Annotated in this window: 394 protein-coding genes, 2 pseudogenes and 1 CRISPR repeat array (1 of these 397 cut by a window edge); of the genes and pseudogenes, 175 read left to right on the forward strand and 221 right to left on the reverse strand. The window is 65.7% G+C overall.

The genetic code is table 11. The features are described 5' to 3' along the window. Positions 1-126: 126 nt before the first annotated feature. The 4 genes from AC3WUM_RS04665 to AC3WUM_RS04680 form a co-directional block, all read right to left on the reverse strand. On the reverse strand, positions 127-1,683 hold the full coding sequence (locus AC3WUM_RS04665) for a glycerol-3-phosphate dehydrogenase/oxidase (protein ID WP_492409030.1): 1,557 nt from the start codon (positions 1,681-1,683) through the stop codon (positions 127-129). A gap of 147 nt (positions 1,684-1,830) precedes the next feature. Next, complete coding sequence (locus AC3WUM_RS04670; protein ID WP_492409031.1) at positions 1,831-3,150, reverse strand: Npt1/Npt2 family nucleotide transporter; 1,320 nt, start codon at positions 3,148-3,150, stop codon at positions 1,831-1,833. Next, a complete protein-coding gene (locus AC3WUM_RS04675; protein ID WP_492409032.1) occupies positions 3,147-4,712 on the reverse strand; it encodes a serine hydrolase in 1,566 nt (521 codons plus the stop codon). Before AC3WUM_RS04675 ends, AC3WUM_RS04670 begins: the two co-directional genes overlap by 4 nt. After that, entirely contained in the window at positions 4,712-7,645 is a 2,934-nt protein-coding gene (locus AC3WUM_RS04680; protein WP_492409033.1) for a PEP/pyruvate-binding domain-containing protein, read from the reverse strand. The genes AC3WUM_RS04675 and AC3WUM_RS04680 overlap by 1 nt, the downstream gene beginning before the upstream one ends. A 295-nt stretch (positions 7,646-7,940) precedes the next feature. On the opposite strand from AC3WUM_RS04680, the gene AC3WUM_RS04685 reads away from it, so the two are divergent. From AC3WUM_RS04685 to AC3WUM_RS04705, 5 genes are all read left to right on the forward strand, one after another. Then, entirely contained in the window at positions 7,941-8,543 is a 603-nt protein-coding gene (locus tag AC3WUM_RS04685) for a TIGR00645 family protein (RefSeq protein ID WP_492409034.1), read from the forward strand. Positions 8,544-8,682: 139 nt separating this feature from the next. Next, a complete protein-coding gene (locus AC3WUM_RS04690) occupies positions 8,683-8,814 on the forward strand; it encodes a hypothetical protein (protein WP_492409035.1) in 132 nt (43 codons plus the stop codon). Positions 8,815-8,850: 36 nt separating this feature from the next. Further along, entirely contained in the window at positions 8,851-9,075 is a 225-nt protein-coding gene (locus AC3WUM_RS04695; RefSeq protein ID WP_492409036.1) for a DUF4169 family protein, read from the forward strand. A 95-nt stretch (positions 9,076-9,170) separates the two neighbouring features. Then, on the forward strand, positions 9,171-9,677 hold the full coding sequence (locus tag AC3WUM_RS04700) for a YIP1 family protein (protein WP_492409037.1): 507 nt from the start codon (positions 9,171-9,173) through the stop codon (positions 9,675-9,677). A gap of 327 nt (positions 9,678-10,004) precedes the next feature. Then, positions 10,005-11,960, forward strand: a complete 1,956-nt coding sequence (locus tag AC3WUM_RS04705) for a CocE/NonD family hydrolase (RefSeq protein ID WP_492409038.1) — start codon at positions 10,005-10,007, stop codon at positions 11,958-11,960. A gap of 201 nt (positions 11,961-12,161) precedes the next feature. On the opposite strand, the gene AC3WUM_RS04710 is transcribed toward AC3WUM_RS04705, so the two are convergent. Next, positions 12,162-13,583 carry a histidine kinase gene (locus AC3WUM_RS04710; RefSeq protein WP_492409039.1) on the reverse strand — a complete coding sequence of 474 codons (1,422 nt, stop codon included), beginning with the start codon at positions 13,581-13,583 and terminating at the stop codon, positions 12,162-12,164. Continuing rightward, positions 13,576-14,205, reverse strand: coding sequence for a response regulator transcription factor (locus AC3WUM_RS04715; RefSeq protein WP_492409040.1), 630 nt, complete (start codon positions 14,203-14,205; stop codon positions 13,576-13,578). The genes AC3WUM_RS04710 and AC3WUM_RS04715 overlap by 8 nt, the downstream gene beginning before the upstream one ends. 246 nt (positions 14,206-14,451) lie before the next feature. On the opposite strand from AC3WUM_RS04715, the gene AC3WUM_RS04720 reads away from it, so the two are divergent. Both AC3WUM_RS04720 and AC3WUM_RS04725 read left to right on the forward strand, forming a co-directional pair. Then, positions 14,452-16,287 carry a methanol/ethanol family PQQ-dependent dehydrogenase gene (locus tag AC3WUM_RS04720; protein WP_492409041.1) on the forward strand — a complete coding sequence of 612 codons (1,836 nt, stop codon included), beginning with the start codon at positions 14,452-14,454 and terminating at the stop codon, positions 16,285-16,287. 99 nt (positions 16,288-16,386) lie between these two features. After that, the gene (locus tag AC3WUM_RS04725) at positions 16,387-17,040 is read left to right on the forward strand and encodes a pentapeptide repeat-containing protein (protein ID WP_492409042.1); all 654 of its coding nucleotides are present in this window, start codon (positions 16,387-16,389) and stop codon (positions 17,038-17,040) included. A 176-nt stretch (positions 17,041-17,216) separates the two neighbouring features. Here the strand turns inward: AC3WUM_RS04725 and AC3WUM_RS04730 are convergent, their stop codons facing one another. Then, complete coding sequence (locus AC3WUM_RS04730) at positions 17,217-19,862, reverse strand: neutral/alkaline non-lysosomal ceramidase N-terminal domain-containing protein (protein ID WP_492409043.1); 2,646 nt, start codon at positions 19,860-19,862, stop codon at positions 17,217-17,219. 235 nt (positions 19,863-20,097) lie between these two features. Here AC3WUM_RS04730 and AC3WUM_RS04735 point away from each other — a divergent pair, with 235 nt between their 5' ends. The 8 genes from AC3WUM_RS04735 to AC3WUM_RS04770 all read left to right on the forward strand — a co-directional run bounded on the left by AC3WUM_RS04735 (position 20,098) and on the right by AC3WUM_RS04770 (position 29,340). Continuing rightward, positions 20,098-20,625, forward strand: a complete 528-nt coding sequence (locus AC3WUM_RS04735) for a TetR/AcrR family transcriptional regulator (protein WP_492409044.1) — start codon at positions 20,098-20,100, stop codon at positions 20,623-20,625. After that, positions 20,622-21,875 carry an alanine racemase gene (locus tag AC3WUM_RS04740; protein WP_492409045.1) on the forward strand — a complete coding sequence of 418 codons (1,254 nt, stop codon included), beginning with the start codon at positions 20,622-20,624 and terminating at the stop codon, positions 21,873-21,875. Before AC3WUM_RS04735 ends, AC3WUM_RS04740 begins: the two co-directional genes overlap by 4 nt. A gap of 11 nt (positions 21,876-21,886) precedes the next feature. Then, positions 21,887-23,203, forward strand: coding sequence for a D-arabinono-1,4-lactone oxidase (locus tag AC3WUM_RS04745; RefSeq protein ID WP_492409046.1), 1,317 nt, complete (start codon positions 21,887-21,889; stop codon positions 23,201-23,203). A 9-nt stretch (positions 23,204-23,212) separates the two neighbouring features. Continuing rightward, positions 23,213-24,895: a neutral/alkaline non-lysosomal ceramidase N-terminal domain-containing protein gene (locus AC3WUM_RS04750; protein WP_492409047.1), complete on the forward strand. Its 1,683-nt coding sequence runs from the start codon at positions 23,213-23,215 to the stop codon at positions 24,893-24,895. Further along, the gene (locus tag AC3WUM_RS04755; RefSeq protein WP_492409048.1) at positions 24,892-27,381 is read left to right on the forward strand and encodes a TonB-dependent receptor; all 2,490 of its coding nucleotides are present in this window, start codon (positions 24,892-24,894) and stop codon (positions 27,379-27,381) included. The genes AC3WUM_RS04750 and AC3WUM_RS04755 overlap by 4 nt, the downstream gene beginning before the upstream one ends. A gap of 19 nt (positions 27,382-27,400) precedes the next feature. Then, the gene (locus tag AC3WUM_RS04760) at positions 27,401-28,210 is read left to right on the forward strand and encodes a phytanoyl-CoA dioxygenase family protein (RefSeq protein ID WP_492409049.1); all 810 of its coding nucleotides are present in this window, start codon (positions 27,401-27,403) and stop codon (positions 28,208-28,210) included. Between the two features lie 42 nt (positions 28,211-28,252). Further along, entirely contained in the window at positions 28,253-29,041 is a 789-nt protein-coding gene (locus AC3WUM_RS04765; RefSeq protein ID WP_492409050.1) for an SDR family NAD(P)-dependent oxidoreductase, read from the forward strand. 83 nt (positions 29,042-29,124) lie between these two features. Then, positions 29,125-29,340, forward strand: coding sequence for a hypothetical protein (locus tag AC3WUM_RS04770; RefSeq protein WP_492409051.1), 216 nt, complete (start codon positions 29,125-29,127; stop codon positions 29,338-29,340). 38 nt (positions 29,341-29,378) lie between these two features. Here AC3WUM_RS04770 and AC3WUM_RS04775 read toward each other — a convergent pair whose 3' ends face one another. From AC3WUM_RS04775 to AC3WUM_RS04785, 3 genes are all read right to left on the reverse strand, one after another. Then, on the reverse strand, positions 29,379-30,512 hold the full coding sequence (locus AC3WUM_RS04775) for an AI-2E family transporter (protein ID WP_492409052.1): 1,134 nt from the start codon (positions 30,510-30,512) through the stop codon (positions 29,379-29,381). Positions 30,513-30,520: 8 nt separating this feature from the next. Beyond that, entirely contained in the window at positions 30,521-30,796 is a 276-nt protein-coding gene (locus AC3WUM_RS04780) for a polyhydroxyalkanoic acid system family protein (protein WP_492409053.1), read from the reverse strand. 93 nt (positions 30,797-30,889) lie between these two features. Next, on the reverse strand, positions 30,890-31,882 hold the full coding sequence (locus AC3WUM_RS04785; RefSeq protein ID WP_492409054.1) for an NAD(P)H-quinone oxidoreductase: 993 nt from the start codon (positions 31,880-31,882) through the stop codon (positions 30,890-30,892). A gap of 366 nt (positions 31,883-32,248) precedes the next feature. On the opposite strand from AC3WUM_RS04785, the gene AC3WUM_RS04790 reads away from it, so the two are divergent. Then, positions 32,249-33,448: an MFS transporter gene (locus tag AC3WUM_RS04790; protein WP_492409055.1), complete on the forward strand. Its 1,200-nt coding sequence runs from the start codon at positions 32,249-32,251 to the stop codon at positions 33,446-33,448. A 137-nt stretch (positions 33,449-33,585) separates the two neighbouring features. On the opposite strand, the pseudogene AC3WUM_RS04795 reads toward AC3WUM_RS04790, so the two are convergent. The 3 genes and pseudogenes from AC3WUM_RS04795 to AC3WUM_RS04805 all read right to left on the reverse strand — a co-directional run. Next, positions 33,586-33,694: pseudogene (locus tag AC3WUM_RS04795) on the reverse strand (glycine zipper 2TM domain-containing protein); the annotation flags it as partial. Between the two features lie 227 nt (positions 33,695-33,921). Further along, complete coding sequence (locus tag AC3WUM_RS04800; RefSeq protein ID WP_492409056.1) at positions 33,922-34,755, reverse strand: DUF3014 domain-containing protein; 834 nt, start codon at positions 34,753-34,755, stop codon at positions 33,922-33,924. A 162-nt stretch (positions 34,756-34,917) separates the two neighbouring features. Continuing rightward, complete coding sequence (locus AC3WUM_RS04805; RefSeq protein ID WP_492409057.1) at positions 34,918-35,184, reverse strand: EF-hand domain-containing protein; 267 nt, start codon at positions 35,182-35,184, stop codon at positions 34,918-34,920. Positions 35,185-35,412: 228 nt separating this feature from the next. Here AC3WUM_RS04805 and AC3WUM_RS04810 point away from each other — a divergent pair, with 228 nt between their 5' ends. Next, positions 35,413-37,026 (forward strand): ABC-F family ATP-binding cassette domain-containing protein, encoded by a 1,614-nt coding sequence (locus tag AC3WUM_RS04810; protein WP_492409058.1) that lies wholly within the window; start codon positions 35,413-35,415, stop codon positions 37,024-37,026. Between the two features lie 115 nt (positions 37,027-37,141). Then, positions 37,142-37,429, forward strand: a complete 288-nt coding sequence (locus AC3WUM_RS04815) for a hypothetical protein (protein WP_492409059.1) — start codon at positions 37,142-37,144, stop codon at positions 37,427-37,429. Positions 37,430-37,494: 65 nt separating this feature from the next. On the opposite strand, the gene AC3WUM_RS04820 is transcribed toward AC3WUM_RS04815, so the two are convergent. Next, positions 37,495-37,938, reverse strand: coding sequence for a PA2169 family four-helix-bundle protein (locus AC3WUM_RS04820; RefSeq protein WP_492409060.1), 444 nt, complete (start codon positions 37,936-37,938; stop codon positions 37,495-37,497). 112 nt (positions 37,939-38,050) lie between these two features. Beyond that, positions 38,051-39,496: a dihydrolipoyl dehydrogenase gene (locus tag AC3WUM_RS04825; RefSeq protein ID WP_492409061.1), complete on the reverse strand. Its 1,446-nt coding sequence runs from the start codon at positions 39,494-39,496 to the stop codon at positions 38,051-38,053. A gap of 121 nt (positions 39,497-39,617) precedes the next feature. Between AC3WUM_RS04825 and AC3WUM_RS04830 the strand changes: the two genes are divergently transcribed. Further along, positions 39,618-39,806, forward strand: a complete 189-nt coding sequence (locus AC3WUM_RS04830; protein WP_492409062.1) for a hypothetical protein — start codon at positions 39,618-39,620, stop codon at positions 39,804-39,806. Positions 39,807-39,834: 28 nt separating this feature from the next. Further along, the gene (alkB, locus tag AC3WUM_RS04835) at positions 39,835-40,485 is read left to right on the forward strand and encodes a DNA oxidative demethylase AlkB (protein WP_492409063.1); all 651 of its coding nucleotides are present in this window, start codon (positions 39,835-39,837) and stop codon (positions 40,483-40,485) included. On the opposite strand, the gene AC3WUM_RS04840 is transcribed toward alkB, so the two are convergent. Then, positions 40,482-40,832, reverse strand: a complete 351-nt coding sequence (locus tag AC3WUM_RS04840) for a DUF1304 domain-containing protein (protein ID WP_492409064.1) — start codon at positions 40,830-40,832, stop codon at positions 40,482-40,484. The genes alkB and AC3WUM_RS04840 overlap by 4 nt on opposite strands. A gap of 131 nt (positions 40,833-40,963) precedes the next feature. On the opposite strand from AC3WUM_RS04840, the gene modA reads away from it, so the two are divergent. Genes modA through AC3WUM_RS04855 form a run of 3 tightly spaced genes read left to right on the forward strand, consistent with a single transcriptional unit; the run spans position 40,964 to position 43,097 of the window. After that, positions 40,964-41,734, forward strand: coding sequence for a molybdate ABC transporter substrate-binding protein (gene modA / locus AC3WUM_RS04845; protein WP_492409065.1), 771 nt, complete (start codon positions 40,964-40,966; stop codon positions 41,732-41,734). A 3-nt stretch (positions 41,735-41,737) separates the two neighbouring features. Then, on the forward strand, positions 41,738-42,445 hold the full coding sequence (gene modB, locus AC3WUM_RS04850; protein ID WP_492409066.1) for a molybdate ABC transporter permease subunit: 708 nt from the start codon (positions 41,738-41,740) through the stop codon (positions 42,443-42,445). Then, positions 42,438-43,097 carry an ATP-binding cassette domain-containing protein gene (locus tag AC3WUM_RS04855; RefSeq protein WP_492409067.1) on the forward strand — a complete coding sequence of 220 codons (660 nt, stop codon included), beginning with the start codon at positions 42,438-42,440 and terminating at the stop codon, positions 43,095-43,097. The genes modB and AC3WUM_RS04855 overlap by 8 nt, the downstream gene beginning before the upstream one ends. A gap of 38 nt (positions 43,098-43,135) precedes the next feature. Here the strand turns inward: AC3WUM_RS04855 and AC3WUM_RS04860 are convergent, their stop codons facing one another. Next, positions 43,136-43,948 (reverse strand): TOBE domain-containing protein, encoded by an 813-nt coding sequence (locus AC3WUM_RS04860; protein ID WP_492409068.1) that lies wholly within the window; start codon positions 43,946-43,948, stop codon positions 43,136-43,138. Between the two features lie 225 nt (positions 43,949-44,173). On the opposite strand from AC3WUM_RS04860, the gene AC3WUM_RS04865 reads away from it, so the two are divergent. Then, positions 44,174-44,521, forward strand: coding sequence for a hypothetical protein (locus AC3WUM_RS04865; RefSeq protein WP_492409069.1), 348 nt, complete (start codon positions 44,174-44,176; stop codon positions 44,519-44,521). Positions 44,522-44,533: 12 nt separating this feature from the next. On the opposite strand, the gene AC3WUM_RS04870 is transcribed toward AC3WUM_RS04865, so the two are convergent. After that, the gene (locus AC3WUM_RS04870; RefSeq protein ID WP_492409070.1) at positions 44,534-46,918 is read right to left on the reverse strand and encodes a TonB-dependent receptor; all 2,385 of its coding nucleotides are present in this window, start codon (positions 46,916-46,918) and stop codon (positions 44,534-44,536) included. A gap of 121 nt (positions 46,919-47,039) precedes the next feature. Here AC3WUM_RS04870 and AC3WUM_RS04875 point away from each other — a divergent pair, with 121 nt between their 5' ends. Further along, positions 47,040-47,843, forward strand: coding sequence for a DODA-type extradiol aromatic ring-opening family dioxygenase (locus tag AC3WUM_RS04875; RefSeq protein ID WP_492409071.1), 804 nt, complete (start codon positions 47,040-47,042; stop codon positions 47,841-47,843). Here the strand turns inward: AC3WUM_RS04875 and AC3WUM_RS04880 are convergent. The 3 genes from AC3WUM_RS04880 to AC3WUM_RS04890 are packed head-to-tail and all read right to left on the reverse strand — an operon-like array spanning position 47,840 to position 52,403. Continuing rightward, complete coding sequence (locus tag AC3WUM_RS04880) at positions 47,840-50,419, reverse strand: M16 family metallopeptidase (RefSeq protein WP_492409072.1); 2,580 nt, start codon at positions 50,417-50,419, stop codon at positions 47,840-47,842. The two genes, AC3WUM_RS04875 and AC3WUM_RS04880, sit on opposite strands and share 4 nt — an antisense overlap. After that, positions 50,419-51,060, reverse strand: coding sequence for a response regulator (locus tag AC3WUM_RS04885; protein ID WP_492409073.1), 642 nt, complete (start codon positions 51,058-51,060; stop codon positions 50,419-50,421). Before AC3WUM_RS04885 ends, AC3WUM_RS04880 begins: the two co-directional genes overlap by 1 nt. Then, positions 51,057-52,403 (reverse strand): ATP-binding protein, encoded by a 1,347-nt coding sequence (locus tag AC3WUM_RS04890; RefSeq protein WP_492409074.1) that lies wholly within the window; start codon positions 52,401-52,403, stop codon positions 51,057-51,059. The genes AC3WUM_RS04885 and AC3WUM_RS04890 overlap by 4 nt, the downstream gene beginning before the upstream one ends. A gap of 245 nt (positions 52,404-52,648) precedes the next feature. Between AC3WUM_RS04890 and pqqA the strand changes: the two genes are divergently transcribed. The 5 genes from pqqA to pqqE all read left to right on the forward strand — a co-directional run bounded on the left by pqqA (position 52,649) and on the right by pqqE (position 55,934). Next, positions 52,649-52,729 carry a pyrroloquinoline quinone precursor peptide PqqA gene (gene pqqA, locus AC3WUM_RS04895; protein WP_492409552.1) on the forward strand — a complete coding sequence of 27 codons (81 nt, stop codon included), beginning with the start codon at positions 52,649-52,651 and terminating at the stop codon, positions 52,727-52,729. Positions 52,730-52,853: 124 nt separating this feature from the next. Continuing rightward, positions 52,854-53,783: a pyrroloquinoline quinone biosynthesis protein PqqB gene (gene pqqB, locus AC3WUM_RS04900; RefSeq protein ID WP_492409075.1), complete on the forward strand. Its 930-nt coding sequence runs from the start codon at positions 52,854-52,856 to the stop codon at positions 53,781-53,783. After that, entirely contained in the window at positions 53,780-54,487 is a 708-nt protein-coding gene (gene pqqC, locus AC3WUM_RS04905; RefSeq protein WP_492409076.1) for a pyrroloquinoline-quinone synthase PqqC, read from the forward strand. The genes pqqB and pqqC overlap by 4 nt, the downstream gene beginning before the upstream one ends. A 2-nt stretch (positions 54,488-54,489) precedes the next feature. Then, positions 54,490-54,777 (forward strand): pyrroloquinoline quinone biosynthesis peptide chaperone PqqD, encoded by a 288-nt coding sequence (pqqD, locus tag AC3WUM_RS04910; RefSeq protein WP_492409077.1) that lies wholly within the window; start codon positions 54,490-54,492, stop codon positions 54,775-54,777. Further along, entirely contained in the window at positions 54,774-55,934 is a 1,161-nt protein-coding gene (gene pqqE / locus AC3WUM_RS04915; RefSeq protein ID WP_492409078.1) for a pyrroloquinoline quinone biosynthesis protein PqqE, read from the forward strand. The genes pqqD and pqqE overlap by 4 nt, the downstream gene beginning before the upstream one ends. 7 nt (positions 55,935-55,941) lie before the next feature. Here pqqE and AC3WUM_RS04920 read toward each other — a convergent pair whose 3' ends face one another. The 3 genes from AC3WUM_RS04920 to AC3WUM_RS04930 all read right to left on the reverse strand — a co-directional run bounded on the left by AC3WUM_RS04920 (position 55,942) and on the right by AC3WUM_RS04930 (position 58,482). After that, the gene (locus AC3WUM_RS04920) at positions 55,942-56,745 is read right to left on the reverse strand and encodes an enoyl-CoA hydratase/isomerase family protein (protein ID WP_492409079.1); all 804 of its coding nucleotides are present in this window, start codon (positions 56,743-56,745) and stop codon (positions 55,942-55,944) included. Positions 56,746-56,821: 76 nt separating this feature from the next. After that, positions 56,822-57,568: an SDR family NAD(P)-dependent oxidoreductase gene (locus tag AC3WUM_RS04925; protein WP_492409080.1), complete on the reverse strand. Its 747-nt coding sequence runs from the start codon at positions 57,566-57,568 to the stop codon at positions 56,822-56,824. A gap of 200 nt (positions 57,569-57,768) precedes the next feature. Then, complete coding sequence (locus AC3WUM_RS04930) at positions 57,769-58,482, reverse strand: TetR/AcrR family transcriptional regulator (protein ID WP_492409081.1); 714 nt, start codon at positions 58,480-58,482, stop codon at positions 57,769-57,771. 293 nt (positions 58,483-58,775) lie between these two features. Here AC3WUM_RS04930 and acuI point away from each other — a divergent pair, with 293 nt between their 5' ends. Beyond that, positions 58,776-59,759, forward strand: coding sequence for an acrylyl-CoA reductase (NADPH) (gene acuI / locus AC3WUM_RS04935; protein WP_492409082.1), 984 nt, complete (start codon positions 58,776-58,778; stop codon positions 59,757-59,759). Positions 59,760-59,852: 93 nt separating this feature from the next. On the opposite strand, the gene AC3WUM_RS04940 is transcribed toward acuI, so the two are convergent. From AC3WUM_RS04940 to AC3WUM_RS04985, 10 genes are all read right to left on the reverse strand, one after another. Next, entirely contained in the window at positions 59,853-60,524 is a 672-nt protein-coding gene (locus tag AC3WUM_RS04940) for an START domain-containing protein (RefSeq protein WP_492409083.1), read from the reverse strand. Positions 60,525-60,534: 10 nt separating this feature from the next. Continuing rightward, positions 60,535-60,912: a hypothetical protein gene (locus AC3WUM_RS04945; RefSeq protein ID WP_492409084.1), complete on the reverse strand. Its 378-nt coding sequence runs from the start codon at positions 60,910-60,912 to the stop codon at positions 60,535-60,537. A gap of 145 nt (positions 60,913-61,057) precedes the next feature. Further along, complete coding sequence (locus AC3WUM_RS04950) at positions 61,058-61,849, reverse strand: SDR family NAD(P)-dependent oxidoreductase (RefSeq protein WP_492409085.1); 792 nt, start codon at positions 61,847-61,849, stop codon at positions 61,058-61,060. Positions 61,850-62,049: 200 nt separating this feature from the next. Next, positions 62,050-63,768, reverse strand: coding sequence for a class I adenylate-forming enzyme family protein (locus AC3WUM_RS04955; RefSeq protein ID WP_492409086.1), 1,719 nt, complete (start codon positions 63,766-63,768; stop codon positions 62,050-62,052). Positions 63,769-63,778: 10 nt separating this feature from the next. Next, a complete protein-coding gene (locus AC3WUM_RS04960) occupies positions 63,779-64,972 on the reverse strand; it encodes an FAS1-like dehydratase domain-containing protein (RefSeq protein ID WP_492409087.1) in 1,194 nt (397 codons plus the stop codon). Positions 64,973-65,086: 114 nt separating this feature from the next. Next, on the reverse strand, positions 65,087-65,398 hold the full coding sequence (locus AC3WUM_RS04965; protein ID WP_492409088.1) for a Rieske (2Fe-2S) protein: 312 nt from the start codon (positions 65,396-65,398) through the stop codon (positions 65,087-65,089). 58 nt (positions 65,399-65,456) lie between these two features. Further along, positions 65,457-66,869, reverse strand: a complete 1,413-nt coding sequence (locus AC3WUM_RS04970) for an aromatic ring-hydroxylating oxygenase subunit alpha (RefSeq protein WP_492409089.1) — start codon at positions 66,867-66,869, stop codon at positions 65,457-65,459. 29 nt (positions 66,870-66,898) lie between these two features. Continuing rightward, a complete protein-coding gene (locus AC3WUM_RS04975) occupies positions 66,899-68,191 on the reverse strand; it encodes an amidohydrolase family protein (RefSeq protein ID WP_492409090.1) in 1,293 nt (430 codons plus the stop codon). 153 nt (positions 68,192-68,344) lie between these two features. Beyond that, entirely contained in the window at positions 68,345-70,534 is a 2,190-nt protein-coding gene (locus tag AC3WUM_RS04980) for an oxidoreductase (RefSeq protein ID WP_492409091.1), read from the reverse strand. Between the two features lie 32 nt (positions 70,535-70,566). Continuing rightward, entirely contained in the window at positions 70,567-71,583 is a 1,017-nt protein-coding gene (locus tag AC3WUM_RS04985; RefSeq protein WP_492409092.1) for an alpha/beta hydrolase, read from the reverse strand. Positions 71,584-71,855: 272 nt separating this feature from the next. Between AC3WUM_RS04985 and AC3WUM_RS04990 the strand changes: the two genes are divergently transcribed. Then, the gene (locus AC3WUM_RS04990) at positions 71,856-72,332 is read left to right on the forward strand and encodes a VOC family protein (protein ID WP_492409093.1); all 477 of its coding nucleotides are present in this window, start codon (positions 71,856-71,858) and stop codon (positions 72,330-72,332) included. Between the two features lie 24 nt (positions 72,333-72,356). Further along, positions 72,357-75,836, forward strand: coding sequence for an indolepyruvate ferredoxin oxidoreductase family protein (locus tag AC3WUM_RS04995; RefSeq protein ID WP_492409094.1), 3,480 nt, complete (start codon positions 72,357-72,359; stop codon positions 75,834-75,836). Positions 75,837-75,917: 81 nt separating this feature from the next. On the opposite strand, the gene AC3WUM_RS05000 is transcribed toward AC3WUM_RS04995, so the two are convergent. The 14 genes from AC3WUM_RS05000 to AC3WUM_RS05065 form a co-directional block, all read right to left on the reverse strand. Further along, positions 75,918-76,421, reverse strand: a complete 504-nt coding sequence (locus AC3WUM_RS05000; RefSeq protein WP_492409095.1) for a nuclear transport factor 2 family protein — start codon at positions 76,419-76,421, stop codon at positions 75,918-75,920. A gap of 94 nt (positions 76,422-76,515) precedes the next feature. Further along, positions 76,516-78,249 (reverse strand): FAD-dependent oxidoreductase, encoded by a 1,734-nt coding sequence (locus AC3WUM_RS05005; protein WP_492409096.1) that lies wholly within the window; start codon positions 78,247-78,249, stop codon positions 76,516-76,518. A gap of 66 nt (positions 78,250-78,315) precedes the next feature. Then, entirely contained in the window at positions 78,316-78,642 is a 327-nt protein-coding gene (locus tag AC3WUM_RS05010) for a 2Fe-2S iron-sulfur cluster-binding protein (RefSeq protein WP_492409097.1), read from the reverse strand. A gap of 91 nt (positions 78,643-78,733) precedes the next feature. Beyond that, positions 78,734-81,223 (reverse strand): TonB-dependent receptor, encoded by a 2,490-nt coding sequence (locus AC3WUM_RS05015; RefSeq protein ID WP_492409098.1) that lies wholly within the window; start codon positions 81,221-81,223, stop codon positions 78,734-78,736. Between the two features lie 165 nt (positions 81,224-81,388). Further along, positions 81,389-82,231 carry an SDR family NAD(P)-dependent oxidoreductase gene (locus AC3WUM_RS05020; RefSeq protein ID WP_492409099.1) on the reverse strand — a complete coding sequence of 281 codons (843 nt, stop codon included), beginning with the start codon at positions 82,229-82,231 and terminating at the stop codon, positions 81,389-81,391. Positions 82,232-82,378: 147 nt separating this feature from the next. Further along, the gene (locus AC3WUM_RS05025) at positions 82,379-83,713 is read right to left on the reverse strand and encodes a cytochrome P450 (RefSeq protein ID WP_492409100.1); all 1,335 of its coding nucleotides are present in this window, start codon (positions 83,711-83,713) and stop codon (positions 82,379-82,381) included. A gap of 26 nt (positions 83,714-83,739) precedes the next feature. Then, entirely contained in the window at positions 83,740-84,744 is a 1,005-nt protein-coding gene (locus tag AC3WUM_RS05030) for a helix-turn-helix domain-containing protein (protein ID WP_492409101.1), read from the reverse strand. Between the two features lie 181 nt (positions 84,745-84,925). After that, positions 84,926-86,131, reverse strand: a complete 1,206-nt coding sequence (locus AC3WUM_RS05035; protein WP_492409102.1) for a CaiB/BaiF CoA transferase family protein — start codon at positions 86,129-86,131, stop codon at positions 84,926-84,928. Beyond that, entirely contained in the window at positions 86,128-87,312 is a 1,185-nt protein-coding gene (locus AC3WUM_RS05040; RefSeq protein WP_492409103.1) for a CaiB/BaiF CoA transferase family protein, read from the reverse strand. The genes AC3WUM_RS05035 and AC3WUM_RS05040 overlap by 4 nt, the downstream gene beginning before the upstream one ends. 12 nt (positions 87,313-87,324) lie before the next feature. After that, positions 87,325-89,400 carry a hydantoinase/oxoprolinase family protein gene (locus tag AC3WUM_RS05045; RefSeq protein WP_492409104.1) on the reverse strand — a complete coding sequence of 692 codons (2,076 nt, stop codon included), beginning with the start codon at positions 89,398-89,400 and terminating at the stop codon, positions 87,325-87,327. 34 nt (positions 89,401-89,434) lie between these two features. Further along, positions 89,435-91,255 (reverse strand): hydantoinase B/oxoprolinase family protein, encoded by a 1,821-nt coding sequence (locus AC3WUM_RS05050; RefSeq protein ID WP_492409105.1) that lies wholly within the window; start codon positions 91,253-91,255, stop codon positions 89,435-89,437. Positions 91,256-91,379: 124 nt separating this feature from the next. Then, positions 91,380-92,705 (reverse strand): hypothetical protein, encoded by a 1,326-nt coding sequence (locus AC3WUM_RS05055; RefSeq protein ID WP_492409106.1) that lies wholly within the window; start codon positions 92,703-92,705, stop codon positions 91,380-91,382. A gap of 10 nt (positions 92,706-92,715) precedes the next feature. Further along, positions 92,716-93,744, reverse strand: coding sequence for an aldo/keto reductase (locus tag AC3WUM_RS05060; protein WP_492409107.1), 1,029 nt, complete (start codon positions 93,742-93,744; stop codon positions 92,716-92,718). 10 nt (positions 93,745-93,754) lie between these two features. Further along, positions 93,755-94,723 carry an enoyl-CoA hydratase/isomerase family protein gene (locus AC3WUM_RS05065; protein WP_492409108.1) on the reverse strand — a complete coding sequence of 323 codons (969 nt, stop codon included), beginning with the start codon at positions 94,721-94,723 and terminating at the stop codon, positions 93,755-93,757. 204 nt (positions 94,724-94,927) lie between these two features. Here AC3WUM_RS05065 and AC3WUM_RS05070 point away from each other — a divergent pair, with 204 nt between their 5' ends. Continuing rightward, entirely contained in the window at positions 94,928-95,989 is a 1,062-nt protein-coding gene (locus AC3WUM_RS05070; RefSeq protein WP_492409109.1) for an AraC family transcriptional regulator, read from the forward strand. A gap of 27 nt (positions 95,990-96,016) precedes the next feature. On the opposite strand, the gene AC3WUM_RS05075 is transcribed toward AC3WUM_RS05070, so the two are convergent. Beyond that, positions 96,017-97,447 carry an NAD-dependent succinate-semialdehyde dehydrogenase gene (locus tag AC3WUM_RS05075; RefSeq protein WP_492409110.1) on the reverse strand — a complete coding sequence of 477 codons (1,431 nt, stop codon included), beginning with the start codon at positions 97,445-97,447 and terminating at the stop codon, positions 96,017-96,019. A gap of 340 nt (positions 97,448-97,787) precedes the next feature. Here AC3WUM_RS05075 and AC3WUM_RS05080 point away from each other — a divergent pair, with 340 nt between their 5' ends. Next, the gene (locus AC3WUM_RS05080; RefSeq protein WP_492409111.1) at positions 97,788-98,975 is read left to right on the forward strand and encodes a lipid-transfer protein; all 1,188 of its coding nucleotides are present in this window, start codon (positions 97,788-97,790) and stop codon (positions 98,973-98,975) included. 82 nt (positions 98,976-99,057) lie between these two features. Here AC3WUM_RS05080 and AC3WUM_RS05085 read toward each other — a convergent pair whose 3' ends face one another. The 6 genes from AC3WUM_RS05085 to AC3WUM_RS05110 form a co-directional block, all read right to left on the reverse strand. Next, positions 99,058-100,503 (reverse strand): aromatic ring-hydroxylating oxygenase subunit alpha, encoded by a 1,446-nt coding sequence (locus AC3WUM_RS05085; RefSeq protein WP_492409112.1) that lies wholly within the window; start codon positions 100,501-100,503, stop codon positions 99,058-99,060. 197 nt (positions 100,504-100,700) lie between these two features. Beyond that, a complete protein-coding gene (locus AC3WUM_RS05090) occupies positions 100,701-101,681 on the reverse strand; it encodes an NAD(P)H-dependent flavin oxidoreductase (protein WP_492409113.1) in 981 nt (326 codons plus the stop codon). Continuing rightward, complete coding sequence (locus tag AC3WUM_RS05095) at positions 101,678-102,439, reverse strand: SDR family NAD(P)-dependent oxidoreductase (RefSeq protein ID WP_492409114.1); 762 nt, start codon at positions 102,437-102,439, stop codon at positions 101,678-101,680. The genes AC3WUM_RS05090 and AC3WUM_RS05095 overlap by 4 nt, the downstream gene beginning before the upstream one ends. A gap of 90 nt (positions 102,440-102,529) precedes the next feature. Continuing rightward, the gene (locus AC3WUM_RS05100; protein ID WP_492409115.1) at positions 102,530-103,657 is read right to left on the reverse strand and encodes an acyl-CoA dehydrogenase family protein; all 1,128 of its coding nucleotides are present in this window, start codon (positions 103,655-103,657) and stop codon (positions 102,530-102,532) included. Further along, the gene (locus AC3WUM_RS05105; protein ID WP_492409116.1) at positions 103,654-104,442 is read right to left on the reverse strand and encodes an SDR family NAD(P)-dependent oxidoreductase; all 789 of its coding nucleotides are present in this window, start codon (positions 104,440-104,442) and stop codon (positions 103,654-103,656) included. The genes AC3WUM_RS05100 and AC3WUM_RS05105 overlap by 4 nt, the downstream gene beginning before the upstream one ends. Before the next feature lies 1 nt (position 104,443). After that, positions 104,444-105,394, reverse strand: coding sequence for an acyl-CoA dehydrogenase family protein (locus tag AC3WUM_RS05110; protein ID WP_492409117.1), 951 nt, complete (start codon positions 105,392-105,394; stop codon positions 104,444-104,446). 261 nt (positions 105,395-105,655) lie between these two features. Here AC3WUM_RS05110 and AC3WUM_RS05115 point away from each other — a divergent pair, with 261 nt between their 5' ends. The 3 genes from AC3WUM_RS05115 to AC3WUM_RS05125 all read left to right on the forward strand — a co-directional run bounded on the left by AC3WUM_RS05115 (position 105,656) and on the right by AC3WUM_RS05125 (position 109,249). Beyond that, positions 105,656-106,885 carry a CaiB/BaiF CoA transferase family protein gene (locus AC3WUM_RS05115; RefSeq protein ID WP_492409118.1) on the forward strand — a complete coding sequence of 410 codons (1,230 nt, stop codon included), beginning with the start codon at positions 105,656-105,658 and terminating at the stop codon, positions 106,883-106,885. A gap of 69 nt (positions 106,886-106,954) precedes the next feature. Continuing rightward, the gene (locus AC3WUM_RS05120; RefSeq protein WP_492409119.1) at positions 106,955-108,094 is read left to right on the forward strand and encodes an acyl-CoA dehydrogenase family protein; all 1,140 of its coding nucleotides are present in this window, start codon (positions 106,955-106,957) and stop codon (positions 108,092-108,094) included. 321 nt (positions 108,095-108,415) lie between these two features. Beyond that, positions 108,416-109,249, forward strand: coding sequence for an IclR family transcriptional regulator (locus tag AC3WUM_RS05125; RefSeq protein WP_492409120.1), 834 nt, complete (start codon positions 108,416-108,418; stop codon positions 109,247-109,249). Between the two features lie 29 nt (positions 109,250-109,278). Here the strand turns inward: AC3WUM_RS05125 and AC3WUM_RS05130 are convergent, their stop codons facing one another. Beyond that, positions 109,279-110,466, reverse strand: coding sequence for a CaiB/BaiF CoA transferase family protein (locus tag AC3WUM_RS05130; RefSeq protein ID WP_492409121.1), 1,188 nt, complete (start codon positions 110,464-110,466; stop codon positions 109,279-109,281). A 185-nt stretch (positions 110,467-110,651) separates the two neighbouring features. Between AC3WUM_RS05130 and AC3WUM_RS05135 the strand changes: the two genes are divergently transcribed. The 5 genes from AC3WUM_RS05135 to AC3WUM_RS05155 all read left to right on the forward strand — a co-directional run bounded on the left by AC3WUM_RS05135 (position 110,652) and on the right by AC3WUM_RS05155 (position 115,626). Beyond that, positions 110,652-111,818, forward strand: a complete 1,167-nt coding sequence (locus tag AC3WUM_RS05135) for an acyl-CoA dehydrogenase family protein (RefSeq protein WP_492409122.1) — start codon at positions 110,652-110,654, stop codon at positions 111,816-111,818. Positions 111,819-111,903: 85 nt separating this feature from the next. Continuing rightward, positions 111,904-112,797 (forward strand): HpcH/HpaI aldolase/citrate lyase family protein, encoded by an 894-nt coding sequence (locus AC3WUM_RS05140; protein WP_492409123.1) that lies wholly within the window; start codon positions 111,904-111,906, stop codon positions 112,795-112,797. Further along, positions 112,794-114,065 carry an acetyl-CoA hydrolase/transferase family protein gene (locus tag AC3WUM_RS05145; protein WP_492409124.1) on the forward strand — a complete coding sequence of 424 codons (1,272 nt, stop codon included), beginning with the start codon at positions 112,794-112,796 and terminating at the stop codon, positions 114,063-114,065. Before AC3WUM_RS05140 ends, AC3WUM_RS05145 begins: the two co-directional genes overlap by 4 nt. Positions 114,066-114,068: 3 nt before the next feature. Continuing rightward, on the forward strand, positions 114,069-114,848 hold the full coding sequence (locus AC3WUM_RS05150) for an enoyl-CoA hydratase-related protein (RefSeq protein WP_492409125.1): 780 nt from the start codon (positions 114,069-114,071) through the stop codon (positions 114,846-114,848). A gap of 7 nt (positions 114,849-114,855) precedes the next feature. Continuing rightward, positions 114,856-115,626 (forward strand): enoyl-CoA hydratase/isomerase family protein, encoded by a 771-nt coding sequence (locus AC3WUM_RS05155; protein ID WP_492409126.1) that lies wholly within the window; start codon positions 114,856-114,858, stop codon positions 115,624-115,626. A gap of 39 nt (positions 115,627-115,665) precedes the next feature. Here AC3WUM_RS05155 and AC3WUM_RS05160 read toward each other — a convergent pair whose 3' ends face one another. The 9 genes from AC3WUM_RS05160 to AC3WUM_RS05200 all read right to left on the reverse strand — a co-directional run bounded on the left by AC3WUM_RS05160 (position 115,666) and on the right by AC3WUM_RS05200 (position 126,139). After that, entirely contained in the window at positions 115,666-115,833 is a 168-nt protein-coding gene (locus AC3WUM_RS05160) for a hypothetical protein (RefSeq protein ID WP_492409127.1), read from the reverse strand. A gap of 44 nt (positions 115,834-115,877) precedes the next feature. Continuing rightward, positions 115,878-118,643, reverse strand: a complete 2,766-nt coding sequence (locus tag AC3WUM_RS05165; protein WP_492409128.1) for a xanthine dehydrogenase family protein molybdopterin-binding subunit — start codon at positions 118,641-118,643, stop codon at positions 115,878-115,880. Next, positions 118,640-119,128 carry a (2Fe-2S)-binding protein gene (locus AC3WUM_RS05170; protein WP_492409129.1) on the reverse strand — a complete coding sequence of 163 codons (489 nt, stop codon included), beginning with the start codon at positions 119,126-119,128 and terminating at the stop codon, positions 118,640-118,642. Before AC3WUM_RS05170 ends, AC3WUM_RS05165 begins: the two co-directional genes overlap by 4 nt. 112 nt (positions 119,129-119,240) lie before the next feature. Continuing rightward, positions 119,241-120,110: an FAD binding domain-containing protein gene (locus tag AC3WUM_RS05175; protein ID WP_492409130.1), complete on the reverse strand. Its 870-nt coding sequence runs from the start codon at positions 120,108-120,110 to the stop codon at positions 119,241-119,243. Continuing rightward, positions 120,107-120,865 (reverse strand): SRPBCC family protein, encoded by a 759-nt coding sequence (locus AC3WUM_RS05180; RefSeq protein WP_492409131.1) that lies wholly within the window; start codon positions 120,863-120,865, stop codon positions 120,107-120,109. Before AC3WUM_RS05180 ends, AC3WUM_RS05175 begins: the two co-directional genes overlap by 4 nt. A gap of 138 nt (positions 120,866-121,003) precedes the next feature. After that, the gene (locus AC3WUM_RS05185) at positions 121,004-121,918 is read right to left on the reverse strand and encodes an SDR family NAD(P)-dependent oxidoreductase (protein ID WP_492409132.1); all 915 of its coding nucleotides are present in this window, start codon (positions 121,916-121,918) and stop codon (positions 121,004-121,006) included. A gap of 98 nt (positions 121,919-122,016) precedes the next feature. Further along, on the reverse strand, positions 122,017-123,222 hold the full coding sequence (locus AC3WUM_RS05190) for a CaiB/BaiF CoA transferase family protein (RefSeq protein WP_492409133.1): 1,206 nt from the start codon (positions 123,220-123,222) through the stop codon (positions 122,017-122,019). 172 nt (positions 123,223-123,394) lie between these two features. After that, positions 123,395-124,531 carry an FAS1-like dehydratase domain-containing protein gene (locus AC3WUM_RS05195; RefSeq protein ID WP_492409134.1) on the reverse strand — a complete coding sequence of 379 codons (1,137 nt, stop codon included), beginning with the start codon at positions 124,529-124,531 and terminating at the stop codon, positions 123,395-123,397. Between the two features lie 36 nt (positions 124,532-124,567). Further along, positions 124,568-126,139 (reverse strand): acetate--CoA ligase, encoded by a 1,572-nt coding sequence (locus AC3WUM_RS05200; RefSeq protein ID WP_492409135.1) that lies wholly within the window; start codon positions 126,137-126,139, stop codon positions 124,568-124,570. Between the two features lie 140 nt (positions 126,140-126,279). On the opposite strand from AC3WUM_RS05200, the gene AC3WUM_RS05205 reads away from it, so the two are divergent. Further along, positions 126,280-127,116 (forward strand): IclR family transcriptional regulator, encoded by an 837-nt coding sequence (locus tag AC3WUM_RS05205; RefSeq protein ID WP_492409136.1) that lies wholly within the window; start codon positions 126,280-126,282, stop codon positions 127,114-127,116. Between the two features lie 21 nt (positions 127,117-127,137). Here AC3WUM_RS05205 and AC3WUM_RS05210 read toward each other — a convergent pair whose 3' ends face one another. Beyond that, positions 127,138-127,572 carry a PaaI family thioesterase gene (locus AC3WUM_RS05210; RefSeq protein WP_492409137.1) on the reverse strand — a complete coding sequence of 145 codons (435 nt, stop codon included), beginning with the start codon at positions 127,570-127,572 and terminating at the stop codon, positions 127,138-127,140. Positions 127,573-127,703: 131 nt separating this feature from the next. Here AC3WUM_RS05210 and AC3WUM_RS05215 point away from each other — a divergent pair, with 131 nt between their 5' ends. Continuing rightward, entirely contained in the window at positions 127,704-128,192 is a 489-nt protein-coding gene (locus AC3WUM_RS05215; protein WP_492409138.1) for a nuclear transport factor 2 family protein, read from the forward strand. A 20-nt stretch (positions 128,193-128,212) separates the two neighbouring features. Here AC3WUM_RS05215 and AC3WUM_RS05220 read toward each other — a convergent pair whose 3' ends face one another. The 11 genes from AC3WUM_RS05220 to AC3WUM_RS05270 form a co-directional block, all read right to left on the reverse strand. Then, positions 128,213-129,463, reverse strand: coding sequence for an MFS transporter (locus tag AC3WUM_RS05220; protein ID WP_492409139.1), 1,251 nt, complete (start codon positions 129,461-129,463; stop codon positions 128,213-128,215). Positions 129,464-129,587: 124 nt separating this feature from the next. Beyond that, positions 129,588-131,006, reverse strand: coding sequence for an aldehyde dehydrogenase family protein (locus AC3WUM_RS05225; protein ID WP_492409140.1), 1,419 nt, complete (start codon positions 131,004-131,006; stop codon positions 129,588-129,590). Between the two features lie 69 nt (positions 131,007-131,075). Beyond that, positions 131,076-132,848 carry a thiamine pyrophosphate-binding protein gene (locus tag AC3WUM_RS05230; RefSeq protein ID WP_492409141.1) on the reverse strand — a complete coding sequence of 591 codons (1,773 nt, stop codon included), beginning with the start codon at positions 132,846-132,848 and terminating at the stop codon, positions 131,076-131,078. A gap of 70 nt (positions 132,849-132,918) precedes the next feature. Continuing rightward, the gene (locus tag AC3WUM_RS05235; RefSeq protein WP_492409142.1) at positions 132,919-134,352 is read right to left on the reverse strand and encodes an aromatic ring-hydroxylating oxygenase subunit alpha; all 1,434 of its coding nucleotides are present in this window, start codon (positions 134,350-134,352) and stop codon (positions 132,919-132,921) included. Between the two features lie 105 nt (positions 134,353-134,457). After that, on the reverse strand, positions 134,458-136,278 hold the full coding sequence (locus AC3WUM_RS05240; protein WP_492409143.1) for a flavin-containing monooxygenase: 1,821 nt from the start codon (positions 136,276-136,278) through the stop codon (positions 134,458-134,460). A gap of 130 nt (positions 136,279-136,408) precedes the next feature. Then, positions 136,409-138,742: a TonB-dependent receptor gene (locus tag AC3WUM_RS05245; RefSeq protein ID WP_492409144.1), complete on the reverse strand. Its 2,334-nt coding sequence runs from the start codon at positions 138,740-138,742 to the stop codon at positions 136,409-136,411. A 153-nt stretch (positions 138,743-138,895) separates the two neighbouring features. Continuing rightward, complete coding sequence (locus AC3WUM_RS05250; RefSeq protein WP_492409145.1) at positions 138,896-140,152, reverse strand: MFS transporter; 1,257 nt, start codon at positions 140,150-140,152, stop codon at positions 138,896-138,898. Positions 140,153-140,216: 64 nt separating this feature from the next. Next, positions 140,217-141,035: a TauD/TfdA dioxygenase family protein gene (locus tag AC3WUM_RS05255; RefSeq protein WP_492409146.1), complete on the reverse strand. Its 819-nt coding sequence runs from the start codon at positions 141,033-141,035 to the stop codon at positions 140,217-140,219. Positions 141,036-141,113: 78 nt separating this feature from the next. Continuing rightward, positions 141,114-142,481 (reverse strand): aromatic ring-hydroxylating oxygenase subunit alpha, encoded by a 1,368-nt coding sequence (locus tag AC3WUM_RS05260; protein ID WP_492409147.1) that lies wholly within the window; start codon positions 142,479-142,481, stop codon positions 141,114-141,116. Between the two features lie 209 nt (positions 142,482-142,690). After that, positions 142,691-142,840 carry a hypothetical protein gene (locus tag AC3WUM_RS05265; protein ID WP_492409148.1) on the reverse strand — a complete coding sequence of 50 codons (150 nt, stop codon included), beginning with the start codon at positions 142,838-142,840 and terminating at the stop codon, positions 142,691-142,693. After that, entirely contained in the window at positions 142,830-144,425 is a 1,596-nt protein-coding gene (locus AC3WUM_RS05270; RefSeq protein WP_492409149.1) for an SMP-30/gluconolactonase/LRE family protein, read from the reverse strand. The genes AC3WUM_RS05265 and AC3WUM_RS05270 overlap by 11 nt, the downstream gene beginning before the upstream one ends. Positions 144,426-144,639: 214 nt before the next feature. Between AC3WUM_RS05270 and AC3WUM_RS05275 the strand changes: the two genes are divergently transcribed. The 7 genes from AC3WUM_RS05275 to AC3WUM_RS05305 all read left to right on the forward strand — a co-directional run bounded on the left by AC3WUM_RS05275 (position 144,640) and on the right by AC3WUM_RS05305 (position 151,358). Next, positions 144,640-145,443, forward strand: coding sequence for an SDR family NAD(P)-dependent oxidoreductase (locus AC3WUM_RS05275; protein ID WP_492409150.1), 804 nt, complete (start codon positions 144,640-144,642; stop codon positions 145,441-145,443). Positions 145,444-145,453: 10 nt separating this feature from the next. Then, positions 145,454-145,690 (forward strand): nuclear transport factor 2 family protein, encoded by a 237-nt coding sequence (locus AC3WUM_RS05280; RefSeq protein WP_492409151.1) that lies wholly within the window; start codon positions 145,454-145,456, stop codon positions 145,688-145,690. An 8-nt stretch (positions 145,691-145,698) separates the two neighbouring features. Further along, the gene (locus AC3WUM_RS05285) at positions 145,699-146,823 is read left to right on the forward strand and encodes an LLM class flavin-dependent oxidoreductase (RefSeq protein ID WP_492409152.1); all 1,125 of its coding nucleotides are present in this window, start codon (positions 145,699-145,701) and stop codon (positions 146,821-146,823) included. Further along, positions 146,820-147,980, forward strand: coding sequence for a sulfotransferase family protein (locus tag AC3WUM_RS05290; RefSeq protein WP_492409153.1), 1,161 nt, complete (start codon positions 146,820-146,822; stop codon positions 147,978-147,980). Before AC3WUM_RS05285 ends, AC3WUM_RS05290 begins: the two co-directional genes overlap by 4 nt. Position 147,981: 1 nt before the next feature. Beyond that, positions 147,982-148,827 (forward strand): sugar phosphate isomerase/epimerase family protein, encoded by an 846-nt coding sequence (locus AC3WUM_RS05295; protein ID WP_492409154.1) that lies wholly within the window; start codon positions 147,982-147,984, stop codon positions 148,825-148,827. A gap of 18 nt (positions 148,828-148,845) precedes the next feature. Continuing rightward, entirely contained in the window at positions 148,846-150,078 is a 1,233-nt protein-coding gene (locus AC3WUM_RS05300; protein WP_492409155.1) for a DUF1214 domain-containing protein, read from the forward strand. A gap of 317 nt (positions 150,079-150,395) precedes the next feature. Next, the gene (locus AC3WUM_RS05305) at positions 150,396-151,358 is read left to right on the forward strand and encodes a flavin reductase (protein ID WP_492409156.1); all 963 of its coding nucleotides are present in this window, start codon (positions 150,396-150,398) and stop codon (positions 151,356-151,358) included. 21 nt (positions 151,359-151,379) lie between these two features. Here AC3WUM_RS05305 and AC3WUM_RS05310 read toward each other — a convergent pair whose 3' ends face one another. Genes AC3WUM_RS05310 through AC3WUM_RS05325 form a run of 4 tightly spaced genes read right to left on the reverse strand, consistent with a single transcriptional unit; the run spans position 151,380 to position 154,506 of the window. Then, entirely contained in the window at positions 151,380-151,670 is a 291-nt protein-coding gene (locus AC3WUM_RS05310) for a DUF1330 domain-containing protein (protein WP_492409157.1), read from the reverse strand. Positions 151,671-151,697: 27 nt separating this feature from the next. Beyond that, positions 151,698-152,396: an SDR family NAD(P)-dependent oxidoreductase gene (locus tag AC3WUM_RS05315; protein ID WP_492409158.1), complete on the reverse strand. Its 699-nt coding sequence runs from the start codon at positions 152,394-152,396 to the stop codon at positions 151,698-151,700. 59 nt (positions 152,397-152,455) lie between these two features. Then, the gene (locus tag AC3WUM_RS05320; RefSeq protein WP_492409159.1) at positions 152,456-153,370 is read right to left on the reverse strand and encodes an acyl-CoA dehydrogenase family protein; all 915 of its coding nucleotides are present in this window, start codon (positions 153,368-153,370) and stop codon (positions 152,456-152,458) included. Further along, a complete protein-coding gene (locus AC3WUM_RS05325; protein ID WP_492409160.1) occupies positions 153,370-154,506 on the reverse strand; it encodes an acyl-CoA dehydrogenase family protein in 1,137 nt (378 codons plus the stop codon). The genes AC3WUM_RS05320 and AC3WUM_RS05325 overlap by 1 nt, the downstream gene beginning before the upstream one ends. Positions 154,507-154,889: 383 nt before the next feature. Between AC3WUM_RS05325 and AC3WUM_RS05330 the strand changes: the two genes are divergently transcribed. Then, entirely contained in the window at positions 154,890-155,711 is an 822-nt protein-coding gene (locus AC3WUM_RS05330) for an enoyl-CoA hydratase/isomerase family protein (RefSeq protein ID WP_492409161.1), read from the forward strand. Here AC3WUM_RS05330 and AC3WUM_RS05335 read toward each other — a convergent pair. Next, complete coding sequence (locus tag AC3WUM_RS05335; RefSeq protein ID WP_492409162.1) at positions 155,708-156,613, reverse strand: LysR family transcriptional regulator; 906 nt, start codon at positions 156,611-156,613, stop codon at positions 155,708-155,710. The genes AC3WUM_RS05330 and AC3WUM_RS05335 overlap by 4 nt on opposite strands. Positions 156,614-156,753: 140 nt before the next feature. Here AC3WUM_RS05335 and AC3WUM_RS05340 point away from each other — a divergent pair, with 140 nt between their 5' ends. Continuing rightward, positions 156,754-158,271, forward strand: a complete 1,518-nt coding sequence (locus tag AC3WUM_RS05340; protein ID WP_492409163.1) for a CoA-acylating methylmalonate-semialdehyde dehydrogenase — start codon at positions 156,754-156,756, stop codon at positions 158,269-158,271. A 74-nt stretch (positions 158,272-158,345) separates the two neighbouring features. Here the strand turns inward: AC3WUM_RS05340 and AC3WUM_RS05345 are convergent, their stop codons facing one another. The 5 genes from AC3WUM_RS05345 to AC3WUM_RS05365 form a co-directional block, all read right to left on the reverse strand. Next, positions 158,346-158,576 (reverse strand): biotin/lipoyl-containing protein, encoded by a 231-nt coding sequence (locus AC3WUM_RS05345; RefSeq protein ID WP_492409164.1) that lies wholly within the window; start codon positions 158,574-158,576, stop codon positions 158,346-158,348. Between the two features lie 28 nt (positions 158,577-158,604). Further along, a complete protein-coding gene (locus tag AC3WUM_RS05350; protein ID WP_492409165.1) occupies positions 158,605-160,644 on the reverse strand; it encodes an alpha-ketoacid dehydrogenase subunit alpha/beta in 2,040 nt (679 codons plus the stop codon). Positions 160,645-160,778: 134 nt separating this feature from the next. After that, entirely contained in the window at positions 160,779-161,537 is a 759-nt protein-coding gene (locus tag AC3WUM_RS05355) for a 2-oxo acid dehydrogenase subunit E2 (RefSeq protein WP_492409166.1), read from the reverse strand. Positions 161,538-161,552: 15 nt separating this feature from the next. Continuing rightward, complete coding sequence (locus tag AC3WUM_RS05360) at positions 161,553-161,900, reverse strand: hypothetical protein (protein WP_492409167.1); 348 nt, start codon at positions 161,898-161,900, stop codon at positions 161,553-161,555. 70 nt (positions 161,901-161,970) lie between these two features. After that, complete coding sequence (locus tag AC3WUM_RS05365) at positions 161,971-162,615, reverse strand: carboxymuconolactone decarboxylase family protein (RefSeq protein ID WP_492409168.1); 645 nt, start codon at positions 162,613-162,615, stop codon at positions 161,971-161,973. Between the two features lie 426 nt (positions 162,616-163,041). On the opposite strand from AC3WUM_RS05365, the gene AC3WUM_RS05370 reads away from it, so the two are divergent. Both AC3WUM_RS05370 and AC3WUM_RS05375 read left to right on the forward strand, forming a co-directional pair. Beyond that, positions 163,042-164,577, forward strand: a complete 1,536-nt coding sequence (locus AC3WUM_RS05370; protein WP_492409169.1) for a class I adenylate-forming enzyme family protein — start codon at positions 163,042-163,044, stop codon at positions 164,575-164,577. 63 nt (positions 164,578-164,640) lie between these two features. Further along, complete coding sequence (locus AC3WUM_RS05375) at positions 164,641-165,918, forward strand: MFS transporter (RefSeq protein WP_492409170.1); 1,278 nt, start codon at positions 164,641-164,643, stop codon at positions 165,916-165,918. Between the two features lie 12 nt (positions 165,919-165,930). Here AC3WUM_RS05375 and AC3WUM_RS05380 read toward each other — a convergent pair whose 3' ends face one another. Beyond that, positions 165,931-167,013 carry an NAD(P)H-dependent amine dehydrogenase family protein gene (locus tag AC3WUM_RS05380; RefSeq protein ID WP_492409171.1) on the reverse strand — a complete coding sequence of 361 codons (1,083 nt, stop codon included), beginning with the start codon at positions 167,011-167,013 and terminating at the stop codon, positions 165,931-165,933. Between the two features lie 228 nt (positions 167,014-167,241). Here AC3WUM_RS05380 and AC3WUM_RS05385 point away from each other — a divergent pair, with 228 nt between their 5' ends. From AC3WUM_RS05385 to AC3WUM_RS05425, 9 genes are all read left to right on the forward strand, one after another. Next, positions 167,242-168,912: an MFS transporter gene (locus AC3WUM_RS05385; RefSeq protein WP_492409172.1), complete on the forward strand. Its 1,671-nt coding sequence runs from the start codon at positions 167,242-167,244 to the stop codon at positions 168,910-168,912. Between the two features lie 51 nt (positions 168,913-168,963). Then, positions 168,964-170,217 carry an acetyl-CoA C-acetyltransferase gene (locus AC3WUM_RS05390; RefSeq protein ID WP_492409173.1) on the forward strand — a complete coding sequence of 418 codons (1,254 nt, stop codon included), beginning with the start codon at positions 168,964-168,966 and terminating at the stop codon, positions 170,215-170,217. 54 nt (positions 170,218-170,271) lie between these two features. Next, positions 170,272-170,772: a MarR family winged helix-turn-helix transcriptional regulator gene (locus AC3WUM_RS05395; RefSeq protein ID WP_492409174.1), complete on the forward strand. Its 501-nt coding sequence runs from the start codon at positions 170,272-170,274 to the stop codon at positions 170,770-170,772. 88 nt (positions 170,773-170,860) lie between these two features. Further along, a complete protein-coding gene (locus AC3WUM_RS05400; protein ID WP_492409175.1) occupies positions 170,861-171,148 on the forward strand; it encodes a hypothetical protein in 288 nt (95 codons plus the stop codon). A gap of 72 nt (positions 171,149-171,220) precedes the next feature. Continuing rightward, complete coding sequence (locus tag AC3WUM_RS05405) at positions 171,221-172,327, forward strand: Gfo/Idh/MocA family protein (protein ID WP_492409176.1); 1,107 nt, start codon at positions 171,221-171,223, stop codon at positions 172,325-172,327. Further along, positions 172,314-173,132 carry a tyrosine-protein phosphatase gene (locus AC3WUM_RS05410; protein ID WP_492409177.1) on the forward strand — a complete coding sequence of 273 codons (819 nt, stop codon included), beginning with the start codon at positions 172,314-172,316 and terminating at the stop codon, positions 173,130-173,132. Before AC3WUM_RS05405 ends, AC3WUM_RS05410 begins: the two co-directional genes overlap by 14 nt. Positions 173,133-173,340: 208 nt before the next feature. Beyond that, positions 173,341-174,564: a CaiB/BaiF CoA transferase family protein gene (locus tag AC3WUM_RS05415; protein ID WP_492409178.1), complete on the forward strand. Its 1,224-nt coding sequence runs from the start codon at positions 173,341-173,343 to the stop codon at positions 174,562-174,564. Between the two features lie 25 nt (positions 174,565-174,589). Further along, on the forward strand, positions 174,590-174,880 hold the full coding sequence (locus tag AC3WUM_RS05420) for a hypothetical protein (RefSeq protein WP_492409179.1): 291 nt from the start codon (positions 174,590-174,592) through the stop codon (positions 174,878-174,880). 14 nt (positions 174,881-174,894) lie between these two features. Then, positions 174,895-176,391, forward strand: coding sequence for a class I adenylate-forming enzyme family protein (locus AC3WUM_RS05425; protein WP_492409180.1), 1,497 nt, complete (start codon positions 174,895-174,897; stop codon positions 176,389-176,391). A gap of 106 nt (positions 176,392-176,497) precedes the next feature. Here the strand turns inward: AC3WUM_RS05425 and AC3WUM_RS05430 are convergent, their stop codons facing one another. After that, the gene (locus AC3WUM_RS05430) at positions 176,498-177,529 is read right to left on the reverse strand and encodes an aldo/keto reductase (protein ID WP_492409181.1); all 1,032 of its coding nucleotides are present in this window, start codon (positions 177,527-177,529) and stop codon (positions 176,498-176,500) included. A gap of 138 nt (positions 177,530-177,667) precedes the next feature. Between AC3WUM_RS05430 and AC3WUM_RS05435 the strand changes: the two genes are divergently transcribed. Both AC3WUM_RS05435 and AC3WUM_RS05440 read left to right on the forward strand, forming a co-directional pair. Further along, complete coding sequence (locus AC3WUM_RS05435; protein WP_492409182.1) at positions 177,668-178,228, forward strand: FAD-binding protein; 561 nt, start codon at positions 177,668-177,670, stop codon at positions 178,226-178,228. Then, positions 178,225-179,355 carry an FAD-binding protein gene (locus AC3WUM_RS05440; RefSeq protein ID WP_492409183.1) on the forward strand — a complete coding sequence of 377 codons (1,131 nt, stop codon included), beginning with the start codon at positions 178,225-178,227 and terminating at the stop codon, positions 179,353-179,355. Before AC3WUM_RS05435 ends, AC3WUM_RS05440 begins: the two co-directional genes overlap by 4 nt. Here the strand turns inward: AC3WUM_RS05440 and AC3WUM_RS05445 are convergent. Then, on the reverse strand, positions 179,352-180,113 hold the full coding sequence (locus tag AC3WUM_RS05445; protein ID WP_492409184.1) for an SDR family NAD(P)-dependent oxidoreductase: 762 nt from the start codon (positions 180,111-180,113) through the stop codon (positions 179,352-179,354). The genes AC3WUM_RS05440 and AC3WUM_RS05445 overlap by 4 nt on opposite strands. 201 nt (positions 180,114-180,314) lie before the next feature. Here AC3WUM_RS05445 and AC3WUM_RS05450 point away from each other — a divergent pair, with 201 nt between their 5' ends. Further along, positions 180,315-180,971: a TetR/AcrR family transcriptional regulator gene (locus AC3WUM_RS05450; RefSeq protein WP_492409185.1), complete on the forward strand. Its 657-nt coding sequence runs from the start codon at positions 180,315-180,317 to the stop codon at positions 180,969-180,971. Positions 180,972-181,089: 118 nt separating this feature from the next. Here AC3WUM_RS05450 and AC3WUM_RS05455 read toward each other — a convergent pair whose 3' ends face one another. Both AC3WUM_RS05455 and AC3WUM_RS05460 read right to left on the reverse strand, forming a co-directional pair. Then, positions 181,090-181,413: a 2Fe-2S iron-sulfur cluster-binding protein gene (locus tag AC3WUM_RS05455; protein WP_492409553.1), complete on the reverse strand. Its 324-nt coding sequence runs from the start codon at positions 181,411-181,413 to the stop codon at positions 181,090-181,092. A gap of 195 nt (positions 181,414-181,608) precedes the next feature. Continuing rightward, positions 181,609-182,478 (reverse strand): helix-turn-helix domain-containing protein, encoded by an 870-nt coding sequence (locus AC3WUM_RS05460; protein ID WP_492409186.1) that lies wholly within the window; start codon positions 182,476-182,478, stop codon positions 181,609-181,611. Positions 182,479-182,706: 228 nt separating this feature from the next. Between AC3WUM_RS05460 and AC3WUM_RS05465 the strand changes: the two genes are divergently transcribed. Further along, the gene (locus AC3WUM_RS05465; RefSeq protein ID WP_492409187.1) at positions 182,707-183,138 is read left to right on the forward strand and encodes an acyl-CoA thioesterase; all 432 of its coding nucleotides are present in this window, start codon (positions 182,707-182,709) and stop codon (positions 183,136-183,138) included. A gap of 2 nt (positions 183,139-183,140) precedes the next feature. On the opposite strand, the gene AC3WUM_RS05470 is transcribed toward AC3WUM_RS05465, so the two are convergent. Beyond that, the gene (locus AC3WUM_RS05470; protein WP_492409188.1) at positions 183,141-183,605 is read right to left on the reverse strand and encodes a VOC family protein; all 465 of its coding nucleotides are present in this window, start codon (positions 183,603-183,605) and stop codon (positions 183,141-183,143) included. Then, positions 183,605-184,759: a sulfotransferase family protein gene (locus tag AC3WUM_RS05475; RefSeq protein WP_492409189.1), complete on the reverse strand. Its 1,155-nt coding sequence runs from the start codon at positions 184,757-184,759 to the stop codon at positions 183,605-183,607. Before AC3WUM_RS05475 ends, AC3WUM_RS05470 begins: the two co-directional genes overlap by 1 nt. Before the next feature lie 203 nt (positions 184,760-184,962). Here AC3WUM_RS05475 and AC3WUM_RS05480 point away from each other — a divergent pair, with 203 nt between their 5' ends. The 7 genes from AC3WUM_RS05480 (at position 184,963) to AC3WUM_RS05510 (ending at position 192,351) form a co-directional block, all read left to right on the forward strand. Then, positions 184,963-185,607, forward strand: a complete 645-nt coding sequence (locus AC3WUM_RS05480) for a TetR/AcrR family transcriptional regulator (RefSeq protein ID WP_492409190.1) — start codon at positions 184,963-184,965, stop codon at positions 185,605-185,607. A 138-nt stretch (positions 185,608-185,745) separates the two neighbouring features. Beyond that, positions 185,746-185,904 carry a hypothetical protein gene (locus AC3WUM_RS05485; RefSeq protein WP_492409191.1) on the forward strand — a complete coding sequence of 53 codons (159 nt, stop codon included), beginning with the start codon at positions 185,746-185,748 and terminating at the stop codon, positions 185,902-185,904. Positions 185,905-185,909: 5 nt separating this feature from the next. Beyond that, positions 185,910-186,260 carry a hypothetical protein gene (locus AC3WUM_RS05490; RefSeq protein WP_492409554.1) on the forward strand — a complete coding sequence of 117 codons (351 nt, stop codon included), beginning with the start codon at positions 185,910-185,912 and terminating at the stop codon, positions 186,258-186,260. A 161-nt stretch (positions 186,261-186,421) separates the two neighbouring features. Next, a complete protein-coding gene (locus tag AC3WUM_RS05495; RefSeq protein WP_492409192.1) occupies positions 186,422-189,025 on the forward strand; it encodes a TonB-dependent receptor in 2,604 nt (867 codons plus the stop codon). A 224-nt stretch (positions 189,026-189,249) separates the two neighbouring features. Then, complete coding sequence (locus AC3WUM_RS05500; protein WP_492409193.1) at positions 189,250-190,032, forward strand: SDR family NAD(P)-dependent oxidoreductase; 783 nt, start codon at positions 189,250-189,252, stop codon at positions 190,030-190,032. Positions 190,033-190,081: 49 nt separating this feature from the next. After that, entirely contained in the window at positions 190,082-191,098 is a 1,017-nt protein-coding gene (locus AC3WUM_RS05505) for a zinc-dependent alcohol dehydrogenase (protein WP_492409194.1), read from the forward strand. Continuing rightward, positions 191,095-192,351, forward strand: a complete 1,257-nt coding sequence (locus tag AC3WUM_RS05510) for an MBL fold metallo-hydrolase (RefSeq protein WP_492409195.1) — start codon at positions 191,095-191,097, stop codon at positions 192,349-192,351. The genes AC3WUM_RS05505 and AC3WUM_RS05510 overlap by 4 nt, the downstream gene beginning before the upstream one ends. Positions 192,352-192,414: 63 nt before the next feature. Here AC3WUM_RS05510 and AC3WUM_RS05515 read toward each other — a convergent pair whose 3' ends face one another. The 8 genes from AC3WUM_RS05515 to AC3WUM_RS05550 form a co-directional block, all read right to left on the reverse strand. Continuing rightward, positions 192,415-193,683: an amidohydrolase family protein gene (locus tag AC3WUM_RS05515; protein ID WP_492409196.1), complete on the reverse strand. Its 1,269-nt coding sequence runs from the start codon at positions 193,681-193,683 to the stop codon at positions 192,415-192,417. A 103-nt stretch (positions 193,684-193,786) separates the two neighbouring features. Then, on the reverse strand, positions 193,787-195,106 hold the full coding sequence (locus AC3WUM_RS05520) for an amidohydrolase family protein (protein ID WP_492409197.1): 1,320 nt from the start codon (positions 195,104-195,106) through the stop codon (positions 193,787-193,789). 45 nt (positions 195,107-195,151) lie between these two features. Then, positions 195,152-195,880 carry a DUF2889 domain-containing protein gene (locus AC3WUM_RS05525; protein ID WP_492409198.1) on the reverse strand — a complete coding sequence of 243 codons (729 nt, stop codon included), beginning with the start codon at positions 195,878-195,880 and terminating at the stop codon, positions 195,152-195,154. 4 nt (positions 195,881-195,884) lie between these two features. Continuing rightward, the gene (locus AC3WUM_RS05530; RefSeq protein WP_492409199.1) at positions 195,885-197,045 is read right to left on the reverse strand and encodes a thiolase family protein; all 1,161 of its coding nucleotides are present in this window, start codon (positions 197,043-197,045) and stop codon (positions 195,885-195,887) included. Beyond that, positions 197,042-197,473, reverse strand: coding sequence for a Zn-ribbon domain-containing OB-fold protein (locus tag AC3WUM_RS05535; protein ID WP_492409200.1), 432 nt, complete (start codon positions 197,471-197,473; stop codon positions 197,042-197,044). The genes AC3WUM_RS05530 and AC3WUM_RS05535 overlap by 4 nt, the downstream gene beginning before the upstream one ends. After that, complete coding sequence (locus tag AC3WUM_RS05540; RefSeq protein WP_492409201.1) at positions 197,474-198,721, reverse strand: cytochrome P450; 1,248 nt, start codon at positions 198,719-198,721, stop codon at positions 197,474-197,476. 77 nt (positions 198,722-198,798) lie between these two features. Beyond that, positions 198,799-199,611 carry a coniferyl-alcohol dehydrogenase gene (locus AC3WUM_RS05545; protein ID WP_492409202.1) on the reverse strand — a complete coding sequence of 271 codons (813 nt, stop codon included), beginning with the start codon at positions 199,609-199,611 and terminating at the stop codon, positions 198,799-198,801. A 136-nt stretch (positions 199,612-199,747) separates the two neighbouring features. Next, entirely contained in the window at positions 199,748-199,939 is a 192-nt protein-coding gene (locus tag AC3WUM_RS05550) for a ferredoxin (RefSeq protein ID WP_492409203.1), read from the reverse strand. A gap of 430 nt (positions 199,940-200,369) precedes the next feature. On the opposite strand from AC3WUM_RS05550, the gene AC3WUM_RS05555 reads away from it, so the two are divergent. The 13 genes from AC3WUM_RS05555 to cofE all read left to right on the forward strand — a co-directional run bounded on the left by AC3WUM_RS05555 (position 200,370) and on the right by cofE (position 214,245). Then, positions 200,370-201,140: an SDR family NAD(P)-dependent oxidoreductase gene (locus tag AC3WUM_RS05555; RefSeq protein ID WP_492409204.1), complete on the forward strand. Its 771-nt coding sequence runs from the start codon at positions 200,370-200,372 to the stop codon at positions 201,138-201,140. A gap of 34 nt (positions 201,141-201,174) precedes the next feature. Beyond that, entirely contained in the window at positions 201,175-201,630 is a 456-nt protein-coding gene (locus AC3WUM_RS05560; protein WP_492409205.1) for a nuclear transport factor 2 family protein, read from the forward strand. Positions 201,631-201,667: 37 nt separating this feature from the next. Further along, the gene (locus tag AC3WUM_RS05565; protein ID WP_492409206.1) at positions 201,668-202,444 is read left to right on the forward strand and encodes a hypothetical protein; all 777 of its coding nucleotides are present in this window, start codon (positions 201,668-201,670) and stop codon (positions 202,442-202,444) included. Positions 202,445-202,472: 28 nt separating this feature from the next. Then, the gene (locus tag AC3WUM_RS05570) at positions 202,473-203,210 is read left to right on the forward strand and encodes an SDR family oxidoreductase (RefSeq protein WP_492409207.1); all 738 of its coding nucleotides are present in this window, start codon (positions 202,473-202,475) and stop codon (positions 203,208-203,210) included. 15 nt (positions 203,211-203,225) lie between these two features. Next, positions 203,226-204,872 carry an FAD-dependent oxidoreductase gene (locus AC3WUM_RS05575; protein ID WP_492409208.1) on the forward strand — a complete coding sequence of 549 codons (1,647 nt, stop codon included), beginning with the start codon at positions 203,226-203,228 and terminating at the stop codon, positions 204,870-204,872. 60 nt (positions 204,873-204,932) lie between these two features. Continuing rightward, positions 204,933-206,402, forward strand: coding sequence for an aldehyde dehydrogenase family protein (locus AC3WUM_RS05580; protein ID WP_492409209.1), 1,470 nt, complete (start codon positions 204,933-204,935; stop codon positions 206,400-206,402). Positions 206,403-206,459: 57 nt separating this feature from the next. Then, positions 206,460-207,317, forward strand: a complete 858-nt coding sequence (locus tag AC3WUM_RS05585; RefSeq protein ID WP_492409210.1) for an SDR family NAD(P)-dependent oxidoreductase — start codon at positions 206,460-206,462, stop codon at positions 207,315-207,317. Between the two features lie 31 nt (positions 207,318-207,348). Beyond that, the gene (locus AC3WUM_RS05590) at positions 207,349-208,266 is read left to right on the forward strand and encodes an LLM class F420-dependent oxidoreductase (protein ID WP_492409211.1); all 918 of its coding nucleotides are present in this window, start codon (positions 207,349-207,351) and stop codon (positions 208,264-208,266) included. Continuing rightward, positions 208,263-208,454, forward strand: coding sequence for a hypothetical protein (locus AC3WUM_RS05595; RefSeq protein ID WP_492409212.1), 192 nt, complete (start codon positions 208,263-208,265; stop codon positions 208,452-208,454). Before AC3WUM_RS05590 ends, AC3WUM_RS05595 begins: the two co-directional genes overlap by 4 nt. Then, positions 208,451-209,164, forward strand: coding sequence for a 2-phospho-L-lactate guanylyltransferase (gene cofC / locus AC3WUM_RS05600; protein WP_492409213.1), 714 nt, complete (start codon positions 208,451-208,453; stop codon positions 209,162-209,164). Before AC3WUM_RS05595 ends, cofC begins: the two co-directional genes overlap by 4 nt. A gap of 148 nt (positions 209,165-209,312) precedes the next feature. Further along, a complete protein-coding gene (locus AC3WUM_RS05605) occupies positions 209,313-211,025 on the forward strand; it encodes a class I adenylate-forming enzyme family protein (RefSeq protein WP_492409214.1) in 1,713 nt (570 codons plus the stop codon). Between the two features lie 17 nt (positions 211,026-211,042). Beyond that, positions 211,043-213,460 carry a 5-amino-6-(D-ribitylamino)uracil--L-tyrosine 4-hydroxyphenyl transferase CofH gene (cofH, locus tag AC3WUM_RS05610; protein WP_492409215.1) on the forward strand — a complete coding sequence of 806 codons (2,418 nt, stop codon included), beginning with the start codon at positions 211,043-211,045 and terminating at the stop codon, positions 213,458-213,460. A gap of 8 nt (positions 213,461-213,468) precedes the next feature. Next, complete coding sequence (gene cofE, locus AC3WUM_RS05615; RefSeq protein WP_492409216.1) at positions 213,469-214,245, forward strand: coenzyme F420-0:L-glutamate ligase; 777 nt, start codon at positions 213,469-213,471, stop codon at positions 214,243-214,245. 83 nt (positions 214,246-214,328) lie between these two features. Here the strand turns inward: cofE and AC3WUM_RS05620 are convergent, their stop codons facing one another. Then, on the reverse strand, positions 214,329-216,881 hold the full coding sequence (locus tag AC3WUM_RS05620) for a TonB-dependent receptor (RefSeq protein WP_492409217.1): 2,553 nt from the start codon (positions 216,879-216,881) through the stop codon (positions 214,329-214,331). Positions 216,882-217,618: 737 nt separating this feature from the next. On the opposite strand from AC3WUM_RS05620, the gene AC3WUM_RS05625 reads away from it, so the two are divergent. After that, positions 217,619-218,398 carry an SDR family NAD(P)-dependent oxidoreductase gene (locus tag AC3WUM_RS05625; protein ID WP_492409218.1) on the forward strand — a complete coding sequence of 260 codons (780 nt, stop codon included), beginning with the start codon at positions 217,619-217,621 and terminating at the stop codon, positions 218,396-218,398. An 11-nt stretch (positions 218,399-218,409) separates the two neighbouring features. Continuing rightward, on the forward strand, positions 218,410-218,826 hold the full coding sequence (locus AC3WUM_RS05630) for a PaaI family thioesterase (protein WP_492409219.1): 417 nt from the start codon (positions 218,410-218,412) through the stop codon (positions 218,824-218,826). Between the two features lie 114 nt (positions 218,827-218,940). Here the strand turns inward: AC3WUM_RS05630 and AC3WUM_RS05635 are convergent, their stop codons facing one another. Further along, entirely contained in the window at positions 218,941-220,302 is a 1,362-nt protein-coding gene (locus AC3WUM_RS05635) for a spinster family MFS transporter (RefSeq protein WP_492409220.1), read from the reverse strand. 108 nt (positions 220,303-220,410) lie between these two features. On the opposite strand from AC3WUM_RS05635, the gene cofD reads away from it, so the two are divergent. After that, complete coding sequence (gene cofD, locus AC3WUM_RS05640) at positions 220,411-221,388, forward strand: 2-phospho-L-lactate transferase (RefSeq protein WP_492409221.1); 978 nt, start codon at positions 220,411-220,413, stop codon at positions 221,386-221,388. A 2-nt stretch (positions 221,389-221,390) separates the two neighbouring features. On the opposite strand, the gene AC3WUM_RS05645 is transcribed toward cofD, so the two are convergent. The 8 genes from AC3WUM_RS05645 to AC3WUM_RS05680 all read right to left on the reverse strand — a co-directional run bounded on the left by AC3WUM_RS05645 (position 221,391) and on the right by AC3WUM_RS05680 (position 227,018). After that, on the reverse strand, positions 221,391-221,744 hold the full coding sequence (locus AC3WUM_RS05645) for a Spx/MgsR family RNA polymerase-binding regulatory protein (protein ID WP_492409222.1): 354 nt from the start codon (positions 221,742-221,744) through the stop codon (positions 221,391-221,393). 68 nt (positions 221,745-221,812) lie between these two features. Further along, on the reverse strand, positions 221,813-222,529 hold the full coding sequence (gene arsH / locus AC3WUM_RS05650; RefSeq protein WP_492409223.1) for an arsenical resistance protein ArsH: 717 nt from the start codon (positions 222,527-222,529) through the stop codon (positions 221,813-221,815). Further along, positions 222,526-222,924 (reverse strand): arsenate reductase ArsC, encoded by a 399-nt coding sequence (locus AC3WUM_RS05655; protein WP_492409224.1) that lies wholly within the window; start codon positions 222,922-222,924, stop codon positions 222,526-222,528. Before AC3WUM_RS05655 ends, arsH begins: the two co-directional genes overlap by 4 nt. After that, positions 222,921-223,634: an MIP/aquaporin family protein gene (locus AC3WUM_RS05660; RefSeq protein WP_492409225.1), complete on the reverse strand. Its 714-nt coding sequence runs from the start codon at positions 223,632-223,634 to the stop codon at positions 222,921-222,923. The genes AC3WUM_RS05655 and AC3WUM_RS05660 overlap by 4 nt, the downstream gene beginning before the upstream one ends. Next, on the reverse strand, positions 223,631-223,960 hold the full coding sequence (locus AC3WUM_RS05665; protein ID WP_492409226.1) for an ArsR/SmtB family transcription factor: 330 nt from the start codon (positions 223,958-223,960) through the stop codon (positions 223,631-223,633). The genes AC3WUM_RS05660 and AC3WUM_RS05665 overlap by 4 nt, the downstream gene beginning before the upstream one ends. 166 nt (positions 223,961-224,126) lie before the next feature. Next, a complete protein-coding gene (gene tldD, locus AC3WUM_RS05670; RefSeq protein WP_492409227.1) occupies positions 224,127-225,569 on the reverse strand; it encodes a metalloprotease TldD in 1,443 nt (480 codons plus the stop codon). 196 nt (positions 225,570-225,765) lie between these two features. Continuing rightward, positions 225,766-226,170 carry a hypothetical protein gene (locus AC3WUM_RS05675; RefSeq protein WP_492409228.1) on the reverse strand — a complete coding sequence of 135 codons (405 nt, stop codon included), beginning with the start codon at positions 226,168-226,170 and terminating at the stop codon, positions 225,766-225,768. 23 nt (positions 226,171-226,193) lie between these two features. After that, positions 226,194-227,018 (reverse strand): carbon-nitrogen hydrolase family protein, encoded by an 825-nt coding sequence (locus AC3WUM_RS05680; protein ID WP_492409229.1) that lies wholly within the window; start codon positions 227,016-227,018, stop codon positions 226,194-226,196. Between the two features lie 90 nt (positions 227,019-227,108). On the opposite strand from AC3WUM_RS05680, the gene AC3WUM_RS05685 reads away from it, so the two are divergent. After that, on the forward strand, positions 227,109-229,217 hold the full coding sequence (locus tag AC3WUM_RS05685; RefSeq protein WP_492409230.1) for a site-specific recombinase: 2,109 nt from the start codon (positions 227,109-227,111) through the stop codon (positions 229,215-229,217). A 3-nt stretch (positions 229,218-229,220) separates the two neighbouring features. Here AC3WUM_RS05685 and AC3WUM_RS05690 read toward each other — a convergent pair whose 3' ends face one another. The 4 genes from AC3WUM_RS05690 to AC3WUM_RS05705 all read right to left on the reverse strand — a co-directional run bounded on the left by AC3WUM_RS05690 (position 229,221) and on the right by AC3WUM_RS05705 (position 236,018). Continuing rightward, the gene (locus AC3WUM_RS05690) at positions 229,221-229,826 is read right to left on the reverse strand and encodes a phosphatase PAP2 family protein (RefSeq protein WP_492409231.1); all 606 of its coding nucleotides are present in this window, start codon (positions 229,824-229,826) and stop codon (positions 229,221-229,223) included. Between the two features lie 82 nt (positions 229,827-229,908). Continuing rightward, positions 229,909-233,790: a YhdP family protein gene (locus AC3WUM_RS05695; protein ID WP_492409232.1), complete on the reverse strand. Its 3,882-nt coding sequence runs from the start codon at positions 233,788-233,790 to the stop codon at positions 229,909-229,911. Between the two features lie 132 nt (positions 233,791-233,922). Then, positions 233,923-235,389 (reverse strand): ribonuclease G, encoded by a 1,467-nt coding sequence (gene rng, locus AC3WUM_RS05700; protein WP_492409233.1) that lies wholly within the window; start codon positions 235,387-235,389, stop codon positions 233,923-233,925. After that, positions 235,386-236,018, reverse strand: a complete 633-nt coding sequence (locus tag AC3WUM_RS05705) for a Maf family protein (RefSeq protein WP_492409234.1) — start codon at positions 236,016-236,018, stop codon at positions 235,386-235,388. The genes rng and AC3WUM_RS05705 overlap by 4 nt, the downstream gene beginning before the upstream one ends. A gap of 183 nt (positions 236,019-236,201) precedes the next feature. Between AC3WUM_RS05705 and AC3WUM_RS05710 the strand changes: the two genes are divergently transcribed. The 3 genes from AC3WUM_RS05710 to AC3WUM_RS05720 all read left to right on the forward strand — a co-directional run bounded on the left by AC3WUM_RS05710 (position 236,202) and on the right by AC3WUM_RS05720 (position 238,604). Further along, the gene (locus tag AC3WUM_RS05710) at positions 236,202-236,513 is read left to right on the forward strand and encodes a rhodanese-like domain-containing protein (RefSeq protein WP_492409235.1); all 312 of its coding nucleotides are present in this window, start codon (positions 236,202-236,204) and stop codon (positions 236,511-236,513) included. Positions 236,514-236,571: 58 nt separating this feature from the next. Continuing rightward, the gene (locus AC3WUM_RS05715; protein ID WP_492409236.1) at positions 236,572-238,011 is read left to right on the forward strand and encodes a TolC family outer membrane protein; all 1,440 of its coding nucleotides are present in this window, start codon (positions 236,572-236,574) and stop codon (positions 238,009-238,011) included. A 95-nt stretch (positions 238,012-238,106) separates the two neighbouring features. Then, complete coding sequence (locus AC3WUM_RS05720; protein WP_492409237.1) at positions 238,107-238,604, forward strand: DNA-deoxyinosine glycosylase; 498 nt, start codon at positions 238,107-238,109, stop codon at positions 238,602-238,604. A 9-nt stretch (positions 238,605-238,613) separates the two neighbouring features. Here the strand turns inward: AC3WUM_RS05720 and AC3WUM_RS05725 are convergent, their stop codons facing one another. From AC3WUM_RS05725 to AC3WUM_RS05745, 5 genes are all read right to left on the reverse strand, one after another. Beyond that, a complete protein-coding gene (locus tag AC3WUM_RS05725; protein WP_492409238.1) occupies positions 238,614-240,233 on the reverse strand; it encodes an alkaline phosphatase D family protein in 1,620 nt (539 codons plus the stop codon). A 163-nt stretch (positions 240,234-240,396) separates the two neighbouring features. Beyond that, entirely contained in the window at positions 240,397-242,178 is a 1,782-nt protein-coding gene (locus AC3WUM_RS05730) for an acyl-CoA dehydrogenase C-terminal domain-containing protein (RefSeq protein ID WP_492409239.1), read from the reverse strand. Positions 242,179-242,364: 186 nt separating this feature from the next. Next, positions 242,365-243,591: an MFS transporter gene (locus tag AC3WUM_RS05735; protein ID WP_492409240.1), complete on the reverse strand. Its 1,227-nt coding sequence runs from the start codon at positions 243,589-243,591 to the stop codon at positions 242,365-242,367. Between the two features lie 110 nt (positions 243,592-243,701). Next, complete coding sequence (locus tag AC3WUM_RS05740) at positions 243,702-244,508, reverse strand: aminotransferase class IV (protein WP_492409241.1); 807 nt, start codon at positions 244,506-244,508, stop codon at positions 243,702-243,704. Positions 244,509-244,511: 3 nt separating this feature from the next. Next, positions 244,512-246,365 (reverse strand): ATP-binding cassette domain-containing protein, encoded by a 1,854-nt coding sequence (locus AC3WUM_RS05745; protein WP_492409242.1) that lies wholly within the window; start codon positions 246,363-246,365, stop codon positions 244,512-244,514. A 139-nt stretch (positions 246,366-246,504) separates the two neighbouring features. Between AC3WUM_RS05745 and AC3WUM_RS05750 the strand changes: the two genes are divergently transcribed. From AC3WUM_RS05750 to AC3WUM_RS05760, 3 genes are all read left to right on the forward strand, one after another. Then, positions 246,505-247,260 (forward strand): DUF4197 domain-containing protein, encoded by a 756-nt coding sequence (locus AC3WUM_RS05750; protein WP_492409243.1) that lies wholly within the window; start codon positions 246,505-246,507, stop codon positions 247,258-247,260. A 107-nt stretch (positions 247,261-247,367) separates the two neighbouring features. Further along, positions 247,368-248,279, forward strand: a complete 912-nt coding sequence (locus AC3WUM_RS05755; RefSeq protein WP_492409244.1) for a sterol desaturase family protein — start codon at positions 247,368-247,370, stop codon at positions 248,277-248,279. Positions 248,280-248,399: 120 nt separating this feature from the next. Then, positions 248,400-249,443 carry an AraC family transcriptional regulator gene (locus AC3WUM_RS05760; RefSeq protein ID WP_492409245.1) on the forward strand — a complete coding sequence of 348 codons (1,044 nt, stop codon included), beginning with the start codon at positions 248,400-248,402 and terminating at the stop codon, positions 249,441-249,443. A gap of 22 nt (positions 249,444-249,465) precedes the next feature. Here the strand turns inward: AC3WUM_RS05760 and AC3WUM_RS05765 are convergent, their stop codons facing one another. Then, the gene (locus tag AC3WUM_RS05765; protein ID WP_492409246.1) at positions 249,466-250,308 is read right to left on the reverse strand and encodes an SDR family NAD(P)-dependent oxidoreductase; all 843 of its coding nucleotides are present in this window, start codon (positions 250,306-250,308) and stop codon (positions 249,466-249,468) included. An 87-nt stretch (positions 250,309-250,395) separates the two neighbouring features. Between AC3WUM_RS05765 and AC3WUM_RS05770 the strand changes: the two genes are divergently transcribed. Continuing rightward, entirely contained in the window at positions 250,396-251,049 is a 654-nt protein-coding gene (locus tag AC3WUM_RS05770; RefSeq protein ID WP_492409247.1) for a TetR/AcrR family transcriptional regulator, read from the forward strand. 3 nt (positions 251,050-251,052) lie between these two features. Here the strand turns inward: AC3WUM_RS05770 and AC3WUM_RS05775 are convergent, their stop codons facing one another. Then, complete coding sequence (locus tag AC3WUM_RS05775) at positions 251,053-251,898, reverse strand: MerR family transcriptional regulator (protein WP_492409248.1); 846 nt, start codon at positions 251,896-251,898, stop codon at positions 251,053-251,055. 92 nt (positions 251,899-251,990) lie between these two features. Between AC3WUM_RS05775 and AC3WUM_RS05780 the strand changes: the two genes are divergently transcribed. Continuing rightward, entirely contained in the window at positions 251,991-252,824 is an 834-nt protein-coding gene (locus AC3WUM_RS05780; RefSeq protein WP_492409249.1) for a metal-dependent hydrolase, read from the forward strand. 75 nt (positions 252,825-252,899) lie between these two features. Here the strand turns inward: AC3WUM_RS05780 and AC3WUM_RS05785 are convergent, their stop codons facing one another. The 5 genes from AC3WUM_RS05785 to AC3WUM_RS05805 all read right to left on the reverse strand — a co-directional run bounded on the left by AC3WUM_RS05785 (position 252,900) and on the right by AC3WUM_RS05805 (position 258,304). Next, positions 252,900-254,108, reverse strand: a complete 1,209-nt coding sequence (locus AC3WUM_RS05785) for an acyl-CoA dehydrogenase family protein (RefSeq protein ID WP_492409250.1) — start codon at positions 254,106-254,108, stop codon at positions 252,900-252,902. Between the two features lie 25 nt (positions 254,109-254,133). Beyond that, positions 254,134-255,462: an acyl-CoA dehydrogenase family protein gene (locus tag AC3WUM_RS05790; protein WP_492409251.1), complete on the reverse strand. Its 1,329-nt coding sequence runs from the start codon at positions 255,460-255,462 to the stop codon at positions 254,134-254,136. 47 nt (positions 255,463-255,509) lie between these two features. Continuing rightward, positions 255,510-256,025 (reverse strand): SRPBCC family protein, encoded by a 516-nt coding sequence (locus tag AC3WUM_RS05795; RefSeq protein WP_492409252.1) that lies wholly within the window; start codon positions 256,023-256,025, stop codon positions 255,510-255,512. A gap of 113 nt (positions 256,026-256,138) precedes the next feature. Next, entirely contained in the window at positions 256,139-257,953 is a 1,815-nt protein-coding gene (locus tag AC3WUM_RS05800; protein ID WP_492409253.1) for a long-chain-acyl-CoA synthetase, read from the reverse strand. A 15-nt stretch (positions 257,954-257,968) separates the two neighbouring features. Beyond that, the gene (locus AC3WUM_RS05805; RefSeq protein ID WP_492409254.1) at positions 257,969-258,304 is read right to left on the reverse strand and encodes a hypothetical protein; all 336 of its coding nucleotides are present in this window, start codon (positions 258,302-258,304) and stop codon (positions 257,969-257,971) included. 159 nt (positions 258,305-258,463) lie between these two features. On the opposite strand from AC3WUM_RS05805, the gene AC3WUM_RS05810 reads away from it, so the two are divergent. Then, positions 258,464-258,883 (forward strand): flagellar brake protein, encoded by a 420-nt coding sequence (locus AC3WUM_RS05810; protein ID WP_492409255.1) that lies wholly within the window; start codon positions 258,464-258,466, stop codon positions 258,881-258,883. A 16-nt stretch (positions 258,884-258,899) separates the two neighbouring features. Here the strand turns inward: AC3WUM_RS05810 and AC3WUM_RS05815 are convergent, their stop codons facing one another. Both AC3WUM_RS05815 and AC3WUM_RS05820 read right to left on the reverse strand, forming a co-directional pair. Continuing rightward, entirely contained in the window at positions 258,900-259,958 is a 1,059-nt protein-coding gene (locus AC3WUM_RS05815; protein ID WP_492409256.1) for a hydrolase, read from the reverse strand. A gap of 104 nt (positions 259,959-260,062) precedes the next feature. Next, positions 260,063-260,503, reverse strand: a complete 441-nt coding sequence (locus tag AC3WUM_RS05820; protein WP_492409257.1) for a phasin family protein — start codon at positions 260,501-260,503, stop codon at positions 260,063-260,065. A 213-nt stretch (positions 260,504-260,716) separates the two neighbouring features. On the opposite strand from AC3WUM_RS05820, the gene AC3WUM_RS05825 reads away from it, so the two are divergent. Together AC3WUM_RS05825 and AC3WUM_RS05830 are read left to right on the forward strand one after the other, a co-directional pair. Beyond that, positions 260,717-262,024, forward strand: a complete 1,308-nt coding sequence (locus tag AC3WUM_RS05825) for a YihY/virulence factor BrkB family protein (RefSeq protein WP_492409258.1) — start codon at positions 260,717-260,719, stop codon at positions 262,022-262,024. Between the two features lie 173 nt (positions 262,025-262,197). Next, on the forward strand, positions 262,198-263,895 hold the full coding sequence (locus tag AC3WUM_RS05830; RefSeq protein WP_492409259.1) for an AMP-binding protein: 1,698 nt from the start codon (positions 262,198-262,200) through the stop codon (positions 263,893-263,895). Positions 263,896-263,972: 77 nt separating this feature from the next. Here AC3WUM_RS05830 and minE read toward each other — a convergent pair whose 3' ends face one another. The 3 genes from minE to minC are packed head-to-tail and all read right to left on the reverse strand — an operon-like array spanning position 263,973 to position 265,827. Then, entirely contained in the window at positions 263,973-264,236 is a 264-nt protein-coding gene (minE, locus tag AC3WUM_RS05835; RefSeq protein ID WP_492409260.1) for a cell division topological specificity factor MinE, read from the reverse strand. 6 nt (positions 264,237-264,242) lie between these two features. Next, positions 264,243-265,052, reverse strand: coding sequence for a septum site-determining protein MinD (minD, locus tag AC3WUM_RS05840; protein ID WP_492409261.1), 810 nt, complete (start codon positions 265,050-265,052; stop codon positions 264,243-264,245). Between the two features lie 46 nt (positions 265,053-265,098). After that, positions 265,099-265,827, reverse strand: a complete 729-nt coding sequence (minC, locus tag AC3WUM_RS05845) for a septum site-determining protein MinC (RefSeq protein ID WP_492409262.1) — start codon at positions 265,825-265,827, stop codon at positions 265,099-265,101. Between the two features lie 205 nt (positions 265,828-266,032). Here minC and AC3WUM_RS05850 point away from each other — a divergent pair, with 205 nt between their 5' ends. From AC3WUM_RS05850 to AC3WUM_RS05860, 3 genes are all read left to right on the forward strand, one after another. Next, positions 266,033-267,583, forward strand: a complete 1,551-nt coding sequence (locus tag AC3WUM_RS05850; RefSeq protein WP_492409263.1) for a circularly permuted type 2 ATP-grasp protein — start codon at positions 266,033-266,035, stop codon at positions 267,581-267,583. After that, a complete protein-coding gene (locus AC3WUM_RS05855; RefSeq protein ID WP_007184141.1) occupies positions 267,583-268,521 on the forward strand; it encodes an alpha-E domain-containing protein in 939 nt (312 codons plus the stop codon). Before AC3WUM_RS05850 ends, AC3WUM_RS05855 begins: the two co-directional genes overlap by 1 nt. A gap of 167 nt (positions 268,522-268,688) precedes the next feature. Beyond that, positions 268,689-269,255, forward strand: coding sequence for an HNH endonuclease (locus AC3WUM_RS05860; RefSeq protein WP_492409264.1), 567 nt, complete (start codon positions 268,689-268,691; stop codon positions 269,253-269,255). 344 nt (positions 269,256-269,599) lie between these two features. Here AC3WUM_RS05860 and thmT read toward each other — a convergent pair whose 3' ends face one another. From thmT to AC3WUM_RS05930, 14 genes are read right to left on the reverse strand one after another with little or no spacing between them, the layout of a single operon-like run. Then, complete coding sequence (gene thmT / locus AC3WUM_RS05865; protein ID WP_492409265.1) at positions 269,600-269,791, reverse strand: 2-hydroxymuconate tautomerase; 192 nt, start codon at positions 269,789-269,791, stop codon at positions 269,600-269,602. A gap of 52 nt (positions 269,792-269,843) precedes the next feature. Further along, entirely contained in the window at positions 269,844-271,145 is a 1,302-nt protein-coding gene (locus tag AC3WUM_RS05870; protein WP_492409555.1) for a DUF1329 domain-containing protein, read from the reverse strand. A gap of 23 nt (positions 271,146-271,168) precedes the next feature. Further along, a complete protein-coding gene (locus AC3WUM_RS05875) occupies positions 271,169-273,163 on the reverse strand; it encodes a DUF1302 family protein (RefSeq protein ID WP_492409266.1) in 1,995 nt (664 codons plus the stop codon). A gap of 46 nt (positions 273,164-273,209) precedes the next feature. Then, complete coding sequence (locus AC3WUM_RS05880) at positions 273,210-275,615, reverse strand: efflux RND transporter permease subunit (RefSeq protein ID WP_492409556.1); 2,406 nt, start codon at positions 275,613-275,615, stop codon at positions 273,210-273,212. 14 nt (positions 275,616-275,629) lie between these two features. After that, entirely contained in the window at positions 275,630-276,616 is a 987-nt protein-coding gene (locus AC3WUM_RS05885) for a WD40/YVTN/BNR-like repeat-containing protein (protein WP_492409267.1), read from the reverse strand. A gap of 47 nt (positions 276,617-276,663) precedes the next feature. After that, positions 276,664-277,725 (reverse strand): 4-hydroxy-2-oxovalerate aldolase, encoded by a 1,062-nt coding sequence (gene dmpG / locus AC3WUM_RS05890; RefSeq protein ID WP_492409268.1) that lies wholly within the window; start codon positions 277,723-277,725, stop codon positions 276,664-276,666. Positions 277,726-277,741: 16 nt separating this feature from the next. Then, positions 277,742-278,689, reverse strand: a complete 948-nt coding sequence (locus AC3WUM_RS05895; protein WP_492409269.1) for an acetaldehyde dehydrogenase (acetylating) — start codon at positions 278,687-278,689, stop codon at positions 277,742-277,744. 50 nt (positions 278,690-278,739) lie between these two features. Next, positions 278,740-279,528, reverse strand: coding sequence for a 2-oxo-3-hexenedioate decarboxylase (gene dmpH, locus AC3WUM_RS05900; RefSeq protein WP_492409270.1), 789 nt, complete (start codon positions 279,526-279,528; stop codon positions 278,740-278,742). Positions 279,529-279,538: 10 nt separating this feature from the next. Next, the gene (gene dmpE, locus AC3WUM_RS05905) at positions 279,539-280,321 is read right to left on the reverse strand and encodes a 2-oxopent-4-enoate hydratase (RefSeq protein ID WP_492409271.1); all 783 of its coding nucleotides are present in this window, start codon (positions 280,319-280,321) and stop codon (positions 279,539-279,541) included. 3 nt (positions 280,322-280,324) lie between these two features. Further along, positions 280,325-281,158 (reverse strand): alpha/beta fold hydrolase, encoded by an 834-nt coding sequence (locus tag AC3WUM_RS05910; protein WP_492409272.1) that lies wholly within the window; start codon positions 281,156-281,158, stop codon positions 280,325-280,327. A 2-nt stretch (positions 281,159-281,160) separates the two neighbouring features. After that, complete coding sequence (locus tag AC3WUM_RS05915) at positions 281,161-282,669, reverse strand: 2-hydroxymuconic semialdehyde dehydrogenase (RefSeq protein ID WP_492409273.1); 1,509 nt, start codon at positions 282,667-282,669, stop codon at positions 281,161-281,163. 10 nt (positions 282,670-282,679) lie between these two features. After that, positions 282,680-283,111: a GlcG/HbpS family heme-binding protein gene (locus AC3WUM_RS05920; protein ID WP_492409274.1), complete on the reverse strand. Its 432-nt coding sequence runs from the start codon at positions 283,109-283,111 to the stop codon at positions 282,680-282,682. Next, entirely contained in the window at positions 283,111-284,043 is a 933-nt protein-coding gene (locus AC3WUM_RS05925; protein WP_492409275.1) for a catechol 2,3-dioxygenase, read from the reverse strand. The genes AC3WUM_RS05920 and AC3WUM_RS05925 overlap by 1 nt, the downstream gene beginning before the upstream one ends. A gap of 4 nt (positions 284,044-284,047) precedes the next feature. Continuing rightward, complete coding sequence (locus AC3WUM_RS05930) at positions 284,048-284,446, reverse strand: 2Fe-2S iron-sulfur cluster-binding protein (protein ID WP_492409276.1); 399 nt, start codon at positions 284,444-284,446, stop codon at positions 284,048-284,050. A gap of 145 nt (positions 284,447-284,591) precedes the next feature. On the opposite strand from AC3WUM_RS05930, the gene AC3WUM_RS05935 reads away from it, so the two are divergent. Next, entirely contained in the window at positions 284,592-285,359 is a 768-nt protein-coding gene (locus AC3WUM_RS05935) for a GntR family transcriptional regulator (RefSeq protein ID WP_492409277.1), read from the forward strand. Positions 285,360-285,393: 34 nt separating this feature from the next. Here AC3WUM_RS05935 and AC3WUM_RS05940 read toward each other — a convergent pair whose 3' ends face one another. The 6 genes from AC3WUM_RS05940 to AC3WUM_RS05965 are packed head-to-tail and all read right to left on the reverse strand — an operon-like array spanning position 285,394 to position 289,983. Continuing rightward, positions 285,394-286,452, reverse strand: coding sequence for an NADH:ubiquinone reductase (Na(+)-transporting) subunit F (locus AC3WUM_RS05940; RefSeq protein ID WP_492409278.1), 1,059 nt, complete (start codon positions 286,450-286,452; stop codon positions 285,394-285,396). A gap of 5 nt (positions 286,453-286,457) precedes the next feature. Beyond that, positions 286,458-286,820 (reverse strand): phenol hydroxylase subunit P4, encoded by a 363-nt coding sequence (locus AC3WUM_RS05945; protein ID WP_492409279.1) that lies wholly within the window; start codon positions 286,818-286,820, stop codon positions 286,458-286,460. A gap of 26 nt (positions 286,821-286,846) precedes the next feature. Further along, positions 286,847-288,406 carry an aromatic/alkene/methane monooxygenase hydroxylase/oxygenase subunit alpha gene (locus tag AC3WUM_RS05950; RefSeq protein ID WP_492409280.1) on the reverse strand — a complete coding sequence of 520 codons (1,560 nt, stop codon included), beginning with the start codon at positions 288,404-288,406 and terminating at the stop codon, positions 286,847-286,849. A 19-nt stretch (positions 288,407-288,425) separates the two neighbouring features. Next, positions 288,426-288,695, reverse strand: a complete 270-nt coding sequence (locus tag AC3WUM_RS05955; protein WP_492409281.1) for an MmoB/DmpM family protein — start codon at positions 288,693-288,695, stop codon at positions 288,426-288,428. Next, the gene (locus tag AC3WUM_RS05960) at positions 288,692-289,693 is read right to left on the reverse strand and encodes an aromatic/alkene monooxygenase hydroxylase subunit beta (protein WP_492409282.1); all 1,002 of its coding nucleotides are present in this window, start codon (positions 289,691-289,693) and stop codon (positions 288,692-288,694) included. Before AC3WUM_RS05960 ends, AC3WUM_RS05955 begins: the two co-directional genes overlap by 4 nt. Positions 289,694-289,716: 23 nt before the next feature. Then, a complete protein-coding gene (locus AC3WUM_RS05965; protein WP_492409283.1) occupies positions 289,717-289,983 on the reverse strand; it encodes a phenol hydroxylase subunit in 267 nt (88 codons plus the stop codon). Positions 289,984-290,519: 536 nt separating this feature from the next. On the opposite strand from AC3WUM_RS05965, the gene AC3WUM_RS05970 reads away from it, so the two are divergent. Then, positions 290,520-292,364 (forward strand): sigma 54-interacting transcriptional regulator, encoded by a 1,845-nt coding sequence (locus AC3WUM_RS05970; protein ID WP_492409284.1) that lies wholly within the window; start codon positions 290,520-290,522, stop codon positions 292,362-292,364. 124 nt (positions 292,365-292,488) lie between these two features. On the opposite strand, the gene AC3WUM_RS05975 is transcribed toward AC3WUM_RS05970, so the two are convergent. Continuing rightward, entirely contained in the window at positions 292,489-293,325 is an 837-nt protein-coding gene (locus tag AC3WUM_RS05975; RefSeq protein ID WP_492409285.1) for an SDR family NAD(P)-dependent oxidoreductase, read from the reverse strand. An 87-nt stretch (positions 293,326-293,412) separates the two neighbouring features. Between AC3WUM_RS05975 and AC3WUM_RS05980 the strand changes: the two genes are divergently transcribed. After that, the gene (locus AC3WUM_RS05980) at positions 293,413-294,009 is read left to right on the forward strand and encodes a TetR family transcriptional regulator (RefSeq protein WP_492409286.1); all 597 of its coding nucleotides are present in this window, start codon (positions 293,413-293,415) and stop codon (positions 294,007-294,009) included. Positions 294,010-294,273: 264 nt separating this feature from the next. On the opposite strand, the pseudogene AC3WUM_RS05985 reads toward AC3WUM_RS05980, so the two are convergent. From AC3WUM_RS05985 to AC3WUM_RS05995, 3 genes and pseudogenes are all read right to left on the reverse strand, one after another. Beyond that, positions 294,274-294,552 (reverse strand): annotated as a pseudogene (locus tag AC3WUM_RS05985) (DUF3363 domain-containing protein); the annotation flags it as partial. Between the two features lie 436 nt (positions 294,553-294,988). After that, positions 294,989-297,745, reverse strand: coding sequence for a winged helix-turn-helix domain-containing protein (locus AC3WUM_RS05990; RefSeq protein WP_492409287.1), 2,757 nt, complete (start codon positions 297,743-297,745; stop codon positions 294,989-294,991). A gap of 181 nt (positions 297,746-297,926) precedes the next feature. Then, a complete protein-coding gene (locus tag AC3WUM_RS05995) occupies positions 297,927-300,005 on the reverse strand; it encodes a sigma-54-dependent Fis family transcriptional regulator (protein WP_492409288.1) in 2,079 nt (692 codons plus the stop codon). 724 nt (positions 300,006-300,729) lie between these two features. On the opposite strand from AC3WUM_RS05995, the gene AC3WUM_RS06000 reads away from it, so the two are divergent. From AC3WUM_RS06000 to AC3WUM_RS06015, 4 genes are all read left to right on the forward strand, one after another. Further along, positions 300,730-303,171, forward strand: coding sequence for an efflux RND transporter permease subunit (locus AC3WUM_RS06000; RefSeq protein WP_492409289.1), 2,442 nt, complete (start codon positions 300,730-300,732; stop codon positions 303,169-303,171). Between the two features lie 95 nt (positions 303,172-303,266). Then, entirely contained in the window at positions 303,267-304,649 is a 1,383-nt protein-coding gene (locus AC3WUM_RS06005) for a DUF1329 domain-containing protein (RefSeq protein WP_492409290.1), read from the forward strand. A 159-nt stretch (positions 304,650-304,808) separates the two neighbouring features. After that, complete coding sequence (locus AC3WUM_RS06010) at positions 304,809-305,786, forward strand: WD40/YVTN/BNR-like repeat-containing protein (protein ID WP_492409291.1); 978 nt, start codon at positions 304,809-304,811, stop codon at positions 305,784-305,786. Positions 305,787-305,844: 58 nt separating this feature from the next. Further along, positions 305,845-307,893: a DUF1302 family protein gene (locus tag AC3WUM_RS06015; protein WP_492409292.1), complete on the forward strand. Its 2,049-nt coding sequence runs from the start codon at positions 305,845-305,847 to the stop codon at positions 307,891-307,893. Between the two features lie 333 nt (positions 307,894-308,226). Here the strand turns inward: AC3WUM_RS06015 and AC3WUM_RS06020 are convergent, their stop codons facing one another. The 10 genes from AC3WUM_RS06020 to AC3WUM_RS06065 all read right to left on the reverse strand — a co-directional run bounded on the left by AC3WUM_RS06020 (position 308,227) and on the right by AC3WUM_RS06065 (position 319,618). Beyond that, positions 308,227-308,490, reverse strand: coding sequence for a hypothetical protein (locus AC3WUM_RS06020; protein WP_492409293.1), 264 nt, complete (start codon positions 308,488-308,490; stop codon positions 308,227-308,229). A 140-nt stretch (positions 308,491-308,630) separates the two neighbouring features. Beyond that, positions 308,631-309,680: an NAD(P)-dependent alcohol dehydrogenase gene (locus tag AC3WUM_RS06025; RefSeq protein WP_492409557.1), complete on the reverse strand. Its 1,050-nt coding sequence runs from the start codon at positions 309,678-309,680 to the stop codon at positions 308,631-308,633. Between the two features lie 32 nt (positions 309,681-309,712). Beyond that, positions 309,713-310,882, reverse strand: a complete 1,170-nt coding sequence (locus AC3WUM_RS06030; RefSeq protein WP_492409294.1) for a serine hydrolase domain-containing protein — start codon at positions 310,880-310,882, stop codon at positions 309,713-309,715. A gap of 77 nt (positions 310,883-310,959) precedes the next feature. Continuing rightward, positions 310,960-312,585: a 3-(methylthio)propionyl-CoA ligase gene (locus AC3WUM_RS06035; protein ID WP_492409295.1), complete on the reverse strand. Its 1,626-nt coding sequence runs from the start codon at positions 312,583-312,585 to the stop codon at positions 310,960-310,962. Positions 312,586-312,855: 270 nt separating this feature from the next. Beyond that, positions 312,856-314,478, reverse strand: a complete 1,623-nt coding sequence (locus AC3WUM_RS06040; RefSeq protein ID WP_492409296.1) for a flavin-containing monooxygenase — start codon at positions 314,476-314,478, stop codon at positions 312,856-312,858. A gap of 296 nt (positions 314,479-314,774) precedes the next feature. Continuing rightward, positions 314,775-315,905 (reverse strand): zinc-dependent alcohol dehydrogenase family protein, encoded by a 1,131-nt coding sequence (locus tag AC3WUM_RS06045; protein ID WP_492409297.1) that lies wholly within the window; start codon positions 315,903-315,905, stop codon positions 314,775-314,777. Between the two features lie 8 nt (positions 315,906-315,913). Beyond that, complete coding sequence (locus tag AC3WUM_RS06050; protein WP_492409298.1) at positions 315,914-316,333, reverse strand: acyl-CoA thioesterase; 420 nt, start codon at positions 316,331-316,333, stop codon at positions 315,914-315,916. Between the two features lie 3 nt (positions 316,334-316,336). Next, positions 316,337-317,248, reverse strand: a complete 912-nt coding sequence (locus AC3WUM_RS06055; protein ID WP_492409299.1) for an alpha/beta fold hydrolase — start codon at positions 317,246-317,248, stop codon at positions 316,337-316,339. Then, positions 317,245-318,744, reverse strand: coding sequence for a flavin-containing monooxygenase (locus AC3WUM_RS06060; RefSeq protein ID WP_492409300.1), 1,500 nt, complete (start codon positions 318,742-318,744; stop codon positions 317,245-317,247). The genes AC3WUM_RS06055 and AC3WUM_RS06060 overlap by 4 nt, the downstream gene beginning before the upstream one ends. Next, positions 318,734-319,618 carry an SDR family NAD(P)-dependent oxidoreductase gene (locus AC3WUM_RS06065; RefSeq protein ID WP_492409301.1) on the reverse strand — a complete coding sequence of 295 codons (885 nt, stop codon included), beginning with the start codon at positions 319,616-319,618 and terminating at the stop codon, positions 318,734-318,736. Before AC3WUM_RS06065 ends, AC3WUM_RS06060 begins: the two co-directional genes overlap by 11 nt. A 68-nt stretch (positions 319,619-319,686) precedes the next feature. On the opposite strand from AC3WUM_RS06065, the gene AC3WUM_RS06070 reads away from it, so the two are divergent. Continuing rightward, positions 319,687-320,367: a TetR/AcrR family transcriptional regulator gene (locus AC3WUM_RS06070; RefSeq protein ID WP_492409302.1), complete on the forward strand. Its 681-nt coding sequence runs from the start codon at positions 319,687-319,689 to the stop codon at positions 320,365-320,367. Positions 320,368-320,617: 250 nt separating this feature from the next. Here the strand turns inward: AC3WUM_RS06070 and AC3WUM_RS06075 are convergent, their stop codons facing one another. Beyond that, entirely contained in the window at positions 320,618-321,745 is a 1,128-nt protein-coding gene (locus AC3WUM_RS06075) for an NAD(P)H-dependent flavin oxidoreductase (protein WP_492409303.1), read from the reverse strand. A 361-nt stretch (positions 321,746-322,106) separates the two neighbouring features. Here AC3WUM_RS06075 and AC3WUM_RS06080 point away from each other — a divergent pair, with 361 nt between their 5' ends. Then, positions 322,107-324,056 (forward strand): CocE/NonD family hydrolase, encoded by a 1,950-nt coding sequence (locus AC3WUM_RS06080; protein WP_492409304.1) that lies wholly within the window; start codon positions 322,107-322,109, stop codon positions 324,054-324,056. A 112-nt stretch (positions 324,057-324,168) separates the two neighbouring features. Here AC3WUM_RS06080 and AC3WUM_RS06085 read toward each other — a convergent pair whose 3' ends face one another. Both AC3WUM_RS06085 and AC3WUM_RS06090 read right to left on the reverse strand, forming a co-directional pair. Beyond that, positions 324,169-324,630, reverse strand: coding sequence for a CoA-binding protein (locus AC3WUM_RS06085; protein WP_492409305.1), 462 nt, complete (start codon positions 324,628-324,630; stop codon positions 324,169-324,171). Positions 324,631-324,695: 65 nt separating this feature from the next. Beyond that, complete coding sequence (locus AC3WUM_RS06090; protein WP_492409306.1) at positions 324,696-324,980, reverse strand: hypothetical protein; 285 nt, start codon at positions 324,978-324,980, stop codon at positions 324,696-324,698. Positions 324,981-325,249: 269 nt separating this feature from the next. Here AC3WUM_RS06090 and AC3WUM_RS06095 point away from each other — a divergent pair, with 269 nt between their 5' ends. The 3 genes from AC3WUM_RS06095 to AC3WUM_RS06105 all read left to right on the forward strand — a co-directional run bounded on the left by AC3WUM_RS06095 (position 325,250) and on the right by AC3WUM_RS06105 (position 329,822). After that, positions 325,250-326,158 (forward strand): alpha/beta fold hydrolase, encoded by a 909-nt coding sequence (locus AC3WUM_RS06095; RefSeq protein ID WP_492409307.1) that lies wholly within the window; start codon positions 325,250-325,252, stop codon positions 326,156-326,158. Positions 326,159-326,325: 167 nt separating this feature from the next. After that, positions 326,326-327,708, forward strand: a complete 1,383-nt coding sequence (rimO, locus tag AC3WUM_RS06100; RefSeq protein WP_492409308.1) for a 30S ribosomal protein S12 methylthiotransferase RimO — start codon at positions 326,326-326,328, stop codon at positions 327,706-327,708. A 206-nt stretch (positions 327,709-327,914) separates the two neighbouring features. After that, entirely contained in the window at positions 327,915-329,822 is a 1,908-nt protein-coding gene (locus tag AC3WUM_RS06105) for a GGDEF domain-containing protein (RefSeq protein WP_492409309.1), read from the forward strand. A gap of 7 nt (positions 329,823-329,829) precedes the next feature. Here the strand turns inward: AC3WUM_RS06105 and AC3WUM_RS06110 are convergent, their stop codons facing one another. Both AC3WUM_RS06110 and AC3WUM_RS06115 read right to left on the reverse strand, forming a co-directional pair. Beyond that, positions 329,830-330,732, reverse strand: coding sequence for an AEC family transporter (locus AC3WUM_RS06110; RefSeq protein WP_492409310.1), 903 nt, complete (start codon positions 330,730-330,732; stop codon positions 329,830-329,832). A 37-nt stretch (positions 330,733-330,769) separates the two neighbouring features. Then, a complete protein-coding gene (locus AC3WUM_RS06115; protein ID WP_492409311.1) occupies positions 330,770-332,314 on the reverse strand; it encodes an FAD-binding oxidoreductase in 1,545 nt (514 codons plus the stop codon). A gap of 204 nt (positions 332,315-332,518) precedes the next feature. On the opposite strand from AC3WUM_RS06115, the gene galE reads away from it, so the two are divergent. The 5 genes from galE (at position 332,519) to opgC (ending at position 337,653) form a co-directional block, all read left to right on the forward strand. Then, positions 332,519-333,499, forward strand: a complete 981-nt coding sequence (galE, locus tag AC3WUM_RS06120; RefSeq protein ID WP_492409312.1) for a UDP-glucose 4-epimerase GalE — start codon at positions 332,519-332,521, stop codon at positions 333,497-333,499. Positions 333,500-333,588: 89 nt separating this feature from the next. Beyond that, positions 333,589-335,160 (forward strand): ATP-binding protein, encoded by a 1,572-nt coding sequence (locus AC3WUM_RS06125; protein WP_492409313.1) that lies wholly within the window; start codon positions 333,589-333,591, stop codon positions 335,158-335,160. A gap of 2 nt (positions 335,161-335,162) precedes the next feature. After that, positions 335,163-335,819, forward strand: a complete 657-nt coding sequence (locus AC3WUM_RS06130) for a response regulator transcription factor (protein ID WP_492409314.1) — start codon at positions 335,163-335,165, stop codon at positions 335,817-335,819. A gap of 150 nt (positions 335,820-335,969) precedes the next feature. Beyond that, positions 335,970-336,515: a hypothetical protein gene (locus AC3WUM_RS06135; RefSeq protein WP_492409315.1), complete on the forward strand. Its 546-nt coding sequence runs from the start codon at positions 335,970-335,972 to the stop codon at positions 336,513-336,515. A 13-nt stretch (positions 336,516-336,528) separates the two neighbouring features. After that, the gene (gene opgC / locus AC3WUM_RS06140) at positions 336,529-337,653 is read left to right on the forward strand and encodes an OpgC domain-containing protein (protein ID WP_492409316.1); all 1,125 of its coding nucleotides are present in this window, start codon (positions 336,529-336,531) and stop codon (positions 337,651-337,653) included. A gap of 21 nt (positions 337,654-337,674) precedes the next feature. On the opposite strand, the gene AC3WUM_RS06145 is transcribed toward opgC, so the two are convergent. Continuing rightward, entirely contained in the window at positions 337,675-340,758 is a 3,084-nt protein-coding gene (locus AC3WUM_RS06145) for a Calx-beta domain-containing protein (RefSeq protein WP_492409317.1), read from the reverse strand. A gap of 88 nt (positions 340,759-340,846) precedes the next feature. Then, positions 340,847-343,558 (reverse strand): serine/threonine-protein kinase, encoded by a 2,712-nt coding sequence (locus AC3WUM_RS06150; protein ID WP_492409318.1) that lies wholly within the window; start codon positions 343,556-343,558, stop codon positions 340,847-340,849. Between the two features lie 71 nt (positions 343,559-343,629). Between AC3WUM_RS06150 and AC3WUM_RS06155 the strand changes: the two genes are divergently transcribed. Further along, on the forward strand, positions 343,630-344,163 hold the full coding sequence (locus AC3WUM_RS06155; protein WP_492409319.1) for an ECF-type sigma factor: 534 nt from the start codon (positions 343,630-343,632) through the stop codon (positions 344,161-344,163). 19 nt (positions 344,164-344,182) lie between these two features. Here the strand turns inward: AC3WUM_RS06155 and AC3WUM_RS06160 are convergent, their stop codons facing one another. The 7 genes from AC3WUM_RS06160 to AC3WUM_RS06190 are packed head-to-tail and all read right to left on the reverse strand — an operon-like array spanning position 344,183 to position 352,285. Next, the gene (locus AC3WUM_RS06160; protein ID WP_492409320.1) at positions 344,183-345,241 is read right to left on the reverse strand and encodes a diguanylate cyclase domain-containing protein; all 1,059 of its coding nucleotides are present in this window, start codon (positions 345,239-345,241) and stop codon (positions 344,183-344,185) included. 8 nt (positions 345,242-345,249) lie between these two features. Next, on the reverse strand, positions 345,250-345,846 hold the full coding sequence (locus AC3WUM_RS06165; RefSeq protein ID WP_492409321.1) for a chemotaxis protein CheB: 597 nt from the start codon (positions 345,844-345,846) through the stop codon (positions 345,250-345,252). Further along, positions 345,843-346,679: a CheR family methyltransferase gene (locus tag AC3WUM_RS06170; protein ID WP_492409322.1), complete on the reverse strand. Its 837-nt coding sequence runs from the start codon at positions 346,677-346,679 to the stop codon at positions 345,843-345,845. Before AC3WUM_RS06170 ends, AC3WUM_RS06165 begins: the two co-directional genes overlap by 4 nt. A gap of 14 nt (positions 346,680-346,693) precedes the next feature. Beyond that, complete coding sequence (locus AC3WUM_RS06175; protein WP_492409323.1) at positions 346,694-350,368, reverse strand: response regulator; 3,675 nt, start codon at positions 350,366-350,368, stop codon at positions 346,694-346,696. Then, on the reverse strand, positions 350,361-350,819 hold the full coding sequence (locus AC3WUM_RS06180) for a tellurite resistance TerB family protein (protein WP_492409324.1): 459 nt from the start codon (positions 350,817-350,819) through the stop codon (positions 350,361-350,363). Before AC3WUM_RS06180 ends, AC3WUM_RS06175 begins: the two co-directional genes overlap by 8 nt. A 23-nt stretch (positions 350,820-350,842) precedes the next feature. Next, positions 350,843-351,553 (reverse strand): hypothetical protein, encoded by a 711-nt coding sequence (locus tag AC3WUM_RS06185; protein ID WP_492409325.1) that lies wholly within the window; start codon positions 351,551-351,553, stop codon positions 350,843-350,845. 57 nt (positions 351,554-351,610) lie between these two features. Next, positions 351,611-352,285 (reverse strand): alpha/beta hydrolase, encoded by a 675-nt coding sequence (locus AC3WUM_RS06190; RefSeq protein ID WP_492409326.1) that lies wholly within the window; start codon positions 352,283-352,285, stop codon positions 351,611-351,613. Between the two features lie 84 nt (positions 352,286-352,369). On the opposite strand from AC3WUM_RS06190, the gene AC3WUM_RS06195 reads away from it, so the two are divergent. The 7 genes from AC3WUM_RS06195 to rlmH are packed head-to-tail and all read left to right on the forward strand — an operon-like array spanning position 352,370 to position 358,868. Continuing rightward, positions 352,370-354,130 carry a hypothetical protein gene (locus AC3WUM_RS06195; RefSeq protein WP_492409327.1) on the forward strand — a complete coding sequence of 587 codons (1,761 nt, stop codon included), beginning with the start codon at positions 352,370-352,372 and terminating at the stop codon, positions 354,128-354,130. A gap of 7 nt (positions 354,131-354,137) precedes the next feature. Next, positions 354,138-354,950 carry a TatD family hydrolase gene (locus AC3WUM_RS06200; protein WP_492409328.1) on the forward strand — a complete coding sequence of 271 codons (813 nt, stop codon included), beginning with the start codon at positions 354,138-354,140 and terminating at the stop codon, positions 354,948-354,950. Between the two features lie 43 nt (positions 354,951-354,993). Next, on the forward strand, positions 354,994-356,037 hold the full coding sequence (gene holA, locus AC3WUM_RS06205; protein ID WP_492409329.1) for a DNA polymerase III subunit delta: 1,044 nt from the start codon (positions 354,994-354,996) through the stop codon (positions 356,035-356,037). Beyond that, positions 356,034-357,326, forward strand: a complete 1,293-nt coding sequence (locus tag AC3WUM_RS06210; protein ID WP_492409330.1) for a glutamate-5-semialdehyde dehydrogenase — start codon at positions 356,034-356,036, stop codon at positions 357,324-357,326. Before holA ends, AC3WUM_RS06210 begins: the two co-directional genes overlap by 4 nt. Before the next feature lie 53 nt (positions 357,327-357,379). Next, positions 357,380-358,054: a nicotinate-nucleotide adenylyltransferase gene (gene nadD, locus AC3WUM_RS06215; protein ID WP_492409331.1), complete on the forward strand. Its 675-nt coding sequence runs from the start codon at positions 357,380-357,382 to the stop codon at positions 358,052-358,054. Then, the gene (gene rsfS / locus AC3WUM_RS06220) at positions 358,032-358,382 is read left to right on the forward strand and encodes a ribosome silencing factor (protein WP_492409332.1); all 351 of its coding nucleotides are present in this window, start codon (positions 358,032-358,034) and stop codon (positions 358,380-358,382) included. The genes nadD and rsfS overlap by 23 nt, the downstream gene beginning before the upstream one ends. A gap of 15 nt (positions 358,383-358,397) precedes the next feature. Then, on the forward strand, positions 358,398-358,868 hold the full coding sequence (gene rlmH, locus AC3WUM_RS06225; protein WP_492409333.1) for a 23S rRNA (pseudouridine(1915)-N(3))-methyltransferase RlmH: 471 nt from the start codon (positions 358,398-358,400) through the stop codon (positions 358,866-358,868). A 9-nt stretch (positions 358,869-358,877) separates the two neighbouring features. Here the strand turns inward: rlmH and AC3WUM_RS06230 are convergent, their stop codons facing one another. Further along, complete coding sequence (locus AC3WUM_RS06230) at positions 358,878-359,867, reverse strand: helix-turn-helix transcriptional regulator (RefSeq protein WP_492409334.1); 990 nt, start codon at positions 359,865-359,867, stop codon at positions 358,878-358,880. A 137-nt stretch (positions 359,868-360,004) separates the two neighbouring features. Between AC3WUM_RS06230 and AC3WUM_RS06235 the strand changes: the two genes are divergently transcribed. The 3 genes from AC3WUM_RS06235 to AC3WUM_RS06245 all read left to right on the forward strand — a co-directional run bounded on the left by AC3WUM_RS06235 (position 360,005) and on the right by AC3WUM_RS06245 (position 361,911). Beyond that, complete coding sequence (locus AC3WUM_RS06235; RefSeq protein ID WP_492409335.1) at positions 360,005-360,625, forward strand: DUF1134 domain-containing protein; 621 nt, start codon at positions 360,005-360,007, stop codon at positions 360,623-360,625. 142 nt (positions 360,626-360,767) lie between these two features. After that, positions 360,768-361,484 carry a Bax inhibitor-1/YccA family protein gene (locus AC3WUM_RS06240; protein ID WP_492409336.1) on the forward strand — a complete coding sequence of 239 codons (717 nt, stop codon included), beginning with the start codon at positions 360,768-360,770 and terminating at the stop codon, positions 361,482-361,484. Positions 361,485-361,563: 79 nt separating this feature from the next. Further along, positions 361,564-361,911 (forward strand): DMT family protein, encoded by a 348-nt coding sequence (locus tag AC3WUM_RS06245; protein WP_492409337.1) that lies wholly within the window; start codon positions 361,564-361,566, stop codon positions 361,909-361,911. 6 nt (positions 361,912-361,917) lie between these two features. On the opposite strand, the gene AC3WUM_RS06250 is transcribed toward AC3WUM_RS06245, so the two are convergent. Then, positions 361,918-362,796 (reverse strand): methylated-DNA--[protein]-cysteine S-methyltransferase, encoded by an 879-nt coding sequence (locus AC3WUM_RS06250; RefSeq protein WP_492409338.1) that lies wholly within the window; start codon positions 362,794-362,796, stop codon positions 361,918-361,920. 134 nt (positions 362,797-362,930) lie between these two features. Between AC3WUM_RS06250 and AC3WUM_RS06255 the strand changes: the two genes are divergently transcribed. Together AC3WUM_RS06255 and AC3WUM_RS06260 are read left to right on the forward strand one after the other, a co-directional pair. Then, positions 362,931-363,872, forward strand: a complete 942-nt coding sequence (locus tag AC3WUM_RS06255) for a patatin-like phospholipase family protein (RefSeq protein ID WP_492409339.1) — start codon at positions 362,931-362,933, stop codon at positions 363,870-363,872. A gap of 14 nt (positions 363,873-363,886) precedes the next feature. Continuing rightward, on the forward strand, positions 363,887-365,161 hold the full coding sequence (locus tag AC3WUM_RS06260) for a phospholipase D-like domain-containing protein (protein WP_492409340.1): 1,275 nt from the start codon (positions 363,887-363,889) through the stop codon (positions 365,159-365,161). Between the two features lie 9 nt (positions 365,162-365,170). On the opposite strand, the gene AC3WUM_RS06265 is transcribed toward AC3WUM_RS06260, so the two are convergent. Next, positions 365,171-365,437 carry a hypothetical protein gene (locus AC3WUM_RS06265; protein ID WP_492409341.1) on the reverse strand — a complete coding sequence of 89 codons (267 nt, stop codon included), beginning with the start codon at positions 365,435-365,437 and terminating at the stop codon, positions 365,171-365,173. A 263-nt stretch (positions 365,438-365,700) separates the two neighbouring features. Here AC3WUM_RS06265 and AC3WUM_RS06270 point away from each other — a divergent pair, with 263 nt between their 5' ends. Beyond that, a complete protein-coding gene (locus AC3WUM_RS06270; protein ID WP_492409342.1) occupies positions 365,701-367,380 on the forward strand; it encodes a choice-of-anchor I family protein in 1,680 nt (559 codons plus the stop codon). Positions 367,381-367,462: 82 nt separating this feature from the next. On the opposite strand, the gene AC3WUM_RS06275 is transcribed toward AC3WUM_RS06270, so the two are convergent. Together AC3WUM_RS06275 and AC3WUM_RS06280 are read right to left on the reverse strand one after the other, a co-directional pair. After that, positions 367,463-368,092: a hypothetical protein gene (locus AC3WUM_RS06275; protein WP_492409343.1), complete on the reverse strand. Its 630-nt coding sequence runs from the start codon at positions 368,090-368,092 to the stop codon at positions 367,463-367,465. A gap of 112 nt (positions 368,093-368,204) precedes the next feature. Further along, a complete protein-coding gene (locus AC3WUM_RS06280; protein WP_492409344.1) occupies positions 368,205-368,900 on the reverse strand; it encodes a P-loop NTPase family protein in 696 nt (231 codons plus the stop codon). 182 nt (positions 368,901-369,082) lie between these two features. On the opposite strand from AC3WUM_RS06280, the gene phbB reads away from it, so the two are divergent. Together phbB and AC3WUM_RS06290 are read left to right on the forward strand one after the other, a co-directional pair. Next, positions 369,083-369,838, forward strand: a complete 756-nt coding sequence (gene phbB / locus AC3WUM_RS06285; protein WP_492409345.1) for an acetoacetyl-CoA reductase — start codon at positions 369,083-369,085, stop codon at positions 369,836-369,838. Between the two features lie 86 nt (positions 369,839-369,924). Then, positions 369,925-370,674 carry a 2OG-Fe dioxygenase family protein gene (locus AC3WUM_RS06290; protein ID WP_492409346.1) on the forward strand — a complete coding sequence of 250 codons (750 nt, stop codon included), beginning with the start codon at positions 369,925-369,927 and terminating at the stop codon, positions 370,672-370,674. Between the two features lie 8 nt (positions 370,675-370,682). On the opposite strand, the gene AC3WUM_RS06295 is transcribed toward AC3WUM_RS06290, so the two are convergent. Next, positions 370,683-373,508 (reverse strand): hybrid sensor histidine kinase/response regulator, encoded by a 2,826-nt coding sequence (locus AC3WUM_RS06295; protein WP_492409347.1) that lies wholly within the window; start codon positions 373,506-373,508, stop codon positions 370,683-370,685. A gap of 63 nt (positions 373,509-373,571) precedes the next feature. On the opposite strand from AC3WUM_RS06295, the gene AC3WUM_RS06300 reads away from it, so the two are divergent. From AC3WUM_RS06300 to AC3WUM_RS06310, 3 genes are all read left to right on the forward strand, one after another. After that, entirely contained in the window at positions 373,572-376,022 is a 2,451-nt protein-coding gene (locus tag AC3WUM_RS06300) for a ligase-associated DNA damage response DEXH box helicase (protein ID WP_492409348.1), read from the forward strand. Further along, positions 376,019-376,666 (forward strand): ligase-associated DNA damage response endonuclease PdeM, encoded by a 648-nt coding sequence (pdeM, locus tag AC3WUM_RS06305; RefSeq protein WP_492409349.1) that lies wholly within the window; start codon positions 376,019-376,021, stop codon positions 376,664-376,666. The genes AC3WUM_RS06300 and pdeM overlap by 4 nt, the downstream gene beginning before the upstream one ends. Before the next feature lie 151 nt (positions 376,667-376,817). Continuing rightward, positions 376,818-377,930 carry a hypothetical protein gene (locus AC3WUM_RS06310; RefSeq protein ID WP_492409350.1) on the forward strand — a complete coding sequence of 371 codons (1,113 nt, stop codon included), beginning with the start codon at positions 376,818-376,820 and terminating at the stop codon, positions 377,928-377,930. Positions 377,931-377,949: 19 nt separating this feature from the next. Here AC3WUM_RS06310 and AC3WUM_RS06315 read toward each other — a convergent pair whose 3' ends face one another. Together AC3WUM_RS06315 and AC3WUM_RS06320 are read right to left on the reverse strand one after the other, a co-directional pair. Beyond that, entirely contained in the window at positions 377,950-378,336 is a 387-nt protein-coding gene (locus AC3WUM_RS06315; RefSeq protein WP_492409351.1) for a DUF488 domain-containing protein, read from the reverse strand. Positions 378,337-378,347: 11 nt separating this feature from the next. After that, positions 378,348-379,265 carry a LysR family transcriptional regulator gene (locus tag AC3WUM_RS06320; RefSeq protein WP_492409352.1) on the reverse strand — a complete coding sequence of 306 codons (918 nt, stop codon included), beginning with the start codon at positions 379,263-379,265 and terminating at the stop codon, positions 378,348-378,350. 112 nt (positions 379,266-379,377) lie between these two features. Here AC3WUM_RS06320 and AC3WUM_RS06325 point away from each other — a divergent pair, with 112 nt between their 5' ends. Then, positions 379,378-380,109, forward strand: a complete 732-nt coding sequence (locus AC3WUM_RS06325; protein WP_492409353.1) for an SDR family oxidoreductase — start codon at positions 379,378-379,380, stop codon at positions 380,107-380,109. 96 nt (positions 380,110-380,205) lie between these two features. On the opposite strand, the gene AC3WUM_RS06330 is transcribed toward AC3WUM_RS06325, so the two are convergent. The 6 genes from AC3WUM_RS06330 to AC3WUM_RS06355 form a co-directional block, all read right to left on the reverse strand. Beyond that, a complete protein-coding gene (locus AC3WUM_RS06330; protein WP_492409354.1) occupies positions 380,206-380,742 on the reverse strand; it encodes a GNAT family N-acetyltransferase in 537 nt (178 codons plus the stop codon). Between the two features lies 1 nt (position 380,743). Beyond that, positions 380,744-381,343, reverse strand: a complete 600-nt coding sequence (locus tag AC3WUM_RS06335) for a helix-turn-helix domain-containing protein (RefSeq protein ID WP_492409558.1) — start codon at positions 381,341-381,343, stop codon at positions 380,744-380,746. Between the two features lie 61 nt (positions 381,344-381,404). Next, a complete protein-coding gene (locus AC3WUM_RS06340; RefSeq protein WP_492409355.1) occupies positions 381,405-382,712 on the reverse strand; it encodes a dihydrolipoamide acetyltransferase family protein in 1,308 nt (435 codons plus the stop codon). Continuing rightward, the gene (locus tag AC3WUM_RS06345) at positions 382,712-383,725 is read right to left on the reverse strand and encodes an alpha-ketoacid dehydrogenase subunit beta (RefSeq protein WP_492409356.1); all 1,014 of its coding nucleotides are present in this window, start codon (positions 383,723-383,725) and stop codon (positions 382,712-382,714) included. The genes AC3WUM_RS06340 and AC3WUM_RS06345 overlap by 1 nt, the downstream gene beginning before the upstream one ends. Before the next feature lie 3 nt (positions 383,726-383,728). After that, entirely contained in the window at positions 383,729-384,967 is a 1,239-nt protein-coding gene (locus AC3WUM_RS06350; RefSeq protein WP_492409357.1) for a thiamine pyrophosphate-dependent enzyme, read from the reverse strand. A 105-nt stretch (positions 384,968-385,072) separates the two neighbouring features. Beyond that, positions 385,073-385,774 (reverse strand): FadR/GntR family transcriptional regulator, encoded by a 702-nt coding sequence (locus tag AC3WUM_RS06355; protein WP_492409358.1) that lies wholly within the window; start codon positions 385,772-385,774, stop codon positions 385,073-385,075. Positions 385,775-385,921: 147 nt separating this feature from the next. Between AC3WUM_RS06355 and AC3WUM_RS06360 the strand changes: the two genes are divergently transcribed. The 4 genes from AC3WUM_RS06360 (at position 385,922) to AC3WUM_RS06375 (ending at position 391,053) form a co-directional block, all read left to right on the forward strand. After that, the gene (locus tag AC3WUM_RS06360) at positions 385,922-386,725 is read left to right on the forward strand and encodes a (Fe-S)-binding protein (RefSeq protein ID WP_492409359.1); all 804 of its coding nucleotides are present in this window, start codon (positions 385,922-385,924) and stop codon (positions 386,723-386,725) included. Then, positions 386,722-387,441 carry a LutC/YkgG family protein gene (locus AC3WUM_RS06365; RefSeq protein WP_492409360.1) on the forward strand — a complete coding sequence of 240 codons (720 nt, stop codon included), beginning with the start codon at positions 386,722-386,724 and terminating at the stop codon, positions 387,439-387,441. Before AC3WUM_RS06360 ends, AC3WUM_RS06365 begins: the two co-directional genes overlap by 4 nt. Then, positions 387,438-388,958: a LutB/LldF family L-lactate oxidation iron-sulfur protein gene (locus AC3WUM_RS06370; RefSeq protein ID WP_492409361.1), complete on the forward strand. Its 1,521-nt coding sequence runs from the start codon at positions 387,438-387,440 to the stop codon at positions 388,956-388,958. Before AC3WUM_RS06365 ends, AC3WUM_RS06370 begins: the two co-directional genes overlap by 4 nt. 133 nt (positions 388,959-389,091) lie before the next feature. Continuing rightward, positions 389,092-391,053 (forward strand): sigma-54-dependent Fis family transcriptional regulator, encoded by a 1,962-nt coding sequence (locus tag AC3WUM_RS06375; protein ID WP_492409362.1) that lies wholly within the window; start codon positions 389,092-389,094, stop codon positions 391,051-391,053. Between the two features lie 4 nt (positions 391,054-391,057). Here AC3WUM_RS06375 and AC3WUM_RS06380 read toward each other — a convergent pair whose 3' ends face one another. The 11 genes from AC3WUM_RS06380 to aldA form a co-directional block, all read right to left on the reverse strand. Further along, positions 391,058-391,486, reverse strand: coding sequence for a type II toxin-antitoxin system VapC family toxin (locus AC3WUM_RS06380; protein ID WP_492409363.1), 429 nt, complete (start codon positions 391,484-391,486; stop codon positions 391,058-391,060). Between the two features lie 7 nt (positions 391,487-391,493). Continuing rightward, positions 391,494-391,733: an AbrB/MazE/SpoVT family DNA-binding domain-containing protein gene (locus AC3WUM_RS06385; RefSeq protein WP_492409364.1), complete on the reverse strand. Its 240-nt coding sequence runs from the start codon at positions 391,731-391,733 to the stop codon at positions 391,494-391,496. Between the two features lie 83 nt (positions 391,734-391,816). Further along, entirely contained in the window at positions 391,817-392,797 is a 981-nt protein-coding gene (locus tag AC3WUM_RS06390) for an LLM class flavin-dependent oxidoreductase (RefSeq protein ID WP_492409365.1), read from the reverse strand. A gap of 345 nt (positions 392,798-393,142) precedes the next feature. After that, a CRISPR array of direct repeats spans positions 393,143-399,236; the repeat unit is 28 nt; unit sequence TTTCTCAGCTGCCTGCTCGGCAGTGAAC. A 129-nt stretch (positions 399,237-399,365) separates the two neighbouring features. Further along, on the reverse strand, positions 399,366-399,932 hold the full coding sequence (cas6f, locus tag AC3WUM_RS06395) for a type I-F CRISPR-associated endoribonuclease Cas6/Csy4 (protein WP_492409366.1): 567 nt from the start codon (positions 399,930-399,932) through the stop codon (positions 399,366-399,368). A 4-nt stretch (positions 399,933-399,936) separates the two neighbouring features. Continuing rightward, positions 399,937-400,977, reverse strand: a complete 1,041-nt coding sequence (gene csy3, locus AC3WUM_RS06400; RefSeq protein ID WP_492409367.1) for a type I-F CRISPR-associated protein Csy3 — start codon at positions 400,975-400,977, stop codon at positions 399,937-399,939. 41 nt (positions 400,978-401,018) lie between these two features. Continuing rightward, entirely contained in the window at positions 401,019-402,014 is a 996-nt protein-coding gene (gene csy2, locus AC3WUM_RS06405) for a type I-F CRISPR-associated protein Csy2 (protein WP_492409559.1), read from the reverse strand. Next, the gene (gene csy1, locus AC3WUM_RS06410; protein WP_492409368.1) at positions 402,007-403,383 is read right to left on the reverse strand and encodes a type I-F CRISPR-associated protein Csy1; all 1,377 of its coding nucleotides are present in this window, start codon (positions 403,381-403,383) and stop codon (positions 402,007-402,009) included. Before csy1 ends, csy2 begins: the two co-directional genes overlap by 8 nt. A gap of 421 nt (positions 403,384-403,804) precedes the next feature. Then, a complete protein-coding gene (gene cas3f / locus AC3WUM_RS06415; protein ID WP_492409369.1) occupies positions 403,805-407,215 on the reverse strand; it encodes a type I-F CRISPR-associated helicase Cas3f in 3,411 nt (1,136 codons plus the stop codon). Further along, positions 407,212-408,186: a type I-F CRISPR-associated endonuclease Cas1f gene (gene cas1f, locus AC3WUM_RS06420; protein ID WP_492409370.1), complete on the reverse strand. Its 975-nt coding sequence runs from the start codon at positions 408,184-408,186 to the stop codon at positions 407,212-407,214. Before cas1f ends, cas3f begins: the two co-directional genes overlap by 4 nt. Before the next feature lie 164 nt (positions 408,187-408,350). After that, positions 408,351-410,558, reverse strand: coding sequence for a PQQ-dependent dehydrogenase, methanol/ethanol family (locus AC3WUM_RS06425; RefSeq protein ID WP_492409371.1), 2,208 nt, complete (start codon positions 410,556-410,558; stop codon positions 408,351-408,353). Positions 410,559-410,798: 240 nt separating this feature from the next. Further along, on the reverse strand, positions 410,799-412,247 hold the full coding sequence (gene aldA / locus AC3WUM_RS06430) for an aldehyde dehydrogenase (protein WP_492409372.1): 1,449 nt from the start codon (positions 412,245-412,247) through the stop codon (positions 410,799-410,801). A 296-nt stretch (positions 412,248-412,543) separates the two neighbouring features. Here aldA and AC3WUM_RS06435 point away from each other — a divergent pair, with 296 nt between their 5' ends. Continuing rightward, positions 412,544-413,089, forward strand: coding sequence for a hypothetical protein (locus AC3WUM_RS06435; protein WP_492409373.1), 546 nt, complete (start codon positions 412,544-412,546; stop codon positions 413,087-413,089). An 80-nt stretch (positions 413,090-413,169) separates the two neighbouring features. Then, a complete protein-coding gene (gene ligD, locus AC3WUM_RS06440) occupies positions 413,170-415,812 on the forward strand; it encodes a DNA ligase D (RefSeq protein WP_492409374.1) in 2,643 nt (880 codons plus the stop codon). Between the two features lie 21 nt (positions 415,813-415,833). On the opposite strand, the gene AC3WUM_RS06445 is transcribed toward ligD, so the two are convergent. After that, positions 415,834-416,724 (reverse strand): bestrophin family protein, encoded by an 891-nt coding sequence (locus AC3WUM_RS06445; RefSeq protein WP_492409375.1) that lies wholly within the window; start codon positions 416,722-416,724, stop codon positions 415,834-415,836. A 155-nt stretch (positions 416,725-416,879) separates the two neighbouring features. On the opposite strand from AC3WUM_RS06445, the gene AC3WUM_RS06450 reads away from it, so the two are divergent. The 5 genes from AC3WUM_RS06450 (at position 416,880) to AC3WUM_RS06470 (ending at position 420,112) form a co-directional block, all read left to right on the forward strand. Beyond that, positions 416,880-417,461, forward strand: a complete 582-nt coding sequence (locus AC3WUM_RS06450; RefSeq protein ID WP_492409376.1) for an LOG family protein — start codon at positions 416,880-416,882, stop codon at positions 417,459-417,461. Positions 417,462-417,565: 104 nt separating this feature from the next. Then, positions 417,566-418,585, forward strand: coding sequence for a D-alanyl-D-alanine endopeptidase (pbpG, locus tag AC3WUM_RS06455; protein ID WP_492409377.1), 1,020 nt, complete (start codon positions 417,566-417,568; stop codon positions 418,583-418,585). A 53-nt stretch (positions 418,586-418,638) separates the two neighbouring features. Beyond that, positions 418,639-419,088 carry a hypothetical protein gene (locus AC3WUM_RS06460; protein ID WP_492409560.1) on the forward strand — a complete coding sequence of 150 codons (450 nt, stop codon included), beginning with the start codon at positions 418,639-418,641 and terminating at the stop codon, positions 419,086-419,088. Positions 419,089-419,208: 120 nt separating this feature from the next. Next, positions 419,209-419,850 (forward strand): hypothetical protein, encoded by a 642-nt coding sequence (locus AC3WUM_RS06465; RefSeq protein ID WP_492409378.1) that lies wholly within the window; start codon positions 419,209-419,211, stop codon positions 419,848-419,850. 31 nt (positions 419,851-419,881) lie between these two features. Then, positions 419,882-420,112, forward strand: coding sequence for a hypothetical protein (locus AC3WUM_RS06470; RefSeq protein ID WP_492409379.1), 231 nt, complete (start codon positions 419,882-419,884; stop codon positions 420,110-420,112). A gap of 18 nt (positions 420,113-420,130) precedes the next feature. Here the strand turns inward: AC3WUM_RS06470 and AC3WUM_RS06475 are convergent, their stop codons facing one another. Next, positions 420,131-420,874: a 2OG-Fe(II) oxygenase gene (locus tag AC3WUM_RS06475; RefSeq protein WP_492409380.1), complete on the reverse strand. Its 744-nt coding sequence runs from the start codon at positions 420,872-420,874 to the stop codon at positions 420,131-420,133. Positions 420,875-421,071: 197 nt separating this feature from the next. On the opposite strand from AC3WUM_RS06475, the gene AC3WUM_RS06480 reads away from it, so the two are divergent. Beyond that, positions 421,072-421,479 carry a GFA family protein gene (locus tag AC3WUM_RS06480; protein ID WP_492409381.1) on the forward strand — a complete coding sequence of 136 codons (408 nt, stop codon included), beginning with the start codon at positions 421,072-421,074 and terminating at the stop codon, positions 421,477-421,479. 13 nt (positions 421,480-421,492) lie between these two features. On the opposite strand, the gene AC3WUM_RS06485 is transcribed toward AC3WUM_RS06480, so the two are convergent. Beyond that, on the reverse strand, positions 421,493-421,702 hold the full coding sequence (locus AC3WUM_RS06485) for a YbdD/YjiX family protein (RefSeq protein WP_492409382.1): 210 nt from the start codon (positions 421,700-421,702) through the stop codon (positions 421,493-421,495). Beyond that, the gene (locus tag AC3WUM_RS06490; protein ID WP_492409383.1) at positions 421,699-423,756 is read right to left on the reverse strand and encodes a carbon starvation CstA family protein; all 2,058 of its coding nucleotides are present in this window, start codon (positions 423,754-423,756) and stop codon (positions 421,699-421,701) included. The genes AC3WUM_RS06485 and AC3WUM_RS06490 overlap by 4 nt, the downstream gene beginning before the upstream one ends. A 91-nt stretch (positions 423,757-423,847) precedes the next feature. Here AC3WUM_RS06490 and AC3WUM_RS06495 point away from each other — a divergent pair, with 91 nt between their 5' ends. From AC3WUM_RS06495 to AC3WUM_RS06510, 4 genes are read left to right on the forward strand one after another with little or no spacing between them, the layout of a single operon-like run. Further along, the gene (locus tag AC3WUM_RS06495; protein ID WP_492409384.1) at positions 423,848-424,219 is read left to right on the forward strand and encodes a hypothetical protein; all 372 of its coding nucleotides are present in this window, start codon (positions 423,848-423,850) and stop codon (positions 424,217-424,219) included. Positions 424,220-424,276: 57 nt separating this feature from the next. Then, positions 424,277-425,566, forward strand: coding sequence for a TolC family protein (locus AC3WUM_RS06500; RefSeq protein WP_492409385.1), 1,290 nt, complete (start codon positions 424,277-424,279; stop codon positions 425,564-425,566). After that, the gene (locus AC3WUM_RS06505; RefSeq protein WP_492409386.1) at positions 425,563-426,870 is read left to right on the forward strand and encodes an efflux RND transporter periplasmic adaptor subunit; all 1,308 of its coding nucleotides are present in this window, start codon (positions 425,563-425,565) and stop codon (positions 426,868-426,870) included. Before AC3WUM_RS06500 ends, AC3WUM_RS06505 begins: the two co-directional genes overlap by 4 nt. Before the next feature lie 4 nt (positions 426,871-426,874). Beyond that, on the forward strand, positions 426,875-430,057 hold the full coding sequence (locus AC3WUM_RS06510) for an efflux RND transporter permease subunit (protein ID WP_492409387.1): 3,183 nt from the start codon (positions 426,875-426,877) through the stop codon (positions 430,055-430,057). Here the strand turns inward: AC3WUM_RS06510 and AC3WUM_RS06515 are convergent. From AC3WUM_RS06515 to AC3WUM_RS06535, 5 genes are all read right to left on the reverse strand, one after another. Then, positions 430,032-430,352: a DMT family transporter gene (locus AC3WUM_RS06515; protein WP_492409388.1), complete on the reverse strand. Its 321-nt coding sequence runs from the start codon at positions 430,350-430,352 to the stop codon at positions 430,032-430,034. The genes AC3WUM_RS06510 and AC3WUM_RS06515 overlap by 26 nt on opposite strands. A gap of 161 nt (positions 430,353-430,513) precedes the next feature. Then, the gene (locus AC3WUM_RS06520; RefSeq protein ID WP_492409389.1) at positions 430,514-431,581 is read right to left on the reverse strand and encodes an NAD(P)-dependent alcohol dehydrogenase; all 1,068 of its coding nucleotides are present in this window, start codon (positions 431,579-431,581) and stop codon (positions 430,514-430,516) included. Positions 431,582-431,630: 49 nt separating this feature from the next. Next, positions 431,631-432,317 (reverse strand): type 1 glutamine amidotransferase, encoded by a 687-nt coding sequence (locus tag AC3WUM_RS06525; RefSeq protein ID WP_492409390.1) that lies wholly within the window; start codon positions 432,315-432,317, stop codon positions 431,631-431,633. A 31-nt stretch (positions 432,318-432,348) separates the two neighbouring features. Further along, positions 432,349-433,497, reverse strand: a complete 1,149-nt coding sequence (locus AC3WUM_RS06530) for a metallophosphoesterase (RefSeq protein WP_492409391.1) — start codon at positions 433,495-433,497, stop codon at positions 432,349-432,351. Between the two features lie 31 nt (positions 433,498-433,528). Then, a complete protein-coding gene (locus tag AC3WUM_RS06535; protein ID WP_492409392.1) occupies positions 433,529-435,112 on the reverse strand; it encodes a cryptochrome/photolyase family protein in 1,584 nt (527 codons plus the stop codon). Positions 435,113-435,196: 84 nt separating this feature from the next. Here AC3WUM_RS06535 and AC3WUM_RS06540 point away from each other — a divergent pair, with 84 nt between their 5' ends. From AC3WUM_RS06540 to AC3WUM_RS06550, 3 genes are all read left to right on the forward strand, one after another. Further along, positions 435,197-435,721: a GNAT family N-acetyltransferase gene (locus AC3WUM_RS06540; protein ID WP_492409393.1), complete on the forward strand. Its 525-nt coding sequence runs from the start codon at positions 435,197-435,199 to the stop codon at positions 435,719-435,721. Positions 435,722-435,852: 131 nt separating this feature from the next. Beyond that, the gene (locus AC3WUM_RS06545) at positions 435,853-436,242 is read left to right on the forward strand and encodes a hypothetical protein (RefSeq protein WP_492409394.1); all 390 of its coding nucleotides are present in this window, start codon (positions 435,853-435,855) and stop codon (positions 436,240-436,242) included. Next, positions 436,131-436,754: an aspartyl/asparaginyl beta-hydroxylase domain-containing protein gene (locus AC3WUM_RS06550; RefSeq protein ID WP_492409561.1), complete on the forward strand. Its 624-nt coding sequence runs from the start codon at positions 436,131-436,133 to the stop codon at positions 436,752-436,754. Before AC3WUM_RS06545 ends, AC3WUM_RS06550 begins: the two co-directional genes overlap by 112 nt. Positions 436,755-436,763: 9 nt before the next feature. On the opposite strand, the gene AC3WUM_RS06555 is transcribed toward AC3WUM_RS06550, so the two are convergent. Continuing rightward, on the reverse strand, positions 436,764-437,429 hold the full coding sequence (locus AC3WUM_RS06555; protein ID WP_492409395.1) for a ribonuclease T2 family protein: 666 nt from the start codon (positions 437,427-437,429) through the stop codon (positions 436,764-436,766). 182 nt (positions 437,430-437,611) lie between these two features. Here AC3WUM_RS06555 and AC3WUM_RS06560 point away from each other — a divergent pair, with 182 nt between their 5' ends. From AC3WUM_RS06560 to AC3WUM_RS06585, 6 genes are all read left to right on the forward strand, one after another. Next, positions 437,612-438,793, forward strand: a complete 1,182-nt coding sequence (locus tag AC3WUM_RS06560) for an acetyl-CoA C-acyltransferase family protein (protein WP_492409396.1) — start codon at positions 437,612-437,614, stop codon at positions 438,791-438,793. A gap of 109 nt (positions 438,794-438,902) precedes the next feature. Beyond that, complete coding sequence (locus tag AC3WUM_RS06565; protein WP_492409397.1) at positions 438,903-439,571, forward strand: histidine phosphatase family protein; 669 nt, start codon at positions 438,903-438,905, stop codon at positions 439,569-439,571. Between the two features lie 133 nt (positions 439,572-439,704). Next, on the forward strand, positions 439,705-440,115 hold the full coding sequence (locus AC3WUM_RS06570) for a YciI family protein (RefSeq protein WP_492409398.1): 411 nt from the start codon (positions 439,705-439,707) through the stop codon (positions 440,113-440,115). Between the two features lie 37 nt (positions 440,116-440,152). Further along, complete coding sequence (locus AC3WUM_RS06575; protein ID WP_492409399.1) at positions 440,153-440,683, forward strand: SRPBCC family protein; 531 nt, start codon at positions 440,153-440,155, stop codon at positions 440,681-440,683. Between the two features lie 18 nt (positions 440,684-440,701). Continuing rightward, positions 440,702-441,967, forward strand: coding sequence for an RNA polymerase sigma factor (locus tag AC3WUM_RS06580; RefSeq protein WP_492409400.1), 1,266 nt, complete (start codon positions 440,702-440,704; stop codon positions 441,965-441,967). A 31-nt stretch (positions 441,968-441,998) separates the two neighbouring features. Continuing rightward, positions 441,999-442,505: a VOC family protein gene (locus AC3WUM_RS06585; protein WP_492409401.1), complete on the forward strand. Its 507-nt coding sequence runs from the start codon at positions 441,999-442,001 to the stop codon at positions 442,503-442,505. A 4-nt stretch (positions 442,506-442,509) separates the two neighbouring features. On the opposite strand, the gene AC3WUM_RS06590 is transcribed toward AC3WUM_RS06585, so the two are convergent. From AC3WUM_RS06590 to AC3WUM_RS06600, 3 genes are all read right to left on the reverse strand, one after another. Next, positions 442,510-443,601: a Fic family protein gene (locus tag AC3WUM_RS06590; RefSeq protein ID WP_492409402.1), complete on the reverse strand. Its 1,092-nt coding sequence runs from the start codon at positions 443,599-443,601 to the stop codon at positions 442,510-442,512. 113 nt (positions 443,602-443,714) lie between these two features. After that, positions 443,715-445,316, reverse strand: coding sequence for a GMC family oxidoreductase (locus AC3WUM_RS06595; RefSeq protein ID WP_492409403.1), 1,602 nt, complete (start codon positions 445,314-445,316; stop codon positions 443,715-443,717). Between the two features lie 8 nt (positions 445,317-445,324). Beyond that, positions 445,325-445,894 (reverse strand): twin-arginine translocation pathway signal protein, encoded by a 570-nt coding sequence (locus AC3WUM_RS06600; RefSeq protein ID WP_492409404.1) that lies wholly within the window; start codon positions 445,892-445,894, stop codon positions 445,325-445,327. 306 nt (positions 445,895-446,200) lie between these two features. Here AC3WUM_RS06600 and AC3WUM_RS06605 point away from each other — a divergent pair, with 306 nt between their 5' ends. Further along, positions 446,201-448,612 carry a TonB-dependent receptor gene (locus tag AC3WUM_RS06605; protein WP_492409405.1) on the forward strand — a complete coding sequence of 804 codons (2,412 nt, stop codon included), beginning with the start codon at positions 446,201-446,203 and terminating at the stop codon, positions 448,610-448,612. Between the two features lie 188 nt (positions 448,613-448,800). Beyond that, a complete protein-coding gene (locus AC3WUM_RS06610) occupies positions 448,801-449,760 on the forward strand; it encodes a beta-propeller fold lactonase family protein (RefSeq protein WP_492409406.1) in 960 nt (319 codons plus the stop codon). Positions 449,761-449,833: 73 nt separating this feature from the next. Here AC3WUM_RS06610 and AC3WUM_RS06615 read toward each other — a convergent pair whose 3' ends face one another. Both AC3WUM_RS06615 and AC3WUM_RS06620 read right to left on the reverse strand, forming a co-directional pair. Further along, complete coding sequence (locus AC3WUM_RS06615; protein ID WP_492409407.1) at positions 449,834-450,124, reverse strand: PqqD family peptide modification chaperone; 291 nt, start codon at positions 450,122-450,124, stop codon at positions 449,834-449,836. Positions 450,125-450,240: 116 nt separating this feature from the next. Further along, positions 450,241-452,343 carry a sigma-54-dependent Fis family transcriptional regulator gene (locus tag AC3WUM_RS06620; protein WP_492409408.1) on the reverse strand — a complete coding sequence of 701 codons (2,103 nt, stop codon included), beginning with the start codon at positions 452,341-452,343 and terminating at the stop codon, positions 450,241-450,243. 502 nt (positions 452,344-452,845) lie between these two features. Here AC3WUM_RS06620 and AC3WUM_RS06625 point away from each other — a divergent pair. The 4 genes from AC3WUM_RS06625 to AC3WUM_RS06640 all read left to right on the forward strand — a co-directional run. After that, positions 452,846-453,466 carry a response regulator gene (locus AC3WUM_RS06625; protein WP_492409409.1) on the forward strand — a complete coding sequence of 207 codons (621 nt, stop codon included), beginning with the start codon at positions 452,846-452,848 and terminating at the stop codon, positions 453,464-453,466. Beyond that, positions 453,459-454,835 (forward strand): sensor histidine kinase, encoded by a 1,377-nt coding sequence (locus AC3WUM_RS06630; protein ID WP_492409410.1) that lies wholly within the window; start codon positions 453,459-453,461, stop codon positions 454,833-454,835. The genes AC3WUM_RS06625 and AC3WUM_RS06630 overlap by 8 nt, the downstream gene beginning before the upstream one ends. Before the next feature lie 500 nt (positions 454,836-455,335). Then, complete coding sequence (locus tag AC3WUM_RS06635) at positions 455,336-456,577, forward strand: porin (RefSeq protein ID WP_492409411.1); 1,242 nt, start codon at positions 455,336-455,338, stop codon at positions 456,575-456,577. Positions 456,578-456,909: 332 nt separating this feature from the next. Next, on the forward strand, positions 456,910-457,309 hold the beginning of the coding sequence (locus AC3WUM_RS06640) for a methanol/ethanol family PQQ-dependent dehydrogenase (protein WP_492409412.1). The gene runs 1,400 nt beyond the window's last position; 400 of the gene's 1,800 nt are visible here — the first part of the coding sequence; it begins with the start codon at positions 456,910-456,912; its stop codon lies off the right edge, out of view.

The following is a 457,309-nucleotide window of genomic DNA, read 5'->3' on the forward strand; positions in this document are numbered from 1 at the left end:
GGAGAGGGAAAGCCTGGAAAGAGCGTGTACTCGCCCGGGCTTTCCCTCTCTCCCCTCGCTGCGCGAGGGACTCTCTCCCACAAGCGGGAGAGAGGACAAACAACATGTGCAACGCAGCGACCAATGCTACGGCAGGTTCTGCCCGATCAGCGCTTCGATGCGCTGCAACGCAACATCATCGAGCGTCGCGAGCAGCGTGAGCGGCATGCGGCGGCGCAGCACGTCGTCGAGAGAAAGCGCCATTTCCTCACGCACCGCCAGCACGATTTCCGCTTCGATGAAGGCGAGGTCATCGACGATGCGACGCGCCCATTGCGGGTTTTCTTCGAGCAACGCGATCAGGCGCTCGATGCGTGTTCCATGCCGGTTGGCGATCTGCTCGACACCGTCCCGCGCGATGCCCGCCTGCACGAGCTGCGCGCAGGCCTGCGCTATCCATTGCTCGTAATGCTCGGCCGATGGTGCCCCGGGCAGCGGGCGCTCATGCGTCTTCGACGGCGCTCGCTCGTGCTTGAGCGCGCGCATGACGGTGGAGACGATGTCGACCGCATCGCAGCGCGCGGTCGTGTACTTGCCGCCGATCGGCAGGATCACGCGCGGCTCGGGCTGCAGGATCGTGAATTCGCGCGTGACCGCCGACAGCGAATCCTCGTCTTCGGCCTGCAAGGTGCGCACGCCGGCGAAGCGGCCGACGATGTCGGATTCGGTCCAGTCGAGTTTGGGCAAGGCATCGCGCGCCGCATCGAGCAGGTAACGCACTTCCGCATCGGTGACGACGGCTTGCGAAGGATCGCCCACCTCGGATTCGGTGGTGCCGAGCAAGGTGCGGCCGTACCACGGAATCACGAAGTAGACGCGACCATCCTGCGGCGCCGTGAACAGGAACGCGTCGCTGGAACCCTTGATCGACGACGGAATCGCCGGCATCACCAGGTGCACGCCCTTGACGAGTTTCACGCGTGGCGCCTTGCGCCCGACGATCGCGTTCGACCACGGGCCGGCCGCGACGACGACGGCCTGCGCGGCGAGCACGAAGCGCTCGTTGCTGAGCTGATCGACGAGATTGGCTCCGCTGAATCCGTTCTCGTCGTGACGCAGCGTCTGCACCGCCATGCGATTGGCGACGACCACGCCGGCCGCCTGCGCGGCCGCGACCACGGCGAGCGTCATGCGCGCATCGTCTTCCTGGCAATCGCCATACGACAAGCCGCCCTTGAGCCCTGCGCTGCGCAGGTAGGGATGACGTTCGAGCAGCTTGGATGCGGAGAACGACTTGTGTCGCTCTACGGGCTGATCGAAGCCCGAGAGCACGTCGTAGAGCACGAGCCCGGCGCGCATCTGCAGCTTGCCGACGCGCGCGCCTTTCCAGATCGGCACCATGAAGCGCAGCGGGCGCACGAGATGCGGCGCGATGTCGGTGAGCACGCGGCGTTCGGCGAGCGCGTGGCGCACGAGCGAGAACTCGAAGTGCTCGAGATAGCGCAGCCCGCCATGAATGAGCTTGCTCGAGGCGCTCGACGTGCCGCTGCCCCAGTCGTTCTTCTCGACGAGTGCGACCTTGAGGCCGCGCAGCGCGGCGTCGTAGGCGGTCCAGGCGCCGTAGATGCCGCCGCCGATGACGAGCAGATCGAAGCTGCCGCGCAGCGCGACGGTGTTGCGGATCAGCGGATATGCGTCGGCCATGGGCGATGGTAGCGGATTGCTGCGTCAAAACCCCTCTCCTGGCGGGAGAGGAGAAGGGGTGAGGGACTTTCAGGGATAACCAGCCTCGTGATCTCCGAGAATCCCTCATCCGCCCTTCGGGCACCTGCTCCCGGAGGGAGAAGGATCTCAAGCATGCGGCATGGCGTCGCCAATCGGTCTCGCCTTGGGCGGGGCACGGCGTGTGCTGCGCAGCGCCCAGACCGCGAGCGCCCAGGCCACGCAGATGCCCAGCACGACGCCGCCGAGCAGGTAGTTGCCGAAGCGATCCGGCAGCGCCGAGATGCCGATGATGGCGACGTTGCCGATGATCTTGAAGGTTCGATAGCCGACCATGTCGATCCAGGCCTTGACCTTGAAGATGCGCGCCGCATCGGCGCCGACGTAGAGCAGTTCGCGCGAGGCCCGATTGATCGAATACGACAGCCCGCGATCGGTCAGCTTCATCGCCATCGCCATGCGCAGATCGATATGCACCAGATACGCGAGCGAGGCCATGCCGAGCAGCACCGGCTGCACCATGAGGCCGCCGATCACGCCGAGATAGCGGTGGATCAGCGGCGTCAGCAGCAGATTGATGCCGAGCGCGAGCGCGCTGAGCAGGCTCAGGAACTCCGACAGGAACACGGTGCGCGCGTTCTGATCGGTGTAGGTCTGCTCGACGTGATGCATGAACTGGTATTCGACGATCGGCTCGCAGACCTGCGAGAACAGCAGCAGCAAGGTGATCAGCAGGATGAAGCGGTTCGACAGGATCGAATCCCAGACCAGGCCGAAATCCACCGGCTGCGCCTGCGCCTCGTGGCGCGCCGCGGCGACCGCGGGCTTTTCGCGATAGAGCCCGGCGCGCGCGAGCCGGCTCGTCAGCAGCATCATGAGCAGCACGAGCGCGGCGGCGACCGCGATCAAATCGGGGGTATCGAGCAGGCCGGTATCGACGAGCGCGCTCGCGGTGAGTCCGCCGACCATGCCGCCGACCAGGCCACCGCTCGCGATGAGCCCGTACCAGCGCTTGCCTTCCTTGCTGTCGTAGACGCTGTTGGTGAGGCTCCAGAACTGCTCGACGAGCACCACGCTGAAGATGTCGACGAGGATGTAGAAGCCGATCGCGGTCGGCGGCCCGGCGTGATGGAACAGTGCGCGGAAGATCAGCAACGCGCTCGCGGTCGCCACGCAGCTGCCGAGCACCGTGCGCATGCGCCCGTAGCGCTTGAGCAGGCCCTGATAGCTCGGCACCAGCACGAGCAGCAGCAGGCCGCTCGCGGTCCACACGTAAGGCAGCGCATCGGAGCTGCTGTGCTCGAGAAACAGCGAACGGCTCGCCGGCTTGACGAGGTAGTACGCGAGCAGGATCAGGAAGAAGTTGACGAACAGCAGCACCGACCGCAGCGCGGTGCTGCCCTGCCACTGGCGGCGCGGAGGCGTCGCGTTGTTCGAAGGATCGTTCATTGCGGATCGTTATGGTCGCCGCCGGCTTCCGGATCGTCGACCGGAACCTGCGGAAAAGCGTTCTCGGGCGTGGCCGGAGCCTGCACCTCGACCGGATGGCGCGACTCGATCAGCCGCTGGATCTTGAGCGCGAGCGTCTGATGCGCCACCGCTGAATTCACGCCGAGCACGTTGGAATGAATGGCGACGAGATAGCGCAGGCGCGGCGTGCCGGCGGGCGATTCGACCATCGCCACCGATGCGAGCCGGTTGGTCTTGTCGCCCTTGTACTTGCCGCAGCTGCCCTTGACCTTGCACTGGTAGAACGAGCCGGACTTGAAGTACACAGCCGAGTCGTTGAGCACCGGATGCGAGGCGTAGCGGATGCGCCGCTGCGTCATGTACAGCAGGCGCTTGATCTCGCGGCTGCTGAAGGCGTCGATCAGCGTGCCGGCTTCGAGCCGGTACAGGTAGCGAACGAGCTGCTCGGTGGTGGCGAAGCTGCTCGTGCCGACGACCTTCTGCTTGCCTCCACGCGTGAACAGGCTGCCCTGGCGGAACTGGCCCGGATCGAGCCCGTTGCGCAACACCGCGTCATCCATCGTCTGCAGATACAGGTCGCCGAGCTGCTTGCCGTTCTGCGACTTGAAGAAGGCCTCGGTGTCTTCCTTCGACGCCGGATAAGCCTTGCCGAAGTGCTTCAGTGCGATGAGTTCCTTCTGCACCATGCCGGCGGCCGAATTGCTGCTCGCCGACAGCATCCAGTCGAGGTATTCCCACAGGCTCGCCTCGTCGCCCGCGCGAATCTGCCGGCTCCTGCGGACCTTGGTCGCCGGATCCCAGAACGTCACGGTGTGATGGTCGTACTGGCTGTAGCCGTCGGCGACCACGCGCGTATCGCGCAGCACGCGCTCGCGCGCCGCGATGTCGTCCGGCCCGTCGCCTGGATACAGGTCGGCGAGCGTCTGGAACAGCGCGAGCACCACGAGCACCTTGCCGACGCTGCCGACGTTGGCCTTGTTGTCGTCGTCGTAGCCCGCGTACTTGGCGGCGCCCGGGTCCGACAGATCGAGCAGCGCGACGCTGTAGCTGCCGTAGCCCGAGGACTTGAGCATCTTTGAAAGCTGTGCGCTGAAGTCGGCGTCGAGGTCGGGCAGCAGCTTGCCGTCGTTGGTCTTCCAGCCCGGTTGGACCTGCTCCATGCGCAGGTACTGGCCCGGCTGCATCTTGCGGCCCGGCACCGTGCCGGCCTCGACGCCGGCGATGTAGTCGAGACGGCGGATGCCGGTGTAGGCGTAGCCGTCGACGGGGTAGGCGTGTGCGGGGATGGTTGCGGCGATCAGCAGTGCAGCGACGAAAGCGAGCGCGCCTTGCTTATCCCCTCTCCCACTTGTGGGAGAGGGTGGCGCGCAGCGCCGGGAGAGGGGAAGCCCGGAAAGTGCGCGCCATGAATCAAGCGAACCCTCTCTCCCCGCTTCGCGGGACTCTCTCCCACAAGTGGGAGAGAGGAACAGCAGCAGCGAAAGCTCGGCTCGCCACCGCCGCAACTGTGCAACCACCCCCGCCACGATCCGCAGCATCATCAGCTACCCGCCTCCGGCTTTTCATCGAGTGGGACCCGCTTGCCGTCCCGCTCACGCAAGCCCTGGTCCATCTTCGCGAGATATCCCTGACTCGCAGCCGCACGGTTCTGCAGGAACGGGCGTATCTGCTGCAGCATGAGCTTGCCCGCGACGAAGCCGAATTCGACGTCGGCCGGTGTGGTCTTGCCCTGATCGTCGTGCAGCTCCGGATAGGCGCGCGGCACTTCGCGCGCGAATTCGGCGAGCAGCTCGATCTCCTTGTCCGTCAGCACGCGCTCGGGTGCCGGCGCGCGCAGCAGGCTCACGCCGCCGCTCGCGAGCAGCTGGCGCTCGCGACGTGCGGTCGCCGACGACAGCAGCTGCGCCTCGGCCTTGTCGCGATCGACGCGCAGGGTTTCGGAAGCCTCGCCGTCGACACCACCGCCGACGCCGAGGCTCGTCGTCACCGTCAGCGTTTCGAGGCTGCCGGTATCGACGTCGGCGGTGATCATCACGCCGGATTTCTCGTTCGGCACCGAGCGGTGCAGCAGCACCGAGACGTAGATGTGCTCGGGCTGGTCCATCAGGTCCTGGCGCCAGCCGTAGGCGCGCTCGGTGTACGGCGAGGCCCAGACCTTGCGCAGCGCGGCCACGGTTTCGTCGAAGCCGACGACGTTCGGCACCGTGAGATTGAGGCCCGCTCCGGTAAACCCCGGCAAGTCTTCGATGTTGGTGTCACTGCGCACGAACACGCCATAGGTGCCGTCCATGCCGAAGCGCTCGATCATCGCGCCGTGCAGCCGGTCGAGCAGCGGCTGCGGCAACTGTTCCTTGGCGAACCAGTTGCGCGTGAACGTGAGGAAGGCGTCGACGCGCTGCTCGTGGTGAGCCGGATCGAGACGGCGCAGCACCGCCATCTCGGCGTACTGGTCGCGCATCCAGTCGTACATCGGCTTGCCGCCGGCCTTCACGGGCTGCTTGAGCAGCTCGCGGAAAATACCGAAGGTCACCGCCAGCCCCGGCGCGACATGGCCCTTGAAGCGATGCGACAGCTCGCCGACGTGCGCGGCCTTGGGCCCGACGATGCGCCCGGAATCGCTCGCGCGCAGCTCGTCGGTGGAAACGAAATCCTGGCGCAGCAGGTCGAGCTTGGCGAGGTCGGGCACGATCGTGACCGCGGGCTGGCCGTCGTTCGCATCGCCGAGCAGCTTCTCCCACTTGGGTCCGTCCGCATCGATCTGCACCACGCCGCCGACGCTCGCGGCGACCACGATGCGCTCGCCGTCGTGCTTGCGGATCGTCGGCATCAGCTCGCTCGACACCACCACGTTCGGAATGCCGAGATTGCGCGCGAGCAGCTGCACGTGCGAGACCGGGTTGCCTTCCGCTTCGGTGAGAATGCCCGCGGCGGCCGGCAGGTCCGAGGTGGTTTCGGGGACCAGGTAGATTGCGGGCTCACCGTGGGTCGGCGCGTCGACCGACACGCGCAGCAGCCCGCGCGCGATGCCCGGATTGAGCCGGCGCAAGCCGCCGCCCACCGAGGCGCCGAACGCGGTCTGCGAAGTGCCCGCGAGCCGGTCCGCGTCTTCGCGCAGCGTCTGCAGCAGCGACGAATAGAACAGCAGCGGGCTCGAGCGCAGGCGATCGGCGACGAAGCCTTCGGCCTCGGGCGCGATCGGCGCGAGCTTGTCGACGCCGTTGCCGAATTCGTAATGCAGCCGCTGCGTGCTCCACGAGGACGCGCGCTCGAGATACTCGAGCGCCTGGCGATAGGTCTGCAGATCGACCTTGCCCTCGAGCTCGGACAAGGACTCGCCGAGCGAATCCCATTCGCGCTGGTTGAGCAGGCCGATGCCGTAGAGCGCCTTGGCCGAGATGCGCAGCTGATGGAGCCGCGCCTCGCGCGTGAGCGTGGGAATCTGCGCGGTGGCTTTCGAGGCCGTGACCATGAAGCGGTTCTCGGCCTCCAGGCTCACGTCGATCGCGGCCAAGCGGCCGCTCGCCGGAATCAGCTGCAGCGCGCGATCCTTGAGCCAGACCAGCGTGTTGGCCGCGCCGGCGAGCTGGGCGTCGAGCGTCGCATCGGGCTGCTCGGTGACGAGCTGCGCTTCGATGAGCTTCTGCAGCTCATCGCGCGCGGCCTCGTCCTTGAGGTAGCGGCCGAGCTGCTTGAGCTCGATCGACAAGGGCTTGGGCTGGTACGCCGCATCGATGGCCGCGGCGAGCGCTTCGTATTCGGCCGCCAGTTCGGGCCTGGCGCTCGTGCTGCTCGCATAGGCGCGCACGCGCGCCGCATCCCCCGACTCGGGCGTGTTGTGGATGCGCGAGCGCAGCGAGTGGAACTTGGCGTCCTTCTCGTCGAGCGAGGTGGCCATGCCGCGTACGCGCGTGAGGCTCGGCGTGTCGGGCCCGTGCGCAAACGCGCGCGCGGCTTCGCGCAGCGGAATGTAGGCGGTATCGCCGCGCGCGAGCGCCTGCAGCAGTTCGCGCGCGGATTCCTTTTCGTTGTGGTCCTGGATCGCGCCGCGATACGACAGCGCGCGGCGGAACACCCAGCCATCGTCGCTCGCGATCAGGAAGCGCTCGATGACGAGCACCTGCAGCAGATCGGGCTGCGCGCTGGCGCCGACGACGTCGGCGGGCTGCACCATCACGAGCAGGTTGGCGATCGGATAGCCGGCCGCGCGGATGGACTTGGTCCGCGCGCTCCATTCGCCGTGCTGATAGCCGCCGCCGTAGGGCTCGCAGGCGTAGGCCTTGGGTTCGAGGACCTTGCCGTCCTTGCAAAAATAGCGGATGCGATCGAAAGGCCCGCGCGGCTCGCGCTTCATCTGCTCGACCCAGCCGCGCAGCGTCGCGACGGAAGGCTGGCTGCCGGTCTCGGCCGCGCCTGGCGGCGAATCCGCCGCGAGCGCGATATTCGCGAGCGATGCCAGCAGCGCCGTGATCAGCATCGTCCGTAATGGCCCCGCAGCACTGCCTAGCTGCAACCGCATCCCAGCCCCCTGCGAGTCGAATCGGATCCGGGTCGGATCGTACTGTCTGGGCATCATGATCGTCATGCCCTGCGTCGCGCCGCCCTGTGCGATGCCTGCGTTACCGGACAGCAAGCATCGGTAAGGACTATGCCCGCGGGCTATGAACTCGTCCTGAAAAGCCGGCCGTAGGGCGGATCGTCCCAGGCCACGCGAGCGTCGCCCGCGGCGGCTAAAATCAGCGGCCTTTCTTCCGTCCCGCGCCCGCTCACCGATGCGTAACCCGTCCGACGCCCCAGTCTCCCGATTGACCCCCCTGCCCGCGCTGATCTTCTCGTCGCGCTGGCTGCAGCTGCCGCTGTACCTGGGCCTGATCGTCGCCCAGGCGGTCTACGTGGTGCTGTTCGTGAAGGAGCTCTGGCACCTCATGCATGGAGCCTTCTCGTTCAAGGAACAGGACGTGATGCTGATCGTGCTCGGGCTCATCGACGTGGTGATGATCTCGAACCTGCTGGTCATGGTCATCGTCGGCGGCTACGAGACCTTCGTCTCGCGCCTGCGGCTCGAAGGCCATCCGGACCAGCCCGAATGGCTCAGCCACGTCAACGCCTCGGTGCTCAAGGTCAAGTTGGCGATGGCGATCATCGGCATCTCCTCGATCCATCTGCTCAAGACCTTCATCGAAGCCGGCAGCATGGGCGCCCTGCCGTCCTGCGCGAGCGTCGCGGCCGACATCGCCTGCAGCCGCGTCAGCGAGGCCGGCATCATGTGGCAGACGCTGATCCACCTGGCCTTCATCGCCTCGGCCATCGGCATCGCCTACACCGACAGGCTCATGAACACGCTCGCGGCGCAGCATCCGCGCGACGGGCACTGAGGCCGCCATCGCGACCGCATCCTCGCAACCGCCGGATTCCCTGCCGGCCGCGCTGGTCGAAACGCTGCGCGCGTTTCTCGACGAGGAGGCCGGGCGCGAAGCGCTGGAGCAGGCGCGCGCGATTCTGCGGACGCAGGCGGTGGACATCGCCACTCTGCTCGATTGGGTGCAGCGCTATCCGGCGAGCCCGGCGCTGCGCGCGCAGGCCATCGCGAGCCTGCGCTCGGCGCTCGGCCTGCCGCTGATTCCGGGGCCGCCCTGCCGCAGCTGAGGCGCCTTTTGCGAGCGACACGGAGCACAATGCGCCATGGCCGACATCATCAATTTCAACAAGGCGCGCAAGCGCAAGGCACGCGAGCAGGCCCAGGCGCAGGCCGCCGAGAATCGCGTGCGCTTCGGTCGCACCAAGGAGCAGAAGCAGCTCGAGGCCACGCAGATGGAGGAAGCCAGGCGCAAGCTCGATGGCTTGCGCCGCGAGCCTGGCGCTGACGGCGAGCGTGCGGACGACGGCGGAACGATAGACCCGGATTAGACAGGCTTAGGTTCAGCTAAGGCCGCCAGAATCGTCGAGGATCGCCGTTCGGCCCTTGTCCGAACCCTATGCACGCACCGACCAAGGAGGAATTCATGGCGAGCTTCACCGATCGCATGCTGGGCGCGGCCCGGCTCAACGTGGCGACTTTCGAAGAAGTGGAGGCCGATCGTTCGGCCACCTTCCAGGCCCTGACCGTTGTGGTGATCGCCTCGATCGCGCTCGGCATCGGCGGCATGGGCTACAACGGTGTCGCCGGCATCGCCACCGGCATCGTCGGCGCGGTGCTCGGCTGGGCGATCTGGGCCGCCCTGATCTGGCTCATCGGCACCAAGATGCTCGCCGAGCCGCAGACCAGTTCGGACTGGGGCGAAGTGGCCCGCACCACCGGCTTCGCGCAGGCCCCGGGCGTGCTGCGCGTGTTCGGCTTCATCCCGGTGGTCGGCTGGATCATCATGCTGGCCGTCAACATCTGGATGCTCGTGGCGATGGTCATCGCGGTGCGCCAGGCGCTCGACTACAAGGACACCTGGCGGGCGGTGGTGGTGGTGCTGATCGGCTGGCTGGTCAATCTGCTGATCCTGTATCTGCTCGCGCCTTAGCGCTGCAAGCTGTGAAGGAGCCCTTCGAGTTCTCGCGAATTCGAAGGGCTTTTTGTTTGTCCCCTCTCCCACTTGTGGGAGAGGGTGGCTCGAAGAGCCGGGAGAGGGGAAGCCTGAAAAATACGCTCACGCTCCCGAGCGAACCCTCTCTCCCCTGCTTCGCAGGGACTCTCTCCCGCAAGCGGGAGAGAGGAACGTCAACCGCTTTGCTCAGCTCGCTGCTTGAGCCACACCCGCAAAAACAACTCAAGCCGACCTGATCCGGGCCTCAGCACGAAAAACACGCGCCATACTGCGTGACATAACGATGACAAGAGGAGAACGCAGATGCGCAAGCCAGCCTCTGCCGTATTGCTGAGCCTGATGGTCGGAGCCTTCGTCGCGATCGCGGGGTGCTCGTCCAACAGCCCCGATGACCACACCGATGGCGGCGGCGGAGACGGCGGCACGCTGACGCCGAGTTGCGACACGCCGATGCCGCCCGCGGCCACCCAGCACAGCCTCGTCATCGCCTCGCCTTCGGACCCCGATCCGACCGCGAATCCCGCCGCGACCACCGAGATTTTCTACACCGTGATGACGCCCGCGCGCTGCGCCGGCGATGCGTTTCCGGTGGTGCTGCAAAGCCACGGCTATGGAGGCGCGCGCGAAACCACGCTCGCGGCCGACGGCACGCTGCACCCGGAATCACCGCACTTCCCGTCGATGGACCAGCTCACGCAGGCGCTGCCGTATCACGGCTACGTGGTGATCAGCTTCGACGAACGCGGGCACGGCGAATCGACCAACGCCAATGCGCGCATCATCGATCCGGCCGCCGAGACGCAGGACGCGCGCGCGCTGCTCGACTGGGCCTACGACCACGCCGACGAATTCGGCATCCTGCGCCAGAGCGGCACCGGCATCGAGCGCGACATCAAGGTCGGCACGCTCGGCTACAGCTATGGCGGGGCTTTCCAGATGCCGCTCGCGGCGATCGATCCGCGCATCGATGCGATCGTGCCGAACGGCACCTGGCATGGCCTGCTCTACAGCCTGCTGCCGGGCGATTCGCTCAAGCTCGGCTTCGGCGGCCTGCTCTGCGTGCTCGCGCTCACCGGCGGCGTCGCCAACACGCCGATCGTCGCCACGCTCTGCAACACGATTGGCCCGCAAGGTCTGGGCGCCTACAACGTGCGCTCGCGCGCCGATCTGGTCGCCGCGGTCTCGCGCCCGACGTCGAGGCCGCGCACGGTCAGCGAAGCAGAGCTGATTCCGTTCTTCGACACGCACGGCATGAACTACTTCCGCCGCCAGCAGAAAGCCGGCCAGGGCTGGGGTTTCGGCGAACGTGAAGCCAGGCTGCGCAAGGTGCCCGCGCTGTTCGTGCAGGGCAATCGCGACGTGCTGTTCAACCTCACCGAGGCGTACTGGAACCACCGCTACTTCTCCGAAGCCGGCGGTGACGTGCGCCTGATCTCGACCGAAGGCGGACACATGAATCCGCTCGCGAACCAGATCGAAGGCAGCGCCAATTGCGGCAGCGTGGTCGGCGTGGCCGCGGTGCTCGGCTGGTTCGATCATCACCTCAAGCACATCGATTCGGCCGCCTACGATGCGCTGCCGAAAATCTGCCTGTCGATCGCCGACACGAATGGCGCGCCGGCCGCCGATGCGGGCCTCGCGCTCGAACGCTTCCCGGTCGGCGCGCTGAGCGGCAGCGGTTCGGTTCCGGCGACGCTCGCGACGGCGAGCGCCGCAGTTTCAGCCGGCGCGATCTCACCGACCTTCGTCCCCGTCACCACGATCACCGGCAACGACAAGGTTCTCGCAGGCGCGCCGACGATCGCGAAGATCAAGGTCGTGCGCGGATCGCCCGCGCTGCCGAACCAGAGCACCAACGCCTTCGTCGGCGTCGGCATCAAGCGCGGCTCGCAAACCATCCTTGTCGACGATCAGCTCACGCCGTTCGTCGAAGGCGAGCACACGAACAATCGCAACATCGAGGAAGACGATCGCATCCTGCTGCCCGCGATCGGCGAGCGCCTGCAGGACGGCGACCAGGTGGGCCTGCTGCTGTATCCGCAGCACATCCAGTACGCCGCGATCGTCAGCGCCGAAGGTCTGTCGGGCCTCACGGGCATCATCAACTACATCGCCGGCACACCGATTCCGCCGGTGACGTCCGCGCTGGAGCCGGTGCTCGGATTGCTGTACGTGAATCCGTACAGCGTCGAACTCAGCGATGTGCAGCTGCCGATCCTGGTGCCGGGGGAATATTCGGGGAGTCGGTTGTTGCAGTAGCAGTAGAGCAGCCACGCGCTCGATGCCGGTCCCCTCTCCCGCTTGCGGGAGAGGGTGGTCCGAAGGACCGGGAGAGGGGAAGCTTGGAAAGGGTGCTCAGATTTCAGGCGAACCCTCTCTCCCCTCGCTGACGCGAGGGACTCTCTCCCGCAAGCGGGAGAGAGGAACGGCAATGCGCTTCGGCTCGCGATGTCCTGCGCCTCACCCCAAGCGCGAAACCTGCAGCACACTCTCCGGCAACCACAGCTCCAGCTGCGTGCCGCCGCCCGGCGGAGACTGCAGATCGAGCACCGCGCCGAGCGCTTCGGCGCGTTCGCGGATGCCGCGTAGACCCTGACCTTTGCGATGCCGGCGCGTTTCGCGCAGGCCCGAGCCATCGTCGATGATGCGCAGGCACACCGGCTCTCCGCGTGCAGTGCCGAACTCCATTCGAATGTGCCGCGCGCCCGAGTGCCGCACCGCATTGGTCAGCGCCTCCTGCGCGACGCGATAGACGTAAACCTGCGTGAGCGCATCGTCGGGCGCGGCGTTCGGATCGACCCGCGATTCGAAGCGAATGTGCGGACAATGCCGCTCCCAGTCGCCGATCAGGCTTTGCAAGGCATAGCCAAGCCCGAATTCGGATAGCCCCGCGGGGCGCAGCTGCACGAGCAGGGCGCGCAGGCGGTCGTAGCAGCCGGCCACGCTGTCGCGGATCAGCAGCAGCGTCCGCTGCGATTCCACCTGCGATCGCGCGTCTTGGTCGAGACTCTGCTGCAACAGGCTCACGTTGGCGTCGATGATCGCGAGGCCCTGGCCGAGTTCGTCGTGCAGTTCGCGCGCGATCGCGCCGCGCTCGCTCTCCTGCAGTTCCAGATTGCGCCGCAGCAGCCTGTGCTTGTCCTCGCGCGCCTGGCGCAGGCGCGTGCCGAGATCGACCAGCCCGTCGATGATGCCGACGAGTTCGGGCGTCGCGGCGCGTGGAAACCGAGGCTGCAGCTCGCCGCGGCTCATGCGCGCGATGGCCTGCCGGATCGCATCGACCGGGCGCAGGAAGAACCACACGGTGACGACGACGATGGCGTTGATCAGAAAGCCGATCAGCGCGATCGAGGTCAGCAGCGGCCTCGCTTCGCTCCAGGCTTCGAGCACTTCGTCGGACGCGTCGGCGCGGATCACCGCGTCGAGCACGCGACCATCGCTCGCGATGAATTCGCGTCGCAGTTCGAGGGCCGGCGGCGCCACCGTGCGCGAGAACCAGCGCGGCACTTCGGCCGGCATCGGCGCCGGGCACGTCGCCGGCATCGGCGCGTTCTGCCGCTGCACGCACAGATGGCGGCTGCCGTCGAGCACGTCGAGCAAGGCGTTCCAGCCGGCTTCGTCGCCACGGCCCGACGCGCTCGCGATGTTCTGGTCGACGAGCCTGCCCGCGAGCCGCATCACCGCGTCGATCTCGCCCTGCACCGATCGCGCGGAATTGCGCAACACCACGGCGACCGAAAGCCCGAGCACGATCACCAGCAGGCTCGCGATCGAGACCGACAGCCTGCGCTTGAGATCGAAGCGCGAGCGCCGCCGCGGCCGGGTGCCCGCGACCGCGTCGGCGATCGCATCGGCCTGCGCGTGCGGAAGCAGCTCAGGCATGGACGATCCCCATCGCGATCGCGAGCCTGGCCATGTCGGCGCTCGATTGCAGGCCGAGCTTGCTGCGGATCTGGCTGCAATGATTCGAGACCGTCTTGCCGCTGATGCTCAGGCTCGTTCCGATCGCGTGCACCGGCTTGCCTTCGGCGATCAGCCGGAAGATTTCGAACTCGCGATGCGACAGCTGCTCGAGGCTCGCGAGCGACTGCCGGTCGAGCGCGGCCGAAGCCTTGCGCGAGCCGGTCGACACGTAGCGCTCGCCGCGGGCCACCGCGGCGACGGCCTCGATCAGCACGTCGGGCGCGCAGCGCTTGCCAATGTAGCCGGTCGCGCCGGCGGCCAGCGAGCGTTCGACGAAGATCGCCTCTTCGTGAACGCTGAAGGCCAGCGCACGCAAACGCGGCTCGCGCCGACGCAAACGACGCAGCAGCTCGATGCCGCTCACGCCGGGCAAGGACAGATCGGTGATGACGACGTCGGGCTGGTGCTCGAGATAGCGCCGATACGCCTGCGCCGCGTTGGATGCTTCGGCGACGACCGCGTAATCGGCCGCGCATTCGAGCAGGCGCCGATAGCCCTCGCGGACCACGGCGTGATCGTCGATCAGCAGTATTCGAGTCATGCCACTCCACCGGTCGCATCGAGTACGCCGCGAGTGTCCCGCAATTGACACAGCCCTGGACCGGGAACATTTCCCGATTTTCCTCGCCTGCTTTTCAGCAGGAACTCCTCCCATATCGCCGCGGTTTCGCCGATGGAAATCTTGGCGCCGGACACGACGGCTCGAGCGCAGGGCGCGGCCGATGGGGACTGTCCGCGTCGCTACGGCGCATCGAAAACCAACACGACACGATAGAAGGAGATTCGAATGAGGAGAGGCGGAATTTCAACCGCGCTCGCGGTGGCGGCGCTCGCGTTCGCGACCAGCGCCGCGGCGGCCGACGTGACCTGGGACGACATCGTCAACGACGACAAGACGCCCGGCGACGTGCTCATGTACGGCATGGGCGTGAAGGCGCAGCGCTACAGCCCGCTCAAGCAGATCAACACCGACACGGTCGAGACGCTGGTTCCGGCCTGGTCGTTCTCGTTCGGAGACGAAAAGCAGCGCGGCCAGGAATCGCAGGCCATCGTGCACGACGGCGTGATCTACGTGACGGCTTCGTACTCGCGCCTGTTCGCGCTCGATGCCAAGACCGGCAAGCGCCTGTGGGTGTACCAGCATCGCCTGCCCGACGATATCCGCCCGTGCTGCGACGTGATCAACCGCGGCGCCGCGATCTTCGGCGACAAGGTGTTCTTCGGTACGCTCGATTCGGCGATCGTCGCGCTCAACAAGAAGACCGGCAAGGTCGTCTGGCAGAAGAAGTTCGGCAATCACAAGGTCGGCTACACGATGACCGGCGCGCCGACCATCATCAAGGACCAGAAGACCGGCAAGATGCTGCTGATCCACGGCACCTCGGGCGATGAATTCGGCGTCGTCGGCCAGCTGTTCGCACGCGATCCGGACAGCGGCGAAGAGATCTGGATGCGTCCCCTCGTCGAAGGCCATCGCGGCCGTCTCAACGGCAAGGACAGCAGCTACACGGGCGATCCGAAGGCGCCGTCGTGGCCCAACGACAAGAACGGCGTCAACGGCAAGACCGAAGCCTGGAATCACGGCGGCGGCGCGCCATGGCAGTCGGCCTCGTTCGACGTGGCGACCAACACCATCATCATCGGCGCGGGCAATCCGGCTCCGTGGAACGGCTGGGCGCGCACGCCGGGCGATTCGCTGTTCACTTCGGGCCAGGCCTACATCGACCCGACCACCGGCGAGCTCAAGGGCTTCTACCAGCACACGCCGAACGACACCTGGGATTTCTCGGGCAACAACGAGCTCGTGCTGTTCGACTGGAAGAGCCCGCAGGGCAAGACCGTGAAGGCCGCCGCGCATGCGGACCGCAACGGCTTCTTCTACGTCACCGACGTCGACAAGCTCGCCAAGTCCGGCGGCTCGCCGAACCGCCCGACCTCGCTGCTGGCGGCGTTTCCGTTCGTCGACAAGATCAGCTGGGCCAAGGGCATCGACGTCAAGACCGGCCGGCCGATCGAAGTCGAAGGCCAGCGTCCGCCCAAGCCCAAGGACGGCGAAGAGAAAGGCGCCGCGGTGGAAGTATCGCCGCCCTTCCTCGGCGGCAAGAACTGGAACCCGATGGCCTACAGCCCCGACACCGGCCTGTTCTACATCCCGGCCAATCACTGGAAGGAGGACTACTGGTCCGAGCATCCGCAGTACAACGCGGGCGCGGCCTACCTGGGCATGGGCTTCCGCATCCGCAAGCTGTTCGACGATCACGTCGGCGTGCTGCGCGCGATGAACCCCACCGACGGCCGCATCGTCTGGGAGCACAAGGAAGAGCTGCCGCTGTGGGCCGGCGTCGTCACCACCGCGGGCGGCCTGGTCTTCACCGGAACCAGCGAAGGCTTTCTGAAGGCCTTCGACGCCAAGACCGGCAAGGAGCTGTGGAAATTCCAGACCGGCTCGGGCGTGGTGTCGGTGCCGATCACCTGGGAAATGGACGGCGAGCAGTACATCGGCATCGCCTCGGGTTACGGCGGCGCGGTTCCGCTCTGGGGCGGCGACATGGCCGACCTGACCATGCGCGTGACGCAGGGCGGCTCGTACTGGGTGTTCAAGCTGCCCAAGCGCCAGAGCTGATGCGCTAACAACGAAAAACAAGCGTGTTCAAGCCGGTTTCGCGAGTGCGCCAACACTCGCGGCCCGGCTTGTCTTTTATTCCGCGCGAGGAGAATCCAGATGAACATTCGAACGATGACGACTGCGATGCTGTCGCTCGGCCTGCTCGCGAGCGCCACCGTGCAGGCCGATGGCGTCACCATCAGCGGCGACGAACCGCTGCAAAAGAAACCCACGGTCTGGAACGGCTGCGAGCTCAAGCCCAGGACGCAATGCCGTGGCGCCGATCTGCGCCACGCGCCGCTGCACGACATCGACCTGAGCGGCGCCGATTTCCGCGAAGCGAAGATGGCGCGCGTCGATCTGCGTCACGCCAACCTGCAAGGCGCCGATCTGAGCGGAGCCGATCTCGATGGCGCCGATCTGCGCATGGCCTTCGCGCAGGGCGCGAGGTTCACGCGCGCGACGATGCGCGGAGCGCAGCTCGCATTCGCGCGCGTCACCACGGCCGATTTCACGAGCGCCGATCTCACCGCGGCGACGCTGGAGATGGCCTTGCTCAACAAGTCCAACCTGCAAAGCGCGATCCTGCGCAATGCCAACCTGCAGGAAACCAAGTTCGGCAACGCCAACCTGAGCCAGGCCGACCTCGAAGGCGCGCTGCTCAAGTACACGGTGTTTCACGACACGCTGACCACCGAATGCCGCGGCTGCCCACCGGCGATGCCCTCGCTCACACCGGGCGGGGTTTCGCCGTTGAATGTGGAGGAGTGAAACGAAGCAGAGCCTGACCTCTCTTTGCAGTCCCCTCTCCCGCGTGCGGGAGAGAGGGTGGCGCGTCAGCGCCGGGTGAGGGGCTTTGCTTTTCTCTGCAACACAAAAAGCCCCTCTCTCCCCTCGCTGACGCGAGGGACTCTCTCCCGCACGCGGGAGAGAGGAAAAAAACGACATCACTGCGCGCAGCGCGCCATCTCGCCACTGAGCTCGAACGTCGAGCTCACGCCGCTGTACGGCACCGGCGCCGCATCGGCCGAAGCCCGCGACACGCCCTCGTGGCGGATGCGGTAGACACCCGCCGGTGCGTTGCGCGGAATCGTCCAGACCGCACGGTTCTCCGATCTCGCCACGTAGTGGCCGAGCGTCGACACCAGGTTGGTGCTGCCGTCCCAGATGAACATGAGCTCGGGATCCTTGTCGGTCGCCACCGTGACCCAGCCCTCGCCCTGCCGGCGCTCGACGAACAGATACGAGGACATGCGCTTGAGGTCGTTGCCCGGATAGCCACCGACGAAGCTCACTTCCACGGTCTGGCCGCGCGCATAGCTCGGCTGCGCATCGTCGACCACGGCGCCGAATTCGGCGGCCGCATCGGTGGTGATTGGTGAGGGCGGGCCGAGCGCGAGCGCCTGCGGCGTGACGCCGGCCGGTGCGGGCGCGTTGGTCGCCATCGCCAGCGCGAGCTTGCGCGCCTGCTGCTGCGCGGCGGCGAGCTGCCAGGGACCATAGTTGGTCGAAGCACCTTCGTAGAGCTGCGCCGAATATTCTTCACGCGTGGTCATGTAGTCGAGATAGGCGTTCGACAGGCCCGAGATCACCACGGTGTCGACACCCACGGGCGCGAGTGCATCGAGCACGGTTTCGCGCAGCCGGCGGCCGGCCATGGTGGTGACTTCCCACGGCACGCCGAGGATCGCGAGATTGCCGATGCGGAACAGCTGGATCGGCGCCGGGCCCGCGCCGAATTCGGTGACCACCACCTTCTCGCGCTGGCATTCGTACTGCGGCATCAGCAGCTGCGCGGTACATAGCACCGGCGCCACCACGCTGTAGAGCGCGACGCCGTTGACGGGCACGTTGATCTTGTTGCCTTCGACCACGGCGGTGATCGCGCCGCTGCCGTTGAACAGGCCGTTGTAGTGATTGCGCAGCTCGTTGGTCACGTCCACGGGCGCATCGGCGACGCAGGCGAAGCCGGCGGCGCCGAACGCGGGTCCGTTGGCCCCGCCGACGAGCTTGCCGAGTCCCACCGCGCCCGTGCAGGTGTTGCGCTGCTCGGGATACAGCTCGGCCGGCAGGTCGGCGAACGTGGATCGCTCGGTGACCGTCGGGTCGTCGATCGTCACCGCCGTCATGTCGACGTAGAACAGCCGGTAGTCCACCGGGCCCTTGAGCGCATCGCCCTGCCCGTACTGGCGCAAGGACTGCGCGAGCTGCTTGGTGCCGAAGATCGCGGAGGCCTTCGGCAGACCGCGCTCGTAATACGGCGTGTCGAAATCGTAGGGATCGTCGGTGCCGAGGCGATAACGGTACGGCACGCCTTCGCCGGGCGCGTCGCTGCCGTTCAGATCCTTGTCGAAGATGAAGAGGTCGGGCACCGAATTGCCTTCGTCGGTCTGCGCGAACGCGGCGACGAAGTTGTCGGCCGCATCGCCAGCCGCCGCATCGGGCAGGTAGCGCGTGCGCATGAGCTTTTCGAAGCCCAGCGAGGCCTCGCCCTTGTTGTCGGCCGAGATCATCAGCCCGTGATTGCCCATGACGGTCGGATGCACGCCGAACCAGTTCAGCACGCCGGCCGCGCTGCCGTCGTCGCGCACGAAAGTGAGTTGCAGGAAGCGCTTGTCGACCTCGATCTCGTGGCCGGCCTTGTTGACGTAGCGCGCGCGCTCGCTCGGCGAGTTCTGCCGGTAGGCCGGCGGATCGCGGCTGCGGTTGGCGTCGAGCAGCTCGCCGATCGACAGCTTGATCGACGCGGTCTGCGGATGCGCCTCGAGATTGCGGTGCGCGCGCACGATCGCGCGTGTGATGCCGTCGACGATCGCCTCGAAATTGTCGGCGTCGAACGGACTCACGCTCAGCGCGAGCGACTGCGCGTAGCTGTAGACGTCGATGAAGACCTGCGGCACGCCGGCCGGCAGCGCCGGAAGCACGGTCGGATCGCCATAGCCGCCGCCCGCCGCATGCGTGTGCGTGGCCGAGAGCATCACGTTGTCGCCCGTGTACTTGCCGCCGAGACTCGTATCCGCGGCGAGACGCTTGAGCACTTCCTGGCGCACGAGCGCGGTCGAGAAGGTGTGATCGTCGGAGACGTAGACCACGCGCTTGCCGTTGCACGGCGATTCGATCACGAAGGCACGCGCGTACAGCCGCGTGTGGATGCCGATCTGCGGCTGCGGCGGCAGCACCATGCCGGCGAGGTCGGCGTGCCCGGTCGGCTGCCCGCCGATCGGTCCGGTGGTGTCGTAGAGCCCGCTGCCGAAACGGAAGCGCTGGCTGTCGCGGCACGGACCTTCGGGCGCCGGGCCGACGTTCTCGCGCGGCGTCTCGAGCGGCCCCGGCGCGTCGGGCACGTGGCTGCGCGTGTAGGTGGTGCCGTTGACGGTCAACTCCGGCGTGGTGCCGAGCGCGAGCGCCGGGCTTTCGAGCACGCAGCTCGCCTCGGGCGGCAGCGCGGCCTGCGGCGACGACGGCGCGCCATCCGGTGAATTGCTGCCGCCGCAGCCAGCCAGCAGCAGTGCCAGACATCCAGCCCGCATCCCCAGCGATGACCGATGCGGCTTTGCGTGCGACTGCAGCCCGGCGTTCGTGACCCGTTCCATTCCCTTTTCCCCCTGCCCAGGACGAATATCGATAGACCTTTTGCCTGCAGGCCACAAGGGTAAATCCCCCTCAGCTTGACCCTGTCCGAAGGCGGTTTTACTGTCCCGACCAGTCGGTACATAAATTAGCGCATCAAGCATCAATCCAGGCATGCCGGTCACGCGAAGCTCCAGAGCAGCAGCATCCAGAAGCGACGGCGCGGCCACGCGCGGCCGGCCGAGCGCGCGCGAGCTCATGCTCGACGCCGCCGCCGCGGTGGTGCTCGAACAGGGCGCTGGCAAGCTCACGCTCGATGCGGTGGCCGTGCGCGCCGGCGCGAGCAAGGGCGGCGTGCTGTACCACTTCCCGAGCAAGGAAGCCTTGCTCGAAGCCCTGCTAGAACGCGTGACCTCGCACAACCGCGCGGCCTACGAAAGCACGCTCGCGAGGACGCCGGCCGGACCCGGACGCGAGCTCAAGGCCTACGTGACCAATTCGGTGCGCGAGCCCGACGAGGACGATCACGTCAGCGGCGCGCTGCTCGCGGTGCTCAACAGCAGCCCGGCGATGATCGAAAGCGTGGCCGACTACTTCGCCGCCCGCTTCGCCGCGATCTCGCACGACGTGCCGTTCGAACGCGCCGCGCTCGTGCACCTGGCGACCGAAGGCCTCTGGCTCATGGAGCTGTTCCAGGTGTCGCCACTCGACGCCAGGCAGCGCAGGCGCGTGGTCAAGCTGCTCAAGCAGCTCGCCGAAGGCGACAGCAGGGGGCTGCGCGAATGACGCGCGCCGACGCCTTCATGCTGCCCAGGCCGCAAACCGAGCCGACGCTGCGCGACAGCGAGGCCTACTACCGCCGGCTGCTGCGCGTGGTCGAGGGCGAGCGCCTGCCGCTCGCGCTCGTCGATCTCGATCGGCTCGACACCAATGCGCAGGCGCTGCAGCTGCGCTCGGGCCGGCTGCCGATCCGGCTCGGCACCAAGTCGATCCGCTGCGTCGAGATCCTGCGCCACGTGCAGGTGCTGTCGGCGCAGTTCCGCGGCCTGTTCTGCTACAGCGCGCGCGAAGCCGCCTGGCTCCACAGGCAGGGCTTCGACGATCTGCTGGTCGGCTATCCGACGCTCGAAGCCGACGATTTCGCCGCCGCCGCCGAAGCCGTGCGCCATGGCGCCACGCTGACCCTGATGATCGACGAGGCCGGCCAGGCGCTCGCGCTCGCGCAGGCCGCGCGCGGCTTCGGCGTGCGCTTTCGCGTTGCGCTCGACCTCGACATGTCGAGCGAGCTGCCGGGCCTCTGGTTCGGCGTGCGCCGCTCGCCGCTGCGCGATGCGCAGGCCGCGCTCGCGGTGGCCGCCTGCATTCGCGAACAGGCCGGCGCCCTGCAACTCGTCGGCGCGATGGGCTACGAAGCCCAGCTCGCGGGCCTGCAGGATCGCGCGCCGGGTTCGCCGCTGCGCAACCAGCTGCTGCGCGCGCTCAAGCGCCATTCGCGGCGCGAACTCAGCCAGCGTCGGCAGCACATCGTCCAGGCGCTGCGCGAGGCCGGACACGACATCGGCTTCGTCAACGGTGGCGGCACCGGCAGCCTCGAAGCCACCGCGGCCGATGCCTGCATCACCGAGGCCACCGCGGGTTCCGGGCTGTATTCGCCGACGCTGTTCGATCACTTCGGCCACTTCCATCACCTGCCCGCGGCCTTCTTCGCGCTGCCCGTCGTGCGCCGTCCGGCGCCGGGCCTGGCGACCTGCGCGGGCGGCGGCTACGTCGCCTCGGGGCCGGCCGGCGCCGATCGGCTGCCGAGCCCGTTCCTGCCGGTCGGCATGCGCCTGCTCGGCGACGAGGGCGCCGGCGAAGTCCAGACACCCGTGAAGTTGCCACGCGGCTTCACGCCGGGGCTCGGCGCCCCGCTGTTTTTCAGACACGCCAAGGCCGGTGAAATGATGGAGCGCTTCGACCGGCTGCTGCTGTTCCGCGCGGACCGGGTGGTGGCGATCACGCCGACCTATCGCGGCCAGGGGCAGAACTTCTTCTAGAGACGGTCGCGATGAACCACTCCACTCCGATTGCGGATTCCAAACCCTGGAGCAACTGGTCGGGCTCGGTGCGCTTCACACCGCGCAGCACGGCGGCGCCCACGAGCGTGCCGGCGCTGCAGGAGATCGTGCGCGAGGTCGGCGCGCGCGGCGGCAAGCTGCGCGTCGCCGGCAGCGGCCATTCGTTCGCCCCGCTCGTGAAGACCAGCGACACGCTGGTGACGCTCGATCACCTGAGCGGCATCGAGGCCATCGACGGTCATCGCGCGCGCATCCAGGCTGGCACGCAGCTGTCCTGGCTCGGCAAGGAGCTCGCCCGGCGCGGCTTCGGCATGACCAATCTCGGCGACATCAACAAGCAGACGCTCGCCGGCGCGGTCTCGACCGGCACGCACGGCACGGGCCTGAAGCTCGGCTCGATCTCGACGCAGCTGCGCGGCCTGAGCATGGTGCTCGCGAGCGGCGAGCAGGTGCATTGCTCGGCGACGCAGAACGCCGAGCTGTTCGACGCGGCGCGCGTGTCGCTCGGCGCGCTCGGCATCATCACCGCGATGGACATCGAGCTCGAGCCCGCGTACCGGCTCAAGCTCATCAAGCGCAACATGCCGCTCGGCGATTGCCTCGACCAGTCGCTCGACCTCGCCAAGCTGTATCGGCATTTCGAGTTCTTCTGGATGCCGCATACGCAGCTCACGCAAGTGAAGCTGATGGACTGGACCGACCAGCCCGAGTCGTCGAACGGCCTGACCACGGCCTCCGAACTCGTGCTCGAGAACGGCTTGTTCGGGCTGCTCTCGCGACTCGTGCGCCTGAGGCCGAGCTGGGCGCCGCGCATCAGCAGGCTCATCGCGAGCATCAGCTCGAGCAACCAGAGCACGATGGTGGCCGATTGCCATCGCGCGTTCGCGACCGCGCGTCTCGTGCGCTTCCAGGAAATGGAATACGAGCTGCCGGTCGAGCGCGGACCCGACGCGATGCGCGAACTCGCCGAGTACGTCAACAGCAAGCCCGTGCTCGTGCATTTCCCGATCGAGTATCGCCACGTGCGCGGCGACGACATCTGGCTGTCGCCGTTCTACGGACGGGATTCGGTGTCGATCTCGGTGCACCAGTACGTCGGCATGGAGCACGAGCGCTATTTCGCCGCGGCCGAGGCGATCTTCCTGAATCACGGCGGCCGTCCGCACTGGGGCAAGATCCATTCGCTCGGCGCGCGCGACCTCGCCGCGCTGTATCCGCGCTGGCACGACTTCCAGCGCCTGCGCCGCGAGCTCGATCCGAAGGGCTTGTTCCTGAACCCGCTGCTGCAACGCTTCTTCGTTTCCTGACGATCCGCCATGCAAGGACCGCACATCGGAGCCGGGAAACAGGAGATCAGCGTGCCGACGGGCGACTACGGCCTGCTCGGCTACGGGCAGCCGAACCACAAGGCGCTCGAACGCTCGACGGCGCTCTACAGCCGCGTGTTCTGCTTCGCTGGTGCCAACGGCGAAGCCGAGCCGCTGTTCTTCGCGCAGTCCGAGATCTGCATGATCTTTCCGGAGCTGCGGCGCGCCGTGGTCGAACGGCTGCAGGCCAGGCTCGGCCGCGAGCGGATCAGGAGCGAGCGCTACATGCTGTGCTCGCAGCACACGCATTGCGGCCCCGGCGGCTATTCGCACTATCCGTTCTACAACTTCGCGGTGCCGGGCTTCCGGCCACAGATTTTCGAAGCCATCGTCGACAGTCTGGTGCTGGCGAGCCTGCAGGCCTGGTCGCAGCGCGAAGCCGCGCAGCTGCGCTTCTCGTGCCAGGCCTTCGCCGACGACGTCGATGTCGCCTTCAACCGCTCGCTGTCGGCCTACAACCGCAATCCGAGTGTCGCGAAGTTCGGCGATCACGAAACGCACAAGGCCATCGACCGGCGCATGTGGCTGCTCGAAGCGTGCAGCGATGACGGCCGCTGCATCGGCCAGATCAACTGGTTCGGCGTGCATCCGACCAGCATCAGCAGCCGCCTGTCGGTGCTGTCGTCCGACAACAAGGGCTATGCGGCCGCTTCGCTCGAAGCCCGACTCGGGCCCGGCAGCGTCGCGATCTTCGCCCAGCATTTCGCGGGCGACGTGTCACCGAACGCGCAGGGCGACACCAAGCCCGACTGGCTGCGCGGACCGACGCGCGACGAGATCGCCAACGCGCGCTACAACGGCGAACTGCAGAGCGAGCAGGCCTGGAAAATCATCCAGGAGCTCGACGCGACGCATGCGCTCGGTGTCCACACGCTCGATGCCGTGCTCGTCAATCGCGATCTGTCCAATGTCGAGATCGATGCCGATTTCGCCGACGGAAGAACCGGCGAACGCACGAGCGCGCCGTGTCACGGGCTGGCGTTCTATCGCGGCTCGCCGGTCGACGGTCCGGGCATTCGCGAGCCGGTGGTGTCGCTCGTCCGCCTGCTCGCCTCGCGCGCGCGCAAGCGCCTGCAGCGTGAGCGTCCCGAGCTGCTGCGCGCGCAGCGGCCCAAGCTCATCGTCAGCGAATCGGGAGACGGCGTGCTGGTCGGCATGAAGAGCCGGCAGTTCCTGCCCTCCTTCCTCGATCGCTCGCTCGCCGAAATGCAGCGCCAGGATCGCGCCGGTGCGCTCGACGAGCTGCCCTGGGTTCCGACCGTGCTGCCGCTGCAGATGCTGCGCATCGGCGAGCTCGCGATCATCGGTTTTCCCGGCGAAATCACCACCGTCGCCGGTCAGCAGTTGCAGCAACTCTGTCTTCAAGCACTTGCGTCCTGCGGCGTACGCCACGTGGTGATCTCCAGTTACGCGAATTCCTATTCCGGCTACTGCACGACCTGGCACGAATACCAGGCGCAGTCGTATGAGGGAGGCCACACCATGTTCGGCAGTCGCACGCACGACGCGTTCCGCACCGAGTACCGCCGCTTGCTGCGCGAATGCGTCAAGCCCGCGGCGGAGCGCCGTTTCGATTCGCTGCCCGAGAAAGTCTTCTCGGCCGAAACGCTCGCAAAACGGAGCGTGCGATGAGCCCGCTGAAATCCGCCGGCCTGCTCGCCCTGCTGGCGGGCTTCGCGAGCAGCGCGCCCGCGCAGGAAACCGCAGCGCCCGACAGCGACGCGGCCGAGCTCGACACCATCGCGGTCGGCGGCGGCGTCGACAGTGAAAGCGAGCCGGCTTCGCAGCAGGCCGACAGCGGCGCGGTCACCGAACTCGCCGAGGTCATCGTCACCGCGCGTCGTCGCGAGGAAGGCGCGCTGCAGGTACCGGTGTCGATGGCCGTGGTCAGCGGAGACGACCTGGCCGAAGCCGGTCTGTTTCGTCCGCAGGACATCCAGCAGCGCACGCCCGGCATGACCGTGAGCGTGGCGAGCCCTCGCCTCACGCAATACACGATCCGCGGCCTCGGCTCGACCTCGCAGAACGACGGCATGGAAAGCAGCGTCGGCCTGTTCCTCGACGGCGTCTATCTGGGCCGGCAGGGACTGTCGATGTTCGATCTCGTCGATCTCGATCGCGTCGAAGTGCTGCGCGGACCGCAAGGAACCCTGTTCGGCAAGAACACCACGGCCGGCGCGCTCAACATCGCCACCAAGCTGCCGTCGCAGACCTACGAGGCTTCGCTCGAAGGCAGCCTCGGCGACCAGGACTTTCGCCAGGCGCGTGGCAGCGTCACCGGCCCGCTCGTCGACGGCCTGCTCGCGGGCCGCCTGACCGGCTACGTGACGCAGAAGGAAGGCCAGTACACCAACCGCTACGACGGCAGCGATCTCAACGAGCAGAACCGCTACGGTGTTCGCGGGCAGCTGCTGTGGACGCCGATCGACAGCCTGTCGGCGCGGCTCATCGCCGAGTACGGCAAGCAGGACGAAACCTGCTGCGTCTATCCGCTGATCGTCTATCGCGATGCGGTACGCGCGCGCGACGAGTTCATGGAATACGAGCGCGCTTCGCTGAACCCGTATGACCGCCAGGCCGACGCGGATACGCGCACGCACAGCGAAGTCGAGCAGAAGGCCGTCTCGGTCGAGCTCAACTGGGATTACGCCGAAGCGCAGCGGCTCACGAGCATCACCGCGTACCGCCATTGGACGGCAAAGCCCACCAGCGACGACGCCACCTCGCTGCAGCTCGTGCCCGAAACCGGCATCGCCAACGACCACCGGCAGTTCAGCCAGGAACTGCGCGTCAACATCGACGACGAGCGCTACAACGCGACCGCCGGACTGTTCTACCTGTACCAGGATCTCAGCGGAGACGAGCGCAACATCTTCGGCGACGATCTGGTCGGCTGGACCTTCGGCGGCATCATCCGGCAGGCCTTGCCGTTCGCGACGCAGTCGAACTTCGGGCCCCTGCTCTACGCGCTGATTCCGCCGGCCACGCTCGACGGCATGCGCGTCGACACCGACACCTACCAGAAGAGCCACAGCGCGGCGGCGTTCGGCTCGGTGGATTGGCACTTGAGCGAGCGGTTCGACCTGACCACCGGCCTGCGCTACACGCACGAGTGGAAAGACGCCGGCGTGACCCGCATGCGTTCGGGCGGCTGCCCGAACTGCACGGTGCTGTCGCTGACCAACCCGATCGCCGACCTCGCCAGCCTGCTCGGGCTCGACCTCAGCGGAGCCAGCCTCGATGGCCTGCTCGACGGCGTCGCGGGCGGCGACTACGAGCGCTACACCAAGCGCGACGAGGGCAATTTCTCGGGTCAGGTCGCGCTGAGCTACAAGCCCAGCAGCGACACGAATGCCTACGCCTCGGTCGCGCTCGGCTACAAGGGCGGCGGCATCAACCTCGGCGCGACCGGCGAATCGGTGCCGCCGACGTTCAAGCCCGAGCGAGCGCTGTCGTACGAGATCGGGCTCAAGAATCGCTGGCTCGCCAACCGCCTGCGCACGGCGCTGGCGGTCTACCAGACCGATGTCGACGACTACCAGGCGCTGACCTTCGACGACGAGCAGACACTGATCCCGAACCCGCGGCAGATCAACCTGCTCAACGTCGGCAAGGTGCGGCTGCGCGGCGCCGAGGCCGAAGCGCAGGGCATCGCGGCGCCCGGCCTGCTGCTGCGCGTCTCGGCCGCCTACAACGACGCGGTCACGCGCGATTTCCCGAATGCGCCCGATGTCGAAACGCGGCAGAACACGCGCGACCTGTCCGGCGAAACGCTCTACAACGCGCCGCGCTGGACCGTCAGCACGGGCGCCGAATACAGCCTGCGCCTGCGCAAGGCCTTCGAACTCTACAGCGGGCTCGACTACTACTACCGCAGCGGCGCCTGGGCCACGGTCGAGCACGGCGAAGGCAGCTACATCGACGCCTACGACATCGTCAACGCGCGCCTGGGCCTGCGCGATTCGCAGCGTCGCTGGGACGTCTCCGCGTTCGTGCGCAACGTCTTCGACGAGCGCTACCTCGCCGCCATCTATGCGCTCTACGGCGTCGGCGATTACGGCGGAACCGCGGGCGACGAGCGCAGCTACGGCGTGACCGTTCGTTTCAATTTCGATTAGTGCGCACAGGGACTTCAACATGGCCAAGGACTACCAGCGCTTCGAACTCGGATCGAAGCTCACCGACGAGCAGCGCGAGCACTTCGAGCGCCACGGCTTCCTGCACTTCGCCAACTTCATCGACGAGCGCCAGGTGGCGACGCTGATCGAAGCCTCGAAAGCCGTCGAGCGCCAATGGGTGACCGAGTCGCGCGAGAAGGTCAACGGCGTGCCGATCCGCTACGGCCGCGATCTCGACGGCAGCAAGATCGTGCAGCGCTTCGCGTTCGCCAACCTCTACGATCAGCGGCTCGCGAATTTCCTCGACGATCCGCGTTTCAAGCTGCTGTTCGAGCTGATCGGCCGCGACGACGTGCGCATCGGCACGCACGAGAAGGACGGCATGGTGCTCAACCATTACGTGCACGGGCCGGACAGCGAATTCAGCCGCCTGGGCTGGCACACCGACGGCCTGCGCGACATCTTCCTCGGCACGCGGCTGCAGCCGCTGCTCAACGTCGGCGTGCACCTGAGCACGCTCGGCACCGAGCACGGCGGCTTGCGCCTGCTGCCCGGCACGCATCGGCAATCGATCTGGCAGATGCTGTTCCGTAAGCGCTACTTCATCGATCACCGCGAAGACCCGCGCGAAGTGGCGATCGTGCCGCGTGCCGGCGATCTGACCGTGCACGACGGCCGGCTCTGGCATCGCGTGGCGCAATCGACGCAGACCGGTGAAGCGAGCCGCCGGCGCGTGATCTACATCCCGGTGGTGTCCGGGCCTTATGCGCCCAAGCACGAAGCGAGCCCGACGCCGCTGTATCAACGGCTGGCCAAGCTGTCGAAGTGAATCGCAAGCAGGATTTTTGAAGACCAAGGGAGATTGTTGCCAATGACGGCCTACGCACTCGTCACCGGCGCCACCAGCGGCATCGGACTGGCGCTCGCCGAAACCCTGGCCGCTCGCGGCCGCTCGCTGATCCTCGTCGGCCGCAGGGCCGATGCGCTCGCGGCGGTCGGCAAGCAACTGCGCTCCGCAAACCACGTCGAAGTGCTCGAGCGCGTCTGCGATCTGGCCGATGAGGCGCAGGTCGCGCAGCTGCTCGACGCGCTCGAAGCCGAGGCGATCGAGATCGACCTGCTCGTCAACAACGCCGGCTTCACCACCAGCGGCAGCTTCGTCGACAACAGCTGGCAATCCGAGCGCGATCTGCTGCAGGTCAACGTGCTCGCGCTCGTCGCGCTGTGCCATCGCATCGGCAAGCGCATGGCGGCGGCCGGACGCGGGCAGATTCTCAATGTGTCGTCGGTCTCCGGCTTCATGCCGGGCCCGTGGATGAGCAATTACGCGGCGAGCAAATCGTACGTGCTGATCTTCTCGGAGTCCTTGCGCGAGGAACTCGCGCCGCTCGGCGTCAGCGTGTCGGTGCTGTGCCCGGGCACCACGCGCAGCCCGTTCTTCGACAAGGCCGGCATCCAGATCGAGAAGGCCGCGCCCGATGCGCTGATCATGTCGGCGAGCGACGTCGCCCGCATCACCGTCGACGCGCTCGCGCGCAAGCCCGCGATCATCATTCCGCGCTTCCACAACAAGCTGCTCGCGATCAGCCCGCGCCTCGGGCCGCGCTGGCTGCTGCGCAAGGTCGTCGGCGCGCTGTATCGCAGCGTCGCGACCAGGTAAGGCTGGTCGCCGATGCAAACCGATTCGGCGCCCGCGACGCGGCTGCGTTAGGCTTGCGCCTTCGCTGCCGCCTCCGATCGTTCATGTCACGACTGCTTGTGCTGTGCTGCCTCGCGCTGACCGCCTGCGCGGGTGATCGCTGGGTCTATTCCGCCGCCGGGGTTTCCGACGAGACCATGCGCTCCGACCTGATGGCCTGCAAGGAAGAATCGCTGATCACGCGCCTGGAAGAAGACCAGAAGACGCTCGTGCAGCGCTGCATGATGGATCACGGCTACACGATGAAGGCAAAGCCCTGAGCGGCATCTCACCGGCCTTGCCCGGGACCTGATACGACTCAGGTTTCCGCCACCTCCGCGGGTAGCGGATTCCGCTCCATGCGCGGCAGATAGAAGCGCTTGTAGGCCAGCAGCAGCAAGGCGAACAGCGGCGGTGCCATCAGCACGCCGAGCAGTCCACCCCAGCTGCCGAGCATGAGCATGAAGACGAGCAGCGGCACCGCGGGCAGCGAGGCGCGGCCGCTCATGACCAGTGGCAGGATCAGGTGCCCTTCGAGCTGCTGCGTGGCGACGAACACGCCGAGCACCCACGGCAGGCGTGAAGGATCGGACGCCAGGGTCACGAGGCCCGAAAAGGTCACGACGATGGCGATGCCCACATACGGAATGATGCCGAGCAGGCCCGTGAGCAGGCCGAACAGCAGCCAGTAATCGGCGCCCACGATCCACAGGCCGAGCGCCGTCAGCACGCCGATGATCGCCATGTCGGTCAGCTGCGCGTGAAACCAGTTGCGCAAGGTGCGTGCGCTTTCCTGCAGAAAGCTCGCGGTGGTCTCGCGATGCCGGGCCGGAAACGCCTTCAGCATCGCGCGGTAATACGTCTCCGATTCGACCGCGGTGTACAGGCCGATCACGAATGCGAAGACCAGGCCGCCGAGCAGGCCGAAACTCGACCAGGCGCCCTGGAACAGCTTCCCGCCGACCGTGCGTGCAGTGTCGGCGACGTTGAACGACTCGACGCGATCGCCGATCCACGGATAGCGCGAGGTGATGCCGTTGGCGATCGCCTGCAGGCGATCGACGAGCTGCGGCATGCGCTCGGACAGCGAGGTGATCTGCGCGTCGGCAATGTAGAAGACGCCGTAGCCGACACCGCCGATCACGAGCACGGTGACGAGCAGCACCACCGCGGCGCCGGCCGCCTTCGGCAGATGGAAGCGGCGCTGGAAACCGCGCAGCGGAGCCGCCAGCAGCACGCCGATGCCAAGGCCGATCAGCGCGCTCATGACGATGAGCTTGAGCATCAGCAGCGCCGCGACCAGCGCGACGACGGCGATGACGACGACGATGCTGTGGTTGGCCACCGCGATCGCCGATGCGGTGGACGAATCGCGCCTGCGGTCGATCGGGGATGATTCGCCCGACGAGGCTGGCGAATCCGGCTCCGCGACCGATCCGGTGGAGGCGCTCATCGATCGGCTCAGGCGAGCTGCTTGTCGAGCGTGGCCTGGATTTCCTTCTCGATACGGCCCTTGAGCGGCTTGAGCAGCAGGCCGAGCTTGGCCGAGAGCTGCAGATCCTTGGGTGTGATGGCGAGCTGGCCGTTGACGCCGCTGCGTTCGAACTTGAGCGTGTCGCCTTCCCAGCGGTGCTTGAAGTCGAATTCCTCGCTGAGCTGGGTGACGAGTTTCTCGGCGATCTTGCGCGCCTCGGCGACGGATTTTCCGTGCGCGCGGGTGACTTCGATATCGGCCATGGCGGCTCCCTTATCTCTTTGGATCAAGACTGAATTTGGCGCCCAAAGTGGAGCGCCGGCACTGAATCGGTGGTGAACTCCCAAGCCTGCGAATCAGGCGCCGAGCTCGAGCATGATCTTGCCGACATGCGAGCCCGCCTCGAGCTCCGCATGCGCCCGGGCGACGTCCTGGAACGCGAACACGCGCTCGATCACCGGCGCGACGCGGCCGGCGTCGAGCAGCGGCCAGACCTGCTCGCGCAGTTCGGCCGCGATCTCGCCTTTCTCGGCGACGCTGCGCGGACGCAGCATCGAGCCCGTGAGCCGCGCGCGGCGCTTCATGATCTCGCGAAGGTCGACGCCGTCGACCTTGGCGCCCTGCATCGTCGCGATCATCACGATGCGCCCGTCGAGCGCGAGGCAGCGCAGGTTCTTCGGCAGATACGCGCCTCCGACCATGTCGAGAATCACATCCACGCCGCGCTTGCCGGTGAGTTCGCGAATCTCGGCTTCGAAATCCTGCTCGCGATAGTTGATCGCCGCGTCGGCCCCGAGCTTCACGCAGGCTTCGCACTTGGCCGCGCTGCCCGCGGTGACGAAAACGGTGGAGCCGAGCGCCTTGGCGATCTGGATCGCGGCGGTGCCGATGCCGCTGCTGCCGCCGTGCACGAGCAGCGTCTCGCCGGGCGCGAGCGCGCCCATGCGGAACACGTTGGCCCACACGGTGAAGAAAGTCTCGGGAAGTGCGGCGGCGCGAATCGCGTCGTAGCCCTTGGGCCACGGCAGGCAGTGCGATTCGTGCGCGAGCGCATATTCGGCATAACCGCCGCCATGCACGAGCGCGCAGACGCGATCACCGGCTTTCCACTGCGTCACGCCCTCGCCGACCGCCGCGATCTCGCCGGCCACTTCGAGCCCGAGGATCGGGCTCGCATCGGCCGGCGGCGGATAGAAGCCCTGGCGCTGTGCCAGATCGGGGCGGTTGACGCCGGCCGCGAGCACGCGGATCAGCACCTGCCGCGGCCCGGCCTGCGGGGCCTGCATGTCGCCGAGGCTCAGCACCTCCGGGCCGCCGGCGCCGCTCATCTGTACGTAACGCATCTGCATGGGAATCTCCAGAACTGTCTGCGGCTCGAATCACCGAGCGAAACCTAGCGGCTGTGGGACACTAGGGCCTGTTAACGCTAATCCGCTCGTCGCGTTGCCATCAGATTTTCGATCAGGCAAGGCGCGACGAGGAAGTTTGGTGGTTCCAAACGATCGAGGAGCAACGCTGCATGATCGAAAATCTGACGGCAACCCGAAGGGACGGGGCCGCTTTGGCGCATCGCGGCGTCAGTCGTCGCTCCTGTACGTCCAGTACAGCGCGCTCCTCCTTCCTTGCGCTGCGCCAAAGCGACCTCCGTCGCGGCGAGCGGATTAGCGTTAACAGGCCCTAGCGCGCTGAACTCATCCACTTCGCGCCAGAACCTCATGCCCGACCGCCGCCGCCTTGCGGTGATCCTCGCCGGTGCCGCAGCCTTCTTCAGCCTCTACGCGCCGCAATCGCTGATGCCGCTGCTGCACGACTGGCTCGGCGACAGCGCGGCGCTCGCGGGCACCATCGTCTCCGCGGGCACGCTCGGCGTCGCCTTCGCCGCGCCATTCGCGGGCCTGCTGGCCGACCGCATCGGCCGCCGGCGCGTGATCGTACTCGCCGCGTTCGCGGTCTGCCTGCCGTCGCTCGGCGCGGCGCTCGCACGGACGCCCGAGCAGCTGATCGCCGCGCGCTTCGTGCAAGGGCTTTTCCTGCCGGGCATCTTCGCGATCACGGTCGCCTACATCGGCTCGGAATGGCCATCCGCCGAAGCCCGGCAGGTCACCGGGCTCTACGTCGCCGGCACCATCGGCGGCGGTTTCTGCGGTCGCATGCTGTCGGGGCTGGTGTCGGAATTCGCCGGCTTTCACTGGGGTTTCGCCGCGCTCGCGCTGATGCAGCTGGTGCTCGCGATCGCGATCCGCGCCTGGCTGCCTACCGAAACCCATCATTCGCGGCCGAGCGCCCGACCGCTCGTGACGATGCGGCGCCTGCTCGCGCATGCCGATCTGCGCGGCGCCTACGCGGTGGGCTTCACGCTGCTGTTCGCGCTGATCGCGGGCTTCACCTACATCACGCTGAGGCTCGCGCGAGCGCCGTTCTCGCTCGGGCCGGCGGCGATGTCGTCGATCTTCGCGGTCTACCTGTTCGGCATCCTCGCCACTTCGTACAGCGGCAAGCTGCTCAATCGCTACGGCCATGCGCGCGTGCTCGCACTGTCCTGGCTCGCGGTGATCGCGAGCCTGCTGCTGAGCCTGCTGCCATCGTTGCCGGCCGTGGTGCTGTCGCTCGGGCTGTTCTCGGCCGGCCTGTTCAGCGCCCAGGCCGCCGCGACGAGCTTCGTCGCCGAAGCCTCGGGCGAGGCGCGCGCGACCTCGGTCGGCCTGTACGTGACCTGCTACTACCTCGGCGGCAGCGCCGGCGGCGTGCTGCCCGCCGCGATCTGGGCGCACGCCGGCTGGAACGGAGTGGCGGCGATGATCGCGGCGGTCGGCGCGATCTCGGTCGCGCTGGGTTTTCGCAGCTTTCGATTCGCGAGCAAGCCGCCCAGGGATGCTCCGGCTCCGTTGCCCGAGGCCGGCGGCGAGGCGCCGTAGCCCCTCCATCGCAGCCAGCACGAAAAAGCCCGCCGGATGGCGGGCTTTTTCGATGCATCGATCCTTCAGCGATCAACCAACGGGCCGACACACCTGGCGGACGGCGACATTGTCTTCGGTTTTGTTGTCGTTGTACTTCTTGCCGGCGTAAGCGCCGCCGACCGCACCCGCCGCGGTGGCGATGTCCTGGCCGCGACCGCCACCGAACTGGTGACCGACCACGCCGCCGACCACCGCGCCGGCGAGCGGCGCCGCGACCGGGTGACCATCCTTGGTCTTGACCTGTTCATCGTGGCATTCGACACGCTGTCCCTGGTCGTTGACATAGGTGTCGGCCATCGCTGGAGCCGTGAAGCCGGCCGCGAGCACCGCGGCGAAAGCAAGTTTTGTAGAGACGTCCATGTCGTACTACCTCCTTGTCGTCAGACGACTCCAAGCTAGCCCTTGGCGATGAATTGGCTGTGAACTCAGGCTTAGCGCGGCGGCAGCTGCGAAATCAGCCCGCGCAGCTCACGCAATTTGGCTTCGACGACGGCCCGATGCTGCGGTCCCAGACGCAGCATCGCCTTCTGCCCGGACGACAGGGCCTGCAATTGCGGATCGGCGAATTCGTAGAAGAAGCGTGGGCGCACGAGTTCGATCGGCCCGTCGACGCTCGGCGTCGCGAGCAAGTGATCGAGCACGTAGGCGAAGCGCTGATTGAACGAACGCTGCGAATAGCCGAGCTGGTCGTAAGCCTGCTGGAACAGCCGGTAATGCTGACGATAGAACGCGGCGACGCGATTCATGTCGGCCATCTGCAGCGCCTGCACGAGCACGCCATAGCGCGCCGTGTTCGACTCGCTCAGATAAAGCCGATCGTCACGCTGCTCGACGATGAAGTCGCCGCCGACCTTGCGGATCGAGCGCATCTTCGCGGTCAGGTTCGGATTCGGCAGGTTATCGATCATCACCACGAAGCGCATGATCAGCGCCTGCGGCAGCAGGTATTGCTCGACCGCATCGAGGCCGAACAGATCGATCAGCGACTGGCGCACGGGCTCGTCGCTGTCCTGCAGGCTCGGCAGCGGAGCGGACGCGACCACGGCGTCCTGGTCGGGAGTGGCCGGCGCGTCTTCCGCCACCGCGGGCGGCGGCGGAGCCAGCGTGCGGCCGGGTTCGAGGATGCTTTCGGGCTGGTGCTCGACGACCGGCGGGACGGGCTCGGTCTTCGCGACCAGACCGAGCTGCTCGCGGAACAGCCAGAGCGCTCCGGCCACCACGATGGCGACCACCAGTAGCGCGCCGATCAAATCCCTTGCTTTCATTCCGTCGTTTCCTTGCATTGCACGTCTGCGGGCTCAGGCCCGACTTTCGTGAAGAGCGCCTGGAATATCAAGGCAGTGCCGCCGCGTAAGGGCTGGCCGCCAAAACGCAAAACCCCCGGACGCCGGTGCGGCGCCGGGGGCTGGATGCGACCGGAGCGGCGCTCAGTTGAAGTAGTACTCGTCCTTGCAGAGCTTGCCGTCGCCGTTCTTGTCGCGGGTCTGCAGGCGCTTGAACAGCTGCGAGCCGGGCTTGAGTTCGCTGGCGTCGAGGCAGCCGTCGCCGTTCTTGTCTTCGTAGTCGGAGTTGTTCACGGCGAGCGGGCTGTCGGCGCTCGAGGTGCCGGTGTAGGTGCCCTTGTTGTAGCCGTCGGCGAGCGCGGCGGACGAGACGAGCGAGAGGGCGATGGCGGCGAGAAAAGTCTTGGACACGGTAACGCTCCCAAAATTATGTTGAGAATTAAGTGGATAGCGCCCCCATGACGCACCCGGCGAAGAACCGCCCGGTAGCCGCCGCTCGGCTTCGTTGCCGCTCGGCAAGCCTCGATCAAGCAAAAACCGGGCTAGAAACTGGCAGATGAACCATGCCTCACAAAAAAACTTTGCGGCTGCATCGGTAAGGCTGATGAGGCGGACAGCGGCGGACCCGTACAATGGCGGATGATTTCCGCCTCTCGCCTCACCCTCCGCCGCGGTCCCCGTGCCCTGCTCGAAGACGCCAACTTCTCGATCCACGGGGGCTGGCACGTGGGCCTCATCGGCCGTAACGGCACCGGCAAGTCGACTTTGTTCGCGGCCGTATTGGGGCAGCTCGCACCGGACAAGGGCGAGATGTCGTCGCTCAAGCACCTCGACGTGGCCACCGCCGCCCAGGAAACGCCGGCCCTGCCCGACCTGGCGATCGATTTCGCGCTCGACGGCGATGTCGAGCTGCGCGATCTCGAACGCCGGCTCGAAAAGGCCGAGGCCGCCGAGGACATCGACACCATCTGCGCGATCCACGAGCGCCTCGCGATCATCGGCGGCTATTCGGCCCGCGCCCGCGCCGCCTCGCTGCTGCATGGGCTGAGCTTTTCGCAGGAGGCCCAGCAGCGGCCGGTGTCGAGCTTCTCGGGCGGCTGGCGCATGCGCCTGAACCTCGCGCGCGCGCTCATGCGCCGCTCCGACGTGCTGCTGCTCGACGAGCCGACCAACCACCTCGATCTCGACGCGGTGATCTGGCTGCAGGGCTGGCTCAAGCAGTATCCGGGCACGCTGATGGTGATCAGCCACGATCGCGAGTTTCTCGACGACGTGACCACGCACACGCTGCATCTCGAGAACCAGAAGGCGACGCTCTACACCGGCAATTACAGCCAGTTCGAGCGCCAGCGCGCCGAACGCATGACCCTGCAGGCCGGCGCCTACGCCAAGCAGCAGAAGCAGGTCGCGCACCTGCAGAAGTTCATCAACCGCTTCCGCGCATCGGCCGCCAAGGCCACGCAGGCGCAGAGCCGCATCAAGGCGCTCGAACGCATGGAAATGGTCGCCGCCGTGCATGCCGATTCCGAATTCAGCTTCGAATTCCCCGAGCCCGATCGGCTGCCCTCGCCATTGGTGCGCTTCGACGACGTCACCGCCGGCTACGGCGAGACCGTGATCCTCGACAAGCTGCGCGTGCTCGTCGCGCCCGGCGAGCGCATCGGCCTGCTCGGCCAGAACGGCGCCGGCAAATCGACGCTCGTGCAGACCATCGCGGGAACCATTCCGGCGCTCGGCGGCGATCTCATGCGCGATCCGCATCTGCGCGTCGGCTACTTCGCCCAGCACACCACCGAGGAGCTCGATCCGGACGCCTCGCCGATCGTGCTGTTCCGGCGCATCGATGCGCGCGCCACCGAACAGAGCCTGCGCACCTTTCTCGGCGGCTTCAACTTCAAGGGCGATCGCGTCTACGAGCCGGTGGGGCCGTTCTCGGGCGGCGAAAAAGCGCGGCTCGCGCTCGCGATGGTGGTGTATCAGAGCCCGAACCTGCTGCTGCTCGACGAGCCGACCAACCATCTCGACCTCGACATGCGCCACGCGCTCGAGCACGCGATGATGACGTTCGCCGGTGCGGTACTGGTGGTCTCGCACGATCGCCACCTGCTCACGAGTACCTGCGAAAAATTCTGGCTCATCGCCGATGGCCGCTGCGTGGATTTCGACGGCGATCTCGACGATTACGCCAAGTGGCTCAACACCCGCGACCTCAACGGCGGAGCCAAGAAGCCCGGCAAGCGCGCAGCGGTGTAGGCGGACGCTTGCGCGCGGGCCTCAGCCAGCCTGAGCTCAGCAAGCATCGCTCAGCCTGTCATGCCACGAGTCACAACCGGCGCCGCGCCGGCGCTGCAGACGACAGGAGACCGCAATGAGTTCTACGCCAAAAGCCACGATCACCTTTCACCTGCCCCAGCATCGCGAAACCGCGCTCAGGATCGAAAACAACCAGCGCGTCGCGGCGCAAGCCTATGACGACAACATCAGCCCCTATCTTCGCTTTCTCGAAGACCAGGCCAGCCAGAGCGGCTATCGGCTGACGTCGGATACGCAGGAAGGAAGCTCGGTGTATTCGATCGAGGCCGCGAACCACGATCTGAAGACCGCGGCGCACGATTGGCTCGACACCCAGCCGGACATCTGGAACTGGATTCCCTGAGCGGTCGGCCGGACACAAAAAACCGGGCGGCCCGCTGGAGCCGCCCGGCCATTACACACGAAACGCTAAGCAGCCGCGCGATACTGGTTGCGCAGATCGCGAATGCGATCGTGATTGCTCAGCACACCCTGATACTGGCGTTCGACCACGGAGCGAACCTGCGGCGGCAGATCGGCCTTGAGCGCCTTGCCGTAGGCAGCCTTGGCGTAGTCCTCACCGCGCTCGACCTCCTCGAGCACCGCGACATTGCTGTCGGTCACCGCCGCCTTGACCTTGACCCAGCCACGATGCGCCGCGCCTGCGACGCTGCCCGATTGCTCGGGCTTGCCGCCGAGCGAAGTCACCAGTGACTGCAGCTCGTTGGCGCTTTGCTGGCAGGCCGCCGCGCGTTCGTTGAAGAGCAGCTTGAGCTTGGCTTCGGTGGCCTTCTCGGCCGCTTCCTTGAAGCCCTTGAGTCCGTCTTCCGAGGTTTCGATCAGGTTGTTCAAAGTCTTGATGGTGTCGTCCATGACATCCTCCTTTCAAGTGAATGAAACTACAGCGCGACGTCCGTGCCGCGGATGTTTGAACCACGACGTCGCCAATGGTTCATACGAAAAAATGTGCGTCGATGAGCCCTCGCTAGATCGCAGGTCCGTATTCCATGGACCCCACTTCGTACGCGGGCGCCAGGCGCAGTCGGGCGCAGAGATCGCGCAGGGCCGAACGCAAGGTCTCCTCGAGCGTCGGGTGGTAGAACGGCAATTCGAGCAGCTCGTGCACCTGCGCGTTGCCCTGCACGGCCCAGGCGACGAGATGCGCCAGGTGCTCGACCGCCGGGCCGATCATCTCGGCGCCCACGAGACGATTCGTGGAAGGATCGGCATAGAGCCGGATGCACCCGCGATTGCGGTTCATCACGCGCGCACGCCCCTGGTCCGAAAAGTCCGCCTTGCCGACCAGACGCGGCTTCATCGAGGTATCGCCGACGATCGCGATCTGCGGATCGGTGAACGTGATCGCCAGTGGAGCGCTGCGCGTCGAAACGCGAACGTCGGGAAACCGCGCCGCGTTGTGGCCGGCGATGGTTCCCGCATCGACCGCCTCATGCAGCAGCGGACGCCAGGCGCTCGCATCGCCCGCGATGAAAACCCGGCTGCTGCCGCAGCGCAGCGTTTCGGCATCGAATTCGGGAACGCCATGCGCATCGAGCTCGACGCCTGCGTGCTGCAGGCGCAGCGCGTCGAGATTCGGCGGCCGTCCCGCCGCGACGAGCACGTGGCTGAAATCCGCAGTGCCCTCCGCACCTTCGCCCGACTTGGCCTGCCATTTGATGCGCACGCAATCGGCGATTCCGGGCGTCGGCTCGGCTTCGATGTCGACGCCGAGCCGCAGATCGAGTTCTTCGGCGAACAAGCTGCGGGCATGCCGATTGATGCCCTCGTCCTGCAGGCCGCCGATGTCGGTGTCGTGATCGAAAATCGTCGTGCGCACGCCAAGCCGATGCAAGGCCTGGCCGAGTTCGATGCCGACCGGGCCCGCACCGATCACCGCGACCGACGCGGGCAAGGTTTCGAGTTCGAAGATCGTTTCGTTGGTCAGCACGCGTGCGGCCACCGATTCGAAGGCCTTCGGCACGCTCGCACGCGAGCCGGTGGCGATGACGATGGTCTTGGCCTGCACGCGCGTGCGTTCACCGGCTTCGTTCTCGACTTCGAGCGTTGCCGGGTCGACGAAGTGCGCCAGACCCGAGAGCCGGCTCTCGGACGGAATGGCTTCGTAGGACTTGAGCACCGAGCGCACGAAGCGATCGCGCTCGTGCTGCACGCGCGCCATCACCGAGCGGCCGTCGATGCGGATCGGCGCCGTCTCGATACCGAAGATGCTCGCGGTCGCGGCCTGATGGGCGACTTCGGCGGCGGCGATCAGCAGCTTCGAAGGCATGCAGCCGACTTGCGCGCAGGTGGTTCCCGATGAGCCCGATTCGATCAGCAGGACTTTCGCGCCGGCGCGATGGGCGGCCCCGCTGGCCGCGAGTCCCGCTGTACCGGCGCCGATCACGGCGACATCGCAGCTCAACTCTTTCATTCGCCCTCCTGGTTTTTCGCCCAGCGAAGTCGAAAGCCGGCGTTATAGTGGGAACCTGCTCGATGTTGGCCAAACGAGCCGAACGCTTTCAGCTCGCTGTTCAACCCTGTTGGAGCCGATCATGGATGACCCAAGCTTGACCGCCGATGAGCTGGCATGGCTGCGCAATTACGCGCAGGACAAGCAGGATTCGCAGGCCCCGCTGCCGATACTCGCGCGGCTCGAAAAGCTCGGCCTGCTGATGGCGGGCTGGAATCACATGCACGTGGTGACGCAGCGCGGACTCGAACTGCTCAAGCGCCTCGAATGAAAGACGCGAGCGGACGCGGGACACCGGCATGAGCGATCTGTTCGACTCGATCGAGACCGAACGCCGTACCGAAGCGCTCGCCGACGGCGCCGTGATCCTTCGCGGCTTCGCGCTCGATGTCGCGAGCGAGCTGCTCGCGCAGATAGACGCGATCAGCGCGCAATCTCCGTTTCGCCACCTGATCGTCCCGGGTGGCAAGCGCATGTCGGTGGCGATGACCAATTGCGGCCGGCTCGGCTGGGTCAGCGATACGCGCGGCTATCGCTACGAGGCGATCGACCCGATCACGCAGCAGCCCTGGCCCGCATTGCCGCGTGCGTTCGCCGCGCTCGCGCAGCGGGCCGCGAACGCGGCGGGCTATCACGACGAACTCGGCACCGACGCCTGCCTGGTCAACCGCTACGAACCCGGAAGCCGGCTCACGCTGCATCAGGATCGCGACGAACGCGACGTGCAGGCGCCGATCATCTCGGTCTCGCTCGGCGTGCCGGCGATCTTCGTGTTCGGCCGCAACACGCGCAGCGGCCCGACCAGGCGCTCACGCCTCGTGCACGGCGACGTGGTGGTCTGGGGCGGCGTGTCGCGGCTCGCGTATCACGGCGTGCAACCGCTCGCCGAGGCGCAGCATCCGGCGACCGGATCGCTGCGCTACAACCTCACGTTTCGCAAAGTCTTCTAGCTGAAGACGACGAGCGCCAGCGCAAGCACCGCCGGCAGCGACTGCACGTACAGAATGCGCCGGTTCACCGTGACCGCACCGAAGACGCCCGCAACGATCACGCAGCCCAGGAAGAACAGCTTGAACGCGGCGAGGCCATCGACCACGCCCCAGAGCAGGCCGGCGGCGAGAAAACCGTTGTAGAGCCCCTGGTTCGCCGCGAGCGCCTTCGAGGCGAGCGCGAATTCGGCGGACAGGCCGAACACGCGCCGGCCCGTCGGCTTGGTCCATAAGAACATCTCGAGCACCAGGAAATACAGGTGCAGCAGGGCCACCAGCACGATGGCGACGTCGGCGATCAGCTTCATGCACTCTCCCCTTTTGCGTCGATCATAAGGCCGCAGGGCGGGTCCGCGCGTGAGCCCCGATCGCCTCGCTTCGATTGACACTGTCCGCGTTATATACAAATCTCCATAACGTCCTCGCTCTCCGGCAAACCATGCGCCTACTCCCGCGGCCGTTCGTCCTGGCCTTGCTGCTGTGCTCGTCGCTGTCCGCACGCGCCGAGGAGGCCGTGCGCGTGTTCGCGGCCGCGAGCCTCACGAGCGCGCTGACCGACATCGCCGCGCAGTGGAAACAGGGCGGACACGCGGCGCCGACGCTCGCGTTCGCGGCTTCGTCCGCGCTCGCCAAGCAGATCGAGGCCGGAGCTCCGGCCGACGTGTTCGCCTCGGCCGACCGCAAGTGGATGGACTACCTGCAGCAGCGTGGTCGCATCGAAGCCTCCACGCGCGCCGACCTGCTCGGCAACACGCTCGTGCTGATCGCGCCGAAGGGCCGGCGCTTCCACGCCGAGATGCGCAAGGGCTACGACTTCGCCAGGGCCTTCGACGGCCGGCTCTGCACGGGCGAGCCCGGCGTGGTGCCCGTGGGCGTCTACGCCCGGCAGAGCCTCGAAGCGCTGGGCTGGTGGGAGGCGATCGAGCCGCGCATCGTCGGCACCGACGACGTGCGCACCGCGCTGAATTTCGTCGAGCGCGGCGAATGCGCGGCCGGCATCGTCTACGCGACCGACGCGGCGATCAGCGGCGAGGTCGAGACCATCGCCACGTTCCCCGAAGACACGCACGAGGCGATCGTGTATCCGATCGCACTGGTCAGGAACGCGCGTCCGCAGGCACGCGAATTCCTGCGCCATCTGCAAACCTCGAACGAGGCCGCGGCGGTGTTCGAGCGCTACGGCTTCGCGCTGCTCGCACGCAGGCCGTAACAGATGGCGCTGACACCCGAGGAATGGCAGGCGGTCTGGCTGTCGGCCAAAGTTGCGGCCTTCGCGACCCTGCTGTGCCTGCCGCTCGGCATCGCGTTGTCCTGGCTCATGGCGCGGCGCGAGTTCTTCGGCAAGGCGCTGATCGAAACGCTGATCCAGCTGCCGATGGTGCTGCCGCCCGTGGTGCCGGGCTACCTGCTGCTGATGCTGCTCGGCACGCGCGGGCCGCTCGGCGGCTGGCTGCAGCAGCAGTTCGGTCTGGTCTTCGCGTTCGACTGGAAAGGCGCGGTGCTCGCGTCGGCCGTGATCGCGTTTCCGCTCATGGTGCAGCCCGTGCGGCTCGCGTTCCGCATGATCGACACGCGGCTCGAGGCCGCCGCGACCACGCTCGGGGCGACGCCGCTGCGCAGCTTCTTCACGATCACGCTGCCGCTCGCGCTGCCCGGCATCGTCATCGGCGCGATGCTGTGCTTCTCTCGCAGCCTCGGCGAGTTCGGCGCGACGATGGCCTTCGTCGGCAATATTCCAGGCCAGACGCGCACCCTGCCGCTGGCGATCTATTCGTACTCGCACCTGCCGGATGGTGAAGCCGCGGCGACGCGGCTCGTGCTGCTGTCGATCGCGCTCGCGGTCTGCGCGCTGCTCGCGAGCCACTGGATCGGCCGGCGCGCCGAACGCCTGATCGGCGATGCGAGAACGCCGCATGCTTGAGCTCGACCTGCGCTACCGGCGCGGCGAGTTCCTGCTCGACGCGACTGCGCGCCTGGAGACTGGCGTGACCGGTATCGTCGGGCCGTCTGGCACCGGCAAGAGCACGCTGCTGGCCCTGCTCGCAGGCCTGCTCAGGCCGCAGGCCGGCGTGCTGCGCTTCGGCGACGAAACCCTCGTCGACGTCGCGGCCGGGCAATTCGTGCCGCCGTGGAAGCGCCACTTCGGGCTCGTGTTCCAGGACGGCCAGCTGTTTCCGCATCTGTCGGTGCGTGACAACCTGCTCTACGGCTGGCGCCGGCTCGAACCCGAGGAGCGCCGGCTGGGCTTCGATGCGGTGGTCGACCTGCTGGAGCTGCGGCCGCTCGTCGCGCGTCGTCCGGCACAGCTCTCGGGCGGTGAACGCCAGCGCGTCGCACTCGGGCGCGCGCTGCTGTATTCGCCGCGCCTGCTGCTGCTCGACGAACCACTGTCCTCGCTCGATGACCGGCTCAAGCAGCAGATCCTGCCGTTTCTGCGGCGCATCAAGCAGGAAACGCGCATTCCGATGCTCTACGTCACGCACGCGACCGCCGAGGTCGATTACCTGGCCGATCGCGTGCTGAGCATGCAGAGCGGGCGATTGCCCGGCGCCGAGAGCCCGGCGCCGCGCTGAATCCCCGTCCGCGCGAGGTCGCGGAGCGGCCGCGCGGATCAGCCCGAAACGCCGAGAATCACGCTCGAAGCCTTGAAGATCGCCGAGGCCTTCACGCCCACGGCGAGCTTAAGTTCCGTGGCCGCCTCGTTGGTGATGATCGCGGCCATCACATTGCCGCCCTTGAGTTCGAGCACGACCTCGGTGTTGACCGCGCCGGGCGTGAGCCGGCTCACGGTGCCGAGCAGGCGGTTGCGCGCCGACAGCCTGTATGGCGCGCCATCGTCCTCGATCGCGATCATCACCCACGACGCCTTGATCAGCGCGATCGCCTCGACTCCGGGCGCCAGGCCAAGCGTCTCCGTGCTTTCGTGCGTGACGACGGCGATCAGGCGTTCGCCGCCCGCGATCTGCAGCTCCACCTCATCGTTGACCGCGCCGCGCTGCACGCGCAGCACCTTGCCCGAGAAGTGATTGCGCGCGCTCGTGAGCATGTTGAATTTTCCGATCAGTGAAAGATCGCGCTCCGCATTGCGGATGCGCGCGTTGACGGCCGCGAGGAAGCGCGCGTTCTCCTGCTCCACCGCGCGAAAGGTCTCGACGAGCTGGCGTCCGCGCTCGGTGAGCTTGGTGCCGCCGCCACCCTTGCCGCCGACCGAGCGCTCGACGAGCGGGGCATCGGCGAGGTTGTTCATCGCTTCGACCGCATCCCAGGCCGCCTTGTAGCTGAGCTTGATCGCCTTGGCCGCCGACGAAATCGACTGCGTGGTCTCGATGGCGGCGAGCAGCTCGACCCAACGCTTGCCGGCGAGATGACCCGAGCGGGTTTCGAGCGTCAGCGCGGAGCTGACCTGCAGGGTGGAACGCGGCATGGGCCCTCTCGTTTCGGCGTCGATGGAAGCATCGGCAAGCGTCGCATGGTAGCGCGCGTCCGCGGTCACCGGAGGCGGACGCCGATCGCCCCGCAGACTGTCCGCGGACACTCGCCGGCGCCGGTCATTACGAAACAATCAATTACATAACAACGACTTGCGAAAAATATTCAAGCTGGCATGCGCGTCGCTATAGAACAGACGTCCACCACAAGGAGTCGTGCCATGCAGAACCTCAACACCATCCGCAACACCGTCCGCTTCGTCGCCGGCCTCGCCCTGAGCGGCGGCCTCGCCATCGCAAGCATGAGCAGCACGGCCGCCGATGCGAGCGCGATGCCGCTCGCGAGCACCGCCGTCGGCCTGCAGATCGCCGCTCAGGCCGATGCGGCCCTGCGCCAGCAGGACATCGAACTGCGCAGCGAACTGCAGCAACAGCTGCAGCAGCAGCTGTTCACCGCCCGCGCCGACGCCGCCCTGCAGCAGCAGGACCTCGAGCTGCGCAGCGAGCTGGAACTGCAGCTGCAATCGCTGCTGCCCTCGCTCGAACTGCAAGTCGCCTCGGCGCAGTAAGCCTCATGCGGACTAACGGAACCCGTAGCGCAGCGTCGCCGAGACGCTGCGCAGCGGATTCTGCTGGGCCACATAGGTGCTCGCGAACACGCTGTGATCGAACACCAGATCGAGCGTGCGCTTGTCGGTCAGATTGGTGCCGTTGACGACGAACTGCCAGCGCTCGTCGGCGCTCGTGAAAGCCAGTCGCGCCCCGAGCAGCGTGTAGGCCTTCTGGAAGCTGTGCGTATCCAGATCGACCGCCGAATACTGATCTCCGCGATGGCTCAGGTCGATGCCGAACAGGCCGCTCGCATTCCACGGCAGCCCGAAGTGCAATTGCGGTGAGAGGGTCGCGGTCACGCGCGGTGCATTCGCCAGCGTGCGTCCACTCAGGTCCTGCGTCTCCGCATCCCCGTTTTCCGAAGCAGCCGGCGCGTTGTCGTACTTCACGTATTCGGCCTTGCTGAAAGCCGCCGCGGCCGCGAGGCTGAACCAGCCGCTCTGCGGCCTCCAAAGCGTTTCGATCTCCACGCCCTGCAAACGCGCCTTCGCCGCATTGGCGGTCTTGTAGGCCACGCCGTCGAAGTCCACCGTCTGCAGATCATCGATGTCGGTGCGATAGACCGTGGTGTTGAACGTGAAGCGCCGGTCGAACCAGCGCGACTTGAGCCCGGCTTCGTAGCTCGTCGCGCGCTCGGGCTCGAATTCCAGATTGCTGTCGTCGCTCGCGGTGGCATTGAAACCGCCGCCCTTGAAGCCGTGCGTGTAGGTCGCGAAGCCCATCGCCTCGGGCGTGAACTCGTACTGCAGTCCAAGCTTGGGCGACACATCGGTCTCGCGGCGCTTGCGCGTATCGGTGAACGGCTCGGCCCCGATCACCAGGCCGACGATGCCCAGACCGACGCGCTGCACATCGAAGTCGGCCTTCTTGTATTCGAGGCCGAAACGCGCGCCGACGATCGCAGAAAGCCGTTCGGTCAGCGACCAGGTCATCTGCCCGAACAGCGCGTAGCTCTCGGTGTCCTGCGCGAAGCCGCGCAGCAGCGCGTCGTTGAGCGGAACACCGGGCAGGTTCGGCAACAGATCGATGAGCTCGCCGACAGGCCCGAGGTCCGGGCCGCCGAGCGCTTCGACGCCGGCCGCACTGAGCGCGAAGTCGATCAGATCGTCGCCCGCGACCGCATCGAGATGGCTCGTCATCTTCGAGCGGAACGCGTAGAGACCGAGCGTCCATTCCACATTGCCGCCGAGCCCGAACAGGCTGTCCGCAGTTCCGGACGGCCGCAGCTCGAGCGAATCCTGCGCGTAGTCGACGAGAAAATCGGTGTGGATGATGTCGGCCGCGCTGACGTCGGAATCGATCAGCGTGGTCAGGTCGAAACCGGCATGGCCGACGATGGCCGTCAACTTCACGTCGTGCAGCGCGCCCCAGTCGCCGGCCTCGTATTCGGCGAGCCCGCGCACGAGATTCGAGGTGCGATTGACGAAGCCGGGCTGATCGAAAGCCGTGCGCGCGTTCAGCGGGTCGTCCTCGGTCTGCGCGTCGTAGCCCTGCGCGTAGCGCAGCGAGGCCGCGCTCGCGTCGTAGAGCTGCCACGGCGCGTAGCTCGCATACGTATCCGAATACTGGCCGCCGAGCGCCAGATGCCAGCGCTCGTTCTGCCAGCTGCTCTTGAGTCGAACCGCGGACTGTTCCTGCGAGTTCTCGTGACGCTGCAGCGTGCTGTTCCAGACATCGCCGCGCTTGTCCCAGTAGACACCGGCGAGGCGCGCAGCGGCGTCGTCGCCGAGCGGAGCATTGAGATAGCCCTCGGCCCGCCGCTGTCGCGGATCGCCACCCGTCAGCGCGAGGCCGGCGCCGAATTCACTGTCCGGCTCATGGCTGCGGAAGTTGATCACGCCGGCGATGGTGTTCTTGCCGAACAGCGTGCCTTGCGGACCGCGCAGTACTTCGACGCGTTCGATGTCGAACAGGCCATCCGGCACGAACTCGGGACGGCCGAGCGCGAGATCGTCGAGCACCAGGCCGACGGCCGGCTCGAAGCCGACATTGTCGGTCTCGGTGTTGTAGCCGCGAATGCCGATCACGGGCGCCTGCGCATCGATGTCGATCTCGACGTTCGGCACGAAGTTCTCGAGCGCGCCTGCATCGAAGTTGCCCGACTGCGCGAAGGCTTCGCCATCGACCACGCCGACCGACACCGGCACTTTCTGCAGGCTTTGCGCGCGCTTCTGCGCGGTGACGATGATTTCGGCGACCTCGGCAGGCTCGCTCGCCTCCGGGGCGAGGCTCGCGTCTTCCCCGACGCGCGGATCGACCGCGATGGTGTCGAGTCCGGACTCGGCCCCTTGCTGCGCGAGTGCGGGCAGCGTCCCCGCCAGACACAGCGCAGCCAGCGTCGATGCGATCTTCATGGCCCCCCAACTCCCCTTGCATGTGCCGTCCCGAAACCAAGAGTCGGGCCACGGCGCGCCGATTGGTCGGCATCTACTAGCGACGGTGTAGGCTAGCGTCTCTCCGCCGCGAGGAAACGTCATGACCGAAGCCAGCCGCCGCCTGCCGACGCTGTTCATCGCCCACGGTGGCGGCCCCTGCTTCTTCATGGACTGGAATCCGCCCGACACCTGGCGTTCGCTCGAAGCCTGGCTGCGCGGGCTGTCCGCCGAAGTGGGCCAGAAGCCGCGCGCGCTGCTCGTGGTCTCCGCGCATTGGGAGGCCGAGCGCTACAGCGTCACCGCGCATCCGCAGCCGCCGCTGATCTACGACTACTACGGCTTTCCGCCGCACACCTACGAGCTGCAGTATCCGGCACCTGGCGAGCCTGCGCTCGCGAGCGAAGTGGTGCGGCGATTGAGCGTCGCCGGCCTGCCCGCGGAACTCGACGGCGAGCGCGGCTTCGACCACGGCGTGTTCGTACCGCTGAAGCTCATCTATCCGCAGGCGGACATCCCGGTCGTGCAACTGTCGCTGCGCACGGGCCTGAATCCGGCCGAGCACCTCGCGGTCGGCGCGGCGCTCGCCCCGCTGCGCGACGAGGGCGTGCTGATCATCGGCAGCGGCTACAGCTACCACAACATGCGCGGCTACGGCGGCGCCGGACAGCGGCCGTCGATCGAGTTCGACCACTGGCTCAACGAGGCGCTCACCGCCGACCCGGAGACGCGCAAGGAGCGGCTGCGCGATTGGGAGCGCGCGCCGTCCGCACGCGCTGCGCATCCGCGCGAGGAGCATTTGCTGCCCTTGATGATCGCCGCCGGCGCGGCGGGCCAGGACATCGGCACGCGCTTGTTCGGCGAGCTCGTCTTTGGCGTCGCGACGTCGGGATTTCGCTTCGGCTAGCGCGCGTAGAGTGTTTCGGCATCGGCGGCAATCGGAGTCGCGGCGATGCCGGCTGCCGACAGGCACTCGCGCAGGAGCGCCGCGTCGCCGGCGAACACGCTGATGGCGCGGTCCGGATCGAGCAGCGTGTCGGCGATTGTGCGTAGCTGCCCGGCCGTCACCGTGGACAGGTCCGGCGCTCGCTGCGGATCGAGCCCCAGGCGCAGGCGGCTTGCGATTTCACTCGCCGCGTCGTCGATGCGCTCGCTACGGCCTACCGTGCGCAAAGCCTCGCCGCGTTGCAGGTTCGCAAGCGCCTGCGCATCGACGGGCTCGCGACCGAAGGCAGCGACCGCATGCAGGATTTCATCGCGCGCATCGCAGCTGCGCTCGGCCGGAATCCAGACCTGGATTTCGTAGCGGCGAGCGGCTGCGATGTCGCCGAGACGACTGCGCACACCGTAAGTCCAGCCGAGCTCCTCGCGCAGGCGCAGGTTCAGGCGCGAGGAGAAACTTCCGGCCAGCAGCAGATCGAGGACGCGCAGCGCGGGCTCGGTTTCCTGGGCAGGTTCCGGCAAAGCCCAGGCGACGGTCAGCAGCGTCTGCTGCGCACCCGGAATATCGAGCAGATGCACTGACGGGTTCGTCGCTCTCGGCGCAGCGGCTCCGATCGCTGGCTGCGTCTTCTGCGAGCCCCCATTCCAGCGCTTGAGCACTTCGATCACATCGCCTGCTTCGAGGTCGCCGACGAGCACGCATTGCGCATCGCGCAGGCACCAGGCGCTCTGCTTGAAGGCGATCGCCTGATCCAGGCTCAAGGCTGAGACGCTCGTGCACAAACCGCTCGCGATGCGCGCCGATGCGTGAGCGGCATCGAACAGCAGGGCCGGCAGCACGCGCTGCGTCGCCGCTTCGGCCGACGTCGCAGCCAGTTCGATCGCCGCGAGCTGGCGCGACTGCGCGGCGGCGAATGCCTCGGTGTCGAGGCCGATGTTCAAAAACGACTCGACGAGCACGAGCGCTTCGCGCCACTGCGCCAACGCGGACGACCAGCTCAGGCGCAGCGCATCGCTCTGCACTTCGACGTGGATGTCGCAGCCGATCGCTTCGGCCCGCTGCCGCAAGCTCGCGCCGTCAAGCCGGGCTTGCAGCGAGGCCTCGGCGCAGAGCTGCGCGAGCCCCATCTGTCCCGCTGGCTCGGCGCTGGCACCGGCGCTCAGCAGCAGGCGGCCCGAAACGAGTTCGGCGCCGCTTCGGGCTTGCAGCGTGAGCTTCAGGCCGGTATCGAGCGTTTGCGAGTCTGTGTGGGTGGACGATGGCTCAGGCACTTGCGCGCCGATCCGTGCAGGTCCGGTGCCGCTCTCGCAGGCTGGCTCGGTTGCAGGGCTGGCCCGATGCGGACTCGCGAAAGCTTCGTCCATTGCGAACCAGCGCCGCATGACGGCAGCAGGATCGATCGCACCGAGCTGCTCGCGCGAAACGAATGCGGCCGCCGAATCGCGCTGCGCAAGCTCGCCTTCGATCATCAGCGCCGCGACGCCGCTGCGCGCGTCGAGACCCTGCATGCGCTGGCGCCAGCGCAATCGGCGCGACCGCTCGGCCTCCGGAGCGCCGAAGCCGCTGTCGATCAGGCGATTCCACAGCATGCCGAACGAAGAAAACGATCGCTCCAGGCCCGATTGATCCGGCGCATTCCATTCGAGCTCCAAGCGAGTCGCGAGGCGATGGAATGCGAGCCCGACGCGTGGCGGGCTCGTGCCCGTCGGGCACCCGGCGCGCAGCCGGCTTTCGAGCGCGATCTGGAACAGGCGCAGGCCTTCGCGATCGATCATCGAGGGCATCGCGGGCAGCTGCCAGACCAGGCGTTTCTGCGGGTGCGGTGACGCGTCATCGAAACAGAACGAGCGCGCCGCGGGTGCCGAAACCGCGGCCTGAACCAGCGGCTGACCGGAACGCAGGCCACCGAAAGCCCGCTCGCAGCGGCGCATCGCCTCGTCGAGCGTCAGATCACCCGCGAGCGCGAGCACGGCATTCGCCGGGTGATAGTGAAGCCGGCCAAATTCACGCGCCTGATCGAGCTGCAGTGCCTGCAAGTCGGCTTCGCGACCGATGACGCCATGCCGGTACGGATGTCCGGCTGGATAGCACTCGGCGTCGATGCGCTCGACGAAGCAGCCACGCGAACGCTCGCGATACTGGCGCAACTCGTTGAGCACGACCTGGCGCTGCTTCTCGAGGGTCGCTTCGCTAAGTGTGAGCCGCCCCATGCGATCGGCTTCGGCGAACAGGGCGAAGTCGAGTGCATCGCGATGCACGGTTTCGAAGTAATGCGTGCTGTCGAGCGTGGTGCGTCCGTTGAGCTCGTGCGCTCCGGCCGCGAACAGATGGCTCAGGTAAGGGCCCGGCAGATTCGCACTGCCGCCGTACATGAGATGTTCGGACAGATGCGCGAGCCCGTGCTGCCCATCGGCTTCGTCGGCCGCGCCGACACGATAGGCCATGTGCACGGCCACGAGCGGCAGACGATGATCCTCGTTGAGCAGCACGCGCAGCCCGTTTTCGAGGCCGAAGGCATGCAGCTGTCCGAAACCCGCCATCACACGTCCAGCAATCCGTTGCGCACCGCGATGAGCGTGAGCTCGGCCTGATTGCCGACGCCGAGCTTCTGCTTGATGTTGTACAGGTGCGTGCCGACCGTGTTCGGCGACAGGTGCAGGGTCTCGGCGATCTGCGCGACCGACTGGCCCTGGGCGAGCTGCAGGAACACCGCGAACTCCCGCTCGGACAGGCTCTCGACCGGATTCGCCGCTCCGTGCAGCTCCTGCACCGCGAGCTTGCGCGCGAGCTCCACGCCGAGATAGATGCGGCCCGCACCGACCGAGCGCACCGCGTCGATGAGCTCCTCGGGCGCGCTGCGCTTGGAGACGTAGCCCATCGCGCCGGCCTTGAGCGCACGGCGCGGATGCGCGCTGTCCTCGTGCGCGGACAGCACGAGCACGCGCGCTTCGCGGTCGCGCGTGGTGAGCCTGCGCAGCGCTTCGATGCCGCCCATGCCGGGCATCGACAGATCCATCACCACCACGTCGGGCTGGATCTCGGTGTAGAGCTGATACGCGGCCTCGCCGTCCTCGGCTTCGCAGACCACCTCGACGTCCTGCGTTCCGCCGAGCAGCATGCGAAAGCCCATGCGCACCATCGCATGGTCGTCGACGAGCATGACGCGAATCTTCCTGCTCATACGCTCACCTTGAGCGGCAGACGCGCCGATACGCGGGTTCCGCGCGGATCGCGGCGCTCTATCGACAGCTCGCCGCCGAGCGTCTGCACGCGCTCGCGCATGCCGCGCAAGCCGAAGCCGCCGCTGTTGCGCCAGTCCTCGGGCAGGCCGATGCCGTCGTCGTGAACGCGCACGATCAGGGTGTCGCTTTCGGTCGTCATGTGAATGTCGATCCGGCTCGCGTGCGCATGGCGCAAGGCATTGCTGCAGGCCTCCTGGAACAGGCGAAACGCGGCGAGCGTCACGCGCTCGTCGAGTTCGTCGGGCAAGTCTTCGACACGGCCTTCGATGCGCAGGCCCTCGTGCTGCAGGCGCCAGTCGTCGATCTGGTTCTGCACCGCGTCGGCCAGGCCGAGGTTGTCGAGCGCGAGCGGGCGCAGGCGCGGAATCATCTCGTGCACGACGCCGTGCAGATGCCCGGCCGCGTCGGCGATCGTGCGCGCGACGCGACGCGTGTCCTCGTCGAGCGCATCGCGACGCGAAAGCGACAGCGCGAGGCTGTGGATGGCGGTGACGCTCTGGCTGGTTTCGTCGTGAAGCTCGCGCGCGATCTGCCGGCGCTCGTCCTCCATGCGCAACTCGACCAGATTGGCGAGCTCGCGGCTGCGGCGCAGGTTCACGGTGGCTTCGGCGGCCTCGCGACGCGCATCGATGTTGTCCTCGATCGCCTGCGCCATGCGGTTGAAGGCCTGGCCGATGGTGTCGGACTCCTTGCTCGGCAGCTTCGGCAAGCGCGTGTGATACGCCCCGCGCTCCATGCTTTCGAGGCCGACGACGATCTGGCGCAGCGGCCGCGTCGCGAGCCCCACGAGCCAGAGCACCAGCGGCTGCACGAGCAGCAGGGCGCCGAGGCCGATCCACAGCAGGCGCTTGGTGTCGTCCCAGCCGTCGAGCACCGCGCGCGAAGCGTTCGAATGCAGCGACAGCGCTCCGTCCGGCAGCATGAAGCCTTCTTCCATCGGCGCGGGCGAGACCAGCCGCGCATACCAGTCCGGAGCGCTGCGGCCGGCCTTGTAGGTCGAGGGTGGCGAGGCATAGACGATGTTGCCGTTGGCGTCGCTCAGCGTGATCTCGGTGGAGCGCACGCGGCCGAGACGCTGCAGCGTGGCCTGCAGCATTTCATTGCTCGGCACGTCGTCGGGCGAGATGAAGGCGCTCAGCAGGCGCGTGGCCACACTGTTGCTGGCCCGGATCTCTTCGAGCACGCTCTTGCGCGTCGTCAGGATCTGCGTGGCGATCACCAGGGCGATGAACACGAGCATGAGCCCGGCGATCATCAGGTTGATGCGCAGGCGCAGGCTCAAGCGGCCGCTCCGGCTGCCGGGTTCGGGGGCCGTGCCGGCCTCGGTGCATGGATAGCGCTCATGGCTGCGCATGCTACTGCCGTCGCGGCCTCACGGGCAGTGCCGGCACAGTGCCGACCTCGCACTACAGAAAATCGTGAGCGCCAACTCAGGGGCATCGCGAGGCGTCCGGCTCACCGGCTCGCCGAAACTGTGGCTGCGGTCCAGTGCCGGACCGTCATGCGAAATCTATGGAGACCATCACTATGAAGCTCAAATGGGAAACCCCGACGGCCCGTGATCTGCGGTTCGGCTTTGAAATCACGATGTACATCGCCAACCGCTGAATCAGCTGTTGCGCTCGGCAGGGCGCACGAGGGCGCCTCGTGCCCCCTGCCTTCGCTCACAACGCTGATTTGCGTCCAGAAAGAAAACAGGGCCCCAAGGCCCGTAACCAGGAGGAAGCGCAGCATGCGCATCCACGTGCTCGGCTCGGCGGCGGGCGGCGGCTTTCCGCAGTGGAACTGCAATTGCCCAAACTGCGATGGCGTTCGCCGCGGCAGCATCAAGGCCCGCCCCCGCACGCAGTCTTCGATCGCCATTACGGGCGACGCCCCGGGCAACGACACCCGCTGGCTGCTCTGCAACGCCTCGCCCGACATTCTGACGCAGCTGCAGCGTTTCCCCGAACTGCAGCCCGCGCGCGCCCTGCGCGACACCGCGATCGCCGCCCTGCTGCTGATCGACGCGCAGATCGATCACACCACCGGCCTGTACATGCTGCGTGAGCATCGCGAGCGTTGGCCGCTCTGGTGCACGGCGCCGGTTCACGAAGACCTCACGCGCGGCAATCCATTGCTGAACCTGCTCGGCCATTACTGCGGCATCGACTGGAACCGCATTCCGCTCGATGGCCAGCCGTTCGCGATTCCTGCGCTCGACACGCTGCGCTTCACCGCACTGCCGCTGATCAGCAACGCACCGCCGTATTCGCCGCACCGCGACCGGCCCGTCGCGGGCGACAACATCGGCCTGCTGGTCGAAGACGTCGGCAACGGCAGGCGGCTGTTCTACGCGCCGGGACTCGGCGAAATGGAAGCACGCGTCTGGGACGCGATGAACAGCGCCGACGCGGTGCTCGTCGACGGCACCTGCTGGACCGACACCGAACTCGTCGACCTCGGCGCGAGCAAGAAAACCGCGCGCAGCATGGGCCATCTGCCGCAGCAGGGCGAAGGCGGCATGCTGAGCTGGCTCGCGCAGCTGCCCAGCAATACACGGCGCATTCTGATCCATATCAACAACACCAATCCGATCCTCGACGAAGACGGCCCGCAATACGCCGAGCTGCGTGCGGCCGGCGTCGAAGTCGCCTACGACGGCATGGAGATTCGCCTGTGAACGCTCCGCTCGGCATTTCACTTGATTCGGCCGCAGCCTTCGAAGCCCGTCTGCGCGAGCAGGGCACGGCGTATCACATCCATCATCCATTCAACCGCATGCTCAACGAAGGACGCGCGACGCCCGAGCAGATTCGCGGCTGGGTGGCGAACCGCTACTACTATCAGATCTCGATTCCGCTCAAGGACGCGGCGATTCTGTCGAATTGCCCGGACCGCGAGCTGCGCCGGCAGTGGATACAGCGCATCCTCGACCACGACGGCCATGGCAACGACGACGGCGGCATCGAGGCCTGGGCACGCCTGGCGCTCGCCGTGGGCCTATCGCGCGAAGAACTCGAAGACCTGCGCCACGTCTTGCCGACGGTGCGCTTCGCGGTCGATGCCTACGTGAACTTCGCGCGCCGGGCGCCGTGGCAGGAGGCGATGTGCTCATCGCTGACCGAGCTGTTCGCGCCGAAGATTCACAAAGAGCGGCTCGCGAACTGGCCGCAGCATTATCCGTGGATCGAGAGCGAGGGCCTATACTACTTCCAGAAGCGCTTGTCCGAAGCGCGTCGCGATGTCGACCAGGCGCTGCGCGTGACGCTCGATTACTTCAAGGGTCCCGAAGCGGAGCAGAAGGCGCTAGCCATTCTGAAGTTCAAGCTCGACATTCTGTGGACCATGAACGACGCCATGGCCCTCGCCTACGGAGTGCGCTGAACATGGGCGCGGGCCTGGCTGCTGGAATGCTCGAGAAGACGCCGCGCATCGCGCGCGGCTTTCGCCTGCAATGGGAGGAAGCGCAGCAGGCTTTCGTGCTGCTGTATCCCGAAGGCATGGTGCAGCTCAACGCGAGTGCCGGACAGATTCTGAGCCGCTGCGACGGTGAGCGCAGCGTCGGTGCAGTGGTCGGCGAACTCGAACGCGATTTCGAAACCGAAGGGCTCGCAGACGACGTGCTCGCCTTCCTCGATCTGGCCGCGCAGCAGCGCTGGGTGGAGTGGACGTGAGCACAGTCGCGGAAACCCATGCGGCGACGCTCGTCGAGCGCCGGCCCGACGTCGGCGCGCCGTTCTGGCTGCTCGCGGAACTCACGTACCGCTGCCCGCTGCATTGCGCGTTCTGCTACAACCCGGTCGATTTCGCGCGCCACGAAGACGAGCTGTCGACCGACGACTGGCTGCGCGTGCTTCGCGAAGGCCGCGCGCTCGGCGCCGTGCAGTGCGGTTTCTCGGGTGGCGAGCCGCTGCAGCGCAAGGATCTCGAAATCCTCGTCGCCGAAGCGCGCCGGCTCGGCTATTACACGAACCTGATCACCTCGGGCATCGGGCTCGACGAGCGGCGCATCGTCGCGCTCAAGCAGGCCGGACTCGATCACATCCAGCTGTCGTTCCAGGATTCGACGCGCGAGGTCAACGACTTCCTGTCGTCGACGCGCACCTTCGATCTCAAGCGCAAAGCCGCCGAGCTGATCAAGTCACAGGGCTATCCGATGGTCATGAACTGCGTGATCCATCGGCTCAACATCGATCACGTCGAGCGCATCATCGAGCTCGCGGTCGAACTCGATGCGGATTATCTCGAGCTCGCCAACGTGCAGTACTACGCCTGGGCGCAGCTCAACCGCGAGCAGCTCATGCCGACGCGCGAGCAACTGCAAAGCGCCGAGGCGATCACGAATCAATGGCGCGACAGGCTCGGCAAGCGCATGAAGCTGCTGTTCGTGGTGCCGGACTACTACGAGACGCGGCCCAAGAAGTGCATGAACGGCTGGGGCAACGTGTTCCTGACCGTGACGCCCGACGGCACCGCAGTGCCGTGCCACACCGCGCGCATGCTGCCGGGCCTCGCGTTTCCGAACGTGCGCGACATGAGCCTGTCGGACGTCTGGTATCGCTCGGAGGGCTTCAACCGCTATCGCGGCGACGGCTGGATGCAGGAACCCTGCCGCAGCTGCCCCGAGAAAGAGAAGGACCACGGCGGCTGCCGCTGCCAGGCCTTCATGCTCGCGCAGGATCCGGCCGCGGCCGATCCGGTCTGCGACAAGTCAGCGCATCATCATCTGATCCAGCAGGCGATCGAAACGGCGGCCAGGCCGCGTGTGATCGAGAAGCCGCTGGTGTTCCGCGGCCCCAAGGAATCACGCGCGCTCGACAGGGCGTTCTGAAGAGCCCTCAGCTCTTGCCTTTGCTGCCGATGCCCTGCACGTAGCGCTCGATCCCGGCGAGATATTCCGGGTTGAGCATCAGCGCGCTGTTGGCCATGCGCTCGACGTTGCGAGCCTGCGCGAGACCGACGTCGTGCGCGAGCTCGATCGCGATCTTCGCGGCGCCCATTTGCTCGGCGTGCTGCTGCGCGAGGTGGCGGCAGAAGGCCATCACATCATCGCCGAAGGTTTCGTCCGGATAGACCTCGTGGACGAGCCCCATGATCAGCGCCTTGTCCGCGTTGACGGGCAGGTTCGCCATGATCAGGTAGCGCGACCAGTGCGTGCCGATGATGCGCGCGAGCCGGCTCACACCGTTCGAGGCCGGCAGCACGCCGAACTTGCCTTCCGGAAACGCATAGCCGGCGCTCCTGGACGCCAGCCGGAAATCGCAGGACAGCGACATTTCGAGGCCGCCGCCGACGCACATGCCGTGATGCGCGACGACGATGGGCTTTTCGATGTGCTCCATCTCGTCGTAGATGCGGTGCATGCCGTGCAGCTGCAGGCGATGCTTTTCGCGAATCGCCGTCGCCGTGCGCGCCGGGGCCTGATCGGCGCCGCGCATGTCGGCTCCCGAGCAGAAATAGCGGCCGGTGGAGCGGATCAGCATCACCTTGAGCTCGGGCGTGTCACGGAACCGGCGCAGCGCGGTTTCGAACAGGCCCATCATCTGGCCGGTGATCGCATTGAGCTTTTCGGGACGATTGAGCGTGACGATCAGGATCGCCCCTTCCTCGGTGGTCAGCAGGTGCGGCGCTTCTTCGGACATGGTTCTTCTCCGTCGGCGTTGCAGTCTCGAATACGCTGCGCGCTCGTTCGTTCGATTCTATTTCAGCGTGCAGCGCTCAGTTCGAGTAGCGGCCACCGTTGACGCTGAGCGTGTGCCCGGTGATGTAGCCGGCATCTTCGGAGGCCAGAAACGCGATCGCCGCCGCCATGTCTTCAGGCTGGCCGGCGCGCTTCATCGGCGAGGCCGCCGCCACCTGGTCGACCACCTTGCCGATATCGCTGCCGCGCAGCATCGGCGTATCGACGAAGCCCGGCGGCACGTTGTTGACGGTGATGCCGGTGGCGGCCAACTCCTGGGCCAGCGCCTTGGTGAACGCGATCACGCCGCCCTTCGACGCCGCGTAGCAGCTCATGCGCGCCGAACCGGTCTGTGCGCTCGACGAGGACACGTTGACGACGCGGCCCCACTTGGCTTCGATCATGTCCGGCAGCACGGCCTGCGTGCAGACCAGCATGCTCTTGAGATTGACAGTCATGACCTTGTCCCAGGTCTCTTCGTCCATTTCCATGAAATTCCGGAACAGCGTCATGCCCGCGTTGTTGACGAGAATGCCGACCGGCCCGAACCGGGCGTGGATTTCCTTCACGGCGGCGTCGACCTGATCGCGCCTGGAGACGTCGACCCGGCTCGCGATCGCCTGCTGCCCGGCCTGGTTGATCTCGGCCGCGGCGGCCTGGGCTCCGGCTTCATTGAGATCCCAGATCGCCACGCGCGCACCCTCGCGCGCCAGACGCTTGGCGGTCGCCAGGCCGATGCCCGATGCGGCGCCCGTGACGATGGCGACTTTTCCGTTGAAAGACATTTGCGTTCTCCTCGTTTCGTTGTTTGCAGGCTGCCGTGCGCCCAGGCTCGGGAAGGCGCCGGCCGTTGACCCAGGCGGCAAAGCTAAGACAGCGGGCGCCTTTTATCAACAGTAGTGTTGATAAGAGCGCCGACGAGGCCGCAGGCAGACACAACGAAAAAAGCCCGCCGGATGGCGGGCTTTTTCCTGCTCGTTTCGCATTACGGCTTGGCGGCTCGAGTCTTGGTCGTCGCGGCTTTCTTGGCAGCCTTGGCCGGCTTCTTCGTCAGCGTGGCGGCGAGCTCCGGGTAGTGATCCGGGCGCATGTTGCCGTAGAGGCTCAGACGCAGCACTTCCGACGAGTAGCGCTTGGCCATGAGATCGCGCTCCTTGGCCGTGCGCGTGTGCGCACGCGCCCAGACTGGCCACAGGAAGGTGCCGACGAGCATCAGCACGGTGTGCACGTCGACGTCGATGCCGGCCTGGGCCGAGTCGGATTTGGCGAACTTCTGGAAGCGCTGGCGGTAGTGCTTCCAGAACGGGTCGCTGGCCGGGTGCGGCGAGCTCAGCAGCTGGAACAGCCAGGCGCGGCCGAGTTCGGGATTGCGCATCGCGAAATCGACCATGTGATCGATGACGCCCTGCGGGTCGATGTGCTCGACCGAAGTGCCGATGGCGGCATTGCCGAACACCGCCTCGACGAGCTGTTCGCTGACCCAGCCGGTGGTGGCTTCGAGCAGCTGCTCGCGGGTCTGGAAATGCTGGTAGGCAGTGCCGCGGTTGACCTTGGCGAGCTGCGCGACTTGCGAAACGCTGAGCCCTTCCGGACCGTCTTTCGCGAGCAGCGCCCCGGCCGCCTCGAGAATGGCCGCACGCGTTCCATCCGGATCGCGGCGCCGACGCGGCTTGGTGCCCTCTGCCTTTTCCCTCTTCAAGTCCGTCCCCAGCCCGAGAATAACTGGCAAATGCTAGCCGATATTCACAAAACTAACATCCGCCATCGGTGCGACCGCCGGATTGCGGCGGTCGAGGGGCCGGCTGTTCAGGGCCACACGCCGGCCGGTATGCTCGGGCACTGGCGAGGTCGCCGCCACGCGATCGCGGCCGGGGAAAAGCCCGGCTGGAGACGAAGGCCAAAACCAACACAGCTGTTTATTATAGAATCCACGGCTCACGACAGCCCGTTCGCTGGCCACCCATCCCCAACCTCGGTGTCTACAGGAAACGTATGTTCAAAGCTCTGCTGATCAACAAGAACGAGACCGCGCAGTCCGTCTCCATCACCGACATCGACGAATCGCAGCTGCCCGAAGCCGCGGTGACCGTGAAGGTCGAATACTCGACGATCAACTACAAGGACGGCCTCGCGATCACCGGCAAGTCGCCCGTGGTCCGCAAGTTCCCGATGGTGCCGGGCATCGACTTCGCCGGCGTGGTCGAGTCGAGCACGAGCGATCAGTGGAAGGCCGGCGACCGCGTCGTGCTCAACGGTTGGGGCGTCGGCGAAGGCCATTGGGGCGGTCTGGCGCAGAAGGCCCGCGTGAAGGCCGAGTGGCTCATCGCGCTGCCGTCCGCATTCACCGCGAAGCAGGCCATGGCCATCGGCACCGCCGGCTACACGGCCGCGCTCTGCGTCAACGCGCTCGAAAAGGCCGGCGTGAAGCCCGAGGCGGGCGAAATCCTCGTCACCGGCGCGACCGGCGGCGTCGGCAGCGTGGCGATCGCCCTGCTCGCCAAGGCCGGCTACAAGGTCGTCGCCTCGTCGGGCAAGGCCAGCGAGGCCGACTATCTCAAGTCGCTCGGCGCTGCCGACATCATCGATCGCAACACGCTGTCGGCTCCCGGCAAGCCGCTGCAGAAGGAGCGCTGGGCCGGTGTCGTCGACGCCGTCGGTAGCCACACGCTCGCCAACGCGGCCGCGCAGACCCGCTACGGCGGTGTCGTCACCGCCTGCGGCCTCGCCCAGGGCATGGACTTCCCGGCCTCGGTCGCCCCGTTCATCCTGCGCGGCGTCTCGCTGCTCGGCATCGACTCGGTGATGGCGCCGATCGCGCTTCGCCAGACCGCCTGGCAGCGCCTGGCTCGCGATCTCGACGGCAAGGCGCTCGAATCGATCAGCACACTCGTCGGCCTCAGTGGCGCCGTGCAGGCGGGCGAGGACATCGTCTCGGGCAAGATTCGCGGCCGTGTCGTGGTCGATGTGAACGGCTGAGTTTCGAGACACCGCGGCGCCGGCAACGGCGCCGCACGAAAAAAGGCGGGCTCGCGATCGCGGCCCGCCTTTTTCGTTTCCGCGGACCGGCCGCTACTGGGCCGCGGCCGGCTCCTTGATGAAGGCCGACCTGGCGCTCGCGTACTGCGGCTTCTGCGCGAGCGCCTTGAGCTTGCCGAGCGTCTTGAACGGCGTGCTGATCGACATCGAGTTGATCAGCGAGGCCGGAATCGGCCCGTTGGGATCGGAGAGCAGCTGCATCTGGGCGTTCACGCCGCCCTTGGCATCGGGCACCAGGGTCCAGACCTGCTTGGACTTGACGATGCGCACCACGCCGTTCCTGGGCGGCGGCGAGGCCTTGTCGACCGCGGTGTCGGTGATCGTCACGACGAGGCTGGACGGGTCCTGCGAGATGCTGCGCTGATTGACGATGTCGCGATTGCTGACCGGCCAGGGCATCTTGGTCAGCGCATAGATCTGATATCGCGCGTCGCTTTCGCGGTTCTGCACCGTGGCCTCTGCGACGTACTCATTGAGTTCGCCCTGGGCCGCGATGTCGTTGATCACCGCGACGACGCTCGAAAGCTTCGCCGGGACGTAGGTCACCCCGCGAATCTCGTGAATGCTCCAGCCTTCGACCGCCCGCGTGTAGACCTGGATGCCGTCCTTGTCCTTTTCGAGCTTCCAGTCCGCTTGCGCCGCCGGTGCCAGCGAAGGCAGCACGGCGAACAGCAGCGAAGGCATCAACCAGCGAAGTTTGCGCATACCGACATCCTTATCGAATAAGTAGAGACCGGGAAATGAACGAGCCCATGAATCCGGCCTTGGCCTTGCCGGTCATCGTGTTGCCTTCGACCGCTCCGGAGAATTCGACTTTCAGTTCCATCGGCCTGGTGATCTGGTCGATCCACCAAATCTTGCCGCCCGCGTACTTGGCATCGAGGAGCGGAGAACTCATGCCCTGCCCGCTCTGCACGCCGCTCAGGGTACCGTTGGCGAGGCTGAGTTCCAGCGTCGTCGCCATCGGCCCGGTCGGGCCTTTGATCGTCACGGTCCAGGTGCCGTCGATCGTGGCCTCGGCGGGCGGCGCAGGCCTGGCGCTCTTCCTGCCGTACGGATCGTAATAGACAGCACTGCTGGCCGGCATCGTCACAGGAGAAGTTTCGAGAATTTTAATGTCACAGTTGTGACATCAAATGAGGTGGCAGGTCAAGAAGAACGGGCCGCGTCGAGCGCGGCTAAAGAACACCGGGCCGGCAGCGCCAGCTCAATCGGGAACGAATGCAGCCGCGGCCGGATCAAGCCGGCAGCCGCTTGGCGACGAGCGCTTCGTAGCTCAGGAACTTGGTCGTCGACCAGCCGCCGTCGAGCGCGAGCGTCTGGCCGTTGATGTAGCTGCCTTCGCTGGACGCGAGGAAATGCACCGCGTTGGCGACGTCTTCGACGGTGCCGTCACGATCGAACGGCGTCATTTCGTGATTGGTGCGCTGGAAACCCTCGGTGTCCCAGAAATCGCGCGTCATGTCGGTCTTGATCACGCCAGGGGCGACGACGTTCGCACGAATGCCGCTCGCCCCGTACTGCACGGCGAGCGCCTGCGTCATGCCGATCAATCCGGCCTTCACCGCGCAGTAGATGCCGCCGTTGAGCCCGCCGACGACGCCGTAGACCGAACCGACCATGATGATCGAAGAACCGGCCTTCATCACGCCGAGCGCCTCACGTGCGAAGCGGAACGGGGCCTTCAGGCTCACGTCGATGACCTCGTTCATCATCGCGTCGTCGGTCTCGCGATGCGGAGCCCAGCGGCCCGAGCCCGCGTTATTGACGAGGCAATCGAGCCGGCCGAATTCGTTCACCGCGAGCGCGACCGCACGCGCGGGCGCATCGGCGGCAGTGACGTCGGTGGCGAGCACGCGCACCTGGCCTCCGGCCGCGGACAGGCGCTGCTCGAGTTCCGCGAGCTTGTCGGGCCTGCGTGCGACCGCCACCACGCTGAAGCCGCCTTTGACCAAGCGCTGCGCGATCGCCTCGCCGATACCGGCGCTCGCGCCGGTGACGATCGCAACGGGTTTCTGTGCTGCCTTCATTTCTTGATCTCGCCGCCTAAAGGAATGCGCGATCTTATGTCCGTGAACCCATGCAGGATGTCGTGGAAGCGCTGCATTGCGGCAGCAGGCATCAGCGTTGTCCGACTTGGACCACTCACACGAAACAGGGCCTTCGAGCCCGGCGAAGCCGCCTGGACGCGCGCCGGTCGCATCGCTAGCGCAGCCCGGGATTTGGAGCTTCAGGCAGCGGCGATCAAGCGCTTCTGCGCGAGTTCGCGCAGCTCCTTGGACTTGACCTTGCCGTTGCCCGTCACCGCGACTTCGTCATCGGCGAAGAACAGCACGGCCTTGGGCACCTTGAAGCTCGCGAGCCTGTCCTTGGCGAACGCGGTGATGGCGGCCGCGTCGAGCGTGACGCCGTCCTGCGCGACCACGCAGGACACCACCATCTCGCTGAGCGTCGCATGCGGAACGCCGACGGTCTGCACGCGGCGTACGCCCGGATACAGCGCGAGCACCGCGTCGATCTCGAGCGGCGACACGTTCGCACCGCCGGTCTTGATGATCTCGGTGAGCCGCCCTTCCCAGTACAGGCGGCCGATGTCGTCGACGTAGCCGCCGTCGCCGGTGCGGTAGTAGCCGTCTTCGTCGAAGGCTTCCTCGACGCCCTTGCCGATGTAGCCGAGCATCAGCGTCGGCCCCTTGAGGCAGATCTCGCCGCGGCTGCCGCGTGGAACCACGGCTCCCGTATCGGGATCGATGATCTTCAGAACATTGCCGGGCAGCGGAACGCCCGCGCTGCCCGCATATTGTTCGAGCGGGGTATCGGCCGAATAAGAGGTCGCGGCCGTCATCGTCTCGGTGGTACCGAAGGTCATCGGCAGGTGCCAGTCGGCGAGCCTGACGGTCGGATGCGTCTGCATGAGCTCCGCGTTCGTCACGTAGCGCAGGCTCGAAAGATCCGCATGCGCCCACTTCGGCGACTCCTGCAGGCGCGCCCATTGATGCGGACGTCCCGACAGGAAACTCACACGCTCGCTTTCAATCAGCTCGAGCGTCTTGTCGGGCTCGAAGTACGGCTGCAGCACCACCGCGCCGCCGGTCGACAAGGCCACGCCGACGATCATCGTGACGTTGGCCGACCAGAAGAAGCCATTGCCGGTCCAGCTGCGCACCGCGCCTTTGACCGACATCACGCGCGGCCAGCGCCACCATTGAATCGCGAACGAGCGCTGCGCATGCAGGATGCCTTTCGGCAGGCTCGTGGTGCCCGACGAGAAGAACAGGCCGCCGGCGTCGGATGGCGCGACGGTCGCGGCACGCGCCTCGACGATCGCATCGGCGATGCCGGCGCCGCCATCGAGGAAGTTGCTCCACGACTCGATCGCGGCCGCCTGAAATTCATCGGCGGACGCCGGCCCGGTGACCGAAGGCAGGCGCACGAGCCGGCGCAGGAACGGGAACTTCGGCGAGCCGAGCTGCCCGGCGCTCGCCGGGACGATCCGCGGTTCGAGTTCGGCGAGCATCGCGCCGAAATCCTTCTTGAGCACGCGGCCATCGAACAGCAGCACCGAGACGCCCGAGATCGCGAGCAGTTGCTCAAGCTCGGCCGGCGTCGAGAAGGTGCTCAGGCCCACCGAAACACCGCCCGCCATCGCGATACCGAACAGCGCCGACAGATATTCGGGCCGGTTCGTCATCAGGATGCCGACGCGGCTGTCCTTGCCGATACCGCTGGCCATGAGCGCCTTGGCGACTTCGACCGACTGGCTCCAGAGCGTCGCGTAGGACCAGCGTTCGATGCCGTTCGGGCCATGCATGACGAGCGCCTCGGCATCGCCGTGGCGCGAGCAGACTTCGCGCAGATAGCCCGGCATCGACAGCGGCCCCATGCCGGGTTCTTCGCCGAGGGCGATGCCGCGAACGATCGACAGCGCGGAATACGGCGCGTGGCTCATGCGATCGTGCTCAGACCGGAAGCTGCACTTCGGCCGTGCCCTTGAGGATCGTCTCGCCGGTTTGCGTCGTCATCTTCACCTGCACGACGACCACCGGGCAGCCATAGGGCGAGCGCTCGATCTTGTCGACGACTTCGCCTTCGATGAAGGTCACGTCGCCTTCGAACGCCGGGCTGCGGAACTGCGTCTGCGAGTGCCAGACGAAGCCGTCGTGTCCGGCCCAGTAAGCGATGTAATCGACCTGCCAGGCGTTCATCGACGCGCCGTAGCCGTACATGCCGCCCATGCCGATGTTCGACGCCTTTTCGAGATTCACGTGACCGCTCGAAGGGCCGTAGTAGAGGCCATCGCCCTGGCGCGGATCGATCTTGCGCGCGTCGTGATCGTAGGTCATGTCCTTGGCGAAGCCGGCGTCTTCCTTGGCCGGATCGTAGACGCCTTCGGGCACGTTCCAGCGCCAGGTTCCCCAGATGTTCTGGCGGAACGCGCGATACTCGGTCACGAAGGTCGCGATCGAATGCGGGCCGATCACACGGCGCGGCAGCTTGGTGCCGACCTTCACTTCGGAAAACAGCGGCGACTTGCCTTCGCGATTCGACAGGATCCAGTCGTAGCGGATCTTGTGGATCTCGGCGAGCTCCTGCTTGTCCCAGCGCTTGGGCGTGGCCTTCTCTGCGCCGTAGACCTTGCGCTTGTTGGCCTCTTCGACCAGATAGCGTATCGCGGTCGCACGCTCGCGCGCGACGAGCACGCCGTTCTGGTTGCGGTGCTCGGTATCGCCGCGCGTGAACACGGTCGGGCCCGCGAAGCTGGTGTCCTTGACGTCGTAGCCGTCGAAGCGGCGCTTCTGGAACAACTTGTCGCCCGGACGCACCGGAGCGCCGAAGAACCACCATTCCTCGCCACCGAAGATCAGGTGCGAACCCGGAATCTTGCCGAGGCAGGCCGGATGGCAGCCGTGGCCGTAATCCATCGCCACCGCGAACGACTGCGGCGCGATCAGGCCGCCGAACTTCGATTGCTGCGCGAAGTCATGATCCCAGTGGATCGGATTCGGATAATCCATCGCCATCACCCAGCGACGGATATCGGTTTCGTTACACGGATCCCAGAGTTCCGCGAAGATCACCGGCTTGCCGACCCAGCGGTCGACATCGCTCATGTCCAGTTTCACTTCGCTTGACTGTGCCGGCGTAGCGGACATCCGCGATTCTCCAAGGCTTTCGAACAGGAATGACCGATCCTATCTTGCGGCCTCGAACCGCATCCCGCCATCTAGTGCCGCCGCTTCGACATTTGGCGCACGCGCGACGCAGGCTCAGAGCGCGACTTCGATCCAGTCGTCGACCACGCGCAGCTCGAAAGTGACGATCGGCTGCGTCGCCGGCAGGCACAGCGCCTTGCCGGTGGCCAGATCGAAGCGCGCGCCATGCGTCGGACAGGCGATCCAGCCGTTGCCGATGCGCCCGCGCTCGAGCGGCTTGTCGTTGTGCGAACACTGGTTGGCGATCGCGTAGAGCTTGCCGGCCGCATTGCAGAGCAACAGCGCCTTGCCTTCGACGACGACGGGCTTCTTGCTGTTCGGCGGCAGCTCCGCAGCCGGCAGTACACGCGTGAAAGTGCGGGTCACTCGCGTCTCTTGATTGGAAGGGTGCGGACAGTCGACCGTGAGATGGGTCATGACTGCTTCATGCCGATTTCTTCATGTACTTATCGACCGCCTTCTGGAAGTGGCGGATGCGGATTTCCTGGTAATTGCCGAGCGTGAGCCCGCTCTTGGCACTCGCCTCCAGGCCTTCCTGCTGCAGGCCGACATTGTCGGTGTCCTGATCGAGAATCTTGCCGAAGCCCGGGTCCATGCCCTCGGCTTCGCAGAAGGACTGGTGATCGGCCAGGTGGATCGGCTCGGCCGGCATCGGGCGCACGCCGCCGGGCGGCACCTGGCGCATGAAGAACACTTCGTAGAGGCACTTGCGGTGATCCTTCGGATCGGGCCGGAAGCGGTAGACCAGCGGCAGCGAAATGCCGGGCCACAGGAACACGTTCGGGAACACCGTGTACGAGAAGGCGTCGAGCAGTTCGGAATCCGAAACCTTGCTCAGATCCAGGCCCGTGGCCTTCTCGAACATGCCGCGGAACATCACCGCCATCGCGGCGCGCGCGGTGCTGCCGTCGGGCAGCTTGGGCTTGGCCGCGCCGCCCATCGAACTCGCGTCGCCGATGGTGAACTGATCGAAGATGTCCTGCTCGCTGTACTGGCCGGTCAGATGCGGGCTCAGTACGCCGAGCAGCGAGATGAAGCGATTCACGTGCTCGCCGTAGATGTCGTACTGCGAGTTCGCGTCGGCGTTCGAGATCGCCACCTGCGGATGCGTCTCGATGACGTGGTAGGCCTCGAGAAACGCGTCGATCGCAAGCTTCCAGTTGCACGGCAGGCGCTTGGTCACGTGCAGGTAGATGTAGCGGTCTTCGAGCTTCCAGGCGTCGAAATGCGATTTCGCCTCGGCGCCGATGTAATCCGCGAACGACGGCGCATTCGGGTCCATGTTGATGAACACGAAGCCCCACATGCGCTCGACGCGCACCTGCGGCAGCGCGAACTTCTTCGGATCGACGTGCGGAAAATCCCATTCGCAGACGGTCTTCTGGTGCGAGCCGTCGAGGTTCCAGGTCCAGCCGTGGAAGCTGCACTTGAACTCGTCCGTGCTGCCCTCGGTTCCCGATGCACGCAGCTTGGTTCCGCGATGCAGGCAGGCGTTGTAGTAGCCGCGAATCTCGTTCTCGGTGACGCGCGTGATGATGAAGGAGTACGGGCCGATGTCGTAGACGTGGTAGTCGCCGACGTTCGGAATGTGCTCTTCGCGGCAGGCGAACTGCCAGGTCCTGGTCCACAGATCCTCGAACTCGCGCCTGGCGTATTCGGGATCGATGTAGCGGTCCTTGGAGATGTCCTCGTCGCCGAGGAACTGGTACGACTCCGAGCGCACCCAGCCGGGCGCCGGCACCTTGTCGGCCGCGATGATGTCCTGCGTGCTCGGTGCGCCCGGGCAGCGCGCCGCGCCCTTGGGCAGGTCTTTGAGCTTGATGACGGTTTCGTTCATGCGTGTTCTCGCAATCTTTGAATGCAGCTTCAGGCGGCGGCGCGCTGTTGCGCGGAACCGCGTTCGGCATCGAGCAGGTTCTTGTAGAGCGCGCCGTCCTTCATGATCAGCTCGATGCGGTTCGCATCGAGCAGCACCGACAAATCGGCCAGCGGATCGCCGTCGACGAGCAGCAGATCGGCCAGGTGGCCTTCCTTGATTTCGCCCAGGCGTTCGCCGACGGCCGAGCCCATCGCGAGCCCGCCGTTGCGCGTCGCGCAGGCCAGCGCTTCGGCCGGCGTGTAGCCGTAGTAGTCGACGAAGAACCGGATGTCGCGCGCGTTGGTTCCGTTCTTGCTCCAGGCGAAGCCGTAGTCACCGCCGATCAGGTGGCGAACGCCGCGCTTGCGCAGTGCGGTATGCGTCTTCACCGAAGCTTCGAGCAGCGCGTCGATGCCCATGTAGCCGCCGATCTCGGCCGTCAGGCCATTCGGCGCCGCCTCGTTGTTGACGATGCTGTGGAACAGGCTCACGGTCGGCGCGACGAACACGCGATCCTTGTACTGCTCGAACAGGTCTAGCGTTTCCTCGTCGGAATATTCGCAGTGATAGAGCATGTCGACGCCGGCCTTGAGGCAGGCCTTGGTGCCGCCGATCGAGCGCGTGTGCGCGTTGACCTTGCGACCGTAGGCGTGCGCGGTATCAACCGCCATCTTGATCTCTTCGAAGGACATCGGCGTCGTGTGCGCCGGCGTGTTCGGATAGAACGGATCGCCCGAGACATCGAGCTTGATGTTGTCGCAGCCTTCGCGGCAGGACAGGCGCACGGCTTTGCGCATCTCTTCGGGGCCGTCGACGATGATCGACGGGCCCCTGCGCGGGTTGTGTTCCCTGCTTTCGTCGCCCATCGCGCCGGTGACCGAAATCTCGAGCGAGCCCGCACGAATGCGCGGCCCGGGCAGCAGGCCGGCGTTGACGGCGTCGCGCACCGCCACGCCGAGGCGCAGCTTGGCTTCGGAAGCGCCCCATGCGCTTGTGAAACCGTGATCGAGCAGCACCTTGGCGACGCGCGCGGTGAGCAGCGTGTGCGCCTCGGGCGACGGCGTGATGAGGTCTTCGGTCGAGGTCACCGATTCGAACGACAGATGCGCGTGGCCTTCGGTCATGCCGGGCATCAGGAAGCGCCCGTTGGCTTCGATGACCTGGCAGCCCGCGGTGGCCAGCTGGCCGCGTCCACGCTGCACGGCGCGAATGCGATTGCCTTCGATCAGCACGTCACCTTCGAAAGGCGCCGCGCCCGAGGCGTCCCACACGCGTGCGCCAGCGATCAGAACTCTGTTCATGGTTTTCTCCTCGGCCGATTCCGCTGTCGCGGACATAGGTTCGAGGATTATGCAGGCGGGTCCGAAGGGCTCGGATGACCCTGTCGGCAGACCAAATTGCCTGCTGGTGCCAGTGCTCTACAGAACTTGACTGTGCACGTTTAAAGCAGTCTTTCAGCGCCCCGACGTGACGCGCGAAACCAGGTCGATGAAGCCGAGCAGGCGGCCCAGCGCGCTCGGCGAAATGTTCTTGCCGGTGTTGAGCAGCGACACCGAGATATCGCGCTGCGGATCGGCCCAGCAGAGGATGTTCATGAAGCCGATGTGGCCGAAGGCGCGCGGCGAGGCGCGGCCGTAGAGGCCGATGTCCTTTTCGCCGAGCATGAAGCCGGCCGAGAAGCGCAGCGGAATGAACAGCGTGCCGTCGAACTGGCGATCGCCGATCGGCTTGGTCGCTTCGACGATGGTCTGGCGCTTGAGGATGCGCCGGCCTTCGAACTCGCCACCGCGCAACAGCATCTCGAAGAATCGCCCGGCGTCGTCCGCGCTCGCGTACAGATTGGCCGACGGAATCAGCGAATCGTAGAAGATCGGCGTATTGGAGATGGCCGTGACCTGTTCGAACGGCAGGCCGAGGATGCCCTTGGCGAGCTTCGAGATCGGCCAGCGCGGAAACGGACCCGTCAGCAGGTTTTCGGCGAGCTGATCGCGCTGCTCGGCCGGAAAGCCGTAGTGCAGATAGCGACAGCCCAGCGGCTCGGCGAACCAGCGCTTGAGTGCGGTTTCGAGCGGCAGCCCCGATACGCGCTGCACGAGTTCGCCGAGGATGAAACCACCGGTGATCGCGTGATACGCCTGCTTCTCGAAGCCGATGCCGATCGGCTTGGCGGCGCACAGCATCTCGATGATGCGCGGCCAGTCCTTGAGCAGTTCCGGGTCGGGATGCTTCATCGGAATCGACGGAATGCCGCCGCGATGCGCGAGCAGCTGGCGCACGGTGGCGTTCTCCTTGCCGTGGCAGCCGAACTCCGGAATGTATTTGGCGACGCGATCGTCGAGCCCCACCGATCCGTCTTCGGCGAGCTTGTGCACGAGCATCGCCGAGATCGCCTTCGACGCCGAGAACAGGCAGATCGGCGAATCCGGCTGCACGAGCCGCGTCTTCGCCGCATCGAGATGGCCGATGGCACGATGCAGCACGCGCTTGCCGCGATGGCGCAGCACCAGCGTGATCGCCGGATGCATGCCGGTGTCGTAGAGCTTCTCGACGGCCGACCAGATCGCCTCGACTTCGTTCGAACCCAGGTGTCCGTGATCCTCGTCACCGATGGTGACCGGCCGGTCGCCCGATCGCGGGAACTTGAGCGGAGACTTGAGCGTGCGCTTGGTGGCGGTGCGTCTGCTCATGCGCGTGCGACGGGCGGACGACGACGCACTAGGCTCGGCGAGAAAGTGCACGCCGGTCAGCGACTCGGCGAGTTGCCACAGACGGGCAGCGCCCTGTTCGTCGACGGCGGCTGCGGCCAGGCGCGCAGGCTGCGGTTCCCCACGAATTTCGAGCCAGCCATCGGGGCCGATGTAGGCGCCGCCTTCGACCTCCGGCGAGGTCGCGGCATGCACGGTCGCGGTGGCGGCCTGCTCGGCGGAGTTCAGCACGCGACGCTCCAGCGGCGCGACCAGCGCACGGAAGCGTGGATTGCCGACCAGCGGCAGGCTGTTGCCGATGTTGGTGCCCGACATGCCCGGGTGCGCGCCGACGCTGAGCGCGTCGATGCCCGAGCGCCGGAAGCGGCGATCCAGCTCGGCCATGAATAGCGCGTTGGCGAGCTTGCTCTGGCCGTAGGCGCGCCAGGCGGAATAGCGTCGATGCTCGAAATTGGGGTCGCCGAAGTCGATGCGCCCGATGCGATGCGCGAGGCTGCAGACATGCACCACGCGGCTGCCCGAGGTCGCGCGCAACAGCTCGATGAGCGCGCCGGTCAGCGCGAAATGGCCTAGAAAGTTCACTCCGAACTGAGACTCGAAACCCTGCGCCGTGCGCGTCAACGGCGTCAGCGCGATGCCGGCGTTGTTGCAGAGGATGTCGAGCCGCGGATACCGCGCGATGAACAGCGCGGCGGCCGATTTCACCGACTCGAGATCGGCGAGGTCGATCGGCAGGACTTCGAACGCTGCCTGCGGAGCCGCCTGCTGCAACTGCTCGATCGCCGTCTGCGCACGCGACGCCGAGCGGCAGCCGATCACCACCCGCGCACCGGCGAGCCCGAGCTGCAAGGCCGTCCAGTAGCCGATGCCGCTGTTGCCGCCCGTGACGAGCGCGATCTTGCCGGCGAGCGTCGCCTGCACGTGTTGCTTTACGGCCATATGGCTCCCCTACCCGAGGCCTCGTGTCATTTTTATTGGTCTGCGCGCAGGTGCGCCTGGGCGAACGCCGCGATCTCTTCGCGAGCCTGGCGCACTTCCGGAAAGTAATGTTCGAACAACGGAAACGCGTGCGGCAGGATCGGCCACACATGGCAGGTGGTCTGCACCCCGGCCTCGCGGCAGCGCCGCGCGAGCATGAGGGTTTCGTCCATCAGCACCTCGTTGTCGCTGGCCAGGAAGAACAGCGGCGGCAGATCGTGGCACTCCATGTACAGCGGCGAGAGTTCCGGATCGGCCGCGTCCCAGTCGCCCGCATAGAGCTCGTCGACACGCTGCAAGGCGGCGACCGGCAGCAAGGGATCTTGCTTGAGCAGGCGATGGCGTGACGGAGGCGAATGCACGCGGCCCATTTCGGTGACCGGCGACACCAGCACCGCGCAGTTCGGCATTCCGAGGCCGCGCTTGCGGATGCGCTGCAGCAGGCCTAGCGCCAGGTTGCCGCCGGCCGAGTCGCCGCCGATGACGATCTGTGAAGGCGAATAGCCGCGCTCGAGCAAGGCCGCATAGGCGAATTCGCAATCGTCGAGCCCGGCCGGAAAACGATTGAACGGCGCGAGCCGGTAATCGGGAACGAAACCGTCGGCGTCGAGCTGCCTGCACAGCCGCGCCACCATCACCAGATGCATGGCCGGAGCCGCGGGCAGCATGAACGCACCGCCGTGGATCCACAGCACCACCGGACGGCGACTGCGGCCAGGCGGACTCGACAGCGAGCCGACGACGTGCCCGGGCACGCGGCCGACCACCTGGTAATCGAGCGGCAGGCCGGCGGTATCGGGGCATTTCATGCCCGCGACCTGCAACTGCGTGCGCGCGATGCGCGTGTAGTCGTAGCGGATCATGCGCGACAGCAGCGGCTTCATGACCAGCCGCATGAGCCGCAGGATCACGCGCGTCCTCAGGCTGATCTCGACCTGGCGATAGACCACGTCGGCCCCGGCGTCCAGCGCGGGCGTGAGATCGGGCGTCTCGATCAGGCGGGCTTTCATGCCGCCATCCATAGCCACGGACGCGCGAAATATCCACTGAACGACGGAGGTGTTGATTTGGGGCTGGGCACGGGCATGGCGCAGCGTAAGTCACATTTGGCGCCTCGAAAAGACATCAAAGCACACCGGCCCGGCAGATGACCCGCCACGCAGGCCAGCTTGCCTGTCGGGGCCAGTGCGCCTGGGAGCGAGTTCGCGCTCGCTAGACTCGCCATCGACCCGCTTGAAACCATCACGAAAACCCTGCGCCGAGCGCTACCGGGGAGCACGCAATGATCAAAGGCATCCACCACGTCGCCATCCATGTCCGGGACATGGACCGCATGATCCGCTTCTACAACGAGGCTTTCGGCTTCGAAGTGGTCGGCGAGCCGTTCGCCTGGGCGCAGGACGCCTTCATCGACAGGATCGTCGACGTACAGGGCTCGGCCGCCAAGGGCGCGATGCTGCGCGCAGGCAGCTGCTACATCGAGATGTTCCAGTACGCCGCGCCGGCGCCCGACGTGACCAAGCCGCTGAATCCCTACGACAAGGGCTATACGCACTTCTGCGTCGACGCCACCGACATCGAATACGAATACGAGCGGCTCAAGCAGCTCGGCATGACGTTCAGCCAGCCGGGCCCGATCGACGTCGGCCACGTGAAGTCGATCTACGGCCGTGATCCCGAAGGCAACCTGATCGAAGTGCAGCAGACCGCGGCGCATTGCGATTTCCGCATGGACAAGCTGCCGAAGACTCCGGCCTGACGCAGGCTGACAAGCAAAGAAGCGATGAACACGAAGTCCGCGACCACCCTCGACGACAAGTACCTTCAATCCGGCGGCCGCGTCTTCATCTCGTCGAACCAGGCGCTCGTGCGCCTGCCGCTCGACCAGGCCCGCCGCGACCGTTCCGCCGGGCTCAGGACCGCGGGCTACATCTCGGGGTACCGCGGCTCCCCGCTCGGCGTGTTCGACTCCGCGCTGTGGGGCGCGCAGAAGCTCATCGACGAGCACGACGTGCGCTTCGTGCCGGGACTCAATGAAGAGCTCGCGGTGTCGGCCATTCGCGGCACCCAGCAGCTCAAGTGGTACGGCAAGTCCGGCTACGACGGCGTGTTCGGGCTCTGGTACGGCAAGGGCATCGGCGTCGACCGCGCCTGCGAATCGCTCAAGCTCGGCAACCTCGAAGGCACCTCGGCACACGGCGGCTTTCTCGCGATCGCGGGCGACGATCATGGCGGCAAATCGTCCGACAGCGCACATCAGTCCGAGCACACGCTGATCGCGGCGATGCTGCCGGTGCTGTATCCGGCCACGATCGCCGAGATCATCGAATTCGGCCTGTTCGGCTGGCAGATGTCGCGCTACAGCGGCTGCTACGTCGCGCTCAAGTGCATCACCGACACGCTCGACCTGTCGGGCGAAATCGAGCTGCCCGATCCGTATCGCCTTTACGCGCAGCCGAGCGACATCGTGTTGCCGCCGCACGGCCTGAACCTGCGGCCGAACCAGCCGCCGCTCGTCGAGGAGAACGAACTCGTCAACCATCGCCTGCCCGCCGCGACCGCGTTCGCGCGCGCCAACGGCATCGATCGCGTGATCTTCGACGGAGCGCGCCGCAACCTCGCGATCGTCACCGCCGGCAAGGCCTATCTCGACGTGCGCCAGGCGCTGTCCGATCTCGGGCTCGACGAGGCGCGCTGCGAACAGCTCGGCATCCGGCTCTACAAACCCGGCCTGATCTGGCCGATGGACCCGGTGCGCCTGCGCGAATTCGCGCAGGGCAGCACCACGCTGCTCGTGATCGAGGAAAAGCGTCCGGTGATGGAAGACCAGATCGCGCGCTTTCTATACGGCGTCGCGGCCGACCGGAGGCCCTCGCTCGCCGGCAAGCAGGATCTGCACGGCGCAGCCCTGCTGCCGGCGAGCGGCGAACTCACGGTGCCACAGGTGCGCCGCGCGATCGTCACGCTGCTCGAGCAGATCGGCATCCGCGACGAGACCACGCTGTCGCGCCTGGAGTCTTATCGCGCGCTCGAAACGCAGGCGCTCACGTTCGGCAGCGGAAGCCTGCGTCCCGCGTATTTCTGCTCGGGCTGCCCGCACAACACGAGCACCAGGATTCCGGACGGCTCGCTCGCCCTCGGCGGCATCGGTTGCCACGGCCTCGTTGCCGTGGTGATGGATCGCAATACCATGCAGTTCGTGCCTATGGGACACGAAGGCTCGCCGTGGGTCGGCGTCAATCGCTTCCTCGACGACACCCAGCACGTGTTCCAGAACATGGGCGACGGCACCTACTCGCATTCGGGCGTGCTCGCGATCCGTGCGGCCGTCGCGGCCAAGGCCAACATCACCTACAAAGTCCTCTACAACGACGCCGTCGCGATGACGGGCGGCCAGCCGGTCGAACAGCAGATCACGCCGATCGACATGGTCAAGCAGCTGCTGTCCGAAGGTGCGCGCCCGGTCAAGCTGCTCAGCGACGATCCGTCGCAGTACGAAGGCCTGACGCTGCCACCGAATAGCAGCCTGCATCATCGCGACGAGCTCGATGCGATCCAGCGCGAGCTGCGGGAGCTCCAGGGCGTTTCGGCGATCGTCTACGAGCAGACCTGCGCGACCGAGAAGCGCCGGCGGCGCAAGCGCGGCTACATGGCCGAGCCCGACGAGCGCGTCTTCATCAACCCGGACGTCTGCGAAGGCTGCGGCGACTGCTCGGTGCAATCGAACTGCATCAGCGTGCTGCCGCTCGAAACCGAATTCGGCCGCAAGCGCAAGATCGATCAGTCGACCTGCAACAAGGACTACAGCTGCGTGAAGGGCTTCTGCCCTTCGTTCGTGACGGTCACGGGCGCGAAGATCGCGGTGCGCGCCTCGGGCAATCGCGAGCGCCTGCAGCAGCTCATCGATGCGCTGCCGCAACCGGTCGTCGCGGCGCTCGACGAGCGCGGCTGCAACATTCTCGTCGGCGGCATCGGCGGCACCGGCGTGCTCACGATCGGCGCCCTGCTCGGCATGGCCGCGCACCTCGACGGGCTCGGCTGCAGCGTGCTCGACATGACCGGCATGGCGCAGAAGGGCGGCGCGGTGACGAGCCATATCCGCATCGGTCCCGATCCGAAAGGCATCTACAGCTCGCGGCTTTCCGAAGGCATGACCGACCTGCTGATCGCCTGCGACATGATCGTCGGCTCCGGCGCGCCCGTGCTCAAGACGCTGCGCCCAGGCCACACACGCGCGATCCTCAATACCGACATCGCGCCGACCGGCGATTTCCAGAGCAACAAGAATCTCGATCTCGGCGAATCGCGCATGCGCGCCGCGGTCGTCGCCGCGCTCGGCGGCGCGCCGTTGTTCGAACTGCCCGGCAGCCGCCTGGCGACCGAACTCACGGGCGACAGCATCGGCACCAACGTGCTGATGCTCGGCTACGCCGCGCAGCGCGGCCTGCTGCCGGTGTCGATCGCAGCCATCGAACAGGCGATCCGGCTCAACGGCAGCTTCGTCGACGGCAATCTGCGTACCTTCGCGCTCGGCCGCGTCGCCGCGCACGATCCGCAAGGCCTGCAGCGCGAGATCGGCCTCAAGGCCGAGCCGGTGCCGCTCAAGAGCGTCGACGACGTGCTCGCGAGCCGCACGCGCCTGCTCAACGCGTATCAGGACGAGCGTTATGCGCAGCGCTATCGCGACTTCGTTCTCGATCTGCGCCAGCGCCTGAGTGCATTGAACGGCAGCGAGGCCTTCGTTCGCGAAGTCGCGCTCACGCTAGCTCGCCTGATGGCCTACAAGGACGAATACGAAGTCGCGCGGCTCTACACGCAGAGCGAGTTCATGCAGCGCATGCGCGCGCAGTTCTCAGGCGATTTCAAGATGGAGTTCAACCTCGCGCCGCCGATGCTGCCGGGACGCGATGGCTCGGGCCGTCCGAAGAAGCGTCGCTTCGGGCCGTGGATGATGCGGGCCTTCCAGCTGCTCGTGAAGTTCAAGCGGCTGCGCGGAACACCGTTCGATCCGTTCGGCTATTTCCCCGAGCGCCGCATGGAGCGCAGGCTGATCGAGGAGTACCGCGAGCTCATCGACGGCATCGCCGACCGCATCGACGAGGCGAAGCTACCGGCCGCGATCGAGATCGCCAAGGCCGCGAGCGAAATCGCGGGCTACGGCCCGGTGAAGGACGCGGCGGTCGAGCGCTACGCAGCGCGTCTGCCCGAGCTGCTCGCGGCTTTCGACCAGGCCACCGTGCGTCCGCGCGCTCGCGCTGCGTAATACGGCTGGCGCGCAGCGCGCGAGCTGGCACCTTCTTCGATCCTTGAGATACGCGACGGCGGATTGCGCCTGTGGGCTCGCCTAGGGTCCGATGACGCGATACGAAGGATCGCCACGATCGCGGCGAGCGAGGTCGTGCTCTTGCAGCGGCATGACCTCGCGCACTTCATCGAAATCCCGAATCGCCAGGCGATGATCGAGTCCCCAGCGCCCGTCGCGCCTTGACCAGCGATCGACGTAGCGTCCCCAGACCGCCATCTGCACCAGCTTGTCGCCGCGGCGCATGCGCAAACAAGCCATGACGTAGGCCTCGCTGCCGGCGCGATCGCCATCGAGGTCGATCAGCAGGTTCGTGACCTGGTGCGCGTGATGCAGCAGCTGGCGGTGCTGGGCGCAGATGTGGTCGATCACGCCGCGCCCGTCACCGCGATAGACGTCGGCGCCGTAGTCGGCGACGCCGTCCTCGTGCCAGATCGAATGCCCAAGCGGAACGTCGAGCCGATCGACCGAGCGGCAGTAGCGATAGATCAGCTCGCTGATCTGCTGGCGATCGACCAGCGTCTGCAAGCGTTCGAGCTCAGCCATGAAGTCTCCGTATCCGCCCATCCGTTGCGACTGCGGGCGAGCATGACACGGCGGCGCGCCCGGCTGCTCCGGATTCAACCGGCGAAACGTCGGCCTAGGCCGCCGCCGCGACGGACTGCCGCTGGCCGATCGTCGCGGCGATGTGGTTGGCCGCGACGAAACCGAAGGTCAAGGCCGGCCCGATCGTTCCGCCTGCGCCCGGATAGCAGTTGCCGAACGGACTGCCGGCGTTGTTGCCGGCCGCGTAGAGCCTGCCGATCGGCTGGCCCGAGGCATCGAGCACGCGCGCCATCGCGTCGGCCTTGAGTCCGCCCTTGGTGCCGAGATCCCCGAGATTGATCGGCACCGCGTAGTACGGCGCCTGGTCGATAGGCCCGAGGCAGGGATTCGGCTTGACGTTCCAGTCGCCGAACATCTGGTCGTAGGCGTTGCCGCCGCGACCGAATTCGGGATCGACACCGGTCTTGGCGTAGGCATTCATGTTCGCGACGGTCGCGGCGAGCGCATCGGCCGGAATCTGGATCTTCGCCGCGAGCGCGGCGATGCTGCCGGCGCGGAAGATGTAGTGATCCCACCAGTCCGGCGGAATCTTCTTGTCGGGCGTCAGCAGGTTCGGCATCACGCCGCCGGCCGAGAATTTCTCGCGGAAGGTCGCATCGAAGATCAGCCAGCACGGTGTGTTCGCGCCGGTGGCGAGTTGGTCGGCGACCATCGCCTTGCCGAAGTCGTCGTAGCCGCAAGCCTCATCGACGAAGCGATGGCCGTTGCGATTGACCGCGACGCTGTGCGGACGACCGACATCGAACGCCGCCTGGTGAATCTCCTCGAAGTTCGAGGCGCCCGGCATCGGCGTGTGCATGGTCGGAATCCACCAGCAGGCTTCGGTGTGCTCGGTCGCTGCGCCTATCTTCATGCCGGCGATCAGCGCCTCGCCGCGATTCGCATCTTCGGGCGAGCTGCTGTGTCGCGTGAGGCCCGGCACCGGGAAGAAGCGATCGCGCAGCTCCTGGTTCCACTCGAAGCCGCCCGCGCAGAGCACCACGCCATGACGCGCGTGAATTTCATAGCGGCGGCCGTAATGGCTCACGATGACGCCCGTGACTTCGCGACCCGAGACGATCAGCTCGTCGAGCTTGGTGTCGAGCCGGATTTCGACCTTGCGATCGAGCACTTTCTTGTAGAGCCAGCCCATCAGCGCGGCGCCCATCGTGAAGCGGCGGTCGCGTGCGCCGAGCTTGCGCGTGCTGCGATCGGTCCAGTAGCGCAGGAACATCTTGATGAAGGTCATCACCCAGCCCTTCGCGCGCGTCGATAGCGAGAAGAACTCCATGACGTCCATCGAGTAGCGACCGAACACCTTGAAGCGGTTGTACTGCTCGCGCATGAGCGGGAAGTGCTCGCCGAGTTCGCGGCCGTCGAAGGTGTCGCAGATCAGCGAGCGGTCGGCGCGCGCCTGCGGCGCATGCGGATAGTAGTCCGGCCAGGCGGCGACGCCGATCGGGATGCCGAGCGATTTCATGAAGCGCGCCATCTCGGGCGCATTGTCGAGATAGGCGGCCAGCCGGTCGCGCTGCACCGGTCCGGGCATCACGGCCTCGAGATACTGCATCGTCTTCTGGCGATCGTCGTCGTTCGGGGCGAGCTGGTGATCCGGCACCCAGAGCACGCCGCCCGAGGTCGCCGAGGTGCCGCCGAACTTGTGCGCCTTCTCGACGATGAGCACCGACAGGCCGAGCGAAGCGGCACGCAGGGCCGCCATCGCACCGGCGGCTCCGGAGCCGATCACGACCACGTCGTAGGTCTCGGCCTTCTGATTGGGGTTGCTCATCGTCGTTCTCCTCCACGAAAACGCGGCGATGTTCGAGCGCCGCCGGCAAAAGACTTCAGCGCTGCATCAATCGCTCGGTGCGACCGTCACCCGCAAACCGTCGAGCTCACTGCGCATGATCACCTGGCAGCACAGGCGGCTGTCCTCGCGTGCCACGCTCGATCCCATGTCGAGCGTGCTCGCTTCGACTTCGTCGGGCGCACCGACCTTGTCCCGCCACTGCGCATCGACGTAGACGTGGCAGGTGGCGCACGAGCAGCTGCCACCGCAATCGCCGAGGATGCCGTCGACGCCGGCATTGCGGCCGGCCTCCATGAGCGTTTCGCCCGGGCTGACCTCCACCACTTTTTCGACACCATCGATCTGTACGAACGTGACCTTCAATGCCGCCATGACCCTCATCTCCTGCTCATCGAGCCGCTACGCCCGCGACATGCGGGCGCAGCCCTGACACCCAGCCCCGAACCCAACCGATACCCGCCGATCAGAACTCATACGAAAGCTCAGCGCCGTACATGCGCGGCGTGCCGATCGCGACCGAGTTCACGCCCAGCGAGCCGGTCAGCGCGAAACCACCGGTGTAGTACTCCTTCTCGGTCAGATTGCGCACGAACGCCGCAAGCGAAAACCTGGAACCGTGAATCTGCGTCCAGTCATAGCGCAGGTTGATCACGCTGTAACCCGGGATTCGAGTGTCGGGCGTGATCGAATCGTTGCTGTTCGAAAAATACATGTGGCTCTGACTGTAGATGTCGGCACGCAGGTCCATGACGCCCCACTGCGCGGGCGTGGGAAGCAGCAGGCTCGCGTAGGCCGAGCCGGACAGACGCGGCGCGTCGGCATACGGGCCAAACACATACAGGGTGCCGAACACGTCGGCCTCGTCCTTGCCGTTGACGAAACGCGCCTTCGTGAGCGAGCCCGACACGCCGGTCTCGAGCCAGCGCACGGGCTTGATCATCGCATCGATTTCCAGGCCGCTGACACGGGCCTCGGGCACGTTGACGGTGTAGGCGATCGACTGCGCCGGGCCGGGTGGATCGGGAAACACCGCGCGCTGCACGTCCTTGATCCACTGGTTGTAGACCGCGAGGTTGACGCGCAGCGGACGACCGAAAAGCTCGCCCGCGAACTTGGTGCCGGCTTCGACGTCATAGGTCTTCTCGGGCTCGAACAGATTGGTGTTCTCGATGACGGCATCGCCATTGGCCGGATCGATCGCCGCCGGAGCGGTGCCGTTGAAACCGCCCGCGCGCCAGCTGCGGCGGGTCTGCAAGTAGAGCAGCAGCTGGTCGGTGGCCTGATACGACAGGCCTAGCGTCCAGCTCGGATCGCTGAAGCTCTTCTTCTGGCTTCTCGGCTGCGCCGGATCACGATAGTTGTCACCCAATGCGAGCTGCTTGATCTCAACGGTTTCCCAGGTGTAGCGGAAGCCCGCCGTGAAGCTCAGCCCGGTCAATCCCATTTCGCTGAAATCGTAGGTGCCCTGCGCGAACAGCGCAGGCGTCTCGTCGGTGATCTGGAAGTGGCTGGTCGCATTGGCCGGCAGGAACAGGCCGGGCTGGTAGAGGTTGAAGTAGACCTGCGGGAACAGCGTCTTCGAATCCTCGTACTGGTAGTACGCACCGACGATATAGGCCAGCGCCTTGTCGAGCGTCTTGCCCTGGAGCTGCAACTCGTTGGAGTAGGTCTTGTTCTCGACGTGGTTGCCGCGCTTGTTGTAGGTGGGGTTGCCGTTGGCGTCCAGCGTGATCACGCCGTTGGCATCGGTGGCGAAGGTGGCCGAGTAGAACACCGGATCGGGCGCGCCGACCGAGCTGCCCAGATCGCGCGTGTCGGAGGCCGAGAAGCCGGCGATGTTCTTCAGCAGCAGATCGTCGCCGAGATCGAAGGTCGTGGTGTTGGCGGCGAAGTAATCGTCTTCGTCGTGATAGACCGGGGCCACTTCGTTGGCCTTGAAGAAGCCGATGTTGGGCGAGACGTTGTCGAGATAGTCGGCGATGCCGCCCGGGTTGGCCTGCGGATTGTGCGCCAGATAGTTTTCCCAGATGCCGCTGCCCGCCCAGGTCGCCGGATTGAACAGCGCGTCGGCGGCGCAGTTGAGTGCGAAGCCGTTGTTGGTCTGGCCGCAGCGATTGACCGTGCGCAGCCGCGTCGCGGTGCTGTTGCCGCCCGCGTGATCGACTTCGAGAACGGTGAGATTCTCCAGCGCCTCGGCGGGCTTCCACAGCGCGCTCAGGCGGCCGTTCTTGCGATCGACCTCGCCGAGATCGCGACCGTCGTAAAGGTTCTTTTGCCAACCGTCCTGCTGCGTGATGTTGCCGGCCAGGCGCAGGAGCAGCGTGTCGTCGAGCAGCGGCAGGTTGATCGCGCCCTGCCCTTCGATCAGGCCGAAATTGCCGCCGCGCAGCTTGGCGTAGCCGCCGAATTCGTCTTTCGGCCTGGCCGCCGTGTAGAGCACCGCACCGCCGGTGGTGTTGCGGCCGAACAGCGTGCCCTGCGGGCCCTTGAGCACCTGCACCGATTCGAGATCGAAGAAGGTGGAGGCTCCACCGCTGTTGAGCTGAACCTCGTTGAAGTACGGCACCACGGCGCTGCGCGATCCGGTGAAGGCGTCGATGGTCTGGCCGCGGATCGAAAAGGTCAGCGAATTGGAGCCCTGGGTCTGGCGCACCGTCAGGCCCGGCACCGAAAGCTGCAGATCGGCCTGCGAAGTGATGCCTTGCTGCTCCAGCGCGCGCGCATCGAGCACGGTGATCGCGGTCGGAACTTTTTCGAGGCTTTCTTCGCGGCGACGCGCGGTGACGACGATGGTTTCGATGTCGCCGGCACTCGAAGCGGCGTTGTCGGCTGTCGCCGATTCTGCCACCGGCGTGCCCGTCTCCTGAGCCTGCAAGGGGCCACTGACCAGACCCAGACTGCCGATCGCGATCACTGTTGCCAACCTGCTGCCACCGAACTGCTTGCTGCCCATGTCATCTCCCCCCGGCTTGCTGCGATCACGATTGCCGCAGCGTTTGTATGAATGCGCCGACTATTCTTCTCCAACACCGCAAGGGTCGGATGACCCAGAGTGCAGTTCCGATTGCCTGCGAAATCCGCCGAAGGAGGCCGGATCGATTGAATGCGACCGATTCGCTCAATCGCCCGCGAGCGCCCTGGCCCGCGCGGCCTGAATCTCGTTCAAGTGATTCACCGGATCGCCCGCGGTGATGCCGCCGTCGACCGGCATGACGATGCCGGTGAGCTGCGCGGCCCGGTCGCTCGCGAGAAACAGCGCGACCTGGGCGACGTCCTCCGGACGGCCGGTGCGCTTGAGCGGCTGGTTGATGTCGAAGGCGGCACCGACGGCGGCCTTCACGCGTTCGGCGACGTCGGGCGGAGTGCCCGGCGGAACGAACGAAGTCAACGGCGTGCGAATGTGGCCCGGCGCCAGGCAGTTCACGCGAATGTCGTATTCGGCGAAATCGATCGCGAGCGATTTGCTCAGCATGATCACGGCGGCCTTGCTCGCGCGATAACTCATGAGCGCCTGGCCCGGCAGCACACCGGCGATCGAGGCGTTGTTGAGGATCACGCCGCCGCCATGCTGCGACATCACTTTCGCAGCCGCCTGGCAGCCGACCATCACGCCGAACAGGTTGACGCCGATGACGCGCGAGAAGTCCTTGAGGTCGTCGTCGAGGAAGCGCGGATACTGCGCGCCCGAGATGCCGGCGTTGTTGAACATGATCTGCAGTCCGCCGAAATGCGAGACCGCGAAATCGACGAGCGAGCGCACCTCGTTCTCGCTCGACACATCGGTGCGCCTGAATACCGCGGAAGGCCCGAGCTGGGCCGCGAAAGCTTCGCCGGCCTGCGCATCGACGTCGGCGATGACGACCTTCGCGCCTTCGGCGACGAACAGCTCGACGCTGGCGCGGCCGATGCCGCCCGTTCCGCCCGTGACGATCGCGACTTTGCCTGCTAGTTCGTTGGCCACTGGATTTTCCTCGTGATGAGTTCAGCCCCTCTGCCGCCCGGAGAGAGGTTGGGGTGAGGGATTCTCCGCGATCGCGAAACTCGCTTGAATCTGCAGGCCCTCATCCGGCGCTCCGCGCCACCTTCTCCCGGAGGGAGAAGGAAATGATCAGCGCCGCTTCAAGGTCAGCGGCAGCTTCTCGATCGAGCGCGTGGCGACGGTCGGCAGATACGTGATCTGCTCGGCCGGGACCGCGAGCCGGATGTCGGTGAACCGGCGCACGATCTCGCGCGCCGCCACCTTGATCTCCATGCGGGCGAGCGACGCGCCGACGCAGCGATGCACGCCGACGCCGAAGGCCACGTGCTTGCCGACGTTGGCGCGATTGACGTCGAAATCGCGCGGACAGGCGAACTGCGTTTCGTCGTCGTTGCCCGAGGCGTACATGACCAGCAGATGGGCGCCCGCGGGCAGCTTGCGGCCACCGAGCTCGACTTCCCTGGTCGTCATCTTGGCCAGGCCACGCACCGGCGGCTCGACGCGCAGCAGCTCCTCGACGAAGCGGTTGAGCAGGCGATCGTCGTCGACGGCGCTCTCCAGGGTCTTTGCGACTTCCGGACGCGTCGCAAGCACGAACAGCAGGTTGCCGATCGCGGTCGCGGTGGTGTCGTTGCCCGCGATGACGAGCGCACGGATCAGCGACACCGCTTCGGCGAACGTGAGCTTGCTGCCGTCCTCGAGCGTGGCGTGGACGAGGTCGGAGATCATGTCCTCGCGCGGCTGCGCTTCGCGCGCCTTCATCTCACCGATGATGAAGTTCTGCAACTCGCAGATCTGTGCGGCGTTCTCGTGCATCTGCTCACGGTTCTGCATCTTCGAGATCTGCGCCGTCACTGCGCCCGACCAGGCCTGGATCTTGCCCGCGTTGAACTGGCTGATGCCGAGCTGCTCGCAGATCACGTGGATCGTCAGCGGCACCGCGAAGTCGCGCACGCCATCGACCACTGCGCCGTTCGCGGCCCTGGCCGCGAACTGCTCGACCAGATCGACGATGATCCTGGTGATGCCGGGCTCCAGCGCGGCGACGCGATGCGCGGTGAAGGCCTTGTCGAGCAGGCGGCGCACGCGCGTATGTGCGGGCGGATCATCCTTGATCGCATCGGGAAAGAAGCCGCCGCCGTCGCGCTCGAGGATCTGCTTGAACTCCTCGAAATGCCCGCTCGCGTACATCTTCTCGTAGCCATGCTTGTCCGAATACGTCAGCGGATCGCGCAGCACGGTGACGATGTCGTCGTAGCGCGTGACCAGCCACATGCCGAGCTTCTCGTCGAAGTGCACCGGATCTTCGCTGCGCATCGCCTTGTAATAGGCGTTGGGTTGCGCTCCGATCTTGCGATCGGAGAGCGTTGCGCTCGCAAGCAAAGCCGCCGCGCTCTGGCCACTGTAAGGACAGGCGCCGCCAGCGGCGGCCTTGTCGGCAGTTTTTGCAGCTTCGCTCAGCATTTTTCGACTCCGTATTGGTTCGGCTTTTATTGCACGGCTGTGTCGGCCAAAGCCGACACCGGCGATGCACCGGCTCCGCTGCCACGATATTCGCGCGGACTCATCTTGTAGACGCGCTTGAACATGCGCGAAAAATGCGCCGGGCTCTTGAAGCCGACCTTGTAGGCGATCTCGCTGATCGCCACTTCGCTCGCGTTCGAGGCCGCGAGCCATTGACCCGCGATTTCGAGCCGGCGATCCCAGACCAGCGTCGAGAACGGCTTGCCGTGCAGCTTGAGCAGGAACGACAGATAGCGCGGCGAGATGCCGCAGCCCTTGGCGACCGTCGAAATGCTCAGCTTCGGATCGGACAGGTGCATCTCGATGTAGCGCAGCACGTCCTGCAGGCGCTTGTCCGCGATGCTCTGGCGCGCCGGGTTGCAGGCGTCGCGGGCCTTGATCGCGTCGCTGATGACGAGCAGGGCGCTGTCGACGAGCAGCTGGGTAATGTGCTCGGGCAGCTCGTCGCTGTCGTCGAAGATGTCGCCGAGGATGCGCTCGGCGATCGCGAGTTCACGCAGGCTCGCCGGCATCGTGAAGCCGGTCTTGATCTCCTGCGGAATCACGCGGCGCATCAGATGCGTCGGCACGATCACGTGCAACACCTCGTGCATCGCATCGTCGTCGGGCTGGCATTCGATCACGAACGGCGTCAGCGATTTGGTGATCGCGAAGTCGCCGGCCTTGGCAACGCTGTACCCGCTTTGATGAGAAACGCAGAGCTTGCCGCGCTTGACGAACCAGAGCACCGCGACATCGGTGCCGTCTTCGCGGATATGCGTCCAGGTGCGACGGAAGCTCAGCTTGGTCTTGGAGCGCAGCCGGATGATCGAGCAAGAGCCGACGGCCTTGCGATCGGCGCGCACATCGATCGAGGCACCCGACTCGATCGTGTACTCGCCCAGGTAGTACTCCTGGTTGCGCGAGCCGCGGAAGGACTTCTGGCAGTCCATGTAGTTTCTTTTGTCGAACACAAAGAGCGTTTCGGTCATCTCGATCTCCTGCCAATCGCGAAGTCCCTATGACGGCCCCAGCGGTACTTCTTCGAGTCCGCTTGCGGCACAGCACCTCCAGCTGCGTTTTCAGTCTATGCCTCGCCAGACAAGTGATCCCGGCAGTTTGCGCGATCGTATCGACATTTCGCGTAGGCAGTCTGACACCAAAAGTAGATGCTCAGCGCGTGACGCCCGTGTCAGCCAGCCGCTGCTGTTCAACCGGTGAAATGCCGAGCAAGTCGCCGAGCACGTAGGCGTTGTGCTCTCCGAGGCGCGGGGCGCTCGCGCCGATCTCGGCCGCCCGCGTCATCTGCCACGAGGTGCCGACGATGGGCCGACTGCGACCCGCGCCGTCGCTCACTTCCGGGTAGAAGCCACGCGTCCACAGCTGTGCGTCTGACACCAAATCGACCGAGCTGAGACTTTTCGCTGCGGGCACACCGAGCTGCTGCAACTTGACCGTGAGCGCTGCTGCATCTTGCCCGCGCGTGTAGCCGGCGATGAGTTCGTCGAGCGCGGTTTCGTTGCGCTTGCGCGCCGCGAGCGTGGCGAAATCCGCATGCTGCGCGAGTTCTGGCCTGCCGATCACCTCGCTCAGCGCGCGCCAGCCGTCGTCGGACGGCACCGCGATGCTGATCCACTCGCCGTCCGCGCAGGGATACGCGCCGTGCGGCGCCATTTCGTCGTGGCGATTGCCCTCACAGCCCGACACGCGCCCGTTGAGCGCGTAGTCCATGAAGCTGTCACCGATCATGCTGCTCATGGTTTCGACCGCCGAGACGTCGATGAACTGCCCGCCGCCGCAGCGACGCCGATGCAGCAGCGCGGCCATCGCGGCGACCGCGGCCGTGGTGCCGTAGGTCGAATCCGCGTAGCGCACGTTCATGCCGACCGGCGGCTCGCCTTCGTAGCCGACACGGCCGCTGACGCCACCGAGCGCCGCGAAGCACGGCGCATAGCCGGTCTGGTAGCTCAGCGGCCCTTCGCTGCCGTACATGCCCATCGACACGTAGACCAGGTCGGGGTTCGCGACTTTTGCGGCGTCGTAGCCGAGCCCGAGCCGCTTGACCGCGCCAGGGCGCAGGTTCTCGACGAGCAGGTCCGAGCGCTTGAGCAGATCGAGGATCAGCTTCACGCCCTCGGGCTTCTTCATGTCAATCTGCACCGAGAGTTTCTGCGGATTCACCGCCATGAAGCCCGGCGCGTTGTCGATGTCCTTGACGCCGAAAGAGCGCGTCACGTCGAGCGATTCTAGGCTTTCGACACGAATGACTTCGGCCCCCAGGAACGCGAGCAGCTTGCCCGTGTACGGACCGGCCCAGACCTTGGTCAGTTCGACCACGCGCACACCCTGCAAGGGGCCGCCTCGCTGCTGCGTGCTCATGCTTGCGCCCCTTTGAGCTGCGTGGCGTTGTGCTGTCCGAGCAGCGGCGCCGGCGAGCTGATCGCAACCGGCGTCGCGCTGAGCTTGTAAGGCACGCCCGGATGCGTGAGCCGGCCGAGCCGCGGATGCTCCACGCTCGAGAAGAACCCGCGATGTTGGAATTGCGCGGATTCGAGCAGATCGGCCGGCGCGTTGACCTCGGCCATCGTCAAGCCGAGCTTCTGCGCCTGGGCGACGGCTTCGGATTTCGATTGCGTGCGCAGCCAGGCGCCGATGTGCTTGCGACACTCGGCGACGCGCTCGGGCGTGCAGGCGAGTTCGAGCCAGCGCTCGGGGAAGTCGCGCATCCAGGCCGGATCGCCGAGCAGCTGGCGCAGCGCTTCCCAATGCGCTGGCGCCGACATCCAGATGTAGGCGTAGCCGTCCCGGCATTCGAAGATGCCGGCCGGGCCGAACAGGTCGAAGGCCGAACGCTCGGTGCTCGGGTCCATGTCGCCCGCGATCATCTGCCCGAGCACGTAGTCGACGCGCGAGGCCATCACCTGCTGCTTCGAAATGTCGATGAAGCGCCCGAGCCCGGAGCTTTCGCGCTCGTAGAGCGCAGCGAGCACGCAGAGCGCGGCGTCGAGCGCGGATTCGTAGCTCGGCAGAAAGCGGCCCGGGCCCTTGAGCGGTGGCTTCGAAGGATCGGCGCCCGTCGGCGTGTGATAGGCCCAGCCGCTCGCATGCAGGACGGTGAGGTCTTCGGCATGCGTCCGCTCTTCGAGCGGATCGAGACCGAACGGTGTGATCGTGCAGGCGACGAGGCGTGGATGCCTCCGCTCGAGCGTCGCCGCATCGAGCCCGAGCTGCGCGAGCCAGCCGCTCGCGTGATCGTCGATCAGGGCGTCGACGCGTCCGAGCAGCAACTGCAAGGTCTGCAGGCCCTGTTCGCTGTCGAGATCGAGCGTGACCGATTGCTTGCCGGTGTTCAGATACGCGAACAGGCCGCTGCTTTCACCGCGATTGAGGTCATCCGCATCGAGCTCCTGCGCGAACGGCCCGAGCCGGCGCGTCGGGCTTCCGTCCGGCCGCTCGATCTTGATGAGCTCGGCGCCGAAATCGGCGAGCAGCTTGCCGCAGTATTCGCCGGCGACGCCTTCGGCGAGTTCGAGGATCTTGTAGCCGTTCAATGCGGACATGTCGCGCCGCCTTCAGCTCAGCCGCGTGAGTTCGTAATCGCCCGCATCGTCGACCTGCGCCTTCCAGCCCGGGTAGACGACGATGGTCGTGAAGGTTTCTTCGATGATGCCCGGGCCGATCACTTCATGGCCCGGCTTGAGCTCGATGCCGCGATAGATGCGGGTCTGCTGGAAGCCCTGGCCGAGATTCGCGCGCCGCGTCTTGGCGACCGGAGCCGCCGACTTCGCCGCCGTGAAGCCCTTGCCGACGACGGGCGACGGCGTCTCGACCGAGGTTTCGAGCCGCACGCCGGTGACTTCGGGCATCTCGTCCTCGCGCACGTGGTGGTATTCCTCCATGTGCCGCTTGTTGAACTGCGCGATCGCGCGCTGGCCGATGTCTGCGTCGATGAACGACAGATCGCCGATGCCCTGGGCGACGTGGATGTCGAAGCTAAGCGAGAAGTTTTGGCCCGGGTAGCGCATGTTCATCTGGTACTTCGCGCTCACGTCCTTGGGTGCGAAGTGCGCGTCGGCGAAGTAGCGCGCAGCGCGCGCGCCGAGATCGCTCCAGAGCGATTTGAGCTTGTCGATGTCGAGCGAGCCGGCCGCCGAGACATACGAGCGTTCCTCGTCGATGCTCGGATTCGCGACCAGCGTGCCGAGCGCCGAGAACGTCGGCGAGGCCTTCGGCACGAGCACGCGATCGATGCCGAGATCGCCGGCCTGGATCGCGGCGAACGCAGGGCCATTACCGCCATAGGCGAGCATGACCATGTCCTGCGGATCGATGCCCTTGCCCGCGGTGATGCGGCGCACGCCCTGCGACATGTTGGCGTTGACGACGCGCCAGCAGTCGAACGCGGCCTGTTCGGCGTCATAGCCCATCTGCTCGCCGATCGCGGCGAACGCGGCTTCGACGCCGTCTTTGCTGAGCGAGAAGCTGCCGCCCGCGAATTCCGAATCGGCCGACAGGATGCCGAGCATCAGCAAGGCATCGGTGATCGTCGGCTTCGTTCCGCCGCGTCCGTAGCAGATCGGCCCCGGCACCGAGCCGGCCGACGCCGGGCCGACCTGGATCTCGCGATTCTTCACGTGACAGATCGAGCCGCCGCCCGCGCCTAGCGTTTCGACCTGCACCATCGGCACGCCGATCAGATAGCGGTGATGCATGTTCCAGCCCGCGATCGCGGGTGCCGAACCGCCCTGCACGACCGAAATGTCGTAGGACGTTCCGCCCATGTCGACGCAGAGGATGTTCGAATAGCCCTTGGCGACACCGACGTGCGCCGAACCGATCACGCCGCCGGCCGGGCCCGAGGCGAGCACGCGAATCGGTGCGCCTTCGATGTACTGCTTGGTCATCACGCCACCGCTGGCCTGCATGACCATGAGCTGCTTTCGATAGCCGCCGTCGCGCACGCGCGTGACTAGTTTCTCCAGATAGTGATTCACGCGCGGGGCGACGTAGGCGTTCACCACCGTCGTGCTCGTGCGATCGTATTCGGGCGCGCGCGGCAGTACCTCGTGCGAGAGCGACACTTCGACGTTCGGCAGTTCCTCGCGCACGATCTCGGCGACGCGCTTCTCGTGCGCCGGATTGACGAACGAGAACAGGAACGAGATCGCGACCGACTCGACCTGCTGCTTGCCGAGCCGCCGGCAGGCTTCACGCACCGCGTTCTCGTCGAGCGCCTTGTGCACCGAACCGTCGTGCAGCACGCGCTCGGGCACCGTGAGCCGGCGGCGACGCGGCGTGATCTGTTCGGGCGGTTCGAGCCGCACGTCCCAGATGTTTTCCTTGTAGCCGCGGCGATACTCCATTTCGTCGCGAAAGCCTTCGGTGGTGATGAGGCCGGTCAGCGCGCCGTTCATTTCGATCAGCGTGTTGTCGGCCACCGTGGTGCCGTGCACGATCGCGTCGCACTGGCCGAGGAAATCGGCGAGCGGCAGCTGCTCCATGTCGGCGAGCCTGGCGAGCCCGCTCATGACGCCGACTGAACGATCCTCGGGCGTGCTCAGGTTCTTGTAGAGCTTCACCTCGCGGCCCTTCAGCAAGGCGAAGTCCGTGAAGGTGCCGCCGATGTCGATGCCGACGCGATAGCCCATGTTCTCTCCCGAATTTTTTATGTGACGAGCCCGCTCAAGCCGCAGCGGCGACCGAGGCGCGGCTCAATTGTTCGCGTAGCGCCTGGGTCGCTCCGAGGTCGACCGCCAGATCGTAGTTTTCGACCGTGCCGGTGAAGACCACGCCGTACTTGTCGCGCGCGCGCGACAGGCTCACGAGTTCGTCGAGCACGTCGTTCTTCACGGCCTCCGGATCGCGCTGCAGGGCCGGGCCGAAACCGCCGCCACCACCATGCTGGTAGGCGATCACCGCGCCGACCGGCAGCTGGGCGCGCGCAGTCAGTTCGATCTTGTATTCGTTCTCGGTGCCGACTTCGAAGCGGTTCGAGTACGCGCCCGCATCGTCGCCGCCGCAGAGGCCGCGCAAGGGATGCTCGGACGAGACCATCCAGGCCATCGCGAAGGTCGGCTCGAGCACTTTCTTGATGTTGAGACTGCCCGGCAGACCGCGCCATTGGCCAGCGCCCTCGGCGTCGATCGTCATCTCGCGGCTGATGTTGAGGATGCCGAAGCGGCTCTCGGCGTCTTCGGCTTCCGATAGCAACAGGTTGCCGAGGCCGACGCACGAAGAACCCCAGCCGTCGATGCCCTGCACGGCCGAAGAATCCATCGAGCGCGCGTCGACGCCCTGGTCCATCCACATGCCCTTGGCGTTGAAGCCGATCACCGCGTTCGGCATGCCGATCTTGTAGACCTGCGGAGCCGAACGCTCGGGCGCGACTTGCGACAGCGCGATGCAGACCGCCTCGGTGATTTCGCAGGCCGGATGGAACGACCCGAGCGCGGCCGGCTTGTTCGGCGGCGGATGCGCGATCGTACCTTCGGGAATGATCATCTCGACGCCGTTGAACATGCCCTCGTTCTTGACGATGCCCGGGTCAACCGAGGCGGCGATCTGCGTCATGATGTAGCTGCGCGTATTGCCGAAGGTGTTCCAGACGCCGACGAGGTTCTGCCGATCGTCGGTGCCGGTCAGATCGACCGTGAGCTGATCGCCCTCGATGATGCAGTCGACGTGCACCTTGATGTCCTTGGTGCCGAGCGTGTCGTGATCGATCAGCACGTCGGCCGAGTAGGTGCCGTCGGGCCACTTGGCGACTTCCTCGCGCAGGCGGCGTTCGGTGTGCTCGATGTTGTAGTTGATCGCGGCCTTGACGCGATCCGAGCCCCACTTGCGGATGACGTTCTGCAGCAGCCCGACTGCGAGCTGCACACCGCTGATCATCGCCGCGAGATCACCTGAGAATGTGGCGAAACGGTTGTTGCGCTCGAGCAGCTTGATGATGTCGCGGCGCTTCTCGCCTCGGTGCACGAGCTTCACGCACGGAATCGCGAGGCCTTCGGTGAAGATGTCGGTGGCCTCGAGCGTGAAGCCGCCCGGATCCTTGCCTCCGGTGTCGCCCTGATGCGCCTGCAGTGCCTGGATCAGGATCAGCTCGCCGTTGTCGTCGAACACTGGCGCGTAGACGTTGTAGTCCGGCAGATGGCCGCCGCCGTAATCGGGGTCGTTGCCGACGAAGACGTCGCCCGGACCCCAGTTGAATTCGTCGAACATCTCGATGCCGTAGCGCACCGTGAGCTGCGACACGAAAGTCAGGTGCGGCGTGCCGATCGAGCAGGCCGCGAGCCGGCCGTGCGCGTCGATGATCGCCGCGTTGCGCTCGTTCGACGAGTTGATGATCGGCGACGAGGCCGCGCGACCGAGATGCGTCGCCGCTTCGAAGCAGACGGTTTCCATCGCCCCGCGAATGATGCTCGCGGTGACCGGGTCGACCGCGGTGGCAGTCGGCAGCGACGGGCGGCGAGCGGCGAGCCGCTTGTTCAGTTCGAATGACATTGCAGCTTCCTCGGAACGGAAGTTTGGAGATTCAGCCGAATGTTCAAGCCCGCTCGCGGCCAGCGTCTCTACAGAAGCTGCAATTTCTTCGATAGGTAGCGGAAACCCCGGCCGACGTTTCGGATCAGTGCGCGGCGAGGAAGCGATCGAGCACGCCACCGATGTCGCGGCCCTGCCAGAGGTACAGGACGTTCGTGAGCATCTGCAACTGGCTGCGGGCGGCCTCGTTGTCGCGCAAGCGCGGATCGCGGCGATCGGTGATCGCCTGCAGTTCGGGAACGAGCGAGCGCAGGTACGCCGGCGCGTCGAGCAGCCAGGTCAGGCCCATCAGCGCCACGTAGAGCAGCAATTGATCTTCGAGCCTCCGGCGGTCGAGCCGCGCACCGCCGCTGCGATGCAATTCGTCGACGAACAGGTCCAGCAGGACGTCGAATTGCCGGTCCCACAGCGCCGTGTCGGCCGCGCTCAGGCAGCCCCAGAGCGCCATCGCCACGTTCATGCGGCTCGCGCAGCCCCAGTCCATCAGGCCGCAGGCGAGTTCGCCGTTCGGCTCGCGCCAGAACCAAGCGTTGTCGACGTTCGCATTCCAGTGGCACAGCGCGATCGCATCCGCTTGGGCTTGCAGATGCGCGCGTATCGCGGCCTCGTGGCGTGGAAACCGGACCGCATCGCGCAGCAGCCGTGCGATGAAGTCGGCCGAGCGGATCGCCGGCGGCAGCAGCACCGCGTGGAGCTCGGCGAATTCCGCATAGCGACTCACGCGGTTCTGCAACTGGCGCTCGCTGTAGAACGCGCGCTCGCCAACCGCGAGCCGGCCTGTATCGAAGCCGAAGCTCGCGACGAGTTCGGCCGGCAGGCGTTGCGCCTGATCGGCGCCCGCGAGCCGCGCGAGCGACTTGATCAGCGCCTCGTAATGCGCGAACGCCTCGGGCATTTCGTCGTCGAGGCATTTGGCGTAGTGCGGCTCGATCCCATCGCGACCGAAGCCGATGCGCTGCGTGATCAGCAGGCCCGTCCCCGATGCGGCCTGGTAGTCGGCGTAATGGCAGGCCGGCACCGCGATCGGAAAGCCCGGCGCCCGCGACAGCGCCGCGAAGCGCACTTCGAGCTCCATCTGCGTGCGGCCTTGGTCGCGAATCGGATCGTCGAAGTCGCGCGAGAATTTGGCGAACAGCTCGCAGTGCAAGCCGGGCGCCGCGCGGGCGTACTCGACCGCGAGCAGCAGCTTGCGGCCGGTGCTTCCACGGGGGCATTCCGCGCATTCGGTGATGCGCACGACCGCGTTGTCGCTCGCCAGGGCGCCGCAGGCGCGAAACGCGCGCGTGAGCCAGTCGGCGCCGCCTTCCCGCAAGGCCTGCGCATCGGCCGGCAGGGCGAGGCCGAGTGCATCGCCGATGACCCAGGGCTGGCGATCCGTCGACTGTGCCGCTCGGCTTTCCGATCGCGCCAAGGCTGTTTCCTTAAGTCTTCAGCGCCCGCGCGGTGAGCCGATCCGGCGCCATCCAGTTCGAGCTCGGATACAGCGGCGTGATCGCGGTCGCCGCATCGAGTTCGGCGAGGTCGGTCTCGCTGAGTGTGAGCGCCAGCGCGCCGAGATTGTCGTCGAGCTGATGCAGCTTGGTCGCGCCGAGCAGAACCGAGTCGACACCGGGCCTCGCGAGTGTCCAGGCGATCGCCACCTGCGCGACGCTCACCGAATGCGCCTGCGCGATGCGGCGCATGCGTTCGATCAGCGCGAAGCCCTGCTCGCGATCGATGCGCAGCATGTCGAAGTTCGAAAAGCGGTTGCCGGGCTTGTCGAGGTCGGCGCGCGTATAGGCGCCGCTCAGGAAGCCGAAGGCCAGCGGGCTGTAGACGGTCATGCCGAGACCGTAACGCTGCATCATCGGCAACACATCGCGTTCGACGTCGCGGCCGAGCAGCGAGTAGTACATCTGCCCGTGCGTGAACGGCGCGTAGCCGCTGGCTTTCTGGATCTCCATCGCGGCGGCGGCCTTCCAGGCCGACCAGTTCGAAAACCCGAGGTAGCGCACCTTGCCCGAGCGCACCACGCTGTCGAGCGCGGCGAGCGTTTCTTCGAGCGGCGTGTACGGGTCTTCGCGATGCAGCACGTAGAGATCGATCCAGTCCGTATCGAGCCGCTTCAGGCTCTGGTCGACCGACCACAGAATGTGACGCTTCGACAGGCCCGTGCGCAGCGGCGAGCGGTCGCCCCCGCGATTGCCGACCTTGGTGGTGATGACGACCTTGTCGCGATGCGGCTTGAGCGCTGCGCCGAGCGAGCGCTCCGATTCGCCATCGGCGTAGACATCGGCCGTGTCGAACAGATTGATGCCGGCTTCGAGCGCCCGTTCGACCATCGTGCGCGCGAGATGCGTGTCGACCTTGTAGACCGACTGGATCGACTGGTTGCCCTGCGTGAACGTCAGCGCGCCGAAGCCGAGGCGCGAGACGACCAGGCCCGTGTTGCCGAGCAGCGCGTACTTCATCGAAACGCGCTCAGGACTTGGATTTGCGGCCGGAACGGCTCAGGCGGAAATCCGGCGGATACTGGCCGTCGTTGTCCTTGACCGCATTGTTGAGGCCTTTTTCGAACGTCGCCTTGTCGAGCGTGAGTTCCTCGGCATCGTTCTTCACGAGCGGCAGCATCGATTCGAGCCAGCCCGTCATCATGCTGCCCATGTACTCGCCCTGCTGTTGCTTCATGATCTCGAAGAACTGCTTCTGCATGTAGACCACATCGGTCGGCCGCGTGCGCGCGCAGGAGGTCGCGTATTTCTCGGTCTCGGCTTCGAGCTGATCGCGCGGCACCACGCTGTTGAGGAAATTGCAGTCGGCCATTTCCCTGGCCGTGAACGGCCGGCCCGTGAACACCATTTCCTGGAACTTGCGCATGCCCATGGTCTGCGCCCACTGCCACATGCGCGGCCCCCAGCCGACGTAGCGGAACGAGGGGTGCCCGAACAGCGCGTCGTCGGAGGAGATCACGAGATCGGCATCGGCGGCCTGGTAGAAGTGCCAGCCGTAGCAATAGCCCTTCACTTCCAGAATGCTGATCTTCTTGAAATCCTGCAGGCTGCGGCAGCCGTAGTTGGAATTCGCATAGAGCTGCGTCAGCTGGGCCAGGTAGCGATAGCTGCCCTTGGGCGGATACTTGATGTCCTCGTCGTCCTTGATGCGGAATTCGTGCAGCAGCGAGTAGTCGCCGTCGTCGGCCAGCATCGCCTCCTGCTCGGGCAGGTCAGCGCCGCCGCCCAGATGATTGCCGACACCGCGGATCACGAGCACCTTGACGTCGTCATCGACGTTGGCCCGGTGGATCAGGTCGGCGTAGCGCAGCCGGGCCGCGATGGTCGGCGCGTTGAGCGCGTCCGGGCGATTCAGCGTGATCGTCGCGATCCGCGTTTTCGGATCCTTGCTGTACAGGATGATCTCTTCGGGCGAAGGGCGATTGGACTCGTCTGCCACGGCTTTCTCCTCGATGCCTTTTTTCAGGGTTCGGTCCAGGCCTTGCCAGAATGCTGGCCGCGTTCCGTGGCGGCTGTTTCCGACCGAAGGTCCAAAGTACGGGCGGAACCGACGGGCTGTCCTGACAATTCACGTTCCCGTATCTACAATCAACGCAAAGCCGGCCCGCTACGGACGGGCCGCGCAGGCGGTGAGGAGATACGGATGAGTGATTACTTTTACGCGCTGGAGGGCCCGCTGGACTCGATGCCGGCGCCGCGCCAGATGCGCACGGCCAACCTGCTGGGCTTGCCCGACATCGTCCGCGCGCATGGCGGCGATCCGCGCAGCATCCTCGAGAATCACGGCATCGACCCGCGCGCGATGCGCGATCCGGATTTCTACATCGACTGCAAATCGCTGGTCGATGTCTTCGAGTACTGCAGCACCTCGTTCAACGATCCGCTGTTCGGCCTGCACCTGGCCCAGCTTCAGGAACCCGACGTCTACGGCGCCGTCGCCGCGCTGTGCCGGGCCGCGGCGACCGTGCGCGAAGGCGTGCAGAGCTTCATCAAGTACATCCCGGTCGTGCATTCGCCCGCGACCACGATCGAGCTGCTCGAGTCCAACGGCATCGCCGAGCTGCGCTGGAGCGTGCGCAACGATCTCGGCGCCAACGTGCAGGCGCACTACCAGGCGACCATGCTCAACGTGAAGCTGCTGCGCCTGCTCGGCGGCCGCAATTTCAGCCTCAACTACGTCAATCTGGCGCTCGAAACGCGCTCCAAGGACGTCGCCGAGATCGAGAGCCGGCTCGGCTGCCGCTTCCACGGCAACGCGGGCACGCATGCGATCGCATTCCCGTCCGTCGTGCTCGACCAGCCCGTGGCGAGCGCCAACCGGCTGTTGTATCGCCTGCTCGGTGGTTATATGGAGCGCGTGAAGGAATCGTCGCGCACGACCATCGTCGAGCGCGTCGAGGACTACGTGCGCGGCGCCCTGCCATCGGGCCAGTGCTCGATCGAGCGTTGCGCGAAAAAACTCGGCACCTCGGTGCGCACGCTGCAGGCCAACCTCTCCGAGTACGAGCTCAAGTTCTCGGACATCCTCGAACGCCAGCGCATCGAACTCGCCCGGCTTTACCTGGAACGCGAGGAAGCGACGCTCGACGAGGTCGCCGCGCTGCTCGGCTACTCCGAGCAATCGAGCTTCGGCCGCGCCTTCAAGCGCTGGACCGGCACCACGCCGCAGCAGTTCCGCAAGACGGTGCCGCCCGCCACGCATTGAGCCGCGCGGCGGTGCACTGCGTAGGCGTCAGACGCTCATGCAGACGTACTTGATCTCGAGATAGTCGTCGATGCCGTAGCGCGAGCCTTCGCGGCCGAGGCCCGAGAGCTTCACGCCGCCGAACGGCGCGAGTTCGGTCGAGATCAGGCCCGTGTTGACGCCGACGATGCCGGCCTCGATGCGCTCGGCCACGCGCCAGACGCGGCCCAGATCGCGCGCGTAGAAATACGAGGCCAGGCCGAACGGCGTGTCGTTGGCGAGCGCGATGACTTCGTCCTCGGTCTCGAAGCGGAACACCGGCGCGACCGGGCCGAAGGTCTCCTCGCGGCTGATCATCATCGACGGCTTCACGCCGGCGAGCACGGTCGGCTCGAAGAAGCGGCCACCGAGCGAGTGCGCCTTGCCTCCGGTGACCACGCGAGCGCCACCCGACAGCGCATCGTCGATGTGCTCGCGCACCTTGGCGACGGCCTTTTCATCGATCAGCGGGCCGATCTCGGAGCCCGCCTCGGTGCCCGGTGCGACCTTGAGCCTGGCGGTCGCGGCGGCGAGCTTTTCGACGAAGGCGTCGTAGATGCCGGCCTGCGCGTAGATGCGGTTGGCGCAGACGCAGGTCTGGCCGGCATTGCGGAATTTCGAGGCGATGGCACCGACGACCGCGGCATCGAGATCGGCATCGTCGAAGACGATGAAAGGCGCATTACCGCCGAGTTCGAGGCTGAGCTTCTTGATCGACGGCGCCGACTGCGCATAGAGCTTGGCACCGACGTCGGTGGAACCCGTGAACGAGAGCTTGCGCACCGTTTCGCTGCTCGTGAGCACGTCGCCGATCTCGGCCGCGCTGCCGGTCACCACGTTGAACAGTCCGTCGGGCAAGCCCGCGTCCAGCGCGAGCGCGCCGAGCGCGAGCGCGGTGAACGGCGTCTGCGATGCGGGCTTGAGCACCACGCCGCAGCCAGCCGCGAGCGCCGGGCCGATCTTGCGCGTGATCATCGCGGCCGGGAAATTCCACGGCGTGATCGCGGCGACGACGCCGATCGGCTGCTTGAGCACGACGATGCGCTTGTCGGCCGCGTGGCTCGGCAGCACGTCGCCGTAGATACGCTTGGCTTCCTCGGCGAACCATTCGATGAAGCCGGCCGCGTAGGCGATCTCGGCCTTGGCCTCGGCGAGCGGCTTGCCCTGCTCGCGCGTGAGCAGCGCGGCGAGCGCTTCCTGGTTCGCCATGATCAGGTCGAAGTAGCGGCGCAGGATGCTCGCTCGCTCCTTGGCCGGGCGCTTGGCCCAGGGGCCCATCGCCTTTTCGGCCGCCGCGATGGCCTGCGCGGTCTGCTCGCCCGTGCAGCGCGGCACCCGGCCGATGCGCTCGCCGGTCGCCGGATCGTCGACATCGATCCAGCGATCCGCCGTCACCCATTGCCCTGCGATCAGGCTCGCTTCGCGCATCAACTGCGTCATGCTGCGTCTCCTTAAAGCTGTTTGGTTTCCGCATCTTGGCGATGTCCGCCAGCAAACGGACCCCGATGGGGCGGCAGGGTTCATTACGCCAGCCAGGGTGGCGACCTACTCAAGAGAGTGGGCCCCGAATCTTGCGCTCGTGGCATAACACTCGTGCACGACCCTTGAATGGGCGATCCGCGCTTCAATATCAATCAACAATACCGTTCAATTATCCATTGAATGCCTTGAGTCTGCATTTCATCGATGGCAGGCTGCCGAGCCAGCGGCCGCCAGAGCCGCCCGTTGTCGAGCTTCGTTCCTCCTTCACTACGCAGAAGAAAATCCCATGAGTCAGGCCATGAGTCGGAAAGTCTTCGTTACCGGGGTCGGCATGATCCCGTTCGTCAAGCCGGGTTCCAACGAGCCCTATCCCGCGATGGCCGCTGCCGCCACGCATGCGGCGCTCGCCGATGCGGGCATCGCCTACGAGAAGATCCAGCAGGCCTACGTCGGCTACGTCTACGGCGATTCCACCGCCGGCCAGCGCGCGCTCTACGAAGTCGGCATGACCGGCATTCCGGTCGTCAACGTCAACAACAATTGCTCGACCGGTTCGACCGCGCTGTTCCTCGCGCGCCAGGCGATCGCCTCGGGCGCTGCGGAATGCGTGCTCGCGCTCGGCTTCGAGCAGATGACGCCCGGCGCGCTCAAGACCGCCTTCGGCGATCGTCCGAGCCCGTTCGAGCGCTTCGACGCCGCGGCCGACGAGCTCGTCGGCAACAGCGAGGTACCGCTCGCGCTGCGCTTCTTCGGCGGCGCCGGCCTGGCGCACATGCAGCAATATGGCACCAAGCTGGAAACCTTCGCGAAGATTCGCGCCAAGGCCAGCCAGCACGCGGTCAACAATCCGATGGCGCTGTTCCGCAAGCCCGTCACGACCGAAGAAGTGATGGCCTCGCCGGTGATGTGGGAAGGCGTGATGACGCGCCTGATGGCCTGCCCGCCGACCTGCGGCGCCGCCGCGGCCGTGCTGTGCAGCGAGGAGTTCGCCAAGCGCAACGGCCTGAAGGCCGATGTCTGGATCGTCGCGCAGGCGATGACGACCGACACCACCAAGACCTTCGGCGCTCGCGACATGCGTGAAGTCGTCGGCTTCGGCATGGCGCAGGATGCGGCGCGCCAGGTCTACGAAGCGGCCGGTATCGGCGCCCAGGATGTGAATGTCGTCGAGCTGCACGATTGCTTCGCGCACAACGAACTGATTTCGTACGAAGCGCTGGGCCTGTGCCCGGTCGGCGGCGCCGAGAAGTTCGTCGACGATGGCGACAACACCTATGGCGGTCGTTACGTGACGAATCCGTCCGGCGGCCTGCTGTCGAAGGGCCATCCGCTCGGCGCGACCGGCCTCGCCCAGTGCACCGAACTCGTCAGCCAGCTGCGCGGCACGGCCGGCGCACGCCAGGTCGAAGGGGCGCGCGTCGCGCTACAGCACAATCTCGGTCTCGGCGGCGCCTGCGTGGTGACGATGTATCGCAACGATCGCTGATCGGCGCGGACTGCATCAACGAAAAAGCCGGCTGCGGATTCACTCCGCAGCCGGCTTTTTCATTTTCATGCCCGAAGCGTCTTCAGACCTCGTCGAGCAGGTAGCGATCGAGCTCCTGGTGCATGTTCAGGATGATCTTTTCCTGCTCGACGGCGAGCCAGGTCTGGCGAATGCCCTTGGAGTGCAGGCCTTTCTGCATGCGCGGGATGTTGCCGAGATCCTGGCGCGGGATCAGGTAGACCTGCTCGGGGTCTTCGAGATCGGTGACCAGGCGCATGATCGCGCGTGGCACCTTCTCGGCGGCCGGATAGGTCTTGGTCGACAGGATCTCGAAGATGCACTTGTCGGGATCGTTGCCGTCCGGGCGCACGCGGTAAATCATCGCATTGCCGGCCTGCGGCAGAATCATCAGGTTCGGGAACACGAAAATCTCGCCGCCCCACATGCCGATGTTCTCGGGCGTGGGCTTGGGCATCGGCCGCTGCTGCATCGCGGCGCGCGTGTAGAGCGCCTTGACGTACTCGGCGCCGAGGCTCGAATCCTCGGGAATCGGCTTGCCCTTGAGCGAGCGCACCACGGCGACGTCTTCGGGCAGCACCTGCGCGTCCATGCCTTCGGCGAGCAGGTTCAGGCGCGCGGCCATCGCCTCGATCATGTCGTCGGTCGAGACGGCCGCACCGAGATTGGCGGCGGCGCGCACGTTGCCCTTCATCGGCGTCTTCTTGCCGAAGAAACGGCCGTGCCCGCGCGCATAGGTCTCGTAGGCGACGTTCCAGTGATTGAAATCGGGCTTGGCGTCGGGCGTCGGCTTGTAGATGAAATCGGCCGAGTGCGGCTCCAGCTGCGGATGCGTGGCCGGAACGTGGTAGCCCTCGAAGAACGCTTCCTGCGCGACCTTCCAGTTCGACTTCACCGGGATCGCCTTCCACCAGTAGTTGCGCATCTCGCTGATCGCGAGGTTGTCGAGCATCTCGCGCACCGGCGCGATGAAGTCGTCGAATGGCTGCGGATCCTTGGCGAGGTTGATGAAGATGAAGCCCGCGAAGACCACGTGATGGACTTCGCGCAAGGCGACGTCCTTGTTCTGCAGCTGGCCGCCACGGAACTCCTGGCGTTCGAGCACGAACTCGTTGTTGCCGTGCAAGTCCCAGCGCCAGCCGTGGAACGGGCAGATGACGTGCTTGTTCTCGAAGCAGCCCTGGGGTGTTTCGGCGAGCGAAGTGCCGCGATGCGGACAAACGTTGTGATACGCCTTGACGGTGTCGCCATCGGCGCGGACGATCAGCACCGACTGATCGCCGATCGTGTAGATCGTGTAGTCGCCCACTTCCGGAATCTCGTCGAAGCGCGCGGCGGCCTGCCAGACCTTGCTCCAGAGCTTTTCGTATTCGAGCTTGGTGAAATCCGGATCGATGTAGCGGCCGACGCTGATGCCGTGCGGCTTCGTGTGCCAGCTCGGTGGCCACGACGACGAACTTCCGCCGGTCGATGCGTTCTTGAGGGCCGCTCTCTGCGCCAGCTCGGACATGCTCTTCCTCCAGTGATGCCCGCGGCGAGCGCGATCTTGCGCGCCGGCGGGCCGGGCGGACCGCGCCATCTGGCCGCCTCTACTATTCAACAGCAGTGACTACTATCGATACCTGCCGCAATCTACGCCTGCGGCGCTGCGATTTTCAAGCGCATCGACGGCCGTCCGGTCACCTGCCGGCCGCCGATGCTCGAAGCTCAGTTGCCGATGAAACCGGCCAGCCGGCCGCGAATGATCGCTTCGGCATCGCCGATGATGCGATCGATCAGCTGCTTGCAGGTCGGCACGTCGTGAATCAGGCCCTGGACCTGGCCGGCCCAGATCAAACCGGCGTCGACGTTGCCGGTCTCCAGCGCGACGCGGCCCTTGGCGCCCGGCACGAGTTCGCGCACGTCCTCGAACACCGCACCAGGCTTCGACAGCCGTGCGACCACTTCGTCCGACACGCTGTTCGCCGCGACGCGCGCGGTGTTCTTGAGGCTGCGGAAGATCAGGCGGGTGCCGCGCTCGTCGTTGTTGACGATGAGCTGCTTGACGTTGTCGTGGATCGGCGCCTCGACGGTCGCGCAGAAGCGCGTGCCCATGTTGATGCCCTCGGCCCCGAGCGCGAGCGCCGCGGCGAGACCACGGCCGTCACCGAAACCGCCCGAGGCGATCATCGGAATCTTGACCTTGTCGGCCGCGGCCGGAATCAGGATCAGGCCCGGAATGTCGTCTTCGCCCGGATGCCCGGCGCATTCGAAACCGTCGATCGAGATCGCATCGACACCCATGCGCTCTGCCGACAGCGCATGGCGCACGGCCGTGCACTTGTGCACGACCTTGATGCCGTGCGACTTGAAGTCGTCGACGTGTTCCTGCGGCTTGTGGCCCGCGGTTTCGACGATCTTGATGCCGCTGTCGATGATGGCCTTGCGATACTCCGCATACGGCGGCGGGTTCACCGACGGCAGGATCGTCAGGTTCACGCCGAAAGGCTTGTCCGTCATCTTGCGGCAGCGGTCGATCTCGGCGCGCAGCGCATCGGGCGAAGGCTGCGTCAGCGCAGTCAGGATGCCGAGGCCGCCCGCATTGGACACCGCGGCCGCGAGCTCGGCGCGACCGACCCACATCATGCCGCCCTGGACGATCGGGTGCTCGATGCCGAGCAGTTCGGTGAAGCGCGTCTTGATCGTCATTTGGCGGCCATCCGGATCGCGCCGTCGAGGCGAATGGTCTCGCCGTTGAACATCGGGTTGACGATGATGCTCTCGACGAGCAGCGCATATTCGCTCGGCTTGCCAAGACGGCTCGGGAACGGCACCTGCTTGCCGAGCGAGTCCTGCGCTTCCTGCGGCAGCGATTCCATCAGCGGCGTCAGGAACAGGCCCGGCGCGATGGTGTTGATGCGAATGCCGTAGCGCGCGAGTTCGCGTGCGATCGGCAAGGTCATGCCGACGACGCCGGCCTTCGACGCCGCGTAGGCCGGCTGGCCGATCTGGCCTTCGTAGGCCGCCACGGAGGCGGTGTTGATGATCACGCCGCGCTCTTCGCCGATCGGATCGGCCGTGTGCAGGCGCGCCGCGAACTTCGACAGCACGTTGAAGCTGCCGAACAGGTTGATGGCGACGATCTTGCTGAACTCGGCGAGCGGCAGCGCCTTGCCGTCGCGCCCGATGACCTTACCCGGAGGCCCGATACCCGCGCAGTTGACGAGGATGCGCGCCTTGCCATTGACACCTTCGGACTCTTCGAGCCCGGCTTCGACGGCCGCTTCGTCGGTGACGTTGACGGCGACGAAGTGGCCGCCGATTTCGGCCGCCTTCTTCTTGCCGAGGTCGGCGTTCAGGTCAAAGATCGTGACCTTGGCTCCGGCTTTGGCGAGGCGCTCCGCGGTCGCGCCGCCAAGGCCCGATGCGCCACCGGTGACGATCGCCGTGGCTCCTTTGATCTCCATTCCCAATCCTTTTCGGGCTCGTCCCGATAGCAATTTTTCAGCGTTTTGAGTCGATGTCTTGCGTCGCGACGAGGCGCGCGCCCGCCTAGCCTACAGCGCGCGGGCGATCACCATGCGCTGGATGTCCGAGGTGCCTTCGTAGATCTGGCAGACGCGCACGTCGCGATAGATCTTGGCGATGCCGAACTCCTCGAGATAGCCATAACCGCCGAGCGTCTGGATCGCGCCCGAGACCACCGCTTCCGCGGTCTCCGAAGCGATGAGCTTGGCCATCGACGCTTCCTTGAGGCTAGGCAGGCCGGCGTCCTTGGTCGCGGCCGCGTGCAGCACGAGCTGGCGCGCCGCCTCGAGGCGCGCGGCCAGATCGGCCAGGCGGAAACCCACGGCCTGATGCTCGATGATGGCCTTGCCGAAGCTCTTGCGCTCCTTGGCGTAGTTCACCGCGAGATCGAGCGCCGCCTGCGCCATGCCGATGCACTGCGAGGCGATGCCGATGCGGCCGACTTCAAGGTTCGCGAGCGCGATGCCGTAGCCGGCGCCTTCCTTTCCGAGGCGCAGCTCGTCGGGCACGAAGACCTCGTCGAAGCGGATCGCGCAGGTGTCGGAGGCATTCTGGCCGAGCTTGTGCTCGACCTTGTCGACGCGATAACCCGGCGAATCGGTCGGCACGATGAAGCCGGTCATGCCGCGCTTGCCGGCCGCCGGATCGGTGACCGCGTAGACGATCGCGATGCCGCCGATCTTGGCGTTCGAGATGAACTGCTTGCTGCCGCTCAGGCGATAACCGCCGTCGACTTTCACCGCGCGCGTGCGCAGCGCCGCCGCATCGGAGCCCGCATCGGTTTCGGTCAGCGCGAACGCGCCGATCATGCGGCCCGCGATCAGATCCGGCAGATAGCGCTCACGCTGGGCCGGCGAGCCGTCCTTGAGCAGGCTCGCGACGATCAGGCTGTTCTGGATGCTCACGATCGTCGACAGCGCACCGTCGGCCGCCGCGATCTCCATGAGTGCGAGCGCGTACGAAACGTAGTCCGCACCGGCGCCACCGAATGCTTCGGGCGCCGTCATGCCCATCACGCCGAGGCCGGCGAGATCTTCGAACAGTTCCTTCGGATAGCCGCGCGCTTCCTCGAACGCGGCGCTGTGCGGCCTGATGCGTTCCTGCGCGAATTCGCGGACGGCCTCGCGGATGGCTTGCTGGGTTTCGTTGAGGATCATGCGGAAGGCTCGCCGGGCGCCGACCAGGTCGACGTCAGTGCGTATTCGGAAAGATATTTGGTCGAGCTCCAGCCACCGTCGACGACGATGGTCTGGCCGTTGATGAAGCTGCCGCCCGGCGAGCACAGGAATACGATCGTGCTCGCGATGTCCTCGACTTCGCCGAGCCGCGTGTTGGGCGTCATTTCGACATTGATGCGCTTGAACAGCGGATCTTCGAGACGCCCCTGCACCATCGGCGTCACCGTCACGCCCGGTGCGACGTTGTTGCTGCGAATGCCGAGCGCACCGTACTGGCAGGCGATGTGCGAAGTCAGCGCATTGAGCCCGCCCTTGGCGGCCGAATACGCACCGCCGCGACGACCGCCGATGACCGCGAACGTCGAGGTCACGTTGATGATCGCCGATCCCGGCTTCATGTGCGGAATCGTTTCGCGCGCCAGGCGAAACGGAGCGCGCAGCATCAGGTTCAGAAAGCCGTCGAGCATCGCATCGTCGGTTTCGTGCAGCGGCTTGGGGCTGCCCGCACCGGCGTTGTTGATCAGAAAGTCGATGCGTCCCCACTTCGACAGCGCGGCGTCGACGATGCGTTTTGGCGCGTCGTCGAGCATGACGTCGACCGCGAGCGTGGCGATGCGCTCGCGCACTTCGACGGCTTTTTCGAGTTCGGCAAGCTTGCCCGAATCGCGGCCGACGCCGAGCACATGGATGCCCGCACCCGCGAGCTTGACCGCGGTGCCGAAGCCGATGCCGCTGCTCGCACCCGTAATGATCGCGACCTGCATCTCACCACCCTGCCTTGGTTTCGGCGATGCGCTCGTTCGTCGCTTCGAGACCACCTGCGACGGCGACGTACACCTGCGCCCGCTTCAGAAGAAGATGCGGATCGGCTTCGTCGGAGAAGCCGATGCCGCCGTGTATCTGGATGTTCTTGCCAGCGTTGTCGATCGCGGCGGTGCCGGCGACGAACAGCGCGCTCTCCACCTGCAGCGCCGCATCGTCGCGCGCCTCGTCGAGCGCGACCGCGGCGAAGCTGACCTGATCGCGCGCGCAACGCGCGGCGATCGCCATGTTCGCGCAATGGTGCTTGACCGCCTGGAAGCTGCCGATCGGCCGGCCGAACTGCTCGCGCAGGCCGGCGTAGTCGACGCCCATCTGCAGCGCCGCTTCGGCGATGCCCGCGAGCATCGCCGCATCGAGCAGGCGCAGACGCAACAGGGCTTTCTGATCGAAGCGGGCGAGCGGCTCGCCCACCTGACCGAGGCTCGCGAGATCGGCGAGCCAGAGCCGGCTTTCGAGCGCCTGAAGCTGCGAATCGTCGAAGGCATGCAACGAGGCTTCGTCGGCCGAACGCAGCAACAACAGATCGGCCCCCGGGCTTCGCACGACCACGATGCGTCCGCCGCTGCGATACGCGACCGCGACGCGACGGCCTGCGAGATCGCCGGCGCCGCCATGCACGGCGCCGAGCGTCGCAAGCACCGACGGCGAGGCGAGCCGGCGGCCGAGGCCGATGGCGATGAGCGCCTCTTCGGCGGCGCCCAGGCCGCTGCCTCCGGCTTCTTCGCCGACACAGATGCCGAACACGCCGGCCTGCTCGAGATGCGACCAGGTTTCGGCGCTTTCGTCGCTGGCCGCGTGCAGCCGTGAAATCGGAAGCAGCTCGGCGATGGTGTCGTCCATCGCGGCGGCCAATGCCAGCTGATCGGCATTGGGATGGTAGCGGGTGTCCTCCACAGCTCTCCTGCCTCGCCCAGTCGTTATCGGGTCAGCACGGTCGTCATTATCGCGCCGGGGCTGGTCGACAGACCCGTTCGGTGACGCCATGCGTCGTGCTTGTGTCGGTATAGTGTATCGCGCCTTTGGCGCCCCTCACAGATTATCAACACAGTTGTTGATCAACTGGGCGATCGGCCCATATCCTTGTCATCTTCGCGGCCCGCGCTTTTGCGGAATTGGCGATGCCGATGCGCCGCCGCCTCCGACAGAAAACAGACAATGACCGACTCCCAAGCATTGCAAGGCGTCCGGGTGCTGGACCTGACCCGCGTGTTGGCCGGCCCGTTCTGCGGGCAGATCCTGGGCGACCTCGGCGCCGAGGTCATCAAGATCGAACGCCCGGGCGTCGGTGACGACGGACGCATCTATGGTTTCTCCCAGTTGAAGGATCGCGACGGAAAACCGACCCGGGAATCGGCGTTCTACCTGACCGCCAACCGCAACAAGAAGTCGGTCACGGTCAACATCTCCAAACCCGAGGGCCAGGCCCTGATCCGCCGCCTGGCGGCCGAATGCGACGTACTGATCGAGAACTACAAGGTCGGCAACCTCAAGCGCTACGGCCTCGATTACGACAGCCTCAAGCAAGTGAACCCGGGGCTGGTGTACTGCTCGATCACCGGCTACGGCCAGACCGGCCCGATGGCCGAGCGCCCGGGCTATGACGGCCTGTTCCAGACCACCGGCGGCCTGATGGCCGTCACCGGCCACCCGGACGGCTCGCCGGGCGCCGGCCCGCTCAAGGCCGGCCCGAGCCTCGTCGACGTGTTCACGGGCCACAACGCCGCCATCGCCGTGCTCGGCGCACTGAACCAGCGCAACAAGACCGGCAAAGGCCAGTACATCGACGTCGCGCTGCTGGACTGTTCGATCGCGATGGTCTCGCACATCATGCAGGACTACCTCGTCTCGGGCGTCGCGCCACCGCGCCTGGGCAACGGCGGCAACGGCGGCGGTCCGGCCGACCTGATCAACTGCGCGGACGGCATCATCTACATCTCGGCCGGCACCGACGAACACTGGCGCCTGCTCTGCGAACTCATGCAGCGTCCGGACCTGTTCGCCGATCCGCGCTTCGATACCAACCCCAAGCGCGGACGCAACCGCAACGAGCTCGTCGCGATCATCATCGAGTGGAGCAAGCACTGGACGACGGCCGATCTGCTCGCGGCGCTCGACCGAATCGGCGTCCCGGCCGCGCGCTACAACACGCTCCCGGAGGTCTGGGAAGACGAGCAGGTGCAGCATCGCAAGCTCAAGGTGACGATTCCGCACCCGGTGTCGGGCGAAGTCTCGCTGATCGCGAGCCCGCTGGCCTACATGTCGGATTCACCGATGCGCTACACCGCGCCGCCGACCATCGGCCAGCACACGGACGAAGTGCTGCGCGAGGTGCTCAAGCTGCCGAGCGAGGACATCGCCCGCCTGCACGAGGCCGGTATCGTCTGAGCGTCGCGACATCGTCCGGCTCGCGCGCGACGCATCCCAAGAAAACAACAGACACACGACTGGAACGCCATGACCGGCTCGACACCCCAATCGATCAGTGATTTCAGGCACGAGGCCCGCAGCTGGCTCGAGGCCAACGTACCGAAACACCCCTGCCCCGAAGACGGCCAGCCGCAGCGCGAGTACATCCTCGCCTGGCAGAAGCGGCAGGCGCAGGGCGGCTGGGCCGGCATCGCCTGGCCCAAGGAGCACGGCGGACGCGGGCTGTCGGTGCTCGAACAGATCGTCTGGTTCGAGGAGTACGCGCGCGCCGGCGCTCCGCCGACCTTGAACCCGAGCTTCGTGATGCTCAACCACGCGGGCCCCACGCTGATCGCCTGCGGCACCGACGAGCAGAAGGCCTATCACCTGCCGAAGATCCTCAACGGCGACGTGCTCTGGTGCCAGGGTTTCTCCGAGCCCGGCGCGGGCTCCGATCTCGGCAGCCTCAAGTGCCGCGGCGAAGTCGATGGCGACGAGCTCGTCATCAACGGCACCAAGATCTGGTCGAGCTTCGCCGACATCGCCGAATGGCAGGAACTGCTGATCCGCACCGATCCAAACGCCTCGACGTCGAAGGCGCTGACCTGGCTGATCTGCCCGATGGACGCGCCGGGCATCACCGTGCGCCCGATCCGCACGATGGCCGGCCCGCACAAGTACTGCGAAGTGTTCTACGACAACGTGCGCGTTCCGCTCGCGAACATCGTCGGCGGGCTCAACAACGGCTGGGCGACGGCCAACGCGACGCTGTCGTTCGAACGCGGAACCGCCGCGCTCGCGCTGCTGATCGGCCTCGTGCTCAAGGTCGAGAAGCTGCTCGAGGATTGCCCGCGGAGCCGCCCCGAACTGCGCCTGCGCATCGCCCGCCTGCGCGCCGAAGGCGCTTCGATCCGCGCCGCCAATTACCGGCTCGCGCTCGACTCCGAAAACTCGGTTCCCGATGCGAGCGGCTCGATGATCCGGCTGTCGTTCGCCGAGTTCAGCCAGCGCGTCGCCAGTGCGGCGATCGACCTCTACGGGCTCGCCGCGCCCGAGGTCATCGGCATGCACGGCTGGGGGCACGATTACCTCGATGCCTTCTCCGAAACCATCGCCGGCGGCACTGCCGAGATCCAGCGCAACATCATCGGCGAGCGCGTGCTCGGCCTGCCGAGAGGCCCGCGCTGATCCTGCGCATCGCCTCACCTGGCCCGCCGCTGCGGCGGATGTGCCGTGAGCGGCGAACTCACGGTCGGCCATCTCCAGGGCTTGCGCACTCCGGCGCCATGCTCCGCCGATCACGCTCGCCGCAGTCGCGGCGCGCAGCCGCGCGAGCCAGCTCGGCCGCATGCGCAGGGCGAGCGGCATCGAGGTGCCGGTCGGGCATTGCATGATGCTGTTGCCGCCGGGCTTGCTGCCTGGGAAATTCAGGCAATATGCGGAGGTTTTCGCATAGGACGTGATGCCGGCATTCCGCTGAGCGCAGCACCTAACGACAGAACAGACAGCATGACCCAGAACGCGGTGACCTCAAGCGCTTCGGCCGATCCGGCGATGCTAGCGGACGATCGACGAATCAATTCACCGCAGTCGGTCACGCGCGTCATCCAGATCCTCGAAGTGCTTTGCGCAAGCACCAAGCCGGTCAGCCTTGCACAGCTCAGCCGCGATCTGAACGCGCCCAAAAGCAGTATCGCGGCGCTCGTTCGTGGACTCGTGGATGCCGATTTCGTGGTGCCTTACGACGGCAGCTATCGCCTGGGTCCGGCCGCCTTCGGGCTCGGCGGGGCGCTGCTGCAGGCGCGCCGGCGCCTGCAATCGCAGACGCTCGTACGCGAGGGCATGCGCCGGGTCGCCGAGCAATCGGGCGAAACCGTGCTGTTCGCCGTGCGCGACAAGACCAGCGATACGATCACGTACATCGATTCGATCGAGAGCCGCAAGGTCGTGCGCTTCGCGGTGACGATGGGCGATCGCGCGGCGATGTATTGCACGGCCGGTGGCCGCGCGCTGCTGTCGGCCGCGAGCGACAGCGAAGTCCGCCAGTACCTGCGACGCCTCAAGCCCGAACCGCTGACGCCGCAGACCGTGATCGACAAGCGCGAGCTGGCCGGGATCATCGCCACCGCTCGCCAGAGCGGATTCGCGCAAACCCTCGATCAGGCCGGCGACGGATCGGCCGGCATCGCCGCCGTGATCCAGGATTCCTCGGGCGCCGCGATCGGCGCGCTCGTGCTTGCGGCACCGAGCTGGCGCATGCAGCAGCGCAGCGAAGCGCTCATCGAACTCGTGGTGCAGGAAGCCGTGGCCATTTCGGCGGCGCTCGGGTACCGCAAGCCCTAGCGCTCGCAGCCGGCGATGCCGGCAAAAGCTCAGCGCACGATCACCGACGAGGCCGAGGCTGCCGCAGGAAGATCGAGGCCGTCGAGGATCTCGCGCGTGTGTTCGCCGAGCATTGGGGCCGGTCCGGCGACCTTGCCGGGCGTCTGCGAAAACCAGCTCGGCACGCCTGGAAAGCGCACGTTTCCGTGCGATGTTTCCACGGTTTCGAAGAAGCCGACCGCGTTGAGGTGCTCGTTCTCGAACAGCTCGTCGGTGCTGCGCAGCGGCGCCGCCGGAATGCCGAGCCCGACGAGCAGGTCCAGCCATTCCTGCGTGCTGCGCTCGATGAAGGTTTCGCCGAGCAGGCCGTAGACGCGATCGATCTGCCGAGCGCGCTGGGCGAGCGTCGCGAGCTCGGGCCCGGCCCAGCTCGGCTTTACCGCGTCGACGAACAGGGACCAGTGCTTGTCGTTGTAGACGAGCGCGGAAATGTAGCCGTCCTTGGTCTTGTACGGCCGGCGATTCGGCGCGACCGCGCGCGGATAGTGCGCCTTGGACAGCGGCGGATCGAACATCGCGCCGTTGGCGTGCTCGACGAGCATGAACGAGGCCATGGTCTCAAACATGCCGACTTCCACTTCCTGGCCCTCGCCCGTGCGCTGGCGATGGAACAGGGCCATCGTCGTTGAGTACAGCACGGTCAGGCCGGCGATCTTGTCGGCCATGATGGTGCCGACGAAATCGGCCTTGCCGGTCATGAGCTGCTGCACGTACGGAATTCCGCATTCGGCCTGAATGGTGTCGTCGTAGGCCGGCCGGTCGCGATCGGGCCCGCGACGGCCGTAGCCGTAGCAATTCGTGTAGATGATGGCCGGGTTGATCTCGCGCACTGCGGCGTAGCTGAAACCGAGCTTGGCGATGGCCTTGGCGCGCATCGAGTGGATGAAGACGTCGGCGCTCGCGATCAGCGCGCGCAGGGCCTGCTTGCCTTCGTCCGAACGCAGGTCGAGCACCACACTGCGCTTGCCGCGGTTGACGTTGACGAACACGCCGGCCATGCCGTGCGCCGGGCCCACCGAGATGTAGCGCGTGTTGTCGCCTTCGGGCGGCTCGATCTTGATCACGTCGGCGCCCATGTCGGCCATGATCTGGGTGCTGTAAGGCCCCATGACCATGCTCGTCAGATCCACCACCCGGATCCCCGCGAGTGGACCCGATGCTTGGGGGCGGCTCGTCATTCTGGCTTCTCCGACGCTGCGTTCCGAGGGGCGGCTCCCGTGCGGGAGGCTCGTACACATTTACGTCCACTGGTTTAATATCGGCACATTCTCGCCCGCGCCAAATTTAAGGCCAAGGCGGCGCGCTTCACAATACAGACGTGTTGATTGAAGCCCTATCGAACCCCGCAAACGGACCCTCGGCGATGGACTTTTCCCTGACTGACGACCAGCAGAACATCCGCGATGCCGTGCTCAAGCACTGCTCCCAGTTCTCGGCGGAATACTGGCTGGAGCGCGACCGCGAAGGCGTGTTCCCGCAGGACTTCTTCGATTCGATGGCCGAGGCCGGCTGGATCGGCATCGCCATGCCGAGCGAATTCGGCGGCTCCGGCCTCGGCATCACTGAGGCCGCGGTGATGATGCAGGCGGTCGCCGAATCGGGCGCCGGCATGACCGGCGCGTCGAGCATTCACCTGCCGGTGTTCGGCATGCAGCCGGTGGTGCTGTTCGGCACCACCGCGCAGAAGCAGGCCTTCGTGCCCGACGTGGTGTCCGGCAAGGACCGCGTCTGCTTCGCGGTGACCGAGCCCAACGCCGGTCTCAACACCACCGAGATCAAGACGCGCGCCGACAAGGTTCCCGGCGGCTACAAGGTCAACGGCGAGAAGATCTGGATCTCGACCGCGCAGGTCGCCAACAAGATGCTGCTGCTCGCGCGCACCACGCCGCTCGACCAGGTCAAGCGCAAGACCGACGGCCTCACGCTGTTCTACACCGACCTCGACCGCAGCAAGATCGAAGTGCGGCTGATCCACAAGATGGGTCGCCATGCGGTCGATTCGAACATGCTGTTCATCGAAGACCTGTTCATTCCGGACGAGCATCGCATCGGCGAGGAAGGCCAGGGCTTCAAGATCATCCTGCACGGCCTGAATCCGGAGCGCGTGCTGCTCGGGGCCGAATCGGTCGGCATCGGCCGCGCGGCGATCGATCGCGCGGCGCGTTATGCGCGCGAGCGCATCGTCTTCGGCCGGCCGATCGGCCAGAACCAGGGCATCGCCCACCCGCTCGCCAAGTGCTGGGCGCAGCTCGAGGCGGCGAACCTGATGGTCATGAAGGCCGCGACCAAGTTCGACCAGCACGTCGACTGCGGCGTCGAGGCCAATGCGGGCAAGTACCTCGCGGCCGAATTCGCGTTCGAAGCCTGCCACACCGCCATGCTCACGCTCGGCGGCATGGGCTACGCACAGGAGTACCACGTCGAGCGCCTGCTGCGCGAAGTGCTGATCCCGCGCACCGCGCCGGTCAGCCCGCACATGATCCTGAATTTCCTCGCCGAAAAAGTGTTGGAACTACCCAAATCGTACTGAGAAATCCTGGCATCAATGCGTCTTGCCGATTCGCGGCGATGCTGATCTCATTTGTGCGCGGCTAAAAAAATAGGACCAGAAACGCATGGCGGCAGAACCCAAAACCTTCAGCGCCCGATCCTGGCTGTTCGCCCCGGGCGACAGCGAAAAGAAGATGGAGAAGGCCACGGCCGGCACGGCCGACGCCGTCATCTTCGATCTCGAGGACGCCGTCACCGCCGAAGAAAAACCCAAGGCGCGCAAGCTCGTTTCCGCGTTTCTCGATGCCCAGCCGGCCGAAGCGCGATCGCGTCTGTGGGTGCGCATCAATCCGCTCGATGGCCCTTATGCGCTGACCGATCTCGCGGCCGTCATGCCGAGCAAGCCAGGCGGCATCATCCTGCCGAAGTCGCGCAGCGCAGACGACGTGGTGGTGCTCGATCACTACCTGTCCGCACTCGAAGTCGCGTACGGCATCGAGCCGGGTTCGACGCCGGTGTTCGCGCTCGTCACCGAGACCGCAGAAGGCGTCTTCAACACGGGCACCTACAAGGGCGCGCCGCGACTCGTCGCGATGTCCTGGGGCGCCGAAGATCTCGCCGACTCGCTCGGCGCGAGCGAAAACAAGAACGCCGACGGCAGCTACGGCTACACCTACGATCTCGCGCGCAGCCTCTGCCTGCTCGGCGCGGCCGCGGCCGGCGTCGCCGCGATCGAAACCATCCACGGTGATTTCCGCGATCTCGACGGCCTGCGCAAGCGCGCCGTGCAGATGCGCCGCGCGGGCTGGCGCGGCATGTTCGCGATTCATCCGGCCCAGGTCGACGTCATCAACGAGGCCTTCTCGCCGTCCGAGGAAGAGCTCGTCGCCGCGCGCGAGATCGTCGATCTGTTCGCCGCCCATCCAGGGCTCGGCACCATCGGCTACAAGGGCGCGATGCTCGATCGCCCGCATCTGGCGCGCGCCCAGCAGTTGCTCAAGCTCGCAGGCCGCAAGTGAGCGTGCAGATCGACGCCGCGGGGCTCGACCTCGGCAGGTTCCTCAAGCGCGGTGATCGCATCGTCTGGGGCCAGGCCTGCGGTGAGCCGCAGGCGCTCATCGAAGCGCTGATCGCGCAGGCCAGCGGCATCGGCGAGCTGTCCGCGTTCGCGGCGACGAGCTTCTCGAAGCTGCTGACGCCCGAGGCCGCGAGCCAGTTTTCGCTGTCGAGCATGGGCGCGATCGGAACCCTGCGCACGCTCACGGCGGCGCACAAGCTCGGCGTGGTGCCCTGTCACGTGAGCCAGATCGGCCCGATGATCGAGCAAGGCATCATCGGCTGCGACGTCGCCTTCGTGCAGGTGAGCCCGGCCGACGAGAACGGCGAGCACAGCTTCGGCCTGATCGCCGACTACGTGCAGTCCGCGGTCAAGAAAGCCCGCGTCGTCATCGCCGAAGTCAACGACCAGGTGCCGTACACGCATGGCGAACGGCTGCCGGCCTCGCGCATCGACTGCGCCGTGCAGGTTTCGCGCATGCCAGTCGAAGTCGCCGCGGCCAAGATCGGCGAGACCGACGAGGCCATCGCCAAATTCGCGGCCGCCTACATCGAAGACGGTTCGGTGTTGCAGACCGGCGTCGGCGCGGTGCCCGACGCGATCCTGCGCCTGCTGCGTGATCGCAAGGATCTCGGCGTGCATTCGGGCATGCTCGGCGACGGGCTCGTCGAGCTCGTCGAGGCCGGCGTCATCACCAATGCACGCAAGGCCATCGACACCGGCGTTTCGATCAACGGCGCGCTGATCGGCACGCGCAGGCTGTATCAGTGGGCGAATCGCAACAAGAGCATGCGCATGTGCGCGACGAGCTATACGCACGACGCGGCCGTGCTCGCCCAGCTCGATCGCCTCGTCACGATCAATTCGGCACTCGAAGTCGATCTGACCGGCCAGGTCAACGCCGAGCAGAGCGGCAGCGCCTATCTCGGCGGAACCGGCGGGCAGGTCGACTTCGTGCGCGCGGGTTCGCGCAGCAAAGGCGGGCGCTCGATCATCGCGCTGTCAGCGACCGCCAAGGGCGGCAGCATCAGCAAGATCGTGCCGACGCTGTCGGGCCCGGTGACGACCGCGCGCAGCGACGTCGACGTCATCGTCACCGAATTCGGCGCCGCCGAACTCAAGGGACAGACGCTGGCCGAGCGCACGCGCCGGCTCATCGCGATCGCGCATCCAAACTTCCGCGAGGAACTCGATCGCGCCGCACACGAAATTCAGAAGAGAGGTTTCTAAGAAATGAGCCAGGCCCAGAACGAGGCAGTGCTGTTCGATGCGCGCGAAGACGGCATCGCCATCATCACGATCAACCGTCCGGATACGCGCAACGCGCTGAGCCGCGAGGTTCGCGAAGGCCTGTTCACGGCCTGGGAGCGTTTCGAGCGCGACGACGCGCTGCGCGTGGCGATCCTGACCGGCTCGGGCGAGAAAGCCTTCTGCGCCGGCGGCGATCTCAAGGAGATGGTCGAGCGCGGGCTGCGCGTGCCTCCGCGCGACATGTTCCCGATGCCCTACGACAACATCGAGCTGTCGAAGCCGACCATCGCGGCCGTCAACGGCGTCGCATTCGCGGGCGGCTGGATGATCGCGCAGGCCTGCGATCTCTGCGTCGCGAGCACGGCCGCCCGCTTCGCGATCACCGAGGTCAAGGTCGGCCGCGGCTCGCCGTGGGCCGCGCCGCTGATCCACATGATTCCGCAGCGCATCATGATGGAGATCATCCTGACCGGTAAGCCGATCACCGCGCAGCGCGCCTACGAGATCGGCCTCGTCAATCGCCTCGCCGAACCGGCTGCGCTGCTAGCTGCGGCGATCGAGCTTGCCCAGGAAATTCTCGAAGGCGCTCCGCTGTCGGTGAAGGCCGGCCGCGAAACCGTGATGCTCGCCACCGAAATGGGCCGCGGCGCGGCGCTGCAGGCCGCACGCGCCGCGCACGAATACACCTACTGCAGCAGCGATGCGCAGGAAGGTCCGCGCGCTTTCGCCGAGAAGCGCAAGCCGCAGTGGCAAGGCCGCTGATCGACCGATGAGCGAGCACGTCGACCTGCAGCGGCGCGGCCACCTCGCGCTGCTGACGTTCCAGAATCCGCCGCTGAACTTCGCGACCGTGGGCCTGCTGCGGCTGATCGCCGATGCGCTCGAGCGCAGCGATGCCGATGACGCGGTGCGCGCCGTCGTGCTCGCCTCCGAAGGCAAGTCGTTCTGCGCGGGCGCGGACCTCGTGTCGCCCAACGGCTTCGGTGCGGCAGGTTCCGATCCGCTGCGCGAGTTCTACGACCAGGCCTTGCGCATCTTCGCGGGCCGCAAGCCGATCGTCGCGGCCGTGCAAGGCGCTGCGATCGGCGCGGGGCTCGGGCTCGCGGTCGCGGCCGATTTTCGCGTGGCCTCGCCCGAGGCGCGTTTTTCGGCCAATTTCGTCAAGCTCGGCTTTCATCCGGGCTTCGCGCTCACGCACACCCTGCCGCGCGTGATCGGGCAGCAGCGAGCCGCACAGATGTTCCTGAGCGGCGCACGCTACAAGACCGAGGAAGTCGCAGGCTGGGGACTCGTCGATCGCGTGGCGAGCGCCGAATCGCTGCGCGAGGCGACACTGCAGTTCGCGGAAGAAATCGCAGAGAACGCTCCGCTGTCGCTACTGAGCACGCGCGCGACACTGCGCGGCGATCTGCTCGAAAAAGTCCGCGCCACGCTCGTGCATGAGCACGTCGTTCAGATCGAGCTGCAGAAAACCGCGGATTTCGCCGAAGGCGTCCGCGCGATGACAGAGCGCCGTCCCGGCAATTTCAAAGGGCACTGAGCCGAAGCGCAGTGCCCGCGATGCAAAAACCGCTGTGACCTAAGCGGTTCCGGTGCGATTTCGCCGGGCCTGGAACAGGCCGAGCCAGACGCCCGCTTCGAGCACGGCGCCGAGGCAGACCACGGCGATCGCGCCGCTGCCGAATCCGACGACGTAAAGGGCCAGCGCCAGCAGCAGAACCGGAATCGCGATCAGCCAGTGCTTCATGGGAACCTCGCAAAGCCTGTCGCCATGCGGCGACAGGCCCGATGCTACCCGGTCTCCCGCTCGCCGACGAGCTTGGCGGTGCCGAAGATGCCCATCTTGCACTTGCCGGTCAGCTTGTCGCCGTCGACGGTCGCCTCGTACTTGAGCGTGATCGACATCGGCTTGGTGACCTTGAGATCCCACTTGAGGTGATTGCCGTTGGCGGTGCCCGTGAAGAACACCTCGTCCATCGCGTTCATCTTGAACGAGCCCGACAGCTTGTCGCCGTCGGTGGCGAACTTGCCCGTGAAAGCCTGCGGGCCCATCGGCGTCGACAGCACGAGCTTCCAGTCACCGTCGACCTTGGCGGTCGTATTGGTTTCGATGATTTCCTGCGGTGCCGACGGCGTGACGACGTTGTGCACGGGCGCGGGCTTCGGCTCGGCGACAACTTCCGGGGCCGGTGTGGATTCCGTCGCCGGCGCTGCGGGCTGCGCGATCTCCGGCCGCCCCTCGATGTGCGCGAGCAGGCGCGGCGGCGTCAGCGGGAATTCGAGCTTGAGTTCGCCGAACGGAATCAGCGCATCGGCGATCGCGTTGACGAGCGTCGGCGGGCCGACGATGCAGCCGCCCTCGCCGACGCCGCGGAATCCGCCTTCGGCCTTCGACGGCGCCGAAGCGCCGTGGTGATACTCGAACTCCGGCACGTCGAAGATCGTCGGCAGCATGTAGTCCTTGTACGTCACCGACGTCGGGTTGCCGCGCGGGTCGTAGTGGACTTCTTCCATCAGCACGCTGCCGATCGCCTGCGCGAGTCCGCCGGCGATCTGCCCTTCGACGACGGCCGGGTTGATCATCACGCCGCAGTCTTCACTCGTGACCCAGCGCCTGATCTTGACGAAGCCGGTCTCGGCGTCGACTTCGACGATGCAGCAGTGCGCCGCGCTCGTCATCGTGATCGGCGGCGGACGATAGCGATACTGGACCTCCAGCCCGGCGTTGCCTTCGGGCATGCGATCCGGCTCGGTGTAGGCCATGTCGGAAATCACGCTCAAGGCGACGGTCTGCTGCTTGTCGCCGCTCAGGATGTGGACGTTGCCGTCGCGCAGGAACACGTCTTCGGGCTTGACCTCGAACAGATGCGCCGCCGCCTGCTTGACCTTGTCGGCGAGCAGGTCGGCCGCGCGGATGCAGGCGCCGCCGCCCGCGACGGCCTGGCGGCTGCCGTAGGCGCCCGATCCATAGCCGCCGCGCGAGCTGTCGTCCTCGTAGACGGTGACGTCGCTGAACGCCACCCCGAGGCGCTCGGCGATCACCTGCGCCATCGTCGTCTGCGTGCCGTGGCCCTGCGAGTGCGTCGACACCACGGCCGTGACCTTGCCGTTGGGCTCGATGCGGAGGTGCGCCGACTCGCTCATGAGCACCGAAATGCCGGTGCTGCCCGCGGTCGGCTCGATGTAGGTTGCGAAGCCGATGCCCAGATAGCGCCCCTGCTTGCGCGCCTCGGCCTGCTCGGCGCGAAACGCCGCCACGTCGACGTGCTTGAGCAGTTCTTCGAGACATTCGGCCGGGCTGATGTCCTCGAGCTGCAGGCCCATCGGCGTCGTGCAGGGCTGGTCTTTCTTGGTGATCAGCGTGCGGCGGCGCAGCTCGATCGCATCGAGACCGATCTGGCGCGCGGCGCGATCGATCAGCACTTCGCGCGCGAGAGATTCGAGCGCCCACGGTCCGCGATAAGGGCCGAGCCCGATCGTGTTGGTGAACCAGCCACGAGAATAGAAGCCGAAGCTCGGCACTTTGTGCGCGGCCCACAGGAACATCATCACCGCGATGTTGCTGTCCGCGCCCTGCGGCCAGGCGCCGTTGTTGATCCCGTAGTCGGCGTGCGAGGCGAGCATGTTGCCGTCGGCGTCGAAGGCCACGCGCAGCTTGATCTCCTGCTCGCGCGCCTGATTCGCGGCGGTGAGGTTCTCGAGCCGGTCTTCGATCCACTTGAGCGGGCGCTTGAGCAGGCGCGCGGCGAGCACGACCGCGACTTCCTCGCGCCAGGGCTGGCCCTTGAGGCCGAAGGATCCGCCGACGTCCTTCGAAATCACGCGGATCGCGGTCTGCGGCAGGTCGAGCGCATGCGCGAACCAGCGTGCGCACAGCTGCGGGCCCTGGCAGGACAGATACACCGTCATCTCGCCCGAACCCTGCGGAGCCGCGACCACGCCACGCGTTTCCATCGGCGACTGCGAGATGCGCTGGTGCTGCAGCTCGATGCTGACCAAGTGCGGAGCGCCCACGAGCTGGGCTTCGAGATCCTCGTCTAGATCTTCCGAGCCCGTGGCGGCCGCGACGTTGGAGTCCGTTTCCGGATGCACGAGCTGCTCGCCCTTGGCATCGGCCAGCGTGACGATCGGATCCTGCTCCTCGTATTCGACGACGATGAGGCCGGCGGCGTCTTCGGCGATGTAGCGGTTCTGCGCGACGACCAGCGCGATCGGATCGCCGACGTGCGTCACGCGGTCGGTCGCGAGCACCGGCACCGGCACCGTCGGCAGCGCCAGGAAGAAGCTCAGCATGTCGACCTTGAAATGCGCCAGGTCGTCCGCCGTCAGGATCGCGTAGACGCCCGGAAGCTCGCGGGCCACCGACAGATCGATAGCCTTGATGCGGCCACGCGCGATCGGGCTGCGATGGAACGCCACCTGCAGCATGCCCGGCACGCCGACATCGTCGGTGTAGACGCCGCGACCGGTCAGCAGGCGCGCGTCTTCGGTGCGCGCCATGCGCTTGCCGATGTAGCCCCCGGTCTTCACATCGGGCTGGGCGAGCGGCGCGTTCATGCCGCGCCTTCCGTCTGCGTGAGACCGGCGAGCTTGCGCGCCGCGCGGCGGATGCCCTGGTAACCCGTGCAGCGGCAGATGTGCCCGGACAGGGAGTTCATGAGCTTGTCGGCATCGATCTGCTGCGCATCGGCGGTCAGCGAAGCGAGCGTCATGACGATGCCCGGCGTGCAGAAGCCGCATTGCAGGCCGTGCTCGTCGCGCAGCGCCTGCTGCACCGGATGCAACCTTTCTTCATCGGGCGCGAGACCTTCGACCGTCGTCACCGCGCAGCCGTCGGTCTGCACCGCGAGCATCAGGCAGGAGCGCACGGCCGCGCCGTCGACGATCACCGTGCAGGCGCCGCAGACGCCGTGCTCGCACCCGACATGCACGCCGGTGCAACCGGCATCGCCGCGCAGGAAATCGCAGAGCGTCAGCCGGCTTTCGACCTTGGCTTCGTGCTTGCGCCCGTTGATGCTGAGTTGGATGGAATGCTCGCTCATGGCGTCGTGAGTCGCGTGGAAGGGCCACACGCGAAGCGTGGGAATCCCAGCGTCGCGAATCGACGCCGGCGGGAGCCGATGCGGCGCTCCCGATCGAGAAGCGGCAGGGCGCTCACGCCGCGGCCCTCAGGTCGAAGGTCTCGCTCAAGGCGCGTGCGAACACGCGACGGCCCACCGTGCGCCGGTATTCTGCGGTCGCGTGCTGATCGTCGAATGGCGAGGTGTCGGCGATCGCCAGATCGGCGAGTGCCTTGGCGTCGAGACGGTCGATCGACTGGCCGACCAGCGCGGATTCGACCTGTTTGGCCTTCATCGGCGTCGGGCCCATGCCGAACCAGGCGATGCTCGCGCGCGTGATGCGCCCTTCCTGCACCGCGAGCGCGCCGGTCAATCCGACGAGCGCGAAATCGCCCGGACGCTGCGTGATTTCGCGAAACAGGCTCACGGTGCCGGCCGGCCATTCGGGCACCTGCACCGAGGTCAGCAGTTCGTCGGGTTCGAGCGCCGTCGCATACGGACCGAGATAGAGATCGGCCGCATCGATGCGCCGCGTGCCGCGCGTGGAGCGCACTTCCACCGTCGCACCGAGCGCGACGGCCGTCGCCGGCAGTTCGGCGGCAGGCTCGCCGAGCGCGATCGAGCCGCCGATAGTGCCGCGATTGCGCGTCTGGTGATGGCCGACGTGTTTGAGCGCGGTGACGAGCAAGGGCTGCACGCGATTGAGCGTGGCATCGGCGATGCCGTCGTTCTGGCGCGTGATCGGCCCGATGCGCGTCACGCCATCGGCCGTCGTGATGCCCGTGAGCGCCTTGATGCGATTGATGTCGACGAGGATGAACGGCTGGCTCATGCGCAGCGCGAGCAGCGGCATCAGTGTCTGCCCGCCCGCGAGCACCTGCGCACCGCCGCCGGCATCGGCGAGCAGCTGGCAGGCTTCGTCGATCGTGCTCGGCACGTAGTAATCGAACGAAGCGGGCTTCACCGCTCCCGCTCCCGATCACTGCCCGCGAGCAGGCGCGCAAGCAGCGCCGCGTCGAGCGTCACGACCGGCGCGGCCGCGGCGCGTCCGAACGAGAAGCCGGCGATGCCGACGAGCAACAGCAGCAGGCCGATCGCGATGCCCATCCAGTCCGAATGCGCATCGGCCTGCAGGCCGTGGCCGAACAGGTAGCCGCCGAGCGCGGCGACGATGACGACGAGCAGCCAGAGCACCGGCGAGCCGCGCGCAGGCGCGGCAGCCGGCGCGTAGACCGGCGCAGCACCGACAGCCGACGCTGCGGCTGCGGGCTTGGCTGGCGCACCGGTGATCACGTTCGCGAATTGCGAGAAGAAACGCGCCGCGAGCTGCTTGGACGTGGCGTCCATGATCGGACCGCCGAGCTGCGCGAGGCGCCCGCCGACCTGCGCATCCGCATCCCAGCTCAGCAAGGTGCCGCCCGCATCGTCGGCGAGCCTGACCTTGACGATGCTCTTGACGAAGCCGACCGTGCCGGCCTGGCCTTCCATGATCAGTGTGTACGACTCCGGCGCGTTGATGTCCGCGAGTTCGACGGCGCCGTTGAATCGCGCGCCGATCGGGCCGATCTTGATCTCGACGGTGGCGACGAGCCGCGTATCCGATTCCTTGGTCAGCGACTGGCACCCCGGAATGCAACGACGCAGAACCTCGGGGTCGTTGAGCGCCTTCCAGACATCACCGCGCTTGGCCGCGATGCGCTGTTCACCGGACATCTTCATCCGTCTCTCCTCGATTGGGGGCCAGCTTTGCGCTGGCTCTCCTGTATTTGACGTCAACACTGTGACATCAAATACAGGGATCGATCAAGAGAATAGACAGTCGTGTTGATAAGCGCGCGCCCACGCCCCGCACGGCCGCTATCCCTTGCGCGCCATCTCGAAGCTGCGGCGGATGTGGTCGGGCTGTCCGGTCGGCACCGGCGGCAATATCCACTGCTCGCCGCGAGTGTCGCGGATCGTCTCGATGTGCTGCTGCACCTGCTCCACGGTCCACGACGGCAGGTACTTGCCGGGCGTCTCGGCCAGATACAGGCGAGACAGGCGGCCCGCCATCGCGCTCATGATCTCGCCGCTCACCGAGCAGCTCTCGTGCGACAGCCAGGCCACCAGCGGGGCGACGAGTTCCGGGCCCATCGGCGGATAGACCGAGGTATCGAGCCCTTCGGCCATGCGCGTCACCGCGCCCGGCGCGATGATGTTGCACTTGACGTTGTGCTCGGCCCCTTCTAGGCCTGCGACGTTGCAGAGGCCGATCATGCCGGTCTTCGAAGTCGCGTAATTGACGACCTGCTTGTTGCCGTAGAGCCCGCTGACCGACGAGGTCAGCACGATGCGGCCGTAGCCCTGGTCGCACATGAGCGGAAACGCCTCGCGCACGACGTGAAACGCGCCGCGCAGATGGACGTCGAGCACCGCGTTGAAATCCTCGTAGCTCATGTCGCGCAGCGGCGCGCGACGCACGTTGCCCGCGTTGTGGATGAGGATGTCGATGCGACCGAAATGATCGAGCGCGGACTGGATGATGGCCTTGCCGCCTGGCTCGGTCGCGACCGAATCGCTGTTCGCGATCGCCTGCCCGCCCGCGGCCCTGATCTCGTCGACGACTTCCTGCGCCGGCCCGATGTCGGCGCCCTCGCCCTTGAGGCTGCCACCCACGTCGTTGACGACGACCTTCGCGCCCTTGGCGGCCAGCAGCAGCGCGTAAGCGCGTCCCAGGCCGCGGCCGGCGCCGGTGATGACCGCGACGCGATCGTCGAATCTGAGTTCGGACATGGGTTCTCCTCGTCTCGTTATGTCGTGAGCCCTCGGTGCGATCGATATCGTGATCGGCTCGCTACCGAACAGTGGTGTTGATGATCGTTCAACCCGTCTCAGGCCACAACCTTTGCGGCGCGCAGCTGCTCGATGCGCTCGGCATCGAAACCGAGCACGCCGGCGAGGATTTCGTCCGTGTGCTGGCCCAGCACCGGCGGCGCGCTCGGCGCTGCCTGCTGGTCCTGTGGAAACTTGATCGGCCGATTGACGATCGGAATCCGGCCGAGCCTGCGGTGCTCGACCTCGACCACCATTTCGCGCGCGACCGACTGCGGCTGCGCGAGCGCTTCGGTGACACCGAGCACCGGCGCATGTGGAACCTCGAACTGCTCGAACAGCACGACGAGTTCGTCGACCGAATGCAGCTGCGTGATCTCCGAGATCATCGCGTTGACGAGTTCGCGCTGGTCGCGGCGCTTCTCGAGGCTGTCGAAGCGCGCGTCCTCGGCCCATTCGGGACGTCCGAGCGCCCGGCTGATGCGCCCCCAGAATCCATTGGTCAGGCAGGCGACGATGATCGCGCCGTCGCGCGCCGGAAAGCGGCCGTAGGGCACGAGGTTCGGATGCTCGCAGCCCTGCGGCTCCGGATCGCGTCCGTTGAAGTAGGCGAGCTGCGCGAGATAGCCGAGCATGCCGAGCATGCCGTCGAGCAGGCTCACGTCGATGAGCCGCCCGCGCCCGGTCTGGCTGCGTTCGTGCAGCGCCGCGAGGATGCCGATCGGGCCGTTGATGCCGCCGACCAGATCGCCGAGCGGAATGCCGAGCTTGGTCGGCATTCCGCGCTCGCCATTGACGCTCAAGGCGCCCGACAAGGCCTGCATGACGATGTCGAACGACGGCCGGTCGCGCAGCGGGCCGGTCATGCCGAAGCCCGAGATCGCGCAATAGATCAGGCGCGGGTTGATCGCGGCCAGCGTCTCGTAGCCGAGGCCGAGCCGGTCCATCACGCCGGGCCGATAGTTCTCGATCAGCACGTCGCAATGGCTCGCGAGCTGCTTGGCGAGTTCGACGCCTTGCTCGGTCTTGAGATCGACGACGATGCTTTTCTTGCCGCGGTTGATGCTCAGGAAATAATGGCTCTCGCCATCGCGGAACGGCGGAAACGTGCGCGTCTCGTCGCCGGTTCCGGGTGGCTCGATCTTGATCACTTCGGCGCCGAGGTCGGCGAGCGCGAGCGCGGCCGAAGGCCCGGCGAGCACGCGCGTGAAATCGAGTACGCGAATGCCTCGCAGCGGACCGGCCCAGTGGTTCTGCTCTTGCATGAGGTCTGCTCTCAATGGCAAAAATCCCGACAGCGCCGGCTTGTGCAAGCCGCGCGGCCGGGATGAGTTTTACCGCGATTCGACGTCTTTCGGCGCCGAACTTATAGCCAAGGCCGCGAGGCGAACGAAGGCCGAGAGAGATCGAGCGCCCTCGCGACACCAGCCTCTTCTATCAACCGCGGCTCGGCAGCTCGACGATCGCCACGCCGCTGGCGGACAGCTCGCCACGGTGCGTGAGCGCCTTCTGGCTGATCTCGACGTAGTGCTTGCCGTTGTCGACGAACTTACGCGTCACCTGCCCTTCGATCACGATCACGTCGCCATCCGGATTGTGGCGGCGGATCTGGCTCTTGGCCTTGAACAGGTGCGAATCGTCGCCCGCCCAGTTGGTGATCTGGTGTGTGAGCCAGGAGCAACGCTCGGGGCCGTAGTCGTAGGCGCCCGGGGCGCCGACTTCGAGCGCGAAGGCTTCGTCCCAATGCACGCGCTCGGGGCAATCCGGCACGTTGAAGCGATTCTTGATGCCCGCGCTCGGATGCTTCTGCTGCAACTTCCAGGCGAGCTTGTTGGCGCGAATGTAGAGGCCGCCCCAACCCTGCGCGTAACCGATGAAGCCGGTGACCGTCATCGGGCCCTTGAGCATCTTCGGCAGATCTTCGCCTTCCTTCACGTCTTCCCAGTAACGGGTCCTGGAGCCACGGATTTCCTCGTTCTCGTAGAGCTTGTAGAACTCCTGGAGCTGCTCGTCCGTGAACGGCACCACCTTGCCCTTGGTCTCGGTGTACTTGGTGCCGCGCTCGCGCGCTTCGTCGCGATCGGTGCGGAACACCCAGCTGTCGGCCTCGGCGACTTTTTCGCCGGCGCGGAAGAAATCGACGTGATAGATCTGCTGGAACGCGCGGCCGGCGAACTTGGTCTGGTGCTCGACCAGATCCTTGAGGTAGGCCTGCGTCGTGATCACGTCACCGCGCAGGATCGGCTTGTACCAGGTCCAGTCGGCGCCGGCCCACATCGCGTGCACGCCGGGCAGGCCGCCGCAGTAACCGGAGATGATGCGGCTCATCGAGAACAGGAAGCTCGGCAGCGCCACGATGGTGCCGTACTTGGTCTTGGCGGCGTAGGCCGGATCGTTCCAGAGCGGGTTGTCATCGCCGATGCCGTGCGCGTAGTGACGAATGCCGTCGCGCGTGGCCTCGTAGTTCCAGGGCTCGACCGTATCGACGATCGGCACACCGATGCGTTCACGCAGAGAGGCCAGGCCCTCTTCGGTGATCTTGGGGAACTTGTTGGTGGAACCGTCAGCAGCCATGAGTGTGTCTCCTTTGAATTCGATTGATCATTGATTTCAGCCGGCGCTCGCGGCGGCCTGGGCGGCGGCGGCTTCCCGGTCGCGCAGCACCTTGCGGTGAACCTTGCCCGCAGGCGTCTTCGGCAACTCGCTCACGAACACCACGTGGCGAGGAAACTCGTGCTGGCTCAGGCGCTCGCGCGTGAACGTCTTGAGCTCGTCGGCGAACGCGTCGCTGCCCGCGCGATCGCTGACGATGAAGCCTTTGGCGACCTGGCCGCGCGTGGCGTCGGGCACCCCGATGATCGCGGCCTCCTTGACGTCGGGATGCTTGAGCAGCGTGGCCTCGATCTCGACCGCGCTCATGGTCCAGCCGGCCGAAATGATCACGTCGTCGGCGCGGCCGCAGTGGTACAGGTAGCCCTCGTCGTCGAGCCGCGCGAGATCCTTGGTGGTCTCCCAATGATCCTTCTTCCAGAGCATGAGCTCGCCGACGACGCCGGGCTTGGACGGCGTGCCGTCCGCGTTCTGCACTTCGAGCCTGAGGCCCGGCACCGGCTTGCCGAGCGAGCCCGGCTTGACCGCGAAATCGCTCGCGCCCGGATAGTTCACGAGCACCACGCCGATCTCGGTCGTGCCATACATGCTGCAGGCCGGAACCTTGAAATACTGGTCGATGAACTCGAGCGTGGCGGGGTCGATCGGCTCGCCCGTGAACGACAGCTTCTTGAAGAAGAACTGGAATTCCGACGCCTTGCCGGTGTTCTTCATCATGCGGTAGTGCGTCGCCGCAGCCGACATGTTGGTGATCCTGTAGTCCTGCAGCGCCTTCATGAGGCGCACCGCATCGAAGCGGCCCGAAAAGGTGCCGGTGGTCACGCCGAGCGCAAGCGGGGCGAGCGTGCCGTGCCAGAGCCCGTGGCCCCAGGCCGGCGAGGACGGGCAGAAGAATTCGTCGCCCGGACGAATGCCGGTGCCGTATAGCGCCGCGAACATCAGCGTGACGATGGCCTTGTGCGTGTGCTTCACCGCGGCCGGCAGTTCGCGCGTGGTGCCCGAGGTGTACTGGAACACCGCGAGATCGTCGCCCTTGGTTTTCGACGTGTAGCTGGCCGGAAAGCTTTCGAGCGTCTTGAGGAAGGCCGCATCGGCGACGATCACCTTCACACCGTCGATCTGCCTGGCGATCTCGGCCTTCTCGGCATTGGTGATCAGCAACTTCGGCTTGCAGTCGTCGACACGCAGGCGCAGGCCATCGAGACCGAACAGCGTGAACAGCGGCACGCTGATCGCACCCGTCAGCGTGGCCCCGAACAGGCTCACGTAGAACGGCAGCGAAGGCTCGAGCATGAAGGCGATGCGATCGCCCGGCGCGATGCCGTTGGCTTCGAGCCAGTGCGCGAAGCGGCTGGCGCCCGCGGCGATCGTATCGAAGCTCAGAATCTCGTCGGCACCGCTGGAATGCGCGATGCGCACGGCCGCGCGGCCATCGCCCTTGGCGTGGCGAAGAATGCATTCGTCCGCGATGTTGAACCGCTCGCGCGTGCCGCTGAACAGCTCCCACAGCGCCTTCGAACTGGCGTGCTGCTGGGCATCGGCGTAGTCGGTGTAATCGGTGAGCTTGGCCATCGGTCGCCGGAGGTCGTCTTGGTCTTGCCGCCGCTGGGCGCGGGGCTTTTCGGAGCGCGGCGAGTTTGCAACAACACTGTCGACTATTGCAAATATAGAACGGTTTTCTATATTTTGAATATCCACGCCGAGCCAGACTCATGAACCAGCCCTCCAGCCGACCCCAGAACCGCACAGCGGATCGCACTCCGGAACATGAACTCACCGCCGCCCTGCAGGAGAGCAAGGCGCCCGCGATCGCGCGAGCGGCGGCCGTGCTGCGCCTGCTCGGCAAGAGCGACGCACCGTTGGGCCTGCAGGCGATCGCGCGCGAACTCGGGCTCGTCCCGAGCACCTGCCTCTACGTGCTGCGGGCGCTCGTCGCCGAGGAGTTCGTCGCCTTCGATGCGCAGACCAAGCGCTATTCGCTCGAAGCCGGCGTGCTGACGCTTGCCCGGCACTGGCTCAGGCGCAATCGCTTCAACGATCTCGCGCAGCCGGCGATGGACCGCATCAGCCGCGACTTCGACGCCACCGTGCTCGGCGTCCATATCGTCGGGCTCGATCACATCGTCGTCGTCGCGGTTTCGCAGTCGGGCAACAACTTCCAGCTCAGCGCGCAGATCGGCAGCCGCTTTCCCGCGCTGATCAGCGCCACCGGCCGCTGCATCGCCGCGTTCGGCGAGCACTCCGAAAGCGATCTGCGCTCACGCTTCAAGACGCTGCGCTGGGACGAGCCGCCGAGCTACGAAGACTGGCAAGCGCAGGTCGAGCAGACCCGCAAGCAAGGCTTCGCGATCGACGAGGGCCATTACATTTCGGGCGTCACCGTGCTCGCGGCACCGGTCTGGAAAACCCGCGGCAAGCTGAGCCACGCGCTCGTCACGATCGGCATCGGCAGCGCCATGAAGCGCAACGGCCTGCCAGCCCTGCAGGAGGCGCTGCTGGCGTCGGCCCGACAGCTGTCGAATCAGCTCAGCGGCGAATTCGCGCCCTAGGAAGTCAGTGACTTGCCGGCACTAGGCGGGCTCGTTCCTGCCCTCGCGCCTGGCCAGCAGCTTCATGATCAGCGATGCGTCCGCAACCGCCTTGCCATCGATGCTGAGCTGGGCATCGATGAACAGCATCGTGCCGGTGCGATGCCGCAAGGTCGCCGTGCCTTCGATCAGATCGCCGATGCGCGCCGCCGCCAGAAAGCGAGTGTCCATCTGCACGGTCAGCACCGCTTTTTCGCCGGTGATCCAGATCGCGATCATCGTCGCGGTCTGATCGAGCATCGCCATCAGGGTGCCGCCGTGGATGATGCCGATCGGGTTGCCGTGCATTTCGGTCGTCTGCAGGCCATAACGCCAGCTCTCGCCTTCGCGCTTCGCGAGCAGGGGGCCGATATGCCCCATCAGGCCCGGCAGTTTCTTGAGTTCGCGCCAGTCGCTTGGCGCTTGGGGTTCGGTCATGGTCTGGGGCTGATCGATGCGGGCAATGCGATATTCAATGCACAGCACTGTACAGTAGATGGCCGGTCGGCCGCGCCGCGGTGGAACCGAGCCGGCGTTGCGACGATACAAGACAAGATCGAAGGAGAATCATGCAAAAGTTCACGCCCGAAACCGCCGCCATCGCCTTGCAGGTGCAGCAGCTCGTGTCGGAATTCGCACACGAAATCGACACCAACAACGGGCTCGACATCGCCGACTTCTATACCGCGGACGGCGTGTTCTTCGTCGGCGACACCGAATACAAGGGCCGCGCCGCGATCACCAAGTTCTACGCCGATCGCCTCGCGCGCATTCCGTCCCAGCACAAGGACGGTATCCGCGTCGGCTGCCACACCTTTCTGAACCTGCGCAGCGAGATCAAGGACGCGGAAAACGCATCGGTGTTCTTCACCAACGTGAGCTATGCCGGAGAAGGCCATCCGCCCGTGCGGGCGACCATCACGCCGGCGATGATCACGCGCTGCCGCATGGACTTTCGTCTCGAAGGCGACGGCAGGTGGCGCATCACTGCGTTCACGGGAACACCGCTGTTCGTCGGCGACGATCCGTTCACGCGCGCGCAGTTGCTCAAGAACTAGTCGCGGAGCCGCTGAGGCGGCTAGGCACCGTCGCCGTGCCCGGGCACGCCGTAGCGGCCGCGGCCGAGCGTCAGTAGCGCGAGGCTGCTCACGGCCATGAACAGCATCGTCAGCACGAGAAACTCCGCGTAGCTGCCGAAGCGATCGAAGGCCGCACCCGCCGCGAACGGGCCGAACGCACTGCCGAGCGCGAGCGCGCCGGTGATCGCGCCGAACAGCACGCCGAAATGCCTGAGCCCGAAGTGGCGTGACATCAGATAGGCGATCACGTCGACCTCGGCGCCGAGCGTGAGTCCGAATGCGGCCGCCGCAGCCGACTGGCTCAGGGAATTGGCTCCATCGAAGAACAGCAGCGCACAGGCCACGATCGGCAGCAGGAACACCACGGCGCCGACGCGATGCGCAGGCAATCTGTCGAGCAGAAAACCGGTGCCGAGCCGGCCGATCAGCGAGAACAGGCCGACCAGCGAAGCGATGCCTGCGGCGGCCAGCGGGTCGGCACCGCGATCCTTCAGGATCGGCACGAAGTGCACGACGATGCCGAGCGCCGTGAACGTGAACAGGCCGCTCGCGACGAGCAGCTTGTAGAACGCCGGCGAACACAGCCCTTCGCGCACGCTCGCACCAGGCAGGATGTTGGCCGCCGCCTTGGTGGTGCCGCGCCGGGCCGCCGGGCCGTCCTGCGCGCCGCGGAAGAACAGCAGCATCACCGGCAGCACCACCGCCGCCCAGATGCCGCCCATCGCCGCGAACGCGGTGCGCCAGCCGTAAGCGCCGATCAGCCAGGTCGACAGCACCGGAAATACCGCGGCGCTCAGCGAGGCGCCCGACAAGGTGATCGCGAACGCCAGGCCTCGTGATTTCTCGAAGCGGCTGCCGACGGCGCTCGTCCAGACCGTCGCCTGCAGCCAGAGGTTCGCGAACGCGACGAAGCCCCACAGCGCGAGCCAGTTCGCAGTGCTGCCGGTGGTGGTGCCGAGCAGCGCGAACGCGCTCGTCATGAGCACCACGCCGATCAAGCCGACGATGCGCGGGCCGAGGCGATCGACGAGCATGCCGATCGGCACGCTCAGCAAGGCGCCGACCAGACCGGCGATGGTGATGCCGACCGAAATCTGCGCCCGCGTCCAGCCGAATTCCTGCTGCAACGGAGCGACGAATGCGCCGATGCCATAGGTGTGCAGCACCGCGGTCGAATAGCCGACCGCGGCTGCCACCGGCAGCGTGCCGTGGCTGCGCCACTCTTTCACCGCGCTTTCGCGATCCGCCATGCTGTTTTTCCTCTCCCCGCAACGCGCGCCGATTTCGGGCCCGGCTTAATCAACTCGAAGGCAGAAGGACTCGGCGCCCGAGGACGCGCGTCCGCTCGCAAGCAAGGCCTGCGCCGCGAGGCGCTCAGGCGTAGCCGAGCAGCGCTTGGATTTCCACGTACTCGTGGAAACCGAATTCGCCCCATTCACGGCCGTTGCCGCTTTTCTTCATGCCGCCGAACGGCGCCTGGAAATCGAAGCCGCCGTTGATCGACACCCAGCCCGTGCGCAGGCGCTTGGCGACCTTGTTGCACAGCTCGCGATCGGCGCCGTTGACGTAGCCGGCCAGACCGAAGTCGGAGTCGTTGGCGATGGCGACGGCGTCGTCGATGTCGTCGTAGCCGATGATCACGAGCACCGGCCCGAAGATCTCCTCGCGCGCGATCTTCGACTGGTTGCTGACCTTGGCGAACACCGTCGGCTTGCAGAAGTAGCCCTTGCTGATGCCGTCCGGACGCCCGGGCCCGCCTGCGATGAGCTCGGCGCCTTCTTCGATGCCGATGTTGATGTAGCGCTGCACTTCGTTGAACTGGGTTTTCGACACCATCGGCCCCATCGCGAAGTTGCCGAGCGGATCGCCGACGGTGACTTCGTTCGCGGCCTTGCGCGCCGCCTCGATGGCCTCGGCCATGCGGCTCGATGGCACCAGCAGGCGCGAACCCGCGCTGCAGGTCTGGCCCGAGTTGATCATCATGCCGCTCGTCGCGCCGGCGACGTTCTTCGCGAGATCGGCATCGTCGAGCACGATGAAAGCGCTCTTGCCGCCGAGTTCCTGGCAGACGCGCTTGACCGTCGGTGCCGCGGCCTTGGCAATCTCGACGCCGACCGCTTCGGAGCCCGTGATCGAGACGAGATCGACTTCGGGATGCGCCGACAGCGCTGCGCCGACCACCGCGCCACTGCCCTGCAGCATGTTGAACACACCGGCCGGCACACCGGCCTTGTCGAGCACTTCGGCGAAGATCTGCGCCGAGTACGGCGCGAGCTGCGGCGGCTTGAGCACCATCGTGCAGCCGGTCGCGAGCGCCGGCAGCACCTTGACCGCGACCTGGTTCATCGGCCAGTTCCACGGCGTGATCATCGCGCAGACACCGATCGGCACGCGGTGGATCAGGGTGTTGCCGCGCAGCTCCTCGAACTTGAAGGTCTTGAGCGATTCGATCGCCGCGGCGATGTGACCGCCACCGAGTCCGACGTGGAGACCGTTGCCGAGCGCCTTCGGTGCGCCCATTTCCTCGGTGATCGCCTCGCCGATTTCGTTCTGGCGCTTCGCATATTCGGCCTGGATCGCGAGCAGGATTTCGAGCCGCTGTTCACGCGTGGTCTGCGACCAGCTCGTGAAGGCCTTGCGCGCCGCCTGCACGGCTTTTTCGACATCGGGCAGCGAGGCCATCGAAATGCGGCCCGACACTTCTTCGGTTGCCGGGTTGATGACGTTCGCGGTCTTGGGCTCGACCGGATCGACCCACTTTCCATCGATGTAGAACTTCAGGTAGTCGCGCATCGGTTTCTCCTAAAACCACCACCGCAGTTTCTTTTATCCCCTCTCCCGCAGGCGGGAGAGGGATACAACTTACTGCGTGCCTTCCGCGTACCAGGTGCGGAAGCGCGCGTAGTTGGGCGTATCCAGATTCTGCAGGCCGCCGTGGTTGACGACCGGGTCGATCGGCACATGGATGACGGTCGGCTTGCCGCTGGCGAAGGCGGCTTCCACGGCCTTGCCGATATCTTCGCCCTTGTCGACGTAGACGCCTTCGCAGCCGAGGCCCTTGGCGATCTGGTCGAAGCGCACGTCCTTGCTCCAGTGCACGCCCGGCTCCGTCGTATTGCCGTGGCCGAAGGTGCGCTTGTAGACGCCCACTTCGAGTCCCCAGGAGTTGTCGACGCCGACGACGACGACGAGCGGCAGCTTGAAGCGGTGCGCCACTTCGAGATCGCTGGTGTGGTACAGGAACGACGAGTCGCTGGTCGTCAGCAGCACCGGACGCTTGCCGCCGTCGGCGATCGAGGCGCCGATCGCGTAGCCGAGGCCCGTGCCGAGGCAGCCGAAATTCTGGTTCCAGACCACGTCGTGCGGCTTGGCCTGCAGATAGGTCCACGTGAAGATCACCGTGCAGCCGCCATCGCGCGCGTGGATCGCGTTCTTCGGCATCGCCTTGGTGGCTTCGATGACCCACTGACCGGTGTGCACGCGGCCGCTCTCGGTCTTGAAGTCCTGTCTGGCCAGCGCGGCGAGACGCTCGGCGTCTTCCTTGATCCAGCGCTGCAGATCCGGATGCGCCTTGCGCGGGCTGCCCTTGAGCGCGGCGGACAGCTGCGGCACGACGGTGCGCAGGTCACCGACCAGCGGCACGTCGATAGCACGGTTCTGGCCGATCGCTTCGGGATCGAGCTCGACGTAGATCCACTTGCGGTCGGTATTGCCCTTGGCCCAGAGATGGCCGCGACCGTAGTGCACGGGCTCGCCGATTTCGGTGCCGATGGCGACGACCACATCGGACTTGGCGACGATCTCGTCGCCGACGTCGGAAAACAGATACGGGAAGGTGCGGTCCTCGACGCCTTCGATGAAGGCCGTGCCGCCCGAGGTCTGCAGGATCGGGCAGCCCATGAGTTCGGCCAGTTCACGCACCTTCTGGCCGGCACGCGTGCACTGCACCGCATGGCCGACCAGCAGCACCGGGCACTCGGCGTTCCTGATCAGCTCGGCGGCCCTGGCCACCGCGTTGCCGTCCGCGCCCGGCTGGACCAGGCGGTAGCTCGACGGCGGCAGTGCCGGCTGCACGTCGAGCTCCTGCTGGATGATGTGAGAGGGATATTCGATGTAGACCGGACCCGGCGTGCCGGACAGGCTGACGCGCAGCGCGTGGCGAATGATTTCGTCGGTCTGCTCGGCGTACTCGATGCTCGCGCTCCACTTCACCGAGTTCTCGAACAGCGGCTCCTGCTGGATGAACTGGATGCGGCCGCGACGCACGCGCTGCTCGGTGATGCGCGCACGCTGGCCGCCGATGTAGATGACCGGCGTGTTCTCGACCAGCGAGGTCATCATCGAGCCGGAGGTCAGGGCGATGCCCGGGCCCAGCGTGGCGATGCACAGCGCCGGCTTGCCGGTCATGCGCGCGTAGCCTTCGGCCATGAAGCCGGCCGACAGCTCGTGGTGCGGAGTCACCACCGTCCAGCCGCGCTTCTCGGCCTCGACGAACAGATGGACGAAGTTCGGATCCGGAATACCGAAGACGGCGTTGACGCCCTCGGCTTCGAGCAGTTCCAGGATGCGCTGATACACCTTCACCTTGCCGCGCTCGCTGGTCGCAACGGCGGCGGTTTTCTCTTCTCCGTACATTCTCTTTACCTTGTCTGATTCGATTGATCTGATGGATGTATTCAGCGACTGCGAGCCTGCGCTGCTGCGCTTAACCGGCCTCTGGTGGATTGCCACTCGCGAGCAGGTGCAGCGTTCCGGTGCCCATGATGTCGGCCAGGTTGCGATGAAAGTTGGTGACCTTTCGTTCCTGGTGCGGATTCGGCAAGGTGCCGCGGAAGCCGCGCGAATGCATGCCGCGCTGCACCGCCGCCATATTCGAGAAATCCTGCGAGAGCACCAGGCCCCACTTCTCCTTGGTCGCCTCGGCATAGACCCACTCGGTCTTCGGCTCCTCACCGATCGGAAAGCGCTCGATCGCGTAGGACTCGAAGATGCACTTGTTCGGATCGTCACCATAGGGACGCGCGCGATAGCACAGCGCGAACGTGATGCCCTGCAGGATCGACATGTTCGGGAACACGCTCCAGGCCAGGCCGGCCTTGCCCTGCTGCTCGGGCGTGATGTTCGGCCAGATGACGCCGCGGGCCGCATCGTCCGCGCGTGCACGCGCCAGCCAGTGCTTGATGACCTCCGGGCCGGGTGTGCCTTCGGGCAGTTCGTCGACCAGGCGCTTGGCCGCGTTGACGAGCGTCAGCGTGGTGCTCGCGTTGTTGACCGTGTCGTAGATTTCCTTCTGCAGCTCGTAGGTCGAGACGCGCGGATCCTTGCCGGCCTTGCCGGTACGCGTGACCGAGCTGGCTTCCTTTTCCTGGTTGCCGCTCTGGCGCACGTCGAAGCCCGACACGCCATGCCGACCGTAGGCCGCGCTGTAGGCGTAGTAGTCGCCGTTGGCGAGCATCTGCGAATGCGTGCCGGCCACGTGATAGGGCTCCATGAACGCTTCGATCGCGGTCTTCCAGTTGCAATCGAAGATCACCCACTGGCGCCACTTGTAGCGCATCTTCTCCATCTCGAACGGATCGAGAATGTCGGCGGCTTCGTCGAGATATTCACGCAAGGGGATCGCGTTCGGATCCATGTTGATGAAGATCCAGCCGCCCCAGGTGTCGACGCGCACGTCGGCGAGCCTGGTGCGCTCGTCGGTCAGCGCGCCCTTCCAATCGGGCTCGTCGTGCTTGTAGGTGCAGACGCCATCTAGGCCATAGCGCCAGGCATGGAAGCCACAGGTGAAACCCTTGCGATTGCCGCAGACGCCATTGGTCTCCGGCGGCGTATCGATGAGCTGGCGTGCCCGATGCGAGCAGACGTTGTAATAGGCCTTGAGCGTGTCCTTGCTCGTGCGCACGATGATGATGGACTCGCGGCCGATGTTGTAGGTGACGAAGTCGCCGACGTTCGGCACTTCTTCGAGCCGGGCCGCGTGCTGCCATACCTTCGGCCACAGCTTGTCGCGCTCGGCGCGCGCGTAGTCCTCGGAAATGTAGGCCTCGACCGGAAAGGTCAGCGGCTCGCTCAAATCTTCGATGTCGAGATTGCGCTTCTCCACATCGAGCTTGGTCTGATAGTTCACGTCGTCCTCCATCCATTCGATGCCGATGCATGCCGGCTATCGTTCCGCTCCTCATTCAGCAGGAGCGGTCGCACGGACCATGATACTCGGAGCATCGCCATGCGACAGCTCTGTTGATTACTGATCGATGTCCAGGCCTTCGAGGCTCCCCTGGTCTCTCCACTGCTGCAGCAGCCGCTCGAACGCCGTGAAGCCGGCGAGATAGAACTCGCCGAGGTAGAAGCGGAACTTTCCGGACTCGTTGTTCAGATAGCTCGGCGGGCATTCGCTCTGCAGGTACTTGGAGAATTCGGTCGACGGGGCCATCGTCTGCACCCAGTCCGCCTGCGCCTGGGCGGTCGGCTCGAGCGCCTTGATGCCGCGCTTCAGGGCCTCGCTGATGATGTAGGCGATGTGATAACCCTGGCGGTTGAACTGCTCCACCGTCGTCGCGTACAGGCCGCCCTGGATGTAGCCGGTAAAGAACTGGTTCGGGAAGCCGCGTGACACCACGCCGTGCAGCGTCTTGTAGCCTTCGGCCCATTCCTCGTAGAGCGACAAGCCGTTGCGACCGGTGATCTCGTCGATGCCCCAGCGCACGTCGAGATCGCTGGTGACTTCGAAACCGCTCGCGCAGATCAGCAGATCGATCGGATATTCCTCGCCCTTATGCACGAAGCCGGTCGCCGTCAGTGCCTCGACGCCCTTGGTGTCCGACACATCGACCAGATGAACATTCGGCTGGTTGAACGCCGGGTAATAGGTGTCGCTCGACAGCGGCCGCTTGCAGTGGAACCGGAACCAGGGCTTGAGCAACTCGGCCGTGGCCTTGTCCTCGACGATTTCGTCGATGCGGCGCCGGAAGCGCTCCATGACGTGGTAGTCCTCGATCTCGCGCATGCCCATGAGGGCTTCGGGCGTGACCTCGGGCCAGCCCTGAGCCGCGAGCTTGGCCGCCACGTTGCGGTTGATCTCGGTCCAGAAGTCACAGACCAGATCCGGCTCGCCGGGACGGAAGCCTTCCATCGCACCGTGGTGGAAGTTCTCCTGGCGCTGCTTCTGCCAGCCGCTCTGCAGCGTCTTGACCCATTCCGGGTCGGTCGGCGGGTTCGGACGCGCATCGACGCTCGGCGGCGTGCGCTGCAACACATAGAGTTCCTTGGCGTACTTGGCCAGGTGCGGAACGATCTGGATCGCCGTCGCGCCGGTGCCGACCACCGCGACGCGCTTGTCCTTGAGCTTGTCGAGGACCGGGTTTTCCCAGCTGCCGCCGGTATAGCCGTAATCCCAGCGCGCGGAATGGAAGACGTTACCGCCGAAGCTCTGCAGGCCCGGGATGCCCGGCAGCTTGGGCCGGTTGAGCGGACCGCCGGCCATGATCACGAAGCGCGCGCGAATCTCGTCGCCACGATCGGTCGCCACATGCCAGCGCTTGATCGACTCGTCCCAGCGCAAGGCGCGAACCTGGGTGTGGAACAGCGCGCGCTCGTACAGATCGAACTGCTTGGCGATGCGGACGCAGTGCGCCTGAATCTCGGTGCCGTCGGAAAAGCGCTTGCTCGGAATGAAGCCGGTTTCCTCCAGCAGCGGCAGGTAGCAGTAAGACTCGTTGTCGCACTGCACGCCCGGATAGCGGTTCCAGTACCAGACGCCGCCGAAGTCGCCCCCATGCTCGATGTTGCGCACATTGGTGACGCCCGCCTTCCTGAGCTGGACCGCCGCCAGGATGCCCGTGAATCCACCACCGAGAACGGCGACGTCGATCTCTTCCGACAAAGGTTCGCGCGGCGTCACCGGCGTATGGGGATCGCCCATCTGCTCGGCCAGGGCTCCGCTTTTGGGGCGGAAGTACTGCTTCTGGCCCTGGGTATTCAGGCGCTTCTCGCGCTCGACGCGGTACTTCTCCCGCAGAGCGGGGATGTCGATGTCATCCGGGGTGTGCGTCGGGCGACACTCCATGGGTTTCTCCTCCTGCTTCCATTTTTTAATCAACGATGCTGTTCATTATGTCTTCATTATACGCCGCCGTCACGAGCCGACCTGGCTTTGGTACGAAGCAACCCGCAAACCGCCGTCCGCGGCCGGGCGTTCAGAACGCGTAGTTGAGTTCCAGCCCGAGTTCGCGCGGCCGCGCGTAGGCCGCAGTGAAGCCCTGGCCGCTCGCGAAGGCGTGCGAGATGTAGGTTTCGTTGCTCAGGTTGCGGCCGTAGACCCCGAGCCGCAGTCCGCTGCCGGCGAACAGAAATCCCGCGCGCGCATTGAGCGTGGAGTACGCCGGCTGCTCGATCACGTGGTAGATGTCCTGGTAGGCCTTGGTCGTGTAGCTGAAATTGGCGCTCGCATCGACGGTGCCGGCGGCGACCGCGTGTGAGTACAGCACCGAGGCATTGCCCATGAATTCGGCCGCCCGCGGCAGCCGGTAACCCGTCGCGTCGAACTGGATGCGTTCGACGGTAAAGGCCCCCGATTCGGTCTGCCCGGGCCGGTAGGCGAGCGCGTCGCCGAAATCGCGGTACTCGGCCTGCGGCACCCAGGTCAGTGCGGTGCGCAGGGTCCAGTCACGATGCAGCCGATAGCTCGAGTCGAAGTCCAGGCCGTAGAGGCGCACCGGGCCGGTGTTCTGCAGGAATACCTGCGAGCCCGTGAATCCCTGCTCCTGCTTGTTCTTATAGTCGTAGTAGAACACCGACAGATTCGCCGTGAGGCGCGAGGCGGCGTACTTGAGGCCGATTTCGTAGGCGTCGTTCTCCTCCGGGTCGATCTTGTCGTACGGCGGAACGCTGCCCGGATTGTCGACGCCCGACAGACCGCTCTTCTCGCCGACCGAATAGGTGGCATACGCATTGAGCGCGGCGCTCAGCGCGTACTTGAGCGAGATGCGCGGCACCAGGCTCCTGAATGTCTCCTTGCGATGCACCGGCGTCGGCACGATGGTTTCGTCGTCGTGCGGCTCGTAGGTGTAGCGCGCGCCGAGCACGGCGGCCAGGCGCTCGGTGGCCTGCACCTTGGCCTCGCCGTAGGCCGCATAGGACTCGACGCCGAAGCGCACCGACCGTGGGCTCACGCCGTTTTCGAACACGGTGCGCTGCACGTCGGTATCGGTGCCCTGGCGCTGCTTGAAGAAGAACAGGCCACCCGTGAAGTTGACGATGCCGATCTGCTGCGAGACGTAGTTGAGCTCCTGCGAGAACGTCTCGGTGTACATGCGGTACGCATAGTCGACGCAGGCCACCGCGGCGAGGCAGGCCTCGCTGCCCTTGGAGTGGTTCAGTGTCGTCAGGTTGTTCGCTTCGCTGTCGGTCCAGGCCGTGATCGACGACAGGCTGCCGTAGCCGCCGAGGTCGACGTCGACATGCGCGGTGTAGCCATGGCTGCGCACATCGGCGCGGTCGAAGTCGTAGCCGTTGCCGCTGTCGTAGGCGGTGTGGAACGGCCTGCTCGGCACGATCGAGCCCGGATAAGTCGCCGCGATCACCTGCCCATCGATCGGCGTCATCGCCTGCAGGCCGGTGTCGTCATGCTTCAGATAGAACGCACCGAGCACCACTTGCACGGTATCGGCAGGCAGCCACAGCAGCTTGCCGCGCGCGTTGGCGCGCCGAATCTCGCCGTACTGCTCGCCGCTGGCTTCGTCGGTCAGAAAACCTTCGGTCCAGTCGTAGCCGCCCGAGACGCTGGCCGCGAGCTTCTGATCGACGATCGGCGCCGTGAAGTATCCGCGCGCCACGTGATGCGGCGATGCGCGGCTCTCGCCATCGCCGGTGTAGAAACCGGTTTCGAGCGTCAGGTCGCCACGGCGCTCGAAACTCGGATTCCTGGTGAAAATGCGCAGCGCACCGCCGACCGAGTTGCGGCCGAACAGCGTGCCCTGCGGGCCCTTGAGCACCTCGATGCGCTCGACGTCCGGCAGGTTGGCGCCGAGCAGCTGCGCCTGGCTGTAATAGACACCGTCGACGTATAGCGCATTGGGGTTCTCGCTGCCGTTGGTGCTGACCAGCGTCGACAGTCCGCGAATCGAGGTCTGCGTCGCGTTGCCGGCACCGCCCCAGCTGAGCCCTGAAACCACGTTCTGCAGATCGAAGATGTTGCTGACGCCGGCCTGCTCGAGCTGTCGCGCCGACACCGCCGATATCGTCAACGGCACTTCGCGCAACCGCTCCTCGCGACGCTGGGCCGTCACCACGATCTCGGCGAGTTCACCCTCGCCGTCGCTCGCGGAAACCGACGCGGCAGCCGCATCGCCCGTGGATTCGGTGTCGGGCGCCAGATCAGCCGCGGCGTCCGGCTGCGCCTGCTCCGGCGTTGAAACGGGCTGCGATTCGACCGAGGTTTCCGCCGGCGGCGGCGAAGCTTGTTGCGCGTGGACACACAGCGCAAACGCGGTCAGGCCCAAGCCGCTCCAGGCGGCAGCCAAGTTCTTCATGATCATCTCCTCCATCGTTATCGTGCGCGCATGCGGATGCGGTGCACGTGCACTTCCATCGCACAAGCCGCAGCGTCGGGCGTCAGCGGCTTCGAGTTGTCGGCTGCCGTCGGCGCCCGGGATCAACCCGTGACGACGTCGGCGCCGGCATTTCTAATGAGGTAGCGGTGCGGGCTCCGCGCTGGCCGCGATCGCCGGCGGCCGTCCGAGGCTCGCGAGCGCGATCGCACTGACGGCCATCAGGACGATGGTCATCTGCAGGAACGGCGCATAACTTCCGTAGTGATCGAACACCGTGCCGGCTGCGAGCGGACCGAAGGCCGTGCCGCTCGCGAGCGCCATCTGCAGCACGCCGTACAAGGCGCCGAAGTTGCGCAGGCCGAAATGCTTGGCGACCAGGTAGGCGATGACGTCGACCTCCGAACCCACGGTCAGGCCGATCGCCGCCGCGGCGATGCCCTGGCTCAGCGGATTGGCGCCGTCGTACAGCAGCAGCACGCAGGCCACGATCGGCACCAGGAAGGCACCCGCACCGACCAGATGACCGGGCAGGCGATCGAGCAGCACGCCGGTGCTGAGCCGGCCGATGATCGAGAAGATGCCGATCAGCGAGGCGATGCCGGCCGCCTTGAGCGGCATCGCGCCGGCGTCGGTCAGCACCGGCACGAAGTGCACGAGGATGCCGATCAGCGTGAACGAGAACAGCGCGCTGGCGATCAGCAGCTTGTACAGCGCGAACATGCGCAGGCCTTGAGCGAAACTCACGCCGGTGCGCTCGGCCGGTGCGGCGGCGGCGACCTTGGCCGTGGCGCGCTGATCGCGGGCACCGCGGAAGAACAGGAACAGCAGCGGAAGCACGAGCGCCGCCCATAGGCCCGCCATCGCCGCGAACGCCAGGCGCCAGCCGTAGGCGCGAATCAACCAGCTCGCGAGCACCGGGAACACCGTGGCCGCGACCGAAGCACCCGACAGCGTGATCGCGAACGCGAGCCCGCGCGAGGCCTCGAAGCGACTCGCCACCGCGCTGGTCCAGACCGTGGCTTGCACCCAGAACGTGCCGACCGCGACGACGCCCCAGAGCATCAGCCAGTTCATCGGCCCGCCGTTGGCCAGGCCCAGCAGCGCGAAAGTCGTGCACATCACGAGCACGCCGATCAGGCCCAGGATGCGAGGCCCGATGCGGTCGACGAGCATGCCCACCGGAATGCAGAAGATTCCGCTGATGATCGACGACACCGTGATGCCCGCCGCGATCTGCGCGCGCGACCAGCCGAATTCCTGCTGCAGCGGCGCGATGAACGGGCCGATCGAATACACGTGCAACACGGACGTCGCGTAGCCCAATGCCGCGACGATCGGCAGGAACCAGAAGCTTCGCCATTCCGCTGCGCCGCTCTTGAGCGTGCTCATGCTGTCTCCATGTGGTGCGATGCGCGGAGGCCGGTCCGTAGCGACCGCCGCGCGAGAATGCGAGCTAGGCGAAAGCCTCTTCGCCTTCGAGCTTCGTGCGATGCAGCATGCGGCCCGACTTCGGATCGTAAGGCGTCGCACGGTGCATGGTGCCGGTGTTGTCCCAGATCACCAGATCGCCGACCGACCATTGGTGGCGATAGACGAACTGCGGCTGCGTGGCCCAATGGCGCAGCTGCACGAGCAACTCGGCGCTCCGCTTGAAATCCATGTCGACGACGTGGCGCGCGGTGGCGCCGATGACGAGCGACTTGCGGCCCGAGCGGTGCTTCCAGACCAGCGGAAGCTCGCGATCGCCGATGCGCATCATGCCGCGCAGCACGTCGATGTGCGGTTCCGGATCGTAGTAGAACAAGGTGTTCCAGGCCGAGTGCATCACGCGCAGCTTCTCGTAGGCCTGCTTGTCCTCGTCCGACAGATCGTCGTAGGCCGCGTAGGTGTTGCAGAACTCGGTGTCGCCGCCGCCCGAGGACGGCAGCTGCTTCATCGACAGCAGCGAGGCCAGGATCGGCACTTCGTTCATGGTGCCGTCGATGTGCCAGTACAGCGAGCCCTTCAGGTAGTCCGCGAGCTTGTTCTCCTTGGTATCGAGCGTGACCTTGTAGATGATCTCGCCCGCCAGTTCGGGAGCGAAGTTGCCGAGCGTCTTGGTGAAGGCGACTTGTTCCTGATCGTCGAAATCGATCTTCGGGAACACGAGCACGCCGCGCTGCTCGAGCAGCTCGCGAATCCTGCCGGCGTACTCTCCGCTCAGCAGCGTGGCCTTGTCGGCCCGGATCTCGGTGCCGATGCGCGGAGTCAGTTCCGCGGTGGTGAATGTCATGAAGCTCTCTCCATTGAACGATGCCGCGCAACCGCCCTGACAACCGGCGATCGCTGCGCCTCGATTTGTATTGATTCGCTAACCGAGCTTTCGCGGCGCGCCGGTTCCCATGTATTTCGCGAGATTGCGATGCAGGCTCACGATCGCCCGCTCGCGATACGGATTGGGCTTGGTGCCCTTGAATCCGAGCGACTTCATGCCCTGCTGGACCGCCGCCATGTTCGAGAAATCCTGCGGCAGCACGGTGCGCCAGCGCGGATCGCCGACCGGCGTGTATTCCCACTCGGTCTGCGGCTCCTCGCCTTTCGGGAACAGCTCGTAGACCGCGACCTCGAAGATGCACTTGTTCGGGTCGTAGCCGTAGGGCTTGAAGTTGTAGCAAAGCGCATTGTTGACGGCATGGCCGATCTGGAAGCTCGGGAAGATCTGCCAGGCGGTTCCGCTCTTGCCGACATGCGCCGGATCGACCTTGGGCCAGAACACGCCGCGCGCCTCATCGGCCTCGCGTGCGGACTTGAGCCAGTGCTGCAAGACCTCACCCGGCGGCGTGCCCTCGGGCAGCTCATCGGCCAGGCGGCGCGCCGCCTCCACGAGCGTCATCGTGGTGTTGGTGTTGACCTGCTCCCAGGTGAAGTTCTGCATCTGCGCGGTCGAGATGCGCGCGTCTCCATGCCCCAGGCGCAGCTTGGCCTGCTGGTTGCCGTCGACATTCTTGGGCGCGTCGTAGCCGATGTTGCTGTGCTTGCCCTGCGCTTTCGACCAGCCGTTGAACTGGCCGAACTGCATGAACTCCGGATGCGTGACGTCGACGTGATAGATCTCGTTGAACGCTTCGGCCGAAACCTTCCAGTTGCAGTCGAAGATCACCCAGCGGCGCCAGCGCACGCGCATGTTCTCGAGTTCGAACGGATCGAGCATGCTCGCGGCCGGCTCGAGGTAATCGCGCAGCGGCTCGCAGTTCGGGTCCATGTTGATCCAGACCCAGCCACCCCAGGTGTCGACTTTCACTTCGGTCAGGCGCGTATTGTCGTCCGTCAGCGCGCCTTGCCAATCTTCCTTGTCGCGAATGCGTGTGCAATCACCGTCGAGATCGAAGGTCCAGCCATGAAACGGGCACACGAAGGACTTCTTGCGGCCGCAGGCCTGCTTGGCACCCTGCTGCACGTCGACAAGTCTGCGACCGCGATGCGGACAGACGTTGTGATACGCCTTGATCTTGTCGGTCGCCGTGCGCACGACCACGATCGAGTCGTCGAGAATCTCGTAACTCAGAAAACTGCCGACTTCCGGAATCTCTTCCTGGCGCCCGACCTGCAGCCAGACCTTGCGCCAGAGCCGATCGCGCTCGGCGCGCACATAATCTTCCGAAATGTAAGCCTCGACCCCGATGGTGACGGGCTCCGAAAGATCCTCGATGTCCTTTGCTAGATCGACAGCTCTGTTCATGGCGTTCTTCGCGATTTCGACGGCAATCGCTTTGGCTCCTCGTTCCGTGCCGATATTGGTTCCCTGGACCGAAATAAGTCAAACCGCAAAACGGCTCCAATCAACAGCACTGCCGACTTGCAGCGGGCGGCCTCAACGCTAACTATTGAACATCCTTGTTGATTTTTCACGATGCCGGCCATCGAGACCGCGCTCGACCGACGCAGCGGTCAGTCCGGCGCTGCGGCCACCCCGCGCGGAATGCGGTTTTCCGGCCCGATCGGCGAGTCGACCTCTTTGACCCCGCAGCCCGGGTTGCCGTTGCTCGGGAACAGGCGCCGCTCATCCTCGAGCCTGGCCTGCAGGAATTCAGCCCTCACGCAGGGCAAGCACGCTGCCGTCGGCATCGCCGGAAACGTAGAGCGTGCCGTCGGCTCCAGAGGTGATGCCCGCGAACGGCCCCATCGGCCCGGACATGTTGCCGATCGGCCCGAGGAACTTGGGCTTGACGCCTGCCGGCGCCCCGACCGGAAGATCGGAGGCGATGACGCGCCGCGTCTTGCCGGCCAGCCCGACTTCGACGAGCTGCTTGCTTCCCGCGTCGACGACGTAGAGCGTGTCGCCGAGCACCAGCAGGCCCTGCGGCTTGACGAGCCCGTCGAGCACCGTTTCCGCACGCCCGGACACGAGCTTGACCACGCGCCCGCCGGCCGCTTCGGAGACATACACGCTGTCGTCCGCCGCCACGGCGACGCCGCAAGGCTCGCGCAGGCCGCTCGCGAGCGCTTCGACCTTGCCACCCGTCGCCGAATGCACACGCCCTTCGCCGAGCTCGGCGAAGACCACGGCGCCGCGCGGAGCGACCGCGACACCGTAGAGCTGATTGAAGCCGTGGGCGAGGAATTCGCTCTTCTGCTGCGCGGGCCAGTAGCGCGCCACGTCGCCATTGGCCGTGGTGACGACGAACTCGCCGGCCGCGGCGGCGGCCACGCCGCGCGAATAGCCCGGATATCCGGGCGAGAACAGCATGCCGGCCAGCTCGCGCTCTCCGCCGTGGCGCAGCGTGTACGAAAACGGGCCATCCGCAATGAACAGCAGGCCTGCCGGATCCATCGCCAGGCCCAGCGGCCAGCTGAGTCCGTCGGGCACCAGATCGCGGGTCTTGCCACCGTCCAGGATTTCGACGACGTAGCCTGAAATGTTCGAGACGAACATGCGCTCGCCGACGAACGTGACGTTGTCGAGACCCGGCGTGAGCTGGGCGAGCAGCTCGCGCTCGCCCGAACGCGGATCGATGCGCAGCACCTGGCCGCTGGCGACCTGCGTCGACACGATGCGGCCCTTGGAATCGAACTTGACCGAATCCGGCACGCCGAGGTCGGCCGCCACTTTCTCGGGCGCTCCGCCGGCCAGATCGACGCGCCAGATCTCGTTGGTTTCCATGACCGGAAAGTAGAGCTTGCCGTCGGGCCCCACCGAGAACGCGTTCGGCATCGGCACGTTGTCGAGAATCAGGCGCGCGGCGCCGCTGTCGCGATCGAGTTCCACGATGCGCCCGCCATGCCGGCATTCGCCCGCGATCAGCCGGCCCTGATGGAAGGTGATCGGGTTGGCCACCGGCATGTCGCCGTTGATGACGCGCGTGCTGCCATTCGGGGCGCGCATGCTGACGCGGCCCTCGGTGATCTCGGTCGCGTAGAGGTTGCCCGCGTCGTCGAACACGAGGTCATCCGGCGCGACGATGTCGCCACCCATCGGGCTGATGGTCTCGATCTCGCCGCTGCCGACGTCGATCGCGCTGATCTGGCTGCCCGAGACCTGCGCCACGTAGATGCGCCCATCCGGGCCGGTCCGCAGGCCGTTGGCGCCGAACAGGCGGCTCGGCCGGGTCAGCCGTTGCAAGCTCCAGCCCTCGGCCAGGCCCGGCAGGTTTGCAGCCGTGTAACGCCCGCTTTTCAGCGACATTCCGAATCTCCTCGATGCGGCCCATTCCACCTGCGGATGGGCCTGTCATGGAACGCGATCGGCTTGACCTGGGGTCGAGCCGACACGATTATCAACATGGTTGACTACTAGCGCCCGAGATTCAACTTGAGGCGTGCGTCGCGGCTTCCGAACCGCCGGACAGCAGCGTCATGAATATAAAAACCGGCGCAGCTCGCGAACGGAGGAGACAGTCATGATCGGCAGCGATCCATTCGATCTGGGCGGCCAGATCGCGTTCGTCACCGGCGCCGGACAAGGCGCGGGCCGCGCCATCGCCACGACGCTCGCACGCCACAACGCGGGCGGAATCGCGGTCAACGATTTCGTCGCCGAGCGCGCAGCCGCGGTGGCGGCCGAGATCGAGGCGCTCGGTGTTCGCGCGGTGGCGGTTCAGGCCGACGTCGGCGACTACGCTTCGGTGCAGTCTGCCGTGAGCACGGCCGAACGGGCGCTCGGCCCGATCACGCTGCTCGTCAACAACGCCGGCAACGCAGGCCCCAACGCGACGATGGGCTTCGCCCCCGCGTTCTGGGAGGCGCCGCCGCAGGAATGGGACCGCTACTTCCGCACCAACCTGCACGGCGTGATGAACTGCTGCCACGTCGCCCTGCCCGGCATGGTCCGGCAGGGCAAGGGCCGCATCGTCACGGTCGTCTCGGACGCCGGTCGCGTCGGTGAAGCGCGGTTGACGGCCTACGCCGCGGCCAAGGCCGGCGCCGCGGGCTTCGTTCGCTCGATCGCTCGCGAAACCGGACGCTACGGCATCACCTCGAACGCCATCTCGCTGTCGACGCTGGCGCCGCCGCTCGACGAAGACGCGATGAGCCGCTTCCTGGCCAGCGATCACGCCAAGACCCAGCTCGCCCGCTACACCATCCGCCGCTACGGCAAGCCGGACGATGTCGCCTACATGGCGCTGTTCCTGTGTTCGGAAGCGGCATCGTGGATCACCGGGCAGACCTATCCCGTCAACGGCGGTTATTCGTTCGCCCAATGAGGAGCGCTTCATGAGTACCGACGCATTGGCCACGCTGGTGGCCAAGGACGAAATTCGCGAGCTCGCGCTGCTGCACTCGCGCGGCGTCGATCGCAAGGATGCCGCCTTGCTGCGCGACCTCTACATCGACGATGCGACCGACACGCATGGCGACAGCTTCGACGGCCCGGCGCAGGATTACGCGGCGTTTCCCGAGCGCGCGTTTCCATTGAAAAGCCGGCTGTTCGCCAACGGCGCTCGAGCCTGAGCCAGATCATGAAAGTACAACCCGCCGCTTTTTTCCGGACGACCCTGCCGCTCGACCTGTCGCGCCTTACCGAGCTCGACAGCGGGCGCTATCACTCGATCTGGCTGCCCGATCACATGGTCAGCTTCTGGCCCGACGCGATCTGGACGCCCGAGTTCACCGACCTTGCAACGGCATCGCCGTCTCCGCATCGGCATCTCGACGGCATGGCCGTCGCAGCCGCCGCGGCCGTGCTGACGAACGAGGTGCCGATCGCGACGAGCGTGGTCGACACCGTGCGCCGCCATCCGTCCCTGCTCGCGCAGAGCGCGCTGACGATCGACCACCTCGCCAAGGGCCGCTTCATCCTCGGCCTCGGCAGCGGCGAAACCGAGAACACCGTTCCCTACGGTTTCGATTTCTCGAAGCCGGTCGGCCGTTTCGAGGAGTCGCTGCAGGTCATCCGCCTGCTCTGGGAAAGCGAAGGCCCGGTCGACTTCGAGGGCCAGTTCTACCAGCTGCATCACGCGCGACTCGACACCGAGCCCTACCAAGGCAAGTTTCCGCGCATCTGGATCGGCGCGAGTGGCCCGCGCATGCTCGACATCGCCGGACGCTACGCCGATGGCTGGTGGCCTGCCGGCGCCTGGACGCCCGAAGACTACGCCGCCAAGCTGCAGGCGCTGCGCCTGTCCGCCGAGAAAGCGGGACGCGACCCGCTCGCGATCGTGCCGGCCTACATCCAGATCTGCCTGCTCGGAGACGACAACGAGCTCGACAAGATTCTGCAGGCGCCGCTCGTGCGCTCACTGATCATGCAGTTCCCGGCCGATGCCCTGAAGCAGCGCGGATTCGTGCATCCGCTCGGCGAGAACTGGCGCGGCTATCAGGACATCACGCCCGGCGCGCTGCCGCGCGAGCGCATCGTCGACATGCTCGGCAAGACAAGGCCCGAAATGCTGCTCGCGATGGTGCCGCACGGCTCGCCGAAGAAGGTCGCGCAGACGGTCAAAGGCTTCGTCGACGCGGGGCTGCGCGTGCCCAAGATACTCGACTACGGCGGCATGGCCGGCCTCGCCTACGCCGCGAGTTCAGCGCAGAAAGTCCGCGAGGCCGAAGACGAATTGCTGCGCCTTTGTGGAGACATCGCATGAGCGGGATTCTCGATGCCGACCAGCTGCTCGCCGCGGCCGAAGCTGAAACCGGGCTGCATGATTACGGCGACGACAGCAGCTTCAAGATGCGCTTCGGCAAGGCCGTCGATCACCTCAACAGCATCGGCATGGACGAGGACGGACAGCGCCGTGGTGCGCAGGTCTGTCATTGGCTGCTCGTCACGCGCCTGCAGTTGTTCGAAGACCGCAAGCGCTATCCGATCGCGCAGGAGAAAATCGTCAAGCCGCTGTTCGCCACCGGCCAGCCGCGCTCGGGCACCACGCTGCTGCATGCGCTGATGTCGGTCGATCCGAACGCGCGCGCGCTGCGTTTCTGGGAAGTGATGTATCCGTCGCCGCCACCCGGCATCAGCGCAGCCGACGATCCCCGCCGCGCGCGAGCCGATGCGGACTGGCGCGAGATCAACCAGAAGATTCCGAAGTGGCTCCTGAGTCATCCGTACAACGACATGCTCGGCGACGGCCTGCCTGAAGACGAGCGCACCTGGGGCCTCGATTTTCGCGTGATGACGCCGACGGCCTGGTGGCGCGTGCCGATGGGCATGAAGATCGGCGGGCTGCCGCTCGACGCGCAGGCGCAGTACGCGATCCACAAGAAGATGCTGCAGCAGTTCCAGTATGGAAGACAGCAAAAATACTGGGTGCTCAAGGGCTTTCACTATGCGAGGCTGGACGCGCTGTTCGCCACGTATCCCGATGCGAGCATGATCTGGACGCATCGCGACCCGGTGCAGGTCATCGCCTCGCGCATCATGATGGCGGCCGAACTCGTCGAAGGCCTGGTCGGCCATGTCGATCTCAAGCAGCAGGCCGCGATCCAGCTCGCCGACGCGCGCGCCGGCATGAAGGCGATGATGGAAGCGCCGATGCTCGACGACCCGCGCATCTTCCACGTGCGCTACACCGACTTCACGGCCGATCCGGTCGGCACCGTCCGGCGCTTCTACGAGCGCAGCGAGGTGGCGTGGACGGACGAAGCCGAGGCGGCGATGCGCCACTATCTCGCGAACAACCGCGGCGACCGCTACGGCAAGTTCACCTATTCCACCGATCTGATCGGCGTCGACATCGACGAACTGCACAAGGAGTTCGCTCCGTTTCGCGAGCGCTTCGGCATCGAGATCGAGAAACGCTGAAATGAGCGCGCCTGGATCTTCGACACCTCGTCTGCACGAGCGCATCTCGCCCGGCGAGACCTCGTTCTACGGCGCGAGCCTGGATGAGCTCGCCGCGTACTGGCGCCGGCTCGCGCCGCAGCGCGTGAGTTTCGTGAGCTGGACGCTGCTCGGCGCGGACCCGGCCGCGCTGCGATCGCTGATCGATGAAGGCGGCTATCGCGTCGAAACCATCACGCACGTGTTTCTGGCCGACCGCCATCTGACCGAGGATGAAAACGACTGGGTCCAGGCAAGAAGCGAACTGAGTCGCCTGATCGACGTGGCGAAGCACATCGGCGCGCGCTCGATCTACCTGCTCACGGGCGGCCATGGAAACCTGAGCTGGGAACAGGCCGCAGCCGCGTTCTGCTCGGCGATCGCGCCTTGCGCCGCGCAAGCGCGCGCGGCCGGCGTTTCACTGCTGATCGAGCCCGCCTCGCCGCTGCATGCCGACCTGAGCATCACGCACAGCCTGCGCGACACCGTCGAACTCGCCGAGATGGCCGATATCGGCGTCTGCATCGACTGGTTCGCCTGCTGGACCGAAGCGGGCCTTCAGCGAACGATCGAACGCGCAGTCCCGCGCTGCGGCATCGTGCAGGTCAGCGACTACGTCTACGGCGACCGCTCGCTGCCTTCGCGCGCGGTGCCGGGCGATGGCGTCATTCCGCTGCGGCGCCTGCTCGACTGGACGCTGTCCGCCGGCTACGACGGCGCCTTCGATCTCGAGCTGATCGGCCCGCGCATCGAACAGGAGGGCCGGCTGCAGGCAGTCTCGCGCGCAGCCGACAGGCTCGGCGAGATGCTGTACTCGCTCGGCGCTTGAGGATCGATCGGAACGAGCATGAGCTTCGGCGACCATACTGACGACCCTGCGCTGCGCGCGGCCTGGCAGCAATTCTGCGCGCGCCTGCAGCAGGCCGGCGAGCGCGCCTTCAAGGACCACAATCCGGCTTCCGCTTTACAACGTGCGGATGCGTTTCGCTTTCTGACGCAGAATCTCGGGCAGGCTTTCGACCTCGCGCTCGAAACCAGGGACACCCAATATCCGGCGTTGCACGCCTTCTGCCATCCGACGCGCAAGCTCGGCGGAGACGCGGCCGATTTCGTTTATCTGCAGGCCTGGATCGATGGGCACTCGACTTACCGGATCAGCGGCAACAAGGGCACCGCGCGATTCCTCAATTTCACCGTGCAAGGACCGCGTTTCGAAACGCAGCCCGGCACGGGCTGGCCGAGCCTGCACGAGCCTTTCGGCGACATTCCCGAAGCCAACCTCTTCGGTCATCAATTGCAGGCCGATGCGGACGGCAATTTCGAGCTCTTCATCGGCGGCGAGTCGCGAGCTTCCAACTGGCTGCCGACCACCGCAGGCTCACGCAAGCTGTTCCTGCGCCAGGGCTTCGATCGCTGGGACGAGCGGCCCGCACAGCTGCGCATCGAGCGCCTCGGCATGCGGGAGCCCAAGCCCTTGCCGACGCCGCAGACGATGATCGAGGCGATGGATTGGGCCGGCCGTTTCGTCGACGGACTCATGCGCGATTGGCCCGACCATCCGTATCAGTACAGCGGTGGCGTGGTCGACCCGCTGTGCGTGAACCGGTTTCCAGGCACGGCGGGCGGCGATGCGGCCGATGCCAAGCGCGGCCGCGCGATCGCGCACCTGTGCTGGGAGCTCGCGCCCGACGAGGCGCTGATCGTCGAGTTCGATGCGCACGAGGGCTTCTGGATGGTCACCAACTCGGGCGCGTTCTTCAATAGCATGGATTTTCTGTATCGCCCGGTCAGCTACACGCCGAGCCGGACCGCGGTCGATCGCGACGGCAAGATCAGGCTGATCCTGAGTCACGATGACTGCGGTTATCACAACTGGCTCGACACCCAAGGTTTCGAGCGCGGCAACCTGACCTATCGCTGCCTGCTTAGCCAGGCTCCGACTGCCTTCGAGACGAAACTCGTCAAGCGCTACGCGCTCGATCAGGCGCTGCCGGGCGATTGCGCAAGGGTCTCGCCGCAGCAACGCGCGGCGCAACTGCACGAGCGCTTCGACGCCGTGCGCCGACGCTACGGCCCTTAGCGCTCGATCACGACCTTGCCGAAGGCTTCGCCGCTCTAGAGCCGGCGACAAGCATCCTGTTCGAAAGCGTAGCGGCTATCGATGACCGGCTTGAGCTTATTATGACGAGCGCAAACCGATCGACGTCAGCGCCGCGGCGCAGGACAAGGCCGCTGCGGACCGCCTGTGGCAAGAAGGCCTCGCACTCGCCCGCAAGGCCGGGCTGACGCTCGAAAGCTGAGAAGAAGCACACGAGAATCCGTTTCTCGCACGAACCTACCGTTGATCAACACAAGCGGGCCAAGCCGAAATCGGGCTTGGACGCAGCGGAGCCAGCCATGGGCAGCATCGACGCAAAATCCTTTCGCCAGGCGCTCGGCAGTTTCACGACGGGCGTCACCATCGTCACCACGGTCGACAAGGACGGCAACAAGGTCGGCGTCACCGCGAACAGCTTCAACTCGGTGTCGCTCGACCCGCCGATGGTGCTGTGGAGCATCGCCCGCACCTCGAGCAACATCGCCACCTTCACGGCCGCGAGCCACTTTGCGGTCCACATTCTGGCGAGCGACCAGGACGCGCTGGCAAGCCATTTCTCCAAGCGCGGCGTCGATCGCTTCGCAGGCCTGAACCCGGGCCAGGGACCGGGCGGCGTGCCGCTGCTCGATGGCTGCGCGGCGCGCTTCCAATGCCGCATGGCATTCCAGTACGAAGGGGGCGACCACCTGATTCTGGTCGGCGAGGTGCTCGAGTTCGATCACTACGATCGCGAGCCGCTGGTGTTCAAGGGCGGCCGCTACGCATTCGCCCTGCCGAAGGCGAGCGATCCGCTACCCGCCGTCGACGCTGCGGCGTCACCGGGTGCGTTCACACCGGACTTTCTGATCTATCAGCTCGGCCGTGCCTACCATCAGCTGTTCGCTCGCCTGCGCACCGAACTCGATCGTCACGAGCTCGGAGTCGCGGACTACTTCGCGCTGAGCATGCTCGGCGTGCGCGATGGACGCACGGTCTCCGAGCTCGATCGGCTCGTTTCCTATTCGGGGAATCACGTCGACATCGATTGCGCGCGACGCCTGGCGGATCTGGGGCTCGTCGACATCGATGGCCAGTCCGATGCACGGCTGAAGCTGACGAGCAAAGGCCAGCATGTGGTCGTCGAATTGCTCGCCGCCGCCCAGGCGGCCAACGACGACGCCGAGAACGGATTCGACCCGAGCGAATCGCGCCTGCTGCGGCAGTTCCTGAACCGCGTGATCAGGTCCACCGATCCGGGCCTGCCCTCGCCCTGGTCGAGCTGAGCGCTTCACTGCAGGCGCGCGTTAGAGGCCTTCGATGATCACCGCGCGGTAGTCGGCGCCATTGCGCCGGTGCACGGCCATGGCCTGATAAGCCGGTGACTCGTACCAGGCTCTGGCATCGGCGACGGTCGGAAACTGCAGCAGCACGACGCCATCGGGCGCTTCGCCTTCAAGCGCCTCCATGGCACCGTAGGCGATCAGCGGCGTCAGATTCGGATCCCGCGGAATCTCACGGCTCTTCTGGCGGTAGAGCGCCATTTCGTTCGCGTCGCGAACCGCGCCTTCGCGCAGAAACAGGATGTAGGCCGCCATTGCGTGCTGCTCGTGGAGTGGCCGCGATCAGGTACCGACTGGCAGCGCGGCCCCGTTGATCGCGCGCGCTGCGTCGCTAGCAAGAAAGCGGATCACGTCGGCGAGTGCGGCCGGCGCGACCCAGCCGGAAGTATCGGCATCCGGCATCGCGGCGCGGTTCTCGGGCGTGTCGATGATCGTCGGCAACACGCAATTGACGTTGATGCCTTGCTTGCCGAGTTCGGCCGCCATCGATTCGGTCAGGCGGATCACGCCCGACTTGGTCGCCGCATAAGCGCCCATCAGCGCGCCGCCGCGCAGCGCGCCGTTGGCGCCGACGTTGACGATGCGTCCGCTGCCGGACGACAGCATCGCCGGCACCACCGCGCGGCTCATGTTGAGCAGGGTCCGCAGGTTCAGGTCGAACATCAGCTGCCAGGTTTCGTCACTGCTTTCGTGCACGGCCTCGCCCATGCGAAAACCGCCCGCGATGTTGGCGAGCACGTCGATGCGACCGAAGCGCGAGAGCGCGGCCTTGACGAGCTCGGCGGCTGGCGCGGCGGAGCGCAGGTCGGCCGCGGCGAGCAGCTGCGTCTCGCTGTCGTCGCCGTGCGCCTGCTGCAGGCGCTTGCGATCGAGATCGACGAGCACCAGCGCCGCGCCCTGCTGCGCGAACGCCTGCGCCACCGCCCGACCCAGATTGCCGGCCGCGCCGGTCACGAGCACCACTTTGCCTTTGAAGCTCATATGCGACTCCCGACTGTTCGCATCCGTCCAGTGAAACGAACGCGCGATGATTGAGCGGCTCAGGCCGACGCGCCGAAACCGTACTGCGCCACCGCCTGCGCCTGTCCGCCGCGGCCACCGAGCTCGGACAGCAGTGCCTTGATCCGATAGGTCCACAAATGCAGCGGATGCTCCAGCGTCATGCCCATCGCGCCGAGCATCTGGTGCATTTCGTAGCAAACGCGCGTGCCCGCTTCCTGCGCCTGATACGCCGCGAGCGCCGCATCGGCCTGCGTGCCCGTCGCGGCGGCCTTGAGCGCGAGCCAACGCAAACCTCCGGCCAGCACGGCGCATTCAGCCATGCGATGGCGCAGCGCCTGGAAAGTGCCGATCGGGCGGCCGAATTGCTTGCGGACCGAAATGTGCTCGACGGTCGAATCGATCGCGGCCTGGATCAGGCCCGCCGCTTCGGCCGCCAGCGCGACGCGCAGCCAGCGACGAATTCCGCTCGCCTCTTCATCGGACAGTTTCTGCACCGCGATCTCGCGCTTGAGGCGCCCCATCGGATACGCGAACAGCGAATCGACGATTTCGACGTCGTCCGGCTTGGGCCGTGAGAGGCCGATGCTGTCGCCATCGATGACGATCAGGGTCTTGGCAGTGGCGACGAAGCGGCCCGGCCGGCCGTTTTCGACGACCGCGATCGGACGCGGCCATTCGTCGCCCGGCAGATGCGGACGCACGATCATCGACAGCGCGAGTTCCGCGGCGTACGGCGAGCGCGCCAGTCGCTCCACCGCGATCGCGGCCGAGAGTGCGCCGAGTTCCGGAATCTGCGCGATATCCCAATAACCACCCTCTTCGATCTCGCGTTCGAGCGCCTCGCCGGTCAGCACGAAGCCATGCGCATCGATCGGCTTGTCCTTGAAGCTCTGGGCCAGGCGATCGACGGCGTCGGCGAGCGCGGACTGGTCGGAAGTCAGTTGGAAGTCCATCAGCGGGGCTCCCGCGGCAGTTTGAGGAAATCGGTGGCGATGATGTTGAGCTGGATCTCGGCCGCACCCGAGGCGATGCCCGCGACGATGCCGCGCTGGTGATGCGCCTGCAGCGGCGGGTCGCCGCCGGCCAGCGCTTCGGGCACGTGCTCGACGACGAACTCGGAAACCAGGCGCTCGGCCATCACCGTCGCATAGCGCGCGGCATTCGCTTCGGCGCCGGTCGGCAGATTGTGCGCACGCTGATCGATGATGCTGTAGTTGTAGAGCCGCGCCGCTTCGCAAGCCGCATGCGCACGCGCGGCCTGCTCGATGGCGCCGACTCCGAAGCGCCCCTCGCGCCTGAGCTGCGCGACCGCACGTGCGAGCGACGTCGAAGCCAGCGCGAAGCGCGGAATGCCGACCCGCTCGAGGGCGAGCGAGGCGCGCGAAATCTCCCAGGCCTGGCCTTCGGCTCCGAGCATCGCGCTCTCGGGCACTTCGACGTTGTCGAAGAAGACTTCGTGGATGTCGCCTTCGCCGATCACGCTCGGAATCTCGCGCACGGTGATGCCCGGCGTGTCCATCGGCACGAGGAAGATCGAAATGCCGCTCTTGCCCGGCGACGTGCGCGCGAGCAAAAAGCAGGTGTCGGCGTAACCGGCGTACGAGGTCCAGATTTTTTGCCCGTTGATGCGGTAGACCGAACCGTGCTTGTCCGCACGCGTGCGCAGGGAAGCGAGATCGGAACCCGCCTCGGGCTCGGAAAAGCCCTGGCACCAGATGGTTTCGCCGCGGGCCATCGGCACGATGTAGCGCTGCTGCTGTTCTTCGGAACCGAAGCGCATGAGCGTCGGCCCGATCCAATTGACGTTCATGTATTGGCCGCCGCGCGGCTCGCCGGCCATCCACATTTCTTCGGCGAGGATGAAGGCCGTCCAGGCGTCGGCGTCGCGCCCGCCCCAGCGGGCCGGCCAGTGCGGAACCAGCAGGCCGGCCTCGGCGAGCTTGCGGCAGAACTTGTCCGCGAATTCGCTTTGAACCTCCGAGGCCGGGCCATGCGCAATCGCCTCCCAGTTGGCCGGCAGATGCTCGGCCAGGAAGCGCCGCACGGTCGCGCGGAATTCGAGTTGCTCCGGGGTCCAGTCAAAGTCCATCAGGGTCGTCCGACAGTTTTCGGGGGTTATCGCTCTACTCGACAGAGATGTTCATTATCGCTCTTTCGGAGAAAGAACGATCGGCGAACACTGCGAGCTTCTCTCCTGCGCGCCTGGGCTCCGCCCGCGTTATAGTTCGTGGCGTTCGGATTCGATGGGAAATGCGGCATGAACCGCACCGAACATCCGGCCGTGAGCCCGGCACCGGAGCGACTATCGGACCCTGGAGGCGACCGTGTCAACGATGTTGTTCAAGACATCCGGGCTCGTGATTTGCCAGCCCAGGCGGCCCGGCATGACGCTCCAGGCAAGAGCGAGAGCCTGCGGAGCATGGTGGCAATCCGCGGCCTCGCAGCGGCGAACAACCCAACCAGCATCGACCCATGAATTCATCCGACCCGACCGTTCTTCCCGAATACCGCACGCTGGCCTTGAGCCGCCAGGGCCGCAGGCTGACGATCACGCTGAACCGCCCCGAGCTGCTCAACGCCTGCAACTACGACATGCACGAGGAGCTCGCCGACGTCTTCGTGTTCGCGCTCGACGACTCGCACTCGGACCTCGTCGTGCTGACCGGCGCCGGGCGCGCCTTCTCGGCCGGCGGCGATTTGCAGCACATCACGCGCAGTGCCGAAAACCCCGAGCTGTTCGATCAGGAAGCGCGCTGCGCCAAGCGCGTCGTCTTCGGCATGCTCGATCTCGACAAGCCGCTGATCTGCCAGCTCAACGGACATGCGGTCGGCCTCGGCGCGACGATCGCCCTGCTCTGCGACGTGATCTTCGCGAACGAGAACGCCAAGATCGGCGATCCGCACGTGAACATCGGACTCGTCGCCGGTGATGGTGGCGCCGCGATCTGGGCGCAGCGCATCGGCCTAGGCCGGGCCAAGGAATATCTGCTGACCGGCGATCTGCTGACTGCGAAGAAGGCGCAGGAGATCGGCCTCGTGAATCACGCCCTGCCCGCCGACGAGCTCGCTCCCGCCGTCGATGCGTTCTGCGAACGCCTGCTCAAGGGCCACATCAAGGCCGTGCGCTGGACCAAGGTGCTGACGAATCTCGAGCTCAAGCGCATTGCGCATGCGGTCATGGACGCCGGCGTCGCCTACGAATCGCTCAGCGTGCGCACGCCCGAGCATCGCGAGGCGGTCAAGGCGCTCGTCGAGAAGCAGGCCGCGGCTACGGCCAGTCGCAAGCCCGGCTAGTTCGGCACAGCGGCCGCCGACTTGGGGGCGTCGGCCCAGAGTTCCTCGGCGAGCTCGAATGCCGCGACGACCGCGGGCTCCTGGCTGCGACGCTTGAGACAGACGAGCGTGAGCTCGGTGCTCAGCGAAACCGGCGACAGCGCGATACGTCCGGCCCGGCTCTCCGATCGCGCGATCGATTCCCGCACGAGCGAAAGCCCGACGCCGGCCCGCACGAGGTCGAGCATCGAAGGCTCGACGTCGACCTGCGCCGCGATCTTCGGCGTCGCGCGAGCGGCTTCGAAGCGCTTGCCGAGCAGCCGGTTGTGTACCGATTCCGGCGGCGTCCAGATCCAGGGCAGCTGCACGAGCTCGGGCCAGCCGGCACGCGCAACCTGCGATTTCCAGGCACGCGGAGCCGATACGCGATAGTCGAAACTCGTCAGCACCACGGCATGCAGGCGCTTGTCTTCCGGCACGCCGAGATAAAACCCGACGTCGAGTTCGCCTGACTGCACCTGCGAAAGTACCCAGCCTGAAATGCCGTGCGAAACATCGGTGTGCAAAGCCGGATGCCGCTCGAGCATGAGCCCGAGCAGGGCGCCGAGGCGCAGGAAATCGGGGTCCAGGATCGTGCCGATCCGGAGCTTGCCGGCAACGCGCTTGGACAGGCGCTCGACTGCGGATTGAAACTCGGCCGAAGCCGCGAGCACGGCCTGCGCGTACGGCAGCAAGGCGTGTCCGGCCGGCAGCAGTTCCATGCCGCGCGGCGTGCGGCGAAACAGCGGAGTGCCGATCGATTCCTGCAGGGACTTGAGCTGCAGGCTCAGGGCCGACTGCGTCAGATGCACGACCTCGGCCGCTCGCGTGATGCCGCCGTGGCGAGCCACCATGTCGAAGATGCGCAGTTGCTTGAGGTCCATGCGTGACGGCGAATGTTCGAGCGAGCGATGGAAGGAGCCGATATTGAGGTTTCTTATATCGAAGCCAGTTTAACTCATTGGCTTATATCGGCTGCTTTGCAGCTTAATATCGTGTTCCCCACAGCGAAGCAGGATCGGACATGAGCTCCTCCGCCTCAAGCGTCACCATTCTCGGCCATTACATCGGCGGCGCCGTTCGCAAGCCCTCCGGCGATGTGAACACCAGTGATGTCTTCAATCCGGCCACCGGCGCCGTCACCGGCAAGGTCACGCTCGCCACGCAGGCCGATGTCGACGCCGCCGTCGCCGCCGCCAAGGCCGCGTTCCCGGCCTGGTCGGCCACCGCGCCGCTACGCCGCGCACGCATCCTCATGAAGTTCCGCGAGCTGCTCGAAGCGCATCGCGACGAACTCGCCAGAATCATCACGAGCGAACACGGCAAGGTGTTCTCGGATGCCTCGGGCGAAGTCACGCGCGGCATCGAGGTGGTCGAGTTCGCGATGAACGCGCCGCATCTGCTCACGGGCTCGCACAGCGACAACATCGGCGGCGGCATCGACAACTGGAACCTGCGCCAGCCGCTCGGCGTGGTCGCCGGCATCACGCCGTTCAACTTCCCGGTGATGGTGCCGATGTGGATGTTCCCGGTCGCTCTGGCTTGCGGCAACACCTTCGTGCTCAAGCCTTCCGAGCGTGATCCGTCGGCTTCGCTGCTCGTCGCCGACCTGCTCAAGCAGGCCGGCCTGCCCGATGGCGTGTTCAACGTGCTGCAGGGCGACAAGCTCGCGGTCGATGGCCTGCTCGCTCACCCCGATGTGCAGGCGCTGTCGTTCGTCGGCTCCACGCCGATCGCCGAATACATCTATGCCGAAGGCACCAAGCGCGGCAAGCGCGTACAGGCGCTCGGTGGCGCCAAGAACCACATGGTCGTCATGCCCGACGCCGATCTCGATCAGGCCGTCGATGCGTTGATCGGCGCGGCTTATGGCTCCGCCGGCGAGCGCTGCATGGCGATTTCGGTCGCCGTCGCGGTCGGCGACATCGCCGACAAGCTCGTCGCCAAGGTCGCCGAGAAGGCCAAGCAGCTCGTGATCTGCAACGGCATGGAATCGCGCGCCGAAATGGGCCCGCTGGTGACCGCCGTGCACAAGGCCAAGGTCGAGGGCTACATCGAGAAGGGCGTCAAGGAAGGCGCCAAGCTCGTCGTCGACGGTCGTGGCCTCAAGGTGCCGGGACACGAGAACGGCTTCTTCACGGGCGGCACGCTGTTCGACAAGGTCACGCCCGAAATGACGATCTACAAGGAAGAAATCTTCGGCCCGGTGCTCAGCGTCGTGCGCGTGCCGGATTTCGCGACCGCGCTCGAACTGATCAACGCGCACGAGTTCGGCAACGGCGTCGCCTGCTTCACGCGCGATGGCGCGACGGCTCGCGAGTTCTCGCGTCGCGTGCAGGTCGGCATGGTCGGCATCAACGTGCCGATTCCGGTGCCGATGGCCTGGCATTCGTTCGGTGGCTGGAAGCGTTCGCTGTTCGGTGACACGCATGCCTACGGCGAGGAAGGCGTGCGCTTCTACACGCGCTACAAGAGCATCATGCAGCGCTGGCCCGACAGCGCTTCGAAGGGGCCGGAGTTCGTGATGCCGACGGCGCAGTAAGCCGCGCCAGCATTTTCGTCGCGCAATGAAAAGGCCCGCGAAAGCGGGCCTTTTCATTTGCTCCGGCGGCCGGATCAGACGATCTGGCCGATCTCGGTTCCCACGTCGAGCGTGTCACCGGCCGGCAGCTTCTGCACCAGCTTTCCCGACGCCGGAGCTGAAATTTCCTGCACCGACTTGCCGGTTTCGAGCGAGTAGATCGGATCGCCTTCCTTGACCTCGGCTCCGTCCGCGACCAGCCATTCGGTCAAGGTGCCCTCGGTCATGGACATTTCGAGTTTGGGAATGGTGAGTGAAGTCGGCATTGAGGGCACTCCGGCGTATTGGGATAGATCAGTTCTTGAAGGACAGGATTTCACGCACGCGCGCGGCGATCGCGGGCGCGCTCGGAATCTGGTTCATCTCGATGTCGCGCGAATAACCGATCGGCGCGAACGCGGCGCCCAGACGGCCCACCGGGGCCTTCAGGGTCGAGAAGCGCTCTTCGGAAATCGTGCTCGCGATCTCGGCGCCGAAGCCACCGAACTCGGTCGCCGCATGCACGACGAGCGCACGACGCGTCTTCTTCACCGAGTCGAGCACGCGGGCGTAGTCGATCGGAACCAGCGTACGCAGGTCGATGACCTCGGCGCTGATGCCTTCCTTCTGCAATTCGTCCGCGGCCTTGACGCATTCGTGCACTTGCCAGCCGTAGGACACCAGCGTGATATCGGTGCCTTCGCGACGAATCTTGGCGACGCCGAGCGGAATGCGGTAGTCCTCGAGCGGAACGTCGCCCTTGATGCCGCGCAGCAGCTTGATCGATTCGAGATGGATGACCGGGTCGTCGTCGAAGATCGAGCTCAGCAGCAGGCCCTTCGCATCGAACGGCGTGCTCGGCATGACGACCTTGAGGCCCGGAATGTGCGCGAACCAGGCTTCGAGCGACTGCGAATGCTGCGCACCGAAACCGCCGATGCCACCGCCGACCATCATGCGCACGACGAGCGGCACGTTGGTCGCGGCGCCCGACATGAAGCGCTGCTTGGCCGCATGGTTGAAGATCGGGTCCATGCAGACGCCGGCGAAGTCGTTGAACATGATTTCGGTGATCGGGCGCATGCCGACTAGCGCGGCGCCGACACCGGCGCCGATGATGGCCTGTTCGGCGATCGGCGTATCGAGCACGCGATCCTTGCCGAACTTCGCCTGCAGGCCCTTGGACGTGCCGAACACGCCGCCCGGCTTGCCGACGTCTTCACCAAAGGCGACCACGCCCTTGTCCAGTTCCATCGCCGTCGCCTGCGCCTGGATGACGGCTTCGAGCATCAGCATGTTCTTGCGCTCGCCAGTCGGCTCGACCTCGGCTTCGCGCAGCGGATACTGGCCGCGCACCGGCACGTTGCTGACGTCGGCGTAGACGTCGACGAGCGTTTCGGAGGCCGGCGTGTTCGGCGCGGCGAGCGCCTTCTCCATCGCGGTTTCGACCTCGATGCGCGCGGCTTCCTCGATCTCGGTGACCTGCGCTTCGGTGAGGATGCCCGACTCGATCAGCAGCGCGCGCGTGCGCGGAACCGGCCAGGCTTCCTTGCCGGACTTGAGTTCGTCGGCGGGCGCGTTGTGATTGTCGCCGACGCCGGCATGCGGGCCGAGGCGATACGTGGTCGCTTCGACGAACACCGGGCCCTTGCCGGCGCGAACCTCTTCGACCACGGTCTTCATGCCCTGGTAGAAGGCGACCGGATCGTTGCCGTCGAGCTTGACGCCCTTGAAGCCGTAGCCGGCCGCGCGCGAGGCCAGATCCTGGCTCGCGGTGTAGTCCGCGTACGCGGTGTACTCGCCGTACTGGTTGTTCTGGCACAGGAAGATCACCGGCAGCTTCCACGAGCCGGCGAAATTCATCGCCTCGTGCACGGCGCCGATGCTGGTCGCGCCGTCACCGAAATTGACGATGGTCACGCGATCTTCGCCGCGCGATTTCGCGGCGAAGGCCAGGCCGTTCGCGATCGGCGCGCCCGCACCGACGATGGCCGTGGTCAGCATCGAACCCGAAGCCGGATCGGAGATGTGCGGAGCGCCGCCCTTGCCCTTGTTGACGCCGGTGGCGCGCCCCAGGGCTTCGGCGAACAGGCCTTCGAGATCGAGGCCTTTGGCGACCTGATCGTGAATGCCGCGATAGGTGGTGACCATGTAGTCGCGCGAACTGGTCAGCGTCGAAACCGTGGCCGGAATCACTTCCTGACCCGTCGCCGGCCAGTACGAGAACAGGAACTTGCCTGCCGACAGGCCAGCCTGAATCCCCTTGTCGACGGCGCGGATGCGCGCCATCTGGCGATAGATGTCGACCAGAGTCTTGGCTTCGATGCCCAGGCCGGTAGGTGCTTTTGCTTGCATGCTTTTGCCTCGAATGGTTCTGGTCTCTGCGAGCCGATCGCTGAACGGGACATCGTCCGAAAGCGATCGCCAAGCCTTCATCCAACAGTGTAGTTCAATTGATGCGGCTCAACGGATGCCGATCAGCTGAGCCGTCAATTGAATTGGAAAGCCTCCAGGGCCTCCGCGAACGCGCGCGTGAAGCGCGCCGCATCAGCCCCGTTGATCACGCGGTGGTCATAGCTCAGCGACAGCGGCAGGAACGATTTCAGCACCGGCTTGCCCTCCGCGTCGGGCACGAAGCGATCGGCCGCGCGCGTGATGCCGAGGATCGCCACCTCGGGCGCATTGATGATCGGCGAGAAACTCGTTCCGCCGATGTGGCCGAGCGAAGACAGCGAGAAGCAGCCGCCGGACATTTCGGCGACCGAAAGACCCTTGGTGCGCGCCTTCTCGGACGTCTTCACGATCTCGGCCGCGATCTCGCCGACGCTCTTCTTGTCGCAGTCGCGAATCACCGGCACCAGCAGGCCGCTCGGCACGTCGACCGCGATGCCGATGTGGTAGTAGCCCTTCTGGAACAGCGTCGCGCCATCGGCCGACAGCGAGACGTTGAACTGCGGATATTTCTGCAGGCAGGCGACCGCCGCCTTGACCAGCGCCGGCAGCAGCGTGCGCTTCTGGTCCGGATGCGCCGCATTCCATTCCTTGCGGCGGCGCTCGAAACCAGTGATGTCGGCCTCGTCGTTGTGCGTGACGTGCGGAATCGACGTCCAGTTGCGCTGCATCACACGACCGACGTAGTGCTGGATCTTGCCGACGGCACGCGATTCGACCGCACCGTAAACGGAAAAGTCGTCCGCAGGCCAAGGCAAGGGCGCAAGCACCGCGGCGGGAGATTTGGTGTCGCTCATGAGTAAAATTCCGTATCAGTTTTTCGTGGGCGCAGCGCTGGCTGCATCCATCTGCAAGACTTCCCAGAACACCGGCTGGGCCCCTTCCACCGCCGTGCTGCGCTGTATGCGGCCGCTGATGACGCGCGAGTTCATCTCGTCGATGAAGCCCTGCAGATCGTCGGTCTCGATCTCGAACACCGTGAGGTACTTGAACGCATCGGGAGCCGGGCGCACCTGCGCGGAGGCGATGGCTCCGCGGCGCCCCCAGATGACTCCCGGGAGTTCGAGGATCTGGTCGAAATGCGTCGCGATGTAGTCGAGGTATTCCGGCTCCCGCCCTGCAGCCGCGTTGCTGTGAACCACGAACAGATAACGGGACATTCGATCACCCTCGCCTATTGCGTCGTCTCTGGCCGGCATTCGTCTCGAGATGCTCGATACGAAGCGACGATCAGACCGACGCCTTCGAAGTCAGCAAACGTTGACGCGTCGCATCGTCGAGCGGAGGCGCTCCGCTTTCCGGCGGCGTCTCCAGACTGTTGATCGCCAAGGCCAGGGTTCCATAGCAGCCGACCAGAAAAATCAGATCGAGCAGCTGCGTCTGGCTGTAGCGCCGCGACAACCGCGACCAGCTGTCCGGCGTAATGCGAGACAGCGCCTGCAGCTCGTCCACCGCGCGGATCAGCTCCGCATCTTCCTCGCTCCAGCCTTCGGCGTCGGGGCCGACTTGCAGGCGCAGCAGTTCGTCTTCGCTGAGCCCGGCGCGCTTTCCGAGTATCCAGTGCTGCACGAGCTCGTATTCGGAGTGCATCAGCCAGGACAGGCGCAGGATCGCGATCTCGCGGTCGCGATAGGCCAGCGAGCTGCCGCCGGCCACGTGCGCGTTGTACGTCATGAACGCTTTCGCGAGCGCCGGATAATGAGCAAAGGTGCCGAGCACGTTGACGCCGCGCACCTTGTCATCGCCTGCCTTCCAGCCATTGATGACGAAATTGTAGCTGGCCGGAAACGCGGCCAAGGCCGCATGTGCCGCCTCGTCCCACTCGGATGGCGGCTTGGGCACAATTCGCGGAATGGACTGCTGATCCGAACTCAAGTGAAGCTCCTCCGCGTGCATTGTCCGGCCGATTCGCGAGGGACCTGCGAGCTCCGCGCCCCGAAAACCGGATGGCGAGAGCGGCCGCCCACAATCACTTACGGCGCTTATTATCGACAGTATTGTTGACTTGGATTGTAAGCGACGCCCTTCTGGCGTGGCAACGGCGCGGCCTCCCGGCCCGCCCGGATCCGGGGAGGCTACCCAAATTGCCTCGATCGGGCCACGCCTTGCACGGCCGGATCGCGGACGGCATCGATCGTCCTTCCACCCAACAATCGTGTTGATTGTTGCGATGCGCCACGCTTAGGCTCGAGGGTGGCGGACCACAGACGATCGCGGGCGCCATCGCTTCATCCTTTCGCTGCTGGTCGGCCCGATCAAGGCCGATCTCCGCATTTCGGATACGCCATCCGCAGAGACAGAATGAGTACCGACGCGCCCCTTTCAGCCCGCTCGCAAACCCCGTCGTTCGATGCGCAAACCGCTTCGCCTTCCGGCAGCGGGCTCGAGCCCCTGTGCCGGCAGGCGCTTTCGCGTCCGGCCGATCGCCCGGCGCTCGAGTTCGATCAGCGCTGGATCCACTGGGGCGAGATGCGCCACGTGGCGCAGAAGATCGACGCGCTGATCGAAGCGAGCGGCAGCCCGGCCAGCGGACCGATCGGCTTCGTGCCGCGCAACCGGCCTTCGGCGATCGCCGCCCTGCTCGGGCTGCTCGCACGCGGCTGCCATCTGCGCATGATCTACGCCTTCCAGTCACCGGCCGCCATCGCGCGCGACCTCGAACGCCTGAAGCCGGCCGTGGTGATCGCGGCCGCCGAAGATTTCACCGACGAAGTGCTCGGCGCCTCGCGTGCATACGGCATCGCCGGCATCGCGCTGAGCGAAATGGATGCGCTCGCGGTTCCGGACCTGGAGCGCACGCAATATCCGATCGAGGAAACCACGGGCTCGTATTCGCGCATCGAAATCCTCACGAGCGGAACCACCGGCCCGCCGAAGCAGTTCACCGTGAGCTACGAGCTCATCGCCCGGCATCACATCGGCGCCGTGAGCGATCTGTCCGAAGCGCCGCCGACGCTGCTGTATTTCCCGCTCGGCAACATCACCGGCCTCTATTCGACGATTCCGCCCTTGATCAAGGGCCAGCGCGCGGTGCTGCTCGACCGCTTCAGCGTCGCGGGCTGGCACGACTACGTGAAACGCTATCGCCCGCTCGCGAGCGGGCTGCCGCCCGCCGGCGTGCAGATGGTGCTCGACGCCAGGGTTCCGAAGGCAGACCTCGCGAGCATCCGCAGCATGGGCACCGGCGCCGCGCCGCTCGACCCGGCCGTGCAGCGCGCCTTCGAAGCCGAGTACGGCATTCCGATTCTCTTGTCCTACGGCGCGACCGAATTCGGCGGCCCGGTATCGGCGATGACGCTGGATCTGCACCAGCAATGGGGCCAGTCGAAATTCGGCAGCGTCGGCCGTGCGCTGCCGGGCGCGCAGTTGCGCGTGATCGATGCGGAGACCGGCGCGGTGCTGCCGGCCGGGCAGGAAGGCATTCTCGAAGTGGTGTCTCCGCGCATCGGGCCGCAGTGGATACGCACGGCCGACGTCGCGCTGATCGACGAGGACGGCTTCCTGTTTCATCGTGGCCGCGCGGACGGCGCGATCATGCGCGGCGGATTCAAGCTGCTGCCCGAAACCATCGAACGCGCCCTGCTGCTGCATCCGGCGATCTCGGCCGCGGCTGCGACCGGCATCGCCGATCATCGGCTCGGACAGGTTCCCGTCGTCGCTGTGCAGATCAAGCCCGATGCGCAAGCGCCGACGGCCGAGCAGCTCGAAGCGCATCTGCGCGAGCACGTTCCGGCTACGCATATCCCGGTGGCCTGGCGCTTCGTCGACAGCCTGCCGCGCACGCCGTCGTACAAGGTCGACCGGCCCGCGCTTCGACAGCTGTTCGCGAGTTCATGAATCAACACATATGATGATTAGTACGAATTGGAAAGTGCGAGAGAGCGGGAGCGAGAGCGCGGCATGAGCTACTTCGGCGAATTGCGCACGCATTGGCGTGCGCTGCTGGCGTCCGCCATCGGCATGGGCGCCGGCATGTCGATCAACATGTACATCACGAGCATCTTCGCTCCGTACCTGATCGCGGACTTCGGCTGGTCGAAATCGCAGTTCGCACTCGTCGGCACCACCACCCTGGTGGTGCTGTTCTGCGTGCCTTTCATCGGCCGCCTAACCGATCGCTTCGGCGTGCGGCGCATGGCGACGGTCGGCGTGATCGCGATGCCGGTTTCGTTTCTCGCCTTCAGCTTCTACGAGGGAGACATTCTCGGCTTCGTCGGCATCTATGCCTTGCAGCTGATCTTCGGCACCACCACTTCGGCGACGGTCTACAGCCGGCTCGTCGCCGAGCGCTTCGACAGCGCGCGCGGCATCGCGCTCGCGCTGGTCGCCTGCGGCCCGGCCGTGGTCGGCGCGCTCGGCAGCCCGGCACTCAATGCCTTCATCGAGACGCATGGCTGGCGCATTGGTTACCAGGCGCTCGCGGTCTACGCGACGATCGCCGGCATGCTCGCACTGAGCCTGATTCCGCCGCTGTCGAAGTCCGAAGCCAGGACCGTGCAGGCGCAAGGTCCGGCGCGTCGCGACTACGCGCTGATCCTTCGCAACCCGGCGTTCGCGATCATCATGACCGGCACCTTCCTGTGCAGCATTCCGATGGCCCTGCACAACCACCAGATGAAGATGATGCTGCTCGACAACGGCGCGACTTCGGCCGGCGCGGCGATGATGATGTCGAGCTATGCGATCGGCGTGATCGCCGGCCGCCTGCTCTGCGGCATCGCGCTCGATCGCCTGCCCGCACATCTCGTCGCCGCGATCAGCATGGGCCTGCCGAGCGCCGGCCTGCTGCTGATCGCCTCGCCGTTCGACTCCTTCTGGGTGCTCGCGAGCGGCGTGATGCTGATGGGACTTTCGCTCGGCGCCGAAGGCGACGTCCTCGCCTTTCTGGTCATGCGCTACTTCGGCGTGCAGGTCTACAGCGGCGTGCTCGGCCTGGCGGTCGCGGCCGTCGGCATCGCCTCGGCGATCGGCTCGGTGGTGCTGAGTGCCACGCTCGCGGCGACCGGCAACTTCATGCTGTTCGTGCTCTCTTGCGGCGTCGGCGTGTTGTTCGGCTCCGCGCTGTTCGTGCCGCTCGGCAGGCCCGCCGTCACGCGCGTCGCCGATCGGCTCGCGCAGGAGCACGAATCCAGCGAAACGCTGGAAAACCTGAGCCCTGCAACGACCGCGCGCGCCTGAGGCCGCGCAGCCTCAACGCTGGGCGCTCAAATCCGGAATGATCTGCGGTAAGTCCACCGACTGGCGGATGCCCGGCGCCGCTGCGCAAACGTAAGGCACGGCGTTGACGGCGCGGTGCGCCGTATAGCCCGGCGTCGTCGCCGCCTTGTGCTCGGGCGACACGGTGAAATGCAGATGCATATCGAGCGGGCAGTCGCCTTCGACTTCGACCTGCCAGCCGTCGCCGCGCAGTTTCCAGTCCTTGTCGATGTCGGTGCTGATGAACCAGTTCGCGGTGAACGTGATCAGCGGCTTGCCCTTGCGCAGGCCCGAGACGGTCGTCCGCAAGGCGGCCACGGTGCCGGCTTCGACGACACCCGCCGCGATCTCGATTCGATTGCGCGCGAGCGCGACGTCGCCACCGGCCTGGATGTCGTCGAGCGGCAACCCGATCGCCTCGGCCACGACACGCAGCGAATAGCCGAACTCCTCGCGCAGGTAATGCGCACGCCCGGCCTCCGCCTGCGGATTGCGGGCCTGGCCGAATCCCATGATCTGGAACAGCATCTCGGGCGAATTGCGCGCCGAGCAATCGGCGTATTCGCTGATGTGCAGCGCATCGAGCCTGCGCTGGATCGACAGCAGCGTGAACGGCACCGCCTCGGTGATGAAGCCGGGACTGCTGCCGGTGCTGTGCAGCGAGCTGCCACCACTGCGGCAGGCGTCTTCGATGCGGGTGCGTGCCGCCGCATCGAGCCGATCGGCGTGATGGAACTCGGGGCGCGTCGTCACCACGTTGCAGCCCGAGGCGAGCAGACGGCGCAAGTCGTCGAGGTCGATGCGTTGCGGCATGTAGAGCACGCAGTCAGCCTTGAGCGCGAGCACGTGGTCGATGCTGCGCGTGGCCCGCACGCCGACCGCCGGCAGGCCGCAGAGCTCGCCGGCGTCGCGTCCGACCTTGTCGTCCGAATAGACATAGAGCCCGACCAGATCCAGCCCCGGATGCTCGATGACCGTGCGCAGGGCGCGCAGGCCGATGTTGCCGGTGGCCCATTGCACCACTCGATAGCGTTTGGCCGGCAACAGGGAAAGGCTGGCTGCGCCCAGGTGGCTCATGCGGTTCTCCTCGGATCGTTATGGTCTGAACAGGTCTTGCTGCGATTGTGCACAGGCAGCCGTGTCCTTGTGAACACCACTGGTGTGTAAAATAGGACAACAAAGCAAGCCCCTAGCAGGCTCGCTCGAAACAGGCCTTGACCCAATACGCCCAGCCACGGCGGAGGAGACGCTGATCGTGCACCGTCGCCGCTACGCAGCCGCGCCAGACGCCCTGGAGCAGCGTTCGTGACGAACGCAGCCGGCAAGTCCACCGAAACCCGAGGCGCGTTCGCCCCGCTGCGCGAGCGTGTGTTCCGCAACATCTGGACGGCGAGCCTGCTGTCGAATTTCGGCCAGCTGATCCTCGGCGTCGGCGCCGCCTGGGAGATGACGCGGCTGACGACCTCCGCGAGCATGGTCGCGCTCGTGCAGTCGGCGATGATGATTCCGATGATGCTGGTCGCCGTACCGGCCGGGGCGATCGCCGACATGTTCGACCGGCGCAAGACCGCGATGCTCGGCCTGGGCTTCGCGAGCCTGTCGGCCGCGATGCTCACGACGCTCGCGCTGCTGGGCCTCACGACACCGTGGATGCTGCTGCTGTTCTGCTGCCTGATCGGCGGCGGCGTCGCGCTCTACGCGCCAGCCTGGCAGGCCTCGATCATCGAGCAGGTGCACCCCAATCATCTGCCCGCGGCGGTTGCGCTCGGCGCGGTGAGCTACAACATCGCGCGCAGCTTCGGGCCGGCCGTCGGCGGCGTGATCGTGCTCGCGGTCGGCGCCCAGGGCGCATTCGCGATCAACGCCGTGTTCTACCTGCCGCTGCTGATCACCTTCTATTTCTGGAGCCGCCAGCAGCCGATGAACCGGCTGCCGCCCGAGCGCATCGATCGCGCCATCGTCTCGGGTGCGCGCTACGCGCTGCATTCGCCCGCGATCCGCATCGTGCTGCTGCGTGCCTTCGTGTTCGGCATCTGCAGCGCGGCGGTCGCGGCGCTGACGCCGCTGATCGCACGCGATCTGCTGCACGGCAACGCGGGCACCTTCGGCCTGCTGCTCGGCGCGACCGGCGTCGGCGCCGTCATCGGAGCGCTCGCCGTCAGCGACGTGCGCGAACGCTTCGGGGCCGAGCAGGCCGTCACCCTGTGCGCGATCGTCTCGGCGCTGACGACGATTCCGATCGGTTTGAGCTCGCAGCTGCCCGTCACCTTGGCGCTGCTGATGATCTCGGGCGCCGCCAACATGCTGCTGGTGTCGCTGTTCTCGGTCGGCGTGCAGCTGTCAGCTCCACGCTGGGTCGCGGCGCGCGCGATCGCGCTGCACTCGTCCGCGCTGACCGGCGGCATCGCCATCGGCGCCTGGATCTGGGGACAGGTCACCGCGGCGCACGGCGTCGATGTCGCCGTCATCGCGGCCGGCTGCCTGCTGCTGCTGAGTTCGGCGGTCGGGCGGGTCCTGCCGATGCCGCGCGTGTCGCTCAGCGAAATCGAGATCGTCGAGCTCGGCCACGAGCCGCAGGTGGCGCTGCCGCTGACCGCGCGCAGCGGGCCGATCGTCGTCGAGATCGACTACCGCGTCGATCCACAACAGGCCCGCCACTTCTACGGCGCCATGCTCAAGCTGCAGCACGCGCGGCTGCGCAACGGCGCTTTCGACTGGTCATTGTCACGCGATATCGCCAACCCGGCCCTGTGGACGGAACGCTATTACTGCCCGACCTGGGGCGACTACCTGCGCCAGCGCGAGCGCTTCACTCAATCCGACCGCGAACTGCAGGCGCAGGCGGATGCCTTCAATACGACGACCGAGCCCGGCGCACGCGTGCGCCGGCGACTCGAACGCCCTTTCGGTTCGGTACGCTGGCGAGCCGACGTGCCGGACCCCAAGCGGGACACGCTCAGCGTCTTCACGCCGTGAAGCGCGGGCCATGACGACAGACGAAGAACTGAATTCGAACGGAGAAACCAGATGTCCGAGGCATACATCATCGATGCAGTCCGCACTCCACGCGGCATCGGCAAGGTCGGCAAGGGCGCCCTCGCCCACCTGCATCCGCAGCATCTGGCGGCGACCGTGCTCAAGGCGCTGCACGATCGCAACGGCTTCGACACGCGTCATGTCGACGACGTCATCTGGGGCACCAGCGCGCAGAAGGGCAAGCAGGGCGGCGACATGGGCCGCATGGCCGCGCTCGACGCCGGTTACGACAAGACCGTCAGCGGCGTCACGCTCGATCGCTTCTGCGGCAGCGGCCTGACCGCGGTGAACTTCGCCGCCGCGCAGATCAAGGCCGGCATGGAAGACCTGATCGTCGCCGGCGGTACCGAAATGACGTCGCAGATTGCCGCAATGCAGCAGGCCGAAGCCGCCGCCGGCCTGAAGTCGCCGGGCCTCGGCACCGGCAACGCGCGCCTGCAGGCCAAGTATCCGCAATCGCACCAGGGCGTCAGCGCCGATGCGATCGCGTCGATGGAAGGCATCACGCGCGAGGCGCTCGACGCTTTCGGCGTCGAAAGCCAGAAGCGTGCGGCGCGCGCGATCGCCAACGGCTGGTTCGACCGATCCATCGTTCCGGTCTACGACGAGGACGGCAAGCTCGTGCTCGCCAAGGACGAACATCCGCGCCCGGACACCACGCTCGAAGGCCTCGCCGCGCTCAAGCCGAGCTTCGGCCAGATCGCCGACATGCCGATCGACGAGGCCGGCACCACCTTTCGCAAGATCATCAACCAGGTGTATCCGGACCTGAAGATCGAGGCGTTCCATCACGCTGGCACCTCGTCGGGCAACGTCGATGGCGCCGCCGCGCTGCTGCTCGCCTCCGAGGCCTATGTGCGCAAGCACGGGCTCAAGCCGCGCGCCCGCGTGATCGCGAGCGCCAACATCGGCGACGACCCGACGCTGATGCTCAACGCCCCGGTTCCGGCGGCCAGGAAGATCCTCGCCCGCGCCGGCCTGTCGGTCGGCGACATCGATCTGTGGGAGGTCAACGAAGCCTTCGCGGTCGTCGTCGAGAAGTTCATTCGCGACCTGCGCATCGACCGCGAGCGGATCAACGTCAACGGCGGCGCGATCGCGCTCGGCCACCCGATCGGCGCCACCGGCGCGATCCTGATCGGAACCGTGCTCGACGAGCTCGAGCGCCGCGATCTCAAGCGCGGCCTCATCACCATGTGTGCCGCCGGCGGCATGGCGCCGGCGATCATCATCGAGCGCGTTTGAGTGCGCGGCATGCGGCCCGGCGCCACCGCCAATGGTGTAAGTTCCCGCCGAAACATGAACTCGGACACGGGAGAACGACTCATTAGCCAGCCGGACGTTCGCAAGCGTGCCATCGGCCGCAAGCTCACGCTGATCTCGCGCCAGCTCTGGCATCAGTTCGACCAGAGTGTGTCGAGCTCCGGCGTCTCGCGCGCCAAGTGGGGGCTGATCGCGGCGGTTTCGCACACGCCGGGCGCCACCCAGCGCGCGATCGCCAACATGCTCGAAGTCACCGAAGTGACCGCCGGACGCATGATCGACCGGCTCTGCGAAGACGGCCTGCTCGAGCGGCGCGAGAACCCGCAGGACCGGCGCGGCTACTGCGTCTATCTCACGCCCGCGGCCAAACCCTTGCTCGACCAGCTCGGCGAGGCCGCCGCGGCCTACGAGGCCAGCGCCTTCGCCGGGCTCAGCGACGAGGATTTGACCCGCCTGAACGCCGTGCTCGACATCATCGCCCGCAACATCGCCGTCCCCCAGCGACATGAGAGCCGCAAACCCGGCGACCTTGACTGAGCAAGCAAAGCTAATTGCACCGAAATACTAACGTAGCTTATTATTCGGTTGCGGGGCCCCGTCTCGGCCCCAATTCCGGAGATACGAAGTGAAGAAGTCGCTGTTCGTGTTCGCGATGCTGGCTGTGATCGGCACCTCCGCCGTGGCGCAGGATGCCCCGTCGGCCTCGGCGGTTCAGGTTTCGGCAACCAAGGGCAAGATGCTGTTCGCCTCCAACGGCGGCCGCCTCGGCTCGGTGTATCGCGTCAAGACCGATGGTTCCGTGCAGCTGATCCTGGACGGCAAGATGAAGACGGTGCCGGTTGGCACGCTGTCGATGCAGGACGGCAAGCTCACCACGAGCCTTTCGAAGGCCGAGGTCATCTCGCTGCGTTAAGCGGCGAAAGCCGCAGCCGCTGCGGCACACAAAGGGCCCAACAAAATCCCCACTGGCCCAGGGAGGAGAACAGTGAAGACGCTGAAAGTCGGCATCATCAGCGCAAATTGGGGTGCCTTCGCACACCTGCCCGGATGGCGTGCCATTCCGGGGGTCGAAGTCGTGGGCATTTGCACTTCGCGCCGCGAAACAGCCGAAGCAGCAGCGGAACGTTTCCGCATCGAGCGTCCCTACTGGGACGCCGAGGCGATGGCGGCTGACCCCGACATCGACATCGTCGATTGCGGCACGCGCCCCAGCATTCGTCATTCGATGGTGCTGGCGGCGCTGCGCAACGGCAAGCATGTCTACAACGGCATTCCGTTCGCCGCGGATTTCTCATGCGCGCGCCAATTGCGCGACGCCTGGAAAGCCAGCGGCAGCGTGGCCGTGGTCGATGCTTTTTCGCAGTGGCTGCCGGCCCATCGGCTCGCCAAGGAGATGGTCGACGACGGCTTTCTGGGCCAGCCGTTCGGCGGCACCTGCATCTTCGACATCAGCCTGTTCAATCAGCTCAACCCGCAGTTTCCTTACAACTGGTTCTGGCAGGGCGGGCTCGGCGTTTCGGCGCTGCGCAATCTCGGCAGCCATGCGCTGCACATGCTCACGTTCCTGTTCGGGCCGATCGAAGAACTCGTCGCAGACGAGCGCCAGTTGCTCAAGGAATGGCGCTTCCCGGACGGCAAGCTCATCAAGCCCGAGACCTGCGATTTCGCCAATCTGCTGCTGCGCTTTCAGAGCGGACTGAGCCTGCAATTGCAGGTGTCGTGGAATGCGACGCTGACGCCGGGCTGGACGCTCGAAGCCTTCGGCAGCCAGGGGCGATTCGTCGCGCGTGCGCCGACCTTCCCGACCAGCCGCGACACCACGCTGCACGCCGGTACGCTCGGCGGCCGCTTCGAGCAGCTCGCGATTCCGGAGCGCCTGCTCAAAACACCGGAAGTCGGCCTCGACTCCGAATGCGAGCCCAATGCCTCGCATCCGATGGCCTTGTCGATGAACCGCATGGTCGAGGCGATTCGCGGCAATGGCGCGCCGGCACCCGATTTCGCCCAGGCGTTCGAGGTCGAGCGCGCGCTCGAAGCCGCCCGGATTTCGTCCGAACAGCAGCGCTGGGTGCGGCTCGATGAAATCGTCTGATTCCGCCGAACTGTCCACAGCGCTCGATGCCGCCCCGCCATGGGCGGCTCGCCCGCTGCCGCTGCAGGGCGCCCGCAATTTCCGCGATCTCGGCGGCTATCGCACGGCCGATGGGCGCAGCGTTCGCTGGGGCAAGCTTTACCGTTCGGGCAGCATGGCCGAGCTCACGCCGGCCGACTGCGACTACCTCGGCGGGCTCGGCATTCGCTTCGTCTGCGATCTGCGCACGACCGACGAACGCGCTGCCGCCCCGTGTGCCTGGACCGAAAGCGCCGGCACGATCCACTGGAGCCGCGACTACTTCACGAGCTTCGGCGATCTGCGCAACCTGCTGCGGGCCGATCTGCCGCCGACCGTCGCGGCCGTTCGGCAGGCCATGCAGACGGCCTACCGGCAGCTGCCGTTCGAACAGGCGCCCGCGTATCGCGAGCTGTTCAAGCGGCTCCATCAGGGCGAGTTGCCGATGATCTTCAACTGCACGGCCGGCAAGGACCGCACTGGCATCGCCGCCGCGCTGATCCTGAGCGCACTCGGCGTCGATCAGGAGCAGATCATCGAGGACTACGGCCTGACCAACCAGCTGCTCGATCCGCTGCGCCGCGCTGGCAGCCCGAACAAGCAAAGCCTGCTGAGCCGGTTGTCGCCCGAGATACTGCAGTCGGTCATGGGCACGCATCCCGATTACCTGCGCTCGGCGTTCGTGGCGATCGAGGAACGCCACGGCGAGCTCGATCGCTACCTGAGCGAGGTGCTCGGCATCGGCGCGAACGAGCTCGCCGGCATCCGCCGGGAGCTGCTCGAGTAGACCGGCGATGTCCGGTGGATCGCTGGCGGAGCGGAGCCGCAAGCGCTTGCCTGACGGTGCAACTCGCAGTGCCCGCACCGGGCAAAGCGAAGCCGTCACAGCGCCTTCTCGTGTCGCCGGATCAGACCCAAACCGGCTATGATCGGCCCCTAGCTGTACACAACAACGGTGTGCATTAACGGCACGCAGCAGTGGACGGAGAGAAGGTATGACGCAGGTGATGAAAGGCGTGCGGATTCTGGAGGTCGCTCAGTTCACCTTCGTGCCCGCTGCCGGCGCGATCCTCGCCGACTGGGGCGCGGACGTGATCAAGATCGAACACCCGGTGCGCGGAGACACGCAGCGTGGCTTCATCAACATGGGCGGCATTTCGGTCGATCCGAACCGCAATCCGCTCATGGAGCATCCGAATCGCGGCAAGCGCAGCGTCGGCATCGATGTGTCGACCAAGCAAGGGCAGGAACTGCTCTACGAAATCGCCAAGACCGCCGATGTCTTCCTGACCAACTATCTACCGTCGGTCCGGCAGAAGAACAAGTTCGACTTCGAGCACATTCGTGCGGCGAACCCGAAGATCATCTACGCGCGCGGCAGCGCCTACGGCGACAAGGGCCCGGAACGCGATGTCGGCGGTTTCGACGGCACCGCGTTCTGGTCGCGCAGTGGCGTCGGCCACGCGATGACGCCGCCCGAGCTCGAAGGTCCGCTGTCGCAGGGCATCATGGCCTTCGGCGATTCGATCGGCGGCATGTTCATCGCGGGCGGCATTTCGGCGGCGCTGTTCAATCGCGAGCGCACCGGCGAAGGCGTGGAGCTCGATGTCTCGCTGCTCAGCAGCGCCTGGTGGGCGTCCGGCGCCAACATCGCGCAGTTCCTCGAAGTGGGGCAGACCTCGCGCAATTCGATGCCGACTTCGGGCGGCTCGCTGCGCAACCCGCTGATGGGCAACTTCCGCACTTCCGACGGCGGCACGATCAACCTTTGCATGGTCAGCCCGACCGGCCTGATCCGCGACGCCTTCGCCCATTTCGGCATTCCGGAAGCGGCGGACGATGCGCGCTTCGCCGATGTGAAGAGCCTCTTCGCCAACGCGGGCGCGGCGAGCGACCTGATCGTCAAGGCGATCGGCAGCAAGCCGTTCGAATACTGGCGTCAGCATCTCAAGACGATGAAGGGCCAGTGGGCGCCGATCCAAAGCCTCGGCGACTTGACCACCGACGAGCAGGCCGTCGCCAACGACATGCTGGTGACGCTCGAAGGCGACGACGGCAAGCCGTTCCAGGTCGTGCGCGGCCCCGTGCAGTTCAATCACGAGCCGCTCAAGACCACGCGCGCGCCGCAGGCTTCGGAACACACCGAGACCTTCCTGATGGAACTGGGCCTCGAGTGGGATCGCATCGAAAGCCTGAAGGCCGCAGGCGCCATCGCCTGAGACCACACACTAGCCAGAGAAACCAATGAAAGCCGGAAGCAAACTCAAGAGCTCGGTGTGCGACACCGAGGTGATGGTCATCAAGGCAGCCGATGTCGCCGTCGCATGCGGCGGCGCGCCGATGGGCGAGGACAAGCCGGCCACCAAGGGGGCGATCGATCCGTCGTTCGCCGAAGGCACCAAGATGGGCAAGCGCTACGTCAACGCCGCCGGCACGCTCGAACTGCTCTGCATCAAAGCCGGACAGGGCTCGCTGTCCGTCGACGGCACCGCGCTGACGCTCAAGGACGCCAAGCCCCTGCCCTCGTCCGATTGAGTAGAAGCAACCCGATGAACATCTCGCTGATTCTGCAAATGGCCGCCGATGCCGAGCCCGATCGCATCGGCCTGGTCTGCGACGGCAAGCGCTGGTCCTACGGCGCGCTGTTGAACGCCGCACGCGGCGCGGCCGAGGCCATCGCCGCCTCCGGCTGCACGCACGTCGGCCTGCTCGACGAAAGCAGCGAGGCCGCGACCATCGCCCTGTTCGGCGCCGCGCTCGCGGGCGTGCCTTACGTGCCGCTCAACTATCGCCTGGCCGACGCCGATCTCGGTGCGCTGCTCAAGCGCATCGCGCCGGCTTACCTGATCGGTGACGTCGATCGCGTGCAGCGGCTCGATGCGGACAGCGGACATCAGACTTTTGCCCGTGCCGACTTCGTCGCCAAGGCCGAACAGCTCGGCGCCGGCGCATCGGGCGAAGAACGCGAAGGCGAAGGCATCGCCGCGCAGATCTTCACGAGCGGCACCACGGCCGCGCCGAAGGCCGCGCTGCTGCGCCACGCGAATCTGCTCTCGTACATTCTCGGTACCGTCGAATTCGCCTCCGCGAGCGAGGACGAAGCCGCGCTCGTCTGCGTGCCTCCGTACCACATCGCCGGCATCGCGGCGCTGCTGTCGTCGATCTATGCGATGCGCCGCATCGTGCTGCTGCCGGCCTTCGAACCCGATGCCTGGTTGCAGCTCGCAGCCAGCGAGCGCGCGACGAATGCCTTCGTCGTGCCGACCATGCTCTCGCGCATCATCCTGCGCATGGACGCCGGCAACAAACCCGATTTGTCCTCGCTGCAGGCGATCGCCTACGGCGGCGGACGCATGCCGCTCGAACTGATCGAGCGCGCACTCGTGCTGTTTCCCGAAACCGGTTTCACCAACGCCTACGGTCTCACCGAAACGAGCTCGACGATCGCGCTGCTCGGGCCCGAAGATCATCGCATCGCGTTCTCGTCTTCCGATCCGGTCGTGCGTGCGCGTCTGGGCTCGGTCGGACGCCCGTTGCCGACGGTCGAAATCGAAATTCGTGACGAAGACGGCAAGGTGCTCGCGCCGGGCCAACGCGGCGAAATCTACGTGCGCGGCGAGCAGGTTTCCGGCGAGTACCGCGGCCGTAGCGCGCTCGACGCGGCGGGCTGGTTCCCGACACGCGACGCCGGCTACATCGACGAGGAGGGCTTCCTGTTCCTCGCGGGCCGAGCCGATGACGTCATCGTTCGCGGCGGCGAGAACATCTCGCCCGGCGAAATCGAGGACGTGCTCATGACACACCCGGCGCTCGCCGAAGCCGCAGCGGTCGCCGTACCTTCGACCGAATGGGGCGAGGCGGTCGGCATCGCGGTCGTTGCGCGTCCCGGGCATACGGCGCCGAGCGAGGACGAACTCAAGGCACTGATCCGCGATCGCCTGCGCTCTTCGCGCGTGCCCGAACGCATCGCGGTTCTGGACGCCCTGCCCTACAACGAAATGGGCAAGCTGCTGCGGCGCGAAGTGCGCGCCCTGTTTCGCGGCTGAGTTGCCCGCCGAACTCCGCGAACAGACCGCGGCAGGCTACAGGCGAGTGAGCGCCCCGCGAATCGGGACCGCTCATTCGCCTTTCGCACGGACCTGAGGCAGGCGCTCAACGATACTGCTCGCGCGCCTTGCGCCCGTTGGCGACGATGCTCATGCCGTAGTCGGGCTTGATCGTACTCAACAGGTCGAGCCGCTCGATCTCCGCAGCCGACAACTGCAATCCGCTCGCCTTGAGATTGGCCTTCACCTGCTCGGGCCGCGTCGATCCGAAGATCACGCTGGCCGTCGCCGGTTCGCGCAGCAAAAACGCCAGCGCGATCTCGGCCGGCGTCACCGCATGTGCAGCCGCGATCTCGCGCATCGCATCGACGATGTCGTGCACCTTGTCGTGATCGAGCAGCGGCGACACTTTGCCTCCATGCCGACCGGGCTGATCGGACGAATGATCGCGCTGATACTTTCCGCTCAGCACGCCACCGAGCAACGGCGCCCAGGCCAGGACACCGACGCCTTCGGATCGCGCGAGCGGCAACAGCTCGCGCTCGAGCTCGCGCGTCGCGATCGACCACTGGCTTTCGACCGCATCGAAGCGCGCCCAGGCGTTTCGCTCCGAGATGCCGAGCGCCTTCATGAGCTCCCAGGCCGCGAAATTCGAGCAGCCGATGTAGCGCACCTTGCCGCTGCGCACGAGATCGTCGAGCGCGCGCAGACTTTCGTCGATCGGCGTGGCCGGATCGAAGGTATGCAGCAGATACAAGTCGATATAGTCGGTGCCGAGGCGCACGAGGCTTTGCTCGCAGGCGCGCAGCAGGTTCGCGCGCGACGTGCCGCCGCCATTGGGGCCGATGCCGGTCTGCATGCCGGCCTTGGTGCAGATCACCATGCTCGAGCGATCGAGCCGAAGATCGCGCAAGGCACGTCCGACATGCATCTCGGATTGTCCTTCGGTATAGCCGTCCGCGGTGTCGATGAAGTTGACACCGCCTTCGATGGCCGCCGCGACGACGGCGTTTACTGCGTTCTGGTCGAGCCCGCCGAGCGCCTTCCAGAAGTTGAGATCGGCGCCGCCGAACATGTTGGTTCCGAGACACAGCTCCGACACGAGCAGCCCGGAGCGACCCAGCTTGCGGTAACGCATACATCCTCCTCGATCGTTCGTCCACGCCTCTCGTGGGCGCGGTTCATGTGTGCGTGAAAAGCCTGCGTCGCAGCGACGTCTGCCACATCTATACAATAGACACAAGTGTTTAATAATAAAATCAGCGAGGAGAACGGCATGGCGGATTTCGACGAGACACGCGACTTCGTCGTCGTGGGATCGGGTGGCGGATCGATGTGCGCCGGGCTGGTCATGCGCTCGGCGAGAAAGTCCGTGCTGATTCTCGAGAAGACCGCCGAGATCGGCGGCACGACCGCGCGCTCGGGCGGGGTGATGTGGATTCCGAACAATCCGATCATGAAGCGAGCCGGCGTCGACGACAGCACCGAACTCGCCGACACCTATCTCGACAGCCTGCTCGACGGCTCGCCCGACACATCCGACATGCCGGGCGCTTCGCAGGCGCGAAGGCGCGCTTACGTGCGCCAGGCTCCGCGCATGATCGAATTCCTGCTCGCGCAAGGCATCAAGCTCACGCGTGTACGCGAATGGCCGGACTACTACGACGAGCTCGCCGGCGGATCGCAACCCGGGCGCACGGTCGTCGCCGAGCTGTTCGACATCAACGAACTCGGCGACTGGAAATCCAGGCTCAGGCCGAGCTTCATCGTCGCCCCGCTGCCGGCGACGCTCGAAGAAATGTGGAGTTGCCGGCCTACAAACGTTCCTGGTCCGTGAAAGCGCTGATGCTCAAGCTGATGCTGCGCCTGCTGATCGCCAAGCTCACGGGCAAGCGATGGGTCGCGGGCGGCGCCGCCTTGCAAGGCCGTATGCTGAAGGCCGCGCTGCGCGCGGGCGTAGAGCTTCGCACCGATGCGCCGGTGTCCGAGCTCATCGTCGAAGACGGCGCGGTCAAGGGCGTGGTGAGCCTGCGCAACGGCAAGCCCTGGCGCATCGAGGCCAGGCTCGGCGTGCTCGTCAATGCGGGCGGCTTCGCGCGCAACCAGGCCCTGCGCGACCGCTACGCGCCGGGCACCTCGGTGAAGTGGTCGATGGCCGCGCCGGGCGACACCGGCGAGATGATCACCGAGATGATGCGCATCGGCGCGGCGGTCGCGCAGATGGAAGAACGCGTCGGCAACCAGATCACGCTACCTCCGGGTGCCGAAGACAGCGAGGCCAAGCCGACCGTGCAGGCGATGACCGCCGCTCCGCATTGCATCCTCGTCGATCGCAGCGGCCTGCGTTACATGAACGAAGGCGGCTCCTACATGGCCTACGCCAAGGCCATGCTCGAACGCGACAAGACCACGCCAGCAGTGCCGAGCTGGGCGATCTTCGACAGCCAGTACATCAGCAAGTACATGCTCGCGGGCACCATGCCGGGCAGTCGAAAACCGCAGTCCTGGTACGACTCGGGCTATCTCAAGAAGGCCGGCAGCGTCGCCGAGCTCGCAGAGCTGATCGAGGTCGACCCGGCGACGCTCGAGGCCACCGTCACGCGCTTCAATGGCTTCGTGCGCAAGGACCGCGATGAGGATTTTCATCGTGGCGAGCGCGCCTACGATCGCTGGCTCGGCGACTGGCTGCATACACCGTCGGCCTCGCTCGGCAGCATCGATCGCGCACCGTACTACGCGATACCGGTTTATCCGGGCGACGTCGGCACGTATGGCGGCGTGGTCACCGATGCGCAGGCGCGCGTGCTGCGCGCCAACGGATCGATCATCGAAGGCCTCTATGCGACGGGCGTCTCGACCGCCTCGGTGATGGGAGGCAAGTATCCGGGCGCCGGCGCGAGCGTCGGTCCCTCATTCACCTGGGGCTATGTCGCCGCGCGGCACGCGGCTGGGCTCAGCGACTAGCCGCGCCAGCCACGCATGCGATTGCCCGCATCGCAGCTGATGATCTCGGAGGTGATGAAGCGCGCATCGTCGGAGGCGAGAAACAGCCCGAGCTTGGCGATGTCTTCGGCGAGGCCGTGCAGCTTGAGCATCTGCTGGCCCTGCACGCGCGCATAGGTTTCAGCGGAAAGGCCCTGCTTGCTGGCCGGTGTTTCCAGGATGCCCGGCGCGATTCCGTTGACCCGGATGCCGTCGGACGAGAACGCCGTCGCCATGCCGTAGGTCATCGAAGCCAGCGCGGCCTTGGTCACGCCGTAGGCGGTCGCCGGCATGTAGCTCGCCATCGAGGTGATGTTGATGATCGAGCCCTTCGCCGCAGCTAGCGAGGGACGTAGCGCCTGCCCGAGCAACAACGGAGCCACGGTATTGACCGCGAAATAGTGCAGCCACTTCTGCTGGCTCAGCTGCGTAAAGCCCGTCGACACTTCGCCGTAAGCGAGCCCCGCGTTGTTGACGAGCACATCGAGCCGCGGATGCTCACCGCAAAGCCGGGCGGCGACGCTCTGGATCTGCGCCTCGTCGGCGAGATCGAGCCGATGCACCGAACACTCGCTGCCGCGGCCACGCAGTTGCTCGGCGGTCTGCTGCAGGCCCGTCTCGTCGATGTCGATCAAAATCAGGCGAGCCCCTTCGGCCGCGAAATGCTCGGCGAAGCTGCGGCCGAGCCCGGCGGCCCCGCCCGTCACCAGTACCAGACGCCCCTCGAAACGCTTGCTCATGCTGTCTCCTAGTGTCGGTGCGTCGATCCTGCCTCTCGCGCCCTATCGATGTTCGCCAGCTTGCTCTGTGCGCGCAATCGTTTTTGATTGCGAACATCGGCCGCAGTATCGGAGTGCAGCCGCAATGCCGGCTCGACCCGCAGGGGGTGAATCCGCGCGTGCATCCACTACAATCGGCTGACACCAATTCTGTCCGCCCGCATGAACCCGCCGAAGTCCCCTGCCGCCCCGTCCAGGACCAAGAGCCGCGTCGCGACGCCGAAGCCCAAGCGCGGCTATGAGAGCCCGCTGCGAAAACAGCGCGCGAACGAGACGCGCGAGCGCATCGTCGCCGCGGGGGCCGAGCTCGTGCGTGGCTTCGCCGCCTGGGATTGGCGCGGCCTGACGTTTCGCGCGGTCGGCGAGCGTGCGGGCATCAGCGAGCGCACCGTCCATCGGCACTTCTCGAACGAGCGCAAGCTGCACGATGCGGTCGTCGAATGCCTGCTCAAGGAATCGGGCGTCATGCTCGACAACATGCGGCTGAGCGACTTCGGTGCGGCCACGCGCAGGCAGTTCGGCTATCTGTCCTCGTTCGCGGTCACACCCGAAACCGTGATCGATCCGAGCTTCGCGGCAATCGACCAGCATCGGCGTGACGCGGTCTGCGCGGCCGTGCAGCAGGCGGCGCCCGATTGGAGCGAGGAGGAGCGCAACATCACCGCCTCGATCCTCGACATCTTCTGGCACGTCGCGACCTACGAGCGCCTGCTCACGGCCTGGCAGCAGCCGCCCGAACTCGCACTGCGCACCGTCAGCTGGGGCATCAAGCTCATCGAGGAAGCGGTTCGGCAGGGCCGGCGCCCGAGCGAGACCTGAAAAGCCGATAAAAGAGCCGGGGCGAACCCCGGCTTGCAATGCGGTCGCCGAAGAGAGAGTCCGATGACCGCTCGTTGCGCGGCACAGCGCAACGACTACCGAAACAATCGCCCACAGATCAGAACTGGCTGACGGGCAAGCTCACGATCAGACCGTCGTTCTCCGGAGTCACACGAATCTGGCAGGTCAGGCGGCTGTTGGCCTGCACGTGCAAGGCTCCGTCGAGCAGCGTCTCTTCCATTTCGTCCTTGGGCGCGATGGAATTGGCCGCCGCGTTCACCTCGATATAACCATGGCAGGTGGCGCAGCTGCAGGCGCCGCCGCAGTCGCCGATGATGCCGGGCACCATGTTGTCGATCGCGGCCTGCATGAGCGTGGAGCCGACCGTGGCCTCGACGACGTGCGAGGTTCCATTGTGTTCGATGAAGGTGATCCTGGGCACGATCTTCTCTGCGTCGGTTGCGGATGTCGCCGGCTCTTTACTGGTCGACATCGGTGTTCATTTAATTGGCGTCACGAGTATGACTTCAAATTGAAGTCAGGATCAAGCCACCCATTCGGGTTCGACGCGAGCGGCCACCGCGGCCGACCGCAGCCTGGTCCACCGTTCCGTGAAAAGAACGCGCCGGCAAGGCGCTCAGGCGCTAGCTGCAAGCGGCGTCTCGGCCGGAACGCGCTGCCGGTATTCGCGCGGAGTGACGCCGGTGGCCTGGCGGAACGCGAAGCAGAAGCTCGAAGGAGACGAAAAGCCCAGCGAGTACGCAACGGCTTTCACGCTGTCGTCGCAGAGCAGCATACGCTTGGCGTGATCGATGCGCGCATTGGCAACGTAGTGGCCGATCGAGCAGCCCCGGCTCGCGCGAAAACCGCGCGTGAGCTGGCGAACCGACAGCTTGCACAGGCTGGCCAGCTCGGTCAGTGTCGGCGCCTCGCGCACTTCGCGCAGTCGCTCGTCGATCAGGCGTAGGCGCCAGCCCGACAGTCCGCCGTTGGTCTGGACCTCCTGCACGCGCCCGCAGTAACGCGTCAACTCGATACCGATCTGCGAAACGATGAGTTCCACGAGCATCTCGCTCGCGAAGCCCGGATGCCGCGTTTCGTGCGCGAGCCGAAGCAGCAATCCACGCACGTTCGCATCGCGCACGTCGAGACTCGCCTCGAGTCGCCGATCGGTCCACTGCAGTTCGTCCGGAATCGCCTCTTTCTTGATGTGGCACAGGATCGACGTCTGCGAGGTCACGCCGTCGCTGCAGGCTTGCATGGTTTCGTGCGGCGGCAGCACGTACACCTTGCCGAGCCGCTCGTAGCGGTGCGGGCTCCAGTGCGTGTGATAACAGGCGCGGGCATTGCTCGGCCGCGGCGTCAGCGACAGATCGACCCGGTAATCGTCGGTCGTTCGCAAGGTGCCGGCGGCGGGCCCGAACACGTCGAAGCGAACGATCTGCGCCGTCGCCATGGGCACCCGAATCTCGGCATCGATCGACATCTCGGCGGACTGCTGTCCCATGACCGTTCTCTCCTCGTGCTCGACCGGTCTCGAGGCCGGCCTGTAGGGTCATGATAGCCTGCTCGATGCGTCAAAGCTGCGGCTTCGAAGCACCAGCCGACATGCGGACCAAAGCCGCCGTTCGACAGCGCTGTTCATTTTCGAATTCGCCGGTGTCCCTCGTGGCGAACCGTGGTTCCGAGCTGGGTTACAGTGCGAAACCTGCCCTCACCAACAGTACCCATCCACATGCGGATCGACCGTGCGCGACTGAACCGCGCCGCATTCCCCTACAGCTGCCAGATCGAAACCCGTTTCTCGGACCTCGACATTCTCGGCCACGTCAACAACGTCGCCGCCTCCGCTCTGCTACAGGAGGGACGCAACCGCTTTCATCATCACTGCGGCGTCCTGAGAATCGAAGACAAGCAGGTGGTGGTCGCCTCCACCCTGATCGAATACGCGGACGACCTGTTCCACCCGGATCCGGTCGAAGTCTGCACCGGCGTCATCGAGATCGGGCGCTCGTCGATGCGCCTCGGACAGATCGGCTTGCAGAAAGGCGCAATCGGAATCTACGCCGAGGTAGTGCTGGTGGCGCGCAACGACCAGGGACCAACCCCGCTGCCGCAAGTCTGGCGCGATCGCCTCGAGACGATGCGCCTGCTTGCGGCCGGCTGAGCTCAGCGACCGCCGAGCGCTTTCCAGACTTCGGGCGGAGCCCAGACGAACTCGAGATAGTGCCCGAGCGTGTCGCGCGCGTCGGCATAGATGAACTTGAGCCCGCTGGACGAGTTGCCGCGATAGACGATGGGCAGACCTTGCCGCTCGACTTCGGCGAGCGTGGCTTCCCAATCCTGCGTGCGCATGCAGATGTGGTGGAAACGCAGCCCGCCTAGCGCGGGAACGGCCTCGCGATAGAGCTCGACCGGCCCCGACACGGGCTCGATGAGTTCGTACTGCAGATTGCCGATCCAGATGAAGGCGATCCTGTTCACCGCGATGGCGGTGCCGGCCGGCGTCGTCACCTCGGTCTCGGCCGTGAAATACCGCTCATCCTGCACGCCATAGCGCTCGCGGAAAATGGCGAGCGCCTCTTCGATATCACGCGTGACGTAGGCGTTCTGGTAGTGGCCCTGTAGCAGCATCAGCCTTCCGCCTCGACCTCGTACCGCGACAGGTAGCGCTCGAACTTGCCGCGCAGCAGTTCGGGCGTCAGTCCGTATTGCGCGAGCTTGTATTCATGCCGACCGAACTTGTCCTGCGGGTTGTCGTCGAGCCAGTTCGTCATGCTCGCCTCGGCCTCGTTCGTGTAATCGTCGCCGAGCGCCTGGTAGAGCTTGCGCATGGTTTCGACCGGCTGACGCATCAGGTCGCCGTAGTGCACGTCGATGACGCGGTCTTCGCCGAACTTGTCGCGGAAGTCCATGATGCGTTCGGCATGCTCGACGGCCTGGTACGAGCAGTTCTCGCCGAGCCACTTGGCGTCGACCCGTCCCATGAACGCATTGTGCGAAAGCGACAGCAGGCTGCAGAACGAGCCCGTCGCCGTCAGTGGATCTCGATGCGTCCACACCAGGCGCGCGTCCGGATACACCTTCAGCAGCGTTTCGATCCATAGCGCATGCGAGGGCTGCTTGAGGTTCCAGACGCCCGGCGCGTCGGCCTGCAGCAGCTGCAGGAAGCGCTTGTGATACTCGTAGGTCGAACTCAGGTCGGCCTGCCCAAACAGCCAGTCGCGATAGTTCGGCAGCACGCCGCGCGATTCCCACATCAGGGCCTTGAAATCGGCGTTGATGAAGAACATGCATTCGTTCGGATAGATCGCCGAGCTTCGGTAGTACTTGCCCATCTCGGGGCGGGCCGCGAGCATCGCCTTCTCCTGCTGCAGGCGGGCCTGCGCGCGCGGATCGCTGTACAGCGTCGCTGAAGTCGGCGGCGGAACCGGGTCGTCGATCTCCCAGGTCAACGGAGAGCGGCGCTGCGGATCGGCGGCCAGCAGGTTGCTGAGCAGCGTCGTTCCCGTACGCGGCACCCCGAATACGAACACGGGGCGCTCGATCGGGCGCTTGAGCAGTTCCGGGCGTTGCTTGAGATAGGCGTTCACCTTGAGACGCGTCGCCAGCGCCGCGACGACGCTGCCGGCCAGACGCTGATGGCCCTGCTCCGTATAGCCGCACTGGTTGACGTCGCTCAGTAAAATTTCGAGCCCTTCGCGAAAGCTTTCGCTGTCGAAATGCTCGAGCCGGGTGGCCTTGCGGGCCTGCTCGATCAAGTCGTCCGCAACCAGTTTCTGCGCCATGGTTTTTCTCCTGCGATCGCCGAGCTGTTGCGATCGGCTCATCGATTCATCTTCGGCGGCGGCATCCGGAGCCGCAACGCCATTCGGATGCGAGGACGGGACACAATGTCGTCGTCGGGACGCATCCATCGAACTCGGACACGGCGTGGACGGCGGGCCATGAGTCGGCGATGCTCCAGGCAATTTCGTAGAGCCCACCGGCGATGAGCGAGCGAGCTTCGACCAAATCCAGAATCCGCAACCCGACGCAGACGCGTGCCAAGCTGCTGCAGGCCACCATCGACCTGGTCGCCGAGAAAGGGGCGGATGCGCTCTCGCTCAAGGAAGCCGCGCGCATCGCCAAGGTAAGCCGTGGCGTCGCGTACCAGCATTTCCAGGATCGCGATCATCTGCTGCGCGAAGCCAAGTCCTGGCTGTCCGAGCGCCTGCTCGAATCGGTGATGGGCGAACTCGATCCGAACTCGACCGAGGATCGCGTGCATCGCGTCGCCAGACTCATCTTGAACAACCGCGAAGCGTCCCGCGTGCTGCTCGCCGATGCGCTCGCAGGCAAGGACTTTCGCACCGATCAGCCTTTGCACCGCTTGCTGATGGGCTCGCTCGAATATTTCGTCGCGAGCGGCCAGGCGCGCAAGGACATGGACCTCAACATCCTGTCGTTCATCCTGCTCGGCTCGGTGGCCTCGATCATCATGCTGAGCTACCAGCACGAAGGCGATGTCGACAGCCTCGCCGAGCGCTTCACCATCGAATGGACGCGCATCCTGCGCAAGGGCATCTTCGTATCAGATGCCGATCAACCGCGGATCAAGACCTCCAGCGCGGGCTCGCTCAAACGCCCATCCTGAAGGCCTGCGCGGATTTCATTTCACTAATGGACACCTGTGTCCATTAGCGCTAAAGTAGCTCTACAACGAATTGCCGCAACCCTTGGAGACATCGAGGCAGAGACCTCGCGTGCGCGGCGCACAACAGAGGAGCGCATCTTGCTGTCCGAGCAGATCCTGCCGCCAGACCGCCGTTCCCTGCCCGATCGCGGCCCCGTCTGCGCATCGCGGAACTTCGAGTGCAGCCTGCTGTTTTCCAGCGTCGCAGGCGGTTCGGACTGGGGCCGCGGCGCATTCGATAAGGCATCCGTTACGTGACCGAGATGGAACCCCTGCTTTCTCCACTCGGCACTCCGTGCACTACACCGCCCCGGGCGCAGCCGACTCCGGTAGATATGTCGCCCGGAAAGATTCGTTGGGAGATTCCGCTGGGCAGCATCGGGAAATTCGAATCGGTTTCGTCGGAGCCCGGCGCGCCGGGCGCTGGCGACCCCTCGATCACCCCCGGCGGCCTTGCGCTCACCGGCTACACACCCGACGACAAGTTCCGCGCCTTCGATCTGGCGACGGACGAGATCGAAGGCAAGCAGTTCGTCGTGATACCCGCAGGCGGGCACGGCATGTACGGCTCGACCAAGGCTGACTCGGGAGTGGCTCGCAAGCTCAAGCACTGAAAGAGAGAAAGCGAAGGCGGTACATGCGCGCCTTCACACCAGAGAGGAGAGATGACCGGCACCGGGCAACAACCTGGATCGAGCCATCTCCATAACCGAAAACCACATGCCGACAGGCGTGTTGGATTGGGCGAAGAGCCCGTGAATCGAGGAGAGATGTGATGAACAAGAGACTGATCACGGCAACGGGCTTCGGCCTGGGCCTCGGCGTTTGTTTGAACGCCGCCGCGCAGCTCGAGAGCGTGCCGACGTCGGCACCCGAAACCACCGATGCCGCCGCGCCCGCTCCGGAGAACCCGCCGGCCGCGCCCGTGGAAGCCACTGCACCGGCTCCGGCCGAAGCGCAGGAGCCGGTCGGCGTCATCACGCTGCAGGACGAAGCGCCGGCCGAAGTGGCCGCCGAGCCCGAAGCGCGCCAGCGCAACGGCATCGAAGAGGTCATCGTCACCGCGCAGCGTCGCGAGCAGAGCGCCCAGGACGTGCCGATCTCGGTCACCGTGTTCACGCCCGAGCAGCTGTCCAACGCCAACATCACCGGCGCGTCGGATCTCGCCAGCTACACGCCTTCGCTGGCGGCCAACAGCCGCTTCGGCAACGACAACGCCTCGTTCGCGATTCGCGGCTTCACGCAGGATCTGCGCACCACCGCCTCGGTGGGCACCTACTTCGCCGAAGTGATCGCGCCGCGTGGCCAGAGCGTGCAGACCTCGGGCGACGGCGCCGGCCCCGGCGTTTTCTTCGACCTGCAGAACGTGCAGGTGCTCAAGGGTCCGCAGGGCACGCTGTTCGGCCGCAACACCACCGGCGGCGCGGTGCTGATCACGCCGCAGCGTCCGACCGATCATTTCGAGGGTTACGGCGAAGTCACGTACGGCAACTACAACAACTTCCGCCAGCAGGCGGTGGTCAACGTGCCGGTGGTCGACAGCTTCAAGCTGCGCTTCGGCATCGACCACAACGTGCGCGATGGCTACCTGAAGAACTACACCGGCATCGGCGCGAGAGACTTCAACGACGTCAACTACACCACGTATCGCGTCAGCGCAATCTGGAACATCACCGACGAGATCGAGAACTACACGATCCTGCAGTACGTCGATTCGGACACCAACGGCAACACCGCCACGCTGTTCGCATGCAGCGATCCGGGCGCCTCCGCGGTCGGTGGCCTGCTCGGCTACACCGCGGCCTGCCGGAATCAGCTCGCCGAACAGCAGGCGCTTGGCAAGGACGGCTTTTACGACATGGCGAGCACGGTTTCCGATCCGGTGACCGCCATCAAGGAAAAGCGCGCGATCAACACGACAACCTGGAATGTCACCGACGAGGTGACGTTCAAGAACATCCTCGCGTACTCGCACCTCGAGACGGACAACACCTCGGCGGTGTTCGGCAACAACTTCCCGACGGCATTTGGTCGCGAGGGCATTCCGGGCGCCTCGTACACGAGCCCCGATTTCCCGGTCACGAGCCAGGAAACCTGGGTCGAGGAAATCCAGCTGCTGGGCAGCTCCTTCGACGGCAAGCTCGAATGGCAGGGCGGCCTGTACTTCGAGAACAGCCTGCCGGACGGCCTCTCGGGCAACGTCGGCGCTTCGCTGCTGAACTGCGAGCAGGCCACGGTGCAGAGCGATGCTCCGAACTGCGCCGATCTTACGGGTGTGCTGCCGCCGAGCCCGAATTCACCGCTGCCGCTGGGCGCCGTACAGACCTACGCGTTCGAGACCGAGTACCTGAACAAGGCCATCTTCGCGCAAAGCACCTATCACTTCACCGAGCAGTTCAGCGCGACGCTGGGCCTGCGTTACACCTGGGACAAGACCACCGGCGAAGGCACGCGCACGCAGCGCCGCTACAACCCGCTCGGCATTCCGTACGCGCCGACGGTGACACCGGTGTCGGCCAAGACCAAGAGCGATGCGCCGACCGGCACCTTCGAACTCAGCTACAAGCCCAACGAACTCGTGATGGGCTACGCCAAGTACACGCGCGGCTATCGCCAGGGCAACATCAACATGGCGGCGGCGGTTCCGCGTGATGGCGTGCCGCCGATCAACACCTGGGATCCCGAGACGGTCGACACCTACGAGATCGGCGCCAAGACGCAGTTCGGCGGTCCGATTCCGGGCCGCTTCAACGTCGCCGCGTTCTACAACGAGCTGACCGACCAGCAGCTGCAGTTCGGCTATATCTCGGGCCAGGACGGCACCACCACGACGATCTTCAACGCCGGCAAGTCGATCATCCAGGGCGTGGAAGTCGAAGCCTTCTTCGAACTCGTCACCGACCTGACCGCGGGCGTGTCGTACTCCTTCCTCGACACCGAGTTGGTCAAGCAGGAAGACCGCACCGCGCTCGTCCGCCAGAACGGCGCGCTGACCGGCGTGCCGATCGCGGTGGAAGGCGACGAACTGCCGTTCGCTCCCGATCACACGGTGGTGAGCACGCTGACCTATCGCCTGCCGCTCGATGCCGACATCGGCAACGTCGATCTGGGCCTCACCTACGTCTATACGGGCAAGCGCCGCACGGCCGGCAGCACCGAAACGCCGTACGACATGCTGCCGAGCTTCCAGCTGCTCAACGTCAACCTGAACTGGACCGAAGTGTTCGGCAGCTCGTTCGACATTTCGCTGTTCGGCACCAACGTGCTCGACGAGGAATACGCGACCTACGTCTCCGGCACCTGGGGCGCGCTGGGCTTCGAGTCGCGGCAGGTCGGCCAGCCACGCATGTTCGGCGGACGCCTGCGCTACAACTTCTAAGCTTCACGCGGGTCGGTTGCAGAACGTAAAAAACGGGGCGCGGCGAACACCGCGCCCCTTTTTTGTTCCGGGCTGCGCAATCCCGGTCTGGACAACGAGTCCCGGCCTCGCCATTACGGCTCGGCATCGACATCGTTGCGCGTTGTCGCGCCTGAGCCTCGCGCGGAGACTAGGTTTTTCAGCGACCGGGCCAGACCCGGTCCACGCGAGACGGAGAGAGAACGATGGCAAAAGGTTTGTTCGACCTGAGCGGCAAGGTGGCGGTCATCACCGGTGGCAACAGCGGCCTCGGCCTGGGCTTTGCGCGCGGCATCGCCAAGCAGGGCGGCGACGTGGTGATCTGGGCGCGCAACGAAGAGAAGAACGCGGCCGCCAGGGCCGAACTCGAAGCCCTGGGCGTGCGCGTCTCCACGCGCAAGGTCGACGTGTCGTCGGAGGCCGAGATCATCGCGGGCTACGAAGCCGTGCTGAAGGAATTCGGCCGCGTCGACACGGTGATCGCCAACGCCGGGCCGCCGCCGTCCTCGCGATCGTCGCTCACGCTGTCGACCGACGACTATCACAAGTTCCTCGACGTGGCCCTGCATGGCGCTTACTACACGCTGCGCGAAGGCGCGCGTCTCATGGTGGCGCGCGCCGAAGCCGGCGAACCCGGCGGCTCGCTGATCGCCTGCGGCAGCCTGTCGATCTTCAAGGGCCTGGCAGGCAAGCCGCACTACGCGGGCTCCAAGGCGGCGGTCGCGGCGATCGTGCGCGGCATGGCGGCGGAGTTCGGCAAATACGGCATTCGCGCCAATGTGATCGCGCCGGGCTACATCAAGACCGGCATGACCGGAACCAGCGAGGAACTCTCGCCGCTCGACCAGTTCATGCTCGCCAAGAACGCGATTCCGCGCGTGGGCTACATGGCCGACTTCGAAGGCATCGCCGCGTTCCTCGCGAGCGACTCCGCCTCGTTCATCAGCGGCGAAACCATCACTGTCGATGGCGGCTGCATGGTGATGTAAGCCGGTCCTGCCCGTACGTCCGCAACGCCGACCGCACAGGAACATCGCCATGGGACGCATCCTCAACATCCATGAAGTCGACCAGTTCAGCCTCGACGAATATCAGCGTCCGGAGGCGGGCGACAAGGACGTGGTCGTCAAGATCAAGGCCTGCGGCATCTGCGGCAGTGATCTGACCTACATCAAGCATGGCGGCATCCATCGCAAGCCGGGCGGCGTCACGCCGCTCGGACACGAAGCGGCCGGCGAAGTGCTGTACGTCGGCAAGGACGTGGCCGGCGTGGAAGTGGGCCAGCCCGTCATCATCAATCCGATGATGACGCCGAGCTACGTCGGCAGCGGCGGCCCCGAAGGCGCGTTCACCGAAGAGCTGCTCGTGCGCGGCGCCAAGCTCGGCGAAAGCCTGCTGCCGATGCCGGTGGGCCTGCCCTACGACATCGCGGCGATGACCGAACCGCTCGCGGTGGCGATGCACGGCGTCAATCGCATGGACGTCAAGGCCGGCGACAAGGTGGTGGTGTTCGGCTGCGGGCCGATCGGGCTCGGCATGGTGCTATGGCTCGTCGATCGCGGCATCACCGACGTGGTCGCGCTCGATCTCGCGCCCGAGCGCCGCGAACGCGCGCTCGCGCTCGGCGCGCGCGTCGCCTTCGATCCGACCCAGGAAGATCTGCGCACACGCCTGATCGAGCTGCACGGCAAGGGCCGTGTGTTCAGCCGCGAAACCGTCGGCACCGATGCCTTCATCGATGCGGCCGGCGCACCGAACATCGTTTCCGACGTCGTGCGCATGGCGAAATTCCAGTCGCGCCTGGTCGTCACCGCGGCGCACAGCAAGCCGGTTCCGCTCGATCTCGGCGCGATGCTGACGACCGAGATGACGATCACGACCGCGGTCGGCTATCCGACCGAAATGCCCGAGGTGATCGCCGCGCTGCCGCGCCTGCGCGACAAGATCGCCAGCCTGATCAGCCATCGCTATCCGTTCGAGAACGTCGTCGAAGCCTTCGGCGTCGCCGCGACGCCGCAATCGGCCAAAGTCATGGTGGAGTTCAGCGACGCATGAGCGCGCAAAACGACAAGCCCCTGCTCGCCGACCTGGTGCGCGCGGGCGACCAGCAGACCGAGGCGGTGGCGATCACCGACTTCATCTTCATGGTGAAGGATATTTCCAACGCCTATCTGATCAACACGGCCGATGGCGACGTGCTCGTCAACAGCGGCTTCATGGACAACGCCGAGCGCAACAGGAAGCTGTTCGCGGCCAGGCGCAGCGGGGTGCTGCGCAAGATCATTCTCACGCAGGCGCATGCCGATCATTACGGCGGCGTTCCGTTGCTGCGTGAGCCCGGCACCGAGGTCATCGGCGAGAAGCGCTTCGTCGGCAACTGGAACTATTTCGACGAGCTCGGGCCCTTCCTGCGCCGCCGCTCGGCCAAGCTCTGGGCCGGTACGCTCAATCGCGGCAGCAAGCCGCCCGAACCTCCGCGCGTGATCCCCGAGATCGTGGTCGATCGTCGCTACGAATTCGAACAGGGCGGACGCCGCTTCGAGGTGATTTCGACGCCCGGCGGCGAAGCGCTCGAATCGCTCGTCGTGTGGATGCCGAACGAGCGCATCGCGTTCACCGGCAATCTGTTCGGCCCGGTGTTTCTGTCCGTACCGAACCTCGTCACCATTCGTGGCGACCGGCCTCGCCTGGTCGAGCGCTACCTGCATTCGCTCGATCGCGTCCGCCAGCTCGGCGCGGACCTGCTCATCACCGGCCACGGCGAGCCGATACGCGGTGCCGACTACATCCGCGCGAGCCTCGACAAGATGTACGACGCGATGGCTTGGCTCAGGCGCGCTGTCATCGAGGCGATGAACGCCGGCAAGACCGTGCATGAGGCGATGCGCGAGATTCGCCTGCCGGCGGAGCTGCAGATCGGCGAGTTCCACGGCAACGTGCGCTGGGCCGTGCGCAGCATCTGGGAAGAGCTTTCGGGCTGGTTCCATTACGAGGATTCGACGACCGGCCTCTACGGTGTTCCGCGCAGCAGCGTGAATGCCGATCTCGCCGAACTCGTGGGCGGCGCGGGGCCGCTGAGCCAGCGCGCGCGCCGGAAGCTCGACGCCGGTGAAGCGCTCGCGGCCCTGCACCTGCTCGACATCGCACTCGCGACCGAGCCGACGCACAGCGACTCGCTCGCCGTGAAGAAGGACGCGCTGCAGCGCCTGCTGAGCGAATCGGGCGGATCGAACCTCAGCGAGACGATGTGGCTCAAGTCCGAGATCGCGATCGTCGACAGTGCCTTGGGGGCGGGCAAGAAGTCGTAGTTTTCGGTCGTACAACCAAAAACGCCGCGGAAATCCGCGGCGCTTTCGTTGCAGCGATCAAGCTCAGAACGGCAGCTTGTAGAGCTTGGCCGCGTTGCTCTGCAGCACCATCTTGCGCACCTCATAGTCGTAATCGCCGAGCGTCGCCACGATGTGGTCCTGCACGCCGGGATACAGCGAAGTCGGATGCGGGAAGTCGGTTTCGAACAGCACCTTGTCGTAACCCACGGTTTCGAGCAGCAGCTTCGGGCCCACCTTCTCGAACCAGTACGTGACCCAGAAGTGGTCCTTGAAATATTCCCAGGGACGGCGCTTCACGAGGCCCTTCTTGCCCGCGAGCATTTCGTCGAACTGGTGCTCGAGCGCTTCGAGCGCGAACGGGATCCAGCCCATGCCGCTTTCGATCAGGCCGATCTTGAGCTTCGGATGCTGGTCGAGACGGCCACTGACGAGCCAGTTGCCGAGCGTCGCCGCATTGGCGATCGAGAACATCGTCGCCACCACCGACAGCGTCTGCTCGAACACGAAGCCCTTCCAGGACAGCGCGTTCGGATCGATCGCGACGTTGAGGTGGAAGTTGATCGGCAGCTCGGTGTCGTTGCAGAGGTCGAGGAAGCCGTCCCAGTACTTCTCCATGAACGACGGCAGGCCCATGCGTTCGGGCGTATCGGGAATCACGAAGCCCTTGAGCCCGATGTCGACGCAGCGCTTGGCTTCGGCTTCCATCGCCTTCTGATCCCAGATCGGCAGATGGGCCATCGTGAACAGGCGCTGCCCGGATTCCTGCTGGCGCTCGGCGGCGCCGTCGTTGTAAGCCTTGATGATGGCGAGCGCGAGTTCCTTGTCGCCGAGCGACATCAGCGAGCCCGGCTGCGTGACGCCCGAGTTCTGGTAGCAGATCTGCGCCCAGACACCCATGTCGTCCATCGCGGCGAGGCGTTCCTTGGTCAGGTACGCGCCAGAGTGGCCTTCGTCGATGGTCTGGAACGCGAGGCGGCCGAGCAGCTTGTTGTTGTCCTTGCGGATGACGTTGCCGCCGAGCGTGCCGAAATCGCGCTCGCCGACGAACCAGCGATCGACGCCGTCGACGCGCTTGACGTACGGCATCTTGCTCTTGAGCGCGGCCGGTGCCTGCGCGATGAACAGATCGGGCGCTTCGGTCACGTGCGTATCGCAATCGACGATCTTGATGCCCTTGAGGCTCGGATGCAGGCCGCCGGACTGCGAGGCGTAATCGACCTCACGGATCGTTCCACCGGCTGTATAGCCCTCGGCCGACCAGTATTTGCGCGCCTGGCTTGCCAGCTCGTCCGCGCGATTGTCGTCACTCATGACATCACCTCTCTCATTCTCTCGTTGCCGCTGATCATCCGCAGACGACTCCGAGGAATTTCCCGGATGCCGCTGCGACTCTTGTGTTTCGAAAAAGCCCGCCTCAGGCCGCCCTGGCGTGATGCGAGAACATGCGCATCAAATCGCCCGAGGTGATCACGCGCGGGGTTTCACCGGCTTCGAGCGGCGCCGCGCCGCCCGACGATTTCGGCGTCACGTCGACGCCGGCCGCCTTCGCCTGGGCGCGCAGCGCACCGACCGTGAGCTCCTCACGACGGTGATGCTTGAACAGGTCGAAATTGAAGAAGCGCGCCGCGTTGCGATGCGTGATCTTGTCGATGCGCTCGTCGCTCAGGTGCTGCGCGGTCTCGTACAGGCGCTCGGGCACGTTCGGCCAAAGGCTGTCCGAATGTGGGTAGTCACATTCGTAGGACACCAGGTCCTCGTTGAGCGCATCGAGATTCTTGAGACCGAAGGCATCGTCGATGAAGCAGTTCAGGAAGTGCCGCTTGAACACGTCGCTCGGCTTCAGATCACCGAAGTTGAAACGCGAGTTGGTCCAGAACTGATGGCGGCTATGGCTGAAATCGGCGCGTTCGAGAAAGTACGGAATCCAGCCGATGCCGCCTTCGGACAGCGCGATCTTGAGCGTCGGATAGCGCTGCAGCGCCGCGAGATTGAGCCAGTCCGCCGCGCCGACCGAAATCGACATCGGCATCGTGGTGATCCAAGCCTCGATCGGCGTTTCCATCGAGGCATGCGGAGCCGGATTGCCGGCACCGATGTGCAGGCAGATCGCGACGTCGAGATCGGCCACCGCTTTCCAGAACGGCTCCCAGTATTCGTTGTGAATGCTCGGCAGGCCCTGCGTGGTCGGGTTCTCGTTGATCGAAACCGTGGTGCAGCCCTTGCCGACGAGCCGCTTGAGTTCGGCGACGGTCGCGTTCATGTCCCAGGTCGGCAGCAGGCCGCATGGAATGAAGCGGCCCGGATACGCGCCGCACCATTCGTCGACATGCCAATCGTTGTAGGCGCGCAAATGCACGAGCGACTTGGCCTTGTCGGGCGCCTTGTGGAAGCGCCCGCCGTCGAAGCCGACGCAGCTGCCGAAATTCAGCGAGGCCGCGATGCCGTTGACGTTCATGTCGCCGATGCGCGCGTGCACGTCGAAACAGCCTTCGCGCAGCTGTTCGAGCGCGGTCGGCTCCATGCCGTATTCCTCGAGCGGACGGCCGACCACCGCGTTGAGTCCGACCGACGGCATCTTCATGCCCTGGTATTCCCAGAAGCTCGTGCCGTTGTCGGCGATGCGGAAGGTCGGCGCGCTCGCCAGGTCGTCACCGGACAAATGCTTCTTGAACATGTCCGGCGGTTCGCTGATGTGATCGTCGACACTCACGATCACCATGTCGTTCATCTTCATCGTTCCTCCTCGGCGCCTCAGCGCGGCATCGAGTGCATCACGCACTCAGAATGCAACGGCAATCTCGTCCAGCGGCTGTGCGATCTGCCGGCTGAAATCACGAATGAGCCCGACTCGCTTGGCGACTTCCTTGCGTCCGGGCTGAAAGGTGTAGCAATTGGACGGCATGCGGCTCGCGTCCGACTGCCGGTCCATCGGAATCTGGCGTCCGTTGGCGATCATGTTGGCCCAGCGCAGCAGGCGGGCCGCTTCCTGTAGCTCGGCGCTCAGCGTGTCGATCCACGGGCGCAGCTTGTCGAGCGTCAGGCCGGCGATCTCGGCCGGCCCGACGATGCGCATGCCCGATTCGATCCAGCCGAGCGCAGGCTTGCCGTCGCGGCGAATCTCGACATGGCGCAGGCCGTCGATCGGGTCCGATACCAGAATTTCGTAATCGAGGGCCTGCGCATCGAACGCATGCGTCGCCGCGAGCACGGCGAGATCGTGCAGGTGCGTGCAGTTGCTCGTCTTTTCCCCGCGTGCGGCAAACTCGCTCAAGGCCACGCCTTCGAAGGTCTGCTTGAGCTGCAGGCCGGCGTTCGGACACGTCGTCCACGGAGCGCGAATCATCTCGCCGGTCACCGACACGGCGCGCGCGCCGTCGTGGCGAATCGTCACGCGCATGCAGTGGTAGTCGTCCTCCACCGCGCTGCGAACCCAGCCGTCGCCGACGGCCACCGCGAAGCGGCGCCGAAAGCCGGGCAGATCGTCGAGCGGGGCGAGGTCCGAAGCCATCGTCTCAATCGCGCGTGAGCAGCAGGGCCGTCGCGAGCGGACCGCCGCCCGAGGCCGCGACCGCGACACGCGGCTCGCCCTTGATCTGGCGCGCACCGCCATTGCCGCGCAGCTGCGTGACCGCCTCGTGCGCGAAACCGAAGCCATGCAGGCGACCCGCGCCGATCTGACCGCCGAAGGTATTGAGCGGCAGCTCGCCGTCGAGCGCGATGCGCGATCCGCCTTCGATGAACTTGCCGCCCTCGCCGATTTCGCAGAAGCCCAGTGATTCGATCCAGGCCAGGCACTGGAAGCTGAAGCCGTCGTAGAGCTGGGCCGTGTCGACGTCCGAAGGCTTGTAGTCGGTGCGCTTCCAGAGATCCCTGCCGGTCGCGTAGCAGGCCATCCATTCGGCCTGGTCCCAGCTCAGGCGTTCGACCGTTCCGGCCATCGCGGCGATGCGGATCGGCGTGCACTTGACCTCATCGAGCGCGTCGCCCGATGACACGATGATCACGGTCGAGGTATCGGTGAAGCGATCGCAATCGAACAGGCACAGCGGCGAGCTGATCATGCGCGCCGACAGGTATTCGTCCATCGACAACGGCTCGCGCACGAGCGCGCGTGGGTTGAGCGCCGCGTTCGCACGATCGGTGATCGCGATCTGCGCGAGCTGCTCGCGCGTGAGCCGGTACTTCTTGACGTGGCGCATCGCGTACTGCGCGGTCCAGGTCACTGCCGACAGCGCATTGAACGGCGAGAACCACTGCGAGTTACCGTCGGTCTTGTCGCGACGCCAGGTCGGATATTCGTCCGGCCGCGCCATCGCGGCAGCCTCGTAGACGGTGCGAAAGCACAGCACATGGCGGGCCTGGCCCGCGCGAATCGCGGCAGCCGCCGCGACCACGGCGCCGAGCTGTGAGGTGATCTCACCGCCACCCGCGTACCAGGTCGCCTTGATGCCGAGTGCATCGACGAGCTCATCTGCTCCGATCGGTGAGAAGCCCGGCATCGGCGCGACTTTGCCCGGGTAGGTCGAAACACCGTCGATCTGGCTGATGCTCAAGCCGGCCTCGGCGAGCGCCTCGCGCGCCGCATCGACCGTCAGCAGCAGCGGATGCCGCGTGAGCTTGATGCCGACTTCGGATTGGCCGACACCGCTGATGTAAGCCTCGACGTTCTTCATGCCTCGGCCTTCTCGAACAGCGGCAGAAAGATTTCGGCGTCCTGCGGATGCTGCTCGAAGCGCACGCGCACGCGATCGCCGATGTCCACCGATTCGACCGGGCAACCGACGATGTTGGTCGTCAGGTAAACGCCCGGAGCGCCGTCGAGCGCGACGCGCGCGATCACGAACGGCACCTCCATGTTCGGAAACCACTTCTGGTAGTTCACCGTGAAGGTATCCACCACACCGGTGCCGGCGACCGCTTCGGGCGCGACACGGTCCGACAGGCAATGCCGGCACACCGGGCGCGGCGGATGCACGAAGCCTTTGCAGTCCTGGCAGCGGTGGATGCGCAACTCACCGACCGCGCCACCGGTCCAGAACGCGCGGTTGTCCGCGTCGAGTCGCGGAACCGGGCGCGTCGCCGAGGTGTTGTATCCGGCCACTCAGACGTCCCAGAGCAGATGCAGCGAGCCGACGCCGACGACGTGGCCGCAATGGAAGGTCGGCGGATGCGCCGGATCGAGCCGGAACTGCGGCAGGCGCGCGAGCATTTCTTCGTAGCAGACCTGCAGTTCGACGCGGGCGAGATGCGAGCCCAGGCAGCGATGCGGGCCCGCGTTGAACGCGATGTGCGTCTTGTTCTCGCGATCGAGATCGTAGGTGTCCGACTGCGGGAACGCCTTCGGATCGAGATCGGCTGCGGGCAGGAACAGCATGGCGCGCTCGCCGCGCTTCAAGTCGACGCCCATGAACGTCGAGTCCTTGCCGATGATGCGCGGCGGCACCGTGAACGTGAAGCGGCGCAGCATCTCCTCGCTGGCGTCGCCGACGAGCTCGGGGTTCTTGCGTAGACGATCCTGCAGGGCCAGGTCGGTGGCCAGATAGCGCACGCCGTGACCGATGCCGTTCATGACGGTGTCGAGCCCGGCGATGAAGAGCACCACGGAGTAGTTCTCCATGTCCTCCATCGTCGTCGGCTTGCCGTCGATGCCGGCCTGCCAGAGCAGGCTGATGATGTCGTCCTGCGGATTGTCGCGACGTGCTTCGAGCACGTCCTTGATGTTGTCGACGATGCGCCAGAGCTTCTTGATGCTGTCGACCGGATTCGGCGTCGGATCGGACAGATGCTGCGAGACGATCTCGCGGTAGGCCTCCATGCGCTCGACCGGCAGGCCGAGCATCTTCAGGAACACCACCACTGGCAGCGGCTCGGCGATCGCGCTCATGAATTCGCATTTGCCGTCGGCCCTGACCTTGTCGATCAGCTCACCGGCCAGTTCGCGAATGCTGTCCTTGAGCGCGTTGATCGTCTTGGGCGAAAACACGCGCTGCAGCGGAGCCCGGTACTTGGTGTGATCCGGCGGATCGACGTTGATCGGCAACGGCAAGGGCAGATGCCGCGGCATCTGCGCCTGCATCGCGGCTAGGCGTTCCTTCGGGATGAAGTTGCTCGAGAAGGTTTCGATGTCGCGCGAGGCCGTGAAGTTGGCCTCGTGGCTCAGCAACATCCAGTGCCCGCCGTTACGCGGCGTCCAGAAGATCGGCGGCGCGTTGCGCACGAGATCGAGAATGCGCTTGTGCGGATCGGCGACGTAGGCCGGATCGGCGAACATGTCGAAGTCGTAGACCACCGCGTCCGGCACGTGTGCGGGCTTGGGGACGGCGGGGCTCAGTGTGGCTGCGTTCGTCATTTGGCTCCTCTTTCGCTTCAGCGGGCGGCTGTTCGCCGCCGCGTACTGCATTGTCCGAATTGTGCTCTCACGAGCTTTTAGCCGCCCATCAACGAGCGCGGATCGATCTGGCCGGTCGCCAGGCCGCCCATGAAGCCGCCGTCGACGTAGAAGCAGACGCCGTTGACATAGCTCGCCGCATCGCTGTTCAGGAACACCAGCGGGCCGGCCTGCTCGTCCGGAGTCGAGCGACGGTTGATCGGCTGCGCGGCGGCTTCGAGCACCGAGGCCTTCGTCGCCGATTCGAAGTGCGCCATCATCGGCGTCTGCGTCGGGCCCGGCATCGTGCAGTTGATGCGGATGCCCTGCTTGATGAGCTTCTGCGAGGCCAGCATGGTCCAGACGATGACGAGTTCCTTAGACAGCGAATAGCCTTCGCGCACGGTCTCGGCATTCTCCTCGCACCACTTCATCGCACCATCGAAGCCCTGCGTCTGCATCACCTGCATGAGCACCGGCACGCGGCGGCTCCAGCCGAGGCCGCCGTTCGACGAAATGCTCGCGATCGCCGAGCCCGAGGACATGTACGGCAGTAACTGTTCGGTCAGGTGACGCGTGCCCGCGAAGTTCACCTTCATGACATCGAGCGGCGGGAAGGTCTGCGGCAAGCCGGCGCAGTTGAACAACGCATCGACCTTGCCGCCGATCTTCTTGGTGGCCGCATCGATGGAAGCCGGGTCGCGCAAATCGACGCTCGTGAACGAGGCGAGGTTCAGCTGGGTCTGCTTGTAGTCGAGGCCATGCACTTCGGCACCGAGCGAGAGCAGCAGCTTGGCCGTGGCCTCGCCCATGCCCGAAAAGCAGCCGCTCACCACCACACGCTTGTTCTTGTAGCCGAGGAAATCGGTCATTCTGCGCTCCTGCCGTCTCGCTGTGGACGAGGCAGACGGAGCCGCCTCGATCGAAGATCGGATCCGTCGAAAGGATTCGATCCGTTGAAAGTCTTGGGGTCGAGTCAGTCTGAAGAGTCGGTCCGGCGAACCGGAGCTACTCTTCGACGAAGATGATGCGTTCCGGGCAGGCCCGAGCTCCGCGCTTGGCGAGCTGCTCCTGGCCGGGCGGGACGTCGATTTCCTCGACGGCGATGTAACCGTCGTCATCGAGCTTGAAAAGCTCGTCCGACACGGCAGCGCAGCGCGCATTACCGACACAGGATGCCTTTTCGATGCGTATCTTCATGGCCTTCTCCGACGCACGTTTTGGGTGCTTGATTGCGAGCGTTTGGCCAGCTCGAGCGAACCGCCGCCGAAGCTGTTCCAACGACCGTGTTTTATATTTGCTGAGCCTGCTAAGCAAATGTATCCTACTCTCCACTAACCAACAACAGTGTCGACCATAAGAAAGAGGGCGATTTGCACAGGGGAGCAAGCCGCCTTGTCCGGTTTTGCCGGGCTCGGCGGGCCCATGATCAGTCCTGTTGACCAGGGCGGCAAGAAGCGCGGGCGAACCTCGCACGAGTAACGACGGACGGGTACATTCCCGTCGAAGAGAGCCGGCGACAAGCCGGCCAAAAAATGCCCTCACCAGGGCCGACGACATCGACGTGGCGGGCTCACCGGCCTGGCTCGCGGATGCGACGAAACGCGACGAGAGGAGGAGTGGCAAGCAGATGACCGGCCCATCGCCTGGCTTTGACCTGCACGGCAAGCTGACGCTCGTCACCGGCGGCGGCAGCGGCATCGGTGCGGGCATCGCGCGGGTGCTTGCGCGTGCAGGAGCGGCCGTCGTCATTGCCGATCGGGATGCCGCTGCCGCTGAACGCATGGCCGGCGAACTCGCCGGGCAAGGCCATGCTGCGCACGTCGTGATTCTCGATCTCGCCGATGAGGTCTCGGTGACGAGCGCCTGCGCCGATCTGCTCGCCCGTCTCGGCACGCCCTGGCTGCTCGTCAACAACGCCGGCCTTCAGGATCGCGAGGCCCTGCTCGAAACCAGCGTCGGCGAATGGGACCGCATCATGGCGGTCAACGCACGCGGACCGATGCTCATGACGCGCGAACTCGGGCGCGCGATGGTCGCCTCCGGCAATGGCGGGCGCATCGTCAACATCGCCTCGAACAGCGCGCGTGTGCCGTCGGTCATTGGCCTGGCTTCGTATGCCGCCTCCAAGGGCGCCTTGCTGTCGCTGGGCATGACCAGCGCCTTCGAACTCGTGGAACACGGCATTACCGTCAACACCGTGCTGCCGGGCGGCGTAATCACGCCGGGCGCGATCGGCGCTCGCGGCCCGGCCACCGCGGGACCGGGCCGGCGCAAGCCGCCGCTCGGCATGTGCGAACCCGAAGACATCGGCGCCGCGGTGCTCTATTTCGCTTCGCCGGCCGCGCGCTACGTGACCAACCAGACACTCACCGTCGATGCCGGTGCCTCGCTGACCTGACACGCTGACCTGACACGCTGACGAAACGACGCTCATGAACGCCACAGACAAACTCGAGGCCAGCCTGGCGATCAGCCGCACCAAGGCCCGCTATTGCCGCTTTCTCGACACCAAGAACTGGGACGGCTATGCGAGCCTGTTCACCGCCGACTTCGAACTCGACGTCAGCGAAGGCAGCAGCCTGCCCGTCATTCGCGGACGCGACGCGGCGATCGCGCAGATCCAGGCGTCGATCGGCAATGCCCGCACCGCGCACCAGGTGCATACGCCCGAAATCGAATTCACGGGCGACGATGAAGCACGCGTGATCTGGGCGATGCAGGACCGCGTGGTGTTCGATGCCGAGCGCGCGGCCAAGGTCGGCATCGCCGGGCTCACGGGCTACGGCCACTATCACGAGCGCTACGTGCGCGAGGGCGGCGAATGGAAGATCGCCGCGTCCAGACTCACGCGCCTGCACCTCGACCTGCAGCGCGTTCCCGCCGCCTGATCGACACAACCGTCGAATAGAAAACCCAAGGATCATCATGGCGCTCTACAGCACGCTTCACCTGCACAACGTGCCGGCCGGCCGCGAGGCCGACTACGCCGTCTGGTTCGACGGCCCGCATCAGCAGGCGCTCGCCCGTCTGCGCGGCTTCAAGCAGGCCGATCGCTTCGAGATCGCCAAGCAGCAGATCATGGTGGACATTCCGCAGCCCTGGCGCTTCATGAGCCTGTACGACTTCGATCTGCCGAACCCGGCGATCGATCTTCCTGCGCTCGGTCCGCTGATCGCCGAAGCGCGCGACGGCGGGCTCATCGACGACGCCGGCGAGAACGAGCGGCTTTACAGCTATCGCCTGTATTCGGACTGGAAAGGCAGCCCGAACTGGCAGCGTGACGAGCCGCTGTCTGGCGTCAGCGTGATCCTGGCCAACTACACCATCGGCCGCTACGCCGAATACCAGGACTACTACGACAAGGTGCACAGCATCGAAGTCACCAACGTGCCGGGCCATGTGGCGATGAAGCGCGGCCAGCTGTCCGAACTGCAGATCGAGCCCAAGCGCTACTGCCCGGGCGATCAGCTCGTGTTGTGCGCCCAGCAGACCGACGACCTGCTGTTCACGATCCGCGACTTCTCCGCGCGCGCGGGCGGCCGCAGCCCGAGCGGAATCGCGATGCAGCCGCGCTCGAGCTCGGCCTCGATGGCGCGCACGGTGCACTACTTCAAGAAGATCAGCGGCACGCGCCAGTGGAAGGGTGGAATCGCCTACGGCGGCGACTTCTCGGTCTACCAATACCAAGGCCCGCAGGGCTAACAACGACAAAACGAATCGGAGAACCAGCATGTCGAAAGTCATCGTCATCACCGGAGCCGGCATCGGCCTGGGCCGCGCGCTCGCACGCCGCTTCGTCAAGGACGGCGAGCGGGTCGTCCTGCTCGGTCGCACGCTGTCGAAAGTGCAGGCGGTGGCCGAGGAACTCGGCGCCAGCGCGATGGCCGTCGAATGCGACGTCGCCTCGCCGGAATCGGTCAAGGCCGCATTCGCCGAGATCGCCAAGAAGCATCCGAAGATCGACGTGCTGATCAACAACGCCGCAGTCTACGAGCCGTTCACGATCGCCGAAGCCAGCGATGCGCAGATCATGAGCATCGTCACTACCAACCTCGCCGGCCCGATGCTCTGCGTGCGCTCGGCGATTCCGCTGCTCGGAACCGGCGGCCACATCATCAACGTCAGCTCGGAATCGGTCGGCATGCTGTTCCCGTTCTTGTCGGTCTACCAGAGCAGCAAGGCCGGGCTCGATCGCTTCTCCGAAGCGCTCTATCACGAGCTCAAGCCCGCCGGCATCCGCGTGACCAACGTGCGCTGCGGCATGATGATCGACGAGATGAAGGCCCCGAACTGGGACCCGCAGGTGGCGATGCGCTTCGCGCAGGCCAACGCGGCGGTCGGCCGCAATCTGCGCGAGCAGCCGCTGTCGCACGTGAACTCGGTGACGAATGCGTTCCGCGCAATCCTCGACACCCCGCCCGACCTGCACATGGTCAACGTCCACCTGCACGCCCACAGGGCGGGCTGAGCCTTCGGAGGCGCGATGAGCGAGACCTTCGACTTCGTCATCGTCGGCAGCGGTGCGGGCTCGTTCTGCGCCGCGCTGGCCTTGCGCAAGGCCGGCAAGAGCGTGCTCGTGCTCGAAAAGGCCGAGCTCGTCGGCGGCACCACCGCGACCTCGGGCGGCGTGATGTGGATTCCGAACAACCGCTTCATGAAGGAAGCGGGCGTCGCGGACAGCCGTGAGCAGGCCATCGCCTATCTCGACGCCGTCATCGGCGATCGCCCCGACATGCCCGGCGCAAGCCGCGAGCGTCGCCTCGCCTTCGTCGATGCGGCGCCGAAGATGATCGATTTCCTCGTCGAGCAGGGCATCCGGCTGCGGCGTATCCCGTCGTATCCGGATCACTACAAGGCGCCTGGCGAATCGGTGCCGGGCCGCGCGGTGGTATCGGAGCTGTTCGATATCAAGCAGCTCGGAGCCTGGAAGGACAAGCTGCGCCCGGGCTTTCTGCCGCTGCCGGCGAATCTCGACGAAGCCATGCAGCTGCCGCTCATGAAGCGCAGCAAGGCTGCCAAGAAAGTGCTGTTCCGCGTGATCGGCCGCGCGATCGCGGACAAGTTCACGGGCAAGCAGCGCGTCACCGCGGGCCAGGCGCTGCAGGCGCAGATGCTCCACGCGGCGCTCAAGGCCGGCGCCGAGGTGCGCACGCAATCGCCGGTCAAGCAGCTCATCGTCGAAGGCGATCGCGTGAGTGGCGTGGTCGTCGGCCACGACGGCGCGGAGCAGCGCATCGCTGCCAGGCTCGGCGTCCTGATCAACGCGGGCGGCTTCGCGCGCAACCAGCGCATGCTCGACCAGTACATGCCGGGCGTGAAAGCCGAGTGGTCGAGCGTGATCGAAGAAGACCTCGGCGAACTGATCGAAGAAGGCCAGCGCATCGGCGCCGCCGTCGCGCAGATGGATCAGCGCATCGGCATGCAGATCACGCTGCCTCCGGGCGCGCAGCGCGTGAAGCCGAACCTCGATACGTCGAAGCCGCACTGCATCGTCGTCGACCAGGGCGGCCTGCGCTACATGCGCGAGAGCGGAGCGCCGACCGACATCTGCCGCAAGATGCTCGAGCGCAACCGGCAGACGCCGGCCGTGCCGAGCTACATGATCGTCGACAGCCAGTACATCAACAGCTACATGCTCGCGGGCTCGATGCCGGGTCCGAAGAAACCGCAGGCCTGGTTCGACAGCAAGACGCTGCGCAAGGCCGACACGCTCGAGGCGCTGGCCGCCGACTGCGGCATCGATCCGGCCACGCTGCGCTCGACCGTCGAGCGTTACAACGACGGCGCGCGACGCGGCGTGGATGATGAATTCCATCGCGGTGAGCACAGTTTCGACGAATGGTCCGGCGATCCGCTCAAGCCCGATGCGAAGACGCTCGGGCCCATCGAGCAGGGCCCGTTCTACGCGATGACGATTTATCCGGGTGACGTCAGCACCTTCGGCGGCCTGGTCACCGACGTGCATGCGCGCGTGCTGCGGCCCGACGGAACGGCGATCGCCGGCCTGTACGCGACCGGCACTTCGACGGCCTCGGTGATGGGCCCGGTCGAAGGCGGCCCCGGCGGCAGCATCGGGCCGACGATGACCTGGGCTTATGTCGCCGCCCAGCATGCGATTTCGACGAACTGAATACCGCTCAAACGACACATCTCAACGCCGCCCACTGCGGCGCGAACACGGAGAGGCACGATGCAACTGCTAGAGACCCAGCTCTTTATCGATGGCGAACTGCGACCGGCCAAGGGCGGCAAGACCTACGACAACATCGGCCCCTGGACCGGTGAGGTCATCGGCCACGCGGCCGACGCTTCGGCCGAGGACGTCGATGCGGCGATCGCCGCGGCCCGCCGGGCGTTCGACACCACGAGCTGGTCGACGGATCACGCCCATCGCCACGAACTCATGAAGAAGTTCCGCGATCTGCTCTACAAGAATCGCGATCGCCTCGTCGAGATCGCCAAGATCGAAGCCGGCGCCGCGCCGGGCGCCGCGTTCCGCGCGCAGATCGACGGCGCGCTCAACGGTGCCGACGGCCTGCTGTCCGAGTTCCAGCGCATGAAGTGGGAAGAAGACCGCGGCGTGAAGAACGAAGGCGGCTTCGACACCAAGCGCGTGGTGCTGCGCGAGGCGGCCGGCGTGGTTGGCGCGATCACGCCGTGGAACGTGCCGCTGTACATCAACGTCGGCAAGGTCGTCGCCGCGCTGCTCGCGGGCTGCACGGTGGTGCTCAAGCCCGCTCCGGACACACCCGCGATGGGCGCGATCTTCGGCGAATTCGCGATCGAAGCCGGCCTGCCCAAGGGCGTGCTGAACGTGGTCACGAGCGGCGATCCGGTGACCGCCGGCGAAATGCTGACCAAGGATCCGCGCGTCGATCTGATCTCGTTCACGGGCTCGACCGCGGTCGGCAAGAAGATCACGGCCAACGGCGCCGACACGCTCAAGCGCGTGTTCCTCGAACTCGGCGGCAAGTCGGTGTTCCTGGTGCTCGATGACGTCGCCGAGCAGGCGTTCCCGATGGTCATCGCCGGTTCGATGGTGGTGTTCCATGCCGGCCAGGGCTGCGCATATCCGACGCGCTTGCTCGTACCAAAGAGCAAGTACGCGATGGCCGTCGCGATCCTCGAGAAGGCCTATGCCGGCTACGCCGAGAAGTGGGGCAAGCTCGACGAGCCGACCTGCATCATGGGCCCGCTGATCTCGAAGAAGCAGCTCGAGCGCGTGAAGAGCTACATCGACATTGGCCAGCAGGAAGGCGCGCGCCTGCTCGCGGGCGGCAAGGTTCGCCCCGACAAGGGCAACGGCTTCTTCTTCGAGCCGACCTGCTTCGTCGACGTCGACAACAGCATGCGCATCGCGCAGGAGGAAATCTTCGGGCCGGTGCTGACCGTGATCGCCTACGAGGACGACGACGATGCCGTGCGCATCGCCAACGAGAGCATCTACGGCCTCGGCGGCGCGGTGTTCGGCTCGCACCAGCGGGCGATGAACGTGGCCAAGCGTATTCGCGCGGGCGCGCTGTCGGTCAACGGCGGCGTCAGCATCACGGGCGATCTGCCGTTCGGCGGCTACAAGCAGAGCGGCGTCGGGCGCGAATGGGGCCTCGAAGGCATCGAGGACTTCACCGAGATCAAGGCCATCGGCGCCCGCATCAGCTGAGAGCTTGAGCCCCGCAACGCACGGAGGCCACGGCCGTCGAGGAGAAGTGGGACTGCCATGCCGTCAGCCAGCGCTTCACTGCAGGATCAGGTCGCCATCGTCACGGGCGGTGGCGGCGGCATCGGCAGGGCCATCGCACTCGCCTGCGCCGAGGCCGGGGCCGATGTCGCGATCGCCGACGTCGTTCCCGAGCGTTGCATCGAGACTGCCGACCGCGTGCGCGAGTTCGGCCGCAAGGCGCTCGCGGTGCCGACCGATGTCATGGACACCGCGCAGATCGAGACGCTGGTGACGCGTACGGCCGAGTTTTTCGGCCGCATCGACATTCTCGTCAACAATGCGGGGGGCGTCAGCGGCCGGCCGTTCCTGGAGCAATCCGAACGCTCCTGGCGCAAGCACATCGATCTGAACCTGATCAGCGTGCTCGCAGCGACCTCGGCGGCGGTGCCGGTGATGATACGTGCGGGCCGCGGCGGCTCGATCATCAACGTCACGAGCATCGAGGCCTCGCGCGCCGCGCCGAACTTCGCGGTGTACGCGGCCTGCAAGGCCGGCCTCAACAATCTCACGCGGTCGCTCGCACTCGAATTCGCCGATCACGGAATCCGCGTCAACGCGATCGCGCCCGATGTCACCGTCACGCCGGGCCTTCGCGGCAACCACAGCGGGCCGGTCGATCCGAGCCGCTGGATCCTGCCGGCGCCCGCGCAGACCGCGGCGATCAACAGGCGCATTCCGCTCGGCCGCGAGGGCATCGACAGCGAATGCGGCAGCGTCGCGGTGTTCCTCGCCTCGCAGATGAGCAGCTACGTCACCGGCATCGTCATTCCGGTCGACGGTGGCTCCTGGGCCTCGTCGGGCTGGCAGCGCAACAGCGCGGGCAAGTGGACGCTGACCGGCGACATCGCGCCCTGAAATCACGTATGCATCGGCCGACGAGCACGATATGAAGATCAACGTCACCCTGCCCTTCGATCACGTTGAGAATCCAGCCGAATTCCTGACGCCGGAAGCGGTCGTCGAAGTCGCGCAATTCGCCGAACGCCTCGGCTTCGATGGTGGCAACGTCACCGATCATCCGTGTCCGACCGGGCGCTGGCTCGACGGCGGCGGACATTATGCGCAGGATCCGTTCGTGATGATGTCGTTCGTCGCCGCGGCGACCACGCGCCTGCGCCTGCAGACCGGCATTCTCGTGCTGCCTTACCGCAATCCATTCATCACCGCGCGCGCGGTGGCGACGCTCGACCTGTATTCGAAAGGCCGGCTCACGCTCGGACTCGGCGCGGGGTATCTGAAGGGCGAGTATCGGGCGCTCGGCGTCGATTTCGAGCGACGCAACGAGATCATGGACGAATATCTCGTCGCGCTGAAAACCGCCTTGAGCAGCGATGAGTTCACGTTCCAAGGCAGCGGCTACGAAGCGCTCGGCAATCGTGTGAAACCCGCGGCGGTGCAGAAGCCGCATCCGCCGCTGCTCGTCGGCGGAAACTCCAAGCGCGCGATCCGTCGCGCGGCCGAACTCGCCGACGGCTGGTATCCGTTCTTCACCGGGGCTCAACTCTCGTCGACCGCGCGCACGGCCGCGATGAATGGCGAAGAAGACCTCGCGGGCGGCCTCGCCTACCTGCGCGAGCACTGCGAAAAGATCGGACGCACGACGGCGCCGACGATCGTGCTCGGCAGCATCGTGTCTCCGGGCGAGAAGCCCACGCCTGCGGAACTCGTCGACAAGATCGGACAGTTCGAAGCCATGGGCGTCAGCGGCTGCGCGATCGGGCTCAGCGCGAACACGCGCCGCGAGTGGTGCGACAAGGCGCAGCACTTCGCCGAAAACGTGATCGCCAGGCTGCCCAAGCGATGAAGTCGAAGACCAATGCATTGGCCTGGAGCCTGTATCCCGGGCCGCTGCACGGCGGCGATGCGGTGCCCGCTTTTGCCGCGGCCGCGCGAGCCACCGACTTTCATGGCCTGCCGCCGACCTGCACTTTCATCGGCGACCTCGAGCCGTTCCGCGATGAGACGATCCAATGCGCGGCCCGGCAGCAATGAATGCCTTGCGCGATCGCCCGGAGACGGAGCCGGTGTGGGCGGTGGTGGCGCTCAAATCGCCCGAACGTGCCAAGAGCCGCCTCGCCGGCTGGCTGAATCCCGCGCAGCGTCGGCGCTTGCTGTTCACGCTCGCCGAGCGCTCGATCAGGGCATTGCATGCCACTCCGGGTATCGGTGCGGTCCACGTCGTCAGCGCGAGCTCTGAAGTCGCCGAATTCGCAAGCGCGCTCGGCGCTCGGCCGCTGCTGCAAGACGCCGAGGGCGGCACCGCGTCCGCTTTCGCGTTCGCGCTCGAACAGTTGCGCCCGCAATGCCCGCCCAAGATGCTGATGCTCGCGGGGGATCTGCCACTGGTCGGCGCATCGGCCCTGCAGTCGCTCTGCGATGCGGCCCGCCACGCGCAAGTCGTCATCGTGCCGGATCGGCATCGGCTCGGCACCAACGCCCTGCTCTGCTCGCCACCCGCCATCGTGACTCCGAGCTTCGGCCGCGACAGCTTCAGCAGGCACCGGCTGGCGGCACGCTCCGCGAAGCTTCAAACGCGCATCCTGCAAATGGACGCGCTGGCTCTGGATCTCGACCTTCCCGAGGATTTCGACGAGCTGCGGCGACTCTCGGCCACCAGCGCCGAAAGCTTGATGGCGGTACTGCGGGCGAGCGAGAGGACCACTGTCCACCATGAGCAAGACGCCGCCGCTGCGACGATCTGATTCCGCGGCGAGCATATCGCGCGAGGGCGTAGTATCGTACGCTCACAAATAGACGATGCTGTTCATTATAGAACGGTACGCGATATTCGAGGAGCACATGCTCGTCGACGCCACCGCCAAGGTGGAACTGCCGATTGGAGATTGAGTCTTGAACAAGCGCGCGGAACCAAACAAACCGCTCTCCATCATTCACGGCCTGCCGCTCGATCAGGAACCCGGCCTCGGCGCCCTGACGCTGCCGGGCTATCTGCGTGAAGTGACGGCGCGCTACGCCCCGCGCGAAGCGCTCGTCTTTCATCATCCGGACGGCCACGTCGAGCGCTGGAGCTACGCCGAACTGTGGTCGCGCTCGATGCAGATCGCCCAGTCGCTCGTCGCGGCCGGCATCGGCAACGGCGAGCGCGTCGGCGTGATGATGACCAATCGCCCCGAGTGGATCTCGGCTGCCTTCGGCGTGAGCCTTGCCGGCGGCGTGATCACCGCGCTGTCGACCTTCTCGACGCCGGCCGAGCTCGACTATCTGCTCAAGTCCTCGGGCATCAGCGTGTTGCTGCTCGAAGGCCTGGTGATCAAGAAGGATTTCGCGGCGATCATCCACGAGCTCGAACCCGCCATCCGCAAGTCCGAGCCCGGCGAGCTGTCGTCGACGAAGTATCCGTTCCTGCGGCGCATCGCGGTGCTCGGCCAGGGCGCCGCCGGTGCGATGCAGAGCTGGGAAGATTTCCTCGCGCTCGGGCGCAACGTGCCCGAAGCGATCGTGCAGGCGCGTGCGGACAGCGTCACGCCGGCCGACATCGGCGTACTGCTGTTCTCGTCGGGCTCCACCGGCAAGCCCAAGGGCGTGCTGAGCGCGCACCGTGGCGTCTGCATCATGTGCTGGCGCTGGCGGCGCATGCTCGCCACCGGCGACGCAGAAAACGAAGTGCGCGCCTGGAGCGCGAACGGATTCTTCTGGTCCGGCAACTTCGCCGGCTCGCTCGGAGCCACGCTGTCGTCGGGCGGAAGCAACGTGCTGCAGGCAACCTTCGATCCGGCCGAAGCGCTGCGGCTCATGCAGGCCGAGAAAGTCACGCGCGCCTATGCCTGGCCGCATCAATACCAGCAGCTCGCGGCCGCGCCGAACTGGAACGAGGTCGATCTGTCGAGCCTGCACTACGTCGATCCGCGGACCGCGCTCGGCCAGCATCCGACGATCAAGACCGACTGGGTCGATCCGAACGCCGCGTACGGCAACACCGAAACCTTCACACTGAGCGCCTGCTTTCCAAGCGACACGCCGGCCGAGAAAGTCGGCAACACACATGGCGAGGCGCTGCCCGGCAACACGCTGCGCATCGTCGACCCGCTCAGCGGCGAGGTGGTGCCGCGTGGCGAGCGCGGCGAGATCGCGGTCAAGGGCCCGACGCTGATGCTCGGCTATCTCGGCATTCCGCTCGCCGACACGCTCGACGCCGAAGGCTACTTCCGCACCAGCGACGGCGGCTACATCGATGACCAGGGTCGCCTGGTCTGGGAAGGCCGGCTCAACGACATCATCAAGACCGGCGGGGCCAACGTCTCGCCGATCGAGATCGACGGCGTGATCGCCACCGCTCCTGGCGTCAAGGTCGTGCGCTGCGTCGGCGTGCCGCACGAGTCGCTCGGCGAGATCGTCGTCGCCTGCGTGGTACTGCACGAAGGCGCGACTCTGAGCGAAGCCTCGATTCGCGATTTCGCCAAGGAGCAGCTCGCGAGCTACAAGGTTCCGCGCCGCGTGGTGTTCGTGCAGGAAGAAGAGTTGAGCCTGACCGGCAGCTCCAAGATCAAGCTCGGCGAGCTGCGCGCGCTGGCCGCCAAGCGTCTCGAAGCCTCGCCAGCCTGAGCCTGTAGCGACAAGCCGTGATCGCAGACCTGCATCGCTGGCTGGACCGCGGGCTCGGTGCCGAACAGGCTTACGCGCTGCTCGAACGCGAGCACTGGCGCGAGCTCGCGCCGCTGGCGACGCAGCTGCGCGAGCGCGGCTGGGGCACGCGCGTGAGCTATTCGCGCAAGGTCTTCGTTCCACTCACGCAGCTGTGCCGCGACGTCTGCCACTACTGCACGTTCGCGCAGACACCCGGCAAGCTCGAAAAACCGTATCTCGCGCCCGAAGACGTGCTGCGCATCGCGTGCGAAGGCGCAGCGCTCGGCTGCAAGGAAGTGCTGTTCACGCTCGGCGATCAACCCGAGCGGCGTTATGCCAAGGCGCGCGAGGCGCTCGCCGGGCTCGGCTTCGCGACGACGCTCGATTATCTCGAGCACGTCGCCGGACTCGTGCTGCGTGAAACCGGACTGCTGCCGCATCTGAATCCGGGGCTTATGAACGCCGAGCAGCTCGCGCGCCTGCGCCGGGTCGCGCCGTCGATGGGCATCATGCTCGAATCGGCGTCCGCGAGGCTGTGCGAGCGCGGCGGGCCGCATTTCGGCTCGCCCGACAAGCAACCCTCGCGCCGACTCGAAACCCTGCGCCTGGCCGGCGAGGCGCGCGTACCGATGACGAGCGGCATCCTGATCGGCATCGGCGAGACGCGGCGCGAGCGCATCGAGTCGCTGCTCGCGCTGCGCGATCTGCACGAGCGATACGGGCATATCCAGGAAATCATCGTGCAGAACTTCCGCGCCAAGGCCGGAACCAAGATGCACGCGGCGCCCGAGCCGGGCACGGACGAATTGTGCTGGACGATCGCGGTGGCGCGACTGATCTTCGGCGCCGGAATGAGCATTCAGGCGCCGCCGAATCTCTATGGCGGCGATCTGCCAGAGCTCATCGAGGCCGGCATCAACGATTGGGGCGGCATTTCGCCGCTGACGCCCGATCACGTGAATCCCGAAGCGCCGTGGCCGCATCTCGATCGCCTGGCCGCCGACACCGCGCGTGCGGGCTGCGACCTCGTCGAGCGGCTCACGGTCTATCCGCGCTACGTGCAGGCTCGCGACGCATGGCTCGCGCCCGAATTGCAGGCGCCCGTGCTGCGCCTGTCGGATGGCGCCGGCCTTGCGCGCGTCGGGCGCTGGTCGCCCGGAAGCCTCGATGCCGCGAGCGCGGACGATCTGCGCGACGTTCCCTTGTTCGCGACGCCGAGACGATCCGTCATCGGCCAGTCGATCGAGCGCGCGAGCACCGGCATCGAACTCGGCGAGCACGAAGTCGCCGAGCTGTTCGGTGCGCGCGGGGCAGACTTCGTGAACCTCTGCGCGGCCGCCGATCGCCTGCGCGAACAAACCGTCGGCGATGCCGTGAGCTATGCCGTCGTCCGCAACATCAACTACACCAACGTCTGCCTGTACCAATGCGGCTTCTGCGCGTTCTCGAAAGGCCGCGCCCACGAGAATCTGCGCGGCAAGCCCTATCTCGTCAATCTCGATGAGATTCGGCGTCGCGTCATCGAAGCCTGGGATCGCGGCGCGACCGAAGTCTGCATGCAGGGCGGCATCCATCCGTCGTTCACCGGGCAGACCTATCTCGATATCTGCCGCGCGGCAAAGGACGCCATCCCGCAGATGCACGTGCATGCGTTTTCGCCGCTCGAAGTGAGCCATGGCGCGCAGACGCTCGGCATCTCGGTCGGCGAATTCCTTACCGAGCTCCGGCATGCGGGACTCGGCTCCCTGCCCGGCACCGCGGCCGAGATTCTCGACGATGAAGTCCGTCATGCGCTGGCGCCCGACAAGCTCGACACCCAGGGCTGGCTCAATGTCGTCGCGCAGGCGCATCGCGCCGGGTTGCCGACGACCTCGACGATCATGTTCGGCCATCTCGAAGGCTACGAGCATTGGGCGCGTCACCTGCTGCGCTTGCGCAGGCTGCAGCATCAGACCGGTGGACTGACCGAATTCGTGCCGCTGCCGTTCGTGCACATGGAAGCGCCGATGTACCTGCGCGGCCGTGCACGCCGCGGCCCGACGCTGCGCGAGGCACTGCTCATGCACGCCGTCGGGCGGCTCGTGCTGCACCCATTGATCCGCAACGTGCAGGCCTCGTGGGTCAAGCTCGGGCCGGAGTGGGCGCAGCGTTGCCTGCAAGCCGGAGCGAACGATCTCGGCGGCACGCTCATGAACGAGTCGATCAGCCGCGCGGCCGGCGCTGCGCACGGGCAGGAGTTCGCACCCGAGCAGATGCGGCAGCTGATCACCGGCATCGGCAGGCCGTGGCGTCAGCGCAATACCTTGTATGGCGAGGTGAGCGCCGAACGCATTGCGCAGTCGTGCAGCGCGCCGCCGCTGAGCGAGACGCACAACGCGCCGATTACCCGGCGCCCGGCTCCGGTGATCGCTTGAGCGACTCGATGCCATCGGGATCGTTGAGCTTTCTGCCGATACACGGAATTCCGGAAGTCGTGCCTGGCGACGATCTGGCCAGCATCCTGGCCCAAGCGCTCGATAGCTCGAACAACCCATCGCCACGCGATGGCGATGTGCTCGTGGTCGCCCAGAAAATCGTCTCGAAAGCCGAGAATCGCTATGTCGAGCTCGACCGCATCGAGCCTTCGGCACGTGCGCTCGAAATCGCTACGCAGTGTCGCAAGGACGCACGCCTCGTCGAACTCGTGCTACGGGAATCCAACGAGGTGCTCCGCGTAGCGCCGGACGTGCTGATCGTTCGGCACCGGCTCGGCTTCGTCGTCGCCAATGCAGCGATCGATCAATCCAACTTGGCGGACCACAAAGGCGAACGCGCCTTGCTGTTGCCCGCCGCTCCTGATGCGTCCGCGCAAGAGCTGCGCGCACGACTGCAGCAACGCTACGGCCTCAATCTCGCGGTACTGATCTCCGACAGCTTCGGACGGCCGTTCCGCCTCGGCGTTTGCGGGGTCTGCATCGGATGCTCCGGGCTGCAACCGCTCGTCGATTTGCGAGGCCAAGTGGACCGTAATGGCCGCAGCCTGCAGGTCACGCAGATCGCGGTCGCCGATCAGCTTTGCGCAGCCGCGACGCTGGTATGCGGAGAAGCCGACGAAGGCATTCCGCTGGTCATCGTGCGTGGGGTAGCCTCCCAGCATTTGCAAGAGCGTCGAAACGCGCTCGAACTGATCAGGCCGCGACAGCAAGACCTGTTTTCCTGAAAGAGGAAAGCCGCGCGATCGCTCGCGCGGCTTTCGATTCTCGCGGCTTCAAAGCAATCGACGTCGCAACATCGCTCCACCGTTCACTGGCCGAAGTTGAGGCGCAGGCGGAAGCCGACCATGCGCGGCTCTGCCGGGTGCAGCGCTTCGAAGCCGAAACTGTTCCAGCTACCGGTGATGGTGTTGTAGTACTCCTTGTCGAGCAGGTTGGTCGCGAACAGCGTTGCGTCGAGCGGGCCACCATAAATGGAGTTCCAGGCAACCGTCGCATTGACGATTTCATACGACGGGATCACGCCGTAGGGGCCAGAAACGGTCTGCAGTTGCTTGGAGGTATAGGCATAGGTCGCGCTTGCGAAAATCCCCCCGATCGAACTCGGCAGTGGCAGCCGGTAGGTCGCCGTCACCGTGCCCTTGTGCTTGGGCGAGAATGGCAGCTCTCGACCCTTCTCGAACGTGGGCTGCGCAAAAAGATTGTCCGGGATTTCAGGGTCGGTGAACTTCAGCAGCTTGGTATTGAGGTACGCATAGTTGAAGTCGAAGCTCAAGCCTTGCACCGGACGCAAGGTGGTTTCCACTTCTAAACCATAGATGCGCGACTTGCCGGCGTTAACGGGAGTCGCCGTCGGCGCGATGCTGTTATCCAAGGCGCCGAATCCGTACAACAGCTGCTGATCCTGGAAGTCGTTGTAGAAGGCGGCGATATTGAAATTGCCGCGCACAAAACGCTCGAAGCTCGTCTTCAAACCCAGTTCATAGGTATCGACCTGTTCGGGACCGAAGGTCTCGAAGCCCGGCACGCTGTACGGGCTGATCGAGCCCTGCCGATAGCCTCGGCTGTACTTACCGTAGACCATCGCGTTGTCGTCGAGCTTGTAGTCGAGGCCGAGCACCCAGGTCGGCGCATCCGAGTCGTTTTTGAACGACCGATCGCAGGTGGACACGTCGGACACCGGCACGCGCGTCGCGAAGTAGCAGCGCGGTGACGGTGTATCGCGCGACGGGAAGTAATAGACCAGATAGCGCGTATCGGCCCGTGTTTCGTCTTTGGTGTAACGCAGGCCGGCCGTGCCCTTGAGGCGGTCGGTCAGATCGTAAGTGCCTTGCACATAGAGTCCGAGATTGCGGAACTCGATCCCGCCGGTCGGATTGTTGAGGCTGCCGACGAAACCTTCTGCCGTACCCGAAGGCGTCGCCGGATTCGGCGTCGAAGCACCGACAACGTCATAGCACTTGAACTCATCCGAGTTCTCACAGCTGATCGAAGTAGGAGACAGCGACCCACTCCACTCGACCGGCTTGCTACGCTCGTAGTAGACGCCGGATTGCCAGTTCAGCCTTCCATCGAAGGCAAGGCCTTGCAACTGGAGCTCTTCCGACAAGGTCGACTGATCGCTCGACGTCAGCCCCGGCGATGGGCGCGACGTCGTCGTCGTCAGCGGCACGCCAGGCGCGAGGAAGAAGTTACTGCCGAACAACTCGCTTCGCAGCACATTGGTGAGCTCCGCGTAGCTGGCAATGTTCTTGACCGTGAGGTTGTCCGTCGCCTTCCAGGTGGTGCTATTGATCACCTGCCAGCTGTTGAGGCTGACTTTTGCATCCGGATCCGAGTTCTGCACGGTGTAGAAATCGCCGTCGCTCTGGGCTTGCATCTGAGCGCAGGCGAAACGGGCGAAACGCTGGTAAGCACTGCTCGGCGATTCGTTGCATGGGTTACCGTCACCATTGGTGTCGCCCGGACCGTTATAGGCGAATATCCGCGGCAGCGGACCGTTGGTTTCGGAATCGACCGAGGAGGCGATCGTGTAGTTCTCGAGGTTCTCGGTCAAATCCAGCACGATGCTGGCGCGCAACGCCGTGTAGTTGATGTCGTTGAAATGATCCGGCCCGATACCGGAGACATTATCGAGATAGCCTTCGCGGAACTGGCGGTCTACACCCAGGCGCATACGCGCCCAGTCGTTGATCGGCGTATTGACGACAATTTGCGTTCGCTTGAGGTCATAGTCGCCCCAGGACTGCTCTACATAGCCTTCGTTGCGGGCAGTCGGCTTCTGGGGCACCAGCAGCACCGCGCCTCCCGTGGTGTTGCGTCCAAACAGAGTTCCCTGCGGACCTTTCAAGACCTGCACGTTCTGCAGATCGAAAAACATGCCGGGGCCGGCTCCGTCACCCGACTGTGTCGAACCACCCCCACGCGGAGCCACCACATCGGCGAAGTAGGTCGCGACGGACGCCGTCGTACGAATTTCCTGGCTGAAACCACGAATCGCGAACAAGGCATTGTCCGATCCGTAGCGCGTGTTGGCGGACAGCGACGGCGTGAATGTGGCCAGGTCGCTGCTCGAGATCACGTTGCGGCTGGTGAGCTGCTCCTGGTTGAAGACCGTCATCGAGATCGGCACGTCCTGCAGGCGTTCTTCGATGCGCCTTGCGGTGACGATGACCTCCGAAATACCGTCATCCGTTCCGCCGTCGGCGTCAGCCGCAGCGGGTGCCGGGCTCGGGCTCGGAGCAGCGGCGGGCTGCGCATCGACGGAAGGAGCCGCTCCCGTTTCCGGCTCCTGGGCCATGGCGCCCACACTTGCAGACAGGCACAGGACAGCGCACAGCTTGGCTGTGTTGGAACCGCTCATATTGTCTCCTCGCACCGTTGTGTATCTTTTTTGTAGTGAGTCCTGCGAGCCATTGCGCGCCACGCCGGACTTATCCAGCCGATCAAAAACTTTTCGGACGTGCGGTCAAATTACTCTCCGTATTCATCTACAGTCAACATAGTTGTTTACTTTCGATGTAGAGAAATAGTCCTGGGACGGTACTGAACGCCGGTTCACGATGTAAATGGAACAGAAGCCCTTTCGGAGCCGCCGTTTCGTACGGTCCCAAAGTCCACCGGGGGACGGCGCGCGCTTCTTGTGTCTGAGCGCTTCATTCATGTCAGTTGTCAGTCACCAAAGCGGATGAGGTTTGGGCCTTGCACCGTCGGCTACTGCTGGCCGTCTGCCGTGTTTCCGGATGTCCGCGCCTTCGGTTGCCTCGCCTACACACCACGCGAGGGCCAGACCGGGTATTCTTATAACGACGCTGTTGTCTATCAGGATGGCCAGCTATCTCCGGCGCGTATCGTCGAGGCTCCTTTCCTGAGGCGCATCGTTTTCGAAGGCGATGACGTATCGGTCGAGCTAGTCTCGAAACTCGGACGCACGGTCATCGAAGGCGTGACCAGGCCTTCCACCTTCCGTATCGGCAACCCGGGCGGCCTCGACCTGCAACGAGGCTCACCTGGGACGGACAAAGCGCTACGGCCTGATGGAACGACCGAGTCAAGAAAGCCTGACCACCATCGGCCAAACAGAATGAAGGAGAGCACACCATGAAAATCGACTCGTCGTTGGTCGCGGTCGTAACCGGCGGAGCCTCGGGCCTCGGACTCGGCACCGTCAAAGCGCTGCGCGCTGCAGGCGCGAAAGTCGCGATCTTCGATCGCAACCCGGAAACCGGCCAGAAAGCCGCGGATGAAACCGGCGCCATCTTCTGCGAGTGCGACGTGCTCAGCGACGAGAGCGTCGATGCCGCGTTCGCCAAGGCTCGCGCGGCCCAAGGCCAGGAACGCGCGCTGGTCTGCTGCGCCGGCGGCGGCAACGCGATCCGCACCGCGTATCGCGACAAGGAAACTGGCGAGATCAGGATCTTCCCGACCGAGAAGTTCGAGTGGGTGCTCAAGCTCAACACGGTCGGCACCTTCCGCTGCGTCACGCGCGCGGCGGCCGGCATGATGACGCTCGACCCGATCGACGGCGAACGCGGCGTGATGGTCAACACCGCCTCGGCCGCCGCGACCGATGGCCAGATGGGCCAGGCCGCGTATTCGGCCGCCAAGGCCGGCATCGTCGGCATGACGCTGACGATCGCACGCGACCTCTCGCGCGAAGGCATTCGCATCAACACGATCCAGCCCGGCATCTTCCACACGCCGGCGATGGCCGGAGCGCCGCAGAAAATGCTCGATGCGCTCGGTGCGATGGTGCCGTTCCCCTCGCGCCTCGGCACTGCCGAGGAATATGCGAGCCTCGCGCTCGAAATGATCCGCAATGGCTATTTCAACGGCGAGACCGTGCGCCTCGACGGCGCCATCCGCATGCAGCCACGTTGAGCGACCGGCACATGGATGCCGAGACACTGCGAGCCGCAGGCTGGAGATCGCGCGAAGCCGAAGGCTTCACGGGCTACATCGCTCCGCTGTGGATGCACGGCGAAGAAGGATCGGTGACCGGCGTCGGCTTCCTGGCCGACGCGCGTCACGTGAACTATCAGGACACGGTGCACGGCGGAGCGCTGATGACCTTCGCCGACATCGCGCTAGGCTGGATCGCGGCCGGCGCGCTCGGGCACAAGCGCATCGTCACCGCCCAGCTCGCGATTCAACTCGTTTCGGCACCGCGCGTCGGCGATTTCATCAGCTGCCACGCGGAGCTCGTCCGCAAGACCTCGCAGCTCGTGTTCGTGCGCGGGCTCATCCTTGCGGGCGATCGCACCGTCGCGAGCGCGGACGGCATCTGGAAAGTGCTGGCTTCGAAGTAACGACGCTCATTCGCCTCGGTGCGGCCTGCGCCCGATTGCGCACGAGTTGCACGCAACCGACAGGCAGCGCGAGGCCCGCAACGACGAACGAAGTCCGCCCGGGCCGCGCCGCGTTCACGCCACCGCCTCGGCCTGCCCGACCGCCTGGCGCATCGCCTTCATGCCGCCGAACAGCAGCGCCGCCGCGAGCGGGCAGCAGATCGCGACCGCGGCCGAAATGCCGAGCCCGATGTTGCCGCCGAACAGATGATCGGACAGCGCCGCGATCAGGATCGGACCGACGCCCGCGCCGATCAGGCCGGCGCTCGCATTGAACGTGGCGATGCCGGTTCCGCGCAGCTCGTTCGGCGTCACCAGGTTGAGCGCCGCGTTCGCGCAGGCGATGAAAGGCGACAACACGGTCAGAAACAGCCACAGGAAGCCGAGAAAGATCCACGGATCCCGGCTCGTGAACGCGACGAAGCCGAGCGGCGTGGCGGCGAGCAGCGCCACCGCGTACCAGCGGAACTGCGCATCGAGCCTGCCACGGCGATACATCGCATCGACCGCGAGGCCGCCGATCAGCTTGCCGACGATGCCCGCGATCACCAGCGTGACGCCGAGGTACAGGCCGATCTTGTCGGCCTTCCAGCCGAAGCTGCGCCCGATGTAAGCCGGATACCAGGTGCCTGCGCCGGTCACGATCATCGCGGCGAGCCCGAAGCCGCTGTAATGCATCAGGAAGAAGCGACCGCGACTGCGAACGAAGCGGAACAGCGCGAGATAACTCGCCACCGTGTCGAGCCAGAACGAGCCCTTGGTCCGCAGTTCTGCGCGCCGGCCACGACGCTCGGGCTCGGGCACTGCGAAGATCAGCAAGGAGATCAGCGCTCCGGGAATGCCGACGATGAAGAACGTCGCCTGCCAGGAGCGCACCTCACCGACCACCGGCAGCACGATCGTCGCCGAAGCCGCGACCATCGTCACGATGAGCCCGCCGAACAGATAGGCGCAGCCCGAACCGACGGTGGAGCCCATCGCGTAGACCGCGAGCGCCGTGGTGAGGCGCTGGCGCGGAAACAGGTCGGTGATCATCGAGGTCGCACAGGGGTTCAGCGTCGCCTCGCCCGCACCGACGCCGACTCTTGCGATCAGCATGTGCCAGAAGTTCTGCGCGAAGCCGCAGGCGGCCGTCGCGAGCGACCAGATCGTCACGCCCATGTAGATGACCCAGCGGCGATTGAAGCGATCCGCGAGCGCACCGGCGAGCAATCCGATCACCGAGAACGTGATCGCGAAGGCCGAGCCGTGGAGGATGCCGAACTGCAGATCGGTGAGCCCGAGATCGCGCTTGATGGGGTCGACCATCAGGCCGATGATGAAGCGGTCGAGTATCGAGAGCCAGTACAGCAAGGCAAGCACGCCGGTGGCGTACCAACCCACGGCCGCTCTCGGATAAGCCGCCTCGACCGGCGTGGCGGATTCACTGTGACTCATTCAGACTCCTCGCTCTCGCGGCAGCAGGCATGCGCGGTTCGCCGCATGGAGCCCGCATGTCATGAACCTGCCTGCGGGTCGCCGTCGACGACGATAGCAACGGCCAACATGCTAAACGACAACACTGCTGATAACGAATCGAAACGCTATCTCGCGCTCTCGGGCGGAGTCGGCGGAGCCAAGCTCGCTTACGGCCTGGCGCAAGTGCTGCCGCCCGAGTCGCTGGTGATCGCCGTCAACGTCGGCGACGACTTCGAACATCTGGGCCTGACCATCTGCCCCGACCTCGACACGGTGCTCTACACGCTCGCCGGCATCGTGCATCCGCAGCAGGCCTGGGGACGCGCGGACGAGAGCTTCGGTGTTCTCGACGAATTGCGCAGGCTCGGCGCGGACGACTGGTTCACGCTCGGCGATCGCGACATCGCCCTGCACCTGCTGCGCAGGCAGCTGCTCGACCGGGGCCTGAGCCTGAGCCAGACCGCCCGCGAGATCGCGCGTCGTCTCGGCATCGCAACGACGGTACTGCCGGTCAGCGACGACGTGCTGCGCACCATCGTGTGTAGCGATCGCGGCCCGCTGGCGTTCCAGGAGTATTTCGTGCAGCTGCGCTGTGCGCCCGTCGTGCAGGCGCTCGACTTCGAAGGCGCAGCGCAGGCCAGGCTCACGCCTGCGCTGCGCGAGTTGCTCGACAGCGCCGATCTCGGTGGCGTGATCCTGTGTCCGTCGAATCCCTACCTGAGCCTCGCGCCGATGCTCGCGATTGCCGAACTGCGCGATCGCTTGCGCGATTCGAAGGTGCCGGTGATCGCGGTTTCACCGATCGTGGCCGGCTCCGCGATCAAGGGCCCGACCGCGAAGATCATGCGCGAACTCGGCGTGCAGCCGCACGCAGGCGTCATCGCCGAGCTCTACGCCGATTTCGTCGACGCCGTCCTGATCGACGAGGTCGACGCCGGACTCGCCCGGCATGATGCACGCCTCGTCGTCGCCGCAACCGTGATGAAGACGCCCGAGCAGAAGATCATGCTCGCCCGCCGCTGCATCGAGCTGATCGAAACGCTGCAGAAAGCACAGCGCCGATAGCCCTACTTGAGCTTGGAAAGCACCGCGCCTTCGTCGCCCTTGGCAAAGCCCACGCTGATGCCCTTGAGTGATTCGATGACGGGCCGTTTGACGAGCGAGGGATGGCTCGCGAGCAGCTCCGCCGCCTCGCCCTGTGCTACTTTGGCTTGCGCCTGCGCATCGAGCTTGCGCCAGGTGGTGCCCTTGCGATTGACCACGGCATCGACGCCGAGCTCGGCGATCCACCGCGCAGCGCGCTCGCTCGACAGCCCCTCGGTCTTGAAATCGTGAAAGCGGAACTCGATGCCTTCGTCCTTCAGGCGCGCCAACGCGCGCTGCACGGTGTCGCAGTTCTTGATGCCGTAGACGGTGATCATGTGGGCGATGCGGCGGTCGATGGGCCAGGGATTTTTAGCGGTTGGAGCGATGGCGTTCCCGGAAGTGATCACAATCGATCGACCGGACGCGCCTCTTCTTCTTTGCGTTCCGAGTAGCGATCGACCAGCTGGTTCGCATGCGGACGCAGCAGCACGGTCATTCTGAGCAGTTCCTCCATGACGTCGACGATCCGATCGTAGTAGGCCGAAGGCCTCATCCGTCCTTCACCGTCGAACTCATCGTAAGCCTTCGCAACGCTAGACTGGTTCGGGATCGTAAACATCCGCATCCATCGGCCCAGCAGACGCAGCGTGTTGACCGCATTGAACGATTGCGAGCCCCCGGACACCTGCATCACGGCAAGCGTGCGGCCTTGCGTTGGACGGATGCCGCCCATGTTCAGCGGCAGATGATCGATCTGGGCTTTCATGAGGCCGGTGATCTGGCCATGGCGTTCGGGGCTACACCAGACCTGCCCCTCCGACCACATCGACAGCTCGCGCAGTTCCTGAACCGCCGGGTGCTTGTCGCCAGCGATCTGATCCGGAAACGGCAGATCGGAAGGATCGAAGATGCGCGTCTCGGCGCCGAAGTATTCCAGCAGACGGGCCGCTTCTTCCGTCGCGTATCGCGAGAAGGAACGCTGGCGCAACGAACCGTAGAGCAGCAGGATTCTGGGTCTCGACACGGTGTCGCCCAGGCCGATCGCGGGCCGGCGATGGGCGTAGCTCGTGTCGAGCGCTGGCAGGTGATCGGACGCCGGCAGCGTGCGCACGCGGCTCATGCCCAGCCCTCGGCGTCGATCAACTGCCGGACGCGGTTGCGGATTTCGTCGCGGATTCCACGGACTCGATCTCCGCTCTGCCCTTTCGGATCTTGCAGCGGCCAGTCATCGCGCTTGAGGCCCGGAACATAAGGGCATTCGTCCCCGCAGCCCATCGTGATCAGCAGGCTGGCGCCTTGCGCCAGCTCGGCCGTCAGCCGCTGCGGCTTGGCGCCGGCAAGATCGATCCCGATCTCGCGCATCACTTCGAGCACCTCGGGGTGCACGCGATCGGCGGGATGGGTGCCGGCCGATATCGCGCGGGCTTTCGCGGGATCGGCAAGCTCGTTGAAGAAGGCGGCGGACATCTGCGATCGGCCCGCATTGTGAACACAGGCGAATATCACGGTTTTCATGCGGTCTCCGGCTCGGTTTCCGAATGGGCAGGGACGACGCTGGCCACAGCCGGCAGCACTGGAGTCAACCATCGAAAGAGAACGGCAGCAGCGAGCGCGCCGACGAATTGCATCAGGACGAACAGCGGCGCATCGATCAGCCGGATGCCGGCGAAGGTGCTGGTCATCGAGCGGGCGAGCGTGACGGCTGGATTGGCGAACGAGGTCGACGCCGTAAACCAGTAGGCGCCGACGATATAGCCGGCGACGGCGAATGGCGTGAACGAAAAGCCAGATCGTGCACTGCCCCGGATCACCGACATCAGGCCGAACGTGGCCACGAATTCGCTGAATGCCTGGGCGGCTCCTGAGCGCTCATGGAGCGACGCAGCGAACAGCGGTTCGCCGAACATCGCATGCGCCGCGGCAACGCCCACGAAGGCTCCGACGATCTGGGAAATGACGTAAACCGGAACGTCACGCCAGGACGTGCCGCCTGCCACCGCATCGGCCAGCGTCACGGCCGGATTGAAATTCGCACCGGAGATCGAGCCGAACGTCATGATCAGGGCCATCAGCACCCCGCCGGTGGCGATCGAATTCGCCAGCAGCGTGATGGCCAGATTCCCCGCGGCCAAGCGCTCGCCCATGATGCCGGAGCCGACCACGGCGGCCAGCAGCAACGCCGTACCTAAGCCTTCTGCAACGATGCGGCGCATGAGGGTCGTCATTTCTTGCACACCGAGGGCGTGCTGCACTCTGCGGAACTTGAACTTCCGGCACAGCAGTTTTCGGTCAGGTAGTCGAGCAGGCCGTTCATTGCCTTGAAGTCCGGCGCGTAATAGATGAAGCGGCCTTCCGAGCGCGACTTCAACAGCCCGGCGTTGCTGAGTTCCTTCAGGTGGAATGAAAGAGCATTCGAGGCGATGCCGAGGTGGCTGGCGATTTCACCCGCCGCCATCCCTTCCGGCCCTTTGCGAACCAGCAGCCTGAACACGGCGAGGCGATGGTTTTGAGCCAGTGCCGCAAGACGGACCACTGCGGTTTCGATTTTCATGTTTCAATAATTATTGAAACATAATCGACGTGTCAATAGTCATTGAAATGACAGGGCGTCCGCTCGGTTCGCTGCAGAAGCGGCGGGTCTCCCCTAAAAGATCTGCATGGGCTTCATTCCCGCGACAGCCCCAAGCGGGACTGCCTGAAATGAGCTAGCGGCTCGCTCAGGCCTGCGTGCCGCCGACCGTGATGCCGTCGATCTTGAGCGTCGGCTGGCCGACACCGACGGGCACGCTCTGGCCTTCCTTGCCGCAGATGCCGACGCCACCGTCGAGCTTCAGGTCGTTGCCGACCATCGACACCGCGCGCATCGCTTCCGGTCCATTGCCGATCAGGGTCGCGCCCTTCACGGGTCGCGTGATCCTGCCGTTCTCGATCAGGTAGGCCTCGCTCGCCGAGAACACGAAGTTGCCCGAGGTGATATCCACCTGCCCGCCGCCGAAGTTCACCGCATAAATGCCGCGCGGAACCGAGCGGATGATCTCCTCGGGATCGTGCGGACCGGCAAGCATGTAGGTATTGGTCATGCGCGGCATGACGAGGCTCGCGAACGATTCGCGGCGGCCGTTGCCGGTCGGTTGCATGCCCATCAGGCGCGCGTTGAGCGTGTCCTGCAGATAGCCCTTGAGGATGCCGTTCTCGATCAGCGTGGTGCAGCGCGTCGGCGTGCCTTCGTCGTCGAGGTTGAGCGAGCCGCGGCGGCCCGCGAGCGTGCCGTCGTCGACGATCGTGCACAGATCGCTCGCCACTTTCTCGCCGATACGGCCCGAATACGCCGAGCTGCCCTTGCGGTTGAAATCGCCTTCGAGCCCATGGCCGACGGCCTCGTGCAGCAGCACGCCGGGCCAGCCCGGACCGAGCACGACGGGCATGTTGCCGGCCGGCGCCGAAACCGAATCGAGCAGCACGATCGCCTGGCGCACGGCTTCGCGCGCGTATTCCTCGGGCAGCTGCGAGGCCGCGAAATAGTCGAGCGCATGACGGCCGCCTCCGCCGACGTGCGCCTGCTCGCGACGACCCTTGTCTTCGACGATCACGGTCACGTCCATGCGGATCAGCGGACGCACGTCGGCCGCGAGACGGCCGTCGGTCGAGGCCATCACCACCACTTCGTAGTTCATCGCGAGCGAGGCCATGACCTGCTGCACGCGCGGATCGGCCGCGCGCGCGGCCGCGTCGGCGCGACGCAGCAGCGCGAGCTTCTCGGGCGTCGGCAGCGTGTCGAGCGGATTGATCGGCGGGTACAGCGTCAGGCCCTTGCTCTCGGTCAGCGATCCGACCACGCGCTGGTCGCCAGCATCGACGATCGCACGCGCCGCGGTGGCCGCGTCTTCGAGCGCGTCGAGGCGCAGCTCTTCGGTGTACGCGAGCCCCTGCTTGTCGCCCGCGACCGCGCGCACGCCGACGCCTTGCTCGACGCTGTGACTGCCGCTCTTGACGATGCCTTCTTCGAGCGACCAGTGCTCGGACTTGGAAAACTGGAAGTACAAGTCGGCCGCATCGACACCCGGCTTCATCAAGCCGTCGAGCACGCGCGTCAGGCGGCGCTCGTCGAGCTCGGCGGGGTCCAGCAGGGTGGAACGGGCGACTGCGAGTGCGTTACTCATCGAATCTCCATGCCGATACGGATGCGCATGCGGCGGTGGCCTGTAACAGGGGAAAAGACGGACGGCATGGCCGATGGATCGCGCGCCGATGCAAGGCGCGAGGAGGAGTCATGGCCGTAGCGATGGTGACGACGAGCAACGCAGCAGCGGCGTGCGGGACGCGGCCAGGCGTTATCGGTTCCTCTGTCATAGGCCACTAAGTCCTGGTGAATTGCAATGGATAGTGGAAGACATAGTAGCCCCGGCCGGGCGCCGCACCGAATTCGAGCTGGCCCGTGAGCGCGAGCACCCAGGCTTCGAGCTGCGTGCTCGGCATCGCGCTGCGGATGATCTGGCAATCGGCGACGCGCCCGTCCGGCGTCAGTGCGAGCGCAAGCACGATTTCGCCGCCGATGTCCTGGTCTTCGCGCAGGGCCTGCTCGTAGAGCTCGTGATAGTCCGGTGCGCGCTTGGCGAAAGTGGCTTGCAGGTCGAGGATCGAGCGCTTCTGCGAGCCCGGCGGATACGACTCGATGAAGGGCTTCGGCACGCCGGCGAGCGGCTCGTACATCACGCAGCCCGTCAGCGACAGCAGCGCGGCCATCGCTGCGACTCGCAGCATGGCGTGAGCGAATCGCCCGCCCATCAAAGCCGCCGATGCTTCAGCGAAGGCAGCGATTCGCGCACCGCGCGCAGGCGCTCGAAATCGAGCTCGGCGAGCACCACGCCGGGCGTGTCTTCGTCGCGCTGAGCGAGCACTTTGCCCCAGGCGTCGACGATCATCGTGTGGCCCCAAGTCTTGCGCCCGCTCGCATGCGTGCCGCACTGGCCCGGCGCGATGACGAAGCACTGGTTCTCGACCGCACGCGCGCGCAGCAGGATTTCCCAATGCGCTTCGCCGGTGCGATCGGTGAAGGCGGCCGGAATGCAGAGCAGCTCGGCACCGCGCTGCACCAGGCCGCGATAGAGCTCCGGAAAGCGGATGTCGTAGCAGACCGACAAGCCCACGGTGCCGGCCTGCGTCGGCGCGACCACGTAGGCCGGCTCGCCATGGGCGATCGTCGCGGATTCACGATAGCGCTCGATGCGATCGCCGCGGTCCACGTCGACGTCGAACAGGTGGATCTTGTCGTAGCGCGCGATGCGCTGACCATCGGCCCCATACACCAGGCAGGCCGGATAGACGCGCCCCGGATCGCCCGGCACCGCCACCGGCACGGTGCCCGCGATCACATCGATCGCATATTCGCGCGCCAGATCGGACAGGAACTGCTGGATCGGCCCGCTGCCCTCGGGCTCGGCGAGCGCGAGCTTGTCGGGGTCCTTGCGGCCCATGAAGGCGAAGTTCTCGGGCAGCGCGGCGAGCCTGGCGCCGGCCTGCGCGGCCTCGGCGACGAGCGCCCGGCTGGCTTGCAGGTTGGCGGCCAGATCGGCGCCCGTATTGAGCTGGATCGCGGCAACGAGTGTCATGGCGGCAGTCTACCTCAGGCTTTCCGGGCGGCGGCCCGGCAATTCAGGCCCGTTGCGGGATAATCGGGGCGCAATCCTGATGCGCAACCGATGACCTCGAACTCCGACTCGCCCGTCACGCCCGAGCCCGCCCGCTGGCGCCGCTGGCTGCGCCGCGGCGATCCGCAGCAGCGTCGCATCGCCACCATCGATGCAGCGCTCGACCAGGCCCTGCTGCGCCTGATCGAATCCGACGAGCACACCCGCCTGGCCGCACTCTGGCGGCTCGTCGATGTCTTGCGCCCACGCCGCAGACGTCAGGCCGATCACAGCACGCTCGCGCTCGAACGCCTGCGCCTGCTCATCGCCGAAGACGCCACCGCGCGCGAAAGCCTGCGCGAGGCGCTGCTCTGGCTCCTGACCACGCGCAAGCCGCTGCATCTGCTCACCGAATCGGGCGTGCTCGTGCAGGAAGGCCTGTTCTCGGGCTTCTGGCGGCGCGCGACCAACCGCTGGCTACCCGAAGAAGTCGACACCGGCGATCTGCGCGATTGCCTGCGGCAGTTGTTCCCGTACGAGCACGATCATCTGTGGATCGCGCAGGCGCCCGACGCCGCCTGGATCGCGCTGCTCGACGCCTTGCGCTTCGACGAGGCCGCCGGGCTGCCGTCCATGCAGCGCTTGCCGATGTCGATCCAGTTGCTCGAAGCTTTGCAGGTACTGTCGTATCGCATCGCCGCCATCGGGCTCGAGCCCGAACTGGTGCGCAATCATCCGGCGATCCAGCAGTACGAATCGCCGTTCTTGATGCAGAACGTCGAGCTGCGCGAATTTCTCGAAGAGCGCAAGCGCGCACTCACCGAGGCGCGCGAACCCGGCATCGACGATCGTCATCTGCTGGTGCTGCTCGACCAGTGCGAGGAGATTGCCGACAAGGTGCGCCGCCAGGCCGCCCGCGGCGGCGCCAGCGTGAGCCTGACGGTGCTGCTCGTGCGGCTCACCCAGCATCTGGAACGCCTGCGCCTGCTGCTGCGGCTGATCGAGCACTCTGCGCCCGCGCACGCACTCAACGTGTTGCGCGTGGCCTTCTTCAAGGATCTCGTACGCGCCGAGAACCTGCGCGACAGCGTTCGCGAAATGTGGCGGCAGATCATCCAGCTGCTCGCCACGCGCATCACCGACAACGCGAGCAAGACCGGCGAGCATTACGTCACCGCGACGCGCAGCGAATATTTTTCGATGCTGCGATCGGCGCTCGGGGCCGGCTTCATCGTCGCCTTCATGGCGATGTTCAAGGTGGTGCTCGGCAACAGCGCGCATTCGCCGCTGATGACCGCGCTGCTCTACAGCCTCAACTACGGCCTGGGCTTCGTACTGATCTATCTGCTGCATTTCACCATCGCGACCAAGCAGCCGGCGATGACGGCTTCGTACCTGGCCGCGAGCCTGGCGACGCGCGAGAGCGGGCGCGACCGGCTCGATCCGCTGGTCGACCAGATCGTGCGCACGCTGCGCTCGCAGTTCATCGCCATCGTCGGCAATGTCACGTTCGCGCTGGCGATTCCCATCATCGTCGCGCTCGCGATCAAGGCCAACGGGCTGCCGTTCTTCATGAGCGCCGAGAAAGCCGAGCATCTGCTGCACGACCAGAATCCGATCGCGAGCCTGGCCTGGCTGCATGCGGCCGTCGCCGGCGTCTGCCTGTTCCTTTCAGGGTTGATTTCGGGCTATTTCGACAACAAGGCCGTCTACAACCGGATTCCGCAGCGCATCGCCCAGCTGCGTTCGCTGCGGCGACTGCTCGGCGCGGCGAGGCTGCAGCGCTTCGCTGATTACATCGAGAACAATCTCGGGGCCCTGGCCGGCAACTTCTTCTTCGGCTGCATGCTGGGCTCGATGGGCACGCTGGGCTTCATCTTCGGCCTGCCGATCGACATTCGCCACATCACGTTCTCGACCGCCTACGTCGGCTACGCGCTGGTTGCACTCGATTGGCAGATTTCGCTGCAGACGCTGCTGCTGGTGGCAATCGGCGTGCTCGGCATCGGGCTCATCAACCTCTCGGTGAGCTTCGGCCTGGCATTGCGCGTCGCCCTGCGAGCGCAGCGCGTGCGCTTCGAAGATCGCCGCGGACTGCTGCGGCGCATCGGCCGGCGCTTCATCGAGCGGCCCGGCGAATTCTTCTGGCCACCGAAGGCCGCCGACCCCCAGCAACACTGAGGCTCAGCCGCAGAGCCAGCCCACGTGCGGCCGCAGGAAGCGCGCGAGCTGGCGCAGGTAGGGTTCGAGCACGAAGCCCTGGATCGACGGCAGCAGCACCGCGGCGATCAGCACCGCGACGAGCAGGCCGCCCGCGAGCCGGTACGGCGGACGCAGGTCCGATCGATAGCCGCCCGCGAACACCGCGACGCCGAGCAGGCCGATCGCGAGCCCGCACCAGACTTCGCCCCAGCTGTGCGCGCCCAGCCGCACGCGCGAAACGCCGATCAGCAGCACCCAGGCCAGGATCGCGAGGCGGAACAGCAGCGCGCGCAGGCTCAGGCTGCGGCCCATCGCGATCACCGTGAAACCGCCGTAGGCGATCGCCGCGAACGCCGTGTGCCCGCTCGGGCTGCGGATGTCGCCCCAATGCGAGCGGCAGGCGCCGAAGCCGATCTTGAACAGGGCCACGGTCAGGCCGACGCCGAGCACGCAGGCGCACCAGAGCAGCGCCTCGCCGCGACCGACGCGCGAGGCGAGCCAGAGGGCGATCAGCAGGCAGAACGGGCCGAGCAGCAGGGTCGCAGCGAAATGGCTGACAAGCGGAAAGAATTCGGGCAGAGCGGGCAAAGCGTCGCGAGTCCTTGAGGCGATGCCGGAACAGCCGGCTGAGCGGGCGTCCCGGCGCATGAATGAGAGGGATCGGCGGCCGCTATTCGGCGCGCTTCACCTGCGGATTGTCCCAGCTGCCGGTGACGGCATAACTGAGCTGTGTCACCTGATCGAGCGGTTTGTCGAGCACTTCCTGGGCCAACAGGGCGAGCACGCCGATCGCCGGACCGCCGAGCAGCAGCGCGCCGAGCGTCACGCCGCCCGAAACGCCCGGATAGACCGAGACCTTCTGGTCGTAGTCGCGCGCGGCCAGGCCGACGCGGCCTTTCATTTCGATCTTCAGCGACGGCGAATCGATGCTCACGCCGTCGCTGGTGGCATTGCCGTTGTCGAGCAGGAAGCTGCCCTTGACCTTGTCGAAGCCCAGGCCCTTCGAAGTCACGTCGCGGAAATCGAGCGTGAGCCGGCGCGGCAGCGCGTAGAAATTGAGCAGGCCGAGCACGCGGCCTGCTCCCGGCTCGAGCGAGCGCAGCGAACCTTTTTCGAGTTCCAGATCGACCCTGCCCTGGGCCTGCGTCCAGTCGACGCCGGCGAGCGCCGGAGGCCAGGTCAGCTCGGCATCGAAGCGGCTGCGGTCGGCGTCGACGCTGCGCGCGTAGCCCAGGCCTTCGAGCGTCGGCCCGATGCTGCGGCTGTCGAGCGTGAACTTGGTATAAGCGGTCGACGCGCCAGCGCGGCGTATCCACTCGCCGCTGCCCTTGAGATCGAGATCGGCCCCGCTGGCCTCGAGCACGGCGAGCTTCTGGCCGCCGTCGGTGCGCGCGGTCTGCACGCGCAGATGACCGAGCCTGGCCTCGCCGAGCTCGCACTGGCGGCAATCGGCGTCGATCGTCGGCAGCGTATTCGGGTCGATCGGCTCGCCCTGCGGCGGCGCCTGCGCGCCGGAGTCGGCGGCTTTCTTGACCGCGGCGACCTTGAGCTTCTCGAAACGCGCGACCACCTGCGGCGAAGCTCCGGCGATCCAGTGCACGTCGCCGACGGCGCCCTGCCCGCTCAGGTGCGCGTTCCAGCTGCCGGCGCTTTCGGGTGTGTAGTGAAGCCGCACGCTGCCGACGCTGTAGCCCGACAGGTGAAGACGGTCGGCTTCGAGGTCGATCGCTTCGAGCCGCAGGCCGCCGGCAGGCTCGGCGGCGGCCGCTTCGACCGGCGTCTTGCCCTCGCTTTCGGTGTTGCGGCGCAGTGCGGCGAGCCAGGTTGAGATGTCGAGATCGGTCACCTGGCCGGTCACGCGCACGCCCGTTTCGGTCGCCTGCGGCACCGCGTCGGAGCCCAGGTTCACGAGCACGCGCTGGGTCTGCAGATTGCCCTCGGCGGTCTTGGCCATGTGGACGTCGGCCCCGAGCCGCTTGCGATACGAGACGCCGATGCGCAGCGGCTGATCCTGCAGCTGCGCCGGATCGACCGCGACCGGTGCTGCCGCCACCACGGCCGCCTCGCGGCCGCCGATGCGCACCGACAGCGGCGCCGATTCTTCGGCGATCTTGCCGACCGGCGGCGGCAGATCGACCGTCACGCCGACGAGGTCGCTGCTGATCTCGATGCCGTTCGAGTCCGCCCCGAGCAGCACGTCCGCGTGCAGATGCGTGCCGCCCGAAACGTGCGGCCGCAGCAGGCCCGGCACGTAGCGCGACAGCCCCGAACCGTCGGATTGCAGCGTGTAATCCATGTCGGCCGTCAGTCGCGTGGCGCCCTTGCCTTCGGGCGCGAGCCGGGCGACGGCGGGCACGCCATAGAAAGTGCCGCTGACACCGTCCGACTGCGCGCCGTCCTCGGTGAAGCGGATCTCGCCCTCGAGCGCCTTGAACGGCTCGTCGAGGCCCTTTTGCGTCATCTCGGCGCCCTTGAGCTTCACGAGGCCGTCGACCTGGGTCTGCTGGGCGTTCTTGAGCGGAATCGACAGGTGCACGCTGACGCTCGCCGGGCCGCTGCCCTGGGTGCGATCGAGCAGGCCGGACAGGCGCGGGGCCAGCGGCGAGGCGCGCAGGAAGTCGTAGTAGCGGGCGACGTCGCCATCGACCTCGCCCCGGATGTCGATCATCGTGTCCTTGAACTGCGGAATCTCGGCGACCACGCGCTCGATGCGGTTGCCCGACAGGCGGCCGCTGTCGGCCGTCACGCTCATGCCGATGCCGTTGAACGATAGCCGCGCCGCCACCTGATCGGCCTCCGGCCAGCCCGGCGCATAGGCGAGCTTGCCGTTGGCGACGTCGAGATCGAGCTGGAACAGGCCGTGATCGCGGAACGGGAAATCGGCCAGGTTGCCTTCGATGCGCAGCCGGGCGCTCGGCACGCGCCCGGCGACGATGCCGCGGTCGAGCCAGTTGCGCAGGTTTTCGGTCCAGTAGATCGGCTTGTAGGGCTTCAGGCGCGTCACGTCCTCGGCCGAGAAGCGCGCGTCGAGCTTGATCACCGGTGAGGTCTGCGCAGAGCCGGCGGCCGGCAGCAGCAGATCGAGATCGGCCTCGCCGAGGCTGCCTTCGAGCGACCAGTTGAACTTGGGCATCTGGATGCGCCAGCCCTGCGCGTCGTGGGTCCAGTCGAGCTGCCCGGCCACGCGATCGAAACCCACCGGCCGATCGAACACGCGGCCGTAATCGAGCACGAACGAGCCGGTATCGACCGACAGCCGGCCGCCGGCCTCGGTGGCCGACAGCTGGCCGCTCAGGCCCTGGAATCCGGGTCCGGGGCCGCGCTCGGTTTGCGCCGGTGCCAGACCGAGCCGGTCGAGCCGGGTGCTGATCGAATAGGTCGGCGTCTCGGCACCCAGGCGCCCGCGCGCGACGAGGTTACGCAGCTCGCCCGACACCCCGAGCAGGCGCGGGTCCAGGGTCCTGCCGGCCAGCATCATCCACGGCGCGAGATCCTGCAGGCGCAGGTAATCCGCATCGGCCTCGACCTCGCTGCCGCCGGCCGCGATCGGCGTCCACTGGAGCCGCAGGCGGGTATCCGGCCACGGGCCGGATTCACCGGTGACCTGCACGTGCGGCACGTCGAGCGTCCAGCTGCTGCCGTCACGCCGGCCTTTGGCGTGCAGGCCGATGTCGTGCAGCTTGGCCAGGTGCTCGCCGCGCCTCGCCGCGACGCCCTTGGCCTCGAAGTCGAGCTCGGCGGCGTCGATACGCCCCTGGTTCATCACCCCCGAGACGCTCAGGTCGGCGTCGTGCATCTGGATCGCCGGATGGCCTTCGAGCCGGGCTTCGAGCCAGGGCAGCCGCGACAGGCCCTCGAAGCTCAGCGACCAGCTGCCTTCGAGCGATTTGAGATCGGCCGGATCGCCGTCGAGATCGGCCTCGAACTCGGCGCTCTCGCCCATGAAGCTCGGCAGCTCGACCTGGGCTTCGAGCATCGCTCCGCCGAAACGCCGGCGCGCGAGCGCCTCGACCAGATGGAACTGCGGGTTGCCGCCCGACAGCCGCGCGTCCTCGACGAGCACGCGGCAATCGGCCAGACGAATCTCGTCGAAGCGCGCGATGTCGTGCTGCCAGTCGTGCGTGGACTTGGCCGGGCCGGCGGTATCGAAACCGCGCAGCGTGACCTGGTTGTCGCGGTCGATCTGCACCACCACGTCGAGCCCGGCGAGCTCGATCTGATCCGGAAACGTATCGCCGCGCACGAGCCGCAGCAGGCCGAAACCGATGCGCAGGCGCTCGGCCGACAGCGCCGGGGTTTCGCCGTCGTCGCCGTAGATGACGATGTCGTCGAGCTCGAGCAGCGGGCGGAAGCGATGCCAGACCAGGGCGACGCCGCCGATGTCGATCGGCCGGTTGGCGACGCGGCTGACATAGCCCGAGAGCTGTTCGCGATACCCCGGCAGCGCCATCACCGCGAGCTGGAACAGCCCGCTGATGACGGCCGCGATCACCACCACCAGGGCGAGCACGGTCGTCGTCGCGGTCCACCAGCGGCGTTTTACCCGGTCCATGCAGGGGCAGGATTCGAAGCGGAAAACGCGAGCATCGTCAGGCCGTGGCGACCGAGCGCTGAATGATGGTCAGGGAAGCTCTGCCCACGTGTGCGGGCATCGGCAGGTCGCGCGAGGACGGAGCGGAATTCCTCATAGAGGCACGACGTCGAAGTTCTCCTGATGGTAAGTGGCCTCGGGCTTGGTCCGGATCGGCCGGTTGAGCTGGGCTTCGAGTTCCGCCAGCCCCATCGGCTGGTCTTCGGTGAGCCGCTGCACCACCTGCGGCGCGGCGAGCACCAGGAAGGCCTTGGCCTCGAACTGGCGCGCGGCGCGCTGCACTTCGCGCGTGATCTCGTGGCAGACCGTCTCGACCGTTTTCACGCTGCCGCGCCCGGAGCAAGACGAGCAGGGCTCGCACAGGATGTGCCCGAGCGATTCGCGCGTGCGCTTGCGCGTCATCTCGACCAGGCCCAGCGGCGAGAAATCGTACACCTGGGTGCGCGCCGGATCGCGCTTGAGCTCCTTCTCCAAGGCGCGCAGCACCTGCGCGCGATGGTCCTCGTTCCGCATGTCGATGAAGTCGAGAATGATGATGCCGCCGAGGTTCCTCAGGCGCAGCTGCCGCGCGATCGCCTGCGTGGCCTCGAGATTGGTCTTGAGGATGGTTTCCTCGAGATTGCGATGCCCGGTGAACGCGCCGGTGTTGACGTCGATCGTCGTCATCGCCTCCGTCTGGTCGATCACCAGATGACCGCCGGATTTGAGGTCGACCTTGCGCGTGAGCGCCCGGCCGATGTCGTCCTCGACGCCGTAGAGATCGAAGATCGGCGCATGGCCTTCGTAGAGCCCGACCAGATGCGCTCCACCCGGCACGAAGTCGAGCGCGAACTGCTTGAGCTTGGCGAACTCGCTCGCGCTGTCGATGCGCACGCGTTCGACGTCGGTGCCGAGCAGGTCGCGCAGGATGCGCATCGACAGCGGCAGATCACCGTGCACGAGCGTGCCGTGCTGGGCCATGCGGCTGCCCTGGCTCACCGAGGCCCACAGGCGCAGCAGGAACTCCAGATCGTGCGCAAGCGCTTCCTCGCTGGCGCCTTCGGCCGCGGTGCGCGCAATCACGCCGAACTGCGGACACAGGCGCTGATGCAGGCCGGCGACGATGTCCTTGAGCCGTTGCCGCTCGGCCTCATCCTCGATGCGCGCCGAAACGCCCGCATGCGGTTCGAACGGCAGCAGCACGAGATAGCGCGACGGCACCGACAGCAGGGTCGTCAGCCGCGCGCCCTTGGTGCCGAGCGGGTCCTTGAGGATCTGCACGAGCACGTCCTGGCCTTCGCTGAGCAGCTTGCCGATCGGCGGCTGCGGCATCGGCTCCCCGTTGGCGTTCTGCGCCGGCACCATGTCGGCCACATGCAGGAAGGCGGTGCGCTCGAGCCCGATCTCGACGAAGGCCGCCTGCATGCCTGGCAGCACGCGCTGCACGCGGCCCTTGTAGATGTTGCCGACCAGGCCGTGGCGCGAGGCGCGCTGGATGTGGATCTCCTGCGCGGCGCCGTTCTCGACGAGGGCCACGCGGGTTTCCTGCGGGCCGATGTTGACGAGGATTTCGGTGCTCATCGGTCGAGAGACGGTTTGATGCCCGCCCTGGCCAGCATTTCGCAGGTTTCGTAGAGGGGGAGTCCGACCACGCCCGTGTAGCTGCCGGCGATCGAGCGTATCCAGCGCGCGGCTCCGCCCTGGATCGCATACGCGCCGGCCTTGTCGGCCGGCTCGCCGCTGGCCCAGTAGGCCGCGGCGTCTTCGGGCGTGATCAAGCCGAAGCTCACTTCGGTGACGCTGAGCGCCTCGTAGACCACCTCGCCGCGCACGAGCGCGACGGCCGAGCAGACCCGGTGCGTGCGGCCCGACAGCCTGGCGAGCATCGCCAGCGCATCGTCGCGGTCTTTCGGCTTGCCGAGGATTTCGCCATCGATCGACACGTCGGTATCCGCCCCGAGCACGAACAGTCCGTCGCCTTCGGACTGTCCGCCGCGGGAGTGTCCGCCGGTGTCCGCCGTACGCGCCTTGGACAGTGCGAGCCGGCGCGCGAAGGCTTCGGGAGACTCTCCGGCGGCGGCTTTTTCGGGCACGTCGGCCGGCTTGCAATCGAATACGTAACCCACGCCGCGCAGCATCTCCACGCGCCTCGGCGAGCGTGAGGCGAGCACGAATTGGGGAGCGGAAATCGCGGTGGAAGCAGCAGTCATCGCAACACTATCGCATGGGCCCCAAAGCAGCCGCAAAAGCCCGTTGCGGCTTGCGCACGGTCCAGCTGGCACGGCGGCGGCATCGATCTTGCCCCTGCACCGACATCAGGCCGACGAGGCTTGGCCCGTCATCTGTGCGGAGTGAGATACTCCGGCGTTCAACGGAACATTTCGACCCTGACCATGCAGACCCTGAGCCCTTCCAGATTCCAAGCCCTCATCGCCTCGGGCGCCACCCTGCTCGACGTGCGCATGCCCGAGGAGATCGCCATCGCCTCGCTGCCCGGCGCGATCAACATTCCGCTGATGGACTTGCCCGATCGCATCGGCGAATTAAACCCGCAGGCGCCGATCGCCGTCTTATGCCACCACGGCGTTCGCAGCGAACACGCAGGCCGCTTCCTGGAGCACAACGGTTTCACCCAGGTCTCGCACCTGGAAGGTGGAATCGATGCCTGGTCCGAGCAAATCGATGCGAGGGTGCCGCGGTACTGAGGCCGTCTGATCGGTAACCACCGCTTCTACTATTCAGCTTTATTGGGGGATTTTCGCGATGCGCCTGTCGGCATTCAAAGCGGCTGCTGCCGCGCTCTTTCCCGTGCTCGCGCTGGCGACTTCGTCGGCTTCGGCCAACGAACTCGTCAACGTCTATCGCCTGGCGGTGGACAACGATGCGCAGATCGCTGCCGCGACGCATCAGCGTGACGCGGCGCTCGAAGCGAGGCCGCAGGCACGCGCGGCCCTGCTGCCGCTGATCAGTGGCAGCTACGGCTACCAGAAGGGGCGATCGAAGGGTAACTTCAGCCAGACCTCGCAGACCGAAGCCGTCGATGCCAATGGCGATCCGATCGATGCCGACGGAGACGGACAGACCGATCTCGTGCCGTTCACGTTCGGCCAGGGCATCAACGCCACGTCCACCGACAAGAATCTCAACATCAGCCTGCAACAGCCGGTCTTCGACTGGGCCGCGTTCATGCGCTTCTCGAAGTCCGCCGATCAGCTGTCGCTCGCGCAGGCCACGTATCGTTCGGCCGAGCAGAGCCTGCTGCTGCGCTCCGCGCAGGCCTATTTCAATTACCTCGCGGCCAACGACGATCTGCGTTACACGCGGGCGCAGAAGACCTCGCTCGAGCGCCAGCTCGAACAGGCCAAGAAGCGCTTCGAAGTCGGCCTGTCGGCGATCACCGACGTGCAGGAGGCCCAGGCCAGCTACGACGTGGTGCTCGCCGATGTGATCGCGGGCGAACAGATGCTCGCCTCGGCGCGCGAGGCCCTGCTCGAAATCACCGGCCAGCGCGATGCCGCGCTGGTCCCGCTGCAGGACGAAATTCCGCTGCCGGGCCCGCAGCCCGAGAACGTCGACGACTGGCTCGGCGTCGCGCGCGACAACAACTACGACCTCGCGATCGCCCGCGTGAACGCCAAGCTCGCCGGCTACGACGTCGACATCGCACGCGCTGCGCACTATCCGACGCTCAATCTGGTCGGCCAGTATTCAGACGTCGAGCAGATTCGGGATCAGCGCGGCAGCTCGATCGGCGACCAGACCCAGGAACTGCACGGTCCTTCGGTCGGCCTGCAGGTCAACCTGCCGATCTTCAGCGGCTTCGCGGTCCGCTCGCAGGTTCGCCAGGCGCAGAGCGTCGAAGACCAGCGCAAAGCCGAACTGCTCGGCGCCGAGCGCAGCGTCTCGCGCAGGACTCGCGACGCCTACCTCGCGGTGCTGACGGGGTCCGCGCGCGTGAAGGCGCTCAAGCAGGCGGTGATCTCGAACCAGACGGCATTGCAGGCCAGCGAAACCGGCCTCGAAGTCGGCACCCGCACGACCGTCGACGTGCTCAACGCGCAAAGCCTGCTGTTCAGCGCGCAACGTGATTACGCACGCGCGCGCTACGACTACCTGGTGTCCATCCTCACCTTGAAGTCGGCATCCGGGCGGCTCACCGAGGCCGACCTCGCCGAGATCGACCAGCTGCTCGTCAGCGGCTGATCGCCATTCGCATCGCCTGCGCCCAGAACAGTCGCCCAACGCGAAGGCCGGTCGGATGACCGGCCTTTTGCTTGCAAGCCTGCTTTAATGCGCGCATGACGTTGATCTACAGCTTTCCCGCGGTCGTCGACGAGCACGCGCATACGCTCGTGCTCGGCTCGATGCCCGGCGTGCTGTCGCTGCAGGCCAACCAGTATTACGCGCACCCGCAGAACGCCTTCTGGAAACTGATGGGCGACCTGTTCGGCGCCCATCGCGAGCTGGCGTATTCGGATCGCCTGCGGCTGCTGCAGCGCAACGGCATCGCGCTCTGGGACGTGCTCAAGTGCTGCATCCGCGAAGGCAGCCTCGATTCGAGCATCGTCGAAGACAGCATCGAGCCGAACGATCTGGCCACGCTGCTGCGTGATCATCCGCGCATCGAGCGCGTGTTCTTCAACGGCGGCAAGGCCGAACAGAGCTTCAAGCGCTACGTGCGCCTGCCCGCGCTCGCCTCGCCGCCGCGCTTCGCGCGCCTGCCTTCGACGAGCCCGGCGCATGCGACGCTGAACTACGCAGCCAAGCTCGAAGCCTGGCGCGTCATCAAGCTTTAGCGACTTGCTTCAACGCCGCTCCGCCTCGAGCGTCTTGGTGAACAAGGTCGCGCCCGTGCTGTCCTTGAGCGCCACCGTCATCGCGCGCGTGCGCGCATCGATGTCTACCTGCCCGAAGAACTGGTAGTTGGCGCTCGGCGGCAGATTGCTCTGGCCCTTCGGCGGCGCCTTGGCGAACACGAGTTGCGGACCAAAGGTGTCGTCGAGCTCGCCTGGACCGAAAGTCCCCGCGTGCAGCGGCCCGGCGACGAATTCCCAGAACGGCTCGAAATCATCGAAGCGCGCCTGCCTGGGTTCGTAGCGATGCGCGGCGCAGTAATGCACGTCGGCCGTCAGCCACACGGTGTTGGCGATGCGAGCGCGCTTGATGAAGCGCAGGATCTCGGCGATCTCGAATTCGCGTCCGAGCACCGGGCCATCGCCGTTGGCGATCGCTTCGAATTGCGGACGTTGCTGCGCATCGACGCCGTCGCCGACGAGCAGGCCGATCGGCATGTCGGCTGCGATGACTTTCCAGGTCGCGGTCGAATCGCGCAGGCCGCGCTTGAGCCAGGCGATCTGCTCGGCGCCGAGAAACGCGGTCGCCTCGCTCGGCGACGTCTGGCGGTTGTAACTGTTCGGCCCACGATAGCTGCGCATGTCGAGCACGAAGACATCGAGATCGTCGCCGTACGGAATGCGCCGATGGACGCGCTGCGCTTCGTCCTGCGTGTGCGCACGCATCGGTGCGTAATCGAGAAAGGCCTTGGTCGCGCGTGCGACGAGCGTCTGCACGCGCTTCTCGGTATACGCGGCGTTGGCCGACAGATCCTTGGCGGCCGACCAGTTGTTGGCGACTTCGTGATCGTCCCATTGCCAGATCTGCGGCACCTGCGCATTGAACGCGCGGACGTGGCGATCGTGCAGGTTGTACAGATACGCGCGGTGATATTCGCGCAGCGTCTCGGCGACCTTGGTCTTCTCGGGCACCGCATCGAGAAACGCGTTGTACCACCAGCTGCCGTCGGCGAGCGCGACTTCGGATTTCATCGGCCCATCGGCGTAGATCGTGTCGCCCGAGTGCAGGAAGAAATCCGGATCGACCGCGCGCATCGCCTCGTAGCAGCGCATGCCGCCGTCATCGGGATTGATGCCCCAGCCCTGCCCCGCGGTGTCGCCGCCCCAGACGAAGCGCAGGCCTTCGCGACGGCGCGGACGCGTGCGGAACACACCGTTCACGGGCTCGCTCTCGGCCGCTTCGTCGTCGAGGTTCTGGAACATCGTGCGCACGTGAATCTCGCGCCCCTGCGGCAAGCCGCTCAGGTCGACGCGCGCGGTGTAGTCGGAGGTTTCGAGCGCATAAGGCCCGACGATACGCTGCTTCTGGTTGAACTGCGCATCGAGCGACCACTCGACGACGAGCCGCGATTCGCGATCGGCCCGGCTCCAGACGATGGCCCGGTCGGCGAGCACATCGCCGATCTGCAAACCCCAGTCGGCGAGCGGACGCGACGCATCCGACGCCACCACCGCCGGCGCCTGCCGCGCGGCCAGCACGCCCGGCAAACAACCACCGAGCAGCAGACCGCCCGCGGCACCGGCGGATGCTCTCAAAAACCCACGACGCGACGACACGACTCGCTTGGACATTCCCTGTCTCCTGGCCCGTAGTGATGTGATGAGCAGCCAGCCGAGCGTAGGCGGCGCAGATGAAGACTTTGTGGCGCTCGTTGAAGCGCGAAACAAAAAGCCCTCCGGCCTCGCGGCCGAAGGGCTTTCGATCACACCGGGACGTCTGGTTGCGATCAGCCGATCAGAACAGCTCGGCCGGCAAGCCCATCACCACGTCCGAACCCGCGCGCGCCTGGCGGATGTAGCCGGCAGTTTCGGGCAGCAGCTTGGCGAAGTAGAAGCGCGCGGTGGCGAGCTTGCTCTTGTAGAAGTCGTCGCCCTGGTTTTCGAGCGCGATCTTCGCCATCTGCGCCCAGAAGTACGAGTAGACGAGATGGCCGACCACGCGCAGGTAGGGCACCGCGGCGGCGGTGACCTCTTCCTGATTCTGCTGGGCCTTGGCGCCGATTTCGCCCGTGAGCTTGTTGACCTTGTCGCCGATGTCCATGAGCGGTTCGAGGAATTCCTTCATGGCCTCGTTGCCCTGGTTCTGCACGACGAAAGCCTGCACGAGCTTGCCGAACTTCTTGAGCTTGGCGCCGCCGTCGGCGAGCACCTTGCGCGCGAGCAGGTCGAGCGACTGGATCGCGTTGGTGCCTTCGTAGATCAGGTTGATGCGCGCGTCGCGCACAAACTGCTCCATGCCCCATTCCTTGATGAAGCCGTGGCCGCCGAAGCACTGCAGCGCGTGGTTCGTGCACTCGAAGGTGTTGTCGGAGACGAAGGCCTTCACGATCGGCGTCAGCAGCGCGACGAGATCGGCCGACTCCTTGCGCACCGCTTCGTCGGGATGCGACAGCTCCTTGTCGATGTTGAGCGCGAGCCAGTACGAGAACGCGCGGCCGGCTTCGATATAGGCCTTCTGCGTCAGCAGCAGGCGGCGCACGTCGGCGTGCACGATGATCGGGTCGGCCGGCTTGTCGCGATTGACCGGGCCCTTTGCCGCACGGAACTGGATGCGATCCTTGGCGTAGATCAGCGAGTTCTGGAACGCCACTTCGGCGAGACCCAGCGACTGCATGCCGACGCCGAGGCGTGCGCCGTTCATCATCACGAACATCGCGTTGAGGCCGCGGTTCTCTTCGCCGACGAGCCAGCCCTTGGCGCCGTCGAGGTTGATCACGCAGGTGGCATTGCCGTGGATGCCCATCTTGTGTTCGATCGAGCCGCACTTGACCGTGTTGCGCTCGCCGGGCTTGCCATTCGCGTCGGGCAGGAACTTCGGCACGATGAACAGCGAGATGCCCTTGGTGCCTTCGGGCGCGCCGGGCAGGCGCGCGAGCACGAGGTGGATGATGTTCTCGGCCAGATCGTGCTCGCCGGAGCTGATGAAGATCTTGGTGCCCGAGATCAGGTAGCTGCCGTCGCCGACCGGCTCGGCCTTCGATCGCAGGATGCCGAGATCGGAGCCGCAATGCGGCTCGGTCAGGCACATCGTGCCGGTCCATTCGCCGCTCGTGAGCTTGGGCAGGTACAGCTGCTTAAGCTGCGGCGTGCCGTGCGCATGCAGGGCCTCATAGGCGCCGTGCGTGAGGCCCGGGTACATGGTCCAGGCCTGGTTGGCCGAGTTGAGCATTTCGTAGAACGCGTTGTTGACGAAATGCGGCAGGCCCTGGCCGCCGTATTCGGTGTCGCAGGACAGCGCCGGCCAGCCGCCTTCGACGTACTGCGCGTAGGCTTCCTTGAAGCCCTTCGGCGCATGGACCACGCCGTCGCCGACGTAGGTGCAGCCCTCCTCGTCGCCGCTCTGGTTGAGCGGCTGGATCACCTCGGAGGCGAACTTGGCGCCTTCTTCGAGCACCGAGTTGAGCGTGTCGGCATCGAGTTCGGCGTGGACCGGAATCTCTTTGAGCGCGTCCTCGACCTTGAGCAGTTCGTGCAGCACGAACTGGATGTCACGCATCGGGGCGGTATAGCTGGGCATACGAAATCTCCGTAAAGCGAAGGTTGAAGGCGAAGGAAAATTGAATGCCGCCAGCCTATCGGATACGGATGCGTATGGACACTGGCCCGGGCGACAACGAAGCGCCGTCCGTCGCCCGGCCGAAGCACGACAACCCACCCCGCCGTCATTCCCGCGAAGGCGTGAAGACAGCGGTAACGGACGCGCTCAGGCCGGCTGGGCAGCGACCGGCCTGACGTGTGCCTCGCGGATCGGCAGGCACAGCAGGGCCGCCGCCGCCGCGAGCGCGATGTCGGCGTACCACATCCAGCTGTAATCGCCGTAGCGCGAGATCGTCAGCCCGCCGACCCAGGCGCCGAAGAAGCCGCCGGTCTGGTGCGAAAGCAGCGTGAGCCCGAACAGCGTGCCGAGATAGCGCGTGCCGAACAGCTTGCCGATCAGCCCCGCGGTCGGCGGCACCGTCGCGAGCCAGCTGAATCCGAGCGCTGCCGCGAACAGATAGAAGGTCAGCGGCGTGCGCGGAGAGACGAGGTAGATCGCGATGATCAACGCGCGGCTCGCATACATGAGCCCGAGTATCGAACGCATGCGATAGCGCCCGCCGAGCGCGCCCGCGGCCAGGCTGCCCATGATGTTGAACAGGCCGATCAGCGCGAGCGACGTCGCCGACACGCTCGCCGGCAGACCGCACAGCGAGACCTCGCCCGGCAGGTGCGTGACCAGAAAACCGATGTGGAATCCGCAGGTGAAGAAGCCCGCATGCAGCAGCCAATAACTGCGATCGCGAAGGGCGATGCGAACCTGCGCACCGAGGCTCATTTCGGCCGCTACGGCATTCGCGGCGGCCGTCTGCGGAGCGCGCTTGCGCAAGCCCAGCAGCAGTGGCAACGACAGCAGGCTCACGGCCGCGAGCGAATACAGCGCCGCGATCCAGCCGAAGCCCGCGATCAAGAATTGCAGCAGCGGCGCGAAAACGAACTGTCCGGCCGAACCGCCCGCGTTGATGACGCCGCTCGCCATCGAACGCTTCTCGGGCGGCAGTTCCGAGGCCGTCGCCCCGATCAGGATCGAAAAGCTGCCCGCCCCCGCCCCGGCCGCCGTGAACAGGCCGAGCGCGAGCGTGAGCATCAGCGGCGACTGCACGTTCGGCACGAGCGCATAACCGGCCGCGAGCAGCAGGGTGCCGAGGAAGATCACCGGCCGCGCCCCGTAGTGATCGGCGATCGCCCCGAACACCGGTTGCACTGCCCCCCAGGTGAACTGCGCGATCGCGAGCGAGAAACTGATGCTGACGATGCCGATGCCGGTCGCCTGCGTGATCGGGGCGACGAACAGGCCCATCGACTGGCGCCCCCCCATCGTGATCATGAGCAATGCGGCCGCGCAGAGGATCAGCGTCCACATCGCGGCGGTGTTGGAGGTGCGGGAGGGCATGGTGCTCTGCGTCATGGAAGATAAATCAGCTTATCCGAGCGGGCCGAGCGCGCGAAAAATGGCCTGACCTGTGTGTTTCCCTCTCCCTCCGGGAGAGGGATGAAAAGGCATCAGACCGCTTCTGGTTCCACGCTTCGATAGCAGCGCAGCAGTTCGTCGACGAAGTCCGGTGCCGGATCGAAGCCGATGTCGTCGATGCTCGCGATCGGCACGGCGACACCGTTCGCGTTGCAGGCGAACGCGGCGCGCAATCCGCTCAGATGTTCGCGGCGCAACTCGCGCACCTCGCTTCCCACGCCGTTGCGAACGAGCCCGTGCTTCAGCACCTGTTGGCTGACGCCGTCGAGCATCGGCGCGCGCGGCCAGATCACGCGCGCGCCGTCCCAGAAGCCGATGTTCCAGACGCTGCCTTCGGAAACCAGGCCCGCGCGCGTCTCGAACAAGGCATCGTCGTAGCCGGCCAGACGCGCCTCGCGACGCTGCCAGAGCAGCCCGAAAGTCGCCAGATGCTTCACCTGCGGCAGCTCGCGCTCGTAGGCTCGCAACTGCACGCGAATCGGAGCCCGCTTGCGCTCGATCGCCGCGCTGACCGCGATCATCACGTCGACCGGCGTCGCCGCTTCGGGCCGCTCGCGATCGAAGCGCGCGGCGTGCACGACGATGCGCACCGACGCCGCGTCGAGCGCCTTCGCATTCCTCAAGGCCTGCTCGAGCCAGCTGCGCAGCTGAGCGAGATCGAGCGTGCTGCCGAACAGCCGCTGCGTGGCATCGGCCAGGCGCTGAAAATGCAGTGACAAACCGGCGACCGCGCCGTCGCGCACCTGCAGCGAAGTGAAATGCCCGTAGCCCGCGCCCGCCGCGAGGATCTGCGCGGCGCTCGCCGCGACTCCGTTGATCTCGACCTGCGGCAGGCGCATGGCTCAGACGGCCTCGAGCTGTTCCATCGCCTCGAGCCAGCGCGCCTCGACGTCGGCGAGCTTGTCGCGCAGCGTTTTCTGCTCGGCTAGCAGCTTGTCGAGTTCCTTCTTGCGCGCGGCTTCATAAAGACCAGCGTCGCCGAGCGCGGCTTCGATCTGGTCGAGTCGCGCCTGTGCCTTGCCCATCTGCGATTCGAGCTTGCCGACCGCGTCGCGCAGCGCGCGCTGCTGCGCCTTGGCCGCGGCATCGAGCACTTTTTCGGGCGCCTTGCCGCTGCCACCGTCGTTGCCACGCGAACCGAGCCATTTGGCGTAATCGTCGAGATCGCCGTCGAACAGTTCGCAGCGGCCGTCGGCGACGCGCCAGAGCGTGTCGCAAGTGCTCGCGACGAGATGGCGATCGTGCGAGACCAGCACCATCGCGCCCGCGAATTCCTGCAGCGCGAGTTCGAGCGCGTGACGCATGTCGAGATCGAGGTGATTGGTCGGCTCGTCGAGCAGCAGCAGATTCGGCTGCGGATAGACGACAAGCGCGAGCGCCAGCCGCGCTTTCTCGCCACCCGAAAACGGTTCGATCGCCTCGTAGACGCGATCGCCACGGAAGTTGAAGCCACCGAGGTAGTCGCGCAGCGACTGCTCGCTCGCGTCCTTGTCGATGCGCCGCAGATGCAGCAGCGGCGAGGCCTTCATGTCGAGGCTTTCGAGCTGATGCTGTGCGAAGTAGCCGATCTTCAGATCCGGCGAGCGCTTGACCTCGCCCTGCAGGGCAGCGAGTTCGCCGACGATGAGCTTGATCAGCGTGGACTTGCCGGCGCCGTTCGGGCCGAGCAGGCCGATGCGGTCGCCCGGCTCGAGGCCGAGCTTGATGCCGGACAGCTGCGGCTTGTCGCCATAGCCGACCGCGACGCGATCGAGCCTCAGCATCGGGCTCGGCAGCTTGAGCGGTGGGCGGAAGCTGAAATTGAATTCGGAATCCGCGTGCGCCGGCGCGGTGAGCTGGATGCGCTCGATCATCTTGAGCCGCGACTGCGCCTGCCGCGCCTTGGTCGCCTGCGCGCGGAAGCGGTCGACGAAGGCCTGCAGGTGCGCGAGCTGGCGCTGCTGCTGTTCGCGCTGCGCAGTCTGCTGCGCGAGCCGCTCGGCGCGCAGGCGCTCGAACTGGCTGTAATTGCCCGAATAGAGCGTGGCGCTCTCGGCATGCAGGTGCAGCGTGTGCGTGGTCACCGCGTCGAGGAACTCGCGGTCGTGGCTGATGATGAACAGCGTGCCCGGATAGCTGCGCAGCCAGTCCTGCAGCCAGATTACGGTGTCGAGATCGAGGTGGTTGGTCGGCTCGTCGAGCAGCAGCAGGTCGGAGCGGCACATCAGCGCACGCGCGAGGTTCAGGCGCATGCGCCAGCCGCCCGAGAAGCTCGCCACCGGCCGCGCCTGCGCCTCGTTCGAAAAACCCAGGCCGTCGAGCAGCTTGGCCGCACGCGCGCGCGCCGCGTAGCCGCCGATGGCGTTCAGGCGGTCGTGCAGCTTGGCGATGCGCGCGGCGTCGTGCTTGGCCTCGGCGACCGCGAGATCGGCTTCGAGGCGGCGCAGCTCGGTGTCGCCGTCGAGCACGAATTCGATCGCCGGCATCGGCAATGCAGGCGTTTCCTGCGCGACCCAGGCGATTTCGACCTGCCGGGGCAGCTGGACTTCGCCGAGATCGGGCGCGAGCTCGCCGAGCACCATCGCGAACAGGCTCGATTTGCCGGTGCCGTTGCGTCCGACCAGGCCCACGCGCCAGCCGGAATGAACCGTGAACGTGGCGTTTTCGAGCAGCTTGCGGGCCCCGCGGCGCAGGGTGACGTTGGAGAACGAGAGCATGGGGCGCGCAGTGTAATGCGAGGTCTCATTCCACGGCGCTTGGACGTGGGTTCAAAACGGTCTGACGATCCTCTGAAATATCCCTTAGCTGGCACGATGGCTGCGGTTATGCTGGCTCATCGTCGCTTCGGAGTTCTGCATGTCCTGGTCTGGGTTGCGTCTGCTCGCCTGCGGTCTCGGCCTCGCCAGCGTGGTCGCTTGCGCCGGCGGCGGCCAGTCGGTGAAGGGAGCGCTCGACGGACTGGGTTCGGCGATCGGCTCGGTGATTCCAGGCGCCACCGGAATCAGCCAGAGCGAGATCGCCGCGGCCCTGCGCCAGGCGCTGAACCAGGGCACCACGGCCGCGATCGGCCAGCTCGGGCGCACCGACGGCTTCTGGGCCGATCCGCGCGTGCGCGTGCCGCTGCCGGGCTTCATCTCCAAGTACGAGAGCACGGTGCGGGCGATCGGCTACGGCAGCACGCTCGACCAGTTCCAGCTCACGCTGAACCGGGCTGCCGAGAAGGCCGTTCCGCAGGTCAGCAGCATCTTCGCGAACTCGATTTCGCAGATGACGCTGGCCGACGCCAGGCAGATCCTGCAGGGGCCGGACAACGCGGCGACCGAGTTCTTCCGCCGCACCTCGACCAACGAGCTCTACGCCAGGATCCTGCCGATCGTCTCCGAAGCCACCGCCCAGGTCGGCGTGACCCAGCAGTACAAGAAGGTGGCGAGCAAGGCCGGGCCGATCCTGAGGCTGTCGGGCAGCACCCCGCCGACCGATCTCGACGACTACGTGACCCAGCAGGCGCTCAACGGCCTGTTCACCAAGATCGCCGACGAGGAGGCACGCATCCGCAAGGATCCGGCCGCGCGCAGCACCGAGTTGCTCAAGAAGGTGTTCGCCAGGCAGTAGCGACTCGCCGCCGCGCCCACGACCGGACGCGGTTTTACCAGTGGCACCGCCGGCCGGCTGTGGTCCAATCTGCGCATTAACCGCGGCTTGGACGGAGGACCGCGACCATGCTCAACGACGCACTGCGAGCCATCGAGCAAGTGGGCATCGAAAAGGTGTTCCTGCTGCTGATGGCCCCGATTTTCCTGGTCTGCATGATCGCCGAGGCGATCGTGCTGCATCGCCGCCGCCAGCAGACCTACTCCGTGCACGAGACCGGCACCAACGTCGTGCTCGCGCTCTCGCACGCGGCGGCCGATGGCGTCGCCTGGGCGCTGCTGATCGGGCTCTTTTACTGGGTTTACCAGCACCGGCTGTTCGACGTGCCGTTCAACGGCTGGACCCTGTTGCTGCTCGTGCTGCTGCAGGATTTCTTCTATTACTGGTTCCATCGCGGCAGCCATCGCATCCGCTGGATGTGGGCGAGCCACGTGACGCATCACAGCTCCGAGCGCATGAACCTGTCGACCGCGCTGCGCCAGAGCCTCACCTACCCGATCTCGGGCATGTGGCTGTTCTGGCTGCCGCTGGCCTTCATCGGCTTCAAGCCCGAGCACGTGATCCTGGTCGTGGCGATCAACCTCGGCTACCAGTTCTTCGTCCACACCGAGGTCGTGCGCAAGCTGCCGCGCTGGTTCGAGGCGGTGTTCAACACACCCTCGCATCACCGCGTGCACCACGCGCGCAACCCGCAATACATCGACCGCAACTACGCCGGCGTGCTGGTGATCTGGGACAAGCTGTTCGGCAGCTTCGTGCCCGAGGAAGCGCCCTGCGACTATGGCATCACGCGGCAGATCCACACGCGCAACCCGGTCACGATGATGTTCCACGAGTGGCGCGACATGTTCGCCGACGTCGCCCGTCCGGGCGCCTTGCGCGAGCGGCTCAAGCACCTGTGGGCGCCGCCCGAATGGGTGCGTCCGCAGGCGGTGGATTCGCGCACGCCGTCGGCCGGGCTCAAGACCCAGAGCCCGTAAAGCCTCGCTCCGGCCCTGCGCCGGAGCCCGGCCTGCGAGTCGCCCCATACGCAGGCGTGTGTCAAATCGGCCAATCCGGCACACTAGGCGCCTTCCACACCAAAACGGGGGCGGACGCCGATGCGGGATTCGGGACAACTGCTGCAGCTCATACACGAAGGCATGGTCAAAGCCGGACTGGACGTCTCGGCCATCTACCAGCGCCTCGGCTACGACGCCGAAAAGCTGCCGCTGCGCGAACTGCGCACCCCGCATCAGCAGCAGGCCTTCTTCTGGAGCACGGTCGAGTCGGTCACGCACGACCCCGAAGTCGGCCTGCACCTGTGCCCGCACCTGCCGGTGTTCCGCGGCGAGGTGCTCGAATACCTCATGTTCAGCAGCCGGACCTTCGCCGAAGGGCTCAAGCGCTCGCTGAAGTACCTGCGCCTGATCTCGGACGCGCTGAGCATGCGCATCGTCAACGACGCCGCGGGCGCGCGCGTGGCGGTGATCGGCACCGCGGTCGATGCGCCGCAGCTGCGCCACACCGAAATCATCGTGGTCTACGAGCTGATCCAGTTCGCGCGCGCGGTGACCGACGCCCAGTTCGCCCCGCAGCGCGTGCTACTGCGCTGCAGCCAGCGCGCCTCGGACGCGGACTACGAGAAAGTGTTCGGCTGTCCGGTGACCTTCGGTGGCGGGGAGAGCGAAATCTGGTTCGACCCGGCGCTGCTCGACTACCGCTCGCCGCACTTCGATCCGGACCTGCTGCAGCTGCACGAAGGCCTGGCCGAAAAGCGGCTCATGAAGCTCAAGCGCGAGGACCTCGTCGAGCGCATTCGCGGCGTGTTCGCCCAGCGCCTCGAGCTCGAGAACTGCGATCTCGAAGAGGTCGCCAAGGAGCTCGACATCGCCCCGCGCCGGCTGCGCTTCGAGCTCGCCCGCGCCGGCACGAGCTTCTCGCAGATTCTCGCGGACTTCCGCTTCTCGCTCGCCAAGCGCCTGCTCGCGCGCACCGACGAGGCGATCGAGAACATCGTCTACCTGACCGGCTTCTCGGAGCCGAGCACCTTCTACCGCGCGTTCAAGCGCTGGTCCGGGCAGACGCCCGTGCAGTACCGCGAGAGCCGCCGCGCTCGCCGCAACGCGGCGATGGCGGGGGCGACGGAGACTTCATCGTCTTGAGGGGCCGCTGCCTCTGAACCGGTCAAACCTTGCGCATGAAGCGCTTGGTCATGAACGCGACGATGACCTGATAGAAGCTCGGGAACCATCGCACCATCCAGTCGATCAGGCGCGCGTCCGGGCCCACGAGCACACGGCGCGCGTCGCGCTGCACGGCCTTGAGGATTGTCAGCGCGGCCGAATCGGCCGTGGTGATGAACAGCTTCTCGAACTGCGCGGCGCCCTTGGTCGAGTCCTTCACGAGCAGGCCTTCGATATTCCTGTCCACGCGGCCGGCGCGCGCGATGTTGGTCTTGATGCCGCCCGGATGCACGCTCGTCGCACTGACGCCGCAGCGCTGCAGATCGAGCTCCTGGCGCAGTGATTCGGTGAAGCCGCGCACCGCGAACTTGCTCGCGTTGTAGCCGCCCATGCCGGGCTGCGAACACAGACCGAACACGCTGGACGTGTTGATTACATGTCCTTCGCCGGCAGCCTTCAGATACGGCATGAAGGCCTTGGTGCCGTAGACCACGCCCCAGAAATTGATGCCCATGATCCACTCGAAGTCCTCGTAGCGGACGCCTTCCATGGTCGAGGACAGCGCGACGCCGGCATTGTTGAAGATCAGGTTGACCTTGCCGTGCTCGGCCGCGGTGTCGTCGGCCCAGGCCTGCATCGCGGCGCGGTCGGAGACGTCGAGCACGCGCGTGCTCACACGCACGCCGTAGGCGCGGGCCCGCTCGGCGGTGATCTCGAGTTCGGCCGCGTTGACGTCGCTGATCGCGACATGGCAGCCGCGCTCGGCCAAACGGATCGCGAGTTGCCGGCCCATGCCCGAGGCGGCACCCGTGATGGCCGCGACCTTGCCCGAAAAATGCTTCATCGTTCTCCCCACTTATAAATAATGGCAACTTGACATCGATCGATGTCAACTTTGAATGTGACAACAACGGATGTCAATATTCGGCGCATGTCGAAACCACCCGAGCCAACCCCCGCCCCGAGTGGCCGCGCCTATCGCGGAACCAGCGCCGACCAGCGACGCGACGAGCGCCGCCTCAAGCTCATCGACGCCGGCATCAAGGTGATCGGACGCGACGGTTATCGCGCGACGACGGTGCGCTCGGTCAGCGCCGAGGCCGGACTCACGGAGCGCTATTTCTACGAGGCCTTCGGTGATCGCGAAGCCCTGCTCGGGGCGGTGTATTCGCATCTCGTCGAGCAGTTGCAGCGGCAGATCGCGGCCACGCTGATGACCTCGCGGCTGAAGAATCCCGAGGAGATCGTGCGCCTGGGCCTGCACGAGTTCTTCGCCGCCCTGCGGGCCGACCCGAACGTCGCCCGGATTCTGCTGTTCGAGGTGCTCGGCGTGAGCCCGGAAGTCACGCGGCTCACGCAGACCGCGATCGACGATTTCGCGCGCATCATCCGCACGATGGCCCTCGCGCTGAACGTGCGCATCGAGCCGCACGAGGAGCAGATGCTGACCGCCGGCCTGGTCGGCTCGGTGGTGTTCATCGCCATGACCTGGAGCCTGCAGGGCTACGCGCAGCCCATCGACGACGTGGTGTCGAGCGCGCTGACGATCTTCCGCGCGGTGCTGACCGCGCGCGGCGCCGGCTGACCGCTAGTTCAACGGAGGCAGCGGCAGAGCCGTGGGAGCTTCGCCGCCGGCGTTGCGCTGTTTTTCGAACTCGTCGAGCACATGCGCGAGGCGATCGCCGAGATGCCGGTTCGCCGCGCGCTCCATCGCACGGGCGACCTCGGAATGCACCGCGGTTTCAACCAGCGGGCGCAGGCGCCAGATGATCGAACCCAGATTCGGTGCTTCGGCAGCCGGCGGCAGGCCCGGACCGTATTGCTCGAACAGGTGGCGCTCAATGAGCCTGACCATCTGGTCCGAGGCGGCCTCGACGTTCGCGCGCAGCTTGGCGAGCACGTCGAGCATGTCGTCGAGCGGAATGCCGATCTTCACGAGTTCGGCGCCGGCCTGCAGCAGGCGCGGGCTCGGACAGCGGAAGCGCACGCCGTCGAGTTCGAGGATGCCGAGCGACGAGGCCTGCGCGAGCCAGCGCGGGTCGAAGCGGCCACCGAACAGCCCGATCAGTTCGGGCAGCGTGTACCAGGCCGGCTCCTCGTCGCCCCAGGGGCTCGCGACGGCCGATTCGAGACCCAGCAGGCCGGCCAGATCGCTGCCGCTTTCCCAGGCCGCGATGAGTTCGCCGATGCTCGCGAGCGTGTAACCGCGCGTGAGCAGCTGGCCGATGATGCGCAGCCGCGACAGATGTGCCTGACCGTACACGCCGATGCGGCCGCGCCGTTCGGGCGGCGGCAGCAGGCCGCGGTCCTGGTAGGCGCGCACGTTGCGCACCGTGGTGCTGGCGGCGCGGGCGAGTTCGTCGATCGAATATTCGGCGGCCTGCTGGGCGGCCGAGCGGGACTGGGGGTCGGAGCTGTTCTGGGAGGACGACATAAGGACGAAATCATACCGGCTCGCTGGCGGGTGTTGACGTACCAAAATGACTGTGACATCGTTTGATGGCACTATTTCATTGGAGCCGCGCCATGCAGCCTGTCCGCCGCGATCTCGACTTCGATCTGCCGAACCAGCTCAAGCCCGAAGACATCGGTCAGTGGCACCCGCTGGGTCCGCACGTCAGCCACTTCTTCAACGCACTCTCGCTGTTCTTCCCCGAGGGCGAGCGCTTTTTCATCCACAGCGTGCGCCAGTACCGCGGCCAGATCACCGATCCGGCCCTGCAGCAGGCGATCTCGGGCTTCATCGGCCAGGAAGCCATGCACGGCCGCGAGCACGTCGACTTCAACAAGCTCATGGATCAGGCCAGCCTGCCGGCCACGCAGCTCGACAAATTCGTCGGCCGCCTGCTCGAACGCGTGAAGGCGCGCATTCCGACGAGTTGGCAGCTCGGCGTGACTCTGGCGCTCGAACACTTCACCGCGATTCTCGCCAACGTGCTGCTGTCCAAGCCCGAAGTGCTGGCCGACGCCAACCCGCGCATGGCCGACCTCTGGCGCTGGCACGCGCTCGAGGAGACCGAGCACAAGGCCGTCGCCTACGACGTCTACGAACAAGTTTTCGGCCGCGGCTTCACGGCCTGGCTGCGCCGCTGCTTCCTGCTCGTCGCGACGACCTTCATCTTCCTGCCGCTGGTGTTCTTCTTCCACGTCAAGATCATCAAGGCCGATCCGAAGGCACGCGGGCTGCGCGGCTGGGGCCGCCTCGTGAACTTCCTGTTCTTCAAGCCCGGATCCCTGCGCGCGATCGTGCTGCCCTGGCTCGACTACTTCCGCCCGAGCTTCCACCCGTGGATGCACGACAACCGCCAGTACCTGAAGCAGATCGACAGCCTGAACCGCGTCTACAGCGCCGCGGCCTGATCCGCCGGCCTCACGAAAAAGCCCCGCGAAAGCGGGGCTTTTCGTTGCCGTACTCGCGCCGAGCCGGCGTCCGCGCTACTTGAGCTCGGCCGAACTCTTGCCGAGCAGCCGGCGCGCGACGATCAGCAACTGGATCTGCTGCGTACCTTCGAAGATGTCGAGAATCTTGGCGTCGCGCGCCCACTTCTCGAGCAGGTCGTTTTCGCTGTAGCCGATCGTCCCGCAGATCTCGACGCACTTGAGCGCGACGTCGACGCAGGTGCGCCCGGCCTTGGCCTTGGCCATCGAGGCCTGCAGTGAATTGGGCTTGCGGTTGTCGGCCATCCAGGCGGCCTGCAAAGTCAGCAGGCGCGCGGCCTCGTAGTCGGCTTCGAGCGCGAGCAGCGCCGCGGCGGCGGCCGGCTGGTTCAGCGCCGGCTTGGCGTAATCGACTTCGAGACCCGCTCGCTTGAGCTGCTTGGCGGTCTCTTCGAGGCAGGCGCGCGTGAGCCCGACGGCCATCGAGGCCACCAGCGGACGCGTGTTGTCGAAAGTCTGCATCACGCCCGCGAAGCCCTTTTCGACATTGACCTCCGGGTCGCCGAGCAGGTTTTCCTTCGGCACGCGGCAGTCCTTGAGCACGAAGGCCGCGGTGTCCGATGCGCGAATGCCGAGCTTGTGTTCGAGCCGCACGAGTTCGAAGCCCGGCGTGCCCTTTTCGACGACGAAGCTCTTGATCGCCGCACGTCCCTTGCTGCGATCGAGCGTGGCCCAGACCACGACGAGATCGGCGCGGTCACCGCTCGTCACGTAGATCTTCTCGCCATTGAGCACGTAGTGATCGCCGTCGAGCACCGCGGTCGTGCGGATGTTCGCGGAATCCGATCCGCAGCCCGGCTCGGTGATCGCCATCGCGGCCCAGCGACCCGCGAAGCGCTGCAGCTGCTCTTCGTTCGCCACGCTCGCGATCGCCGAATTGCCGAGCCCCTGGCGCGGCATCGCGAGCAGCAGGCCGACGTCGCCCCAGCAGAGTTCCATGATGCCGAGGCAGGTCGACAGGTTCGAGCCGTTCTTGTTTTCCTGGTCCGCGCTCGCTTCGCGGCGCACGCCCGAGGCGCCCGCACCACCGCGCGCGCCGGCTTCTTCCATGCCGTCCATCAGCGAGGCGAGCATGTCGAGCTCTTTCGGATACGCGTGTTCGGCGCGATCGTACTTGCGCGAATTGGCGCGGAAGATTTCGGTCGCGACGAGATGCGCCTGATCGGTCAGGGCGCGGAATTTCTTCGGGGGTTCGAGATTGATCATGTTCGAGTCCTTAGCACGCAGCACATCAGACGAGCAGCACGCCTTCCATGACGCCGACCGCACGCAGGTCGCGATACCAGCGCTCGACCGGATGCTCCTTGATGAAGCCGTGTCCGCCGAGCAGCTGCACGCCTTCGGAGCCGATCAGCATGCCCTTGTCGATGCAGGCCCGGCGCGCGAGCGCAACCTGTCGCGCGTAATCGGCGCCCTGCTCGGCGCGACTCGCCGCGCGATACGTGAGCAGGCGCATGCCTTCGAGTTCGATGCCGACGTTGGCGACCGCGAACGCGACCGCCTGGCGATGGCTGATCGGCTCGCCGAAGGCGACGCGATCGTTGACGTAGGGAATCAGGTAATCGAGCACGGCCTGGCCCGTGCCGACCGCGAGCGCGCACCAGGCCAGTCGCGAGAGCGCGATACATTCGGCGTAGACCTCGGCCGAGCCTTCGGCGATCAGGGCGGTCGCGGGCAGCTTCACATTGCTCAAGCTGAGCGTCGCCGTCGAGGCGGCGCGCAGGCCCATCGCCGGATCGGCCTTGGCGCTCAAACCTTGCGCGTTGCTTTCGATGATGAACAGCGCCGGCGTTCCATCGAGTTCGGCCGCGACGATGAACAGCTCGGCTTCGGCCGCACGTGGCACGAGCGCTTTTGCGCCATCGAGCACGAAGCCGCCGTCGCTGCGGCGCGCCTTCGTCGCGAGCGAGAACGCATCGAACAAGGGCCGCGCCTCGAGCACCGCGAGCGCCGCGACCGGCGGCTTGTCGCCCGTGAACGCCGGCAGGTAGGTGGCTTGCTGCTGCGCGTCGCCCCACAACGTGAGCGCCGTGCTGACCGCGCTCGGGGCGAGACAGGCAACGGCCAGACTCAGATCGCCCTGCGCGAGTGCTTCGCCGACGAGCACATTGGTGAGCACCGAGCGTTCGCTGCCCGCGCCGCCGAGCGACTCGGGCACGCCGAGCAGTGAGATGCCGAGATCGCCGGCCTGCGCGAGCAGTTCGGCCGGCGCCTGCGCATTCGTATCCGCCGCCTGTGCGGCCGGCAGCAATTGTTCGATCGCGAAGCTGCGCGCCGCCTCGCGGAGCATCTCCTGCTCTTCGCTGGGCGTCAGATCGAACAGCTCGGGCTTGGATGCCCTCGGCAAACGCTGAGGACTGATGAGCTTCTGCGTCGCCTTGAACTGGCGCGCGCCGGCCATCGCAAGCGCAAAGCCGGTCTTGCTCGCACGGTGCAGGAATTTTTCCGCCGGCTTGCGCAGGCCGAGCTGATCGACGATCGACAGGCCGGCGAAGCGATTGAGCACGCGCAGCCCCAATCCCATCGCGGTCTGGGCCGCGTTGCCCTTGGCGTTCTGCATGTTCTTCTCCATGAAAAGCGAACGTCGTGTCGCCGGACCGCGAACGACTAGGCCGTCTTGCGAGCGGCTTTCTTCTTCGGTGCTTCTTCGGAAACCTGCTGGACCACCGCATCGCGCGTGCGCTCCAGAAAGGTGTCGACGAGCGCGATGAACTTGCCCTGGATGAACGGCGGAGCGGCGAGCCGATAGATCAGCGGAACCGGCACGTCGCGCAGCTCGCCCTTGACCTTGAAGCGGATCTCGCTGCCGCTACCGCTGTCGCTCACGCGGAACGCGCCGCTGATGTCGGCGTTGCCCTTGCCGGCGAGCGGCGTCCACGACACTTCCTTGCCGTCGCTGCTGCGCTTGTAGTGCGCGCCGTAGGTCACGTCGTGCGCGATCTTGGCGATGCGCGAGCCGATCGTGTTGAGCTCCCAGACGTATTGATCCGGGCCCAGCTTGTTCAGGCGCTTGAGCTTCGGAAACCGGCCGATGGTGGTTTCCAGATCGTCGAACAGCTTGCGCACCTGCTCTGCCGGCAGCTCGACCTTGACGCTGCGTTCGACCTCGATATTGACTTTCATTTGACGACTCCCCGCCGATGATGCGGCGAAGAGTCGCATGGCGATTTCGCTTGAACCTTGGCTGCGCCACCACACCGTGCGGCGGCGCAGTCAACCGAATCCGACAGCCTCGTTCAGAGTCGCGCGTGGCCGTTTTGTATCGCTTTGAATGTGTCAGTCGTCAATGGCACGTAGCCATTCTGCTCGAGCACGTAAAGCGGATCCCGCACGCGCGCCGGATCGAAACCGTCACGCTTGAGATCGACCTTGCGATGCTTGAACGTCGAGGTCGTTTCCTGGCCCTGTCGCAGGCGCAGGAACACCGGCACTGCGTATTGCGGCAACTTCTGGCGTAGCGCGCTCGCAAGCGCAACACCATCGAATGCGCCACCGTTGACGCTCAGCGAGGCCATGCCGGCGCGCCCATCCATGCCCGGAATCTGCACGCCGTAGACCACGGCTTCTTCGATGTCGCCGCTCGCGCACAGCGCCGCTTCGACTTCGGTGGTGGCGACGTTTTCGCCCTTCCAGCGGAAGGTGTCGCCGACGCGATCGACGAACTGGATGTGCTTGTAGCCCTGGTCGCGAACCAGATCGCCCGAGTTGAACCAGCAATCGCCCTCGACGAACACGTTGCGCAGCAGCTTGGCCTCGCTGGCCTTGCGATCGGTGTAGCCGTCGAACGGGGTTTTCTTGGTGACTTCGCCGATCAGCAGACCGACGCCGCCTTTGGCGACGCGCTTGAGCCGGCCTTGCGCATCGCGCGCGGGCGCTTCCTCGTCCGCATCGAACTCGACGATCGCATGCGACAGCGGACAGTAGCCTGCGGTGCGCTTGAGCCCCCAGGCATTCACGAAAGCGAGATTCGCCTCGCTCGCGCCATAGAACTCGACGATGCGATCGATGCCGAAGCGCTGCTGGAAATCGTCCCAGATTTCGGGGCGCAGACCGTTGCCGACGATCACGCGCACCGCATGATCGCGATCGTGTTCGTTCGCCGGACGATTCAGCAGATAGCGGCAGAGTTCGCCGATGTAGCAGAAGCTCGTCGCGTGGTTCGCTCGGATCTCGTCCCAGAAGCGCGAGGCACTGAACTTGCGACCGAGCGCGAAACCCGCGCCATTGGCGAGCACCGCGCCCCAAGACACCGTCAGCGCGTTGTTGTGATACAGCGGCAGGCAGCAATACAGCACGTCGTCGGCGCGCAGGCGCACGGCCGATTCGGACAGGCCCGCCATGCCGCGTATCCAGCGGAAATGCGTCATTACCGAGGCTTTCGGCAGGCCCGTGGTGCCCGAGGTGAAGATGTAGAAGGCCGGCGACTTCAGCAGGATCTGCGCGGTCTGCGGCAGGTTCTCGGCCGAGGCTGTCTCGGCGAGCGGACGCAGGGCGGTGAAGCCCTGCGGAGCCGCACCATCGCCTTCCCAGAAGAAGGCCATCGCGTCATGACCCGGCGCAAACGCGGTGCTTGCGAGCGCATCGCCGCTTTCCTGCCCGACGATGATGAGCTTGGCCTGCGTGAGCCTGATGCTGTGCGAGAGCACGTCGCCACGCTGCTGATGATTGAGCATGCCGGCGACGGCGCCGAGCTTGAGCACGGCCGCGACGATGATGAGCACTTCGGCGCGGTTCTCCATGAGGATCGCCACCGCATCGCCGGCGCCGATGCCGTGATCCTGCAGCACGTGCGCGATGCGATTGGCTTGCGCGTTGAACTGCGCGTAGGTCCACTCGCGGTCTTCGAAGCGCAGCGCGAGCGACTGCGGCCGCCGCTTCGCATGGCCTTCGATCAGCGAGCCGATCGAACCGCGTTTGGCAGGCTTGAGCGTGGACAGGCGCAGCAGCCCGCGCGCCACCATCGGAAACTCGGGCAGCATGCGCACCGCGCTGCGGACCAGGTCGGTGAAGCGGACGCGATCGTTCGCGCTGTCAATGGCGGTTGCCGTCATGTCTCTCCTCTGCGCTCAGCTCTTTTGCAGAACGTCGTCGATGTAATCCGCCACCTGCTTGAACTGCTCGGGGTTCAGTCTCGGCAGCGTCTGCTTGACCGCCATGCGGATCGTCTTGATGGTGCTGCGAATGCCCAGGTCGATCATGCCGCGCGAGGCCAGGCCGAGCTTGAAGGCTTCGGCCGGGCGCATGAAGTTGTAGCGCAGCAGGTAATCGGTCAGGTCGCAGATGAGCTCGCCGACCTCGTCGGCCCGCGCCACCGTCAGTTCGCCGCTGCGCACACGGCGCGAGATCTCTTCGGCACGTCTGCCGAGAGCGTCGGAAAGGGGCGCGGACAGTCGATAGGCCATAAGCCGGCGATGGTAAGCGCCCGACCGTGACGGGCATAGGCGCGGTTCAGCCAGCGGCGGCTGGCGAGCCGGTCAAGGCCGCGGGACGAGCCCGGCGCTGAAGTTCGGCAGCCGCCTGCCGATAGCCTGCAGACCCGAGTCCACCGAGCCGCAGATGCCGTGTCCCCCGCCCCGCCCGACCGCCAGACCGACGTGAGCGCCGACGCCCAGCGTCGCGCCGCTTTTCGCGTGCCGGTGCCGGATCCGAACTGGATCGCCGCGACCCTGCTCGGCGACGACGGCGAGGCCGCGGGCGCGATCGTGCTCGACCTGTCGCGCATCGGCATGTCGGCCCGGCTCTCGGGCGAGATCGAGCTGCCGCGCGGCACCCGGCTGCGTTGCCGGCTCGTGCTCGAAGACGCCCCGATCGAAACCGAAGTCACCGTGCGCCACTGCGGCGGCGATTCGGCCTCGACGCGCCTGGGCATGGAATTCACCGCGCTGTCGCCGCTGCACGACTCGGCGATCAGCCGCGCGGTGTTCCGCCTGCAACGGTATCTGCTCAGGCGCAAGCAAGGCCGGCGCGCGCTGCCGCGTTGACGCCATCCACTGCGGCCTACGCGGCCGCGCCGTCGACCCAGCCCATGGCAAGCTCGTCGCGGCCGAGCGCAGCTTGCAGATGCGCGGCGATGCGCTGCTCCAGCCACCAGTCGAGTTGCCCCCAGCGGCCCAGTCCGACGAAGCCGACATGCCCGCCGCTCGCCGAGACTTCGAGCGTCACTTGCGGGGCGAGCGCGCTGGCCGCCGGAATGCAGCCGGGGCTCATGAACGGGTCGTCCTCGGCCTGCACGATCAGCGTCGGCACGCGGATGTCATGGACGATGGCGCCGCAGCTCGTGCGCTCGTAATAGTCGGTCGCATTGCGAAAGCCATTGAGCGGGGCGGTGAAGGCGTCGTCGAATTCGAAGAAGCTGCGCGCCGACAGCGCCTGCCGCACGTTCACCGACGCCGGCAGCGGTCCGGCCGCGAGCTTGCGCCGCACGATCTGCCGCAGCCCGCTCAGCAGGTGATGCTGGTAGACGCGCGCGAAGCCGCGATTCATGTGCTCGGCGCAATCGCGCAGCTTGAACGGAACGCTCGCCGCCACCGCAAGCGAGACCGGCGCGTTGGCGCCTTCTTCATGCAAGGCCCGCAACAGCAGATTGCCGCCGAGCGACCAGCCGACGGCCGCGATCGGCGTCTGCGGCTCGCGCCCGCGCAGACGATGCCAGAGCCAGCGCAGGTCGACGGTGTCGCCGTGGTGATAACTGCGCGGCAGCTTGTTCGGCTGCTCGCCGCCGCCGCGCAGCTGCAACAGGGCGACGCGCCAGCCGAGCGAGCCGAGCCGGCGCGCGAGGCCGCGCAGGTATTGCGATTCGAAGCCGCCGCCGAGCCCGTGGACCAGCGTCGCGATCGGCCCGCCGGAGTTGTGTTCGCCGACCCAGCCGATGTCGACGAAATCGTCGTCGGGAGTGTCGAGCCGCTCGACGCGCATCGCGAGTTCGACACGCGGGCGGACGAAGGCCGGCGCGATGGTTTGCAGATGCGCACCCGGCAGCAGCGGGTGCGGCTCGAAGCGGCTCGGCACGACGAGGCCGTGCGCCCGGGCGGCGGATGAAGAGTCGGCGGCGATCATGATTCCGCCAGCCTAAAACAAAGCCCCGAAGCCCGCAGTCGCCACAAACGAAAAGAGCCGAAGCTCGCGCTTCGGCTCTCGCGTACCGCGGAGCGATCAGGGACTCAGGCCGCCTTCTTGGTCGCCTTTTTGGTCGCCTTCTTCGCAGCGGTCTTGCGCGGGGCCGCCTTCTTGGGCTGGCCGTCGACCGTCGCGAAGCTGCTCTTGACGAGCTTGACGATCTCGTCGCTGGTCTTGCTCACGAGCACGACGCTGTCGTTGTAGGCCGAGAGCACGCGCTCGCGGCCTTCCGGCAGGTACTCGATCGGCGAGGCGGCGACGGCCTTGATGCCGGCGGTCTTGGCCTTCTCGAAGCTGCCCTGCACGGCCGCGAACAGATCCTTGCCGGCTTCGATCTGCGTCTGCACGAGCGACTGCACGCCGTCGACGACGATCGGAGTCGCCTTCTTGAAGGTATCGACCGACACCGTCACGACGTGCTGGCCCTTGGCCACGTAGGGTTCAACGCGGCCTTTGACATCGTTGACAATCGCCTGGACGCTCATTGCTGCACTCCTTGAAAAGACGCCGGGCCCGAAGACGCGGCGAACGTTGATGAAAAGTGGTTTAAAGGGTCGCCCGGCGCTACAGTCGGCCGAGCGCCTTGCTGCACTGCAACAAGGCATGGCGAAAATCTATTTGTGCGTTGCAACAAAGTCAAGCGAGCGGCACGACCGTTCGTCCGAACGGAATCGGAAGCAAACCGGAGGAATAGCCGCATGAACCAGGCGCTGCTGAACCGTCTCAAGGCCAAGCTCTGGGAGGAACAAGCGGCGCTCACGCGTTCGCAGCGCATGCTCGTGCGCGTGGGCCGCTACCTGTTCGCGATCGTGCGCGACCTCGCCGAAGGCCAGCTCTCGCTGCGCGCCGTGAGCCTGGTCTACACCACGCTGCTGTCGGTGGTGCCGCTGCTGGCGCTCGGCTTTTCGGTGCTCAAGGCGCTCGGGGCCCACAACAGCCTGGAGCCGGTGCTGATCGAATTCCTGCGCCCGCTAGGGCCGCGCGGCACCGAGATCGCGACCAACGTCGTCACTTTCGTCGAGAAGATCCAGGTCGGCGTGCTCGGCTCGGTCGGCGTGGCGCTGCTGTTCTACACCGCGATTTCGCTGATCCAGAAAGTGGAGACGAGCTTCAACTACATCTGGCGCATCGAGCGCTCGCGGCCGATCGCCCAGCGCATCGGCGAATACTTCGGCGTGCTGATGGTCGGGCCGGTGCTGGTGTTCTCGGCGCTCGGGCTCACCGCGACGATCCTCAACAGCTCGCTGGTCTCGCAGATCGCCGCGATCGAGCCTTTCGGCGGGCTCATCTACCTGGTCGGGCGGCTGATTCCGTACGTGATCATCGTCGGGCTCTTCAGCTTCATGTACATGTTCCTCGTCTACACGCGCGTGCAATGGAAGGCCGCGCTGGTCGGCGGGCTCGCGGCCGGCCTGCTGTGGCAGACCAGCAGCGTGCTGTTCGCCTCGTTCGTCGCCAATGCCGGCAACTACAACGCGATCTACTCGGGCTTCGCGATCGTGATTTTTCTGCTGATCTGGCTGCACGTGGGCTGGCTGATCCTGCTGATCGGCTGCCAGCTCGCGTTCTACGTGCAGAACCCTCGGCACTTGGCCCCGGCCGTACGCCAGCAGCAGATCGCCGCACGCGAGCTCGAATTCCTGAGCCTCATGATCATGACGCTGGTCGCCGAGCGCTTCGCCGACGCCAAGCCCGGCCTCGCGCAGGACGACCTGATCGACGCCATCGACGCGCCGCCCGAGCACGTCACCCACGTGACCGAAATGCTGATCGATGCGGGCTATCTGGTCGAAACCGCAGATTCGCGCGGCCTGCTGCTGCCGGCCCGCGATCTCGACGCGGTCCGCCTCGGCGAATTCTGGCGCACCGTGCGCTCCGGGCACGAGCGCCCGCGCCTGCGCGGCTCGCTCGCGCATCGGGTTTCCGAGCTGCTCGACAAGGCCGAGGCGAGCTTCGACGCCGAAGCCGGCAACCGCAACCTGCGCAGCTGGCTCGAGTCACGCTGATCCGACGCTCGGCTCCATGCGCCGCGAGGCCACGCCGGCGCTGTCCACGAGCCAATTGGTGTTCACGCTCCGTTCTTCTATGATCGGCGAATCTCGACCTTCGACAGCGTATGGACTGTTCGAGGTCCGACCGCGAACAACCACATAGAAGCCCCACGGGCACAGGACACGCGATGACGGAGAACACCGCCTCCACAGCAACCCAGGACCGCATCTGGCTCAAGAATTACGCGCCGGGCGTTCCTGCCGACATCGATCTGAACACCTATCAATCGGTCGTCGACATCCTCGAACAGGCCTGCGGCCGCTTCCGCAACGCGACCGCCTTCGAGTGCATGGGCGTGAGCATGAGCTTCGACGAGCTCGACAAGCTCAGCCAGGATTTCGCGAGCTACCTGCAGAACGTGCTCGGGCTCAACGCGGGTGATCGCGTGGCGATCATGATGCCGAACACGCTGCAGTATCCGGTGGCGATGTTCGGCGTGCTGCGCGCCGGGCTCGTCGTCGTCAACGTCAACCCGCTCTACACCGCGCGCGAGCTCGAGCACCAGCTCAACGACAGCGGCGCGCGCGCAATCGTGATCGTCGAAAACTTCTGCACCACGCTGCAGAAGGTGGTCGGCAACACCAAGGTCGAAACCGTCGTCACCACGCAGCTCGGCGATCTGGCTCCGTTCCCGAAGTCGGCGATCGTCAATTTCGTCGTCAAGCGCGTGAAGAAGATGGTGCCGGACTGGGACATCCCGGGCACGGTGCCGCTCAAGAAGGCGCTGTCTCTGGGCCGCTCGCAGCCCTTCCACCGCGTCAAGCTCACGCACGAGGACACCGCGTTCCTGCAATACACCGGCGGCACCACGGGCGTTTCGAAGGGCGCCCAGCTGCTGCACAAGAACATCGTCGGCAACGTGCTGCAGGCGCGCGCCTGGCTCACCGGTCACATCACCGAGGGCAAGGAAATCATCATCACGCCACTGCCGCTGTACCACATCTTCGCGCTCACGGCGAACTGCCTGGTGTTCCTGTCGATCGGCGCCAAGAACGTGCTGATCCCCAATCCGCGCGACCTGCCGGGCTTCGTCAAGGAGCTCAAGAAGCACCGCTTCACCGCGTTCACGGGCGTCAACACGCTGTTCAACGGCTTGCTCAACACGCCGGGCTTCGGCGAGCTCGATTTCTCGGGCCTGCGCTGCGCGCTCGGCGGCGGCGCAGCGGTGCAACAGGCGGTCGCCGAGAAATGGGCCAAGGTCACCGGCAAACCGCTGTCCGAGGCCTACGGCCTCACCGAAACCTCGCCGGGCGTCTGCATCAACCCCCTCAACAAGCCGGACTGGAACGGCACGATCGGCCTGCCGATCAGCTCCACCTACGTGGCGTTCCGCGACGACGACAACAACGAGGTACCGCTCGGCCAGCCCGGCGAACTGTGCGTGAAGGGCCCGCAGGTGATGGCCGGCTACTGGAACCGCCCGGAAGAAACCGCCAAGGTATTCACGCCCGACGGCTTCCTGCGGACCGGCGACGTCGCCACGATCGACGCCGAAGGTTTCGTGCGCATCGTCGATCGCAAGAAGGACATGATCATCGTCTCGGGCTTCAACGTGTTCCCGAACGAGATCGAAGACGTGGTCGCCAAGCACGACGGCGTGCTCGAAGTGGCCTGCGTCGGTATCCCGGACGACAAGACTGGCGAGGCCGTGAAGATCGTCGTCGTCAAGAAGGACCCGGCGCTGACCGCCGAGGCGCTGCGCAATCACTGCAAGCAGCACATGACCGGCTACAAGGTTCCGAAGGTCGTCGAGTTCCGCAACGAGCTACCGAAGTCGCCGATCGGCAAGATCCTGCGCAAGGAGCTGCGCGGCAAGGCCGCGTAAGACCTCGGACGCAGCGCATCAACGAAAAAGCCGGCAGCAATGCCGGCTTTTTCGTTTGCGGTGCGAACTGGAAAGCTTCAGCTGCGTTCGGGCAGCGTGATGCTCATGGCGAGCACTTCGTCGCCGTCCTCGCGCTTGACGTCGACATGCACGGCCGAGTCGTCGACCGGCACGTATTTGCGCACGACCGCGAGCAGCTCTTCACGCAGGCGCGTGAGATATTCCGGCCCGTTCGCCCGGCCCGCGCGCTGGTGCGAGACCACCACGAGCAGCCTTTCCTTGGCGGTTTGCGCAGTGGCTTTCTGCTCACTGCGGAACAGCTTCATCCAATCGATGGCCATGTCGGATCAGCCTCCGAACAGTTTGCTGAGCAGGCCCTTCTTTTCTGCCGTGATGAAACGGTGCGGGCGCTCCTCGCCGAGGAAACGGGCGACCAGATCCTCATACGCCTGGCCGGCATCGGTGGCCTTGTCGTTGATGACCGGCGAGCCCGAGTTGGAGGCCGACAGCACGCTGGGTGATTCGGGAATCACGCCGAGCACCGGAATCGCGAGGATGTCCTTGACGTCCTCGATCGACAGCATCTCGCCCTTCTGCACGCGCAACGGGTTGTAGCGCGTGAGCACGAGGTGTTCCTTGACGCGGCCTTCGCCGCTCTCGACCTTCTTGGTCTTGCTCGACAGCAGGCCGAGCACACGGTCGGAGTCGCGCACCGACGAGACTTCCGGGTTCGTCACGACGAGCGCCTCGTCGGCGAAGTACATGGCCAGATGCGCGCCGCGCTCGATGCCGGCCGGCGAATCGCAGACGATGTAGTCGAACTCCTTGGCGAGCTCGTTGAGCACCTTTTCGACACCCTCCTCGGACAGCGCGTCCTTGTCGCGTGTCTGGCTCGCGGCGAGCACGAACAGGTTGTCGTAGGTCTTGTCCTTGATCAGCGCCTGGCGCAGGTTGGCCTCGCCGTGGATCACGTTGACGAAGTCGAACACCACGCGACGCTCGCAACCCATGATGAGGTCGAGGTTGCGCAGGCCGACGTCGAAATCGATGACCACGGTCTTCTTGCCGCGAGCGGCCAGGCCGGTGGAGAACGAGGCGCTCGTCGTGGTCTTGCCGACGCCGCCCTTGCCCGATGTCACTACGACGATTTTCGTCACAGCTGTCTTCCGTATTCTTGATTGTCTTGGTGGGCTGCAATCGCCATCAAGCGTCGAGGCGCTCGATCCGCAGCTTGCCCTGTTCGAGCCAGGCCTGCACGGCATGGCCGCGCAAGGCGCCCTGTATCTGGTCCGCCACTGCGTAGACGCCGGCGACGGCGAGCAGATCGGCCTCCATCTTCTTGCAGAATATGCGCGCCGTTTCGTCTCCGCGAGCCCCGGCGATGGCCCGGCCACGCAACAGGCCGTACACGTGGATGCAGCCGTCGGCGATGATCTCGGCGCCCGGGCTCACGGGCTGGGTCACGATCAGGTCGGCCCCTTCCACGTAGATCTGCTGCCCCGAGCGCACCGGCTCGGTGATGATGCGCGTGGGCCGGCGCACCGGCATCACCGGCGGTGCTTCCGGCGCGGGTGGCGGCGCAGGCGGTGGCGGCGCGGCTTCGACCGGCTTCGGCGCCGCGGCGCGGGCGTCGGTGAGCATGTCGGCCGGCAGCACCGGCAATCCGCACAGGCGCGCATCGTTGGCCAGGGCCCCTTCCATCGCCGCGATCGGCTGCATGCCGAGCTGCCGCATGGACTGCAGAACGCCGACGAGCTCGATGGGCTTGTCGCTTTCCAGGATCACGGGCATGCCGTCGATGGCACCCGACATCTGGCGGGCGAAGTTCTTGAGCTGCGCTTCGATGGCGGGCAAGTCCGGCTCGATGACGCGGACTCGGGTCAAGGACAGCATACGGCCCTTGAACTCCAGAGCAGGCTTGGCTTTGGACATGGGTTTGGTCACGGGAACAGCGCGCAGTCTAGCATTGGCGTCCGCAGCTGCCTTGCCGGCTTGCCGGGCGGCGGCCGCACCGCGAGGGGCGCCCCGCCGGCACCCGCCCCGATCCTGTTTCGTGGCCTATGTTTTGCTACGGCTTCCTGTTAGCGTAACCCGCACTCCATATTCCAAAAACGAAACGGCCACCCCTCGGGAGACCATGGCAATCGATTGGCGGCAGTACCGTTGCGAGAACTTCTACGACGAGCTGTTCGAGTCGCCGGGTCAGGCCCGTCCCGCCGCCCGCACGCTGGCCGACTACCTCGACGATCTCACCGAACCCGAACTGGCCGAACGCCGCCTGGCCGCCGAACTGGCGATCAAGGTCATGGGCATCAGTTTCACCGTCTATTCCGAAGGCAAGAACGTCGACCGCGCCTGGCCGTTCGACATCATCCCGCGCATCATCCCGCTGTCCGAGTGGCAGAAGACCGAAGCCGGCCTCAAGCAGCGCGTGCATGCGCTGAACCTGTTCATCCAAGACCTCTACAACGAGCAGAAGATCATCAAGGACGGCGTGTTTCCGGCCGACCTGCTCAATGAGTCGGTCAACTTCCGCAAGCAGTGCATCGGCGTCAAGCCGGCCAATGGCGTCTGGGCGCACATCTGCGGCAGCGACCTGGTGCGCGACAAGGACGGCACCATGTACGTGCTCGAGGACAACCTGCGCGTGCCGTCGGGCGTCTCGTACATGGTCGAGAACCGGCTCGTCACCAAGCGCGTGTTCCCCGAGCTGTTCGAGGCGCAGACGATCCTGCCGGTCGACGAATACCCGGCCCAGCTCTACGACACGCTCTGCGCGATCTCGCCGCGCCCGCTCGACCAGCCCAACGTGGTGCTGCTGACGCCGGGCATCTTCAACTCGGCCTATTTCGAGCATGCGTATCTGGCGCAGCAGATGGGCATCGAGCTCGTCGAGGGCAGCGACCTGTTCGTCGCCGACGACGACTGCGTCTACATGCGCACGATCCACGGCCCCAAGCGCGTCGACGTGATCTACCGCCGCATCGACGATCTGTTCCTCGATCCGGAGGCCTTCAACCCGGAGTCTATCCTCGGCGTCAAGGGCCTCATGCGCTCGTGGATCAGCAACAAGGTGGCGCTCGCCAATTGCCCGGGCGCCGGCGTGGCGGACGACAAGGTCGTCTATGCCTTCGTGCCGAAGATGATCAAGTACTACCTCGACCAGGACCCGATCATTCCGAACGTGCCGAGCTATCTGTGCATGGACCCGAAGGATCGCAGCTACGTGCTCGCCAACCTCGACAAGCTCGTGGTGAAGCCGGCCAACGAGTCGGGCGGCTACGGCATGCTGATCGGCCCGCGCGCGAGCAAGGAAGAGCACGACAAGTTCCGCAAGCTCATCGAAGCCAACCCGCGCAACTACATGGCCCAGCCGACGCTCGCGCTGTCGACCGCGCCGACGCTCATGGAAGACAGCACGGTGGAGCCGCGGCACCTCGACCTGCGCCCGTTCATCCTCTCGCGCGGCGACATCGACTCGACCTACGTCACCATGGGCGGCCTCACGCGCGTGGCGATGGTGCGCGGCTCGCTCGTCGTCAATTCGAGCCAGGGCGGCGGTGCCAAGGACACCTGGATCGTCGACACCGACGAAGGCCTTTCGCAAAGCCAGACGCTCGGCGGCATGAGCCAGTCGCAAAGCTTCGGCAGCAACTCGCCGAAGGATTCGGCTAAGGAAGAAGGCTGATGCTCTCGCGCGTCGCCAGCAACATCTATTGGCTCGGCCGCTACCTGCAGCGCGCCGAGAACACCGCCCGCCTCGTCAACGTCAATTCACTGCTGCTGCTCGACCTGCCGCGCGGCATTCCGTTCGGCTGGCAGCCGCTGATCCAGATCGTCGGCGCCGACGATCTGTATCGCTCGATCTACGGCGAGGACTACAGCGAGCTCAACGTCGTACGCTTCCTGCTGCTCGACCAGCGCAACCCGGGCTCGATCCACAGCTCACTGCACACGGCGCGCGAAATCATCCGCACCGTACGCGACGCGATGCCGCGCGAGGTCTGGGAAAAGCTCAACGACCTGCACTACTTCGTGATCGGCCAGGGCGAAGGTGCGCTGACGCGCTCGCGGCGCGGCGCGTTCCTGCAGCGCGTGATCGACAACACCATGCTCGTGTACTCCGTGCTGACGATGAACATGAGCCAGGACGTCGGCTTCCAGTTCCTGCGCATCGGCACCAATCTGGAGCAGGCCGACATGACCACGCGCATTCTCGACGTGCGCTCGGTCTCTTTGATCGACCCGACCGGCCGGCCCGAGCAGCTCGCCCCGCTCTACAACATCCAGTGGATGAGCGTGCTGCGCTCGCTGACCGCGTACCAGATGTACCGCCGCCACGTGCGTGCGCGCGTCAATCGCACCGGCGTTCTGCGCTTCCTGCTGCAGAACCGCGAGTTCCCGCGCTCGGTCATGTTCTGCCTGTCGACGATCGCGATGACGCGCTCCCACCTGCCCGAGAGCCGCAGCGTCGAACGCACGCTCTGGCGCGTTCGCGCCCTGGTGCAGGACGCCAATGTCGACAAGCTCGTCGAAACGGGCCTGCACGAGCTGCTCGACGAGATTCAGCTCGGCCTGAGCGATCTCCACGAAGCAGTTACCCAATCGTTCTTCCGGGTCGAATAGCCGATTCGCGGGGACGGGACTCGAGCGACTCCTTCGGAAATCATTTGGCATAAAAAATCACACCGAAGTCTCCGGTATGCCATTTGTCCGGGTTACACTCGGCCGATTCCGCATGAGAGGCAATAGCGGGACATTCAGCGGTTCCTGTACGTGCGAACGGAGTGGGGATGATCCCTTCGATTCTCAAACTGGATGCTGGTGGTTTACCGGTGGGCTGGATCCGCTGGCAGTCGGCGGTGACGCTGTATGCGCGTCGGCGGGTCTGCTGGGAAGCCGGCGACGAGCGCTTTCGCGTCAGCGGCGGCTACAACGCCCGGACCGGCGAACGCTCGAGCGTGGAGATCGGCTCGATCATCGCGGTGGCCGATCGTGCCCGCAGATTCGCCGCCGGCGCGCCCCTGCTGACCAACCGCACGCTGTTCCAGCGCGATCGCAACCTGTGCCTCTACTGCGGCCTGCAGTTCGCGCACTCGGCCCTCACCCGCGATCACGTCGTTCCGGCCTCGCGCGGTGGCGGCACGATATGGGAGAACTGCGTCACCGCCTGTGCGCGCTGCAATCACAAGAAAGCCGATCGCACGCCCGAGGAAGCCGGGATGAAGCTGCTCGCGGTGCCGTACACGCCGAATCTGGCCGAATACCTGATCCTGTCGAACCGCCGCATCCTCGCCGATCAAATGGAGTTTTTGCTGAGTTTTTCGGCGAAGAAAGCGCACTTGTCAGATCGAAATTAAAAGTCGAACTCCTTGATTAAGAACTGAACCGTTCGAAATTAGATCTGATCCGAATAGGCTTGAGCCGCTTTGCGCCTTCATTAGGCCACCCTCCTAACCGCGAACATCAGTCCAGTTTGAAATCAAGCCAGCTGAGCCCCAATAAATGCGCGATCGCCGACGCCTCATAGGGGAATGTCGGGTTCCAGCCCGACGCGGATATCAGCCGAGCATAAAAAGCCCCGCTGCCCGAGGAGGGGCAGCAGGGAGGAGGACCGGCATAGCACTAGAATCCAGCCAAACTTTCGGTGCTCAGTTGGGGCCAAGGAATCGAATATCCGATTCAACTTCTTGATAAAGCGCAGTCACCTGCCGAGATCTTTAGCGCTTTTTCCGCCGATACCCCAATTGCTTTTCGGCATATCCTGAATCAGGACGCGAACAGTTTCCGGACGCGCATCGACGGCTTCGCAGAGTGCCTGAGTGACCTTCTCGATGACGGCTCGCTTCTGCTCCTCGGTACGTCCTTCGAGCAGAAAAATCTGGGCTAAAGGCATGTGAATCTCCAGGGTGGGAGTGGTGGCGTCACCCGCCACCACTCGTGATGCATCAATTGCCGCCGCGCAAGTTCTGAACCTGGAACAGGCTGGCCGGGTTCAACTTGGGATCGACTTGCCCCTTGAACTGTCCGGTCGTGCAGTGTTTCGACTGCAAGTCGACCATCGAAAACGAATCGTCGATCGCGATGCCGGAGCCCTTGTTGATCGCCAGGTGCGCATCGGGATGCGACTTGCCGATGGTCCAGCTCTTCCACAGTTCGCCCTTGCGGTCGTAGATCAGCGTGCGGTTGATGTTGTAGACCTGCGCGTCGATATGAAACACGCGCTTGCTGACGGGATGGCTCGGATTGACGGGTTCGGCTTCAACGACATAGACCTTGCGCAGCTGCCATGTGATTTCAGGGAAACACGCACCTTGCCCACCGAAGGCGACGTATTGGTAGCCATCGGCATCCTTGAACTCGCTGCTGAGCTTCTGTTCGTTGTGGTTGTAGTAGGGCATCAGGATGTTGCGCGTGCCCTTGTACGTCCATTTCATGTCCGACACACGACCGTTATAGCCTTCGAAGTCCTCAATCATGAGATCAGAGCCGAGAAACGCGTCCGTCGTCTGGCCCGTGGCGAGACGACGCACTCGACGCTGAAAACCGAGATACAGATAAGCATCATCGAACTTCAAATCGTCTTCGTAGCGCTGGATCAGCAGCTGCGTGTCCTTGAGGTCTTGCGGCTCCAGCACTTTCACGTAGATGCCACGAAACAGGTTCGAGGGATTTGGCGTGATTTCCGGTAGCGGCTGGTCCTGCACACGATGTTTGAAGTTCAGGAAGTGGAAGTTGAACTTGATCGTGCGCTCGACTTGCCCCGACTGCATGTTGCGGTACTTCCAGTAGAACGGAGAGATCGCCGCGCCGTCGCCCCAGTTGATTCCGTACTTGAAGTTCCAGGCGATCTTTTCGCCTGCGCGCGGATCACTGGTGCTCATCTCTTCGAGGAAGGGACGTCCAGCGACGAAGCCTTCGATCTGGCCAGGTTTGTCGCCGAGCTTCGCCGTATTGATGTTTTTCAAGGTCGCATCGACATAGTGCGAGTTGAGCTTGAAGTCCGTCGTCGCTCCAACTTTGATCTCGTACCAGCCGTTCTTGATGACCAGGTACATGCCGGCATCGAGCGCATCCTTGAACTGCTCGACGTTATCCTTGTTGATGACGGTGCCGACCGACAGACCAGCGAACGAAGGAAAGCCACTCTGATAGGGATTCAGGCTGAGCTGTGCATCCGCTTCCGTCGCGGCATGGGCGCTTCCGGCGCTGGCGAGCAGCGCCAGCGCGAATCCAATTTTGAATCTCATGATATTGATCTCCGGATGTCGCACTAGAACGAGTAACGCAAGGTCATGAAGGCTTCGTCTTCTTTCCACGCAGCGCCGATGGGGCCTGCTCGGAAGCGGCCCAGCGGTTCGATGCCGCTGAGACCGCGCGAATAGGCGACCGTCGGATCGCCCGGATAAGTACCTGCGGTGTACGGCGCCCAGGGATTGCAGCTTCGGCAATCGTCGAACTCCCAATCGCTGGTGCCGGCGGCGACCTTGATGTTTCCGCCGACCGAAAGCTTGAGGCGATCGCTGATGATCCATTCGATCGAAGGCGCGGTGACCAGCGCCTGCGCGCGGAAGTCGTAAGCGGTGATCAACTGCGGACTCACGCGATCGCTCGCGAGGAAGGCCTTGATCAGCAAGGTCGCGGTGACGTTGTCTTTCCAATCCGGCATGCCGACCGATCCCAGCGGGCCGCGGCTCAGGTCATGATCGAAAATGTGCTGGTAGAAAAGCTGTCCCGAGATCAGCGTGGTGCGGTTCGGATTGATGAAGGGAATGAACGTCGGACGATCGACGCCGATCACGGAGCGGAACACCGGGTTTTCCGAGTACAGCTCCGGCTTCGACGTGTTCGCAAACTCTTCGCCATCGGTGAGCGCCGCCTCGAAGCGAACCGCTGCCTTCATCGACTCGACCTGAAAGTCCGCCGATCCGCCGATCAAATTGACTTCCGGGTACACCATGTCGAAAGCAATCAGATACGGACAGTGTCCGGTCCCGTCATCGCACATCTGGCCCGTGAAGGCGTTCTGCGCAGCTTTGCCCCCACGCAACGACGGAAGCTGCGAGCGGTAGTGCAAGGCATTCAACGAGAAGTTCAAGCCTCCGGCGGTGATGCCCTCGAACTTCACACCGACCTGCGTGTTCGACAGCTTCCACGCCGGCAGATCGACGTCGCGAATACCGATTTGTCCGGGACCAAAATCGGTCGCGAGATAAGTGCCGTCCGCCACATTCGCGAAGTTGGCGACAGTGCCACCGTTGTCCCAGAGGTTCTTCATGCCGCGGAAGAAGCAACCCGCATCGAGGATGACGTTGGCGGTTCCGCATTGGCCGAGATTGTTCGCGCGGAAGCGATCGACGTTCCAGATCAGCTGCAGGTTCGCATCTTGCAAGTGCGTGGTTGCGCCCATGCGCCACTCGGCCTGCACGATCCACATCGGAATGCGGATGTCTTCGAGTTCGTCGTAGATGTTGTTGCGCGAGTAGTCGACCGGATTGATGACATCGAGCACGCGGAACAGATCGGTCCGCCCCCAAACTACTTGCTGGCGACCGATCTTCAGGAACAGCTGATCGTCACCGGCCAGTGGCAGGCTGTTGGTGACGTAAAGCTCACGGAGAAAATCGAGGCGGCTGTTGAACTCGGGTGAAGCGAGTTCCGAACCCTTGAGATCGCCGTAACCGCCGAAATCCGCGCAGCCGCGTTTGTCTTGATCGCAAGGGCGCACCGGAACGCCGAACGCGACACCGCCGTTGAGTCCGTGCCAGCGGTCACCGAGAACACGCAGGCCGGCATTCGGGTTGTAGCGAGGCGCGCTCGGATCGGTCGAGTTGAATCCGAAGGTGTTGCTGGTCAGCCCGAGGCCGGAGACTGCTTCACGATTAAGCCCACCTCCGTGAGCGACATCGACATAACCACCAGGCGTCGTGGTCTGCAGCAGGATGCCGCCGCCGGCTGCATCGCCGTACTGGTCATCGTTGAACTCATAGACGCCATCCCAGGTGCCACGGAGCACGCTGTGCAGCGACCACCCGCTGAAATTCCGATCGAACTCTCCCTGCAGCGTATTGCGGAACTTGGATAGCCCGACGGTATCGCCGGTGGCGTCTTCGAAGCGATAGCGAGTGTCGTTTTCGTAATAGACGTCGGCGTTCCATCCGCTGGATTGCGCTTGCGCGGCCCCTGCCGATATCACCGCCAGCATCGCGGCGATGAATGTAATTCCCGAATTTCGGGCGCACTTCTCCCGGCCTTGCAGCCTGATCATGTTTTCTCTCCTCTGTGTACTGGCCCGGGCGGACCTTTCTATTGATTCAGTGCGAGACGATTCCGGCTGGTGAGCCAGTTGATGCGTGAGCTTCCGTCGCTCCCTCGATGACGAAACGAGGCCTGAACACGACACACCACGCGGGGACGATGAGAATCGCGGCGATGGCGTTGACGATGAGCATGAACGACAGCAGGAGCGCCGCATCCGACTGGAAGCGAAGATCCGAAAGGAAGACCCAAAGCACCACGCCAGCGGTCAGCGTGCAAGCCGTGAAAGTCACTGCGTAGCCGGTAGTGCTGACGGCATTGATGGCGGCCCGCTTGATGTCGCCGAGCAATGCCATCTCCTCACGGATGCGATCCATGAAATAGACGGCGTAGTCGATGCCGACACCGACGCCGACCATGATGACGGGCACGGTGTTGACGCTGACGCCAATGTTCTTCCAGCTCATGTATGCGTAGGTCATGGCGGTTGCGAACAGCATCGGCAGCACCATCAGCCATCCGGCGTGCAGCGATTGGTAGTAGCCCATCACCAGCAGGAAGGCGAGGATCATCACGAGTGGAACGAGGATCAAATGATCTGTGTGCAGGGCTTCGTTGGCTGCGGCGGTGACACCGACGATTCCCCCGCCGGGTTCGAAGCTCAGACCATCAACCCCAGCCGATGAGACGACAGCGGCCTCGTTGGCGAGCTTTAGCGCGCGATTGATGGTGTCGGTGCTGTGGTCCTTGTAGAAGAACACCATGTCCGCTTCATCTTCGTCGGGATTGACGAACTCGTTCAGCGCGCCGGGGATGGGACTCGATGCGAGATAGGCAAACATCAGTCCGCCGACTTCGGCTTGCGTCTCCGGCAGCTGCATCCAGCGCGGGTCGTCGTTGTGCGTCAGCCGATTGACCATGCGTACGACCGCAGGCAGCGCCTTGACGCCACCGAGCGAAGGGTCCTGCAACATGTGCTGTTCGAAGGTTTCGATCGCCTGCAGCACTTCGGGCCGCTTGATGCCACCCTTGTCAGCCGTGCGAGCGACGATGTGAAGCTCGTCGGAGCCCGGGAACAGCTGGTTGATCGCGGAGGTCGAGGTGTTGTAATCGTGATCGCGATGGAGAATCGGCGACCCGGGTTCGGACTCTCCGATCGGCACATGCAGTGCAAGTGGCACACTCAGTGCCATCAAGGCGGCGGTGATGGCGAGTATCGTCGCGGCCCCACGCGGGGTTCCACCGGTACGCGCCATCAAGCCCGCCAGCACCTGGCGCATGCTCTGGTTCTTGTTTTCCATGGTCTTGGGCTGCGGAAGCAGCGTCAGCGCCAACGGAATCATGAAGTGCACGGTGAAGATCACCGAAAAAGCCCAGAAACCCGCCGAAATGCCGAGCTTCCAGTTGAAGGGAGCGGCGCCAAGAATCATCGCGGCGATACCGACCGCGTCGACCACGATCGCGAGAGAACCCGGGCGAAACAGTGCATCGAGCGCGTTACGTGCAGCCCGGCGTCCGTTGTGGGTGACGGCCAGCTCTTCGTAGTAGCGTGCGACCAGCTGCACCCCGTGCGAGGTTGCACGTGCCGCGATCAGGAACGGAATCGGCATCGACAACGGCTCGAGGTTGAAGCCCAGCCAAGCCATGAATCCCAAGCCCCAGATCGACGACAGCGCGATGCCGAGCAAAGGCAGGGCGATGCCGTACAGGCGGCGGAAGTACACGATCAGCAGGCCGGCGAGCAGGGCCAGTGTCCATGCCAGGATGGTGACGATCTGATGCAGGTAGGTGTAAACCCAACCCGTCAGCACCGGATTGCCGGTCATGTAGACGCGATGCCCATCTTTCTCGACCGCCTCGCGAACCTTCTGCAAGGCTGCGAACGTCGCCGCATAGTCGATGCCGCCTTCGTTGAGCTGGCCGCGAATCAAGGCAGCACGCAAGTCCGGCGATACCAGCAGGCCATAGACACGCGGATTGGACATCACGTCCTTCTTCAACTGCGCAAGCTCTTCTGCCGTGTGCTCGGGCTTCTGTGCATCGTAGTAAGGCTGGGACGCGAAGCTGCCTTCGGGCGTCAGGTAAACCTTTCGAACCGTCCGATGCGTGAGGCTAGACACCAAGTTATGGTTGATGCTCGGCAGGCTATCGACCCCCTGCGTAGCTTCGTAAACCCGCGCCAGCGTCTTGTCGTTGAAGATCGTATCGCCCTGCGGAGCCTCGATCACCATGACGATCTGGTTGGCGCCGCCGAAGTTCTCCTTGATGCGGTTGTAGGTCTGGATGTACGGATGCCGTTGCGGCAACAGGTCTTCGAAGTCGGTGTAGATGCGCAACTTCGGAAGATGAGACGCGAACAGCAAAGTGAAAGCGAAGATGCCGAGCAGCACGATGGCGGGATTGGCGAAGATCCAGCCTTCTCCACGCTGCAAGGATCCGGTGATGCGCTGGCGCAAGTTCATGTGCTGGGTCTCCATCAACGCGCGGACAGCGACGAGGCGCTCGCAGCGACGGCGACACGCTCCGGAAGCTCGACGACTTTCAGCGCGCCGGCCGCGCCAGCCACCAACACGGTCCTCGGCTGGAGCGCAGCGCCGGCCGCCAGGAAGGACGGCACTTTCGGTGTGTCGCTGAGCACCTGCCAGCCGGTCGGCTGCAAGCTCATCACCAAACCGCCATCGCCGACTCCAAGCACTTCGGTGCCTGCCATGAACAGCGCGTAGAGCGGCGCGGCTGCCGGGTTTTCTTGCTGAGCCCAGGTTTGTCCGCCATCGGTGGTCTGCAGGATCGATCCCGCCAACCCGCTCACCCATCCGTGCGTGAGATCAGCAAAGACCATCGAATATGGATAGAACTCGGCCGGCAAGCCCTCGCGCCGAGTCCAGCTTGCACCGCCGTCTTCGGTCACCAGCAAGGTGCCGAACTCACCGGCGATGAAGCCGTGTTGCTCATCGACGAAGCGGATCGCAGTGAGGATCGCGTCTTCGCCTAGCGCTTGCGAAGTCCAGCTTGCGCCGTGATCGGCGCTCGAAAGCACCGTACTAAATGTTCCCGCAACCCAAAGGCGATTCTGCGCATCGCAGTCAATCGCGATCGGGCTGAAGTCACCTTCCAGCGGCTTGGCGCTCCACTCGGAGCCGTCTGCGTTGCCGAGCCAGACTTTGCGATAGAAATCGAGCGCCGCGAACGTACCATCGGGACAGCTCGCCATCGCCACGATCGATGCTGCGGATGGCAGCTTCTGGCGCAGCCATTTCGCACCGCCGTCGTTCGAGGTGACAAGCACGCCGGCTCCGCCTGCGCTCGCCAGCGTCTTCGTATTGCTGGCGACAGCAAGGAAATTGTCGTAGCGCTGGATCGGCTGCTGACGCTGAGCTTCCACGGCCCGCAGATCTGGTGCCTGCGTGCATGCCGCGATGAGCAGGCATGCCGTGAGCGCGCCGCCGGTGATTCCGTACTTCATTTCGAATTCTCCTCCCGATTCTTGTTTTTCTTTCGGGCTCTTAGGGTCTAGGCGACAGCGCTGCTTTTCTGTGTCGCTGTGCCGGCTCCGGCGTCCCGAAGCAAATCGAGCGCGACGTCCACGATCATGTCTTCCTGCCCGCCTACCATGCGGCGGCGGCCGAGTTCGACGAGGATGTCGACGGTCCTGAGTCCGTACTTCGCGGCGGCGATTTCGGCGTGGCGCAGGAAGCTCGAATACACGCCGGCATAACCCAGTGCGAGCGTTTCGCGATCGACGCGAACCGGACGATCCTGCAAGGGACGCACGATGTCGTCGGCCGCGTCCATGAGCGTGTAGAGATCGGTGCCGTGTTCCCAGCCGAGTCGCTCCGCCGCCGCGATGAACACTTCGAGCGGCGCGTTTCCGGCACCGGCGCCCATGCCCGCCAGGCTGGCGTCGATGCGATCGCACCCTTCTTCGACCGCGACGATCGAGTTGGCGACACCGAGGCTCAGGTTGTGATGCGCGTGAATGCCCGTCTGTGTGCTCGGGGCGAGCACATCCTTGAGCGCGCGGAAACGATCGCGCACATCCTGCATGCCGAGCGCGCCGCCGGAATCGACGACGTAGATCGTCGTCGCCCCATAGCTCTCCATCAGCTTCGCTTGCCGTGCGAGTGCCTGCGGAGTGGTGAGATGGCTCATCATCAGAAAACCGACCGTATCCATGTCGAGATGACGGGCGTATTCGATGTGCTGCCGGGAAATATCCGCCTCTGTGCAATGCGTCGCCACGCGCACCACGCGTGCGCCCGCATCGTAGGCGGCTTTGAGATCATGAATCGTGCCGATGCCCGGCAGCAGCAGCGTCGCGATCCTGGCGTGTTGCACAACTGCCGCGACGGCTTCGATCCATTCCAGATCGCTGTGTGCGCCGAAGCCATAGTTGAAACTCGATCCGCAAATACCGTCGCCATGCGCAACTTCGATCGAATCCACTCGTGCCTTGTCGAGCGCGCGCGCAATATCCTGCACGTTCTTTATCGAATACTGATGGCGCACCGCATGACTACCATCGCGCAGCGTGACATCCGAGATATAGAGCTTTTTTCCAGGTTTGAACGTCATATCGATTCTCCGGCGTTCAAGCGGCGCGATCGAGCAATCGCGTTTCGGCGATGCGCTCGGCGCAGGCGAGAGCGGCGCTGGTCATGATGTCGAGGTTGCCGGCGTACGCGGGCAGGTAATGGGCGGCGCCTTCCACTTCGATAAATACCGTCGTTTTGAGGCCCGAGCGCCAGCCGAGGCCGGGAACGTTGACCGGACGATCCGCCGGAATCACATCGAACTGCACATCTTGCTTGAGCCGATAGCCCGGCACATAGCGATTCACCGATGCGATCATTTCCTTGATCGAGCGTTCGATCTGCTGCTGATCGGCTTCGTCGCTGAAGGTGTAGACGGTATCGCGCATCAGTAGCGGCGGCTCGGCCGGATTCAGCACGATGATCGCTTTGCCGACCTTGGCACCGCCGATGACTTCGATCGCCTTGCTGGTGGTTTCGGTGAACTCGTCGATGTTGGCTCGCGTACCCGGACCGGCCGAGCGGCTGCTGATCGATGCGACGATTTCGGCGTAGTGCACCGGCACCACGCGCGAAACTGCGGCGACGACCGGAATCGTCGCCTGCCCGCCGCAGGTCACCATGTTGATGTTCGGTTCGCCGAGATTGGCTTCGAGATTGACGACCGGAATGGTGAAAGGACCAATGGCGGCCGGCGTGAGGTCGATGACCTTGATGCCATGCTGCTTCAGCACTTCGTTGTGCTTCGCGTGGGCGCCGGCACTCGTCGCATCGAAGGCGATGCGAATATCCTTGAAGTTCGGAAGCCTGGTGAGGCCGTCGATGCCTTCGTGCGTGGTCGGAACACCGAGACGCTGCGCACGTGCCAGGCCGTCGGAGCTCGGATCGATACCGACCATCGCGCCCATCGTCAGGTGCTTGCTTTGACGCAGCACCTTGATCATCAGGTCGGTACCGATGTTGCCGGAGCCAATGATGGCCACCGGAATGCCTGTGGATTTCGACATAAGGTTTCTCTGCTTTGTCATTCGGATTTTGCTGAGGGCGATGCGCCGTCTCAGACGAAGTTCATCGACACGCTGCCAAGCGACTGGAAGCGGACATTGATCACGTCACCCGCTTCGACGGGGATCGCTTCGGTGGCGCCACCGCTCATGACGAAAGCGCCCGCCGGAATCTCCTGATCGCGTTCCGCCAGCGAATTCGCAAGCATCGCGACCGCTGCGGCCGGGTGATTGAGAACCGCCGCGCCGGCCGCCATCGCCACCGGCTGGCCGTTCTTCTCGAGCACGATCCCAAGCGTGCGCAGATCGAGATCGGCTGCGTCACGCGCGCGGCCTCCGACGACGAATCGCGACGAGGAGGTGTTGTCCGCGATGACGCTGGTCAGGTCGAAGCGAAAGTTCTCGTAGCGCGAGTCGATGATCTCCACGGCCGGCACCACGAACTCGGTCGCCGCCAGCACCGCGCCGATGTGGCAGCCGGGTCCGCGCAGCGAACGCTTGAGTACGAAGGCGATCTCGGCCTCGACCTTCGGATGGATCAGTTCGCTGACGGCGATTTCACCGCCGTCCGGCACGCTCATATAGTCGAAAAGCAGGCCGAACACCGGCGTCTCGACGCCCATCTGCTTCATCTTTGCGCGCGAAGTCAGGCCGGCCTTGAGGCCCGCGACGCGATGTCCGCGACTTTCCTTGCGCCGGCGAATTTCGGCTTGGATCGCGTACGCATCGTCCCAATCCATCGTGGGATGCGCATCGGTGATTTTGGTAACGGCGCGCGCCTGCAATTCGGCGTTTTCGAGATGCTCGGCCAGAGCGCGGATCGTGTCTTGATCGAGAGTCATGTGCGAAGGCTCAGATGAAACGGACGGAGCAGCTGCCGAGACCGCCGACGCTGCAATGGAATGCCTCGCCGGCGGCGACGGGGAATAGCGGAGATTGCGAGCCGGACAAAATCACTTCACCGGCTTTCAGCGGAATGCCGAAGCGTCCGAGCGTGTTGGCGAGCCATGCGACCGCATATACGGGTGAACCGCGCACCGAAGCGCCGGCGGAGGTCGACAGCAGATCGCCGTTCTTTTCGACGACCATGCCGGCGAGTGCGAGATCGACCTTGCGCGGATCGCGCAGCCGATCGCCGAGCACGAAGACGCCGCAGGACGCATTGTCGGCGACGGTGTCCTGAATGCGGATCTTCCAGTCACGGATACGCGAGTCGACGATCTCGAAGCACGGAATGACGCCTTCGGTGGCGCGCAGCACATCCGCCGCGGTGACACCAGGGCCGATCAGATCGCGCTTGAGCACGAAGGCCACTTCGGCTTCGGCACGCGGCGCGATCATCGTCGAGGCGACGATCGCTTCGCCGTCGTTGTAGGCCATGCCAGACAGCAGCTGGCCGAAGTCCGGCTGATAAACGTTGAGCATCTGCTGCACGGCTTTGCTGGTGACGCCGATCTTCTTGCCGATCACCTGCTCGCCGCGCGAAACACGGTGATCGATCATGCTCAGCTGGATACGGTAAGCATCGTCGATGCTGAGCCCGGGCTCGCGTTCGGTGAGCGGGGCGATGGCACGGCGATTGACGAAGGCCTGATGCAGCTCGTCGCCGTAGCGTTCGATGGTTTCGGTGTCCATGGTCTATTCGGTGATGAAGTCGTGGACGAGACGCGCGAAGCGCGTTGCGTGTTCGATTTGAGTCCAATGGCCGCAATGGCCGAAGACGTGCAGCTGTGCGTTGGGGATCAGCTGAGAAAGCGTCATCGCGTTCGCAAGCGGGATCACACGGTCTTCCCGGCCATGAATGACCAGGGTTTCGTGAGACAGGGCGCGAATGTCGGCTTCCTTGCTCGTCAGCGAATCGACCCAGCGCTGCCGAGGAGCCGGAAACATCGCGGCGAACGATTCGTGGAAGCCCGGACGAATGCTGGCTTCGTAACGCAGGCGTGCGAGCTCGTCGCTGACGAGCGAGCGATCGTAGGCAAACAGATCCATCAACGAGCGCATCGATTCGAACGATGGCTCGTAGCCCCATACTGCGTCGAGCCCGGGCGTTATTTCGAACGGCACGCCGACGCTGCCCATGAGCACGAGGCGGCGCACGCGCTGCGGATGACGGATCGCGAGTGCGAGCGCCAAGCCGCCACCGAAGGAGTTGCCGACCAAATCAACTTGCGGCAGGTCGAGCGCATCAAGCAGCCCGAGCGCATGCTCCACCCAGCCGTCGATGCCATAGCGATATCCGGCCGGACGCTCGGTAAAACCGAAGCCCACCATGTCGGGTGCGATCACACGCGCCTGCTCGGCCAGGGCAGGCATCACCAATCGCCAATTCGCCCAGGCGCTGACACCGGGGCCCGATCCGTGCAGCAGCACCAGTGGACGGCCGGAGCCCACATCGTGATAGTTGGTTTCGATACCGGCAGCGCGAATGCGCTTGCCGATCTCGGGATTGCCTTGCGCGATCGTGCCCATGTTCAGTACTTCACACAGACATTGCGCAACTCGGTGTAGAACTCGAGCGAATGCACACCGCCTTCACGTCCGATACCGGATTGCTTCGAGCCACCGAAGGGCGTACGCAGATCGCGCAGGAACCAGCTGTTGATCCAGCACAGGCCCACTTCGATGCGCGTTGCGACGCGATGGGCGCGCGACAGATTGCTGGTCCATACCGTGGTACAAAGACCGTAGGGCGTGTCGTTGGCCAGACGCACGGCCTCCGCTTCGGTATCGAACGGTGCGACATGGCAGCAGGGGCCGAAGATTTCTTCGCGAATCACCGCCGAGCTTTCCGGTAAGCCGGTCCAGATCGTCGGCTGAATCCACGAGCCGTTCGCGAGTGCGCCAGGCATTTCGGGAACGCCGCCGCCGGTGACGACGGTGGCACCTTCTTCTTTCGCCTTCGCGTAGTACGACAGCACCTTGCGCCGGTGCTCTTCGCTGACCAAAGGCCCGATGCCAGTAGCTTCGTCCTCCGGATGTCCAGGACGCATTGCTTCGGCCTTGAGCCTTAGTGCGGCGACGAACTTGTCAAAGATCGGGCGCTCGACGTAGACGCGTTCAGTGCCGAGGCAGACCTGGCCGCAGTTCACGAACGCAGCGCGAGCGATGCCGTCGACTGCCGCATCGAAGTCGGCGTCGGCGAACACCAGGCCGGCGTTCTTTCCGCCGAGTTCGAACGACACCGGCCGCACGCCGTTGGCAGCGGCTTTCATGATCGCGGTACCGGTGCGGGTTTCACCGGTGAAAGTGATCGCGTTGACGTCGGCATGCGAAGTCAGGAATTCGCCCGCCGAGTTCGGGCCCAAGCCATGCACGACGTTATAGACACCGGCCGGAATGCCGACCTTGTTCATCACTTCGCCGAGCAACGTCGCGGTCGCGGGTGTTTCCTCTGAAGGCTTGACGATGACCGTATTGCCGCAGGCCAGCGCGGGGCCGACCTTCCAGGTCATCAACAGCAGCGGAAGATTCCAGGGACACACCACCGCGACGACGCCACGCGGAACACGCACCGAGTAGTTGAGTGCGGTGCCGCCATCCGGCGTCGCCATCTGGAAAGTCTCGGTCGGCACGTTCTTGATGACGTCCGCGAAGATCTTGAAGTTGGCTGCACCGCGTGGGATGTCGATGTGCGACGCAAGGCTCACCGGCTTGCCGGTGTCGGCGACTTCGGCTGCGAGAAAATCGTCGAAGCGACGATTGATCTCGTCGGCGACCGCGTACAGCAGTTCGACGCGCTGCGTGACCGGCATGCTGCCCCAAGGCCCGGATAGCGCCGCACGCGCGGCCGCTACAGCGGCATCGACTTCCGTGCGACCTCCTTCGCAAACCGTGCCGATGAGGCTGCCATCGATCGGATTGCGATTCTCGAAGGTCTTACCGCTGGCCGAGCCGACGTAGGCCCCGTTGATGAAATGCCGAAACTCGCGAGCGAGCGTCGCGACGCCGGGCGTAGAGGCCGTACTCAAATTGTTTCCCATGTTGCTTCCTTCAGTTCTCGGCGCCGATGGCGTGTAGCCCGGCGCGTGCACAAATTTCGTCTTCGTCTTCCGAGCCTCCGGAGACGCCGATTCCGCCGATCACGCGACCATCTGCGTGTAGCGGCAGCCCACCACCGAACGTGACCATGCGTGGGCGTAGCGGCAGGCCTTCACGCACGGCGGGTGAATGCGTTTGTAGTGCTGCAGTCCATGCCGATGTCGGCAAGCCGAATCCGGCGGCCGTGTAGGCCTTGTCGATCGCGATATCGATCGAGTGCAGATAGGCGCCAGGCATGCGCAGGAATGCAGCCAGCTGACCGCCGCTGTCGGTCACCGCAGCGTTGATGCGAATGCCGAGCTCCTCGGCCTTGCGCACCGCGGCGGTGACGGCGGCTTGTGCCGCTTCCCAATGCACGATGTCCTGGCGCACGCTGAGTTGCATCAGGTCACCACCGAGAGGAAGGCTTCGTTGAGCTTGCGGTCGTGATAGAAGATCGCGCGCCCAAGCTCATCGTCGGTCCAGGTCAGCACCGGGCGATCCGGATACGAGATGTAGCCGCCGGAGAACACTTCGTTGCGGTTGCCGGACGGATCGAAGAAGTAGATCGTCTCGCCACGCGTAATGCCGTGGCGTGTCGGCCCGATGTCGAGCGAAACGCGATGACGGCTGATGAGGTCGGCCGCTTTGAGCACCTCGCCCCAGTTGTCGAGCAGAAACGAGGCGTGGTGAAACTTGCCCTTCACCGGCTGACGAATGAAGGCAACGTCGTGCGGCTTGTTCGAGCAGGTCATGAACGCGCTGATGACCAGTTTCTCCGGACCTGCGACCACTTGTTCGGTGAGCGTGAATCCGAGCACATCGATGAACAGCTTCATGGTGCCGTCGAGATCGTCGCCGTAGAGCAGGCAGTGATCGAAGCGCGAAGGCGCCATACCGCGAAGATTGTCCGGATAAATCTCAGGATTGGTCGTCGGCATGCCGTTGCCGACTTTTCCTTTTTCGGCATAAAGCTCCATCACGTGTCCGGCCGGCACGGTGAAGCGGAAGCGCTCGCCCGTCTCCGGATGCTCGCCGGCGGGAACCCACGAGAGATTGCTCGCAAGCCCTGATGCTTCGACGTCCGCGGCGAGCTTCTTCAGCGTCGCCACGGAATCGACACGCCAGCCCATGTAATCCATGCCGGCTTCATCCGCCTCACGCAGCACGACACTGTGATGATCGTGTTCGTCCCAGGCCTTGAGGAACACGCGGCCACGCTCATCGCGAGCGGTTTCGATCAAGCCCATCACCTGTGTGTAGTGCTTGAGCGCCGCATCCATTTCGAGAACCCGCAGTGCGACGTGCCCGGGGCGCAAAACACCTGTCAGTGCCATCTCTCTACTCCTCCTGGTTATTGCCCTCCGCGCGTTGAAATCGATGCGCGGAGAATCTGAATGTCGAGTCGCTGCCCTCGAAGGCACGCGCCATTTTTCCAACGACCCGCAGCTGCAAATCGCCATCGGCGAAAAGGCGGCAGGCCAGCGCATAGCCCTCGCTTTGTTCCTGCTCGCTGACGCACGAGCGGCTCATCTTTGCGGTGCGGTAGGGCCCTTCGACGATGCGCACCTTGCAGATGCCACAACCGCCGCCCCTGCAGCCGACGGGAATGCCCTTGCGTCCCAGCACCTCCATGCTGGTCAGCACGTTGGTTTCGCTGCAGCAGCCAAAAGCCTCGCCGCTGTTCTCGATCCGGATGCGGTGCTGGACTGCGGCTTCGTTCGGCGGGTTTGCAACCACGGCCTCTCTCCTCTGCTTAAACGATATTGCTCGCTAATATCGATGTCAATACATTTTCTCGAGATTTTGTTGAATCACAACAATCCGCTTGCTTTAGAATCGAGATCCGTTATCCCGGGATTAATCCGCAGACGCGGAAGCCACCATGCCCAGCCAGCCTTTGCCGCCGCCCGCTCTCGACGCCGCACCGGAAGCTCCGCGGACGCTGATCGAATCCGCCTATCACCAGGTCCGCCACGACATCATCACCGGCGTGCTCGCGCCCGGAGAGAAGCTGCGTGTCGAGCACCTCAAGGATCACTACGAAGTCGGTGCGGGCACGCTGCGCGAAGCGCTGTCGCGGCTCGCGTCGGAGACGCTGGTCGTTTCGGAAGGCCAGCGCGGCTTCACCGTCGCTCCGCTGTCGATCGCCGATTTCGAAGACATCACCCGTACACGTATCCTGTTGGAATGCGAGGCGTTGAGGCTGTCTATCCAGCATGGCGACGATGCCTGGGAAGGCGAAGTCATGAGCGCTTACCATCGACTCAGCCTCGCCGAACAGAAGCTTGATCGGAAGAAGCCGGCGGCGACTGCGTTTGACGAGTGGGAGGCTCGAAACAAGGCCTACCATCGCGCCCTGCTCGCGGCCTGCCCTTCGGCCTGGATCCAGTACTTCCTTGGCATCCTCTATCAGCAATCCGAGCGCTATCGCCGATTCGTTCTCGAGCATCCGACAATCCCCCGCAACGTCCACGACGAACATGCCGCCATCGTCGAAGCCACGCTGGCGCGGGACAGCAAGCGCGCCTGCCGCTTGCTCGGCGAGCACATCCGCCTGACCCTCGAAGCGGTACGTCATGCGCCGGCGGAAGTCTTTTCGGCAACCGCGAAGAAGCGGCGGCCGCGCCGTGGCGCCAGCGTGGTGCGTTGAGTCGCGTATCGGGGAGAGCACGGACGTTCGCCCCTCAGATCGACTTGAACAGCGGGCTGCGCGCGGAGTCGCCGTCTGCACTGGTCAGAAACTTCTCGGTGAAGATGTCGCGCTCAAACAGCCGCCCCTGCATCAAGCTTCTGATGCAGGCTTCGATCATCACCGGCGGTCCGCACAAGTAGGCGCGATGGCCGCGAAAATCGCTGTCGAAATGCGCCGTCGCCACATTGTGGACGAAGCCTTTCGCTCCATCCCATGCGCAGGCTTCGGTGGGCTCGCTGAGTGCCGGCACGTAGTGGAAATTCGGATAGGCTCCGGCGAGCTCGCGAAACTCCGCGTCGTAGTACAGCTCGGCACGGTTGCGCGCTCCGTATACGAGCGTGATGTTTCGCGTTTCACCGCTCGTGAGCAGGTCGAGAATCATCGACCGCGGACTCGACAATCCCGAGCCACCAGCCATGAAGATCAGCGGTTGGGGATCGGATGCACGAACGAAGAATCGTCCTAGCGGGCCTGAGAAGCGAATGCCGTCGCCCACCTTGAGTTGCTCGTGCAGGTAGGTCGTTCCCTTTCCGTTGGGAACCCGACGCACATTGAGTTCGATGAGATTGCGATCCGACGGCGGACTCGCCAGCGAAAATGCGCGCGGCTGCGATTCACCGGGAATGCGCACCTGCACGTACTGGCCAGCCTGGAAATCAATCCCGCCGCCTTGGAGCTCGATGCGAATGCCTTTGATAGTCGGCGACAAGTCCACGAGTTCGGCGACACGGCCGTTGAAATCGCGCATCGGCACATGACGCGCATCGGGGTCCTCGTCGATTTCGGCTTCGATGACGAGATCGGACTGCGGGGTCGCACAACAAGCCAGAGCCTTGCGTTCTTCGCGCTCGAAATCCATCAAGGCGAACGGCGATGCGTTACCGAGCTCGTAGTCGCCATCTACGACCTGGACCTTGCAGGTGGCGCACAGTCCGTGTCCGCACGCATGCGGGAGCCAAACTCCGGCCCGAAGGCAGGCGTCCAGTACGGTCTGCCCATCCTCCGCTTCGACGGTCTGGCCGAGTGGTTCAATGGTGATCCGATAGCTCATGGCGATCAGTTGCAGCTGCTGGCGATGCCGTCGAGGCCGGGCGTGCGGAAGCGCAGAATTGCTTTGTGTCCCAAGCCGTTTTCACTCACGCTGAGCCCAGCATCCGGTGTAAACGGTTGCCCGGAGCGCAACCATTCCACCTTCGTCCAATCGATGCGTTCCGCATCCGGATGCTGGGCGTACATGCCGGGAATCACCTGCTCGACCAGGGCAGAGAACGGCATGTCCGGCGGCACCGGAATGCAGTGCGGTGAACAGAACATCAAGTGCCGATCCCAGCCGATGTACAGCAACTGCTGACCGCGGAAGTTCTCGACGCGGTCACGAATCTCACCGGTGTAGCCCGGCTCCAAAGAAATGACGCTCATCAGTTTGCTCTCCTCAAACTCGCAATTCAGGCGGACGCCGCGGGCTTGCCGGTCCAGCGAGTCCAGTTCTGGCAATCCTGAGAATCAAGGTATTCGCCGCCGTCTTCGCCGACATGGAAACCGTAGTACTGCAGAACCTCGAGCATCGGGTCGAAGCCAGGTGCCGTTGGATCAGCTTCAGGACGGAAGCAGTTGCCCTGGTAGATCTGGTGCACCGGTAGCCAGGCCTGCACGTACTTCTCCGGCTCGTCGCAGAAGATGTCCTTGCAGCCATCGGAGCAGAAGTGGAACTTGTTATCGCGATAGTCGGTTTCGCGATAGCAGATCTGGGTCGGGTCGTCCGGCTCGGTGAATCCCATCGGAATCTGGCAGACCTGGCACAGCATCGGCAGCGTGTTGTTGTAGAAGCGCTTGCCCTGCTGCTGCTGCTCACGCCAATGCTCGAAGCGCGGGCGATAGAGACGGTCGAAAGTGTCGGGATACTTTTCCGACAACCACTTCATCTCGGCCTCTTCTGGTATCCAGGTATGGAACGCGGCGGCGTGAGTGTAGTTGTAGAAAATGCTCCAGGCTTCGTGCGAAAGACGGTGCTTTTCCTTGCGCGCGACTTCGTGATACTTCGGCATGCGAATACCGTAGCGCTCCAAGTCCTTGAACAGCGCACCGCCGTTCTGCTCGAAGTAAACCTCCCAAGCCTCGGCCCAGCTCATCACGCGCTTGGGCAGCATGTAGTCCATCATCATCGACACCAGCGTCAGCAGCCGGTAGCCGCGCCAGAACCATTTGTCGAGCCAGCGCTGGACGATCGGAATGTTGCCGGGATCCTGCTCCAAAATGAACTTGACCACTTCGAGCCCGAGCGTCATGTGACGCGATTCGTCGGACTGCGCGGAAAAGCCAAAGGTGACCGTCGCCATGTCGCCGTTGAACGCTGCGCCGCTCATGAACGGCATGAACAGCAGATTGGTCAGCACGTACTCGAATGAGAATGAGATCGCGGTGATGAACTCGAACGGTCCCGCCGTCATCGCGTCTTCGAAGTACGACTTCGGCACAGACAGATACCAGACACGGTCGTGCATGTGCGCGTAGTCGTGCAGGCCGTTGAAAAACTTGTTGTAGTGGCTGATCGTATGCGCTTGCGTTTGCGCATGACGTAGTTCATCGATCGCCTGCATCTGGCAGGCGATGCGCGCACTGCTGCCGCGGAAGTTGCGGCCAGCCATTGCGAAACCGCGATGCGCCGCGTACTCGAGCGGGCTTACGCCAGTCAGGAAGAGCTTCAGCGTGTTGATGTAACGCGCGTCGGTGACGTTGAACTGCCCGTTGTTCTGCTGGAAGGCATCGACGATTGCATAGAGCTTGCGCTCCTTTTCGCCCTGGTACTTCCAGTAGGCGTCCATCGTCAGCCTGAAGGGGTCCTCCCACTTATCCCAGTCATGAATCTTGATGCCCTCGAACTTGTCGAGCGGAAATGCCTCGTCCATTCCTTCGTAGCTCATCTCCCAACCGAGCCCGCGCGTCAACAGCGCATAGTTCTCTTTGAGACTGAGTTTCTTGGTCGCCTTGCGATCACCGTCGGCCATGTTTTTCTCCTCGATTCCCTTAGCTGTTCCAGTGCAAGACGAACTCGTCGTCCGACTCATCGATGTTTCCCGACAGCGAGATCAGATTGATCTGCATCTCGCGCAGATCGAACTCGCGGCCGATGAGGTTCTCGATCGACTCGCGCTTCACCACTAGCCGATTCGGCGCATTGATCTTCACCATCGCGGGGTAGTGCTCGATCGATGCGGCGGGGTTATCCTCGGCGATCGCTTCGATGATCGGCCGAGTGTCATCGTTGGTTTGAAACGCGATGAAAACCATGCTCATGACAGCACCACGCCGAGCTTCGCAAGCCGTGCATTCAGTCCGCCGGCGACGGCTGAAAGTGCACCATCGGCGTCATCGCCAAAAACCTCGGCTGCATAGGGCAGCAGAGCCTCCTGCGTGGCGGACATCCAGCTCGAAACCCACTGGCTCACGAGTTCGGCATTGGCCGGAGATTCGCCGACGATGGTCTTCACCACTGCATCCACCCAGCGGGAGGTTTCGTCGTACCAGTTGCTCATGAACTCGCACATCAGCCCGAGTGCCGGGCCTGAAAGAGCCTCGACGTGTTGCTCGTATCGCTGGTACATCAACGGATAGATCAGTCCGTCGATGACGAGGTTCTGTGCGACGAACAACTCGACCCAATCCTTCGTCACCATCGAGCGCTCGACCAGCCGGCGTAGCCCCTGCCAAGCCGCATGCCCCATCCAAAGCGCCTTCGCGCGCTGCAGAGCGTCACCTGAGTTGCCGTCCAGCAATAGCCCGAGGCGACTGACGTGCTGTGCCAATCCGAGGCGATCCATCGCATGGAACATCGTCGCCTGAGTGAGAACCGAGCCCCAACCGTAGGCGGTCACGTAGCAATTGTTTGTGTTCGCTCCCCACTCGACATGACGCGCCGGCAGCAACGCCATCACGATCGCTTCGCGCGCTTCGCTCGGAAGCTGCTGCAGCAGGCCGCGCTTCTGGACGAAGTCGATGTTCTTTTCCATCGCCTCCTGCTGCCGCGATCGCGCAATCGTATACGTGCCGTAGTAGTACTGCCTCGGGTCCCGAAGCGCGTACCAGTCACGCATCACGATGGCCGTGCGAGATTGATCGTAGATCTCGCGATCACGGTCCCACAGGGGCCGATAATGGAAGTTTGTCGTCGGCTGCAGATCGAAGCTGGCTTCCTGATACCGCGACGCCGGCTTGTCTCCACCGAAGCGGCGCGCAACGTTCGAGAACGTGTTTCGCAGCTGCGTAACCGATGATGTCTTGATGTCTACTTGCATAACGCTCAGATCTCCTCAGATCGCTATTCGTACTGCCCTGGAAGGCCGTATCGCCATTTGCATTTGTCGAACTCGATTGCCAACGCTTCTGCGCGCGTGAGATAGGTCGCGCCCACCGAGTTGCAGAAGGATTGATAGTCGGCGAGCTTCATCGTCAGTTCGACGCTCAATTGCGGATCGCCGATGGAGAAGTCGAAATCGACGTATCCGTCTTCGCGTAGCTCGCGAAAGCGCACGTAGTTCTTCGTCACGTCGAACGCAGGCGTCGTTGTTTCCGATGTATTCGCCACGGGTCTCCTCCGTTGATCGCTTGAATCAGAGCAGCTGATTCGTCGTTTTCTTTGCAACGGAGAGTGAAGTCCCCGTCGTTTTCGGGGTGCAATAGCAGCGCTTATGCCAAGCGCATCGGATCGCAGTGCAGCAATCGGCTAAGTCGCGAATCGATATCAAGTTCTTTGTCGATAACGGCTACATCGCACGAGTGAACCCCAGGCTCGCGTCGCTTCCGGCTTAAAGAAAATGCGGAAACGAAGAGCGGCTCCAATGGGCCGATTGAATATTTTTAGCGAATAGCCGTCTGAGCTTCCGAGTGTCCGGCCCGAACAGCGACTTCAATAAATTTATTCAATAAACTGACACGAATGCCTTGCGGTGCATAAAATTATCAAGCTGATCGCGGGCTGGCTTGGCTCTTGGTGCTTTACCGCCGTCAATAGGGGCGATAAGCCCCCTATCGCGCTGGCACACACCATGCGTTAGGTCGGCCACACTAAAGAGATCGGCCGTCGCGTACGGACCGGCACCATGCGGTAGAGGAGGACAAAACATGACGGCATCGTCCGTGACCCCGGCTGCCAGCGGCGACTGGAAGCCCTCGAGCGCCAGTGTCGACCCGCTGCGGTTCCCAGATATCGCAGACCTGATGGAGCGACTGCATTTCGCCCCCAGCGACGGTCGCATCTGGCTCGACGATCAACGGATGTCTCTGATCCACACATCAGCCATGGGTGTATTGCGACACGGGTTGATCGAGGGAGTCGGGTTGGATCGTGCGCGTGGCCTGTTGACGCGCATGGGCTACAACTCCGGCGCCCACGATGCGCAACTGGCGCGCAAGCTGCGTCCGAACGCCTCACTCGAAGACATCTTCTCGGTCGGACCACAACTGCATGCACTCGAAGGCATCGTGCTAGTAGAACCGGTTTCGCTCGAAATCGATGTCGAGCGAGGGAAGTATCGCGGCGAGTACATCTGGCGTGGCTCATCTGAAGACGAAGAGCATGTACGCATCTATGGGATCGGTGCCGAGGTGGCGTGCTGGATGCAGATCGGTTATGCGTCGGGGTTCACCAGCGTGTTCATGGGGCGTCCCATTCTTTTCCGTGAAGTGGAGTGCCGCGCTCAGGGAAAGGACTACTGTCGGATCGTCGGCATGCCGGTGGAAGACTGGGATGATGCTGAAGACGATCATCGTCATCTGCAAGCTGAAGCTTTCAGCCGTGGCCTTTCGGCTGCGGCGCGTGGCAGCCTCGCGCCTGAAATCGGCTCGCCCAATGCGGAGATGTTCGCGGACGGCGACATCGTCGGCGCATCCACTGGATTCAATTCGGTTTGCCACATGGTCAAGCGCGTCGCGGATACGCGTGCGACGGTACTGTTTCTCGGCGAAAGCGGCGTTGGAAAAGAGGTGTTCGCTCGCACGCTTCATCGCATCAGCCCGAGAGCCGACAAAGCATTCGTTGCAGTCAACTGCGCTGCGATTCCCGATCAGCTGGTCGAGTCGGAACTTTTCGGCGTTGAGAAGGGCGCTTACACCGGAGCAAGCTCATCGCGTGCGGGTCGTTTCGAACGCGCACACGAAGGTACTCTGTTTCTCGATGAAATCGGGATTCTGAATCTGACATCCCAAGGGAAACTGTTGCGAGCCCTGCAGCAAGGTGAGATCGAGCGTGTCGGCGATACTCATACTCGACGCGTCGATGTACGCCTGATCGCAGCGACCAATCTGGATCTGAAACAAGAGGTGCGAGCAGGTCGCTTTCGTGAGGATTTGTATTACCGCCTGAACGTCTTCCCGATCAAAGTGCCGCCGCTACGCGAGCGCCGCGAAGATGTTCCGATCCTCATGAATCACTTTCTGCGCAAGTTCTGCGCGATGCATGGGCGATCAGTCACTGGATTCACTGCGCGCGCCATCGACGCCATCTTGACCTACGACCTTCCAGGCAACATCCGCGAGCTCGAAAACATGATCGAGCGCGGCGTAATTCTCGCGCCGGCCGGTGGGGCGATTGATCTCGGACATCTGTTCACCGGCGGAGAGACGCTCAACACCCAAACATTCAGTGTGCGCGGCGACGGACGAGTGTCCGCCTGCACTTATTCGGACAATGACCCTGATGTCGCTGCTGATAGCAGCATCCAGACGCTTGCTGGTCAGATTGGCAAGCTCATGATGAGCGATGCAATCGAGGCCGGCACATCGCTTGATGAGATAGAGGCCAGCTTGGAATCCGCACTATTGAAAAGTGCGGTTGAGCGTGCGGGTGGAAACCTGTCTGCTGCCGCTCGTATTTTGGGCATTACGCGAGCGAGACTGGTTTACCGCTTGAATGGGCGAAACATCGGGATCGACGATAGAGCCACTGATGGCGCCTCAACCCGCCGCTAGTGGTTGGTTGGCTACGCAGAGCTACAGCTGCGAATTCAACCGATCAATGCAACAGATTGTCGATATCGCTTGGCCGGCGTTTCGAACTTCAGAGTCTGCCACCAGACTTTTGAGGATGTGATTGTCATTTTTTGGACTCCGGCGTTCCCTGCGCATCATTGGACACGCTTGCCCAACTTTCCCACTCTTCAATTCTGCCTCGGTAGGTCTCCCTTAGCATTGGCAACAACCAATTCCCGAGCAGCAACCTACTCGGAGGACTTGGCGAATCCACCAGCTTTAGGATCGCTGCAGAGGTGGCCTCAGGCACTCCGGTCATCTCCGGCCTGAAAGATGCACGCGCGTTGGTTCGGAGACGATCGTAATGTGGGGACTTGGGAGCGTGGATGGTGGAAGCACCGAAGCCGGTCGAGTAGCTTCCTGGCTCAATAGCAGTAACCTTAATTCCAAACGCACCTGTTTCTTTACCCAGAGCCTCGGTTATCGCTTCCACCGCAAACTTCGTGGCCAGGTAGATTCCACCGGTGGGAAAGCTCGCCAAGCCTCCGATACTCGACATGGTCAAGATGTGGCCGGACTTCTGTGCTCGTAGAATCGGCAAGACGGCCTGAATAACAGACAGTGTTCCAAAAATATTCGTGTCAATGTTTTTCTGAGCTTCTTCTGGATCTATCTCCTCGATAGCACTCATGTACGCATAGCCAGCATTGCACAGCACGACATCAATGCGACCGAACCTGGCATGCGCCTTCTCGACCGCCTCAAACACTTGTGCCCGATCAGTCACATCCAGCCTCAATGTGAGCACCGCGTCTCCGTATACGGCTGCCAACCCCTCCAACGAGGCTGTGTCACGGGCAGTGGCAGCCACCTTGTCGCCCCGCGCCAGAGCGGCTTCTGCCCAAGTTCTGCCAAAGCCTCTCGAAGCACCGGTGATGAACCAAATCTTCGCGTGCGCCATAGCTAGTTCTCCCGTAAAATTACACTTGGTGCAGTATATTATTGCACCAAGTGTAATTTGCAAGCGGCTGCTGGAGAACTGTTACAAATGAGTGAAGAAGAGAAGATCGCTGGGCTGAGAGAGCAGAAGAAGCGAGAGACCTACGAACGCATCGCTGAAGTAGGGCTAGCCATGTTCCTGGAACGGGGCTTCGAGGCGACCACGATTGACGAGATCGCTGAAGGATCTGGAATTTCAAGAAGAACGTTTTTTTACTACTTCAGATCTAAAGAAGATGTGCTGCTCGCTCACCCCGGCAGTGGTTTTTCGGCATCGCTTCGCGACACAGTGCTCAAGGAATCGGCAGCGCAGAAACCGATGGTTGCAATCGAGAGCTGCCTGATAAGGCTCGCTTCGCGCCACGAAGCACCAAAGTCGATTGCATTTGATGCATTGCTTCGATCCACCGACTCTTTGCGAGAACGTAAAAAACTGCTCTTCCTCGAGCTTGAAGGCGTCCTTTGCAGCGCGATGGATGAAGTTTGGCCAGAAGAAGCTTCTCAAAAAGGCCGCAACCGCCTTATTGCGACGACCGCGATAGGCGTGTTGAGAATTTCTCTGGATGAATGGAGGGATGCGGGCGGCAAAAAGAAATTGGCCGCTTATCTTCAGAATAATTTCAATCGCCTGAAGACGCAGTTGTAAGCTGCCAGTGAGATGCGTCGCCTGATGACGCGCATCTTGCCGAGCGATTGAATTGGTAGCAGCCTGCGTACCGACATCAAGTCCGAAGACGTGGCGCTGTGCTTCGCTGGAGCCGTGTACCCAGCGACCACTTCGTTCGAGAGAGAGCAAGCCGGTCGTGTTCTGAATCTACTTATGGGGAGGCTGAAGCCGGCCTCGTAGCACGAGCATGCAAAGGGCGCGACATGCCACCGCACATGCAACGATCCAAAGAAATGTCGGCGATCAAACCGATGGCCCGCGACGTCTGCCAAGCTCCCAGAAGACACCGCTGCTGCGCACGATAGCGTGAAGTGGCTGCCCCAGCCGTTGCTCGATTACCGGCATCCGCAGTACTGGGCCAAACCCAATACCGTCATCGAGCATCGCGTAGCGCCCGCTTGCGAGCATCATGGAGCGCCGGTAGATGCCGCTCACGCGCTGGCCAGCGGACACGGGCCGATGCTCCGGGCCGGTTTCGGTGGCTGTGTCTTGGGCGGCCTGCGCCAGCTCGCGGTTGCGCACGACTTCACAGCACTTGTAGATTCGGAATCAAGACTTGCCCCTCTGAAGCACTGACTGACGTCCGCATCGCGCCACGGAGGACATGCAGAATCACCGCCTGCTTTCGGCTCGCGGTAGAAAATCGGATGGTTGCATGCATCCGGCGGCGAACGCTCGAACGCGCGCAGTGCGGACCGATCGGAAGGCCCATGGCATGTGCCTGCCGAGCCAGGGCATGCGTCGCGCAGTTCAGGCGCGCGCGCCCGTCCCGAGCGATGCGATCGGCGATGCCTTCTCATTCACCTTCGGCTCTCAACAGTCAGTTATCAAATCCTGAGTTACGGTTGCCTCGTCGCACTCGCGGGTTTGCAAGCAGACGGCGAACAGACCGACACAGGCGTGTCCTCAGATACAGGACGCCAGTATCGCGATCCTGCGGCGATCGCCGACAGCCCGCTCAGGACAGCAGGCCAAGCCGTCTCGCCGCCGTGGTGGCCTGGACCCTGCGAGCCACGCCGAGCTTTGCGTAGATTCCCTTCAGGTACCACTTCACGGTGTCGATTCCAACGCCGAGGTCGCGCGAAATTTCCTTGTTGGATCTGCCCTGGCTCAGCATCTTCAGAATGTCGAGCTCTCGCGCTTTCAGTGGCTCGATCGTCGGCGCCGCCGCCACCGACTGGGATGAACGCTGAGCGGGTGCGCGCCGCTCCTGGCGGCCCGCGGCGATGATCGTCGCCAGCGTGTAGGAAGAGGTAGGCGGCATTTCGGCAGGGACCTGGCCGTGCCGGCAGCGATCCCTGAGGCGTTCCAACACCGAGATCAGGCGCGGCCCTTCATCGAGGAACGTGCGAAACATGCCGTCGGAGGCGCCGTAGATCACGGCAGGAATCAGCGCCGTCTCGGCCTCCGCGCGATTCCCCGCGATCTCGAGCACGCAAGCCAGCTGCGCCCGCGATTGCATCTCGGCCAGGCGCCTGCCTCGCTTTTGAGCGTCCGCGATGAGCAGGTTCAGAATCTGCACTGCAGCCGGGTATTCGCCCTTGGCGCTCAGTACACGGGCTCGGGAGCGCTGCCGGATCTCATGCAACTGGTGCGCGATTCCGGGTTCTTCGGTCGCCGGGGCCGGCCGGATCTCATCGAGGTAGATCAGCAGCTGATCGGCAGCCCGCAAATCACCTTGCAGCAGGTAAAGCCTGATGCGCTCCGACTCCACGGCATGAGCCAATCTTTCGATGCTCTGCTTACGCGCGACTTGGGCCCCCTCGTCGAGAATGGCATGGGCATCTCCGTATCGCTCGTTCAACACTTCGAGCCGGCAGCTGTAGATGTAGGTGGCAATGGAGAAGTCGCCCACTCCGCCTTCAACGCCGAGCGTCCTGCTGTCTTCGAGCAGGAGCTCCGCATCGCCGAGCGCGTTCCGTTCGTACAGCAGCTGCCCAAGAAGCGCTCCGGCCAATTGAGCTGCATGCGAGTGGCGACCCGCGACGTTGCGCGCAAGCCTGAGCGCCTCGGAAAAGCTTTCCTCGGCCTGCGTGAGCTGTCCGAGCGCGAATTCGGCCATGCCCGTGAAGCAATGTCCGTAAACACCCGAGAACGGGCCCGGGTTGCGCTCATGGAGCGAACTCGCCCATCTCTGCAAGCTCAGCGCCTCTTCGAACCGGAAGGTCTGGATCAGCACGTAAGTCAGGACGTTGGCCCCGACTCCGGTGACCCACGGCCCATTGGCCTCAACGTCCACGATGAGCGGTCGCAGCAAGGCCTCGACGCCGGTCAAGCGGTCGGCAAAGATGTCGATGCAGCTCTGCACGACCTGCGCCTCGGCGCGAATGCTGTCTTCATTCGGGAGCGTGGGTCCACCGAGGCTACGCTCGATATGTTCGAGCGCTTTCTGCGCCTCCGACGAATGATGTGTCAGACAGTTCGCCCAGGCGATCGCGAATTGAAGTTCGCATCGGTTCGCGATCCGGTCGCGAGGCAGGCGGTTGATCAGCCTGAGCAGGGTGGCCATCAGGCTGTGGTGGACCAGCCACATGGCGTCGCGCTCCACGAGCTCGATCGCCCGATCGATGTCGCCCGCCGCCAACGCGTGACGCACGGCTTCCTCGGTTTCGAGCTGTGCGGCAAACCATGCGGAAGCGGCGCGATGCAAAGATGCCACCTTCTCGGGGTGATCGCGCTCCAAGCGGCGACGCAGGAAGTCGGCGAACAGATGGTGATAGCGAAACCACTGCATCTCCTCGTCCCGCGCCCGTACGAACATGTCCTCTTCCTGCAGCTGCTCCAGCAAGGCCTGGCTGTCGGCACGTCCGGTCACGGCGGCGCACAGGTCCCCGGACAGGCTCTCCAGAATGGACGTCTTCATCAGGAAGTCGAGCGTCGCCGCCGGCAGGTTGTTGAGCACGTTCTCGACGAGGTATTTGCCGATGGCTTGGTGCTTTCCGGAAAACGAGTGAATCAAAGCCTCCGTGTCACTGCTCGATCGCAACGAAATCGACGCAAGCTGCAGCGCCGCGATCCAACCTTCCGTCGTCCGCCACAGGAGCTGCACGTCATCGCTGTCGACATCCAGCTGATTGAGATCGCGAAGAAAGATGGATGACTCGTCGACATCGAAGCGCAGGTCTACGCTATCGATTTCGGTCAGCTGGCTCTGTACGCGCAAGGTGCCGAGAGGCAGTGGCGGCTGTGTGCGACTCGTGATGATCAGATGCAGATTCGAGGGGGCGTGCTCGATCAGAAACACCAGGCTCTTCTGTATCGCTTCGTTACGGATCAGATGCCAATCGTCCAGCACCAGGAAAATTTCGCCTTCGAACACTTCGAGTTCGTTGACCAGATCGGTCAGAACGAACGAGGTGGCCTGCTCGGACTTGCCCTCCAGCAAGGAGATCGCATCGATGCCGATAGAAGGCTCTACATAACGAATGGCTTCCACCATGTAGCATAAGAAGCGCTCGAGCTCGTCATCCTCGGTGTCGAGGCTCAGCCATGCGACCCGCGCTCCGCGCTCGATGAGGACTTGACGCCACTGGACGGCCAATGTCGTCTTCCCAAAGCCCGCTGGGCCATGGATCAGAACCAGCCGCCGGTTCAAACCCTCGTTGATCTTGTCCAGCAAGCGCCGACGCGGCAGCAAGCTTCCTGAGCCCGCCGGAGGCTTGAACTTGCTCATGATCTGGCGCGCTTTCGTCATTTTGAAGCTGCGGGTAGGCATCTTCTCTCTCCTGCACTCTAGCGATGACACTAGATACCGTCCGAGCCTCATCTCGTCCTGGACGAGAAATCGACGCGGCGAACCCCTCCGCGTCGATCGTGTCGATCATCGCTTCCGGGCTCGAGGGCTTGTCGTTTTTATGATTTTGAAAACCGAGCCGAGTATACCGCGCGCCCTGGGTTCAGCTCTGATCGATCCGCTCAATACCGACTCCGATGCGGAGCCGCTTCAACCTGCGGTACAAGGTGTTTCGACTCATGCCGAGCTGCTGCGCAGTCAGCCTCATGTTCCAGCGGTTCGCATCGATCACGGCCAGTAACGCCTCCCTCTCTGCGACTTCGAGCGGATTGACAGCAGCGGCATCGCCTGGCGTCACAATGGTGACAACCGCCTCGCCCGAAGCCGCGGGCCTGGCGGCCTCGCGCAGCTCGCGTGGCAGATCGAGCCGCGTGATCACTCCGCCCTCGCAGATCGCGAGCGCCGTGCGGATCACGTTGCGCAGCTCGCGCACGTTGCCGGGCCAGTTGTAGTTCATCAGGCACTGGAAGGCCTCGGCCTCCATCGCCGCCGGACGTCCGCCCGCGGTTTCGATCGAGAACACCTCGCGAATCAGGCGATCGCGATCCGCGCGCTGCGCGAGCGACGGCAGCTCGAGCGTGATGCCGTTGAGGCGGTAGTACAGATCTTCCCGGAACTGCCCCTTGGCGATCATCTCGCGCAGGTTGCGATGGCTCGCGCAGATCACGCGAATGTCGACCTTGATCGGCGTCTCGCTGCCGAGCGGTACCACTTCGTGCTCTTCGAGCACCCGCAACAGGCGCGTCTGCAGCAGCAGCGGCATGTCGCCGATTTCGTCGAGGAACAAGGTGCCGCCGGAGGCCTGCAGGACCTTGCCGCGCATGCCGTCCTTGCGCGCGCCCGTGAACGCGCCGGCCTTGTAGCCGAACAGCTCGCTTTCGATCAGCGTTTCGGGAATCGCGGCGCAGTTCACCGCGACGAAGTTCTGCGGCGCGCGCGAGCTCGCCAGGTGCAGGGCGCGAGCGAACACTTCCTTGCCCGAGCCCGTCGGGCCCTGGATCAGCACCGAGACCATCGAGTCGGCGATGCGCCGCGCACTGCGCACATTGCGCAGCATCTGCGGATCTTCGCCGGCGATGTCGTCGAGCGTCAGCGTGCTCTTCTGCGCCTGCGGCACCGACTGCAGCAGCGGCCTGGTTGGGCTGCCGTCACGCGGCACCTCGCGCTGCGGCTCGCGCAGCCCTTCGAGACCGCGATCGAAGCTACGCTCGAAAGCCTCGCTGGAATCGAAGAAGCGGCCGCGCTGCGGCTCGTGCAGGCTCACGAAATAGCGGCGGCCACGGCGCAGGTCGCGCACCGGCCAGATCGCCTGATGCGTACGCGAGCCACCCATGAGGTCTTCGGGGCGCACGTCGAAGATTTCGGATAGCGGACGGCCCACCAGGTCGAGGCGATTGCTCGCGCCGAGCAGGCGAACCGCGGTGTCGTCGGCCGCGATCACGACGCCGTCGCCGGACAGCGTCAGCGCGCCGTCGTGCAGCAGGTTCACGAGTTCCGGGCGGCTGTGGAAGCGCAGGATCGTCTGATTCTGCTGACGCCGCAGGAACAGGCATTTCTCGATCAGGTTGGCGGACAGGTTCACGAGCGCCATCGTGTGCATCTGGCTCGCGCGCGTGTCGTGCGACGACACGCTCGAGGCATCGAGCACGGCGACGAGCGAACCGCCCGGATCGCGAATCGGAGCGCCCGTGCACGAGAGCCCGATGTGGCGCGCGCGGAAGTGATCGGCGCGATGCACGGTGACCGGCCGATTCTCGGCGATGCAGGTGCCGACGCCGTTGGTGCCTTCGCGGTTCTCGCTCCAGTCAGCACCGATCAGGATGCCTGCGGAGCGGAACATCTTGCGCAACGTCGGATCGACGCGCTCGCACAGGATCACGCCGCTCGCGTCGGTCATCAGCAATGCGTAGCCGGAGCCCGAAATCTGGTCGTACAGCGCATCCATCTCGGCCAAGGCAATCTGCATCAGGTCCTCATGCTGCGCCTGCCGGTCCTTGAGATCGGCGTCGCCGATGACGGTCGGGGCATGGAGCCTGGAAGGATCGAGCCGATGATCGTTGACGCAGCGCGTCCACGATTGGGCGATCGGCGCCTCATACCGCAGCGGTCGATCGATACCCGGCAAGCCATGAACCGTTCTGAACACGTCTTCGGCGTGCACTATCGCTGTTGAATCGGCCATTTGAATCTCTCTTCCTCGGGCAATCCTCGTTCAGCTCGTCACCGGTAGTTCGAGCCGGCCCGCCAGCCTCCTCTGTAGGGATTCCCGGCCGGGCGTTGCGCATGCGCAGCAAACGATACAGGGATTTTCGGGGTGCTCTGTCGACGCGCGAGTCCACTACCCGTTTCACCCCTTGTCGCTACCCGGTCGGGCGGTGACTCCTCCGTCCCACACCTCCAGACTGCTCCCACAGTTCAAGAGCGAAGCGCTGCGGCGGTATCCAGGCTGAAAAACGGGTAGCGGAGCGAGACCAGAATCGCCTCGACCTACCCCGTATTCGGCCCGGAGTCGCCGAGCCCATTTGCCGACTATAAAAATCCATTCGGCACCAGCTTCGCCGAATGCGGTCGCGACGACGGACAGGAGAAGAGTGATGACATCAGACGTGAGCATGTCCCCGATATGCGCCATGACAGCGGGCACACATGCAAGCGGTTCGTAGGTCCCGCTAGCTCGACGGTTCGCAGCAACCCCTCGGTGAGAGCCTGCTGACGAACGCCTCGAACCTTCATCGCTGACGGCAAGACACAAGCCTCGACCGCTGCGGACGAACTGCTCCCGATCGCATCGGGAAAATCCAGCCGCTGAAGTCCAGGCCCGTCCTGTACTCCGTCGCTACTTAGCGCTGGTCTTATCTGTCTTTTCAGAAAAGGCGCCTGCTGAGCGTCTGCCACAAGGATCTCGAATGTACTCCCTGCGTCAAAGACTCGCGATGTGGATCATCGGTCACCAGAAGATCAGCTGGGCGGTGTTCATTGTGATCACTGCGTTCTTCGCGGTGGGATTGAGGAATGTCGAGCTCAAGACGATCTTCTCGGACCTGCTGCCGAAGGACGATCCGTTCGTGCAGGTGTTCAAGGATCACCCGAACTTCGGCAATCCGCTGACCGTGACCCTGATGGTCAAGCGCAAGGACGGGGACATCTTCAATGCCGAGACCCTGAACAAGGTCTGGCAGATGACGCGCGACATCGACCTGGCGCCGGGGGTCGACCACGACCAGATCCTGTCGATCGCGACCGAGAAGGCGCGCTACGCCGAAGCCACGCCGTACGGCATCGACATGCGGCCGCTGATGGGTGATTCGGTGCCCAAGACGCAGGACGAGATCGATGCGTTCCGCAACAACCTCGACAAATCGCCGAACGCGCGCACCTTCCTGGTCTCGCAGGACCAGAGCAGCACGCTGATCAACGCCACCTTCATCGAATCGCGGCTCGATTACGGCGAAGCGTTCCAGTACGTGCAGAACCTGGTCAACCAGAACCGCGACGCCGACCACGACATCTACCTGGCGGGCCAGCCGGCGCTGACGGGCTGGGTCTACGAATACGAAAGCCAGATGATCGGCATCTTCGCGGTGACGCTGACCCTGCTGGTCGTCGCATTGACCCTGTACATGCGCAACGTCGTCGGCGTGGTGACGCCGATCGTGACGAGCCTGGTGGCGGCGGTGTGGGGTTTCGGATTCGTCGGCTGGCTCAAATCGCCGATCGAACCGCTGCTGATGATCGTGCCGCTGCTGCTGATCGCGCGCAGCTTTTCCCACTGCGTGCAGTTCACCGAGCGCTATTACGAAATCTACGCGCACGTGCGCGACAAGCAGAAGGCGGCCGAGATCACCATGGGCGTGATGATGGCGCCGTCGGTGCTCGGCATCTTCACGGACATCGTCGGCATCTTCCTGATCGCGCTGGCGCCGATTCCGGCGATGGAGCGCTTCGCGCTGTTCTGCGGCTTCTGGGCGATCTGGCTGATCCCGACCGGCGTGGTGCTGATCTCGCTGCTGCTGGCCGCGCTGCCGGCGCCGAAGAACGTCGAGAAGCTGGTGGGTGCCGAAGCGGCACAGACGCCGTTCAACCGCGGCTTCAAGAAGCTGCTCGAATCGATCGCCAGCGTCACCTACGGCAAGCGCGGCAAGGTCACGGCCGTGATCGTCGCGGTCTGCGGGGCGGCGGCGATCATCACGGGCCTGCAGATCAAGATCGGCAACCCGGTGGAGGGCAGCAACCTGCTCTGGGACGATTCGGAATTCAACGAAGCGGTGCGCCAGATCAACGGCAATTTCCCGGGCGTGAACACGCTCGAGATCGTGCTCGAAGCCAAGGACCAGCGAAACCCCGATCGCGTCGGCCGCCAGGCCGAGACGATCATGACGATGCTGCAGCTGCAGAACATCATGGAAAACGGCGGCGAGCCGCCGCGCGCGACGCTGTCGTTCGCGGATTACCTGATGGAAGGCAACCGCCTGTTCTCGGGCGGCAACCCGAAATGGCTGCCGCTCGACCCGACCAACGAAATGGTCGGAGCGGCCTCGATCGCGGTGATGCTCGGCTCGAGCCCGAAGGCGTTCTCGCACGTCATCAACTTCGACATCCAGAACGGCACGGTGTCGCTCTGGTACAAGGACAACAAGCAGGAGACGGTCGACTCGGCGCTCGCCGCCGCCAAGAGCGCGGTCGAGCAGGTCGGCGTCGACCACGACGCCTTCCGGGTCCGCCTGGGCACCGGCACGATCGCCTTGCAGCAGGCGATGAACGACGTGGTCGAGCGCTACCACTGGGTCATCATCGGCCTGCTGAACCTGGTGATCCTGCTGGGCTGCAGCTACGCCTACAAATCGGTGGTCGCGGGCCTGATCCTGCTGGTGCCGGTGAACCTGTCGAACTTCGTGCTGCTGTCCTCGATGCACCTGATGGGCATCGGTCTCGATATCAACTCGCTGATGGTGGCGTCGATCGGCGTCGGTGTCGGCATCGACTACGGCATCTACCTGCTGTCGAGAATTTGCGAGGAATACCACGCGCAGGACGGCGACATCGGCCAAGCGAACACCGCGTCGCTGTGCACGACGGGCAAGGCGATCATGTTCACGGCGAGCATCATGCTGCTCGGGATCATGCCGTGGTACTTCCTGTCGGACCTCAAATTCCTCGCCGACATGGGCCTGCTGCTGGTGCTGATCATGCTGATCAACATGGTGCTGGCACTGGTGGTGCTGCCGCTGCTGGTCTGGCTGATCAACCCGCGCTTCCTGCAGCGCGAAGACCTGCTGGTCGGCGAAGGCGTCGATCTGTCGCAGTACACCGCGGCGCGCGAAGAAGGTCTTACAGGCGCAGCCGTTTGAGACGAAGCGGCGTTCCGCTTTGGCGAGACGGCATCGCCAATAGCAAGACGAAACAACACATCACATCACGTGACGATTGAGTGAGGAGACAAGCAATGCATATCCGCAAGTTCGATTTCGATTACAGCCGCAGAATGTTCATGGGAAAAACCCTGGCCGGTGCGGCAACCGCGGGCGTACTCGCACCGCTGTGGCCGCAGATCGCGAATTCGGCCGACGTCTCCAAAGCGTATCCGGACGAACTCCTTTCGATCGAGATGTACACCAAGGGCAAGATCAAGCCGGGTGATGTGATCACGGCCGACAACGTCGATGTGGTGAAAGACCTGCTCGATCCGGTCGCCTACAAGCAAGTGAAGACGATGGGCCGCCGCATCAACATCGTCGAGTCCACCAAGGACGTGACCAGGCTGTATCCGGCCGCTTATCTCGAGTCCACGCTCAAGAACAAGGGCAAGGCGAAGTTTGGGGCGGATGGCAACGTTTATGACGAGGCAGGCAAGCCCTGGGTCGGTGGCAGCCCATTCCCCGATGCCAAGGATGCCAATGAGGCCACGGCCAACCTCACCTTGAGCTGGGGCCGTCACGACTATTCGCAATATGCGATCCGCGATTGGGACATCGATCCCTCTGGCGAAATCTCCTATCAGTACGATTTTGTCTGGTGCGAACTCAACTGCACTTCTCGTTCCGACGGCAAGGTCTGGAACAACCGCAGCGATCTGCTGCGCCTGCAGTCGGTATTCTTCACCGCACCGAACGATACCAAGGGCAGCTCCTTCCTCAATACCTGGTACTACGATCAAAGGAAATTCCCCGATCTGATCGGTTACCTGCCGGCGTTCAAGCGCGTGCGGCAGTTCCCGACCAACCAGCGTTTCGAACCGCTGGTGCCGGGCATCACGCTGTTCCTGTCGGACGCCTGGTCGGCAGGCGACCCGATGCAGACCTGGGGCAACTACAAGATCATCGGTCGCGGCCCGATGCTCGGGGCGATCGGCAACAAGAATTTCACCGGAGGAAGCAACGCCAACTACGAACGTTCCGTTCACGGCGGCCCGAAGGGCAAGACCTTCCACGAAACCTATATGGAACTGATCCCCGAGTGCGTCATCGTCGAAGCCGAGCCGACCGGCTTCCCGCGTGCGCCGGTGGGCAAGAAGCGCACCTGGATCGACGTGCGCAACGGCATGTTCGTCGCGTACGTGACCTACGATCGCCGTGGTGAAATCTGGAAGTCGTTCGAGCCTCAATTCGCGCAATACAGCAACGACAAGCTGACGATCAAGGATGCCAGCGGCAAGCCGGAATGGTCGTGGGTCGGCGTGATCTCGCACGACATTCAGGCGAATCGCCTGTCGCGCTTCGTGCAGGCCAAGGAAGTCACCGGCGGCTACAAGTCGACGTACAGCGAAGCCGGCGTCGACGTCTACAACAAGTACCTGACGCCGCAGGCCATCGGCCGACTCGGCGCGTAAGCATTGACGTGGCTTGTGCCTTCTCCCTGCGGGAGAAGGTGCCCGTAGGGCGGATGAGGGACTCGCCGGCATAGCGAAGCTTGCTATCGCGGCGAGTCCCTCACCCGGCCCTCTCCCGGCGGGAGAGGGAGACGAAATGCAGTGCAGGAGAGAGAACTCGTGAGCGTCATCGAACGCGGCCTGCGTGCCGCCTGCATCACGCTGGGCATCGCCGGACTGTTGTCCGCAGCGGCTTTTGCGAATCCATCGGCACCCCAAACGAACAACCCCGTCGTGCTGCAGGGCACGGCGCATCAAGCGCTGTTCAGCGTCGCCTTCGATGGCGATCGCGGCGTCGCGGTCGGCGCGATGGGCGAACTGCTCGAATCCACCGACGGCGGCAAGAGCTGGAAAGCGACGGCCAAGGGCATCACGCCGCTGTCGCTGCTCGGCGTCGGCCAGCACGGCGCGCATCGCCTCGCGGTGGGCCAGCAGGGCCTGATCCTGCGCAGCGAAGGCGGCGCGGCCTGGAGCAAGGTCGACAGCGGCAGCCAGCAGCGGCTGCTCGCGGTCAGCGTCAACGAAGCGGGCCTAGCGGCCAGCGTCGGCTCGTTCGGCGCGATCCTGATTTCGGACAACGGCGGCCAGAGCTGGCAGCCGATCGTGGTCGACTGGACGCGCTATCTCGAAGATCCGGTCGACCCGCATCTCTACGACGTCGCGGTCAGCGACGGCGGCGTCATCACCATCGCGGGCGAATACGGTCTGATCCTGCGCTCGGCGGATCGCGGCCAGACCTGGGTCGCGGTGCATCGCGGCGAAGCCTCGATCTTCGACATCGCGATGCGGCCCGATGGCACCGGCTACGCGGTCGGACAGAACGGCCTGGTGATGACCTCGTCGGATGGCGGCAACACCTGGCGCGACCTGCCGACGGGTTCCGAAGCGGTGCTGCTCGGCGTGTGGTCGGCACCGGACGGCCACGTGATCGTCGCGGGCATGCGCGAGACGCTCGAAAGCCGCGATGGCGGCAACACCTGGAAGCGGCGCACCGACGGTGATTTCGCCACCGCCTGGTATTCGGCGCTCGCCGCGCCGGCGAGCGGCGGGCTCGTGCTGGTCGGGCACACCGGACGCATCGTGAGGATCGACAGCTGAGTCGGAAGCCAGATCAGTTTCGAGCAGTTCATAAAAAAGACGATTGGAGGGAGTCGAAATGATTGGGAAAGAGCTCAAAAGAAGCGTGTACAGAAGCTTGAGTGGCCTGGGGATCGCAGCTCTTCTGGGAGTGGCGGCACCGGCTTATTCGCAGGCCGTCGAAGAGATGCCGACCGCAGCCGATAGCGCGAGCGTCGAGGGTGGTTTCGATGCAGGCAACGATTCGCCGTCGCCCGAGATCGAAGGCGGCGGCTGGTTCAGCGGCGTGGGCTTCTCGTTCAGCGGCTTCTCGCGCATCGAAACGGCGATCCGCATGACCGGTGAAGAAAACCCGTACAACCAGCGCGGCAACCTGTTCAACGGCGTGCCGACGGAACGCTGCGGCGGCGTGCCGCCGAGCGAGCTCTGCCTGACGCCCGACGTGGCGACGCGCACCGGCCAGAAGGCCGACAATACCTTCAACCTGCAGCAGTTCCGCACGCACCTGGACTTCCAGGCCACGCTGAGCGAGAACTGGTCCGCGCGCATGCTCGTGCGCGGCATCTACGAACTCGGCGAGTACGACAATTTCAACCCGGACAAGGTCGGCAGCAACGCCGACGGCTACCTGTACGGCAAGCCGAACTACTTCGAGTACGACAACTACCGCAAGGGGGGATGCCAGAACCGGCTCGAAGTCTGCGGCCGCCACTACATGGTCGACCTGCCGAACTTCACGCTCGACTACCAGAACGGCCCGCTGCTGATCCGCGCCGGCAACCAGCAGATCGCCTGGGGCCAGGCGCTGTTCTTCCGCGTGCTCGACGTGCCCAATGGCCTCGATCTGCGCCGCCACCTGTTCCTCGACTACACGCCCGAGGAATACGCCGACGAACGCGTGTCGTCGCCGGCCATCCGCGCCTCGTACCAGATCAACAACGAGTGGGAAGCGGACAGCTACGTGCAGATGTTCCAGCCGACGATCTACTCGAACCCGAACACGCCGTACAACGTGATCGCCTCGCAGTTCACGATCCACGACCGCTACAACCAGGTCGACGACAAGCTCAACTACGGCCTGCGCCTGCGCGGCAGCGTCGCCAACGTGGGCCTGCAGTTCGTCTACGCCAATCGCCTGAACCCCGACGGCGTGTTCCGCTGGACCGAATCGGGCGTCAACCGCGGCCTGCCCGGTGCACTGCCGAACGTCATTCCGGGCCTGACCGACACGGTTGCCGATCTGCTGGGCCTGGTGCTCGACCCGATCGGCGGCGGCATTCCGGCCACCGGCGCGATCCTCGCGCGCACGCCGTTCGAAGTCGATCCGACCGGCGTGGTGTCGGCGACCGAATGGTTCACCTATGCCGGCATGGCGCGGCTGTCGGCCGTCGAAGGCCTGAACGCCTCGATCAACGATTTCCCGGCGACGGCCTTGCTGCTGGCCAACCCGGTCGACTCCAACGAAGCGGCGATGCGCGAACTCGACCTGTTCTTCCAGCTCTCGGGCGGCCTGCGCGGCCACATCGAGCGGCAGTACAAGCGCGAGAACAACATCGGCTTCGGCACCAGCTACGTGATCGAAGCCGATCCGGGCACGCTGCTCGATCAGCTGATCATCAACTTCGAAGCGATGTACACGCCGGACCGCACGTTCACGGCGCCGTCGCTGGGCGCCGGCTACGACGAGCGCGAGGAGTGGGTGACGGCCTTGGTGATGGAGAAGTACCACCGCTTCTCGCAGAGCTTCCCGGCGACCTACCTGGTGTTCCAGTGGGAGCACCGGACCGAGAGCGACCTGTACGGCCGCCTGCTCGACGGCATGAACGGCGATTCGCGCAACACGGCGGGTGGCATCAACGGCAAGTGGAACGGCTGGGATGGCCTGGTGTTCGCGTTCCAGCAGCCGTTCCCGAACCTGGTGTACCGCGTCGACGCGGCGGTGCTGTACGACACGCGCGGCGGCCTGCTGGCGCAGCTGGGCCTGCGCTGGAAGCCGAGCGGCCCGCTGTCGGCCGAGGTGTACTACACGTATCTGAACGGCGGCCTGGGCGGTAACGACAACGACAACATCATCTCGACAATCGACTACGCCGACGAACTCGGCATCCGGCTGGGCTATCAGTTCTGATGAGACTGGATGTTCGCTTGTAACTCTATCCCGTAGTAGTAGTCTTTCGCCGGCACGGCTCCTCCAGCTTGCCGGCTTTTTTTTCGCTTTTTTCCGGCGAGCCATGCGATGCACTCGATACGCTTCGATCGCGCGGCCGCAGATGCCGGAGACGGCATGGAATCGCCCAGGCATTCACGCGATGCCGTTCTCGGAAGCCCGTCTGTCGCGGCAGCCGGCGATGTTCGTGCATCGCGTCATGGCAAACCGAAACTGCCGAAAACACAGCCAGCCGTGCCCATGCAAATAGCACCAGGCAATCCGTTACCGGTGCCACCAGCTGCGTCACCGATTTCAAAAGAGCAGCAGGCTGTCGAAGCCGAAACGAGCGAGAACGCACTGCTCGGTCGTCTGCCCGCGAACGGGCTTGCCCCACCGCGCACGGCGGCGAGTTTCAGCTGTCGCCTGCGCATCGATTACCGGCCTGGCGGCAGGATCGGCGAGGTCACGGTGCAGCAGGGGTGTGGAAGAGTCAGGACTCGGCGATTCGATCGAGCGAGCGGTGTGGAAGTCGCAACTGCTGCCACTCGCGCCCGATGCGCCGGCGAGCGGCAGCATCGAACTCGATTTCCGTCCGTGAGTGCGTGCGCTTTCGTGCTTCAGCCGATGCGCATCAGGTACTGCTGATCGAGTGGAAACTCATCCGCCCGCGTCGTTTGCAGACGCAGGCGGATGTATTGAAGCCGAGGCGACGCTGCTTAGAACGTGATGAGCGGCTTGATGATGTTGTCCTGCTTTTGACGCATCATCTCGAAGGCCTGCTCGACCTGGTCGAACGAGAAGCGATGAGTCGTCATCAAGGTCGGATCGAAGCGCTTGGATTGAATCAGGCGGAACAGGCGATCCATTCGCTCACGTCCTCCCTGGCACAGCGCCGTGCGGATCGTCTTGTCGCCCATTCCGAGGCCGAATTCGGCGAGCGGAATTTCGAGCGTCGAATATCCGTCGCCGTGGTAGCCGATGTTCGACACCACGCCTCCCGGCCTGATGACCTTGATGCAGTTGCTGAACGTCTCCTGGCTACCCAGAGCCTCGATCGCGGCATCGGCTCCATCGCCCGTCAGCTCCATCACTCTGGCGACCACGTCTTCCGTCCGCGGATTGATGACGACATCCGCGCCATAGGTTCTCGCGAGCGCAGCACGATCCGGCTTCGATTCGACGGCGATGATCAGACCGGCGCCGCGAAGCTTGGCGCCGATGGTGGCGGAAAGGCCGACCGGGCCCTGCGCGAAGATCACCACCGAGCCGCCGATTGGAATGTCGGCATACTCGGCTCCGACGAATCCGGTCGAGAGCATGTCGGTCGCGTAGAGCGCCTGTTCGTCCGTCATCGCGGCCGGAATCGCGGCGAGGTTGTAGTCCGCGTCGTTGACGTGGAAATACTCCGCCAGGTTGCCGTCCTTCTGCGCGGTGAACTTGTACGCGCCGAGCATTCCCCCGCATTGCGCGGCGAAGCCGCGCTGGCACGGATTGCAGTGACCGCAGGGTGTCGCCGCGTTGACCGCCACGCGATCTCCGACACGGAAGCGCGTGACGCCTTCACCGATCGCATGAACGACACCGACGCTTTCATGCCCCAGAACCCGCCCTTCCGGTAGCGGCAGGGTGCCGGCGACGGTGTGGACGTCCGAGGTGCAGATCAGGGATGCGGTGGTACGGATGACCGCGTCATTCAGACCGGCGACGGGGATCGCTTTCTCGATGACACCCACCTTCCCCACTCCGAGAAACGCAAATGCTTTCATAAGTCTCCTCGTTCGTTTTTTTCTGGAAGCGCTCAGCGCAGGCTTCTGTAGAGCTCGGCTTCGAGCTGCATGAACAGCGGAAGCGCCACAGGATCGGCGAACGGCAGGATCTGCGTCATCAAAGCGCCGCCGACACCATTCGCCTGATCGATCCAGTAGTAGCAGTTGGTGATGCCTGCCCACATCTGGCTCCCAGCGGGCCGGCCGGTATCGAGTGGCTTGGTGTTGATGAGCCAGGCCAGTCCCCATTTGTGCGGATTGTCGGCGGGCAGCGGCAGATCATTGGTGAGGCTCGGATCGGCACTGAAGATGCCGGGCACATTGATCTCGCCGATCTGGTTGCGCTGCATCTGCAGAATCGTGGCGGCTTGCAGCACGCGACCTCGTTCCGCGGCGCCGCCGTTGAGCACCATGCGAACGAACTTCATGTAGTCGACGAGCGTGCCGTAAAGACCGGCGCCGCCCATGTCGAAGTCGGGCCTGGCGGCCAACTCGATGTCGGTCGGAACGAGTGAGCCATCGGCTTGCCGAGCGTGAATCTTGGCCAGACGATCGCGCATATCGGGCCGCAGATGGAAAGTCGTGTCGCTCATGCCGAGCGGGCCCAGAACGTGTTCGCTCAAGTAGTCCGAGAGCGTCTGCCCGCTCAAGCGCTCGACGACGCGCCCGACCCAGTCGATGCCGATGCCGTATTCCCAGCGATCACCGGGGTCGAACAGCAAAGGAATCTGCAAGGCGGCCGGATCACCGCTCAGCACGGTCGGCAAACCGCGCTCCGCTTCGAATCGCTGGATGTCCGCGCTCAGAAAGTCGTAGCCGAAACCGGAGGTATGCGTGAGCAGATGACGCAGCGTGAGCTGCCTTCTGGGTGCACGCAGAATCGCCTTGCCGTCACTGCCGAAGCCGGCCAGGACCTGCACCGATGCCAGAGCCGGAAGCTTCTGCGAGATCGGATCATCGAGTCCGATCAGGCCGCGCTCCACGAGTTGCATCGCCGCGGTGGCGGTGATGGCCTTGGTCATCGAAGCGAGCAGTCCCACCGTATCGATCGACATCTCGCCGCGGTGACCGAGCGCGCGGACGCCGAACGCCGCTTGGTAGATCACGCTGTCGCGGTCGGTCGCCACTGCGACGACACCCGGAATGAGTTTCCGGTCGACCGCCTCGGACAACATGGAATCGAGTGCCTGCTTCAGGCTCATGTCTGCTCTCCTCCGCTGGTTTCTTGAATGCCGCTTGTTCGAGATCGCGGCTTTATCGGACGTCTGAATCGAGCGATCTATCGGGAATCGGGCAAGCGGTAATCGCTGAGCTTCTGACGCAACAGAAGCTTGCTGAGCTTGCCGGTAGCCGTGTGCGGAAGCTCGTCGACGAAGACCACATCATCGGGAACGCTCCACTTGGCGATCTTGCCCGCGTAGTGGGACAGGATGTCCTCACGCGTCGTCTCGGCCCCGGGCTTCCTGACTGCGACGATCAGCGGACGCTCGTCCCATTTCGGATGCCGCACGCCGATGGCGGCGGCTTCGGCGATGGCAGGATGGGACATCGCGATGTTCTCGAGCTCGATCGAACTGATCCACTCTCCGCCCGACTTGATGATGTCCTTGGAGCGATCGGTGATGAGCAGGTACCCGTCGGCGTCGATGTTCGCGACATCGCCGGTGGGAAACCATCCATCGCGCAACGGTGAGTGATCGCTCTCGTAGTATCGATCGAGCACCCAATGGCCACGCACGAGCAAATCGCCCGCCGCCTGGCCATCGGTGGGCAGGGACTCTCCGGCGTCGTTGACGATCTTCAGTTCGATGCCGAACGGAGGACGTCCTTGCTTGGTGAGCAGATCGTGCCGCTGCGTGTCCGGCAACTCCTGATGCTTGAGCTTCAGCGTGTTGACGGTGCCCACTGGAGAAAGCTCCGTCATTCCCCACAGATGCAGGATGCTGACTCCGTATTCGTCGTCGAAGGCTTGCATCAGCGAGGGCGGGCATGCGGAGCCGCCGACCAGCACGCGCTTCAGCGTGGACGGCTTGCTTTGGGTTTTCTGGAGATGCTGCCGGAAGCCCAGCCACACGGTCGGCACGCCGGCACTGAGCGTGACGCCTTCATCGTCGCAGAGCCTGTGCAGGCTCGCGCCGTCGAGGTTCGGCCCGGGCAGGACCAACTTGGCGCCGACCATCAGAGCGGAGTACGGCAGACCCCAGGCATTGACATGGAACATCGGCACCGCGGGAAGCACGACATCCCGCGCCGAGAGGTTCATGACGTCGGGCTGGATGCAGGCCAGCGCGTGCAGCACCGTGGAGCGATGCGAATACAACACGCCCTTGGGGTTGCCCGTGGTCCCGGAGGTGTAGCACAAGCCGGAGGCCGTGGTCTCGGACAGATCCGGCCAGTCGTAGTGCTGAGGCTCGGCGGAAATCAGGTCTTCATAGCAGAGAAACTTGCCGCTCGAATCCGCGGGCATGTGCGCCTTGTCCGTCATCACGATCCAGTGCCTGACCGACGGGCATTGCGGCGCAACCGCTTCGACCAGCGACAGGAAGCTCAGATCGAAGAAGACGACCGTGTCCGTGGCGTGGTTGATGATCCACGCGATCTGCTCCGAGAACAGGCGCGGATTGAGCGTGTGAACCACTGCGCCGATACCGGACACGGCGTAATAGAGCTCGAGGTGGCGAAAGCCATTCCACGCCAGCGTTCCGACCCGATCGCCGGGGCCTATGTCGAGACGCGCGAGTACGTTGGCCAGAGCCTGCGTCCGCCGGCTCGCTTCGGCATAGGTATAGCGATGGACCTCGCCCTCGACGGTCTGCGACACGATTTCGGTGTCGCCGTGATAGCGCGCTGCGTGCGTCATGACCGACGACACCAGCAAGGGCATCTGCATCATCTGTGCATTCATCGTGATTCTCAGATTGGATCGAAGCGGAAGAGCAGTTCGGCAGGCCTTTTCCGCCATGCCGAGCCGAGCTCCCCGCTACTTCGGGCATCAGCCAGATCAAGAGGCAGACCATCTCGCTACAAGCTGGTCGTGACAGTCGAGCGAGAGCGCGCGCATTCGCGCGAGCTCTCCACGCCCCCGGATCACGCGCCTCGATCCTCGTCGGCATCGGGATGGCGCGTCATACGGGAGCAGGGATATGGATGGCGCTGCCATCCATGGACTGAGCGACTACTCGATGACGAAGCCGCTGTATCCGCTCGCCTTCACCTCTTCGCACTGCTGGCGATACGCGCCCACGCCGCCGATGTAGGACAGCAACATCGGAGGCTTGCCGTCGACATTGGCTCCGGTGTACCAGCTGGGCGTCTTGGGAACGAGGGTCATGTTGGCGACCTCGTTGTGATGCGCGAGCCAGCGTGTTTCCATCTCGGCAGTGGGCTCCACGGTGCTGGCGCCCTTGGCGCGCGCGTAGCGGATGCAATCGTTGATCCAGTCCACCTGCTGCTGAAGACAGGTCGGCACGTTGCAGAAGGCCGCGGCGGGCGCCAGCGGCGCCATCGTGGTGAACAGGTTCGGATAGCCGTTGATCTGCAAGCCCATCGTCGTGTGAACCTGCTTGGACCAGCTCTCCTTGAGCGACTTGCCGCCACGACCCCGCACATCGATGGACGTGAGCGCACCGGTGCCGGCATCGAAACCGGTTGCGAAGATCAGGACGTCGAGCGGGTATTCCCGCGCCGAGGTGCGCAAGCCATTGGCGGTGATCTCTTCGATGCGCTCCGCTTTCACGTCGACGAGTTCGACGTTGTCGCGGTTGTAGGCCTCGAAGTAGCGCGTCTCCAGCGGTACGCGACGGGTACCGAAGCCGTGATCGGTCGGAACGAGCTTGTCGGCCACCGCGGGGTCGTTGATTCGCGCGCGGATCTTCGCGCGGACGAACTTCGAGATTTCCTCGTTGACCTCGGCGTCGGTGAAGACTTCGCTGAAGCCGCCGATCCACATCGACAGCGAGCCGTCGGCCCACAGTTCCTCGAGTATCTTGTTGCGCTCTTCGGGCGCCATCTCGCGGTAAGGCTTTCCGTGGAAATCGTAGTCGAAGCCCGCGAAGGTGGAGTGGACGCGCGCCTTGAGCGCCGGATAGCGCTGACGGAAATCGGAATGATCTTCGGCGCCGTACTTCGGATTGCGCATCGGGATCGCATAATTCGCCGTGCGCTGAAATACGGTGAGGTGCCCAACGGTCGGCGCGATGGTCTGGATCACCTGGATGCCGGTGGCGCCGGTGCCGATCACACCCACGCGCTTGCCGGCGAAGTCCACGCCTTCCTTGGGCCAGCGGCCGGTGTGGAAGATCTGGCCCTTGAAGTTCTCGTGCCCGCGAAACGGCGGCACGATCGGCGCGGACAGGCCACCCACGCACATCACCACGAACTGCGAGTCGAACGATTCGCCGGCTTCGGAGGTGACGGTCCAGCGCCCGCTCTTCTCGTCGTAGTGGGCGGAACGGATGCGCGTGTTGAACTGAATGTCGTCACGCAGCTTGAAGCGGTCGGCCACGTGATTGAGGTAGCGCTCCACTTCCGCCTGAGCCGGGAAACGTTCCGACCAGGTCCATTCCTGCAGCAGTTCGTCGGAGAACCAGTACTGATAGATGTAGGACTGCGAATCGACCCGGGCTCCGGGATAGCGATTCCAGTACCAGGTGCCCCCGACACTATTGCCGGCCTCGAACAGGCGGACTCGCAGACCCTGCTCACGCAGGCGATAGAGCTGGTACAGGCCGGAAATACCGGCACCGACGATGACGGCATCGTAGGTCTTGCTGGGTGCTTCAGGCGGTGCGTCGAACATGGAACTCCTCCATTGTTTTGAGTCGTAACGCTTTTTTTGAAGCTTAGGGACACCGCCCGGTGCCGTCACCGCCCAACCGAGTAGGAACGCGCAGGCTAAATGGGTAGTGCGGCGGCGCCCGACGGGTAAACCGACGGCATCAGGCCCGAGCCGGCGAGGAGTTCACCGGTCGCAGCCTGCTCGGAGGGGCGCATCGAACGGCGCGGTGCTGCGGCTGCCCGACTACGGCAAGCCGAATCGGAATGCCCGGTCGAGCCGATCTGGGGCCGGCCTCGGATCGGGCCGCCGCAAACCGATCACCCGAAGCGAATGACCTGCCGCACCGCCGCGCCGCTCGCGAGGCGGTCGAAAGCCTCGTTGAGGTCATCGAGCGCGATCTCGTGCGTGAGCAGCCGGTCCACCGGCAGGCGGCCGGCGCGATAAAGCCCGACGAAGCGCGGAATGTCGCGCGCCGGCACGCAGGAGCCCATGTACGAGCCTTTCACCGTGCGCTCCTCGGCCACCAGGCTCACGGCCGAAATCGAAAACTGTCTGGACGGATGCGGCAAGCCGACCGTCACCGTCGTGCCGCCGCGACGCGTCGCGGCATAGGCCTGCGCGAGCACCGCTTCGCTGCCGACGGTTTCGATCGCGTAGAGCGCGCCGCCATCGGTAACTTCACGAACCTGAGCGACGACGTCGGCGCCCGGCTCGGCGAGTACGCAGTGCGTGGCACCGAGTTCGGCCGCGAGCGCGAGCTTCTGCGGCAGGACGTCGACCGCGACGAGCGGATAGGCACCCGCGGCGCGCGCACCGATCAGCGCCGCGAGCCCGACACCGCCGAGCCCGAGCACGGCAACGCTCTCGCCCGGGGCGACGCGCGCGGTGTTCACCACCGCGCCGACGCCGGTCATCACCGCGCAGCCGAACAGCGCGGCGATCTGCGGCGGAACCTCGCGATCGATCTTCACCGCCGAACGCGCCGACACCACCGTGTATTCGGCGAAGGCCGAGACGCCGAGATGGTGATGCAGATCGTCGCCCTGCTGCCGCCAGCGGCGTTCGCCCGAGAGCAGTGTGCCGCTCGTGTTCGCCTTCGCTCCGGGCTCGCAGAGCGCCGGACGGCCGCCCGCGCACGGCAGGCAATGGCCACAGCCCGGCACGAACGAGAACACCACGCGATCGCCGACCGCGAAGTCCTGCACGCCGGAGCCGACTTCGACGATTTCGCCGGCCGCTTCGTGGCCCATGACCATCGGCATCACGCGCGGACGCGAGCCGTCGATGACCGACAGATCGGAGTGGCACAAACCCGCCGCGAGCACTTTCACGCGCAACTCGCCGGCACCCGGCGCCGCAAGCTCGATGGTCTCGATCACGAGCGGCCTGGACTGCGCATACGGAGCCGGCAAACCCATCTGACGCAAAACGGCGGCGCGGACTTTCATGGACTCTCCTATTCGCGCAACAACGTGTTCAAGGCGGCGCGCAGCGATTCCGGCAAGGCCGCCGGACGACGGCTCTGCCGCTCGACGAACACGTGCACGAACCAGCCTTCGGCGGCCGGCGCATCTTCGTTCTCGCGAAACAGGCCGATCTCGTAGCGCACGCTCGAATTGCCGAGCTTCGACACGCGCAAGCCCGCGTGCACCGCATCGGGAAATTCGATCGGCGCTTCGAAGCGGCAATGCGATTCGACGCACAGGCCGATGCTCGCTCCGCGATGGATGTCGAGTCCGCCCTGGCGGATCAGAAACGTGTTGATGACGGTGTCGAAGTAGCTGTAGTACTCGACGTTGTTCACGTGGCCGTAGACGTCGTTGTCCTTCCAGCGCGTGGTGATGACCTGGAAGTGCGCATAGCGTTCACGGCTCATGGCTCAGGCACTCGCGATGTTGTCCAGCGTGAGCTGCGCGATCTGCGGCAGCAGGGCTTGCGGCAGATCATGGCCCATGCCGTCGATGATCGCGAGCTTGGCGCCGCGAATGCGCTTGGCGCTGCGCCTGCCGCCGGCCGGACGCACGAGCAGATCGTCTCGGCCGTGAATGATCTGCGTCGGCGCGCTGATGTTCTTGAGCGTGCGCTCGAAGCTGCCGGTCGCGATGATCGCATTCATCTGCCGCAGCACGCCGCCCGGACGATGCGCGCGGTCGAACGCCCGCTCGGCGAGCGCGCGCCGCTCCTGCTCGGATGCCGGATAGCGCGGGCTGCCGATCATCGCCTGCATCGCCATGTCGCGTGCAACGATGGTTTCGCGCTGGTTGTCGGGCGAGCGGCTGAGCAGGCGCTTCTGCACCGCCGCTGCGGCGCCGGGCAGCCACGGATGATTCGTCGTCGACATGATCGAGGTCAGACTCGCGACGCGCTCGGGTGCAGTGCCCGCGACCACCTGCGCGATCATGCCGCCCATCGACATGCCGACCAGATGCACGCGCTTGATCGCAAGCGCATCGAGCAGGCCGATCACGTCGGCTGCCATGTCGTGCAACGTGTAATCGGCTTGCACGCTCAGCCGCAGCTTGCTGCGGATGGTGGCCTTGATGAGGTTGATGCGCGTGCGGCCCTTGAGGATCGTCGACAGGCCGGCGTCGCGGTTGTCGATGCGAATCACGCGCAGGCCGCGCTCGACGAGCCGACGGCAATAGTCGTCGGGCCAGTGGATCAGCTGCCACGAAAGCCCCGGAATCAGCAGTACGCAGGCGCCATTGCTCGGGCCGGCTTCCTCGTAGGCGAGCTCGACGCCGTTGGTCGAGGCGCGCCCGGGCTTCCAGTCCAGCGCCGCGCCGCTCATGCGGCGCTCCGCGTCTTCGCCTGCGCTTTCTCGAAGTGCATCGCACCGTCGTCGAGGCCCGAAAAGCGCGTCGCCGCGAGATCGAGCAGATAGTTCTGATGCACGCGCCACGGCGCAGCGGCGCCCTGCTGCGGCATCACCGACTTGGCGCGTTGGATGTAGCCCGATTCGAGATCGACCATCGCCTCGGCCTGCGCGTCGGCTTCGCGGCGCGTCACGCAAATGTCGCGGCCGCGGCGCTGCATGTCGTTGAGCAGACGGCAGACGTACTGCGCGGACAGGTCGCACTTGAGCGTCCACGAGGCGTTCGTGTAACCGAACGCGAACGCGAGGTTCGGAACGCCGTCGAACATCATGCCCTTGTAGACCATCTTCTTCGAGGTATCGACGCGTTCGCCATCGACCGTCACGCGCGCACCGCCGAGCAGCTGGATCACCAGGCCCGTGGCCGACACCACGATGTCGGCCGGCAGCTCCTCGCCGGACTGCGTGCGGATGCCGGTTTCGGTAAACGTCTCGATGCGATCGGTGACGACCGCCGCCTTGCCCGCTCGGATGGTCTTGAACAGATCGCCGTTCGGCACGATGCAGAGCCGCTGGTCCCAGGGCTTGTAGCTCGGGCCGAAGTGCTTGTCGACGTCGAAGCCTGCGCCGATCTGCCGCTTCGCCAGATGCAGGATCTTCTCGCGCGTCTGCTGCGGTTTCTTGCGTGCGTAGTTGTAGAAGAACAGCGTAATCGCGATGTTCTTCCAGCGCGTGATCGAGCCCGCGGCCGCATCGGGCAGGCGCTTGCGCAGCCAGGCGGCCATCTTGTCGCGCCTCGGCAGGTTGATCACGTAAGTCGGCGTGCGCTGCAGCATCGTCACCTGCGCGCCTTGCGCGGCGAGCGCCGGCACCAGCGTGATCGCGGTCGCGCCGCTGCCGATCACGACGATGCGCTTGCCGGCGACCTCGAGATCCTCCGGCCACTGCTGCGGATGGATCACTTTCCCCTGATAGCGCTCGATGCTCGGATATTCGGGCATGTAGCCGCGCGCATAGTCGTAATAGCCCGCGCAGGCATACAGGAAACGGCAGCGGAACTGCTTCGTCCCACCGCCCGTTTCGACCGTCACGAGCCAGCGCGCGGACTCCGACGACCAGTCCGCCGCGATCACGCGATGGCCGTACTGGATGCGCCGGTCGATGCCGTATTTACGCGCCGTGTTCTGGATGTAGCGCAGGATGTCCGGGCCGTCGGCGATCGCGACATCGCTGTCCCAGGGCTCGAACGGAAAGCCTAGCGTGCTCATGTCCGAATCCGAGCGGATGCCCGGATAGCGGAAGAAATCCCAGGTTCCGCCGAGCGTCTGTCGCGCTTCGAGGATCGTGAAGCTCAGCGCCGGACACTCGGTCTGCAGGCGATACGCCGCATCGATGCCCGACAGGCCGGCGCCGATGATGAGCACGTCGAATTCGGCGACCGCGCTCGCAGCCGCGCGTGAATCAGGCGCCATGGGATTTCCCCGCAGCCGCATCGCGGCTCAGCGCGAACTGCAGCTGCTTGCGCCCCTGCCGGACGACGATGGACTGGTAGCCCGCACCGAACAGCCGCACGAGCCGGTCGTACCAGCGCGCATCGGGCCCGACGAGCACGCGACGCGCATTGCGTTCCACGCCGCGCAGGATCTGCAGCGCCGCATCGTCCGCCGTGGTGGTCTGGATCACCCGATGCGCGCGCTTCTTGAGCCGCTCCGCATCGACGCCGGTGACCTGGCGGACGCTCTCGTCGACGCGCCCGGCGAGCGCGATGTTGGTGGCGATGCCGCCCGGGTGAATGCAGGTCGCGGAGACCGGCGCGCCTTCGATTTCGAGTTCCATGCGCAGCGCCTCGGTGAATCCGCGCACCGCGAACTTGCTCGCGTTGTAGGTGCCTTGTGTCGGCATCGACATGAGGCCGAACAGCGACGAGGTGTTGATCACGTGGCCGTCGCCGGAGGCGCGCAGCAGTGGCAGGAAGGCCTGCGTGCCGTGCACGACGCCCCAGAAGTTGATGCCCATGACCCATTCGAAATCGCCGATCCTGGCGCTCTCGGCCGGCACCGCGAGCATCACGCCGGCGTTGTTGAAGATCAGGTTGACCTTGCCGTGATCGGCCTGCGCCTGCGCGGCCCAGGCGAACACCGCATCGCGATCGGCGACGTCGAGCCTGGCGCTCGTCACCTTCACGCCGTGCTGCGACGCGAGCTGCGCGGTTTTCTCGAGCTCGGCCGTGTTGATGTCCGACAGCGCCAGATGGCAGCCGCGACGCGCGAGTTCGACGGCGAGCGAGCGCCCCATGCCGGAGGCCGCACCGGTGATCGCGGCGACCTTGCCCTTGAAGTCTTTCACGGAAGGAATCTCATCTGACGACAGTTGAATTCACTTTACGTTTGACGACACATGTCGTCAAATAAGCCATGCCCACCCGCAAGGCCCGCCGCGTCTACGCCGGACAGACCCACGATGCTCGCGTCAGCGAACGTCGGCGCGCCTTCATCGAAGCAGGATTGAGCATCATCGGCACGCAAGGCTATCGCGCCGCCACCGTGCGCGCGGTCTGCGCCGAAGCCGGGCTCACCGATCGCTATTTCTACGAATCCTTCGATACCACCGAGGCTTTGCTGCAAGCGGTGTACAGCGAGATCGGCGAGCGCCTGCATGCAGCGATCGACGACGCCATCGTCAAGGCGCCGAGCTCGCTCGAAGCACAGCTCGACGCCGCCCTGTCCGCCTTTCTCGACACCGTTCGCGATCCGCGCGCGGCGCGCATCCTGTTCGCCGAAGTGCTCGGCGTCAGTTCCGCCATCACCGCGCTGTACCTGAAGACGACGTCGGAGTTCGCCGAGCAATTGCTCGATGCGGTGAAGCTGCATGTGCCCGAGTTCGAGAAGCATCCCGAGGATCGTCGCGTGCTCGGGCTTGCCCTGATCGGCGCGATGACTTTCGCCGCGAGCGCCTGGGCGCTGTCGGGCTACACGCGGCCGGCGACGCACGTGGTGCGCAACTGCCGGCGCATCCTGATCGGCACGGTCCGGCAGTTCGCCGAAGAAGCGAGCACCGTACCTGCCCGGAGCGCTTCGAAGAAGCCGCGCCTCTGACAGAATTTTGGCAACGGCATTCGAACATTCTTCATTCGCGCGGATTCATCACCGGCTAGTCCGCCAGCTGCTCCGGTTCGAGACAGTCGATCAGCACTTCGGGTGAGCACCCGCACCTTGGCGGCATCGCCTAGCCGTGGGAACGGCAGCTGCGCAACACGCCGGGGCCCGGCAAGGCGGGCTGATTCCGGCGAGGTGACGAAAAGCCCTGCAGGGCGCTGCGAAAATACAGACGGCTGCTCGCAACCCGTCACCCCCGCTTCAAGCCACCGACACGCGTTCCCTGACAAAGCAGCTTCAAGGCCTCTTCGGCCAGACATCGCGTAAGTGCGCCAGCGGCTTGTGCACGCCTGCGCGCGATCGGCGCAGCCTGGCCCGACCACAGGTTGGTGAAGTCATCGTGACCCTTGCGCTCGGCTTCGGCGCGCAGCGGCGCGAGCGCCGCTCCGGCGAGCGGAAACGTCGGCGCGTGTTTCGACAGCGGTCCGCGCTCGCGCATGAGACGGTTCATCACGCCGCGCGCGGGCCGGCCGGTGAACAGGTTCGTCAGCGCGGTGCCGTCGTCGCTCACGTTTTCGAGCGCCGCGCGGTGCAGCGGCGGCAGCTTCACTTCGGGACTGAACAGATACGCGGTACCGATCTGCACCGCACTCGCGCCGAGCAGGAACGCAGCCGCAACGCCGCGTCCATCGGCGATGCCGCCCGCCGCGATCACCGGCACCTCGACCGCGTCGGCGATCTGCGGCACCAGCGCGAACGTGCCGACTTGCGTGCCCATGTCCTCGCTCAGGAAGCTGCCGCGATGACCGCCGGCCTCGCTGCCCATGGCGATGATCGCGTCGCAGCCTTGCGCGGCGAGCCAGCGCGCTTCGGCCACCGTGGTCGCGGACGACAGCACGCGTGCACCGCTCGCTTTCACGCGTGCGAGCAGCGCGGCCTCCGGCAAGCCGAAGTGAAAGCTCACGATGGGCGGACGCAGGCTTTCGACGAGTTCGCAATACGCCGCATCGAACGGCGCGCGGCCCGCGGCCGGCTTGATCGTCGAGACATCGAGCCCGAGTTCGCGGTAGTAGGGTGCGAGTTGCGCGACCCAGGCCGCGTGCTGCTGCGCATCGAAGTCCGGCGTGCGATGGCAGAAGAAATTGAGGTTGAACGGCTTGTCCGTCGCCGCGCGTATCGCCTGCACGGCCTCGCGCGCCTGCTCGACGCTGTATTGGGCGCAGGCGAGCGAACCGAGGCCGCCCGCTTCGCAGACGGCGATCGCGAGCTCCGGCGTCCCGCTGCCGGCCATCGGCGCCTGGATGATCGGCCGCTCGATGCCGAGCAGATCGAGCGCGCGCCGGTCGGGCCAGGAGGCAGGGCTTTGCGTCGTGCTCATGGCCGCAGCCTGTCGCGCGGCGTGGGGACTGCGACCACCGTGGTTCCGGCGAGTCCGGGCCCGTCGTCCTGCGGGTCTGGTGCGATCCGGATCGTGCGCTGCGCCATGGCCACCTTGCTCTCCTTGTCGGCAGTCCACGCTGGGTCCCTGCCCCTCCGGCCATCATAGCCAGAGGCCTGCGTCCGGATCATCGGCAATCAACGGCGATGACTGGTTTTACGGTGGCCGTTGGCGCTGCGCCCATAGGGACGCAGCTGATGGTTCAGTCATCATTCGCGACACTTCGAATGCCGAGCATCGACAGGGCATCGGCATTGCCTCCGGCACCCCGGAAAGAATTTGCATCAGGGAGGAGAACCCGATGAAGCTTGACCTGAAAAATAGGCCGCTGACGGCGGCGGCCGTCTGCCTGCTCGTGCTTGCGAGCGCCTGCAGCAGCAACGGGGGAGACGAGGGCGGCGGCAACGGAGCGCCGCAAACCAAGTCCTCGCCGTGGACCACGCTCGGCACCCGCGCCACCCCGGCCCAGGAAGGCCGCATCGTCACGAGCAACGAAGGCGGCGAGTGGACGACCTACGATCCACCGGCCACCTATCCCGGCACCGTCCAGCTGCCGACCCAGTTCATCAGCATGCGCGACGGCAAGCAGCTGGCCGTCTACGTGACCCTGCCGGCCGACGCCGCAGGCAAGGCGGTGACCACGCCGCTGCCGACCATCCTCGTGCAGACCAGCTACAACGGCGTGGCCGGCCAAACCGTCTCCGCGATCGGCGGCGCGGACCCGTACCTGGTGCAGCGCGGCTACGCCAACGTCGTCGTCGACGTGCGCGGCACCGGGCAATCGCAGGGCTCCTGGGAAGCCTTCGGCGAGGACGAGCAGGCCGATTACGCCGAGACCGTCGACTGGGTGAGCCGGCAGCCGTTCTGCAACGGCAGCATCGGCCTGTTCGGTGTGTCGTATCTCGGCATCACCACGGTGCTGACCGCGGCACAGCAGCATCCCTCGGTCAAGGCCGCGTTCCCGATCGTGCCGATCGGCGACGGCTACCGCGACATCGTCTTCACGGGCGGGCAGGTCAACCCGACCTTCATCCCGATCTGGCTCGGTCTGGTCTCGGTACTCGGCATCACCAACCCGACCGTGCTGACCGACCCGGCCGTCGGCATCCCGGCCCTGCTCGAACACGTGCTCAGCGCGGTCGCCAACTTCCAGGTGCCGACGATTCTGCGCGCCCTGCTCGGCGAGCCCGAGACGGCCTACGACAGCGCGTTCTGGAACACTCGCTCGCCGCTCGAAACCACGGCGCAGATCCAGGTGCCGACCTTCGTCGTCGGCGGGCTGCACGACATCTTCCAGCGCAGCGAGCTGATGACCTATGAGCGCCTCAAGACGCGGGTTCCGGCCAAGCTGCTGATCGGTCCATGGACGCACATCGAGGCCGCGACCGGAAACGGACTGCCGGTCGACGGCGTGCCGCCGATGAACCAGATCGTGCTGCGCTGGTTCGACCAGTACGTCAAAGGCCTCGACGTCGGCGCCGACACGATTCCCAACGTCACCCAGTACGTGCTCGGCTACGGACACTACGTGACCGCGAGCGACTGGCCGCATCCGGACGCCTCGGCTCAGCGGCTCTACCTGCGCGGTGACAAGTCGCTCGACACCTCCGCGCCGGCCGCCGGCGAAGGATCGAACCAGGTCGCCCAGCTGCCGATCCAGGGCCTGTGCTCGATCAGCACCTCGCAGTGGACCGCCGGCCTGCTCGGCCTGATTCCGCTGCCCTGCTTCGAGAACAGCAATTCGGCCGAGCGCTGGGCGATCAAGTACGAGACGCCGGTCATGGCCGAGGACTACTACATCAACGGCCCGATCCAGGCCGACATCTGGATGTCGACCACCGCGCTCGACGCCGGCCTGTCGGTGCGCGTCGACGATGTCGACGAGAACGGCGTCGCCAAGTCGCTCACCAATGGCCTGCAGACCGCCTCGCTGCGCGCGGTCGACGACAGCCGCTCGCGCAAGCTCGACGGCCAGATGATCCAGCCCTGGCATCCGTATACGCAGGCGAGCGTGCAGGAAGTCGGCAGCGGCAACGTCGTGCTGGTGCCGGTCGAAATCTTCCCGACCAGCGCGATGATCGCCAAGGGCCATCGCCTGCGCGTGGCGGTCGGGGCCAGCAACCTGCCGCAAGGCGTTCCACCGGTGCCGACGCTGCTGCAATCGCTGGCCGGCGTGCTGACGATCTACAGCGATGCCGAGCACCCGTCGAGCGTGGTGCTGCCGGTGGTGCCGGCGAGCGCGCTGAACTGATTCCGGCACCAAAGAAAGACCGCAGAAAGAACAGGCGAAGCGCGCGAGCGCTTCGCCTGTTTTGGTTTCCGCCTTCGCTGCCGTTACGACGCTACCGCAGGCGGCCGTTTCTTCAGGCGCTCGCGGCGGCCGGCGGCGTGCCGCGATTGCGGTGCTCGACCATCAGGCATTTGTCCTGCACGACCTCGATGCCGGCCTTGGCGAGCGCCTCGGCGAAGGCATCGTTGCGAATGCCGAGCTGCAGCCAGACCGAGCGCGGCCGGGCGGCGAGCAGCTCGTCGAGATGCGCGGGCAGATCGCCCGGACGCCGGAACACGTCGACCATGTCGAGGGTTCCGGGCACATCGCTGAGCTTGCGGTAGACCGGCTGGCCGAGGATCTGCGTGACCTCGGGGTAGTAGACCGGCACCGGCACCACCTCGAAACCCGCGTCGGCCATATAGGCCGGCACGTAGAACGCAGGCTGGTTGGCCTGCGCCTCGGTCTTGATGCCGAGCACGGCGATGCGCCGCGTGCGGGCGAGCAGCTCGCCGATCTCGGCGGGGCTTTGCAGCAGCTTGCGATGCCAGTCCATGCGGAGCCTGATTCGGAGCCGGCGACGCTGCCGGCGCGCCAGCTTGCCTGAAAGCCCGGCCCGGCTCAGGCCGCGCGTGCGAACTCGGTAGCCGGCAGCGTCGCCGCCGTCGATTCGATGACGGCCTCGGCCGCGGGCGCAGACGTCAACGGCGCGCTCAGGGCCCGCACGATCTCGAGCAGGCACTGCAGCTGCTTTTCGCCGAGGTCGCCGCTGACCTGCACGGCCTTGCCGCGACCCCAGAAACGCACCGTGGCGTCGAAGCCCTCGATGCCGTGCAGGCCCATGATGTCGCGCACCTGCGCCATGTCCTCATCCGTGAGGAAGCCTTTCGAAAAATCTGCATTCATCCCTGAACTCCGTCCAATCCACATCCAATTCGGGCGCATCGTCATAAAAGCCGCAAGAGCGCTGCTCATCGGCGGCTTCGGGCGCCATGATGGGCGTTTGGGCACTGAACATCGACTTAACTTTTCCGTGCTTGTCCAAGCACCTGCACGCGCAGACCGCGCGGAAACCACCGTCCGTCGCCCGCGGTCCACTTGCGGTGACTAAATTCAAAATTTGTTGTTATGGTCCGGCCGTCACTCAAATTTCACCGAACCGACATCAAGCCGTCATGAATCTGTGCTGGTCCGCCGGCAGCGCCTGCGTCAATGGGCTGCAACAACTCCACTGGGAAGAAGCCGGACCCGCCAATGGCGAGCCGCTGCTGCTGGTCATGGGGCTCGGCGGCCAGCTGATCCACTGGCCGGAGGCGCTGTGCGCCGATCTCGTGGGCCGCGGCTTTCGCGTGATCCGCTTCGATAATCGCGATTCCGGGCTGTCGTCCGATGCCGATGCGGGCGTCGACATCAACCTGCCGCGCGACTGGCTGCGCAGCCGTTTCGGCAAGGCCTGTGCCTCGAACTACACGCTGCACGACATGGCGGCCGACAGCCTCGGGGTGCTCGATGCGCTCGGCATCGACAGCGCGCATTTCGTCGGCGTGTCGATGGGCGGCATGATTTCGCAGATCGCGGCCGCGCGCTTCGGCAGGCGCGTGCGCAGCCTGACCTCGATCATGTCGAGCACCAACGATCCCAAGCTGCCGGCGGCCCGGCTCGACGTGCTGTTCGGCATGAGCGGGCTCGGGCCGCGTCCGCGCACGCGCGAGGCGGTGATCCGCCGCTCGACCGCGATGCTGCGGCGGGTCGGCAGCCCGGGTTTTCCGACGCCGACCGAATACCGCATGCAGCTCGCCGGCCGTGCCTACGACCGCGCGTTCCGTCCACGCGCGACCCTGCGCCAGACCCACGCGGTGCTCGCCACCGGCAGCTTCGAAGACCTGCTGCCGCAGATCGTCGCGCCGACGCAGATCGTCCACGGCCTGGCCGATCCGCTGCTGCGCCCGGCCTGCGGCCGCCGCAGCGCCCAGCTGATCCGCAGCGCGAGGCTCGAACTGATCGCCGGCATGGGGCACGACCTGGCCCCGAGCCTGGCCCCGCGCTGGTCCGAGCTGATCGCCGCCAACGCCGCGCGGGCGTGAGGCGAAGATCGCCTCGTTCAGGTGAGGCTGGGGCGGGAAAGCGGGCCCATTGAGCCAGGGCCCGGGCGCTTGCCCGACGGCGGACAGCGACCGCGCGGCGCTTGCTTCGCATTCCCACGCGGCAGGCCCGTACAATGCGCGCCTCGTTTTTTCGGCAGCGCGCCCAGATGTCCTCCGTCGCCACCCCTCGTCGTACCCGCAGCAAGTCCGCCGCCCCGAAGGTCGGCTTCGTTTCGCTGGGCTGCCCGAAGGCGCTCGTCGACTCCGAACGCATCCTCACGCAGCTGCGCGCCGAGGGTTACCAGACCGCGCCGACCTACGACGCCGCCGACGTCGTCATCGTCAACACCTGCGGCTTCATCGACAGCGCGGTGGCCGAATCACTCGATGCGATCGGCGAGGCGATGAACGAGAACGGCAAGGTGATCGTCACCGGCTGCCTCGGTGCCAAGAGCGACATGCTGCGCGAGAAGTTTCCGGAGCTGCTGTCGATCAGCGGGCCGCAGAATTTCACCGCGGTGATGGACGCGGTGCATACCGCGGTGCCGCACCAGCACGACCCGTTCGTCGACCTGATTCCGGCCAGGCGCAAGCCGAAGGCCGACGACGTCGGCGTCAAGCTCACGCCCAAGCACTACGCGTACCTGAAGATTTCCGAAGGCTGCAACCACAAGTGCAGCTTCTGCATCATTCCGTCGATGCGCGGCAAGCTCGACTCGCGAATCGTCACCGAGGTGCTGACCGAGGCCGAAAAGCTCGCCAAGGCCGGCGTCAAGGAGCTGCTCGTCATCAGCCAGGACACTTCGGCCTATGGCGCGGACCTCAAGTACCGCGGCGGCAGCTGGCGCGGTACCGAGTACCGCACGTCGATGCTCGATCTCTGCCGTGGCCTGGCCGAACTCGGCATCTGGGTGCGCCTGCACTACGTCTATCCGTACCCGCACGTCGACGAGATCATTCCGCTGATGGCCGAGGGCAAGCTGCTGCCCTACCTCGACATTCCGTTCCAGCACGGCTCGCCGAGCGTGCTCAAGCGCATGAAGCGCCCGGCCTTCGCCGAGAACACGCTCGAGCGCATCAAGGCCTGGCGCAAGATCTGCCCGGAGCTTGTGCTCCGCAGCACCTTCATCGTCGGCTTTCCAGGCGAGACCGAGGAAGAATTCCAGGAGCTGCTCGACTGGCTCAAAGTGGCTCAGCTCGACCGCGTCGGCTGCTTCGAGTATTCGCCGGTCGAAGGCGCCACCGCCAACGAACTCGCCGATCCGGTTCCGGACGAGGTCAAGGCCGATCGCCTCGCCCGCTTCATGAAGGCGCAGGCCAGGATCAGCAAGGCGCGGCTCAAGAAGCGCGTCGGCAAGCTGCTCGACATCATGGTCGACGGCACCGACGAGGACGGCGTGCTGGTCGGCCGCAGCTACGGCGAAGCGCCCGAGATCGACGGCAAGGTGTATCTGTCCTGCGAAATCCCGCTCAAGCCCGGCCAGATCGTCAAGGCCAGGGTGATCGAGTCGAACGAGCACGACCTGCACGCCGAGGTTATCGAGGATTAGGCCGCGTTCGTCGGGCCGCTGGCCCGAAAGCCTGTTCACACGCGCTATCGTCGGCTCGCAAAAGCTGATGGACCTCAGCTGGCGTCCCGCATCGGAGGCGATCCGATTCGCTTGCGGACTTTTCGACTCGGGACACTGAAACTTCACGCGAGGAACGCGATGCGCCACTTCAAGCCCGCTCGCGCCTTCCACTAGCGGTGACACGCATGCGAAGCGGATGGCGACTGGCAGCACTGTCATGGCTCGCCCTGAGCATCGAAGCCGCGGCCGAAAACCCGACTGAGGCATCAGCGGCGGCGCCGACCGAAGCCTCCGCGCCGACGCCCGAAGACGAGGCGATCCGCTGCTTCAAGCTGCGCCGAGACGACCCCGCCGCCGCCGCCGCGCTCGCCGACACCATCCTCGCGAAGCCCGAGCTTTCGGTCGAAACCCGGATCAAGACGCTGAGCTGCCAGGGCATGGCGCTGAGCCTCGCGGGCAATGCCCAACGCGCGCGCGAAACCGCGCAGCGCGTCGTCGACATCGTCGACCACAACGAGTTCTCGCCGGCCTTCCAGCTGCGCGCCTTGTCCAATGCCGGCGCGGTGTTTCACAACATCGGCGACATCGCGATGGCCGAGACGCTCTACGAGCGCGCCTACGAGGCCGCCCAGGGCGACGAGGACGGCAAGGAAGCCCAGCAGGTCATGCTGACCAACCTGGCGATGATCCACTCCGAGTATCTCGGCGATCCCGAGGCCGCCGATCGCCAGCTACGCGCCGCGCTCGCGCTGGCGACGAGCCAATCGACCGGCGTCCTGCTGGCCTACAACTTCGCCTACAACCTCGTGCGGCTCGAACGCTACGACGAGGCCGCCGGGGCGATCGACCGCGCCGAAGTCCTCGCCAAGGCCGAAGGCTCGCGCATGTTCGAGTACCGGCTCGCCGCCGAGCGCGCGATGCTGCTGCAGCACCGGCACCAGGATCGCGAGGCCCGACGCCTGCTCGAAACCACCATCGAAGCCCAGCGTGCGCTGCCCGATCCGGGCGGCGAATCGATGAGCCTGTCGCGGCTGTCGGCACTGCTGCGCGGCGCCGGCGAACTGCCGCAGGCGCTCGCCAAGGCGAAACGCGCCGTCGAGCTCGCCGAATCCGCGGCCCTGCATCAGGAGCGACTGACTGCGCTCGGCGCGCTCGCCGAAGCACAGGCCGCCGCGGGCCAGGCGGTGGCCGCGCTGCGCACGAGCGAGCAGCGCCACGCGCTCGAAATCGCGCCGCTGCGCAGCTACAACGTGCAGCGGCTCGCGCAGCTGCAGGCGCGACTGCAGAGCGAGGCCGACACGCGCGAGATCGAACGCCTGCGCCACGAAAGCAAGGTCAATGCGCTGACTGCCGAGCGCGATCAGCTGGTGCGCCGCTGGGAGCTCATCACGTTGGCCATGGCCGCGTTCATCGCATTCGCGGTGACGCTGTATCAGCGCCGCGTGAACCGCAAGCTGCACCGGCTCAGCACGCACGACGTGCTGACCGACCTGCCGAACCGGCGCGCCGCGACCCGGCTGCTCGACGAAGCCGTGGCCACGGCTGCGCCCGACAAGGCGACGCGCAGCGTGGTGCTGCTGATCGACATCGACCACTTCAAGTCCATCAACGACAGGCTCGGGCACGACGGCGGCGATCTCGCCCTCAAGACCGTGGCCGAAGGACTGCGCAAGGTTCAGCGCAGCGGCGACGTGCTGGCGCGCTGGGGCGGCGAGGAGTTCCTGGTGCTTGCGCACGGCCTCGATTTCGCCGGCGCGGCGGCGCTGTCCGAACGCCTGCGCAGCAGCATCGAGCGCCTGTCGGACGATGATCCGATCACGGTCTCGGTCGGCTTCGCCCCGTGCCCGTTCTTCGCGAGCGACGCGGCGAACAAGCCCGGCTGGAAGAACGCGCTGAGCTTCGCCGATCACGCGCTCTACGCGGCCAAGCATTCGGGGCGCAACGGCTGGGTGGGCTTGTGGCCGCGGCATCACATCGATCACGCCAGCAATTCCGCCGCCGTACTCGCGGACCCGCAGCGGGCGCTGCGCCGCGACGACATCGAAGTGCGCGCGAGCGCCGGCACCGTCGTCTGGAAGGGCACCGGCTCCTGATTCGCTCCTACACGCCGATGAGCAGGTACCACATCGGCACGGTCAGGAACGACACCGCGATGCCGATGCTGATCATCGCCGTGGTCGCCTCGGGATTGAGCCCGTACTGCCTGGCGAAGATGCCTGCGGTGATCATCGGCGCCATCGCCACCTGCAGGATGCCGACCGTGATCGGCAGCCCGTGCACGCCCATGACGAGCGCGCCGACCCACATCAGGCCCGGGACGAGCAAGAGCTTCCAGGCCACGCCGATGCCGATCAGCGGCAGGTAGCGGCGTATCGCGCCGAGCTGCAGCTGCAAGCCGACCGAGAACAGCGCAAGCGGCGACAGCGTGTCGGACAGGCGCTTGAGCACGCCTTCGAGCGCCTCGTTCCATTGCAGTCCGACGAGCTTCATCGCGAGCGCGATGAACAGCGCTTGCACGGGCACGAAGCGCAGCACGCTGATCAGCAGATCGAGCGGCCTGGATTTCTGCCCCGCGAAATACGCCGCGAGCGGCAGGCCGATCAAGGTCGTGCAATAGAAGCCGGCCTGATCCGCGATGACGGCCGGGCCAAGCGCCTGCGGGCCGATCAGCGCGATCAGCAGCGGAAAGCCGACGAACGAGGTGTTGCCGAGCCCCCAGCACAGGGTCATCGCGCCCTGGGTGCCGCGATCCCAGTTCAGGCGACGCGCGAGCACCGCCATGACCGCCATCGTCGAGAACATCAGCACGACGGGGCCCAGCGCGGGCAGCAGCATGCGGCCGTCGAAATGCAGCTTCGGGATTTGTTCGAGCACCACCGCGGGCAGCGCGATGCGCAGCAGCCAGGCGTTGATGACCGGCACCGCGTTGTCAGGCATCCACTTGAGGCGCGCGGAAACCCAGCCGAGCAGCGGGCAGATCAGCAGAAGCAGGAAGGCGCTCATCGAGCGCTCAGCGCATGCCGCACCACGGGAACGCGGTTCACGAAGCCAGTAATCGATCGAAGCCGAAGCTGCGCGGATTGAGGATGTTGAGCGGATCGTGCTCGCGCTTGAGCCTGCGCACGGTGTCGAGTTCTTCGCGCGGCGAATGCCGCAGGTATTCGTCGGCCCACTTCGAGCCGATGCCGTGCTCGGCCGAGAACGAGCCGCCATGCTGCAGCGTGACGTCGATGACCAGGTCGGTCAGCTCGGCCGAACGCGGGGCGATCGGATGCTCCTTCGTGCCGATCACGTGCAGGTGCGCACCGCCGACGCCGGCATGGCCGAAGGCGATCAGCTCGGTGCCGACCGCGCGCTCGGCCAGCGCGGCGCGCAGGCCGTCGAGGTATTCGCCGAAGCCGACCAGCGGCGTCGCGGTATCGAAGCTCAGGCGACCGCCGCCGAGCGCGCGCATGCGCGCGTTGCTCGCCTCGGTGATCGAGTGGCGGATCTTCTTGAGCGCGGGCAGCGGCGCGTAGCCGATGTGCTCGTCGGGCAGGTCGAGATCACCGGCCAGGAAGTCGTAGAGCGAGGATGCGAGGTCTTCGTCGGCGTCGTCGGACTTCACCTGCAGCAGCAGATACAGCGGGCTGTCGACGGCTTGCGGGAACGGCAGGCGGAAGGCATCGCCCTGCAGCTCGCGCACGAGGTCCATCGCCGATGACGAGATGAATTCGAACTCCTCGACACGCTCGCCGAAGCGCTTGCGCGCGGCCTTGAGCACGCGCATCGACTGCTTCATGTCGGCGACCGGGATCAACGCGGCCTCGCGCTGCGCCGGAATCGCATACGTGCGCAGCGTCAGGCGCGTGATGAGCCCGAAGGCGCCCTGCGAGCCGAGCAGACCCCAGCCCGGTTCGATGTGCAGCGAGTTGATCGCGAAGCGATCGGGCGAGGGCTGCCACGGGCTGGCGCCGCACGGGCCGGCGGGCTCGCCGTTGCCCCAGTAGCCCCAGGCCGCTTCGGTCATGTGTGCGCCAGTGCCGTAGCAGACCGCGTTCGAGCCGGCCGAGGCGTTCGCCGCGCAGGCGCCGACGCTGGCCGACGAGCTAGAGCCCATTTCCATCGGGAACATCAGGCCCAGCGGACGCAGCCAGTCGTTCACCGCATCGACGGCGACGCCGCCCTGCACGGTGATGCGCGCGCCGCGCGGATCGGGCCGCTTGAGCGATTCCCACCAGGCCAGCAGCGCATCGCCGGCCGCACTGACGACGATGTTCTCGGACCAGGTGTAGCTGCGGCCGTCGGCGAGCGTGAAGGCGATCGGCCGATTGAGCTTTTCGAGGCTCAGCACCGCTTCGCCGAGCGGGCGCTGCGCTTCGACCAGGCCGGTGCGTCCGCTGCTGATCACGAGCGGCATCGCATGGCGGTTGCAGATCGCCAGGATCTCGCCGACTTCGGCCTCGGTCTGCGGCAGCAGCACCAGGCCCGTACGGCCACGCGGACCGCGCTCGAGCACTTCGTAGCGTTCGAGGCGGTCGCTGGCGTCGACGTAGCGTGAGCCGAGCAGGGCGCGGAGTTCGGAGGCGGCGGAATCGGAGGTCATCGAAGTCATCGGACGAAAGCGCGATCGAGGGGCGGCCCGTACGGTCAGGCACGGCTCAGCTCCTGCTGGCTAACTAAACGGAAAGCCTAGTTTACAAAGCTTTGGACGACGTCCGGCGCTGGCGCGCCGGGCGCAGGTATTTGTCCCTGCCATGGATGGCGGTGCCTGCGGGCGGAACTCCTTCTTTTCAAGGACGAAAAGGGCATGAAGGCATTGGTGATCGGTGGTGCCGGCTACATCGGCAGCCACATGGTGAAGACCCTGCAGCGCGCCGGACACGAGGTCGCGGTGTTCGACAACTTCTCGACCGGACATCGCGAGGCCGTGGAGGGCGTGAGGATCTACGAAGGCGATCTGCAGCGGGCCGCCGACATCGACCCGGTGCTCGCAGGCTATCGTCCCGAGCTCGTGCTGCATTTCGCGGCGCGCTCGCTGGTCGCCGAATCGATGGTCGACCCGGCGCTGTATCACGCCAACAACACCTGCGGCGTCATGACGCTGCTCGACGGCATGCGCCGCCACAGGCTCGACCGGCTGGTGTTTTCTTCGACCGCGGCGGTCTACGGCTTTCCGCAGCAGCGGCGCATCGACGAAACCCATCCGACCGCGCCGATCAACACCTACGGCTGGAGCAAGCTGTTCTGCGAAAGCATGATCAGCGATTACTGCCGCGCCTACGGCCTGCGCGCCGCGGTGCTGCGCTACTTCAACGCCTCGGGCGCCGATCCGTCGGGCACCATCGGCGAGGCGCACGAGCCCGAGACGCACCTGATTCCGAACGTGCTGCGCGCCGCGGTCGGGCGCACCGACAAGGTCACCGTGTTCGGCAAGGATCACGACACGCGCGACGGCTACTGCGTGCGCGACTACATCCACGTCAACGATCTGGCCGACGCGCATCTGCTCGCCTACGACGCGCTCAACCGCGCCGACCAGCCCGATTTCCAGCTCTACAACCTCGGCAACGGCCAGGGCTTTTCGGTGATCGAGGTGCTGCGCGCGGCCGAAGCGGTGGTCGGCAGGACGATTCCGATGGAGCTCGCCGATCGCCGCGCAGGCGACCCGCCGGTGCTCGTCGCGGGCGCCAGCAAGGCGCGCCGCGTTCTCGGCTGGACGCCCAAAATTCCCGAGCTGCACCGTATCATCGCCACGGCCTGGCGCTGGCATCAGGAACAGCGCTACTGACGTGATCCGATCCCGCCTCGCCGCGCGATCGGCCTGGCGAGGACTTCAAACTGCAGGATCGACGCGGGCTGTGGCAACCGTGGATCGTGGTGCTGGCCTACGTGGTCGGCCACGCCGCGCTGGATCGCATCAGCTACATCGTGCCGGTGCTTCCGCTCGGCATCTCGCCGTGGAATCCGCCCTCGGGACTCACGATGTTCCTGCTGCTGGGCTTCGGCATCCGCTACTGGCCGACGGTGCCGGTGGCCTGCATCGTGTCGGAGTTCTTCACGCGCGGCCTGCCGACGCCGGTGCCGCTGCTGTTCGCGGCCTGCTGGATCACGCTGGTCTACTCGCTCAGCACCTTGGTGCTGCAACGCAAGCTCTCGCAGGGCTCGCGCATCGAATCGCTGGCCGATTTCGGCTGGTTTCTGGGCTGCACGCTGGTTTCCACGCTCGCGGTCGCGGCCGGCTACGTCGCCATCTTCACGCTCGGCGGGGCGCTGCACTGGCCTGACTTCTCGGCCCACTTCGTGCGCTTCTGGATCGGCGAGGCCAACGGCATCCTGGTCGTCACGCCGCTGCTGCTGACGCTGCGCGGCTGGCGCCCGAGCCGCCCCGACGGCCGCGAGCTGCTCGAACTGCTCGCCCAGGGCGCGAGCCTGGGCCTGGCGCTCTGGTTCGTGTTCCGCGAGCCGAATCTCGAACAGTTCCAGTTCTTCTACGTGCTGTTCCTGCCGATGCTCTGGATCGTCGCGCGGCATGGCCTGCTCGGAGCCGTGATTTCGCTCGCGGCGACCCAGCTCGGCTTGATCGCGGTGGTGCCGGCCACCGAGCTGTTCGCGGTCTCGTTCATCCGCTACCAGTTCCTGATGCTGAGCCTCTGCGTGACCGGGCTGACGATGGGTGCGCTGGCCTCGCAGCGTGCGCGCGCGGACGCCGCCGTGCACGAAAAGACCGCGCTGCTCTCGCGGACCCTGCAGATGGCTGCGGCCGGCGAGCTGTCGTCCACGCTCACGCACGAGCTCAATCAGCCGATCACCGCCTCGACCAACTACCTGTCCGCCTGCCGGCTGCTGATCGAGCAGCCCGAACTCGATCGCGAGCGCCTCGCCGATACGCTCGACAAAGCCGACCAGGAGGTCCGGCGGGCGGCCGGCGTGGTGCGCCGCCTGCGCGATTTCTTCCAGCACGGCACCATCGTTCGCGAGCCCGTGGATCTCGCTGCGCTGATCGGCCGTGTCGAGCGCCGGCTCGCGGCGCGGGCCGCGCGCATCGGCGTCGGCGTCGACCTGCGCGCCGAGAGCGAGCTTTTCCGCGTGCGGGCGGATGCGGTACAACTGGAACTGGTCCTCAACAACCTGCTCACCAATGCGCTCGACGCCTACGAACAGGCCGGCCGCAGCCGCGGGCAAGTGATCATCACCGTGTCGAACCTTGTCGCAGACGACGTGTCCAAGGCCCCGCGCCGCATCCTGATCAGCATCGACGATGATGGTCCGGGCATTCCGTCGGACTTGATGCCGCGCCTGTTCCAGCCGTTCACGACGAGCAAGCCGACCGGGCTCGGACTGGGCCTGGCGATCAGCCGCACGCTCGCCGAAGCCAACAGCGGCGAGCTGCACTACCTTCCTTCCGCGCGCGGCGGAAGTCGCTTCGAACTGCTGCTGCAAGGGCTTTGAACATGTCACGAATCGCCACCGCAACGCCTCTCGCGGGCCATCACGCCGCCACGCTGACCGGCACCGTCTTCATCGTCGACGACGATGCCTCGGTGCGCGATTCCACCGCGCTGTACCTGAGCCTCAAGGGCTTCCAGACCCAGCTGTTCGCCTGCGGCGAAGACTTCCTGTCGGCGATGCCCGACGAGCCCGTGGGTTGCGTGCTGCTCGACCTGCGCATGCCGGGGCTGTCGGGAATCGAAGTGCATCAGCAGCTGCTGCGCAGCCGTCCGGAGCTGCCGGTGATCTTCCTGACCGCGCACGGCGATGTCGCCACCGTGCGCCAGTGCCTCAAGGCCGGCGCTTCGGATTTCATCGAGAAGCCGGTCGACCACGACATGCTCATCGAGGCCGTCAACAAGGCGCTCGCGCAGCAGGCAAGCCTGGCCGCCGATCGCAGTCGCCAGAGCCAGAAGCAGAGCCGCCTGAGCCGGCTGACGCCGCGCGAAAGCGAGGTGCTGCGCCTGCTCGCCGAAGGCCTGCAGAATCGCGACGTGGCCGTGAAGCTCGACATCAGCCCGCGCACGGTCGAGGTGTACAAGGCACGGCTGATGGAAAAACTGCAGACGCGCACGCTCGCCGACCTGATTCGCGTGGTGTTCGACGAAGGGCAGCAATAGCGTCACCGCCGCATCCGCTGCGCGCGTGCGAGCGCAGACTACTAGCGTTGCCACCCCTTACGGGACGTCACGAATTATGAAAAGGCGGCCGGCTGCCTAGCATGGCGCCGTGGGCCTTCGTCTCTCGGGCCTGATGCCACGGGCCTTTTCATGTCGCAGCCGAGTTGGGATTCACGCATCGCGGGCAGGCTGGGTGCGGCCAGCGATCGCCTGCCGCCCGTGTCCATCGTGCTGCCCGTGCTGCTCGTCTTCAGCGTGTTCGTGCTGTTCGTCGCGCCGAGCGGAACACCCGAGCGGCTGGTGCCGATCGTCGGCACGCTCGGGCTGTTCATCGAGTGCCTGTATCTCACGCATCTGGCGTTTCGCATCTACCACTGCCTGCTCAACCGCACGCCAGCCAGCGGGCGCCCGCGCAAGGCCCATGCTTCGGCGCGCTGGCGGCAGCAGTTGCGGCGTTCGATGCTGCCCGCGCTGTATGCGCTGATCGGCTTCTGGGTGTTCGCACTGCTGTTCTATCCGGTCGCGCACGAAGTCACGCTCGCCTCGGCGGCGGGCAGCGGCGTCGGCGCGCTGCTGTGGCTGCTGAGCGTCGGCGCGGCCATCGTCGGGCTCGCGTTCGGCCAGCTCGTTTCCTTGATGCTCGACGTGATCCAGCAGCGTCAGCTCGCGGCCGAGGGCCGCGACGCGGCGAACTGAACGCGGCACCGCGATGAGCACGCTCGAACGCTTGTCCGGTGTCGATCTGTTGCGGGGCAGCCTGCTGCTGCTCATGACGATGTCGCATCTGCCGATCGGCTGGGCCGGCGGGCTCGGCCAGCCGCTCGGCTTCATCTCGGCGGCCGAAGGCTTCGTCTTCGTCTCCGCGTTCCTGGCTTCGAGCATCTTCATGCGCCGCTACCGGCAGCGCGGCGCGGCGGCCGCGACGCGCTGGGTGTTCCAGCGCGCATGGCGCGTCTACCTGTGCCACGTCGCGCTGATCGTGCTCGCCTTCACCGTGATCGCCTGGTTCGCGAGCCGTTATCAGCGGCCCGCGGTGATGAACCTGCTCGATTTCTATTTCCGCGATCCGGCGCTGGCCTCGCTGAGCGCGCTCGTGCTCGTCTACCAGCCGCCGCTGCTCGACATCCTGCCGATGTACGTGCTGTTCCTGCTCATCACCGCGCCGATGCTGCTGCTCGCCGGACGCATCGGCTGGCGCTGGGTACTCGGTGCGAGCGGCGCGCTCTGGGCCCTGGCGCAATTCGGGCTGCGGCCCTGGGTTTTCCAGGCGGTATCGCGGTCGATCCAGCTGCATTTCGGCTGGGACATTCCGCTCACGGCGATCGGCGCCTTCGATCTGTTCGCCTGGCAGCTGCTGTGGATGCTCGGGCTCTGGTTCGGCGACGTCGGCCTGGATCGGCTGCGCTCAGCCTTGCGGGCCGGCAACGGACTGCTGATCGCCGGCGTGCTGCTGTCGCTCGCGCTGTTCGTCTGGCGGCACACGAGCGGGCCCGAAGGCTTCGCCGACCTGTCGCGGCACTTCTTCTGGATCGACAAGTGGACGCTGTCGCCGATCCGCCTGCTGAACCTGGGCGCCCTGCTCTGCGTGTTCGTCGGCCTTGGCCAATACCTCGCGCCGCTGCGCAAGCTCTCGCTGGTCGAAGCACTCGGACGTTCCTCGCTGTGGGGCTTCGTCGCCCACCTGTGCTCGGTGCTGCTGCTGTTGCTGCTGATCGATCAGAGCGAAGAATCGCTGCACGGCTTCATCGCCGCCGGCGCGATCCTGTTCGCCTATGGAGCCTTGTTCACGACCGCCGCGGTATATCAGCGGCGCAGTCGTAGTGGCAGCGAGTAGCGGCTCGTCGCGGCGGCCGGCTCAGTCGCCGAAACGCCATTCGAGATGCGCGTACCACTCACGATGTGCGCCCTCGTTTCCGGGCCGCAGCACATCGACGCCGATGCCTGCGACGAGCCCGGCGAACAGGCGAAAATCGAGCGCGGCGCCGACCAGCGCGCCGAAGCCGTCGGCATCGGCCTCATAGCTTCCCTGCGCGGTGTTCAGCCGCGTCTCGGTCTGCCAGCCCATGAGACCGAAGGCCGGCCGCAACGAGACGATCGAGAACAGCGGCAGGTCGAGGCGTAGCGACAGCGTCAGCGCCTGGCCGCTGCCTGCGGAAGCTCTCGCGGCCGCATCGACGATGCCCTGGCCGTCCGACAGATCGCCGCTGAGCTCGGCTTCGAAATCGCCGAGGTCGAGATAGCCGAGTTCGATCGCCGCGTGATCGCTGAATCTCCAGCCACCATAGAAACCCCAGTTGACGTCGCGATCGTCGAGATCGGCCGTCGCCGTATAGCCGGCCTGCTGCAAGTGCTCGTTGAGCCCGCGGCTATCGAGCACCGAATCAATGCTGCCGACACGCGCGCCCGCGTAGTACGGCGAGGCCGAGGCGATCGAGGCTGCGAGCATCAGGCCGAGGCCCGCGACAGCGCGCCGACGGCGCCACAAGGCGATGCAGACCAGCGGCAACAGCAGCAGCGCATCGAGCGCACCGCCGTAACGCAGCTCGCCGAGCGGTGTCGTATCGTCGTCGACGATCACGACCCGGCCGCGCGTCTGCGAAGGAACCGTCGCGCCGGCGCTCGCGTTTTCGAGCAGCACGCTGAACATTTCGTTCGCTTCGAAGCTGTCGTCGTCGAGGATCGCGATCGCGATGGTCTTGTCGGTTTCACCGGGCTCCCAGACCAGCGTGCCGCTCACCGCCGTGTAGTCGAGGCCCGGCTCCGCCGCATCGGCCGAGCCGCTGATGCTGTGATAGTCCACCTGCACGCGAGTGCGCGTGCTGCCGCTGCGACGCAGCCGCACGTTGACCGTGCCGTCGGCTTCGGCCACGCGGAATTCGGCGGCCGTGAACGTGATCGTCGACACCTGATCGGCATTGATCGTCAGCGTGGTCGTCGATGGCGAGGCGAGCGTGACGCCGCTGAGCGCTTCGAGCACGACCGTGAAGCTCTCCGCGGTCTCGTACACGGCATCGTCGAGGATCGGCACGCTGAAGGACTTGGTTTCGGCATCGCCCGCAGCCCAGCTCAGCACGGTTTCGACACTCGTGTAGTCCGCCCCGGGCGTGGCGCTGCCCGCGACGGCACGCACGCGCGCCGTCGCGGGGGCACGGGCATCGTTGAGCCTGCGCACCTTGACCAGCACGGCGCCCGCGGTCTCGTCGACGCTGATGCTCGCGGTGTCGAACGCCACCTGCGAACCGACGCCGTTGTCGACGATGATGACCGCCGCCGTGCTGATCTGGCCCAGATCGGCGCCCTGCGCGGACGACAGCCGGATGCCGAAGCGCTCGTCGATCTCGTCGAGCGCGTCGTTGACGATGCTGATCGTGAAGCTCTTGTCGGCGCCGTCACCAGCCGCCCAGCTCAGCGTGCCAGCCGTCGCGACGTAGTCTTCGCCGGCGACCGCGTCGCCATCGTAGGTGGCGTAATTGACGCTGACCGCGCCCGTGCTCGGGCCTTCGCGGCGCACCGTGATGGTGACGAGGCCGCTGAGCTCGTCGATGGTGTAGCCCGTGGCGCTGAACGACAGCCGGGTGCGTTCGGCCTCGTCGTTGTCGACGATCGTCAGCGTGGCGCTCGTCGGGGCGACGAGCGTCGCGCCGCTCGCTGCGGACAGCGTGAGCAGCACGGTTTCGTCGGGCTCGTCGGCATCGTCGTCGACGAGCGGAACGTTGAAGGTCTTCGGCGCGGCGTCGCCGTCGAGCCAGTCGAGCTGGCCGCTCACTGGGACGAAGTCCTCGTTCACCGTCGCAGTGCCGGCCTGCGTCGCGTAGCGCACCGAAGCCGCACCGCTGCTGCCGTTTTCGCGCAGCACCGTGATCGTCGCCTGCGGGCCGGATTCGGCTTGCGAGTACGTCGCCGCCGAGAAACGCAGCTCGCCGGTCCGCGCCGCCGGCAGCGACAGCGGCGAAGCCGCGACATAAGCGCCGCCGGTGTAGCCGTTGCCGTCGTAGGCGAGGAAATCGGCGAGCACGTCGGCGACATCGGCGCCGCTGAACACACGCACGCGCGCGATCGAGCCGCCGCCGGTGCCGGTCACCACCTCGGCGCGGCCATCGTCGTCGAGATCGGCTGCGGCCAGGCGCACGCCGCCGGTGAAATTGCCGTCGTAGGGCGCGAAATCGAACAGCTGGGCCTGTCCATTGGCGATGTCGATGCCGACCACGCGCGGCGCGCTGCCTTCGCCGGTCGCCACCGCGATGTCGTCGTCACCGTCGCCGTTGAAATCGGCGACGGCCACGGTCGCTCCTGCGCCCTGCTGGCCGAGCGGGAACAGCACGTCGGTCTGCATCCCGGTGAGGCCATCGTGGATCGAGACGCGCGGAATCTGGCTCGCGAGCGCGACGACGACGTCGTCGATGCGATCGCCAGTGAATTCGCCGGCCGCCACATGCAGCCCGCCGTCGGGCGCCTGCCCGCCGATCGGCAGGAAATCGAGCAGCACCTGGCTCGTGTCGGCGCCGCTGAAGACGCGCACGCGCGCTCCGGCGTTGACGACGATGTCGTCGCGGCCATCGTCGTTGAAGTCGCCCGAGGCGATGTTGAGCCCGCCCGTAAAGCTGGCATCGACCGCGAAGAAATCGGCGATCACGCGGCTGCTGTCCTTGCCGTCGAACACGCGCACGCGCGGGCCCGCTCCGGGGCCGGCCGCGACGATGGTGTCGGGCACGCCGTCGCCGTCGACATCGCCGAGCGCGAGGCGCGCCCCGACGGTGCTCGCTGTGTCGAAAGCGAAGAACTCGTCTGCCCGATGCAGCGGATCGATGTCGTCGTAGACGCGAACCAGGCCGCTGCTGCCCGCGCCGCTGCTCGTCGCCAGCGTCGCGGCCTGCACCGAATGCCCTCCCCCCGCCACCAGCACGACACTGCCGGCGATCACCCATTTAGCTGCTCGCATGCCCAAGCTCCCGGTAGGCCTTTTCTGGGGCCCTCATCCGTGAACCGGAATCGCGCGGCGAATCCCGCCATCGGCGCGAAAAAACTTTTCAGCGGCCGGCTGCCGCCCTCAGGCGCTCGAGGTCGGCGGCGATCTGCTTCGTCACGTCGTGATCCGCGCCATTGGCCGCGCTCGCATCGGCCAGTACCGCCTCGATGCGATCGACCGCCTCGCGCTGGCGCCCCGCGTCGAACCAGTCGAGCGCCTGCTCCCAGCGCGCTTCGAGCGTCTGCGCGTGGCGCGGGCCGAGCCGGCGGCTCAGGCGCTCGACGGCGGCGTCGATGATCGGTAGCGCCTCGCGGGCACGACCGAGCTCACGCAGGCTCCAGGCGTAGGTGTAGGCGGTGAATGCGGCGTCCGGGTGGTCGGCTCCGAGCACCGCTTCGCGTCGCTGCATGATCTCGCGGCGCAGGACCAGGGTCGCCTGCGGATCGACGCTCATGAGCGAGGTCGCGTAGTTGTTGGCGGCCGACAGCGTTTCCGGATGATCCGGCCCCAGGCTCGCGCGCAGCGTCTCGTAGACGAAGCGATCGGAATCGGCGGCCAGCCGCGCTTCGCCGAGATCGGCAAAGGTGGAGGCCAGCGTGCCGGCGACGCGCAGGGTGACGCGATGCTCGCGACCGAGCTCTTCGATCGAGGACTGCAGCAGCGGTTCGAGCAGCGCGCGCGCCTCAGCCGCTTTCGACTGGGCACGCAGCGCCATCGCAAGGTTGTTGGCGTTGCGGATACGCATCAGCGGCGTCATCGCCGGCGACTCGATGGCGAGCAGCGCACGCAGTCTGGCCTCGGCCTCGGCGTGGCGTTCGAGCGCGACGAGGCTGGCCGCCAGGTTGCTCGCGGCAACGATGCTGCGCTCGTCGTTCGCTCCGTAGGCCGATTCGATGCGCGGCACGATGTCGGCGAGCGCGGCCTGGGCCTCGGCGTAACGGCCTTCGAACAGATCGACGCTCGCGAGTTCGCGGCGGCGCAGCCAGACCTCGGGCGCATCCTTGCCATACCGCCGTTCGGTCGCGGCCAGCCGCTGTTGCGCAAGCGAGCGCGCCGCGGGCCAGTCGGGCTGCGCGGTCAGGGCGTCGAACAGGTCCGCTCCCGCCGCAAGCGCCTCGTCGCTGTCATCTCCGAACTCGGCGCTGCGCAGCACGAGCGCACGTTCGAGCTGCGGACGCGCGAGCTGCGGCAGGCCGAGCTGTCTCCAGGCGTTGCCCGCGCTCGCGCGCAGGGCCGCTTCGACCGCCGGCTGGCGTGCGATGCGCTCGTCGATGCTGGCGACCGCGGGTTCGAGCAGGAAGGCCGAAAACGCTTCGCGCGCGCCGTCGACCGGGGACGACAGGGCGGCGTCGCGATCGAACGCGGCCAGCCGCGTTTCGCGCTCGTCGGCCGCCAAGCGTTCGGCCAGGCGCGCACGGGCGCGGCGATGCAGGTCTTCGCTGAAGCGCCGCAGGTCGACGCGCTGCAGCATGCGCGCCTGGAACGCGACCACCTCGGCGAGTTCGGCTCCGCGCCGTTCGGCCCGGTCGCGTTCGAGCCGGGTCTGGTTCGCCTGCCACAGCATGCCGACAACGCCGACGACCAGCGACAGCGCCACCGCACCCGCCGCCGCCGCGCCGAGCCGGTGGCGCCGCACGAACTTAGCCGCGCGATACGCGAAACGGTCCGGCACGGCGAGCACCGGCTCGTGCGCGAGCCAACGGCCAAGGTCGTCCGACAAGGCTTTGGCCGAGTCGTAGCGCCGCTGCGGCTCGAACTGCAGGGCCTTGGCGACGATGCGATCGAGATCGCCGGCGATGCGCCGGGCGAGCCGGCGCTGCCCGGCCTGGCCCGCGACGCGGCGCAGCACCTCGCTCGGCGGCGCCGCGGTTTCGGTGGCCAGTGCCGGCCGGCCATCGCGACGCTCGAACGGCAGCCGGTCGCACAGCAGCAGGTAGAGCATCACGCCGAGCGCGTAAACGTCGGTGGCGGTCGTCACGCCTTCGCCGCGCAGCTGCTCGGGCGCGGCGAAGGCCGGGGTCATCGGCAGCGCTTCACCGGACAGGCGCGTCGCTTCGGGTTGGGTGTCGTCGAGCAGCTTGGCGATGCCGAAATCGAGCAGCTTGACCTCGCCGGATTCGCCGACGAGCACGTTCGAAGGCTTGAGGTCGCGATGCACGACGAGACTGCGATGCGCCTCGTGCACGGCCTCGCAAACCTGGCGCAGCAGCTGCGCGATCCGCTGCGGCGTGCACTGGTGCCGCCGGCACCAGACATCGAGCGGCTCGCCGCGCACGCGCTCCATGACCAAGTACGGGCGGCCGTCCGGCGTCGCGCCGGCGTCGAGCAGGTGGGCAATGTGCGGATGCGAAAGCCGCGCGAGGATGCTGCGTTCGCGCAGGAAGCGGCGCAGCACCGCGTCGGTGTCGAGCCCGCGCTTGAGCAGCTTGATCGCCGCCTCCTGGCGCAGATCCGCATCGGAGCGCGTCGCGGCGTAGACCTGGCCCATGCCGCCACGGCCGATCGGCTCGCCGACGATCCAGGCGCCCAGGCGGGTTCCGGGCGCCAGCGTGTCCTCGATCCCGCACGAAAACCGGACCGCTTCGCCGAGGAATTCGCCGCTGTCGGCGGCCGCCGCAAGCAGGGCGCGCAATTCGGCGAGCAGCCCGGCCTCGTCGCCGCAGCGCTCGATCAGCCGGCGCTCTCGCTCGGGCAACGGCCAGCCGCGCGCCTCATCGAACAGGGCTTCGATGCGCTGCCAGCGCTGCTGTGCTGTCCCCGACGGCGGCTCCACCAATCGATCTCCCCACCGATTGCCGTAAGCGTTACGCTCTCCCCACTCCAGAATTGCATGCCCCCAGCGCCATGTCAGCCAGCGACGACCGCGAGCCCGATCGAGCCCCGGACGCCCAGTCGCTGCTGCCGCTGGTCTACGACGAGCTGCGCCGCATCGCCCGCCGCGAACGGCTACGCGTCTGCGGCGGCGACACGCTGATGACCACCGCGCTCGTGCACGAGGCCTACCTGCGGCTGCGCGACCGCGACGGCATCGGCTCGCGCGCGCACTTCCTGTCGGTCTCGGCGCTCGCGATGCGCGGCATCCTGGTCGACCGCGTACGCACCCAGCTCGCGCAGAAGCGCGGCGCCGGAGCCGATCACGTCTCGATCGACGAGATCGACGACCTGGTGGTCGAGGACGAGCAGCAAGTGCTGGCGGTCGACGAAGCCCTGAACGCGCTCGCCCAGCTCAATCCGCGACTCGTGCGCGTGGTCGAATGCCGTTTCTTCGCGGGCTACAGCGAGCCCGAGACGGCCGAGGCGCTCGGCCTGTCCGAGCGTTCGGTGCAGCGTGATTGGTCGCTCGCCCGGGCCTGGCTCAAGAACTATCTGGCGCCCTGAGCCGCTCGCCGCGGCGCGATCAGCCCGCCAGCACCACGCGGTTCTTGCCCGACTTCTTGGCCGTGTACATCGCCGTGTCGGCGGCGCGGATCAGCGCCTCGCGGCGATCCGGCACGCCACGGCAATGCTCGGGAAACAGGGCGACGCCCAGGCTCGCGCCGATCGACACGATCTGCTGCTCGCCGCCACCGACTTCGAGTTCATAGGGCTGCTTGAGCGCATCGCAGATGAGGTTGGCGAGTTCGAGTACTTGTCCGGCTGCGCTGACGTCTTCGACGATCACTGCGAACTCGTCGCCACCGAGCCGGGCGACGGTATCGCTGCGGCGGATCACCTGGCGCATGCGGCCGGCGATCTGCTGCAGCAGCTGGTCGCCGGCCGGATGGCCGTAGCGATCGTTGACCGGCTTGAAGCCGTCGATATCGATGTAGAGCAGGCCGACGAGCTGGCGGCTGCGATCGGCGCGCGTGAGCGCGTGGTCCATCCTGTCCATGAACAGCGCGCGGTTCGGCAGGTCGGTCAGCGCGTCGTGCGTCGCCCGGTACAGCACCATCTCCTCGGCGCGCTTGCGCTCGATGATCTCGGCTTCGAGCAGCTGGTTGCGCGCATCGAGCTCGGTCACCAGTTTCCGCAGCTGCCGCTTGCCCCGATACAGGTCGAGAAACACGCGCACCTTGCTCTGCAGGATGACGTCGTTGATCGGCTTGGCGATGTAATCGACCGCGCCGAAGCTGTAGCCGCGCAGGCGGTTCATGTCGTCGGCGAACGCGGCGGTGACGAAGATCACCGGCGTCTCCGCGGTGCTGGCCTCCTCGGCGAGCAGGCTGGCGACTTCGAAGCCGTCGATGTCAGGCATCTGCACGTCGAGCAGGATCAGCGCGAATTCGTGATCGAGGCAGGCGGCGAGCGCCTCGTTGCCCGATTGGGCTTCGACGATCTCGGCGCCCGATTTGGCCAGCAGCCGGCGCATCGCGACGAGGTTGGCCGGCGTGTCGTCGACGACGAGGATCTTCGGCAGCGGGGTCTCCTGCGCAGCGTCCTCGCTGGGGCTGGTGGAGGAAGTCGGAAGGTCGGGCATGTCGGGGTTCAGGTTGAGCTGGCCAATTCGACCAGCCGCGGCGCGATGGCCGCCAGTGGGACAAGTTCATCAGCGCCGGCGAGGCGCAGCGCGGCCTCGGGCATCGAGGGCATTTCGGCGTCGTCGAGCGCCTGCACGATCGCGTAGCCGCCGCGCAGCCGCAGCTGGCGCAGGCCGCGCGCGCCGTCGTCGTTGGCGCCGGTCAGCACGATGCCGATCAGCCGGTCGGTCCAGGCATCGGCGGCGGTTTCGAACAGCACGTCGGCCGAAGGCCGCACGAAGCAGACCTTGTCGTCGATCGACAGGCTGAAGCGGTGATCGCGCTCGATCAGCAGGTGATAGCCCGGCGGGGCCAGATAGACGCCGGGGCCGGGCGTGTCGCCCATTTCGGCGATCGTGACCGGCAGCCGCGAATGTGTCTGCAGCACTTCGCAAAGGCCGTAGCCGTCGCTCGTGGCCGTGTGCAGCACGATCATGACCGGCAGCGGGAAATCATCGGGCAGCGCCGACAGCAGGCAGCGCAGCGCCTGGATGCCACCGGTCGACACCGCGACGACCACCGCCGCGTAGCGATCGCTCCAGCGCGCATTCGCCGGCGCGTTCATGGCTTGCGCGCCATCACGCTGCGATACACCGGCTGGCCCGGCGCGACGGGCTTGAAGTCTTCGAAGAACTTGCCGCCGACCGGCCGCTCGCGATCGCCCAGTGCGAGGAAGCCGCCGCGCACGAGGCTGTCGCGGAACAGCCCGATCACGCGCTGCTGAAGTTCTTCGCCGAAATAGATCAGCACGTTGCGGCAGAGGATCAGGTGCATCTCGCCGAACACGCCGTCGACGACCAGATTGTGGTTGACGAAGGTGATGCGCTCGGCGAGCGATTCGTCGAGCTTGATGTGGTTGTACATGGCCGTGTACCAGTCCGACAGCGAGCCGGTGCCGCCGGACTTGATGTAGTTGTCCGAGTACAGCCGCGCCTCGCGCAGCGGATAGATGCCCTCGCGCGCCTTGGCGAGCGCGTCTTCGCTGATGTCGGTCGCGTAGATGCGCGAGCGGTTGTAGAGCCCGCATTCCTTGAGCAGGATCGCGAGCGAATAGGCTTCTTCGCCGTGCGCGCAGCCGGCCTGCCAGATGCTGATCTGCGGATAGCTCGCGAGCACCGGCATCACCTCGCGGCGCAGCAGCTCGAACGACTTCGGGCTGCGGAACATCTCGGAAACCGGCACCGACAGCTTGGCGATGACTTCGGGCAGGTAGCGCTCGTCATGCAGCAGGCGAGCGGTCAGCGCGCTGATCGTCGGCAGGCCGCTGGTCGCGTACAGCGCGCGCACGCGGCGATGGAACGAGGCCTGCGCGTAACCCGTGAAGTCGTAGCCGTAGCGCAGCTTGAGCGCCTGCGTGAACAGTTCGATCTCGATGTCCTGCAGGTCTCGAGCGTCCATTCAGTTCGCCCTCTTCAGATCCAGACCCGGATCTGGGACATCAGCTTCTCGACATCGATCGGCTTGGAACAGTAATCGCTGGCTCCGGCCTCGATGCATTTTTCGCGGTCGCCGGTCATCGCCTTGGCGGTCACCGCGATGATCGGCAGCCTGGCGAAGCGCGGTTGCTCGCGAATCCTGCGGATGGTCTCGTAACCGTCCATGCCGGGCATCATGATGTCCATCAGCACGAGATCGACGTCCGGATTCGCATCGAGCTGGGCGAGCGCCTTGTAGCCGTCCTGCGCCATCGTCACGTCGAGCTTGCGCGTGCGCAGCGCCTTGCTCAGCGCGAAGATGTTGCGCATGTCGTCGTCGACGATCAGCACCTTCTTGCCGGCGACGTCCTTCTGCACGTCGGCGACGCTCGCGGCGGTGGCCGCGTCGCGGCGGCCGAGCGCGTGCAGGAACAGCGAGACCTCGTCGAGCAGGCGCTCGGGCGAACGCGCGCCCTTGATCACGATGCTCTCGGTGTACTGGCGCAGGCGCAGGTTCTCCTCGTCGTCGAGATCGCGGCCCGAGTAGATCACCACGGGCGGCAACGGACCTTGCGCGGACAGCTTGTCGAGCAGGTCGAAGCCCGAAATGTCCGGCAGCCCGAGGTCGAGGATCATGCAGTCGTAGTGGCGCTCGCGCAGCGCGGCTTCGGCCTCCGCCCCGCTCGCGGCCTCGAAGATTTCGGCCGGCTCGTGCTCGAGCAGCTTGCGCACGGCCTTGCGCGCGCCGGCATCGTCGTCGACGAGCAGCACCTGGCGCGCGCCGCGCAGCAGCGCCGAACCGAAATCGATGAGCCGCTGCATCGCGTCGAGCACCGCCTCGCGCGTCACCGGCTTGGTCAGGAAACCCACCGCGCCCGAACTGCTCACGCGCTCGGCCTCGTCGGCCGCTGAGATGATGTGCACGGGCACGTTCGCGGTGGCGGGCTGCCGCTTGAGCTGTTCGAGTACGCTCCAGCCGCTCATGTCGGGCAGCCCGAGGTCGAGCAGCACGCCGAGCAGCGGACGCTCGGCGGCGATGCGCAGGGCCTCGGCACCGGTGGCCGCGACTTCGACCGGCAGCTGCTTGCGGCCGGCCAGCGCAGTCAGGATGCTCGAGAACGCGGCGTCATCCTCGACCACGAGCAGCACCGGCGGCTTGTCGCTCTGCCGCGCTGCCTGCGCGCCCGGCGTCGATGGAGCCGGAGCCTGCGCAGCCGGCGCCACGACCGCTGTGGCGCTCGCGGCGCCAGGCATCGTGGCCTTCGGCGCGGCGGGCGCGTGCAGCGGGACGTCGCCGCCGGCCATCTCGAGCACGTCGGGCAGCGCGAGCATGAAGGTCGAGCCCTTGCCGAGCTCGCTTTCGGCGAACACGTCGCCGCCGAGCAGGCCGGCCATGCCGCGCACGATCGACAGGCCCAGGCCGGTGCCGCCGTAGCGCCGGCTGGTGCTCGAATCGGCCTGCTCGAACGGACGGAACACCTGCTCGATCTTGTCCTGCGGAATGCCGATGCCGGTATCGATCACCGAGAACAGCACCGCGTGCCCGGGCTTGAGGCCCGACAGGTTCAGGCGCTCGACCGGCGCCGGCTCGATACGCAGCGTCACGCTGCCTTCGGACGTGAACTTGAACGCGTTCGACAGCAGGTTGGTGATGATCTGGCCCAGGCGCGTGCCGTCGGTGCGGATCGTCGGCGGCAGCGCCGGGTCGAGTTCGATCTTCAGCGCCAGGTTGCGCGTGCGTGCCACCGGCGCGAAGTTGCGCTCTTCCATCGCCGCGAAATCGGCCAGCACCACGTCCTCGGGAATCACCTGCATGCGCCCGGCCTCGACCTTCGACAGGTCGAGAATGTCGTTGATGAGCTGCAGCAGGTTGCGGCCCGAGTCGTGGACGATGCTCGCGCTCTCGATCTGCTCGGGCAGCAGGTTGCCGTCGTCGTTGTCGGCGAGGCTCTTGGAGAGGATCAGCATGCTGTTGAGCGGCGTGCGCAGCTCGTGCGACATGTTGGCGAGAAACTCGCTCTTGTAGCGGCTCGCGCGCTCGAGTTCATCGGCGCGCTTTTCGAGTTCGGTGCGCGCCGATTCGAGTTCGGCCTGGCGCTGGGTCAGCGATTCGGAGCGTTCGCGCAGGGCCTCGTTGGCGATGCGCAGTTCCTCGGCCTGGGCACGCAGTTCTTCCTCGGACGCCTGCAGGCGCTGGCCCTGCTCTTCGAGTTGGGTGCTGCGCGTGCGCAAGGCCTCGTTGGTGCTCTGCAGCTCTTCCTGCTGGATGCGCAGCGCTTCTTCCGAGGCCTGCAGCTCCTCGGCCTGCGCCTGGGTGACGTCGAGCAACTCCCGCGTCCTGAGGCTGCGGCCGAGCGTCTGCCAGGCCAGCGCGGCCGGGCTCAGCGCTTCCGTCAGCAACTGCTGCACGAGCGGCGCGAAGCCGCCGAGGCTCGCGAGCTCGATCACGCCGACCACTTCGCCGCGCGAAACCAGCGGCGCGAACAGCAGCGAATCGGGCAGGCCGGCGCCGAGGCCCGAGACGATTTCGAAATGCGCAGCCGGCACCGGCGACAGCAGGATGATCTTCTGCTCGCGCATGCACTGGCCGACCGGGCCCTCTCCCGACTCGAAGCTCGTGTGCTTCCAGGCCGAGGCGGCGACGCCGTAGCCCGCGCAGGCTTCGAGCCGATGCGTGTCCTCGTTCCAGCGATAGGCCACCGCATAGCCCGCGCCGCTCCATTCGCAGAACAGGCGCAGCAGGCGATCGCCGAAGCTCTCGTGCCGGTCGGCCAGCTGCAGGTCGCCGATCAGGCGCGCCAGATGCGTCTTGACCCAGTCTTCGTCGCGGCGCTGACGTACGAGCTGGTTGAGCTTGTTCAGGGACTGGGCGAACAGGCCCACTTCGTCGCCGCGCCACTGATACGGAATGCGGTCCTTGTAGTCGCCCGCGGCGATCGGATCGAGCAGCCCGGTCAGGCGCCCGAGCGGCTCGGCGACGCTGCGGCGCACCATCGTCAGCGCCCACCAGGTGGCGAGCAGGCCGACGAGAAACACCCCCCCCATCGTGACCTTGCCGAGCGAGTTGTTGCGCTTGAGCGTGCGCATGCGCTGCTCGAGCAGCACGCGCTCGTCCTGCTCGATTTCGGACAGCAGCTGCTGCAGGGCGGCGATGTGATTCGAGCCGATCGACAGCAGGTCGAGCACGTCCTTGCGCTCGCGCAATTGCTCGCCGGGCCTGAGGCGGCGCAGCAGCTCCAGCGCGGGATCGATGAACACCGACGTCCAGAGCGAAAGCTCCTGGTTCACGCGCGCGAGGCGCGCCTGCTGTCCCGGGTTGTCGTGCGTGAGCACGTTGATCGCCTGCAGCGCCTCGTCGAACTTGCGCTGCTCGTCGGCGAAATCCTGCAGCCGGGCCGTGTTGCTCGTCAGCAGGCCGTCGCGCAGCGCGTGGCGCATGCGCATGAGGCCCGAGTCGATCTGCCCGGTGACGAGCAGCACTTCGTGGGTGTGGACGGTCCAGTCGCGCGCCTCCTGCTCGCGGCGCTGCATCCAGACGAAAGCCAGGCAGGCGACCAGGAAGGCCAGCATGATCAGGCTCAGCCCGAGCCTGGCCTTGTTGATCAGCGATAGATTCAGCAGCCAGCGCGAGCCGGCCGATTCCTTGCGACCGGACGCCGCAGGCTCAGCCATGTGAGCCGCTTTGCGGGCGTGCCTGCGCTGCGGCCTCGAGCTTGGTGGCGATGAAATCCTTGTGCGGCACGTAAAGCAGGTCGGCGAACTTGCGCAGCAGATGCTCCTCGTGCGCATCGAGCTTGCCGTCGGCGTAGGCGACCTGCCAGAGCATGCTCATGATCTGCAGCTTGTCGGCGGGCTGCAGCGAGGCGTTGAGGCTGCCGACGAACTCGTGCAGCGAAACGGCCTTGCGCGCCTGCTCGCCGGCTTCGGCGAGCAGGGCTTCGAGTCCGCCGGCATCGAGTCCGAAGTAGCGCTGCAGCGAGCTTCGGACCTGCGCGATCTCGTCGGCGCTCTGGTCGAAATCCGCGCGCGCGCATTCGAGCAACAGCACGGCCACGGCGAGCCGCTGACGAGCCGCCGGATCGACCGGCGGGCTTTCGAAATGACGCAACAGCTTCTGCCACATGAAACCGGCCCCGTGAAACCGCTCTAGAACGAAAAGCCCGCGCGCAGGTTGAACACGTCGTCGGAGCCGATGCGCTCGTATTCGGGCGTCAGCTCGAACAGCAGCATCGAGATGCGCAGGCCCACGAACAAGCGGGCGTCGTCGACCTTTTCGTCGTCGAGCGTCGCGCTGACGCTGCCCTTGGTCTTGACCTTGCCCCAGACGTAGCCGACGCCCGCGTACGGCGTCAGGAAGGCGAAGCCCTTGGAGGCGGTGACGTCGAGGCCGTAGCTGTCGACGCCGACGTCATCGACGCCGCCGACGTTGCTGTACGAGCCGCGCACCGCGAGCGCCGGTGTGGCGACGCCGCCTTCGAGGATCGCGTAGCGCACTTCGGCGCCGAACACGTCGGCCTCGGCGCCTGGCACGTAGCCGTAGTAGGCACCCAGGTCGACACCGAACGGCAGGCCTTTGTGGGCGACGATGCCGGCCATGCCGATACCGGAGATGTCTTCGCCGGTCAGGGTTTCCCAGGCGTCCTTGTCGACCGACATGTAACTGCCGAAAGCGCCGATGCCGAAGCCGGTCAGGCCGGTGGCCTCGGCCGGGGCGAGCGCCTTGTAGCTATAGGCGTGGACGAGGTCTTCGGAGACCTTCTTGAAGGCACCCCGATCCGGGTTGACGATGTCGAAGTCGTCGGCGAAGGCCGATTGGGCGAACAACAGGCAGCAGGCTGCAGCGAGTTCCTTTTTCATTATGGTGTGCTCCGGCTGATGACCGCGTGGGCGACGCGTTGTGGGTTTGAGAATAGCTCAGGGCTGGTCGAGATGACGCTCGATGAAGGCGCCGGCCGCAGACTGCAGGTCGCCGAGCCGCCCGTTGAAGAAATGCCCGGCGCCATCGACGGTGACGAGCTCGGGCGGCGGATCGTAGGCATCGAGCGCGGCGGCGGTTTCGTCATAGGCGACGACGTCATCGTCGCGGCTGTGAATGACGAGCCAGGGACAATCCGGCCGCTGCGGCCGCTCGGCATAAGCGAAGCGTCCGCCGAACGGCGGGGCGACGCTGATCTGCAGGCTCGGCCGCGCCCGCTCGGCGGCACGCACGCTCACATAGCCGCCAAACGAAAAACCGGCCAGCAGCAACGGCGAAGCGGCCGGCATGCGCTGGCGCAGCCAGTCGACCATCAGCAGGGTGTCTTCGGTTTCGCCGACGCCCTCGTCGTGCGTGCCGGCGCTCTTGCCGACGCCGCGGAAGTTGAAACGCAGCGCGTAGAAGCCGGCCTTGAGCGCGATCGAGGCCAGCGTGTACGTGACCTTGTTGCTCATCGCCCCGCCGAACAGCGGATGCGGATGGCAGATGACGGCGTAGCCGCGGACCGCGGACCGGGGGGCGGCGAGGATCACCTCGACGTCGCCGGCGGCGCCGGGCAGCAGCAGGTCGTGGGAAGCGCCCGGGGCGGGCAGATCGTCGGTGGAGCGGGTCATCGCGCCAGTGTACGGAATCGCCTCGTCGGCAGCTGAATGCGGCAGCCCAGCTCGCGGCCCAGTTTGTGTAAGCTGCCGCCTCGCATGACTCCCTTCTTCCGTGACTTTTTCGGGCGCATCTGGCCGGCCGCTCGCACGCTGCCGGCAGTCGATCTGCGCTCGCTCGCCGTGTTCCGCTTCGGGCTCGGTCTGCTGGTGTTCTTCGACGCCTGCGGACGCTTCGGCGACATCGGCGCCTTCTACGGTCTCGACGGCCTGCTGCCGCCTTCGGCGCTGGCTGGTGAACTCGGCAGCTGGCGCTGGTCGCTGCACCTCGTCAACCACAGCACTGCCTTCCAGACCCTGCTGATCGGGGTCCAGGCGCTCGCCGGCCTGGCGATCGCGGCCGGCCTGCGCACACGGCTGGCGACGCTGGTCGCCTGGGTGCTCGCGGTATCGCTGTGCAACCGCAACCCGCTCGTGATCGGGCCCGGCGACGTCCTGCTGTGCGCCCTGCTGTTCTGGAGCCTGTTCCTGCCGCTGGCCGGACGCTGGAGCATCGACGCCACGCTCAGCGAGGCCCCGCCGCTGCCCGCGCGCCTGCAATCGGCGGCCGCCATCGCGCTGACGCTGCAGGTGCTGTCGCCGTTCTTCTTCGACGCCCTGCACCGCGGCGGTGGCGGTGACTGGGCCGGCTGGCAGCGCGTGTTCGCGCTGGCCAGCCTCGAACGCGGCCTCGCACCATGGCTGGCGACGCATCCGCAGCTGCTCGCCGCGCTGAGCGCCTGGAGCCAGTGGCTGCAATGGCTCGGCCCGCTGCTGTTGCTGCTGCCCCTGCCGGTGATCGCGCAGCGCTTCGACCTGCGCGGCATCGTGCGCCTACTCGTGCTGCCGCAGCTCGCCGTGCTGGTGCTGCTGATGCTCACGTCGACCGCGCTCGGGCTGCTGAGCTGGCTGCTGCTGGTCGGGCTGTCGGCCCTGATCGGCAGCGGCTTCTGGGAGGCGCTCGAACGCCGTCGCCAGCTGCGCTCGCCCACGCCTCTGCGCGTGTTCTACGACGACGGCTGCGCCCATTGCCGCACCGCCTGCCGGCTGCTGATCGGCCTGTTGCTCGTCGATGCCGACCTGCAGCCCGCGCGCGGCAACCGCCGGGCCGACACGCTGGCCCGCGCCAACGATTCCTGGGTCGTGTTCGACCGCGACGACAGCGCCCACCTGCGCGGCGAAGCCCTGCTGCTGCTGATCCGCCGCTCGCCGCTGCTCGGCTGGATCGGCCGCTGGCTCGCGCGCCCGGCCTTGAGCGCCCAGGCCGACCGGCTCTACATGCAGCTGGCCCCGCATCACCAGCGCTGGGGCCGGATCGGGCGCAACCGCTGGTCCTCGCCGGCCGGAGCCGTGCGCAGCGGCCGCTGGATCGCCGTCGCCACGGTGCTCGTGCTCGGCGGCAACCTGCTCGGACTCGCGGGCCCGAACAACGGCCTGCGGCAGCTGCTGAGCCCGCCGCTGCAGCTGCTGCGCCTCGACCAGCGCTGGGACTGGTTCGCCCCGGCGGCGCTGCGCGAGGACGCGCACTGGCTCGCCCCGGGCGTGCTCGGCAACGGCACCGAGACCGACGTGCTCGATCCCGATCCGGCCGACGACGACATTCGCTGGCGCTATTACGAGGACCGGCTCGCCGAACCGCGCCACCGCAGCCTGCTGCCGGTCTGGGCCGGCCGCCTCTGCGACGAGTGGAACGAGGGCCGCCCGGCCGGCGATGCCGAACGGCTCGCCGAGTTCAAGCTGATCCGCATCGTTCGCCCGATCGACGCCAGGGCCCAGCCCGAACAGCGCGTGCTGCTGCGCCAGCAGTGCCCCGCCCCGTAGAGAGCCCGTGACGCCCGAACTGATCGACATCGGCGCCAACCTGGCGCACGAGAGCTTTGCGGCCGATTTCGACGCCGTGCTCGAGCGCGCGGCCGCGGCCGGCGTGTCGACGCTCGTCGTCACCGGCAGCTCGGCCGAGAGCGCCGAGCAGGCCGCCGCGCTCGCGGCCCGCCATCCGGGCCGGCTCTACGCCACCGCCGGCCTGCATCCGCATCACGCGAGCGACTGGACGCCCGCGATGGGCCAGCGCTTCCGCGAGCTCGCGGCCCAGCCCGGCGTAGTCTCGCTCGGCGAATGCGGGCTCGATTACTTTCGCGACTTTTCGCCGCGCGAAGACCAGCGCCGCGCCTTCGCCGCGCAGCTCGAGATCGCGGTGGAACTCGGCCTGCCGGTGTTTCTGCACCAGCGCGACGCGCATGCGGATTTTTTTGCCCTGCTGCGCGAATACCGCAGCCGGCTCGGCGACGTGGTCGTGCACTGCTTCACCGACACCGCCGAAGCGCTGGCCGATTACCTGGCCATCGACTGCCACGTCGGCATCACCGGCTGGATCTGCGACGAGCGCCGCGGGCGGCATCTGATCGAGGCCGTGAAGCTGATCCCGGACGATCGGCTGCTGATCGAAACCGACGCGCCCTACCTGCTGCCGCGCACGGCGCCCAAGTCCGCGCAGAAATCCGTGTACCGGCGCAACGAGCCCTGCTACCTGCCCTACGTGCTCGACGCGCTCGCGAGCGCGCGCGGGCAGGAGCGCGTCGAGCTCGCAGCGATCACCACCCGTAACGCGCGGCGGTTTTTCTGCATCGAGGCGTCACCGTAAACCTTCGGTTCTTTTTCGCCGGAGCCGATGGGACAATGCGCCCATGAAGCTCAAGCCCGCCGATCTCGCCGCGCACCTGTCGCGCCAGCTGCTGCCGATCTACGTCGTCGCCGGCGACGAGCCACTGCTGATCCAGGAATCGCTCGACGCCATCCGCACCGCCGCCCGCAAGCGCGGCTTTTCCGAACGCGAGATCCTCGACGTCGAAAAGGGCTTCGAGTGGCATCAGCTGACCGAGGCCTGCAACAGCCTGTCGCTGTTCGCGAGCCAGCGCATCATCGAGGTGCGCATGAACTCGGGCTCGCCGGGTACCGAGGGCAGCGCGGTGCTGCAGCAGGTGGCCGAGCATCCGGCGCAGGATCTGCTGATCATCGTCACCTGCGGTGCGCTCGACACGCGCCAGCGCAATGCCGCCTGGTACACCGCGATCGAATCGGCCGGCGCGAGCGTCTATGCCTGGCCGATCGCCGACCAGTTCGAAGACTGGCTCGCCGGCCGCCTGCGCGCCGCGGGCCTGGCGCCCGATCCGGACGCCCTGCGCCTGCTCGCCGAGCGCACCGAGGGCAACGCGCTCGCCGCGGCCCAGGACGTCTCCAAGCTCGCGCTGCTGTTTCCGGGCTCGGCGATCGGTGCCGAACAGGTGCGCGAGGCGGTCGCGGACAGCGCCCGCTTCGACGCCTTCGACCTGACCGAACGCATGCTCTCGGGTGACGGCCCGGGCACCACGCGCAGCCTCGCGCGGCTGCGCGAGGAAGGCGTCGAGGTGCTCGAGCTGCTCGGCGCGGTGAACTGGTGCCTGCGCCAGTGGGCCGAGGCCCAGGCCATGCTGGCCAAAGAAGGCGACGTGCAGCGCGCGGTCGATGCCGCCCGCATCGCGCGTCCGCGCCAGGGGCCGTATCAGAAGGCGCTGCGGCGGACGCGGCTGCCGCAGGTCTACGGCTGGATGCGCAAGGCGGCGGTCATCGACCAGCTCGCCAAGTCCACCGGCGGCAAGGAACAGGCCTGGGAAGAGTTGCTAACATTGGTCCTGACGGCCACCGGGGCCGCACCCCAATTGAAGTTAGGGACTCTAGGCAGCCGAGCATGAACGTCACCGCGGTGAAATCCGCCAGCAGCAAGCAGATCGATGTCGCCGCCTACATGCGCGAGAAGGGCCAGCGCGCACGCGCCGCCGCCCGCCTCGTCGCGCGTGCCGACACCGGCGCCAAGAACGGCTGCCTGTTCTCGCTGGCGCAGATCCTGATCGACGAGAAGCGCGCGATTCTCGCCGCCAACGCCGAGGACATGCGCCTGGGCCGGGCCAACAAGCTCGACGCCGCGCTGCTTGATCGCCTCGAACTCAACGAGGCCCGCATCGAAGCGATGGCCGACGGTGTGCGCCAGGTCGCCGCGCTGCCCGACCCGGTCGGCGAGATGACCGACATGAAGCTGCGCCCGTCCGGCATCCAGGTCGGCCGCATGCGCGTTCCGCTCGGCGTCGTCGGCATCATCTACGAATCGCGTCCGAACGTGACCGCGGACGCCGCCAGCCTGTGCCTGAAGTCCGGCAACGCCGCGATCCTGCGCGGCGGCTCCGAAGCCATGCAGAGCAACCAGGCGATCGCGCGCTGCATCGCGCGCGCGCTGCGCGACGCCGGCCTGCCCGAGGACGCGGTGCAGATTCTCGACATCACCGACCGTCGCACGGTAGGCGAACTCGTGGCGATGCCGGAGTTCGTCGACGTGGTGATTCCGCGCGGCGGCAAGGGCCTGGTCGCGGCGGTCTCGAACGGCGCGCGCGTGCCGGTCATCAAGCATCTCGACGGCGTCTGTCACGTCTACATCGACGCCGAAGCCGATCTCGACAAGGCCACCGCGATCGCGGTCAACGCCAAGACCCAGCGCTACGGCACCTGCAACACGATGGAGACGCTGCTCGTCGACGTGTCGATCGCGCAGCAGGCGCTCGACCGCATCGCGCCGATCTATCGCGAAGCCGGCGTCGAGCTGCGCGGCTGCGAGCGCACGCGCCGCATCCTGTCTGACGCCAAGCCGGCCACCGAGGACGACTGGCGCGAGGAATACCTGGCGCCGATCCTCGCGATCCGCGTGGTCGACGGCTTCGACGACGCGCTCGATCACATCGCGCTCTACAGCTCGGCGCACACCGACGCGATCGTCACCGAGAACTACACCAAGGCGCGCCGCTTCCTGCGCGAAGTGGACAGCAGCTCGGTGATGGTCAATGCCTCGACGCGCTTTGCCGACGGCTACGAGTACGGCCTCGGCGCCGAGATCGGCATCAGCACCGACAAGTTCCATGCGCGTGGTCCGGTCGGGCTCGAAGGACTCACCTCGCAGAAGTGGGTCGTGCTCGGCGACGGGAATGTTCGTTGAGGATCGTCCTTTGATGAGCCGGGGCGCATGAGTCGGTTGCGCGGCGGCAGCGGGTGGCGGCGCTGAACGCTCCGCTCGGCATCTTCGGCGGCACCTTCACGCCCATCCACAACGGGCATCTGCGACTCGCGCTGGAATTGCGCGAACGCCTCGCGCTCGCCACGGTGCATCTGATCCCGAGCTCGAGCCCGCCGCATCGCGATGCCCCGCAGGTGTCGCCCCAACGCCGTTTCGACTGGGTGCGCCTGGCCATCGGCAGCGAGGGCGGACTGATCGCCGACGACCGCGAACTGCGCCGCCAGGGCCGCTCGTACACCTACGACACGCTCGCGAGCCTGCGGCTAGAGCATCCCGATCGTCCGCTCGTGCTGCTGCTCGGCGACGATGCGGCGAACCAGTTCCACACCTGGCATCGCTGGCGCGAGATCACCGATCTGGCGCACCTGGTGTTCGTCGAGCGGCCATTCGAGCCGCCGGCTCCAGCTCCCGAACTGGTCGCCCATCTGCGCGGCCGGCGCGTGCACGAGGCTTCCGATCTGCACGCGCGTCCCCACGGTCTGTGGATGTCCACGCACATTCCGCCGCTGGCGATTTCTTCAACCCGCATCCGCCGTCTCCTGAAGGCGGGGCGGTCCGTCCGCGGCCTCGTTCCCGAGGCCGTGATTTCGTCGTTCACACCCGAGGACATCAGCCTTCTCTCACATGATGAAGACCCAGCCTATGACTGACATCGCCCGCCACGCTCTCGAAGACCTCAAGGCCATCGACTTGCGCGTCCTCGACGTGCGCGGAATCACCACCATCACCGACACCATGATGATCTGCACGGGCACCTCGAGCCGGCATGTCGCCGCGCTCGCACGCAACGTGATCGACAAAGCCCGCGAATCCGGCCTCAAATCGATGGGTGTGGAAGGCCTCGAAGAAGGCGAATGGGCGCTCGTCGATCTCGGCGAGGTGGTGGTGCACGTCATGCAGGCGCAGACGCGGGCGTTCTACCAGCTCGAAAAGCTCTGGGACATGGCGCCGCCCATGCAGCGCCAGGCCAACGGCTGACGCGAGGTCTCGTCGGTGAAAGTGCGCCTCGTCAGCGTCGGCGGGCGCATGCCGGACTGGGTCGACACGGCCTGGGCGGATTACGTCAAACGCCTGCCGCGCGAGTTCCGGCTGGAGCTCGTCGAACTGCCGCTCGCACCGCGCGGCAAGAACACCGACATCGCGCGTGCCAAGCAGCATGAGGGCGAGCGCGTGCTCAAGGCGATTCCGGAAGGCTCGCGCATCGTCGCGCTCGACGAGCGCGGCGAGCACTGGAGCAGCCTCGACCTCGCCGAGCAGCTCAGGCGCTGGCAGGCCGATGCGCGCGAAGTCTGCCTGCTCGTCGGCGGTCCCGACGGCCATGCGCCCGAGGTGATCCAGAAAGCGCAGCAGAAATGGGCGCTATCGAAACTCACGCTGCCGCATGCGCTCGTGCGCGTGCTGCTCGCCGAGCAGCTGTACCGGGCGACGACGCTGCTCGCCGGCCACCCTTACCACCGCGCCTGAGCCGCGAGTCTAGTCGCCGGCCGGGTAGACCAGTCCGGCGAGTTCGGTTCGGCTCGAAACGCCGAGCTTGCGATATACGCGATAGAGATGATTGGCGACCGTCGACGGCGCGACGCCGATCTTGCGCGCCGCCTGCTTGAACGACAGCCCCTGCGCAACCGCATGCACGATCTCGCGCTCCCGCGCGGTGAGCCGATCGAGCGGACCGGCTTCCCAGATGTGCAGCAGGAACAGGTCGCCAAGCGGCTGGCACTTCACCGCGAGCCCGTCGACCATCACCGTGCTGCCGGACTTGGGCAGCGGAAACGGCAGCTGCTGCGGCTTGGCGCGCCGCGGGAAATGCTTGTCGAGCGCATCGAGCAGCCGCGGCTGCACCTCGTGAAACACGCCGGTGGCATCGACCACCGCCGCTCCGCTGCCGGGCGGCCGATCGCTGCCCTGCAGCTGGTTCACGAAGAAGGCATGCGAGTGCGCGTTGAACAGGTGAAAGTTGATGCGCCGCTGCGCGTCCTTTTCGGCCGCGCTGAATCGCGCCTGCGGATTCTTGCGATACAGCGTGACGAGCGAGTAAAGCCCGCTGCGCTCGTCCATGTGCGCGGTGCTCAGAATGCGCTCGATGCCAACCGGCTTGAACGCCTGTCGATAGAGTTCGCTGCGATGGAAGGCCTCGTCGTCGAGCACGCTCTCCATGTCGGTCGGCTGGTCGAGATCGGCGATGATGCGCTGGAACAGCGGATTGATGTGGTGCGTGGCCTCGAGCCTGGAAGGGAAATCTGCCGGCAGGCCGACCATCGTCACCGTGTGGAAGCGAAAGCTCTCGATGCTGCCGCTGGCCCAGATCGCGGCATCGTGCGGAATCACCTGCGCGAGTCGGGTCAGCGCCCAGCTGCGGTATTCGCTCGGAGAAACCGCGAGCACCGAGCGATAGAGCCGTGCAATGTAGCGATCGACCGTATCGACCCGTTCGTTGGGCTCGTTCTGCACGCTGGGCTGCTCCAAGCCGGCCTCCCCTTCTCGTTGCGCCAATCGATGGAAGTCTCGAAATGTAGCAGCACCGGCTGGATTGGGCGAAGGTTCAGCTTCGGCTAATCACGCGCCTCAAGACTGGGCGCACTTTCGAGCCCTGGAGTGGGACCATGCATAAAGTCGTGACGACCGCGTTCGCCGCGGTGCTGTCGATGTTGTCGATCACCGCGTCCGTCGGCGCCCTCGCCGAGGACGAACCGCCTGCCGGCGAAAAGGGCGCAGCAAAACCCGTCAGCCAGGAGACCTACTCCTCGGACGAAATCCTCGCCAAGGGCAAGGACTTCTTCGGCGCCACCACCGAAGGGCTCGCCAAGGCGATCGAGAAGGTGTTCGCCGAGCAGGGCCAGCCGAACGCCTACATCCTCGGCGAGGAAGGCGGCGGCGCCTTCATCGCCGGCCTGCGCTACGGCAAGGGCACGCTCTATTACAAGGGCAGCGAAGGCAATGCCGGCCTGCCGATCTTCTGGCAGGGGCCTTCGGTGGGCTGGGATTTCGGCGGCAACGCGTCGAAGTCGTTCACGCTGGTCTACAACCTGCGCAACACCGACCAGATGCTGCAGCGCTTTCCGGGTGTCGACGGCAGCATCTACGTGGTCGGCGGCCTCGGCGTGAACTACCAGCGCAGCGGCGACATCACGCTGGCCCCCATCCGCACCGGCGTCGGCCTGCGCGCGGGAGCCAACGTCGGCTACCTGCACTACACGCTCAAGCGCTCGCTGGTTCCGTTCTGATGGCGGGCGGCCGAGGTCCGCGTCAGCGGAACCTCGCGCTCGTCGCGGGGTCTCAACGAAGCACCGAATGCCCGGCTCGCCGGGCATTCGTTTGCTAGACTCGGATCGATGACCTCGGGTCACCCCCTCTCAGGAGAGCCTCATGAAGGACCTGCAACCTCAATATCGCGGCGCCACCGTCGCCAACGGCCGCTTCGGCACGACCGGCGCCGTCTCGCCTGCGCACAAGGTGCTGCGCAATACCTATCTGCTGCTGTCGATGACGCTGCTGTTCAGCGCGGCGATGGCGGGCGTTTCGATGGCCGTCGGCGCTCCGTACGGCCTGAGCCTGATCTGCTCGTTCGCGGCGATGGGCCTGCTGTGGTTCGTGGTTCCGCGCACCGCCAATTCCGAGTCCGGCATCTACGTGGTGTTCGCGGTGACCGGCCTACTCGGCTTCGGCCTCGGCCCGATTCTCAATGCCTACATCAATCACCTCGCCAATGGCACGCAGGTGGTGGTGATGGCGCTGGGCCTCACCGGCACCATCTTCCTTGGCCTGTCCGCCTATGCGGTCAAGAGCAAGAAGGACTTCTCGTTCATGCGCGGCTTTCTGGTCGGCGGCATCCTGCTGGCCTTCGCGCTGAGCATCGGCGTGCTGATCGCCTCGCTGTTCGGCGTGCAGCTGCAGCCGCTCGCACTCGCGGTGTCGGCGATGTTCGCGCTGCTCATGTGCGGCATGATCCTGTATCAGACCGGTGAGATCGTGAACGGCGGCGAGACCAACTACGTGCTCGCCACGGTCACGCTCTACGTGTCGATCTACAACCTGTTCACGAGCCTGCTGCACATCCTGGGCTTCGCCTCGAACGACGACTGATCGAACGCCTCATTCAAGAGCCCCGCTACGGCGGGGCTTTTTGTTGGCGGATTTCATGGATGGGTTTGGGAGACCGATGATGAACTGGAGCGTGCTGGGCCAGACCGCAGGCCTGCTGGTACTGTCGAACGTGTTCATGACGATGGCCTGGTACGGCCATCTCAAGGGGCTCAAGGACAAACCCTGGATCATCGCGGCGCTGATCTCCTGGGGCATCGCGCTGTTCGAATACCTGCTGCAGGTACCGGCCAATCGCATCGGCTCGTCGGCGCTGTCGCTGCCTCAGCTCAAGATCCTGCAGGAGGTCATCACGCTCGCGGTGTTCGTGCCGTTCGTGGTGCTCTACATGAAGCAGCCGATCAAGCTCGACTTCCTGTGGGCCGCGCTGTGCATGGTCGGCGCGGTGTACTTCATTTTCAGAAGCTAGCCCTTTTCAGGTCCTGGACGGCGGCATGCGCCGCTCGGCGTCGATCAGCGCGCGCTTGCGGTCGAGGCCCCAGCGGTAGCCGCCGAGACTGCCGTCGCCGCGAATCACGCGATGACACGGCACGATCACGCCGATGCGATTCGACGCGCAGGCGCTCGCCACCGCGCGCACCGCGCGCGGGCTGCCGATGCCTTCGGCGACTTCGGTGTACGAGCGCAGCTCGCCGGCCGGAATGCTCAGCAGATAGGTCCAGACGCGATGCTGGAACGCGGTTCCACGCAGGTCGAGCGGCAGCCCGACGGCCGGCGCACGGCCTTGCAGATGCGCCGACAGCGCCTGCATCCAGGCCGCGAATTGCGCGGCCGACGAAGCCGGCATCGAGGTGATCGAGGCCTGCGGAAACTCGCTCGCGAGCTGTTCGAGCAGGCTGGCCTGGCTGTCGCCGAACTGCACGAAGCAGAGCCCGCGATCGCTCGCGGCCATCAGCAGCGGCCCGAGTTCGGTCTGCTCGACCGCATACGACAGGCTCACGCCCTTGCCGCCCGCGCGGTACTGGCCCGGCGTCATGCCCAGGTGCGCGGCCGTGCGCTCGTAGAGACGGCTCGCCGAGCCGAAGCCGGCGTCGTAGATCGCGTCGGTCACCGCGGCCTCGTCGCGCAGCCCGCTCTTGAAGCGGCGCAGGCGCAGGGCCTCGATGTACTGCCTCGGGCTCACGCCGGTGACGGCCTTGAAGCGGCGCTGCAGGTGAAAGCGGCTCAGGCCGGCCTGGCTCGCGAGATGATCGAGGGTGAGCGATTCGTCGAGATGCGTCTCGATGTAGCGGCACAGCGCGCTGATGCGGTCGAGGTCGGCCGCGGCGGAAGTCGTCGATGTGGTCGGGGTCATGTCGTTCTCCTGATGCGCTGCATCTTCGCGTGCGCCGCCCGATCGAACCATCCGATTGTTGCGCCGTTGCCAAATTCAGCCTCGGCACCCGGCTCGGACTTAGAATCGGGCTCCAGCTGACCTTTCGTCCGATCATGCCGCCGCTCGCGAGCCTCCGTCATCGCTGCTTCGCCACCCTGCTCGCCGTGCTCGTGAGCGCCTGCGCCGGCAAACCCGAGCCGGTCGCGCCGCCACCGCCGATGGTTGCGGTCAAGCCGAGGGTCGGCATCGCGCTCGGCGGCGGCGCCGCGCGCGGCTTCGCGCACGTCGGCGTGCTCAAGATGCTCGAATCGCAGGGCATCGTGCCGGACCTCATCGTCGGCACCAGTGCCGGCAGCGTGGTCGGCGCGCTCTACGCGGCCGGCCACGGCGGTTTCGAGCTGCAGGAAATGACCTTCGACCTCGACCGCGCCGCGTTCGCGGACTGGCAGCTGTTCGGCCGCGGACTGCTGCGCGGCGAGGCGCTGCAGAAGTTCATCAACGACAAGGTCGGCAACCGGCCGATCGAATCGCTCGACAAGCCGTTCGCCGCAGTGGCGGCCAAGCTGCGCACCGGCGAAGGCGTGCTGTTCACGCGCGGGGACGTCGGCCAGGCCGTGCGCGCCTCGTCGGCGATTCCGGGCATCTTCGTCTCGCCCGTCATCAACGGCGAGGAATACGTCGACGGCGGCACCGTGAGCCCGGTTCCGGTCAACTACGCCAAGCGCATGGGCGCGGAAATCGTCATCGCGGTCGACATCAGCCAGCCTGTCGCCGAAGTGCCGAGCAACAGCTCATTGGCTTCGGTGCTCAAGGCCTTCGACATCATGGGCAACGCGCTCAAGGCCAACGAGCTGCCGACCGCGGACGTGATCATCGCTCCGAACGTCAAAGGCCTGGCGACGACCAATTTCGAGACCAAGCAGAAAGCCATCCTCGAAGGCGAGCGCGCAGCGCTCGCGGCGGTGCCGAAGATACGCGAACTGATCGCCCAGAAGACGCGCATGATGCCGGCCGACCAGGTGCCGGCGCCGATCAAGCCGGGCTCGGCGAATTAGCCGCGACGCCAGGCGTGAACGCTCCGGTCGCCTCCGCCGCATTCGAACGCGCCGACTGGTTCGCGACTTCGCTGCGCAAGATCGCCGGGCGCGAGATCAAGGGTGGCAACCGGCTCACGCTGCTGCTCGACGGCCCGCAGGCCCACGAGGCGCAGCTGCGCGCGATCGCGCAGGCGCAGCATCACGTGCATCTGGAAACCTACCTGCTGACCGACGACGAGCTCGGCACGCGCTACGCCGAAGTGCTGCAGCAGCGTGCTCGAGCCGGCGTGAAGGTGCGGCTGATGCTCGACGGGCTCGGCGCCTCGGGCGCAGGCGACGAGTACCGCGAGGCGCTGCGCGAGGCCGGCGTCGAGCTGCGCGAGTTCAACAGCATCAATCCGTTCAAGAATCCGCGCGTCTGGCGCATGACCCGGCGCTCGCATCGCAAGACGCTGATCGTCGACGGCCGCATGGCGTTCACGGGCGGCGTCAACATCACCGACGAATACCGGCGCTCTCCCGACGATCCGACGCCCGCCGTCGGCAGCGAGCGCGGCTGGCGCGATACGCAGGTCATGCTCGAAGGCCCGGCGGTCGCCGAGTTCCAGCAGATGTTCCTGATGTACTGGGCACGCCTCGGCGCGCTGCGCGACGAGGACGGCTGCTATCGCAGCGAACCGGTCGCCGAAGCCGCGGCGCGCGTCTGCGCGATCACCGACCAGGGCGAGGATTTCGTCGATCACCTGATCACCGATGCGCCGCCCGCGCACCTCATGCAGCTGCGACCGAAGTACCGCGTCGAACCGCGCATCTATCACGCGTACCTGTCGGCGATCCGGCTCGCGCGCGAGCGCATCTGGATCACGCAGGCCTATTTCGCGCCGAACGGCAGGTTGATCCGCGCGCTCGCCGCGGCGGCGCGGCGCGGAGTCGACGTGCGCCTGCTGCTACCGAGCATCAGCGACGTGCCGCTCGTGCGCTACGCGGGCCGGCGCCGCTATGCGCGCCTGCTCAGGTCCGGCGTGCGCATCTGGGAATACCAGCAGGCCATGCTGCATGCCAAGACCGCCGTCGTCGACGGTGTCTGGGCCACGGTGGGCTCCGCGAACCTCGACTACCGCAGCCTGTTCCACAACGACGAGGCGAACGCCTTCATCGTCGATGCAGGCTTTGCGCGGGAACTCGAGCGCGTGTTCGAGCACGACTTGCGGCATGCCGGCGAAATCCAGCTCGCGCAGTGGAAACGGCGCGGCTGGTTCGATCGCCTGATGGAGCTGTTCGCAGGCTCCATCAAGCGTCTCCTTTAGCGACGACGCTCAGCGGCTCGAAACGGTCTCGCCGCGAATGCCGGCGATGCGCTTGGCTTCCTTGAAGTGCTTTTCGCACGCGGCTTCGTCGCCGTTCTGCGCGCTTTCGACGGCCAGCGAGATCGAGCGCTGCGCCTTTTCCTTCTTTGCCTGGTTCGAGAGCTTGGAGATATCGGATTCGACGGCCTGGGCCGAGGATACGCAATCGGCGACGGCCGGCAGCGAGGCCAGACCGAGCGCGGACGCGAACAGCGCGAGCGAGAGCTGCTTTTTCATGAGATGAACTCCGTAATGAGCCTAGGAAAGTCAGGATGAAACGGCATAGCGCCCCCACCGCCAAGCCCGAAAATCATCCGCGCGCCTGCATGAAGCACAGCTGACGAGGCGCCCAGGCGCGCATTGGCGCACCAGAAACCGGCCTCGCGATGCGCTGGGCGCAATCGAATCGTCATTCCGGCGTCACCGGGCTGTCGCAAAGCCAGCCTACCGTTCGCGGTTCTTCGATGCGCGACTGAAATTCCAGAACGGGGGATTTTTTGATGAAGAAGTACGCTCTTTCGCTGGCCGCGATGTTGCTCGCCGCCGGCCTTTCCGCCTGCTCGGGCGACGATGGCTCCGACGGCGCGACCGGCCCGCAGGGCCCCGCGGGCCAGAACGGTAGCAACGGCAGCAATGGCAGCAACGGCACCGACGGAACCAGCGCCGTGCTGATCGAGCTGAGCCTGCTCGGCCGCTATTCATCGGGCCTGGCCGAAGAAAGCGCCGCCGAAATCGTCAGCTACGATCCGGCCACCAAGCGCCTGTTCGTGGTCAACGCGGCCGAAGTCAGCATCGACGTGCTCGATGCGGCCAACCCGAGCGCTCCGGCCAAGCTCAACACCATCAAGTCCGAGGGCGGCAGCGCGAACAGCGTCGCGGTCTCGGGCGGCATCGTCGCAGTGGCGATCGAGGCCGACACCAAGACCGACAACGGCAAGGTCGAGTTCTACAGCTCGAGCTCGCTCGAAAAGCTCGGCGAAGTCGCGGTGGGCGCGCTGCCCGACATGCTCGCGTTCACGCCGGACGGCAAGGCCGTGCTGGTCGCCAACGAAGGCGAGCCGAGCGAGGGCTACACCGTCGACCCGGTCGGCTCGATCAGCGTGATCGACCTGAGCGCCGGCGTCGCCGCGGCCACCGTGAAGACGGTCGGCTTCGAGGCCTACGACGACAAGGCCGACGAACTGCGCGCCAAGGGCGTGCGCATCTACGGTCCGGGCGCGAGCGTCGCGCAGGATCTGGAGCCCGAGTACATCGCCATTTCGCCGGACGGCAAGACCGCCTGGGCCACGCTGCAGGAAGCCAATGCGGCCGCGGTGATCAACATCAGCGACATCGCCAACCCGGCGCTCGTCGACATCCGTCCGTTCGGCCTCAAGGATCACTCGATCATCGGCAACGAGCTCGACGCGAGCGATCGCGACGGCCGCATCAACATCCGCAACTGGCCGGTCAAGGGCCTTTATCAGCCCGACGCGATCGCCGCCTACGACTTCAACGGCAAGACCTACTACGTCACCGCCAACGAAGGCGATGATCGCAACGACTTCATTCCGGGCGAAGAAACCAAGCGCGTCGGCTCCTCGTCGGTGGTGCTCGATCCGGCGGTCTTCCCGGACGCGGCCACGCTCAAGCAGAACACCAATCTCGGTCGCCTGACGATCACGCCGTACGGCGCCAAGACCAACGCGGCCGGCGAACTGCAGGAGCTGCTCGTGCTCGGCGGCCGCTCGTTCAGCATCTGGAATTCGGACGGCGCGCAGGTGTACGACAGCGGATCGGAATTCGAGCGCATCACCGCGCAGCGCAATCCGAGCTTCTTCAACGCGAGCAACGACAACAACAACTTCGACGACCGCAGCGACAACAAGGGTCCGGAACCCGAAGGCGTCGCGCTCGGCAAGATCGGCGGCCACACGTTCGCGTTCATCGGCCTCGAGCGCATCGGCGGCATCATGGTCTACGACGTCAGCAACCCGCAGAACGCACGCTTCGTGCAGTACCTCAACACGCGTGACTTCACCAAGGAAATCGACGATTCGAGCGCGGGCGACATCGGTCCCGAAGGCCTGCACTTCATCGCGGCCGAGCACAGCCCGAACGGTAAGCCGCTGCTCGCGGTCGGCAACGAAGTCAGCGGCACGACCTCGATCTTCCAGATCGACGCGGTCGAGCTGAAGTAAGCCTCAAGCCGTCACGGCTACACAAAAAAGCGGCTGCATCCGGCCCGCGAAGGCTGGATGCAGCCGCTTCTTCGTTCGCGTCTTAAGAGCAGCCTTCGACGTACATCACCTGCGGCATCACACCGATGCGCCAGGCGATGACCTTGCCTTTCGCATCGGTCTCGAACAGCAGGCGCTTGTCGCCGCCCTGCGGCGGCGTGACGACCAGATACTGCGCACCTTCGACGTACTTGTGCGGCATCGCCTCGACGTGTCCGGCGTAGGTCTTGAGCACTTCGTCCGCGCTCGCGCCGACCTTGAGTCCGCCCGGCGCGCTGTACTGATCGACGTCGACCACGTAGCGCACGAACTTTCCGTCCTCGAGCATGAAGACGATGCGATACGTGTCACCGAGCCTGGGCTCCGGAATCAGCAGGCGGCAGCTGTCCTGATCGGTACCGGTGATCTTCAGCGGCCGGCCCCAGGACTGGCGGATCGATTCCTCGTTGTCGCCGAAATGCGCGGGGCCGAAGCCTTCGAAGCCGATCGGAGCCGTCTCCGCGAACGCGTCGGAGGACGCGGCGGACGCCGTACCGGCCGGAGGGCTTTCGCCAGCCGGCGTCGGCTCGGCGCGCTCGGGCGCGGAGGCGGGCGCATCGGGCGCGCTTTGCTGCTGGCATGACACCAGCAGCGCGACGGCAGCACATGACAGCAGGCGCAGTGAATTCGGCACGGGCGTTTCTCGCTGGATGGACGAACCGGCTTCCATTGTTGGGATGCCACGCGATCATCCGCTGAACGGCTGCAGCGAGCGTCCCGAATCTCGAGTCTCGAGGCGAGTGAGCTCAGACCTTCGCGTCGTCGAGCGCCTCGTAGCACTTGCGCAGCCAGACCTTGATGCGCTGGCGTTCGAGCAGGCCCAGGCCGGTGTAGCTCTTGTCTTCGCTGTTGGCCGCGGCCCAGAAGCTGAGGCTGCGCGCATCGATCTTGGTCATCGCCGCTTCGTGCAGGCGCGGGATGGTGATGATTGTCGCGCCGAGCGCGGTGGCGCGCTCGCGCAGGCCCGATCGCTCGAAGATCGCGAAGTCGTCGCCACGCGCCGCATTGAGCACGATCACCAGCGGCAGCTGGCCGCCGAAGCGATCGAGCCAGCGCGCAAGCAGGTCCACCGAATCGCGGCCCGCGTCCATCACGTGCCAATAGCGGATCGACAGCCCGAGCTCGCCGCTGAGCTCGATCACGCCGGATTCGTCGAGCCAGCGCACCAGCGGCTCGTGCGTCTGCGCCGCAAGATCAACCAGGATGCGGCGGTCGGGCTGCTCGGCGGCGGCCTCGAGCACCGCGTCGAGGCTCTCGAAGCGGTCGATCGCCACCGGCGAGGCGTAGCCGGCGTAGAAGCGCAGCAGCGCGCCGTGCGAGCGGTCGGAATCGAAGCCCAGGAAAGCCTGCTCGCGATCGATCAGGTACTGCGCCAGCAGGCGCGCGAGCAGCGACTTGCCGACTCCGCCCTTTTCGCCGCCGATGAAGTGAACCGTTGCCATCAGAAACTCCACATGAGAGGGGCATCGCCCCGGTTTGGAGCGGCAGGCTAGCGCATCCGGCCTCGACGCCCCGCCTCGCAGTCGCTGGCGACGCCGGCGATTCGCGCACAATGCGCCGCAAAGCGGCGCGCCGCCGCGCCCGGGAATCCACCCCGTCACGCCACCTGGAACCAGAGAACCCGATGAACAGCTCCCATCCGCGCAAGGCCATCGTCACCGGCGGCACCGGGGCCATCGGCAGCGAAATCTGCCGGCAGCTCGCAGCGGCGGGACTGCGTGTGATCGCCATCGGCCATCCGTCCGACGGCGAGCGGCTGCCGGCCTGGCGCGAGGCGCTCGGCGGGTTCGCCGATCGCATCGACGTCGAGCTCGGCGATCTCGCCGACGCGGCCTCGGCACAGGCCGCGATGCAAGCCGCGATCGCCCGGCTCGGCCGCGTCGACGTGCTCGTCAACGCGGCCGGCATCACGCGCGATGCGCGCTTCGCCAAGATGTCGCTCGAACAATGGCGCGCGGTGCTGGCGAGCAATCTCGACAGCGTGTTCCATTGCTGCAAGGCGGTGTTCGAAGCGATGTGCGCGCAGCAGTACGGACGCATCGTCAACATCGCCTCGGTCAACGGCCAGAAAGGCCAGTTCGGCCAGGCCAACTACTCGGCCGCCAAGGCCGGCATGCACGGCTTTTCGATGGCGCTTGCGCAGGAAGGCGCGCGCTTCGGAGTGACCGTCAACACCGTCTCGCCGGGCTACGTGCGCACGCCGATGACCGCCGCGATCAAGCCCGAGGCGCTCGCCGCCGTGCTCGCCCAGGTGCCGATGGGCCGCATGGCCGAGCCGGCCGAGATCGCGCGCGCGGTGCGCTTTCTGGCCGACGAGGAGGCGGGTTACATCACCGGCGCGAACCTGCCGGTCAACGGCGGGCTGTTCATGTCTGCGTAGCGGACTGGGCCGTTGACGCGACTGATGCTCGGGCGGATGATCCTGCGCCCCAACCGCCCGCCGCCACGCGCCGCCACTAAAAATCCATGAGCCAGGCACCCGTTCCGTCCGTCCCAGCGACCGCCGCCGAGGCGATCGAACGGGCGCTGGCGGTCGATGGCCACGTGTTCGTCGGGGCCGCCGACATGCGTCGCCTGCTCGAGGCCAGTGGTTCGCTGAGCGACTGGGCCGCGTTCACGGCGAGCTGGGACGACATGCCGGTCGATACCTTCATGGCCGACGGCGGGCGCTACCGCCGGCGCCGCTACGCGGTGTTCGCGGCCGATGCCGACGGCCTCCACCGGCAGCCGCACCAGCCGCACTACCAGGGGCTCGAATACAACCGTCTCAACGGCGGCGTGGCGCGCTGGTTCGAGCCGGTGCCGGATGCGATCGCGCAAGGCTCCAGCCTGCAGGCCGTGCTGCGCTGCTGCCACGCTCTGTTCGGCACGCTCGCACCGCAGGCCAGGCGCTGGCACGTCGAGCTGCATCAGTTCCGCATCGAGGCGATTCCGGGCGAGAGCGGCAAGCCGACGCCCGAAGGCAAGCATCGCGACGGCGTCGACTACGTGCTCGTGCTGCTGGTCCGGCGCATCAACATCGCCAGCGGCACGACCACGATCCACTCTCCCGACGATCGCGATCTCGGCAGCTTCACGCTCACGCATCCGTTCGACGCGACCTTGATCGACGATCACCGCGTCTTCCACGGCGTGACGCCGGTGCAGCCGATCGATCCGGCGCAGCCGGCGTATCGCGACGTGCTCGTGGTGACGTTCCGCGCGCTCGCGGACTAAAAAGCGCCTTACGCCGACAGCACCTGCCGCACTTTCGCGGCCAGCCCGTCGATGCTGAAGGGCTTGCTGATCATCGCCATGCCAGCTTCCGAAAACCCTGCTTCGCGCGCCGCGCTCTCCGCGTAGCCGGTGATGAACAGCACCTTCAGCGCGGGCTGCTTCTGCCGCGCGATTTCGGCGATCTGGCGGCCGTTCAAGCCCGGCAGGCCGACGTCGGTGGCGAGCAGGTCGACCGTCTCGCGATCAAGCATCTGCAGCGCGTCCTCGCCGTCTTCGGCCTCCAGCACGCGATAGCCGAGTTCGCCAAGAATCTTCGCCGCCAGATCGCGCAGATCGGGATTGTCCTCGACCAGCAGGATGGTTTCGGCGGCCTCGGCCTGCTGCGCATGCGCCGCCAGCGAACCGAGCGGCTCCAGCCGCTGCACCGCAGGCGACTGGGTACCCGGCAACAGCAGGCAGACCGTGGTGCCGCGACCGACTTCGGTGTCGATCTGCACATGGCCGCCGAGCTGCTTGACGAAGCCGTAGATCATCGAAAGCCCGAGCCCGGTGCCCTGCCCGAGCGGCTTGGTGGTGAAGAACGGATCGAAGATCTTGTCGACGATGTCGGCCGCGACGCCGCTGCCGCTGTCCTGCACGCTCAGCGCCAGGTACTCGCCGGGCGCGAGCCCGGCGTTGCGCGCGCAATAGTCCGCATCGGCGACCAGGCGCTGCGTGCGAATGCGCAGCCGCCCGCCTTCGGGCATCGCGTCGCGCGCGTTGATGACGAGATTGAGCAGCGCGCTCTCGAGCTGGTTGTGATCGGCGAGCGCGCGGCCGCTGTCGCTCGCCAGCTCGGTGCTCACGGCGATCGACGAACCGAGCGTGCGCTCGATCAGCTCCTGCATCGAGCGGACCAGCGCGTTGACATCGATCGCACTGATGTCGAGCGCCTGACGACGGCCGAACGCGAGCAGGCGCTGCGTCAGCGAGGCCGCGCGATGCACCGAGTTCATCGCGGTTTCGAGATAGCGGCGAACCTCGTCCGCGCGCGCGCGTTCGGCCAGCTGCAGCGAAGCGAGGATGCTCGCGAGCAGGTTGTTGAAGTCGTGCGCGATGCCACCCGTGAGCAGGCCGATGGCTTCCATCTTCTGCGCCTGGCGCAGCTGCGCCTGCGCATCGAGCAGCCGGGTTTCGGCAAGCTTCTGCGAGGTGATGTCGCGCGCGGTGGCGTAGATCTGGTCGCCGTCGAGCACGGCCGACCACGCGAGCCAGCGGTACTGGCCGTCCTTGCTCCTGAAGCGGATCTCGAGCAGAGACAGTGCCCGCCCGCCGCCGGTTTCCACGCGCGCATGCTGGGTTTTCTCGCGATCGTCCGGGTGCTCGAGCCACTCCGAGGTCTTGCCGAGCAATTCCTCGTCGTCGTAGCCGAGCACCTGCTTCCAGGCCGGGTTGACCTCCAGGAAGCGGCCCTGGTTGTCGGCGACCAGGGCCAGATCCTGCGTCACGTTCCACAGGCGATCGCGTTCGCGCGTGCGCAGCGCCACTTGCGCTTCGAGCTGCTGCTGCAGGCTCGCCTGCAGCTCGCGCGCGGCGACGATGTCCTGGATGTCGGTCGAGGTACCGAACCAGTGCGCGACGCGGCCGTCGCTGCCGAGCACCGGCAGGCCGCGCGTCTTGAACCAGCGGTATTCGCCGTCGTAGCGGCGGATGCGGTAGTCGATGTCGTAGTCGTGCTCTCCGGCGAGTGCCCCGGCGCGATGCCTCGCGGCCTGCTCGCGATCGTCCGGATGCACGAGCTCGATCCAGCGCGTGCCGAGCTGCTCCTCGACCGGCACGCCGGTGTATTCGAGCCACTGCCGGCTCAGATAGTCGCAGCGGCCGTCGGGCAGGCAGGTCCAGACGAGTTGCGGCAGCGTTTCGACCACGAGCCGGAAGCGCGATTCGGATTCACGCAGGGCCATTTCGGCCGCGCGCTGATCGGTCAGATCGATCACGGCGACGCCGATGCCTTCCTCGGTCGGGAACACGCGCAGATCGAGCCAGCGTCCGGGGCGCGTCAGCGAGCCCATTTCGAGCCGCTTGGGGCGCCGCGTCTGCAGCACGCGCTTGAACAGCGATTCGATCATGCTGCCAGCGGTCTCGGGCATCGCCTCGGTGAGCTTGCGGCCAAGCACTTCGCTGCGCGAGCGCCGTGTGAAGCGCTCGGCCGCGGTGTTGAAGAACGTGAAGCGCAAATCCTGGTCGAGCGCGTAGAAGATGTCGCCGATGCCGTCGAGAATCGCGGCCTGCTGGCGCTGCGCCTCGATGAGCTGCTCGCTCGTGCGGCGCTGCTCGTCGAGCATGTTGCGCAGCCGCGCCTCGCTCGCCGCGAGCCGGCGCTCGGCGAGCTGCGAGGCCGAGGTTTCGGTGACGATGCAGAGCACGCCGATCACACCGCCGCGCTCGTCCTCGACCGGGCTGTAGTCGACGTTGAGCCAGACGTCCTCGGCGACGCCGTTGCGATAGAGCACCAGATGCTCGTTGCGCAGCGAGTGGGCTTTCCCGGCCTGCACGTTGGCGAGAATCCCGCGATTGAGCTCGGCCACTTCGGGCCAGCCCTCGAACACCGAAACGCCGAGCAGCCGCCCGTGCCGGGCACCCGCGATCGGGATGTAGGCGTCGTTGTACATCATGATCGCCTCGGGGCCCCACCAGGTCATCATCGCGGCCGGCGAGCGCAGGCTCAGTTCGACCACGGTGCGCATCGAGGTGGGCCAGCCGTCCATCGGACCGAGACCGCTGCGGCTCCAGTCGTAGGCCTGGATCTGGCGCGCCATCTCTGCGTGCGGCTTGCTCGCCTGAGCGATGGCCATGAGGAAGGGGTCTGCGAAGGGCCTTCATTATGCCGTCGGTTGGATCGCCTTAGGCTCTCGCGCATGATCGATCTGGCCGCCGTCGAGTCCTGGTTCAGCAGCCGTGGCTGGCGTATCGCCGATTTCCAGCGCTCGGCCTGGGCCGCGATCGCGGGCGGCGCATCGGGGCTGATCCATTCGTCGACCGGCAGCGGCAAGACGCTGGCCGCCTGGATCGGCGCGCTGCTGCAGGCCGAGGGCGGGCACGAGCCTCTGCGCCTGCTCTGGATCACGCCGATGCGCGCGCTGGCCGCGGACACCACGGCGGGCCTGCAGCGCACGGCGCAGGAACTCGGTAGCGGCTGGAGCGTGGAACTGCGCACCGGCGACACCGGCAGCGCGGCACGCGCGCGCCAGCGCAAGCGGCTGCCGCAGGCGCTCGTGATCACGCCCGAATCGCTGTCGCTGCTGCTCTCGTACGCCGACCTGATTCCGCAGTTCGCCGGGCTGACCACAGTGGTCGTCGACGAATGGCACGAGCTGCTCGGAACCAAGCGCGGCGTGCAGACCGAGCTGTGCCTGTCGCGGCTGCGCGCGCTCGCGCCGACGCTGCGCGTCTGGGGGCTGTCGGCGACGCTCGGCAATCTCGACGAGGCGGCGCGCGTGCTCGTCGGCCCGCAAGGCACGGCGCGACTGATCGCGGGCGAGCAACGCAAGACCGTGCGCATCGACACGGTGATTCCGCCGAAAGTCGAGCGCATGGCCTGGGCCGGGCACCTCGGTTTGCCGCAGCTGCCGCAGGTGGTCGCCGAACTCGAGCGCGCGGGCACTTCGCTGGTGTTCACCAACACGCGCTCGCAGGCCGAACGCTGGTTCACAGCGCTGCAAGAAGCGCGTCCCGATTGGCCGATGGCCCTGCATCACGGCTCGCTCGACACCGCGCTGCGCCGCGAAGTCGAGCAGGGCCTGCGCGAGGGCAGCCTGCGTGCGGTGGTCGCCACATCGAGCCTCGATCTGGGCGTCGACTTCGGGCCGGTCGAACAGGTGCTGCAGGTCGGCGGTCCCAAGGGCGTGGCGCGGCTGCTGCAGCGCGCGGGCCGCAGCGGACACCAGCCCGGCGCGGCGAGCCGTATCGTCTGCGTGCCGACGCAGGCGCTCGAACTCGCCGAATTCGCGGCCGCGCGCCTGGCCGCGCAGCGCGGACACATCGAAGCGCGGCGGCCGCTGCGCAACAGCCTCGACGTGCTCGCCCAGCACGTCGTCACGCTCGCGCTCACGGCTCGCGTGAGCGCCGACGAAATCCGCACGCAGATCGCGGGCACGCACGCCTACGAGCAGCTGTCCGATGCCGAATGGCGCTGGGTGCTCGACTTCGTCATGCGCGGCGGCCCGGCGCTCGCGGCGTATCCGCAATATCGCAAGGTGGTCGAGCGCGACGGCCTGCTGCACGTCGACGACGCCACGCTCGCCAAACGCCATCGGCTCGCGGTCGGCACCATCGTCTCCGACAACATGGTGCGCGTGCGCTATCTGCGCGGGCCCTCGCTCGGCAGCGTCGAAGAGAGCTTCGTCGCGAGGCTCAAGCCCGGCGACGGCTTCACGTTCGCGGGGCGTCGGCTGAGCCTGATCCGCGTGCGCGACATGACGGCGTACGTGCGCGCCGAGGCCGGCACGCAGATGATCCCGCGCTGGATGGGTGGCCGCATGCCGCTGTCGTCCGAGCTCGCCGAGACGCTGACCGAAGTGCTCGCCGGAGCGCTCGGCGAGCAGCCGCCCACAGCGGAGCTGCAGGCGCTCGCGCCGCTGCTCGGCGTGCAGCAGCGCTGGTCGCGCCTGCCCGCGCCGGAGCGCCTGCTGATCGAACGCGCGTGCTCACGCGAAGGCCAGCACTGGTTTGTCTACCCAATGGCCGGACGCCATGTGCACGAAGGGCTTTCGGCGCTGCTCGCCTGGCGGCTCTCACGGCGCGCGCCGCTCACCTGCAGCTTCTCGGTCAACGACTACGGCTTCGAACTGGTGTCGCGCGAGCTGCCGGATCTCGATGCCGGCGGCCTGCATGCGCTGCTGTCGCCGGACGATCTCGATCGCGAGCTGCCCGCGAGCCTCAATGCTTCGGAGATGGCGCGCCGGCGCTTTCGCGAGATCGCGCGCATCGCCGGCCTGGTGTTCGAAGGCTATCCGGGCGCCGGCAAGAGCGTGAAGCAGGTGCAGGTGTCGAGCGGGCTCATCTACGACGTGCTGCAGCGCTACGACGAGGGCAACCTGCTCACGCGACAGGCGCTCGCCGAGGCGCTCGAACAGCAGCTCGACTACCGCCGGCTCGCCGAAACGCTCGCTCGCCTGCGCGATTCGGAGTTCGACATCGTCGACGTCGAGCGCTTCACCCCGCTCGGGTTTCCGTTGTGGGCCGACCGGCTCAACAGCCACCAGATTTCGAGCGAAGCGCTGCAGCAGCGCATCGCGCGCATGCTCGAACAGATCGAAACCGCAGCGCACGAATCCGCGCCACCGAAACGCCGCAAAGTGCGTGCATGAAGACACTGAACTGGCGCATCGCGGGCGAAGACGTGCTGCTCGACAGCGAGCGCGCCGTGTACTGGCCGCGTGAAAAAACCGTAATCGTCGCCGACGTGCATCTCGGCAAGGGCAGCGTGTTCCGCCGATCGGGCATCGCGGTGCCCACGGGCTCGACCTTGCATGACTTGCAGCGACTGTCGGCGCTGATCGAGCGGCATGCGGCCCGGCGCCTGCTCGTGCTCGGCGATCTGTTTCATGCGCGGCTCGATGAAAGCGAGCATTGGCATGCGCAGTTCGAGGCGTTTCGTCGGCAGCACGCCGCGCTGCGTCTCGACGTGGTGCAAGGCAATCACGACGAGCGCAGCGGTGTTCCACACCAGTGGCGACTGAACTGGCTCGGCGCGCCGCAGGTCGAGGCACCGTTCGCGCTCATGCACGAGGCCACACCTTCCTCGCTCGGCCATGCGCTCGGTGGTCACGTGCATCCGGTGATCAAGCTGCAGACGCGCCGCGAGCGCCTGCGCCTGCCGGTGTTCTGGCTGCGCGAATCACTGACCGTGCTGCCGTCGTTCGGCCTCTTCACGGGCGGCTGGGAAGTGCAGCCCCGCGCCGGTGATCGGCTGGTCGCCGCGGCCGCCGAAGGGCTGGTCACGCTGCGCTGAGCCGGCCAAGGCTCCGCAGCCACGCAGCGGTAAATCCGCCCTATCGGCTTGTGCGCCCCGCCGGCGCGCGCCTTAATCGCAGCAACACCACCATCGGCAGCGCGGTGTGCCGCGACAGGGATACGCCATGAAGGAAGTCACGAAAGGGCCCATGAAAGGATCAGCCCGCGCAGCGACGGCAGTAGCGCTTGCCTGCATTGCGACGCTGTCGGGCTGCCATGCCGATGATGACGGCTCGACGACGACATCCGCGCGCAGCGGCAGCTTCACCGCGCTGAGCTACAACGTGGCCGGCTTGCCGGAGCTGATCTCGGGCTCGGAGCCGCAAACCAATTCGCCGCTGATCAGTCCGCTGCTCAATGCCTACGATCTGGTGCTCGTGCAGGAGAGCTGGGGAGACAGCGTGCGGCAGCTGCAGGCGATGGGCCTGCCCGTCGATGCGCTGCCACCGGTGCTCGGCTATCACCACCTGATCGTCGCCGATGCCGACCATGCCTACCGCACCGAACCCGAACCGCATCCCTTCGGCACCGAGCTGCGGCGCGGCATCGATGGCGTGCTGGGCCCGACGATATTCGCCGACGGCCTGAACTGGCTGTCTCGCCTGCCCTACGCTGCCATCGAGCGCGTGCTCTGGAATGCCTGCCACGGCTCGCTGCTGACGGTGCCGCTGACCGAACTGCTGGGCCTGCCAGGCCTGCAGGAGATCGCCACCGCGCTGGGCCTGACCGGCCCGCAAGGACTCATCGACGACGGCGCCACCGACTGCGCGGCACAGAAGGGCTTCATGTTCGCCCGCTTCGAGCCGGCACCGGGCGTCGCCATCGACGTCTACAACCTGCACGCCGACGCCGGTGGGCATGATCGTGATGCCGCCGCCCGAGCCGACAACTTCGAGCAACTGGCCGATTTCATCCTGAGCCGCTCGGCGGGACATGCGCTGATCGTCGGCGGCGATACCAACCTGCGCTACGACGGCACGCGCGACGCGCGTCGGCAGGCGCTGGACGGCGACATCTGGACGCGTTTCCTGCAGCGCACCGGCCTCACCGACGCCTGCGTCGCCACCGCTTGCGGCGAAGAGGCTTTGGCGCAAGCGGGCTACTCGGTGCACGACCGCTTCAGCTACCGCAGCAGCGAAGACGTCGAACTGCGGACCAGCAGCCATCACTTCGAGCGCGAGCGATTCACGCGCGAAGACGGCGAGCCGCTTTCCGATCACGACCCGCTGGCGGTTCGCTTCGAGTGGAGCCTGCGGCGCTGATGGCACGGTAGCAAAGGCCTCAGACGAGGTCGGCACCGCGAGCGCTCAGCAAGTCCCGCAATAGCGAACGGTGACAGCGCGACTCGTCCTCGCAATAGCAGCCCACCGAGAAATCCGCGCCATGCGACAAGGCCGCGAGCAGATCGAGCGAGCGGCTGTTGTCGGGCGTCGCCATTTCGGCGCGATAGGCCTTGGCGAAGCGATCCCACTCGGCCTGCGTATTCGCGGCGCGTCCGGCCTGCATGAGCTCCGCGCTCGGCGCGAGATTCGGATACCAGACGTCGTACCAGTTCTGCGACGCGAACTCGGATTTCGGCACGCCGCGCGGTGGACGCCGGACGGTGCCGATGCGCAGGCCTTCGCCTGCCGTCCTCTCGCTACCCAATCTCACGATTCGAATCGCCATACTCACTCTCTCTATACGAAACGGTCGATGCCCCGCACGAGCAGGTTCGCCAACCGCTTCTGCTTGAGCTGATCGAGCCACCAGTCGAGTGCTCGGCCCTGGTGGTCTCCGCGCCAAGCGACGTAGAGCACGTTCGGCTCACGCGGATCGGCGACGGCTTTCTCGATCAGCTCGCCACGCTTCAGCAGCGAGGCGACGCGCGCCCGTGGCAGCCAGCCCACGCCCAATCCATCGCGCTGGGCCAGGATTTTCTCGCGCATGCCCGGTACCGCAAGCGTGGCCTGGCCACCGAGCACCCCATAGCGGCGCCCGTCGGTGTGCCGCGAAGAGTCGGCAACCACCACCGAGCGATGCACTGCGATCGCTTCGCGTTCGAGCGGCTCCCTGGCGCTGGCGAGTGCATGCCGCGGCGAAACCGCGAACACCCAATCCATGACGCCGAGTTCGAACCAGCGCAGCGTCGGAATCACCGGCGGCTCGTTGGTCGCTCCGATGACCAGATCGGCACGCCCATCGCGCAGGGCCTCCCAAGTACCGCCAAGCACTTCGTGCGTGAGCCGCAGCGTGACGCCCGAATTCAGCGCGTCGAAACGGCGGATCGACGGCAGCAGCAGATCGAATTCGACGATCTCGTCGCTGACGATCCAAAGCCGGTCTTCCCAACCACCAGCGACCTGCTTCACGCGACGCGTAAGGCGAGAAACATCCTGCTGCAGGCGCGCCGCTTCGATCGCCAGCAACTGACCCGCCGGCGTGAGTTGCAGGCGATAGCGGCGGCGATCGAATAGCAGCGCATCGAAGCGCGCTTCGAGCTGACGGGCGGCGTGCGAAATCGTCGAGGGAGCCTTGGCCAGCCGTGCGGCTGCGCGCGACAGGCTGCCGGTTTCGCGAATCGCTTCGAGCAGGGCCAGTTCATCGGCCGACAACATGTTCGACTCCTTCGCACGTTTTCGTCGAAATTGTAATACGGCAGACGCCCACGGGATCGCCAAGATGGCCTCACGGTCATCGCCGACCGGCCATTTTCCCAGGAGCATCACCATGGCACGTTTCGACAACAAATCGGTTCTCGTCACCGGCGGCACCAGCGGCATCGGTCTCGGCAGCGCGCAGGCATTCATCGATGCGGGTGCTCGCGTCGTCTTCACGGGCCGTGACGCCGGCACGCTCGACCGCGTGCAGAAGCAGCTCGGCGAACGCGCGATCGGCCTGCAGAACGACAGCGGACGCATCGCCGATGCACGAGTGCTCGCCGAACAGCTCACGCGCCGCGGCATCATGCTCGATGCGGTGTTCATCAACGCCGGAGCGGCCAAGTTCGGCGCGCTCGCCGACATCACAGAGGCTCAGTGGGACACGAGCTTCGATGCCAACGTCAAGGGCGCCTTCTTCCAGATACAGGCCCTTGCTCCGCTGCTGAACTCGGGTGCGTCCATCGTGCTCAACGGTTCGATCAACGCGCACATTGGCATGCCCGGCTCGTCGGTCTACGCGGCGAGCAAGGCAGCGCTGATCTCGCTCGCCAAGACGCTGTCGGCCGAACTGCTTCCGCGCGGCATTCGGGTCAACGTCGTCAGCCCCGGCCCGGTCTGGACTCCGCTACATGCGCAATTTGGCAGCGAGGGCAACGCGCAGGTCCAGAGCCAGATTCCGCTAGGCCGCTTCGGCAAGGTAGAGGAGATCGCCGCGACGGTGCTCCATCTGGCCTCGCCCGAATCGGGCTTCATCGTCGGCGCCGAGATCATCGCCGACGGCGGCATGAGCACGCTGTGATCGCAGCATCGCAAGCGGGCGACGGCAGGCCACAATCTGCCGCTGCTCTCTTCCATGGAACGGCATCACCGAATTTTTCCGTCTCGAGACGCAGGCCTATGCGGCGCAGCTGACGGCAAGATTCTTGTAGTAGACAACGGTGTCGCAGTAAGCGCCGTCGGGCAGCAGCGCGAAATCCGGAATGCGCCCGCAACGCTGCCAGCCCTGGCGCACGTACAGGCGCTCGGCGGCGTCGCTCGCGGTGTCGAGCACGAGCAGGCGCTTGCCGGCCGCGAGCGCGCCCTGCTCGGCCGCGATCAGCAGCGCCTCGCCGACGCCCTGACGACGCGCCTTGCGATGCACGAGCATCTTCGCGAGATCGGCCCGATGCGGCTGGTTCTCGGGCAGGCCGAGCACGATCTGCGCGGTTCCGACGATGTCGCCGCTCGCATCCTCTGCGACGAAGACGAGCCGCTCGCCGCGTTCCAGGGCCTGCGCCGTGCCGCTCCAGAACGCCCGCGCCTTGGCCTGCGTCATCGGCCACATGAAACTCACCGAGGCGCCACCTTCGACGCAGTCGACGAGCACCTCGCACAGGCCGCGCAGTTCCTGCTCGCCGATGCGCGACAGGCTGCGGATGCGGATCGCGCTCATCTCATTTCCTCGCATTGAACGGCAGTTCGCCCGCGATCACGACGATGTAGTGCGCCGGCTTGCGCGTGCGGTTGTGGAATCGCACGGGCTCGTCGAGCGCCATCGCGAGGCAGTCGCCTTCTTCGAGCGTGTGCGTGCGCGTCCCGAGCGTGACCTCGATGCGCCCCTGCTGCACCCAGATCTGCTGGTGCACGCCATCGTGCGCGGTTTCGTAGGCCACGCTCGCGCCGGCCGGAAACTTCACGTCCACGATGCGAATCGGCGACGGATATCCAGGCGGCGAGATGTTGCAGCGCAGGTAGCCCGATTGCGGATCGCGCCAGCGGCGGCGCTCGGCCGCTTTCGACACCGGGCTCGCTTCGGTGGCCGGATCGTCGTCGAACAAGGCGGCGAGCATGACGCCGAGGCCGGCCGCGATCTTCTCGAGCACCACGGCCGTCGGGCTGCTTTCGCCGCGCTCGACAAGCGACAGCATCGAGCGACTCACCTCGCTGCGCGTCGCGAGCGCCTCGAGCGTGAGCCCGCGCTGGGCTCGCAGGGCGCGCACGCGGGTGGCGATGCGCGAGTTGATGTCGCTCGCGGCGGCGGATTCGTCCTTCATGGTGGAATCAATTTCCACCAAACTGGATTTCACGTCAAGCTCGGCTCTTGCGCCGCGCGCTTCAGTCGATGAACAGCGTCGCCGGATGTTCGAGCAGCGCCTTGATGCGCTGGATGAACGAAGCCGCATCGAAGCCGTCGACGATGCGGTGATCGAACGAGGACGACAGGTTCATCATCGAGCGCACGACGATCTGGCCGTTGCGCACGACGGGCCGTTCGACCATCGCATTGACGCCGACGATGGCGACTTCGGGCGCATTGATGACCGGCGTCGTGACGATGCCGCCGAGCTTACCGAGGCTCGTGATCGTGATCGTCGAGCCCGACAGTTCCTGCCGCGTGGCCTTGCCGCTGCGCGCCGCTTCGGACACGCGCGCGACTTCCTTCGCGGCCTGCCACAGGTCGTGACGCTGAGCTGCATGCACGACCGGCACGACGAGCCCGTTCGGCGTCTGCGTGGCGATGCCGACGTGCACGGCCGAATGGCGCGAGACGATGCCGGCTTCGTCGTCGTAGGTCGCGTTGATCTGCGGAAATTCGGGCAACGTCCGCGCGAGCGCGCGCATCAAGAACGGCAGCAGCGTGAGCTTGCCGCGCGTCTTGCCGTGCTGTTCGTTCAGATGCTGGCGCAGCGCTTCGAGCTCTGTGACGTCCACTTCCTCGACGTAGGCGAAATGCGGAATGCGCCGAGACGAGCGCTCCATCGCCTCGGCGATCTTGCGACGCAGGCCGATGACCTTGATCTGCTCGATGCGATCGGGCTCGTCGGTCGTGCGTGCAGTGGACTTCGCGACTGGCGCGGAAGCCTGAGCCTGCAGATCTTCGAGCAGGATGCGTCCCGAGGGCCCGCTGCCACGGATGCGATGCAGATCGAGACCCATTTCGCGGGCGCGCAGGCGGACCGAAGGCGCGGCGGCCGGGCGCGCTTCGTAGTAGCCGCCGTCAGTCGCGGGCGCTTTGCGCTCTCCCTGCGGGCGCGAAGCCTTGCCCTCTCCCTCCGGGAAAGGGTGGCGCGCAGCGCCGGGTGAGGGACTCGCAGTCGAGCGCGGCGCTGGAGATTCCTCACCCCCGGCCCCTCTCACTGAGGGAGAGGGGAGAGAAGCCGTATCGGTGTCGATGCGATGCGCGCTCATCTCGATCGTCACGAGCAAGCCACCGACCGCCACCTTGTCTCCGACCGCCGCATGCAGCTTCACGACTTTGCCCGCGACCGGCGAAGGAATCTCCACCGCGGCCTTGTCGGTCAGCATGTCGACGAGTCGCTGGTCCTCTTCGATCTGATCACCCTCGGCGACATGCCAGGCCGCGACTTCGGATTCGGCGATGCCCTCGCCGATATCGGGCAGCTTGAACTGGAACGTGGCCATCAGTCCTCCATCGCCTTGCGCAGCGCCTTGGCGACGCGCTTGGGTCCCGGGAAGTAATCCCACTCGAAGGCATGCGGGTACGGCGTGTCCCAACCGGTGACGCGCGCGATCGGCGACTTGAGGTAATAGAAGCAGTTCTCCTGGATCAGCGAAACGAGCTCCGCGCCGAAGCCGCAGGTACGCGTGGCTTCGTGCACGACGACGCAGCGGCCGGTCTTGCTCACGGACGCGACGATCGCATCGAGATCGAGCGGCAGCAGGCTGCGCAGATCGATCACCTCCACATCGATTCCACTCTCCTCGACGGCGGCGAGCGCGACGTGGACCATCGTGCCGTAGGCCAGCACGGTCAGCGCATCGCCCGCGCGCACGGTCTTGGCCTTGCCGAGTTCGATACGGTAGTAATCGTCAGGCACCTCGCCGAGTTCGTGCTTGCTCCACGGCGTCAGCGGCTTGTCGTGATGGCCGTCGAAAGGCCCGTTGTAGATGCGCTTGGGTTCGAAGAACACCACCGGATCATCGTCCTCGATCGCGGCGATCAGCAGGCCCTTGGCGTCGTAGGGATTGCTCGGCATCACCGTCTTGAGCCCGCAGACGTGCGTGAAGATCGCCTCGGGCGACTGGCTGTGCGTCTGCCCGCCGAAGATGCCGCCGCCACAGGGCGTGCGCACGGTCAGCGGCGCCGTGAAGCCGCCCGCCGAGCGATAACGCAGACGCGCGGCCTCGGAGACGAGCTGGTCGAACGCCGGGTAGATGTAATCCGCAAATTGAATCTCGACGACCGGCCGCAGGCCGTAGACGCCCATGCCGACCGCGGTTCCGAGAATGCCGCCTTCGGCGATCGGCGCGTCGAAGCAGCGACGCTTGCCGTATTTCTTCTGCAGGCCCGAGGTGCAGCGGAACACGCCACCGAAATAGCCGACGTCTTCGCCGAAGATCACCACCTTCTCGTCGCGGCCCATCATCGTATCGAGCGCCGAGTTGATCGCCTGGATCATGTTCATGCGGCTCATGATTCAGTCCTCGCGCTCTAGCGAACGGAATTCTTCGAGCTGCCGTTGCAGGTGCGGCGGCATTTCCTTGAACACGTCCTCGAACATCGTTTCGGGAGAATCGGGCGGCGTGCTCAAGGTGCCGTGGCTTTCGGCTTCTTTGAGCGCCTGCTTGACCTGATCTTCGAGCTGCTTGGTCAAGTCGGCGTGCTGCTCCTCGCTCCATTCGCCGAGCTGGATCAGGTGCTGCTTGAGTCGCTCGATCGGATCGCCGAGCGGCCAGAGCTTCCATTCGTTCTCGGGTCGATAGGCGGACGGATCGTCGCTCGTCGAATGCGGGGCCGCGCGATAGGTATAGAGCTCGATCACGGTCGCACCATGATTGTGGCGCGCGCGTTCGGCGGCCCATTGCGTCGCCGCGTAGACCGCGAGGAAATCGTTGCCGTCCACGCGAATGGCCGGCAGACCATAGCCGACCGCACGCGCGGCGAACGTGGTCTGCTCGCCGCCCGCCATACCCTGGAACGTCGAGATCGCCCATTGGTTGTTGACGACGTTGAGGATCACCGGCGCGCGATACACCGCGGCGAAGGTCAGCGCGTAGTGGAAGTCCGCCTCGGCCGTGGTGCCATCACCGACCCAGCCCGCGGCGATGCGGTGATCGCCCGAATACGCCGAGGCCATCGCCCAGCCGACGGCCTGCGGGAACTGCGTACCGAGATTGCCCGAGATCGAGAAGAAACCCACCTCGGGCACGGAATACATCACCGGCAGCTGGCGGCCCTTGATGCGGTCCTTCGTGTTGCTGAAGATCTGGCACATCATGTCGACGAGCGACCAGTCGCGCGCGATCAGCAGGCCCTGCTGGCGATAGCTCGGGAACAGCATGTCGTCCGGCGCGAGCGCATACGACTGCGCGACCGCGACGGCTTCCTCGCCGGTGCTCTTGATGTAGAAGCTGGTCTTGCCGATGCGCTGCTGACGAACCATGCGCTCGTCATAGACGCGCGTGAGCAGCATGTGGCGCAGGCCCGAACGCAGTCGATCGGGCGGGAGTCTCGGGTTCCAGTCCCCGACCGCCTGGTGCTCGTCGTCGAGCACGCGGATCAGCGAATAGGCGTAATCGCGCAGCTCCGACGCCGGCGCATCGACGGAAGGCCGGGTGACGCTACCGGCCGGTGGAATCCGGATGCTGCTGAAGTCGACCGGGTCGCCCGGCCTGCAGCTCGGCTCCGGTATGTGCAGCTGAAGTCGGGGCTTCATCGTCGCACGCCTCCTCGCTTTTTTATGGCGCATTTATAGCGTTTTACGGTTGCCGCCGACTGAAGGGTTTCCCTCACGATCGGCCCTGCGGCGATGCGAGGGCCGCTATGGCTGACGCAGATCGTTGAGCCGCGTGCGCACGAACGCCATGTGCCCGGCCGCGACCTCGCGCGCCTGCGCCGCATCGCGCGACAGGATCGCATCGAGCAGCGCGCGATGCTGCTGGCGCAGCGCGCCCGCGGTCTGCGAGTTCGGCGCCAGCCCGGCGATGCTGAGCTGCACGTGCTCGTGCAGCAGCTTGAGCAGCGAGGCCATCAGCGACGAATACACGGTGTTGTGGGTCGCATCGGCGATGGCCATGTGAAACGCCACGTCGCTGGCGATTTGCGAGCGTCGATCCGACGTCGAGTACGCGGCATCGACCGCCGCTTCCGCGCGAACCAAGCGCTCACGATCGCGCGCGTCATAGCGCTGGGCCGCGAGCTCGGCCGTACTGCATTCGAGCATGGTGCGGAACTCGGTGATGTTCTCCTGCAGGCGCGGATCGCGCTGCGCGAGGTCCGACCAGATCTCGGCCATGCGCTGGTCGGCGCGATCGTTGATGTAGGTGCCGTCGCCCTGCCGGCGCGTGAGCAGGCCGCGTGCGACGAGCAGGCCGATGCCCTCGCGCACGCTCGCCCGCGACAGTCCGAAGCGCTCGGCGAGTTCGCGTTCGGGCGGCAAGCGGCCCTCGAAGCGGCGCTCGAGAATGGCGCGTTCGAGCTGTTGCGCGACCTGTTCGCTGCGGCGTTCGGGTGTGGCATTCATCGGGAACCCGTCGAAATCCTGTCATGCGGCGAACGCCGCTTATTGGTCAGACCAATATCACAGTCGGGTATTCGACGACCAGACTGCCTCGCAATAAAACCCATCGTGCGCGACGCAAGGCACGGTCGTGCTGACAGGAGAAAAGCGGTGAGTTCCCAAGCAGTTCCGTTGCCCGTGCGCGCCTCCGATGCGCCTCGCCAGCAGGTCTATCTGTTCGCGACCTGTGTGATCGACCTGTTCGCGCCGCAAGCCGGCGTCGACGCGGTCGAAGTGCTCGAACGCCTCGGCGTCGACGTGCATTTTCCCGAGCGCCAGACCTGCTGCGGCCAGCCCGGCTACACCACCGGTTTTCCCGAAGAAGCGCGCAAGGTCGCGGCCGCGCAGCTCGACCTGTTTCCGCAGCCCTGGCCGATCGTGGTGCCGTCCGGCTCCTGCGGCGGCATGCTCAAGCATCACTGGCCCAAACTGTTCGCGAACGACGCCAAGCTCTCCGCCAAGGCCGAATCGATCGCCGAACGCACCGTCGAATTCACCGATTACGTCGTCAATACGCTGGGCCTGAATCTGCCGCCGGTGGCCGCCGAAAAGAAGACGACGGTCGCGCTGCACACCTCGTGCAGCGCGCGCCGCGAGATGGGCACGCTCGACATCGGCCGCGCAGCGCTCGCCAGGCTGCCGGGCGTCGAACTCGTGGTGCACGATCACGAGAGCGAATGCTGCGGTTTCGGCGGCACTTTCTCGGTCAAGCATCCCGAAATTTCCGCCGCGATGGCTGCAGACAAGCTCGAATCGATCCGCCGCACGCGCTGCGACGGCTTCGTGAGCGCCGACTGCGGTTGCCTGCTCAACCTCAATCTCACGCTCGAAAAGCAGAACCAGGACAAGCTGCGCGGTGAACACATCGCCAGCTTCATCCGCTCGCGCATGGATTGCGCCGGCGGTGGCGCATGAGCGCGTCGAACAGCAGCAAGGCGCGCGAAAACATCCTGTCGCGCCTGCGCTCCGCGCCGGCCGGCAAGATCGTCGGCGCGCCGGACATCGCCTCGTACTACCGCGATCGTCCGCAGCCGAAGTTGATTGACGGAGCCGAGGAATCGCGCCGCGAGCGCTTCATCCGCAACGCCACGTCCTGGCGCGCGGAGATCGTCGAAGCGAGCGAAAGCGACTGGCCAAGCAAGCTCGTGCAGGTGATCGAGCAGAAGCGGCTCGGCAAGCTGCTCGTCGGCCGCAACACCACCATCGGCTGGACGCTCAGCGCCCTGCTGCCGCCCGATAAGCTGTACTGGTACGAGCGCGATCTCGCCGAGATCAAGTCCGACCTGTTCGATCACGTCGACGCCGGCATCAGCACGACCCTCGGCGGCGTCGCCGAAACCGGCAGCCTGCTGCTGTGGCCGACACCGGCCGAGCCGCGCACGCTGTCGTTGATCCCACCCGTGCACATCGCGCTGCTGTTCGAAGACCAGATCGTCGAGACGCTGCACGAGGCGATGATGCAGAACCAGTGGGCCGAGCGCATGCCGACCAACCTGCTGATGATCACCGGGCCTTCGAAGACCGCGGACATCCAGCGCATGCTCGTCTACGGCGCGCATGGTCCGAAGGAACTCGTGATCGTGCTGGCATCACGCAAGGACACGCACAGCAGCAACGGAGATTCGGCATGAACGCTCCCGTCGTCATCGAACGCCCCGGTCCGGCCACGCCGAAGACCGTCGGCGCCGCAGCGGCCGACACGCACGAGAAGACGCATCGACCCGAAGACTTCAAGCTGCGCAGCCACGAGTCGGTCAACGATCCGAACCTGCGCAGCAGCTTTCGTGGCGCGATGGATTTCCTCATCGAGCGCCGCGCGGTGCATTTCTCTGACTTCGTCGCTTTCGACCAGCTGCGCAAGCTCGGCGAACAGACGCGCCAGCATGCGCTGAATCACCTGCCCGACCTGCTCACGAAGCTCGAAGCCAAGCTCACCGAACTCGGCGTGCACGTGCATTGGGCCGAGACACCCGAGGACGCCAACCGCATCTTCCTCGACATCGCCAAGGCGCACGACGCCAGCATGATGGTCAAGGGCAAGTCGATGGTCAGCGAGGAGATCGAGCTCAACCATGTGATGGCGGACCACGGCATCGATTGCCTCGAAACCGACATGGGCGAGTACATCCTGCAGCTCGACGGCGACCGGCCCAGCCACATCATCATGCCGGCGATCCACAAGACCAAGCAGGACGTCGCCGAGATCTTCCACGAACACATCGCCGGCGCTCCATTGACCGACGACGTCAACGAGCTCATCGGCATCGGTCGCAAGGCCCTGCGCGAGAAGTTCGGCGCGTCGAAGATCGGCGTCTCGGGCGTGAACTTCATGGTCGCGGAAACCGGCACCATCGCGCTGGTCGAGAACGAGGGCAACGGCCGGCTCTGCACTTCGGTCCCGGACGTGCACATCGCCATCACCGGAATCGAGAAAGTGGTCGAGAAACTCGAGCATCTCATTCCGCTCTACGCGCTGCTGCCGAAGTCGGCGACCGGCCAGGCGGTGACGACCTACTTCAACCTGATCACCGGTCCGCGCCGCGCCGGCGAGCGCGACGGTCCGCGCGAAATGCATCTGGTGCTGCTCGACAATGGGCGCACGCAGGCATATCGCGAAGAACGTTTCCGCGCGACGCTGCAGTGCATCCGCTGCGGCGCCTGCATGAACCACTGCCCGGTCTACACGCGCGTCGGCGGCCTGTCGTACGGCACCACGTATCCGGGCCCGATCGGCTCGATCATCTCGCCGCATTTGGTCGGCCTCAAATCGACACGCGATCTACCGACGGCGTCGAGCCTCTGCGGGGCCTGCGGCGAAGTCTGCCCGGTCGGCATTCCGATTCCCGAAATGCTCATGAAGCTGCGCGAGGCCGGCCGTCATTCGGTTTCGCAGTCGATGACGCCGCCGACCCAGGCACTGGTCGGACAGGGCGAAGTGCGCCTGCTCGCCGAAGTGCTGGCCTGGAAAGGCTGGCGTGTTCTGTATTCGCACGCTTTCTTGTATCGGCTGTTCGCCTGGTTCGCGCCGCGTTTGCGCTTCCTGACGCCGGCCTGGCAGGGCGGATGGACGCAAAGCCGCGCACCACTGAAGCCGGCGTCGAAGTCGTTCCGCGACCGGCTCAAGGAGAGAAACAAGTCACCGCGGTAAACTGTCGGAATTACAAGCGGGTCCAAGTCGATCGGACGATACATCGTCCCGCCCTCGATCGAGCAATACCGAGACCCGCGCCGGTATGGAGAATCAAGCGATGAGATCGCCTCTACGTCACATCGAAACGGTCATGAGCGTGGTTGCCGCGAGCGCGATGCCCATGGTCGACGGCCGCGCCGAAACCCTGATCCACCGTTCGTGGTTTCGCTGCTTCAACGACTACGGACTCGATCCGCGCAGCACGCATCGCACGCAGATCGAATCGCCCGTGAGCCTGCGCGAGCGCCGCGCCAAGCGCGAGCCCTACCTGCAGGTCGCGCGCAGCGGCATGGAGCAGCTGTATCGCCATGTCGCCGAACTCGACTACACCTTGCTGCTCGCCGATGCGGACGGCGTCACCGTCGATGCGATCGGTGATCCGTCGTCGGATTCGCCGCTCGCCGCGGGCCTCGTGCTCGGCGCGAACTGGAACGAGAGCGTCGCCGGCACCAACGGCATCGGCACCTGCCTGACCGAGCGCCGCACGCTGACCTGCCATCGCGAAGATCACTACTACACGGGCAACCTCGGCCTGTCGTGCACGGCGACGCCGCTGTTCGATCCGCACGGCGAACTCATGGGCGTGCTCGACGTCTCCGCCGTGACGTCGCCCGAAGCGCGCGAAAGCCAGCATCTGGCGCGCCACCTGACCTCGCTCTACGGCCGCATGATCGAAGACGCGAGCTTCATGCAGCACTTCGGTGATCGCCACATCCTGCGACTGAGCCAGGGCGCTGCACTGGTCGACGTCCACGCCGAGCTGATGCTCGCCTTCGACAACGACGGCCTCATCGTCGGCGCCAACACCGGCGCGCGTCATCGCCTGCATCTGGTCGAATCGGCCGGCCTCACTGCGGGCCTCGTCGGCAACAGCCTGACCGCGATCTTCCGCAATCGCCTCGGCGATATCTGGAAGTTCGCACGCGGCCAGCACGGCAGCGATCTCGCGATCTTCGATACCTGGAACGGCGAGCGCTACCACGCGGCCATCGTCGCTCCGCGCACGGCGTCGACGATCGGCACCGCGCGCACGCCGATCACCATTACGCAAACGATCACGCAGCACGACGGCGACACGCTGCAGTCCCTTGCGGGCGACGATGCGCGCATGCGTCAGCTGCTCGACCAGTCGCGCCGGCTCGCGAGCAAGCCGGTCAACCTGCTGATCCAGGGCGAAACCGGAACCGGCAAGGAAGTGCTCGCCAAGGCGATCCACGAATCCAGCCAGCGCGCCGACAAGCCTTTCGTCGCGGTGAACTGCGCCGCGATTCCGGAATCGCTGATCGAAAGCGAACTGTTCGGCTACACGCCCGGCACCTTCACGGGCGCGCGCAGCCGCGGCATGACCGGCCTGATCACGCGCAGCAGCGGCGGCACGCTGTTCCTCGATGAAATCGGCGACATGCCGCTGCAGTTGCAGACGCGCTTGCTGCGCGTGCTGTCCGAACACGAAGTGCTGCCGCTCGGCGCGGAACGCCCGGTGGCGATCGATCTGCACGTGATCGCGGCTTCGCATCGCGACCTGCGCCAGCTCGTCGACAGCGGCGCGTTCCGCGAAGACCTTTACTACCGCCTCTGTGGCGCCACGCTGCGGCTGTCGCCCTTGCGCGAACGCCAGGACAAGGCCTACCTGATCGAACGCCTGTTGCGCGAAGAAGCCGAGTCGCTCGACGTGCAGCTGCAGATCGAAGCCGAAGTGCTCGATCACCTCACGCGCTACGACTGGCCCGGCAACATTCGCCAGCTGCGCCAGGTGCTGCGCTTCATGCTGTCGATCGCGGACGAGCGCGGTGTGCGGCTGGAGCATCTGCCCGAGGAAATCGGCGTGCCGGTTGCGCCAGCCGGTGCCTCGATCACGCTGTCGGCGCCCTCGCCCTCTGCCGTGATGAAGAACGAACCGATTCTTCCGCAGGAAGGCCAGCGCCTGCTCGACGCCCTGCGCCGCAATCGCTGGAACATCAGCTACGTCGCGCGCGACCTTGACCTCTGCCGCGCGACGATCTACCGCCGCATGCGCCGCTACGGCATCGTGCCGCCGACGCATTTGCATTGAGCGTTTAGTTTTTGCGGGAGCCCGGGGCCGTCGGCTCCGGTGTTACCAGCGAGACGGTGGGAAAGTAGTTCCTGTAGCGTCGGGCATCGCGTGTCAGGATTCCGCAGCCGACTACGGCGGCGTGCGCGCCGATGAAGAAATCTGCCAGCACGCTCTCGCGCTGCCTGCCGCCACGGCGGTACTTCACGAAGGCTCGCCCAGCCAGGAAAAGTGCGGTCCGCGGCAACTCTTGAAACGAGAAACCCATATCGTCGATGACCTTGTCGAGTGACTCGACCGATTCGAAGGTCAGCGACAGTTCCGAATAGATGACGGGATTGATCAACAGCTCGTGCACTTGGGCTTGAGCCCGCAGCTGCCGGACCGACCAGTCGGCCCAGGTGGGATCATCTTCAAGCACATCGATCAGCACGTTGGTGTCGACCAGCAGCACGACAGACTCAGTCCGTACCGCGCAGTAGCGCCATGAGCTCGTCGGTCTTCCACTTCACCTGCGCCTTGCCGCGAGCGGCTTCAAATCGGTCGCGCTTGCCTTTGGCTACGGCTCCGGCCTTGAGCACGACGACCTGACCTTCCTGATTCACATCGAAATCGACGGAATCTCCAGGCGCCAGACGCAGCGCATCACGTACTTTCTTCGGAATGGTGACTTGGCCCTTCACCGTCATCGTCGTTGCCATGATTTCTCGCCCGAGGCAGATGTAATACCTTGTGATATTACGGTATTACACTCAAGGCCCAATGTCATCTGGCGTTAAACCCGCTAGAACATGCAGTCGGCGATCAGTTCGAACGAGCGCAGCCGCTCGGTGTGCTCGTAGACGTCGGAGACGATCATGAGCTCGTCGGCGCCGGTCTCGGCGATCAGCGCGCGCAAACCATCGCGCACCGTCGGCCCCGAGCCATAGATCGAGCGCGCGAGCATGTGCTGGGCCTGGGCCTTCTCCAGCGGCGACCAGTAGGTTTCGATGTCGTCGATCGGCGGCTTGCTCAAGCCGCGGGCGCCGCGGAACAGGTCGGTGAACGACATCTGCTGCGTCGTCGCCAGGTGCCTGGCGTGCTCGTCGGTGTCGGCCGCGATCACGTTGACGCCGACCATCGCGTAGGGCTTGTCGAGCTGCGCGGAAGGCTTGAAGCGGCTGCGATAGATGTCGAGCGCCGGCAGCAGCTGCTCGGGCGCGAAGTGCGAGGCGAAGGCGTACGGCAGGCCCAGTTCGGCCGCGAGCATGGCGCCGAAGGTGCTCGATCCGAGTATCCAGAGCGGCACTTCGGTGCCGGCGGCCGGAACCGCGACGATGTTCTGGCCCGGCCTCGTCGGTGCGAGGTAGGCCTGCAGCTCGAGCACGTCCTGCGGAAAGTGTTCGGCCGAGGCCGGGGAGCGGCGCAGGGCGCGCAGGGTGCTCTGATCGGTGCCCGGAGCGCGACCGAGGCCGAGGTCGATGCGGCCCGGGAACAGCGTGGCGAGCGTGCCGAACTGCTCGGCGATCACGTAGGGCGAATGGTTCGGCAGCATGATGCCGCCGGCGCCGATGCGAATCTTCGAAGAACCCGCGGCGATGTGCGCGAGCACGACCGAGGTCGCGGCGCTCGCGATGCCGGGCATGTTGTGGTGCTCGGCGACCCACAGGCGCTGGTAGTTCCAGCGTTCGGCGTGGGCCGCAAGGTCACGTGCGTGATCGAGCGCCGTGCGAGCGTCCGATCCCTGGCGCACGCGCACGAGTTCGAGGATGGAAAGAGCGGTCATCTAAAATCCCACGATCGTCGAGTGAAAGGTATTGGTATAGCCGGAGAGCAATTAATCAACTACGGAAAAAGCAGCTTTTACCCCAAAAGCAGCTTTTTACCCTTCATCAACTTGCTTAAATCTTCTTACATCACAGAGTTGAGACCATGTTACAGAAGAGGCATTCAGTCGTTTTTACGCACGGCATGCAGCGTTACCACAACTTCTGTCTAACTTGACCACCGCCTATGCGCTCCGAGCCTACCTGTTAGGCAGCAGCGATGAGCCGGGAAATTTTACGGACTGAACTTTTCTCAGCCGTCCGGCGGTGAACAGTCACGCTTTGGAATGCTTCCGATTTCCGATTTTCTCAGCTGCTTGTCCGGCAGTGAACGCAAACAAAACCCCCGAAACCTATACAGGTCATTTCTCAGCTGCCTGCTCGGCAGTGAACGTCGTATGCGTAGCGGCGCTCTTTTCCGTCCATTTCTCAGCTGCCTGCTCGGCAGTGAACGCATCGACGCGACAGAATCGCCGGTTGCGCTCTTTCTCAGCTGCCTGCTCGGCAGTGAACGACGCCTACAGCGGCGCGACGCTCGCGAGCCCTTTCTCAGCTGCCTGCTCGGCAGTGAACTAGGGCTGCTGGCCGTTCTCATGCTTGATGATTTTCTCAGCTGCCTGCTCGGCAGTGAACACGTTGCCGCCGGTCACGACGACATTGCCCTGTTTCTCAGCTGCCTGCTCGGCAGTGAACACGTTGCCCATCAGCGTGCTCGTGCCATCGACTTTCTCAGCTGCCTGCTCGGCAGTGAACTGCACGTATCCGATCTGGGTCGACAGCCAGCATTTCTCAGCTGCCTGCTCGGCAGTGAACTTGCAGGGACACGCCTTTGTTGACGGCCAGCTGTTTCTCAGCTGCCTGCTCGGCAGTGAACGCGCAGGCCTCGCGGGTGGCCCAGGTGCAGCATTTCTCAGCTGCCTGCTCGGCAGTGAACCACGGTGTTACCCGTCTTGACCGCAGTGGTCATTTCTCAGCTGCCTGCTCGGCAGTGAACTCGGGCGGCAAGTCGTACGCTGAGCTGGCAAATTTCTCAGCTGCCTGCTCGGCAGTGAACGCTGCAGTCACGGGGCTTTTTGGGCTCGCTTGTTTCTCAGCTGCCTGCTCGGCAGTGAACCGCATCAACGTGACGCGGGGGGCTTCGAACCATTTCTCAGCTGCCTGCTCGGCAGTGAACTCGGTTCAGGCCGCGCGCTTGGGCCTGCACAGCTTTCTCAGCTGCCTGCTCGGCAGTGAACTTCGCCGCCTTGCTGCTGGCGAGCGCCGATGCTTTCTCAGCTGCCTGCTCGGCAGTGAACAACGGCATCACCACCTTCGACGAGCGTGTTGTTTTCTCAGCTGCCTGCTCGGCAGTGAACCGAACGAACGAGAAGTTACGCTCGGGCGCTGCTTTCTCAGCTGCCTGCTCGGCAGTGAACTCGAGCTCAGCGAGCGCTGCATCGTCTTTTGCTTTCTCAGCTGCCTGCTCGGCAGTGAATGCGAGGGGCATTTAGCGCAGCCCGTAACCGTTTTTCTCAGCTGCCTGCTCGGCAGTGAACGATGTGAAGCAGCAGCGGGATGATGCGGTGGCTTTCTCAGCTGCCTGCTCGGCAGTGAACGTGCGGTCGAGTCGCGAAGCCTACGTGACGCATTTCTCAGCTGCCTGCTCGGCAGTGAACAGCCAGCACGAGCACCTCATCGCTCGCGCCACTTTCTCAGCTGCCTGCTCGGCAGTGAACCGCGAGTTAATCGCGCAGTACGCTCGCCGCAATTTCTCAGCTGCCTGCTCGGCAGTGAACGTACAGTTTCAATCAACAACGCAGCGCGAACATTTCTCAGCTGCCTGCTCGGCAGTGAACTCGCCGAGGCAGGCGAGTGAGCCGACATTCAATTTCTCAGCTGCCTGCTCGGCAGTGAACTCGTAGAAATCTGAAATGTCCGGGAACCCTGGTTTCTCAGCTGCCTGCTCGGCAGCGAACACGCGCTCGATCGAAACCATGATCCAGTGCGATTTCTCAGCTGCCTGCTCGGCAGTGAACTGCCAGTCGCGACGGCGTTACTCCCATGGGTTTTTCTCAGCCGCCTGCTCGGCAGTGAACGACTCGACGAAGCGCAGCGGGCCGCCGGTCAGTTTCTCAGCTGCCTGCTCGGCAGTGAACCACTGCGAGAGTGCATTCATCGCGATCCACGCTTTCTCAGCTGCCTGCTCGGCAGTGAACGTCGGAAATGCAGGGACCGTGCAGTTGTTCACTTTCTCAGCTGCCTGCTCGGCAGTGAACGGGCCGAAGGCGTCGCGGATGCTTTGATGTCTTTTCTCAGCTGCCTGCTCGGCAGTGAACACAGCGATCTCGTGCTCCGGCGTCAGCTGGCATTTCTCAGCTGCCTGCTCGGCAGTGAACGCTGCTCGCCGTCGTGAGCTCCGCCTGGGCTATTTTCTCAGCTGCCTGCTCGGCAGTGAACGACATGACCGCGGCCGACATCGCGCCGGATCATTTCTCAGCTGCCTGCTCGGCAGTGAACACGAGCACGCACGACAGCTCGACGCCGAAACTTTTCTCAGCTGCCTGCTCGGCAGTGAACGCGGGAAGCCGTCGCACGTTCGCCGCGCAGAATTTCTCAGCTGCCTGCTCGGCAGTGAACTGGTTATGACACCCGCCGAACCGGGCGAAAATTTTCTCAGCTGCCTGCTCGGCAGTGAACGTGATGCTCGGCTTAGCCGCCGAGCACGCCCATTTCTCAGCTGCCTGCTCGGCAGTGAACGCGCCCGGCATCGCCGCGATCACGCACGCGTCTTTCTCAGCTGCCTGCTCGGCAGTGAACGAGCGAGGTTTTCGCCGATGGGGATTCCGCTCTTTCTCAGCTGCCTGCTCGGCAGTGAACGTCCAGAACGTCGCGACCCAGATTCCGCTGCATTTCTCAGCTGCCTGCTCGGCAGTGAACATATCGACGTTGATCTTGCTCTCGGTCTGCCGTTTCTCAGCTGCCTGCTCGGCAGTGAACACAGCTTGGTCGATGTGTGGTTGGCGTCTCAGTTTCTCAGCTGCCTGCTCGGCAGTGAACGCACCGTCGGCACGACGACACTGGGAATCGGTTTTCTCAGCTGCCTGCTCGGCAGTGAACGCGGTCGGTGATGTCGCGTTCAGCGCGTTCAATTTCTCAGCTGCCTGCTCGGCAGTGAACCGTCAGCGCGTTGCCGATGGCATCGCAGCCGATTTCTCAGCTGCCTGCTCGGCAGTGAACCGCCATCGATGTCTACATCTTGCAACCCCGTATTTCTCAGCTGCCTGCTCGGCAGTGAACCTGCTGGTGCGCGGGGTGATCGAGCAGGTGGATTTCTCAGCTGCCTGCTCGGCAGTGAACTCATACGGTGGCTCGCCGCCGGACACCGTCACTTTCTCAGCTGCCTGCTCGGCAGTGAACAGAGTTGTCTATCGTTGCGTCGCATACATAGTCTTTCTCAGCTGCCTGCTCGGCAGTGAACTTACACCGAGGGCGTCGACGTTGTCGGCTGCATTTCTCAGCTGCCTGCTCGGCAGTGAACCCGGATTCGGCAGACATCGGGCGAGCGGGGTATTTCTCAGCTGCCTGCTCGGCAGTGAACGCGGGGACGGAGTGGTTCTTGATGCCGCTGCTTTTCTCAGCTGCCTGCTCGGCAGTGAACGGTGTACACGTCGATCGCGGGCAGCAGCGTGATTTCTCAGCTGCCTGCTCGGCAGTGAACCGAGTCAGCTCGGCCGCGTTGGCGGTGAGCTTTTTCTCAGCTGCCTGCTCGGCAGTGAACTCAACCACGCCAAAGAGTTCGCCGCACCCAATTTTCTCAGCTGCCTGCTCGGCAGTGAACGCGAGTCAGCTCGGCCGCGTTGGCGGTGAGCTTTTTCTCAGCTGCCTGCTCGGCAGTGAACCTGCCGGCGTCGAGATCAACAAGATTGGCAATTTTCTCAGCTGCCTGCTCGGCAGTGAACAGGTCGGCTCCGGCCGGGGCGTGGACCACCCATTTCTCAGCTGCCTGCTCGGCAGTGAACTACAGCCCGATCGCGATCGTGTTGTTGGCTGATTTCTCAGCTGCCTGCTCGGCAGTGAACCTGCCACGCGCTCGGCGATGGCAACGGATATCTTTCTCAGCTGCCTGCTCGGCAGTGAACGCCGAGCCCGGACGCCACGTCGATGTAGTACTTTTCTCAGCTGCCTGCTCGGCAGTGAACTATGGGTGAAAGGGTGCGCTCGATCAGGGCAATTTCTCAGCTGCCTGCTCGGCAGTGAACGCGGCGTATCCCTCGACGGGAATCGTGCTCACTTTCTCAGCTGCCTGCTCGGCAGTGAACGTCACCACCACTGAGGGCGAAGTGATCTTCCATTTCTCAGCTGCCTGCTCGGCAGTGAACGCGTTGACTGCCACGCGCTCGGCGATGGCAACTTTCTCAGCTGCCTGCTCGGCAGTGAACGTGGTGCCGCGCGTGGGCTCGGGCTTCCGGACTTTCTCAGCTGCCTGCTCGGCAGTGAACTGTCGCGACTGCGGCCCGGTGTTCATGCGCTCTTTCTCAGCTGCCTGCTCGGCAGTGAACGCCCGAGCAATGGCGAAGGCTAAGCCCGATCTTTTCTCAGCTGCCTGCTCGGCAGTGAACGGCCTGGAAACCTGGGCCGATCGCATCGGATGTTTCTCAGCTGCCTGCTCGGCAGTGAACGATCAGCTCATCGCGCTGGGCCGCGACCTGCTTTTCTCAGCTGCCTGCTCGGCAGTGAACTCGTGCTCGAGCCTCTCGTCTTCACGGTGCCATTTCTCAGCTGCCTGCTCGGCAGTGAACCCGGCCGAGGCCGCGATCGCAGAAGCCGTGCATTTCTCAGCTGCCTGCTCGGCAGTGAACTCGACGACGGCACTCTGAGCGCTCTTGTAGTCTTTCTCAGCTGCCTGCTCGGCAGTGAACCTGCTCGATCTGACCTATGGCCAGATCGCCAATTTCTCAGCTGCCTGCTCGGCAGTGAACGGAAAAGGAGCGCCCACCTTCGGGCGCTCGTTTTTCTCAGCTGCCTGCTCGGCAGTGAACCGCAAAGAGCGCATGGCCTTGGCGGTCGCGCATTTCTCAGCTGCCTGCTCGGCAGTGAACGAACAACTGCACATTGCCCGTGTTGCCACTAATTTCTCAGCTGCCTGCTCGGCAGTGAACGGCCAGTATGGCCCCGACGGTATGCGCCTTGATTTCTCAGCTGCCTGCTCGGCAGTGAACAACAGGCTGATCGATCAAGCTCTGAGCAAGCATTTCTCAGCTGCCTGCTCGGCAGTGAACTCTACATCGAGGGCACGACGACGCTCGCGCCTTTTCTCAGCTGCCTGCTCGGCAGTGAACCTCTGACGCTGGATAGCGTTGCGGCGCTGCGCTTTCTCAGCTGCCTGCTCGGCAGTGAACCATGGCCTGCGAACGTGAGGCTCGCGGGTGGCTTTCTCAGCTGCCTGCTCGGCAGTGAACTCGACGTCGGCCGCGGCGATCGTGCACCGCTCTTTCTCAGCTGCCTGCTCGGCAGTGAACGGCTTATTCACGGGCCGCCGAGCGGCCCTCACTTTCTCAGCTGCCTGCTCGGCAGTGAACGCCGGTGGGGCGCTGGTGGCGTTCGTTGCGCCTTTCTCAGCTGCCTGCTCGGCAGTGAACCGCGACAAGTGGACGCTGTATCGCCTGCCGAATTTCTCAGCTGCCTGCTCGGCAGTGAACTTGATGAGCTTCGCACCGAGGCCGCCGCTGCCTTTCTCAGCTGCCTGCTCGGCAGTGAACGGCGCTGCAAATCGGATTGAAGGTTTTCTTCATTTCTCAGCTGCCTGCTCGGCAGTGAACACCGTGCCGGTCGTCACCGTGACGGTGTTGCTTTTCTCAGCTGCCTGCTCGGCAGTGAACCGCAACAACAAGATCGCGGCGGGTGACCGCAATTTCTCAGCTGCCTGCTCGGCAGTGAACGGAGTCCAGCACGGCCCATCCGGCGCGACACTTTTCTCAGCTGCCTGCTCGGCAGTGAAAACAAAGCGCGCGAATTGCTGATGAAATGGGAAGTTTCTCAGCTGCCTGCTCGGCAGTGAACGCGAGGCCGAAACTTTCGAACAGTTCATCGAATTTCTCAGCTGCCTGCTCGGCAGTGAACGCGCAGCCGCAAGCGTGCAACTGGCGCGAAGTTTTCTCAGCTGCCTGCTCGGCAGTGAACGCCGACCTCTTGCTCGGCCGCGACGCCGGCCATTTCTCAGCTGCCTGCTCGGCAGTGAACGGTTTTCGTGATCGGCCGGTCGATCGCCCACATTTCTCAGCTGCCTGCTCGGCAGTGAACGCCGTACTCGGCACGGGCACCGATGCCGGCAATTTCTCAGCTGCCTGCTCGGCAGTGAACCCGGCGATGCGCGCTCGAGACTCGTCGGGGCTTTTCTCAGCTGCCTGCTCGGCAGTGAACTAACCTAATTTCATACCAACTATATGAAAACTATAATTTTTCTATAAAATTGAGCTTTACCCCCTTAATAATACGGCGCGAGCAAGTGACTGATTTCATTAGCCCAGCGCGTGCGGCCACAAATTAGGGTCAGAACCAGGCGATTGTTGCGCCTGAGCTCAGGCCGTAGCTGTTGAAGTTGCCGAGCTGTGCCTTTGCTTCGAGCGGCAGGTGCCGAATGAAGATGGGAAAAGAGGCCTGCTTTGTGCTCTGGCTACCCATTTGTATGAAAGGCAGGCGCAGTTTCTTGGCAGAAGAATCAGGAATACGTTCCCGTGCTGCTTCCATGTCGATGCCGTGCCGCCGCATGGCTCGCCGACGCAGCCGATCGGGATTGCTATCGGCCTGCACACGGACAACACGTCTGTGCGTTGCTTCGGCAGGAATTCCTTGTATTGCCGACAGGTGAATGTGGTCACGCATGCCTGTGAGCCATTGTGTTTGCATCAGTGACTCCAAGGCTGCCAAGGGCCCTTGCAACCTAAGGTGTGAGCCGAGGTTCGGCGGGCTTTCGGTATGTCCGGGAAAGCTCACGCCAATCTGCTGGCTCTCCAATCGCACTAGGGCGCGATGCAGCTTGGCGTATAGCGCGCTGAGCAGTTGATGTGTGGGGAATTCCGGGTCAGGTCGGAGATGAATGTCGAGGTAGTGGCTCATGGCATCAACCCGCGTCACCGAACACGCCGCCGCGAATCAGCGTGGCAATCACAAAGTGCTGCTGTTCCAATGCCGGCACTTTGTCTTTGATGATCCAACCATCCAGCAAGGTATAGAAATCATCCTTGGTGCCGCGCGGCTGGCGGTAGGCTTTGCCCTGCGTGGTCACCGAGCCATAGGGCTCCACGGCGATAGGGCCGTTGCTCGGAGCCTCCTGATACCAAGTATCGATGGTTCGCAGCGCGTTGCCGATCTTCTGCGAGTGAATGCCTGCCACGCCATCAACGCCATACAGCGTCTTGCTCTTGTTGCCGCGCGTACGGTCCAGGATCAGCTCCTGTGAGGGAAACACTTCCTGTCCTGCGCCGATGCGTACGAAGGCTGTGACCTGCAGCAGCACATGCGTGTGACCACCCAGGCCGCTGCCGATCAGTGCCGCCAGTTCGTTAACAGCAGTGGCTGCTTTGCTATTTTCAGGCGGAGCAAAATTAAGCGTAGAGAGCGACAGCGCGTCATCGAACACCCAGCGCGCTTTCGCAGCGCCATCAGACAGATGCTCCACATGAACTTCCACGCTTTCCGCACCGATACGGTTCCGCCACAGGAAGCGACCGTTTGCGAGGTTGCTGGCATAACGCGTGGCCAGTTCCGAAAAGCCGTGGGTGCCGACATAGCCTTGCACTGTGTCCACCAGCTTCTGCCGATAGCCCGCATCGTTGCAGGCCGATGGCGTGCCGGTGCCGCCAAGCACACGCAGCGTGAACCTCACCTTCAACGTGTCAGCATTCGCAGGCAGTGCCGCCACGTCCACCGTCTGCAGATTGGGATTCTCGATGGCAGCGTCGAGCTTGGCTGGGTCCAGCTGGCCCGCTTTCAGGCGGTTGGAGATCGTGCCGCGCACAGACTTTTCCTTGATGCGGACGGGCGTCCACTGCGAGCTGTCGGCGCGCGAATCCCAAGAGCCTGCGGAGAACAGTGCATCGGAAGGGTCGAGCTTGCGTTCGAAGGCGAGCACTGAGGCGGTCTTGATATCGTTGGTAGCCATGATGTTTTCCTGATGATCGAAATAAGTGTGATGAACCGGGTTCAATCGAAGTCGTATTGAGACGTTGCGGCGTAGTCATTTCGGCAGCGATAAAGGCCGTTGTCCGGCTGGCTGTCCGCGTACCAAAGCAGTTGTTGCGGTGATTGCAGGCGATGCGGGCTGATCCATTCGCCCACCGAGTACAGGCTTTCAACAAAACGGAATGGGGTACTCGCATCACGCGCATTGCTCACGGACCCTGGCGCTTGCACATCACCCAGCGCGCCATAGCCCACGGGAATCGGTACGATCCAGCCACCACCCTTGCGGTCATTGGTCCACGGTGTTTTATCGCGAGCGGTTTCAGCTGCCTTCTCGTCCACACGCCAGTTGATACGTGAAAGCGATAGCCAAGCATCCAGCTTTGAGGTTTTCTCGTCCTGCTTCAGCAATACCTGATGCCGTTGCTCTAGAAGATCGTCGCGACACACCAATGCGGCGCCGGGCAGCCAACGCATGCGAACACGGTTGAAGTTGATCTGCTGTCCATGCTCGCTACCCGTCAGCGCGACGAAGTAAGGCCGCTGCCGATAGGCCGGTGCCTTGGACAGCACCACGCTGCCGCCAGCAATCCGCATCCCTTTCAGAATCTCGGCGATTTGCAAAGCGAGGGCTTCTTCCTTTTCCTTATCTGGCCTGGCCAACAAGCTGGCGCTCTGCACCGCAAAGATCAGCGTCACTTCAAGGTGAATGCGGCCTTCTTCAACAATGGCCGCGGTGCCACCGTCACGCCCCACCGGGTTGCGCGTGAGGCAAAAGGCATTCACGAATCCGCCCTGCGTCACTTGTTCCTGGTGGTCATGGCACACCACACCCACGGCGTTGAACTGCAGATCCAGCGCCGCCGCGACCGTCTTGCGCTCCAGCGCCCACATCAGACCCAGAAAAGCCGTGATGGAGGGGAATCCATGCGTCATGGGGCTCGACACCGCGTTGGCGTTCTGGATGCGCAAATGCGGAATCACCAGCAACTGATCGAAGTGTGGGCACTCAGCCATGGTGCTCACCCCGCAGCGCCGGCTTCAGCGCTCGCCGTTGCACGGGCACCGGCCATTGCGCATCAATGAGTGCCTGCTTTGCCCAGTGCTCATGCTCTGCGTCCCCCACAGGCAAGTCTTGCTTGCGCAAGATCGCGTTCACCTGGTTTCCGAAGCGGTGGGCGACCTCGTCTGGCCAGTCGTTCCAAGCAAAGGCGGCGTTGAAGGCCTCGTCGTCTTCCTGGTGTTTGGGGTCGTCTTCTCGAACGGGTAGCTCGGCGCGTTCAGGGTCGAGCCAGAGCTTCTCGAACAGGGGAAGATCGTATTGAAGCTCACGTGTCCAGCCGGGCTCAAAACTACTGCTCAACGCAGCACTGTAAGCGACCAGCGTTGCACCCAGCGCCTGTTCGATCCGCTCACGGGCGAGCCGCGTTTCCATGGTGGGATCGGGATTGCTCTTCAGCAACTTGCACAGTGCAGTGATCTGCCGCTTGCTCTCGTCTTGCCGCAGAAACTCTGACCAAACCGCATCGGAACTCGATGGCGGTTTCAGCTTTCGCTTAGACCAGATCGGCGGCAACGAGGCCATCAGGTAATTCACACCCCGACGCTCGCTGTTGAGCTGAGAAATATTCTGCGGTTTGGTGCCGCCAAGCTTGCGCTCCACCAAGCCTCGGTAGTCGCGATAGACACCGTCGTAAGGCTTGCCATCACGCCGAGCCTGTCGTGCTTGGGTGTTGTTTTCGCCGAAACGCGCGTCCGTGATGTCCGCGTGGACGGCGTGCGCCAAGCTGCTGGAAAACATGGGTTGCAACAGGTGGTAGCTGGCATCGTCTGCCGGCGTCAGGCCAGTGCACCAGTAAACCTGCTTAGCGTTCTCGTGCGAGGCCAAGCTTTCGGCTGGCCTGATCAGGTTCTTGAAAGCCTGCGCCCAACTTTGCGCCACAGTCGCATCGGGGTTCAGAGCTGCCAGCAGATCCGCGTCTTCATCCTGCATCCATAGCAGCAATTGTCGCCCGTGTACTTCTAGCTTGAGAAACTTGTACACATCCAGCGCGGCCGCATTGCCGACGATGTCATCCGCATAAGCCTCACCGAGCACATGCGTGCCGATCTCGGCATGGTTCGGCAGCGTTGCCGGCGCGGCATGCAGGCTGCTACCGCGTGCATCCGGATGCGTGGCCTTGAGCACATGGGTTACGGCCTGAATCTGGCCGACACGGCGAGCCGCATCGGCCAGCCAGCTGTCGTAGTCGTACTTGGATGAGGCCGGTTCGTCGGCCTCGGTGTCAGAGCCTTTCAGTTTCGCTAGCCGTCGATCTTCGATGAAGCGGGCAATAGCATCCCGAAAGGCGTAGGAACGGGGTGACCGTCCAGCCTCTTGAGTCATGGTGGAATTCTCGTGATCGACCGTTCATCGGCCGAGTGTGTAGAATCCCCACGGCAGTTCGCCGTGGAGTTTTGTGTTGGAGAAGGGCTTACACCCTCATTCCGATCTGTCCATTATTCGGTGGTCAACCAAATCTCTATCCTCCTTGCGCGACTTACCTCGTGCGTGGGCCGGGGCCAAACCGGCGATTGCTTCGCCCGAGGCCGTACCAGGGCCTCGGGCATTTGACTTATATGCCTTTTGATTTTTGTTTTCAACCATGCTTGGATTACGAAAACCATGCTTGGGTTTCGTTTTGTCACTGCCGGATAGGCAGCTCAGAAAATGCTGGGATTCCGCTTGGTCGTTCACTGCCGAATAGGCAGCTCAAATGAGTAAAAAAGCTCCGGCACTGACACGGTGGTAGTGCATGGCTCGCAGCCTACTTAGAGGACTTGGCGAACCCTAGGCCTGGGTGATACCGCCACCCGTTGGTGTTCTCCGGCACGCTGACCGTTGTGAACTTCTCCCCGCAGGTGCGCAGCGACCGCTCCTGAGCCGCTGCCTGTTCGGCCAGAAGACCGTGTAGCGAGCTGGAACCCCAGGGCGCGATTCGCGGCCCCTGTGTGACGCTGTCATCCAGTCGATGTAGTTCGGATTCGGCGCTGAGGTAGATATCCGGCGTGCCGCGACGTGCAGGCTCCTGTATGCGGTGCAGCAGCAGTTTCTCGTCGTATTCGTCCGGCAAGAAGACTAGTTCCACCTCGGGTGCCGTTTGTTTGCGGAAGCCTTGCTTCTGCTGCAGCACCCAGGTGAGCGCGGCTTGTGGGTGTTGCCAAGCGGAGGCGGCGTTGAGATCACGCAGGGGCGGCTTGGCGCCACGCGCTAGAGGCGCCGCCTCGCCTTCCAAAGCGCGCGCGGTCATCAAGTCCGCCAGCCGCGCATGTTCCAGATCGACAAGGCTGGTCTTGGGTTTCCAGTCGGATGTCGGTCTGGCCTGTATGCGTGGCGCAGCAGTGATGGCGCTGTACTCCTCCGGCCGCAGCAGGCTGGTGAGCTTGTGCTTGATGAGGCGAAACGGGTGATCGGCCTTGCCCTGGCCGTGCTCGAAGCCGGGTTGTACGAACGCGGCGGCGGGCTGTCCATCCAAGCCCTTGCCACCTTCGAAGTGGCGCAGGTTGGTATCGAAGATCAGCACGTTGGGCGCGGTGCATATCTCATTGCGATGGCGCTGAACGCGACCGGCAAGCTGGATCAGTGAGCGCATGGAGGATGGTTCAACCACGGCCCAGTCGTAATCGTGATCGCGCCCCACTTCCGTCACGGGCGAGCCGAGCACCACGAACAGATGCTGGCTCTCGGGATGTGCGTCGATGGCCTGCCGGATTTCGGGCAGCGCATAAACCGCTTCAGGCCTGCGGCGATTGAGCGCGGTATCGAGCCGGTCTTCGATGGCCGAGCGCAGCAACAGCGGGAAGCGCGAGTGATACACGCAAAGGTGAATGCGGTATCCCTCGGGCGCGCCGAGCCGGAACAGTTCCAGCGCCACATCGAACAGCGGCCCGATATTGGCCATGCGCACCAGCCCGAAGCTCACGCGCTTGCCACTCTTGGGACAAGGCTGCGCATGCGTATCGTGAGCGCGGATGATGGCCGCGCGCACATGGCCGGCGAACTCGCGGCGGATGTCGTCCTTCTGCTTTGCCGTGATCGGCAATGGCAGCAGCTCGCCGCAGCGGCGCGGAGCAGCGGCGGCGAGTTGTTGCAGGCGCTTTTGGATGAAACGGGCGTGTTGCTCAGCGAAGCCTGCGGCATCGCTGCAGGGCTGCGCCTGCGCCGTGAACTCGTCCACCCACAGGCAGGGAATTTCCGGTGTGGCATCTGCTCGTTCGCCGTTTGCACCGCGATTGCGCTCGTAGTGAATCCGTCCAGCGCGATACGCCTGGAACAGGCCTTCGACCAGAGCGGGCGGCAGTGTCGCGGATGAGATCAGCACGCGAGTGCCGAGCAGCCCCGCCCAGTGCACCAGCCGCGTGAGTGCAGGCAGATCGGCAATGTCGAAATCGTCAAGTTCGTCCAGCACCAGATCGCTGCTCATCAGGCGCAGCATGGGGGCAATCTGCCTACCCGCACGCTGGCTTTCAGTCGCGGGCATCAGGTGATCGACTGTGCACACCAGCACGGGCGCCGACAGCAAGGCGCGAACCTGTGAATCACTCATGGCCTTGTCGAGCAGGCCGTGTTCTTCGTAACTGCCTTCGTAGAAGACGTGGCTGTCTTCTTCCATCAGCGACTGTGCGGAAGCCGAGCCACTGGCTTCGGCCTGCTCGGTATAGAAATCGAACAGCGCTCGGCTGGCGGAGCCGCCGACGCGAATGGCGAGTTCGTCTTCGCGTAAATGCAAATCTTGGCGGTAGGCGCGCCCAGTCTGCAAGGTAAGCGTGCGAAGGCCCAGCGCGAAGCTGCAGCGCATGCCGGTTTGCGGGTCTGCGAGCGCGTACATGATGCGGGCATTCGCCAGTGTTTTTCCGCAGCCGGTGGACGCCATGTTGACGATGAAGGCGCCTTGGTCGCTGGCCTGCCGTCGCATGCCTTCTGCGGCATCAGCTGCGATGTCCTGCCAGCGGAAGCGTGCGGATTCGCTACGTTTTCGTAAGCCACGATGCCGCGCCAGCCGTGGTAGGTGACGTTCGAAGCCGGGCAGTGACCGCACCACACGGCCAGCACCCTGCGTGACGCCAAGCAAGTGCTCATCCAATGCTTGCTTAAGCGTGCCGTCCGAATGCGTGTTGGCGTACAGCGAGCCCTTGCGATCACCGCTGACGCGGTCAGATGACTTCGGCGGCAAGCTGGAATAGTGATGATCCGCCAGCATCAGGCTCAGCCGCGCGAGATGCATCACATAAGGGTTGGCGATCCATTCGCCTTTGCCCGGTGTGCTGCATAAACGCTCAAGCCGCGAGGCGAGTTGTGCAGCCTTGCTGCGCCACTTGGGAAAGGTGACGGGCAGAGCCTGCGTAAACGACCAGTAAGCTTCTATAGCTGCATTGTCAGCGGGCCGCTTGATCTCGTTCCAGTCGTGCGTGACCCGATCCAAAATGTTCGGCAACTGGGCAGGGCTAAAGCTCGTACATGGTTTGCCGAGATACTGCTGCTCTCCATGATCGTCATACACCGGCAGTGTCGGTAGCCGGTGATGCGTCACCACCAGCCACGCGATAGCGGCGGCGAGTGGGGGCAACCCGGCGAACGGCGGCGGAGTGTTGGCATCCAGACCATCGCGCAGATAACGCCCGGCCGCCGTCCAACTTGCGTCATCATCGGCGGTTGGCGAGACCAAGCGTTTGAGCCAGGACGCATCGTCATCACTGCCGACGAAGGCCAGAAACAAACGCAGCGAAACCCACTCGTGCCGATACAGGTTGGTTTCCAGTGCGCGTGTTCTCAACCGCCTCTGGAAGGCGATACTGGCCTTGCCCAGGTCATGCAGCAGGGCGGCCATTTGTGCCAGCAACTGAATGTCTTGACCAGTGTGCCAGTCGTTCTCGTCCTCTCGCCGCAAGACGTTGCGCATCGTCGTGTTGGTGGGGACGGTGCCCATGGCGTTGAAGCGCTTGGCATCTCCGACCACCCACAGCAGCTCGCTGTGATTGAGGCCGCGTATCCAGTGACAGGCGATAGCCGAATTCTTGCGTGCAGATTTACGCAACAGCTTGCGCAAGGTTTCCAGCCCTGCCTGCGTAATTGGCGTCTGCCAGGTGCGGTCACCACGGCGTTCGGCAAACTGATCGAGGATTCGGCGCGTCTCGGTCAGCGCACGTTTGTCGCATTGGCTGATCAGCAAGACGTTCATTGAACCTGACTCGCCGTATCTAGCGCGACGGCTTTCACCGTGTCGATCATGAAATCCAGCGACTCACTGCGCGTCAGCAGTTCGATGCAACGGCTGCGAAATTCCTGCTCGTCATCGCCGCGCTTTGCGGAGACGAAAGCGAGCGGAAGGATGCTGGCATCCTTCACTAGATCGGCGATATCGAACACCAGCCCACCGCGGCGCGTTTTGCCGTGCAAGACAGCTAGGCCATGCGGAAGTCCAAGCACCCACGCAGCAGTAGCTCCGAGGCCATAGGCCAGATAGTTGCCATGATCGAGGAAACGGTTGGCCGGATCACCGCCACTACCATTCTTGGCGCGTGTGAAATCGCCGTAGCCGGTCGCATCGACGGCGAGCTTGAACAAGACTTTGGTGAGACGGGCCTCTTCGGTCAGCAGAAAGGTGTTGTCCGGCGCCAGGTCGATCTGGCGGTCCGCATGCGTGAGCAGATCGCCCAACCTCTGCATGTCGGCGTCGAAGCCAGCCTCGCGCAGCATACGTGTGCCCCATTGCTCGCGAATGCGTCGGATTCGCTGTTTCTGAAAAGCCTTTGCCGCGGCCAAGCGCAAGGGATCGTCGAACCAGAAGCGGACCCAGGCTTGCAGATACTCCGTAGGCCGATACTCGCTCTGCGGCGTCAGCCAAGCGACTTCCACGTCCACTTCCATGGCGCTGAAAAGCGGCGTGCCACCGCCACCACAGAAACCGACTAGCACACCCGCCTTGGCCAGCTCGCGCATAGCTGCTTGGGTAATGGACGTGCCGGTGCCGAGCAGCACCGTCGTGGTATTGGCAATCGGGATGTTCCAGTACAGCGACTGCTTGCCCTGATCCGTTACGTACTCGACGCGTCCACCGTTCACGAGCACTCGGCAGTGCTGCAGGTAGTAGATGTGTGCTCGCTTGGAATGCAGGATCGACTTCAGATCGGTGGGAGAAATGTCTTCCACGGCGCCCCCATTTTTGTCCCCATCCCGAGTCTACGGGGCGGCCTTGCACCGTGAACAGGCAGCGCGTCACGAGAGTGCAAACAAAAAAGCCGCGCCCCTTTCGAGGCGCGGCACAGGACTCAGACCTGAGAGTGACTGCTTTTTGAGTACCGCTACGCGATGCCTTACTTCGCGTTCTCGTTTTTGGCGAGATCGGTCTTGAGGTCGACGGCGCGCTTGATCAGGTAGGCGTGCAGGTCTTCGACCTCTTCGGGCGTGAAGGTGCCGGCGAAGGACGGCATGCCCTTGGCCGCGAACGCACCCGCGACGATGCCCGGGAACATGGCGTGCTTCTCGGCGCTCAGGCGGCGCAGGTCGGGCACGATGCCGCCCGAGACGGCGTTGATGCCGTGGCACTGCGAGCAGTGGCCGTTGAAGAGGTCCTTACCGTGGGCGACCTGCTCGGCCGTGGCCTTGGATTCCGGCGGCTGCGGAGGCAGCAGTTCCGGATAGTTGGCCGGGGCCAGTGCGGTCTTGCCGCCGAGCTTGAACGTCAGCACCTGCGCCCAGGGACGCACGCCGGCCTTCAGCGAGGCGTGGCCCGCGAAGGTGGCGAACGCGCCGCCCCAGCCCACCATGAAGGTCACGTACTGCTCGCCGTTGACCTCGTAGGTGATCGGAGCCGCCATCACGCCGGACTGCGCGGGCGATTCCCAAAGCTTTTCACCGTCGGTGGCGCGGTAGGCGATCACGCGGCCGTCGGCCGAGCCTTCGAACACGAGGTTGCCGGCGGTCGACAGCGTGCCGCCATTGAAGATGGTGACGTAGGGCTTTTCCCAAACCTTTTCCTGCTTGATCGGGTCCCAGGCCAGCAGCGAGCCGGTCCACTCGTCGGACCAGTACTTCATGTCCTTGTCGGAATCGCCCATCTCGGCCGCGGCCACGCCGAGCTGGTAGAAGTGCTTGCGCGGCGACCAGCCCGGATCCTTCACGTCGCGGTATTCGACGGCGAAGGTGTGCTTGGGGATGTAGACCAGGCCGGTGTTCGGGTTGTACGACATCGGCTGCCAGTCGTGGCCGCCCCAGAAGCCCGGACGCACGAGCGTGGGCTCGCCGTTCTTCTCCCAGTACTTGGCGGAATCGTTGAACACCGGGCGGCCGGTTTCGAGATCGACCTTGTCGGCCCAGGTGACCGGCGCGTACTTCTCGGCCGAGATCAGCTTGCCGGTGGCGCGGTCGATCACATAGAAGAAACCGTTCTTCGGCGCCTGCATGAGCACCTTGCGCTTCTCGCCCTTGATGTCGAGGTCGGCCAGGATCATGTGCTGCGTGGCGGTGAAGTCCCAGGCGTCGCCCGGCGTGGTCTGGTAGTGCCAGACGTATTCACCGGTATCCGGGTTGATCGCGACGATCGACGACAGGTACAGGTTGTCGCCCTTGGCGTTGCTGCGCGTCTTGTAGTTCCAGTAGCTCGCGTTGCCGGTGCCGATGTAGAGCAGGTTCAGGTCGGGGTCGTAGGCCATCGAATCCCAGACCGTGCCGCCACCGCCCTGCTTGACCCAGTTGGTGCCGTCCCAGGTCTTCAGCGCGGCTTCGAGCGCCTTGCTCTCCTGCGGCTTGGCCGGATCGCCCGGCACCGTATAGAAGCGCCAGAGCTGCTTGCCGGTCTCGGCGTCGTAGGCGGTGATGTAACCGCGCACGCCGAATTCGGCCCCACCGTTACCGATGATGACCTTGTCATTCATGATGCGCGGCGCGCCGGTGATGCCGTAGCTGCGCGAACGGTCGACCACGGTGTCGACGTCCCAGGCCTTGCTGCCGTCCTTCGCGTTCCAGGCAACCAGGCGGCCGTCGTTGGTGCCGACGTAGACCTTGCCCTTCCAGACCGCGGCGCCGCGATTGACCGCGTCGCAGCAGAATTCGCCGGCCTTCAGGCGATCGACCTTCGGGTCGCCCTTCCAGAGCAGTTCGCCGGTAGCCGCGTTGAACGCGTAGAGCACCGAGAACGAGCCGGTGGTGTACATCACGCCATCGACGACGATCGGCGTGGCTTCGACGCCACGGTCGTAATCGAGCTTGTACTGCCAGGCCAGGCCGAGCTGGCCGACGTTCTGGTCGGTGATCTTCTTGAGCGGGCTGTAGCGCTGCTCGTCGTAGGTACGGCCCGTGCTCATCCAGTTACCGGGCTCCTTGTCGGCGGCGACGATGCGCGCGCCATCGACATTGGCCGGGTTCGCCGGAAGGCCGGCCGGGGCCGCCGACGCCTTGGTCGGATCGGGCTGCACGTTCTCGGGCGCCGACGGCTTGCTGCAGGCCGCGACGATACTGAGGCTGGCGATGGAGGCTGCGACGAGCCACTGGCTCGCAGCCCGCTGCATGGCTTTTGTTTTCATGAGTGAAGCTCCTCGTGAGCTGTTTTTAAGCGATGAAACTAGTGAATCAACAGAGCACAAAAACCGTCGAATCGGCGTTGTGAGCGATGGCAGGTCGCAGGAGGACGGAGCACAGAAACCGGAGCGTGCATGTAGCACGTGAGGGTGAGAACGTGTTCGGGCAAAGCTTAAGCTTTGCCAAGTTCGAACGAGCACCGCCCTCGCGCGACCTGCCGAGCGCAGCAGCCGACTCGCCGTTTTTCAGCCGTGGTTGATGTAGACGACGTGCGTCTCGGTGAACTCGTACAGGCCGTGCTTGCCGTCCGCACCGCCGATGCCCGACTTCTTGCGGCCGGCGTGGAAGCCCTGCATCGCCTCGAAGTTCTCGCGGTTCACGTAGGTCTCGCCGAACTTCAGATCACGCACCGCGCGGAAGGCCGAGTTCAGGTCGCGCGTGAAGATCGACGAGGTCAGGCCGTACTCGGAATCGTTGCTCAGCGCGACGGCTTCTTCGAGGCTCTCCACGCTCTGGATCGGCAGCACCGGACCGAAGGTCTCCTTGGTCATCACTTCGGCGCCGGCCTTGTTGCCGATGATCAGCGTCGGCTCGTAGTGCCAGCCCTTGTCGAGTGAGGCGATCTTGCCGCCGGTGACGACTTCGGCGCCGGCTTCGCGCGCGCGGTCGACGATGCCGACGAGCTTGTCGCGCGCGGCCTTGTTGATCAGCGGGCCCATGTCGAGGTCGGCGATCGCGCCCGGATCACCGTAGCGCGTGGCCTTGAACAGCTTGGCGAGCTTGTCGGTCAGTTCGGCCTCGACCTTCTTCTCCACGTAGACGCGCTCGGCGCAGTTGCAGACCTGGCCGGTGTTGATCACGCGCGAGTCGTAGATCGCCTTGGCGGCGAGGTCGAGATCGGCGTCGGCGAGCACGATGGCCGGCGCCTTGCCGCCGAGTTCGAGGTTCACGCGCGTGAGGTTCTGCGCTGCCGCCTGCATGATGCGAATGCCGGTGCCGACGCTGCCCGTGAAGGTCACGAGATCGATGCCGGCGTGCGAAGACAGCTTGCTGCCGGCCACCGCGCCGCGACCGCCGATGAGGTTGATGACACCGGCCGGGAGATCGGTTTCGGCGACGAGCTTGGCGAACTCGAAAGCGTTGATCGGGGTTTCTTCGCTCGGCTTCAGCACGATGGTGTTGCCGGTGACGAGCGCCGGCGCGACCTTGCGCGCGATCAGGAAGAACGGGAAGTTCCAGGGCAGGATGCCGGCGACGGTGCCGAGCGGCTTGCGGTTCAGGAAGATGCTTTCGCCGGCGCGATCGGAGGTCAGCACTTCGCCTTCGAGGCGGCGCGCCCACTCGGCCATGTAGTCGAAATAATCGGCCGTGAAGTGGGCCTCGACTTTCGCGAGACCCTGCACCTTGCCCTGCTCGCGGACGATGATGTCGGCGAGGCGATCGGCGTTGTCGCGGATCTTGTTGGCGATCTTGCGCAGGTAGCCCGCGCGCTGGATCGCGGGCAGCTTTTCCCAGGCCGGCTGCGCGCGGTTGGCGGCGGCGACGGCGGCATCGACCGATGCGGCACTGCTTTCGGGAACACGCGCGAGGATCTCGTGCGTCGCCGGGTTTTCAACTTCGACCCACTCGTTGTGTTCGTCGGCGACGAAGCGTCCGTCGATGTAATTCTGGTAATTCACGATGGATCGAGTCATGACATCTCCTGGATGTTGATTGGGCGCACTGTTGGAATGTGATCGCGCGGCCCAGAGGGGCAATCGATATGCCATCGGGCCGGACGAATTGCCCCAGGCTCTTGACCGGGCCTCATCCCACTGAAAACATTGGCCATTACAAAAAATTTAAGAAGTGAAGAGGCTTTCGACACGCGGGTTCGGAAGCCTTTCGCTGTCGCAATGCATTCACAGCTGTCCAATCCGCCTGCGACAGCTGTCGCATCGCGCTAGGCTGTAGTTCAGCTATCGCATTCACGGAACAAGGAGGAGCGTCAATGGATGAGAGCCGGTCGCCGAGCGCCCAGTTGCTGCCTTCGCCGGGGCAGTTGCCAGAACTCAAGAAGAGCTTCCACAAGATCAACGAAGCCCTCAACGCACTGCGGCTCGAGGCCGCCGAGTACAAGCGCAAGGCGCTCGAAGAGGCGCGCGAGCGCATCGAGCGGGAGCTGCAATCGCGCTACGCCGAACGCGAGCAGCAGCTGCAGGCCGAGCTCGAGAAGATCGAAACCTCGCTCGAAGATGAAAAGGATCGCCTGGCCCGCGCCGGCATCGCGAGCGCTCCGCTGTTCACGAATTCGCCTGCGCATCCGGCGGTCGGCACGCTGATGATCGAGGACGAAGAGGCGATCGCCCGGCTCAAGCGCCCGGCGCGCCGGGCGCGCGTCGAGATCGTCAATCGCGACACCTTCCACAACGCCACCAACCGCCTCAGCGCGGGCCTCGGCGACGTGGTGCTGCGCATCCTCAACCGCGATGGATCGCTGAGCGACGAATATGCGCCGATGGACCGCTACCGCTGGCGCGTGGACGCGGGCACATGAGCGGCAGCGGGCCTGTTTAAGGCCCGTCTCATCTAGGCGGCGGCACAGTCGTGGGCCCGCACGAGAACGAGGAGCCTGCGATGGCCACCGCCACCCCGCGCCGCCGCACGCCGACGGCGCTCAAGCGCTACAACGAAAAGCGCCGCTTCGACGTGACCTCGGAGCCGCGCGGCGAAGCGGCGTCCGGTTCGCGCGGTGATTCGTTCGTCGTGCAGCAGCACGACGCCACGCGCATGCACTACGACTTCCGGCTCGAGCTCGACGGCGTCCTGCTGAGCTGGGCGGTGCCGAAGGGCCCGAGCCTGTCGCCCGACGACAAGCGGCTCGCGGTGCAGACCGAAGATCATCCGATCGCGTACCGCAACTTCGAAGGCAACATCCCGCACGGCGAATACGGCGGCGGGCCGGTGATCGTCTGGGATCGTGGACGCTGGAAACCCGAGGGCGATGCGCGCGCCGCGCTCAAGAAGGGCCATCTGACGTTCTCGCTCGATGGCGAAAAACTCAAGGGCCGCTTCTCGCTCGTGCGCACGCGCTCCGGGCCCAAGCAGGGTCCGAAAAGCCAGTGGCTGCTGTTCAAGCGCAGCGACGAGCATGTGCGCTCGGGATCGGCCGCCGAGATCACGCAGCGCGAGCCCAACAGCGTCATCAGCGGCCGCACGGTCAAGCAGGTCGGCGAAGCGCTGAGCGGCAAGCGGCGGCGCACGGCCGCCGCTGCGGAGTCGACCCGGGCGGCAAAAGCCAAGGCTCCTGCCAAGGCGGCGGCGAAGAAAACCAGCAAGGCCTCGAAGCAACCGGCACTGTCGAGCATCGAGCCGCAACTCGCGACCTTGGTCGATCGGCCGCCTTCGACGGGGCGATGGGTTTACGAGATCAAGTACGACGGCTATCGCATGCTCGCGAGTCTCGACGGCGGCAAGGTGCAGCTGCGCTCACGCAACCAGCTCGACTGGACGCGCACGTTTCCGGGCATCGCCGCCGCGCTGTCCAAGCTCGACGTCGCTTCCGCCGTCCTCGACGGCGAGGTCTGCTACGTGACCGAGGATGGCCGATCGAGCTTCCAGGATCTGCAGCGCGTGCTGCCGCGTGGTGGTGGCGAGATCAGCGCCGATCAGCAGAAGCAGCTGGCCTTCTATGTCTTCGACGTGCTGTATCACGACGGTGTCGACGTGCGCGACGAGCCGCTCGTCGATCGCAAGCTCAGGCTCAAGATCCTGCTCGGCAAGAAGCCGCCGTGGCCGCTCGTCTACAGCGATCACATCGAAGGCGACGGCAATACCGCGTTAACGCAGGCCTGCGCGAGTGGGCTCGAAGGGCTCATCGCCAAGCGTCGCGACGCCGGCTATCACAGCGGACGCTCGGCCGACTGGCTCAAGCTCAAGTGCCACAAGCGCCAGGAGTTCGTCATCGTCGGCTACACCGCATCGCAGGCGCGGAACGGCTTTCGCTCGCTGCTGCTCGGCGTGCGCGAGGGCAAGGCGCTGCGCTATTGCGGCAAGGTCGGCACCGGATTCGATCAGGCGCTGCTCGAGGACATCGGCTCGCGCCTGCAGAAGCTCGAGACCGACACGCCGGCCGTCGACGATCCGCCGCGCATGCGCGATGCGATCTGGGTCAAGCCGCAGCTGGTCTGCGAGGTCGAATATACCGAGGTCACGCGTGACGGCGCGCTGCGCCATCCGTCGTTCCAGGGGTTGCGCGAGGACAAGCCGGCACGCCAGGTCAAGCGCGAAAAGGCGCTGCCCGTCGACGCCATCGAGGATCAGGACATGCAAGCGAATCGAGCCGACATCGAAACCGACAAGCCCGCACGTGGCAAGGCCAAGGCCTCGCCGAAGAAGCCGTCGGCTGCACGCGGCGGCGACGTCGCCGAGATCGGCGGCGTGCGCATCTCGCATGCGGATCGCGTGATGGACGAAGCTTCCGGCCTGACCAAGCGCGAGCTCGCCGAATACCACGAGCTTGTCGCTCCGCTGCTGCTGCCCTACGCGCACAAGCGCCCGATCGCGCTCGTGCGCTGCCCGCAGGGCGATGCGCAGCAATGCTTCTTCCAGAAGCACAAGCTGCCGGGCCTCGGCGACGACGTGAAGAAAGCGCGCATCGCCGGCAACGAAGTCATCTACGTCGAGAACACCCGCGGCATCCTCGAGCTCGTGCAGTTCAACGTGATCGAGATCCACGGCTGGGGCGCGACGATGAACGCGCCCGACAAGCCCGACTGGATCGTGGTCGATCTCGATCCGGACACGGCGCTGAAGTTCTCCGACGTCGTCGACGCGGCGCTCGAAGTGCGCGACAACCTCGCGCGCCTTGGCCTGACGAGCTTCGTCAAGACCACCGGCGGCAAGGGCCTGCACGTGGTGGTTCCGCTCGAGCCGCGCGCCGGTTGGGACACGGTCAAGGGCTTTGCGCAGGCGATCGCGAGCGCGATGGCCGAGCAGCAGCCCGATCGCTACGTCGCCAACATGTCCAAGGCCAAGCGCAAGGGCCGCATCTTCATCGACTACCTGCGCAACGGCCAGGGCGCGACGGCCGTGCTGCCCTACTCGCCGCGCGCACGGCCGGGCGCGACGATCGCGATGCCGATCGAGTGGAAGGACATCCGCAAGGTCGATCCGAAGGACTTCAACGTGCGCAGCGCCGGGAGCTGGCTCAAGAAGCGCAAGCGCGATCCCTGGGCCGAACTGCTCGGCATGCGCCAGCGGTTGCCGTCGCTCGACTAGCTCGGTCCAGGGCGCGGCGTCTTACCAGAGCACGCCCTTGACCGGCTTGAGCGGCTCGGGCGCTTCGTCGCCGATGGACTGCAGCAGATCGATTTCGATGGTGCGGCACATGGCGCTGAGCGGCACATCGTGCACGGTGTTGGAGAACGGGTCGACGAGGTCGTCACCGATCTGCAGGATCGCCAGGAACATCAGCCCGGCCAGCGTGGAACCGATCGGCGTCGCGTAGCCGAGGCTTTCGACCAGGCCGATCGGCAACAGCACGCAGAACAGGCGCGTGAACAGCGCCGGAAACAGGCGGTACTGGTTCGGCAGCGGCGTGTTCTTGAGCCGCTCCATGCCGCCCTGGGCATTGGCGATGTCGATCAGCACGCGCTCGATCGTGGCCTGCTGGATGCTGTCGATCCAGCCGCGGCGGCGCGCCACTTCGATCTGCCGGCCGTTGTGTTCGAGCAGGCCGTTGGCGACGTTGGTGCGCTTGAGCACCTCGACGGCTTCGGCTTCATCGACGTGGCGGCGCACATCGTCGGCCACGTCCTGGCGGCGCAGCTGGCGCCTGAGCGTATGCACGTAGGCGATCTGGCGGCGCACGATGGTTCGCTTGGCCTCGCGCGCTTCCTCATCCTCGTCGGGCAGGAAACTCACGACCGCGCGCGACAGGCTGCGCGAGGCATTGATCATCGAACCCCAGAGCACGCGGCCTTCCCACCAGCGCTGGTAGGCCGAGGTATCGCGAAAACCGAGGAACAGCGCGAGCCCCGAACCGAACAAGGTCAGCGGCAGCGGCGGCGCATGGAACGGCAAGGTGTAGTAGGTCACGGTGACTGCTACGTCCCAGACGAACAGCACGGTCAAGGGCTTCCACACGTGCGCGGACATGCGGTGCAGGCGCGGCAGGGAATCGACGATCATTCGGGGCGGTCGAAGCGGCGAGGGAACGGACGCGCGATCTTTTACAGCAGTTCGATGACCTGCAACCGTACGAAGCCGCTCGCGCTGCGAATCCGCGCTTGCAGCACGCAGGCACGCGGCCGATAGTGCGGCGCCCCTCTCTCCGGAGCGATGCCATGAAACGTCTCGCTGTCTTCTGCGGCTCCAGTACCGGCCGGGATCCCGAATACCGCAAGGCCGCGCAGGCGCTCGGCGGCCTGCTGGGCCTGCGTGGCATCGGCCTGGTCTACGGCGGCGCGTCGGTGGGACTCATGGGCGCGATCGCCGATGCCGCCCGCGCAGCCGGCGGCGAAGTGATCGGCGTCATTCCGCAGGCGCTGGTCGATCGCGAGCTGGCCCATCCGCACCTGTCCGAGCTGCGCGTGGTCGGCTCGATGCACGAGCGCAAGGCGGTCATGGCCGATCTGGCCGACGGTTTCATCGCCCTGCCCGGCGGGCTCGGCACCTTCGAAGAGTTGTTCGAGATCTGGACCTGGGCGCAGCTCGGCAGCCATCGCAAGCCGGTGGCCCTGCTCAACGTCGCGGGCTACTACGACGGCCTGCTCGGCTTTCTCGACCGCTGCGTGAGCGAGGCCTTCGTCCAGCCCAGGCACCGTGAGCTGCTGATCGTCGCCGACAAGCCCGAAGCCCTGCTGCAGAGGATCGAACGCCATCAGGCGCCGGACCCGATCCGCTGGATAGCCCCGCAGGAACGCTGAAGCGGCAGGCCGATCAAGGGCTTGCTAAAGTCTTGCAATTGTCGCAAACGGACCTTTGACCGATCGTGATGCCGAACCCGACGACCTTGCCGCAGCCACGACGCATGGGCACAGGCAACTTCCTGCGCCGCCTGCTCGCCGCCCTCGCGGTCGTGCTGATCGTTTCACCGGCCATGGCGCTCGCCGCGCCGAGCCTGTCGCTCAAATCCAACGCCGCCATCGTCGTCGATCAGGACAGCGGCGAAACGCTGTACGCCAAGAACGCCGACGTGGTCATGCCGATCGCCTCGCTGACCAAGCTCATGACCGCGCTCGTGGTCGTCGATGCCCGGCTGCCGATGGACGAAATGCTCGAGATCGGCTCCGAGGACGTCGACCGCGAAAAGCACACCCATTCGCGGCTCACGGTCGGCACCAAGCTCACGCGCGGGCAGATGATGCTGCTGGCCCTGATGTCTTCCGAGAACCGCGCGGCCAATGCGCTGAGCCGCGGCTATCCGGGCGGGCGGCCGGCCTTTCTCGCGCAGATGAACGCCAAGGCCAAGTCGCTCGGCATGCAATCGACCTACTTCGCCGATCCGGCCGGGCTGTCGAGCAAGAGCGTCTCCACCGCGCGTGATCTGCTGCGCCTGGTCAGCGCCGCCGATGCCGAGGACCTGATCCGCGACTACACCACGCGCCCCGAAACCGAAGTGCGCGTCGGCAAGCAGCAGCTCACCTTCATCAGCTCCAATCGCATGATCCGCAACTCGCGCGACTGGGACATCGGCCTGCAGAAGACCGGCTTCACCAACGAGGCCGGGCGCTGCCTGGTGATGCGCGCCACCACGCTGAACCGGCGCGTGTCGATGGTGTTCCTGAATTCGTTCGGCACCATGACGCGCTTCGCCGACGCCGGCCGCGTGCGCAAGCACCTGGAGCTGCAGGGCAAGGGCAAGAGCGAACTCAGCGCGCCGGCGGCCGCGAGCACCAAGGCGCAGGCCCCGGCCAAGAAAGCGGTCAAGAAATCCGCCAAGAAGCCGGTGAATAAATCGGTCAAGAAGCCCGCCCAGAAACCGGCGACCAAGGCTTCCACCCAGCCCAAGAAGGCCGCGCCCCAGAAAGCCGGCGAATCCGCCTCCTGAACCCGCCGATCTCCGGAGCCGGCGAGGCGAGTCCCGAGCTCGCGCGCCGCGTCCTGCTCGACGCGCTCAACATCGCCTACTGGCGCGGCAATCCGCCGTCGCTGCGGCTCCCCTTGTCGCTGATGGCCGGGCTGCTCGAACTAGGGCATCCGGCAAGGCTGTGCTTCGATGCCAGCGCCCGCCACCGGCTCGGCGACGAGGCCGGAATCTACGAGCAGCTGAGCCGCTATCCGCGCGCCGTCACCGAAGTGCCCTCGGGCCGCCGGGCCGATGGCGAACTGCTGCGCCAGGCCCGCGCCACCGCGGCCTGCATCGTCAGCCGGGACCGCTTTCGCGACTACCGCAGCCGCTACCGCAAGCTCATCGACGACCCGACCCGTCTGTTCGGCGGCTACGTGCAGGAAGACCGGCTGCATGTGCCGGCGCTGGAGTTCTGCTGCCCGCTGCACGCCTCGACGCAAGCGGCCTGGGATGCGTTGCGGCCGATGCTCGCAGCGGATTGAGCGCTGCGTTCCAGCAGCACCCGACCTGAGAGTTCGATCGCGTTGCGCGAGCGATTCGCCTCGATAAGCTGGCCTGCATCGGCCCTTGCTCATCGACACTCGCTCTTTCGGGGGAAAGACGTGGACCCGATCCGCACACCCAGGCGTCATCTGCCGGCACCTCGCTCCGGCGCACGCGAACTGTTGCCATACCTGGCCATCGTGCTCGGGCTCATGTTCGTCGCCGTCGGCGTCGTGCACCTGCACGAAAGCGGCTGGCGCATCACCATCAGCGAACCGGCCGACTCGACGCAGCCGCTCAGGACGATCTACGCCTGCTACGACGGCCAGACCGGCCAGCTGCTCTACGAACAAAGCGAGCCCTGCACGAGCGTCGCAGCGCCCACGTCCAGACCCGCAATGATCCACCGCGAATACGAGAGCGCCTCGCCCGCGATGCACCAGCCACCAGCTCCCGTGTATCGCCCCAACCCGAACCAGGCGCTGCTCGACGCGGCCGATGCGCGCTACCAGCGCGAGGTGCAATCGGCCCGCCAGGCAGGCTACGAGCAGGACCGGCGACGTCATGCAGAGCAGCTCGCGGTGGCACAAGCCACGGCGACGCAGCTACAGCAGTGTCAGTGGCTATGCGACTCTCTGGCCGAGCTTCGCACGCGCATGCGCGCCTCTTACTCCGCCAGACAAAGCGTTTACTTCCACGAACACCAGAACAGACTCTTCAAGCGCATGCAGGAACATGACTGCAGGGCCTGCATGAACTAGCCGCGTGAACCATAGCGCTACAATCCCCCCCATGAACCCCACACCCGCCCCTGAGCCGCGCATCAAGCGCCCGAATTCGTTCCAGCTGCTCGGCGGCATCCTCGCCGCCGCGGTCGGCATTCGCGGCAACAGCGCGCGCAGCAGCGGCTTCGCGGACGCGAGCACGGCCACCATCCTCGGTGCCGTGCTGATCTTCTGCACCGTCGTCGGGCTCTGCGGCTACGCCTTCGTCAAGGCCGTCGAGAACGCGGTCGGCAATTGAGCGCTCGCCGGCGCGACGCTAGGTCGCGTCGTGGAAGATCACGCCGAGCGCATGCCGGCGGCCCGATCGCAGCCGGCTCACGCCGTGGCGCAGCCTGACCTGATAGCGGCCGCGCGAACCCTGCACGGGGCGGCCATTGACCGCGAAGATCACCGCATCGCCCTGCCCCAGCGGCACCACCTCGCAGCGCGATTGCATGCGCGGCTGCTGCTCGGTCATCACGAACTCGCCGCCGGTGAAATCACGCCCCGGCGCGGACAGCAGCACCGCGAGCTGCAGCGGAAACACCTGCTCGCCGTACAGATCCTGATGCAGGCAGTTGTAGTCGCCCGCGTCGTAGCGAAGGATCAGCGGCGTCGGCCTGCACTGGCCGGCTTCATGGCAACGGCGCGTGAACTCGGCGAGCGTGTCCGGGTAGCGAACCGCCACGCCGAGCCGCTCGTTCCAGCGATTGGCGATCGGCGCCAGGTGCGCATACGCAGTTCTGCGTAAATCATCGATCAGCTTCGGCAACGGATAGTCGTAGTAGCGATACTCGCCGCGTCCGAAGCCATGGCGACTCATGACGACCCGGCTGCGATAGAAGCCGCTGTCCTCGTAGAGCGTCGCGAGCTCCTCGCATTCCGCCTGTCGCAGCAGGGCCCCAACCGTCGCGTTGCCGTGCCGATCGAGCTCGTCTTCGACAGCCGCCCAGTCGATGCGCTCGATGCGCGATGCCATGTCCAAGACGTTCTGAGACGGCGGTGAAGCAGCGTTCCGCATGCGAGTTTCCTGGCTAAAGTCGCGCGTACGCTAGGCCTGCGGCTTGCGGATCACACTCCGAATCTTGCTGTGGCGCTCCCCGCGGCTCGTTTCGATCCCGTTCCCTGGCCGTGGGTTTTCCGCCACCATCGGCGTACAACCCAGCACGCTGAAGACGGATCGAGGGAATCAGCGGCAAGCACAACGGAAAAATCACCATGGGCGAAATCCATTCCGGCTCCTGCCTCTGCGGCCAGGTTCGCTTCGAGATCGACGGAGATTTCGAGCAATTCTTTCTGTGCCACTGCGATTACTGCCGCAAGGACACCGGATCGGCCCACGCCGCGAATCTGTTCGCCTCCAATGCCCACCTGAAGTGGATCGCCGGACGGGACCGGCTGACGGCGTTCAATCTGCCGGGCACGCGGCACGCCAAATCCTTCTGCTCGATCTGCGGCTCGGCTCTTCCGCATCAGCAGGGCGACGGCGCCTTGCTGGCCGTTCCAGCCGGCAGCCTGGACAGCCCGCTGCACCTCAGGCCGAACGCGCATATCTTCACGTCGAGCCGGGCGAGCTGGGATGACCGCCTCGAAACGCTTCCGGTGTTTGAAAATTTTCCGTCGTGAATCGGTAACTGACTCAGCAACAGCGTCCCGGACGACTGCCACCGTAGCGAGCCTCCTGGCGCTCGCGCACGAACTCGGCATAGCTCATCGGCTCGCGTTCGGGATGCTGCTCACGCGTATGCGCGACATAGCGCTCGTAATTCGGGATGCCGACCATGAGCTTCGCCGTTTCGCCGAACAGCGAAGCGCAATGGCGAAATCGCTCGACGAGCTTCGCGCTCATGAGGCGCCCCGGGCCGGCTGGAGGATCTCGTGGTCGCTACGCTGCGGCAGCCTGAGCGCCTGCCTTGCGACACGCAGGCTATAGACGAGCACCGCAAGCATGACGGCGAGGAACAACGCCGTCAGCGCCGCGTTGACGTAGCCGTTGAAGATGATCTGCTGCATCTGCTCGACCGTCTTCGCTGGCGCGAGCACGCTGCCTTCGCCGATCGCGGCCTGATAGCGCCGCGCCTGCGCGAGAAAGCCGATCGCCGGATCGCCGCTGAAGAGCTTGATGAGACCGGCGCTGCCCGTGCAGACGAGCAGCCACAAGGCCGGCAGCGCCGGAACCCAGGCATAGCGCTCGCGCTTCATGCGGATCAGCACGACGGTCGCGAGCATCAGCGCGATGCCGGCGAGCATCTGGTTGGAGATGCCGAACATCGGCCACAGCGTGTTGATGCCGCCGAACGGATCGGTCACGCCCGCGTAGAGAAACCAGCCCCAGCAGGCGACGCAACCCGCGGTGGCGACGAGATTCGCCGGCAACGAGCTCGTATCGCGGAACATCGGCACGAAGCGGCCGAGCAGGTCCTGCAGCATGAAGCGCCCGGCGCGCGTGCCCGCATCGACGGCGGTCAGGATGAACAGCGCTTCGAACAAAATCGCGAAGTGATACCAGAAGCCCATGTTGCTGAAGGCCGGCACGAAGCTGTGAAGAATCTGCGCCATGCCGACGGCCAGCGTCGGCGCACCGCCCGCGCGGCCGAGCACGGTGGTTTCGCCGATGTCTTTCGCGGTGGTTTCGAGCTGCTCGGGCGTGATCGTGAAGCCCCATGACGACACCGCCTGCGCCACGCTCGCGACGTCGCTGCCGACGACCGCGGCCGGGCTGTTCATCGCGAAATAGACGCCCGGCTCGATCACCGAGGCGGCGACCAGCGCCATGATGCCGACGAAGGATTCAGCCAGCATCGCGCCGTAGCCGATGTAGCGGATGTCGGTCTCGCTCGCGACGAGCTTGGGCGTGGTGCCCGAGCAGATCAGCGCGTGGAAGCCCGAGATCGCGCCGCAGGCGATCGTGATGAACAAAAACGGAAACAGCGAGCCCTTCCAGACCGGCCCGCTGCCATCGACGAACTGCGTGAGCGCCGGCATCTTGAGCTGCGGGGCGACGAACAGGATCGCGATCGCGAGCACCGCGATCGTGCCGATCTTCAGGAAGGTCGACAGATAATCGCGCGGCGCGAGCAGCAGCCACACGGGCAGCACCGCGGCGACGAAGCCGTAGCCGATCAGCATCCAGGCGATCTTCGTGGCTTCGAACGTGAAGAGCGGCGCGAGCGCCGGCGATTGCGCAACCAGGCCGCCGCCCCAGATCGACAGCATCAGCAGCACGAAGCCGGCGATCGAAACCTCGCCGACGCGGCCCGGCCGCAGATAGCGCAGGTACAGGCCCATGAGCACGGCGATCGGAATCGTCGCGGCCACCGTGAACAGGCCCCAGGCGCTGTGCGCGAGCGCCTTGACCACGATCAACGCGAGCACCGACAGGATGATGATCATGATCATGAAGGTGCCGAACAGCGTGATGAGGCCGGCGGTATCGCCCATTTCCATGCGCACGAGTTCGCCGATCGAGCGGCCGTTGCGGCGCGTGGAAATGAACAGCACGAGGAAATCCTGCACCGCGCCCGCGAACACCACGCCGACGATGAGCCAGAGCACGCCGGGCAAGTAGCCGAGCTGCGCCGCGAGCACCGGCCCGACCAGCGGCCCCGCGCCCGCGATCGCGGCGAAGTGATGGCCGAACAGCACGTGGCGATGCGTGGGCACGTAATCGAGCCCGTCGTCGTTGGCCACCGCAGGCGTCACGCGCGAGCCGTCGAGCCCGGCGACCTTGCGCGCGAGGAACAGCGAGTAGTAGCGGTACGCGATGGTGTAGAGCGACAGCGCGGCGACCACGATCCACAGCGCGTTGATCGCCTCGTCGCGCCGCAGTGCGACCACGCCGAGCGCGAACGCACCGAGGATCGCGATGACGATGAAGAGCAGTTGTCTGGCGAGTGTGTTCATGTGGTTTTCGGAAGCTCCTCGATTCATCGCATTCTGCCACCTGATCGCGCGACGCAGACACGCCGCGCCGGAATCCGCTACTCTCGCGCCCATGTCCGCACGTCTGCTCACCACCCTGTTGTCGATCTGGCTGCTCGCCGGATTGCAGGGGCTCGGCCTGCACGTGCACTGGCATTCGCACCGCGCCGAGGCCAATGCGCACAGCCACGTCGCCTCGGCTTTCGACGACGATCACGAGCAGGCGCATGCCGATGGCGCGGTCGACGAGCAGGACGATCGCAGCGGCCTGCGCGCGGCGCCCGAGCTCACGCCGCTCGTCGCGATCCTCGTCTCGACGCTGCTGCTCGCCGAGCCGGATCACGAGCCGCTGCGCTACGTCGAACCCGACTCCGTGCATCTCACCGGGCCACCGCCCGACTTCAGTCCTCCCGGTCAGGCTCCGCCCTCCTTCGCGTTCGCCTAGCGCGCTGCGGTCCTCTGCGGACGCGGCGCTGTTCCGCGTTACCGAAGAGGACTCATCGTGTATCCCTTATTCGTTCGCAGGGCGATCGGCGCTGTCGCCGTTTCGCTGCTGCTCGTTTCGACGGCGCAGGCCGTCGAAACACCGGCTGCGCCCACAGCCGAACCGCTGACGCTGCGCGAGGCGCTGCGCCGCACCGCGCTTGCGCATCCCGATCTGCAAGGCTTCGCGGCCGAGCGCGAGGGCCTCGTGGCGGGCAAGGCGCTCGCCGGCCGTTCGCCGGCACCCGAAGTGGGCCTGCTGCTCGAAGACGCACTCGGCACCGGCAATCGCAAAGGCCTCGACGGCGCCCAGTGGACCTTGAGCTTCACTCAGGCGATCGAGATCGGCGACCAGCGCACCGGCCGTCTCGCGCTGGCCGACGCCAAGTCCGATGCGCTGAGCGCCGCGCAGGCGCAGAAGCGTCGCGACGCCTACGCCGAAGTCGCACAGCGCTTCATCGAGGCCGCGGCCGACGACCAGCGACGGCTGCTCGCCGAAGAACAGGTCGAGCTCGCGCAGAAAGCCTTCGAAGCCGCGCAGGCGCGCGTGCGGGCGGCGCGCGCTCCGCTCGCCGAGCAATCGCGGGCGCGTGCGGCGCTCGCACAGGCCACGCTCGAGCGCGAGCATGCCGAACACGAGGAACTCAGCGCCCGCGTCGCGCTCGCCGTAAGCCTCGGCATGCCCGAACCCGACTTCGGCGCGCTGCAGGCGCAGCTGTTCGAGCTGCCGCCCGTACGCCCGCTCGATGAACTGCGCGAGCGCCTCAAGCAAAGCCCGGGCGCACAAGCCCGGCTCGCGGAGGCCGCGGTGTTCGAGGCCGAACGCCGGGCTGCACTCGCCTCGGCCGGCTTGAAGCCGACCTTCACGGGCGGGCTGCGCCGCTACGACGCGGGCAACGACGACGTCGGCCTCGTCGTCGGCATCAGCGTTCCCTTGTTCGCGCGCCGCAAAGCTGCCGACGAAGCTGCGGTCGCGAGCGCGCATTTCGCGAAGAGCGAAGCCGAGAATCGCGCGGCGCTGCTGCGCGCCGAAGAGCTGCTCTACGACCGTTACCAGGAACTCGGCCACGCGCGTGAAGCGCTACGCCTGCTCGACACCGAAGTGCTGCCCGCGCGCGACGAAGCGCTCGCGCAAACGCAGTACGCATTCGAGCGCGGACGCTACGGCTATCAGGAGCTTTCGCTCGCACTGCAGGAGCGCGCGAGCGCGCAGCGCGAACGGCTCGACACCGCCGCCCACTATCACTCGCTGCTCGCCGAACTCGAACGCCTGACCGGCGAGCGCCTCACCGAAGGAAGCCAGCCATGACGGCCCATCACCCGACCGGCACAGCTGCATCGCTGCGCCGCACACTCGTCAGTCTGCTCGCCATCGTGCTCATGAGCAGCGCCTGCTCCAAACCCGGCGAGCACGCATCCGAAAGTGCGGCCGGACAACCACACGAACATGCAGAAGAACGCGGCGCCGGGGAATTCGAGCGCGGCCCGCATCAGGGCCGCCTGCTGCGCGACGGCAATTTCGCACTCGAACTCAAGATCGTCGAACAAGGCGTGCCGCCAGAGTTCCATGTCTGGCTGTATCGGGGCGAGCGTGCGCTGCCGCCCGCGCAAGCGAATGTGAGCGTCGAACTCACCCGGCTCGGCGGAACGGTTGATCGTTTCGCGTTCGCTCCGCGAGAGGACTATCTACTAGGCCAGGGCGAAGTGCGCGAGCCGCATTCCTTCAGCGTGAAAGTCGATGCGAGCGAAGGCGGCAGGACGCACCGCTGGAGCTTCGACAGCTTCGAAGGGCGCACGACGATCGCAGCGAAGATCGCGCAGGACTCGGGCGTCGCCAGCGAGATCGCGGGCCCCGCATCGATTGCGGAAACGATCACGCTGACCGGGCGCATCGTGCCGAATGCCGAGCATGTGCGCTCGGTGTCGGCGCGCTTTCCGGGGCCGATCCGCGAGATCGCGAAGTCGATCGGCGACAGCGTGAACAAGGGCGAGCGGCTCGCCACCGTCGAGAGCAACGACAGCCTGCAACGCTATGCGGTGAGCGCACCGATCTCCGGCGTGGTGATCGAGCGTCATGCCAACCCTGGCGAGCACGCGGGCGATCAGCCCTTGTTCGTGGTCGCCGATTACGGCCGGCTCTGGGCCGAGCTCGCGCTGTTCCCGCGCGATCTGCCGCGCGTGAAGGTCGGGCAGAAAGTCACGCTGAAGACCGTCGATGGTGATCTCGAAGGTGGCGGCGAGATCGTGCGCATCGCACCGGCCGAAGGCGCGAGCCACGGTTCGCTGAGTGGTGTCTACACGGCGCGTGTCGCGCTCGACAACGTCGGCCGGAAATGGATCCCGGGCCTGTTCGTGCAGGGACGCGTGGAGATCGGCAGCAGCCCGGTCGCGCTCGCGGTCAGGCGCAGCGGCCTGCAGGGTTTTCGCGATTCCACCGTGGTGTTCGCGCAGGTCGGCGACACCTACGAAGTGCGCATGCTCGAACTCGGCCGGCAGGATGAAACCTGGGTCGAAGTGCTGTCCGGTCTTGTGCCCGGCGAGCGCTACGTGATCGCGAACAGCTATCTGATCAAGGCCGACATCGAAAAATCCGGCGCGAGCCACGAGCACTGACGCCATGCTCGATCGCATTCTCTCGCTGTCCATCCGGCACCGCGTGCCGGTTCTCGTCGCCGTGTTCGCTGTCGCGCTGCTCGGCGTCTGGAGCTATCGCTCGCTCGCCATCGACGCGGTGCCCGACATCACCAACATCCAGGTGCAGATCAACACCGAGGCCGCCGGCTACACGCCGCTCGAAGCCGAGCAGCGTGTGACCTTGCCGCTCGAACGCGCGATGGCCGGGCTCGCCGGGCTCGACTACACGCGCTCGCTGTCGCGCTACGGGCTGTCGCAGGTCACCGTGGTGTTCGACGAAGGCACCGATCCGTATTTCGCGCGCCAGCAGATCGCCGAGCGACTGCAATCGGTGTCGAGCCGCCTGCCACCCGGACTCGAACCGCAGATGGGCCCGGCCGCCACCGGGCTCGGCGAAATCTACATGTACACGGTCGATGCCCAGCCCGGCGCGAAGAACGCCGACGGCACGCCGGTCAGCGCGATCGATCTGCGCGCCGCGCAGGACTGGATCGTGCGGCCGCAGCTGCTGCGCGTTGCCGGTGTCGCCGACGTCAACACGATCGGCGGCTACGAAAAGCAGTACCTCGTGCAGCCCGATCCGGCGCGGCTGCTCGCCTACGGCCTGTCCTTCGACGATCTGGCCGATGCCCTGCGCCGCAACAACGAGAACCGCGGCGCCGGCTACATCGAACGCAACGGCCAGCAGATGCTGCTGCGCGTGCCCGGGCAGATCGATGGCGGAGCGCAGACGCTCGCGGCGCTCGGCGACATCGTGATCCGCAACATCGCCTCGGCGCCCGTGCGCATCGGCGACGTCGCGACAGTGTCGATCGGCTCCGATCTGCGCAGCGGCGCGGCGACGCAGAATGGCCACGAGGTCGTGCTCGGCACCGTGCTCATGCGCGTCGGCGAGAACAGCCGCACGGTCGCCAAGGCGGTGGCCGCGAAGATCGAAGAAATCGGCCCGAGCCTGCCGCCCGGCTACGTCATCGTGCCGGCCTACGATCGCACGCGGCTCGTCGACAAGACGCTCGCGACGGTGCAGAAGAACCTGCTCGAAGGCGCGCTGCTGGTCGTGGTCGTGCTGTTCCTGCTGCTCGGCAATCTGCGCGCCGCGCTGCTGACCGCGCTCGTCATTCCGCTCGCGATGCTGCTGACGATCACCGGCATGGTGCGCACCGGCGTGTCGGCGAATCTCATGAGCCTCGGTGCGCTCGACTTCGGGCTCATCGTCGATGGTGCGGTGATCATCGTCGAGAACTGTCTGCGCCGATTGTCGGCCGCCGCGACCGGCGAGCGCATGCCCTTGCCGCTGCGCCTGCGCATCGTCTTCGAAGCCACGCGCGAAGTGATCCGGCCCGCGCTGTTCGGCGTCTTCATCATCACCGCGGTGTATCTGCCGATCTTCACGCTCAGCGGCGTCGAGGGAAAGATGTTCCATCCGATGGCACAGACCGTCGTGATGGCGCTGATCGCGGCGATGCTGCTGTCGATCACCGCGGTGCCCGCAGCGGTCGCCCTGCTGATCGGCTCGCCCAGGCCGCATCGCGAAGGACTGTTCGCGCGCCTGAGCCAGCGCGTCTACGCACCGCTGCTCGCGGCAAGCCTGCGCGCGCGCCATCTCGTCGGCACCGCGGCGCTCGCGCTCGTATTGCTTGCCGCGTTCGCAGCCTCGCGCATGGGCTCGGAGTTTCTGCCCGGCCTCGACGAGGGCGACATCGCGATGCACGCGCTGCGCATTCCGGGCACGAGCCTGACGCAGGCGATCGGCATGCAGCAGCAGCTCGAGAAGGTGGCGCTCGCGATTCCGGAGGTGGAGCGCATCGTCGCCAAGATCGGCACCGCCGACATCGCCACCGACCCGATGCCGCCGTCGGTGGCCGACAACTTCATCATGCTCAAGCAGCGCGAGCTGTGGCCCGATCCACGCAAGCCGAAGGCGCAGGTCGTCGCCGATCTAGAAGCGGCGGTGCGCGAGGTCCCGGGCAACAACTACGAATTCACACAGCCGATCCAGATGCGTTTCAACGAGCTGCTGTCGGGCGTGCGCGCCGATGTCGCGGTCAAGGTTTACGGCGACGATCTCGACACGCTCGCCGACATCGGTGAGCGGCTCAAAGGCATCGTCGGCCGCGTGGACGGGGCGGATGACGTCTCGCTCGAACAAGTCAGCGGCCTGCCCGTGCTGAGCGTGCAGCCGCGCCGCGAAGCGCTCGCGCGCTACGGCCTCGACGTCGCCGCCGTGCAGGCGCTCGTCGCGACGGCCTATGGCGGCGAAGACGTCGGCGCGATCTTCGACGGCGATCGCCGCTACGAACTCGCCTTGCGATTGCCCGATGCGCTGCGCGGCGATCCCGATGCGCTCGATCGACTGCCAGTCGCGCTGCCGGCCTCGTCATCGATCGGCGGCTACGTTCCATTGTCCGAGCTCGCTCAAGTGCAGCTCGCACAAGGCCCGAACCAGATCAATCGCGAGAACGGCAAGCGCCGCGTGGTGGTCACCGCGAACGTGCGCGATCGCGACCTCGGCGGCTTCATCGAAGAACTGCAGGCGCGCGTGAGCCGCGAGGCCGCGCTGCCGCCCGGCTACTGGATCGACTACGGCGGCACTTTCGAGCAGCTGCAATCGGCCTCGCAACGCCTCGCGATCGTGGTGCCGGTGACCTTGCTGCTGATCGTCGGCCTGCTGTGGCTCGCGCTCGGCTGCCTGCGCGACGCGCTGCTGATCTTCAGCGGCGTTCCGCTCGCGCTGACCGGCGGCGTGCTCGCGCTGCTGCTGCGCGGCATTCCGCTGTCGATCTCGGCCGCGGTCGGCTTCATCGCGCTGTCGGGCATCGCGGTGCTCAACGGCCTGGTCATGGTGAGCTTCATTCGCGATCTGATCGCCGGCGGCATGCCGAAGGACGATGCGATCGCGCTCGGCGCGCAGACGCGCCTGCGCCCGGTGCTGATGACCGCGCTCGTCGCCGCGCTCGGCTTCGTGCCGATGGCGATCAATACCGGCATCGGCTCCGAAGTTCAGCGCCCGCTCGCGACCGTGGTGATCGGCGGCATCGTCACCTCGACGGTGCTGACCTTGCTCGTGCTGCCCGCGCTGTATCGCCTGTTCGGCGCAGGATCGAGCACGCGCTCAAGCGCGATCACGCACGACGAGCTGGTCAATGCGAGGACGAAAACTTCATGAGCAGGATGCCACCGAGGATCAGTGCGGCGGCGAGCGCGCGCATCGGCGTGAAGGCTTCGCCGAGCACGCTCACGCCGACGACGAAGGCGCCGACCGCGCCGATGCCGGTCCAGACCATGTACGCGATGCCGAGCGGCAGGCTGCGCATCGCGATGGACAGCAGCCCGAAGCTCGCGGCCATGAAGACGAAGGTGACGACGGTCGGCATCACGCGCGTGAAGCCTTCCGACTGCTTCATCGAATAAGCCCAGACCACTTCGAGCAGACCGGCGACGGTCAGATGAACCCAGGCCATGCGCGGCCTCCTTACTTTTTCAGTGAAAGGGGCCGGGCCGTCCCGGGCATGTTTCCAGAATGGGGAGGTCGTTCCTCCTGACAGCGCGCGAATTATAGGCGCGTGTCCTGCAACTGGCACGGCGGCGTCAGGCACGCGCCGCCGTGCCTTTCGAAGCTACATCAGGCCGCCTTCGCGACTTCATCCTTGAGCGACTGCATGTCGATCACGAAGCGATACTTCACGTCGCCCTTCTGCATGCGATCGTAGGCCGTGTTGATGTCCTTGATCGCGATGACTTCGATGTCCGAGACGATGCCGTGCTCGGCGCAGAAGTCGAGCATCTCCTGCGTCTCTTTGATCCCGCCGATCAGCGAGCCCGCGAGCGTGCGACGGCGGAAGATCATGCTGCCGAAGCCGGTGATCTTGTGCGGCTCGGCCGGTGCGCCGACGAGCGTCAGCACGCCGTCGCGCTTGAGCGCGTTGAGGTAGGGATCGAGATCGAGCGGCGCGGCGACCGTGTTGAGCAGAAAGTCTAGGCTGCCGGCCACCGACTTCATCTGCTTGGCGTCCTTGGAGATCACCACGCGATCGGCACCGAGGCGGCGTGCATCGGCCTCCTTGCCGGGCGAAGTCGTGAACAGGGTGACGTCCGCGCCCATCGCCTTGGCGATCTTCACGGCCATGTGGCCGAGACCGCCGAGGCCCACCACGCCGACTTTCTGGCCGGGCCTGACCTTCCAGTGCGCGAGCGGCGAATACGTGGTGATGCCCGCACAGAGCAGCGGCGCGGCAGCGGCCGGATCAAGCCCTTCGGGCAGGCGCAGCACGAACTCTTCACGCACGACGATCTTGTCGGAATAGCCGCCGTAGGTGTTGCCGCCAGTCTCGCGATCGCGACCGTTGTAAGTGCCCGTGAAGCCTTCGTTGCAGTAATTCTCGAGGCCTTCCTTGCAGGATTCGCAGACCAGGCAGCTGTCGACCATGCAGCCGACGCCGACCAGCTGGCCGACCTTGAACTTGCCGACCTTGGAGCCGACCGCGGTCACGCGACCGACGATCTCGTGCCCCGGCACGCACGGAAACTGGCTGCCGCCCCACTCGGCGCGCGCCGTATGCAGATCGGAGTGGCAGACGCCGCAGAACAGGATGTCGATGGCGACGTCGTTGTCGCGCGGGGCGCGGCGTTCGAACGAAAACGGAGCGAGCGGCTGGTCGCCGCTGGCAGCGGCGTAGGCGTAGGTTTTCATGTGCACTTGTCCTGGGTTCATGGATGAAGGAAAACGGCGCCGACCACCGTCAGCGTGTCACGTAATCGAGCACGCGGCCCATCAGCGCATTGATGCGCGCATAGCTCGCGGCGGGTTCGGCCAGAATCACCGGCGCGGATTGCACGTAGATGTCGGGCACGAGTTCGTCACGGCAATGCTCGACGATGGCGCTCACGGTCTGCGGCGTCGATTCGAGATGGAACTGCAGGCCGATCGCGCGCTCGCCCCACTGAAACGCCTGGTTGAGGCAGCCCGCGCTCGATGCGAGGCGAGTCGCGCCTGCGGGCAGATCGAAGGTTTCACCATGCCAGTGGAACACGCGCTCGCGCGGCGGCAATGCAAACCGCTGTGCATCCACGGCCGCGCCCTCGATATCGAACCAGCCGATCTCGCGCTTGGGGCCCGGATACACGCGCGCGCCGAGCGCGTTCGCGATCAGCTGGGCGCCGAGGCAGATGCCGACCACGGGCTTGCCGGCCTGCAGCATCGCGTGCACGAAGCGCTTTTCGTCGACGAGCCAGGGCAGCGTGGCTTCGTCGTTGACGCTCATCGGGCCGCCCATGACCACGAGCAGATCGACCTCGTCGGGCTTCGGCAGCGCTGCAGACGATTCGAAGAACGGCGTGGTGCTCACGCGCGCGTCGCGCTGCTGCAGCCAGGCGGCGATGCTGCCGGGGCCTTCGAACGGAACGTGCTGGAGGATGTGCGCTCTCATGGCTCGCGGTGAAGGTGCAGGCGAGTTCGCATTATTGCGCGGCGACCAGCCTTAGCAAGGTGATTTCGGACGGCGCGCCGAAGCGCAGCGGCGGCCCCCAGTAGCCGGTGCCGCGGCTCGTGTAGACCCAGAGCCTGCCGAGCTTGGCGAGACCCGCGACGAAGGGCTGCTGCAAGGGCACGAAGAAATTCCACGGCAGGAACTGGCCGCCGTGCGTGTGCCCCGAAATCTGCAGATCGAAACCGGCTTCGGCGGCGGCCTGTGCCGAACGCGGCTGATGCGCGAGCAGCAGGCGCGCGTCGACTTTCTGCGCACTGCGCGCCGCAGCGAGTGGATCGCTGCGGTGCTGCTCGTCGAAATGCCCGGCGCTGTAATCGGTCACGCCACCGACGAGCAGGCGAGCGCCGCCGTGCTCGATCACCTCGTTCGCATTGAGCAGCACGCGCAACCCGAGCGAGCGCCATTCGCGCACCCAGCCGTGCGCGCCGTGGTAATACTCGTGGTTGCCGGTGACGCAGTAACTGCCGTGTCGCGAGCGCAGCGCCGACAGCGGCTGCACGTGCTCGCGCAAAGCCTCGACGCTGCCGTCGACGATGTCGCCGGTCAGCGCGATCAGATCCGCATCGAGCGTGTTGACGCGTCGCACGATCGCTTCGAGATAACCGCGCTTGATCGTCGGCCCGACGTGCACGTCGGACAGCTGCGCGATGCGGAAACCCGACAGCGCCGCGGGCAGGCCGGCGATCGGCACGTCGACCTGCACGACGCGCGCCGTGCGGCGCGCGTTGAAGAAGCCGACCAGGCTCACGAGCGCCGTCAGCGCGAGCACCGCGAATGCCGAAGCCCGCTTCCAGGGCTCGAGATCGAGCGGCTGCCAGACAGCCCAGAGCGCGAACGGCAACAACACGAGATCGCGCAGCAGCGTCAGCACGAACAGGCTCGAGAACACGCCCATCGCGAGATAGCCGGCCCAGGCCAGCGCATCGCCTGTGCGCTGCGGCAGGCGGCTGAGCCGCAGCAGCAGCGGCGCCGGCATCAGCAGCGCGGAGAGCACAAGCAGTGCGCTCGAAAATGCCAGGCCCAGGCCCGACAGCGGCAACGCGGGCAACAGGCGTACGCCGATGTAGGCGTGCAGCAGCAGGCTCAGCAGCGGGACGAGCAGGAACGAATTTCGGCGCATTCGGCATTACATTGAGCGCGCGCAAGGCTTTTCAAGGGCGCTGCTCGGCGAGCCGCGCACGCAGCCATTTAGCCCGCTCGGTGATCTGCTCGCGCTCCTGCCTGGATTTGCGCTGCAGGTTCCTGACCTGGAACTGCAGTCGCGGATGTCCGTCGAAACGGCGCTCGTGGCGGTGGAGGAAATCCCAGTACAGCGTCGTGAATGGACAGGCTTCGTCGCCGACGGCCTTGCCCGGATCGTAGCGACAGTGCGCGCAGTAGTTGCTCATGCGCTCGATGTAGCGGCCCGAGGCGACGTAGGGCTTGGAGCCGAGGATGCCGCCGTCGGCGAACTGGCTCATGCCGATGGTGTTCGGCAGCTCGACCCATTCCACCGCGTCGACGTAGACGGCCAGATACCAGAGATGAATCTCGCGCGGACGCACGCCGAGCAGCAGCGCGAACAGGCCAGTCACCATGAGCCGCTGGATGTGATGCGCGTAGCCGAGCCGCAAGGTCTGGCCGACGGTCTGCGCCATGCACTGCATGTGCGTCTGCGCGTTCCAGTAGAGCCAGGGCAGCGGCTGGTCGGCGCCGAGCTCGTTGTCGTCGGCGAACTCGGGCATGCGCTGCCAATAAAGCCCGCGCACGTATTCGCGCCAGCCCAGAATCTGCCGCACGAAGCCTTCGACCGACGCGAGCGGCGCTCGCTTCTGGCGATACGCCTCGATCGCGGCCGCGCAGACTTCGCGCGGGTCGAGCAGCTTCAGGTTCATAGCGACCGACAGCCGCGAGTGATGCAGCAGCGGCTGATCGATCCACATCGCGTCCTGCCAGCGGCCGAATTCGGCGAGCCGGTGCTCGATGAAATCGGCCAGCGCCTGCAAGGCTTCGCCGCGCGTCACTGGCCAGTCGAAACCATCGAGCTCGCCGGGATGACCGGCATAGCGTTCGGCCACCAGCGCGAGCACTTGCCGCGTGATCGCGTCGGGCTCGAAACGTCGTGCGCCAGGCACGTTGCCGGGGCCGTGCGCGCCGAAGCTCTTGCGGTTGTCCTCGTCGAAATTCCAGCGTCCGCCTTCGGGTTCGCCGTCGTGCATGAGCCAGCCCGTGCGCTGGCGCATCCAGCGGTAGAAGTGCTCCATGCGCGGCTGCCGCCTGCCCTGCATCCAGTCGGCGAAGTCCTGGCGCGAACACAGGAAGTGCGGGTCTTCGAGCAGCACGAACTCGATGCGTGCCTGCTTCGCGACGGCTTCGATGTCCCCGACGAGCCGATGCTCGCCGGGCCAGAGCAGACGAATGCGCTGCGGTCGCAGCTCGCCAAGATCGGCGGCGAGCGCCTCGGCGAGCGTGTCGCGGTCGTGCTGCGCTGTCGCGCGATAGATCAGCCGCCAGCGACGCTGTTCGATCCCGCGCGCGTAGTGGCGCATCGCCGACAGGAACACGGCGATGCGCGCCTTGTGCGACCAGGCGTAGCGCGCTTCGGCCGGGGCTTCGCACATCCACACCGCGTCCTGTTGCGCATCGAATTCGGCGAACACGGGTGAATCGGGATCGAGCTGATCGCCGAGCACGACGATGAGTTCGCGAATGTCGGTTCTGGGGGATCGCACTGGGGCCGGAGCTCGCCTGATCATGGGAAAGCCTGCGCCGCACGGGCTGACGCCGGGCTGATTCGGGGCAAGCTACCGCGCCAGCGGGCCGCTGGATATGCTGCCCGCATGCCGAATGCCACTCCGCTCACGCATCGACTCGCCACGCGCGCCGACCTTCCACGCATCGTCGAGATCTACAACAGCACGATCGCCTCGCGCATGGTCACAGCCGATCTCGAACCCATCAGCGTCGACAGCCGCGAGCAGTGGTTCGCCGAACACACGGCGCAGTTCCGCCCGCTGTGGGTCGTCGAGCTCGACACCGCGGGCGACCAGCAGATCGCGGGCTGGCTGAGCTTCTCGTCGTTCTACGGACGGCCGGCGTACAAGGGCACCGCCGAGGTCAGCCTCTACATCGACGCGTGCTTCCGCCGCGCCGGCATCGGCCGCTATCTGCTCGGCGAGGCGATGGCGCACGCGCCGCGGATCGGCGTGCACACGCTGCTCGGCTTCGTCTTCGGCCACAACCTGCCGAGCCTGGCCCTGTTCGAGCGCTACGGCTTCGCGCGCTGGGCGCATCTGCCACGCGTGGCCCTGCTCGACGGCATCGAACGCGACCTCGTCATTCTCGGCCGTCGCGTGGCGCCCTAGCCGCGCGACGGACCTGCCGGCTCTTTCCCGGCCGGACCGGTGGCGCCCGGAGCCGGAGCCGCCGCCCGCATCCGTCACCCGACATTGAACTAAGCTGCGCGCCATTGCCGTACCGCTGACTCGGAATCGCCGTGCTCGCGCTGATCGTCGTCCTCGTGCTTTACGTGTCCTGCATCGCCTTCGTTCGCGTGCGCAATCGCGCGCATCTGAACTGGGGCCGCCAGCTCACGGATTTTTCCACCTTCATGGTGCCGTTCAACATCCCGGCCTACCTGCTGTCGCGGGTTCCCCTGTCGGCGCGCCCGCCGCTGTCCAGCCTGCCGCAGCTGCGCGTGCTGCAGGACAACTGGCAGACGATCCGCGACGAGGCGCTCGCCCTTTACGGCCAAGGCCACATCGCGGTGAAGACCTGCCGGGCAGCAGCTTCTACAAGAACGATCGCTGGAAGAGCTTCTACCTCAAGGTCTACGACCACGAGCTTCCGTCGGCCCGCACCCTCGCACCCAAGACCCTGGCGCTGATCGAGCAGGTGCCGGGCATGAACCTGGCGCTGTTCGCGGTGCTGATGCCCGGCAAGCGCCTGGGCCAGCACGCCGATCCGTTCGCGCTGAGCCTGCGCTATTCGCTCGGTCTGGCGACGCCCAACTCCGAGCGCTGTGGCCTGATGGTCGATGGCGAGCACTACGTCTGGCGCGACGGCGACGCCATCCTGTTCGACGAGACCTACATGCACGCGGCGTACAACGACACGCAGACGCCGCGCATCATCCTGATGACGGACATCGACCGGCCGATGCGCCTGGCCTCGGTGCAGAAGCTGTACTACCGCTTCGGCCGCTTCTTCAACGGCCTGTTCTACATCGACAACCTGGACAGCAGCCGGTCCGGCATCGGGAACCGCCTGTGGGGTCCGGTGACGCGCTACAAGGCCACCATGCGCGGCCTCAAGGATCGCCATCGCCGCGCGTACAAGGCCGGCAAGCTGCTGCTTTACACCGTGCTCATCGGCCTGCTGGTCAACTGGGTGCTCTGAATCGCCCGATCAGTGATAAGGCTCGACCCCGATCCGGCTCGCGCGGATCGGCACCAGGCGCAGGCTTTCGCCGCATTCCTTGGTCGCCTCGCAGCTGCGGTAGCCGAAGTCGGCATCGAAGCAGATGTTCACCTCCGACAGCCGCGTGCCCTTGCAGATCAGGTCGATGCTGTCGGCCGTGAGCCCCGGGTTGGCCTCGACGAAGGCCTGGCGCACGGCGCTCGCGGTGGTGTCGAGCCGCTCGGTCACCTTGCCGTAGCGCTCCGGAATCTGGATGCGCCGGCTGCCGCGGTCGACCGCGGCGAGATACTGCGTGGTGTCGAGCCCGCTGCAGGAGCCGTGCTTGCGCCAGAGCGCGCGCACGCGCGCCTTGTTCGGAATCACCCAGAGCCAGCGGTCGCTGTCGGCTTCCGACATGTCCCACTCGGCACAGCTGTCGTCCTTCTCGGCCGGGCCGCTGCGGCGGAACGGCACCAGGCCGTGATTGACGAAGTAATGCTCCTCGGTGCACTGCGGCTCCTTGGAGCTCAGGTTGGCCGAGCAGTACAGCGGCGACCACGAAAGCACCATGCGCCAGCCGTCGGGCGGCTCGGCGGCCTGCACGCTCGCGCTGCAAAAAGCGATTGCAAACAAGGCGATGAGCTGCGTTCGCCACGAGGTCGCCGTTCGGCTCACCATTGTTCTCCTGATCGCACGTCGAAGAAACGAAACTACCAGAACCGTCCGTCAGCCTGCAGCGCGGGCCGGGCTTACGAGTTGCGCGAGCCGTCACCCGGCTTGGTCGGAAGCGGCATTGCGCCGCTTGAAGGCGCTCCCGAATACTGTCGGACTCTCCCGAACCGGATCAGGAACCCGCCATGGCCCAACGCGAAGTCTTCGTCGTCTCCGCCCTCCGCACCCCCGTCGGCAGCTTCGGCGGCGGACTCAAGGACGTTCCGCTGGCCCAGCTCGCGACGCTCGCGGTGAAGGAATCGCTGGCCCGCTCGGGCGTTCCGGCCGAGCAGATCGACCACGTCGTCATGGGCAACGTGATCCCGACCGAGCCGCGCGACGCCTACCTGTCGCGCGTCGCCGCGATCGAAGCGGGCATCCCGAACACCACCCCGGCCTTCAACGTGAACCGCCTGTGCGGCTCGGGCCTGCAGGCCATCGTCTCGGCCGCGCAGTCGATTCTGCTCGGCGACGCCGAGGCCGCCGTGGGCGCCGGCGCCGAATCGATGAGCCGCGGTCCCTACCTGTTGCCGGCCGGCCGCTGGGGCGCGCGCATGGGCGACGCGGCGATGCTCGACTACATGGTCGGCATCCTCCATGACCCGTTCCAGAACATCCACATGGGCATCACCGCCGAGAACGTCGCCGCACGCTACGGCGTCACCCGCGAGGACATGGACCAGCTCGCCGCCGAATCGCAGCGCCGTGCCGCCCGCGCCACCGCCGAGGGCCGCTTCGCCTCGCAGCTGATTCCGGTGCCGGTCAAGACGCGCAAGGGCGTCGTCAATTTCGAAGTCGACGAGAACGTGCGCGACGTGACCGTCGAGCAGCTCGCGCAGATGAAGCCGGTGTTCAAGAAGGACGGCCTCGTCACCGCCGGCAACGCCTCGAGCATCAACGACGGCGCCGCCTCGGTGGTGCTGGTCTCGGGCGAGAAGCTCAAGGCGCTGGGCCTGACGCCGCTCGCGCGCCTGGTCGCCTACGGCCACTCCGGCGTGGATCCGTCGATCATGGGCATCGGCCCGGTCACCGCGACCCGCAACGCGCTCGCCAAGACCAGCCTCACGGTGCGCGATTTCGACGTCATCGAGTCGAACGAAGCCTTCGCCGCCCAAGCCTGCGCGGTCAGCCGCGAACTCGACCTCGACCCGGCCAAGGTCAACCCGAACGGCTCGGGCATCTCGCTGGGTCACCCGGTCGGCGCGACCGGCGTGATGATCGCCGCCAAGGCCATCCACGAGCTGCACCGCATCGGCGGCCGCTACGGCCTGGCGACGATGTGCATCGGCGGCGGCCAGGGCATCGCGGCGATCTTCGAGAAGGTTTGAGCCGCGTCGCTGCTAACGAAAGGGCCGCCGATGCGGCCCTTTCGCTTTTGGGCCCGCCCGCGAATCGATCGCTAAACTGCTGGCCTTCCCAACCGAATACTCGCGCCGCATGAGCACGCTGACCCTCGTTCGCCACGGACAGGCTTCCTTCGATTCGCACCACTACGACCAGCTGTCCGCGCTCGGCGAGCGCCAGGCGCAGGCGACCGGGGCCTACTTCAAGGCGCGCGGCGAAACCTTCACGGCCATCTACAGCGGCCCGCGCAAACGCCAGCGCCAGACTGCGCTCGCGATCACCGGGGCGCTCGACCTTGCCGAAGCGAAGGTGACGCAAGCGCTCGACGAATTCGGTGAAGGCTCCACGCTGCTCGAAGCCGCGAGCGCGCGCACCGGCGTGTCGCTGATCGAGAACGCGAGCGTGAGCCGCAAGGACAAGCTGCGGCTCTACGGCGAGCAGATCGGCCTCTGGGCCGCGGACGCGGTGCGTGTCGACGGCATTCCGCCGGTCGCCGAGTTCCGCGCCGGCATCAAGGCCTGGCTCGACGAGCTGACCGCCGCGCCGGGCCGCGGCCACAAGGTGCTCGCGGTCACCTCGGCCGGCGTCATCGCCGTGGTGATCGCCGAGCTCATGCAAAGGCCCAGCGCCGAACTCGGCGCGATGATGTCGGTGATCGGCAACGCCTCGTTCACCCAGCTGATCTGGACGCAGAACGCGCGCGTGCTGCACTCGTACAACCAGACCGCGCATCTGCCGGCCGAGCTCGCGAGCGCCATGTAGCAACCGCGGCAACAATTCATTCCGCATCAGCCGCTTGACGCATTTTCGCGTTCCGGGCGAAAAATCCTGTCGATTTCCGCCGCGCTGCTTCGACGTGTTCGTACACACGCCATCACGCGACCAGGAGACGACCATGCGCTACATGCTGCTGATGATCCCGAAGGGCTACGAGTCCGCCGAGGCCGGCGCACAGCCCGATCCCGAACACGTCGCCGCGATGATGCGGTACAACGAAGCGCTGCAACGTGCGGGTGTTCTGCTGGCGATCGATTCGCTGCATCCGCCCGCGAGCGGGGCGCGCGTGCATTTCGACGGTGGCCGTGCGCGCGTCGTCGACGGCCCGTTCGCCGAGGCCAAGGAAGTGCTCGGCGGCTATTGGCTCATCCAGGCCAAGTCACGCGAGGAAGCGATCGCCTGGGCCGCGCGCTGCCCGGGCGGCAACGACGAGGTGATCGAAGTCCGCCAGGTGCACGAGTTCGGCGATTTCTCGCCCGAGGTGCAAGCTGCGGCGGATGGATACTTCGAGATGGCCGAGAAACGCTGAAGCCCTTCTGTCGAACGCACAACGCAAAGGATTCGTCATGCTCAAGATCATTCTCATCGTCGTCGTGCTCGCCATCGCCGGCCTGCTCGCCTATGCGACAACGCGTCCAGATGAATTCCGCGTACAACGCTCGCTGTCGATACGCGCGCCGGCCGCGACGATATTCCCGCTCGTCAACGATCTGACGGCCTGGAAGCAGTGGTCTCCGTACGAGCCCAAGGACCCGAACATGCAGCATCGCTACGAAGGCCCGGCCAGCGGCGTCGGCGCGAAGATGGCCTGGGCCGGCAACAATCAGGTCGGCGAAGGCAGCATGCAAATCCGCGAATCCGAGCCCGATCGCAAGATCGTCATGCAGCTCGAATTCGAGAAGCCGATGAAGACCCAGAACGTCGCGATCTTCGATTTCGTGAGCAGCGGCGAAACCACCACGGTGACCTGGGCGATGGAAGGCAAGGCCAACTTCGTCTCCAAGCTCATGAGCGTGTTCTTCGACATGGACCAGATGATCGGCGGCGATTTCGCTCAGGGCCTGCAGAATCTCAAGCAGATCACCGAGCAGAACTGAGTCGCGCCGACGACCTCCATGAGCAGCCAGCACGACATCCGCCGCACGATCGATGCGGTCTGGCGCATCGAATCGGCGCGCATCATCGCCACGGTCGCACGGCTCGTGCACGACGTCGGCATCGCCGAAGAACTCGCGCAGGACGCGCTGATCGCGGCGCTCGAGCAATGGCCCGGCGAAGGCATTCCGCGCAATGCGGGCGCCTGGCTTACGGCCACGGCGAAGCATCGCGCGATCGACTGGCTGCGCCGCGGCACGCTGATCGAGCGCAAGTTTGATGAGCTCGCAGGCGAACTGGAGGGCGAATCCGCCATGCCCGCACCCGACGACACCGCCGCGCTCGAAGACGACATCGGCGACGACCTGCTGCGCCTGATCTTCACGGCCTGCCACCCGGTGCTCTCGCCCGATGCGCGCAGTGCACTGACGTTGAAACTGCTCGGCGGCCTTTCCACCGACGAAATCGCGCGCGCCTACCTGACGTCCGAGCCGACGATCGCGCAGCGCATCGTGCGCGCCAAGCGTGCGCTGAGCGATGCCAAAGTGCCGTTCGAAGTGCCGCGTGCGAACGAGCTGCCCGAGCGCCTGTCGTCGGTGCTCGAAGTGCTCTACCTGATCTTCAACGAAGGCTATTCGGCGACCGCGGGCGACGACTGGATGCGCCCCGCGCTCTGCGAGGAAGCCTTGCGCGTCGGCCGCATTCTGGCGGGACTCATGCCCGGCGAATCCGAGGTGCACGGCCTGGTCGCGCTGATGGAGATCCAGGCCTCGCGAGCCAAGGCGCGCGTGAAGGCCGATGGCGAGCCGGTGCTGCTGCTCGAGCAGAATCGAGCGCTCTGGGATCAGTTGCTGATCCGGCGCGGCCTGGTGGCGCTGCAGCGCGCCGAAGCGCTCGTCGGCGCGCTCGGACCTTATGCGCTGCAAGCCGCGATCGCCGCATGCCATGCACGCGCGCGCACGGCCGCAGACACCGACTGGACGCGCATCGCCGCGCTCTACGATGCGCTCGCGCAGATCGCGCCGTCGCCGATCGTCGAGCTCAATCGTGCAGTCGCGGTGAGCATGGCCTTCGGCCCTGCCGAAGCCTTGCGCATCGTCGACGAGCTCATGCAGGAACCCGTGCTGCGCCAGTACCACCTGCTGCCAAGCGTGCGCGGCGATCTGCTGTTCAAGCTGCAACGGCATTCCGAGGCGCGCGAAGCATTCGAACGCGCCGCCTCGCTCACGCGCAACGAGCGCGAGCGCAAGCTGCTGCTCGAACGCGCCGCGGCCTGCACGCCCTGACCCTCCACCACGACACGATCGAGGAGCGAGCATGTCCCTCATCCAAAGCGCCGTCATCAGCCCCTGCCTGTGGTTCGACGGCGAAGCCGAAGCGGCGGCCACGCACTACACCGGCATCTTCCCGAACTCGAGGATCCACCGGATCGCGCGCTATCCGAACGTCGGCCAGGAAGTACACGGACGCGCGGCCGGCTCGGTGATGACGGTCGAATTCGAGCTCGAAGGCCTGTTGTTCTGCGCGCTCAACGGCGGGCCGGGCTTCAAATTCAACGAAGCGATCTCGCTGCAGATTCTCTGCGACACGCAGCAGCAGATCGATCACTACTGGCACGCGCTCGGCGAAGGCGGTGGTGGCCAGTCCGTGCAATGCGGCTGGCTCAAGGACCGCTACGGCGTCTCGTGGCAGGTCGCCCCGCGCCTGCTCGGCCAGCTCGCGCTCGACCCCGATCCCGCCAGGGCCGCCCGCGCGTTTGGCGCGATGATGAAGATGGTGAAGATCGATATCGCCGAGGTCGAGCGGGCGGCGGGCGCAAGGTGATGCCTCACTCGCCGGTCGGCGGCGCCTCTCCGGTCAGAATGCGAAACAGAGGCTCGTTGATGTAGTAGTTGCTACGCCCGAACTTGCGCTTGATCAGCAGCCCGTCTTCGGCCAGCACATCGAGGTAACGCGTCGCCGTCAGTCGCGAGACCTTGAGATCGTTCTGGATGAATTCGATCTTCGTGTACGGAAAAGAGAACAGGTTGTTGATCAGATCCCGGCTGTAGAACCGATGCTTCGCGCGAATGCGATGCTTGTAATCGAGCAGCAGGCTCTTGATGTCCTGAATGGTGGTAATGCCTTCGGCCGCAGTCTTTTCGACCGCATCGAGCAGGTACAGCACCCAGTCTTCCCAGGCATCACGTTCGCGAACGGCTTGCAGCTTTCCGTAGTAATCCGCCTTGGTCCGCACGATCGCCCGGCTCAGATAAAGCACCGGAATATCGAGCAGCTTTTCCTTGACGAGATACAGCACGTTGATGATGCGACCGGTGCGTCCATTACCATCGTAGAAAGGATGGATGCTCTCGAATTGATGATGGATCAGCGCCATTTTCACGAGCGGGTCGGCATCGAACGGCGTGGCATCGTTGATGAAGCGTTCGAGATCGCTCATCAGATCGGGCAGCGACTCCGGGGACGGCGGTGTGTAGATGACGCGGCCCGCGCCGTCCTTGAGCGTGGTGCCCGGAAGCTTGCGATAACCCGGCCGGCTCTGCTCCAGCGCCGCCTGAATTTCCAGAATGTGATTGCCGGTCAGCAAACCACTTTCACTGACCGCTGCAAAACCGATCTGCAAGGCGTGCGCGTAAAGCCGCACCTCCTTGGCCGCTGCGCTGTCCGGCGAATCAGCACCGCCGTCGCGGAACAACTCGTCGTGCGTCGTCACGATGTTCTCGATCGCCGAACTTTCCTTGGCCTCCTGCAGGCCGAGCGTGCTGATCAGAATGCTCTGGTTCGGAATCGAAGCCGCCACGCCCTTGAGCTCAGCCAGCTGGCGGTTGGCCGAGACCAGCTTCTTGAGCACGGCGGGCGTCTCGAACCGAGCCGGGCTGACGGCCTGCGCGAGCGGCCTGGGCGGTGAGAAAGCACTCATTTCTGAACTCGAAGTCAGTGACGTGTATAGATTCTGACTGTTTTCTATACACGTTTCACCAGACCTGTATAGATTCCGGCGCTACTTGATACCCATCGAGGTCGGCCGAGGTTCTAGAACGGCTTCCTGAGCTTGCCCGCCAGCAGCGTCGCGTTGCGCGCCGCCAAGGCATAGATCGACAACTGCGGATTGGCGCCGATACTCGTCGGGAACACCGAGCCGTCGATGATCGAGAGGTTCTCGATCAGGTGGTGGCTGCCGTCGCTGCGCACGACGGCGTGGCGCGCGTCTTCGCCCATCGCGCAGCCGCCCATGACGTGCGCGGAACCGAGCGCGAGCTTGAAGGCGCGCATCGACAGGCCTTCGATCTGCTCGCGCGCGGCAAGCCAGCTCGTCGCCCACTCGGCATCGAGATGACCCGCGTAGACGCGCTCGGCGCCACCGGCGAATTGCGCTTCGGCCATGCGCAGCAGGGCGTTGCGGAAGCCGCGGAACAGGTAGTCGGTCAGCGGATAATCGAGCATCGGCGCGCCGTGTTCGTCGATGCGCACGCGCCCGCCCTGGCTTTGCTCGTGAAAGCCGTCGCGCGTCAGCGCGAGCATGGCACTGAAGTTCGGCATGTCGGCGATGCCGGCCGCGAGCGGCTCGCCGGCGCGGCCGAACAGCGAGGCGACGAGCGCCGGATAGATCGGCGGCACTTCCATCTTGAAGCCCGGCGCGGCGTCGAAATCACCCTGCCACTGGAACTGGTCGCTCGCGATCGACTGCGGAGCGCCGTACCAGCCGTCGACGCGTTCGCGCATCTTCGCCATCGTGAAAACGACCGGATGCAGGAACGTGCGCTTGCCGATGCGCTCGTGCGGATCGGCCGCGCCCGAGCGCAGCAGCAGCGCCGGATTGTTGATCGCACCGCCCGCGAGCACCACGTGCCGGGCGCGGACGTCCACGCGCACGCCACTCGGGGCGATGCCGTCGGCCTGCAGGGCTGCGCATTCCAGGCCCGAGACGCGATCGCCCCAGAAGGTGAGCCGGCGCACGCTCAGGTGATGCACGAGCGTCGCGCCGTGCTGCAAGGCGCCGGGCACGGTACTGACGAGCATCGATTGCTTGGCGTTGACCGGGCAGCCGTAGCCGCAATAGCCCGAGTTCCAGCAGCCGCGCACGTTGCGCGGAATCACATGCCATTCCCAGCCGAGCTTCTCGCAGCCGGCCTTGAGCACGGCGTTGTTCGCGTTCGGCGGCATCGCCCACGGCGCGATGCCGAGGCGCTCGGTTCGATCGTCGAACCAGGGCTTGGATTCTTCGACGCTCCAGCCCTTGACCGCGTGCTCGCGGGCCCAGTGGCGCAGCGTCTCTTCGGGCGTGCGGAAGCTCGAGGTCCAGTTCACCGTCGTCGTGCCGCCGACGCTGCGCCCTTGCAGGATGGTGATGCTGCCATCGGCCGTGCCGCGCCCGCTGGCCTCCTGGTAGAGGTCGGCGTAGGCGCGGGCCTCGCCCATGTCGCGGAAATCGGCCGAGGTCTTCAGCGGCCCTTCCTCGATCATGAGCACCTTGAAACCGGCCTTGGCGAGAATCTCGGCCGTGGTGCCGCCACCCGCGCCGGTGCCGACGATGACGACGTCGGCCTCCAACGTCTGCGGCTTCGTGAAGGAAGAGGCGTCGCGAACGTCCCAGCCCGCCGCGATACCGTCGCCGTAAATGTCGTTGATCGCCATCGCGCGTCCTATGCGTTCACGGCCGCGAACATCGGCGCCCAGGGCCCCGGATAACCGCAGGCGCGCTGGCCGCCTTCGGTCTGCATCCACGAGGCGGTGACGAGCTTGGCGAGCACGCGATAGCCCGAGTTGAACAGGCCGATGCTGGACGTTCTCCAGCGCTCGACGAAGCGCTGCACCTGCTCAGGCTCGGCCTGCGCCCACGGCGCCGATACGCCGGTCGTGAGCCGGCGCGTGAGCCCGGCGTCGAGCAGATCGAACAGCTGGCGCAGTTGCCGGTGCGCGGGCGATTGCAGGCGTGCGCAGGTCTGGTCGAGGCGCCGCAGCAGGGCTTGCAGATGCTCGGTGCGGCCGTCCTGCGGCAGCGCGCCGCCGAGGATGGCCGGAGCGATGGCGGCGAACAGGGCCGCTTCGCCGCCGCGCAGGAAGCGATAGCCCGAAGCCGGCGTGGTCGAGCGGCTGCAGCCGGCGAGCCCGGCCGTGAGCGCGCCGCCGGCGAGCAGGGCGCTGCCGGTCAAGCCGAGCTTGAGAAAATCGCGTCGCCCGCGATCGGCGGACGGCGCTGGCTGAAGGCGCATCGGGTCTCCCCTCGTTCTGGTTCAAGGTGGTTCGGGCAAAAGCGGCGGCCTGCGCGGTTTCACCGCCGACCCGCCCTGCAGACACCGAGCTAACCACTCGTTTAATAGAGCCGAGCATACCCGAGCGTATCGCCGGACCGAATGACGCCGCATACAAGCGGCGCTGGCCCCACTGCAAGCCGACCTTCGTCGGCCGCCTCGCTCCCCGATTTCGGGAGTTTTTCCCGTTCAGCCGGCGATGACGCGGCCTCAGAGTTTCACCGTCGGCACTCGTGCCGATCACAAATCGATAGGGAGAGTCCGCCGATGAGCGGAAACAACACGAAACGACCCAGCCCCCGCTTCAGACCCGACGCGTTCAAGCGCGCCTGCCGCGTCTCGGCGCTCTCGGCCCCGGCCTTCGCGCTGATCGGTGCGCTGCCCGTGCAGGCGGCCGAGGCCGATGCGCCGGCCGAGTTGCCCGAAGTCATCGTCGTCGGCCAGACGCCGTTGCCGGCCGCCTCGATCGACCTGCGCGACTACCCGGGCAACCTGCAGACCGCCAACGCCAAGGCGATCGAGGACAGCCAGGCGATCAACCTCGCGGACTTCCTGGCCCGCAGCATGGACGGCGTGCACATCAGCGATGCCGCCAACAACCCCTACCAGCCCGACCTGTTCTATCGCGGCTACAGCGTCTCGCCGCTGCTCGGCCTGCCGCAGGGCCTGGCGGTCTACCAGGACGGCGTGCGCGTCAACGAAGCCTTCGGCGACACGGTGAACTGGGACCTGATCCCCGAGCAGGCGATTTCGAGCATCGAACTGGTGCCGGACTCCAACCCGCTGTTCGGCCAGAACGCGATCGGCGGTTCGCTGGTCGCCCGCACCAAGAACGGCTTCGATTACGACGGCGGCGAGCTCGAGGTTTACGGCGGCTCCGACAATCGCATCTCGACGACGGCCGACTACGGCGTCGCCGGCGAAAAGACCGCGCTTTACGTCGCCGCCGAACGCTTCAGCGAAGACGGCTGGCGCGACCATTCCAAGTCCGAAGTGCAGCAGCTGTTCGCACGCGGCAGCTGGCGCCCTGACGACAAGGGCCAGCTCGACCTGACGGTCACGCACGCCGACAACCGCCTGCGCGGCAACGGCGCGGTGCCGATCGAACTGATGGAAGAAGAAGGCCGCGACGCGGTGTTCACGTATCCGGATGAAACCAAGCCGAAGCTGCTGTTCGTGAACCTGTTCGGCCAACGCAAGTTGTCCGATGCGCTCGACATCGGCGGCAACCTCTACGTGCGCCGCAACAAGGTGCGCGCTTTCAATGGCGACGGCACCGAGTTCGAAGCCTGCGAAGATCCGGCCAACGTCGACGGCACCGGCGCCCCTTATCTCTGCGAAAGCGAAGACGACGGCGAAGAAGTGGTCGAAGACACCAACGACAATCCGGTGGTCGCCGGCGACGACAACGACAGCGCGACGCAGAACCGCAGCCACACCAAGCAGCGCAGCATCGGTGGCGGCTTGCAGGCCTCGTGGCGCCTCAGCGACAGCAACAAGCTGACCTTCGGCGGAACCCTCGATTTCGGCCGCGCGAACTTCAGCTCGAGCACCGAACTCGCCGCGCTGACCGACGAGCGCGGCACCGTCGGCAGCGGCCTCTATGTCGAAGAATCGCTCGTGCACGTGAAGACGCGCAACGACAACTTCGCGGTCTATGCGCTCGACACCTGGCAGGCCAGCGATGCGCTGATGCTCAGCATCGGCGGGCGCTACAACCACACCGACATCCAGCTGCGCGACCAGGATCCGGACGGCAGCCTGAGCGGCGATCACAAGTTCAACCATTTCAACCCGATGCTCGGTGCGACCTTGCGCATCAACCCGCAGCTGACCGCGTTCGCGAGCGCCTCGCAGGCCACGCGCGCGCCGACGCCGGTGGAACTCACCTGCGCGAATCCCGATGATCCCTGCAAGCTGCCGAACGGCTTCGTCGACGATCCGCCGCTCGATCAGGTGGTCACGCGCACGTTCTCGGTCGGCCTGCGCCAGCAGACGCAGACGCTGCGCTCGTCGGTGTCGCTGTTCCATGCGCTGAGCCACGACGACATCCTGTTCATCACCGACGGCAACCTGACCAACGAAGGCTATTTCGACAACGTCGGCAAGACGCTGCGCCAGGGCGTCGAGTTCGCGTTGCACTGGAAGCCGCTGCAGAACTGGTCGCTCGATGCGAACTACACCTACCTGACCGCGGAATTCCGTGAAGACTTTCTCGTCAACACGCCGAACCATCCGCTGCGCGACGAGGACGATGAAGACGAAGTCGACGAATCCGCGCGCGAAGTCTCCAAGGGCGATCGCATTCCGCTGATTCCGAAGCACCTGTTCAACGCGACGCTCGGTTGGGAACGCGACATCGGCGCCCTGCGACTGCAGGCGGTCGGACGTAGCAAGAGCCGCTATCGCGGTGACGAGGCCAACGTCGACAGCGAGCAGCTCGACGGCTTCGTGCTGCTGAACCTGCTCGGCGAAGTGCGCCCACTGCCGCGCCTGACCTTGTTCGCCCGCGTCGAGAACCTGCTCGACAAAGACTACGAGACCTTCGGCGTGTATGGTGAAGGCGACGAAGTGCTCGGCGACGAGTTCGAGGACGCACGCCGCTTCGTCGGCCCGGGTGCGCCGCGTCGGTTCTTCGCGGGCATACGCCTGAACTTCGGCAAGACCAACTCGCTCTAAACGCGTGTGTGCTGAACGGGTATCGCGAGTCCTCCCGCTCGTGATGCCCGTTCAGCCTTTTTATGCCCCATTTCTGACGCATAGAATTCAAGAATTTCGCGATGTAGTGAGGCGACAAAGCTGGCACCGTCCTTGCTCGCTGCGCGCGGCCATAAAGACGGAGAAACCCGATGTTGATGAGCCCTCTGATGCGCCCTGCCCTCGCTGCCACTTTCATCGCAGCGGCCCTGTCGAGCGCTCCGCTTTACGCAGCCTCGCCTGAGCTGGCCTACGTTCCGAACGAGGGTTCCGCCAACATCAGCGTGATCGACCTTGCGAACAACAAGGTCGTGAAGACGCTGCCCGCGGAAGGCGGCCTCGGCAAGAAGATCCAGGGCATCGCGCTCGACAAGGCCGGCAAGCGCTTGTTCGTCGTCGATGCCGACGGCGATTCGATCAGCGCGATCGACCTCGCCAGCGGCAAGATCAGCACGCAGCCCGCGGGCAAAGGCCCCGAAGGCGTCGAGCGCTCGCCGGACGGCAAGTGGATCGCGGTCTGCGCCGAAGCGAGCAACGAGGCGCTGCTGTTCGACGCGGCGAGCTTCAAGCTCGACAAGCGCATCGCCATGCAGGGCGAGAACCCGGAGCATTGCGTGTTCAGCCCGGACGGCAAGTGGCTGGTCGCAGGCAACGAGGATACGCACGACATCGACGTGATCGATCTGACGCAGGGCAAGTCGGTCAAGCTCATCAAGGTCGATGGAGCCGCACGCGGCATGGGCTTCACGCCGGATGGCAAGAAGCTCTACGTGGCGAATGAAGGCAAGGGCGTGGTCGAAGTCGTCGACACCGCCAAGTGGGAAATCGTCGGCAGCATCACGAGCGCGCTGCGTACCGCGGGCATCGCCGTCTCGGCCGACGGCAAGCGCGTCTACGCGGCCAACGGCGGCGCCGGCACGATCTCGGTGATCGATACCGCGAGCGATACCGTCGTCGGCAGCGTGACGGTCGGCCAGCGCCCCTGGAACATGGCCTTCGCCGACGGCGGCAACAGGCTGCTCGTTGCCAACGGGCGCTCGGATTCGGTTTCGGTCATCGACACGCGCAAGCTCGAAGTGATCGACACGATCGCGGTTGGCAAGAAGCCTTGGGGCGTGCTGACGCGCTAGCGGGACGCGTTGTCGTCGTTACCTCTGGCCTCTTCGACGGGAGAGGGACGCGCAACCGCAGCGGCGAAAACCTTCAATCGCAGCTGATCCAGCCGCGCTGCTTCAGCGCGCGAACGAACTCCTCGAGATCGCGCGGATCGTTGCCGAGCTGCTCGCGCAGCTTGCCTTCGATGCCGCGCACATCGAGCGTCCCGTTGCACAGGCCCAGGATCGCAAGCCCAAGCTCGTTGACCGGAATCAGGCCGCAGGGACCGCTCAGCGAGCGCTTGGCCGGAACCAACCGGTAACCCTGCGCCAGACGCAGCAAGCCGTGATCGGCGGACGAGGAAGAGGACGGCGGAGTCGAGCAAGGCAAGGCTGGCATGGCGCCCCGCCGGAAGCAGGTTTCATTCCAGGGTTCTGGCAGCGCTCGTCATGCGTTTTCGTTCACGAAAAAACGCTTCGGGAATCAATCCCGAAGCGTTTCTGCCGAGCTGCGGGTCAGGCCTGGTCGCGTCGCGCCGGCCCCACCGCGATACGGTGTCGCTTGAGCTTGCGGTACAAAGTGTTGCGGCTCATGCCGAGCTGTTGCGCGGTCAGGCTCATGTTCCAGCGGTTCGCGTCGATCGCGGCAAGCAGCGCTTCCTTCTCGGCGGCTTCGAGCGGATTGCCGCTGGCGGTTTCGGCCGGTGCCGAGGTACCGGCCGCCATCGCAGTCGGCACGACGAGTACAGTCTGCGCCACGGTGGCCTCGGGTTCGGCCTCGCGCAGTTCGCGTGGCAGATCGAGCCGCGTGATCACCCCGCCCTCGCAGATCGCGAGCGCCGTGCGGATCACGTTGCGCAGCTCACGCACGTTGCCAGGCCAGTTGTAGTTCATCAGGCACTGGAAGGCCTCGGCCTCCATCGCCGCCGGACGTCCGCCCGCGGTTTCGATCGAGAACACCTCGCGAATCAGGCGATCGCGATCCGCGCGCTGCGCGAGCGACGGCAGCTCGAGCGTGATGCCATTGAGGCGGTAGTACAGGTCTTCCCGGAACTGCCCCTTGGCGATCATCTCGCGCAGGTTGCGATGGCTCGCACAGATCACGCGAATGTCGACCTTGATCGGCGTCTCGCTGCCGAGCGGTACCACTTCGTGCTCTTCGAGCACCCGCAGCAAGCGCGTCTGCAGCAACAGCGGCATGTCGCCGATTTCGTCGAGAAACAAGGTGCCGCCGGAGGCCTGCAGGACCTTGCCGCGCATGCCGTCCTTGCGCGCACCCGTGAACGCACCGGCCTTGTAGCCGAACAGCTCGCTCTCGATCAGCGTTTCGGGAATCGCGGCGCAATTCACCGCGACGAAGTTCTGCGGTGCGCGCGAGCTCGCCAGGTGCAGGGCTCGCGCGAACACTTCCTTGCCCGAACCGGTCGGGCCCTGGATCAGCACCGAGACCATCGAGTCGGCGATGCGCCGCGCGCTGCGCACGTTGCGCAGCATCTGCGGATCTTCGCCGGCGATGTCGTCGAGCGTCAGCGCGCTCTTCTGCGCCTGCGGCACCGACTGCAGCAGCGGCCTGGTTGGGCTGCCGTCACGCGGCACCTCGCGCTGCGGCTCGCGCAGCCCTTCGAGACCGCGATCGAAGCTACGCTCGAAAGCCTCGCTGGAATCGAAGAAGCGGCCGCGCTGCGGCTCGTGCAGGCTCACGAAATAGCGGCGGCCACGGCGCAGGTCGCGCACCGGCCAGATCGCCTGATGCGTACGCGAGCCACCCATGAGGTCTTCGGGGCGCACGTCGAAGATTTCGGAGAGCGGACGACCGACCAGGTCGAGGCGATTGCTCGCGCCGAGCAGGCGAACCGCGGTGTCGTCGGCCGCGATCACGACGCCGTCGCCGGACAGCGTCAGCGCGCCGTCGTGCAGCAGGTTCACGAGTTCCGGGCGGCTGTGGAAGCGCAGGATCGTCTGGTTCTGCTGACGCCGCAGGAACAGGCATTTCTCGATCAGGTTGGCGGACAGGTTCACGAGCGCCATCGTGTGCATCTGGCTCGCGCGCGTGTCGTGCGACGACACGCTCGAGGCATCGAGCACGGCGACGAGCGAACCGCCCGGATCGCGAATCGGAGCGCCCGTGCACGAGAGCCCGATGTGGCGCGCACGGAAGTGATCGGCGCGATGCACGGTGACCGGCCGATTCTCGGCGATGCAGGTGCCGATGCCGTTGGTGCCTTCGCGGTTCTCGCTCCAGTCGGCACCGATCAGCAGGCCGGCGGAACGGAACATCTTGCGCAACGTCGGATCGACGCGCTCGCACAGGATCACGCCGCTCGCATCGGTCATCAGCAAGGCATAGCCGGAGCCCGAAATCTGGTCGTACAGCGAGTCCATTTCGGCCGCTGCGATCTGCACGAGATCTTCGTGCTGTGTCTGTCGGTCCTTGAGATCGACGCTGCCGATGACGGTCGGCGCGTAAAGCTTGGAAGGATCGAGCCGATGATCGTTGACGCAGCGTGTCCACGAATTGGTGATCGGTGCTTCGTGATGCACCTCGCGACCGACGCGTGGCAAACCATGGACTGTTCTGAGCACGCCTTCGGCGTGCGCTACCGCAGTGGACTCAGCCATTTGATTCTCTCCTCCTCGGGCCATCTCGCAGCTCTTTATATGTTTGCTTTATGGAACCGGCCCGCCGACGTCCTCTAACAGGGAGTTCTGATGGACCTCTCACGTTCGTCACATCGCCTGCAACAGTCGATGCGGAAGTCGCGTGACAGTGTCACTTTAGGCGAACACCCGGTGGCGTCAACTGGCCGAAAGTCGAAGACCCATCGCCGACTCAATCTGTGTCACTTCTGACACAAATCGCTCGAAACCTCCTCGTGCAGCGGCACGACGAACAGCATCCGTGGTCGCATCGAATGCGATAAAACGCCCGAATCGCCCCGTTTTCAGCCCATTTGAGCGTTTGCGCGATAGCTGGCCCGCTTGTTGCTCCCAGGGGGCTGCGACGGCGGAGGGCCGTCACCAGTCTCCTCCTCGGGCACCTTGCCTGAGTATTTGAGGCGGGATACTTCCATCCGTATCCCGCCTCCTTCCTTTCTTACTAAAACGAAAGAGGAAGAAGCCGATGACACGCATTCTGCTGGTCGACGATCACGCCGTCGTGCGAACGGGGTATCGACGCCTGATCGAATCGAGGCCGCACCTTCGGGTGGTGGCCGAAGCCGATCGCGGAGCGACCGCTTACCGTCGCATCCTGCAGGGCGGCATCGACGTCGTCGTACTCGATCTCTCGCTGCCCGGCGTCGGCGGGCTCGAAGTCGCGCGCCGCATTCGCATGCGGGCTCCGGACGTCCGCATTCTCGTTTTCAGCATGCACGAGGAGCCGGTGTTCATTCAGCGCGCCTTCGCGGCCGGGGCCCTCGGCTATCTGTCGAAGTGCTGCTCGGCCGATCGCCTGCTCGTGGCGATCGACCATGTCGCCGCCGGGCGCCGCTATCTGCCGCCCGAACTGTCGGTGACGCAGCAGGACGCGACGGCCGTCGGTCTCGAACAGCTTTCGCGGCGCGAGTTCGAAGTGTTCCGCCAGATCGCCGAAGGCCATTCGGTGCGCGACATCGCCGGTAATCTGCAGCTCTCCGGCAAGACCATCGCCAATTACTACACGCAGGTGCGCATCAAGCTCGGCGCCGGCAGCGCGGCCGATCTCGCCCGCATGGCCGTGCGCGCGGGCGTGGTCCATGTCTGAACCCCTGCCCGAAGCCATCTCCGAACCGGCCGCGGAACGCGGCCGCGCGCAGACGGGCTTGGGCCGCATGGACCTGGCGACCCGCCTCTCGTTCACGATCGCGGCAATCCTGATCCTCGGCCTGTTGATGTCGGTGGCGTTGGTGATCCAGCAGTCGCGGCGGTCGGTCGCGCGCGAAGTCGGCAGCGAGCTCGACTTCGCGATCAGCGCGATCGACGGCGCGGTCGCCGACGGAGCCGACGAACGCATGCTGCGCGATCTGGCACGCCATCTCGATACCGCGCGCCATCTCTGCGTGAGCACCGGAGACACGCCGATCGAACTCGCCTGCCCGGGCGACCGTGCGCTCGACGTACCAAGCTGGTTCCAGCACTGGGTCGCGCCCGAGCGCCCGCAGCAGACGCGGAGTTTCGGCAGCGGCGCGCAGGCCTGGAGCTTGACGCTGGTCGCCGATCCGGCCGACGAAATGTCCGAAGCCTGGAGCGATGCGCGCGGCCTGTTGCTGATGCTCGTCGGCACCACCGTTGCGATCCAGATTCTCGGCTTCGCGCTCGTCTCGCGCGGATTGAAGCCGGTGTCCGCGATCGTCGAAGCGCTTGCCCGCCTGCGCGACGGCGATTGGTCGGAGTCCGAACGCAAGCTCGCGATGAATGCCGGAGCGCGCGATCTGCAAAGCATCGCCGAGGGTGTCGATGCGCTGCGCACGCGGCTCGCCGCGACCTGCGCGGACAACCATCGCCTGCTGCAGCGCTGCCTCGAAACGCAGGAAGAAGAGCGCGTGCATCTGGCGCGCGAACTCCACGACGACATGGGCCAGAGCCTGACCGCGGTCGAAGTCGAGATCATGGTCGCGCGCTCGGCGATGCAGAGCGGACATGGCGACGCCGATGCTTCGCTCGATGCCGCCGCGGTCAATGCGCGCGCGGCGCTCGTGAGCCTGCGCCGCGTGCTGCACGAGTTGCGTCCGGGCGGACTCGATCACGTCGGGCTGTCGCTCGCGCTGCGCCAGCTCGTCGACGACTGGCAGCGGCGCCTGCCCGATGTCCGCTTCGTCTGCGATGTCGACGACAGCGTTTGCGTCGACGATGCGAACACCGCGCTGCATCTGTACCGCGTCGCGCAGGAAGCGATGACCAATGTCGCGCGCCACGCCGATGCGAGCGAGGTGCTGCTGCGACTGCATCGCGAGGACACTGGATTGCAGCTCACCGTCGCCGACAACGGCCGTGGATTGCCCGTGGCTTCGCAGCGTCGCGGCCTGGGACTCGTCGGCATGCGCGAGCGCGCCGAAGCGATGCGCGCCTCGCTGCGCATCGACAGCCGGCCCAGGCGCGGCTGCCGCATCGATGTCTGCCTCGCGAAGGCGTAAGCAGCGCAGGCGCTAAAAGCCGGCAGCGAGCCGGCCGACCTATCGAGTCCATCGTGCGCTCGCTGCGCATGCGCCGATGCCGAAACCCGCCTCGCCGCCCGCCGGCCAGGCGGGTTTTCTTTTCTGCGCGAACTGCGCCGCCATCGGCGTGACAGCGACACGCCGCGCGCGACAGCCGTGGCGCATTTTCGACACATCGCCTCGATAAAGCCGAAACCCCAATTGGCAGCGGGGGAAATCGATGACGACCGTAATCGAGATTGCGTGTTCTCAAAGCGTAACGACTGCGTGACATCGACGGTACAGAAGCGCTTCAACAACGGTACAGACGCGTCGCCAGGCGCACGTCAACGGGAGTTTTTCCCAGTACGTATCGCGATTTTCGTGAGTGGCATGGGCGTTGCCTTAGCGCGCCCGCCTCGATCGGTGCGATTGGAGTTCGGTCGGGCAGGCGGCGTCGCCTGACGCGATGCCATAACGATACATACGGGAGATTCACAATGATGAAAGAACGCAGCATGGGTGCGTTGTCGGCTGCTGCCGTCGCCACGATCGCAGCACTGTCCGCCAGCCAGACCGCTCATGCGATCGAGATCAAGGCCGGTGACTGGAATTTCACGGTCAACGGCAACGTCAACGTCCATTACATCAACTCGCAGTGCGATAGCAGCCCCGCGGCCATCGTCACCGTCGGCGGCGCCTGCACGGCCGGCGGCGACACCGAAAAGAACAGCTCCTCGGTCAGCAACGGCCTGCTGCCCGCCGCTCTCGTGTTCGGCGCTTCGACCACGCAGAAGGGCTACGACATCACCGCGACCTTCGGCCTGTACCCGGGCATCAGCACCAACGACGGCGGCAGCCCGAACCTGCAGGCCGGCGGCTCCAACACCGCGCTCGGCACCACCGGCATGGACGTGCGTCAGGTGTTCATGACCATCGGCAACGCCGACATCGGTACGTTCTCGCTGGGCCGCAACTTCGGCCTGTTCGGCTTCGACGCCATCATCAACGACATGACGCTTCCGGGCGTCGGCGTCGGCGGTGCGGCTTCGGGTGGCGCGCCGGCCAACACTTCGCTCGGTTCGATCGGCTTCGGCTACATCTACACCGACACGCTCGCGCAGATGAACTACACCACGCCGAGCTTCGGCGGCCTGACGGCCACGGTCGGCATCTTCGATCCGGTCGAGCCGCTGCTGCAGCCCGCCGCGACGCCGAAGGCCGCTCCGGGCTTCCACGGCAAGCTCGCGTACAAGGCCGGCAATCTGTACCTGTCGGCCGCGTTCCTGTCGCAGAAGCAGGAAGGCGTGACCGATGCGGCCGACTTCAAGAGCTCGGCCTTCGACATCGGCGGCAAGTACACGCTCGGCCCGGCCCAGCTGATGGCCTACTGGTACACCGGCAAGGGCGTGGGCACCACCGGCCTGTTCGTGCTGTCCGACGACGGCGCCGGCAACGAGCGTGATTCCGACGGCTTCATCGCACAGTTCACCTACGCGCTCGGCGACACCAAGCTCGGCGTGAACTACGGCGAAAGCAACCTCGATTTCGCCAGCGCCGCGGACGAAGCCGCCACCCCCAACCTGGTCGAGAAGAACAGCAAGTACACGCTCGGCGTCTATCACAGCCTGACGCCGAACCTGACGCTGCTCGCCGAGTTCAGCGACGTGAAGACCGAGGCCCACAACGGCGCCGAGAACACCAGCAGCAACTTTAACGTGGGCGCCTACCTGTCGTTCTGACCGGCCTGCGGCTACAGGCAAGACCCTTTTCCAGACCCACTCCCAGATCCCGTCACGACTCTCGGCGTAGCTCTTCTCTCCTGAGGAAGGGCATTGGGGGCCGGACCCAATCCGGCCCCTTACTTTTTCGCCTCATCGCAGTGTGTCACCGCGCGGGCGAATCGCTGTATCGCCGATGGGACAGGGTGTGACGCCGACAACATTGGAAATTGGGCATCCTGATGATTTCGAAGCGCTTTTCCTGATTCAAAAAGCTGGCATCGAAACTGCGTCCGCGCGCCCGCCATCGGGTTCCGGATGTCACCGTGGCAACCATAAAACCGGAGAAAACAATGTTTGAACGCTTGGATAAATCCGATTCGAAGGGGGGCGCTCGCTGGCGCCGTTCTGCAACTTCCTTGCTTCCACTGATCATTGCCGGCCTCGCTGCCGCCGGCAGCGCGCAGGCAGCCGGCGTCACCGACTCGATGGTGTCGGGTGACGCCACCAGCACCGGTGACGTGCTGACCGTCGGCATGGGCCAGAGCGGCCAGCGCTTCAGCCCGCTGACCAAGATCACCAGCGACAACATCGGCGACCTGGTTCCGGCGTGGAGCTTCTCGTTTGGCGACGAGAAGCAGCGCGGCCAGGAAACCCAGCCGCTGGTCTACAACGGCAAGATGTTCGTCACCGGCTCCTACTCGCGCATCTGGGCGCTCGACACCAAGACCGGCGAGAAGCTCTGGCAGTACG

Source organism: Hydrocarboniphaga sp. FW305-C-57, assembly GCF_058783045.1.

Excerpts from the sequence above, each read along its gene's own strand:
- AC3WUM_RS04665 (WP_492409030.1), bottom strand. The coding sequence starts at position 1,683 with ATGGCCGACGCATATCCGCTGATCCGCAACACCGTCGCGCTGCGCGGC.
- AC3WUM_RS04670 (WP_492409031.1), bottom strand. The coding sequence starts at position 3,150 with ATGAACGATCCTTCGAACAACGCGACGCCTCCGCGCCGCCAGTGGCAG.
- AC3WUM_RS04675 (WP_492409032.1), bottom strand. The coding sequence starts at position 4,712 with ATGATGCTGCGGATCGTGGCGGGGGTGGTTGCACAGTTGCGGCGGTGG.
- AC3WUM_RS04680 (WP_492409033.1), bottom strand. The coding sequence starts at position 7,645 with ATGCTGATCACGGCGCTGCTGGCATCGCTCGCGAATATCGCGCTCGCG.
- AC3WUM_RS04685 (WP_492409034.1), top strand. The coding sequence starts at position 7,941 with ATGCGTAACCCGTCCGACGCCCCAGTCTCCCGATTGACCCCCCTGCCC.
- AC3WUM_RS04695 (WP_492409036.1), top strand. The coding sequence starts at position 8,851 with ATGGCCGACATCATCAATTTCAACAAGGCGCGCAAGCGCAAGGCACGC.
- AC3WUM_RS04700 (WP_492409037.1), top strand. The coding sequence starts at position 9,171 with ATGGCGAGCTTCACCGATCGCATGCTGGGCGCGGCCCGGCTCAACGTG.
- AC3WUM_RS04705 (WP_492409038.1), top strand. The coding sequence starts at position 10,005 with ATGCGCAAGCCAGCCTCTGCCGTATTGCTGAGCCTGATGGTCGGAGCC.
- AC3WUM_RS04710 (WP_492409039.1), bottom strand. The coding sequence starts at position 13,583 with ATGCCTGAGCTGCTTCCGCACGCGCAGGCCGATGCGATCGCCGACGCG.
- AC3WUM_RS04715 (WP_492409040.1), bottom strand. The coding sequence starts at position 14,205 with ATGACTCGAATACTGCTGATCGACGATCACGCCGTGGTCCGCGAGGGC.
- AC3WUM_RS04720 (WP_492409041.1), top strand. The coding sequence starts at position 14,452 with ATGAGGAGAGGCGGAATTTCAACCGCGCTCGCGGTGGCGGCGCTCGCG.
- AC3WUM_RS04725 (WP_492409042.1), top strand. The coding sequence starts at position 16,387 with ATGAACATTCGAACGATGACGACTGCGATGCTGTCGCTCGGCCTGCTC.
- AC3WUM_RS04730 (WP_492409043.1), bottom strand. The coding sequence starts at position 19,862 with ATGGAACGGGTCACGAACGCCGGGCTGCAGTCGCACGCAAAGCCGCAT.
- AC3WUM_RS04735 (WP_492409044.1), top strand. The coding sequence starts at position 20,098 with ATGCTCGACGCCGCCGCCGCGGTGGTGCTCGAACAGGGCGCTGGCAAG.
- AC3WUM_RS04740 (WP_492409045.1), top strand. The coding sequence starts at position 20,622 with ATGACGCGCGCCGACGCCTTCATGCTGCCCAGGCCGCAAACCGAGCCG.
- AC3WUM_RS04745 (WP_492409046.1), top strand. The coding sequence starts at position 21,887 with ATGAACCACTCCACTCCGATTGCGGATTCCAAACCCTGGAGCAACTGG.
- AC3WUM_RS04750 (WP_492409047.1), top strand. The coding sequence starts at position 23,213 with ATGCAAGGACCGCACATCGGAGCCGGGAAACAGGAGATCAGCGTGCCG.
- AC3WUM_RS04755 (WP_492409048.1), top strand. The coding sequence starts at position 24,892 with ATGAGCCCGCTGAAATCCGCCGGCCTGCTCGCCCTGCTGGCGGGCTTC.
- AC3WUM_RS04760 (WP_492409049.1), top strand. The coding sequence starts at position 27,401 with ATGGCCAAGGACTACCAGCGCTTCGAACTCGGATCGAAGCTCACCGAC.
- AC3WUM_RS04765 (WP_492409050.1), top strand. The coding sequence starts at position 28,253 with ATGACGGCCTACGCACTCGTCACCGGCGCCACCAGCGGCATCGGACTG.
- AC3WUM_RS04770 (WP_492409051.1), top strand. The coding sequence starts at position 29,125 with ATGTCACGACTGCTTGTGCTGTGCTGCCTCGCGCTGACCGCCTGCGCG.
- AC3WUM_RS04775 (WP_492409052.1), bottom strand. The coding sequence starts at position 30,512 with ATGAGCGCCTCCACCGGATCGGTCGCGGAGCCGGATTCGCCAGCCTCG.
- AC3WUM_RS04780 (WP_492409053.1), bottom strand. The coding sequence starts at position 30,796 with ATGGCCGATATCGAAGTCACCCGCGCGCACGGAAAATCCGTCGCCGAG.
- AC3WUM_RS04785 (WP_492409054.1), bottom strand. The coding sequence starts at position 31,882 with ATGCAGATGCGTTACGTACAGATGAGCGGCGCCGGCGGCCCGGAGGTG.
- AC3WUM_RS04790 (WP_492409055.1), top strand. The coding sequence starts at position 32,249 with ATGCCCGACCGCCGCCGCCTTGCGGTGATCCTCGCCGGTGCCGCAGCC.
- AC3WUM_RS04800 (WP_492409056.1), bottom strand. The coding sequence starts at position 34,755 with ATGAAAGCAAGGGATTTGATCGGCGCGCTACTGGTGGTCGCCATCGTG.
- AC3WUM_RS04810 (WP_492409058.1), top strand. The coding sequence starts at position 35,413 with ATGATTTCCGCCTCTCGCCTCACCCTCCGCCGCGGTCCCCGTGCCCTG.
- AC3WUM_RS04815 (WP_492409059.1), top strand. The coding sequence starts at position 37,142 with ATGAGTTCTACGCCAAAAGCCACGATCACCTTTCACCTGCCCCAGCAT.
- AC3WUM_RS04820 (WP_492409060.1), bottom strand. The coding sequence starts at position 37,938 with ATGGACGACACCATCAAGACTTTGAACAACCTGATCGAAACCTCGGAA.
- AC3WUM_RS04825 (WP_492409061.1), bottom strand. The coding sequence starts at position 39,496 with ATGAAAGAGTTGAGCTGCGATGTCGCCGTGATCGGCGCCGGTACAGCG.
- AC3WUM_RS04830 (WP_492409062.1), top strand. The coding sequence starts at position 39,618 with ATGGATGACCCAAGCTTGACCGCCGATGAGCTGGCATGGCTGCGCAAT.
- alkB (WP_492409063.1), top strand. The coding sequence starts at position 39,835 with ATGAGCGATCTGTTCGACTCGATCGAGACCGAACGCCGTACCGAAGCG.
- AC3WUM_RS04840 (WP_492409064.1), bottom strand. The coding sequence starts at position 40,832 with ATGAAGCTGATCGCCGACGTCGCCATCGTGCTGGTGGCCCTGCTGCAC.
- modA (WP_492409065.1), top strand. The coding sequence starts at position 40,964 with ATGCGCCTACTCCCGCGGCCGTTCGTCCTGGCCTTGCTGCTGTGCTCG.
- modB (WP_492409066.1), top strand. The coding sequence starts at position 41,738 with ATGGCGCTGACACCCGAGGAATGGCAGGCGGTCTGGCTGTCGGCCAAA.
- AC3WUM_RS04855 (WP_492409067.1), top strand. The coding sequence starts at position 42,438 with ATGCTTGAGCTCGACCTGCGCTACCGGCGCGGCGAGTTCCTGCTCGAC.
- AC3WUM_RS04860 (WP_492409068.1), bottom strand. The coding sequence starts at position 43,948 with ATGCCGCGTTCCACCCTGCAGGTCAGCTCCGCGCTGACGCTCGAAACC.
- AC3WUM_RS04865 (WP_492409069.1), top strand. The coding sequence starts at position 44,174 with ATGCAGAACCTCAACACCATCCGCAACACCGTCCGCTTCGTCGCCGGC.
- AC3WUM_RS04870 (WP_492409070.1), bottom strand. The coding sequence starts at position 46,918 with ATGAAGATCGCATCGACGCTGGCTGCGCTGTGTCTGGCGGGGACGCTG.
- AC3WUM_RS04875 (WP_492409071.1), top strand. The coding sequence starts at position 47,040 with ATGACCGAAGCCAGCCGCCGCCTGCCGACGCTGTTCATCGCCCACGGT.
- AC3WUM_RS04880 (WP_492409072.1), bottom strand. The coding sequence starts at position 50,419 with ATGGCGGGTTTCGGACAGCTGCATGCCTTCGGCCTCGAAAACGGGCTG.
- AC3WUM_RS04885 (WP_492409073.1), bottom strand. The coding sequence starts at position 51,060 with ATGAGCAGGAAGATTCGCGTCATGCTCGTCGACGACCATGCGATGGTG.
- pqqA (WP_492409552.1), top strand. The coding sequence starts at position 52,649 with ATGAAGCTCAAATGGGAAACCCCGACGGCCCGTGATCTGCGGTTCGGC.
- pqqB (WP_492409075.1), top strand. The coding sequence starts at position 52,854 with ATGCGCATCCACGTGCTCGGCTCGGCGGCGGGCGGCGGCTTTCCGCAG.
- pqqD (WP_492409077.1), top strand. The coding sequence starts at position 54,490 with ATGGGCGCGGGCCTGGCTGCTGGAATGCTCGAGAAGACGCCGCGCATC.
- AC3WUM_RS04920 (WP_492409079.1), bottom strand. The coding sequence starts at position 56,745 with ATGTCCGAAGAAGCGCCGCACCTGCTGACCACCGAGGAAGGGGCGATC.
- AC3WUM_RS04925 (WP_492409080.1), bottom strand. The coding sequence starts at position 57,568 with ATGTCTTTCAACGGAAAAGTCGCCATCGTCACGGGCGCCGCATCGGGC.
- acuI (WP_492409082.1), top strand. The coding sequence starts at position 58,776 with ATGTTCAAAGCTCTGCTGATCAACAAGAACGAGACCGCGCAGTCCGTC.
- AC3WUM_RS04940 (WP_492409083.1), bottom strand. The coding sequence starts at position 60,524 with ATGCGCAAACTTCGCTGGTTGATGCCTTCGCTGCTGTTCGCCGTGCTG.
- AC3WUM_RS04950 (WP_492409085.1), bottom strand. The coding sequence starts at position 61,849 with ATGAAGGCAGCACAGAAACCCGTTGCGATCGTCACCGGCGCGAGCGCC.
- AC3WUM_RS04955 (WP_492409086.1), bottom strand. The coding sequence starts at position 63,768 with ATGAGCCACGCGCCGTATTCCGCGCTGTCGATCGTTCGCGGCATCGCC.
- AC3WUM_RS04960 (WP_492409087.1), bottom strand. The coding sequence starts at position 64,972 with ATGTCCGCTACGCCGGCACAGTCAAGCGAAGTGAAACTGGACATGAGC.
- AC3WUM_RS04970 (WP_492409089.1), bottom strand. The coding sequence starts at position 66,869 with ATGAACGAAACCGTCATCAAGCTCAAAGACCTGCCCAAGGGCGCGGCG.
- AC3WUM_RS04975 (WP_492409090.1), bottom strand. The coding sequence starts at position 68,191 with ATGAACAGAGTTCTGATCGCTGGCGCACGCGTGTGGGACGCCTCGGGC.
- AC3WUM_RS04980 (WP_492409091.1), bottom strand. The coding sequence starts at position 70,534 with ATGGCCGTAAAGCAACACGTGCAGGCGACGCTCGCCGGCAAGATCGCG.
- AC3WUM_RS04985 (WP_492409092.1), bottom strand. The coding sequence starts at position 71,583 with ATGAAAGCCCGCCTGATCGAGACGCCCGATCTCACGCCCGCGCTGGAC.
- AC3WUM_RS04990 (WP_492409093.1), top strand. The coding sequence starts at position 71,856 with ATGATCAAAGGCATCCACCACGTCGCCATCCATGTCCGGGACATGGAC.
- AC3WUM_RS04995 (WP_492409094.1), top strand. The coding sequence starts at position 72,357 with ATGAACACGAAGTCCGCGACCACCCTCGACGACAAGTACCTTCAATCC.
- AC3WUM_RS05000 (WP_492409095.1), bottom strand. The coding sequence starts at position 76,421 with ATGGCTGAGCTCGAACGCTTGCAGACGCTGGTCGATCGCCAGCAGATC.
- AC3WUM_RS05005 (WP_492409096.1), bottom strand. The coding sequence starts at position 78,249 with ATGAGCAACCCCAATCAGAAGGCCGAGACCTACGACGTGGTCGTGATC.
- AC3WUM_RS05010 (WP_492409097.1), bottom strand. The coding sequence starts at position 78,642 with ATGGCGGCATTGAAGGTCACGTTCGTACAGATCGATGGTGTCGAAAAA.
- AC3WUM_RS05015 (WP_492409098.1), bottom strand. The coding sequence starts at position 81,223 with ATGGGCAGCAAGCAGTTCGGTGGCAGCAGGTTGGCAACAGTGATCGCG.
- AC3WUM_RS05025 (WP_492409100.1), bottom strand. The coding sequence starts at position 83,713 with ATGCTGAGCGAAGCTGCAAAAACTGCCGACAAGGCCGCCGCTGGCGGC.
- AC3WUM_RS05030 (WP_492409101.1), bottom strand. The coding sequence starts at position 84,744 with ATGACCGAAACGCTCTTTGTGTTCGACAAAAGAAACTACATGGACTGC.
- AC3WUM_RS05035 (WP_492409102.1), bottom strand. The coding sequence starts at position 86,131 with ATGAGCACGCAGCAGCGAGGCGGCCCCTTGCAGGGTGTGCGCGTGGTC.
- AC3WUM_RS05040 (WP_492409103.1), bottom strand. The coding sequence starts at position 87,312 with ATGTCCGCATTGAACGGCTACAAGATCCTCGAACTCGCCGAAGGCGTC.
- AC3WUM_RS05045 (WP_492409104.1), bottom strand. The coding sequence starts at position 89,400 with ATGGGCTATCGCGTCGGCATCGACATCGGCGGCACCTTCACGGACTTC.
- AC3WUM_RS05050 (WP_492409105.1), bottom strand. The coding sequence starts at position 91,255 with ATGTCATTCGAACTGAACAAGCGGCTCGCCGCTCGCCGCCCGTCGCTG.
- AC3WUM_RS05060 (WP_492409107.1), bottom strand. The coding sequence starts at position 93,744 with ATGAAGTACGCGCTGCTCGGCAACACGGGCCTGGTCGTCTCGCGCCTC.
- AC3WUM_RS05070 (WP_492409109.1), top strand. The coding sequence starts at position 94,928 with ATGAGTGATTACTTTTACGCGCTGGAGGGCCCGCTGGACTCGATGCCG.
- AC3WUM_RS05075 (WP_492409110.1), bottom strand. The coding sequence starts at position 97,447 with ATGACGCAGTTGATGCGCGAAGCGAGCCTGATCGCAGGGCAATGGGTG.
- AC3WUM_RS05080 (WP_492409111.1), top strand. The coding sequence starts at position 97,788 with ATGAGTCGGAAAGTCTTCGTTACCGGGGTCGGCATGATCCCGTTCGTC.
- AC3WUM_RS05085 (WP_492409112.1), bottom strand. The coding sequence starts at position 100,503 with ATGTCCGAGCTGGCGCAGAGAGCGGCCCTCAAGAACGCATCGACCGGC.
- AC3WUM_RS05090 (WP_492409113.1), bottom strand. The coding sequence starts at position 101,681 with ATGACGATCAAGACGCGCTTCACCGAACTGCTCGGCATCGAGCACCCG.
- AC3WUM_RS05095 (WP_492409114.1), bottom strand. The coding sequence starts at position 102,439 with ATGGAGATCAAAGGAGCCACGGCGATCGTCACCGGTGGCGCATCGGGC.
- AC3WUM_RS05100 (WP_492409115.1), bottom strand. The coding sequence starts at position 103,657 with ATGATCCTCAACGAAACCCAGCAAGCCATCCGCGAGGCCGTCCGCGAA.
- AC3WUM_RS05105 (WP_492409116.1), bottom strand. The coding sequence starts at position 104,442 with ATGCAGGTCGCGATCATTACGGGTGCGAGCAGCGGCATCGGCTTCGGC.
- AC3WUM_RS05115 (WP_492409118.1), top strand. The coding sequence starts at position 105,656 with ATGACCGACTCCCAAGCATTGCAAGGCGTCCGGGTGCTGGACCTGACC.
- AC3WUM_RS05120 (WP_492409119.1), top strand. The coding sequence starts at position 106,955 with ATGACCGGCTCGACACCCCAATCGATCAGTGATTTCAGGCACGAGGCC.
- AC3WUM_RS05125 (WP_492409120.1), top strand. The coding sequence starts at position 108,416 with ATGACCCAGAACGCGGTGACCTCAAGCGCTTCGGCCGATCCGGCGATG.
- AC3WUM_RS05130 (WP_492409121.1), bottom strand. The coding sequence starts at position 110,466 with ATGACGAGCCGCCCCCAAGCATCGGGTCCACTCGCGGGGATCCGGGTG.
- AC3WUM_RS05135 (WP_492409122.1), top strand. The coding sequence starts at position 110,652 with ATGGACTTTTCCCTGACTGACGACCAGCAGAACATCCGCGATGCCGTG.
- AC3WUM_RS05140 (WP_492409123.1), top strand. The coding sequence starts at position 111,904 with ATGGCGGCAGAACCCAAAACCTTCAGCGCCCGATCCTGGCTGTTCGCC.
- AC3WUM_RS05150 (WP_492409125.1), top strand. The coding sequence starts at position 114,069 with ATGAGCCAGGCCCAGAACGAGGCAGTGCTGTTCGATGCGCGCGAAGAC.
- AC3WUM_RS05155 (WP_492409126.1), top strand. The coding sequence starts at position 114,856 with ATGAGCGAGCACGTCGACCTGCAGCGGCGCGGCCACCTCGCGCTGCTG.
- AC3WUM_RS05160 (WP_492409127.1), bottom strand. The coding sequence starts at position 115,833 with ATGAAGCACTGGCTGATCGCGATTCCGGTTCTGCTGCTGGCGCTGGCC.
- AC3WUM_RS05165 (WP_492409128.1), bottom strand. The coding sequence starts at position 118,643 with ATGAACGCGCCGCTCGCCCAGCCCGATGTGAAGACCGGGGGCTACATC.
- AC3WUM_RS05170 (WP_492409129.1), bottom strand. The coding sequence starts at position 119,128 with ATGAGCGAGCATTCCATCCAACTCAGCATCAACGGGCGCAAGCACGAA.
- AC3WUM_RS05180 (WP_492409131.1), bottom strand. The coding sequence starts at position 120,865 with ATGAAGATGTCCGGTGAACAGCGCATCGCGGCCAAGCGCGGTGATGTC.
- AC3WUM_RS05185 (WP_492409132.1), bottom strand. The coding sequence starts at position 121,918 with ATGTCCGAACTCAGATTCGACGATCGCGTCGCGGTCATCACCGGCGCC.
- AC3WUM_RS05190 (WP_492409133.1), bottom strand. The coding sequence starts at position 123,222 with ATGCAAGAGCAGAACCACTGGGCCGGTCCGCTGCGAGGCATTCGCGTA.
- AC3WUM_RS05195 (WP_492409134.1), bottom strand. The coding sequence starts at position 124,531 with ATGGCTGCTGACGGTTCCACCAACAAGTTCCCCAAGATCACCGAAGAG.
- AC3WUM_RS05200 (WP_492409135.1), bottom strand. The coding sequence starts at position 126,139 with ATGGCCAAGCTCACCGATTACACCGACTACGCCGATGCCCAGCAGCAC.
- AC3WUM_RS05205 (WP_492409136.1), top strand. The coding sequence starts at position 126,280 with ATGAACCAGCCCTCCAGCCGACCCCAGAACCGCACAGCGGATCGCACT.
- AC3WUM_RS05210 (WP_492409137.1), bottom strand. The coding sequence starts at position 127,572 with ATGACCGAACCCCAAGCGCCAAGCGACTGGCGCGAACTCAAGAAACTG.
- AC3WUM_RS05215 (WP_492409138.1), top strand. The coding sequence starts at position 127,704 with ATGCAAAAGTTCACGCCCGAAACCGCCGCCATCGCCTTGCAGGTGCAG.
- AC3WUM_RS05220 (WP_492409139.1), bottom strand. The coding sequence starts at position 129,463 with ATGGCGGATCGCGAAAGCGCGGTGAAAGAGTGGCGCAGCCACGGCACG.
- AC3WUM_RS05225 (WP_492409140.1), bottom strand. The coding sequence starts at position 131,006 with ATGCGCGACTACCTGAAGTTCTACATCGATGGAAAGTGGGTCGATCCG.
- AC3WUM_RS05230 (WP_492409141.1), bottom strand. The coding sequence starts at position 132,848 with ATGTACGGAGAAGAGAAAACCGCCGCCGTTGCGACCAGCGAGCGCGGC.
- AC3WUM_RS05235 (WP_492409142.1), bottom strand. The coding sequence starts at position 134,352 with ATGGAGGACGACGTGAACTATCAGACCAAGCTCGATGTGGAGAAGCGC.
- AC3WUM_RS05240 (WP_492409143.1), bottom strand. The coding sequence starts at position 136,278 with ATGGAGTGTCGCCCGACGCACACCCCGGATGACATCGACATCCCCGCT.
- AC3WUM_RS05245 (WP_492409144.1), bottom strand. The coding sequence starts at position 138,742 with ATGAAGAACTTGGCTGCCGCCTGGAGCGGCTTGGGCCTGACCGCGTTT.
- AC3WUM_RS05250 (WP_492409145.1), bottom strand. The coding sequence starts at position 140,152 with ATGAGCACGCTCAAGAGCGGCGCAGCGGAATGGCGAAGCTTCTGGTTC.
- AC3WUM_RS05255 (WP_492409146.1), bottom strand. The coding sequence starts at position 141,035 with ATGACATTCACCACCGCGGAACTGACTCCGCGCATCGGCACCGAGATC.
- AC3WUM_RS05260 (WP_492409147.1), bottom strand. The coding sequence starts at position 142,481 with ATGAACAGAGCTGTCGATCTAGCAAAGGACATCGAGGATCTTTCGGAG.
- AC3WUM_RS05270 (WP_492409149.1), bottom strand. The coding sequence starts at position 144,425 with ATGTCGCTGAAAAGCGGGCGTTACACGGCTGCAAACCTGCCGGGCCTG.
- AC3WUM_RS05275 (WP_492409150.1), top strand. The coding sequence starts at position 144,640 with ATGATCGGCAGCGATCCATTCGATCTGGGCGGCCAGATCGCGTTCGTC.
- AC3WUM_RS05280 (WP_492409151.1), top strand. The coding sequence starts at position 145,454 with ATGAGTACCGACGCATTGGCCACGCTGGTGGCCAAGGACGAAATTCGC.
- AC3WUM_RS05285 (WP_492409152.1), top strand. The coding sequence starts at position 145,699 with ATGAAAGTACAACCCGCCGCTTTTTTCCGGACGACCCTGCCGCTCGAC.
- AC3WUM_RS05290 (WP_492409153.1), top strand. The coding sequence starts at position 146,820 with ATGAGCGGGATTCTCGATGCCGACCAGCTGCTCGCCGCGGCCGAAGCT.
- AC3WUM_RS05295 (WP_492409154.1), top strand. The coding sequence starts at position 147,982 with ATGAGCGCGCCTGGATCTTCGACACCTCGTCTGCACGAGCGCATCTCG.
- AC3WUM_RS05300 (WP_492409155.1), top strand. The coding sequence starts at position 148,846 with ATGAGCTTCGGCGACCATACTGACGACCCTGCGCTGCGCGCGGCCTGG.
- AC3WUM_RS05305 (WP_492409156.1), top strand. The coding sequence starts at position 150,396 with ATGGGCAGCATCGACGCAAAATCCTTTCGCCAGGCGCTCGGCAGTTTC.
- AC3WUM_RS05310 (WP_492409157.1), bottom strand. The coding sequence starts at position 151,670 with ATGGCGGCCTACATCCTGTTTCTGCGCGAAGGCGCGGTTCGCGACGCG.
- AC3WUM_RS05315 (WP_492409158.1), bottom strand. The coding sequence starts at position 152,396 with ATGAGCTTCAAAGGCAAAGTGGTGCTCGTGACCGGCGCGGCCGGCAAT.
- AC3WUM_RS05320 (WP_492409159.1), bottom strand. The coding sequence starts at position 153,370 with ATGGACTTCCAACTGACTTCCGACCAGTCCGCGCTCGCCGACGCCGTC.
- AC3WUM_RS05325 (WP_492409160.1), bottom strand. The coding sequence starts at position 154,506 with ATGGACTTTGACTGGACCCCGGAGCAACTCGAATTCCGCGCGACCGTG.
- AC3WUM_RS05330 (WP_492409161.1), top strand. The coding sequence starts at position 154,890 with ATGAATTCATCCGACCCGACCGTTCTTCCCGAATACCGCACGCTGGCC.
- AC3WUM_RS05335 (WP_492409162.1), bottom strand. The coding sequence starts at position 156,613 with ATGGACCTCAAGCAACTGCGCATCTTCGACATGGTGGCTCGCCACGGC.
- AC3WUM_RS05340 (WP_492409163.1), top strand. The coding sequence starts at position 156,754 with ATGAGCTCCTCCGCCTCAAGCGTCACCATTCTCGGCCATTACATCGGC.
- AC3WUM_RS05345 (WP_492409164.1), bottom strand. The coding sequence starts at position 158,576 with ATGCCGACTTCACTCACCATTCCCAAACTCGAAATGTCCATGACCGAG.
- AC3WUM_RS05350 (WP_492409165.1), bottom strand. The coding sequence starts at position 160,644 with ATGCAAGCAAAAGCACCTACCGGCCTGGGCATCGAAGCCAAGACTCTG.
- AC3WUM_RS05355 (WP_492409166.1), bottom strand. The coding sequence starts at position 161,537 with ATGAGCGACACCAAATCTCCCGCCGCGGTGCTTGCGCCCTTGCCTTGG.
- AC3WUM_RS05360 (WP_492409167.1), bottom strand. The coding sequence starts at position 161,900 with ATGTCCCGTTATCTGTTCGTGGTTCACAGCAACGCGGCTGCAGGGCGG.
- AC3WUM_RS05370 (WP_492409169.1), top strand. The coding sequence starts at position 163,042 with ATGAGTACCGACGCGCCCCTTTCAGCCCGCTCGCAAACCCCGTCGTTC.
- AC3WUM_RS05375 (WP_492409170.1), top strand. The coding sequence starts at position 164,641 with ATGAGCTACTTCGGCGAATTGCGCACGCATTGGCGTGCGCTGCTGGCG.
- AC3WUM_RS05380 (WP_492409171.1), bottom strand. The coding sequence starts at position 167,013 with ATGAGCCACCTGGGCGCAGCCAGCCTTTCCCTGTTGCCGGCCAAACGC.
- AC3WUM_RS05390 (WP_492409173.1), top strand. The coding sequence starts at position 168,964 with ATGTCCGAGGCATACATCATCGATGCAGTCCGCACTCCACGCGGCATC.
- AC3WUM_RS05395 (WP_492409174.1), top strand. The coding sequence starts at position 170,272 with ATGAACTCGGACACGGGAGAACGACTCATTAGCCAGCCGGACGTTCGC.
- AC3WUM_RS05410 (WP_492409177.1), top strand. The coding sequence starts at position 172,314 with ATGAAATCGTCTGATTCCGCCGAACTGTCCACAGCGCTCGATGCCGCC.
- AC3WUM_RS05415 (WP_492409178.1), top strand. The coding sequence starts at position 173,341 with ATGACGCAGGTGATGAAAGGCGTGCGGATTCTGGAGGTCGCTCAGTTC.
- AC3WUM_RS05420 (WP_492409179.1), top strand. The coding sequence starts at position 174,590 with ATGAAAGCCGGAAGCAAACTCAAGAGCTCGGTGTGCGACACCGAGGTG.
- AC3WUM_RS05425 (WP_492409180.1), top strand. The coding sequence starts at position 174,895 with ATGAACATCTCGCTGATTCTGCAAATGGCCGCCGATGCCGAGCCCGAT.
- AC3WUM_RS05430 (WP_492409181.1), bottom strand. The coding sequence starts at position 177,529 with ATGCGTTACCGCAAGCTGGGTCGCTCCGGGCTGCTCGTGTCGGAGCTG.
- AC3WUM_RS05435 (WP_492409182.1), top strand. The coding sequence starts at position 177,668 with ATGGCGGATTTCGACGAGACACGCGACTTCGTCGTCGTGGGATCGGGT.
- AC3WUM_RS05445 (WP_492409184.1), bottom strand. The coding sequence starts at position 180,113 with ATGAGCAAGCGTTTCGAGGGGCGTCTGGTACTGGTGACGGGCGGGGCC.
- AC3WUM_RS05450 (WP_492409185.1), top strand. The coding sequence starts at position 180,315 with ATGAACCCGCCGAAGTCCCCTGCCGCCCCGTCCAGGACCAAGAGCCGC.
- AC3WUM_RS05460 (WP_492409186.1), bottom strand. The coding sequence starts at position 182,478 with ATGGGACAGCAGTCCGCCGAGATGTCGATCGATGCCGAGATTCGGGTG.
- AC3WUM_RS05465 (WP_492409187.1), top strand. The coding sequence starts at position 182,707 with ATGCGGATCGACCGTGCGCGACTGAACCGCGCCGCATTCCCCTACAGC.
- AC3WUM_RS05470 (WP_492409188.1), bottom strand. The coding sequence starts at position 183,605 with ATGCTGCTACAGGGCCACTACCAGAACGCCTACGTCACGCGTGATATC.
- AC3WUM_RS05475 (WP_492409189.1), bottom strand. The coding sequence starts at position 184,759 with ATGGCGCAGAAACTGGTTGCGGACGACTTGATCGAGCAGGCCCGCAAG.
- AC3WUM_RS05480 (WP_492409190.1), top strand. The coding sequence starts at position 184,963 with ATGAGCGAGCGAGCTTCGACCAAATCCAGAATCCGCAACCCGACGCAG.
- AC3WUM_RS05490 (WP_492409554.1), top strand. The coding sequence starts at position 185,910 with ATGGAACCCCTGCTTTCTCCACTCGGCACTCCGTGCACTACACCGCCC.
- AC3WUM_RS05495 (WP_492409192.1), top strand. The coding sequence starts at position 186,422 with ATGAACAAGAGACTGATCACGGCAACGGGCTTCGGCCTGGGCCTCGGC.
- AC3WUM_RS05500 (WP_492409193.1), top strand. The coding sequence starts at position 189,250 with ATGGCAAAAGGTTTGTTCGACCTGAGCGGCAAGGTGGCGGTCATCACC.
- AC3WUM_RS05505 (WP_492409194.1), top strand. The coding sequence starts at position 190,082 with ATGGGACGCATCCTCAACATCCATGAAGTCGACCAGTTCAGCCTCGAC.
- AC3WUM_RS05510 (WP_492409195.1), top strand. The coding sequence starts at position 191,095 with ATGAGCGCGCAAAACGACAAGCCCCTGCTCGCCGACCTGGTGCGCGCG.
- AC3WUM_RS05515 (WP_492409196.1), bottom strand. The coding sequence starts at position 193,683 with ATGAGTGACGACAATCGCGCGGACGAGCTGGCAAGCCAGGCGCGCAAA.
- AC3WUM_RS05520 (WP_492409197.1), bottom strand. The coding sequence starts at position 195,106 with ATGAAGATGAACGACATGGTGATCGTGAGTGTCGACGATCACATCAGC.
- AC3WUM_RS05525 (WP_492409198.1), bottom strand. The coding sequence starts at position 195,880 with ATGGCTTCGGACCTCGCCCCGCTCGACGATCTGCCCGGCTTTCGGCGC.
- AC3WUM_RS05530 (WP_492409199.1), bottom strand. The coding sequence starts at position 197,045 with ATGAAGAACGTCGAGGCTTACATCAGCGGTGTCGGCCAATCCGAAGTC.
- AC3WUM_RS05540 (WP_492409201.1), bottom strand. The coding sequence starts at position 198,721 with ATGACGAACGCAGCCACACTGAGCCCCGCCGTCCCCAAGCCCGCACAC.
- AC3WUM_RS05545 (WP_492409202.1), bottom strand. The coding sequence starts at position 199,611 with ATGACCGATTTCCTCGGCTACAAGAACAAGCGTGTGGTGGTGAGCGGC.
- AC3WUM_RS05550 (WP_492409203.1), bottom strand. The coding sequence starts at position 199,939 with ATGAAGATACGCATCGAAAAGGCATCCTGTGTCGGTAATGCGCGCTGC.
- AC3WUM_RS05555 (WP_492409204.1), top strand. The coding sequence starts at position 200,370 with ATGACCGGCCCATCGCCTGGCTTTGACCTGCACGGCAAGCTGACGCTC.
- AC3WUM_RS05560 (WP_492409205.1), top strand. The coding sequence starts at position 201,175 with ATGAACGCCACAGACAAACTCGAGGCCAGCCTGGCGATCAGCCGCACC.
- AC3WUM_RS05565 (WP_492409206.1), top strand. The coding sequence starts at position 201,668 with ATGGCGCTCTACAGCACGCTTCACCTGCACAACGTGCCGGCCGGCCGC.
- AC3WUM_RS05570 (WP_492409207.1), top strand. The coding sequence starts at position 202,473 with ATGTCGAAAGTCATCGTCATCACCGGAGCCGGCATCGGCCTGGGCCGC.
- AC3WUM_RS05575 (WP_492409208.1), top strand. The coding sequence starts at position 203,226 with ATGAGCGAGACCTTCGACTTCGTCATCGTCGGCAGCGGTGCGGGCTCG.
- AC3WUM_RS05580 (WP_492409209.1), top strand. The coding sequence starts at position 204,933 with ATGCAACTGCTAGAGACCCAGCTCTTTATCGATGGCGAACTGCGACCG.
- AC3WUM_RS05585 (WP_492409210.1), top strand. The coding sequence starts at position 206,460 with ATGCCGTCAGCCAGCGCTTCACTGCAGGATCAGGTCGCCATCGTCACG.
- AC3WUM_RS05590 (WP_492409211.1), top strand. The coding sequence starts at position 207,349 with ATGAAGATCAACGTCACCCTGCCCTTCGATCACGTTGAGAATCCAGCC.
- AC3WUM_RS05595 (WP_492409212.1), top strand. The coding sequence starts at position 208,263 with ATGAAGTCGAAGACCAATGCATTGGCCTGGAGCCTGTATCCCGGGCCG.
- cofC (WP_492409213.1), top strand. The coding sequence starts at position 208,451 with ATGAATGCCTTGCGCGATCGCCCGGAGACGGAGCCGGTGTGGGCGGTG.
- cofE (WP_492409216.1), top strand. The coding sequence starts at position 213,469 with ATGCCATCGGGATCGTTGAGCTTTCTGCCGATACACGGAATTCCGGAA.
- AC3WUM_RS05620 (WP_492409217.1), bottom strand. The coding sequence starts at position 216,881 with ATGAGCGGTTCCAACACAGCCAAGCTGTGCGCTGTCCTGTGCCTGTCT.
- AC3WUM_RS05625 (WP_492409218.1), top strand. The coding sequence starts at position 217,619 with ATGAAAATCGACTCGTCGTTGGTCGCGGTCGTAACCGGCGGAGCCTCG.
- AC3WUM_RS05630 (WP_492409219.1), top strand. The coding sequence starts at position 218,410 with ATGGATGCCGAGACACTGCGAGCCGCAGGCTGGAGATCGCGCGAAGCC.
- AC3WUM_RS05635 (WP_492409220.1), bottom strand. The coding sequence starts at position 220,302 with ATGAGTCACAGTGAATCCGCCACGCCGGTCGAGGCGGCTTATCCGAGA.
- cofD (WP_492409221.1), top strand. The coding sequence starts at position 220,411 with ATGCTAAACGACAACACTGCTGATAACGAATCGAAACGCTATCTCGCG.
- AC3WUM_RS05645 (WP_492409222.1), bottom strand. The coding sequence starts at position 221,744 with ATGATCACCGTCTACGGCATCAAGAACTGCGACACCGTGCAGCGCGCG.
- arsH (WP_492409223.1), bottom strand. The coding sequence starts at position 222,529 with ATGAGCCGCGTGCGCACGCTGCCGGCGTCCGATCACCTGCCAGCGCTC.
- AC3WUM_RS05655 (WP_492409224.1), bottom strand. The coding sequence starts at position 222,924 with ATGAAAACCGTGATATTCGCCTGTGTTCACAATGCGGGCCGATCGCAG.
- AC3WUM_RS05660 (WP_492409225.1), bottom strand. The coding sequence starts at position 223,634 with ATGACGACCCTCATGCGCCGCATCGTTGCAGAAGGCTTAGGTACGGCG.
- AC3WUM_RS05665 (WP_492409226.1), bottom strand. The coding sequence starts at position 223,960 with ATGAAAATCGAAACCGCAGTGGTCCGTCTTGCGGCACTGGCTCAAAAC.
- tldD (WP_492409227.1), bottom strand. The coding sequence starts at position 225,569 with ATGAGTAACGCACTCGCAGTCGCCCGTTCCACCCTGCTGGACCCCGCC.
- AC3WUM_RS05675 (WP_492409228.1), bottom strand. The coding sequence starts at position 226,170 with ATGCTGCGAGTCGCAGCGATGGCCGCGCTGCTGTCGCTGACGGGCTGC.
- AC3WUM_RS05680 (WP_492409229.1), bottom strand. The coding sequence starts at position 227,018 with ATGACACTCGTTGCCGCGATCCAGCTCAATACGGGCGCCGATCTGGCC.
- AC3WUM_RS05685 (WP_492409230.1), top strand. The coding sequence starts at position 227,109 with ATGACCTCGAACTCCGACTCGCCCGTCACGCCCGAGCCCGCCCGCTGG.
- AC3WUM_RS05695 (WP_492409232.1), bottom strand. The coding sequence starts at position 233,790 with ATGGACCGGGTAAAACGCCGCTGGTGGACCGCGACGACGACCGTGCTC.
- rng (WP_492409233.1), bottom strand. The coding sequence starts at position 235,389 with ATGAGCACCGAAATCCTCGTCAACATCGGCCCGCAGGAAACCCGCGTG.
- AC3WUM_RS05705 (WP_492409234.1), bottom strand. The coding sequence starts at position 236,018 with ATGACTGCTGCTTCCACCGCGATTTCCGCTCCCCAATTCGTGCTCGCC.
- AC3WUM_RS05710 (WP_492409235.1), top strand. The coding sequence starts at position 236,202 with ATGCAGACCCTGAGCCCTTCCAGATTCCAAGCCCTCATCGCCTCGGGC.
- AC3WUM_RS05715 (WP_492409236.1), top strand. The coding sequence starts at position 236,572 with ATGCGCCTGTCGGCATTCAAAGCGGCTGCTGCCGCGCTCTTTCCCGTG.
- AC3WUM_RS05720 (WP_492409237.1), top strand. The coding sequence starts at position 238,107 with ATGACGTTGATCTACAGCTTTCCCGCGGTCGTCGACGAGCACGCGCAT.
- AC3WUM_RS05725 (WP_492409238.1), bottom strand. The coding sequence starts at position 240,233 with ATGTCCAAGCGAGTCGTGTCGTCGCGTCGTGGGTTTTTGAGAGCATCC.
- AC3WUM_RS05730 (WP_492409239.1), bottom strand. The coding sequence starts at position 242,178 with ATGCCCAGCTATACCGCCCCGATGCGTGACATCCAGTTCGTGCTGCAC.
- AC3WUM_RS05735 (WP_492409240.1), bottom strand. The coding sequence starts at position 243,591 with ATGCCCTCCCGCACCTCCAACACCGCCGCGATGTGGACGCTGATCCTC.
- AC3WUM_RS05740 (WP_492409241.1), bottom strand. The coding sequence starts at position 244,508 with ATGCGCCTGCCGCAGGTCGAGATCAACGGAGTCGCGGCGAGCGCCGCG.
- AC3WUM_RS05745 (WP_492409242.1), bottom strand. The coding sequence starts at position 246,365 with ATGCTCTCGTTCTCCAACGTCACCCTGCGCCGCGGGGCCCGCAAGCTG.
- AC3WUM_RS05750 (WP_492409243.1), top strand. The coding sequence starts at position 246,505 with ATGTCCTGGTCTGGGTTGCGTCTGCTCGCCTGCGGTCTCGGCCTCGCC.
- AC3WUM_RS05755 (WP_492409244.1), top strand. The coding sequence starts at position 247,368 with ATGCTCAACGACGCACTGCGAGCCATCGAGCAAGTGGGCATCGAAAAG.
- AC3WUM_RS05760 (WP_492409245.1), top strand. The coding sequence starts at position 248,400 with ATGCGGGATTCGGGACAACTGCTGCAGCTCATACACGAAGGCATGGTC.
- AC3WUM_RS05765 (WP_492409246.1), bottom strand. The coding sequence starts at position 250,308 with ATGAAGCATTTTTCGGGCAAGGTCGCGGCCATCACGGGTGCCGCCTCG.
- AC3WUM_RS05770 (WP_492409247.1), top strand. The coding sequence starts at position 250,396 with ATGTCGAAACCACCCGAGCCAACCCCCGCCCCGAGTGGCCGCGCCTAT.
- AC3WUM_RS05775 (WP_492409248.1), bottom strand. The coding sequence starts at position 251,898 with ATGTCGTCCTCCCAGAACAGCTCCGACCCCCAGTCCCGCTCGGCCGCC.
- AC3WUM_RS05780 (WP_492409249.1), top strand. The coding sequence starts at position 251,991 with ATGCAGCCTGTCCGCCGCGATCTCGACTTCGATCTGCCGAACCAGCTC.
- AC3WUM_RS05785 (WP_492409250.1), bottom strand. The coding sequence starts at position 254,108 with ATGATCAATCTCGAACCCCCGAAGAAATTCCGCGCCCTGACCGATCAG.
- AC3WUM_RS05790 (WP_492409251.1), bottom strand. The coding sequence starts at position 255,462 with ATGCAGAACGCCAAGGGCAACGCGGCCCAGACCGCGATGGGATTGGGG.
- AC3WUM_RS05795 (WP_492409252.1), bottom strand. The coding sequence starts at position 256,025 with ATGAAAGTCAATATCGAGGTCGAACGCAGCGTCAAGGTCGAGCTGCCG.
- AC3WUM_RS05800 (WP_492409253.1), bottom strand. The coding sequence starts at position 257,953 with ATGACGGCAACCGCCATTGACAGCGCGAACGATCGCGTCCGCTTCACC.
- AC3WUM_RS05805 (WP_492409254.1), bottom strand. The coding sequence starts at position 258,304 with ATGGCCTATCGACTGTCCGCGCCCCTTTCCGACGCTCTCGGCAGACGT.
- AC3WUM_RS05815 (WP_492409256.1), bottom strand. The coding sequence starts at position 259,958 with ATGATCGCCGCCGACTCTTCATCCGCCGCCCGGGCGCACGGCCTCGTC.
- AC3WUM_RS05820 (WP_492409257.1), bottom strand. The coding sequence starts at position 260,503 with ATGAGCGTCCAGGCGATTGTCAACGATGTCAAAGGCCGCGTTGAACCC.
- AC3WUM_RS05825 (WP_492409258.1), top strand. The coding sequence starts at position 260,717 with ATGAACCAGGCGCTGCTGAACCGTCTCAAGGCCAAGCTCTGGGAGGAA.
- AC3WUM_RS05830 (WP_492409259.1), top strand. The coding sequence starts at position 262,198 with ATGACGGAGAACACCGCCTCCACAGCAACCCAGGACCGCATCTGGCTC.
- minE (WP_492409260.1), bottom strand. The coding sequence starts at position 264,236 with ATGGCCATCGATTGGATGAAGCTGTTCCGCAGTGAGCAGAAAGCCACT.
- minC (WP_492409262.1), bottom strand. The coding sequence starts at position 265,827 with ATGTCCAAAGCCAAGCCTGCTCTGGAGTTCAAGGGCCGTATGCTGTCC.
- AC3WUM_RS05850 (WP_492409263.1), top strand. The coding sequence starts at position 266,033 with ATGGCAATCGATTGGCGGCAGTACCGTTGCGAGAACTTCTACGACGAG.
- AC3WUM_RS05855 (WP_007184141.1), top strand. The coding sequence starts at position 267,583 with ATGCTCTCGCGCGTCGCCAGCAACATCTATTGGCTCGGCCGCTACCTG.
- AC3WUM_RS05860 (WP_492409264.1), top strand. The coding sequence starts at position 268,689 with ATGATCCCTTCGATTCTCAAACTGGATGCTGGTGGTTTACCGGTGGGC.
- thmT (WP_492409265.1), bottom strand. The coding sequence starts at position 269,791 with ATGCCTTTAGCCCAGATTTTTCTGCTCGAAGGACGTACCGAGGAGCAG.
- AC3WUM_RS05870 (WP_492409555.1), bottom strand. The coding sequence starts at position 271,145 with ATGAGATTCAAAATTGGATTCGCGCTGGCGCTGCTCGCCAGCGCCGGA.
- AC3WUM_RS05875 (WP_492409266.1), bottom strand. The coding sequence starts at position 273,163 with ATGATCAGGCTGCAAGGCCGGGAGAAGTGCGCCCGAAATTCGGGAATT.
- AC3WUM_RS05880 (WP_492409556.1), bottom strand. The coding sequence starts at position 275,615 with ATGAACTTGCGCCAGCGCATCACCGGATCCTTGCAGCGTGGAGAAGGC.
- AC3WUM_RS05885 (WP_492409267.1), bottom strand. The coding sequence starts at position 276,616 with ATGAAGTACGGAATCACCGGCGGCGCGCTCACGGCATGCCTGCTCATC.
- dmpG (WP_492409268.1), bottom strand. The coding sequence starts at position 277,725 with ATGACGTTCAAACCTGGAAAAAAGCTCTATATCTCGGATGTCACGCTG.
- AC3WUM_RS05895 (WP_492409269.1), bottom strand. The coding sequence starts at position 278,689 with ATGTCGAAATCCACAGGCATTCCGGTGGCCATCATTGGCTCCGGCAAC.
- dmpH (WP_492409270.1), bottom strand. The coding sequence starts at position 279,528 with ATGACTCTCGATCAAGACACGATCCGCGCTCTGGCCGAGCATCTCGAA.
- dmpE (WP_492409271.1), bottom strand. The coding sequence starts at position 280,321 with ATGGACACCGAAACCATCGAACGCTACGGCGACGAGCTGCATCAGGCC.
- AC3WUM_RS05910 (WP_492409272.1), bottom strand. The coding sequence starts at position 281,158 with ATGGGCACGATCGCGCAAGGCAATCCCGAGATCGGCAAGCGCATTCGC.
- AC3WUM_RS05915 (WP_492409273.1), bottom strand. The coding sequence starts at position 282,669 with ATGGGAAACAATTTGAGTACGGCCTCTACGCCCGGCGTCGCGACGCTC.
- AC3WUM_RS05920 (WP_492409274.1), bottom strand. The coding sequence starts at position 283,111 with ATGCAACTCAGCGTGCGCCAGGACATCGTGCATTGGGAAGCGGCACAA.
- AC3WUM_RS05925 (WP_492409275.1), bottom strand. The coding sequence starts at position 284,043 with ATGGCACTGACAGGTGTTTTGCGCCCCGGGCACGTCGCACTGCGGGTT.
- AC3WUM_RS05935 (WP_492409277.1), top strand. The coding sequence starts at position 284,592 with ATGCCCAGCCAGCCTTTGCCGCCGCCCGCTCTCGACGCCGCACCGGAA.
- AC3WUM_RS05940 (WP_492409278.1), bottom strand. The coding sequence starts at position 286,452 with ATGAGCTATCGGATCACCATTGAACCACTCGGCCAGACCGTCGAAGCG.
- AC3WUM_RS05945 (WP_492409279.1), bottom strand. The coding sequence starts at position 286,820 with ATGAGCGTCATTTCTTTGGAGCCGGGCTACACCGGTGAGATTCGTGAC.
- AC3WUM_RS05950 (WP_492409280.1), bottom strand. The coding sequence starts at position 288,406 with ATGGCCGACGGTGATCGCAAGGCGACCAAGAAACTCAGTCTCAAAGAG.
- AC3WUM_RS05955 (WP_492409281.1), bottom strand. The coding sequence starts at position 288,695 with ATGAGCATGGTTTTCATCGCGTTTCAAACCAACGATGACACTCGGCCG.
- AC3WUM_RS05960 (WP_492409282.1), bottom strand. The coding sequence starts at position 289,693 with ATGCAAGTAGACATCAAGACATCATCGGTTACGCAGCTGCGAAACACG.
- AC3WUM_RS05970 (WP_492409284.1), top strand. The coding sequence starts at position 290,520 with ATGACGGCATCGTCCGTGACCCCGGCTGCCAGCGGCGACTGGAAGCCC.
- AC3WUM_RS05975 (WP_492409285.1), bottom strand. The coding sequence starts at position 293,325 with ATGGCGCACGCGAAGATTTGGTTCATCACCGGTGCTTCGAGAGGCTTT.
- AC3WUM_RS05980 (WP_492409286.1), top strand. The coding sequence starts at position 293,413 with ATGAGTGAAGAAGAGAAGATCGCTGGGCTGAGAGAGCAGAAGAAGCGA.
- AC3WUM_RS05990 (WP_492409287.1), bottom strand. The coding sequence starts at position 297,745 with ATGCCTACCCGCAGCTTCAAAATGACGAAAGCGCGCCAGATCATGAGC.
- AC3WUM_RS05995 (WP_492409288.1), bottom strand. The coding sequence starts at position 300,005 with ATGGCCGATTCAACAGCGATAGTGCACGCCGAAGACGTGTTCAGAACG.
- AC3WUM_RS06000 (WP_492409289.1), top strand. The coding sequence starts at position 300,730 with ATGTACTCCCTGCGTCAAAGACTCGCGATGTGGATCATCGGTCACCAG.
- AC3WUM_RS06005 (WP_492409290.1), top strand. The coding sequence starts at position 303,267 with ATGCATATCCGCAAGTTCGATTTCGATTACAGCCGCAGAATGTTCATG.
- AC3WUM_RS06015 (WP_492409292.1), top strand. The coding sequence starts at position 305,845 with ATGATTGGGAAAGAGCTCAAAAGAAGCGTGTACAGAAGCTTGAGTGGC.
- AC3WUM_RS06020 (WP_492409293.1), bottom strand. The coding sequence starts at position 308,490 with ATGCTGCCGCTCGCCGGCGCATCGGGCGCGAGTGGCAGCAGTTGCGAC.
- AC3WUM_RS06025 (WP_492409557.1), bottom strand. The coding sequence starts at position 309,680 with ATGAAAGCATTTGCGTTTCTCGGAGTGGGGAAGGTGGGTGTCATCGAG.
- AC3WUM_RS06030 (WP_492409294.1), bottom strand. The coding sequence starts at position 310,882 with ATGAGCCTGAAGCAGGCACTCGATTCCATGTTGTCCGAGGCGGTCGAC.
- AC3WUM_RS06035 (WP_492409295.1), bottom strand. The coding sequence starts at position 312,585 with ATGAATGCACAGATGATGCAGATGCCCTTGCTGGTGTCGTCGGTCATG.
- AC3WUM_RS06040 (WP_492409296.1), bottom strand. The coding sequence starts at position 314,478 with ATGTTCGACGCACCGCCTGAAGCACCCAGCAAGACCTACGATGCCGTC.
- AC3WUM_RS06045 (WP_492409297.1), bottom strand. The coding sequence starts at position 315,905 with ATGAAAGTCCGCGCCGCCGTTTTGCGTCAGATGGGTTTGCCGGCTCCG.
- AC3WUM_RS06050 (WP_492409298.1), bottom strand. The coding sequence starts at position 316,333 with ATGAGCCGTGAACGCTATGCGCACTTCCAGGTCATCACCACGCGCTGG.
- AC3WUM_RS06055 (WP_492409299.1), bottom strand. The coding sequence starts at position 317,248 with ATGAGCGGCGCGGCGCTGGACTGGAAGCCCGGGCGCGCCTCGACCAAC.
- AC3WUM_RS06060 (WP_492409300.1), bottom strand. The coding sequence starts at position 318,744 with ATGGCGCCTGATTCACGCGCGGCTGCGAGCGCGGTCGCCGAATTCGAC.
- AC3WUM_RS06070 (WP_492409302.1), top strand. The coding sequence starts at position 319,687 with ATGCCCACCCGCAAGGCCCGCCGCGTCTACGCCGGACAGACCCACGAT.
- AC3WUM_RS06075 (WP_492409303.1), bottom strand. The coding sequence starts at position 321,745 with ATGAGCACGACGCAAAGCCCTGCCTCCTGGCCCGACCGGCGCGCGCTC.
- AC3WUM_RS06080 (WP_492409304.1), top strand. The coding sequence starts at position 322,107 with ATGAAGCTTGACCTGAAAAATAGGCCGCTGACGGCGGCGGCCGTCTGC.
- AC3WUM_RS06085 (WP_492409305.1), bottom strand. The coding sequence starts at position 324,630 with ATGGACTGGCATCGCAAGCTGCTGCAAAGCCCCGCCGAGATCGGCGAG.
- AC3WUM_RS06090 (WP_492409306.1), bottom strand. The coding sequence starts at position 324,980 with ATGAATGCAGATTTTTCGAAAGGCTTCCTCACGGATGAGGACATGGCG.
- AC3WUM_RS06095 (WP_492409307.1), top strand. The coding sequence starts at position 325,250 with ATGAATCTGTGCTGGTCCGCCGGCAGCGCCTGCGTCAATGGGCTGCAA.
- rimO (WP_492409308.1), top strand. The coding sequence starts at position 326,326 with ATGTCCTCCGTCGCCACCCCTCGTCGTACCCGCAGCAAGTCCGCCGCC.
- AC3WUM_RS06105 (WP_492409309.1), top strand. The coding sequence starts at position 327,915 with ATGCGAAGCGGATGGCGACTGGCAGCACTGTCATGGCTCGCCCTGAGC.
- AC3WUM_RS06110 (WP_492409310.1), bottom strand. The coding sequence starts at position 330,732 with ATGAGCGCCTTCCTGCTTCTGCTGATCTGCCCGCTGCTCGGCTGGGTT.
- AC3WUM_RS06115 (WP_492409311.1), bottom strand. The coding sequence starts at position 332,314 with ATGACCTCCGATTCCGCCGCCTCCGAACTCCGCGCCCTGCTCGGCTCA.
- galE (WP_492409312.1), top strand. The coding sequence starts at position 332,519 with ATGAAGGCATTGGTGATCGGTGGTGCCGGCTACATCGGCAGCCACATG.
- AC3WUM_RS06130 (WP_492409314.1), top strand. The coding sequence starts at position 335,163 with ATGTCACGAATCGCCACCGCAACGCCTCTCGCGGGCCATCACGCCGCC.
- AC3WUM_RS06135 (WP_492409315.1), top strand. The coding sequence starts at position 335,970 with ATGTCGCAGCCGAGTTGGGATTCACGCATCGCGGGCAGGCTGGGTGCG.
- opgC (WP_492409316.1), top strand. The coding sequence starts at position 336,529 with ATGAGCACGCTCGAACGCTTGTCCGGTGTCGATCTGTTGCGGGGCAGC.
- AC3WUM_RS06145 (WP_492409317.1), bottom strand. The coding sequence starts at position 340,758 with ATGCGAGCAGCTAAATGGGTGATCGCCGGCAGTGTCGTGCTGGTGGCG.
- AC3WUM_RS06155 (WP_492409319.1), top strand. The coding sequence starts at position 343,630 with ATGTCAGCCAGCGACGACCGCGAGCCCGATCGAGCCCCGGACGCCCAG.
- AC3WUM_RS06160 (WP_492409320.1), bottom strand. The coding sequence starts at position 345,241 with ATGCCCGACCTTCCGACTTCCTCCACCAGCCCCAGCGAGGACGCTGCG.
- AC3WUM_RS06165 (WP_492409321.1), bottom strand. The coding sequence starts at position 345,846 with ATGAACGCGCCGGCGAATGCGCGCTGGAGCGATCGCTACGCGGCGGTG.
- AC3WUM_RS06170 (WP_492409322.1), bottom strand. The coding sequence starts at position 346,679 with ATGGACGCTCGAGACCTGCAGGACATCGAGATCGAACTGTTCACGCAG.
- AC3WUM_RS06175 (WP_492409323.1), bottom strand. The coding sequence starts at position 350,368 with ATGGCTGAGCCTGCGGCGTCCGGTCGCAAGGAATCGGCCGGCTCGCGC.
- AC3WUM_RS06180 (WP_492409324.1), bottom strand. The coding sequence starts at position 350,819 with ATGTGGCAGAAGCTGTTGCGTCATTTCGAAAGCCCGCCGGTCGATCCG.
- AC3WUM_RS06185 (WP_492409325.1), bottom strand. The coding sequence starts at position 351,553 with ATGAAAAAGGAACTCGCTGCAGCCTGCTGCCTGTTGTTCGCCCAATCG.
- AC3WUM_RS06190 (WP_492409326.1), bottom strand. The coding sequence starts at position 352,285 with ATGACCCGCTCCACCGACGATCTGCCCGCCCCGGGCGCTTCCCACGAC.
- AC3WUM_RS06195 (WP_492409327.1), top strand. The coding sequence starts at position 352,370 with ATGACTCCCTTCTTCCGTGACTTTTTCGGGCGCATCTGGCCGGCCGCT.
- holA (WP_492409329.1), top strand. The coding sequence starts at position 354,994 with ATGAAGCTCAAGCCCGCCGATCTCGCCGCGCACCTGTCGCGCCAGCTG.
- AC3WUM_RS06210 (WP_492409330.1), top strand. The coding sequence starts at position 356,034 with ATGAACGTCACCGCGGTGAAATCCGCCAGCAGCAAGCAGATCGATGTC.
- rsfS (WP_492409332.1), top strand. The coding sequence starts at position 358,032 with ATGAAGACCCAGCCTATGACTGACATCGCCCGCCACGCTCTCGAAGAC.
- AC3WUM_RS06235 (WP_492409335.1), top strand. The coding sequence starts at position 360,005 with ATGCATAAAGTCGTGACGACCGCGTTCGCCGCGGTGCTGTCGATGTTG.
- AC3WUM_RS06240 (WP_492409336.1), top strand. The coding sequence starts at position 360,768 with ATGAAGGACCTGCAACCTCAATATCGCGGCGCCACCGTCGCCAACGGC.
- AC3WUM_RS06245 (WP_492409337.1), top strand. The coding sequence starts at position 361,564 with ATGAACTGGAGCGTGCTGGGCCAGACCGCAGGCCTGCTGGTACTGTCG.
- AC3WUM_RS06250 (WP_492409338.1), bottom strand. The coding sequence starts at position 362,796 with ATGACCCCGACCACATCGACGACTTCCGCCGCGGCCGACCTCGACCGC.
- AC3WUM_RS06255 (WP_492409339.1), top strand. The coding sequence starts at position 362,931 with ATGCCGCCGCTCGCGAGCCTCCGTCATCGCTGCTTCGCCACCCTGCTC.
- AC3WUM_RS06265 (WP_492409341.1), bottom strand. The coding sequence starts at position 365,437 with ATGAAAAAGCAGCTCTCGCTCGCGCTGTTCGCGTCCGCGCTCGGTCTG.
- AC3WUM_RS06270 (WP_492409342.1), top strand. The coding sequence starts at position 365,701 with ATGAAGAAGTACGCTCTTTCGCTGGCCGCGATGTTGCTCGCCGCCGGC.
- AC3WUM_RS06280 (WP_492409344.1), bottom strand. The coding sequence starts at position 368,900 with ATGGCAACGGTTCACTTCATCGGCGGCGAAAAGGGCGGAGTCGGCAAG.
- phbB (WP_492409345.1), top strand. The coding sequence starts at position 369,083 with ATGAACAGCTCCCATCCGCGCAAGGCCATCGTCACCGGCGGCACCGGG.
- AC3WUM_RS06290 (WP_492409346.1), top strand. The coding sequence starts at position 369,925 with ATGAGCCAGGCACCCGTTCCGTCCGTCCCAGCGACCGCCGCCGAGGCG.
- AC3WUM_RS06295 (WP_492409347.1), bottom strand. The coding sequence starts at position 373,508 with ATGGCCATCGCTCAGGCGAGCAAGCCGCACGCAGAGATGGCGCGCCAG.
- AC3WUM_RS06300 (WP_492409348.1), top strand. The coding sequence starts at position 373,572 with ATGATCGATCTGGCCGCCGTCGAGTCCTGGTTCAGCAGCCGTGGCTGG.
- pdeM (WP_492409349.1), top strand. The coding sequence starts at position 376,019 with ATGAAGACACTGAACTGGCGCATCGCGGGCGAAGACGTGCTGCTCGAC.
- AC3WUM_RS06310 (WP_492409350.1), top strand. The coding sequence starts at position 376,818 with ATGAAAGGATCAGCCCGCGCAGCGACGGCAGTAGCGCTTGCCTGCATT.
- AC3WUM_RS06315 (WP_492409351.1), bottom strand. The coding sequence starts at position 378,336 with ATGGCGATTCGAATCGTGAGATTGGGTAGCGAGAGGACGGCAGGCGAA.
- AC3WUM_RS06320 (WP_492409352.1), bottom strand. The coding sequence starts at position 379,265 with ATGTTGTCGGCCGATGAACTGGCCCTGCTCGAAGCGATTCGCGAAACC.
- AC3WUM_RS06325 (WP_492409353.1), top strand. The coding sequence starts at position 379,378 with ATGGCACGTTTCGACAACAAATCGGTTCTCGTCACCGGCGGCACCAGC.
- AC3WUM_RS06330 (WP_492409354.1), bottom strand. The coding sequence starts at position 380,742 with ATGAGCGCGATCCGCATCCGCAGCCTGTCGCGCATCGGCGAGCAGGAA.
- AC3WUM_RS06335 (WP_492409558.1), bottom strand. The coding sequence starts at position 381,343 with ATGAAGGACGAATCCGCCGCCGCGAGCGACATCAACTCGCGCATCGCC.
- AC3WUM_RS06340 (WP_492409355.1), bottom strand. The coding sequence starts at position 382,712 with ATGGCCACGTTCCAGTTCAAGCTGCCCGATATCGGCGAGGGCATCGCC.
- AC3WUM_RS06345 (WP_492409356.1), bottom strand. The coding sequence starts at position 383,725 with ATGAGCCGCATGAACATGATCCAGGCGATCAACTCGGCGCTCGATACG.
- AC3WUM_RS06350 (WP_492409357.1), bottom strand. The coding sequence starts at position 384,967 with ATGAAGCCCCGACTTCAGCTGCACATACCGGAGCCGAGCTGCAGGCCG.
- AC3WUM_RS06355 (WP_492409358.1), bottom strand. The coding sequence starts at position 385,774 with ATGAATGCCACACCCGAACGCCGCAGCGAACAGGTCGCGCAACAGCTC.
- AC3WUM_RS06365 (WP_492409360.1), top strand. The coding sequence starts at position 386,722 with ATGAGCGCGTCGAACAGCAGCAAGGCGCGCGAAAACATCCTGTCGCGC.
- AC3WUM_RS06370 (WP_492409361.1), top strand. The coding sequence starts at position 387,438 with ATGAACGCTCCCGTCGTCATCGAACGCCCCGGTCCGGCCACGCCGAAG.
- AC3WUM_RS06375 (WP_492409362.1), top strand. The coding sequence starts at position 389,092 with ATGAGCGTGGTTGCCGCGAGCGCGATGCCCATGGTCGACGGCCGCGCC.
- AC3WUM_RS06385 (WP_492409364.1), bottom strand. The coding sequence starts at position 391,733 with ATGGCAACGACGATGACGGTGAAGGGCCAAGTCACCATTCCGAAGAAA.
- AC3WUM_RS06390 (WP_492409365.1), bottom strand. The coding sequence starts at position 392,797 with ATGACCGCTCTTTCCATCCTCGAACTCGTGCGCGTGCGCCAGGGATCG.
- cas6f (WP_492409366.1), bottom strand. The coding sequence starts at position 399,932 with ATGAGCCACTACCTCGACATTCATCTCCGACCTGACCCGGAATTCCCC.
- csy3 (WP_492409367.1), bottom strand. The coding sequence starts at position 400,977 with ATGGCTACCAACGATATCAAGACCGCCTCAGTGCTCGCCTTCGAACGC.
- csy2 (WP_492409559.1), bottom strand. The coding sequence starts at position 402,014 with ATGGCTGAGTGCCCACACTTCGATCAGTTGCTGGTGATTCCGCATTTG.
- csy1 (WP_492409368.1), bottom strand. The coding sequence starts at position 403,383 with ATGACTCAAGAGGCTGGACGGTCACCCCGTTCCTACGCCTTTCGGGAT.
- cas3f (WP_492409369.1), bottom strand. The coding sequence starts at position 407,215 with ATGAACGTCTTGCTGATCAGCCAATGCGACAAACGTGCGCTGACCGAG.
- AC3WUM_RS06425 (WP_492409371.1), bottom strand. The coding sequence starts at position 410,558 with ATGAAAACAAAAGCCATGCAGCGGGCTGCGAGCCAGTGGCTCGTCGCA.
- aldA (WP_492409372.1), bottom strand. The coding sequence starts at position 412,247 with ATGACTCGATCCATCGTGAATTACCAGAATTACATCGACGGACGCTTC.
- AC3WUM_RS06435 (WP_492409373.1), top strand. The coding sequence starts at position 412,544 with ATGGATGAGAGCCGGTCGCCGAGCGCCCAGTTGCTGCCTTCGCCGGGG.
- ligD (WP_492409374.1), top strand. The coding sequence starts at position 413,170 with ATGGCCACCGCCACCCCGCGCCGCCGCACGCCGACGGCGCTCAAGCGC.
- AC3WUM_RS06445 (WP_492409375.1), bottom strand. The coding sequence starts at position 416,724 with ATGATCGTCGATTCCCTGCCGCGCCTGCACCGCATGTCCGCGCACGTG.
- AC3WUM_RS06450 (WP_492409376.1), top strand. The coding sequence starts at position 416,880 with ATGAAACGTCTCGCTGTCTTCTGCGGCTCCAGTACCGGCCGGGATCCC.
- pbpG (WP_492409377.1), top strand. The coding sequence starts at position 417,566 with ATGGGCACAGGCAACTTCCTGCGCCGCCTGCTCGCCGCCCTCGCGGTC.
- AC3WUM_RS06470 (WP_492409379.1), top strand. The coding sequence starts at position 419,882 with ATGAACCCCACACCCGCCCCTGAGCCGCGCATCAAGCGCCCGAATTCG.
- AC3WUM_RS06475 (WP_492409380.1), bottom strand. The coding sequence starts at position 420,874 with ATGCGGAACGCTGCTTCACCGCCGTCTCAGAACGTCTTGGACATGGCA.
- AC3WUM_RS06480 (WP_492409381.1), top strand. The coding sequence starts at position 421,072 with ATGGGCGAAATCCATTCCGGCTCCTGCCTCTGCGGCCAGGTTCGCTTC.
- AC3WUM_RS06485 (WP_492409382.1), bottom strand. The coding sequence starts at position 421,702 with ATGAGCGCGAAGCTCGTCGAGCGATTTCGCCATTGCGCTTCGCTGTTC.
- AC3WUM_RS06490 (WP_492409383.1), bottom strand. The coding sequence starts at position 423,756 with ATGAACACACTCGCCAGACAACTGCTCTTCATCGTCATCGCGATCCTC.
- AC3WUM_RS06495 (WP_492409384.1), top strand. The coding sequence starts at position 423,848 with ATGTCCGCACGTCTGCTCACCACCCTGTTGTCGATCTGGCTGCTCGCC.
- AC3WUM_RS06505 (WP_492409386.1), top strand. The coding sequence starts at position 425,563 with ATGACGGCCCATCACCCGACCGGCACAGCTGCATCGCTGCGCCGCACA.
- AC3WUM_RS06510 (WP_492409387.1), top strand. The coding sequence starts at position 426,875 with ATGCTCGATCGCATTCTCTCGCTGTCCATCCGGCACCGCGTGCCGGTT.
- AC3WUM_RS06515 (WP_492409388.1), bottom strand. The coding sequence starts at position 430,352 with ATGGCCTGGGTTCATCTGACCGTCGCCGGTCTGCTCGAAGTGGTCTGG.
- AC3WUM_RS06520 (WP_492409389.1), bottom strand. The coding sequence starts at position 431,581 with ATGAAAACCTACGCCTACGCCGCTGCCAGCGGCGACCAGCCGCTCGCT.
- AC3WUM_RS06525 (WP_492409390.1), bottom strand. The coding sequence starts at position 432,317 with ATGAGAGCGCACATCCTCCAGCACGTTCCGTTCGAAGGCCCCGGCAGC.
- AC3WUM_RS06530 (WP_492409391.1), bottom strand. The coding sequence starts at position 433,497 with ATGCGCCGAAATTCGTTCCTGCTCGTCCCGCTGCTGAGCCTGCTGCTG.
- AC3WUM_RS06535 (WP_492409392.1), bottom strand. The coding sequence starts at position 435,112 with ATGATCAGGCGAGCTCCGGCCCCAGTGCGATCCCCCAGAACCGACATT.
- AC3WUM_RS06540 (WP_492409393.1), top strand. The coding sequence starts at position 435,197 with ATGCCGAATGCCACTCCGCTCACGCATCGACTCGCCACGCGCGCCGAC.
- AC3WUM_RS06560 (WP_492409396.1), top strand. The coding sequence starts at position 437,612 with ATGGCCCAACGCGAAGTCTTCGTCGTCTCCGCCCTCCGCACCCCCGTC.
- AC3WUM_RS06565 (WP_492409397.1), top strand. The coding sequence starts at position 438,903 with ATGAGCACGCTGACCCTCGTTCGCCACGGACAGGCTTCCTTCGATTCG.
- AC3WUM_RS06570 (WP_492409398.1), top strand. The coding sequence starts at position 439,705 with ATGCGCTACATGCTGCTGATGATCCCGAAGGGCTACGAGTCCGCCGAG.
- AC3WUM_RS06575 (WP_492409399.1), top strand. The coding sequence starts at position 440,153 with ATGCTCAAGATCATTCTCATCGTCGTCGTGCTCGCCATCGCCGGCCTG.
- AC3WUM_RS06580 (WP_492409400.1), top strand. The coding sequence starts at position 440,702 with ATGAGCAGCCAGCACGACATCCGCCGCACGATCGATGCGGTCTGGCGC.
- AC3WUM_RS06585 (WP_492409401.1), top strand. The coding sequence starts at position 441,999 with ATGTCCCTCATCCAAAGCGCCGTCATCAGCCCCTGCCTGTGGTTCGAC.
- AC3WUM_RS06590 (WP_492409402.1), bottom strand. The coding sequence starts at position 443,601 with ATGAGTGCTTTCTCACCGCCCAGGCCGCTCGCGCAGGCCGTCAGCCCG.
- AC3WUM_RS06595 (WP_492409403.1), bottom strand. The coding sequence starts at position 445,316 with ATGGCGATCAACGACATTTACGGCGACGGTATCGCGGCGGGCTGGGAC.
- AC3WUM_RS06600 (WP_492409404.1), bottom strand. The coding sequence starts at position 445,894 with ATGCGCCTTCAGCCAGCGCCGTCCGCCGATCGCGGGCGACGCGATTTT.
- AC3WUM_RS06605 (WP_492409405.1), top strand. The coding sequence starts at position 446,201 with ATGAGCGGAAACAACACGAAACGACCCAGCCCCCGCTTCAGACCCGAC.
- AC3WUM_RS06610 (WP_492409406.1), top strand. The coding sequence starts at position 448,801 with ATGCGCCCTGCCCTCGCTGCCACTTTCATCGCAGCGGCCCTGTCGAGC.
- AC3WUM_RS06615 (WP_492409407.1), bottom strand. The coding sequence starts at position 450,124 with ATGCCAGCCTTGCCTTGCTCGACTCCGCCGTCCTCTTCCTCGTCCGCC.
- AC3WUM_RS06620 (WP_492409408.1), bottom strand. The coding sequence starts at position 452,343 with ATGGCTGAGTCCACTGCGGTAGCGCACGCCGAAGGCGTGCTCAGAACA.
- AC3WUM_RS06625 (WP_492409409.1), top strand. The coding sequence starts at position 452,846 with ATGACACGCATTCTGCTGGTCGACGATCACGCCGTCGTGCGAACGGGG.
- AC3WUM_RS06630 (WP_492409410.1), top strand. The coding sequence starts at position 453,459 with ATGTCTGAACCCCTGCCCGAAGCCATCTCCGAACCGGCCGCGGAACGC.
- AC3WUM_RS06635 (WP_492409411.1), top strand. The coding sequence starts at position 455,336 with ATGATGAAAGAACGCAGCATGGGTGCGTTGTCGGCTGCTGCCGTCGCC.